Here is a 351,213-nt window from a genome sequence, read left to right as displayed (position 1 = left end):
TTGAGGTATACCCTAGCGGCCCATCAGGAGGACCAAGAGACAGACAGGCCGGGAAGGTCGAGGATGCCCGTTAGATAGAGGCTGATCTTGCAGTGGCCCTGTGGAAGTGCCAGTGTTTCGCCCATGGGCTAGAGGATTGCATTATGGGTTGGTTTACAAAGCTTTTGGTCATCGGTGTCGTGGGCTTCGGCGGTTACGTTGCCTACGATTTGAATCAGGGCGGATACTTCTCGCTGCCCGACATTCCTTCGGGTGCTTATCCGATTTCCTTCAAGAGCGGACTCCGCGGGGTCGTCTACGATATGGAAGTGACAGACGATCAATATGCAGACGCACCGAAAATCTTCCGACGTCTGGTCATGGCGAACCCTGACAGGCGCTTCCTCGGTTTGCCGCTTGATGTGCCGCGCTGGTTTGAAGATACGTGGTCAACCTGCCGCGTCGGGACTGCAGATGAGCGCGAATACATCTTCAACAACATGTCGGAAGACCTAAAGCGCGAAATGATCGGGGCGCGGCTAGACGCAATCTGCTACATTGAGATTGAAGGAGAACGTCCGCTGCTTCGCGGATTGATCTACTCAGTTCCGGCGTAACGGTGGGGCCACAAGGCCTCTCTCTCGCTCCGTCGACTAGGTGTTAGTATCAATCGGATTGACACTTTTGGCGACAGCGGTGGCGGTGTTGGTCAGCCCGAGCGCCTTGCACACGTCAGCCGCAACGAACCACGGGGCGTCGTCGATGGTGACCGCGCGGATGTTGTGGCCCTTTAAGGCACCCTCGCCCACCCCAACGGGGGGACGCGTGTGGGCGTCAGGTATCTATCTCCGGGTCACAGAAATCTGCGGTGGAATATTTCGAGGCCCCGTCCTTGCGGATGGTAGGCGGCACCTCGCGGGTCACCTGCGCATGGAACGTCTTAGCCTCGGGCTTGTCGCTCTGCAGGACTAGTTGATAGAGGCCCGCCTCCGAGACGATCTTGTTGGGTCGGCCCTTGGTCCCCGCACCCCGGCAATTCAAAACTTGAATTGAACTCAAGTTTGGGGGGCCTTTGATTGCGCGGACGGGGTAAGTCCCAAGGCCGCGCTGGCCTGCGATCTGGAGACGTTTACTATCGCTTTCAGCGACACTTACCTGCTCCGCATGGACCGTATTCCTGATACCAAGCGCCTTGCACACATCAGCCGCAATGAACCACGGGGCGTTGTCGATCTGGACCACGCGGATGCTGTGGCCGTGGAAGTCGTAAAGGGAGGGGCTCACCTTCGCGCATCACCACGCGCACCTTCTGGCCCTTCAAGGCGAACGCAGGGGTGCCCGAAGGTTGGGCTGTGATGTCCTCGACGATCTCCTCATCGGGGAGGTGGCGGGGCGGGGATGCCTTCAACGGCACCGCAGCGGACAGCACCCCACCCCAACGGGGGATGCGCGCGGGCGTCAGATGTCTATATCGGGCTCTCAGAAATCTGCGGTGGAATATTCCGAAGCCCCCATCCTTGCGGATGGAAGGCAGCACCGTCCCGGTGAACCAATTGCGGAAGGCCTTGGCGTCAGGGCTCAGGCCACGGCCCGTTTGCGACATACCAAAAAAGTGGTCTGATTGATTGGTCTGATGCTTTTGACGGTACCCCCATAAAGCGTTGATCTTATGGGAAAATATCGCACTTTTGGGGTGATGGCGGAGAGACAGGGATTCGAACCCTGGGTCGGCTCACACCGACAACGGTTTTCGAGACCGCCGCATTCGACCACTCTGCCACCTCTCCGCGTCAGGGGTCTTCGTGAGGCGGGGATTTAACGTGCCGGTTCGGGGCTTGCAACCGCTTTTTTCAACATTTTGCGACAGATCGACAGGAAGCCGCAGAAAACGCGGCTCTTTGGTCACGCCTCACGGCGCTTGCGGAAGATTTGCGGTTTGACCGGCCCGAACCGGCAGGATGCCGCACGCCATCCGGGCCCCGAAAGATGACGCTTGAGGCAGAAGAAATGGCATGAAATATCCGATATGCGTCGCACGATAGGGGACAAATGCCGGGCATGGATCACATCGACAGGACAATCTGCATTCTTTTGAGCGCCGATGCGCGGCAGTCCATGGCGCAGATCGGCGCGCAGGTTGGCCTGTCCACATCTGCGGTGAATGACCGGCTCAAACGGCTCTCGGAGCGCGGCGTGCTGCGCCGGATGCGCGCGGATCTCGATGCCGGGGCGCTCGGGCTTCCGGTTACGGCCTTTGTCTGGATCGCGCTTGCCGAGACGGCCGATGAGACCGCCTTTCGCGGCGCGATTGCGGCGCGCCCGGAGGTGACGGCCTGCCATCATGTCACGGGTCCGTGGTCCTATCTCGTGCAGGTGCGGATGCCTTCGCTCGCCGGGGTCGAGGGCTTTCTGGGCTGGCTGAAGGCGGAAGGCTGGATCGCGCGGTCCGAGACCATGCTGGCGCTCTCGACCGTTGTCGAGCCGCCATTTCAGCTGCGGGAGTGACCGGCGATGCTCGCTTTGATGATGTTTCTCAAAGGATTGGCGATCGGAGTTGCGATTGCGGCGCCGGTCGGGCCCATCGGGGTTCTGTGCATTCAGCGCACGCTCGCGCGCGGCTTTTTGGCCGGGCTTGCGGGCGGGCTTGGCACCGCACTTGCCGATTTCACCTTTGCCACGGCGGCGGCCACCGGCTTTGCGGTGTTTCGGGAGATTGTCGCGCAGATCGCGCTCCCGCTCGGGCTGATGGGCGGCGCTTTCCTGATCTATCTCGCGGTGACGGGCTGGCCGCGTGGCACGACGGCCACGCCCCGCGCGGCTGCCGCGCCCGAGGCGCGGGGGCTCTGGCGCACCACGCTCGTCACCTATGGCCTCACCATCACCAACCCGCCGACGATCCTTTTGTTCGCGGCGATCTTTGCCGGGCTTGGGCTTGCGGAGGGCTCGGCCCCGCTTGCCACCGCGGCATTGGTGGCGGGCGTCTTTCTTGGCTCCATGGCGTGGTGGGCCTTTCTGTCCGGCCTTGTCGCCGCGCTCCATCACCGCCTTCCCCCCGCTTTCGCGCTCTGGACGGCGCGGGTCTCCAGCCTGACGATGGCAGGGTTCGGGCTTTGGGCCTTCGCCACGGCGCTGCGTTAATCCGGGGCGATCAGCCCGAGCCCGCGCAGATAGACCCCGATGCCGCTTTCGAGCAGGTCATCGGGCGAATAGGGGGATTGGCCCCCGGGCGTGCCGCGGGCGTAAAGCTCGACCACGCCATGCGAGAGCGCACGGATATGGGCGGCCACCATCGAGGCGGGCGGGCGGCGCGCCGCGGGGATATGGGCCGAGAGCGCCTGCGTGGCGCGCATCACCACCGCCTCCGCCCGCGCAGCCCCGTTGGCAAGCTCGGGCGAGCGGTTGGGCGACAGGCCGCTTTCGAACATGGCCATGTAATGGCCCGGAAATTTCTTGGCAAAAGCAAGATAGGCGCGGCCGATGGCGCCAAAGGCCGCAAGCGCCGAGGGTTGGCCGCCGTTCCAGGCATGCTCCATCAGATCGGCATAGATCGCATAGCCCTGACGTGCGCATTCGGCGATCAGGTCTTCGCGCCCCGCAAAATGACGATAGACGGCGGCAGGGGTCACCCCCGCCTCTTTCGCCGCCTCCGAGAGCGTGAAGCCCTGCGGCCCGCGCGCGGCAATGAGGTCGAGCGCGGCGGTGACCAGCGCCTGACGCAGGTTGCCGTGGTGATAGCCCTGTTTAGCCATCGATAAGGTCGATCCCGCCGCAGATCTTCGGATCGACTGCGCCGATTGCCGCCGCATCCTTGCCCGGATAATCAATCCGGTGCAGCACGGAGCGGATCGCGGCAAGACGCGCGCGGTCCTTGTCATCGGAGCGCACTACCGTCCAGGGGGCATGCACCGTGTCGGAGCGCTCGAGCGTTTCCGCAATCGCCATCGTGTATTCATCCCATTTCTTCAGGCCCTCAACATCGATCCAGCTCAGCTTCCATTGCTTGAGCGGGTCTTTCTCGCGGTCGAGAAAGCGCTTGAGTTGCTCGGCCCGGTCGACCGAGAGCCAGAGCTTGACCAGCACGATCCCCTCGTCGACAAGCATTTTTTCAAAGCCCGGAAGCTGGTTGAAAAAATGGCCGCGCTGCTCGGGGGTGCAAAAGCCGAACACCTGCTCGACCACGCCACGGTTATACCACGAGCGGTCGAACAGCGTGATCTCGCCGGCAGCGGGGAGCCGCTCGACATAGCGCTGAAAATACCATTGCGTCGCCTGCCGCTCGGTCGGTTTGGGAAGCGCCACGATCGAACATTGCCGCGGGTTGAGATTGTCGCGCAGCCGCTCGATCGTGCCGCCCTTGCCGGCGGCATCGCGCCCCTCGAAGAGCACAACGAGCCGCTGCCCGGTCTTTTGCAGCCCCCAGCTCATTTTCACGAGCTCGACCTGCAGCCGCTCCATCTCGGCCTCGTACTCCTTCTTCTTCATCTCCGCGCGGTAGGGATAAGAGGGAGAGAGGATCTCGTCTTTCTTCGCACCGGCAATGGCCTTGCGCACGGCCTCCGGCGCGTCTTGTTCAAGATAATGCGTGATCGCGCCGACGAAGGGAATGTCGAGCGCCTCCGGCATCGTCGGTTCTGCCTTGTCCTTGCTCATGCGCGCCCTCCGGGTCGATGTGATGGGGCTTTACTATAGCCGGAGGCGCGGGGGCGGCAAGCCGGGGAGGGGGGCGCTGCCCCCAGTCTCCTGCGGAGACTCCCCCCGGGATATTTAAGCAAAGTCGAAGAGAAAGCGGTTTCGCCTTCGACTTTGTGCAAATATCCCGGGGGTGAATTGGCCGCAGGCCAAGAGGGGGCAGCGCCCCCCCTTTCTCTGCTCACATCCCGATCTGCGCCAGATCGTAGGGCGTGTCTTGATAGATTGCGTTGATCCAGTTGCCGTAAAGAAGATGCGCATGGCTGCGCCAGCGGTTTTTGGGTGCGCGGGTCGGATCGTCCTCGGGGTAGTAATTCGCGGGCACGGTGATCGCCTTGCCGGCCGCCACGTCGCGATCATATTCGTCTTTCAGTGTGGTGCTGTCATATTCGAAATGATTGAAGACATAGAGCGCGCGGTGGCAGGCGTCTTCAACGAGGCAGGGTCCGGTGCGGCGCGAGGCGATCAGGGTCTTGAGCCCGACGGCATCGAGTTCGTCTTGCCGCATCTCGGTCCAGCGGCTGACCGGCACCAGCACCTCATCCGAGAAGCCGCGCAGGAACGGCGAGGTATGGGCGAGGTTGCGCTGCCGAAAGCAGCCGAAGGCTTTTTCCGCCAGCAGATGCTTTTGCACGCCGTGGAAGTAATAGGCCATCGCCATGCCGCCCCAGCAGACGCCGAAGGTGGAAAAGACATGGGTCTGGGTCCAGTCGAACACGCGGGTCAGCTCGTCCCAGTAGGTCACCTCCTCAAAAGCGAGATGCTCGATCGGGGCGCCGGTGACGATCAGCCCGTCGAATTTCTCGCCCGAGGCCTCGACCTCGGCAAAGGGCCGGTAGAAGGTCGCCATATGTTCGGCGGCGGTGTTCTTGGTCTGATGCTCGGTCATGCGGATCAACTGGAAGTCGATCTGGATCGGCGTTGCACCGATCAGCCGGGCAAACTGGTTCTCGGTCTGGATCTTCTTCGGCATCAGATTGAGCAGGCCAATCCGCAGCGGCCGGATTTCCTGCCGCGCCGCACGCTCGGGGCTCATCACCATCACGCCTTCCTTCGACAGGATTTCGAAGGCGGGGAGACTTTCCGGCAGGGTGATAGGCATTTTATGTCCGATACTTGTGATGCGGTCTTAACGAAGAAACCTCAGCCGGGCAGGGCCGCGGCTATCAGCGATGTAAGATCTTTCTCGTCGCGCACAAGGGCGACATCGGAGGCCGCGACCTTTATGCCCCAGTTGCGCGCCATCGCCGCGTAGCGCGGCTGGCGGTGGTCGAGCGCCTGCGCATAGGTCCAGCGGATGAAATCGTCGGGGTTGACCTCATCTTCCTTCAGCCCGCGCTCGACGCGATATTGCAGCCATTTCTTTTCGAGAAATTGCGGCTGGTAATACATCGGCTTCGGGGCCCGGTCGAAGCGGCGCACGAGCTCGCCCGTATGCGCCTCACTGCCCTCGATCCAGACCATGAGCAGATGCGAGGAGAGCTCGCGCAGGATCGGGTCGTGCGGGTCGTCCGGCTCCACCACCTCGCAGATCGAGCCGCCCGAGTCGCACACAAAATGCTTCAGGCCATAGATCGCACGCGAGCGGTCGATGAAATGGGTGGTGTCCATCAGCGAGGCCTGTTCGGCGGCGCGGTGCTGGTTTTGCCGGCGCATGTATTCGTCAAACGGCAGGCCGCCCTTGGGCTCGGAGCCGGGCTTGCCAAGGTATGTCGAGAGTGGCGCGAGATTGTCGAAGGTGATGTTCGAGGCGATATAGACGGAATCGCTCAAAAGCAGCTCGGCAAGAAACGGGTTCTTCATCGCCTCGCGCTTGAAATTGTCGGCGATATATTCGCCCATGTAGCGCGTGCCGATGCGGTAATCGACCGAGTAATGGAACCAGCCCGAGGGGGCGGCGCGCAGCATCGAGGAAACATGGGTCTTGCCCAGCCCCGACATGCCAAAGAACAAAAGCCGTTTACGGCTTGCCGCGAGCCAGTCCGCGCGATTGGCGTAGATCATCGATACCCCCTTGCCATCGCTTCGGGTTTAGCCTGCGGGGCTGGCGGCGTCACGCGGTTTTGGCGCGCGGCTTTGGCGCAGCGTTGAGCAGCCACAGGCCCGCGGCGATCACGGCAAACCCGGCCCATTCGCGCAGGCCCAGCCGCTCGCCATAGACCGCCCAGCCCGCGAGGATTGCCACCGGCGGGATCAGCAGCGTGACAAGCGAGAGATTGCCCGCGCCCGCAAGCGCGAGAATGCGGTAATAGATCAGGTAGGCGAGCGCCGAGCAGCCGAGCGCGAGCCAGAGCAGGCCCGCCCACGCCTCCATGCCCCAGTCAAACCGCGGCACCCCCTCGATCATCAGCATCGCCGGGATCAGCCAGACCATCGCCCCGGTGAGCATCCCCGCCGCGGCAACCTCGGGCGCAAGCCCCTTCACGGCGCGGCGCGCATAGGCGCCCGCGAACCCGTAGGAGAGCGAAGCGCCGACGATTGCCCATTGCGCGGCCGAGGCAAGGGTGAAGGTCGAGAGCGCGGCGGGCCCGATTGCCAGCGCCACGCCGCAAAGCCCGATCAGCACCCCGGCAAGGCGGGGCAGGCTGAGCCGCTCATCCGAGAACACGGCGGCGGCAACGAGCACGCCGAACAGCGCGGTCGAGGCGTTGAGAATTGCCGCGAGGCCCGAGTCGATCTGGGTCTGGCCCCAGACGATGAGGGAGAAGGGGATTGCGTTGTTGAGCGCCCCCATCACGAGGAAAACCACGATATATTTGGGGTGTGAGGGCAGCGGGCGGCGGCGTGCAAGCGCCCAGAGCCAAAGTGCGAGCGCGCCGAGGCTGACACGGAAAGTGACGACAGTGAGAACCCCCGCGCCCGAAAGCGCGGCCCGGTTCGACAGGAACGAGGTGCCCCAGACCAGCGCGAGCGCGGCAAGGAGCATCCAGGCAAGAGGGGTGAGGCGAGGGGCTGTCATGATGGCGCGACGCTAGCCGCGTGGCGCGCGCCTCGCCACCCGGATCTTGTGCCAAGCACAATCGCGCGCAAACAAAGGGCCCCGCCGGTGGCGGGGCCGCTCTTGGCGCCAAGGGGCGGGGGCTCAGAAGCTGATGCCGACGCGCACGCCCGCGCCCCAGCCCGAGTTGCTGGAAAAGTCGCCGTCGATCGGCAGGTTGGTGCGGGCATCGCCGATATCGACATAGCGCACCGCGCCGGTGACCTTGACGTTGTCGCTGACCTTGTAGGTCGCGGCGAGCGCGATCGAGCGGAAACCATCGGTCGGGCCGAGGTTGCCGGTGCGGGTGCCGGTGTGCTTTTCGTAGCCGAGGATCGCCGCGCCGGACCATTTTTCGTTGAACTTGCGCCCAACGCCGATCGTGTAGGTCGTTGTGTTTTCGGTGTAATCAACCAGCGGCGTTTGGCCGAGATAGGCGGGCGAGGTATAGACATCGGGGGTGATGTCGAACTGCGTCCAGTGCACCCAGCGCACCGAGCCGAACACAAGCGTATCTTTGGCGATGCCGGTCTGGAATTCGAGGTTCACCGATTCCGGGATCGTGGTGCTGAAGGCCGTGTCGAAGGAAAGCGGCCCCGCGAGCGGGTGCACGAAATTCTCGTTCGCATCGAAGTCATGCGTGATCTTCGAGTTGTAGGTAAGCGCGATCCGCGCCGCGATCTCGGGCTTTTCCCACGCCACGCCAACGAGATAGCCGAAGTCAGTCTCTTTGGAGGATTCCATCGTATACCCGGCCACGCTCGGCAGGCTGACCTTGCCAGAGGTGCGCAGCGCGCGCACGCCGCCGATCAGCGAGAAGTTCTCGGGCAGCTTGTAGCGCAGCATCGCGGTGAGCTGGGTGTTGCTGATCGTGGCGGTCGATCCTTGCAGGAAATAGCCGCTGCCGAACGGGTAATTGATATTCGCGCCAACAGCGCTGTCGAGCACGACGGCGAAGTCGAGCTTTTCATTGACGGCCATCTTCAGCGCGAAACTCGGCCCGCCAAAATCGCCCGCCATATCGCCCGAAGCCCCGTTATAGCCCGTGGCCGTGCTGTTCAGCCCGGTGCCCGAAACATCGGGGCGGAACCCGCCAAGGCTGAATTCGGCATAGTTGCCCTCTTCGAACAGGATCCCCACCGATTGCGTGGAACGTTCGATCCCGCCCGCGGTTGCAGCGGTGGCGCCAAGCATCAGGGCGCTCGCCGTCAGCATAAACTTTTTCATGGTTGTCTCTTCCCTCGAGTGTACGGAACTCTCTCTCCCGCGCTCACCGTAGCATGGCGCGAAAGTGAATCAATTCGCGCTGCGGCCTTACGTCACGTCCGCGTGAGGGTCCAGTCGCAAGATTGTTGCGCCAAGGCCACGAAAGCAAGCAAACTCAACGGTTTGGTTTAGGTGTTTCGCGGCAGCGCAGCGCCAATTTGGACCATTTCGGGCGCTTGACTTCGCCGCAATGCCGAAATTTTCCAAGCTGCAGCGAGTCGCGCCTCGCTCAGCCAAGGCCGAGCAGCCGCATCCATTCCCACAGCGCGATGGCGGTCAGGCCAAAGCCCGCAAGAACGACGCTGAGCCCGAGCCCGAGCCAGCCCAGCGCGTGCAATTGCGCATGAGCCGCGGGGCGGTCTGCGTGCCGCGGAGCGAGGGGGGCCGACGCAAACCGGGCCGGCGCAAACCGGGGCGGGGCGACCAACGGAGGCTGCCCGGCGTTGGAGGAGGAGGCTTGCGGGGCAAAACGGGGGGACGCGGCGCAGGCCGGGGCGGCTTGCGGGATCGGGGGGATCATTCTTCACTCCTGCTGCTCGTTTTGTCCCATTAACCAGCTTTAGGGTAAACAGTGCCTTAACACGCCCCGCGCCCGCGCCGCAAAATCTGTTCGTGGCATAAAAACGGGCAGGGCCCGGGCAGGACCGTGCCGCATAAAATGAAAACGCCGCCGATCCTTGCGGACGGCGGCGGATTGTTAGTCGGAGAGGCTTAGAACCACTGGATTTCTCCGGTGTCCTCTTCCTCATGCACAACGCGCTCGGCAGAAGGGTCGAGGTTCTGGGCCAGTTCATGAAGCCGCAGCCGCGACAGGATCGGCACCGCATGCAGCTTCACATCCTGCGGCATTTCGGTGGAAACCGCGGCCATCAGCCGGCCGAGATCCTCAAGCGCCTGCGTGATCCGGTCGATCCCCTGCAGGCCGCGGATTGCCTCGATATCGGTATGTTCGGCGAAATGGCACATCGAAAGCGCGCGCTGCACTTCAGCGGAGAGCCGGGCCAGCGTGTCGAGTTCGTCGCCGATCCGTCCGGCGAGCGCATCAAGCGGCAGGTCGCGGTGCTCGAGCGCATGGGAAACCATTTCTGGAGAGATGCCGATCATAGCCGCCCCACCACCGCTTCGATGCAGGCACGCAGTTCCTGCGGGGTGAAAGGCTTCTTGAGGAAGTTGTTCATCCCCAGCCGTTTGCCATTCTCGATGATCTCGCGATCCGCGCGACCGGTGATTAGGATGAAACCCAACCCCTTGGTCTTGGCGTTCGTGCGCAGCGCATGGAGCAGTTGCAGCCCGTCCATGCCCGGCATGTTGTAATCCGAGATCACCAGATGGACGGGTGTCTTGTCGAGAATTTGCAGCGCGCCGGGGCCGTCGGTGGCATAGCCCACCTGACGGATGCCCATCGCGTCGAGCGCCTGTGTGATCAGGCCCCGAGAGGTGGACATGTCGTCGACCACCATAATTCGCAATTGGTCTCTCAGTGCCATTTCGGGCCTCCGTTCGGGCTTGCCGCTTCGGGCAGCCGATAGGTTGTGATGCCGGCCGTGCCGAGCGCGGTGCTGTCGTCCAGCGGCACGCGTTCAGAATGACCAACGAACAGCCAGCCCCCGGGGGCAAGCACGGATTCGAAACGCCGCCAGAGCTTGAGCTGGTCCTCCGGGCTGAAATAGATCACGACGTTGCGGCAGAAGATAATGTCGAAACGGCCCTTCATCGGCCATTTCTCGTGCAGGTTGAGCTCATTGAAGCTGACAAGTCCGCGCAGGGCCGGCACCACGCGCACCCCGCCTGCCTCGACGGTCACAAAGCGCTGCATCGGTTGCGGGATCGTGTTCAGCGTGCCGCTATCATAAAGCGCCTCGCGGCCGCGTTCAACCATGCGCGGGTCGATATCTGTCGCAAGGATCTTGATGTCGAGCCGCGCCAGATCCTGCGCCATGTCCGCCAGCACCATGGCGATGGTGAAGGCTTCCTGCCCGTTCGACGAGCCCGCCGACCAGATCCGCACCTTGCCCCCCGCGCGCGCCTTGGCCAGAAGCGGCGGCAGCGCATCCTTGCGCAGCGTCTCGAAATGGTGGTTCTCGCGGAAGAACTGGGTGACGTTGGTGGTGAGCGCCGAGATCATCTCGCGGCGTTCCTCAAGGCCTTCGTCAGAGGTGACGTAGGCGATGTAGCTCTGGTAGTCCTTCAGGCCCAGCGCGCGCAACCGTTTGCCAAGCCGCGATTGCACCATCGAGGCCTTGCCCGGGGCGAGCACGATCCCGGCGTGTTCATAGAGAACCCGCGCGATCGTCGAAAGCTCGCTCGCCGAAGGGGCGATGGCCCCGCTGATGGGAAGTGGGTTATTCATGCGGCCTCAGCATTGTCATCCGGGAGAACGGCCGCCAGATCGAGCACGCGGATCATCCGCCCGTCGACGATGGTGAGCGCCTCGATGAAGCTGTGGGCGCAATCGGCCGCGAGTTCCGGCGGCGGTTGCAGCTCGGTGCGCGGCAGCGCAAGGATGTCCGAGACGGCGTTGACGAGCAGCCCCGCGGTCTGGGTGCCGACTTGCACGACGATGATGACGTTGCGCGCATCGCCCTCGACCGGCTCCATGCCGAGCCGCACCGAGAGGTCGACCACCGGCAGCACCGTGCCGCGCAGGTTGATCACGCCGCGCACATGGTGCGGCGCATGGGGCAGCGGGGTCGCGCGGGTCCAGCCGCGGATCTCGCGCACCGACATGATGTCGACGCTGTATTCTTCATCCGCCAGCCGGAACGACAGGAGTTCGAGTTCGGAGGAGTTTTGCGAGCTTTTTTCCAGTGCCATGGCGGTTATCCTGCAAGAGCGAAGCTTTGGCTCCGGGTGCGACCGGAAGCGTTGGAGACAAGATCGGCGGGGTCGAGGATCAGCGCGATCTGACCATCGCCAAGGATGGTGGCGGCGGCGACGCCGGGGATATGGCCGTAGCTGCGTTGCAGCCCCTTGATCACAACTTGCCGTTGTTCGAGGATCGAGTCGACGACAAGAGCCGAGCGGGTGCCGTTTTCCTGCGCCGTGAGCAGCACGATGCCGCCCGCATAGCTCGTTTTCGGCGCCCGGTAGCCCAGCTCGGCGCCCAGGTCATAGAGCGGCACGAAGGCGCCCCGGACATGGATCACGTTGGTGTTGGGGCCAAGCGCGCGGATGTCTTCATCCGTGAGCGTCGCGGTTTCGAGGATCGAAGAGAGCGGCACCACAAGCGTTTCATTGGCCACGTTCACCACCATGCCATCGAGCACGGCAAGCGTGAGCGGCAGCGAGATCGAGAAGCGCGTGCCCTTGCCGGGCTCCGAATGGATCGTGATCCGGCCCCCAAGGCCCTGGATCGCCTGCCGCACCACATCCATGCCGACACCGCGGCCGGAGAGGGCGGAGACCTGATCGGCGGTCGAGAAGCCGGGCAGGAACAACAGGTTGTCGATCTCGCTGTCGGAAAGCTGGGCGTCGGGGGCAATCAGCCCCTTCTCGATCGCTTTGGCGCGGACTTTCGGGCGGTTGATGCCGGCGCCGTCGTCGGTGATCTCGATCACCACACGGCCCGAGCGGTGCTGCGCGGAGAGGGTGATCACGCCTTCGGGTGACTTGCCCGCGGCAACGCGCTTGTCCGGCGTCTCGAGCCCGTGGTCGACCGAGTTGCGGATCATGTGCGTCAGCGGATCGGCCAGACGTTCGATCACGGTCTTGTCGACCTCGGTCGCCTCGCCCTCGGTTTTCAGACGCACTTCCTTGCCAACGGCGGCCGAGGCTTCGCGCACGATCCGGGCCATGCGCTGGAACAGCGGCTTGACCGGCTGGGCGCGGATCATCATCACCGAGTCTTGGATGTCGCGGGTCAGCATCATGAAGGCTTCGAGCCCGGTCATCACCGCCGAGTTCGGCGGCAGGCCGGCTTCGGCCACGCTTTGCGCCAGCATCGCCTGGTTGATCACCAGCTCGCCCACAAGGTTGACCAGACGGTCAATGCGATCAAGATCGACGCGCACGGTCGCCTGCGGTTCGGAACCGCCGCTTTCGCGCGCCTCGCGGCCTTCGCGGGCGCCGCCCCCGGTCGCCGCGGGCGGGGCCGCGGGTTCAGGCGTTTGCGCAAGCGCGCTCACCGCGGGCGGGCTCTCGAGTTCAAGCGCTGCTGCGGGTGCTGCCGTCATGGTCATCATCGGCGCCGCGTCAGCCATTGGCATCTCGACTTGCGGCGCTGCCGGGAAAGGGGCCCCGAAATCCTCCTCCTGCGTGCCGAGCGGCGCAAGATCGGGCAGATCGAAAGCGGCGGGCGCCGCGTCAGCGCTGGTGATCTCGATCTCGCAAACATCCTCCACGAAGTCGAACACTTCGCGGATGTCGAAATCGGTCACATCGCCGCTGATTTCGCAGATCCACTCCAGATAGGCGGCCTCGGGCTCGAGCGTATCGAGGCCGGGGAGGGCGCCCGTCTCACAGCGGATCTTGCAATCGCCGAGCTTTTTGAGCGCGCGCAGCAGATGCAGCGGCTCGTTGCCCGAGGCGTAGAGCGCCGCAGAGGGTTTGAAGCGCACGATCCACGCCGGGCGTGTGGGCGCCGCCTCCTCATCGGCCGGACCAAAGTCGAAGGCCAGGCCCATCGGCTGGAAGTCGGTGACTTCTTCCACTTCCTCAACCACGGGGGCGCCGCCCATCAGCGCCTCAAGCGCCACAAGGCAGGGTTCCGAGCCATCCGGGGGCGCGGCGCCGTCGCGGGCGGCGCGCACCTGATCCTGAAGCAGATCGGCGGCCTGGAAGAACAGTTTCATTGCTTCGGGAGTGATTGACAGACGCCCCGAACGGAGTTCGTCGAGCACGGTCTCGTAGCGGTGGGCAAAGCCCACCAGCGCGTTCAGACCAAAGGCTCCGGCACCACCCTTTATGGAATGAACCGCGCGGAAGACGACGTTGATCGTCTCATTGTCATGACTGCCCTCGTCCATATCGGAGAGCGCATCTTGCAGACTCTCGAGCAGCTCTTCACATTCGATGAAGAAACTTGCCCGGATTTCCGCCATCGGGTCCGTTGCCATTCGTGCCTCCTCAGCCCGCAACCATCTGCAAAGCCTTGACCAGCTTCGGCGGATCAAACGGCTTCACAATCCAGCCCGTCGCACCAGCGGCACGGGCGCGCGCTTTCAGCTCAGGCGCAGATTCGGTGGTCAGCACGAGAATCGGCGTGCCACGGTGTTTGTCTTGTTGACGCACCGCTTCAATGAAGCCGAAGCCATCGAGGCGCGGCATGTTGATGTCCGAGATGATCGCATCGGGAGCGATTCCTTCGAGCACCTCAAGCCCATGCACGCCGTCTTCGGCCAGATGAAGAGTAATGCCCGCTTCAGTCAGGGCGAGTTTCAGCATATCGCGAATCGTGCGGCTGTCGTCGACGGCCAGGACAGTCAGGCTCATTCGGCCTCTCCGGTTTGCAAATCCGCGGGAGCAATGCCGAAGGTTTCGAGAGCTTCATCGAAAGCGTCGGAGCGCGGAGTGATGGTGAAGGAGGTGCCCGCGGTGCGCGCGCCTTGCGCAGCCGAGGCGAGTACTTGCAGCGCGAGCCCACCAAGATGGGTGACCGCGGAGGCATCGAGAACGAGATCGGTCCCGCCAGCCTGCCGCAACGCGGTGGCGAGCGGGGTGGCCTGCGAAAGATCGAGGCGGGCGGCGAGAGCAATGGTCTGCATCACGACCTCACAAAAAGTTGGTTTTGGAGAAGGATCACGCGTTCCCCTTTCATTCCTGCATGAAAGAGATTTAGCGGGTGCGGGTTAAGATTGACTTGACGGAAAATCGAATTTCGCGCCCGGACGCAGGCGCCGGACAGGATAAATCAAGGCGTCAGGAACGCCGCGCGCGGGCGCGGTATTGCCGCGGTATTACAGTTGCGGCGCACGCGCGTGGAGATAGGCGGCGCAGCCCGCCAGCGCGGCGTAATCATCCTCGATCACCGAGACCGGGAAGGCGCGCAGGAACTCGGCAAATCGGCCCTTGGCGCAAAACGCCTCGGCAAAGCCGAATTCCTCAAAAAGCGGTGTGAAGGCGCGGGCCACGCCGCCGCACAGATGAATGCCGCCGAAAGGCAGGTGGATCAGCGCCAGATCGCCCGCCACCGCGCCCAGATGGCGCACGAAGATCCGCGCCGTCTCCCGGCCGGTCTCGGTGCGGGCGGTGATTTCCTCCATCACTTCCGCCGCTGAAAGCCGCGCCGGGGCGCCGGCGCGCGCGGTGACAAAGGCATGCACCCGCTCCAGCCCGCGCCCGGAGAGCACATCCTCGACCGCCGCAAAACCATGCACCTCCTCGACGAAGCGCATCAAGGCGATGTCCTCCGCGCTCACGGTGGGCAGCGTGACATGGCCACATTCGGAGGGCGCAACAATCCGCCCGCCCGGCGCCTCATGCACGGGCGCGGCGTTGAAACCGGTGCCCACACCGATCACGAGTTGGCTTGAGCCGGGCCGGGCCGCGGCGCCGGGGAGCAGCGCGCGCACCGCATCGGTGGCCAGATATCCCAGCGCATGCCCCTGTGCCTGCAGGTCGTTGAGCACCGCAACCGTCTCTGCCTTTGTCACCTCGGCAATGGCGCGATCCTCGATCACCCAGGAAAGGTTCGTCATATGCGCCACGCCGTCGCGCACCGGCCCTGCGGCGGCAACGCAGGCACCCGCAAGATCGCTCACGCCTTCGGTCTGCATGTAATCAACCAGGATCGGCTCCAGCGCCGGGCGCCCTGCATTGGCATAGCGGCGGATCGTTTCGGGAAGCAGCCGCCCGGCCTCGGCCAGCGCAACGCGGGTATTGGTGCCGCCGATATCGGCCAGAAGCGTGTAACGGTCGGGGGTGGACGAGATCATCTAACGCTCCAGAGCTTTCCTTAAAGCGTGATAGGACGCCTTCGGGGGGGGCTGCAAGCTTTCGCAGGGGAAAGGTGCGGGCGAAACCGGCTCTACGCGCCTTGCGGGCCTTGTGGCCCGGCCGGGCGCAACGCAGAGGCCGGCGCGAAATGGGGCGCGTTTCTGAAAAGCTTTGCGTGGAAAGATTGGCGCGTAACTATTTTCCAATATTAGACAATACAGATCCAGCCTCCGAATGCGCGCGCTCATGGCCGCGCCCCCGGCGCCGGGCCAGTCGACGCGCCGACGACCAGCACCGCCTCCATCAACTCTGTGACGGGCGGCGCGCCGGGCTCCGCGATTTGCGCAAGCAAGATCTCGGCGCATCGCCGCCCCGCCGCCCGCACCGAGGCGCGCGTGGCGGTAAAGATCGGCTCCTCGGCACCGTTTCGAAAATAGCCAAGCTCGTCGTCATGGGTGAGGATCGAGACATCGCGCCCCATCTTAAGCCCCAGATCCCAGAGCGCGCGGCGCACCCCCATGGCCGAGAGAAGCGAGCTCGTCAAAAACGCGGTCGGCGGGTCGTGTCGCGCCAGCAAGCGGTGCGCGGCCGCATGGCCCTGCGCCTCGGTCATTTCACCCGAAAGCATCAGATGCGGGTCGGGCGCAAGCCCGCGCTCCCCCAGCGCCCGCTCAAAGCCGCGCCGCCGACGCAGCGCGAAATCCATCTCCTCGAGCCCGTTCACCAATGCGATCCGGCGATGCCCGAGGTCGATCAAAAACCGTGTCGCCCGCTCAAAAGCGCGCGCGCTGTTCACATCCACATGGGCATAGGGCAGATCCACCCCGGAGGCGCGCCCATGCACGACGAAGGGCAGGCCCAGATCGCTGAGCAGCGCAATCCGGCTGTCTTGCGCGCGCGGGCCCTGCACGATCACCCCGTCCACATTGCCCTGCGCACGCAAGGCCCGGTAGGCGCGGCTTTGATCGGCATCGGCAACGGTGATCAGCACCATGTCATAGCCCGCGGTCGCATAGACCGCGCTCGCCCCGGCGATGAAATCTCCGAAGATCGGATTGAGCATCTCGTTTTGGCGCGAGAGCGGAATCACATGGCCGATGGCCATTGCCCGACCGGTGGCAAGGCGGCGCGCCTGACTGTTGGGCCGGTAGCCATGCGCAAGCGCCGCCGCCTCGACGCGGCGCCGTGTCGTCTCTGCCACTTCGGGAAAGCCGTTGAGCGCCCGGCTCACCGTTGTCGGCGAGAGGCCCAGCATCTCGGCAAGATCCTTGAGGGTCATGGTCCGGTCCGCCCCGCGCCTTCAAAGCGCTTTGGTCGTGCGGAGCCTACGCTTCGGGCTTTGGCGCGTCAATCAGATGCATCTTGCCCGCGCGCGCATCAAATTCAGCGCCTTCGCCAGCGAATTATTGACAGGAGCGGGGCGACGGCAGAGGCTCGGGCCGATCAAAGCGCTTTGAAGACCATTGGGTGTGAGGCCGCAATCGGGCGCGCTCGCCCCCCGGTCCGGGCCGCGGTCCGTGGAACGATCTGGCCCCGCCGCCGTTGGTCATGGCTGCTGCCCCGATCCGCCATAAGGACCGGGCTATGGCGGTGCGGCATCTCGTTGGGTGGGGTGCACACATTTTGATGCGCGGCCTGCGGGCAGCGCGGGGAAAGGGGATGAACCATGAACTTGCTCAACAAGGCGCCGGACTGGTGGCGGGGCGCGGTGATCTACCAGATCTATCCGCGCAGCTTTCAGGACACGAACGGAGACGGGGTGGGCGACCTTCTGGGCATTGTGCAGCGCCTGCCGCATGTGGCCTCGCTTGGCGCCGATGCGGTCTGGATCTCGCCCTTCTTCACCTCGCCGATGAAGGATTTTGGCTATGACATTTCAGATTACTGCGATGTCGATCCGATGTTCGGCAGCCTTGCCGATTTTGATCAGGTGATCGCCACCGCCCATGCGCTTGGCCTCAAGGTGCTGATCGACCTCGTGCTGAGCCACACCTCCGACCAGCACCCCTGGTTCAAGGAAAGCCGCTCAAGCCGGGAGAATGCAAAGGCCGACTGGTATGTCTGGGCAGACCCCAGACCCGATGGCACGCCCCCCAACAACTGGCTCTCGATCTTCGGCGGCCCGGCTTGGCAATGGGATTCGCGCCGCGAGCAGTATTACCTGCACAATTTCCTCACCGCGCAGCCGGACCTCAATTTCCATTCCATGGAGGTGCAGCAGGAATTGCTCGCCGTGGCGAAGTTCTGGCTTGACCGCGGGGTGGATGGCTTCCGTCTCGACACGATCAATTTTTACATGCATGACGCGGAGCTGCGCGACAACCCGGCGCTGCCGCCCGCCGAGCGCAATGACCAGACCGCGCCAAAGGTGAACCCCTACAACCACCAGCGCCACATCCACGACAAGAACCATCCGCGCAATGTCGAATTCCTGCGCAAGCTGCGCACGCTGATGAACGGCTACAATGCCGCCGCCGTGGGTGAGGTGGGCGACAGCCAGCGCGGGCTCGAAATCCTTGGCGAATATACTTCGGGCGACGACAAGATGCAGATGTCTTACGCCTTCGAGCTTTTGTCGGGCCATGCGCCGCTCAAGGCGAGCTTCATCAAGGACACATTTGATCATCTGGAGCGCGTTGCCGCCGAGGGCTGGGCCTGCTGGGCCTATTCCAACCACGATGTTGTCCGCCACATCACCCGCTGGGGCCTTAACCCCGCATCCTCAAGGCTTTACGCAACGCTTTTGATGTGCCTCAAAGGCTCGATCTGCCTTTATCAGGGCGAGGAACTCGGCCTGCCCGAGGCTGAGCTTTCCTATGAGGATCTGCAAGACCCCTATGGCAAGGAATTCTGGCCGGAGTTCAAGGGCCGCGACGGCTGCCGCACGCCGATGGTCTGGCGCAAGGATGCCGCCTACGGCGGGTTTTCCTCTGCCAAACCCTGGCTGCCGGTGCCGCCCGCGCATTACAATCTCGCGCCCGATGCCGCCGAAGTAGATCCCGCGGCGCTGATCCATCATTATCGCCGCGCCATCGCCTTCCGCCATCACCACAGCGCCCTCAAGGCGGGGGAGATGACGCAGGTGCTGGCTCAAGGCGATGTGCTGAGCTTCCACCGGCTCAATGAGAGCGAGGAAATTCTCTGCTTCTTCAACCTGTCGGATCATCCCGTCGATACCGCCGTTCCCGCGGGTGACTGGGTGACGATTGGCGGGGAACTGGGCTCAATCCGCCCGCGGCCCGATCACACGCTTCATCTCGGCCCGTGGCAGCCCTCGCTTTTGCTGCTCAACCGGGGCGCGCGCATCGGCTGAGCGGTCCGCTTCGGGCGGATGCCTTGTCTGGGGCCTCGGGTCTGGGGCTCGGCCCGGTGTCCCCCGCGCTCACGCGCGGTGGTGCCGAAAAGGGCCGCTCTTTCCGGCCGGATCGTCGCTTCCTTGTCGCCGATGTCGCAATCCGCGCACGGGTTGGGCTTGCCATAGGCTAAAAGCGGGGAAAGCCAGTGTTAGGTCCAGTCGGAGGCCGCAATGAACGAAGTCGTGGAACAGGCAAGCAGCGGGCGTCGCGCACGGGGTGGTGGCGGGGCGGCACGCCGCGCCGAACGCACCGCGGTGCGGGTCGAATTTGCCAAATACATCGAGCGCAACATCCCCAACCTCGAGATCCTGAACGAGGAAGCGCTGGCGATCATCGAAGCGAATGCCGAGACGGTGCTCGAAGAGATCGGCGTGAATTTCGTCGACAATCCGGCAGCGCTGGCGCGTTGGCGCGAGGCGGGGGCCGATGTGCAGGGCGAGCGCGTGCGCCTGCCCAAGGGGCTTGCCCGCAAGCTCTGCGCCACGGCGCCCTCGAGCTTTGTCCAACATGCCCGCAACCCCGAGCGCAATGTTACCATTGGTGGCAAAAATCTTGTGCTGGCGCCGGTTTACGGCCCGCCCTTCGTGCGCGATCTGGCCGGTGGGCGCCGCTATGCAACGATCGCGGATTTCCGTAATTTCGTCAAACTCGGGCAGATGTCAAAATGGCTGCACCATTCGGGCGGCACCGTTTGCGAGCCGACCGATGTGGCGGTGAACAAGCGCCACCTCGACATGCTGCACGCCCATATGACGCTTTCTGACAAGCCCTTCATGGGCTCTGTCACCGAGCGCTCGCGCTGCGTCGATTCGATCGAGATGTCGAAGATCCTGTTTGGCGAAGACTTCGTTGACCAGAACACGGTGATGACCTCGCTCGTCAACATCAACTCGCCGCTCACCTTCGACCCGATCATGATGGATGCGCTCGAGGTTTATGCCGCGGCGAACCAGGCCTGCATCATCTCGCCCTTCATCGTCGGCGGCGCGATGGCGCCTGTCACCGTGGCGGGCACGCTGACGCAAGTTCTGGCCGAGGTACTGGTGGGCGTGGCCTACAGCCAGCTCATTCGCCCCGGCGCGCCGGTGATCTTTGGCGCCTTCGTCACCTCGATCGACATGAACTCGGGCGCGCCCACCTTCGGGACGCCGGAAGCCGCGCAGATCACCCTTGGCGCGGGGCAACTCGCCCGGCGGCTTGGGCTGCCCTATCGCTCGGCAGGCGCCTTCTGCGGCTCGAAGCTTCCTGATGCGCAAGCGGCTTACGAGACCGCGAACACGCTCAACATCGGGCTTTTGTCGGGCGTGAACTTCATGCTCCACGCCTGCGGCTGGCTTGAGGGCGGGCTGGTGTCCTCTTACGAGAAATATGTGATGGATGCCGACCAGCTCGGCGTGCTGCACCGCCTTGCCGCGGGCGTCGACATGAGCGCGAACGGGCAAGGGATGGACGCGCTGCGCGAGGTTGGCCCGGGCGGTCACTTCCTCGGCTGCGACCATACGCAAGCGAACTTCAAGAGCGCGTTCTGGAAAACCGATCTCTTCGATTACAAGCCCTTCGAAACCTGGGACGAAGAAGGCGCCCGCGACACCTCGCAACTGGCCGCGCGCCGGGTCGAGAAGATGCTCGGCGAGTATCAGGCCCCCGCGCTCGACCCCGGCATCAATGAGGCGCTCGCCGAATATGTGGCGAAAAAGAAAGCCGCCGTGCCGGACGCGTTTCTCTGAGCAAGCGAGGGGGGCTGTCTGCCCCCCTCTTTTGCGCTGACGCGCAAAATTCACCCCCCGAGGATATTTGCGCAAAGTCGAAGGCAAAAGCGCGCGGCGCTTCGACTTTGTGCAAATATCCCGGGGGTGAATTGCCCGGAACGGGCAAGAGGGGGCAGCGCCCCCTTACTCCTGCGCCAGAAGCGGGCGAATTTTAAGCTGGGTGATGCGGTTGTCCTTGCGGCCCGCGACCTCGAAGCGGAACCCGTGGAAGGCAAAGACTTGCCCGACTTCGGGGATCGTCTGCGCCTCATGGATCACCAGCCCGGCGACGGTATTGGCCTCGTCATCCGGCAGCGCCCAGTCTGTTTCGCGGTTCAGGTCGCGGATTGTCATCGCGCCTTCGACGAGATAATCGCCCGTGCCGGTGGGTTTGAGTTGCCGCTCCCCCTTCGGGTCAAATTCGTCGGAAATCTCGCCCACGATCTCTTCGAGAATATCCTCGAGCGTGAGCAGCCCTTTCAGATCGCCATATTCGTCGACGACGAGCGCAAAGTGGGTGCGGCGCTTGAGAAACTCGCGCATCTGCTCATCGAGCGGCGTGGTTTCGGGCACGAAATAGGGCTTCATCGCCACTTTCATGATGTCGAGGTCGGAGACGGAATCGAGCGTGCCGTCGCCCGAGCGCAAAAACCGCTCGACCGCGCGCAACAGATCCTTGGAATGCAGGATCCCCACCACATTCTCCCGCTCACCCTTGTAGAGCGGCAACCGGGTGTGGGACGAGGCCAGCACCTGCGCAAGCACTTCGTTCGGGTCGTCATCGGCGTCGATCATCTCGATCTGGCTGCGGTGGCGCATGATCTCTTCCACCGTGCGGTTGCCCAGATCGAGCGCGCCCAAAAGCCGGTCCCGGTCATCCTTGTCGACCGTGCCCTCCTGGGCGCCAAGCGCGATTGCGCCCGCGATCTCGTCCTGAAACGAAAACATGTTCTGGCTCGCGTCGGTGCGCAGCCCGAACACCCAGAGGATCGCGCGCACGATCACCCGCACAACGGTCACGATGGGCGCGAGAATCCGGGTCAGAATTCCCACCGCCCGGGCCACGCGGGCGGCAAAACTCTCGGCATTGGTGATGGCGTAGGTCTTTGGCAGAACTTCCGAAAAAATCAGCACCAGCGCAGTCATCACCAGTGTCGCCAAGGCCACCCCGGATTGCCCGAAGAGCCGCGTGAGCAGCGCCGTCGCGAGCGAGGCGGAGAGGATGTTGACGACGTTGTTGCCCAAAAGCAGCGCGCCGATCAGCCGCTCGCTGTCTTCGGTGAGTTCGAGCGCGCGCGCGGCGCCCTTTTCGCCCTTGTCGGCGCGGGTGCGCAATTTCGGGCGTGAGGCGGCGGTCAGCGCGGTTTCCGAGCCCGAGAAAAAGCCGGAAAGCGCGAGCAGGATGACGATGGCGCCGGCGTTGAGCCAAAAGGCCGTGTCGAGGAGGGCTGTGATATCGCTCATGATGTGATGATAATGGGAGGTTGGCGGGCGCGCTTCAAGCCTTGCGGGCCAGCGGGTGGTGGCCCAGCACCAGCTCTTTGAGCCGGGCATCGAGCACATGGGTGTAGATTTCGGTGGTGGAGAGGTCGGCGTGGCCCAGAAGCGTCTGGATCACCCGCAGATCGGCGCCGCGTTCCAGCAGATGCGTGGCGAAAGCGTGGCGCAGCACATGCGGCGTGACGCGGGCAGGTGAGATCCCGGCCGCCACGGCGATGTCTTTCAGCAGCGCATGAAAGCCCTGGCGGGTCAGATGGCCCTCCTTCGCGGCGGAGGGAAACAGGAACCGCGAGGGGGGCGCGCGACGTTCGATCCGCGCCTCTTCCTCCGCCGCGTCGCGGGTCTGGAGCCAGACCGCAAGCGCCTCGCGCGCGGGCGGGGAAAGCGGCACCATCCGTTCCTTGCCGCCTTTGCCGCGCACCAGAAGCATCGCCGGATTGCCGCGCGCGGCGGCGACGGGAAGGCTCACAAGCTCGCTCACCCGCATGCCGGTGGCGTAGATCAGCTCCATCAGGGCGCGGTTGCGGATCTGCTCGGCCTCGGTGCGGCCCTGCATGCGCCCGGCCTCTAAAAGCGCCTCGACCTCTTCGATGGTGAGCGTTTTGGGCAGCCGCTTGGCCTTGCCGGGGCCAGAGATCTGCAGCGCCGGATTATCTGTCCGCCAGCCTTCCTCATAGGCAAAGCGGAAGAACTGCCGGATTGCGGAGAGCCGCCGCGCGCGGGTGGATTTGGCAAGCCCCTCGGCCTCAAGGCGGATCAGAAAGCGCTCGATATCGTCGCGGGTAACGCTGAGCACATCGCATTTCCTGGCTTGAAGAAAGCCAGCGAAGTCATTGAGATCACGCTCATATGCGGCGATGGTGTTTTTTGCCGCCCCGGCTTCGGCCGCCTGTGCTTCAAGAAACACCACAATCCGCTCACGCAAGGACAGCCGGATCATCCGCGCCGCTCCAAAATCACCAGCTCAAGCGCCGTGCGCCGTGCGAGGCTTTCCATCCCCGCCTTGCGCAACAGCGTCAGCCCCGCCTCGACCTGACGCGGGTCCCCCTTGGCGCCCTCGGAAATATCGTCGATCGCGCGCAGCAGCGCCTCGCCGAGCTCGTCCGGCACAAGCCTGCGGTAAGGTTCCGGCACTTCCATCGCGGCGGGCGCGGTGTCAAAGACACGCTTGAGCATCAGCCCGAGCGCGTCAGACGAGGCCACGGCTGCGGTATCGCCGCGCGCAAGTGCCACCAAAAACTGCGTTTCGGGGGCCGTGTCCGGCGGGTTCAGCGCGGCCGTCTCGAAATCGGCGGTGAGCAGGGCGAGACGAAACCCGAGCCGCGCGGCATCATCGGAGAGGGTAAGCCCGGCGAGCCGCGGCGCGACCATCGCCGCGAAGGGGGCCTCAAGTTCCTGGCCCTGCATCACTTCCCATGCCTGCGGCAAAAGCTGCGCAACGCGCGTTGTGCGCCCGGCGGTGAGCGCGGTATCGAGTTGCGAAATCAGGGAAACGCGATCCCAGATCCCGCCCGAAGCGGACGCGCGGTCTTGCGTATAAAGGCCAAAGAGCTGGTTTGGGTCCAAAACACCCATCTTTGCCAAGCGCTCGGCGGCCTCAAGCTGCGCCTTCCAGCCGGAGTTGGAGCGCAGATCGGCCTGCGCAAAGGCCACCGGCAGCGTGGTCGTGGCCATCGGCTGGCCAATCGCCTCCATCAGCCGGAACGTGAGCGGCGAGGGGCGGGCGGGCATCGGCAGATCGGGCTGATCTTCGGCGAGCGCCGGATCAAGAAAGCGTTCCAGCAGATCGGCCTTGTCCGGCTCGATCCGCCCCAGCGCGCGCCCTGTGGACAGCGCGAGGGCCGCCGCCTCCCAGTCGCCGCTGCGGGCAAGGCAAAAGATCCGCGCCGGGAAAGAGGGGGCAACCGCCGGGGTCTTTTCCATGATCTCGCAGGCGCGGTCTTCCTGCCCCAACAGCAGCGCCACATCAAAGCGGCGGCGAAAGATCTCGGGGGCGTCGGCATCTGCTTCTTCAAGGAGCGCCATCGCCTGTTCGAGCGCGCCGAGGTCGAGCAGCCGGTCGATCCGCGCGAGGAACAACATGTCACCATCCCCCGGCGCGCGGTTTTGCGGCGGGTCGAGTTCGGCCAGCATCAATTCGAGCAAAAAGCTCTGCACCGAGGGCAGCGTGTCGAGCCGCTCCTTGCGCAGGGCTGTGGCAAGGGCGGTTTCGGGCGTTGCCCCCCAGAGCCCGGAGGGCAGCCCGAGCCTTGCAGCCGGGATCAGCCCGAGCGCATCCGCCGAGGGCCGGTCGAGCGAGTCGATCGTCACCTCTTCAACCGGGCCGGTGCCGGTCACCGGCGCCTCCCCCGGAACCGGCGGCAAGACCGGATCAGAACTGCGCGCATAGCCCACGGAAACGGAGGAGGACAGCCAGTCGATCGCCGACATCGGCTCCTCGGCCCAGACCGGCGCGGCCGCGGCGCCGCCGATCAAAAGCATGGCCGCAAGAGTGTGATCAGTTGCCACCCGGGGCCTCCGCCGGAGCGGAGGAGCCACCGAAAACCGGCGCGCTTTCGGGCACGACCGGCGCTGCCGGAACGGCAGGCGGCGTTTCGGTGGCCGGGGCGGGCGGCGCGAGCCCGGGCAGGGTGACCGGCGCCCGCTGCGCGACAGGATCGGCCTGCATGTCGCCAAAATACGCATATCCCAGCACGCCCAAAACGGCGAGGATCACAAGAACGATGACAGCCTGAAGGATGCGCCCCATGGTTTCGCTTTCTGCTTGTTGCTCTTCTTGCTCGGCTCGGTCGCGCCAACACGCTCCAGTCGGCCCCACCGGGGCCGGTCCTGAAGCCGAAACGTCGCGCGTGCAAGATTATATATGGCATTTCGGGAAACTTCACGCCATTGAAGGGCGCAAAGATCACGATTGCGCAAGCGCCCGCCGAACCGGCGGGGCTGGGAGGGGGCGTGAAGGGCGAGCAAGGCACGGCACCACGGCTGCAAAAAACAATCGTGCTCGTGGGGATGATGGGGGCCGGCAAGACCGCCGTCGGAACGGCGCTTGCGCGCGCCCTTGCCGTGCCGTTTCAAGACAGCGACGAGGAAATCGTGCGCGCCGCGCAGATGTCGGTGGCGGAGATCTTCGAGCGCGATGGCGAGCCGTTTTTCCGCGCCCGCGAATCGGAAGTGATCGAGCGGTTGCTGACCGGGCGGCCTGCCGTGGTCTCTACCGGCGGGGGGGCCTTCATGTCGGAGGCAAACCGGGAGATGATCGCCCGGCTTGGTGTGTCATGCTGGCTCAAGGCCGATCTTGACCTGCTGTGGAACCGCGTGAAGGGCAAGAACACCCGGCCCTTGCTGCGCACGGCAGACCCGCGCGCCACGCTCGCCGGGCTGATCGAGAAGCGCTATCCGATTTACGGACTTGCGCAGGTGACGGTGACGGCAGAGCCGGGGCTGAGCATCGACGAGATGGCGCAAAAGGTGATTGCGGCGCTCAAACCCCATCCGGGCCTGTTTGCGGAGGACGCATGAAAGAGATCGTGAAGGTCGAACTGGGCGCGCGCGCCTATGAGGTGCGCATCGGCACCGGGCTTCTGGCGCAGGCGGGGGCGGAGATCGCACCACTGTTGCGGCGCCCGCGCGTGGCGGTGGTGGCCGATGACACCGTGGCCGGGCTGCATCTGGATGCGTTGCGTGCGGGGCTGGGCGATATCGAAATGGTCGCGCTGCGCCTGCCGCCCGGCGAGGGCACGAAAAGCTGGCCGCATTTTGAGCGCGTGGTCGAATGGCTGCTCGAACAAAAGGTCGAGCGCAAGGATATCGTGATTGCCTTTGGTGGCGGGGTGATTGGTGATCTCGTCGGCTTTGCCGCGTCGGTGCTGCGCCGGGGCGTGCGCTTTGTGCAGATCCCGACCTCGCTTTTGGCGCAGGTGGACAGTTCTGTCGGCGGCAAAACCGGGATCAACGCGCCGCAGGGCAAAAACCTGATCGGTGCATTCCACCAGCCGAGCCTTGTGCTCGCCGATATCGACCTTTTGGGCACCCTGACCGAGCGCGATTTTCTCGCAGGCTATGGCGAGGTGGCCAAATACGGCCTTTTGGGCGATGCCGATTTCTTTGACTGGCTGGAGGTGAATGGCCCGGCGCTGGCGGCCGGCGATGTCGCCGCGCGGCTTCATGCGGTGAAACGCTCGGTGGAGATGAAGGCGGGCATCGTCGCGCGCGACGAGACCGAGGAGGGCGAGCGCGCGCTCTTGAACCTCGGCCATACATTCTGCCATGCGCTTGAGGCGGCGACCGGCTATGGCGCGCGGCTTTTGCATGGCGAGGGGGTGGCGATTGGCTGCGCGCTGGCGTTTGAGCTGTCGCAGCGGCTCGGCCTGTGCAGCCAAGAGGCGCCCTCGCGCGTGCGCGCCCATTTGCGCAACATGAAGATGAAGGTCGATCTCTCTGATATTGAAGGAGATCTTCCAGATGCCGATGGGCTGATTGCGCTTATGGCGCAAGATAAAAAAGTGCTCGACGGCAAGCTTCGCTTCATTCTTGCCCATGGCATTGGCGAGGCGTTCGTAACTGCGGATGTGCCGCGCGATGTGTTGCACCGCGTGCTCTCAGAGGCGCTCGCGCAGCGGTGACGGGCGGCGCCCCGGTGTTCAGAGCGCGTCGAATGCGGGCGCGTGCCGGATCGGCCCTTTGGGAAGATAGCTGCCCGCAAGATTGATCATCTGAAAATGCGCCCCGGCATAGGGGCTCTGATAGCCCTGCGCGGCCTCGGCAGAAAAGCCGAAGCGGCTGAAATAAGCTGGGTCTCCCAATACGAACACGGCCTGAATGCCGCATTTTTGCGCCAGCGCCAGCCCCGCGCGCGTGAGCGCGGCCCCGATCCCCTGAGACCGCACGGGCGCGCGCACCGCAAGCGGCGCGAGGGCCCAGGCCGGAAACGGGGCGATGACCGGCGAAAAGGCGATATGGCCGAGCGTCACCGTGCCGAACTTCGCCGTAAGCGAAAGCGCCAAAGCCTGGGTGGTGCGCAGCTTTTCGACGAGTTCAGCCTCATCCGGCCCGCCGAAAGCGGCATTGAGCAGACCCGAAATGGCGCGCGCGTCACTGGGGGTTTCGCGGCGGATTTCCGGCGCTTTTTCTGCCAGGTTGGTTTGCCGTTGCACCCCGGCGCAAGCCACCCCGAAGGGGGAGGTCACAAGCTCTGCCTCATAGGTTTCATGCGCAGCCGGCGAGGCAAACCCCGCCTCGATCTGCCAGCTGAGCGGGCTTTCCGCTTGCGTGATCTCGTAAAACAGGCAGCCCGGCTCTGTGAGGCTCTTGCGCATATGCACCGGAAGGGCCGCGATCAGAGTGCGGCGCTGATCTTGCGTTGAGCAGGTCAAACTGCCGTGCAGATGGATCAGCGTCACGATTCACGTCCCTTGGCCCGATTCATTCCCACTCTATCGTGCCCGGCGGCTTCGAGGTGATGTCATAAGTCACACGATTGATGCCTTTGACTTCATTGATGATCCGTGTTGCCGTCTCGCCAAGGAACGCATGGCTGAAGGGGTAGTAATCCGCCGTCATGCCATCCACGCTCGTCACCGCGCGCAGCGCGCAGGCATAGTCATAGGTGCGCCCGTCGCCCATCACGCCGACCGTGCGCACCGGCAAAATCGCCACAAAGGCCTGCCAGATCTCGTCATAAAGCCCGTGCTTGCGGATCTGGTCGATATAGACCGCATCCGCCTTGCGCAGGATTTCGAGCTTTTCACGCGTGATCTCGCCCGGGCAGCGGATCGCAAGGCCAGGCCCCGGGAAGGGGTGGCGGCCGATGAAGCTTTCGGGCAGGCCCAGTTCGCGCCCCAGCGCGCGGACCTCATCCTTGAAGAGCTCGCGCAGCGGCTCGACAAGCTTGAGGCCCATTTTTTCGGGCAGGCCACCGACATTGTGGTGCGATTTGATCGTGACCGAGGGCCCGCCCGAGAAGGAGACCGATTCAATCACGTCGGGGTAAAGCGTGCCCTGGGCGAGAAACTCGGCATTCTCGATTTCATTGGCGTATTTCTGGAACACGTCGATGAAGAGCTTGCCGATTGTCTTGCGCTTCACCTCGGGGTCGGACACGCCCTCAAGCGCACCGAGGAAGAGGTCGCTTTCATCCGCCGCGATCAGCTTGATGTTGTAATTGTCGCGGAACATCGAGACCACTTGCTCGGCCTCGCCAAGGCGCAAAAGGCCGTGGTCCACAAAGACGCAGGTGAGCTGCTCGCCAATCGCTTCATGCAGCAAGATCGCGGTCACAGAGCTGTCCACGCCGCCCGAGAGGCCGCAGATGACATGGGCATCGCCAACCTGCGCGCGGATCTGTTCGATCGCCTGCTGGCGGTAGCCCGCCATCGTCCAATCCCCCGTAAAGCCGGCAAGGCGGACGAAATTCTCGTAAAGCTTCGCGCCGCGCGGCGTGTGGTGCACCTCGGGGTGGAACTGCACCGCAAAGAAGGCGCGCGCGGGATCGGCGGTGATCGCAAAGGGCGCGCCGGGCGAGGTGCCATAGACCTCAAAGCCGGGCGCGATCTTGCTGACGTGATCGCCGTGGCTCATCCAGACCTGTTCGCGGCCCTCGTCAAACCAGCCTTCAAGGAGCGGCAGGTGCCCCGCCGGGGTCACATAGGCGCGGCCGAATTCGGCGGTGTGGCTCTGGCCCGCTTCCACAAGGCCGCCAAGATCCTGCATCATCACCTGCTGGCCATAGCAGATGCCGAGGATCGGCACGCCGAGCGTGTAGGCGGATTGGGGCGGACGGGGCGAGCCCTCCCGGGTGACCGAATCCGGGCCGCCCGAGAAGATGATGGCTTGGGGCGCGAAATCGGCCAGAAACGCATCGGTGACGTTCTGATAGGGATGGATTTCGCAATAAACATTCAGCTCGCGCAGACGCCGCGCGATGAGCTGCGTCACCTGAGAGCCGAAGTCGATGATGAGAAGGCGCTGATGCTGGGTCATGGCTCGGCAATAGGCGGGGTTTGGCGCGAAAGCAAGAGGCCGGGCGCGCCGCCTTCGGGCGCCTTCGGGAATTTTGATCTGAGCCAAAAGCCAGGCGGTGAGGCCGATTGTCTCGGCAGAGGGGGGCCGGGCGCGGTTGCCCTTGCCGCCGCACGGCCAAGGCGTAGGGTTTGCGGCATTCAGGCTGAAGCTGGAGAGATCATGAATTTCAAAGCAATGGCGCTGTTTCTTGCGCTCGGATCGGGGATCGCCTGCGCGGCTCTTGCGCAGGATCAACCGGTGCCAGACGCGCCCGTCAGCGCATTCGGGCAGCTGCAGGCGATTGCCTCTGCGCAACACGCGCCGCTGCAAAGCTACGCCTGTTGCAAGCATTGTTCCAAGGGCAAGGCCTGTGGCGACAGTTGCATCAGCCGCGTGAAAACCTGCCGCAAGGGGCCGGGCTGCGCTTGCGACTGATGCCAAGGCGCAAAAGCGGGCGGCCTTCGACTTTGTGCAAATATCCCGGGGGGTGAGGCCGCAGGCCGAGGGGGGCAGCGCCCCCCTCCTGTGCTCACTTTTCGGGCAAGAGACCGCGCGGGCTGAAGCGCAGCACAAGCAGCAAGATCGCGCCCATGATCACCAGCCGCATTTGCGGCGCGGCATCGAGAAGGTGCTCCTTCACGCTGCCCTCCGAGAGGCCGGTCGCCACGATGCCCATCAACAGCGGCCCCCATTCGCCCGCCTTGATCCAGACAAACCAGATCAGCAGGCCCCCAAGCACCGCGCCCCAGTTGTTGCCCGAACCGCCCACGATCACCATCACCCAGATCAGGAAGGTGTAGCGCAGCGGGTTGTAGCTTGAAGGTGTCATCTGCCCGTCGAGCGAGATCATCATCGCGCCCGCCAGCCCCAGCACGGTGCAGCCCAGAATGAAGATCTGCAGGTGCCGCCCGGTGACATTCTTGCCCATGGCGCTCGCGGCCACCTCATTGTCGCGGATCGCGCGCATCATCCGCCCCCAGGGCGATTTGAGCGCGAGTTGTGCCGCTCCCATCAAAAGCGCGAGCACTGCGACGAACAGCGCGATGTAGAGCAGCTTCACAAGGATCGTCGAGCCGATCATCGGGTCGAGCCCAAAGCTTGCCGCGCGCGCGACAAAGCCCGGATCTTGCTGCAGGTCGGTCTCATAGGGCACGGGCCAGGGGCGGGGGATGCCGTTCACGTTGAGCACACCGCGCGCGAGCCATTCCTCGTTTTTCAAAATCGCAACGATGATCTCGCCGATGCCGAGCGTGGCAATGGCAAGGTAATCCGAGCGCAGGCCAAGCGCGGTCTTGCCGACGATCCAGGCCGCACCGGCGGCCAGCGCCATCCCCACCGGCCAGGAAATCAGCGTGGGCAGCGCCAGCCCGCCCAGATAGCCGGTCGCCGCCGGGTTGATCGCCTGAATCGCCGCCACAGCCGGGTCAAAGAGGCTGCGATAGGCGGCAAAGCCGAGGATCAGCACCGCCGTCACCACCCAGCCGCGCAGCTTGCCCTGCATCCGGTTGAACAGGGTGATCGCAACAATCAGCGTGACGATGGCCACGGCAAAGGCAAAGAGAATGCCCCAGCCGCCCGCCGCAAAGGCGCCCTCGGTCGGCGGCATGGCGATCAGCACCGGCGCAAGCCCGCCCAGCGCCAGAAAACCGACGACACCAGTGTTGAAAAGCCCCGCATAGCCCCATTGGATGTTGACGCCCAGCGCGAGAATGGCCGAGATCAGCCCCACGCGCAGGATCCCGAGCGCGTTATCCCAATGGCCGGAAAACATGGCATTGGAGACCGTGCCCTCCAGAATGAAGAGCACCGCGAGCGCCCCAAACATGGCCGGCGCACGCCAGTTGCCGCCCTTCGCGGCTTTCGGTTGATGCGTGCTCATACCGATTTCCCCTTGAAGAGCCCGGTGGGCTTGAACAGCAAAACGATGATCAGGATCGCGAAGCTGACGGCGAATTTATATTCGGTCGACAGCAGTTGCAGCAGGCTCTCTGGCTCCCAGCCCGGGATCAGATACATCGCGACCTTTTTCCAGGCATAGGTGACGGCAACCTCGGAATAGGCGATCACGAAGCCCCCGGCGATGGCGCCGAGAGGGTTGCCGAGCCCGCCCACGATCGCCGCCGCAAAGATTGGAAGAAGCATCTGGAAGTAGTTGAAAGCCTTGAACGATTTATCAAGGCCGTAGAGCGTCCCGGCGATTGTGGCGAGCGCTGCGGCAATGATCCATGTCACCATCACCACCCGGTTCGGGTCGATGCCGGAGAGAAGTGCCAGATCTTCGTTGTCGGCATAGGCGCGCATTGATTTGCCGGTGCGGGTCTTGGCGAGGAACCAAAACAGCGCCCAGACCACGAGCCCCGCGGCAACCAGGGTGATCGCCTGCGTCGAGCGGATCGCGAGCGGTTCGGCAAGGCCCGTCAGGGTCTTGAACTCGCGCGCGGTGATCAGGAAGCGCGCGCCATCGTCAAACTTGATCTCGCCGACGCCGATGATGAAGCGGGTGAGCCCGGTCATCACGAACATCACCCCCACCGAGACCATGGTGATGTAAATGGGCGCGGCGCGGATGGTGCGGTAGTAGCGATAGACCACGCGGTCTGTGCCCAGCACAAAAGCGGCAGTGCCAAGGATGCCGAAGGGCAGGGCGAGGAGCGCGGTGGGCAGCGGGCCAAAGCTGATGCCGAGCGCCTGAAACGCCCATGTCACAAGGATTGTCAGCGCCGTGCCAAAGGCCATCGTGTCGCCATGGGCGAAGTTGGAAAAGCGCAAGATGCCGTAGATCAGCGTGACACCGAGCGCGCCAAGCGCAAGTTGCGCGCCGTAAGCGGTGGCGGGCACGATGACATAGTTCAGCACCGCGATGAATGCGTTGAGAAGATCCATCTCAGCCCCCGAGGAAAGTGCGCCGGACCTCGGGGTCAGCCATCAGGGCCGCGCCGGTGTCGGTGTATTTGTTCGCGCCCTGCACGAGCACATAGCCCTGATCGGCGATCTCGAGCGCCTGCCGGGCGTTTTGTTCCACCATCAGGATCGAGATGCCGGTGCGCGCCACCTCGATGATGCGGTCGAAAAGCTCGTCCATCACGATGGGGGAGACGCCCGCGGTGGGCTCGTCGAGCATCAGGAGTTTCGGCTTTGTCATCAGCGCGCGGCCCACGGCGACCTGCTGGCGCTGCCCGCCCGAAAGCTCGCCCGCGTTCTGGTGGCGCTTCTCGCGCAGGATCGGGAACAGCTCGTAGACCTGCTCCATCGTCTCGGAAAAATCATCCTCGCGGATGAAGGCGCCCATTTCGAGGTTTTCTTCAACCGTCATCGTCGGGAACACGTTGTTCACCTGCGGCACGAAGCCCATGCCCTTTTTCACCCGCTCCTGCGGCGAAAGGGCGGTGATGTCCTTGCCGTCCAGCGTGACACGGCCCGCGCGCAGCTTGAGCATGCCAAACACCGCCTTCATCGCGGTGGATTTGCCCGCACCGTTGGGGCCGACGATCACCGCGATCTGGCCTTTTTCGACCTTGAGCGTGCAGCCGTGCAAAATATCGGCAGCGCCATAGCCGCCCGTCATTTCAGAGGCATCGAGAAAGCTCATTGCGCGCCCCCGCGGGAGCCCATGACGCCCTGTTTGATGAGGAAAAATCCCGTCATGCCGACGCCCCCGCCTTGATCTTGTTCTTCAAGCCCCGCCCGAGATAGGCCTCGATCACCGCCTCGTTTTGCATGATCGTTTCCGGGCTGCCCTCGGCCAGCACCTTGCCCTCGGCCATGACAATCACCGGATCGCAGAGCCGACCGATGAAATCCATGTCATGCTCGATCACGCAAAACGTATAGCCGCGCTCCTTGTTGAGCCGCACGATCGCATCGCCGATGGTGTTCAGAAGCGTCCGGTTTACCCCGGCGCCAACCTCGTCCAAAAACACGATCTTCGCCTCGACCATCATCGTGCGGCCCAGCTCCAGAAGCTTTTTCTGGCCGCCCGAGAGGTTCCCGGCGCGCTCGTCTTTCAGGTGAGAAATGGTCAGGAAGTCAAGAACTTCATCGGCTTTCTTCAGAAGCTCGGCCTCTTCCTCTGCAATCCGCTTGCGGCCAAACCATGCATTCATGAGCCGCTCGCCCGATTGCCCGCCCGGCACCATCATCAGGTTTTCGCGCACCGTCATGGTGGGGAATTCATGCGCAATCTGGAAGGTGCGCAACAGCCCCTTGTGAAAAAGCTCATGCGGCGCGAGGCCGGTGATGTCCTCGCCATCCATCGTCACCCGGCCCGATGTGGGCTTGTGCACCCCGGCGATGACATTGAAGAGCGTCGATTTGCCCGCGCCATTCGGTCCGATCAACCCGGTGATCGAGCCGGTGGCGATTTCGAGCGAGGCACCATCGACGGCATGAAAGCCGCCAAAGTGCTTGTGCAGGTTCTCGACCCGGATCATGTTTCCCCTTGGTGGCCCGGTTCGGGCCGGTATTCGCCGTTTTCGGCCTTGTTTTCAAAGGAAACAGCCCGGATTTCTCCGGGCTGTCTCGGTCTTGGTTTCCGCCTCAGCGATAGCGGACGGTTTCGATCTTGCCGTCCTTCACCTCGATCTCGCGGAAGGTGCCGGCGGATTCGCCCGCGCCGATGAGTTCCACCGAGGACGCGCCCTGATAGTCGATGTCCTTGCCTTCGGCGATCAGCTCAAGCGCCTTGCCAAGCTCGCCGGGCAGGATTTTCTCGCCCGGAGCATTGGCGACATCCATCACCTTTTCCTTGTAGACGGAGGGGTCGGTGGAGTTCGCGGCGGCCATAGCAAGCATGATCAGCGCGGCAGCGTCATAGGCTTCCGCGGAGTAAACGCCCGAGCCGTCGAAGCCCGCGGCGGTGGCCAGCGCGAGGAACTTGTCTTTGCCTTCCCCTTCGGAAGACGGCATCTGCCCGAAGGAGCCGTTCACCTCGGCGCCGAAATTGGTTTCGAGCGCGGAGCCGACCATGCCATCCGGGAAGACGAAGGTTTCAAACGCGCCGGTGTCGAGCGCACCGCGCAGGATACCCGAGCCGCCCTGATCGACATAGCCCGCGATCACGAGCGCATCGCCACCCGCTGCGGCGAGCGCGGCGACTTCGGCAGAATAGTCCGGCTTGCCGTCATCATGCGCGGCATTGATCGTGACCGTGCCGCCTTTGGCTTCAAACGCCGCGGCAAAGCTGTCGGCAAGGCCCTTGCCATAGTCGTTGTTGGTATAGGTGAGCGCGACCGATTTGATGCCGTGCTCCATGATGATGTCGGTCATCACGTCGGACTGGCGCGCATCAGAGGGCGAGGTGCGGAAGAACAGGCCATTGTCGTCAAGCGTCGAGAGCGCGGGCGAGGTGGCCGAGGGCGAAATCATCACCATGCCCTTCGGCATGGCCACGTTTTGCAGCGAGGCGGTGGTTTCGCCCGAGCACATGCCGCCGACGATGCCTTTGACGCCATCCGCGGTGATCAGTTTTTCAACGGTGGCGGAGGCCGCGGCCGAGTCGATGCAGGTGCTGTCACCGCGCACAGAGGTGACAGTGGAGCCGCCCATGAACTTGCCCGAGTCGCTCACTTCCTTCATCGCCAGTTCGGCGCCATCGGCCATGGCCGGCGACATCGATTCGAGCGGGCCCGTGAAACCGAGCGAGATCCCGAGCTTGACGTCATCGGCAAAAGCGCCACCAGCCGTCAGGGCGAGGGCAGCGCTGGCCAGGAGAAGCTTCTTCATATGTTCACTCCCATGTTGGAACATTGTCCTGGGCGCGCAGGTTAAAACCGACGACTGGAAAAGAAAATAGGCCAGTTGGTCAGGTTTTGCCCGGCGCCTGCCGGAACGGGGTGCGTTATCGTCGCGCCCCGGGGCACCGTGGTGCGGCTCATTCGGGCAGGTCATCGGCGAGATCATCGTCGAATTCCGGGTCGAAATCCGCTTCCGGGTCAAAGTCGAGATCCGCCATCAGGGTCGGGTCGAAGCTGCCCGGCTCGCCCGGAGCGCCCGAGGTGCCCCGCTCCCGATAGGGCGTGGTGCGGTAATGCGCGCGGTAGCATTTGGAAAAGTGCGACGGGCTGGCAAAACCGCAGGCAAGCGCAACGTTGATCACGCTCATTTCCGTTTGCATCAGCAGGTTGCGCGCCTTTTGCAGGCGGATTTCCATGTAGTAGCGCTTGGGCGAGCGGTTCAGGTAGCGCCGGAACAGCCGTTCGAGCTGCCGCGTCGACATGCCAACCTCTTCGGCAAGTTTCGAGGGGCTGATCGGCTCCTCGATATTCGCCTCCATCCGGCCGATCACCTGCGCAAGCTTGGGGTGGCGCACGCCGATCCGGGTCGGGATCGACAGGCGCTGGCTGTCCTGGTCGGTGCGGATCGAGTTGTAGATGAGCTGGTCGGCAACAGTATTGGCAAGCCCCTCGCCATGGTCGCGCGCAATGAGCTTGAGCATCAGGTCGATCGAGGCGGTGCCGCCCGCCGAGGTGAGCCGGTTGCCGTCGATCACAAAGACCGATTTGGCAAGTTTGACGCCCTCGAAATCTTCAAAAAAGCTGTCCTGGTTTTCCCAGTGAATGGTGGCGCGCTTGCCGTCAAGGAGCCCCGCCTTCGCCACCGCCCAGGCGCCGGTGCAAAGCCCGCCCATGGTGGCGCCCCGCCGCGCCTCGCGGCGCAGCCAGTTCAGGATCTGTTTTGTCGTTGCCTCGGCCACATCAATGCCGCCGCAAACGAGCACGGTGTCATCGCGGGTGACTTCATCCAGCCCCATATCGACACGCAGCACCGTGCCGTTTGAGCAGGTGACATCCTGCCCATCCTCGGAGGCAAGCTTCCAGTCATAGATCTTTTGCCCCGAAACCTGATTGGCCAGCCGCAGCGGCTCGATCGCCGAAGCGAAGGCCATCATCGTGAAACGATCCAGCAACAGAAAGATAAACCGACGCTTGCGCTCGGGCGCATTGAGCCGGACCGTGCCTTGCGACGGGGCAGGGCGGGAATGGGTTCTGGGAGTGGCGGAAGGCAGCCGCATTTGCGACCTCAGATGTGTCGGTTTTTGCACAGATACAGCCTTTCTGCATATCTGCAAGCCCTCTGTGACAGAACGGTGAAAATCGACATCGACAGCCCCGGGTCAGGTCGCTTTCTGGCAGGGGCGGGCGCAAAAACGGGTTTGCCTTGGCGCGCGCGGGCTTTATAAGCCGGGCGATCAAGATCTCGGAGGGCAAGATGGCCAAGGCATGGATGAAATCGGACTGGCGCGCGAAACCGCGGGTGCAGATGCCCGATTATCCGGATGCGACGGCGCTCGCCGCCGTCGAGGCGCAGCTCGGCCACCTGCCGCCGCTCGTCTTTGCCGGCGAGGCACGCCGGCTCAAGGCCGATCTCGCCAAGGCGGCGAAGGGCGAAGCCTTCCTGCTGCAGGGCGGCGATTGTGCCGAAAGCTTCACGGAATTTTCGGCCGATAACCTGCGCGACACGTTCAAGGTGCTGTTGCAGATGGCAATCGTGCTCACCTGGGGCGCGAAAGTGCCGGTGATCAAGGTGGGCCGGATGGCCGGGCAATTTGCCAAGCCGCGCTCGGCGCCGACCGAGATGATCGGCGGGGTCGAATATCCGTCCTACCGCGGCGATATCATCAACGGGTTTGAGGCGACCGAGGCCGCCCGCACGCCCGATCCGGCGCGGATGCTCACCGCCTACACCCAGGCCGCGGCCTCGCTGAACCTTCTGCGCGCCTTCTCGACCGGGGGCTATGCCGATATTCACCGCGTGCAAAGCTGGATTTCCGGCTTTACCGACGAAGATGAAGCGGCGCGCTACCGCGAAGTGGCGGAGCGGATCTCGGATGCGTTGGATTTCATGGCCGCCGCGGGCGTGACCTCGGAAACCGCGCATGAGCTGGCGGCGGTTGATTTCTATACCTCACACGAGGCGCTGCTTCTCGAATATGAAGAGGCGCTGTGCCGGATCGACAGCACCACCGGCCTGCCGGTGGCGGGCTCGGGCCATATGCTCTGGATCGGCGACCGCACCCGTCAGGTGGACGGGGCCCATGTCGAATATTGCCGTGGCGTGCAAAACCCGATTGGCCTCAAATGCGGCCCCTCAACCTCCGAGGAAGACCTCAAGGTGTTGATGGCAAAGCTCAATCCGCAAAACGAGCCGGGGCGCCTCACGCTGATCGCGCGGTTTGGCGCGGGCAAGGTGGGCGAGCATCTGCCGCGGCTGATCCGCACCGTGCAGGCCGAAGGTGCGCAAGTGGTCTGGTCTTGCGACCCGATGCACGGCAACACGATCAAATCGGCCTCGGGCTTCAAGACCCGCCCGTTTGACTCGGTGCTGCGCGAGGTGCGCGAGTTCTTCGCCGTGCACAAGGCCGAGGGCACGATCCCGGGGGGCGTGCATTTCGAGATGACCGGCAAAGACGTGACCGAATGCACCGGCGGCGTGCGCGCGGTCTCGGACGAAGATCTTTCGAGCCGCTATCACACCGCCTGCGACCCGCGGCTCAATGCCAGCCAATCGCTGGAACTGGCCTTCCTCGTGGCTGAGGAACTGCAAGACCGGCGCATGATGAAGAAGGCTGCGGGGCTTTAAGAGCGCCGCGCAATCTTTTGAGATTAAATAGAAAGGCCCGGGTGCATCCCGGGCCTATTCTTATTGCCTGTCGCGGCAATCGCTCAGTCGTTGCTGACAACACGAAACATCGCGCGGCGCTCTTCGGGCGTGCGGGCGGCGAAGGCGGGCTTGGGCGGTTGCGCCACACGTGGCACCTGCGCGACCGGCGCGACCGGCGCGGCGGGTTTGCCAAAATGCGGCAGGCGCTCGCCAAGGCCAAAGGCTTCGGGGCGGACCGGCGCAGGCGTCTTGGCCGGGGTCGGCACGCCCAGTTTGACCGGCTCGACATGCGAGGCCTCAACAAGGAAGCGGCGCGGCGTGCGGCCGATGCCCTGACCTTCTGCCACGAGGCAGCCAAGGATGCGCGTCACATCGCCCATGTCGGATTTCATCGGCAAAAGGATCATCCGCGCCGTCATCGGCGGCTTGCCAATCCCCGCCTCGGCGGTCAGCACAAGCTCGGCAATCGACGGGCCCGAGAACACCGCCTCGGTCGCATCGGCCACGCGCTTGCGGCCCTCGGGGGTGAAGAGCGCGGTGAGCGGCATGCCGCGCACTTCCATCCCCATCAGATCATTGAGATGCATGCCCGCAAGGCGGAACCGGCCCATGCCGGGGGCGACGCGCTCAAGAATGAAGGCATATTCGAGCGTGTTTTGCAGCCCGCGCGGGTCAATCTCGGCCCGCGCCGGCACATCGCGGCCTTGGCGCAGCCCTTCCCAATAGGCCCGCATCTGCGAGACAACCCGACGACCCACGCCGATGTCTCCCAGACGAGCCAGTTGATCTTTCATGTCGTGGTCGTGGTCCATCTTCTCTATCCCGTATCCGGCCCCGAGCGGGGGGCACTGCGCATCCTGGCGCTCCGGCCTTTGGCGAAATGGGTCTTTCTGTTGACCCCGGGAGCGAAATCCTTACTGAACTCTTAATACGCCCTTTTTCGGCCACACGGAGAACTAAAGTTTTAAATGGTTAAACTTGCAAATAGATCCCGCACGCCCGCGCCCCCCGCTTCGGGGCTGCGCTCAATGACGGCTTTCGCCTCCGCGGCAGGAGCCGCCGAAGGACAGGAGTGGGCGTGGGAAATCCGCGCCGTCAATGGCAAGGGGCTCGATTTGCGCCTGCGCTTGCCCGAGATCGAGGGGCTGGAGGCCGAGGTGCGCGCGGCAGTTGCGCAGGCTGCCGCGCGCGGAAATATTCAGCTTTCTCTAAAGGTTACAGCGCAAAGCGGAACAGAGAGGCTGGATCTGTCGATGCCCGCACTTGGCGCGGCGCTCAGCGCGTTGCGGGAGGTGGAGGAAACCGCCCGCGCGCATGGGCTGACGCTGGCCCCCTGCCGCGCCACCGATCTTCTCGCCTTGCGCGGGGTGGTGGCGCAAGGGGGGGGCGAAGGGGCTGACCCTGCGGCGCTGAAAGCGGCGGTGCTGGCGGGGCTTGGTAATGTTTTGGGCGATTTTGTGGCGATGCGGGCCGCCGAGGGGCTGCAACTTTGTGGCGTGATTGCGGCGCAACTCGACAGAATCAGCGATTTGACCGAGCAGGCGGCCGAAGTGGCCGAGGCACGCCGCCCCGAAACCGCGGCCGCGCTGAGCGCTGCGCTCGCACGGGTGATGGAGAATGCGCCGGGGGCCGATGCGCCGCGCGTGGCGCAGGAACTCGCGCTTTTGGCCGTTAAGGCTGATGTCACCGAAGAGATTGACCGGCTGCGCGCGCATCTGGCCGCCGCGCGGGCGCTTTTGGCCGAATCGGCGCCGGTGGGGCGGAAGTTCGAGTTTTTGACGCAGGAATTCGTGCGCGAGGCGAATACTCTGTGCTCCAAATCCGGCTCGACGGCATTGACCACGATCGGGCTTGACCTGAAGCATGTCATCGACCAGATGCGCGAGCAGATCCAGAATGTGGAGTAAAACATGCCCGAGATGCGCCGCCGGGGCCTGCTGATCATCCTTTCCTCGCCCTCTGGTGCGGGAAAATCAAGCCTTGCCAAGCGTTTGATGGCTTGGGATGAGACCATGCGGTTCTCCGTTTCTGCCACAACGCGCGCGCCGCGGTCCGGTGAGGTGGACGGGCGCGACTATTACTTCAAGAGCCGCGAGGGATTTGAGGAGATGGTCGCGGCGGGCGAAATGCTCGAACATGCCGAGGTGTTCGGCAATCTTTACGGCACGCCGCGCGCGCCGGTAGAGGCCCGGCTGGCCGAGGGGCATGACGTGATCCTCGACATTGACTGGCAGGGCGGTCAACAGGTGCGCCGCTCGGTTCTGGCGCAGGATGTGGTCTCCGTGTTCATCCTGCCGCCGACCATTGCCGATCTGGAGGCGCGGCTGCGCATGCGCGCGCAAGACAGCGATGAGGTGATTGCCGGGCGGATGGCAAAAAGCCGCGACGAGATCAGCCATTGGGGCGAATATGATTATGTGGTGATCAACCGCGATCTGGAGATCTCCGAGGCGGAGCTGCGGGTGATTTTGCAAGCCGAGCGCGCGCGGGCCGTGCGCCAGCCGGGGCTGACCGAATTTGTGCGCGGCCTGAACAGGGAGTTCGAGAACCGATGATCTATGCGCTCGACGGCGTGGCGCCGGTGCTGGGGCAGGGCGCCTGGGTGGCGCCCGATGCCAATCTGATCGGCAAGGTGGTGCTGGAAGAGGAAGCCTCGGTCTGGTTTGGCTGCACGCTGCGCGGCGACAATGAAGAGATTCGCGTTGGCCGCGGCTCCAATGTGCAGGAAAACGTGATCTGCCACACCGATATGGGCTTTCCGCTCGTGATCGGCGCCAATTGCACCATTGGTCACAAGGCGATGCTGCATGGCTGCACGATTGGTGACGGCACCCTGATCGGCATGGGGGCAACGGTGCTCAACGGCGCAAAAATTGGCCGGGGCTGCCTGATCGGGGCGGGTGCGCTGATCACCGAGGGCAAAGAGATCCCGGAGGGCAGCCTTGTGATGGGGGCGCCGGGCAAGGTGGTGCGGATGCTCGATGCGGCCGCTCAGGCCCGGCTCTTGAAATCTGCCGCGCATTACCGCGCCAATGCGGCGCGGTTCCGCGCCGGGCTCACCGCGCTCGGCTGATCTCAGTTCACGCTGATCTCAGTTCACGCTGGCCGACACTTCGAGAATCGCAAAATCGCGGGCGCCCCAGATCTGGCGCACCTCGGCGCAGACGATGGCCGTATTGGGCAGCGGCGCGGAATAGGCGCGCAGCGGCCCCTCATACCCGATCCGGTCAAGCAGGCGGGCAAGGTCCAGAATATCATGGTCGGGGCTGAACAGCGGCGCCAGCACCACATCCGGGGCGACCCGCGCCAGCAACTCCGGGTCCAGCATGCTCATCCGCGCAATGGTGATCGAGGCGCCCGTCACCCCCCGCAACGCCCGCGGCAGCGCCTGCGACGGATCGACAACCAGAATCCGGCGGCCAGCCAGCGAGAGTGAAGCAACCTCTGGTTGCTTCAAACGGCGTTCGAAATCATCGACAGGTGGGGGCATTGCTCCATCCGTTGCGGCTGGTGGTTTCTCCACCATTGAAAGTCGAACCGTGGCTTCGCATCGACTAGCCCCCTCGCCGATGCACACGGTCTTGATTAGTCCTATGGTTTCTCCGAAGTTGAGCCGGGTCAAGCTTCAGCTCGCGTGGAAGGAACAGAAATTTGCCGGATTCGTCAACAATCTCCTTCTCCGAAGCCTTGCCGTTTCCGATCATGGTGGTCTCTCGCCTGCAGCGTGTGGTCCACGCCAATGCCGGGGCCGAGGCGATGCTGGGCGAGGGGCTCGCCAACCGCGCGCTGGTGACGGTTTTACGCCAGCCACCGCTTATTGATGCGGTCGAAACGGTGATCGCGGGCGGCGCGCGCCAACAGGTGCGGTTGCGGCTTGGCCCGGTCGGGCGAGAAGGGCTGGTGCAGGTGACGGTGGCGCCGCTCGAGCCCGGCGGCGGGGCAGAGGGGGCGGTGGTGCTCGCCTTTGAGGATGTCACCGCGGTCGAGAATGCCGAGGCGATGCGGCGCGATTTCGTGGCCAATGTGAGCCACGAGCTGCGCACGCCACTTACCGCCCTGATGGGGTTTGTTGAAACACTGCGCGGCGCGGCGAAAGATGACCCTGTGGCCCGCGACCGTTTTCTGGCGATCATGGAGCGCGAGGCGGGGCGGATGAACCGGCTGGTGGGGGATCTGCTCTCGCTCAGCCGGGTCGAATCGGAAGAGCGGCGGCGCCCGACAGCGGCGGTGGATCTGGGCACGGTGCTGCGGGGCGCGATGCAGGCGCTTGCGCCGCTGGCCGAGGCGCGGAAGGTTGCGCTGTTGCGGGAGGGGCTGACAGAGGGGCTCAAGATCCCGGGCGACCCGGATCAGCTGACCCAGGTCTTCACCAACCTGATCGAGAACGCGATCAAATATGGCGGAGCGGGTGGCGAGGTGCGGCTGGAGGTGGAGCGGATCGACTATGAACCGGTTTTGCGCGGCGCGGCGCTGAAAGTCGTGGTCGCGGACAAGGGCGAGGGGATCGAGGCGATCCACCTGCCGCGGCTGACCGAGCGGTTCTACCGCATCGACAGCCACCGCTCCCGCGAACAGGGCGGCACCGGGCTCGGGCTGGCAATCGTCAAACACATCATCTCGCGCCACCGTGGCCGCATGAAAGTGGAAAGCGAGAAAGGCGAAGGCAGCCGCTTCATCGTTATTTTGCCTCTCGCCTGACCACGCGCGCGGCCTCGACAGGCCGCCTTATTGCGCCAGTAAACATCAGGAACGACGTTCATCTCCTTCATGATGTTATAGTTTCTCTCGGCGAAGTGAGGGTGAGGGGGCAGGCGCCCCCTCTCTCATCGCAACCAGATCGCGCCGTTCGGGCCGAGGGTCACGTTCTTATCGGTTACTTCGGCCGCAAGCGCCGGGCCGCAGGGCGTGCCCGTGATGCCCGGCAGCGTGATCGGAACAGGGCCGAGGTTGAACAGGCAGGTGAGCGTTTCGCCCGCTGTCGTGCGGGTGAAGCCAAGCACCGGTTCTGGCAGATCGAGGAAGGTCATGTCACCTGCGCGCAGGGCCTCTGAACCGCGGCGGAAGGCGAGAACGGCGCGGTAATGATGCAGGACAGAGGCCGGGTCGGCCTCTTGCGCGGCAACATTGCGCGCGGCTTGCGGCGGTTTTACCGGCAGCCAGGGCTTTGCGGTCGAAAACCCCGCATTTTCGGAGCTATCCCAAACCATCGGTGTGCGGCACCCGTCGCGCCCCTTGTTCTCGGGCCAGAACCGCAGACCGGGCGGATCGGTGAGCTCTTCGTAAAGCAGATCTGTTTCTGTCTGCCCGAGTTCCTCGCCCTGATAGATCCCGATCGTGCCGCGGAACGAGGCAAGCATCGCAATGGCGAGCTTTGCCACCGCCTCTGGCGGGCCATGCTTTGCCCAGCGCGTAACATGGCGATTGACGTCGTGATTGGAGAAAGACCAGGACGGCCAGCCGTCCGGCGCCCCCTCGAAAAAGCTCATAATCACGTCGCGGTAATGTTCCGGCGTGAATTTTGGCCCCAGCATGTCGAAACTGTAAGCCATGTGCAGATGCGCTGTGCCCGACGTATAATCTGCCATGATCTGCACGGCGCGATGCGGCACATCTCCGACCTCACCCACCAGGCAACGGCCCTCGTACTGATCCAGAAGGGCGCGCATTTTAGAAAGGAAAACAAGGTTTTCCGGGCGCGTCTTGTCGTAGAGATGGTCTTGCATGTCATAGCTGGAAACCGGCGGCCAGCGCTCGGGATCGGGCGCTGCGGGGGGGTTATCGCGCAGCTTGTCGTCGTGCATATAATAATTCACCGTATCGAGGCGGAAGCCATCGACCCCGCGCTCGAGCCAAAACCTGAGCACATCAAGCATCTCGGCCTGCACCTCCGGGTTGCGAAGGTTGAGATCGGGCTGCGAGATCAGGAAATTGTGCAGATAATACTGCCCGCGCTCGGGCGACCATTCCCAAGACGAGCCGCCGAAGACCGATTGCCAATTCGTCGGCGGCGATCCGTCGGCCTTGGCATCGGCCCAGACATACCAGTCCTTCTTCGCGCCTCCGGTCTTCGAATCGGCGAACCACGGATGACGGTCAGAGGAGTGGCTCAGCACCTGATCGATGATGACCTTGAGCCCAAGCGCATGCGCGCGTGCCACCAGCGCGTCGAAATCCGCAAGCGTGCCGAAAGCCGGGTCGATATCGCGGTAATCAGAAACGTCATAGCCCATGTCCGCCATTGGCGAACGGAAGATCGGGCTGAGCCAGATCGAATCGACGCCCAGACTGGCCACATGATCGAGCCGCGCGGTGATCCCTTTCAGGTCTCCCAGCCCGTCGCCGGTGCTGTCCTGAAAGCTGCGCGGATAAATCTGGTAGATCACCGCACCGCGCCACCAATTCCTTCCCATTGTCATCTCCCTGCCAAGATATGAGGCAAGCATAAGTCCATTCTGCGCCGCGGCAATCCCGGGGGCTGCGATCGCGCGGGTGAGGCTTGACGGCGGCAGGGCGGCGCCCCATCAAGGGGGAGGCAGGGATTTGGCCAAGGGAAGGTTTGACGTGAAAGATGTAAGCGCCCCCGGGATCGAGGCCTTCAAGGCAGAAATTCTTCGTCATCTCACCTATTCGATGGGAAAAGATGCCGATCATGCCTCGGTCTACGACTGGCGGATGGCGTTGAGCCTCGCGCTGCGCGACCACATCGTTGAGCCTTGGTTTGCTGCGACAAAGCAAACTTGGGACCAAGGGCGCAAACGCGTTTATTACCTGTCGATGGAATTTTTGATCGGGCGGATGCTCGAGGATGCAGCGATCAACCTTGGCATGCGCGCCGTGGCGCGCGAGGCGATCGAGGCGCTCGGGCAGGATTGGCATGCCGTGGTGGAAGACGAGCCCGATGCCGCGCTTGGCAATGGTGGCCTTGGCCGGCTGGCGGCCTGTTACATGGAGAGCATGGCAACGCTTGGCTGCGCGGGCTACGGCTACGGCATTCGCTACGAACATGGCCTGTTTCGGCAGCGCTTTGAGGGCGGGCGGCAGGTGGAAACCCCGGAAGACTGGCTCAAACAGCGCCATCCGTGGGAGTTTGAGCGCCCCGAAGTGAGCTATGAGATCGGCTTCAAGGGCACGGTCGAGATGGCCGGCGGCAAGGCCACATGGGTGCCGGCAGAAACGGTGCTGGCCGAAGCCTGTGACATGCCGGTGATCGGCTGGCAGGGCCGCTGGGCGAACACGCTGCGGCTCTGGTCTGCCAAGCCCACCACGCTTTTTGACCTTGCGCGCTTCAACCACGGCGATTTTGCCGCCGCGGCCGAGCCCGAGGCGCTGGCGCGCACGCTCTCGCGCGTGCTTTACCCCGATGACACGACCTTCCAGGGCAAGGAATTGCGGCTCAAGCAGGAATATTTCCTCACCGCCGCAGCGCTGCATGACATTTTGCGCCGGCATCTGGCGGGCGGCTACAAGCTGACCGACCTGCCCAAGCATGTCGCGATCCAGATGAACGATACCCATCCCGCCATCGCCGGGCCGGAACTGATCCGTCTGCTCACCGATGTGCACGGGATGGCGTTCGAGCAAGCCATTGATATTGCAACGCAATGCCTTGGCTACACGAACCACACCCTGCTCCCCGAGGCGCTTGAACGCTGGGCCACCTATCTGATGGGCTCGGTGCTGCCGCGGCATATGCAGATCATCGAGGCGATTGACGCTTGGCATCTGCGCACCAACCCCTCGCGGCCGCATTACGTGGGCATCGTCAAGCATCATGAAGTGCGGATGGGGGAGCTTGCCTTCATCACCGCGCATAAGGTCAACGGTGTTTCGGCGCTGCATACCGAACTCGTGAAGAAAAATCTGTTCCCGGAGCTGCACAAGCTGCACCCGGACCGGATCATCAACGAGACCAATGGCGTCACGCCGCGGCGCTGGATGCGGATGGCGAACCCCGCGCTTTCCAAGCTTGTCACGGCCAATATCGGCAGCGGCTGGGAGGCCGATCTCGACAAGCTGCGCGATCTGGAAAAGTTCAGCGAAGACAAAGCCTTCCGTGATGACTTTGCAAAGGCGAAGCGGGTCAACAAAGTGGCTTTGGCAAACTGGATCGCGGAGACGCAAGAGGTGCAGGTCAGCCCCGATGCGCTCTTTGACGTGCAGGTGAAGCGCATCCATGAATACAAGCGCCAGCTTTTGAACATTTTGCAGACCATCGCCGAATGGCACGCGATCCGCTCCAACCCGACCATGGAGGTGGTGCCGCGGGTCAAGATTTTTGGCGGCAAGGCGGCGCCGGGCTATCAGGCCGCGAAAGAAGTGATCCGGCTCATCAATGATGTGGCGACAGTGGTCAACAACGACCCTTATGTCGGCGACCGCCTCAAGATCGTGTATCCGGCGAACTACAATGTCTCGATGGCCGAGCGGCTCATTCCCGCAGCCGATCTGAGCGAGCAGATCTCGACCGCGGGCAAGGAAGCCTCGGGCACCGGCAACATGAAGTTCGCGCTCAACGGCGCGCTCACCATCGGCACGCTTGACGGCGCCAATGTCGAGATCCGCGAAGAGGTTGGGGCGGATAACTTCTTCCTGTTCGGGCTCACCGCGGAAGAGGTGATGGAGCGGCGCAAAGATCCCGAGCATGCCCGCCATGCGATCTTGCAAAGCCAGGTTTTGCAAGACGTGCTGCAAATGATTGCCGAGGGGCGGTTTTCACCCGAGGAGCCGGGCCGCTACCATGGGCTTGTACACAATATGTGGCACAGTGATTATTTCCTCGTCTCTTCGGATTTCGAGGCCTATCGTGCGTCTCAGGCGGAAGTGGACCGCGCCTTTGCTGCGCCTGACCGTTGGTGGCGGATGGCGGTGTTGAACACCGCGCGGATGGGGTTCTTCTCTTCCGACAGGGCGATCCGGGGATACATGGCGGATATCTGGGGAACCGAATCCGCGCTGTGAGGGGAAGATGCCGATGATCAAGATTGACGAGGCGATTGCGCTGGCCGAAGGCCGGCATGAAGATCCCTTTTCCGTTCTCGGCTGGCAGAAGGAGGGCAAGAGCGGGCGGATTGCCGCGCTCGTTCCCGGCGCAGACAAGGTTTGGGCCATCGCGCCCGATGGCAAAAAGACAGAGCTGCCGCATCTGACTCACGGGCTCTTTGTCGGCCCCTGGAAGGGCGAAAAATATCGCCTCAGGGCAAAAAATGCACAGGCCACATGGGATTTTGACGATCCCTACAGCTTTGGCCCGGTGCTTGGGGCGATTGACGAATATCTGATCGGAGAGGGCACGCACCGGCATTTGTGGCAGGTGCTTGGCGCCCATGCGATCACCCATGAGGGGTTGAAGGGCGTGCATTTCGCCGTTTGGGCGCCCTCGGCCAAGCGTGTTTCCGTGGTGGGCAATTTCAACACCTGGGACGGGCGGCGCCACCAGATGCGGCGGCGCGGCGCCACCGGGGTTTGGGAGCTTTTCATCCCCGGGCTGATGGCGGGTGAGGTCTACAAATACGAAATCCTCGGGGCGGAGGGGAATATCCTGCCGCTCAAGGCCGATCCGGTGGGCTTTGGCGCCGAGCACCCGCCGCAGACAGCCTCGCTCGTGCGCGAGCTTGGGCTGCATATCTGGGGCGACGGGTCATGGATTGCCGAGCGTGAAAGCGTGAACAACATCCATGCGCCGGTCAGCATTTACGAGGTGCATCTGGGCTCATGGCGACGGGTCTGGGACGAGGGCGGCAGACCGCTCAGCTACCACGAGCTGGCCACACAACTGATTGATTACGTTGTCGACATGGGCTTCACCCATATCGAGCTTCTGCCAATCACCGAGCATCCGTTTGACGGCTCCTGGGGCTATCAGCCGGTGGGGCTTTACGCGCCCACGATCCGCCATGGTCGGCCCGAGGAATTTGCGGCCCTGATCGACGCGGCGCATCAGCGCGGCATCGGCGTGATCCTTGACTGGGTGCCGGGCCATTTTCCGGCAGATGACCATGGGCTGCGCCGCTTTGATGGCACCGCGCTTTACGAGCACATGGACCCGAAAGAGGGGTTCCATCAGGACTGGAACACCCTGATCTACAATTACGGGCGGCGCGAGGTGAAGAATTACCTGCTTGCCAATGCCTTGTTCTGGCTTGAGGAATACCACCTCGACGGGTTGCGCGTGGATGCCGTTGCCTCGATGCTCTACCGCGATTATTCGCGCCGCCAGGGCGAATGGGTGCCCAACCAGTTTGGCGGCCGCGAGAACCTTGAAGCGATCGAGTTTCTCAAGGCGATGAATGCGCAGGCCTATGGCGGCGCCCCGGGCATTATGACGATTGCAGAGGAGAGCACGGCCTTTCCGGCGGTGACCCAGCCCGTGCATACCGGCGGGCTTGGCTTCGGCTTCAAGTGGAACATGGGCTGGATGAATGACAGCCTGCGCTATTTCTCCCGCGATCCGATCCATCGCCGCTGGCACCACAACGAACTTACTTTTGCGTCGTCATACACTTATAGTGAAAACTTCATTCTGCCGATCAGCCATGACGAGGTTGTGCACGGCAAGGGCTCGATGCTCGGCAAAATGCCGGGCGATGGCTTGAGCAAATTTGCCAACCTGCGCGCCTTCTATGCCTTCCAATGGGCGCATCCGGGCAAGAAGCTCCTTTTCATGGGGCAGGAATTCGCGCAGGGCCGCGAATGGGCGCATGCGGGCGCGCTGGATTGGCACCTGCTCGACGAGCCGCTCCACCGTGGCATTCAGGCGATGATCCGCGATCTGAACCATCTTTATCGCGAAATGCCTGCGTTGCATTGGGGCGATTGCGACCCGGCGGGTTTTGACTGGATCGAGCCTGACGATGCCGAGGCCTCGGTCTATGTGTTCGAGCGCCGCGCACCGGGCGCGGCCCCCGTGGTCGTCGCGGCGAACCTGACGCCGCTCGACCGCACCTACCGGATCGGCCTGCCCGAGGGCGGCACATGGTGCGAAATCTTCAACTCGGACAGCGGGTATTATGGCGGCGCCAACTGGGGCAACCTCGGCGCCATTGAAGCAGAAGACATTGCTACGGCGCGACGTCGGGTGAGCGCCGAAGTGTATTTGCCACCGCTTGCGGTGGTGATGTTCACACCGGCCTGAGGCGGGATGTGAACGCGGGAACTGAACAAGGGGAGAGGAATTATGAAACCGCAACCGAACCAGAGGCTCTCGTCGCAGGCGATGGCCTTCGTTCTGGCGGGGGGCCGCGGCAGCCGCCTCAAGGAACTGACCGACCGGCGCGCAAAGCCAGCTGTTTATTTTGGCGGCAAGACGCGGATCATCGATTTTGCACTTTCAAACGCGCTCAATTCCGGCATCCGCAAGATGGCGATTGCCACGCAATACAAGGCCCACAGCCTCATCCGCCACATGCAGCGCGGCTGGAACTTCTTCCGCGCAGAGCGCAACGAATACCTTGATATTCTCCCCGCGAGCCAACGCATCGACGAGAGCAAATGGTATCTCGGCACCGCCGATGCGGTGGCGCAAAACATCGACATCATCGAGGATTACGACGTCAAATACGTGATCATCCTGGCCGGTGACCATATCTACAAGATGGATTACGAGGTGATGCTGCGGCAGCACGTGGAGAGCGGTGCCGATGTGACGATCGGCTGCCTCACCGTGCCGCGCGCCGAAGCGACGGCCTTTGGCTGCATGGCGGTCGACAAGACGATGCGGATCACCGGCTTCATCGAGAAGCCCGCCGATCCGCCGGGGCTGCCCGATGATCCCAAAAATACGCTGGTGTCGATGGGGATTTATGTCTTTGACTGGACACTCCTGCGCGAGCTTCTGATCCGCGATGCCGAAGACCCGAATTCCAGCCATGATTTCGGCCATGACCTGATCCCGGACATCGTGAAGAACGGCAAGGCGATGGCGCATCGCTTTGCGGAAAGCTGCGTGACCTCGGGGCTTGAAACCGAACCCTATTGGCGCGATGTCGGCACCATCGACGCGTTCTGGCAGGCCAATATCGACCTGACCGATTTTACGCCCAAGCTTGATCTTTATGACAATGCCTGGCCGATCTGGACCTATGCCGAGATCGTGCCGCCGGCAAAATTCATCCATGATGAAGAGGATCGGCGCGGCTCGGCGGTGAGCTCGCTCGTTTCGGGCGATTGCATCGTTTCGGGCTCGGAGGTGCGCAACTCGCTTTTGTTCACCGGCTGCCGGGCGCATTCCTATTCATCGCTCGATTACGTGGTGGCGCTGCCTTACGTCGAGGTGGGGCGCAAGGCCCAGCTCTCGCGCTGTGTCGTCGACCGTGGTGTCATCATTCCCGAGGGGCTCGTTGTCGGCGAAGATCCCGAGGAAGATGCGAAGTGGTTTCGCCGGACCGAGGGCGGGGTGGTGCTGATCACCCAGCCGATGCTGGACCTGCGCGCCGCAAAACTGGGCTGAACGGGAGCGCCGGTGATCCGGCTCCGGCCGGAAATACGGCCGGTGTCAGGAAGAAAGGGGTTGAAATGAAACAGGTTCTTTCGGTTGCGTCGGAGGCGGTGCCGCTTGTGAAAACGGGCGGTCTCGCCGATGTGGTGGGCGCGCTGCCCTCCGCACTGGCGGGGCAGGGCTGGCAAATGCGGGTGATGCTGCCAGCCTATCCGGGCCTGCTTGCCGCGCTCGGAAAAACGGAAATCGTCTGGCAGGATGGCGCGCTTTTCGGCGGTCCGGCGGCGCTGCATCTGGGCAAGCATGGCGGGGTCGAGGTGCTCGCGCTTGAGGCGGCGCATCTTTATGACCGCGAGGGCGGCCCTTACGCGGGCCCGCATGGCGATTACTGGGACAATGCCGAGCGCTTTGCCGCGCTGTGCTGGGCCGCTGCCGCTGTGGCGCGCGATGGCGCGGGCGACTGGCGCCCCGATGTGGTGCATGCCCATGATTGGCAAGGCGCGCTCGCGCCCGCGTATTTGCGCTATTGGGGCACCAATGTGCCGACGGTGCTGACGATCCACAACATCGCCTTTCAGGGACGTGTGGGGACCGACAAGATCGGCGCGCTGCGGCTGCCTTATGAGGCCTGCCACCCGGGCGGCTATGAATTCTGGGGTGATGTCTCGATGCTGAAGGCGGGGCTGACCACGGCAGATGCGATCACCACGGTGAGCCCGCGCTATGCAGAGGAGCTGATGCGGGCCGAATATGGGCAAGGGCTTGAGGGCGTGATGGTGGCGCGCGCGGGCGCGCTCACCGGCATTCTCAACGGCATTGACGATACCGTCTGGAACCCCGAGGCCGACCCGGAATGCGCGCCGTTCAGCGCCACGAAGCAAGCCGGAAAAGCCAAAAATCGCAAGGCGTTGCTCGAAGAGTTTCAGATGGACCCGGAGCTTTCTGGCCCGCTGATGGTGCTGGTCTCGCGGCTCACGCCGCAAAAGGGGATCGACCTTTTGCCCGCCGCCGCCGAGGCGCTGGTTGAGGCGGGCGGCGGGCTGGCGCTCTTGGGCTCGGGCGATCTCTGGGCCGAGGATATGGTGCGCGGGCTTGCGGCCCGGTTCCCCGGTCGGGTGAGCGTGAAAATCGGCTACGATGAGGGGCTGAGCCACCGCATGTTCGCGGGCGGCGATGCGGTTCTGGTGCCCTCGCGCTTCGAGCCCTGCGGGCTCACGCAACTTTACGGGCTGCGCTATGGCTGCGTGCCGCTCGTCGCCGCTGTGGGCGGGCTCGCCGATACGGTGATTGGCGCGACCCCGGCGACGCTTGCGGCCAATGCCGCCACCGGGGTGGTGTTCCATCCGGTTGATGCGCTGGGGCTGCGCCAAGCGGTGCGACAGCTCTGTGCGCTTTACGCAGACCGCAAGACCTGGGGCGCGATGGTGCGGCGCGGCATGAAGGCCGACCTTGGCTGGGGCGCCTCGGCGGCGCGCTATGCTGCACTCTATGACCGGTTGCTTGCCGCATGAGGATCCGGCCGGGCAGGGCCGAGGTGCTTGGAGCGGTGCCAGTGGGGGGCGGAACCAATTTCGCCCTTTACTCGGCGCATGCCGAAAAGGTGGAGCTTTGCCTGTTTGAAGGGGAGCGCGAGATCCGTCTTGCGCTGCCCGAGCGTGCCGGAGAGATCTGGCACGGGTTCGTGCCCGGGGTTGGCCCCGGGGCGCAATATGGCTACCGGGTGCACGGACCATGGGCGCCGGAGATCGGCCATCGCTTCAACCCCGCCAAGCTGCTGATCGACCCCTATGCCCGCGCGCTGACGGCGCCGCTGGTCTGGCACCCGCTGATGCAGGGCGGCAATGCCCGCCCGGACCGGCGCGATTCCGCCCTTGCCACGCCGCGTTCGCTGGTGTGCGAGATCTTGAAACCGCATTGGGAACGCCCCGGAAGGTCTTGGTCTCACACGTTTATATACGAGGCCCACCTGCGCGGGCTGACCATGCAGCACCCCGATGTGCCCGAGGCGCTGCGCGGCACCTACGAGGGCATGGCGAGCGCGCCGATCCTTGCGCATCTCAAGCGGCTCGGGGTCACGGCGATTGAACTCCTGCCGGTTTCGGCCTTTCTGGACGATCGGTTTCTGGTCGAAAAGGGGCTGCGCAACTATTGGGGCTATCAGCCGATCGCCTTTTTCGCGCCAGAGCCGCGCTATGGCACGCGCGAAGGGTTCCGCGCCATGGTGCGCGCCTTTCATGCCGCCGGGATCGAGGTCATTCTCGACGTGGTTTTCAACCATTCCGGCGAGGGCGATGGCTCCGGGCCGACGCTGAGCCTGCGCGGGATCGACAATGCCGCCTGTTACCGGCTCGCGGAGGGCGGGCGCAGCTATGTCAATGACACCGGCACCGGCAACACGCTCAATCTTGCCAATCCGATGGTGCTGCGCCTCGTCATGGATGCCTTGCGCCATTGGGTCGAGGAGATGGGGGTGGATGGCTTCCGTTTCGATCTTGCCGCCACGCTCGGGCGCACCTCGACCGGGCAGTTCAAGTCATGGGCGCCGTTTTTAAGCGCGATCCGGCAAGATCCGGTGCTGGGCGCGGTGAAGCTGATCGCCGAGCCCTGGGATATCGGGCCCGGTGGTTATCGGCTCGGTGATTTTCCCTTTCCCTTCGTTGAATGGAACGACCGGTTCCGGGATGGGCTGCGCCAGTTCTGGCGCGGTGATGCTGCGCAAATTGCCGAGCTTGCGCGCCGGGTGGCCGGCTCTGCCGAGATTTTTGACCATCACGGACGGCCCGCCACCAGCTCGCTGAACTTTCTCACAGCGCATGATGGCTTCACCTTGCAGGATCTTGTTTCGTATAATGAAAAGCGAAACGAGGCGAATGGCGAGCAAAACCGCGACGGCCATAATGCGAACTATTCGGAGGCGCTTTCGGAGCCGGAGGCCAAGGCGGCCCGCAAACGCGCGCTGCTCGCCAGCCTGCTGCTGGCGCAAGGCGTGCCGATGCTGCTTGCGGGAGACGAGATCGGCAATGGTCAAAGCGGCAACAACAATGCTTATGCGCAAGACAATCCGCTTGGCTGGGTCGACTGGCCAAAAGCCGATTGGGAGCTTTGCGCCTTCGTCGCCCGGCTCGCAAAACTGCGCCACGATCATCCGGTGCTGCGTCAAAGCCGGTTCCTTCACGCCAAGATCCGCGCGCAGGACGGGATGCGCGATCTGATCTGGCGGCTGCCCTCCGGCGCCGAACCCACCGCTCAGGATTGGCATGATGCCAATGCGCGCTGCCTGTGCGCCGAGATCCGCGGCGCGGCCGAAGGGCCGGCGGGGCAGGTTGCGCACGAAGCCTTTTTCGCAATCTTCAATGCCGGGCCGACGCTTAACGTGACATTGCCGGAAGGCAGCTGGCGCCAGGTGCTGGACACGACCCGGCCAGAGGCCCCGGAAAGCACCCATGCCGAGCCCGTGACTTGTGTTTTCGCTCAATCCGTTCAATTGTTTATCCGATCGACAGCGCGATAGGAGCCTGCCATGACGAGCCATCCGACCCGGCCCTTCGAGGGCCAAAAACCCGGCACTTCGGGGCTGCGCAAAAAGACCCCCGTGTTCATGCAGCCCGGCTATCTGGAGAATTTCGTCCAGAGCACCTTTGACGCGCTTGGGGGCGTTGCCGGCAATGTGCTCGTTCTGGGGGGCGACGGGCGCTATTTTGGCCGTGAGGCGACGCAGTGCATCCTCAAAATGGCCGCAGCGAACGGCGTTGCGCGGGTGATTGTGGGGCAGGGTGCCTGGCTCTCGACCCCGGCTGCCTCGAACCTGATCCGCAAGAGAGGCGCGGATGGCGGGCTTATTCTCTCTGCCAGCCACAATCCCGGCGGGCCTGAGGCCGACTTTGGCGTGAAATACAACATGGCGAACGGTGGTCCCGCGCCCGAAGCCGTGACCGAGGCGATTTTCGCCCGCACCATGGAAATTGACTCTTATCGGAAGCTTGATGCGCCGGACGTGAACCTCGAGATGGTCGGGGAGAGCCGATTGGGCGAGATGATCGTGGAGATCGTCGACCCCGTGTCCGCCTATGCGGACATGATGGAAGAGATATTCGATTTCAAAGCTTTGAGAGGCCTTTTTCATGAGGGCTTCACACTCGCGATGGACAGTATGTGCGCCATCACAGGGCCTTATGCAGTCGAAATCTTCGAAAATCGGCTGGGCGCACCGAAGGGCACCGTCGTGCATGAGCAGCCCTTACCGGATTTTGGCGGCATGCACCCGGACCCGAACCCGACCTGGGCGCATGAGCTGATGGAGACGCTCATGGGGCCGGGCGCGCCGGATTTTGGGGCCGCCTCCGATGGCGACGGGGACCGCAACATGATCTTGGGGCGCGGCATCTATGTATCGCCCTCTGACAGCCTCGCGGTGATTGCGGCCAATGCGCATCTGGTGCCGGGCTATGCTTCGGGGCTGAAAGGGGTGGCGCGCTCAATGCCAACCTCTGCCGCCGTCGACAAGGTGGCGCAAAAGCTCGGGCTGGACTGCTACGAGACCCCGACCGGGTGGAAGTTTTTCGGCAATCTGATGGATGCGGGGCGCGTGAGCCTGTGCGGTGAAGAAAGCTTTGGCACCGGCTCTGACCACGTGCGGGAAAAAGACGGCCTCTGGGCAGTGCTGATGTGGCTCAATATCATCGCCGTCCGCGGCCTCGGCGTGGCGGAGATCATGGCCGATCACTGGGAAGAATATGGCCGCAATTACTACTCGCGCCATGATTATGAGGTGCTTCCCAATGACATTGCCAATGCCATGCTGGGCGATTTGCGTGACCGGCTGGAAGGCTTGAAAGGCCAAAAAGTCCAAGGGCTTGTCGTCGAAAGCGCAGATGAATTCTGCTACACGGATCCGGTTGACGGCGCGGTTTCTGCGGGCCAGGGCTTCCGCATCCTGTTCGAGGGCGGTTCGCGCGTTGTGTTGCGGCTTTCCGGCACGGGGACCGAAGGTGCGACACTGCGCGTCTATCTGGAACGCTATGAGGCTGGCCCCGAAGGCCTGACCGAAGACCCGCAGGCAGCGCTTGCGCCGATCATTGCGGCAACAGAAGATCTGGTTGGGATCAGAGCCCGGACAGGGCGCACCGGCCCGAATGTGATCACCTGATCATAAGAAGAGCGCCCCGCAGGATCGCCTTCAGTTCCTGCGGGGGGCCTTCGCGCCAGAGGATTACGCGGCGCTGATAATCTTCGACATCTCACGACAAACGTCGATTGCAGGGGATATCTTGATGTTTTTCGCACATCAAGATCCTATAATCAGTATTATGTAAAGCATGTGTGCGCCTGAATGCGAGTATAGCCGCTTTTTTTCAACAAACCGGCAGATCTCCGCACGCGGTCTTTGGCGCGCGTTACGGGATCAGGATGGTGCTTCCGGTGGTCTTGCGCGCTTCAAGCGCCCGATGCGCATTGGCAACATCGCTCAAGGCGAAGCGTTGACCAATTTCCACACACACCGCTCCGCTCAGGATCATCTCGAAGAGTTCCCGGCTTGCGGATTGCAGCCAGCCCGGCCTTGCCGTGTGGTGAAAGAGCGTTGGCCGCGTCAACCGCAGTGACCCGCGCGCAAGATCGTTGACGCGGAAATCGAGTGCAGGCCCAGAGCTTTGACCGAAGCTCACCAGGGTTCCGAACCGCGCGAGCACCTCGAGCGACTTTTGCAACGTCACGGCGCCGACGGAATCATAAACAGCCTGCACACCCTTTCCCTCGGTGAGGCTTTGCAGTTCTGCCACAAAATCTTGTGTGTGGTAGTCGATCACCGCCGCGTAGCCATGTGCTGCGGCGAGCGCACATTTGGCACCGCCACCGGCAGTGCCAAAGGCCCGGACCCCTTTGGCCGCAAGCCATTGCCCGGCCAGAAGCCCAACTCCGCCCGCGGCGGCATGCACAAGCACGCTGTCACCGGGCTGAACCGCATAGGAATGATGGATCAGATAGTGCACCGTGAGCCCCTTGAGCATCACCGCGGCCGCCACCTCATCCGAAATCCCCTCGGGGATCGGCACAAGCTGATCGGCTGCGATCACGCGGTGGCTCGCATAGGCCCCGTTGGGCTGCGTATAGGCGACGCGCGTTCCGGGGGCGAGATCTACTCCGGGCCCCGCCGCCTCAACCACGCCCGCGCCTTCGCAGCCGGTGACAAGATCTTGCGTCACAGGCCAGGGGTAGAGCCCAGACCGAATGTAAACATCAATGTAATTCAGGCCGATAGCGGTTTGTTTTAAGGTAACTTCGCCGGGCCCCGGCGCCGGGATCTCGCGCGCGATGCGGCGGAAATTCTCCACCCCGCCCGGGCCGCTCACCACCATCGCATAGCTCATACCGGTTCTCCATCGCTCAACGTCATTGGCGCAGGATGACCCGCCCGGGTCGTGCCGTCAATTGCCGCCCGAAGCTCGGGCAGGCTCGCGGGAAGGCTTGGCAGATAACGCCCCTCAAGTGCCAAAATGGCCTCCCACAGGCGTGCCGCCACCGGCCTTGGCGCCTCGTCGTCGCGACGCACCATGAACCAATGCCGCAGGATTGGCAGGCCGGGCGCTTGCAACTGCACGATCCGCCCGGAACTCAGCTCTTCGGTCACCGTGTGCAGGCTGAGGAACGCGATGCCAAGCCCCGCCATCACCGCTTGCTTGATGGTTTCGTTGCTGTCCATCTCCAGCGTTTCATAGGCCAGCCCGTCGCCAACGCGATCAAGCCAGCGCTCCATCAGGATGCGCGTGCCCGATCCCTTTTCCCGCGCAAGGAAGAGTTGCGCGAAGAGCGCATCCACCGTCATCCCCTGCCCCATCAGCGGATGATCCGGCGCCGCGAGCAGCCCGTGGGGATGCCCCCCGAGCGGTTCGGCCTGCACCGGCGGGCGGCGCGGCGGCCGCCCCATGATCGCAATGTCAAAGGCGCCGCGTTCGAGCCCCTCGATCGTGGCCGCGCGGTTGCCGACCCGCAGCGCCACCTCGATATCCGGGTTCGAAAGGCTCAGCGCCTTGACGAGTCGCGGGGCAAAATACTTCGCCGTCGAGACGACACCCAGCGTTACCCGCCCCGCCTGACCGCGCGCGAGCGCCGCGAGATTGGCGCCCCCCTGCGACAAAGCGTCTTCGATCCGCCGCGCGGTCTCGAGCAGGGTCTGCCCCGCCTCGGTAAGTTCCGATCCACCGCCGTCGCCCGCGCGCTGCAAAAGCTTGACCTGAACGGCATCCTCCAAGCTTTTGATTTGCGTATGAATTGCGGGCGTTGTCAGTCCAAGTGCCTGGCCCGCTGCCGTCAGGGAACCGCCTTTTGCAACGGCCTGAAGCGCGCGCAATTGTTTGAGCGTGATGCTGTCGAGGCGGATCATTTTAGATTTTCCTTAAAGCAGATTGCTGAATTTCAAATTTGCATGAAAACCCTTTCGGCGCAACGTCCGGCCAGCAACTGGCAGGAGGAGCCATGGCGATCGAGCTTGAAGACCTCGGGCTGAGCCCGGAACTGGCAGACGTGATGCAACGTCTGGCCGCGGTGGGGGCCCAGGTCGCCCGCATCATCTCTCGCAACGGCGTTGAACGCGATCTTGCGGCGGGCGTTGGCACCAATGCCGGCGGTGATGGTCAAAAGGCGCTCGATGTGATCGCCGATGACCTGTTCCGCACCGCGCTTGAGACCTCCGCGGTGGCCTATTATGCCTCCGAGGAGCAAGATGAGGTGGTGAGCCTGGGCGCCGGCACGCTCGCGCTGGCCATCGACCCGCTCGATGGTTCGTCCAACATCGACGTGAACGTCTCGATCGGCACGATCTTCTCGATTTTCCCCGCCGCAGAGGGTGCCAACGAGAGCTTCCTGCGGCAAGGCACCGAGCAGATTGCGGGCGGCTATATCATCTATGGCCCGCAATGCGCGCTTGTGTGCAGCTTCGGACGGGGCGTGCAACACTGGGTGCTCGATCTCGAGACCGGCAGCTTCCGCCGCGTGGCCGACATCAAGCTGCTGCCGCAAGACACGTCGGAATATGCGATCAACGCCTCGAACTATCGCCACTGGCCGGCGCCGATCCGCGCCTTTGTCGATGACCTCGTGGCCGGAGCCGAGGGCCCGCGCGGGCGCAATTTCAACATGCGCTGGATTGCGTCGCTGGTTGCGGAAACGCACCGCATCCTCATGCGCGGCGGCGTCTTTCTTTATCCGGGCGATGAGCGCAAGGGCTACGAACACGGGCGGTTGCGCCACGTTTACGAATGCGCCCCGATCGCCTTTTTGATCACGCAAGTCGGCGGCGGCGCCACCGATGGCTGCGAGGAAATCCTCACCGCGCTGCCCGACAAGCTGCATGCCCGCACCCCCTTTGTTTTTGGCTGCGCCGCCAAGGTTGCCCGCGTTGCCGCCTATCATGACCTGCCCGGCGAAGAGACCTCGGCGCTCTTCAACAACCGCGGCCTGTTTCGGAGCTGAAGCCCCATGTCGAAAAAATTCCCCATCATTTCCGTCGTCGGTTCCTCGGGCGCGGGCACCTCGACCGTCAAAGCCACGTTCGACCAGATCTTCCGCCGCGAGGGCGTGAAGGCGGTCTCGATCGAGGGCGATGCCTTCCACCGCTACAACCGCGCCGACATGAAGGCCGAGCTGGATCGCCGCTATGCCGCGGGCGACGCCACCTTCTCGCATTTTTCCTATGAGGCGAATGCGCTCGAAGAGCTGGAGCGGGTGTTCCGTGAATATGGCGAAACCGGCAAAGGCCGCACCCGCCATTATGTGCATGACGCCAATGAGAGCGCCAAATATGGCGTGGAGCCGGGGCATTTTACCGAATGGGCGCCATTTGAAGAGCATACGGATCTGCTCTTCTATGAGGGGCTTCACGGCTGTGTCTCGACCGATGAGGTGAATATCGCCGCCCATGCCGACCTGAAAATCGGCGTGGTGCCGGTGATCAACCTCGAATGGATCCAGAAGATCCACCGCGACCGGGCGAGCCGCGGCTACACCACCGAGGCGGTGACCGATGTGATCTTGCGCCGCATGCATGCCTATGTGCATTGCATCGTGCCGCAATTCTCGCAAACCGACATCAACTTCCAGCGTGTGCCCGTGGTCGATACGTCGAACCCGTTCATCACCCGCTGGATCCCGACGCCGGACGAGAGCCTGATCGTGATCCGCTTCCGCAACCCGCGCGGGATCGACTTCCCCTATCTGACCTCGATGATCCATGGCTCGTGGATGAGCCGGGCCAACTCGATCGTCATTCCGGGCAACAAGCAGGATCTGGCGATGCAGCTGATCCTCACCCCGCTGATCGAGCGGCTGGTGCGCGAAGGCCGCCGCGCGCGCGCCTGATCGGAGGCTTCTCCAAACAGATCGAACGGGGCCCGGCACGCTGGGCCCCGAAGGGAACGGCACATCAGGGAGGAGTGCCATGAAGGATATCGTGATGACCGAAGAACGGCAAATGGCCAATGCGCTGCGTGCGCTGGCCATGGATGCAGTGGAAAAGGCGAAATCGGGCCACCCCGGCATGCCGATGGGCATGGCCGATGTCGCGACCGTGCTCTTCAACCGCTTCATGACGCTTGATCCGCAAGCGCCGAAATGGCCCGACCGGGACCGGTTCGTGCTCTCGGCGGGCCATGGCTCGATGCTGCTTTACGCGATTCACCATCTGCTCGGCTATGCCGATATGGATATCGAGCAGCTCAAGAATTTCCGCCAACTCGGCGCGCGCACCGCAGGCCACCCGGAATACGGCCATGCCGACGGCATCGAAATGACCACCGGCCCGCTCGGCCAGGGGATTGCCACCGCGGTTGGCATGGCGCTGGCTGAACGCATGAAGAATGCGCGCTATGGTGATGATATTGTAGATCATTACACCTATGTCATCGCAGGTGATGGCTGCCTGATGGAGGGCATCAGCCATGAGGCGATCGACTTTGCCGGGCATCTGAAACTGGGCCGGCTGATCGTGCTTTGGGATGACAATGGCATCACCATCGACGGCGACACGACGATTTCCACCTCCACCGATCAGGGCGCGCGCTTTGCCGCCTCGGGCTGGCATGTGCAGAAATGCGACGGCCACACCCCCGACGAAATTGCCGCCGCAATCGAAGCCGCGCAAAAAGATCCGCGCCCCTCAATGATTGCCTGCCGCACGGTGATCGGCTTTGGCGCGCCCAACAAGCAGGGCGGGCATGACGTGCATGGCGCACCGCTCGGCGCAGAAGAGATTGCCGCCGCGCGCGCCTGCCTTGGCTGGGAGCATGCGCCGTTCGAGATCCCTGCCGAGCTTTACGCCGCTTGGGGCCGCGTGGCCGCCCGCGGCGCGGCAGCGCGCAGCGCATGGGAGGCCCGGCTTGCCGCGAGCCCGGCGCGTGTGACGTTCGAAAAGGCCGAAGCGGATGACACCTCGGCGCTGCCCGCGGCGATCACCGCCTACAAGGCGAAGCTCTCGGCCGAAAAGCCGAAAGTGGCAACCCGCAAGGCCTCCGAAATGGCGCTTGGCGTGGTCAACGCCACCCTGCCCTTCTCGGTTGGCGGATCGGCCGATCTCACCGGCTCGAACCTCACCCGCTCGGCGGGCATGAAATCTGTCACGCCGGGCGATTATGCGGGCAGCTATATCCATTACGGCATCCGCGAGCATGAGATGGGCGCGGCGATGAACGGCATCGCGCTTCATGGCGGGTTGCGCCCCTATGGCGGCACCTTCATGGCCTTTGCCGATTACTGCCGCCCGGCGATCCGGCTTTCGGCGCTGATGGGGGTTCCGGTCACCTATGTGATGACGCATGACTCGATTGGCCTTGGCGAAGACGGGCCCACCCACCAGCCGGTCGAGCATCTGGCAAGCCTGCGGGCGATCCCGAACCTGACGGTGATCCGCCCTGCGGATGCTGTGGAAACCGCCGAGGCCTGGGAGATCGCCATGACCGCGAAGGCGACGCCGAGCCTGCTCGTGCTCTCGCGGCAAAACCTGCCGGTGGTGCGCCCCGAGCATACGGCGGAAAACCTCACCGCGCGCGGTGCCTATTTGCTGCGCGACCCGGAGGACCGTCAGGTGACGCTGATTGCCACCGGCTCGGAGGTGGAGATCGCGCTTGCCGCCGCGGACCAACTCGCCGCCGAGGGGATCCGCGCCGCCGTTGTCTCGGCACCGAGCTTTGAGCTCTTTGCCGCGCAGCCCTGCGATTATGCCCGCAAGGTGCTGGGCACCGCGCCGCGCGTGGGCTGTGAGGCCGCGCTGCGCCAAGGCTGGGATCTGTTCCTCGGGCCCGAGGATGCCTTTGTCGGCATGACCGGCTTTGGCGCCTCGGCGCCCGCGCCCCAGCTTTTCAAGCACTTCAACATCACGCCCGAAGCGATTGTTTCGGAAGCAAAGAACTTGATCTGAGGGAAGAGAATGACTGTTAAAGTTGCCATCAACGGATTTGGCCGCATTGGCCGCAACGTGCTGCGCGCGATCGTGGAATCGGGCCGCACCGATATTGACGTCGTCGCGATCAACGATCTCGGCCCGGTCGAGACCAACGCGCATCTGCTGCGCTTTGATAGCGTGCATGGCCGCTTCCCCGCGACCGTGACGACGGGCGAAGACTGGATTGATGTCGGCCGCGGGCCGATCAAGGTGACCGCGATCCGCAACCCCGCGGAGCTGCCCTGGGCCAATGTCGACATCGCGATGGAATGCACCGGCATTTTCACCAGCAAGGAAAAGGCCGCGGCGCATCTGCAAAACGGCTCGAAACGGGTTCTGGTCTCGGCCCCTTGCGACGGGGCGGATAAAACCATCGTCTTTGGTGTGAACCACGGCACGCTCACCGCCGAGGATAGGGTCGTTTCCAACGCCTCTTGCACCACCAACTGCCTCTCGCCCGTTGCCAAAGCGCTCAACGATGCGATCGGCATCGAAAAAGGCTTCATGACGACGATCCACAGCTACACCGGCGACCAGCCGACGCTTGATACGATGCACAAGGATCTCTACCGCGCCCGCGCCGCGGCGCTGTCGATGATCCCGACCTCGACCGGGGCGGCCAAAGCCGTGGGCCTCGTGCTGCCGGAGCTGAAAGGCAAGCTCGATGGCGTCGCGATCCGCGTGCCGACGCCCAATGTTTCGGTGGTGGACCTTGTGTTTGAAGCGAAACGCGCCACCACGGTGGACGAAGTCAACGCCGCCGTCCGCGCCGCGGCTGACGGCCCGCTCAAAGGCGTGCTCGGCTACACCGATCAGCCCAATGTCTCGTCGGACTTCAACCATGACCCGCATTCCTCGATCTTCCACATGGATCAGACCAAGGTCATGGACGGCAAGATGGTCCGCATTTTGAGCTGGTATGACAACGAATGGGGCTTCTCCAACCGCATGGCGGATACCGCTGTGGCGATGGGCAAGCTGATCTGAACCAAACCGGGGGCGGCTCGCCCCCGGACCCCCGGGATATTTGGAGCAAGATGAAAGCTGCTCCGCAAGCGAAGGAACACCACATGGCCCTGATCACTCTTCGTCAATTGCTTGACCACGCTGCAGAAAATTCCTACGGCGTGCCCGCCTTCAACATCAACAACATGGAACAGGGGCTTGCGATCATGGAGGCCGCCAAGGCCTGCGACGCGCCTGTGATCATTCAGGCAAGCCGCGGCGCGCGCTCCTATGCCAATGACATCATGCTCGCCAAGATGATCGAGGCGCTGGCCGCGATTTACCCCGATATTCCGCTTTGCATGCACCAGGACCACGGCAACAACGAAGCCACCTGCATGACCGCGATCCGCCATGGTTTCACCTCGGTGATGATGGACGGCTCGCTCGAGGGCGATGCGAAAACGCCCGCGAGCTACGACTATAACGTTGCGATCACCGAGCGCGTGAGCCGGATGGCGCATTGGGTTGGCGCCTCGGTCGAGGGCGAGCTTGGCGTTCTGGGCTCGCTCGAGACCGGCGAGGGCGAGGCCGAAGACGGGCACGGCGCCGTGGGCAAGCTCGACCACAGCCAGCTTCTGACGGACCCCGATCAGGCCGTTGATTTTGTGAAGAAAACGCAAGTTGACGCGCTGGCGATCGCCTGCGGCACCTCGCATGGCGCCTACAAATTCTCGCGCAAGCCCGATGGCGAGATCCTCGCCATGAGCGTGATCGAGGCGATTCACAAGAAACTGCCCGACACCCACCTTGTGATGCACGGCTCCTCCTCGGTGCCGCAGGATCTGCAAGACATCATCAACGAATTCGGCGGCGCCATGCCGCAAACCTTTGGCGTGCCGGTGGAAGAGATTGTCCGCGGCATCAAGATGGGCGTGCGCAAGGTCAATATCGACACCGATTGCCGCATGGCCATGACCGGGCAGTTCCGCCGCATTGCCGAGCAGAACAAGGCCGAGTTCGACCCGCGCAAATTCCTCAAGCCCGCAATGGATGCGATGCGCGACCTCTGCAAGGCCCGGCTTGAAGCTTTTGGCACCGCGGGCCATGCTTCCAAAATCAAGGTCATCCCGATGGATGACATGGCGAAACGCTATGCGAGCGGTTCGCTTGCGCCCAAAACCAACTGATCGAAAGGACCCTCATCATGGATCAGTCCAACCGTTACGCCCGGCTCGACCTGAAGGAAGCCGATCTCATTGCTGGCGGGCGCCACGTTCTTTGCGCCTATATCATGAAGCCGAAGGCTGGCCACGGCTACCTTGAAACCGCCGCGCACTTTGCCGCCGAAAGCTCCACCGGCACCAACGTCGAAGTCTCGACCACCGACGATTTCACCCGCGGCGTCGATGCGCTGGTTTACGAGATCGACCCGGACAAGGAGCTGATGAAGATCGCCTATCCGGTCGAGCTGTTTGACCGCAACATCATCGACGGGCGCGCGATGCTGTGCTCGTTCCTGACGCTGACGATCGGCAACAACCAGGGCATGGGCGACGTTGAATACGCCAAGATGCACGATTTCTACGTGCCGCCCTGCTACCTGCGGCTGTTCGACGGCCCCTCGATGAACATCGCCGACATGTGGCGGGTGCTCGGGCGCGACGTGAAAGACGGCGGCATGGTGGTCGGCACGATCATCAAGCCGAAGCTCGGCCTGCGTCCGAAGCCCTTTGCGGATGCCTGCTACGAGTTCTGGCTCGGCGGTGATTTCATCAAGAACGACGAGCCGCAGGGCAACCAGACCTTCGCGCCGCTGCGCGAAACGATCCGGCTTGTCGCCGATGCGATGAAGCGCGCGCAAGACGAGACCGGCGAGGCAAAGCTGTTTTCGGCCAACATCACCGCGGATGATCATTATGAAATGGTGGCGCGCGGTGAATACATCCTTGAAACCTTTGGCGAAAACGCCGATCACGTCGCCTTCCTCGTGGATGGCTATGTGACGGGCCCCGCCGCCATCACCACGGCGCGGCGCTGCTTCCCGCATCAGTTCCTGCACTATCACCGGGCGGGCCATGGCGCCGTCACCTCGCCGCAATCGATGCGCGGCTACACCGCCTTCGTGCTCTCGAAAATGTCGCGTCTGCAAGGCGCTTCGGGCATCCACACCGGCACCATGGGCTATGGCAAGATGGAGGGCGATGCGTCGGACAAGATCATGGCCTACATGCTGACCGACGAGGCCGCGCAGGGCCCCTATTACCATCAGGACTGGCTCGGCATGAAAGCGACCACGCCGATCATCTCGGGCGGCATGAACGCGCTGCGCCTGCCGGGCTTCTTTGACAACCTCGGCCATTCGAACGTGATCCAGACCTCGGGCGGCGGCGCCTTTGGGCACCTGGATGGCGGCACCGCCGGGGCGAAATCGCTGCGTCAAAGCTGCGATGCCTGGAAGGCGGGCGTGGATCTTGTCACCTATGCCAAGAGCCACAAGGAACTGGCCCGCGCCTTCGAGAGCTTCCCGCAAGACGCCGACAAGCTCTATCCGGGCTGGCGTGACGCCCTCGGTGTGGCATAAATCCCTTCGGGCGGGGGGGACCCCCCGCCCCATCCCCTCTGGAGAGACGACATGAGCTTCGACCGTTCGATCAAGATCGCCCCCTCGATCCTTTCTGCCGACTTCGCCGATTTCGGCCGTGAAATTCAGGCCATCGAGGCGCAGGGCGCCGACTGGGTCCATGTCGATGTGATGGACGGCCATTTTGTGCCGAACCTCACCTTCGGCCCGCCCGCCGTGGCGGCCTTCCGCAAGCACGTCAAAACCGTGATGGACGTGCATCTGATGATTTCCCCGGTGGATGCCTATATCGACGCTTACGCTCAGGCGGGCGCCGATGTGCTGACCGCCCATGTCGAGGCCGGGCCGCATATTCACCGCACCATGCAGGCCATTCGTGCCGCGGGCATGAAGGCAGGCGTTGCGGTGAACCCGGGCACGCCGATCGAGGCGATCGAGCATATTCTCGACATCACCGATCTCGTCTGCATCATGACGGTGAACCCCGGCTTTGGCGGGCAAAAATACATCGACATGACCGCGAAGGTGCGCAAGCTGCGCGCGCTGATCGGCGACCGCCCGGTGCATATCGAGATTGATGGCGGCATGGACCCGACAACCGCGCCCCTGATGGCCGCAGCCGGGGCCGATGTCTTCGTGGCGGGCTCGGCGGTCTTCAAGGGTGGCTCGGTCTCCACGCCGGAGGTCTACGGCAAGAACATCGCCGCAATCCGCGCTGCGGCGCAGGCCGCGCTTTAAGGGCCGGGGCGCGATGGCTGTTCACGCCCCCGTTTGCGAGTTTGGCTGGAAAGCCCCGGATTTTGCCCTCCCCGATACCGAGGGCAAAATCTGGACGCGCGATCAGGTCAGCGGGCCGAAAGGCACGCTGATCATGTTCATCTGCAACCATTGCCCCTATGTGCTCGCCGTGCTCGACCGGCTGCAGGCCGAGGCGGAGGCGCTGATGGCGCAAGGGATCGGCGTCGCCGCGATCTGTGCGAACGATGCCGCGACCTACCCGGAGGACAGTTTCGAAAAGATGGGGGAAATGGCCCGTGCGCGGGCCTTCAAATTCCCCTATCTGCACGACGAAAGCCAAGAGATCGCAAAGGCTTACGATGCGATTTGCACGCCGGATTTCTTTGGCTTCAATGCGGATTATGAGCTCCAATACCGGGGCCGGCTTGATGCCTCTGGCCGCAACCCGGCCCCGCCCGATGCCAAACGCGAGCTTTATGACGCGATGCGGATCATCGCCCAAACCGGCCAGGGTCCGCGCGAACAGGTTGCGGCGATGGGCTGCTCGATCAAGTGGAAGGACTGATGCAGCACACCGCGCTCATCTTCGATCTCGATGGCACGCTGATCGATTCCGCCCCCGCGATCCATGCGGTGTCCAATGCCGTGCTGACCGCGCGCGGCTACGGTGCGCTCAGCCTTGAGGAGATCCGCGGATATGTTGGCAAAGGCGCGCCGCATCTGGTGCGCTGCCTGCTGAGCACCGCGGGCGAAGACCCGGAGGGCACGCTGTTCCAGCCGCTCTACAACGAACTCGTGGCGCGCTACGAAACCGATGTCGCGGGCAACACGCTTTACCCCGGCGTGCGCGCGGCGCTGGAGCGGCTCGCGGGCCTGGGCTGCGCGATGGCCATCACCACCAACAAGCCGCGTGCGCCTGCGGTGGCGGCGATGCGCCATGTCGGGCTCGACGATCTCTTCACCGTGGTTCTGGGCGGCGACAGCCTGAAGACCCGCAAGCCCGACCCGGAGATGCTGCACGAGGCGCAGCGCCTTCTGGGCCGCCCGCGCGCGCTCTATGTCGGCGATAGCGAGATCGACGCCGAGAGCGCTGCACATGCGGACATGCCCTTTTTGCTTTACACCGAAGGCTATCGCAAAACCCCGGTCCACGCATTGCCGCATGCCGTAAGCTTCAACGATTACAGCATGCTGCCTGGCATTGTTGAGGCGTTTCAATGGGCCTGAAAGCGCTCATTTTCGATGTGGATGGCACGCTTGCCGAAACGGAGGAACTGCACCGGCAGGCCTTCAACGAGACCTTTGCGGCGCACGGGCTCGACTGGCATTGGAGCGCTGCAGACTATCGGCAGCTTTTGCGCACCACCGGCGGCAAGGAGCGCATGGCGCGCCACCGCGAGCAGGTCGGCGCGGGCCCGGACGACGCACAGATTGCGGCGCTGCACAAAGCCAAGACCGCGCGCTACGTGGCGCTTGTGGCCTCAGGCGCGGCCCCGCTGCTGCCCGGCGTTGCCGATCTCATCGCCCGTGCGCAGGCCGCGGGGCTGCGCCTTGCTATCGCCACCACCACGACACGCGCCAATGTGGCGGCGTTGATCACGGCCAGCTTTGGCCGACCGATGGAAGAGATTTTCGAGGTGATCGCCGCCGGGGATGAGGTGGCGCAAAAGAAACCTGCCCCCGATGTTTACCTGCGCGCGCTTGATCTGCTCGGCCTGCCGCCCGAGGCCTGCCTCGCCTTCGAGGACAGCCGCGCCGGGCTTGCCTCTGCGCAGGCGGCGGGTCTGCGGGTCGTGCTGACGCCCTCGGCCTATACGACTGGCGATGATTTCAGCGCCGCCGATTATCTGTGCATTGATCTCACCCCGGCAGCGACGGCAGGCGTGCCGAACTTGCCTTGAGGCCTTGCATCCCGCGCGCGCCCGCGCCATTTTGCCGCGGAAGGATGAGGTGACATGATGTTGGATTTGCGCTTTCTCGCGCCCGATTTTGCCGTGGCGCCACAGATTGAACTGGCCGATGTGGCCGAGGCGGCGCGCCTTGGCTTTCGCACCCTGATCAACAACCGCCCCGAGGCGGAAGTGGCGCCCGAACTCTCTGCTCAAGCATTTCGCGCCGCGGCCGAAGCGGCGGGGATGCAATATCACTTCGTGCCATATGAACCGGGCGAGCTGACGCCCGAACTGGTCGACCGTTTTGAGGCGGCGCGCCAGGAAGCGCCTTCCCCCGTTTTGGCCTGGTGTCGCTCGGGCACGCGCTCCTCGCATCTCTGGGCGCTTTCCGAGGCGCCGCACCGCCCGGTTGAAGATATCCTGCATGCAGCGATTCGTGCGGGCTACGATCTTTCGGCGCTCGAGCTGCTGTTGCGGGCACGCGCGACTCAGCGCGGCTGATTTCAGCAACGCAACGCATGTCTTTGCCGTCAAAAGGAAACCGCGGTTCGGAAGCGCGCCGCTCGGGGGGCCGGAGGGCTGCGACCAAGTGGTTTTAAGCTTTTGAGACAGAGGCTTTCGATTGCGCAGACGCGCGCTCCTGTGTCACATTCGAGATCTGTTCAAAGTTCAGAAAAGCAAAAACACGTGATGCTGGAGCATCTGGAAACTCTCTTCCTCGCAGACGATATCGGCGCGATCTGGTCGCTTCATTGCGGTCAAATGGAAAAATTTGGCTTTGATCGCCTGCTCTATGGGTTCACGCGCTTTCTCGCGCCGCAACTGGAGGGCAGCATTGATGACACGCTGATCCTCTCCAATCACGCGCCAGAATATCTGGACATCTTTCTTGGCGAGCGGCTGTTTGTCGAGGCGCCGATGGTGCGTTGGGCGGCGGATTCCGTCGGCGCGCAATCCTGGAGCCGGGTGCACGAATTTTATGCCGGGCGGCCGCTCAACCCGGTTCTGCAACGCGTGCTCGACCTCAACCATCGGTTTGGAATTACCGCGGGCTATTCGATCTCCTTTTCCGATCCGTCAACGCGCGCCAAGGGGGCGATCGGCCTGTGCGCCCGCGTCGGGCTGAGCCAGGACGATGTCGAAGAGATCTGGGCCGAGCATGGCCGCACGATCTGGGTGCTCAATGCCGCGATGCATCTGAAAATCAGTTCGCTCCCCTTTCCGACAGCGCGCCGCGGGCTCACGCCGCGCCAGCGCGAAGTGCTCGAATGGGTCGGCGACGGCAAGACCATTGCCGACATCGCGCAGATCATGGGGCTGACCTCGGCCACAGTGGAAAAGCATCTGCGCCTCGCCCGCGAGGTGCTGGAAGTCGAGACAACCGCACAGGCGGTGCTCAAGGCCACGCTGCAAAAACAGCTTTTCCTCACGGCGCTCTGAGCGGCGTCGCCGCGCGCCCTGCGACATTTTGGTAAAGGTATGGAATCCCCTACTCGCCAGACACATGCCATTCGCCGTAACTTGGCGGTGTTCCGTGAGTGGTGGCTTCGGCCAGGAACGTGGGCGCAGCCGAATATTGATCCGGTGAGGCCCGAACCGGTTTTCCGGAACGGCCCGGGCGGCTTATATTCGCCGTTCCGGGTCGTTTTTATTTTCAGCTCTCGTCATCGGGTCCGCTTTTATCGGGACCGCTTTTCGGCGCCTCTGCCATACGGAAGGCCCCGCAATTCTTGGGGCACCCTTCATGCGCAAACGCCGCCCCGGAGGGCGGCGTATCACTTTGGGCATAGACGGATGTGGCGCGGTTTACACGCCAGCCATCTTCGCCACTTCCGCGGCGAAATCCTCTTCTTTCTTCTCGACGCCCTCGCCCACGGCCAGACGCGCGAAGCCGGTGATCTCCACACCCGCCTCGGCCGCGGCCTGCGCCACGGTGATATCGGGGTTGATCACGAACTTCTGGTTCACGAGGGTCACTTCCTCGAGGAACTTCTTCATCCGGCCCGGGATGATGTTGTTGTGGATCACCTGCTCGGGCTTCGGCTTGGCGGCGGTGGCGTTTTCTTCCAGCGCTTTCTCGGTCTGCACCTTCAGTTCACGCGCAACCACCTCCTGATCGAGGCTCGATTCGTCGAGCGCCATCGGCGCGGTGGCGGCGATGTGCATGGCGATCTGCTTGCCGATTTCCTGCGCTTTCGCGGCATCGCCCTTCAGCGCCACGAGCACGCCGATTTTGCCCATTTCGGGCGCGGCGGCGTTGTGAACATAAGACACAATGGTGTCGCCTTCGAGCACATGCAGGCGGCGGAAGGTCATGTTCTCGCCGATCCGGGCGATCGCTTCGCCGATCACCTCGTCAACGGTCTTGCCGTTCAGCGCCGCGGCTTTCACCACTTCAACCGATTCACCCACGTCGAGCGCCACTTTCGCAACGGCGCGCACGAGGGTCTGGAAATCGTCGTTTTTCGCAACAAAGTCGGTTTCCGAGTTGATCTCGATCGCGACGCCGCGGCCGGTCGAAACGGCCACGCCCACGAGACCTTCGGCGGCCACGCGGTCGGCTTTCTTGGCGGCTTTCGCAAGGCCCTTGGTGCGCAGCCAGTCGATCGCGGCTTCCATGTTGCCGTCGGTCTCGGTGAGCGCTTTTTTCGCATCCATCATGCCGGCGCCAGTGGTGTCGCGCAGCTCTTTCACCATCGCAGCGGTGATCGCCATGGGATTTCTCCTCTGAATTGGGTGAGGGCGGGGTTACCCCCGCCCGATGTCATTCGCGTGACGCCCCGGCACGGGCCGGGGCTGCGCTTTGGCTCAGGCCTCGGCGGCTTCCTCGACGGGCGCTTCTTCGAGCGCGCCAAGGTCCACACCGGCGGCGCCCATTTGCGCGCTCATGCCGTCGAGCGCGGCGCGGGAGACGAGGTCGCAGTAAAGCGAGATCGCGCGGGCCGCGTCATCGTTGCCCGGAATCACGTAATCCACGCCCTTGGGCGAGCAGTTGGTGTCGACCACGGCCACAACCGGGATGCCCAGCTTCTGGGCTTCGAGGATGGCGAGGTCTTCCTTGTTGACGTCGATCACGAAAAGCAGGTCCGGCAGGCCGCCCATTTCGCGGATGCCACCGAGCGAGGCTTGCAGTTTGGCCTGCTCGCGTTCCATGCCCAGACGCTCTTTCTTGGTCAGGCCTTCAGCGCCCGAGGCCATGATCTCGTCGATCTGCTTGAGGCGCGCGATCGACTGGGAAACGGTTTTCCAGTTCGTCAGCGTGCCACCGAGCCAGCGGTGGTTCATGTAATATTGCGCGCATTTTTCAGCGGCTTCGGCGACGGCTTTGGAGGCCTGACGCTTGGTGCCGACAAAGAGCACACGGCCGCCCTTGGCGACGGTCTCACGCACCACGTTGAGCGCGGCGTCGAGCATCGGCACGGTCTGGGTCAGATCGAGGATGTGAATGCCGTTGCGCTCGCCATAGATGAACTCCGCCATGCGCGGGTTCCAGCGTTGCGTCTGGTGGCCATAGTGAACGCCAGCTTCCAAGAGCTGACGCATCGAGAAATCGGGAAGCGCCATGTTCCATTCCTTTCCGGTTTGCGCCTGAGCGGAGGATTTCAGGGTTGCCCCCAACCGGTGGACCAAACGGGGATGTCTCCCGCCGCTGGCCCGCCTCCGCCTGTGAAGTGAGCGCCCTTTAGGGGATTCCGGCGGATATGGCAAGCCCCCTGCCCTTCTCCGTCCCCCAAGGCCCGCAAATAACAGCTACGGGAGCCTCCGGCGGGGATATTTGGCGCAAGATGAAAGCTGCGTTCGCTGTTTTGGCCCTTTCATCTTGCCCCAAATATCCCGGGGGGAGGCGCGAAAGCGCCGTGGGGGGCAGAGCCCCCCTTGCGTCCGGCGAAAAGCCATAGCACCTAGGGGCATGAGCCATAACCCCGAGGCGTCCGTGCCCGAGACCCCGCCCCCCGACATCCTCCGCCCCGACATTCTCTGCATCGGCTCCGTTCTGTGGGACATCATTGGCCGCACGCCCTTTCACATGCGCGCGGGCGCCGATGTGGCGGGGCGGATCTCGCGCCTGCCGGGCGGGGTGGCGATGAATATTGCCATGACGCTCACCCGCTTCGGCCTCACCCCCGCGGTGCTCACCGCGATCGGGCGCGATGAACAGGGGGCGGAACTCATTCGCGCGGCGGAGGCGATGGGGATCGACTGCCGCTTTCTCTACCGCTCCGATGACCTGCCCACCGACCGTTACATGGCGATCGAGGGCGCGAACGGGCTGATCGCCGCGGTGGCCGATGCCCATAGCCTTGAGGCGGCGGGCGACAAGATCCTGCGCCCGCTCGCGGATGGCCGCCTTGGCCGGGCCGAGGCGCCCTGGGCGGGGCCGATTGCGCTCGATGGCAACCTCACGCAACAGCTCCTGGCGCAGATCGCGCGCGACCCGCTTTTTGCCCGGGCCGATCTGCGTGTGGCACCCGCAAGCCCCGGCAAGGCGGAGCGGCTCGCTCCGCTTCTCACCCATCCGGGGGCGACGCTCTATCTCAACCGCGAAGAGGCCGGGATTCTTTGCCAACGCAACTTTGAAAGCGCCGAGGCCGCCGCCGCGGGCGTGCTCGCGCGCGGCGCGCGGCGCGTGCTTGTGACCGACGGGGGGCACCCGGCAGCGGATGGCTGTGAAGAGGACGGCGTGATCTCGGCCGCGCCCCCCGAAGTTCTCGTCACCCGCGTCACCGGCGCGGGCGACACGTTCATGGCGGCCCATCTCGTGGCCGAGCGCGAGGGCGCCTTGCGCGCCGAGGCGCTGGCCCGCGCGCTTGGCGCCGCCGCCCGTTATGTTTCCGGAGACCAGAGCCTATGACCCTGCCCCTCACTTTTGCCCCTGACGTGCGTGCCGCGCTTGACGCCGGACAGCCGGTCGTTGCGCTCGAAAGCACGATCATCACCCATGGCATGCCCTATCCGCAAAACCTCGAGACGGCGCGCGCGGTCGAGGCGGAAGTGCGCGCCGCCGGGGCAACCCCGGCGACCATCGCTGTTTCGGGCGGCCAGATCCACATTGGCCTCACCCCGGAAGAGCTTGAAAAGCTCGCACAAACGCCAGATGCGATGAAGCTCTCGCGGGCCGATCTTGCGTTTTGCCTCGCCGCCGGGCGCACCGGCGCCACCACCGTAGCGGCAACGATGATCTGCGCACATCTGGCGGGCATTTCGGTCTTTGCCACCGGCGGTATCGGCGGCGTGCATCGCGGCGCGGAAGACAGTTTCGACATTTCCGCCGATCTTGCCGAGCTTGGCCTGACCCCGGTCACCGTGGTGGCGGCGGGGGCCAAGGCCATTTTGGACCTGCCGAAAACGCTGGAAGTGCTTGAGACCCACGGCGTGCCGGTGATCGCTTACGGTCAGGATGACCTGCCCGCCTTCTGGTCGCGCGCCTCCGGCCTCAAGGCGCCCCTGCGCGCCGACAGCCCCGCCCAGATCGCGCAGGCGCATCTGCTGCGCGCCCGCCTTGGCCTTGCGGGCGGCCAGCTTGTGGCAAACCCGATCCCGCCCGAGGCCGAGATCCCGCGCGAGGAGATTGTGCCCGCGATCGAAGCCGCGCTGGCCGAGGCCGCCGCGCAGGGGATCGCCGCCAAAGAAGTGACCCCCTTCCTTCTGGCAAAGATCTTCACGCTGACCGAGGGGCGCTCGCTCGCGGCCAATATCGCCCTCGTTCTGAACAATGCGCGACTGGCAAGCGCAATTGCCGCAGAAATCGCGCAAGCCTCGGCCTAGCTCCATTGCTTTCGTCGGGGGGCGTGCTTACCTGATCTCAAAGTCCTCTCAGATCCGGTCCCCCCCTCATGACCCAGCCCCACGACGCCCCGCCGCCTTTCGACGCCGAGCCCCAGCACCCGCATAAACGCGGGCTGCTTGCGGGGCTTCGGGCGTCGTTTCTCACCGGACTGGTGGTGATTTCCCCCATCGCGCTGACGCTGTGGCTGATGTGGAGCGTGGCCGGGATGGTGGATGGCTGGGTGCTGCCCTTCATCCCCACGCATCTGCAGCCCGAAACCTATGTCGGCACCAATCTGCGCGGCGTCGGGGTGGTGATCTTCCTGCTGTTCACAATCATCGTGGGGGCGCTCGCACGCAACTTCATCGGCCGCGCCATCATCCGCTTTGGCGAGGGGCTGGTGGACCGCACGCCAATCGTGCGCTCGGTTTATAATGGTGTGAAACAAATCGCCGAGACCGTGCTGAGCACGGGTGATACCAAGTTCGACCGCGCCTGCCTCATCGAATATCCGCGCAAGGGGCTGCGCGCGATTGCCTTTGTCTCCTCCCGCGCGAAGGGCGAAGTGGCGGCGAACGGGCCGCAGGATGACCCGCTCGTTTCGGTCTTTTTGCCGACCACGCCAAACCCGACCTCGGGCTTTTTGCTGTTCGTGCCCGAAAGCGAGATCACCTATCTCGACATGACCGTGGAAGATGCCGCAAAGCTGATCATCTCCGCCGGTCTCGTCTATCCGGCTGACAAGAAGGTCGTCGAGCAACGCACGGGCTGGAAAACAGAAAAGAAAATCATCCCCGCGCCGGAAAAAGACCCGGAGGCGGCCTGAGCCGCCTCCTGATCTGGTTCAAAGGGCGGTCCAGCCGCCATCGACCGAGATCGTCGTGCCGGTGATCTGCGCCGCGGCATCCGAGCACAGAAACACCGCCGTGCCGCCGATTTGCTCCACGGTCGCGAATTCTTTCGAGGGCTGGCGCGTCAGCATCACTTCGCGGATCACCGTCTCGCGGTCCATGTCATGCACCTTCATCTGGTCGGGGATCTGCGCTTCGACGAGCGGGGTCAGCACATAGCCGGGGCAGATCGCGTTGCAGGTGATCGGCTCCTCGGCGGTTTCGAGCGCCACCGTCTTCGTCAGGCCAACCACGCCGTGCTTTGCCGCAACATAGGCGGATTTGAACGGCGAGGCGGTCAACCCATGCGCCGAGGCAACGTTCACCACCCGCCCCCAGCCCGCCTTGCGCATCATCGGCAGCGCCGCAGCGGTGGTGTGAAAGGCGGAAGACAGGTTGATCGCAAGGATCGCATCCCATTTTTCCGGCGGGAATTCATCAACCGCGGCCACATGCTGGATGCCGGCATTGTTGACCAGAATATCGCAGCGCCCCGCCTGCTCAACGAGCGCGCGGCATTCCGCGCCTTTCGACATATCAGCCTTGATGTAGCGCGCCTTGACACCGAACTCCTTCCCCAGAGCGGCGGCAAGCGCATGATCCTCGTCGCGGTCGGTGAAGGAATTGAGCACCACATCGGCCCCTGCGCGCGCAAGCTCGCGCGCCACTCCAAGGCCGATGCCCGAATTCGATCCGGTGATGATGGCGGTTTTGCCCTTCAGGCTCATGATATCCTCCTTTGAAATATCTTGAGCCTAACAAGCACCGGCCTGCGCGGGTTCCGCAACTGGAACTGCGCGGGAGATCGAAATTTCGTGAGCGCTTGCCCCGCCCGAAACGAAAAAGACGCCCGCGCAAGGCGGGCGTCAAGTCATGAGGCAGGTTTCATACAGGCAAGAAACCTATCGAGCAGTGACACCTTTATATGCCTGCTCGGCCTCTCTTCCAAGGGAAAAGTTTGCCTCTCCCTCCGCGCCGCGATAGCTTCCTGCCTGAAAACGCAGGAAAACAAGGATTGTTGCGATGCCGGGACCGGTCATTTTCCGCACCATCACCTTATTGTCACTGGCCTTTGCGCCAGTTTTGGGGGGAGGCGTCGCCGCAGCCGGACCGGTGGAGGGAATCGACTCGGGCCCGCAACCCGCGCTCGCCATGTATGGCGCCCCGGCCCTGCCGCCGGGGTTTACGCACCTGCCCTATGCCAACCCGGAGGCCCCCAAGGGCGGGATGATTCGCCTTTCCGAATCGGGCAGCTTCGACTCATTGAACCCCTGGATCTTGCAAGGCCGACCGGTGCAGGGCGTTTCTGGCTATGTGGCGGAAACGCTGATGAGCCGCAGCTATGATGAGCCCTTCACGCTTTACGGGCTCCTTGCCGAGAGTGTCGCGACCGATGCGGATCGGAACTGGGTGGAGTTCACGCTGCGCCCGCAGGCGCGGTTTTCCGATGGTGCGCCGGTGACGGTCGAGGATGTGATCTGGTCTTACGAGATCCTCGGCACCAAGGGCGCGCCGCGCTACCGTAACGCCTGGACCAAGGTGAAGAGCATCGAACAAACCGGGCCTCACAGCCTGCGCATCACCTTCACCGAGCCGAACCGGGAGCTTGCGCTGTTGATGGGCATGCGCCCGGTGCTGGAAAAGGCGCAGTGGCAAGGCCATGATTTTGAAACGGAAACACAGCTCATTCCGGTGGGCTCTGGGCCCTATGTGGTGGACCGGGTCGAGATGGGGCGGGCGATCACGCTCAAGCGCAACCCGGACTGGTGGGCGAAAGATCTGCCGATCACGCAGGGCCTGCACAACGTCGACGTGATCCGCTGGGACTATTTCAGCGACCCGGGCGTGATCTTCGAGGCGTTCAAGGCGGGCGAGATCGACCTCTACCGCGAAGATAACCCCGTGAAATGGGCGCAAGATTATGATTTTCCGCTCGTCAGCTCGGGGCGCGTGGTGAAAAGCGAACTCGCGCGCGGCACGCCCTCGGGCATCAAGGGGCTGGTGATGAACACGCGGCGGGCGCAATTCACGGATTGGCGCGTCCGCGAAGCGCTGATCGAGGCGTTCAACTTCGAATTCATCAATGCCACGCTCACAGCGGGTATCGAGCCCCGGATCAGCTCCTATTTTGGCCATTCGGCCTTGGCGATGCGCCCGGGCGCCGCGGAAGGGGCGGTTGCGGCGCTGCTTGAGCCGTTTAAAGCTGAACTAAATCCAGGAACGATTGAAGGCTATACTTTCCCAACCTCCGATGGTTCACTGTCAAACCGTCGCAACATGCGCGCCGCGCTGAAACTGCTTTCCGAAGCGGGCTGGCACGCCGATGATCACGGCGTGTTGCGCAACGGCGAGGGAACCGCCTTTCGCTTCGAGATCGTTTTGCAACAGGGGATGAGCGAGGCGCAATCCGTCGTTGATATCTATGTCGAGGCATTGCGCCAGCTTGGCATCTTTCCCACCGTCACCGTGGTCGATGATGCACAGTATCAGGCGCGCAAAACGACTTATGATTTCGACATGACCTGGTTCTGGGTTGCCACCTCTCTCTCGCCCGGAAATGAGCAGTATCTTTATTGGGGCTCGCAAGGCGTCAATGAGCCGGGCTCGCGCAACCTGATGGGCATGGCCTCCCCGGCCGCTGACGCGATGATCGCAAAGCTGCTCGAGGCGCAGGAAGTGGACGAATTTACCGCGGCCGTCCAATCCCTTGACCGGATTCTGACCGCGGGGCGTTATGTCATCCCGGTCTGGTTTTCGCCGGTCGCACGGGTCGCGCACAGCCGCAATCTTCACATCCCGCCCGAAATCCCGCTATATGGGGACTGGCCGGGTGTGACGCCCGATGCCTGGTGGTATGAGGCAGAAAAATGAAGACGAAGCTGATCCTTCTGGTGGTGCTGGCCGCGGCACTTGCTGGGTGCAACACGGTGGCAGGCATCGGCGACGATGTCTCGGGCGGCGCGCGCCGGGTGCAGAGCTGGCTCTGACCTCAAGGGCCGCTTTTTTCGACTTTTCAGGCCGCGCAATGCAGCGCAAGATTGCCGGCAGGATGGGCTGGCGCGAGAGGAGACCGCGATGAAATGGCATCACGTGCAGGAAAACTGGTCCGCGTTTTACGAGGCGATTCTCGATCGCTGGCCGGATGCCGATGAGGCGGAACTGGACGAGATCGACGGGGATCAGCGCGCCTTCATCCTCTACCTGACCGAGCTGAGCGGGCAGGAAGTGGAAGAAATCCGCGCCGAGATCCGGGAATGGCTTTCGGGGGAATTGCCGTCGGATGTGGTGATGGACCCGCGTCATGACAATCATTCAATCGCCCTGAGCCAGAAATACGTCCCCGACGGCGAGGACGAATATGATGATGACTCTCGCTTCGGCGATGACAGCTAGATCTAGATCAAGAACGGCCTGTAGGCCGTTCTTTTGCATCGCCATTATCAGTCGAGCGAGGTGATCCAGAGCACGGTCGCATCTTCGGTGCTGACCGAGATCAGATTGTGGCCCATCGTCCCATCGTAATAAGCGCTGTCGCCGCGGCGAAGCTCGACGGGCGCATAAAACTCGGTGAAAAGCCGCACGATCCCGGTGAGCACGAACAGGAATTCCTCCCCGTCATGGCGCACCCAGCCTTCGAATTCTTCGAATCTGCGGGCGCGGATGCGGGCACGGTATGGCAGCATCTTTTTGGTGCTGAGCCCGCTTGCGAGCAGTTCGTGCTCATAGGTTGTGGTCGGGTGCGCCTGCCCTTCACCGCTTTTGGTCACCGCCATCCGGCCTGTGACCTGTGCTTTGGAAGGGGGCATAAAGAGCTGAGGAACCGAGATTTCCAGCCCGTCGGCAAGCTTTTTCAAGGCCTCGTAGGTCGGAGACATCTGACCGTTTTCGATCTTCGAGAGCGTCGAGCGGGCAAGCCCGATCGCGGCGGCGGCCTGCTCAAGCGTCCAACCGCGCGAATGCCGCAATTCGCGGACCCGGCGCGCCAGATCGACGGGCTCGCCCGCCTCTTCGCGCCCGTTTTCGCGGGCAATCCGGATCAACCCGGTTTCGTCGATCTCGGCCATCCGCCCCCCGCTTGCAACACGCTTTCTCGCGGCGTAGCAGGGGGCATGCTGTCTGTCCATGCCTCCTCGCCCCCCGCCCCCCCGGCCGCCTTCAACATGGCGGCTCATGTGTTGGCGCATGCTGAGCGCCTGTCGGAAAAATCCGCCCTGCAGATTTTGCGCCCAACCGGCGCAGAGCGCTGGTCTTATGGTCGGCTGTCGGCGGCAGTGCGCGGTGCGGGCACGGGCTTTTTGCGCGCGGGGCTTGTGCCCGGCGATCGCGTGCTCTTGCGGCTGGGCAATACGCCGGAATTTCCTGTGGCCTTCCTCGGAGCGATCGCCGTGGGCCTGGTGCCGGTGCCAACGTCCGCGCAACTCACGCGGGAAGAAATCACCAAAATGGCGGCACAGATCGACCCAGCGCTTGTGGTGGCGGGAGACGGCGTGGCCTTACCCGCGGGGGACCAGAAACTTCTGACCGAAGCCGAGCTGCGCCGCTTTGAACATTTGCCGCCCTGCGATTATCAGATGGGGCCGCCGGATCGGCTCGCCTATATCGTCTTCACCTCCGGCACCTCTGGGCATGCCCGCGCCGTTGCCCATGCGCACCGCGCGATCTGGGCGCGTCAGATGATGCATGCCGGTTGGTATGGGCTTGGCCCCGATGATCGGCTGCTCCATGCCGGCGCCTTCAACTGGACCTATACGCTCGGCACCGGATTGATGGATCCATGGTCGGTGGGCGCCACCGCCCTGATCCCTGCCACAGGGGTTGAGCCCGCAACATTGCCGCTCTTGCTCAAACGGTTTGACGCAACAATCTTTGCAGGTGTTCCAGGTGTTTATCGACAAATGTTGAAGCACCACAGCCGGCTTGATCTCCCCAGATTGCGGCATGGGCTGAGCGCGGGAGAAGCGCTTCCGGCGCTGACACGGGCACATTGGCTGGAGGCGACCGGAACGGCGATCTACGAGGCGCTCGGCATGTCTGAATGCTCGACCTTCATCTCCTCCTGTCCGACCAATCCGGCCCCCGAAGGGGCGATGGGCTGGCCGCAGCCCGGCCGCCACATCGCCGTGCTGGGGCCGGATGATGCGCCAGTTCCCCGCGGCACAGCGGGAGAACTCGCGGTGAACCGCGCCGATCCCGGTTTGTTCCTCACATATTATCGGGCCGAAGATGCGGCGCGCGCGAAATTCACCGAAGATGGCGAATGGTTCCGCACGGGTGACACGGTCTGCATGACTGAAGCTGGCGCGATTGCCTATCAGGGCCGCGGCGACGATATGATGAATGCCGGAGGGTTTCGCGTCAGCCCGCTCGACGTCGAAGCCGCAATGGTGCTTTGCCCGGGTGCGGGCGCGGTGGCCGCGGTGGAAATAAGAGTCTCTGAAGAGGCATCGATCATCGCCCTCGCCTATACAGGAGAGGCCACGCCAAACGCCCTGGCGGCCCACGCCGCGGCGCATCTGGCGCGCTATAAACAGCCGCGGATCTTTCAGCATTTCGACAGCCTGCCGCACAATCGCAACGGCAAGATCGACCGCAAGACCCTGCGCGCGACCTGGCCACCGCTTGAAAAGCGAGGAGCAACCCAATGATCAACCTTGATATATTCGCAGACCCGATCTGCCCTTGGTGCTACCTGGCGAAAGCGGCGCTGGACCGCGCGCTGGAGGCGCGGCCAGATCATCGGTTTGCAATATCCTGGCATCCGTTTCAGCTTTACCCGACCCTGCCCCCCGAAGGGCTCGACCGGACGGCCTTTTTGCACGCGCGCTTTGGCGCGGATGCGGCGCGCGCTGACCTTCCGATAATCGAGGCGGCGCAGGCGGCAGGCGTGGTGTTGAACCTGCCGGCGATCACGCGCGTGCCCAACAGCCGCAATGCGTTGCGCCTGTTGCACTGGGCAGGGATCGAAGGGCGTCAAAGCCCGGTTATGGCAGCGCTGATGCGCGCCTACTGGCGAGAGGGGCGCGACATCGGCTCATCAGAGGTGCTCGGCGCGATTGCCGCGGATGCCGGGCTCGATGCGCGCATGATCTTGCGTCTGCTGGCCTCTGAAGCCGATTGCGACACGATTGCCCTGCGTGAGGCGCATGCGCGCGAACGCGGCATCACCGCCGTCCCCACGTTCATCCTTGGCAATGAACATGTGATCAGCGGCGCGCAAGGCACGCCGTTCTGGTGCAAGGTGATCGACGAAATCGCCGCGCTCTGAGCTGTGCTGGCGCGCGGGGCAAATGCCCATCTGAACTCTGGCTTTTGGCGCCGCTGCCGCTATGGTTCGGGCCGATCCCGAAAGGTATTGAAATGACCGACCCCGAGCCCCAGACCGGCGCCCCGAAGCGCCTCCATCCCATTGAATTTACAGCGATGATGGCGCTTCTTGCCGCGACCGTCGCCTTTTCGATCGACGCCATGCTGCCGGCTCTGCCCGAAATTGCAGGCGCGCTCAGCCCGGATGCCGTGAACCGTGCCCAGCTTGTGCTCACCGTCTTCATGGCGGGCATGGGGCTTGGCACCTTTATCGCCGGGCCACTCTCGGATGCGATCGGGCGCAAATATACGCTCTTGATCGGTGCGGTGATCTTTGTCGCCGGGGCGTTCATCGGGGCACAGGCGGAAAGCCTCGAAGTGCTGCTGGCCGCACGCGCGGTGCAGGGGTTCGGGGCCGCTGCGGCCCGGATTGTGCCGATGGCGCTGGTGCGAGACCTTTTCGCCGGCCGGGAAATGGCGAAAGTTACCGCCTTCATCATGATGGTTTTCATTCTCGTGCCCGCGCTCGCGCCATCACTTGGGCAGGTCATCATCGGCTTTTCTGGCTGGCGTGGCGTGTTCTACGCCTTCATCCTCTTTGCGATGATCGCGCTCTTGTGGCTGAGCCTGCGCCAGCCCGAAACGCTCGCACCGGAAAAGCGCCGCCCGCTGCACCCGAGCCTGCTGCTTGCGGGCGCCAAGGAGGTGCTCGGCAGCCGCGAGGTGCGGCTCTACATCTTGGTGATGACGCTCGGCTTTGCGCAGATGTTCACCATGCTCTCCTGCTCGCAACAGTTGTTTGCCGTGTTTGGTGTCACCGAAACCTTTCCGCGCTGGTTTGCGCTGATCGCCATTCTTGCGGGCACGGGAACCGGCTTCAACGCCGCTTTCGTGATGCGGCTCGGCATGCGGCGGATCGTGCGGGGCACCTATCTGATGCAGATCGTTTCCTCAAGCGTGATGCTGGTTCTGGTGCTCACGGGGGCTGTGGCGCCTCCGGCTGGCTTTGTGTTCCTGTTTTGCTGGGCGGTGACCGTGTTCATGATGGCGGGGATCACCTTTGGCAATCTCAACGCGCTCGCCATGCAGAGCATGGGGCATCTGGCGGGAATGACGGCCTCGGTCGTCTCCGCGCTCTCGACGGTGGGGGCGGTGCTGATCGCCGCGCCCGTGGGCCAGATGTTCAACGGCACGCCGCTGCCGGTGGTGCTGGCCACGCTGACCTGCTCGGGCCTTGCCTTCCTGATCATGGGCCGCACCGACGACCCGGTGTGAAAATGGCGCGGCGCCCTTTGAGCACCGCGCCATAAGCCATTGTCTTTATTTCACTCTAGCCGAAGCATCATTTTTCGCACGCGCTCTTCCAGAAGCTCCATCCGCGCCTGGGTTGCGTGCAAATCTTCGGTCAGCCGCTCCAGTTCCGCCTCGGCCTCGGCCGCCGCTGTGGGCGCCTCATAGGGGGCCGGAATCCCCGGGCCTTCGCCGGTGAGCAACCATGTGAGCGAAACCCCCAGCATGCCCGAAAGCATCTGGATCTGGTTTGCGCGCGGCATCGCCGCATCGTCCTCCCAGGTGAAATAAAGCTCGGGCTGCACGCCGAGCTTTTCGGCAAGCGACGTGCGGCTGAGCTGCGCCGCCTCGCGCGCTGCTGCCAGCCGGTCGCCAAACGTGGCCACTGCCTCGTCAAACCAGTGATCGGGGTCTTCCGCGTCCATTGTCCTCTCCTTTATTGAGGGGAAGTTTCGGTAGGCTGCACCATCGCCGACAGCAGATCGGCCATTTCCAGCACGCCACGCGGCCGGTTGCGCGCGCTGACCACGGTTGCCCGCGAAACCCCCGCAGCGATCATGCGCCGCGCCGCCTCTTCCAGCACGAGTTTCCCGGGCAGTGTCATTTCCGGCAGGGTACCCTCGGGGAGCGGCCCTGCCACTGTGGCAGCTTGCAGCACCCTGCCCCGGTTCACCTCACGCACAAAGGCCGAGACGTAATCATTGGCCGGATGCTGCACGATCTGTTGCCCCGTTCCCACCTGTTCGAGCTTGCCGTCGCGCAGGATTGCGATCCGGTCCCCCAGCCGCAGGGCCTCGTCCAGATCATGGGTGATGAAGACGATGGTTTTTTGCAGCTCTGCCTCAAGCTCCAGCAAAACCGCCTGCATGTCCAGCCGAATGAGCGGATCAAGCGCAGAAAACGCTTCGTCCATCAATAAGATATCGGCATCTGTTGCAAGCGCGCGCGCGAGCCCGACGCGTTGTTGCATGCCCCCCGAAAGCTGCGAGGGATAGCTTTCCGCGAAGCCCTTGAGACCAACGCGCTCAATCCAGCGCCGCGCAACCGGCTCAGAGGTCGTGCGCGCCACGCCCTGAATGTCGAGCCCGTAGCAGGTGTTTTCAAGCACGGTCCGATGCGGCAAGAGCGCGAATTTCTGGAACACCATCGCCGTGCGCGCGCGGCGGAAATTGCGCAAGGCCGCAGTGGACATCTGGCAAATATCGGCCCCGTCGCAGATGATCTCGCCCGCGGTCGGTGCAATCAGCCCGTTGATATGGCGGATCAGCGTGGATTTACCAGAGCCCGAGAGCCCCATGATCACGGTGATTTTGCCCGGCGGAATGCTGAGCGAAATATTGGTCAAGCCGAGCACATGCCCGTGTTTTCGGTTCAGCTCTTCCTTGCTCATCCCCGCCTTGACGCGCCCGATCCATTTTTGAGGGTCAGGACCGAAGATCTTGTAAAGGCTGTTTATTTCGATTCCGGGCCCGGCGGGGACGGACTCATCATCATCGCTTATAAGAACGCTTGCGTCAGTCATGATGCACCTCGCGGTGTTTTTGCAGCCGGTGCCCGAAGGCCTGTGAGGAGCGGTCGAACACGATGGCAATCGCCACAAGCGCAAAGCCGTTCAGAAAGCCCATGGTGAAGAACTGGTTGTTGATCGCCTGCAGCACATTCTTGCCAAGGCCGCCCACGCCCACCATCGAGGCCACGACAACCATCGAGAGCGACATCATGATCGTCTGGTTCACCCCGGTCATCAGCGCTGGCAGCGCCAGCGGCAGTTGCACGTTCCAGAGTTTTTGCCGCGGCGAGGAGCCAAAAGCCTCGGCGGCCTCCAGCACATCGGCATCGACCATACGGATGCCGAGATTGGTCAGCCGGATCATCGGCGGCACGGCATAGATCACCACCGCGATCATGCCGGGCACCTTGCCGATCCCAAAAATCACAACGACAGGAATAAGATAGACGAAGCTCGGCAAGGTCTGCATGACATCGAGAGCGGGGTTCACAAGCCGTTGCATCCGGTCCGAGCGGGCTGCGAGAATGCCGATCGGCAGGCCGATCAGCACCGCGATCAGGGTGCAGACGGAGACCATCGCGAGCGTCACCATCGTATCGTCCCAGAGCCCCAGCCAGCCGATCAGCATCATTGCCATCGTGGTCCCGGCAACAATGCGCCAACTGCGCGAGGAGGCCCAGACCAGCGCCAGCAATGCCGCGAGCACGATGATCCAGGGTGTATTGGTGAAAGCGCGTTCCAGCGCGTTGAGCGCCACCTGCAACGGCGCTGTGGCGATGTCGATGGCGTCGGAATAGCTGCGGACAAGGTCACGAAACCCGCCATCAACCGTTTTGCGCATTACGCGCAGGGTACTGTTTTCCAGTGCCGGGAAGTGGCACAGGGCATCAGGCAAGCTCCAGCAACTGGCGGCCATGCCGTTCCTTTCAACTCAGGGTCGGGAGGGGCCGGGCCATCCGGCCCGACCGATAATCAATTCAAAGCGCCTCTTCGACGCGCTTTGCCACGTCTTCGGGAAGCCAGGCCTGCCAAAGCTCGGGCATGGTCTCAAGGAAGTGGTAAGCCGCATCCTCATTGGTGCCTTGGTTTTCGTCCATCCAGGCGAGGATCTTTCCGACAGTGGCATTCGACCACTTCCGTTTTGCAATGTAATCCATTGCCACGCTGGCTTTTTCCGAGAACTCTTTGGTCACGACCGTATAGACATCGGAGACCGGATAGGAATTCACCTTGGGATCAGGGCAATCCGGAACGGCGGTGCAGGCATCCCAGTCTTCCTTGTCGTTCGGCACCCCGAACGAGAGCCGCACCATGTCATATTTGCCAAGGATTGCCGTCGGCGCCCAGTAGTAGCCAAACCAGCCCGCCTGCCGCTCATAAGCATTGGCGATCGAGCCATCGAGCCCCGCCGCCGAGCCGGTATCCACAAGCACAAAGCCTTTGTCCTCGGCCCCGAGCGCGCGGAACAGGTTTTCGGTAGACACCTGGCAATTCCAACCCGACGGGCAGTTGAAAACGGCCCCCATGGAGGGGTCTTCCGGCGCCGGAAACAGCTCGGGGTGTTCAAGCGCTTTTTGCACCGTGTCGATTTCCGGATGCGCTTCGGCAACATATTTCGGGATCCACCAGCCTTCGACTCCGCCGTCTTCGAGGATCTGCGCGGCAATCACCATCCGGCCCTCTGCCACGGCAGTATCAAGCGGCGTGCGCACGGCATTCACCCACAGTTCGGGCGCCATATCCGGCTCGCCCTTCTCGTTCATCGAGGTGAAGGTCGGCATGGTATCGCCCGCCACAAGCTCGACTTCACAGCCATAGCCCTTTTCCAGGATGATCTTGTCGACTTGCGCGGCGACCCCGGCCGAGGCCCAGTTCATTTCCGCAATGCTGATCTGGCCGCATTCCTCCGCAGCCCAGGCCGGCAGGGCCAGGGCAGCAAAAGGAACAGCAAGCCAGGCAGAAGCAAGATGCTTCGTCATGGGCTTTCTCCTGTCTGCGGCGCTCTCGTGACGATCTCCGGCGCGCCGCTGCAACCGAAAACCCGTTTGAATGTCTGGGCCCGCAGGGAAAGCACCGAAGGGCGCGGGGCCACTGGCAACCGGCCACACAAGCAGCCGATCGACGCGGAGCGCAGCTGCGCTCAGTCAGCCGAAACCGACATCAATGTCGTAAATGAAACGCTCGCCCGGCGCAACCCTCCCCGGGCAACGCAGCTTTCGTCAAAAAATAGTCGCCAGCTAGCTCTTTTTTGCCGATTTGACGGCAATCACCTTCTCGGCGAGGTCGCGGGCGATGGCAAAGGCCCCCTTGATCCTCTCGCCATCGTTTTTCCAATCGTGCCGCACCACCACCTTGTTGCCGTTGATCTTGGCAAGGCCGCGCTGGTCGTTGAGGAATGCAACGAGCCCGGCCGGGTTCGGGAACTTGTCGAGGTGGAATTGCACTGTTGCCCCTTTCGGCCCGGCATCCATGCGCGCAATCATCGCGCGCTTGCACATCGCCTTGATCCGCACCACGAGCAAGAGCGTGTTGACCTCTTTCGGCAGCGTGCCGAACCGGTCGATGAGCTCCGCCGCAAACCCCTCCAGCTCCACTTTCGTCGTGAGGCTCGAAAGGCGCCGATAAAGCCCCAGACGCACATCAAGATCGGGGATATAAGCCTCTGGAATCATGACAGGAACACCAAGATTAATCTGCGGGGACCAATCGCCCTCGCTGCCCGTCTCTGTCAGCTCTCCCGATTTCAGTTTCGAGATCGTTTCCTCAAGCATCGCCTGGTAGAGTTCGTAGCCCACTTCCTTGATATGGCCCGATTGCTCTTCGCCCAGAAGGTTGCCGGCGCCGCGCAAATCAAGATCCTGACTGGCGAGATTGAACCCGGCGCCGAGGCTGTCGAGGCTTCCCAGAAGGCGCAGCCGCTTTGTCGCTTGCGGTGTCAGCGGCAGGCGCGGTTTCGTTGTCAGGTAGCAATAGGCCCGCAGCTTGGAGCGCCCGACCCGGCCCCGGATCTGGTAGAGCTGCGACAGGCCAAACATGTCGGCGCGATGCACCACCATCGTGTTCGCCGTCGGGATATCGAGCCCGGATTCAACGATCGTGGTGGCAAGCAGAACGTCATATTTGCCGTCGTAAAACGCGTTCATCCGGTCATCAAGCTCGCCCGCCGCCATCTGACCATGGGCAACGATGAAGCTGACTTCAGGCACATGGCTGCGCAGGAAATCCTCGACCTCGGCAAGGTCCGAAATTCTCGGCACCACATAAAAGCTCTGTCCGCCCCGATAATGTTCCCGTAACAGCGCCTCGCGGATCGTGACGGCATCAAACTCGCTCACATAAGTGCGAATAGCGAGCCGATCGACAGGCGGTGTGCCAATAATCGAGAGGTCGCGCACGCCCGTAAGGCTCAGTTGCAACGTCCGAGGGATCGGCGTGGCAGTGAGCGTCAGAACATGGATCTCGGAGCGCATCTCCTTCAGCCGTTCTTTGTGCTGAACGCCAAAATGTTGTTCTTCGTCAATAATTAAAAGCCCAAGGTTGCGGAATTTTACGCCCTTTGCCAAAACCGCATGCGTGCCGATAACAATATCTACCGTGCCCTCAGCCAGCCCCTCGCGGGTTTGCGTGGCGGCCTTGGCCGAGACAAAGCGGGACAGCGGCTTCACCGTGAGCGGGGTGCCGCGGAAGCGCTCAGCAAATGTCTTATAATGTTGGCGCGCCAGCAGCGTCGTTGGCGCAATAACCGCGACCTGCATGCCGGAAATGGCCGCAATGAAGGCCGCGCGCATCGCCACTTCGGTCTTCCCAAACCCGACATCGCCAACAACGAGCCGGTCCATCGGCCGCCCGGAGCCAAGATCGGTCACGACATCCTCGATCGCGCTGAGCTGATCCTCGGTTTCGCTATAGGGGAAGCGCGCCGCAAAGCTCTCCCATTCATGATGGGGCGCCTCAAGGATTGGCGCCGCGCGCAAAAGCCGCTCTGCCGCGATCCGCATCAGTCGGTCGGCAATTTGCCGGATCCGCTCCTTCAGCTTCGCCTTCTTGGCCTGCCATGCCCCACCGCCGAGCTTGTCCAAAAGCCCGTCTTCATGCCCGTAACGGCTCAGAAGCTCAATGTTTTCAACGGGAAGGTAAAGCCTATCCCCGCCGGCATATTCCAGCAAAACACACTCATGCGGCGCGCCGAGTGCCGCGATCGTCTCAAGCCCCTTGTAGCGCCCGACACCATGGTCGACGTGGACCACCAGATCCCCCGGTGAGAGGCTTTGCGCCTCTGTCAGGAAGTTCTCGGCCTTGCGTTTGCGCCGCGGTTTGGCAACCAGGCGGTCTCCGAGCACGTCCTGTTCCGAGATTATCGTCAGCCCATCGGCCTCAAACCCCGCATCCAGTGGCCAGACCGCGAGACTCAGCCCGGAAATCCCCCGCGCATCGCTTATGAGATTGGCGCCCGCAAGCCCCTCGTCTTCCAAAAGCCCTTTCAGGCGCTCGCGCGCCCCCTCGGACCAACTCGCAACAACCACCGGCCCCAGTGTGAGGCGGCTTTCAATATGGCTCTTCAACGCCCCGAAAAGACTAACATTCTCAAGCTGGCGTTCGGGTGCGAAATTGCGGCCGATCTTGGCTTCAGCATTCAGGATACCCGGCCCGGGCGGTGCCGCAAGCACTTGCAGCTTGAGCACCCGGTGGGTTATCAGCTCCGCTTCCCAGGCCGCGCCATCGAGATACAGAAGCTCCGGCGGCGCGGGTTTGTAGACCGTATCCAGCCGGTCGCGCCGGGTCATGGCCTCCCGCCGCGTATCATATTGATCGGCGATCCCTTCCCAGCGTGCGATCCGTTGCGGCTCGGTCTGATCATCCAGCATGATCGTTGCGCCGGGCACGTAATCGAAGAGTGTTTCAAGCCGGTCATGGAAGAATCCGAGCCAGTGCTCCATCCCGGCATGTTTGCGCCCGGCACTCACCGCTTCGTAGAGCGGATCATCCGCGCCGCCCGCGCCAAATTCGACACGGTAATTCTGCCGAAACCGGCTGATCGAGGCCTCGTCGAGGATCACCTCGCTGACGGGGGCAAGCTCGATGGTGGAGAGTTTTTCGGTGGTGCGCTGGCTGACGGGGTCAAACCGGCGCGCACCATCGAGCTGGTCGCCAAACAGATCCAGCCGGACCGGGCCACTTTCGCCTGGCGGAAAGATGTCAATAATGCCGCCGCGGATGGCATAATCGCCCGGCTCAGAAACCGTGGAAACCGGAGAAAACCCCATCCGAACAAGAAATTGTCGAAGGTTCTTCTCATCAATCCTTTGCCCCACGCGGGCCGTGAAACTTGCGCCCGCCACCAGATCCCGCGCCGGAATGCGCTGGGTGGCCGCAGAGAGCGTGGTGAGCAACACAAACGGCGCGGGCAGGCTGTTTGACGCCAATGCCGCAAGCGTTGCCATGCGCGCCGCCGATATATCGGGGTTGGGCGATACCCGGTCATAAGGGAGGCAATCCCAAGCCGGGAAGCTCAGCACGAGAGCCGTGGGCGCAAAGAACGCGAGTGCGGCCCGCATCGCTTCCATGCGGCGATCATCGCGAGCCACATGCACCACGCTCTGCCCGCGCGCGAGTTCGCGCGCCAGCAGTTTTGCATCATAGCCCTCAGGGGCGCCAGAAAGAAGAAAGTGCTCCATGGCCGAGACCTAACGGGATCGCTTCCGCTGTCAAGGCCAAGCCGCATCCGGGGCGCACAACTCCAGATGGTTTACCATTAAACGAAAACGCGTTTTAGTTTAGTGTAAAACTGAAACCTGCAGGTTCTGGAACATGCCCCAAAGCGCGGTGAAGGTAATCGCCACCACGCCCACCAGCTGCACCGAAACCCGGTGGCGCATCAAAAGCCGTGCAACCTCCTCCGGGGCGGGGTCGCGCGCCAACACCGGCTCGATCCGCACCGCCATCCGCAAGCTCAGCCCGCCCACAAGCGCGAGCGGCACCGCCAGCAGCGCCAGTGCCTGCGCAAACTCGATCCCGTAGCCAAAACCCAGAACGACGAGGCTCGAGAGCACGAAAGCAACGCCAAGCGCGACAATCGCCCCCGCCTCGCGCCCGATCATCACGAGCCGGCGCACATTCACCCCGGTCAGGGTCACCATGTCCTCGGCCGCCTGCCCGCCCCGGCGGCGCGCCTGCTGCACCATGTCAAACGGCACGCCCAGCACCCAATGCGAGGCGGTGGACCAGGTGACCGCAAGGGCAATCCAGTACCACAGGTTCGAAAACGATCGCATGTCGATCAGATCGAAGATCAATTGCAAGATGCTCAACGGGATGCTCGCCTCTTTCACCTGCCCCGGTGTCGCCCATTCATGCGGGCGTTGCAAGCCGGGCGCGACATTCGCGGGGCTTGAGCCTCGCGTCGATCCGTGGCACCGAGACGGCACAAGGAGAATGTTGCCATGACCCTGATCACCCCGCCCTTCCCCACCAACCGCCTGCGCCGGATGCGCCGCACACCGGCCCTGCGTGAGCTCGCACAGGAACACCGGCTTTCGGTCAAAGACCTGATCTGGCCGATTTTCATCACCGATGTGCCGGGCGCCGATGTCGAGATCTCGTCGATGCCGGGCGTGGTGCGGCGCACCCTGAAAGGGGCGATCGAGGCCGCGGAAGAGGCGGCAAAGCTCGGCATTCCGGCGATTTGCCTTTTTCCCTACACCGATCCGGCGGTGAAAACCGAGACCTGTGAGCAGGCTTGGGCGGAAGACAATTTCACCAACAAGGTGATTGCCGCGATGAAAGAAGCGGTGCCCGAAGTGGCGATCATGACCGATATCGCGCTCGACCCCTATAATGCGAACGGGCACGACGGGCTCGTGCGTGACGGCATCATCATCAACGATGAAACCGTTGAAGCGCTTGTGAAAATGGCGCTGGCTCAGGCCGAGGCCGGGGCGGATATTCTGGGCCCCTCCGACATGATGGATGGCCGGATCGGGGCGCTGCGCAGCGCCATGGAAGCGGCGGGCCACAAGGATATCACGATCCTGTCCTATGCTGCGAAATATGCCTCTGCCTTCTATGGCCCGTTCCGCGATGCCGTTGGCGCCTCGGGCGCGCTCAAGGGCGACAAGAAGACCTATCAGATGAACCCGGGCAATTCGGACGAAGCCCTGCGCAACGTTGCGCGCGACATCGCCGAGGGGGCCGATATGGTGATGGTCAAGCCCGGCATGCCCTATCTGGACATCGTGCGCCGTGTGAAGGACACCTTCCAGATGCCGACCTATGCCTATCAGGTGTCGGGCGAATATGCGATGCTGATGGCGGCGGTGCAGAACGGCTGGCTCGATCATGACAAGGTGATGCTCGAAAGCCTGCTCGCCTTCCGCCGGGCCGGGTGCGATGGCGTGCTGACCTATTTCGCGCCGAAGGCGGCGAAGCTGATCGGCGCCTGAACGCCGAGTCCCCTTGCGGACCCGCCTGTTACGCATGACAAGCGGGGCCGCTTGGGGTAGGGTTTCCTCACCCCGCAAACAAACCCGGAGCCTGAACCCGGGAGAATACGGAGCGAGCAGATGACACTTCTTTCCAGACGCGGCCTTCTGGTGTCGGGCGGTGCAACCCTTGGTCTGGCCGCCTGCGGCAATGGCGTGGGCTCGAACGGCGCCGCCAAGATCGATGCGCGCGTGGATGCGACGCGCGCTTACATGATCCGCAATTTCCCCTCGACGCAGCAATTGCTCGATAAATCGGTGGGCGTGCTCTACATGCCCCTGATGACCGAGGCGGGCTTTGGTGTCGGGGGTGCCTTCGGGCGCGGTGCGCTGCGCATCAACAACGTCACGGTGGATTACTATTCTGCTGCCTCGGCAAGCTTCGGCTTCCAGATCGGCGCGCAGCAATACGCCCATGCGCTGTTTTTCATGACCGAAAAGGCCCTCGCCGATTTCCGCCATGCCGATGGCTGGGAGCTGGGCGCCGATGCGCGCTACGCGCTCCCCGATCATGGGGCCGCGATCGGCACAGATACAACAACGACCCTTGCGCCGGTGGTGGTGCAGGTGTTCGGGCAATCCGGTCTGATCGTCGGCGCCTCGCTGGCGGGCACAAAATACACCCGCATCCTGCCCTGAGGCCCGGCCCCACCCAAGCAACAAAGGCGCGGATATTCCGCGCCTTTTTATATGCTTAAACTGCGTTCTTGAAGTGCCTAGCTGCCGTAGATCACGCGCACGTAATTTTTCGTCTCGGAATAGTTCGGCACGCCGCCGGCCTTGTCCACCGCTTCGGGGCCGGCGTTATAGGCCGCCAGAGCCAGACGCCAATTGCCAAAGCGGTCAAACATCATGCGCAGATAGCGCGCGCCGCCTTCCAGGTTTTGCAGCGGGTCCGTCGGGTCCACCCCAAGGCGCGCCGCGGTGGCGGGCATGAGCTGGGCGAGCCCGGTTGCCCCCTTGGGCGAGACGGCGCCGGGGTTCCAGCCGCTTTCCTGCTGCACAAGCCGCAAAAACAGATCTTCCGGGACACCATGCTTGGCCGCGGCGGCCTTGGCATGATGCAGATATTGCCCCCGGTAACGGCCGGAATAGCGCGGGGTTGCGCCTTCAGAGAGGCTTTCGCGCTCGGCATTCGGGCGCAGCCGGGTCGAATTTGCATATTGTCCGGCGAGCCTGCCATCGAGCAGGGCAAACTGGCTCTGCCGCAGAATCGATTGTGATTTCGTCGATTTTCGCCCGATCACGAGCCCCTCGGCCCCCGCAAGGGGCGCCGCTACTGGCCCGAGCGCGAGGCTGATCCCGATCCCGAGCGTCACGACAAATCTGATCATCCGATCATCCATACTGGCTCAAACGCGGGCACTATAGCAAAAATCTGTCCTTTGCCCAGAGCCTTGCACACGCCCGGCGGCGCGCAGGCGGGCTTTCGCCGCCCCCTTCCCGTCGCCGTCCCGGTTCTGTAGGGTGTCGCCCAATTCGGAATCGCGCAAGCTCGCCAGAGCCCGCGCAAACGGGAGCAAGATATGGCAGGATCCGTCAACAAGGTCATTTTGGTGGGCAACCTCGGGCGCGACCCGGAGGTACGCAGCTTTTCCAATGGCGGCAAGGTCTGCAACCTGCGCATCGCCACCACAGAGACCTGGCGCGACAAGCAATCGGGCGAGCGCAAGGAGCGCACCGAATGGCATTCGGTGGCGATCTTCAACGAGCCGCTGGCGCGCATTGCCGAGCAATATCTGCGCAAGGGCTCGCAGGTCTATATCGAGGGTCAGCTCGAAACCCGCAAATGGCAAGATCAGTCCGGTCAAGAGCGTTACACAACCGAGGTGGTGCTGCGCCCCTTCACCGGCAACCTGACCCTTCTGGGCGGGCGCGGCGAAGGCGGCGGCTCGGGCGGCGGCGGCAGCTACGGCGGGGGCAACCAGGGCGGCGGCTATGGCGGCGGCTATGATGATGGCCCGGGCTATGGCGCCCCCTCGGGGGGCGGCTCGGCGCCCTCCTCGGGCGGCGGTCGCTCGGATTTTGACGACGACATCCCGTTCTGAGAAAAAGGGGGCCCCGGCGGCCCCCTTGCTCTTTTGTGCAAAGGCGCGGGGGTGCGGGGGCAGCGCCCCCGCGCTTCAGCCGCCCGCCTGCAGCCGCGCGATCAAGCTGGACGTATCCCAGCGCCCGCCGCCCATCTTCTGTACATCCTTGTAGAATTGATCGACAAGTGCGGTGACAGGCAGGCTCGCGCCGGTCTCGTTTGCGGTGGCAAGGCAGATGCCGAGATCCTTGCGCATCCAATCCACCGCAAAGCCGAAGTCAAACTTGCCCTGCTCCATCGTGCTGGCGCGGTTTGCCATCTGCCAGCTCCCCGCGGCGCCTTGGCTGATCACCTCGACAAGCTCCGGGATCGACAGCCCCGCCTTCTGCGCAAAATGGAGCGATTCCGCGAGCCCCTGCACCAGCCCGGCAATCGCGATCTGGTTGCACATCTTCGCCATTTGCCCCGCGCCGCTCTCTCCAAGGCGTCGGCAGATTTTTGCATAGGCCGCAATCACCGGCGCGGCGGCCTCAAAATGATCGGGCGCGCCCCCGCACATCACGGAAAGGGCGCCGTTTTCCGCCCCCGCTTGCCCGCCGGAGACGGGCGCATCGACAAAGCCAAGGCCCCGCGTGGCAGCCTCGGCAGAAAGCTCCCGCGTGACCTTGGCCGAAACCGTGGTATGATCCACAAAGATTGCCCCCGGCGACATACCGGCAAACGCGCCCGCCTCGCCAAGGCAGACCGAACGCAGATCATCGTCATTGCCAACGCAGGCCATCACGAAATCGGCGCCGCGCGCCGCTGCCGCGGGGGTGTGCGCCAATGCGCCACCGTGTTTGGCCCCCCAGGCCTCGGCCTTGGCCGGCGTGCGGTTATAAACGGTCACCGCATGGCCCTTCGCCACCAGATGCCCAGCCATCGGAAAGCCCATCACCCCGAGCCCCAGAAATGCCACCTTTGCCATCGCTCACCCCTTGCACGCGTTTGCGCGTTGAAACTTCTGTTCCCCCGATCTAGTAACGCCTGCGCCCGCCCCGTCAACGCCCGGCCTCGCGAGGGTTTCGATGTATCGCCTGTTTCGCTGGATCGTCCGCCTCGTCACGCTCGCGCTTGCTGCGCTGGTGATCGGGCTGATTGGCATCTGGTATTTTGCCGCCCGCTCGCTGCCCGATTACAATGCGAGCTACAGCCTTCCGGGCCTGAGTGCGCCGGTTGAAATCGTGCGGACCACCGAAAACGTGCCGCATATTTTTGGCGCCACGGATACGGATGTGTTCTTCGCCCTCGGGCTTGCCCATGCGCAGGACCGGCTGTGGCAGATGACATTGCTGCGCCGCACCGCGCAGGGGCGGCTCAGCGAGCTGTTCGGGGTGAAAACGCTCAAGACCGATGAGGTGATGCGGCGGCTCGATCTTTATGGCGCCGCCGTCGCCTCGGTTGCGGCGCAAGATCCGGCAACAACCGCCGCGCTTGAAGCCTATGCGCGCGGCGTCAACGCATGGATCGAAACGGTGAACACCGAGGCGCTGGGCCGGGGCGCGCCAGAGTTCTTCCTGTTCGATGCCGAAATTGCCTATTGGACCCCTGCCGATTCCATCGCCATCCTGAAACTGATGGCGGCGCAAGGCGCAACGCAGGTCGACACCGAGGTGCTGCGGGCCCGGCTTTCGATGCTGGGGCAAGGCTGGGCCGAGGATCTGATGCCCGATGTGCCGGGCGCCGGGGTGATGGCCCTGCCCGATTACGCGAGCCTCTTTCCCGAGACCCCGCGCGACAGCCGCAGCGCGCGCGCCGATGACGAAGGCGCCCTCTCGCCCTTTGCAGACCCGGCCTTTGCCACCGCCTCGAATGCCTATGCCGCCGCCCCTGCCCGTTCGGCGGCCGGCGGCGCGCTTTTGGCCAATGATCCGCATTCGCCGCTCACCGCGCCCTCGCTGTGGTATCTCGCCCGCGTCGAACTCGCCTCGGGGGGCGTGATCGGCGCCACCATTCCGGGCGTGCCGCTTGTCCTTTCGGGGCGCAGCGCAAAGCTTGGCTGGGGGATCGCGGCCTCTTATGCCGATGACGAAGATCTTTTTGTCGAAGCGCTCGACCCACAAAACCCCGAACGCTACCGCACCCCGACAGGCTGGGCAGAATTCCGCACCCGCAAGGTGATTGTTGCGGTGAAGGATGCCACACCCGTCACCCTCACCCTGCGCTGGAGCGAAAACGGCCCGGTGCTGCCCTCGGGTCATTTCGACCTCGCCACGGTCACGCCGCCCGGCCATGTGATGAGCCTTGCCTGGTCTGCGCTTTCGCCCGCCGACACCTCGATGAGCGCGGGCCTTGCGATCATGAAGGCGCAAAGCGTCTCGGCGGCGATTGCGGCGGGGGAAGGCTTCATCGCGCCCTCGGTCAACCTGACATTGGCAGATCAGCAAACCGTGGGCATGGTGACGCTTGGCGCGCTGCCCCAGCGTGATGCGGCCCATGCCACACGCGGGCGCATGCCCGCGCCCGGCTGGGTGGCCGCAAACCGCTGGCAGGGTCGGATGGACTACGCCCAGAACCCGCGCGTCGAAAGCCCTAAAGGCGGGATCGTGATCACCACCAACAACAAGATGATCGACCGCCCCTTCCCCGCCCATGTGAGCTATGACTGGGGCGATACCGAGCGCGTGGCGCGGCTGACGCGGCTGATGGGCGAGCGCGAGGTGCATTCGCGCGAGAGCTTCATCTCAGCGCAGCTGGATACGGTTTCCCCCGCCGCGCGGGGGCTTCTGCCGCTTGTGGGCGCGGATCTGTGGTTCACCGGCGCGCCCGCACCCGAGGGCACGCCCGAGCGCTTCCGGCAAAGGGCGCTGGAGCTGCTCGCCGCCTGGGATGGCGACATGAACGAGCATCTGCCCGAGCCGCTGATTTATGCCGCCTGGATGCGCGAATTCCAGAACCGGCTGCTGCGCGACGAGCTTGGCCCGGAACTCGCCGCAAAATTCACCCATCTCGAGCCCTTGTTCCTCGAACGCGTGCTGCGCAACACCGAGGGCGCGGGGCGTTGGTGCGATGTGCTGCAATCGGCGCCGCAGGAAAGCTGCACAGATATTGCGCGGGTCTCGCTTGATGCGGCGCTGCTGGGGCTGAAGGAAAAATACGGCGCCCAGATCGAAAGCTGGCGCTGGGGCGATGCGCATGAGGCGCATCATGATCACACGGTGCTCGGGCAAAACCGGATGCTGGGCTGGATCATGAACATCCGCCAATCCACCTCGGGGGGCGATTTCACCCTCAACCGCGGCGTGACGGCGGGCGACGGGCCCGAGCCTTTTGCCAATGTCGATGGCGCGGGCTATCGCGGGGTTTATGATTTTGCCGACCCGGACAGCTCGGTTTTCGTGATTTCGACCGGGCAATCAGGCCATCCGCTGTCCAGCCATTATGACGATCTGGCCGACCTTTGGCGGCGTGGGGAATATGTGCCGATGTCGCTCGACCCGGAGCTTGCGCGCGCCGCCGCCTCCGGGATCACGCGCCTCACCCCCGCCGCACCAGAGCGCTGAAACGCCAAGGGCGCCACTTGAACAGTGGCGCCCTTCTTTTTGATATTGTTGATTTTCAGATGTTCTGGAACCGCGCCTTTTGCGCCTCGGTCCAGCTGACCGAGAGGGTCCAGCCCTCTTTGCCCTGACGCTCCTCACGCACCACGCCTTGCGCATGCAGCCACGCATGCTGGCGCCCCTGCGCGAAGGGAAGCGTGAGGGTTTCGGTGATCCGCTCCTCGCCGAGCCGGGCCTCGATGGCCGCGAGCAGCGCCGCGAGCCCCTCGCCCGACAGCGCCGAAACCGCCTGCACATCTGCGCGCCGCGCGTCCTGCACCAGAAGCGCCGCGCGGGTCTGCTCGGAGAGGGCGTCGATCTTGTTCCAGACCTCGATCAGCGCAACATCTTCCTCCACACCGAGGCTTTCGAGGATCTCGCCCACGTCTTCGGCCTGCTCCTCGGTCTCGGGGTGCGAGATGTCGCGCACATGGAGGATCAGATCCGCCTCCAGCACCTCTTCGAGCGTGGCGCGGAAGGCGGCCACAAGCTCATGCGGCAGATCGGAGATGAACCCCACCGTATCCGACAGGATCACGCGCCGCCCGGAGGGCAGCACAACGCCCCGCATCGTTGGATCGAGCGTGGCAAAAAGCATGTCTTTTGCCATCACGTCAGCCCCGGTCATCCGGTTGAAAAGCGTAGACTTTCCGGCGTTCGTATAGCCCACGAGCGCCACGATCGGAAACGGCACCTTGCGCCGCGCCGCACGGTGCAGCTCGCGGGTTTTCACCACTTTGGAGAGCTGCCGCTTGATGCGGATCACCTGCTCGTCAATCGCGCGCCGGTCCGCCTCGATCTGCGTCTCACCGGGGCCGCCCACAAAGCCAAAGCCGCCGCGTTGCCGCTCAAGGTGGGTCCAGGCACGCACCAGCCGCGTGCGTTGATAGCTCAGCGCGGCAAGCTCCACCTGCAACACCCCCTCGCGGGTGCGCGCGCGGTCGGCAAAGATCTCCAAAATGAGACCGGTGCGGTCCAGCAGTTTGACGCCCCAGGCCTTTTCAAGGTTGCGCTGCTGGATCGGGGTGACAGGGCCGTCAACCAGCACGAGGTCGACCTCGGCCGCGCTCAACCGCTCCTTCAGCTCGGCCAGCTTGCCGGTGCCGAACAGATGCCCCGCATGGGGTTTGGGCAGGCGCACGATCTCGTGGCCCATGATTTGCAGATCAGGCAAAGCTGCGGCCAGCGAGACAGCCTCGGCCAGCCGCAGCTCCGGTTCGCGCCGGGTTACAACCGCCTTCAGATCCGGGTGCAGCACCCAGACCCGGGTCGGACGGTCTTTCGAGATGATGGGATCGCTCAGTCTTCGCCCTCGTAAAGAGAGATCGGCGCGCCGGGCATGATCGTGGAAATCGCGTGTTTGTAAACAAGTTGCGATTGGCCGTCGCGGCGCAGCAGCACGCAGAAATTGTCGAACCAGGTGATCACGCCTTGCAGCTTCACACCGTTGATCAGGAAAATCGTGACCGGAACCTTGGTCTTGCGAACGTGATTGAGGAAAGCGTCCTGAAGGTTCTGTTTGTCGGCAGCCATTTTTATTATGCCTTTTTCTTGTCTTGTATGTCCTGTCGCAGGGCCTCTCGGTCCCCGGCCATCAGTATGCGCAAGCGCGCGGCAGTTTCCAGCCCTAATCAGGAGGGTTTCAGGCAAAGGCGCGAAAATTGCTCATCTGTGCGGCAGCTTTGGCTCAGTTGCGCCAGAAATCGGGGTTGAAAAGCGCGATGATGGCGAGTGTTTCAAGCCGCCCAAGCGCCATGGCCAGCGCCAGCATCACCTTGGGCGCATCCCCCAGAACGGCCCAGTCAATCGGCGTATCAACGGCGACAGAGGCCAACTGCCCGGTGTTGGAGAGCGCCGCGATGGAAAGGATCAGCGCCGGCTCGAACGCAATGTCGAAGGCGGTGACGGCCAGCATCACCCCCGCGATGGAGAGCGCAAAGAGCATGAAGAAGATCCAGGCGATATAGGCGCCCTCGCGGCGCAGCCGCCGCGCCACCGACCCGCCCCCGGCCACCGATTGCGGATGAACGAGCTTTTCAAGCTCGCGCTGGCCCAGCCGGAACAGCGCATAAACCCGCAACAGCCGCACCCCGCCCGCGGTGGTGGCAATGCCGCCCCCGGTGATGGTGAGCCCCGCCAGAACGACCCCCGGCGTGCCAAGCCCGGACCAGGAGCGCGCATCATTCCAGCTTGTGCTCTCAAACCCTGTCGTGGTGAGGAAGGAGAGCGCGGTAAAAAGGCTCCCCCAGAGCGAGCGCAAGATCGCCGGCAGCGCCTGTTTTGAGCTTTCAATATCAAGCGCGGCGATCCAGTGGCGCGCAAAGAGGAACATTGTCACCAGAGCAACCAGCGCCGCGGCAAGCAGCAGTTCGGGGTCATCCCGCAGCCGCTCGGTGGCGCGCAATTCGCCGCCCCCGGGCCAGAGCCGGCGCGAGAGCGCGGGAATCAGGAAAAGAAAGATCATCACCTCGCCAAGCAGCCCCGAGGGCGCATCGCCGGGCCGCACGAGGCTTGTGATGCCCGAGGTCGAGAGTGTCGAGAAGGCATGGATCAGCGCCACCTCGGCAGGATCGCCCGCCAGGATCAGCCCGCCCCAAAGCACCACCGTCATGCCGCCATAGGCGGGCGCCAGCACACGCAGGTAATGCGCGATCCGTTCGCCGGGCTCGGAAACGCCATCGCGCAAAAACGAGGGCGCCACCCCGCTTTGTTGCCCGAAACCGCCCGCAAAGAAGATCTCGAAGCCCCCGATCCGAAGCGGCGCCAGCACCGCAATCGCCATCACCAGAATGAAAAAGCCGCCCATCCAGCCCACCATCGCGCGCCACAGATGCAGGCTCTGCGGCAGCCGTTCGGGGGTGTAGAGCGTGGCGCCGGTGGTGGTGAAGCTTGACACCATCTCCCACCACGAATTGAGAAGCCCGGTGTCGCGCACCGCCTCGTCAAAGGGCACGGCCAGCATCAGCGGCAAGCCCAGAAACGCGGCAAAGAGCGTGAGCAACAGCGAGCGCTCGCGGTTTTGCTTCGGGTTTGCGGCGGCGGCAAGCCCCACGATCAGCGAGAACATGGTGAAGAGCAGCGACGATTGCAGAAACACCCGCGCCACCCGCGCCTGCCCGTCGATCGCCGCCGACGCGGAAGGGCCGAGCATCGCAAGCGACGCCAGCAGCATAAGCTGCACCAGAAGCGGAAGCTGACCAAAGCGGCGCAGCACCGGGGGCCTCAGAAAAAGTCGATGGAGACCTGCAACAGCCGCTCCACCTCCGGTATGTCATGCGCGAGCGCGAAGAGCACGATCACGTCGTTCTCCTCCACCTTGGTATCGCCCGCCGGTTTCATCACCTTGTCGCCCTTGCGGATCGCCCCCAAAAGCACGCCTTCGGGAAATTCGATCTCGCGCACCGCACGCCCGGCGATGGGCGAGGTGGACAGAACCACCGCCTCGATCACCTCTGCCTCGGCATCGCCAATCGAATAGACGCCGCGCACCTTGCCGTGCCGGATATGGCGCAGGATCGAGGAAACGGTGATCGCGCGCGGGTTGATATAAGCGTCAATGTCGAGCGGCGCCATCAAGGGCACGAGGGTCGGATCGTTGACGAGCGAGATCGCCATCTTGCAGCCCACCTGCTTCGCACGCACCGAAACAAGAAGGTTTGTCTTGTCGTCATCAGTGACAGCGAGCACCGCATCGGCGCGCGCCACATTCGCCTCTTCGAGCATCTCGGCGCTCATCCCGTCGCCATGCAGCACAATGGTGCGCTCAAGCGCATCCGCGGCAGCTTCTGCGGTGCGCCGGTCGCGCTCGATGATCTTTACACGCACGCGGTCCGAGCGTGCCTCAAGCGCCCGCGCCACGCCAAGGCCCACGATCCCGCCGCCGATGATTGTGATGCGTTCTTGCTTTTTGGTCGCCTTGCCAAATATTTCCAGCGTTCTGTTAATGTCGTGCGAAAGGGTGAAGACATAGATCTGATCGCCCGTAAACAGCTGGTCTCCCGGCTCGGGCGCAAACAGCCGCCCCTCGCGCCGCACCCCCACCACCATCGCACCAAGCGTCGGGAACAGGTCGTTGAGCTGGCGCAGCGGCGTATCGAGCACCGGGCAATCCTCATCAAGGGCGATGCCCAAAAGCTGCACCGCGCCGCTCAGAAAGCTCTCGGTGTCAAAGGTCGCGGGCGCCAGAAGCCGTTGCAAGGCCGCCTCGGCCACTTCGCGCTCTGGCGAGATGATCACGTCAATCGGCAGGTGATCGCGGCGATAAAGGTCGGCATATTGCGGCGCCATATAGGTTTGCGCGCGCAGTCGCGCGATCTTGCGGGTGATGCCGAACACCGATTGCGCAACCTGACAGGTGACCATGTTCACCTCGTCGGAATGGGTCGCGGCGATGATCAGATCGCAATCGCGCGCCCCCGCCCGGTCGAGCACATCGGGGTGCGAGGCAAAGCCGACAACGCCCTGCACATCGAGCAGGTCAGAGGCGCGGCGCACCAGCTCGGGGTTGGTGTCGATCACGGTCACATCGTTGCGTTCCCCGGCCAGATGGCGGGCGATCTGCCAGCCCACCTGCCCTGCGCCGCAGATGATCACCTTCATCGACCGTCCTCCGTTATCTTGCCCACCCTTCTATGATGCGGCCGCGACGCGGTCAATCAAGCCGCCCCGCGCGGCTCACTCCTCGTCGAGATCCTCCTCGTTCTCGTCGAATTGCGCCGTCCGCCCGCCCGCCTTGCCTGCCGTGACAACGCCGAGCGATTTGAGCTTGCGGTGCAGCGCCGAGCGCTCCATGCCGACAAAGGCCGCGGTGCGCGAGATATTGCCGCCAAAACGGTTGATCTGCGAGAGCAGGTATTCGCGCTCGAACAGCTCGCGCGCCTCGCGCAGCGGCAGCGCCGCGAGCTGGCCGCCAAGCACGATCCGCCCCTCTTCCGGCGCGGCAGGCCCGCCCGAAAACTCTTTCGCTTCAATCGGCCCCGTGCCCTCGCCCAAAATCAGCACCCGCTCGATCACATTGCGCAATTCGCGAATATTGCCGGGCCATTCCATCGTTTGCAGGCTCGCCTCGGCCTCTTCCGAAAGCGCCCGTGCGGGCAGCCCCTGCGTGGCGTTGAACACCTCGATGAAATGGCGCGCAAGCAGCGGCACATCCTCGCGCCGCTCGGAGAGCGGCGGCACACCAATCGGCACCACGTTGAGCCGGTCATAAAGCTCCTGGCGGAAGCGCCCGGCGGCAATCTCGGCGGCAAGATTGCGCGTGGTGGAGGAAATCACCCGCAGATCGACACGCACCTTGTCGGTGCCGCCCACGCGGGTGAATTGTTGCTCGGTCAGCACGCGCAGGATCTTGGCCTGAGTGCCGCTCGGCATCTCGGCCACTTCGTCAAAGTAAATAACGCCGCCATGGGCTTGTTCCAAAAGCCCTTTTTCCACTCCACGCTCAGGCGTTTCGCGGCCAAACAGCACCTCTTCCATCCGCTCGGGCGCGATTGTGGCCGAGGTCACGGTCACAAAGGGCGCCGCCGCGCGGGTCGAATGCTGGTGAATGTAGCGCGCGGCCGTTTCCTTGCCCGAGCCGGGCTCGCCCGTCAGCATCACCCGCCCGTTCGATTTTGTCACCTTGTCGAGCTGGTCCTTCAGCCGCTTGAACGCAACCGAATTGCCAAGCATCTCGCCCACATGCAGATCACGCCGCCGCAGGGTGGAGTTTTCGCGCCGCAGCCGCGAGGTTTCCATCGCGCGCGAAATCACCACCATCAGCTGGTCAATATTGAAGGGCTTGGCGATGTAATCGTAAGCGCCTTGCTTGATCGCGGCGACGGCGATCTCGATATTGCCATGCCCCGAGATGATGATGATCGGAACATCGGGGTTGTCGCGCTTGACCGTTTTGAGAATGTCGATCCCGTCCATCCGGCTGTCTTTCAACCAGATGTCGAGGATCACCAGCGCCGGTTCCTCGGCGTTGATCGCCTCCATGCATTCATCGGAATTGGCGGCAGTGCGCGTCGCATAGCCTTCGTCGCCGAGAATATCGGCGATCAGCTCACGAATGTCCTTTTCGTCGTCGACAACAAGAATATCGCTCATGGGTCACTGTCCTTGATGGCGCGCAGGCCGGAGCGGGCGCGCGGCAGCCGGATTTCGGCCAGCGCGCCCAGATGGGCACCCGGCGCGAAGGCGGGGGCATCGGTCAGCATCAACGTGCCGCCGTGTTCTTCGATGATCTTTTTCACGATCGAGAGGCCAAGCCCGGTGCCCTTGGCGCGGGTGGTCACATAGGGCTCAAACAGGCGCGCGCGGTCGGGCGGCAGGCCGATGCCATTGTCGGCGATGTCGATCACGATCATCTCTTCCAGCGCGCGCATGCTCAGCCGCACCTCGGGCTCCCAGCCCTCCGGCGCGCCCTTCTCGGCAAGGCTCTCGATCGCCTCGCCGGCGTTCTTGATCAGGTTCACGAGCGCCTGCGAGATCATCGTCGCATCAAGCTCGACCACCTCGGGCCCCTCGGGCAGATCGGCGCTGAGTTTTGCGCCATGGAGCGCGCCTTCCTGCAACAGCACCGCATCGCGGGCAAGCTGAACGATGTCATGGTCGCGCCGGTCCGGCTCGGGCATGCGGGCAAAGCGGGAAAACTCGTCAACGATGCGGCGCAGGTCATCGGTTTGCCGCACGATCACCCCGGTGAGGCTCTCAAGCGCCTCGACCTGATCCGGGGCAAGCTGTCTGGTGAACTTGCGCTTGATCCGCTCGGCCGAAAGCTGGATCGGCGTGAGCGGGTTCTTGATCTCATGCGCGATGCGGCGCGCCACATCGCCCCACGCCGCCATGCGCTGCGCCGAGACAAGGTCGGTCACATCGTCAAACGCCACCACAAACCCCTCCCGCGCGCCCGAGGCGCGGCGCCGCTCGGCCATCCGCACCAGCAGGCTTTCCAGCCGCCCCGCGCGCGAAACCCGCACCTCCTCTTGCACAACGGTGAGAAAGCCGTCCCGCAAGCGGTTGAAAAGGTATTCGAATTCTGGAACGGCCTCAGCAAGGGGGCGATCCGTGTCCCGTGCGGGCTCCAGCATCAACAGCCGCGTTGCCGAGGGGTTGAGAAAGTCGATCCGCCCGTCGGCATCCAGCCCGATCACGCCCGAAGTCACCGACGAGAGCACGGAATCGAACATCCGCCGCTGCTCGTCTGTTTCGTGATGGGAGGCAATCAGTTCGGTGCGCTGGCCCTTGAGTTGCGCCATCATGCGGTTGAAAGCCTGCCCGAGCGTGGCAATTTCATCATCGCCTTCTTCCTCCGGCACGCGCGCATCAAGATCACCCGTGCCGACCCGCTCCGCCGCCGCCGCAAGCCGCCCGATCGGGCGCGAGAGCCGCTCGGCAAACCAGAGCCCGGCCCAGACGGCAGCAAGGATCAAGATCAGCGCAAACCCGATGTAAACCAGCCCAAACTCAAACAGGAGCCGCCCGCGCGACGCCTCAAGTTGCTCATAGAGATGCACCGTTTCGCGCGTGTCATCCAAAAGCGAGAGAATCTTGCCGTCGACCGTGCGCGAGACATAGAGATAGCGGTCGACAAAGGCATCGAGCTTGATCAGCGCGCGAAATTCCGAATTTGGCCAATCTTCGAACAGCACCGTCTCCCCGCGCGCGGAAGCCACGATCTTTTCGGGCTGAGGCTGTTCATAATCAAAGAGATAAGAGCGGTCGCCCCGGGCCACGATCTGCCCCGTGCCGTCGATCACATAAGCTTCCTTCAGGCCGCGCTGAATGCCCTGCTGCCCCGCCACCAGCCATTCCCGCAGATCGCCGTCGGTGGCAAAAGTGGCGGCCTGGCGGCGCAGGTTCAAAAAGCCCGCAAGCGCGGTTGCATCTTGCACAAGGTCGCGGCGGTGCTCCTCCTGATAGGCTTCGGCGGCGGAAAGCGAGGTGCCCACAACCGTGCGCACCCGGTCCGAAAACCAGCCCTCAAGGCCGATATTCACCGTAAGCCCGGCAAAGAGCGCCACAAGAATCGTGGGCACAAGGGCGATGCCCGCAAAAACACCGGTGAGCCGCAGCGTCAGGCGCGAGCCGGTCGCGCGGGCGCGCCGCGCGGCGAGGATCTGCGCAAGACGCAGCACAATGAGCCCGCCCAGCGTCAGAAAATAGACGAAATCCGCGAGCAGCGTGAAGCGCAGCGCATTCGAATCCGCGCCCTGCCCCAAAGGCCCGAGCACCACGAATGTGGTGAGCGCCAGCACGGGGCCAAGCACCGTTAGCCCCAGAACGAAACCGTTCTGAATGCGGCGCTGCCGGCGAAACCGCGCCAGCCGCTCCCACGCGGCGCTGTTCAACGCGCTTTGCACGATGCCCCCGGTTCGTCGCTCGGGCGAATCCACGCGACGGATTTGCCACAAATACCTGTTGCGCTTTTACATCAGCTTGCGGCGTCGTGTCACCTGAATATCCAGATCGGTGATCTTTTTGCGCAAGGTATTGCGGTTGATACCGAGCAAATCCGCACATCTGGCCTGATTTCCACCGGTGGCATCAAGCGAGATTTCGATCAGCGGGGCCTCCATTTCAGCCAAAATCCGGTCATAAAGGCCCGGCGGCGGCAGGTTGCCGCCATGCAGGTCAAAATACCGCCGCAAATGCCGCGCAATCGAGGCGGAGAGCTTTTCGCCCTCGCCGCCCGCGCGCAAAGGCTCGATCGCGGGCTGGTTGCCAAGCACGAATTCGACCTCGGCACGGGTGATTTCTTCCTCGGTCGCGGTCACCACAAGGCGGCGCACGGTGTTTTCCAATTGGCGCACATTGCCCGGCCACGCATAGGCGCGCACGAGCGTCATCGCATCATTCGAGAAGCGCCGCAGGCCGAGCCCGTCGCGCTCGCAGCGGGTCAAAAAGTGCTCGGTGAGCAACGGAATGTCTTCCACCCGCTCGCGCAGCGCAGGCACCGCAAGCGTGACACCGCCCAGCCGGTAAAACAGGTCCTGGCGAAACTTGCCCGCCTCCATCAGCGCGGCAAGATCCACCTGCGTTGTCGCCATGATCCGCGGCGCCGGGTCGGGCAGCGCATCGAGCATGCGCACGATCCGGCCCTGCGTCTCATCGTCGTAATCGCCCACCTCATCGAACACGAGCGAGCCGCCCTTGACGCGGGCCACGAGGCTTGAGGGGCCATCGGCACCGGCAAGGTCTGCCGCCTGCGCCACCACAAAGGGCAGCGTGCGCCGGTCCGAAAAATCATGAATCGCCCGCGCGATCAGCGATTTCCCCGTGCCCGATTCGCCCATGATCATCACCGGCAGATCGGCGTTCATCACCCGGGCAACGAGCCGGTAAAGCGCCTGCATCGCCGCGGTGCGCCCGACGAGCGGCAGATCCGAGGTTTCGGGCCGCACCGGCTCGACCGCCTTCGGCACCACCTGGGCGCGGCGCTTGAGTTCCAGCGCACGCGCCGCGCGCTTCATCAGATCGGGCAGGTCGAAAGGCTTGGGCAGATAATCATAGGCATCGGCCTCGGCCGCCTGAATCGCCGTCATGATCGTGTTTTGCGCCGAAATCACGATCACCGGCAGCCCGGGCCGCTCGCGCGCGATCCGCGGCAGCGCCTCCAGCCCATTGCCATCGGGCATCATCACATCGGAGATCACAAGGTCGCCCTTGCCCTCCTCGACCCAGCGCATCAGCGTCATCAGCGAGGCCGTGGCATGGACCTTGCAGCCCGCGCGCGTCAGCGCCTGGGTCAGAACGGTGCGGATCGTGCGATCATCATCGGCAACGAGAACGGTACCATCCATGGATCAGACCTCCTTCGGGGCGACAGGCAGGGAAATGCGAAAAACGGTGCGGCCGGGAACAGAATCGACGCTGATCCAGCCGTTATGTTCGGAGATGATTTTCGAGACGAGGGCGAGGCCGAGCCCGGTGCCATTCTCGCGCCCGGACACGAAGGGCTCGAACAGCGCCCCCGCGATATCGGGCGGGATGCCAGGGCCATCATCGATCACCTCGATCTGCAGCGGCAGGCGCTGGCCGTTGCCATCGGGGCCACGCAGGCGCAGCGCATAGTCATAAAAGCTGCGCAGCCGGATCGTGCCCTGGCCTTTGGCCGCCTCGGCGGCGTTTTTAAGAAGGTTCAGGAACACCTGGGTGAGCTGGTCGGCATCGCCGAGCGTGGGCGGCAGCGAGGGATCGTAATCTTCGACAATCAGCATATGCGCGCCAAAGCCCACGGCGGCAGATTTGCGCGCGCGGTCAAGCACATCGTGGATGTTCACCGGCTTCATTTCGGGCGGGCGGACATTGCCGAACTGCTCGACCTGCTCAAGCAGCTTCACCACGCGGCGGGTCTCGTCGACGATCAGGTCGGTGAGCTCCAGATCATCGCCCGAGAGGCTCATGGACAAAAGCTGCGCCGCCCCGGCAATGCCGGCAAGCGGGTTCTTGATTTCATGCGCCAGCATCTCGGCCATGCCAATGGCCGAGCGCGCCGCCGATTTGACCTGGCTTGCGCGGCCCAGCCGGTCTGCGATCTCGCGCGGCGAGATCAGCAACAGCACCGTTTGCGGGTCTTCTCCCAAAGGTGCGGCCTGCAGGTTGCACTGCACCGGCGCCCGTTCTCCGGTGGTGAGGTCCACATCATTGACGAAAAGCGCCGAGCGGTTCTTGCGCACGCGGGCGAAAATTTCCTCCAGCGGCGCGGCAATGGCGAGCCGTTCGCCGAGCACCTGCCCCTTGAGCGCGCGCGCCGAGAGGTTGAGGAAGAGTTCGGCCGCCGGGTTGATCTCGATCACCCGGTCGGCGCCGTCGATCATCAACGCCGGAAGCGGGAGCGAGGCCCAGATGATGCCGGGAGCCGGAAGGGTCATGCCGCCGCCCTTTCACTGAAAGCGGCGCGAATAAGCGCCAAAGCCGCCTCGGGGGTCTGGGCGCGCATCATCTCGGGGATCAGCGCCGCCCCTGCCGCCTCGGCATACCAGCGCAGGTGCTTGCGCGCGAGCCGCAGCCCCACCTGCTCGCCATAAAAGCCGAGAATCGCTTCATAATGCTCGGAAATGAGATCCACGAGCGCCGCCCCTTGCGGCAGCACGGGCGCGGGCGCCCCATAGAGCGCCGCCGCGATTTGCGCGAGCCGCCACGGCGCGCCTTGCGCCCCGCGCCCCACCATCACGCCCGCCGCCCCGGCCTGTGCCAAAGCGATCTGGGCCGAGGGCGCATCGACAATGTCGCCATTCGCCACCACCGGCACGGACACCACCGCAGAAACAGCGGCAATCGCGCCCCAGTCGGCCCGGCCCTCGTAAAACTGCATCCGCGTGCGGCCATGCACCACGATCATCCGCACCCCCGCGGCTTCGGCGCGCCGCGCGATCTCGGGCGCGTTGATCTGCCCGTCGTCCCAGCCAAGCCGCATCTTCAGCGTGACCGGCAGATCAACCGCGCCCACAACCGCCTCAATCAGCCTGAGCGCGTGATCGGGATCGCGCATCAGCGCCGCGCCAGAAGCGCCACCCGTCACCTTTTTCGCCGGGCAGCCCATGTTGATGTCGATGATCCTCGCGCCCATATCGGCCACAACTTTTGCCGCCTCTGCCATCGGTCGCGCCTCGCGCCCGGCCAGTTGCACCGAAGAGGGCAAATCAAGGCCCAGTTCACTGCGCGCCTTCGCCCGCACCGAGGGCTTGGCCGTCAGCATCTCGCCGCTCGCCACCATCTCAGAGACCACCAGCCCCGCGCCAAAGCGCGCCACGATGCGGCGAAACGGCAGATCGGTGATGCCTGCCATCGGCGCAAGCAGCACCGGCGGATCAAGGCGATAACTGTCGAGGGTAATCGTCACGTGTGTTCCTGTAGCATTTGCTCAAGGAATTAGCGGCTCGCTCCGGGAATCACAATTGCAAGGAGAGCATTCCGCCTCACAAAGGCGTCAAAAACCGGCACACGCTTAAATTTTGCGCAATCTGCATGCGGCGCTGTGCACATTGCGCCCGCGCGAAGACTGGCCTAAGCCTTTGGAGAGAAAGCGCAGGAGCGATCAGCGAGGGCGGATGAGCGTTGCAGGGATCATCGTGGCGGCGGGCCGGGGCACGCGCGCGGGCGCGGGTGTGCCAAAGCAATGGCGCCTGCTCGCCGGGCGCCCGGTGCTGGCGCAGACGGTGGAGGCCTTTCGCGCGCTTGGCCGCGTGATTGTTGTGCTCCACCCCGATGACATGGCGCAGGGTCTTGCGCTCTTTGGCGGTTCCGTCACGCTGGTGGCGGGCGGCGCGAGCCGCGCCGAAAGCGTGAAAAACGCGCTCGAAACGCTCGAAGGCTCGGATATTACGCGGGTTCTCATTCACGATGGCGCGCGCCCGCTGGTGCCGGAAGCGGTGCAGCAGGCCGTGCTTGCGGCGCTTGAAACCCATCCCGGCGCCGCGCCCGCGCTCGCTGTGACCGATGCGCTCTGGCGTGGTGCCGAGGGCCTTGTTGCAGGCACGCAAGACCGCGCGGGGCTTTACCGGGCGCAAACGCCTCAGGGCTTCCGCTTTCCCGATATTCTCGCGGCCCACCGTGCCCATCCGGGCGGGGCCGCCGATGATGTGGAAGTGGCCCGCGCGGCAGGCATGGCTGTCGCCATCGTGCCCGGGCATGAAGACAATCTAAAGATCACCTACGCGGAGGATTTTGCCCGCGCCGAGGCGATCTTGCGCGAAAGGAAAGGCTTGAAGATGGATGTGCGGCTCGGCAACGGCTATGATGTGCACGCGTTTACCGAAGGCGATCATGTGATCCTGTGCGGGGTCAAAGTGCCCCATACCAAGGCGCTGCTTGGCCATTCGGATGCCGATGTCGGCATGCATGCGCTCACCGATGCGATCTATGGCGCCATGGCCGAAGGCGACATTGGCCGCCACTTTCCGCCCTCCGATCCGCAATGGAAGGGCGCGGCAAGCTGGATCTTCCTCGAGCACGCCGCGAAACTCGCGGCCTCCAAAGGCTTCAAGATCGGCAATGCCGATGTCACCCTGATTTGCGAACGCCCGAAGATCGGCCCGCATGCCATTGAAATGGCGGCTGAACTCGCGCGCATCATCAACGTCCCGGCCGACCGTGTCTCGGTCAAGGCCACCACCTCGGAACGGCTCGGCTTCACCGGCCGCGAAGAGGGCATTGCCGCTATTGCCACCGTCACTCTGATAGGAGTCTGAAATGCCTCCCCGTGAACTTCCGACCCGTGAATTGCCGCTCCACGTTCTGCAAGCCATCACCACCTTTGCCTTCGTCGGCAAGCTCGTCCCCGCGCCCGGCACCTGGGGCTCGATGGTCGCCGCTGTCGCCGGCTGGGGGCTGGTGAAATTCGGCGGCCTCTCCTACCTCTACCTCGCCGCGATCCTCGCCTTCATCATCGGCCTTTGGGCGCTGGAACAGGAACTGAAGCACCGCGAGGATCAAGACCCGAAAGAGGTGATCATCGACGAGGTCGCCGGTATGTGGGTGGCGCTTGCCTTCCCCGCCTCGGCCTTTGCTTATTTCAACATCGAGATGGTCTGGCCGGGCCCGCTTGCCGCCTTCATCTGGTTCCGCTTCTTTGATATCTTCAAACCGGGCGTGATCGGCCGGGCCGACAAACAGGGCGGCGCCATGGGTGTCATGATGGACGACATCTGGGCCGGCGTCTTTGCCGGGGCCTTCACGCTGATCACCGCTGTGGCCTATCATCTGGGGCAGGATTACTGGCCGGTGCTCGGCGCGCAGATTGTCGAATGGCTCCCGCCCCTGCCGTTCTTGGGTCAGGAATGAGCGTCGCGCAAATTCTCGCCGCCGCGCGGGAAAAAGGATGGCGCATCGCCACCGCCGAAAGCTGCACCGGCGGCATGGTGGCGGTGGCGCTGACAGAGGTGCCGGGCTCTTCGGCGGTGGTGGAGCGCGGCTTTGTCACCTATTCCAACGCGGCGAAGGTCGAGATGCTGGGCGTGGCCGAGGCCACGCTCACCGCATTTGGCGCCGTCTCCGAAGAAGTCGCGCGCGAAATGGCGCAGGGCGCGCTCGCGCACAGCCACGCCGATCTGGCCGTTTCCATCACCGGCATTGCCGGGCCGGGCGGATCGGAGTTCAAGCCGGAGGGGCGGGTGTGCTTTGGCCTTGCCCTCAGGGGCGCCGCCCCCCAGACCGAAACGCAAGAGTTCGGCGCGCTTGGCCGGGGCAATGTGCGGGAGGCCGCGCGGGATCATGCGCTGGCGCTTCTGGGCGCCGCACTCGGGCTTCAGCCGTAAAGCGCCTTCGCCCGGTCTTCGAACGCCTGCACGATCATCCGCATCGCCTGATCGAAAACAATGCCGATCACGCCCTGCAGGAGCGCGTTCTTGAACTCGAAATCGACGAAAAAGTCGACCTTGCACCCGCCCTCGGGCCGATCTTCGAACTGCCACCAGCTGTGCATGTATTTGAACGGACCATCGAGATAGCGCGTATCAACGCGATGCTGCGCCGGGTCCAGCACCACGCGCGAGCCGAAGCGTTCGCGAAACACCTTGAAGGAAATGATCAGATCCGCCTCCATCACCTCGGTCCCCGGCTCCGGGCCGGGCTTGCGGGTGCGGATGCGGGCGGCGGAGTTCCATGGCAGAAATTCGGGGTAGCGCGCCACATCGGCCACGAGCGCATACATCTGCGCCGCCGTATAGGGCATGGTGCGTTTTTCCGAATGCTGCGGCATCGGCCAGTCTCCCTTTTATCGGCCCCGTTCTTGCGATAAAGCACGGGAATTGCAAGGGCCGGATGGCCGCACCAGAGGCAGGAGAGAGCATGGCAGAGCCCGGATATGTGATCGACCAGATGATTTCTGCCAAGGCGATCGCGGCGCGAGTCGAGGCGCTTGGCGCCGAGATCACCGAGGCATTTCACGATACCGACCGGCTTGTGGTGGTGGGCCTGCTGCGCGGCTCCTTCGTGTTCATCGCGGACCTGATCCGCGAGATCGGCGTGCCCTGCGAGGTCGATTTTCTCGAAGCCTCAAGCTATGGCAACGAAACCACCTCGACGCGGGAAGTGCGCGTGCTGAAAGACCTGCGCGGCAATATTGGCGGGCGCGACGTGCTCGTGGTGGAAGACATCGTCGATACCGGCCATACGATCTCCAAGGTGATGGAGATGCTGCGCGCCCGCTCCCCGCGCCGGATCGAATGCTGCGCCATGCTCGACAAACCCTCCCGCCGTGAAGTGGACGTGAAGGCGCGCTGGACCGGCTTCGAGATCCCCGACGAATTCGTGGTGGGCTACGGGCTCGATTACGCGCAAAACCACCGCAACCTGCCCTTCATCGGCACGGTGCGTTTTACCGGTGATGCAAAATGAACCCGCTCTGGCTGATGCGGATGGCCAAATGGGTGCGCCATCCGCCCTCGCTGCGGCAGGTGCAGATTGCTGCGGTGGTGATTGCCCTCGTTGCGCTGATCTGGGGGCTCGATCATTTCGGCTTCTGGCCGGATTGGGCGCGCGTGGAGCGGATGCCGCGCGCGCCGCGGCTCTGATCACTCGCCCTCGCCCGCCAGCAGCGGCTCAACCTGTTCGGCAATCACCTTGTCGGTGAGCGGCCCGGCGATGCGCGTGATGATATGACCATCGCCATCGACCACAAAGGTCTCCGGCACGCCCGCCACGCCCCAATCAAGCCCCATCTGGTTTTTCGGATCAGCGCCGAGCTTGGTGAACGGGTTCCCCATTTCGGCGATGAAACCTTCGGCCTTTTCGGGGGTATCCTTCCAGTTGACGCCAAGGATATCGACGCCGTCTTGCTTCAGCGCAAGCAGGTTCGGATGCTCAACCCGGCAGGGCGCGCACCACGAAGCCCAGAAGTTGACAAGCTTGATCGTGCCATCGCGCAAATCGGCATCGGAAAAGCCCGGATGATTGCCAAGCGCGAGCATTTGCACACCGGGCGCCTCCTTGCCCGCAAAGGCGGTCGGCATATCGTTGGGGTCTTTTGTTTCCATTGCGACGAAGGCCGCGCCGACAAAGCCGACAATCACCACAAGCGGCACAAACATCAAAGGCTTAGCCATTCTTCTTCATCCGTTTTTCTTGCGCTTCCAGCGCCCGTTTCACGCGTGCTCCGCGGATCAGAGTGGCCACGCCAAGCGCCGCGAGCAGCGCCAGCGTCACGCCCCAGGAGCCAAGGATTGTGACAGTATATTTGCCAAGATCAGGGATCATGCCATGCGCTCCCGCTGTTCGAGGGCCTTGAGACGGCGAGACCGAATTTCCGTGCGGGTGCGCAGCAAAAGCAGGGTCACGAACAAAAGCCCGAACCCGACGATGGAGAGCACGAGCGGTTGCCAATAGACATCCGAAATATGCTCCTCACTGTCGAGGCTCAAGGTCGAGCCTTGGTGCAACCCCTGGTTCCAGAAGATCGCCGCATAGCGCGACAGCACCGCGAACACCGAGCCAACAAGGCAAAGAACCCCCGTCAGATCCGCTGCGGTATCGGGGTTCTCAATCGCCTCCCAAAGCGCCATGTAGCCGAGATAAAAGAGAAAAAGGATCAAAAAGGAGGTCAGCCGCGGGTCCCATTCCCACCAGGTGCCCCACATCGGCTGGCCCCAGAGCGCGCCGGTGACAAGCGCGATCAGCGTCATCACCATGCCGATGGGCGCGGCGGCCTTGGCGGCCAGCGCGCTCACATGGTGGCGGCGAATGAGCCAGATCAGCGAGGTGACAAGCATCATCACCCAGATGTTGATCGCGAGCGTGGCGGCGGGCACATGCACATAGATCACCTTTACGGTGGCGCCGAATTCCGCCGCGACGGGGGTGAAAAAGAACCCCCAGACAAGCCCCGGCACGAGGGTGAGCACGGTCGCCCCCGCCACCCAGGGCAAAAGCCACCCCGAAGTCTGCATGAACTTGACCGGGTTGGCATATTCCCAGATCGACATCTGTCGGTCTCCTCCCTCTCGCATCTCCGCCCGACTTGACACGATTAGCATCGGGCCGGTTTGACACGCATCAACTTGGAACGATTCTCACCGCAAATTGACCCGGATCGCCGCAGCCGAGGCAAAGGGGACAAGGGCGATGGTGGCGGCGGTGATGCCCGCAAGCATGGTCAGCGGCACTTCGATCGCCATGCCCTCGGCGCCGCGGCGCACAAGTTCGGCACCAAAGATCAAGGTCGGCACATAGAGCGGCAACACCAGAAGCGAGAGCAGCAGCCCGCCGCGTTTGAGCCCCACCGTGAGCGCGGCGCCAAAGGTGCCAAGCACGGAAAGCGCCGGCGTGCCAAGAAGCAACGAGACCTCAAGCCAGAGATAGGCCGGCCCCGGCAGGTGCAACAGCACGGCAAAAAGCGGCGCGGCCAGCACCAAGGGCAGGCCGGTGGTGATCCAATGCGCGAGCGCCTTCACTGTGACCACGGCCTCCAGCGGGATCGGCGCGGTGGCGAGCAGATCGAGCGAGCCATCCTCGTAATCAAGCGCAAAAATGCGGTCGAGCGAGAGCAGGCAGGCCAAGAGCGCGCCAAGCCAGAGGATGCCCGAGGCGATGCGCGCAAGAATATCGCCTTGCGGACCAACGCCGAAGGGCACGAGCGTCACAACAATAAGAAAAAAGGCGAGCCCGAGGCCAAAGCCGCCCCCGGCGCGAATGGCGAGCCGCAGATCTCGCATCAGAAGCGCAATCACAGGAAGGCTCCATCGAAATCGTGGTCGAACGCGCCTCGGTGCCCGCCCTCTTCGGGGGGCCGCGCCTTGAAAGGGGCGAGATCGAGAATTTCGGCCTCCTCAAGGCCAAGGTCGATATGGGTGGCCATGAGCGCCGCCCCACCGGAGGCCAGATGCGCGCGCACCGCCGCGGCGAAGAGCGCGACCGAGGCGGCATCAAGCGACACGGTGGGTTCGTCAAGCACCCAGACCGGGCGCCCGGTGACAAGCAGCCGCGCAAGGCCAAGACGGCGCTTTTGCCCGGCCGAAAGGCTCATCGCGGCGCGGTGTTCGAGCGCGCGCAGGTTCATCTGATCGAGCGCGGCCTCGACCGTGTCGGTCTCGTAGATCGCCGCCCAGAAGGCGAGGTTTTCGCGCACCGAGAGCGTCGCCTTCAGCCCATCTGCATGGGCGCCATAGGCCATCGCCTCGGGCGGCATCGAAATTTTGCCCGCGAGCGGCGGTTGCAGCCCCGCCAAAGTGCGCAAAAGCGTGGTCTTGCCAATGCCGTTCGGCCCCCGCAGCACGAGCGCCCTGCCCGCTTTCAGCGAAAACCCCAGCCCCTCCAGCACGGCAAGGCCGCCGCGGCTGACGGTGAGGGTTTCGACCGAAAGCAGCGTCATCCGTGCGGAACCTCGCCCGGCATCGGCAAAAGCGCCGCCGCAACCCGGCGGCCCTCGGAGAGAAGCACATTGTAGCTGCGCGCGGCTGCGGGCGTGGCCATTGCCTCGCAAAACACGCTTACGGCTTCGAGCTCTGCCACAAAGTCGCGCGGCAGGAGCGCGATTTCCGCCCCCATGCCAACAAAGAGCACATCGACCTTGCCGGAAAGCGCCAGAAGGCCCGCGCGGTCCTCAAGCCCGCCCCAAACGCGCGCCTCTTCGGCGCGGATCAGCAGGCCCCCTTCATGCACCGCCCCGGCGACGCGGAAAAACCCGGGCCCGTAGCCATCCACCGGCAGCGCCCCGCCGAAAGCGGCCTCACGGATTTGCATCTTGCGCGCCTTCGGTGAAGAATTTCGCCGCCGGGTCCTTGGGTTGCTTGTTGCGGTCCAGCCCGAGGAAAAGCACGATGTTCTTTGCCACATAGACCGAGGAATAGGTGCCGACGACCACGCCCCAGGTCATCGCGAACACAAAGCCACGGATCACGTCGCCGCCCAGAACCAGAAGCGAGATCAGCGCAATGAGCGTGGTGCCCGAGGTCATCACGGTGCGCGACAGCGTCTCGTTGACCGAGAGGTTCATCACGTCCTTCAGCGGCATCGTCTTGTATTTGATCAGGTTTTCGCGAAGCCGGTCAAACACGACGACGGTGTCGTTGATCGAATAGCCCAAAATCGTGAGGAGCGCGGCGATGATCGTCAGGTCGAATTTGATCTGGAAAATCGCGAAAAGCCCGATCGTCAGCCCCACGTCATGCACCAGCGCGGCGAGCGCGCCCACCGAATACTGCCATTCGAACCGCAGCCAGACATAGGCGACGATCGCCACGCAACCGGCCAGCACCGACCAGACCGCAGTCCAGATCAGTTCGCCCGAAACCTTCGGGCCGACAGATTCTGTGGAAATGAATTTGACCGCCGGATCAACCTCTTGCAGGGCGTCTTCAATCTGCTTCATCTGCGCGGGGGCAATCGCGTCCTGCCCCTCCTGCGCCTGGATGCGGATCGAGGCAACGTGTTGGTCCTCACGGAAGGTCGGATCGAACACCTCGGTGATCGCCACATCGCCAAGCCCCAGCGGGCTGAGCGCCTTGCGATAGCTTGCGATATCGAGCGTTTGCGTTGATTCCGTGCGGATCGTCGTGCCGCCGCGGAAGTCGATGCCGAAGTTCAGCCCCATCACAAGGGTCAGCACCAGCGCGGCAATCGTGGCGACCGAAGACAGCCCGAAGGTCAGCCACTGCCAGCGGAAGAAGTCGATCTCGGTGTGTTCGGGAACGAGTTTGAGACGGAAGGCCATGGTCGTTCCTCACACGATGATGGTTTTCGGGCGTTTCCACGCGAACCAGGTCACCACCAGCAGGCGGGTGACGAAGATCGCGGTGAAGACCGAGGTGGCAATGCCGACAATGAGGGTGACAGCGAAGCCGCGCACCGGGCCGGCGCCAAGCACAAACAGGATCACGCCGGTGAGGAAGGTGGTCACGTTGGCGTCGATGATCGCCGACATCGCCTTCTCATAGCCGAGCTCGATCGCGCGGGCGGGGCTTTTGGTGTTGCGCAATTCTTCGCGGATGCGTTCATAAACGAGCACGTTGGCATCGACCGCGGTGCCCATGGTGAGCACGATCCCGGCGATGCCCGGCATCGTCAGCGTGGCGCCCACGGCGGACATGAAGCCGAAGATCATCACCACGTTGAGAATGAGCGCAAAGGCCGCAAAGGTGCCGAACAGCCCATAGGAGGCGATCATCCAGACGACAACGAGGCCAAAGCCCACCATTGCGGCCTTTTTGCCGGCCTCGATGCTGTCAGCGCCAAGTTCCGGGCCGATGGTGCGTTCCTCAAGGAAGCTCATGCCCGCAGGCAGCGCCCCGGCGCGCAGAAGCAGCGCAAGGTTCGTGGCCTCTTCGACGGTGAAATTCCCGGTGATGATGCCCGAACCGCCTGCGATATGCGCCTGAATCGTCGGCGCCGAGATCACCTTGCCGTCGAGCACGATGGCGAAGGGCTCGCCGATATGGGTGGCGGTGTAATCGCCAAACATCCGCGCCCCGGTCGGGTTGAAGCGGAAGGCAACCGCCGGATAGCCGTTCTGGTCGGTGTCGGGGCGGGCGTCGGTCAGATCGTCGCCCGTGACCACCGGCACATCGTCCAGAATGTAATAGATCCCCTCACGATCAGCCGACGGCAGAAGCGCGCGCCCCATGCCGGGGTTTGCCTCGGGGGTCGAGACCGGCGGACCATAAACCTGATTGAAGGTCAGCTTCGCGGTGGTGCCGATCAGATCCTTGAGCTCCTGCGCCGAGCCGATGCCCGGCACCTCGATCAGGATCCGGTCCTGCCCCTGACGCATGATGGTCGGCTCACGCGTGCCGGCGGCGTCAACGCGGCGGCGCACAATCTCGAGCGATTGCTCCATCGTGCGGTCGTCGGTCGCGGTTTTCTCGGCCTCGGACAGGCGGAAGGTGATGGTGTCGCCCACCCCCGTCACCTCATAGTCGGACTGGCCGACGCCGGTGAGGCTCACCACCGGCGCGGTGAGCGTTTTGGCCACCTCGACCGCCTTGGCAATCTGATCGGGCTTGCCGATCTGGATGCGCAGCTCGCCCTCGGGCGCGGCAATGCGACGGATCGAGCCGATCGTGGCGCGCTCTGCCGCCAGCACCTTGCGCGCCTCGGGCCAAAGCGCATCCAAACGCGCCTTGTAGACCTCGCTCAGATGCACTTCGGCGAGCAGATGCGCCCCGCCCCGCAGATCGAGCCCGAGATTGACGAGCCCGGAGGGCAGCCAATCGGGCCAGGCCGCCTTGGCCGCGGCCTGAGCCTCGGTCATCGCGCCGCTTTTTTCAAAAGCGGAGACGGCGTCATTATGGCTCTCGACGCGGGAATAAAACAGGTTGGGCGCCGCCAGCACCAGCGCAGCAAGACACAGCGCAAGGATGACGACACGCTTCCAAAGCGAGATCTGCAGCATGGCGGCGCGCCTTTTCAGGTTCAGTTGTCGTTCGAAGCCGGTTCGGTCTTCGACAGCACCTGAAGGATCGTCTGCTTGAGCACGCGCACCTTGACGTTGGCCGCGATCTCGACTTCAAGCTCGCCCTCTTCGCGCACATGGGTCACTTTGCCGATGATGCCGCCTTGCGTGACGACCATGTCGCCGCGCCGCAAGGTTTCCACCATGGTCTTGTGTTCTTTCGCTTTTTTCTGCTGCGGACGGATCAGCAGGAAATACATGATGACGAAGATCAGGATCAGCGGCAGAAACTGGCCGAAAGCGGCGAAACCACCGGGGGCGCCGGCCGCACCGGCAGCCTGGGCATAGGCGGGGGTAATGAACATTGCTTGGTCCTCTCTTTGGGGCCTTGTTCTTCGGGCCTTGTGCAGGGGCGCCAGAGGCACCCCGGGTGTCGGCGCGCACCCTAGCCGCGCCCCCCCGCCTTGGCAAGGCGATCGCGCCCGGCAATCGGGCCGATCACGCTGGTGTCAGGGCAGATGGGGGGCGCTGCCCCCCTCTTGGCGCCATGGCGCCAATTCACCCCCCGGGATATTTGCACAAAGTCGAAGGGCGGATCGCATTTGAGTGCGGCGTGCCAAGATCGCCCGGGGGGAGTCTCCAACGGAGACGGGGGGCAGCGCCCCCCCCAAGCGCCCGACGCGCGGCGGGCTTGCCCGCCCAAGGCGGGCGCTTCCCCTCAGCCCGCGGGCAGTGCCCGTTCGACGAGCCGCGCAAAGAAGCTCGCCCCGATCGGCGCCGCCTCGTCGTTGAAATCATAAGCCGGGTGGTGCAGCCCCGCACCGTCGCCAATGCCCATGAACAGATAGGCCCCCGGCCGCGCCTCGAGCATATAGGAAAAATCTTCCGCCCCCATGTCGCGCCCGGCATCATCACACACCGCCTCCGCGCCCGAGATCTCGCGCGCGACTTCGGCCGCAAAGCGCGCCTTCTCGGCATCGTTCACGGTGGGCGGATAGCCCTTGTCGTAGCGGATCTCGACCGTCACGCCAAAAGCCGCAGCGGTGCCCTCGACGATCTCATGGAAACGTTTTTCCACCATCGCCCGCACCTCGGGCGTGAACGAGCGGATTGTGGCACAGAACCAGCCGCTTTCGGGGATGATGTTGTTGGCGGTGCCCACATGGATCTGCGTGACCGACACCACGAGTTCGTCGAGCGGAAACAGGTTGCGGCTGACAATGGTCTGCAGTGATCCCACCATCGCGGTGATCGCCGGGATCGGGTCGATGCAGTCATGCGGCGTGGCGCCATGGCCACCGCGCCCCGTCACCGTCACCCAAGCGGTATCAACCGCCGCCATGAGCGGCCCCGGCGCGGTCTGAAAATGGCCCAGCGGCAGGTTTGGCGCGTTGTGGATGCCAAACACCTGGGTGATGCCGAAGCGCTCCATCACCCCTTCTTTCACCATCACCTCGCCGCCGCCGCCATCTTCCTCCGCGGGCTGGAACAGAAGCGCCACCGTGCCGGCAAAGTTTCGCGTCTCTGCCAGATATTTGGCCGCGCCCAAAAGCATTGTTGTGTGCCCGTCATGGCCGCAGGCATGCATCTTGCCGGGGTGCTCGGAGGCATAGTCCGCCCCGGTGATCTCCTCGATCGGCAAGGCATCCATATCGGCGCGCAGCCCGATCGTCGGCCCCGTGGCACGGCCGCGGATCAACGCCACAATCCCCGAGGTGGCGATGCCTTCATGGATCTCGTCCACGCCGATCTCGCGCAGCCGCGCGGCCACGAAAGCAGCCGTTTGCGGCAGATCGAACTCCAGTTCGGGGTGGCGGTGCAGCCAGTGCCGCCACTCTTTCATCTCGGGAGCAAGGGCGGCGATACGGTTGATCACGGGCATGGTGGACTCTGGGATTGCGAAAGGGATAGGAACCTAGATGGACCCGAGAGGAGCGAGAGGCAATGGCGAAACCGACCGATCCGATACTGTTCGATGAAACCGCCGATGTCGCGGTCCAGATCACCCGGCTCGCGGCGATCATGGCTTGCCTGCGCGACCCGCAAACCGGATGCCCTTGGGATATCGAGCAGGATTTTGCCTCGATCGCGCCCTACACGATCGAGGAGGCGCATGAGGTGGCCGATGCGATCACGCGCGAGGCCTGGGGGGAGCTTGAGGGCGAACTTGGCGATCTGGCGCTGCAGGTCGTTTATCATGCGCAGATGGCTTCCGAAGCCGGGCACTTTGATCTTGTCGGGGTGCTGAGGGCCATTTCGACAAAGATGATCGCGCGGCATCCGCATGTGTTTGGACCCGAGAGCCGTGACAAGAGCGCCGCGCAACAGACGGAAGATTGGGAAAAAATAAAATCAGCCGAGCGTGCGCAGAAGGCCGAGACCGGGGTTTTGGATGGCGTTGCGCTGGGGCTCCCGGCGCTGACGCGCGCGCTCAAGCTGCAAAAGCGCGCCGCGCGGGTGGGCTTTGACTGGCCCTCGACGCATGAGGTGGTCGAAAAGATTGCCGAGGAGGCTGAAGAACTTGTCGAAGCGCGCGACAGGCTCGGGCCGGAGCAACGCGCCGAGGAATACGGCGATCTGCTCTTTGTGATGGTGAACCTTGGCCGGCATCTGGGGCTTGATGCCGAGGCTTGCCTGCGCGCGGCCAATGCCAAATTCACCCGCCGGTTTGAGTTCATCGAGGCTGAACTCGCGAAAGCGGGCAAGCACCCCGATCAAAGCGACCTCGCCGAAATGGACGGGCTCTGGAACGCGGCCAAGCGGGCGGGCTTGTAAGAGAGGCTGAGCGGCCTCACAGGCCGCGCGTCACCTCGGCCAGGGCGCGGTCGTAAAGAGGCAGTCCCGCGCCCTCGCGGGTTGCGCCTTCGGACAGAACACGGCGCCAGCCGCGCGCGCCGGGGCGGCCATGGAACAGGCCAAGCATGTGGCGGGTGATCTGATGCAGCCGCCCGCCCCGCCCCAGATACGCGTCGATATAGGGTTTCATCGCTTCGGCAACCTCAAAGGGCGAGCGCGGAGCGCCATCGCCCCAGAGCGCCGCATCGGCCCCGCCGAGCACATCCATCGGCTCGCCATAGGCCGCACGGCCCACCATCACCCCGTCCATCCCGGCGTCAAGATGCATCTGCACCTGCGCAAGCGTGGCAACACCGCCGTTGAGGCTCAGATGAAGGTCCGGAAATTCCCGTTTCATCGCATGCACAAGCGGATAGTCGAGCGGCGGGATCTCGCGGTTCTCTTTCGGGCTGAGCCCCTGCAGCCACGCCTTGCGGGCATGCAGCGTGAAACGGCGCACCCCCGCCCCGGACAGGCTGCGCAAAAACGCCGGCAAAACCTCCTCGGCCAGCTGATCATCCACACCGATCCGGCATTTGACGGTCACTTCCACCGGCGACACAGCGATCATCGCCTCGACACAGCGCGCCACCAGATCCGGCGTTTTCATCAACACCGCGCCAAAAGCCCCCGATTGCACCCGGTCAGACGGACAGCCGACATTGAGGTTGATCTCATCATAGCCCCAATCGGCAGCAATCTTGGTGGCCTGCGCCAGTTCGGCGGGATCGGAGCCCCCGAGTTGCAGCGCAACCGGGTGTTCTTGCGGGCTGTAATCAAGAAGCTGCGCACGCTTGCCATGGATCACCGCCGGGGCCGTGACCATTTCGGTATAAAGAAGCGCATGACGCGAGATGGTGCGGTGAAACATGCGGCAGTGGCGGTCGGTCCAGTCCATCATCGGCGCAACCGACAGACGAGCGTTTGAACGGAGCTTCGCTTCGGCTTCTTTATTATTGTTTTTGATATATTTTTCCATTCCCGCCAGCTCCAGCTTCGCGCCCTCGTGCCGCCTTCCGATGTGTGCACCTAGAGCCTGACATTGGTCAGGCCCCCCACAGAAACGGAAAGACTGGGCGCAAGCTATATAGAACCGAACCCGCTCACGCGAGATCGAAAGTCGCGCGCCTCGGGCGCCGCGGCCCAGATTCGCAGCCCTCCGACGCGTCGAAGCAACCGCGCATCCGAGCCAATTGGCCCGCTCTCGCCCGACCGAACGACGGCTTCGAGCTTTCAGGGCGTCGTCGAAGCGGCGCCCCGTCCGTCAGCCTGGTTCCGAACACGCATAATCGTCATGAGCGCCGCTATGAGGGCGCGACAAAGGTCGCAAAGTGGATGGGGCAGACCATTTTGAGCCCATGATGCGGGGTGCGCGACAGATAATCTCTTTTATCGGGAGCTATCGGGAGCGCCGTTCCCCATGCAGGAGAATTTCTCGTTGTTATTATCGGCAACAACAAGAACGCCGCGGAACAAGGCTCACAGATCGAGCCTCCCCCGATGCGTTACCGGCACAAAGACGCGATGGGATCCTCAAAAACCAGTGCGTGCCCGAGAAGCTCAATCCAAAATCAACAATAAATGTTCTTTATCATATGCTTGAGGCGCCACTCTCACAAAAGCGCGCGCTTCTCCGCCCCCTGGTTGGCCCTATTCGCGCCGTTGAGACAACAAAGAAGGCCTGTTGCCCAAGAGGAACGCGGCACCGCGGTTTATGAACCAATGGCCTCCACAACGCAGAGATTGAGATTATCGGTCAGTTTTGGCCCAGCTTTTCCAGACGCGCGGCACGCAAACGGGCAAAATCTTCGCCGGCGTGGTAGCTTGATCGTGTCAGCGGCGTTGCCGAGACCATCCCGAACCCCTTGCCGTAGGCCGCCTTCTCATAATCGGAAAACTCTTCGGGCGTCACGAACCGGTCCACCGCATGGTGTTTGGGCGTCGGTTGCAGGTATTGACCGATGGTCAGAAAGTCGATGTCCGCGGCGCGCATGTCATCCATAATCTGCAGCACAGCCTCGCGGGTTTCCCCGAGCCCGACCATGATCCCCGACTTCGTGAACATGCGCGGGTCAAGCTCCTTCACCCGTTGCAACAACCGAAGCGAGTGGAAATACCGCGCCCCGGGGCGCACAGAAGGATAGAGCCCCGGCACCGTCTCAAGGTTGTGGTTGAAAACGTCTGGCTGCGCTTCGACAACAATTTCAAGTGCTTTCGGGGAGCACTTGAGAAAATCCGGGGTCAGCACTTCGATCGTCGTCGCCGGGGCACGGTGGCGCACGGCGCGGATCGTCTGCGCGAAATGCTCCGCCCCGCCATCCTCAAGATCGTCGCGATCAACCGAGGTGATCACCACATGTTTGAGCCCAAGCGTTTCAACGGCATGGGCGACACGGCCCGGCTCAAAGACGTCAAGCGCGTCGGGGCGACCGGTCGCAACGTTGCAAAACGAGCAACCCCGGGTGCAGATCTCACCCATAATCATCATCGTCGCATGACCGTGGCTCCAGCATTCGCCAACGTTCGGGCACCCCGCCTCCTCACAGACGGTGACGAGCTTGTTCGCCTTCAGGATCTCGCGCGTTTCCTTGTAGCCCTCCGAGGTGGGCGCCTTGACGCGAATCCAGCTCGGTTTCTTCGGCTGGGCATTGTCAGGACGATGCGCCTTTTCCGGGTGGCGCTGGCCGGGAAGCTTGAGATCGCGCAAGGGGGCATCCTTTCATAAGCGATGAAGCTGACATAGAGCGAAAGCCGGCGCGATGCAAATTGCGCGCGGAGCAAACCGCGCGCGGGGGGAACGACAGGGGTGTCGAGAGAACGGCGCATGGGCCGCGCGAGAGAGGTTCCTCGCGCGTTCGACCACGCGAGGAAAGCAGCATATAGCATTGGGAATACGCTCTTTTGCAGAGAGAGCGCACCACGCAAAACCCTTAGCCGATCAACGGCGCGGCACCGCCATAGGTTTCGTCATAATGACGCTTGAGCCGCATCAACGCGATGCGCAGCACGATCTTGCCGGAGCGCGCCGACCAGCCCATGCGCTTCTCCGCCGCCTCAAGCCCTTCCAGAAAACAGCAACAGCGCAACACCATATCCCCGAGCCCGGGCCCGAGGTCCGACAATGCGGCCGCCACCCGCTCGCGGGCGCGCTCCGACCCGCCCGGGCCACCGGTGCCAAGATCGGGCCGATACTGACCGCGTGCGGCCCCGGTCATGAAGCGTTCCCAGTTTTGCGCCACGCGCGGCCCCATTTGCGCAAGCTCGAAATCCTCGCGCAGCCGCTCTCCGGCAGCGACAAGCTCGGGCGCGAGAAACAGCGTGCCATTGGCGTCGCGCCGCCGTGCCAAAACCGCCAAAGGGCTTTCGGCGAGATTGGCACGCATGCGCGCCGAACGCCCCGGGCCCTCGGTCAGCGTGCCCCATTCCCGATGCTGGCTGGCTTCCGGGCTTTCGGCCTCAGGGTCTTCGCCCCGCGCCACACGCTCCTCGGCCAGGCTCCGCTTGAGGGCAGCCCGCCCGACGCTGGAAATTTCGTAACTCGTGACACGGCCCGTATGTTTGATGGTGATCCAATCTCGCAGCGCAAGCCCCTGAGCAAGCTCGCGTTCCATCACCGCAATGCGCACCGTGCCGCGCAGCACCACCGCCTTGTCCATCTCTGGCGCAACGATCAGCACAGCGCCCGGCTCCGCCAGACGCCGGAGAATGCGGCCCTCCTCTTTTGCGCGCAGATCCTCTGCAAGCCGGTCTTGATACGCCGGCAACGCAGAGGGCGCGCTGCGCCCGGTTGCACGGTGGGTGGCTGTCTGGGCGGGGCGGATCGGAGCTGTCATCGGGCAGGTTTCCTGATTCGGCACAGCCGAAGCCTCGGTCAGAGCGGTGAACGCTGGCACAACCGGAGCACCCTGCCCCAGCCGTGCCAATGCCTCGTCGATGAGCGGGTCATCGCGCCGTGCCTCGATCCGGCGCACTTGGCGCAGGATCGTCGAGGCGTGGCATCCCTCCGCGCGCGCCAGCGCCCGGATCGGGACCCCCTCCTCGACATGCCGCAGATAGATGCGTGCGACATCGGGCACCCAGGCGGGCAATTCCGCCTTGGCCGGCATGGTCTCGCTCATCTCTCTCCCCCGTTCGAACCGGCCGCAAAGCCGTCGAATATGCTTCAACCGTGGGTTGCTTTGGTTACCCCTTCGTTAAGAAACGGGGCGATCCTCAAAATTCTTTAAAAAGTCTAAAGATCCCATAACGCAGCGCGCGGTTGAGCGGCAAATTGCGCAACACCCGCTTCGGTTGTGTTTTGTTGCGCCGATCTGACACGTTCGGGAGTGCAAAATGGACGACCACAGCACACTTCTGGCGCGGTTGCGCCGCCCCAAACTGCTGACCCGCGCCGCCCGTTTCGGCCAGCGCGACTATCTGCGCAATCGCGATCTGCGGCGCCTGCTGAGCGGAACAGATGTGCCCCCGCCCGCGGTGGCGCTTCCCGTCTTGTTGACCGAGGAAGCCATGGTTGAGGCCGCGCGTCAGGCCGGGGCGGCGCAGTACAGTTTCCTGCATCACGTCGATCTTTTGATCGCAATTCTCGCGGAAGCGCGCGCTCTGGCCCCTCAGCGTGACCTGAACAGCGAGCCGAGCACGCCGCGCACGAGTGCTTGCCCGGCCTTTGAGCCGATCTGCCGCGCCATCGCCTTGCCAAACACTTCTGCCACCGAATCCGAGCGCGATGCAGCACCTCCGCGCGGGGATTTGAGCGAAGATCCCGGCGCTGCAGAGCCCCCCGGGGTGTAACGCCGGGCGCGGTTGAACTCGCGCTCGCCGCCGGTGTCCGAAGCGGGGCCGGGGCCATCTTCCTGCCCCTCTATAGCAGCATTTTGTGCTTTTTTTGCAAGAAGTTCTGCGGCGGAGCTGCGATCAATCGCCCGGTCATACTTGCGCCCGAGCGCGGAGGCGGCAAGCAGTTCCTTGCGTTCTTCCGATGTCAACGGACCAAGGCGGGATTGCGGCGGGCGCACCAAAGTGCGCTCAACCATACCGGGCACCCCCTTCGCCTCAAGAAAAGAGGTCACAGCCTCGCCCGTTCCCACCTCTCGGAGCGCGGTTTCGGTCGAAAACCGCGGATTGGGGCGATAGGTCTCCGCCGCGCGTGCAAGATTGCGCTGATCGCGCGCGGTAAAGGCCCGCAAGGCATGCTGCACCCGGTTGCCAAGTTGCCCCAAGATCGCCTCGGGCACATCGGTGGGGCTTTGGGTCACGAAATAGATCCCCACCCCTTTCGAGCGGATCAGCCGCGCCACCTGCTCAACCTTGTCAACCAGCGCTTTGGGCGCATCGTCAAACAGCAGATGCGCCTCATCAAAGAAAAAGACAAACCGCGGCCGCTCCGGGTCTCCGACCTCGGGAAGCTGTTCGAAAAGCTCCGAGAGCAGCCACAACAGGAAGGTCGCATAGAGCCGTGGCGAACCCATAAGACGATCCGCGGCGAGAATGTTGATCTGTCCGCGGCCATCAGGGGCGGCCTGCATCATGTCGGCCAGATCGAGCGCGGGCTCGCCGAAGAACGACACCGCCCCCTGGGTTTCGAGCACAAGAAGCCGGCGCTGGATCGCCCCCACCGATGCCGACGAAATAGTGCCATAGCGCAGTTCCAGTTCATCCGCGCGCGCGCCCACATGGGCGAGCATGGCGCGCAGATCGGCAAGGTCGAGCAGCGCCAACCCCTCGGCATCGGCGAGATGAAAAACGATGTTCAGCACCCCTTCCTGCGCCTCGGTCAAGTCCAGAAGGCGGGACAGCAAAAGCGGCCCCATCTCCGAAATCGTGGTGCGAACGGGGTGCCCCTGTTCTCCAAAAATATCCCAAAAAGTAACGGGATAGCTTTGATAGCTCAGATCGAGCCCAATATTATCGGCACGTTTTTGAAAGGCGTCATGCAGGCTGCCCTGCGCTGATCCTGCCTTTGCGAGGCCCGCCAGATCCCCCTTCACATCGGCAAGAAACACGGGCACACCTGCCGCGGAAAACCCCTCCGCCAGCACCTGAAGCGTCACCGTTTTGCCGGTCCCGGTCGCTCCGGCGACCAGCCCGTGACGGTTGCCGTAGCGCAACAACAGCTGCTGCGGCAGCTCTCGGTCGGCCCCGCCGCCGCCCACAAAGATCCCTGCCTCGGTCAAAATCCCGCTCACGCTGCCCCCGATCTGTCCGCCCCCAAGCGCGTTAACTCAGACAATAGTTGATTAACCCTTTTGTGCCACATTGAAAGCGTTCCGGCTGCGCCCTCTGGCCCCGGAACTCTTCCTCCCTGTCGACTGGCCGCGCCCCCGGGCGCGGCTTTTTTCTGGCACGAATTTTTCCTTTCCTGGGCAAGGCTTTGAGCGGCATCACGGAAAGATGAATTTGACAGTTGACGCGCGCAGCCTTCGCCGCTAGCGTTCCTCGCAATGATATAGTCGGCCAGTCCGACAGGGGGAGAAGGGCTCTGGAAACGGAGCCCTTCATCATGTCAAGGCACAGGTTCCGCCCCGGCGGTTTTCACGCAACTGTCAGCCCGCAAGGCCCGCCAAAGCGCCGGGTAACGCGGATTTATGCCTGACAGGCTTGGGAGTGCATGCTAAATCGGCACCATCCCCTTGGAGGAATACCATGAAAAAACAGAGCATATCCTTCGCCCTTGCCCTCGCCCTCGGTCTCTGCGCACCGATGGCGATGGCGCAAGACGCCCCGACCCCGGCCCCCGCGGCGGAAACGCCTGCCGCCCCGCCTGCAACCCCGCCCGCAGCTTCGGCGGAAGGCCCCGGCACGACCTACATCAAGAACACTTTCGACGACTGGCAGGTGCAATGCCTGCGCGCCGAGAACGGCAGCGATCCCTGCGAGATGTTCCAGGTGATGAAAGATGGCGAGGGCACCCGCACGGCGGCGATCTCGATCATGCGGCTGCCGAAGCCGGAGGGCGAGGCGGTGGCTGGCGCCACGATCACCACGCCGCTCGAAACCCTGCTCACGCGCGGCGTGACGCTTCAGATCGACACGCAAAAGCCGCTCGCGCTCCCGTTCAACGTCTGCACCCAGGGCGGTTGCTTTGCGAATGTGCTGCTCAAACCCGCCGATCTTGAGCTGTTCAAGAAAGGCAACAAGATCGCCATGACCGTGGTGGCCGCTGCGGTGGCCGACAAACCCGTTGAGCTGACGATCTCGCTCAAGGGCTTCACTGCCGCTTATGACGCTCTGCAAGTCGGGCAATAAGCCTCTCTGAAAAAACGAAAAACGCCGCTCTTAGGGGCGGCGTTTTGCATTTTCGGCGCGGCCGTCAGAGCCGGCCGAGGACGAGCACCGCATTGAGCCCGCCAAAGGCAAAGGCATTGCTCATCACCGTATCGACGCGCGCCTCGCGCGCCACATTGGGCACCACATCGAGCGGGCAGTCTGGATCGGGCGTCTCAAAATTCACCGTGGGCGCGATCACCCCCTCGCGCAGCGCCATCAGGCAGGCGAGCAGTTCCACCGCCCCGGTCGCGCCAATGCAATGGCCGTGCATCGCCTTCGTCGACGACACCGGCAGGCGCGGCGCCCGCGCCCCGAACACTTCGAGAATCGCCGCCGCCTCGGTGCGGTCATTGGCGGCCGTGCCGGTGCCATGGGCGTTGATATAAGCAACCTTATCGGCACCAAGCCCGGCATCGGCCAGCGCGCCACGCATCGCGCGCGCGGCACCATCCCGCGAGGGCATGACAATGTCCCCCGCATCAGCTGTCATGCAAAAGCCTTTGATCTCAAAAAGGATATTGGCGCCACGCGCCTGCGCCCCCTCAAGCGATTCAAGCACGAAAACGCCGGCCCCTTCGCCCTGCACCATGCCATTTCGACTGGCAGAAAAAGGCCGGCAGCCATCGGGAGACATCACCCGCAGCCCTTCCCAAGCCTTCAGCCCGCCGAAATTCAGCATCGATTCCGCGCCGCCCGCGAGCATGCCATCTGCCATGCCGGACCGGATCATCTGAAACGCCAGACCGATCGCGTGGTTCGAGCTGGAACAGGCCGTTGCCACCGCGAAACTGGGTCCCATGAGCCCCCATTCCATCGACAGATGCGAGGCGGCCGCATTGCTCATAAGACGCGGCACGGTGAACGGATGAACCCGGTTTTTTCCTTCTGCATAAACGGCGCGATAGGCCTCGTTCACGGTCGCATTGCCACCGCCAGCCGTGCCAATAATCGCGCCCCAACGCGTTGGATCGCCGGACACCTGCGCCAGCCCCGCCTGCGCCATGGCCTCGCGCGCGGCGACAAGGGCAAACTGGGTGAAGCGGTCATAAAAGGAAAGCTTGCCCTTTTCGAACAGCGACTCGGGCATGAAGCCGCGCACCTGTGCGCCAATCCGCACGCTCAGCCGCTCGACATCGGCAAAGTCCAGCGCTCCGATGCCGCAACGCCCCTCGCGCATCGCGGAGAGCGTTCCTGCCACATCCGGGGCCAGCGCATTGACCGTCCCGGCCCCGGTGACAACAACGCGTCGCATGCCTCAGGCCAGCTCCGGCGTCGAGATCAGCCGCTCAACCGCACGCACGATCGCGCCGACCGAGGAGATGTCAAAATCGTTCTGCGTCGGCTCATTGGCATTGAACGGAACGGAAATGCCAAAGGTCTCCTCGATCGAGAAGATCATCTCGACGAGCCCGAGGCTGTCGAGCCCCAGATCTTCAAGCGTCATGTCCGGGCGCACTTCGGTAGGGTCCATCGCAGCTTCACGCGCGATGATGGAGAGAATCTCTTGCTGCATGTCGGGCCTCATCTTGCTGGTTACTCCGTGCCCTCCTTTTGCGAGTATTTTGTAACAGTTTCCCGAAGCTCCGCAACTTGCGCGAAGAGTCGCGGCAGGCGGCGGATATTCTTCCACGCCTCGACATGCGTTTCCATCTTCACGGCCGGGTAGCCCAGCAGCACCCGCCCCGCCGGCGCATTGGTGAAGATCTTGGTCGCGCCCCCCGCGATCACGTCATCGCCCACAAAGATGTTGTCATTCACCCCGCATTGGCCACCCAACACCACCCTATCGCCGATTCGTGACGAGCCCGCGATGCCGACCTGCCCGCAGAGCAGACAATCCCGCCCGATCTGCACGTTGTGCCCAACATGGACGAGGTTATCGAGCTTGGTGCCCGAGCCAATCGCCGTGGCGCGCACCGTGCCACGGTCAATCGCCGTATTGGCGCCAATCTCGACATCGTCGCCAATCACCACCGTGCCCAGGCTGTGAATCCGGGTCCAGCTTTGCTCGGTGATCGCGTCACGCTGCCCCAGCGTTTCGCGAATTTCTTCAACGCCAGATTTCTCCGGGGTGACGAACGAAAACCCGTCCGAACCGATAATCGCGCCTGGTTGGGCAATGAACCGATCCCCGATCACAACGCGCGCGCCAATCTTTACGCCCTGCAAAACAAGGGCTTGCTCGCCAATCTTTGCATGCTCAGAAATAGAGACATGGGCCGCGATCCGCGCGCCGGGGCCAATTTTCACGCCCCGCCCGATCACGACGAAAGGCCCGATCGCCGCGCCCGCGCCGATCTCGGCCGTGGCGTCGATCACCGCGCTCGGGTGGACCCCCGGTGCGATCTCGGGGCCCGGATCAAAGGCTTTCGAAAGCCCCGCCATGGCAAGCCGCGGGCGCGCGACAAAAATCGCCGCCTTCAGCCCCAAAGCCCGCCAATCCGTCCCCTCGGGCAGGATCGCGGCAAGCGCCTTGCCCTGCGAAAGGCCCGGAATATACTTCGCGCTCATTGCCAGCGCGATCTGTTTCGGCCCGGCCGATTGCGGCTCGGAGGCGCCCTCGATGGGGAGAGACAAATCCCCCTCGGCCCGCGCCGCCAATGCCCGTGCGATGGTTTCGACCGTCTGCGCCATGTTCGCCTCTTCGTGCCCGGCGCCTGCGCGCCCTCAGCTGAGACTTAATTCGTCAGCGGCGCCAATTCTACCCCTGCCTTCGCCAGCGCCCCATAGAGCGCCGCATCCCGGCCATAGACATCGTGGCGATATTCGATCCGCCCGCGCGCATTGGGCCAGGCGGTGAAATAGACCAGATGCACCGGCACGGGCTCCTTGAGCCGCACCGTCGTCTCTGCCCCGGTTTTCAGGATCTTCTGGAAATAGCCTTGCGGATCATCCGCTTGCCGGGCGAGCAGCGCATAGGCCAGATCGAAGGGCCGGCCCACGCGGATGCAGCCATGCGAGAAATCGCGCACCTCGCGCTGGAACAGCGACTTCGAGGGCGTATCGTGCAGATAGATGTTGTAGGGGTTCGGGAACAGGAATTTCACGAGCCCGAGCGCATTGCCCTGCGACGGCGGCTGGCGCATCGCAAAGGGGAAGTTGCGTGCGTTGTAGGCGGAAAAATCAACAGAGCCGCGCGAGACGGTGCGACCGCGGCTGTCCACCAGCTGAATATGCCCCGCAGCGCCCGGATTGCGCTGCATCATCGGCAGATATTCCTTCACGGTGATCGAGCGCGGCACGGACCAGCTCGGATTGATCACCATCATCTCCATCTCGTCGGAAAACTCCGGCGTGCGGCGGTCGGCCCGGTTTTGCCCCACCACGGTCACGGTCTCGAAGCTCATCTTGCCGTCGTCGATGATCCGCGCGCTGAAATCGGTGATGTTCACCCAGATATGGCGCTTGCCCAGGTCGCGGCCATTGAGCCAGCGCGCGCGTTCCATCGCCACGAGCACCGATTTGAGCCGCTCCTCAGGCGCCACGTTGATCTCGGACAGCGTCGCCTCACCCGCCACCCCGTCAGCTTTCATGCCAAGGTCGAACTGGTAGCTCTGCACCGCCTTTTGCAGCGCGGCATCATAGCTGGCAGAGACCGAGCGCCCAAGATAGCCCATTTTCATCAGCCGGTCGCGCAACGCCACCACGGCGGGGCCGCCCTCGCCCGGCCCAAGCCGCTTGGCGGGCACTTTCTCGCCCCAGCCCCCCTGCGCAATCTGATCGGCCAGCTCCAGCCGCACCCGCATCAGGTTGGCATATTGCGGCGTTTTCGGCGCCAGATCGCGCAGGAAATGCTCAGGTGACGGCGCCGCGATCAGCCCGGCCAGCAACACCGCCGGATCAGGCCGCGTGATCTCCCGCACAATTCCGGCGTCAATCTTTTTGGGCTCCAGCGCGCCCGAGGAAATGTCGCGCGCCCAAGCGAGATAGGTGCGCGAGACCTCGGCCTCAAGCAAGCCGCGCTCACGCTCGCTTTCGATCGCGGCAAATTTCGCGCGCAAGGCTTCCGCCTGATAGCGCCCGACCGGCAGCCCGTGCGCGCCCGCCTGATCGAGCGCGGCAAAAAACGCAGCGCGGCGCGGCGCGGCGGCGGCATCGGTCCAGATCGGCGCATAGGCGTGTTCAGTATAGAAGGCGGCAAGCGCAGGCTCCGCCGCGGCCCCCTCCGCCACGGCCTGCGCAAAGCCCGCAAGCGCCGGAACCTGCGCATTTGCAGGCGACGTCAGCACCACCGCCGAGAGGCTCGCGCCCCCCATCAGACATGCCAAAAGAGCCCCTCTCCCGAGCCCGCGCCAATCGCATCCGGTCATTGCGTTTCCCCTGAAATCATTCGTGACAGCCTGAGAGAAAAACCTGGCCCTGTCCAGAGACCCCGCAAACCAAGAGGCGGCCCCCGAAGCTGTCGCTGCGAAACGATGCAAACGCGCCACAGCCCGGCCCGGCACAGGCGGAGGGCACTCTGGCAAGATTCTGCCGAAAGGTACGGAAACCCCTACTTCTGGATAAATGACAATTTGAAACATGAATCGGGCTATGCCATAACATTGCCACGGTGAATGGTTAAATTTGGTTGAAAGCCGCTGGTACAAACGGCACAAACCGAGGGACAGGCGAACCGATGAGCATGATGACGACTTCCCGTCGCGGGCTTCTTGCGGCCTTTGCTTCCACGATGGTGGTTGCGGCGCCAACGATGAGCAACGCTTTTGGGCTCTTGCGCGGTGCAGGCGATATCCGGCAGATCCGAATGTATTCGGGGCGGACCGGCGAAAGCCTCGACATGATCTACTGGATCGAGGGCAATTACATTCCCGAGGCGTTGAAAGAGATCAACAGCTTCATGCGCGACTGGCGCACCGATCAGGTGAAAGTCATCGACCCGCGCACGATCGACATCGCCGCCGCCTCGCATCGCCTGATGGACACGCGCGAGCCCTACATGCTCCTTTCGGGCTACCGCTCGCCCGCCACCAATGCGATGCTGCGCTCGCGTTCGCGCGGGGTCGCCAAGAACTCGCTGCACATGCAGGGCATGGCGGCCGATTTGCGGCTGAAATCGCGCTCGGTGCCGCAGATCTATTCCGCCGCGATGGCCTGCCATGCGGGGGGCGTGGGCCGCTACATGCGCTCCAATTTCGTCCATATGGATTGCGGCGCGGTGCGCAGCTGGAACGGCTGATCGCGCCGATCCCGTCCCCCTCACTCACCGCCTGAAACGAGCGCCGCTTTGCGGCGCTTTTTCGTTGCACCAAACCCGATCAAAAGTCAAAAACTCCTCCGGTTTCAGGGGCTTCCGTGGCGCGGCTGATACGCCTCAATCCCGTTGAGCGGCAGGGTGAGCCGCGCCGCCACGAAAGACGCGGTGTCAAAGGCGGCAAAGACATGCAGGTTCGGCCCCTTGTGCGGCGGATCGCCGTGGCAAGAACGGAACGACACGGTATCGCGCGGCGCCCGGCGGGCAGCATGAAGATCGACCCCATCCCCCCAGAACGCGATCCCGCCAGAACGTGCGTGTCGGAGACATGGCAGGGCTTGCAGGTCATGTTCGCCCCATCGCGCGACAGATGCACATCGACCGAACGCACCGGGTCAAAGAGCACCGAGGAGAGACCGCCGTGTTTTACATTGTCGCCACCGCATGCAGCGGCGCGCCGGTGAGGGTATTCGCGGTGTCCTTCACCGGATCAAGCGGCGGATTACCGGCAAGGCTATCGTGCTTGGTATATTGGCCCGAGCGATCATGGCAAACTGGGCCATCCCCCCAAGTCGGCTCCGCGGGTGGCGGGGCGTGCATATCGTCCGATCCATAGCCGAGAAGGCAGCCGGTGCAGCGCCTTTCGATTGAGGCAACACCGCCGCAGAATGCACTGATTTCATGGGAACTTTCCAAGATTTTGCGCGATGGCTTCAGGCTCATAACTCCAACCCCAGCGCACCGAATGCATGATCTGGTTCGCGGCCTTCGTGGGGCCGCTCAGACTGGCGGCGGAGACTTCGGGGCCGGAGGAAAACCGGCCCTTTCAAGATCTCGAATGTCGAGTGATCTGCGGTTATCGGTGCGCCCGGGTCCGTCAACCGGGCCGTGACGCGCGCCTGCGCGCCCATCGGCGGCGTTGGCGCGGGGGCGGATGTCGCGGCGGATGAGGCGGGGCAGATCCGCCCGCCATGCAATAGCGCGCCCCGAAGGGCGCGCCTGAAGGCAGAGCAGAGTCCTGCGCGAAAGGTCTGGCCGGAGCCCGGATCAGAACAGTTCGACGCCGTTGGCTGCCGGCGGTTTCGGCGGGGTCTCCACCACCTGCGTCTCGCCCAGCAGGCGTTGTCGGGCCCGCCCGCTGCCGGGCCAAAATTCAACGCGGCGCGCCTGCGTGCCTCCAAGGCTCTGGCCGGTGCATTCGATCGCCTCGCGGCGCAGGAAGTCGAGCACGAAGCTCGCGTTCTTCGCGCCCACATCAGAGAGCCCCGCAATCATGCGACCGCCGCCAAAAACCTTGGCTTTCAACCTGTTCCGACTTGCTCCTTCCTTGATCAACGCGTTGATCAGGAGTTCCATCGCGTTCACGCCAAAGCGGGCAGAATTGAGCGAGCCCGCGCCTGCGCCATCGGGCAGCAGGAAATGGTTCATGCCTCCGATCTGGGCCGTCTCGTCATAGAGGCAAGTGGCCACGCAAGATCCCAGAATCGTCGAGATCGACGCCTCCAGGCCACGCGCCGTGGCAAATTCGCCCTGGGCGATATGATGGCTCTTGTGATGATGCGCCATATTCTCAGGCCCTCCGAACAGAACTGAACTGAGCCGCACCGCGGCCGTTCCCACTACACAAATCAAGCACCGCGCGCGACATCGAGCCGATCGGCACCGCGCGCTCGGCGGCCCCCAACTCAAGCGCCGCGCGCGGCATGCCAAAGACGACGCATGTCGCCTCATCTTGCGCCAGACACCGGGCTCCGGCGCGGCGCAAACGCACCATCGCCTCGGCACCATCCTTGCCCATGCCGGTGAGCATCACCGACACGACACGGTTGGCGATCGGCACCGCGGAATCGAACAGCACCTCCACCGAAGGCCGGTGCCCGTTGCGCTTGTCGCTGGCGACAAGGCGGCATTTGGGCGCCTCATGCCCCGCCACGGCGAGGTGATAATCGCCCCCTGGCGCAAGATAAACGTGGCCGGGCGCCAGCAAGACGCCATCGCGCGCAAGCTCCACCTTCGGCACCATGTTGCTGTCGAGCCGGCGCGCGAAGGAGGCCAGAAACCCCTCCGGCATATGCTGGGTGATCAGCGTCGGCGGGCAGTTGCGCGGATACCCCGACAGCAGCGTTTCAAGCGCATCGACGCCGCCGGTCGAAGACCCGACAAGCACCACCTTGCCGTTCCAGTTGAAATCCGTGGCGGGCGCCACACGGGCCCGCGCTTCCGCGCCGCGCAGCCGCGCCCCCGCCGCGGCAACAAGCAGGTCGGCAAGATTGGCGAAAGTGTCCGAGAGCCGGTCAAAGCTCGGTTTGCCGATACATTCAACCGCCCCGAGCGAGAGCGCCTCAAGCGCCGCCACGGAGCCCTTTTGCGTTTCGGTGGAGATCATCACCACCGGCATCGGCCTGAGCCGCATCAGTTTTTCGAGAAACTCCAGCCCATTCATCCGCGGCATCTCGACATCAAGCGTCAGCACATCGGGGGAAAGCGCCTTGATCTTCTCGCGTGCGTCAAAAGGATCGCAGGCCTCCCCCACCACCGTCAGGCGCGGATCCTGCGCCAGCATGGTGCGCAGAAGAGCACGGATGGTCGGGGAATCGTCGACGATCAGAACGCGTTTCGGGGTCATCTCGGCACTCGGTTGTTAAGAGTCAAAGGCATGGTTTTCGATCTCAGAAATCTTCCCAGTCACCCGGATCGGGCTTCAGGGCGAGGGCACCGGCACTGCGTGGCACCGGGCCGGATACAGCGGGCGCTTTGGGCGCGGGCGCCGTGCGCGCTTGCGCTTTCGGCCGCATCGCTTGCACCTCGGCGCGCGGTGCGGGCGCAGCAACGGCAGCGGCAACGGAAACGGGGGCCGCATCAAAGCGCGCGGTGGTGGTGGTCAAGGCCTCGACGCTGCGCCCGAGCGCCTGCGCCGCAGCCGTGGTTTGCTCGAACATCGCCGCATTCTGTTGCGTCACCTGATCGAGTTGCAGCATCGCATTGTTGATCTCGCTCAGCCCGGCAGATTGTTCGCGCGCCGAAAGCGCAATCTTGGAGACCCTTGCGGCGATGTCATTGACCGAAACGAGGATGCCATCGAGCGCCGTGCCGGTCTGCCCCACCAGATCAACCCCGCGGCTGACGTGGTCGGACGAGGTCGAGATCAGCGTGTCGATCTCGCGTGCGGCGGCTGAGGAGCGTTGCGCCAGCGCGCGCACCTCCGAGGCCACAACGGCAAAGCCGCGCCCCGCCTCGCCTGCCCGCGCCGCCTCGACGCCTGCGTTGAGCGCCAGAAGGTTGGTCTGGAAGGCAATATCCTCGATCACGCCGATGATCCGCGAAATCTGCTCCGAGCTTTCGGCAATTTCGCTCATCGCGCCAACCGCCTGCTGCACCACCTGCCCGGAACTCTCTGCCCCGATCCGTGCGCGGTCGACCATCTCGTCAGCCTCCGAAATCCCCACGCTGCCGGTAGAGATGGAGGAGGTCAGCTGATCAAGCGCAGAGACGGTCTCGGCGAGCGTCGCCGCCTGCCGCTCGGTGCGCTGGCTCAGATCGGTCGCAGCGTTGGAGATCTCGCGCACCTCGCCATCAATGCTGAGCGCACAGTCGATCACAACCCCCATCGCCTCCGCCAAAGTGGCGGCGGCCTTGTTGAAATCGTTGCGCAATTGCTCGTATTCGGGCGGGAAGGCCGCGTCGATCCGGCGCTTCAGATCACCGCGCGCAAGCCCTTCAAGGCCGATCCGCAGCCCGTCGACAACCGCGCGCTGGCTTTCCATCATGGCGGCATTGCGCGCCTGCGCGGCGTCAAGCTCAACTTGCCCCCGCGTGATGTCATTGCCAATCATCACCACTTTCAAAAGCTTGCCCGCGCGGTCCGGCACCGGCGTCACGCTGCCCTCGGCCGTCACCCGGCGCCCGTCCGGCCCGTGCAGCACGAACCGCCCGACCACCGGCTCAAGGGGGCCACGCCGGGACCAGATCGCAGAAAGCTGGTCGCCGCCCTCGATCAACCCGTCATGCCCGCGCCCCGCCAGCGCCTCGGCGTGCACCCCAAGCGCCGCGCACAGATTGGCATTGGCGCGCGCCACCTGCCCTTCGGGCGAGAATTCGAGCACCAGTTGCGTGGCCTCAAGCGCATTGAGAAGCGCCCGCGTCATGCGCAGTTCAGTCACATCGCGCCATTCGACAACATGGCCCAAAAGCGCCCCGTCCTGATCGCGGATCTGCGAGAAATCCACGCCGTAGCGCCCGCCCCCCAGCGCCACATCGCGGTGGAACGGCGGCGCATCGGCCCGGTCAAACCAGTCGCGCTCTGCGGTGTCGAGCGGATAGAGCGCCGCAAAGGAACGCCCGACCAGTGCCCCGGGTTCAAGATCGGCTGTGCGGGTGCGAAAATCCTGAAGCCGCGCCGCCACGAGGCGGCCAAGCGCCGTATTCGCATAGACAATCGTCAGATCCGCATCGAGCACCATCAGGGGCGCCGAGCAGGTGCGGAAGGCCGTGCCCTGAATCACCGCGGCACGCTGGCGTTCGCCCCCCGCCGCCAGATCGCCGCGCAATGCATCAAGCGCGCGCGAAATCTCGCCCAGCTCGTCGCGCCGCCCGGTCGCGGGCAGCGCCACCGTATGATCGCCCCGGGCAATTTCCCCCACGGCTTCGGCCAGCCCGTGCAGCGGCCGCGCGATGCCACGCGACACCCAGGCGGAAAGCGCCCCGATCAGCGCAATCAGCCAAAGAGCATTGAAGAGCTGATGTTGGGCCAAAGCGCGGGCCGGGGCCAAAACCTCCGCCTCATCCTGCTCCACCACCAGCACGAAATCGTGCCCTAAAAGCGTGAGCGGTGCTGTGAGCCGCGCCACCGGTTGCCCGTCAGGCCCGCGCATCTGCGCCCCCGCTTCCGGTCCGGTTGCACCGTCAGGCGACGCGCCCACACTGCGGCCCTCCGCATCGCGCAGATAGGACCGCCCCGTTGCCCCGAGGGCGCTGGTATTCGCCAAAACCGCTGCGGGCCGCTCGAAGCCAACCGCAAAGGCCAGCACCCCCAGCGGCGCGCCCTGCGCCGTGCGCAGCGCCTCGGCCAGATAGACAGGCCCTGCCCCGGCTTCGGCACCGGCCATCAGGCCCGACACGGCAACCGTCGCCTCAGGTGCGGCGAGCGCCTCCGCCACGGTCTGCGCAAGCGGCCCCGAAGCGAAGGCGGGATCGTTCAAATTGGCGGCAAATTCCGCGCCCTTGCGCAGCGAATAGACCACCCGCCCCGCCGGATCGACAAAGAACAGATCCGCCAGGTCGAGATCGTTCGCAAGCGTCACGAACCCCGGATGAGCGCGCCGGTGAATAATGCCGTAGTCATTGATTTCGCCAGAGAAATCGAGCTTCCAACGGTCTGGCGGCGGGTTTGGATTGGTTTCGACCCAGGCGTGCAGAAGATTCTCTTGCGCGCCCTCGCCCAGCATTTTCCACGCATTGGCAAAATCGCGCATCAGCCGCTGTGTGCCCTGATTGGCCGCGAGAGCCGCCATCTGCGCGCGCGTTTGCCCGGCCCAGTCCTCCAGCGCCTCCCGGCGCGATTCGAGCGTCAACTCAAGCCGTGCCTGCGCCTCTTCCGCGAGCAGATCCCGCGCCGCCCGATAGGACGAAACCGCCATGACTGACAGGGCGACAATCGCGATCGCCACCAGCAGCAAGGGCAGTTTCACCCCCAGCGAGAGGGACGTCCGAAAGCGCATTCAAGGTCTCCACCGTCGCACCGCACGACGTGATTGTGAGCGGGCTCGCACGGGTTAACGGCGACCTTGCGCGCAACAATTGAAGATTCACTTAAATCGCATCATTTTCTCGCCACGCCCGCCAAATTCAGAGCGCGGCGCGTGCGCGTAAAAGGCTGAGACGGCGCGAAAATTCGGACACGCGCAGCCCGCCCGAAGCAATCCGCGCCGGGTCTTTGGCGGCGCGCACCAGCGCCTTGCGCGCCTGCCAATGGGCCAGCATGGCAAAACGCGCTGCCTCGGGGGCTTTTTGCAGCGCCTCCTCTGCGGCCTCAAGCCGGGCCAGCGCCTCGATGGCGAGCGTGCCAAGGGCTGCGGGCGTGGCGCCCACCAGGCACAACCGCCCGCGCGCCGTGAGCTCGGGCAGCGCCACGAGCCAGTTTGCCAGCCCCGCCGCAGCCCCGGCCGCGCGGAGCGCCGCCTCGTGACCCGAAAGCCCGAGCGCGCGCGCCGCCGCAAGGGTCAGTGCGCCGCTCGTCGCGTCAAGGTAATCGTGCAGCCGCCCCGCATCCTCAAACGGGTCAGACCAGCAATCCGCCCGCCGCGCCTCTCCCACTTCGACAAGCAGCTCAAGCGCTTCCGGCACAATCTTCAAAAGCGCGGGGCCAATTTCATGACGCGGCTCCGCGCCCGTGGTGGCCAGCGCCCCGAGCGCATCAATCCACCATTGCAGCCGGATCTCGGCCACCATCGGCTCGCGCGCCGCCCAGGGCGCCCGTGCCATCTCAAGGTTCGCGGCATAAACCGCAAACAGCGGTGCACGCGCGGCCCCCGGCAGCGCCATCACCGCGGCAAACCGGTCCGGGTCTGCGGCAGCCAGCGCCTCGGCACAGGGCGTGATCGGGTCGCTCATACGGCCTTGGCCCCGTCCCGGATCAGTTTCCACCAGATCGCATCCAGAAGCGCCTCGAAAGAGGCGTCCACGATGTTCGGGCTCACCCCCACGGTGGACCAGCGCGCGCCCTGCCCGTCTTCGCTGTCGATGATCACCCGCGTCACCGCCTCGGTGCCGCCCTGCGTGATCCGCACCCGAAAGTCGACCAGCTTCATATCCGAAATCAGACATTGATAGGGCCCAAGATCCTTGACGAGCGCCTTTGACAGCGCGTTGACCGGGCCCCGGTCATGCCCCTCGGCATCAAGGCTTTCAGAGACCGAAAGCATCTTCTCGCCGCCCACGCTGACCACGACCACGGCTTCCGACATCGTGACCATCTGCCCGTCGCGGGTCTTGCGCCGCTCGATCCCGACGCGGTAGCGCAGCACCTCAAAAAACTCCGGGCACAGCCCAAGCACGCGGCGCGCCACCAGCTCAAAGCTCGCCTGCGCGCCATCATAGGCATAGCCGCGATCTTCGCGCTCCTTGATCTCGTCGAGAATCTCGACAAGCCGCGGGTCTTTCGGGTCGACCGCGATCCCCATGCCCTTGAGTCGCGCACGCAGGTTCGACTGCCCGGCCTGGTTCGACATCGGGATCAGGCGCGTGTTGCCCACGCAATCGGGCGCGATATGCTCGTAGGTCGAGGGGTCTTTCAGAATCGCCGAGGCATGCAGCCCCGCCTTATGCGCGAAAGCCGAGGCGCCCACATAGGGGGCCGAGCGCAGAGGCACGCGGTTCAAGATGTCGTCGAGCCGGCGCGAAAGCCGCGTGACACTTTTCAGCTTCTCCTCAGAAACACCTGTTTCAAAAAGGCTTTTGAAGGGCTCTTTCAGCAACAATGTGGGGATGAGCGTGGTCAGGTTGGCATTGCCGCAGCGCTCGCCCAGCCCGTTCAGCGTGCCCTGGATCTGGCGCGCCCCCGCCATCACGGCGGCGAGCGTATTGGCGACAGCGGTGCCCGTGTCATCATGGGTATGAATGCCCAGATGATCTCCGGGTACGCCCGCCGCAATCACCGCGCGGGTGATCGTGCCAATCTCATCGGGCAGCGTGCCGCCATTCGTATCGCACAAAACCACCCAACGCGCGCCGGCAGCATAAGCGGTGCGGCAACAGTCGAGCGCATAGTCCGGGTTCGCCTTGTAGCCATCAAAAAAATGCTCGGCGTCAAACAGCGCCTCGCGCCCCTGCGCCACCATATGCGCGACCGAGGCGCGGATATTTTCGAGGTTTTCCGCGAGCGTGATGCCAAGCGCCGTCGTCACATGGTAATCATGGGTCTTGCCCACCAAACACACCGCGGGCGTGGCCGCATTCATCACCGCGGCGAGCACATCGTCATTCGCGGCCGAGCGCCCGGCGCGCTTGGTCATGCCAAAGGCGGTGAAGGTCGCGCGCGTCTCCGGCCGGGCGGCAAAAAAGTCGCTGTCGGTCGGGTTCGCCCCCGGCCAGCCGCCCTCGATGTAATCAATGCCGATCGCGTCCAGTGCCTCGGCAATGGCGATCTTTTCGGGCACCGAGAATTGCACGCCTTGCGTCTGCTGCCCGTCGCGGAGCGTGGTGTCGTAAAGGTAGAGCCGCTCTTTCGCCATCACAGCCCCTCCAGCTTCGCGGCGTCGAACCCGGCGCCGGGCAGAAGCTCCACCCCCGCCTTCGACATCCGCACCTCAACGCCTGCCGCCACAAGCGCCGCCTTCATCGCATCGACGGGCGCGAAATCTTTGGTTTCCATCGCTTTGGCGCGCAGCTCAGCAAGTTTTTCGGCAAGGCCAGACAAATCCGCTTGCGGCACCGCCGCCCAATCGCCCAGCCCATCCTCAAGCAACCCCAGAAGCGCCGCCGAAGCTTTCAGCTCCGCCGGGTCGGTGAGCTGGTGCAACGCCGCAATGGCGCCCGCCGTGTTCAGGTCGTCGCTGAGCGCGGCGATGACCGCGGGCGCCGCGCTCGGCGCGGGGTCGATCCCCGCAACGAGCGCACGCCACTTGCGCAGCGTCGCCTCTGCCTGCGCGGCTTTTTCCGCCGTCCAGTCCATCGGCTTGCCGTAATGCGTTTGCAAAAACACAAACCGGATCACCTCGCCCGGAATGCCCTGATCCAAAAGATCGCGCACGGTGAAGAAATTGCCCAGAGACTTGGACATCTTCTTGCCCTCAACCTGCAACATCTCGTTGTGCAGCCAGATATTCGCAAAGCCCCCCTCGGGATGGGCGCAGCAGCTTTGCGCGATCTCGTTCTCATGGTGGGGGAATTGCAAATCAATCCCGCCGGCATGAATGTCGAACGAGGCGCCCAAGAGTTCGTAAGACATCGCCGAGCATTCGATATGCCAGCCCGGTCGGCCCCGGCCCCAAGGGCTTTCCCAGCCCGGAAGGTCTGCATCCGAGGGCTTCCAGAGCACGAAATCCATCGGGTCTTCCTTGAACGGCGCCACCTCGACCCGCGCGCCCGCGATCATGTCATCGACCGAGCGGCCCGAGAGCGCGCCATAATTCTCGTAGCTGCGCACCCGAAAGAGCACATGGCCGTCCTTTTCATAGGCATGGCCCCTGGCGATGAGATCGCCGATCATCGCGATCATCGCACCGATAAAATCGGTCGCGCGCGGCTCGTGGCTGGGGCGCAGCGCGCCAAGCGCATCCATATCGGCGTGATACCAGCCGATCGTCTCCTCGGTGCGCGCGCGGATCAGCTCTTCGAGCGTGCCCGCCGCCCCCGCCTCCTTGCGCGCCAGCGCGGTGGCGTTGATCTTGTCGTCGACATCGGTGAAATTGCGCACATAGGTGACGTGATCAGCGCCATAGGTGAGGCGCAAGAGCCGGTAAAGCACGTCGATCACCACCACCGGCCGGGCATTGCCCAGATGCGCGCGGTCATAGACGGTCGGCCCGCACAGATAGAGCCGCACATTGGCGGGGTCGATCGGGCGAAACGCTTCCTTGTGGCGGGTTTTCGAATTGTGCAGACGGATCATGAACTTCCTCACGGGGCTCTCGCCGCGGGCTTAGCTCATTCGATCCTACATGAAAACAGAAGAACGGCCCGCGTGACTTTGGTCAGCGGCAAATCAGGCAAATGCGGATGATCGCACGGGGTCTCATGCGCTCAGTTACGCCCCGCACCGGGCCGCCGTCAAGCGGCAGCGGCGGCGCGCGGCGGCGCAAAAGGCTCGATCCCCACCCGCGCGCCCTCAAAAACGCAAAAGCTCCCCGGCGGCACGGCCTGCCAGTCGCCCTCGCCATCCTCAAGCGGTTCAGAGACCACCGCCCGCCCCCGCCGCGTATCGGACCAGCGGTGATACAGCGTCGGCGCCGCATCATCCGAGGCATAGCGGATCGCGTAGAGCCGCTGACCATCCGAAAACGCCGCCGTCAGGCGCATATGCGGGGCACAGCCGCGCTCGGCGGCCAGCGCCTCCAGTCGCGCCGCCGCGCGCTCGAAAGCGCCTTTCGGATCGGCGTCGAGCCCTTCGGCCAGCGCAAGCAGGAACAGCGCCTCGCTGTCGGTCGCGCCCTTCCGATGCGGATAGAGATGATCGGGGATGAGCATCTCCCCCGCCCGCCGAAAGCGGTCATAGCCCCCGATCTGGCCGTTGTGCATGAAGCTCCAGCGGCCCACCACAAAGGGGTGGCAGTTGTTGCGGCTTGTGGCGGTGCCGGTCGAGGCCCGCACATGCGCCAAGAACAGGGAAGATTTCACCTGCGCCGTCAACGACTTGAGGTTCGGGTCCGACCAGGCGGGCATGACATCGCGGTAAAGCCCGGGCTCGGGGCGCGCATCATACCACGCCAGCCCAAAGCCATCGGCGTTGATCGCAGTGTGGCATTGCGTGGCACATTGGCTCTGATGAATGAGCGAATGCCCCGGTTTCGAGACGATATCTTCCAGAAAAATCGGTTGCCCGATATAGGCGGCCCAGCGGCACATTCTCTGCCCCATTCAGGCGGTTGGCTCCGCCCCGGTGTAACACTGACACATGTGTGTCACGTTAACGCTTTTCGGGGCGGGGCGAAAGGGTCAGGCGCTCTCTTCAACCACGACCAAATCGCGCACCGAGGCGCCCTTGGCATGGGCGAGCGCGGCTTGATAGGCGTCTGAGTGGTAGCAGGCCACGGCGGCCTCAAGCGACGGGAACCGCGCCACCACATTGCGGGCGCGGTCATTGCCTTCAAGCTGCACATAGCGCGTTGCGCGGGCAAGGAACACCCCGCCATGCGCAGCAATCGCCGGCCCCGCGGCCACGGCATATTTGCCGTAAGCCTCGGGGTCGAGCACCTCGACGTGAGCGATCCAGAGCGCGGAGGGCATCACGCGTTCCCCGCAATCACGGCGCGCGCGGCGGCCAGCGCTTCATCAGCCTTGGCAATATCTGCCCCGCCGGCCTGCGCCATATCCGGGCGACCGCCGCCGCCCTTGCCGCCAAGCGCGGCAGCCGCCGCCTTGACGAGATCGACCGCCGATACAACCGAGGTCTTGTCATCCGTGACGCCCGCCGCACAGGCCGCCTTGCCGCCGGTATCGGCGACGATCAGCACCGCGCCCGAGCCAACCTTTTCCTTCAGGCTGTCGACGAGCGCGGGCAGATCCTTGCCAGAGACCCCGGACACAACCTGAGCAATGAAGCGCAAGCCATTGATTTCTTCTACTTCCGGGCCGCCAGTGGCACCGCCCGACATGGCCAGTTCGCGGCGCAGCTGCGCCACTTCATTGGCAAGCGCCTTGCGTTCTTCGGCCAGCGCGGTCACGCGCTCAAGCACGTCATGGGTCGAGGTTTTGAGCGCGCCCGCAACGGCGTGGAGCGTATCGGCATATTCCTCAAGCTGATCAAGCGCCGCCTGCCCGGTCAGCGCCTCGATGCGGCGCACCCCGGCCGAAGAGGCGCTGTCGCCCAGAATGAAGAAGGCGCCGATCTCGCCGGTCTGCTTCACATGGGTGCCACCACAGAGCTCAAGGCTGTAGGTCTTGCCGCTCGTCCCCTTGCCCGAGCCCAAAAGCTCGCCCATCGAAACAACCCGCACCTCGTCGCCGTATTTCTCGCCAAAGAGCGCTTGCGCACCAAGCGCGCGGGCATCGTCGGGCGTCATGATCCGGGTCTCGACCGGGCTGTTCTGGCGCACGAATTCATTCACTTCGCGCTGCACCGCAAGGATTTCCGTGCGCGTCATCGCCTTGGAATGGGAAAAGTCGAAGCGCAGCCGGTCTTCCGCGTTGAGCGAGCCCTTTTGCGCGACATGCTCGCCAAGCGCGCGCCGCAGCGCCTCGTTCAGCAGGTGCGTGGCCGAGTGGTTGGCGCGGATCGCACCGCGTCGCGCATGGTCCACCTCGAGCTTCGCGGGCTGGCCGCGCGTGAGCTTGCCCGAGACCACCTCGCCAATATGCACGAAGACACCCGCGACCTTCTTGGTATCGGAGATCTTCACCTCGGCGGTCTCGGTGCGGATGATGCCGGCATCCCCGACCTGCCCGCCCGACTCACCGTAAAACGGCGTCTGGTTGACAACGATCTGCACCGGGCCCGTGGCCTCTGCCACTTCGGCCCCCTCGACCACCAGCGCAAGGATCTGCCCCTCGGCCGTCTCGGTGTCATAGCCGAGGAACTCGGTCACGCCCTTCGCCTCGGCGATCTCGAACCAGATCTTGGCATCGCTCGCCTCGCCCGAACCGGCCCAGGCGGCGCGCGCTTTGGCCTTTTGTTCGGCCATCGCGGCATCAAACCCGTCGGTATCGACCGTGCGGCCCTTTTCGCGCAACGCATCCTGCGTCAGATCGAGCGGAAAGCCGTAAGTATCATAAAGCTTGAACGCGGCGGCGCCCGGAAGCTCTGCCCCCTCGGGGAGCGCGGCAAGCTCTTCATCCAGAAGCTTCAGGCCACGGTCGAGCGTCACTTTGAAGCGGGTTTCCTCAAGCTTCAGCGTCTCCTCGATCAGCTTTTCGGCGCGCGCCAGCTCGGGGAAGGCCGCCCCCATCTGCCGCACCAGCGCGGGCACGAGCTTGTGCATCACCGGGTCTTTCGCACCGAGCATATGCGCATGCCGCGCGGCCCGGCGCAGAATGCGGCGCAGCACATAGCCGCGCCCGTCGTTCGACGGCATCACGCCATCGGCGATCAGGAACGAGGTCGAGCGCAGGTGGTCCGCGATCACGCGGTGATGCACCTTGCCCGGGCCATCGGGATCGGCCGAGGTCGCATGCGCCGACGCCTCGATCAGCGCGCGCATCAGATCGGTGTCGTAATTGTCATGCTTGCCTTGCAACAGCGCGCCGATCCGCTCCAGCCCCATGCCGGTGTCGATCGATTGCATGTCGAGCGCGCGCATCGAGCCATCTTCGAACTGCTCGTTTTGCATGAACACGAGGTTCCAGATCTCGATGAAGCGGTCGCCATCCTCATCCGCCGAGCCGGGCGGGCCACCCCAGATATGGTCGCCGTGGTCGTAAAAGATCTCTGTGCAGGGGCCGCAGGGGCCAGTCGGCCCCATTTGCCAGAAGTTATCCTTGGTGGCGATGCGAATGATCCGGTCATCCGAGAGCCCGGCGACCTTTTTCCAGATCTCCGCCGCCTCGTCATCGGTGTGGTAAACCGTCACGAGAAGCCGGTCTTTCGGGATCCCGAAATCCTTGGTCAGCAACTCCCAGGCATAGGGGATCGCCCCATGCTTGAAATAATCGCCGAACGAGAAGTTGCCCAGCATCTCGAAAAACGTGTGGTGGCGCGCGGTATAGCCGACGTTGTCGAGGTCGTTGTGCTTGCCCCCGGCGCGGACGCATTTTTGCGAGGTTGTGGCGCGCACGTAATCGCGTTTTTCCACCCCGGTGAAGCAGTTCTTGAACTGCACCATGCCGGAGTTGGTGAACATCAGCGTCGGGTCGTTGCGCGGCACGAGGGGCGAGCTTTCCACCACCTTGTGACCGTTCTTTTCGAAGAAGGAGAGGAAGGTGGAGCGGATATCGTTGAGGCTGGGCATGGGCAGGCCTTTTTTGCAGATTTCCTTCCGTTTAGCGATGCTTCCCGGCCCTGTCCAGAAAGCAAAGCGGCCGGGACTGGGCCCGGCCGTCGCAGTTTGGCGTTTCCGCGATCATTCCTGCGCGATCCGGGCCAAAGCCAAAGCGCGCGCGGGGCGGATCACTCCTCGGTCAGATCCTCCGCCGTCGGATCAACACCGAAGTCGAGCCCATGGCTGGCGCGGATCTTGTCCTCGATCTCATAGGCAATATCGGGATTGTCGCGCAGGAACTGCTTGGCGTTTTCGCGGCCCTGGCCAATGCGCTCGTCACCATAGGAATACCAGGCACCGGATTTTGCCACCACACCCGCCTTGACGCCAAGGTCGACAAGTTCGCCAACCTTGGAAATGCCCTCGCCATAGAGGATGTCAAACTCCACCTCACGGAACGGCGGCGCCACCTTGTTTTTGACGACCTTCACCCGCGTCTGGTTGCCGATCACCTCATCGCGGTCCTTGATGGCGCCGGTGCGGCGAATGTCGAGGCGCACAGAGGCATAGAATTTCAATGCGTTACCGCCCGACGTTGTTTCGGGCGAGCCAAACATCACGCCGATCTTCATGCGGATCTGGTTGATGAAGATCACCATGCAGTTCGAGCGCCCGATCGACGCGGTGAGCTTGCGCATCGCCTGAGACATCAGACGCGCCTGCGCGCCAACCGTGGCATCGCCCATATCGCCCTCGATCTCGGCACGCGGCGTCAGCGCCGCCACCGAGTCGACCACGACAAGGCTCACCGCGCCGGAGCGCACCAGCGTATCGACGATTTCCAGCGCTTGCTCACCGGTATCGGGCTGCGAAATCAGCAGCTCATCCAGGTTCACGCCGAGCTTTTTCGCGTAATAGGGGTCCAGCGCATGCTCGGCATCCACAAAGGCGCAGACACCGCCCTTTTTCTGCTCTTCCGCAATGCAATGCAGCGTCAGCGTGGTTTTCCCCGAGCTTTCCGGCCCGTAGATTTCAACGATCCGCCCTTTCGGCAGGCCGCCGATGCCAAGCGCAATGTCGAGGCCAAGCGAGCCGGTCGAGGTCGCCTCGATCTCGGGGGGCGGATTGTCACCGCCGAGCTTCATGATCGAGCCCTTGCCGAACTGCCGCTCAATCTGCGCCAGCGCCGATTCCAGCGCTTTTTGTTTGTCTGCCTTGCTTTTGTCGTTCATCTCGAAAAGGCCTGCCGTTGCCATCTGTTGTCCCCTTATCCCATAGAGGCGGCGGCGCGGCAATCTGTCCGGCCCCGGAAATTGTTCACCTCTTGTTCTCACCCATATGAGCACATTTAGAGAACATTGCAACGGGTTTTCCACTTTCCCTGCGCAAGACCCCCATCTGAAGGGCGCGCCCCAACCCGGGACTTTACCCGCCCCGGCACAGCGCCTATGAGGGGGAAAACAGCGAAGGCTTTGCATATGCTGATTTTCTGGGATCAACGGCTGGTGTTTCTGGCCACGCCGAAAGCCGGGTCAACGGCGGTAGAGGTTGCGCTTGAGCCGCTCGCCTCGGTGCGGATGCAGCGCCCGGCCCCCCTCAAACACATGAGCGCCGCCGATTATCACACCACGCTGGCGCCCTGGCTCTCGGCGCAGGCCGGAGCGCCCTTCACCACCGTTGCCCTGATGCGCGAGCCAATCGGCTGGTTGCGCTCGTGGTATCGGTTTCGCTTGCGCGACGATTTTGAAGACCCTGCGCATCCGATGGCCGGGCTCAGCTTCGAAACATTCGCAAAGACCTATGTGGCGCAGCCGGGTCTGGCCGGAATTGGCAGCCAATCGGCGCATCTGTGCGATGATCGCGGCCACCCGCTTGCCGACAAGATCTTTCGCTACGAAGAGATCGAGCGGTTCGTGCAGTTCCTTGAAGACCGGCTGGATTGCGTGATCACCCTGCCCCGGGTGAACGTGCCGCCCGCGGTCGACACGCAACTGAGCCCTGAAACAGAGGCGGCGCTGAAAGAGGCGCTCGCGGCGGATCTGGCGCTTTACGAAAGCCTTGCCTGAGAGGAATCTGGCGCGCTGCCCCCAGACGCAGAGGCATGGCCTGCACTCATCGCCCCCGCCTTGCGCTTGCCGTGGCGGGAGATCTGGTTTTGCACCGTCGCCGTCAACTCGCTCAGCGAGAAGGGTTTGGGCAGGAACACCGATTTCGGCATCGGCGGGCGGCCCTCGCGGAACACATCCTCCGCATAGCCCGAAACAAAGACCACCGCCGTATCGGGGCGGCGCTTGAGCGCCTCGGCCACCCAGGTTGGCCCATCCATCCCCGGCATGATCACATCGGTGACAAACACGTCGAAGACAAGGCTTTCATCGTCAAGGATGCGCAAGGCCTCCTCGGCATTTTCGGCCTCAAACACGGTATAGCCGCGCAGCTTGAGCGCACGCGAGGCAAAGGCGCGCACGGGCGCCTCATCCTCCACCAGAAGCACGCGCGAGGGCGCGCTTTCCTCAACGGCGGGAAGCTCAAGCGCCGGGCCCGCCGGGGCATCGGTCTCGACCTCCGCGGGGCGGTCATGAGCGGGCAGAAACAGCGTGAAAGCGGTGCCCGAGCCGAGCACGGAATCGCAGAAAATATAGCCGCCAGTCTGCTTGACGATGCCGTAAGCCGTTGAAAGCCCGAGCCCGGTGCCCTCACCCGGTTTTTTGGTGGTGAAGAAAGGCTCGAAGATCTTGCCAAGCTTGTCGGGCGGAATGCCGGTGCCTTCGTCGGTGACCTTGACGACGACATAATCACCCTTCGGCACCGCGGCACGGTCCCGCTTGAGGTCTTCGATCAGCCGCAGGTTCTCGGTCTCGATGCGGATCTCGCCGCCCCCGGGCATCGCATCGCGGGCATTGACGACGAGGTTCATGATCACCTGCTCAAGCTGGCGCTTGTCGGCGCGGATCGTGCTCAGGTTATCGTCATGGATCAGCGTCAGAACGACCTTTTCCCCCACCAGCCGGTTGAGCAGATGGGTCAGGTCCGAGAGCGTGTCGCGCAGGTCGATCACGCGCGGCTTCAACGTCTGCTTGCGCGAAAACGCAAGCAATTGCCCCACCAGAGATGCGGCGCGATTGGCGTTCTGGCTGATCTGGTCAAGGTCGGTGTAATCCGGGTCGCCCTTGTCATGGCGCAGCATCAACAGATCACAATGGCCCGAAATCGCGGTGAGCAAGTTATTGAAATCATGTGCAACCCCGCCGGCAAGCTGGCCAATCGCCTGCATCTTCTGGCTTTGCACGAACTGGCCTTCAAGGGTTTTGAGCTGTGTCGCATCGGAGAGCACGGCAATCAACCCGGTGCGCCCCTCCTCGATCACCCGCGCAAGCGTGACCTGCAAGAACACCTCCCGGTCCCCACGGCGCGCGCGCAAGACTTCGGGGCGGCGTTCGGTCCGCCCGGCCACCGCATCGGCGACCCAGTCCTCGACCGGGCGACCAAGCCCCTCAAAGAGATCGCACAGCCGCGTGCCGGGCGCGATCTGGCCCAAGAGCCCGCGCGCGGCGCGGTTCACATCGACCGCGCGCCCGTCGATCGCAAGGCGCATCAGCGCCACCGGCAGGCTCTCGAACGAGGCCGGGTCATGCGTGCCCGGACGCCCCGGCGCCACCGGCATCAGATAAATCTCGTCCCGCCCGCCCGCACCTTCGATCTGCGCCACCATGCAGCGCATCGGCCCCTCGGTGGTGGTAATTTCCTGCTCTTCGCCGGAGCGGATCGGCAGATCGGTAAAAATCCGGTCGAGCGTGCGCATCCGCTCGCCCACCAGCCGCCGCAACGCCTCGTTCATGAACAGGATCGTGCCGGTTTTCGACACGGTCAGCATCGGCAGCGAGAGCGTTTCACCGCCGCGCCCGCCCACGGCGCGCTCGGCCATGTCTTCGAGCCGCCACAAAAACCCGCCGCCATCAATGCGGTGCACCGCAATGCGCATATGGCCGCGCCGCGTCACCACATCTTCGCGCGCCGCGCCAAGCGCCACCGCCTTTGATTGCAGCCGCGCCAGCACCGAGCCCGGATTGGCAAACAGCTCCCCCAGCGCGCGCGCCAGCGTTTGCCCGCCCCGCGCGCCAAACCGATCCGTTGCGGCGCGGTTTTGATACCCGATCTCCCCTTCGGCATCGGTGGTGAAGGAGGGCGAGGCATCATGCGCGATGAAGGCCGAAAGCGAGGCCAGCATCTGCCCCTGCCGCCGCGCGCCAAGCCGTTGCGCAAGCTTTGCCAGCACCGCAAGCACGAGAAAGCTGCCCGAAACGGAGAGCAGCAGCGTCATCCAGAGCCGATCCTGAGCGAAATACCCCGCCACCCCGGCGGCGACGGCCCCGAGCAGAAGATAAATCGCCCCCGGAGCGATCAGGGCTGCCGTGCGGCCAAGCGCCGGCAAGGACGGATCGGGGTGCGTCACGGGCCTGTTCCTTTTCAGAATCGTCTCCTCGCATTCGGAAACATTTAGGTTAAAGCCTAGTTAACAAATAACCGGCTCAACCCAAAGATGTAACAGAAAGTTCCCGGTCCGTTCACACGCGCGCAAGAACCGCGCCAAAAAAGCCATCCCCGCCCTCGCAGGGCGTGAGACGGAGGGCTCGGAGGCTGTGCCAGAGCCCCTGCGCCGTGAAGGCCGCGACTTGGGCCTCGTTTTCCACCGCAAGAAGTGAACAGGTCATGTAGCAAAGCCGCCCCCCCGGGGCGACAAAGCCCGCCGCGCGCGCAAGAATTTCGCCTTGCAGCGCCGTCAGCTCCGCAAGCCGCGCCGGGGTGAGCGCCCATTTGGCCTCGGGCGCGCGCCGCCATGTGCCCGAGCCCGAACACGGCGCGTCGACGAGCACCAGATCGAAGGTGCCGGTCACTTGTCCCGGTTGCGCCAGCGTGATCCGCGCCCCCGCCCGTTTGGCGCGGGGGGCAATGTCGCGCATGCGTGCGGCGTCAATGTCATGCGCGGTGATCTTCGCCTCGGGGCACGCGGCGGCGAGCGCCAGCGCCTTGCCGCCACCGCCGGCGCAATAATCCAGCACGCGCGCGCCGGGGGCGAGCGGCATGAGCGCAAGCATCGCCTGTGAGGCGGCATCCTGCAATTCGACAAGGCCGGTCTCATAGGCGTGGCTTTTGGAGAGCTTGCGCGCGCCCGAACTGACCTCAAGCGCGGTCGCGGCGAGGGGATGGGGCGCAGTCTCGATCCCCTCCGCCGCAAGCGCGGCCTGTGCCGCATCGCGCGTGGTTTTGGCCGTATTCACGCGCAAAAACACCGGCGCGCGCGCCTGCATGCGTGCGGATACGGGCGCGAAATCCGCCCCCAGATCGGTGCGCAGCTGCGGCAAAAGCCAATTGGGCCAGTCGCTGGCCCGCAACTCTTCGGGCGCTGGCGCGGGCGCGGCAAGATGCGCCTTCTCGGCCGCGGCGAGCGGCGCGGGCGCATGGCCGAGGCCGGTGAAAAGCGCCTCCGGGTCGCGCCCTTCGGCGCGGCAGAGCCCAAGCATGAGCCCCCGCCCCGTCAGCCCGCCCCCAAGCGCGGCAAAGCTGCCCCGGCAGCGCAACGCATCAAACACGAGATCGCGCACCGCAGCACGGTCGCCCGAGCCGGCAAAGCGGTTGGAGCGGCCCCAATTCGTCAGCACACGTTCGGCAGGCGCCCCCGCCAAAATGGCATCCAGCAGGTCGATCGCGGCGGCAAGGCGGGCGGCGGGGGTCATGGCAGTCCTTTCTGGATCACTGGCGCAACAGCCGTGCCTCGGCGGCATCGGCTTTCGCCCACCGCAGCACCCCCTCGCTGACCGCGGCCGCCATCTGCGCACGCCACTGCGCATCAAGAAGCCGGGCCCGGTCCATCTGCGAAGAGAGAAAGCCCAGCTCGATCAGCGCCGAGGGAATGTCGGGCGAGCGCAAGACCGCAAAATTCGCGGTCTGCACCGGGTGGCGGTGCATTCGTATCCCCGCCCCCTTGATCGCGCCCGCCAGCACCTGCCCCAGCCGCACCACGCGCGGCTGGGTCTCGGTGCGGGCAAGGTCCATCAACACCCCGGCCACCGCATCGTCATGGCCTTCAAGGTCAACGCCCGCGAGCAGGTCAGAGCGGTCATGCCGCTCGGCGAGCTTGCGCGACGCGGAATCCGAGGCTTTGTCATCAAAGCGATAAAGCGTTGCCCCCATCGCCTCCCCCTCGGGCAGCGCATCGGCATGGAGCGACAACAGCAGATCGGCGCGGAAGGCATGGGCGCGCGTGACCCGCTCTTCCAGCGGCACGAATTCATCCTCGTCGCGCGTCATGCCGACCTCGATGCCTGCGCGGGTCATCACCTCCTTGAGTTCGCGCGCGAACGAGAGCACCAGCACCGCCTCCGAATAGCCATCCGCCTCGGCGCCGGGATCAATGCCGCCATGGCCCGGATCGAGCATCACCCGAAGCGGCCGGGTGCCATCTTGCCGCGCAAGGGGCGGGCCGGTGGGGGCAGGCTGCGGCAAATCCCACAGCGCCGATTGCGCGGCCCCGTCATGGGCGCGGAACGCCTCTGCCGCAACCGGTGCCAGCCGCAACTGCAGCGCAGGCGCGCCCGCAGTGCGCTCTTCGGCCGAGACAATCCGCGCCGGGCCGGTAAGCTCGGCCACCAGCCGCGACCAGCCGGGGCGAAACTTGCCCCAGCGCACCTCGCCGAAGAGGCCGCGATGGGAAAATGCCTCCGCCTTGGCCGGGCCAAAATCCAATTCGCGAAAATCCACCACCAGCCGCGGCGGATCATCGAGCAAAAAAGCCCGGAACGGCACCGGCTGGCTCAGCCCCAGCGTGATCTCTGTCGCATCGTCGCTTGCGCTCAGGGCGCTGCGCTCGGGTTCAAGGCGCGCCAGCGCGGACAGGCCCGCTGTCTGTGCGCCCACAGGCGCCGCAAGCGCAACAAGCGCCACTAAGGTCGAAAGGAGGCGTCTCATCTCTGCTCTGGTTCGGGGCGTGCCGGATCTGGCGGCCGGTTTGCGCCATCCTAACGCATGGCGCCGCGGCAGGGAAACCCCTCAGCGTGCCGCCATGAACGCCGCGAGCGCCGCGAGCCCCTCTTCCAGCTCCGCGGTCGCGCGCGCATAGGAAAACCGCAAGGTCGTATGGCCGCGCACCGGGTCGAAATCAAGCCCAGGCGTCACGGCAACACCCGCCTTTTCAAGGATTTCGGCGCAAAACGCGCGGCTGTCCTGCGTCAGATCGGAGACATCGGCATAAATGTAGAAGGCACCGTCGGGCGGCGCGATTTTGCCAAAGCCCGCCTTTGGCAGTGCCTCAAGCATGAGGGCGCGGTTTTTTGCATAGACCGCGCGGTTCGCCTCCAGCTCGTCAATCGCCTCGAGCGCGGCGCACGCCGCCACCTGGCTCGCATGCGGCGGGCAGATGAACATGTTCTGCGCCAGCCGCTCAACGGTGCGGATATGATCCTCCGGCACCACCATCCAGCCCACACGCCAGCCCGTCATCGAGAAGTATTTCGAAAACGAGTTGATCACATAGGCCTCATCGCCGATTTCCAGCGCCGAGGTGGCACGGGCCTCATAGTGGAGCCCGTGATAGATCTCGTCGGAGACAAAGCCGAGCCCGCGCGCGGCGGCTTCCTGCATCAGCGCCGCAAGCTCGGGCTTGCCGAGCATGGTCCCCGAAGGGTTGCCGGGCGAGGCGACAATGAGGCCCTGCACATCGGCAGGAATTTCCGCGGGCACCGGCTGATAACGGGTCTCGGGCCGGGTCAGAATATCGACCGGCGTGACCGACATCGCGCGCAAAATCTGCCGATAGCTCGGATAGCCCGGCGCCCCGAGAGCGACGCGGTCCCCGGCATCGAACAGCGCCGAAAAGGCAAGCAGGAACGCGCCCGAGGAGCCGGGCGTGACCACCACCCGCTCGGGGTCGAGATCGACGCCATACCAGCGCGCGTAAAGGCTGGCGATGCCGCGGCGCAGCTCCGGCAGGCCCAGTGCCACGGTGTAGCCAAGGCTCTCGCGCTCAAGGGCTGCGGCAAGTGCCTGGCGCGCGCGCGCGGGCGCCGGTGTCGACGGCTGGCCCACCTCCATATGGATGATCCGCCGCCCCGCCGCCTCGGCCGCCCGCGCCGCCTCCATCACATCCATCACGATGAACGGATCGACCTGCCCCCGGCTGGATCTGCGCATTGTCGCCTCCCGAAAAGTTGCGGCTCCGGGATAGGCCCGACCCGAAACAGGGTCAATGACGAAAGCCTGAAGCGCGGCGGCGGGTTTTGTCTTGCGTGCCGGCGCGGCATTGGCGAAGGTGCCGCAAACCGGTGCCGCAGGCGCCCCTTTCAGGATGACCCGATGACCCGTCTCTCGCTCGCCGCCCTCTTCGCGCTTTCGACCGCGCTCGCGCTGCCCGCTCAGGCGTTTGATCTCGGTGCCATGAGTGCAGACGAAAAGGCGCAGTTCGGCACGGCCGTGCGCGACTACCTGATGGAGAACCCCGAGGTTCTGGTCGAGGCGATCAACAAGCTCGAAGAACGTCAGCAGGCGCAAGCCGCGCAAAACGACAAGGTTCTGGTGCAAACCAACGCGCAGGACATTTTTGAGTCCGAAGGCGACTGGGTGGGCGGCAACCCGGACGGCGATGTGACCATGGTCGAGTTCATCGATTACAAATGCAGCTACTGCAAGAAGGCCTATCAGGTCGTCGACGACGTGCTGAAAAAAGATGGCAAGATCCGCTTCGTGGTGAAGGAATTCCCGATCCTCTCCGATCAATCGGTGCTCGCGGCGCGCTTTGCGGTGGCGGTGCGCCAAGTCGCGGGCGATGCCGCCTATGAGACGGTGCATAATGCGCTGATGGACCTGCGCGGCGACATCACGCTCGATAGCCTGAAACGGCTCGCGCGCGACGAGAAGATCGACGCCGATGCGGTGATCGCGAAAATGAACACCGAAGAGGTAACGGCGGTGCTGCGCGCCAATGCCCAGCTTGCCGAACGGATGGGGATCGCGGGCACGCCCGCCTTTGTTGTCGGCAGCCAGCTCTTGCGCGGCTATGCGCCCACCGAGACAATGCAGCAGTTCGTGGCACAGGAACGCGGCTGAGGGCAGAAGGGGGCGCTGCCCCCTCTTGGCCTTTCGGCCAATTCACCCCCGGGATATTTTCACAAAGTCGAAGGGCGCCCATTTCGGAGCGCCCTTTGGCTTCGACTTTGCATAAATATCCCGGGGGGAGTCCGCTTGCGGACGGGGGGCAGCGCCCCCCTCTCCGGCCGGCCCCGGCGCCTCACTCGGCCGCTTGTTCCGCCGCCGCAAGCGTTGCCGCGCGTTCTTCGACCAGCCGCACGATCTCGTCGATCATCTGCTCGTTCGACATCTTGTGGCTTTGCTTGCCCGCGAGATAGATCATCCCCGCGCCCGCGCCGCCGCCGGTAAAGCCGATATCGGTCATCAGCGCCTCGCCCGGCCCGTTCACCACGCAGCCGATGATCGACAGGCTCATCGGCGTCTTGATATGTTCGAGCCGGCGCTCCAGCGCATCGACCGTCTTGATCACGTCAAAGCCCTGACGCGCGCAGGAGGGGCAGGAGATGATCTGCACGCCGCGCGCGCGCAGCCCGAGCGATTTCAGGATCTCGTAGCCGACCTTGACCTCTTCGACCGGATCGGCCGAAAGGCTGACCCGGATCGTGTCGCCAATGCCCGCCCAAAGCAGGTTGCCAAGCCCGATGGCCGATTTCACCGTGCCCGACATCAGCCCGCCCGCTTCGGTGATGCCAAGGTGCAAGGGCTTGTCGGTCGCCTCCGCCAGCGCCTGATAGGCGGCGGCGGCAAGGAACACATCGGAGGCCTTGACCGAGATCTTGAACTCATGAAAGTCGTTGTCTTCGAGGATCTTGATGTGATCCATGCCGGATTCGAGCATCGCCTCCGGGCAGGGCTCGCCGTATTTGTCGAGCAGGTGCTTTTCGAGCGAGCCCGCATTGACCCCGATCCGCATCGAGCAGCCATGGTCCTTCGCGGCCTTGATCACCTCGCGCACGCGCCTGGCATCGCCGATATTGCCGGGGTTGATGCGCAGGCAGGCCGCGCCCGCCTCGGCCGCCTCGATCGCGCGCTTGTAGTGGAAGTGGATGTCGGCCACGATCGGCACCGGGCTCTCGCGGCAGATCTCTTTGAGCGCGCGGGTCGCATCTTCATCGGGCGCCGAGACGCGGACGATATCGGCCCCCACTTCAGCGGCGCGGATCACCTGCCCCAGCGTGGCTTTCACGTCGGAGGTGATGGTGTTGGTCATCGTTTGCACCGAGATCGGCGCATCGCCCCCCACGGGCACCTTGCCCACCCAGATCTTGCGCGAAGGGCGGCGGGCGATGTTGCGCCACGGGCGGATGGGATTGTGCGACATGAGAGGCCTCCGGTTCGTTGCCCAACACATAGGTCAGCCGCCGCGCGAGGGCAACGGACGCAATGCCGCTCCCCGCCCCAAAGCGGCCCCGCCGCGGTCGCGTTATCGTTATTCGGTGGGCGCCGCGATGGCGGACGAGGCATCGGCCACGGCAACGAGCTTGGCCAGATCGCTGTCGGCGGCAAGGTCAGCCACGGCATAGGTTGCATCCAGCGCCTCGGGCGCCAGCACGATCCCCTTCGTCACCGCGCCCTTGGCGCCCGCAGGCCCATGCGCCACGCCATTGACGGCGAAATAGATCGCGCCCGATTCCCCGGCGCGCAGCTTTGGCGGTTCGGCGAGTTTCGGCACGGCGAAGCGCTCGCCCGCATCCATCACCTTCTCGAAGATCACCGAGCCGTCCGAGCCCGTCACCCGCACCCAGGAGGGGCGCACGGCGATCAGCTCGACCTCGGGCGCCTCGGCGCCAAGCGTGCGCACGATCGGCGCCCCATCCGCGGCGGGCACGGTAAGCGTGGCCTCGGCCAGGCGCGCAGGCTGGCTCGGCGCGGCGGGCGCCGTGCCGGCAAGCAGCCCCGCCTCACGCGGATCAATCGCCGCAATCGGGCCATCGCGCGCGATCAGCACCGGGGTCTCCAGCGCGGCGGGGCGGTAAAGGCGGTCAAACGCCTCGGTCGCCGCGGGGCTCGGCAGCGACTCTGCGGCATTCGCGGTCTGCATCGGCGCCACTGCATGCAGCGGGTCAAGCTCGGCCACGATGCCCGGCGCCTGATCCACGGGGGCCAGTTGCACGCGCTGCACTTCTTGCAGGACGGACCAGCCGCCATAGCCGATCCCGCCCGCAACCATCACCACAACGGCAAGCGAGCCCACCGCGCGCGGGTCGATTTTGGTCCAGAACGGCGCCGGTTTCGGGATGAAGGAGGCATTGGGGTTGGAGAGCGACTCGCTCAGATCCGCGGGGCGGCGCTGCGGCTTCGGCCCGGAGGCGGCCGCGGCGAGCCCATGCGTCGGCGAGAAGCCCGCCTCGCGGCAAAACCGCTCAAACGCCCAGTCCGGGTCAAGCCCGAGATAGCGCGCATAGGAGCGCACAAACCCGGCAATGAAAGAGGGGGATTCAAAGGCCGAAACATCGCAATTTTCAATCGCAGCGATGTGAATGGCCTTGATGCGCAGCTCGCGCTGCACATCAAGCAAAGACTTGGAGAGGGTGGCGCGTTCGCCGCGCAGCACATCGCCCAGACGCAGTTCGAAATCGTCAAAACCTTTCGGTTTTGTCTCATCCTCTTGTGTCGAAGGAGTGACCTTCCACCTGATCATGTGCCTGCCCGTCCCCGAGGTGTCGTTCCGATTCGAGCCCTATGGCCCAGAATTCTTGATATTTGACTACCACACCCCGGAGAGGCTTGCACCCGCAGAATGGATCAGGCGACGGCTTCGGCGCGATTCAGCGCACAGCGCGCCCAGAGCGCATCCATCGCGTTCACCAGACCCTCGATCTGCGCCATGTCATGCACCGGCGAGGGCGTGAACCGCAGCCGTTCGGTGCCGCGCGGCACGGTCGGGAAGTTGATCGGCTGCACATAAACGCCGTAATCGGCGAGCAGCATGTCCGACACCGCCTTGGTGTGAACGGGGTCGCCGATCACCACCGGAACGATGTGGCTGCCATGGTCGATCACCGGCATGCCGAGCCCTTTGAAGCGCAATTTGAGCGCCTTCGCATGGGCTTGCTGCAGATCGCGCAGTTTTTGCCCTTCCGCGGTTTTCAGGAAGGCGATCGAGGCGCGCGCGCCCGCGGCAATCGCCGGCGGCAGCGAGGTCGAGAAGATGAAGCCCGGCGCATAGGAGCGCACGGCATCGACCATTTTCGCAGTGGTGGCGATATAGCCGCCAAACACGCCATAGGCTTTCGCCAGCGTGCCGTTGAAGATGTCGATCCGGTGCATCAGGCCATCGCGTTCCGCCACACCGGCGCCGCGCGGACCATACATGCCCACGGCATGCACTTCGTCGATATAGGTGAGCGCGCCAAATTCGTCGGCGAGGTCGCAGATCTGTTCGATCGGGCCGAAGTCGCCGTCCATCGAATAGATCGACTCAAAGGCGATCAGCTTCGGCGCGGCCGGATCGTCGGCGGCGAGCAGTTCGCGCAGATGCGCCACGTCATTGTGACGGAAGATCCGTTTCGGGCCCTGGTTGCGCTTGATGCCTTCGATCATCGAGGCATGGTTCAGGCTGTCGGAATAGATGATCAGGCCGGGGAAGAGCACGCGCAGGGTGCTCAGCGTCGCGTCGTTCGCGATATAGGCCGAAGAGAAGACGAGCGCGGCTTCCTTGCCGTGCAGATCGGCGAGTTCGGCCTCAAGCGCCTTGTGATAGGCGGTGGTGCCGGAAATGTTACGGGTGCCGCCAGAGCCGGCGCCAACGGCTTCGAGCGCCTCATGCATGGCGGCGAGAACGACCGGGTGCTGACCCATGCCCAGATAGTCGTTGCCACACCAGACGGTGATGTCCTGCTTCGCCCCATCGGGGCGGTTCCACTGCGCCTTCGGGAAGGCGCCTTTTTCGCGCTCGATGTTAATGAAGGTGCGGTAGCGGCCTTCGTCGTGCAGTTTCTGGATCGCTTTGTCGAGCGCGAGATCATAGTCCATAGTCGTCACCCCTGGCTTGATGCACTTGGTTGTGGTCTGCCGGTGTCGGCTCTTCGGCCCTTCCGGCACGGTCCTTGATAAGCGTCAAGCTCACAAAAAGGGAGTTCTAAATTGTCGCATGCGCGTGCACAATTTTATTTCGCGGATGATTTTTCGGGCATTTGAAGGATGCGCAGCGTCTGGTGCTGCGGCAAAGTGGCTGTTAGGCTTCCTCCAAAGGAGACCAAAATGACGCTCGAAGCCGTTCTTTCCCGTATCGATGAAACCCTGCCCGACTCCTGCGAGCGGCTGATGGAACTGATGCGCATTCCCTCGATTTCCACCGACCCGGCGTTCGACGCAGATTGCGCCCAAGCGGCAAACTGGCTGGTGCAGGAGCTGAAATCGCTTGGTTTTTCTGCATCGTCGCGCCCCACGCCGGGGCATCCGATGGTGCTCGGGCGCCATGCCGGGCCGGGGCGGCATATCCTGTTTTACGGCCATTACGACGTGCAGCCGGTCGATCCGCTCGAGCTTTGGGAGCGCGATCCCTTCGAGCCGCAGATCGAGGAGACGCCGAAGGGGCGGGTGATCCGCGGCCGCGGCGCGGGCGATGACAAGGGTCAGTTGATGACCTTTCTCGAGGCTTGCCGCGCCTGGAAGGATGTGCATGGCACCTTGCCCGGTAACCTTACGATCTTTTTCGAGGGCGAGGAGGAATCCGGCTCGCCCTCGCTGATTCCCTTCCTGAAGGAGAACCGCGAGGAGCTCGCGGCGGATCTCGCGCTGATCTGCGACACCTGCATGTTTGCCGATGAAGTTCCCGCCATCGTCACCATGCTGCGCGGCCTCGCGAAGATCGAGTTTACCATTCGCGCCGCCAACAAGGATCTGCATTCGGGCATGTTCGGCGGTGTGGCGATCAACCCGATCCGGGTGATCACCAAGATCCTTGGCGGGCTGCAGGACGATCAGGGCCGGGTCACGCTGCCGGGCTTTTATGACGATGTGGCAGAACTCCCCGAGGCGGTGGCGGCGCAGTGGCAAGGGCTTGGCTTTGATCACGCCGCCTTCCTCGGCGGGGTCGGGCTCACCACCCCGGCAGGCGAGGTGGACCGCACGCCGCTTGAGCAGATCTGGTCTCGCCCGACCGCCGAGATCAACGGCATCTGGGGCGGCTACACGGGCGCGGGCTTCAAGACCGTGCTGCCCGCCGAGGCGAGTGCGAAAGTGAGCTTCCGCCTCGTCTCCGAGCAAGATCCCGACAAGATCCTTGCAAGCTTCAAGGCCTGGATCGAGGCGCAGCTGCCGCCCGATTGTGAACTGGTCTGGACCGCTCCGAACGGCTCGCCCGCCGCGGTGATGGAAATCACCGACCCCGCCTTCGAGGCCGCGCGCGAAGCGCTTTCGGAGGAATGGGAGCGGCCTGCCGCCTTCATCGGCAGCGGCGGCTCGATCCCGGTTGCGGGCTATTTCAAGGATATCCTTGGCATGGATGCGATGCTCGTGGGCTTTGGCAAGGATGACGACCAGATCCACAGCCCGAACGAGAAATACGACCTGCAAAGCTTCCACAAGGGCATTCGGAGCTGGGCGCGCGTGCTGGAGCGGATCGCGGGCTGACCGGTTGCGGCGGGGGTTTCACACCCCCGCACCCCCGTGGGATATTTAAGCAAAGTCGAAAAGAAGCGGAGTGGCCGAAGGCCGGAGGGGCGGCGCCCCCTGCCCGCCTGGGCGCTTAGCCAAGCACCATATCGTCGCGGTGAACAAGCGCGGCGCGCCCCGGATAGCCCAGAATGCCCTCGATCTCGTTTGAGCGGTGGCGGGCGATCTTGCGCGCCTCTTCCGCCGTGTAGCGCATCAGCCCCTTGCCGAGCACCGCGCCATCGGGGCCGGCAATCGTCACCGGCTCGCCGCGCCCGAACCGCCCCGAGACTTTGGTGACCCCTGCAGGCAGAAGCGATTTGCCCAACAAGAGCGCCCCGACCGCGCCCGCATCGACCGTGACCTCGCCGCGCGGCTTCATCGCCGCGATCCAGCGCTTGCGCGCCGCCTGCGGGTCGCCCTCGGGCAGGAACCAGGTGCAATTCGCGCCCTCCGCCAGTGCCCGCAGCGGGCGCGCGACCGAGCCCTCCATGATCGCCATGGCGCAGCCGCCCGCAACGGCGGTTTTCGCCGCCAGGAGCTTGGTTTTCATGCCGCCCTTGGAGAGGCCGGAGATCGGATCGCCCGCCATCGCCTCGATCTCGGGGGTGATCCGCTCCACCACGTCAAAGCGGGTGGCGCTCGGGTCTTCCTTCGGGTTTGCGGTATAAAGCCCGTCGACATCAGAAAGGAGGATCAGTTGATCCGCCCCCACGGTGACGGCGATCTGCGCCGCCAGCCGGTCGTTGTCGCCAAAGCGGATCTCATCGGTCGCAACCGTGTCATTCTCGTTCACGATCGGCACCACGCCCATGGAGAGCAGCGTCTCCATCGTCGCGCGCGAGTTCAGATAGCGCCGCCGGTCATCGGTATCTTCTAGCGTGACAAGCACTTGCGCGGTGGTGACCCGATGCGGCGCGAGCACTTCCTGATAGGCTTGCGCAAGCCGGATCTGGCCCACCGCCGCCGCCGCCTGACTTTGCTCAAGCGGCAGCGCGCCGAGCGGCAGCCCCAGCACACGCCGCCCCAGCGCAATCGAGCCCGAAGAGACGAGCACCACATCAGTGCCGCGCGCGCGCGCGGCGGCCACATCCTCGGCGAGCGCCGCGACCCAGTCGGTTTTCAGCCCCTGCCCGCCCACGAGCAGCGCAGAGCCGATCTTGATCACCAGCCGCTTGGCCGCATCAACACGCGGCGTCACGGCTGCCACGGCTTGCCCTCCTCCTCATCGGCGCGCTCGCCGGAAATCTCGCCCCAGAGCGCGCGCAGCACCTCGTTCACGCCCTTGCGCGACACGCCCGACATCACAAGCACCGGCCCGCCGGAAGCCTTTTCCAGCGCGCGCTTGCGGCTCGACAGGGTCTTGCTGTCAAGCGCATCGGCCTTGTTGAGCACAGTCACGCGCGGTTTTTCGAAAAGCGCCTCGGAATAGGCCTCAAGCTCGCCGATGATGGTGCGGTAATCCTTGGTGATCGTGCTCGAGGTGCCATCGACAAGGTGCAGCAGCACCGCGCAGCGCTCGACATGGCCCAGGAACTGATCGCCGAGCCCCCGTCCCTCGGAAGCGCCCTCGATCAGCCCCGGAATATCGGCCATCACGAATTCCTTGCCGTCGATGCCGACCACGCCGAGGTTCGGCACAAGCGTCGTGAACGGGTAATCGGCAATCTTCGGGCGCGCATTCGACACCGCCGACAGAAAGGTCGACTTGCCGGCATTGGGCAGCCCCAGAAGCCCGGCATCGGCAATCAGCTTGAGCCGCAGCCAAAGCGTGCGCTCGACCCCTTCCTGACCGGGGTTGGCGTTGCGCGGCGCGCGGTTGGTCGAGGATTTGAACCGCAGGTTGCCCCAGCCGCCATTGCCGCCCTTGGCCAGAAGCACGCGCTGACCGGCTTCGACAAGATCGGCAATCACCGTTTCTTCATCCTCGTCGATGATCTCGGTGCCCACCGGCACCTTCAAAACGATATCCTCGCCATCCTTGCCGGTGCGCTGGCTGCCCATGCCGTGCTGGCCGGTCTGGGCAAAGAAATGCTGCTGATAGCGGAAATCGATCAGCGTGTTGAGCCCGCCCACCGCCTCGGCCCAGACCGAGCCGCCAGTGCCGCCATCGCCGCCGTCGGGGCCGCCGAATTCGATGAATTTCTCGCGCCGGAAGCTGACGCAACCGGAGCCGCCGCCGCCCGAGCGGATATAGACTTTCGCAAGGTCGAGGAATTTCATCGTTTGGCCCCTTTCGCAAGGCGCCCGTTTACGCGCCCCGCGCCGATTTCGCAAGCGGCGCATGGAGGGCGCCCGCAAACTCCCGCAGGATTGCGACCACGACGGGGCCGCAGACCGGGAGCGGGTGGGCCCGGGAGGGCATCGCCCTTCCGGCAGGTGGGGGTCGGGGAGGGCTGGCCCTCCCCGAGCGCTCAGGCGAGCTTTTTCACATAGGTCCAGGTCGGCACGCGGGCGTTGCGCGCCACCGACCAGCTCTCGGCATCGCCAAGATACTCAAACCCGTTATGGCTGAGCACCCGCGCCGAGCCGGGATTGTCCTGAAACACCTCCGCCATCAGCGTGCGCGCGCCATGCGGGTTGGCCCCAATCAGCGCCGCCACGGCCTCGGAGGCAAAGCCCGTGTTCCAGAACCCCGGCCCGACCCAGAACCCGATCTCGGATTGATCGTCGTCGAGCCGGGTCAGCGACACGAGCCCGAGCACCTCGGCCAGCCCCTGCGCGGAGCCATCGAGCGCCCAGACATCTTCAGTGCGGCCCTCGGCCATGGCCCGGGCAATGAAACTTTCGGTCGCGCCCGGCGGCAGCGGATGCGGGATCGCGCGGGTGCCCTCGGCCACGCGCTTGTCGGCGGTATACATCGAAATCAGCCCGGCATCCGAGCGCCGCAGCGGACGCAGCAGGAAACGCTCGGCCTCGATCACCGGTTGCGCGGTTATGGTCGTCTGAAACATCGCGTTCTCCTCAAACGCTGGCCGTTCTGGCCCTACTTCGAAAACGGAAACAGTCACATGACAGCACCTTGGCGTTCAGATGACCGATTTCAACTGCGACCGCTTGCCTCCTCTCCCCCCGGCCGGCGGGCAAACGAAAAGGGGGACCGGCGTTTCAGCCGATCCCCCTTATAAACGCTTCGGGTTACGTTCGGCTTACTCGGCGGCCTCCGCGACCGGGAGAACCGAAACAAAAGTGCGACCCTTGAGGCCCTTGCGATAGGTGATCTTGCCCTCGACAACGGCGAACAGGGTGTGATCCTTGCCCATCATCACGCCTTCACCGGCCCAGACCTTGGTGCCGCGCTGACGCACGATGATGTTGCCCGGAACGGCGGCCTGACCACCATAGAGTTTCACGCCGAGGCGACGGCCGGCAGAGTCGCGACCGTTGCGCGAAGAGCCGCCTGCTTTTTTGTGTGCCATGGGGGATTACTCCTGAGCTTCAGCGGCTTTTTTGGCGCGCTTCGGTTTCGCGGGGGCAGCTTCGGGAGCCGCGGTGCCATGCACCGAGCGACGCGCCGAGGCGGTGCCGACGGCTTCCTTGACACCCGAGGCGGCAGCGCCCGAGGCGAGCACTTCGGTCACGCGCAGCAGCGTGAGCTGTTGGCGATGGCCGCGGGTGCGCTGCGAGGAGTGTTTCCGGCGGCGCTTGTGGTAGGTGATGACCTTGTCAGCCTTGATCGTGTCGATCACTTCGGCGACGACGGCCGCGCCTTCCACCGTGGGCGCGCCAACGGTCAGCGTGTCACCGCCCACCATCAGAATTTCGTTGAACTGGACTTTTTCACCAGCGACGGCGGCAATCAGTTCCACGCGCAGCACATCGCCCGCCTGAACCTTGTATTGCTTGCCGCCCGTCTTGAGGACCGCGAACATGCGTTCTTCCTTGTGTCAGCCGCGCCCTGTGGCCCCCAATGGGTGTTGCCGGGTTGCCCCGCCTCGGACAGCGCGCCCATATGGGCGTTGTTGAAAACATGATCCCGGCGGAGAGGGACTCGCCGCCGGGTCCGCGCCTTATCCCCGAGGGGCCCCGATGTGTCAAGCGCTTTCCCGGGCTTGAGCCGCGCGCCTGCTGCCCGGGTGCAGGGGGCGCTGCCCCCTCGGCTGCGCCTCACCCCCGGGATATTTAAGCAAAGTCGAAGGCAAGATCCGTCGCTTCGACTTTGTGCAAATATCCCGGGGTGAATTGCGCCGCAGGCGCAAGAGGGGCAGCGCCCCTCTCCCCCGTTCAGGACGCCGGAGCCGGGTCGGGGCGATGATGCTCGTTGAAATATTCCCATTCGCCGACCTTGCGGCCATCGGGAAGCTTGCAGACCGCATCTTCGCCGGGGGTCGCGCCGGGCAGGATTTCGCCGCCTTTTTCGACACAGAACACGGCCGCCGGATTGGCCATGCCGACGGGGGTCGGTTCAGCGGGCGGTTCAGCCGCACAGGCGGCCAGCGCCGCCGCGGGAAGAGCAAGAAAAATCAATCGCTTCATGGCAACCTCCGATATTCGGAGGCTAGCATGCCGAGATCGACCTGAAAAGGTCCGTCCGGGTCAGGCCCCGGCCTTTTCCTCAAGCGTGAGCCATTCCTCTTCCGCCGCCGCAAGGGCGGCTTCCCGCGCCACCAGCATCTCGGAGGCCTTGGCGAATTTCACCGGCTCGCGCGTGAAGAGATCGGGGTCGGAGAGCAACTCATGCAGCTTGCCGATCTCGCGTTCGAGCTTTTCGATGATCCCCGGTAGGGCCTCAAGCCGATGCTTTTCCGTGAAGGTGAGGCCCGCCTTTTTCACCGGCTCCTTTGGCGTCTCTTTCGCCTGCTCGGGCGCGGCTTTCTTGGGCGCAGGCTTCACGGCCTCAGACGCGGTGAGCGCCTTTTGGGCCTGATAGTCCGACCATCCGCCCGCATAAACGGTGGCGCGCCCGTCCCCTTCCATTGCGATTGTGGTGGAGGCAACGCGGTCGATGAAATCGCGGTCATGGCTCACCAAAAGCACGGTGCCGTCGTAATCACCCAGAATATCTTGCAACAGATCAAGCGTTTCGACATCGAGATCGTTCGTCGGCTCGTCCAGCACCAGCAGGTTCGAGGGCTTGGCCATGATCCGCGCAAGCAAGAGCCGCGCCCGCTCCCCCCCCGAAAGCGAGCCGATCGGCGCGCGCGCCTGTTGCTCGTCGAAGAGAAAATCCTTGAGATAGGCCACGACATGTTTGGGGGTGCCGCGCACCATCACCTGATCCGAGCGGCCCGAGACCCGCATCTCCGGGTCGTTCACCATCCCGTCCCAAAGCGTCATCTCCAGATCGAGCGTCGCGCGGGCCTGATCAAAGACGGCCATCTCGAGATTGGTGCCATGGGTCACGATGCCCGCATCCGGGGCAAGCTCCCCCGTCAGCATTTTCAAAAGCGTGGTCTTGCCCACGCCGTTCGGCCCCACAAAAGCGACCCGGTCGCCGCGCAGCACGCGCAGGTCAAAATCCTTGACGATCGGCTTGGCGCCAAAGCTCTTCGTGAGGCCCTTCGCCTCGATCACGCGCTTGCCCGATTGGGTGCCGGTCTCAAGCTCCATCGCGGCAGTGCCCTGGCGGCGGATCTGCCCGGCGCGCTCGGCCCGCAGGGCTTGCAGCGCACGCACCCGGCCCATATTGCGCTTGCGCCGTGCCGAGATCCCCTCGACCGCCCATTTCGCCTCCGCCTTGATCTTGCGATCAAGCTTGTGGCGGGCGTCATCCTCGGCGGCCCAAGTTTCCTCGCGCCACTCCTCGAAATGCTCAAAGCCGCGTTCCATCCGCCGCACCTCGCCGCGGTCGATCCAGAGCACGGCCTGCGTGAGCTGGCGCAGGAAGGCGCGGTCGTGGGAGATGATGACATAGGCGGTGCGCGTCTCGCGCAGGTAATTTTCAAGCCAGCCAATCGCCTCGATGTCGAGGTGGTTGGTCGGCTCATCGAGCAGCATCAACTCCGGCGCCTCGGCCAGAAGCTTGGCCAGCGCGGCGCGCCGCCGCTCCCCGCCCGAGGCGGTTGCAACCTCGGCCTCCGGGCGGAACTTCAGCCCCTCGGCCACCATCTCGACACGGTAGCGCTCCGCCTCCGCGAGGCCAGAGGCGGCAAAATCCCCCAAGCTGGCAAAGGCCGAAAGATCGGGCTCCTGCTCCATATACCCCACTCGGGTGCCGGTGGGCACGACGCGGCTGCCGTGGTCGGCCTCCACGAGCCCGGCCATCACCTTCATCAGGGTGGATTTGCCCGACCCGTTGCGCCCGACCAGGGCGACGCGGTCGCCCTCCTGCACGGTGAGGTCGAGCCCGTCGAAAACGGGAGTGCCGCCGAAGGTCAGCGAGATCGAAGAGAGCTGGAGAAGAGGTGCGCGTGCCATGGCTCCCCGCTAGCCGGGCCGCGCACAAAGGTCAACGGGGAGACATGCGGGAAGGGCGCAAGGGGGGCTGTCTGCCCCCCTCTGGGCCTTTGGCCCATTCTCCCCCCGAGGATATTTTGACAAAGTCGAAGAGAGATCTCTGCCGCCTTCGACTTTGTGCAAATATCCCGGGGGTGAATGGCCGCAGGCCAGAGGGGGCAGCGCCCCCTGCCCCGCGCAAGGCCTGTCAGCCGGCCACCAGCCGCAGCGCGCGCGCGCGGGCGGGCGGGATCGCGCCGATCTCGAGCCCGGTGAAAACATGGAGCGTGCCCAGATCCTCATCCACCACCGCATGATCACTGACCCAGCCGCCCATGCCGAGATAGCTGCGCAACAGCGGCGGCATCTTCAGCATCGCGAGCTTCGGATCGCCCTTGCGGCCCAGAAGCTGGCGCGCATAGCGGATCACCTTGGGCGCCTTCACCTGCACCCGCCAGCGCCGCGGCGCCAGATGCCGCTCCGCCAGCAGCGCGAAAGCATCCGTATAGCTCTCGAAATCCGTGGAGAGGAACGAGGAGCAGCCAAACAGCATCTCGATCCCCTCGGCATCGACAAACCGCGTCACCGCCCCCCAGGCGAGGCGCAAGATATCCGGGTCGCGGCAGTCGGGGGCGATGCAGAACCGGCCCATCTCCACCATCCGCCCCGGATAGGCCGAAAGCGGCGTGAGGTCATAAAATTGCGCCGAATAGCTGCGCGAAAGCTCCGCGCCGTTTTCGAGCGCCATCAGCCGGAAGCAGCACACAAGCCGCCCCGAGCCGGTTTCTTCCACCAGCACATGGCGGCAATCGGCATCATAGGCATCGGCATCAAGCGTGCTCTCCCCCTCCGCCCGACCGCGATTGGCAACAAAGGCGCGCCAGCGCAGCGCCTGCGCGGCCTGCAGATCCTCGGGCGTGACAGCGAATCGCGCCGCATAGCGGCCCCGCGACAGCGAGAATTTCGACAGCGTCAGCATGCGCGTTCCTCCGGGCCGCAGGCCGCCCCGCAGTCAGCATCGGAGCGACGCGCAGACTTTAGGCCAATTGCTTGACAGCGAAAAGACACCGCCCTGCGACGCGGCAGCGCGGGGGCGCTGCCTGAAACGCTCAGTCCTTGACCATCTGCGCGGGCGAAATCCGCCCGAAGGAGGAGAGCAGCTCGCGTGCAAGGCTCACGCCCTTGATGTTGGATTTCGTGACCCGGCGCGAGAGAACCACAACCTCACCTTTTTCGAGCCCGAAGCGCTCGACATTGTCGACCACGCCCTTGTCATCAAAGCTCACCGCCACGACCTCGCGCTCGATCTCCTGCGGCGCACGGGGGCCGTAATGCTTCCAGCGCGAGCCGACGTAATACCAGCCCGCCCCCTGCAAAAGCCCCATCGAGGAGGGGCGCCCGACCGCATAGGCCACATCTTGCTGCGTGCTTTTGCCGACCTCGATCTGCGCCAGATCCTCTTCGGTTGGCACATAGCCATGGTTTTCGTAGATCGCGGTACAGCCCGCCGTCGCCAGAAGCCCCACAAGCGCCGCGGCGCGGGCGATCTTCTGCGCCAAGCGCGCTCGTCCTGTCGTGCTGCTCACCCGATCCGCTCCTTGCAACAGTCCTTTCGGCCCGATACCCCCTTGTCAGGGCCGGACACGCCTTCTATCCCGCTTACAACAGGTCTGCGCGGCCCTCAAGCCCGAGACGCGGAGACCGGACGCCAGCGACCGGAGAGAATGATGACCGATACCGCGCCCCAGCCCCCCGAGCCGCCGCTGTCGCACCTGCTGCGCCCGGCCGATCTTGCGGGCCGCAAACCCACCCGGTTCGAGATCGCCCCGAGCCCCGAGATGCGCGCCGAGATCGCGGCCTGGGCGGGCATTACCGCGCTTCCCGCCTTTCATTTCAAGGGCGCCTTGACGCCGCAGGGCCGCAACGACTGGCTATTGGAGGCAAGGCTCACCGCGACCGTGGTGCAAGATTGCGTCATCACCCTCGCCCCCGTCGAGACGGCGCTGACCGAGGATGTGCGCCGCCACTATCTCGCCGCGATGGAGACGCCGACCGGCGACGAGGTGGAGATGCCCGAGGATACCGACAGCGAACCGCTGCCCGACCGCATCGACCTTGGCGCCGTGGCGCTTGAGGCGCTCGAACTCGCCTTGCCGCTCTATCCGCATGCGCCGGGCGCGGACGGGCTGGAGATGGCCGCCGCGCCGCCCGGTGCGGCGCCGATCCGCGATGAGGAAACCCGCCCCTTTGCCAATTTGCGCGCTCTGATGGGCGGCAAGGACACCGACACGGGCGACGACCCTGACCGCGCATGAGCGCTTTTCGTCGCGGCCCGGAGAGGGGGCGAAAAAGGCTGCAAAAAGGGCTTGCAACGGGGCGCAATCGCTGTATGTTCCCGGCCTCATTCGAGTATAGGGTTCGCACCCGGACCGCCTCCGGCGCCCGTGACGAAACCCCAGGAAAATCAGGGCCTTGCGCCCCAGGAAACCGAGGTTAGACACATGGCTGTCCCGCAGAACCGAGTCACGCGCTCCCGCCGCAACATGCGCCGTGCGCATGATGCCCTTACCGCCGCCAACCCGGCCGCCTGCCCGAACTGCGGCGAACTCAAGCGCCCGCACCATGTTTGCGGCGCCTGTGGCCACTATGATGACCGTGAAGTGGTGGCGCAAGCTGCCGAGGTCGATCTGGACGACGACGCGGCGTAAGCCGCGATCCCGCCATGGCCAAACTGCCCTTTCTGGAGCGGACCGCGGCCGATGCGCGGGGTGACCTAACGTCAAGCAAGCAGCACAATGGCCGCATCACCGCGGCTTCGGCGCCGGACCTTTCCGGCGCTTTTTCTTCCGACGGACCACTTTCTGCCCAACGCATTGTGATTTCAGTCGATGCGATGGGCGGAGACCGTGGACCGGCTGCAGTGCTCGACGGGGTGGCCCTCGCCGCTCGCGGCAATCCGACACTGCATTTTATCGTTCATGGCCGTGAGGCCGAACTCGCGCCGCTCGTCGCTGCGCGCAATCTTGCCGACCGGGTGAGCCTGCGCCATGCCGAGGATGTGGTGACGATGCATGACAAACCCTCGGCGGTGATGCGCACCGGCAAGGGAACCTCGATGTGGTCCACAATCGAGGCGGTGCGCGACAAAGAGGCGCTGGTGGCCGTGTCTTGCGGCAATACCGGTGCGCTGATGGCGCTCTCGATGCTGCGCCTGCGCAAGATGCCCGGGGTGAACCGCCCGGCCATCGCCTCGTTCTGGCCGTCGAAGAACCCCTCGGGCTACAATGTCATGCTCGACATGGGCGCCGATGTGCGCGCCGATGCGCATGACCTGCTCACCTATGGGCTGATGGGCGCGGCCTATGCGCGCAATGCGCTTGGCGTGAAAACGCCACGCGTCGGGCTGCTCAATGTCGGCACCGAAGAGCACAAGGGCAATGCCGAACTCAAGGCCGCGCATGAGCTGCTCACGCAGGCGGCACAAAACGGCGATTACGCCTTTGCCGGCTTTGTCGAGGGCAATGACCTTCCGGGCACCCGCGTCGATGTGATCGTCACCGACGGGTTCACCGGCAATGTGGCGCTGAAAACCGGCGAAGGCACTGCGAAATTCGCGGGCGAGCTGATGCGGGAAGCCTTCACCTCCGGCATCATGGCCAAGCTCGGCGCGCTCTTCGCAATGCGGGCGTTGAACCGGCTGAAAGCAAAAATCGACCCGCGCCGGGCGAATGGCGGGGTGTTCCTCGGCCTCAACGGCACGGTGGTGAAATCGCATGGCGGCGCCGATGCGACCGGGGTGGCGGCAGCGATCGAGCTGGCCGCACGGCTCGCGGGTCTCGGTTTCGTCGACCGGCTCGCGGCACGTCTTGCCCTTGCGTCAGCAAGCGGGCAGGATGCGCCCCCAGAGCAGGCAGGAGACGAGACCCAGAAATGACGACAAGAGCCGTGGTCCGGGGCGTTGGCCATTATCTGCCCGCGCGTGTGATGGAAAATGCCGAATTCGAGGGCCGGCTCGAAACCAGCGATGAATGGATTCGCTCCCGCACCGGGATCGAGCGGCGCCATATCGCCGCCGAGGGCGAAACCACCTCGCAACTGGCGATTGCCGCCGCGAAAGCGGCGCTGATCAACGCCAACATGAAGGCCGAGGATATCGACGCGATCATCGTCGCCACCTCGACGCCGGATTTCACCTTCCCCTCCGTCGCCACGATGGTGCAAGCCGGGCTCGGCACGACGCAGGGCTTTGCCTATGACGTGCAAGCGGTTTGTGCCGGGTTCATCTTCGCGCTCGCCAATGCAAACGGGATGATCCTCTCCGGTCAGGCCGAGCGGGTGCTGGTGATCGGCGCCGAGACGTTTTCGCGGATCATGGATTGGGAAGACCGCGGCACCTGCGTGCTGTTTGGCGATGGCGCGGGGGCGCTTGTGCTCGAAGCCGCAACCGGCACCGGCACCACGCATGACCGCGGCATCCTTTCGGTTGACCTGCATTCCGACGGCCGCCACCGCGAGCTGCTTTACGTCGATGGCGGGGTCTCCACCACGGGCGTCGCGGGCCATCTGCGCATGCAGGGCAATGCGGTGTTCCGCCATGCGGTGTCAAAACTCTCCGACAGCGCGCATAAGGCGCTTGAAAAGATCGGCCTCTCCGGTGCCGATGTGGACTGGATCGTGCCGCATCAGGCCAATCTGCGCATCATCACCGCCACCGCCGAGCGGATGGGCGTGCCGATGGAGCGCGTGGTGGTGACGGTGCAGGACCACGGCAACACCTCTGCCGCCTCGATCCCGCTTGCGCTCTCGGTCGCGCAGGAGCGCGGCCAGATCAAGACCGGCGAGCTTCTGGTAACCGAAGCAATCGGCGGCGGGCTTGCTTGGGGGGCGGTGGCGCTGCGCTGGTGACGCGCAGGCTGTCCTCAAAGCCGCAGTTGCACAAAAAAGCGCCGTCTCAACCTCGGCGTGCAAGCCATTGATATTGACTCGGGAAAATCTTGCGCCCATCGTGACCCAAATCACTCCGGGGGGGATCGAGATGTCGGAGAAGACACTGACCAGAATGGACCTGAGCGAAGCGGTGTTCCGCGAGGTGGGTCTGAGCCGCAATGAATCGGCGCAGCTTGTCGAAAGCGTGCTGCAACACATGTCCGATGCGCTGGTGCGCGGCGAGACGGTGAAGATCTCGTCTTTCGGCACGTTCTCGGTGCGCGACAAGGCCTCGCGCATGGGCCGCAACCCGAAAACCGGGGAAGAAGTGCCGATCAGCCCGCGCCGGGTGCTTTCGTTCCGGCCTTCGCATCTGATGAAGGACCGCGTGGCCGAAGGCAACGCGAAATAACGGCGACACGGCCCCAGGCCGCCCAGAAAGGGATCTAAGGGCCGATGACGAAGTCAGCCGAGGCCTTCCGCACGATTTCCGAAGTTTCCGAACTTCTAGAAACGCCGACCCATGTGTTGCGGTTCTGGGAAACGCGGTTTTCGCAGATCAAACCGGTCAAGCGTGCGGGAGGGCGCCGATATTACCGCCCCGCAGACGTGGCGTTGATCGCCGGGATCAAGACCCTACTGCAGGTCGAGGGTCTGGCGATCAAGGACGCACAGGCCGCGCTGAAATCGCGCGGCGTAAAGGCGATTACAGCGCTCGGACGGGAATCGCTCGAGGCTCCCGCAGAGGCGGCGCCTGCCGCCGCCGCAGATACCCAATATCTTGCGGCGCCTGCCGAAACGCCTGCGCTTGAGGAAGATGGTGCGATCACGGAAGATGCTGTGATCGAGGCGTCTGCCCCGCGGGAGGCAATAGCAGAGCCCGCACTTTCGGAGAGTTCCGAAACTTCAGAGACATCAGAAGCATCGGAAGACGAGATCACCGAGATCTCGGAAAGCCGCGCCCAAGACACTGCGGCGCCGGAAGTCTTCGCTGCGCAGCAATGCCCCGACTCTTCCCCCGACTCTCACGTGGTTACGCCGGATGCGGAAGATTTCTTCCCCGCGCGCGACCCGCTTGATGTGGACCCTGCCGAGGCAGATCTTGGCGCGGAAGATGTGGCCGCGGACGCAGTTGCCGAGACCGAAGCCGTCGAACCTTCGCCAGCTTCGGGAGAGGGCCCCGTTTTGGTTGGGGGCACTGAGATCGCGCCCGATCCGGCTCTGGATGCGGGCATCGAAACCGAGCCGAGCACGGAGACCGTCACGGACGTGGCCCCCGAGCCCGCCCCAGAGCCAAGCCCGGCCGAAACGCACGCCATTGCCGAGGCGCAGGCCGCACTCGATTTCGCGCGCAGCGAGGCGGAAGCGGTGCGCGCGGAGATCAAACGGCTGCGCGCCGCCGCCGAAGCGATCCGCGCCGCTGCCGCCGCCAAGGCCGCGCTGGCGGAGCCGGAACCGCCGCAGCCCGAGCTGCACCCCGAGCAGGCGCCCCCCGAGAGCGCTTCGGAAAACCTCGACGAAACAAGCGATGAGACCGGCGCGGAGCCGGACCAAGACGAGGCCGCAGCGCATGCGATACCCGCCGCACCTCAGGCGCCGACGCCTGCGGTCGCGGATCTGCTTCAGCCGCCGCAGGAGGGGCCAGAGGCGCCGGGCCTTGATCCGTTCGGGTTCGAAGCCGTGCTGTCGGAGATTGTTGCCGAGGCGGTGGCGGAGGCCTTGCTTGAGGCAAGCCTCGGCCCGGACGAGACGGCCCACCCCGAGCAGGACGCCGCCGCCGAGAGCGCCGCCACGGATGATTTCGACGCGCCGCCCGGAGAGGCGCAGGCCCCTGAAGACGTAAGCGCGGCAGAGATCGCGGCGGACGAGGAAATCGTCGATACTGCGTTCGATCTTGTTTTTGGCCCTCTGGGGGAGCTTGCGGCAGAGCTTGAGACCGAGGCGGCCCCGGCGGCGGCAGTGCCGCCTGCCGAGCCGACATCAGATCTGGCGCCAGAGGCCGACGCGGAGCACGCCCCGCAGGCGGTGGACTTCGGCCCGGAAGACATGCCGGAAACCGCGATTGAAGCACAGGCTGCGCCCGAGCCCGACATCGAACCGGAGATCGAACCGGAGATCGAACCGGTCTCCGCGCTCCCGCCCGAGAGCGAGCAGGCCCCGGAGCCTCAGGCCGCACCGGCAGATGACGCGGAAAACCTGCCATTCTCCGCACTCGAACCGGAACCAGAACCGGAACCGCAAGCGGAGTTCGAGGCGGAAGCGCCCCGCACGCCAGAGAACATCGCGGAGCCGGAAGACACCGCAGCGCCAGACACGACAGCGCTTGTCTTCGCCCGCCATCGCCCCGCCCCTGTGGATGCGCCCGGCGCCTCTGAAGATATTGCGCCCGGGCTCGTGTTCCGCCGCGCGGCACCGGTGGCGCAGGAGCCCACGCCGCCAGCCTCCGAAGCGCCTGTTGCGGAGGCCGATCTTGGGACGCCCGAGGCGGAGGCGGACGTCTCAAGCCTCGCGGAAGCCGTGCCCCCGGAGGCTCTGGAGGCCCCGGAGGCTCTGGAGGAGCATTCCGTGCCGGTCGCGGAGCCCACGTCAGAACCGGAGCCTGAAGCCGCTTTGGCGCGCGCCTCCGAGCCGACACCCGAACCGCCCCCCGAACCGAGCCCGGAACCGGAGCGGGAACTCGAAAGCGCATACGAGACGACGCTTGCGCCCGCGCTTGAAATTTCGCCCGAGCCGGACGCCGAACAGCCGCCTCAGGCCGAAGACAGCGCCTATTCCTTCATTGCGCCGCGCGGGCCGCGCCGGACGCCCGCGCCTGCGCCCGAGCTGCCTGCGGTTGCCAGCCTGGCCGCGGCGGAAGAATGGCACCAGCCCTCGCTGTTCGACTTCATGGCCCTGCCGGAGCAGCCGGAACCGGCCCCCGAACCGGAGACCCCTCCGCTGCCCGAAATCGGGCCAGAGCCAGAGCCCGGGCCAGAGGTGCCGCCCGAGGCCGTGCCGGAGGGGCTCCCCGCAGAGACGCCCGAGCCGCAAGAGCCCGCCGAACCGGAATGGCCCGGCCCGGAGATCCCGGAGCCATGGATGCCCGTGCCGGAGGCCCCTGCCCCGGAACTGCCCGAGGCGGAGCCCGAACCAGAGCTTCCCGAGCCGGAAGACTGGCCGGAGCCCGATGTGCCAGAGCTTGCCGCGCCCGCCGGTCCGCCGCCGCTTGATCCGCTTGAGCGGATGGTGAGCCTGATTCTGAGCGGCACCGCGCCGCTCAGCCAGGAACTCCCCGTGGCGGGGCAAATCGATCCGAGCGTGAACCCGCTCGGCGCGCTCAAGGAAGGGCTTGCGCTTTTCGCGCCGGTTGCGCTTTCGCCGATCGAGCGGATGCGGCTTCTGTCGTCGCATGACCGGCTGACGGCGCTGCAGGCACGGCTGGCCCAGCCGCCGCGCCCGCCGCCCGCGCGGCGCTGATATGGCCCGGAACGCCCGCGCCAACTTGGCGCAAAAAGATGCGTTTTGCCGCTTGCGCCCGGAGGCGCAATGCCTCTATATGCCCCTCGTCGGGCCGTGGCGCAGCCTGGTTAGCGCGTCCGTCTGGGGGGCGGAAGGTCGTGAGTTCGAATCTCACCGGCCCGACCATCCGAACAACGCCCACCCCTTCGGGGGTGGGCGTTCGCATATCCGACACCTGATTTACACGGGGCTTTGACGATGCAGGGCGTTCTTCCCGACAGCGCATTGCGCGCCATGATCCTTCGGGGCGAGATCGCCGCCTCTGCCCCCGTGATCGATGCGCAGGTGCAGCCCGCAAGCCTCGATCTGCGGCTCGGGCCGGTGGCCTACCGCATCCGCGCCTCCTTCCTTGCGGGCCCCAACGAACGGGTGGAGGCGAAGCTTGCCGCGTTCGAGATGCACCGGATGGACCTCAGCGAGGGCGCGGTGCTCGAAAAGGGCTGCGTCTATCTGGTGCCGCTGATGGAACGGCTCGCGCTGCCCGCGGGCCTCACCGCTGTCTCGAATGCGAAAAGTTCGACCGGGCGACTCGATCTGCTCACCCGCGTCATCACCGATGGCGGCACCGAATTTGACCGCATCCCCGAGGGCTATGCGGGCCCGCTTTACGCCGAGATCTGCCCGCGCTCGTTTTCGGTGCTGGTGCGCCCCGGCATGCGGCTCAACCAGATCCGGTTTCGCGCCGGAGATGCTGCGCTTTCCGACACGGAGCTGAAGCTTCTGCATGCCGCCGAACCCCTGGTGAGTGGCGAGGCGGTGATCGACCACGGGCTTGGCTTCTCCGTCGATCTGCGCCCGGAGACGGGCGATCTCGTGGGCTACCGCGCCAAGCCCCATACCGGCGTGATCGACCTTGATCGGATCGCACATTATCCGGCCTCCGATTTTTGGGAGGAGATCCGCACCCGCGACGGGCGGATCATCCTCGACCCCGGCGCCTTCTATATTCTCGTGAGCCGCGAGGCGGTGGTGATCCCACCCGATTTTGCCGCCGAGATGGCGCCTTACCTTGCGATGGTGGGCGAGTTCCGGGTGCATTACGCGGGCTTTTTCGACCCCGGTTTCGGCCATGGTGCGGCGGGAGGAGAAGGCTCCAAAGGCGTGCTCGAAGTGCGCTGCCACGAGGCGCCCTTCGTGCTCGAACACGGGCAGGTGGTCGGGCGGCTCGTCTATGAGCGCATGGCCGAGCGGCCCGCGCGGCTTTACGGCACCGGGATCGCCTCGAACTATCAGGGCCAGGGGCTCAAGCTCGCCAAGCATTTCCGCAACGGCTGAGCCCGCGCGGCGCCGCGCAAGGGGTTACACGCCCAGCCCGAGCGCTTTTGCTTTGCGGTAAAAGGTGGCGCGGCCAATCCCCAGATCGCGCGCCGCGGCAGACACATTCCCGCCCGAACGCGCGAGCGCGCGCGCCATCTCGGCCCGCTGCGCCTCGGCCAGCGCCCCCTGCGCGGGGGCCGCCCGCTCCCCGAACAGATCATTGGCAGGCACGCGGCCAATCTGGCGCGGCTCAAGGCCAAGCTGGCGCCGCGCCGCGCGCGTGGCGCCAATCACCAGATCGTCGCGGTCGAGCGCGAGCAGCATCACGCCCTGCGGGCTCTCCTCGGTGCCGCCCGCCGAGAGGATCCGCGCCCCGGCAAACGCCGCCCGAAACAGATCTGCCTCGATCCGGCTCGCCGCATCCTGCACGGTGAGCGCCACCAGCCGCGCATAGCCCTCGGTCATGTCGGCGCGGGCGGAGGAGACATCGATCACGCCCGCCAGCTCTCCCTCGGCGCCAAACACCGGCGCCCCCATGCAGGTCAGCCCGGTATTGGTGGCGCGAAAATGCTGGTCGCGCCAAACCGTGACGGCGCGGCCCTCGGCGAGGCAGGTGCCGATGCCATTCGTCCCCTCCGAACCCTCCGACCAATCCGAGCCGGGGGCGAGGTTCGAGCCGTGAAAGGCGCGCCGGTCGCCCGCGCGCAGCCGCTCATCGAGCACAAGCCCCTCGGCATCGGAGAGAAAGACCGCGCAGCCCGCCTCACAGGCGGCGCGGGCGAGCCGGTCGAGCACGGGTGCTGCAACGCGCAACAAAAGCCCTGCCGCCTCGCGGCGCGCCTTGATCTCGCCCTCGGTCAGCCGATGCGCGCCCTGCCCCTGCCCCGGGTCAAGCTTGTGATGGATCATCGAGCGCCGCCACGACGCGGCAAACCCCGCCTGCCCCGCGGCCTTGGCCGAGGTGACGACGGATTGCACGATCTCGGCATGGTTGCGGCTTGCGGGCGCACTCTCCCTGTGGCGCATCGAAAAGCCTCCCCTCTTCACGCTGCGTCGAAGCGCTCAGGATAGGGCGAAATCGGCTGCGCGCAAGGGTCGCAGTTTACTCTGCGTCAGGCGCCTGCGGCCCCTCTTCGTGCCGTTTGCCCCGAAACCCTTGGGCGACCACAAATTTCTCGGAGCTGTCCTTGCGCGACGAGGGCGGCTTGACGTTCGCCACCTTGTCAAAATTCTTCTTGAGAATCCCCATCAGCCCCTGTTCGGCGCCGCCCGCGAGCACTTTGGCCACGAAGGTGCCGCCCTCTTCGAGCACGTCAAAGGCAAAATAGGCAGCATGCTCGCACAAGGTGATAATGCGCAAATGGTCCACCTGCTGGTTGCCCGAGGCCGCCGCGGCCATATCCGACATCACCACATCGGCGCGCCCGCCGAGCCAGCCCTTCACCTTTTCGTCGGCGCCATCTTCGAGAAAATCGAGCTGATGCAGGTCAGCCCCGGCAATCGGCGCGATCTCCTGCAGATCGACGCCAAGCACGGTGCCGACCTTCTTGCCCGACTTCTCGCCAAGCGCATTGACCCGCTTCACCGCCACCTGACACCAGCCGCCGGGGGCACAGCCAAGGTCCACCACCCGCGCCCCATTCACAAGAAAGCGGAACTTTTCGTCCAGCTCGAGGATCTTGTAGGCGGCGCGGCCGCGGTAGCCCTCTTTTCGCGCGCGGATCACGTAAGGGTCGTTGAGCTGGCGCTCAAGCCAGAGCGTCGACGAGAGCTTGCGCCCCTTCGCCGTTTTTACCCGCACCCGCAGGTCGCGCTGCCCGCGCCCGGAGGTGTTTTTGCCGGTCGGGGTCTTGGTCATTCGATCTCTCCTTCGATCGGCTTCATTTCTTCGAGCACGCCATCCTCGGCCATCTGTGCATAAAGAAGGCCCTCGCGCAGGCCGCGGTCCGCGACCGACATCCGGTCGGTTGGCCAGACCCGCATCAGCGCCTGCAAGATCGCCGCCCCCGACATGATCAGCGTGTGCCGGTCCCGCCCGATGCGCGGATCGGCGCGCCGCCCCTCCGGGCCGAGGTTCAGAAACGAGCGGATCACGGCGTCGATCTCGACCGAGGTCATGGTGAGCCCGTCGACGCGGTTGCGGTCATAGCGTTTGAGGCCAAGATGGCAGGCGGCGACGGTGGTAACGGTGCCCGAGGTGCCGATCACCTGAAACCCCGCCTGCGGCATACCCGAGGCATAGGGGCTGAAATCGGCGAGTTTTTCCTCAAAGAACCACGACATCAACGCGAACCGGGCGGCATCGTCCTCAACATCGCCAAACTGGTCTTTCAGCGTGGCCACCCCGAGCGGCACCGAGATCCAGTCCACCACGCGCGCCGAGGGGATCTCGCTTTCGGGCTGCGAGAAGCCGCCCGAAAGCCGCATGATCGCGCGGGGGCGATCCGCCGGCGGCACATGGGAGATGTCGATCCACACAAGCTCGGTGGAACCGCCGCCGATATCGACGACAAGCAGCTGCTCGGTGCCGGGATTGACGAGCGAGGCACAGGAGATGACGGCGAGCCGCGCCTCCTCCTCGGGCGGGATGATCTCCAGCGGCAGGCCCGTCTCGCGGCGCACATAGCGAATGAAATCGCGCGCATTGCCGGCGCGGCGGCAGGCCTCGGTGGCCACCAGCCGCATCCGGCGCACGCCATGCGTTTCGATCTTGCGGCGGCAGATCTGCAAGGCCTGCACGGTGCGCGCCATGGATGAACGGGAAAGCCGGCCGGAGGCTTCTAACCCCTGACCGAGCTGGACCGCTTTCGAGAAGCTGTCCACGACCTGAAACTGATCGCCCTTCGGTCGGGCAATCAGCATCCGGCAACTGTTGGTGCCGAGATCGAGCGCAGCATAAAGCTCGCCCGGCTCGGCAGGGGTGGGTGCAGCGCGTTCGACCTTTTTCGGGATCGCGCCCGCAGCCCGAGGACGCCTGGGCGCCATCGTCACGCCCTCCGATTTCAAGTTACCTCCTAGGTAGCGCGGGGGGGGCGCAGGTTCAAGCGCCTGATGACAAATTGGTGACCTTCGTCACAGCGCGCGCCAGCGTGGACGGTGCGCGCTTCGGCAGGCCGAAGCGCGCCGGGCGGGGGCGCTGCCCCCGCACCCCCGGGATATTTAAGGCAAGATGAAAGGGCCGGCCTGCGCGCTTGTTCTTCGGGACCGCTTGCCCCGAAGCTCCCGGCAGCGGCATCCGCCCCCCGCCAAAGCGGGCGCGGGGCGGAATTTGAACTATTTTCATCATCTTCCTGCAAAGTTCGAGATTGCACATCGGGTGCCAAGCGCGCGAAGAAATCGAGCGGTGTCGCCAACCCCGCGAAACATGTCGAAATCCGTCTCCGGCCACGTCGCATTCGCCCGTATTGCTGAGACAAGAGGGAATCACGAATGGCCGAGATCACGATCGTCTTCTGGCGCGATATTCCCGCGCAGATCATTGCAGGCTCGGGCCGCAGGGGGGTGAAGAGACCGCTCCCCGAACGGTTCGAACAAGCGATCGACCGCTGCGCGATGAAGATCGGCGCGAAGGACAGCGACGCTTACCTTGCGGAGTGGCGCAAGGTGGTGATTGGCACCCGCGACGGCTCGGACCTTGAGGCCGCCGAAGCCGAACTGGCGCGGGTTCTCTCCGATTACGATACCGCCGCGCTTGTGCGGTTGATTGCCAATGACGGCTGGGAGCACCAGCCCAGCTGACGGAGAGAGACATGGCGCTTCTGAACTTCCGCCGCGACACCGCGACACCGCAAGAACCGCCGAGCAACGGCGTGCTCCCGGCCTTCCTCGAAGGCTTCTCGATCGAGGTGATGCCGCGCACCGCGGCCAAGGTCGAGGATTTTCGCGCGCTCCTGCCCGAAGGCACGCGGGTCTATGTTGCCCATATCGAGGGCACGCCGATCGAAGAGATGGTCGCCACCGTCAAGCGGCTGCGCGACGAGGGCTTCGAGCCGATGCCGCATTTCCCTGCCCGCATCATGCGCGATGCGCTGGAGCTGCGCGAATGGGTGGCGCGCTACAAGGGCGAGGCGGGCGTGAAGCAGGCGCTGCTTCTGGGCGGCGGGCCGAAAACCCCGCTTGGCAGCCTCGACAATTCCATGCAGCTTCTGGAAACCGGCGCGTTTGCGGGCTTCGAGCGCATTCACTTTGCCGGTCACCCCGAGGGCAACCGCGACATCGACGTGAATGGCGGCGACAAGATCGTGATGGATGCGCTGAAGCTAAAACAGAAATTCGCCGATACCACCGATGCAGATTGCGCCATTGTCACGCAATTCGCCTTTGAGGCGGGCCCGATGATCGCCTGGGTTGACCGGCTGGCCGCCGAAGGCATCAAGATGCCGGTCCATATCGGCATTGCGGGCCCCGGCAAGCTGCAAACGCTGTTGAAATTCGCCATCTCCTGCGGCGTTGGTCCGAGCCTCAAGGTGCTGCAAAAACGCGCCAAAGACGTGACGAAGCTGCTGGCCCCCTTCGAGCCCACCGACCTGCTCAAGACCCTGGCCAAGCACAAGGCCGCCCATCCCGAGTTCGGCATCGAGGCCGTGCATTTCTTCCCGCTCGGCGGTATCAAGACGAACGCGACCTGGATCGCGGAACAAGTGAAAGGCTGACCATGACCCGCACCATTCTCGAGAGCAAGACGAAGACCGTTGTGATCGGCTTCGACGAGCCCTTCTGCGTGATCGGCGAGCGCATCAACCCGACGGGCCGGAAAAAGCTGGCCACCGAGCTTGAAGCGGGCGATTTCACCACTGTGGAAAAGGACGCGCTGGAGCAGGTGGCCTGCGGCGCAACCGTGCTCGACATCAACTCGGGCGCCGTCTTCTCCAACAAGATGGCCGAAGACCCGCGCTATGCCGACAACAACTTTGTCGAACCGCCGCTGATGCGCGAGCTGATCGCCAAGGTGCAGGCGGTGACCGATGTGCCTTTGTGCATCGACAGCTCGGTGCCCGCCGCACTCGAAGCGGGCCTTGCCGCCTGCGAAGGCCGCCCGCTTCTGAACTCTGTCACCGGCGAGGAAGAGCGCCTTGAGCGCGTGCTGCCCCTGGTGAAAAAATACAACGTGCCCGTGGTGGCGATCTCGAACGACGATACCGGGATCTCCGAAGACCCCGATGTGCGCTTTGCGGTGGCGAAAAAGATCGTCGAACGCGCCGCCGATTTCGGCATCCCGGCGCATGACATTGTCGTTGACCCGCTGGTGATGCCGGTGGGCGCGATGGCCTCGGCCGGGCGGCAGGTGTTCACGCTGGTGCAGCGCCTGCGCACGGAGCTCGGCGTCAACACCACCTGCGGCGCCTCGAACATCTCCTTCGGGCTGCCGAACCGCCACGGCGTCAACGCCGCCTTCCTGCCGATGGCGATTGGCGCGGGCATGACCTCGGCGATCATGAACCCGGTGCGCAATCAGGAGATGGAGGCGATCCGCGCCGCCAACCTGCTGATGGATCACGATCCGAACTCGATGGACTGGATCAAGCTCTCCAAGGTGCTCGACGCGATGAAGGAAGGCGCAAGCTTTGCTGAAGCCTCTGCCGCCGCCGCGTCGTCCGGGGGCCGGGGGCGCCGCCGCGCGCGCTGAGCGCGCCGCTTCGGCACCGAGCGACTCAAACTTTCCAGAGTTTTCGCGCCCCGGCTTTGGCCGGGGCGTTTGTTTCCGATCTCCCCGCAATTGCCATGATCCGGCCCGATTGCGGGGCGCGAAACCGGCCTTGGCGGCAAGGACATCCCCTTGATATGGCGCCTTGGCGCCAAAGGCGCGTATTTGCCGTTTCCGCTCACGAAACGCAAAGATCCCCAATCGAGAACAGAGCCAGCCCTCATGGTCAGAGCGGAACCACTCTGTTCGCAGGGCGGCGACAATCGCGCCCCACAGGGCGAAACGTGGCGAGAACGGGGCGGCTGGCGGGCGGCACCGGGGCACCTCCGCGCCAGATGCCATATAAAAATCCCATTGAAACTCAAATGATTGCGGGTCGAAGCCGAGGTCTGCTCCCTGGCGGACCCCCAAACATGCTGGGATCGCACTGCCATGCGTTCGAAGATTTTGCCGCCCGAAGCGGTTGCTGCGGCTGCCACCGCAGGCACCGCCTCTTGCCCTCGCCCTGCGGCCTCGCGTTGGGCTGGATTGCTCAGCCGTGTCTCCGGGGTGGCCTGCCTCGCCGTGCTTGCGGGCTGCGCCGCGCCCCCCTCCGATTACGATGTGCCCACGGCCCGTGCCTCGACCGCCGCGGTCGATTTGCCGCTTGCAGAAATTGCCGCCCCCCCGAGCCGGATCGAGCCCGCGCCACGCCCCCCCGTGCTGCCCTCCAACAGCGAGCTCGCGCGCGATTTCATGGAGCTGAGCTTCTCGCTCGAATCCGGGCGCCGGATCGGCCAGTTTTCCCGCTTCGAGGGGCCGGTGACGGTGGCGCTCGGCCCCGGCGCCCCGCCCGCGGCGAGCCCCGAACTCGCCCGGCTCGTCTCCCGGCTGCGCGCCGAGGCGGGCATCCCGATCACGATCGGGCAATCCGCGACAAACCACATTCGCATCGAATTCGTGCCGCGCCGCAAGATGAGCCGCGAGGTGCCCAACGCCGCCTGTTTCGTCGTGCCCAATGCCGCAACCTGGGAGGCTTACCGGGCAGAGCGGCGCACCCCGGCGGGCGATTGGGCGCAGGTCAAGCAGCGCACCGCCGCCACCGTCTTCATCCCCGCCGAGGCAACGCCGCAAGAGCTGCGCGATTGCCTGCACGAGGAAACGAGCCAGGCGCTCGGACCGCTCAATGACCTCTACCGGCTGCCGGATTCGATCTGGAATGACGACAACTTCCAGACCGTGCTCACCCGCTATGACATGATGCAACTGCGCGCGACCTATGCGAACGAGCTGCACTCGGGCATGAGCGCGCCCGAGGTGCAGGCGCGCCTGCCCGCCGTTTTTGCGCGCCTCAACCCGGCGGGCGGTGCGGTGCGGGGCCTGCGCGAGAACCCGACCCCGCGCGCCTATGTTGCAGCGGTGGAGCGCGCCATCGGGCCGGGGCGGGCCGGGGCACGGCGCGCCGCGGCCATGACGGCGATCCAGATCGCGGCGGCGCAGGGCTGGCAGGATACGCGCGCGGGTTTTGGCTGGTTCGTGCTGGGGCGGCTGAGCCAGCCGAGCGATCCGCAGACCGCGCTGCGGGCCTTCATGAACGCGGCAAGCATCTATGGCGCCACGCCGGGCGCCGGGATCCAGTCCGCCCATGTCGACATGCAGATGGCGACAATCGCGCTGTCTTCAGGGCACGCGCAACAGGCCCTCGCGCTGGCCGACCGCGCGCTCGGCCCGGCGCAATCGGCGCAGAATGCCGCGCTCGCCGCAACGCTGCACCTGATCCGCGCCGAGGCCTATGAGGCGCTGGGTCAGGGCGCGCAGGCACAACAGGCGCGGCTCGACTCCGGGCAATGGGCACGCTACGGTTTTGGCTCCGACGCCGCAGTGCGGGCGCGGGCCGCCGAAGTGGCGGCGCTCGCCCGCGCCGGGCGCGGCTGATCCGGCCGGGTTGACCCCCCGCGCCGACAAAGGCGCGGGGGGTGCGATGTTTCTGCCATTCTTCGAACAGCTCCGGGCCGCGGGCGTGCCGGTGAGCCCGCGCGAATATCTGAGCTTTCTCGAAGGGCTCGCGGCGGGGCTCTGCACCTATGACCTTGACGGGTTTTACTACTTCGCCCGCACCGCGATGGTGAAGGACGAGCGCCACCTTGACCGCTTCGACCGCGCTTTTTCTCAAAGTTTCAAGGGGCTGGAGGCGCTTTCGGAAGAGGCCGTGCTCGAGGCGCTGAACCTGCCCGAAGACTGGCTCAGGAAGCTCGCCGAAAAGCATCTGAGCGCCGAGGAGAAAGCGCAGATCGAGGCTCTGGGTGGTTTCGAAAAGCTGATGGACACGCTGCGCGACCGGCTCAAGGAGCAACAGGGCCGCCATCAGGGCGGCAACAAATGGATCGGCACCGCCGGCACCTCCCCCTTTGGCGCCTATGGCTACAACCCCGAGGGGGTGCGGATCGGGCAGGAAGAAAGCCGCCATCGCCGCGCGGTGAAGGTCTGGGACAAGCGCGACTTTCGCGATTTTGACGATACCGTCGCGCTTGGCACCCGCAACATCAAGGTGGCGCTCAAACGGCTCCGGCAATGGGCGCGGCACGGGGCGCAGGAGGAACTGGACCTTCCCGGCACCATCCGCGCCTCTGCCGAGGCGGGCTATATCGACGTGAAGACCCGGCCCGAGCGGCACAATGCGGTCAAGGTCGTGCTCTTTCTCGATGTCGGCGGCTCGATGGATGACCACATTGCGCTTGTGGACGAGCTGTTTTCGGCCGCGCGCGCCGAGTTCAAGCATCTGGAGCATTATTATTTCCACAACTGCCTCTATGAGGGGGTCTGGCGCGACAACCGCCGCCGCTGGGGCGAGGTGACCCCCACCTGGGAGGTGCTGCACCGCTATGGCCCGGATTACAAATGCATCTTTGTGGGCGACGCGGCGATGTCGCCCTATGAGGTCAGCCATGTCGGCGGCGCGAACGAGCATTGGAACCCCGAACCCGGCGCGCTCTGGCTTGCCCGCGCGCAGGAGCAGTGGCCCGACCATGTCTGGCTCAACCCGGTGCCCGAGCGGCACTGGTCCTATACGATGTCGATCGGCATGGTCAGCGAGATCTTCGCGGGGCGAATGTTCCCGCTCACGCTTGAGGGCATCACCGCTGCGATGAAGGTGCTCGGATGAAGGCGTTGCGCCGGCTTTGGCGAGAGCAGCGGCTGCCGCTGATCGGCTTTGTGCTTGCGGCCACGCTTGCGGCGTTTTTTGGCGGGCGGATCATCGTGCGCACGATCTATTGGGCCAACCCCGAACATCACCGCCAGATGCCCGAGGGCTGGATGACGCCGGGCTATATCGCGCGCAGTTGGCGCCTCAAGATCGAGGATGTCGATGCCGTGCTCGGCATCGAGAACGGGCCGGAGCTGGTGGGAAGCGGCCCGCCCACGCTCGAACGTATCGCCCGCGCGCTCGATGTGCCGCTCAGCGATCTGATCGACCGGCTTGAGGTGGTGCTCCCCGATCTGGCGCAGCCCGCACCGCCGCGCCCGGACCCGGGCACATGAGCGGTGCGCTCCTTGATGCATTGCTCGAAGCTCTGCCGCTTTACGGGCCCTGGCTCGTCGGGCTCACCACGTTTTTCAGCTGCCTCGCGCTCCCCGTCCCCTCGTCCCTGATGATGATCGCGGCGGGGGCCTTTGTCGCCTCGGGCGATCTTTCGCTCCTTGCTGTTGGCAGTGCCGCTTTCGGCGGCGCGCTCGCGGGCGATCAGGTCGGGTTTTTCCTCGGCCGCCGCGCCGGGCATCTGTTGCCCCAACCCGGCACGAAACGCGGCGCGCTGATCGCCACCGCGCTGGAAAATCTCGCGCGCCACGGGGCCGTCGCGGTCTTTCTCTCGCGCTGGCTCTTTGCCGCGCTCGGGCCTTGGGTGAACATCGCCGCGGGCGCCTCGGGCTACAGCCACCGCCGCTTTACCCTGGCCGATATTGCGGGTGAGGTGGTCTGGGTGCTGGGCTATGTGGGCCTTGGCATGGTCTTTGGCAGCAATCTCGATGCGGCGGAGGATCTGGCGGGCAACACGCTCGGCCTCATGGCCACCGGCGCGGTGGCAATCGGGCTCGGGCTCTGGCTCTTGCGCACGCTGCGCCGCCCCGCGCCCCCCGAACCGGAGAGCCCCGAACCGGAGACGCCCGACACCGCGGCAGATCCTCTCACTGCGCTCGGGGATTGACCCTGCGCGCGCACACCCCATCTGAAAGGCATGGTCCTGTTGCTCCGCCTGCTTCCCGTCCTGTTCATCCTCGCCGCCGGGCTGGTGATGTGGCATGTCTCCGCGCGCGCCACGATCCGCAAGCTCGCGGCGCAATCCCACCCGCTCGCCGAGCCCGGCCTCGCGCCGGTGATCGAGGCCTTGCGCAAGGCGCTGGGGGTCGAGCGGCTGCCGGTGTTCGTGCACGAGATCCCGCAGGTGAACGGCCTCGCCGCGCCAGACGGCAGCGTGTATCTGACCGAGGGGTTTGTGCGTCTCTACCGTCAGGGTCAGGTCAGCGCCGAGGAGCTTGCCTCGGTGATCGCTCATGAAATCGGCCATGTCGCGCGCGGGCATGCAAAGCGCCGGATGCTCGATTTCTCCGGCCAGAACCTGCTCCGCTTTGTTCTGACCGGGCTCATCGGCCGGTTCATTCCCGTCATCGGCCCCTGGATCGCCAATCTGATCACCGAGGCGGTGGCGGCGCGGCTGAGCCAGAAGGACGAATTCGAGGCCGATGAATTTGCCACCGCGCTGCTTCTCAAGGCGGGGATCGGCGCCGCCCCGCAACTGACCCTGTTTGAAAAGCTCGACGCGATCACCGGCGCACGCGCGGGCGTCGTGCCCGCCTGGCTTCTGTCTCACCCCGCAACAGCCGACCGGATCGGCGCGATCCGCACCAATCTCAACCGCTGGAATGCCGCATAAGTCACAGCCCGGCCTTGCCTTTCCTGCTAGCCTCGGGGCAAATGTTCCGCCAGCATGCGAGCCGGGATCGAGATGACGACAGATGTGAGAAAGCGCCGGGTGTTCTACATCCCCGGCTATGATCCGATCCACCCGCGCCGCTACCGCGAGCTTTACCGCAAGGAGGGCCAAGCGCAGGCGGCGATCTCGGGCTACAGCCTCAGCCTTGCCCCCAAGCGCGCGGGCGGCCCCTATGGCTGGCATGTGCGCTCCGAACAAGAGGGGGCGCCGGTCGAGGCCGATATCGAAGTGCTGATCTGGGCCGATATCGTGCGCGACAGCATGGATGGCTCGATCCTCGCCACTTATGGCCAGCTTGTGCGCACCGCCTGGGCGTATATCGCCTCGGGCGCGCTCTTCCGGCTGATGCGGCTGCGCAAGGGGCCGGTGATCGCCGCGCTCTACCCGATCTTCGCGCTGATCGTGCAATTGCTTGTGGCGCTCGGGCTGGGCGCCGCGGTGTTTTGGGCGCTCTCGCGCTATCTTGTCGCCGCGGTCTCGATCCTTGCCGTGCCGGTGCCGCTCCCCGCGCTCGTCACCGGCCTGTCGGCGGTGGCGGGGCTCGCCCTCGTCTGGTCAGCCTTGCGCTGGTTTCGCCGCAAGGACGGCAGGTTCTACGCCTATTACCTGATGCATGACTATGCTTTCACCGCGCGCTGGGGCGGCGCCAACCCGCCGCGGCTCGCGGCGCGGATGGCCGAATTTGGCGCCACGATCGCCACCGCCCTCACCGAGGAGTGGGACGAGGTGCTCGTTGTCGGCCACAGCTCGGGCGCGCATCTCGCCGTCTCGATCCTCGCCGATCTGATCCGCACCGGTCGCGTGCCCGCTGAGGGCCCGGCGCTTTCCTTCCTCTCGCTCGGCCATGTGGTGCCGATGGTGAGCTACCTGCCGCAGGCCAAGCGGCTACGCGGCGATCTCGCCTTTCTCGCCACGCGCAAAGAACTCGCCTGGGTCGATGTCACCGCGCCGGGAGATGGCTGCGCCTTTGCGCTGTGCGATCCGGTCCGGGTCTCGGGCGTCGGCCCGGAGGGGCAGATCCATCCGCTGGTGATCTCCGCCGCCTTCACCCAAACGCTGAGCCCGGAACGCTGGAAGGCGCTGCGCTGGCGCTTCTTTCGGCTGCATTTCCAGTATCTCTGCGCCTTCGACCGCCCGAAGGTCTACGATTATTTCCGCATCACCGCCGGCCCCAAAACGCTCAAGGCGCGCTTTGACGGGCTGAACCATGCGAAAAGCCTGATCACCACACCGGCGAACCGCTACACCTCCACCGCCTGAAGGGGGGCGCTGCCCCCCGTCCTGCGGACTCCCCCCGGGATATTTGCACAAAGTCGAAGACAGGGTGTGGGCCTTCGACTTTGTGAAAATATCCCGGGGGTGAATTGGCCAAAGGCCAAGAGGGGGCAGCGCCCCCTGCCCGGCTCACACCCCGTAGATCGCGCCGAATTTCGCATCGAGGTAATCGAGAAGCGGCCCCTCATTCGGCTCAAATCCACAGGCTTGCGCAATGGTCTCGCGGGGCGGGCGCAGGCCCCCGTGGCGTTGCAGCCGCTCGCGCAGCCATTCGGTCGCCGGGCGCGCCGAGCCTGCGGCCAGCGCGTCATCGATCCCCTCGACCTCCGAACGCATCGCCTTGTTCAGGCAGCCGGCATAAACATTGCCCAAGCTGTAGGTCGGGAAATAGCCAAAAAGCCCCACCGACCAGTGCACATCTTGCAAGAAGCCCTGCGAGGGCTGCGCCACCTTGACGCCGAAATCGGCCTCAAAGCGCGTGTTCCAGGCCTCTTCCAGATCGCCCACCTCCATCTTGCCCGCAATGAGCGCGCGTTCGAGATCGAAGCGCATCATGATATGGAGGTTGTAATGCAGCTCATCCGCCTCGGTGCGGATATGGCCCGGCGTGACCCGGTTCACGCAGGCATGGAACGTCTCGGCATCGGCCACGCCAAAATCGCCAAAGGCCTCAACCATGCGTTGATAGAGAAAGCCCGTGAACGCGCTTGAGCGGCCAAGCTGGTTTTCGTAGATCCGGCTCTGGCTCTCATGCACCCCCATCGAGACGCCACGCCCCAAAGGCGTGAAGGCGTAATCCGGGTCGATCCCCTGTTCGTAGCAGGCATGGCCCACTTCGTGAATCGTCGAATAGAGGCAGTTGAACGGATCGCTCTCGCTCACCCTTGTGGTGATGCGCACATCCCGCCCCGAGCCGGAGGTGAAGGGATGGACCGAATTGTCGAGCCGCCCGCAGGTCCAGTCATAGCCGAAGGCGGTGGCGCAGATCCGTGCGATGCGCAGTTGCGCCGCCTCGGGGAAGACATGGCCAACGGGGTCGGGCTGGCGCTCGGTGCCAAGCACCTTTTCACGCAGCGCCACAAGGCGGGGCCGCATCCGGTCGAACATCGCACCGAGTTGGCGATGCGTGGCGCCGGGCTCGTAATCATCAAGCAACGCGTCGTAAAGATCGCCCTCGCTCAGGCAGGCCGCCTCTTCGCGCTTGAGCGCCACCACCTCCGCCAAAGCGGGCAGGAAATGGGTCGGGTCTTCGGCGGCGCGCGCCTCGGCCCAGATCCCTTGCGAGAGCGAGGTGAGGCGGGCGAGTTCGGTGGCCAGCCGCGCCGGAATGCGGCTGGCGCGGTTGTAGCTGCGGCCCGCAAGGTCCAGCACGCGCGCCTCTGCCGGGCTTGTCGCCTCGGCCCGCGCGAGCCAATCCTCGATCCGGGGATCGGTGCGGCGCGCATGCAGCACCGCCTCAAGCGCCGCGATCTCTTCGGCCCGCTGCGCAGCCGCACCGCGCGGCATGATCGTTTCCTGATCCCAGCCAAGGCGCTCGGCGACATAGGCGAGCGCCTCGGTTTCGCGCAGGAAGGCGGTCAGTTCGGCATAAGCAGTCATCACGACCTCCGAATGGATTGCACGCGAGGATAGCGCGCAAGGAAGCGGGCCCGGATCACGAAGACCCAAAACAGGAGCGCAACGCCAAAATGGGTGAGCGCGAGCGGTTGCGAATCGGCGCGCAGAAGCGTGACAACGCCCAGAGCGATTTGCAGCACAAGCCAGATGAAGGCGATCAGGAAGGCCGCGCGCGTCACCCCATGCACCGAGCGGCGCGACCGGATCAAAGCGACGAGGCCAAGGAGCAGGATCAGATAGCCCACGATCCGGTGCACAAATTGCACGAGCGCGGGGTTTTCGAACGCATTGCGCCAAAGCGGCTCAAGCGTCAGCGCATCGGCGGGGAAGAAGGCGCCGCCCATCAGCGGCCAGTCCATATGCACCGCCCCCGCGCCAAGTGCCGAGGTGAGCGCGCCGATCACAAGCTGCACAAACCCCAGATGCATGAGCCCGGTGGCAAGCCCCGCAAGCCCGGCCTCGCCCTGGCGGCGGGCGGAAATAAGCTCGGCCTCGCTGCGGCCCAGAAGCGCTGCATACCAGAAGCCAAAACCCGTGATCAGGAAAGCAAGCCCCGCGCGCAGCGCGGCGAGCACCGGCGCGCCGATCGCCTCGCGCATGCCGCCAATCTGATCGGCCGCGATCTGCGCCGCCTCAGATCCCAGGGCGCGGAGCTGATCGAGGAGGGCGGGCGTCTTGCCGGGAGAACCTGCCGGGTCCGGCGCAAGGGCTTCGGGCGCCGCCGTGGGAGGGGCGGCCGGGAGCAAGGGCAGCGGCGGCAGGGCTTCGGTCGCGGGCACGACGGTCGCCGCAGCCGGCGCAACATCGCCCCGCAAAGCCTTGGCTGACATCGAGAAAACCGCAGGGTCCGAGGCGAACGCGAGAAGGCAGAAGGCGCCAAGCCCGAGGCTGCGCCCGGCCCAGCCGCGCGGAAACTTCCGGCCCATCGCAAGCCCGAGCGCGCCAAGCACCCAAACAGCGAGCATCGCCGCCCCGGTGAAGGGCGCGGCCTGCGCCACCGGCTCCGGGATCGGCAGCGTGTCAAAGCCGAGCATGAGAAGCGCGAGCACGATCAGCGACGCCATCCACAACCGCACCGCACCGCGCGCGCCCTTGGGCCGGGCGTCGATCATGCCGCCTTGCGGCTTCACCGGCATCTGCCGCGGCGTTTCCACGCCGACCTCTTCAAACAGGGCACGGTTACGGTTCTTCGCCGGTTTCATCCCCATCGGGTGCTCCTCACTTATGCGTGCGCGAGACTAGGCCCCGGGGGCGCGCTGGGCAAGAGGGCTCAAGGTAGCGGCTTTCGGGCCGCAAGGCGGCGCCACACCCCCGCCCATGCGCCATTTTTTTCCATCCAGAGCAGGGTCGCACAAGCTGCCGCGGCATAAATGCTGCGGTCTTGCGCCGCGACCGGGCCCCAGCTGCGGGGCGCGACCGGCAAGGGCGCGCGCGGCGGTTTCAAACAGCGCTCGGGCCCGGTTCCGGGCCGCAGATAGCGCGGATCGTCGGAGACAAGGACGGCAATCCCCTCATCCATCCAGATGGGCATGCGGTTGGAAACCTGCCCCCAGATGCCGAGCCGCGCATGGGTCTCGGTATGGGTCAGCTCATGGGTGAGGACCGTGGGCGTGAGCCCGCGCGGCGCAAGCCGCACCACCGACACCGCACCAAGCGAATAGGTCACTGCCGCGGCGCCGCGCCCACCGAGCCTGCGGTCGCACGCCGCGCTTGCGCAGGCCAGAATACGCAGATGCGCGCGCGCCGGGCCAAAGACCTGCGCAATGCGCCCGCGCGCCGCAGCAATCTCTGTCGCGAGCGCCCCCCGCGCGTGATCTGGCATCCCGGCCTCGACAAAGAGTGTCGTGGAGACCGGCTCGAGCCCGTAGCAGCCCGGACAGGCCGCCCCGCGCAACACCGGAAAAAACACGAAAAGCGCCACAACGCCGAGCCCCGCCCCGAGGACGAGCGCCAGAATCGCTTTGCGAAGAGCCCTGATCATAAGCCGAGGATGGGCACGCGCCCGCGCCCGCGCAAGCTCAGTCGCGCCGCCGCACAAGCTGGCGCAGCGCGCCGTGAAGGGTCTGCACATCGGCGCGGGTGAGGCCAAACCGGCTCCACATGTTGCGCAGGTTGCGCTTCATCATCGGCGCCTTGGTCTCGGGAAAGAAGAACCCCGCCGCCGCGAGCCGCTCCTCATAATGATCGCCGAGCTTTTCGATCTCGAGCGCAGTGGCGGGCTCGGCGCCGGCAAGGCCCGGATCGACCGGCGCCACATCGGCGCTTTGGCGGCCAAATTCATACGCCAGAAGCAGCACCGCCTGCGCGAGATTGAGCGAATAGAACTCAGGGTTCACCGGCACGGTGATGATCGCATTCGCGCGGATGATCTCATCGTTTTCAAGGCCGGTGCGCTCGGGGCCGAACATCACGCCCACCTTTTGCCCTGCGGCAATGCGGGCGCGCGCCTCGGTCATCGCCGCCTCGGGGGTGTAGATCGGCTTGGTCAGCTCCCGCCCCCGCGCGGTGGTGGCAAAGACAAAATCGCAATCCGCAATCGCCTCGGCTGTGGTGGCAAAGAGACCCGCATGGTCCAGCACCTGCCCCGCCGCGCCCGAGGCCATGGCCACCGCCTTCGGGTTCGGCCAACCGTCGCGCGGCGCAACAAGGCGCAAACGGTTGAGCGAGAAGTTCAGCATCGCGCGGGCCGCGCCGCCGATATTCTCGCCCATCTGGGGCCGGATCAGGATGAAAGTCGGGATATGCTCGCTCATGCCCCCCGATAGCGCCCCGCAAAGCCGCTGGCAAGGCAGGCTTGCCTGCGCTAGAAGGCGCGAAACCGAATGGAGAGCCCCATGTCCGAGGACCGCCCGCAGATCTACCTGCTCACGCCGCCGAGTTTCGATCTCGACATCTTCCCGGAGACGCTCTCGAAGGTGCTGGGCGCGCATGAGATCGCCTGCATCCGGCTTGCGCTCGCCAGCAAGGACGAAGATGCCGTGATGCGCGCCGCGGATGCGGTGCGGGTGGTGGCGCATGAGCATGATGTGGCGCTGGTGATCGAGAACCACATCGCGCTTGTTGAGCGCCATGGGCTCGACGGGGTGCATCTGAGCGACGGCGCGCGCACGGTGCGCTATGCGCGCAAGGAGCTTGGCCCGGAGGCGATCGTGGGCGCCTTTTGCGGTGCCTCGAGACATGAGGGGATGAATGCGGGCGAGGCCGGGGCAGATTATGTCTGCTTTGGCCCGGTGGGCGAGACCGGGCTGGGCTCGGGCGCGCGGCCCGAGCGCGAAATCTTTGAATGGTGGTCGGAGGTGATCGAGGTGCCGGTGGTGGCCGAGGGCGCGCTCACCGAGGAGCTCGTGCGCGCCTATGCGCCGATCACCGATTTCTTCGCCATCGGCGAGGAGATCTGGCGCGAGGAGGACCCCGCCGCCGCGCTTGGCCGGTTGATCGCGGCAATGGGCTGAGACGGGCGGGCGGATCGGATGGCAGAGTTCTGGCTTGGCGACGGCAATGGCCCGATGGGCGATGTGGGGGCGTTCATGGCCTCCGAGCTGCGCGTCGACCGCGCCGATCTCGTGGGCCATATCGGCCAGCTTGGCCCCGGCCGGGTGCTGGTGGCAATTGTCGGTGCGCCGGGGGCTGGCAAATCCCGGCTCGCGCGCGAGATCGCCGAGAGCTTGAACACCCGGCACCCCGGCAGCGCGGCCGTGCTGCCGATGGACGGCTTTCACCGCAGCAACGACTGGCTCGATGCACAGGGCCTGCGCCCCGTGAAAGGCGCGCCGGAAACATTTGATGTCGAGGCGCTTCACGCCTGCCTCGTCGCGGCCAAAACCAGCGAAGAGGATCTGCCGGTGCCAAGGTTCGACCGCGCGGCGGATGCGGTTGTCGCCGCGGGCACCACCCTCCCCGCCAGCGCGAAAGTGGTGCTTGTGGAAGGCAATTACCTGCTCCTCACCCGGCCCGGCTGGCGCGATCTGTTTCCGCTCTTTGATCTGTCAATCCGCATCGCTGTGCCGGAATCAACGCTGCGCGCGCGTCTGATGAAACGCTGGGCCGATCACCCCGAGGCCGAGGCGCGCCGCCGGGTGGAAGAGAACGACCTGCCCAACGGCAAGCTTCTGGCGCAGGAAAACCGCGCCGCCGATCTGGTGATTGTGGCAAAGTGAGCCGCCAACGCCCGTTGTAACCCGATCCCGCCCCGCAGGGGCAGACTCTGGCGCTCCCGGGCCCACGGGAGCGCGACTGCGGGTCCAGCCATGCCGTATAGCCGCCTGCCGCAGACGACACTTCGCCACATCGGAACGCGCAACGCAGCACGCCCAAAACCGATACATCTCGTTTTGATTCGAGCCTCAAACTTGTTTGGAGAATTGGCGCACCCGACAGGATTCGAACCTGTGACCCCTGCCTTCGGAGGGCAGTACTCTATCCAGCTGAGCTACGGGTGCAGCTTGCGCGGTTGATAGCGGGAAAATCCGGGGGCTGCAACCGCTCTGTGCACCCCCGGCGCGGGATTTCAACTCAGCCCAGAAGATCGTGGCACAGCTCAAGCGCGGAGACGAGCGCCTCCACCTCGGCGCGGGTGTTGTACATCGCGAAGGAAGCGCGCGCGGTGGCGCTCAGCCCGAGCGATTGCAAAAGCGGCATCGCGCAATGGCTGCCCGCGCGCACCGCAACCCCGCGCTGATCGAGAATGGTCGAAATGTCATGCGCATGCGCGGCGCCCTCGAGGGTGAAGGAGAAAATCGCCCCCTTCTCTGCTGCCATGCCCTGAATGTTGAGCCAGTTCAGACCCTTGAGGCGGTTCTCTGCATAGGCGCGCAAATCGGCCTCGTGCCGCGCGACATTCTCCATGCCGATCTGCATCAGATAGTCGAGCGCCACGCCAAGGCCGATCTGCTGCACAATGCCGGGCGTGCCCGCCTCAAACCGCATCGGCGGTTTGGCATAGCTGACCGCGTCGCGGGTGACGGTGTCGATCATGTCGCCACCACCGATGAAGGGGCGCATCTGCGCCATCCGCTCGCGCGTGATATAGATCGCGCCCGAGCCGCTCGGCCCGTAAAGCTTGTGGCCGGTGATGGCGTAAAAATCGCAGCCGATGTCTTTCACATCGACGGGGCCATGCACCGAGCCTTGCGAGCCATCAACCAGCACCGGCACGCCCTTCTCGCGTGCGCCGGCGCAAATGGTTTTCACATCAACCAGCGTGCCCAGCACGTTCGACATATGGGTGATGGCAACCAGCTTGGTGCGCGGCCCGATCGCCTCCAGCACCTTTTCGGCGGGCAGGCTGCCGTCGGGCTCGATCTCGACCCATTTCAGCACCACGCCCTGCCGCTCGCGCAAAAAGTGCCAGGGCACGATATTGGCGTGATGCTCCATGATCGAAAGAACGATCTCGTCGCCCGGCTCCAGGCGCGGCGCGGCCCAGGCATAGGAGACGAGGTTGATCCCCTCGGTCGAGCCCGTCGTGAACACGATCTCATGCTCGTCGGGCGCGTTGAGGAACCTGGCCACGGTTGACCGCACCCCCTCGTAGCGCTCGGTCGAAATATTCGAGAGCGTGTGCAAGCCCCTGTGCACATTGGCATAATCTTCGCGATACATCTGATCCATCGCCTCGATCACGCACAGCGGCTTTTGCGCCGAGGCGCCGTTGTCGAGATAGACCAGCGGTTTGCCATGCACCTGCCGCGACAGGATCGGGAAATCGGCGCGGATCTTTTCGACATCGAACATCATCAAGCCCTTTCAGCTTTCCGCCATGAATGGCGGGGTGATCCCCAGCCCGAGGATCAGCGCGCCCAGCAGCAATGCCGAGCCAAAGAACACCATCAGAACGCCCGCACCGGTCAGGAACAGGTTTTCAAAACCATGAAGCGTGGCGGTGAAGCGCACCAGAAGCCACATCATCAGCGCAAAAAGCGCAAGCGTGAGCACCACCGACACCAGCGGAAACAGCACCATCAGGAGAAGCTGCAAGATCTGCCCGCCCACCATCACCGCCTCGATCCAGACCACGAGGCTCAGCGCATCGCCAAAACGCCCGGTGCCACCGAACTGACGCCCGAACAGGGTCATTGCGAAAGCGGCATAGACGAGCAGCGCCCCCTGCACGAGGCCGAGCTTCACCGGCGAGGCGACGGGGCCGAGATCTGTCCCGGTCATGAAGGAAAACAGCAGTTCCGCAAAGGCGCCGAGCGCCGCGCCTGTTGCGACAACGGCGCCAAGCGCCAGCCAGCGCGCCTGTGCGCTGTCGAGAAGCGTTGTAACCCGGAACGCGGCCGCATTCGGATCGCTCAGCGTGAGCCGCAGCAGCGACAGATACAGCGCAAGGCTCATGGGCGGGCCTCGGGAGCGTCAAATTGCGTGACCTTCAGCCCGAACCCCCAAAACAGCAGGAAGACGAGAAAGACGATACCGCCGATCACATTGGCCTGCAGCCCCGGTCCGATCAGGCCAAGCACCAGCCCTTGCAGCAGCATCAGCGGCGAGACCGCCAAAAGCGCCCAGAAAAGCGCGAGCCGGCTGCCGTAATTGTCGCCCCGCCCGCGGACCACCCGCAGCCCCTGCCCCACGAGCCAGGCAAGGAGATAAATGAAGGGCGTGACGGCGGCGAGCGCCATCGCCGTGCCCAAAAGCAGGCCGGGCAGTGGCACATCGGGCACCTCGAACGCCTGTCGCGCAAGCCGCGGCCATTGGCCGACGAAGATCACCACAAGCGCCGAAAACAGCAGCGTGAACAGCCGCGGCTCAGAGCGGCTGCGCGCCAGATGCGCGCGCACCACCTGCCCCGGTTTTCGGTAAGAACGCCAGATATCGTCGACGGCGGCCATTGTGGCTCCTCAGCTGCGGTGCCGCGCCAGCCAATCTTCCAGCCGCGCGACGATTTCCTCTTTCAGCGCCGCGTCTTCGATCTCCTCGATCGCATCGGCGAGGAAGCTCAGAACCAGCAGGCCCTTTGCCTCATCCTCCGGCACGCCGCGTGACCGCAAGTAAAACAGCGCCGTCTCGTCAATGGCGCCGGTGGTGGAGCCATGCGAGCATTTCACGTCGTCGGCATAGATCTCAAGCTCGGGCTTGGCAAGAAACTGGCTCGCGTCATCAAGCAGAAGCGATTGGCTGATCTGGTAGCCATCGGTTTTCTGCGCGCCGGGCTTGACGAGGATCTTGCCCTGAAACGTGCCGATTGCCCCGCCCTTGAGCACTTTCTTGAACACCTGACGGCTCTCGCCGCGCAAGGCATCATGGGTGACAAACACGGTATCATCGTGGTGGAAGGCGCCGTCGCGTCCATCGCCAAGCGCCGCCCCCGCGACATGGGCCACCGCATCATCGCCCAGCATCTCGATAAAGACCTCGTTGCGGGTCAGCACGCCGTTGAAGGTGAGCGTAAAGCTCTTGAACAGCGCCTCTGCCGCGACGCGTGCAAAGATATGGGTGACTGCGCGGCGCTCCTGATCGGGGCCCTGAATGCGGATGTGGTGGAAGCGCGCGCCCTTGGCAACTTCGACTTCCATCGCCTTGTTGAACCGCGCCCCCGCCGGGCCGGTTTCCAGAAGCGTGAGCTCCGCCCCGTCCTCAAGCTTGATCAGGTGGTGCAGGATCGGGTCAGACGTCTCTGATTTATGCACATAAATCAGGTTGATCGGCTTTGCCGCCGCCGCCGTGACGCGGATCAAGAGCCCGTCCGTCGCCCGCGCGGTATTGAGCGCGGCAAAGGGGCGCTTCACCGGCACCTGCCCCGCGGCCTCAAGCGTGCCGTAAAGCCCCGCGGCCCAGCCCGGCGCCGCCTCGGCCAGACGCGCGATCTCCACGCCCGCCAAGCTCAGATCATCCGAGGCTTGCGCGTCAAAAACACCATCGACGAACACCACTTTCAGCCGGTCGAGCGTGTCAAAAAGCGGCGCCTCGGCCTCGCCCGCCTGTGCCGGTTTCGGCTCGGGCGCGTTGAGCGCGGCGGGATCGGTCCAGCGCCAGTATTCATCGCGCCGTCCGGGAAGGCCCATCGCGCCAAGCCGCTCGGCGGCCGCCTGCCGTTCCGGGGCGAAGCCCGGCCCTGCCGTCAGAGCATCCGCCATCACTTCGCCTCCGTCAGCCCATGCGCCGCGAGGATATCGGCATAGCCGTTGTTCTCGACCTCAAGCGCCAGCTCCGGCCCGCCGGTCTGCAAGATCTGGCCATCGGCCATGATATGCACGACATCGGGTTTGATGTGATCCAGAAGCCGCTGGTAGTGGGTGATCACGAGGAAAGAGCGCTCGGGCGAGCGCAGCGCGTTCACGCCATCCGAGACAAGCCGCATCGCATCGACATCAAGCCCGGAATCGGTCTCGTCGAGAATGCACATCTTCGGCTCAAGCATCGCCATCTGAAGGATCTCGTTGCGCTTTTTCTCGCCGCCCGAGAAGCCCACATTGACCGGGCGCTTGAGCATGTCAGCGTCGATCTTCAGCGTTTTCGCTTTTTCACGCACCAGCTTGAGGAATTCGCCCGCCGAAAGCTCCTCTTCGCCGCGCGCCTTCCGTTGCGCATTGAGCGCGGTGCGCAGGAAGGTCATGTTGCCCACGCCCGGAATCTCGACCGGATACTGGAAGGCAAGGAACAGGCCCGCGGCGGCGCGCTCTTCGGGCTCCATCTCAAGGAGTTCCTTGCCGTCGAGCTTGGCCGAACCCTCCGTCACCTCATAGCCGTCGCGGCCCGAAAGCACATAGCTCATGGTGGATTTGCCCGAGCCGTTCGGCCCCATGATCGCATGCACCTTGCCCGTTTCGACCGTCAGGTTCAGCCCTTTGAGGATCACCTTGTCCTCATCTTGGAGTTTGACGTGCAGGTTCTTGATTTCAAGCATTTTTTCGTCCTTGGGTCGGCGGTGCGAAAGACCGGGCGGGAAAGGTTTGGAAGGCGCGGCAGGGCTCAGCCCACCGAGCCCTCAAGCGAGATGGCCACGAGCGATTGCGCCTCCATGGCAAATTCCATCGGCAGCGCCTGCAACACGTCGCGGCAGAAACCGTTGACGACCAGCGCCACCGCCTCCTCCTCGCCCACGCCGCGGGCACGGCAGTAAAACAGTTGATCGTCATCGACCTTGGAGGTGGTCGCCTCGTGCTCGACGCGGGAAGAATTGTTCTTCACCTCGATGTAAGGCACGGTATGGGCGCCGCATTTGTCGCCAATCAGCAGGCTGTCGCATTGCGTGTAATTGCGCGAGTTCTTGGCGCGCGGGTGCATGCTGACAAGGCCGCGATAGGTGTTTTGCGCCTGCCCCGCCGAGATGCCTTTCGACACGATGCGCGAGCGGGTGTTCTTGCCCAGATGCACCATTTTGGTGCCGGTGTCGGCCTGCTGGAAGTTGTTGGCGATGGCGATCGAGTAGAACTCGCCCGAGCTTTCGTCGCCGCGCAGGATGCAGGAGGGGTATTTCCAGGTGATCGCGGAGCCGGTTTCCACCTGCGTCCACATCACCTTGGCGCGGGCCTCGCGGCAATCGGCGCGTTTGGTGACAAAGTTGTAGATCCCGCCCTTGCCCTCTTCGTCGCCGGGGAACCAGTTCTGCACCGTGGAATATTTCACCTCGGCATCTTCCAGAACGACGATTTCCACAACGGCGGCATGAAGCTGCGCGGTGTCGCGCTTGGGCGCGGTGCAGCCTTCAAGGTAGCTCACATAGGCGCCCCGGTCGCACACAATCAGCGTGCGCTCGAACTGCCCGGTGTTTTCGGCATTGATGCGGAAATAGGTGGACAGCTCCATCGGGCAGCGCGTGCCCGGCGGCACATAGACAAAGGAGCCATCCGAGAACACGGCAGAGTTCAGCGTGGCAAAGTAATTGTCCGTCTGCGGCACGACCGAGCCGAGGTATTTTTTCACCAGCTCCGGGTGTTCCTTGATCGCTTCCGAGATCGAGCAGAAAATCACCCCGGCTTCGGCAAGCTTCGCCTTGAAGGTGGTGCCGACCGAGACCGAATCGAACACCGCATCCACCGCAACCTGACGCTCTTCGAGGTTGATGTTCTCGGCCCCCTCAACGCCCGCAAGGATCATCTGCTCTTTCAGCGGAATGCCGAGTTTTTCGTAGGTTGCCAAAAGCTTCGGGTCCACCTCGTCGAGCGACTTCGGCTTTTCCACCATGCTTTTCGGGCGCGCATAATAGTAGAGATCCTGATAGTCGATCTTCGGCAGATCGAGGAGCGCCCAATCCGGCTCCGTCATCCCGACCCAGCGTTCATAGGCCTGAAGACGCCAGTCCAGCATCCATTCGGGCTCGTCGTTCTTTTTCGAAATCAGCCGCACGATCTCTTCGGAGATGCCCTTGGGGGCATATTCCATCTCGATCTCGGTCTCCCACCCGTATTTGTAGGAGCCCATGTTCTGCACCGTCTCGACCGTTTCGCGGTCCACGCCCTCGCGGATGTCAGCTTCCTGCGTCACCATCGTTCCTTTCCGCGTTCCTCCGCGTCAATGCCTTGCGCGGTGCTTTTGAAAGGCGGCGCGCCATGCCTCGGCAAAGCGCAGCACCTCGTCCCGTGTCACTCCCGGCCCCAGCGATACCCGGATCGACGAACCGGCCTCGTCTTCTGACCAGCCCATCGCGGCAAGCACGCGGCTGGCGCGCACCTTGCCCGAAGAGCAGGCCGAGCCCGCCGAAATTGCAAAGCCGGCAAGGTCCATCCGCATCACCTGCGTCTCCCCTTTCCAGCCCGGCGCAATCACCGAAAGCGTGTTGGGCAAGACCTCCAGCGGCCCCTCCCCCGTCGCTTCACAGTCTAGCGGCGTCTCCCTGCCCGGAAAATAGACTTCTTTCGTCGGGATTTCCAGAGCCTCTTTTAGAATATTTCTAACTTGGGCAACCTCTTCCCAGATCCCCGCCGCCAGATCACGCGCCGCAGCCTCTGCCGCAGCGCCAAAACCAGCGATTCCGATAAGGTTTTCAGTGCCGGCGCGCCGCCCCATCTCTTGCCCGCCGCCCTTCAGCAGCGCCGCAATTTCCGTGCCACGCCGGACCACCAGCGCCCCGACCCCCTTGGGCCCGCCCAATTTATGAGCGGAAATAAAACCGCAAGTCACGCCCAGCCAGTTGAAGGCAAAGGGGAACTTGCCAAAAGCCTGGGTCAGGTCCGCAGCCCAGAGCCCCTCGGGAAGGCGCTGAATCACCCCGGTCTCGGAATTGGCAAGCTGGAGCGTGGCGCGCGCAGGCTCGGGCACCAAAACCCGCCCCCAGCCATCAACCGCCAGAGAGCTCTCGCACCAAGCGGAGACGGCATCATGCTCGATCGCCCCACAAACGATGCCGCGCCCCGAAAGCGCCAAGGCCGCCGCCTCGGTCGCCCCGGAGGTAAAGATGATATCCGCCCCCTCCGCGCCAAGCGCCGCCGCAATCTGCGCGCGCGCGCGCTCGATCATCGCCTTCGCCGCCCGCCCCTCGGCATGAACAGACGAGGGGTTGCCCCAAAGCTCCATCGCCTCGGCCATCGCCGCCTTTGCCTCCGGGCGCAGCGGCGTTGTGGCGTTCCAGTCGAGATAAAGGCGTTTCATGTCATGCGGGCCGATCTGCAGAGGGGTTTGCCCTTTCATCCGGGAAAATCAGCCCGGTTTCAACCGCAGCCCCTCAGTCGTCGACGACCGAGAACAGGCTTGGCACCGCCGGGCAGGGTTTGAGCGTGTTCTTGACCACATCTTCAAGCGTGGTCTGATGCAAAAACACGAACACCTGCGCCGAGAGGCTCTCCCAAAGCCGGTTGGCGAGCGATTGCGCGCGCGAGCCCGAAACGCCGCCCGAGGCGCCCGCGCCCACATGCAGCGCCGAAACGGTCTCGTCCACGGCCTCGAAAATATCGGAGATGCGGATCTCGGCAGGCTCCCGCGCCAGCTTGTAGCCGCCCCCCGGACCGCGCACCGAGGCCACAAGCCCCGCGCGCCGCAGCCGCACAAAGAGCTGTTCGAGATAGGGCAAAGAAATGTCTTGCCGCTTCGAGATCTCGGCAAGCGAGGTCATCTGCGCGGGGCCGACCGTCGCAAGGTCAACCAGCGCGACCATCGCATAACGCCCCTTCGTCGAAAGCTTCATCTGTTCCTCCCGGCAGTCTGCTCCGGCCCCCTCGGTTTTCGCGCCACACTCGCCTTTGCATCCAGAACGAGAGTGGGCGAAGCATTGACGCCGCGCCCCGGGCCGCTTAACTCGGGAGAATCCGAAACCCCGGCATCGTGCCGGACCGTTTTCGTCCTAGGGGCTCGGCGCGGGAGCGTCAAGTTTGCGCACAGCCGCAGCCCCCAAGCAAAACGGCGAAGCCGAGCGAGCGAGCATGCCCGAAGTTATTTTTCCTGGTCCCGAAGGCCGCCTTGAAGGCCGTTATCATCCCCAACCCGCCCCCGATGCGCCGATCGCGATCTTTTTGCATCCTGATCCGCAATATGGCGGCACCATGAACAACCGGGTCGTTTACAACCTGCATTACGCCTTCCACAAACTTGGTTTCACCGTGCTGCGGTTCAACTTCCGCGGCGTGGGGCGCAGCCAGGGCGAATATGATCAGGGCATCGGCGAGCTGTCCGATGCCGCCTCCGCGCTCGATTACCTGCAGGCGATGAACCCGAACTCCAAGCATTGCTGGGTTGCGGGCTTTTCCTTTGGCGCCTGGATCGGCATGCAGCTTCTGATGCGCCGCCCCGAAATCACCGGCTTCATCTCGGTCGCGCCGCCCGCGAACATGTATGACTTCTCGTTCCTCGCGCCCTGCCCCTCCTCGGGGCTGATCATCAACGGCACCGCCGACCGGATCGCCCCGCCGAAGGATACGCAAGCGCTGGTGGCCAAGCTGCGTGAGCAGAAAGGGATCACCATCACGCATGAGGAGATCGAAGGCGCAGATCACTTCTTCAAGGATGAAGAAGCGCATATGAAGCCGATGATCGACACGGTGCAATCTTACGTGAAGCGCCGCCTGACCGAGGGCTCGCGCTGATGGCGCTGCTCGACGATCTCGCCGAAGCGCTCGCCGCCGATGTGATGGCGGCGCAGCGCGAGCTTGGCGAGAAAGGCGAGCGGCTTTTCATGGAGGTGGGAAACTATATCGGCACCTCCTCCCCCTCGCTGCAGGAGGCGTTCATGACCGCGTGCCGGCTGCACATGGCCGCCGACCGTGGCCGGGCATTCTTCGAAACCCGCGTGAAGGCGCTCAAGGGCGAATGACCGAACGGCTCGCAGCACAATTCGCCTTTCTGGCCGAGGTCGAAAAGCTGAAATCGGTGACACGGGCCACACCGATCCACGATGCCTCCCGCCCCGAAAACTCGGCCGAGCACAGCTGGACCTTGGCGCTTTATGCGCTTGTGCTCGCCGATCAGGCCGCGCCCGGCGTTGATGTGCTGCGCGCGGTGAAGATGCTCCTGATCCACGACATTGTCGAAATCGATGTCGGAGACGTGCCGATCCATCTGGCAAATGGCACGGCGCATGGCTCCGCCGAGATCCAGGCCGCCGAGCTTGCCGCTGCACGGCGGATTTTTGGCCTTCTGCCCAAGGACATGGCGGACGAGTTTCAAGCGCTCTGGGAAGAGTTCGAGGCCAATGAGACGCCGACGGCCATTTACGCCAAATCGCTCGACCGCACCCAGCCGGTGCTGTTGAACGAACACGCGGGCGGCGGCTCCTGGGTCGATTACGATGTGCAGTGGGAGGAACTCGAAACCCGCGTCGGCACCAAGATCGCGCGCGGCCTGCCCGGTGTATGGGACTGGGTGCAGGCCCGCGTCCGCCCCTGGTTTGATAGGAGACCGAATCGCGGGTCAAAACCAGGTAAGCTACTGAAATAAAATTAAATTTACAAAACACTACGCCCACCCGCCTCGATATGTAAGAAAATCTAACATATCAACTATTTGGTGAATACGCCCCATCGGAAATCCATTCTTATTTTAAAAAATATATACTTATCAATTGGTTGAACTTCGCGAGACAACTTTCCGCAATGCAGAAACTCCTCTACAATTTAGGAGCGTTATATCTGCATGACGCTTCCACTCATAGACAAAGGAGCTGCCAACATGACGAGTACCGAACCTATTGAAAATGCGCGTCAACGTCGATGTGACAGAAGCCAAACAATCGTCTCGCGAGATGCGCTAACTTATCCGCCGCATGAACTGTTAGTGAAAATCCGTGGCTTTGAGTTTCGCGCCTCTTTCCGAGCTCTGTTCTTCGTAGGAGCGACACTGACTGTATTGGCTGCGATTTCCCTTTGGAATGCGCCAATCTTTTCAGAAGCAAAAGCTAAGATCTTTTCGAATTAACCCACGTTAACTAGCGCCCGGGAACGGGCGCTTTTTCTGTATACAACCGCATACAAGGCTAGCCAAGCCCCCCGGAACGGGGTAAAAGACGGCCAACGAGTCACCAACCGTGAGGCCCCCATGACCAAGATCAAGGTAGACAATCCCATCGTCGAGATGGACGGCGACGAGATGACCCGGATCATCTGGGATTTCATCAAGAAAAAACTGATCCTGCCCTATCTTGATGTCGATCTGCTCTACTACGATCTCGGCATCGAGGAGCGTGACCGCACCAACGACCAGATCACCATCGATTCCGCGCTGAAGACCAAAGAGGTCGGCGTGGCGGTGAAATGCGCCACCATCACCCCCGATGAAGCGCGGGTGCAGGAATTCAACCTCAAGCAGATGTGGAAATCGCCGAACGGCACGATCCGCAACATTCTGGGCGGCGTGATCTTCCGCGAGCCGATCATCTGCAAGAACGTGCCGCGCCTCGTGCCGGGCTGGACCCAGCCGATCGTGGTGGGCCGTCACGCCTTTGGCGACCAGTATCGCGCCACCGATTTCCGCTTCCCCGGCAAGGGCAAACTCACGCTCAAATTCGTCGGCGAAGACGGCGAGGTGATCGAGCGCGAGGTGTTTGACGCGCCCGGTTCGGGCGTCGTCATGGGGATGTACAACCTCGACCAGTCGATCATCGACTTCGCGCGGTCCTCGATGAACTATGGCCTCATGAAGGGCTGGCCGGTTTACCTCTCCACCAAGAACACCATCCTCAAGGCCTATGACGGCCGCTTCAAGGATCTGTTCCAGAAGGTCTATGAGGAAGAGTTTGAGGCCGAGTTCAAGAAGGCGGGCATCCATTACGAGCACCGGCTGATCGACGACATGGTGGCTTCGGCGCTGAAATGGTCGGGCGGCTATATCTGGGCCTGCAAGAACTACGATGGCGACGTGCAATCCGATACCGTGGCGCAGGGCTTTGGCTCGCTTGGCCTGATGACCTCGGTGCTGATGACGCCCGATGGCAAGACCGTCGAGGCCGAGGCCGCGCATGGCACCGTGACGCGCCACTACCGCCAGCATCAGGCGGGCAAGGAAACCTCGACCAACTCGATCGCCTCGATCTTTGCCTGGACCGGCGGCCTCAAGCACCGCGCCAAACTCGACGGCAACGCGCAGCTGGCGAAATTTGCCACCACGCTCGAAAAGGTCTGCGTGCAGACGGTGGAAGATGGCTTCATGACAAAAGACCTCGCGCTGCTCGTCGGCCCCGATCAGAAATGGCTCACCACGATGGGCTATCTCGAAAAGGTGGACGAATATCTCGGCAAGGCGCTGGCCGGCTGAGGCCAAACCAGATTTCGCAAAGGGCCGGGTTTTCCCGGCCCTTTTCATTTGCTTGCGGGCCAAACGTCACCAGCCGAAATGGCTCCAGTGCGGCATCGGCGGCGAGTGGCCCCGCGGCGGCAGGCCGATGTCGCGCCGCATGTGATCATCAAGTTCGGCAAAGGTTTTGGCGAGCGGGCGGCGTGCCCGCGGCGCCATCAGCGCGCCAAGTGCCGCCAAGACCACGCGCCGCGCGCCATGCAGCGCAATCAGGGTTTCCAGATGAAGATGGAGCGAAAGCTCCGGGTCGTCGGTCCGTGTCATGGGTTTTCCGGTGCGAGACCGGCCTCTGGTTGAGATGAAAAAGACCGGACCCGGCCAAAGCCATGCGCAGCAAGCGCGAGAAAGAGAGAGATCCGGTCGAAGGTCAGACGTGGTGCGTGGGACGCACCGGGGTTCGCAGGGGTCAGGCGTGCGTGCGCTGGCCTGCAGGCGCGGTATGATATGCGCCGCGATAGGCGGAATAGCCCGCGCCCGAGAACCCACCGGTTCGGAGAGTGGTCGTAACGTTGGTCATGATCCGCCCTCCTTGTCTGAAATTGCCGGATGCGGGCAGAATGCACGCCCGCGCGAGTCGAACCAGAAAAATAAGCTGCCGCAGACACGCAGAACATGTGCCGTGGCCGAAGCGCAACAGCGGGCCTTTGCCCCCTCTTGCCCCTTTGCCAAGCGCATGCCAGAAGCGCGGCATGATGACGCCCGAGCCCCCTCCCGCCCCCCGCCACAGCCCGCTTGACGACGGGCAGGGCCTTGTTGCCGGCACCATGCTGGCCGCGCTTTCCGTTGTGTTCCTGCATGGCGCGGGGCTCTTTACCGGGCAGATCGCCGGGCTCTCGCTTGTGGTGAGCTACATCACCGGCTGGCGCTTCGGCGCGGTGTTCTTTTGCCTCAACCTGCCCTTTTACTGGCTCGCCTTCCGCCGCATGGGGCTGCGCTTCACGCTGAAAACCTTCATCGCCATCGCGCTGATGTCGGGCTTTTCGCTCATCGCCCCGCATCTGATCGACTTCTCGCGCCTCAATGTCGCCGCCGCGGCGGTGCTGTCGGGCGTGATCTCCGGCGCGGGGCTTTTGATGCTCTTTCGCCATGGGGCGAGCCTTGGCGGCGTCGGCATCGTCGCGCTTTATCTGCAAGACAAAACCGGTTTCAAGGCAGGCAAGACGCAGGTGATCTTTGATTGCGGCGTGTTCCTTTTTGCCGCTTTCGTGCTGCCGTTTGACAAGGTGCTCTGGTCGCTTCTGGGGGCGATGGTGCTCAACGCGATCATCCTGATCAACCACCGCCGCGACCGTTACGTGGCATCATGACGCAGGCGCATGGCTGCCATGCAGCCATGGCAATGGACGGCGACCCTTTCTAACCCCATGATTAGGTCATGAATGCTGACATTCCGCCCCCCCGCCGCTACACCCTCTTCGAAGACCTCCAGGGTCTCGTGATCGCCTCGGCGCAGGCGGCGCTTGGCATCCATCTGCTGCGCGCCGCCGGGCTCGTGACAGGCGGCACGGCGGGCATGGCGCTGATCCTCTCCTATGCGACCGGGCTCAACTTCTCGGCGCTCTTCTTCGGGCTCAACATCCCGTTTTACGCGCTCGCCTGGTGGGCACGGGGGCCGATCTTCTGCTTCAAGTCGCTCGCCACCGTCACCCTTGTCTCGGTGATGGCAGAGGCGCTCAAACCCTTCGTCGTGCTGCAGTCCATCCATCCGGCCGCGGCGGCGCTTTTGTTTGGCGCTTCCGCCGGGGTCGGGCTTCTGGGGCTCTTTCGCCATTCGGGCTCGCTTGGCGGCGTTTCGATCGTCGCCTTGATCTTGCAAGACAAACTCGGCTGGCGCGCGGGTTATGTGCAAATCGCCCATGACCTTTGCCTGTTTGCGATTGCGCTCTGGCTCTTGCCGCTCGACCGCGTGGGCTGGTCCCTGCTCGGCGCCCTGGTGCTCAACTTCGTGATCGCCTTCAACCACCGCCGCGACTGGTATATCGTGTCGTGATGAAAACCTATCTGCTCCTTCTGATCGCGGTCATGTTCGAGACCTTCGGCTCCACCTGCCTGCAGGCCTCGCAGCAATTTACCCGGTTCTGGCCGACGATGGGGGTGATCGCGGGCTTCGGCGCCGCCTTCTGGTTCTTCACGCTGGTGCTGAAAACCCTGCCCTTGGGCATCACCTATGCGCTCTGGTCGGGCATCGGCATCGTGCTGATCACGCTCTCGGGCTGGCTGATCTTTCATCAGCGCCTCGACGCCCCTGCCCTGTTCGGCATCGCCCTGATCATCGCGGGGATTGCTGTCATCAACCTGTTTTCATCCGCAGGGCATCCGTAACGCGCTTATTGCTGGCCAAGCGAGCGCTTTTCCCGTATGCGGCACCCAAATCTCGAACAGGCGGACCTCATGGACATTCGCAATATTGCGATCATCGCACACGTTGACCACGGCAAGACCACACTTGTCGACAAACTCCTGAGCCAGTCTGGCTCCTTCCGGGAAAATCAGGCTGTCGCCGAACGGGCGATGGACAGCAACGATATCGAGCGCGAACGCGGCATCACCATTTTGGCCAAATGCACCTCGGTCGAATGGAAGGGCACGCGGATCAACATCGTTGACACCCCCGGCCACGCCGATTTCGGCGGCGAGGTGGAGCGGATCCTGTCGATGGTCGATGGCGTGTGCCTTCTTGTCGACGCTGCCGAAGGGCCGATGCCGCAAACGAAATTCGTCACCTCGAAGGCGCTGGCGCTCGGTCTCAAGCCGATCGTGGTTCTCAACAAGGTCGACAAGCCCGCCGCCGAGCCCGACCGGGCGCTCAACGAAGTGTTCGACCTTTTCGCCAACCTCGGCGCAAGCGACGAGCAGCTCGACTTTCCCCATGTCTATGCCTCCGGCATCGGCGGCTGGGCCGACCGGGAACTGGACGGCCCGCGTCAGGATCTCTCCGCGCTCTTCGATCTGATCCTTGAGCATGTCGAGCCGCCCAAGCAGGAATTCCGCGTCGACGAGCCGTTCCAGATGCTCGCCACCACGCTCTCGGCCGACCCGTTCATTGGCCGCATCCTGACCGGCCGGGTCGAGGCGGGCCGCCTCAAGGTCGGCGACAGCCTCAAGGCGCTCTCGCGCACCGGCGAGCGGATCGAGCAGTTCCGCTGCACCAAGATCCTCGCCTTCCGCGGCCTGACGCAACAGCCGATCGACGTGGCCGAGGCGGGCGACATCGTCACCATCGCCGGCATGACCAAGGCGACCGTGGCCGATACGCTTTGCGCGCTCGAGATCGACACGCCGATCCCGGCGCAGCCGATTGACCCGCCGACGATCTCGGTCACTTTCGGCATCAACGACAGCCCGCTTGCAGGGCGGGACGGCACCAAGGTGCAAAGCCGCGTCATCCGTGAGCGGCTGATGAAAGAGGCCGAGGTGAACGTCGCGATCCGGGTGGAAGATACGCCCGGCGGCGAGGCCTTTGTCGTCTCTGGTCGCGGCGAACTTCAGATGGGCGTGCTGATCGAGAACATGCGCCGCGAGGGGTTCGAGCTTTCGATCTCGCGCCCGCGCGTGATCTTCCGCGAAGAGAATGGCGAGCGGCTCGAACCGATCGAAGAAGTGATCGTCGATGTCGATGACGAATATTCCGGCGCGGTGATCGAGAAGCTGACCGGGCCGCGCAAGGGCGACCTTGTGGAAATGCGCCCGGCGGGCCACGGCAAGACCCGGATCGTGGCCCATGTGCCCTCGCGCGGCCTGATCGGCTATCAGGGCGAGTTCATGACCGACACCCGCGGCAATGGCGTGCTCAACCGCATCTTCCACGGCTGGACGCCCTACAAGGGCCCGATTCAGGGCCGCCGCCAGGGCGTGCTGATCTCGATGGAGAACGGCGTTTCGGTCGCCTATGCGCTGTGGAACCTCGAAGAGCGCGGCAAGCTCTTCATCGGCGCGCAGGAGCAGATCTACGAGGGCATGATCATCGGCGAGCATTCGCGCGACAACGACCTCGAGGTGAACCCGCTCAAGGGCAAGAAGCTGACCAACGTCCGCGCCTCGGGCACGGATGAAGCGGTGCGGCTCACCCCGCCGGTGCGGATGAGCCTTGAAGAGGCGATCGCCTATATCGACGATGATGAACTCGTTGAAGTCACGCCGAAAATCGTGCGGCTGCGCAAGCGGCTCCTGGACCCGCATGAGCGCAAACGCGCCGCGCGTTCGGAAGGCTGATACGGAAGAAGGGGGGCGCTGCCCCCCTCTTTTGTGCGTGTCGCACAAAATTCACCCCTCGGGATATTTATGGCAAGATGAAGCGCTGTTTTCATCTTGCCGCAAATATCCCGGGGGTGCGGGGGCAGCGCCCCCGCGACTGCTACCGGAAGAGCACGAGCGCGCCGGGCGACCAGGCCACGCGGGTTCGGGTGCCGACATCGAGCACCGGGCGGCCGAAAACGTTGCGCATCGAGATCCGCACCGGGGTTTCCACCCCGTCGAGCTTGACGTCGTAATAGGTCATGTCGCCGTAATAGACGACCTCGTCGATCACGCCTGGGGCCTCGCGTTCGCTCGCCACCTGCCCCTCGTAAAGGATCGTCAGCGTTTCGGGGCGGAAGCCCACCGCGGGCGCCTCGCCCGTGGGCTTGGCCTGCGCCTGATCATCGGTCACATCGACCGCACCGAGGCCCGCGACCTCAAGCTGCACATGGCCCCCGCCCTCGCCCAGCACCGTCGCGGGCAGGAAGTTCATCACACCGATGAAATCGGCAACGCGGCGGGAGGCCGGGCGGCGGTAGAGCGTTTCGGGATCGGCAAGCTGGGCGATCTCGCCTTCGAACATCACCGCGATCCGGTCCGACATCACCAGCGCCTCTTCCTGATCATGGGTGACCAGAACGAAGGTGATCCCCACCTCGCGCTGCAGCTTGATCAGCTCGACCTGCATCTGCTCGCGGATCTTTTTGTCGAGCGCGGAGAGCGGCTCGTCGAGGAGCAGCACCTTGGGCTTGAGGATCAGCGCACGCGCGAGCGCCACGCGCTGCCGCTGCCCGCCCGAGAGCGCATGGGCCGCGCGCGCGCCATAGCCCTTCAACCCGACCATCTCGAGCGCTTCCTCGACCGCGCGCGCCTTCTCGGCGGCCGGGCGCGGATCGCGGCGCAGCCCGAAGCCGACATTTTCCGCCACCGTCAGATGCGGAAAAATCGCATAGCTCTGAAACACCATATTGGTGGGCCGCTTGTTCGGCGCCACATCCGACATGTCACGCCCGTCGATCAGCACCGCCCCCGAGGAGATGTCTTCAAACCCGGCGATGGTGCGCAACAGCGTGGTCTTGCCGCAGCCCGACGGCCCCAGAAGCGAGAAGAACTCGCCCTCGCGGATCGTGGCCGTAATGCCGCGCAGCGCGTGGTAATCGCCGTAATATTTTTGCACAGAGGCAAATTCGATCATCTTGCGGCGGCTTTCGAGCGGCACCCGCGCGGTGACGACATTGGGTTCGGTCACAGGAAACCTCCGGTATCTTTGGCGCCGGTCTTCGCGATCCCGCGGCGGCGGACATATTCGGCAGTGGTCAGAAGCACGATGGAGGCGAGCACGAGAGCCGTGCCGAGCGCCATGATCATCGGGATCTGTTTCGGAAAGCGGAGCTGCGAATAAATATAGGTCGGCAGCGTGGTCTGCTCGCCCGCAAGGAAGAAGGCGATGATGAATTCGTCCAGCGAGATGGTGAAGGCCATCAGCGCCGAGGAGATGATGCCGGGCATCACGAGCGGCAGCGTGATCAACCGGAAGGTCGACCATTTCGTCTCGCCCAGATCATAGGCGGCCTCTTCGAGCGAGCGATCAAGCGAGGAAAAGGCCGCGTTGAGCACCGCAATCGCATAGGGCGTGGCGATCAGCACATGGCCCAGGATCACGGTGAAGATCGAGAGGCTCACCCCCATGCCCAGAAGCACGACCAGAAGCGAGACCGCGACAATGATCTCGGGGAGCACGAGCGGCAGCATGATCAGCCCGATCACCCCCGCCTTGCCGGGGTAGTCATAGCGCGTGCCCGAACGCGCGGCAAAGATCCCGAAAGTGGTCGCAAGCACCGCGGTCGAGACGGCGATGATCAGCGAATTCGCGAGCGCGCCACCGAGCGTGTCGTTGGAGAGCATCTGCCGGAACCACTCGAGCGTGAAGCCCTTGAGCGGAAAGGCGATCACCGTGCCATCATTGAAGGCAAACACCGGCAGAAGCAGGATCGGCGCATAGAGAAAGACAAGGTAGAGAAGCGCGTAGAGCCGCAGGCCCGAGAATTTCATTTCGGCCCCCTCAGGAAGCGGCGGTTGAGGAACAAAAACAGAAGCGAGATCGCCGCCACCACGAACATGGCCGAGACCGCGACAGCGGAGCCCAGCGGCTTGTTGTCGATTTTCAGCATGTCCATCTGGATCATGTTGGCAACCATGGGCAGCTTGCCGCCGCCGATGATCACCGGCGTCACGTAATCACCGATGGTCGGAATGAAAACGATCATCACCGCGCCAATCACGCCGGGCATGGCGAGCGGCAGCGTCACGCGCCAAAACGTCATCAGGCGGCTCTCGCCAAGGTCTTGCCCCGCCTCAAGCAGCGAGCGGTCGATCTTTTCGAGGCTGACGAAAATTGGCAGGATCGCAAAGGGCGCATAGGCATGGGCGAGCGTGATGGCAATGGCGCCGATGGTGTTGAGCATCTGCAGCGGCTGATCGACGATGCCAAGCCCCGTGAGCACGGAATTGATCACCCCGTTGTAGCCAAGGATCACTTTCCACTGGAACACCCGGATCAGATAAGAGGTCCAGAACGGGATGGTGATCAAGAAGAGCCAGCGCGACTTGGTCGAGGCGGGCACATGGAAGGAGATGAAATAGGCGATCGGGAAGGCCATCATCACCGTTACCGCCGTCACCAGCGCCGAAACCAGAACCGAGCGGAACAGAATCGCCCGAAAGATCGGGTCGCTCCACGCTTCGGCATAGTTGGAAAGCGTGAATTCGTGGATCACCTCCAGATAGCCGTCCTTGAAGAAGGAATAGGCGAAGATGGTCACAAGCGGCGCCGCGAGCATCAGCACCGCATAAACCAGCGTCGGGCTGACCATCAGGTAGCCGCTTGCCGTTTCCGAGCGGGTGAGCCGCCGCCAGGGCGATGCTGCCATTCCGTTCCCCTCTCCCCAAGGCCCGTTGCGGGCGTCTGACCTCAAACTTGCACAAGGGTTCGGCAGAGAAAAGGGGGGCCACAGCGCTCTTGCCGCGCCAGATGCAGCGCCGTGCAGCATTTGCACAAGTTTTTTGCGACCGCATCGCCCCGCTGCCCCGAAGGGCAGCAGATCGGCGCATCAAACGGGCAGATCGCGGGGCGGAGTGTCGAGCAGATCGCGCAATTTTGCGATCGCGCGCAAGAGCCGGTCCTCCGGCACACCGCCGGCCAGCGCGATCCGCACGGCATTCGGCGCGTGACCATCGGCGAGCACATATTCATCCGAGGAGCGCACCAGCACCCCCTCCGCCTCGGCGACGCGGGCAAAGGTGGAGGCGCGCCAGCCCACCGGCAGCTTCAGCCAGACAAAGCTCAGCCCCGGCTGCCAGAGCATGTCATGATCGCCCATCGCCCGCACCACCATCTGCAGCCGCCGCGCCATCTCGTCTTGCGCATCATGGCGCAGCCGCATCGCCTCGCCCGAGGTGAAGAGCCGGGTGATGATATCGGTGACCGGGCGCGGCAGGCCAAAATAGCTGTGCTGCGCGGTCAGACGCCCGGCCTCGCCCATGCCCTCCGGCGCAACAACAATGCCAAAGCGCATCCCCGCCGAAATGGTTTTGGAGAGCGATGTCACATGCCAACTGCGCTCGGGCGCGATGGCGCGCAGCGAAGCCAGACCCGAGACCGGCGCGGTGTAGCAATCATCCTCGATGATCTGCAGATCATGGCGGCGGGCCACATCGGCAATGGCATTGCGGCGCGCATTCGACATCCGTGCTGTGGTCGGGTTTTGCGCATCGGGCGTGACGCAGACCACCTGCCCGCCATAACGGCGGCAGGCCGCATCGAGCGCCTCGGGGATCATGCCCTCCTCGTCGAGCTTCACCGGCACCACCTCCGCACGCGCCAGCCGCGCGGCATGGCGAAAGCCCGGATAGGCGAGCTCTTCACACAGCACCACCGGCCGGTCGCCGCGCAGGCAGCATTGCAGCACGATGGAAATGCCGTTCTGCCCGCCAAGCGTGAGCACGAGATCGTCGGCGTCGATCATGTCCTTGAGCGAGCAGCAAGAGAACCAGTCGAGCGCGGCTTCCCGGCAATAGCGGTCGCGCCGCAGCCCCGGATATTCAAGATAATGCTCACCGAGCGAGGAGGCGGCCGCCGCCATCGCATGCGCCAGCGCCTGACTCTGCCCCACATCGGGAAGCTGCGGCGAGCGCAGGTCAATCAACCCATCCGCCGCCGGGTCGGAAAGCGGATGCTGGTAAAGCGATTCGGTCGGGCCAAGGCGGCGCGATTGTGCCGACACAAAGGTGCCCCGCCCCACCGCCGCCTCCAAAAGCCCTTCCTGCGTGGCAAGTTGATAGGCGCGTGCCACAGTGCCGGGGGTAACACCCAGTTTCCAAGCCAGATCTCGCACCGTCGGCAAGCGTGAGCCGGGCGCAAGATCGCCGCGCCGCACGCCGTCGCGCAGCGCCCGCACCAACGCCAGATATTTTGGACCCGATTGGATCGGCAGATCCGGTTGCCAACTTGTATCTGTCACAATGTTTCTCTCGCCCGGATTGTGCCCCTCTTGTAGGGTGACATTACCAGAGAACACTGGATTGTATCAATACACAAACATCGCTGAAACACGCTCTCTCTTCTGTCTGAAAGGTGTCCCATGTCGGGTCTGTCTTCCGCCGCCAACCTGTCCTATCCGCGCCTCACGCTGTCGCATCGCCCTGCGGCGCTGCGCCCGGCCGCCGCTGTCGGTCGGCTCGTTCTCGACTGGCTGACCCTGCGCACCACAACGCGCGCGATGGATCGGCTGGATGACCGGCTGCGCGCCGATATCGGGCTTGCGCCGAAAATCGAGCCGGCCGTTGTGCCGCGGCTCTTTCCGGCCTTCTGAGGCCCGAAGCTCCCGAGTGCCGCAGTCCCCTGTCGGCTCTCTTCCTGAGGCCGGATGCTTGCATCCGGCCCTTTTTCATATTTCAGAAATCCAAAAACAGGGCCTCAGCCCGCGATCGCCTCGATCGAGATCGACCGCTTGCGCAGCTCGGCATAGAGCGCGGGCACAACATTGACCTCGCGATGCGCACGCGCCAGCGCCTCGCTGAGCGCGCCATCCGTCGCCTCGCCCTGCACGCGCCAGACCCGGCGATGCAGCGCGCCATCGTCATAGACGATCTCGGTGGCCCCGCCGCGATGCCGCAAGGTTATGAAGTCGAATCCGCCGCTTGCACGGAAGAGCCCGGAATATGCCATCTTGACTGCTCGTTTTTTGTTTTGTTTTCGATGCTTCGGATCTGCGCTCGAAAGCCGCTCCGGTCAAGACACGCACGCGTGAGAGCGTGGGCGCTATGCTTTGGTGTGTTCACGCTGCCATCAGAGCGCGCACCTCATGCGCCTTGAGGGCGCGCCGGGCCGCCAGAAAGCCCGCCTTGCGCGGCGGGCCCGCAAGGTCCGGGAACAGCGTCAGCAGCTCCCGGCGCTGCGCCTGATCGAGCCCGCCAAGGGTGCGATCTCCGGGCTGGAAGCTCTCGGTCCATGCGCCCTCGGCCCGGATGATCTCATGGGCATCGCACATCAGATGCAGGTAGCTGATCTCCTGCACCGCCACGCGCTCGATACCGGGCTGGCCCACCATATGCAAAGCCGCGGCCAACACCTCGGCCTCCCCAAAGAACAGTTCCGCCCGAATCCCGGAGATCAGCATCCGGTGCTGCGGGCTGACCAGAATATCATGTTCGGGCAGGCCCTCGCCGAGCGCCCCCCTGGCGATCCGCACCGGTTGCAATTGCGGATGGGCGGCGAGATCGGCGGCGGAAAGGTCGCGTCGCCCGATCCAGCGAATCTTCTGATAGCCATTGTCGCGGGTGAGCAGCTTGTCGCCCGGGCCCAGGTCTTCCACCGCCACCCGTCCGCGCTTGGTCTCGATCAGGGTGCCGGGGGTGAAGCAGGGCACGTCATAGATCGCGACCTCGATATTCTCGTAACGCGTCGAGGTGCCGTCGGCCCATTCGATCGTGCCCGATTCGCTGCCTTTGCTGTCCGGGACGATCTTGCCTTCGCCGCGCGTGACGATCAGAACGTCGATGTCCGAGCCATCATCATCTTCCGAGCCGATGATCTCGGCGGTGGAGCCCGCATGCACCACAATCGTGTCCGAGCCCGCCCCGCCGATATAGACATTGTCGCCGCTGCCGCCGTCGAGATAATCGTTGCCATCGCCGCCGATCAGCGTGTCATTGCCATCACCGCCGAGCAGCGTGTCATTGCCGCTGCCGCCAAGCAGGCTGTCATTGCCGGCGCCGCCCTCAAGCCGGTCGTTGCCCGCATCGCCCGAGACAAGGTCATTGCCATCGCCGCCGAGCACGGTGTCGTCATCGTCGCCGCCATAAAGGCTGTCATCCCCCCCGGCACCGTAAATATAGTCGTCGCCACCATTGCCATAAAAGACGTTGGTATAGGCATCGGTGGCAGAGTTGGAAGAACCGTCAAAGCCGATCAGCGTATCGGCATAGGCCGACCCATAGACGCCATCGATGCCGGAATAGCTGTCCCCCTGCGCATCGCCGCCACTGCCCGAACCGCTGGCAAGGTTGACGCTGACGCCCGCCCCGGAATCGGTGTAATCGGCGTAATCCATGCCCGTGCCGCCATCGAGCACATCGGCACCGGCGCCGCCATGGAGCGTATCATTCCCCGCGCCGCCCCAGAGACTGTCATTGTCGCTGCCGCCGTCGAGCGAATCGTTGCCGTCATCGCCATAGAGCCTGTCGGCCCCCGCCTCCCCAAAAAGCGTGTCATTGCCGGCACCACCGTAGACCGTGTCATTGCCGCTGCCGGCGGTGACGGAATCGTCTCCGGTGCCGGCATCGACGTAATCGTTGCCACTTCCGGCATCGACGGTATCATTTCCGGCCTGGGCATAGATCGTGTCGCTGTTGCGCGACCCGGTGATCCGATTGTCTCCAGAAGTGCCGTTGTAAGTTGCCATAACGTCTCTTTCCTTCTCGCCGCGCGACAAAGCGCTGACGACAAGGACAAGATGACGCGACCGAATGGCTTATTGGTGCTGGAGCGAGGGCAGAACCGGCCCGGAAATGCGGCAATATTCCGGCGCGCACAACCCCGGCGCGAAGAGCGGCGGCGAGGATGATCCCGGCGCCCCCGATGCTCTAGGCTGCGGTGTCGATCTCGGCGCAGGGGCGCACGGTGTCATACCCCGTCAGACCGGCGGCGTCCCCCAACACCGCGTCAAGCCCCGCGCGGCCGGGGTCTTCGATCGCGGCGAGGCTGGCGGGCGTGGGCTGGAAGCTTTCCGACCAGCAACTGTCGGAGAGCACAAGCTGATGGCGGTCAAACAGGAGCTGCCAGTATTCGACATGGGTGACCGCGGCGAGGGTAATTCCGGGCTTGCCAAGCAGCTCGCGCGCCATCGACAACCGCTCGCCCGCCTCCCCCGCTTCGGACCCGCGGGTGAGGAAGCGATGGTTGGGAGAGACAACCATATCGCGTTCCGGCACCCCCGGCCCGAGCGCCCCGGCGGCAATCCGCACCGGGCGCAAAAGCGGGTTGAGGCCAAGCGCCTGCCAGCCGAAGCTGCGCCGACCGATCCAGCGCAACTCCTGCATGCCATCGTCGCGGGTGATCACGCGCATCCCGGGGGTCAGAGCCCCGATCTGCACCAGCCCCGCGCCGGTGGCGAGCCACGTTTCGGCGGTGAAACACGGCAGCGCTCCGAGGATCTGCGCAACTTGCGCGGTGAACAGGCTGTTGCCCGCACCGTCGCGCCCTTCGACATGGCCCGAGGCGGTGTCAAAACCAACACAATGAAGCCGTGTCTCGATCACATCTCCCGCGGAAGATGCACCGGCCCGCGCCGCGTCAGCGCCACCATAGGCAGCAAAGATCTTGTGATCACCAACCATGTTGCACATCCCGTCTCCGGTTTCCCGAAGCGCGCGCGTGCCCCCGGATCACACGATAATGCGCAACAAGCATTGCTCAAAGGTAAATTGCCAAGATTTTGTCGCAATCGGCCGCAACGCTCCGTTTCGCGCCCCGAAACGGCCACATAGTTGCCCGCCCCGCGCCGCCGCCCCGGGCATGAAAACGCCCGGAGCCTTGCGGCTCCGGGCGCAGGTCAGCCCCCACTGACCACGGTCAAACCGATCAGCCTTGCAGCAAAAGCGCGGCTTCGTGTTTCTTGAGCGTCTTGCGCGCGGCGGTGAACGCGTCGATCCCGGCGCGGGTCTTCAGCGCGGGGAACAGCTCGAAGATCTCGGCGCGCTGGGCGTTCCCCATCCCGCCAAGCGTCTGATCGCCGGGCTGGAAGCTCTCGGTCCAGGCGCCGTTCGCAAGCACCACCTCGTGACGGTCGAACAGGAAGTGGATGTAGCTCGTGCCGAGCGTTTCCACCGGCTTCACCCCGCGGTTGTCGACCAGATGCTTCGCCGCCACCAGCACTTCGTGTTCTTCGAAGTAAAGCGCGGTGCGTTCGTTGGCGACCAGCATCCGGTGGTTCGGAGAGACCAGCATGTCCCGCTCCGGCAGGCCATTGCCGAGGCTGCCGGCCTTGATCAGAACCGGGCGCAGATGCGACGCGGCAATCAGGTCGTTGCGGCTCATGTCGCGCCGACCAACCCAGCGGATTTCCTGAATGCCGTTGTCGCGGGTCAGGATCTTGTCGCCTTCGCGCAGATCTTCCACCCGGCGCTCGCCGCGCGGCGTGGCCACCAGCGTGCCCGGCGTGAAGCAGGGGATCACGTTCTCGATGTTCTTGAACGTCAGCGAGCCGGTGACATTGCCGTTTGTGTCGAGGAACCGGACCGTGCCGTTTTCCGGGTTCGTCGGGTCGTAATCGACCACCAGCGGCCCGGCGCCGGTGAGGTTGAGCGTGTCGTAATCGTCGCCGCCCTCGCCGCCATCGATATAGTCGTGGTTGCCATCTTCCTGGCTCGAAACGATGAACGTGTCACGGTCGTCGCCGCCAAGGAGCGTGTCGACGCCCGGGCCGCCGATCAGCGTGTCATTGCCCGCGCCGCCGTCAAGATAGTCCTGACCCGGACCGCCGACGAGCAGGTCATCGCCGTCTTCGCCATAGAGCTTGTCGTCGCCCTCGCCGCCATAGAGCGTGTCATTGCCCGCGCCGCCCCAGATCGTGTCCTGACCGGTGCCGCCTAAGGCGATGTCATTGCCCGGGCCGCCGATGATCTTGTCGTCGCCCTCGCCGCCGATCAGCGTGTCATCGCCTGCGCCGCCGTCGAGCGTGTCGGAGGCAGAGCCCCCATCGAGCAGGTCGTTGCCGTCGCCGCCGATCAGCGTGTCGTTGCCCTCACCGCCAATCAGCGTGTCATTGCCCGCGCCGCCATCGAGGCTGTCGGAAGAATTGCCCCCGTCGAGGCTGTCGTCTCCCGCACCGCCGATAAGCGTATCCTGCCCCTCCCCGCCCTTGAGCGTGTCATTGCCGTCTTCGCCAAAAAGCTTGTCGTTGCCGTTGCCGCCTTCGACATAATCATCGCCCGCGCCGGCCCAGACGGTATCATTGCCCTCGCCCGCGTAAACGGTGTCATTGCCCGCCCCGGCCAGAACACGGTCATCATTGGGCGCGTCACCCGGGATGAGCGCATCCGTATGGTCGATCATGTCGCCTTCGGGGTCGCCGGTGTAATTGTAGTCGATCAGATCGGCGCCATCGGTGCCTTCGACATAGCCATCGCCATCGTCAAAGACGACCTTCTCGATATTGGTGAAATCGAGCGTGCCGAGCACATTGCCTTTGCCATCAAGGAAGCTGACGGTGCCGTTTTCCGGGTTCGACGGATCATAGGCGATCGAGACCGGGCCTGCGCCGGTGAGATCGAGCGTGTCGTAATCGTCGCCCCCCTCTTCGCCGTCGATCACATCGCCGATGCCCGCGGAGGCCGAGGCGACAAGGAAGGTGTCGCGATCATCGCCGCCCGAGAGGCTGTCGGCCCCGTCGCCGCCGATGATCGTGTCATTGCCGGTGCCGCCGAAGATCGTGTCTTCGTCGATGCCGCCATCAAGGTAATCATTGCCCGCGTCGCCATAGATCTCGTCGTCGTCATCCTCGCCGTAGATCACGTCATTGCCCGCGCCGCCATGGAGCGTGTCCATGCCGTTGTTCTGCACAAGATCGGTCGCGTCGGGAACGTTGATCAGGTCCGGCACGCTCGGGCCGAGGCCGCCGTAGATCGTGTCATTGCCGTCGCCGCCGTCGACAAGGTCGTCGCCTTCGCCCGCGGTGATCAGGTCATCGCCCGCCCCGCCCAGCACGGTGTCTTCGTCGACGCCCGCATCAACGACGTCATTGCCCGCGCCCGCGTCGATGTAATCGCGGTCGTCGCCGGTCAGGATCGTGTCATTGCCCGCGCCGCCATAAACGGTGTCCATGTCGTCGGTCGGGTCGGTATCGGCCGGGTAAAGCCCCGGATAGCCGAGATCGGGCGCCGCAGCAGAGTTGCGGGTGTTGATGTAGTCATCGCCATCGCCGCCATCAACAGAGTCGCTGCCCGCGCCGGTGGTGATCGAGTCATTGCCCGCGCCGCCGGCGACGGTATCGTCGCCCGCAACGCCCGAGATCGTGTCATTGCCGTCGCCGCCGAGAATGCTGTCATCGCCCGCGCCGCCGATCAGGCTGTCATCGCCCGCGCCGCCGTCAAGCGTGTCATCGCCCTCGCCGCCGCGCAGCGTATCGTTGCCGCCCTCGCCCAAGAGGCTGTCGTCGCCGTCACCGCCCTCGACCGAGTCATTGCCCTCGCCCGCCCAGACGGTGTCGTCGCCCACACCCGAGAGCACGGTATCATTGCCCGCGCCCGCTTCGACCCGGTCATCATCCGGCCCGTCGCCCGTGATGATCGCATCGCCCGCGTCGATCATGTCGCCGTCCGGGTCGCCGGTATAGGAGGTGTCGATCAGATCGGCGCCTGCCGTGCCCTCAACGATGCCGTCGCGCATGTCGTCGCCGGTGATCTCCTCGATCTCGGTGAAGCTCAGCGTGCCGGTGACATTGCCATCCGCATCAAGGAACTCGACCGTGCCGTCGAGACCGTTGCCGTTGCTGTCGGTCGTCGTGTTGACAACGCGGTAAGCCCCCTGACCGGTGAGGTCGAGCACGTCCCAGTCGTCGCCTTCAGAGCCGCCGTCGATCACATCGCCCGCCGCGCCCATGATGGTGTCGCGGTCGGCGCCGCCGAAAATCGTATCGTTCCCGGCATCGCCCGAAATCTGGTCCGCGCCCGCGCCGCCGTCGATGTAATCATCGCCACCGCCGCCGATGATCGTGTCATTGCCCGCACTGGCAGCGCCCGCGCCATCGGAACTGTAATCGTAATGCGCATTGTCGAAAGTGGCGCCGGAGCTGCCCAGATCGACGGTGATCACCACGTCATTGAAATCGTGATCCCCGAGGCATTTGATGTCTTCGAACCCGATCGTCACCGAGCCGTCGGCATGCGTGCCAACGCCCGTGGTATGGACCTTGCCATCGCTGTTGAGGCCGACATTGGTGCCATAGCCAGAGCTGTAGAAGGTGCCATCCGGGCTGACGATGCCCACGCCGACCACGGTGCCCGCGGGCACGTCGTAGGTATAGGTCGTGCCTTCGGCGGTTTGCGCATTGGCGGTGAGAACCTGCACATTGCTGATCGCGCCGGTGGCCGGGTCGATGGTGTAGACAAAGACCTGGTTGACATAGCTCGCCGAGCCGTCGCCGATGGTGATCGTCACCGGGCTCGAGGTGGCGGTGCTGTCATCGCCGTAGATCGTGTCATTGCCGATGCCACCATCCAGGAAATCGTTCCCCGCGTTGCCCTCGATATAGTCATGGCCCGAGCCGCCGATCACGCTGTCGTCGTCATCGCCGCCATAAACGCTGTCGCCCGAACCGAGGCCCTCGATCGTGTCATTGCCGGCACCTCCGTAGAACACGTTGGTGAACGTGTCGCTGGCCGAGGTGCTGTGCTGATCAAAGCCAACAAGGCTGTCGGCGTAATCCGAGCCGATGATGCCATCGACGCCGGAGACAATCGAGTCGCCCTCCGCATCGCCGCCATGCAGCTCCCCGGTGGAGAGGTTGATGTCGAGCCCCGAGGTGGAGTGCGAATAATCGATGATGTCGAGCCCGGTGCCCCCGGTGAACGTGTCATTGCCCGCACCGCCCACGAGCGTATCGTCGCCCGCGCCGCCGTTGATCACATCATCGCCCGCGCCGCCGTCGAGCAGGTCATTGCCATCCTCGCCGTAGACGGTGTCATTGCCGAGGCCCGCAAGCACGGTATCGTTGCCCGCCCCGGCGGTGACCAGATCGGCATTGGTGCCGGTCGCGTTGTCGTTGTGGTCGATCATGTCCTTTTCGGGGTCCCCCGTATAGGCATAGTCGATCAGGTCGTCGCCGGTGGTGCCCTCAACCACGTAATCGTGCACGGGCGCCTTCACCGTGACGGAAACAGTGGCGGTGTCATAACCGCCATGGCCATCGGTGATCTTGTAGCAAATCGTTGCCGTGCCAGAGAAGCCAGCCGTGGGCACGAAGGTGATCGTGCCATCGCTGTTGACGCTCACACTGCCGTCGCTGGAAGTCGGCGTCCCGGAGATGGAGAGCTTGTCGTAGGCGTCCCAGTCGTAATCGTTCTTGAGAACGTCGATGGTGACCGCGGTGTTATAAGCGGTGGAAGCACAATCGTTATTCGCGACCGGTTTAAAATTCCACGTCATATCAGTCTCTCCTACAACCGCCAGCCCCCGGAGGTGCCGCCCGACGTCCCTTCAGCCGCGCCTTGCGGCGCTGGCGATTCCCGAATGGCGCTGGATGTTGCCACCCGCAAACGCCGCGTCGACCGCCGGGTGTGCGCGCATCGAATTGCGCAGGAAGATGCAAAAGCCACTCCACCCGAAGGCGGTTGCAAGGACCAAATTCTTGATCAAGCGACGGGATCGCAGATTCCCCGCCCTCGGCAGCACCCAATTCCTGAGCATCCCCGAAAGATGCTGTTCACACTCGGCCGCCCCCACGGCCTGAAGCCCCCCAGTCGGGCTGTTCTTGTGATACCAAGCGTCGCAGCGTGTTGGAACGGGAAATCTGCCCCAATCCTGCCGTCTTTTTGCCTTGGTCACAGGGCATCGCGCCGCAAACTCGCCGCAAACTCCTTGAGCACGTCCCGAAACTGTTTCCGGTCCGGCACCGCCCCACCCGGTCACCATCTCGAAATTCTGTTTTCTTACATAACTTTGAAGATTTTCCGCCAGCGTTTTGCAGCCTCGGCCATCCCCTGCGCGGCAGAGACTGTTTCCACTCACGCAACAGTCCCAAGGCGCGGCCGTTTCCGTTTGAGCATCAATCTTCCGAGCCCCAAGGAACAATCGGGTCAGTCCGATTGTTCCGGGATTGCATCCAAAATGACCGAAAGTGCGCTTTTGTCCGCCCCCGGAAGCGCGCCATTTTCGAATCACTTTTTGTTAACCGTGAGCTCGGGGGGGCTTCGCCCGCGCCCCGACCTGCGCCACAGGACTGACCGCAGAGCCGCCCGAAGGCGGCACAGATCGGCGCGAAGATGCACAGCACCGGCCCGATCGGGCAAGGGCGCAAGATCACCGCGCCCAAGAGCTGTGCCCCCTTCGCACGCAAGGTGATTCCTCGTGACGGCACCCGCGATCTCTCCGGGGCCGTCCGCGCCACCGCCGCGGCGCACAAGACACGCTCTGCCGGCGCGCGCCTGCAGCCGGACCTCGCGCACCGGACCTTGCGCGACCCTACGTCAACAATCTGAAACGCAATCGCTTTTCCACGCGCCTTTTGCCGTCGCGCATCACCGCGCGAAAACGACCACGCATGTTGCTCGAGAACATGTATTTCGCTATCATATTGGCAGGCGCAGCGCAGCGCTTCTTCTTCACTTAACGTCATCTCAGCCACAGCAACGCCGACCCCATTCGGCGGCGCTGGTTCCTATTGATCGGTCTCCGTCACAGCGCGGGCGACCATTTGGAGGCATTTGTCGTGCGCTACAAGCCGCGGGCCGAGAGCCCGCCCTCCCCCCGAGCCAGCGGGGAGCCGCTCCTGCCGGAGATGGACTTGCCCAAGGGCGGCGGGGCTCTGGCGGGACTTGACGAGAGCCTGTCGGTCAATGCGCTTACCGGCACGGCGAGCATGGCGATCCCCCTGCCCGCATCGCCCGGGCGTGACGGGTTTGGCCCGCAGCTGCAGCTCCGCCACGACAGTGGCAATGGCAACAGTCCCTTTGGCCTCGGATGGGACTGCGCCCCCCCGGCGATCGGGCGGCGCCTGCGCAACCGCATCCCGCGCTATATCGACGACGGGCCGGAGGCCGATGCTTTTGAGGTCAGCGGCGGCGAGGAGCTGGTTGCGGCGCTCAGCGCGCAGGGCGGAACCTGGCTCCCGATGGTCAGTGTGCGCAGCGAGGCGGGCGTCACCTATGAGGTGACACGCTACCGCCCGCGCATCGAGGGCGCCTTCACCCGGATCGAACGCTGGCGGCGCATGGATACCGGCGTGCTGCATTGGCGCAGCACCGACGGGGCAAATGTCACGACAGTGTTCGGCCAGGATGCGGCGTGCCGACTGGCCAACCCGCGCGCGCCGCAGCAGGTGCTGAGCTGGCTGGCCGAGCGCAGCTATGATCCGCGCGGCAATCTCATCACCTATGAATACCTCCCCGAGGATCTGACCCTCGTGCCCGACACCGCGCCCGAACGGCTGCGCCGCGACGGGCGCGCCCCTTTCGCCCAGCGCCATCTCAAGCGCATCCGATACGGGGCGCACAGCCCCTATCAGCCGGGCGGGGCTCTGCCCGAGATGCTGTTCGAGCTGGTGTTCGATTATGGCGATCATGCGGGGCTTGCGCCCGGCCCGGACCCTGATCAGCCCTGGCCCGTCCGCAACGATCCCTATTCGCGCCACCGCGCCGGGTTCGAGCAGCGCTGCTACCGGCTGTGCCGCCGCGTGCTGATGTTTCACCGCTTTGCCGAGCTGGGCACCGCGCCCTGCCTCGTGCGGGCGCTTGAGCTTTCCCATGACGACAGCAGCGGCGTCAGCCTGCTCACCCGGATCGTGGAGCGCGGCTATATCCGCGCCGCTGACGGAAGTTACAGCCACAAGGAAACACCGCCGCTGAGCCTGCGCTATAGTGCCCCCGAGTGGAACGGGGCCGTGCAGCAGGTGCGGCGCGACGATCTTGGCCCGCTGCCCGGCCCGGGCAGCGGCGCGCGGGTGCAATGGGCCGATCTGCAGCGCTGCGGCCTGCCCGGCCTGCTTTGCGAAACGGCAGACGGGCTCAGCTTTCGGCGCAATCTGGGCGGCGGGCGGCTCGCGGCGCCCGTGGACCTGGCCAGCCAGCCCGGCGGCGGCGGGCTCGCACAGGAGCGGATCAGCCTCGACGATCCCGAGGGCGACACGCAGCTTGCCTATGTGCTCACCGCGGCGGGGCGGCCACAGGGGAGCTGGCGCGTTGATCCCGCAGGCGCGATCGGGGCCGCGCCCTTCCAGCCCCTGCACACGGTGGCCATGGCGCCCCCCAAGAGCCCGGTGCGGCGGCTGGATCTGACCGGCGCCGGGCGCCCCGATCTCCTGATCACCGAGGATGACCGGCTGATCTGGTTTGCCGCTCAGCCGGGAGGCGGGGCCGCGCCGGGCGGCGCGGTGGCGCGCCTGCTCGATGAAGACCTTGGCCCCGCCGTGGTTCTGAACGCCCGCGACGAGGTGATCTTGCTGGCCAACATGACCGGCGCGGACCAGTTGCGCGATCTGGTGCGCGTGCGGCAGGGCGAGGTGTGCTACTGGCCCAATCAGGGCTATGCCCGGTTCGGCGCCAAGGTGACAATGAGCGGCGCGCCGCTCTTCGATCACCCCGACACTTTCGACCCCGCCCGCCTGCTGCTCGCAGATATCGACGGCACCGGCGCGGCAGATTTGCTTTATGCCGGGCGCGACGGGATCAGGCTTTGGCGCAACCCTGCGGGCAACGGGTTCCTGCCGCCCCTCACGCTCCCCAACCCGATGCCCGAGCACCCCGGCGGCGCCGCGCTGGTGGATCTGCTCGGTCAGGGCACCGCCTGTCTGATCTGGACAAGCGACGCCCCGGCCCATGCCGAGACCCCGCTGCAGTATATGGACCTGATGCGCGGCACGGTGCCCAACCGTCTTGTCGGCTATGACAACGGCATGGGGCTCAGCGTGGCGCTGAGCTACACCCCCTCGACAACCTTCTGGCGCGAGGATCAGGCGGCCGGGCGGCCTTGGGTGGGCACGCTGCCGTTTCCGGTGCATTGCGTCTCGCGGGTGGAAACGCGCGATGCAATTGCCGGCACCGCCTTTGCCAGCCGCTATCGCTATTCCCACGGCTATTACGACCCCGCAGACCGCGAATTTCGCGGCTTTGGCCGGGTGGATCAGATCGATCAGGACCGCGTGACGGCGTATGACACGGTGCCCCCCGGCGTGTTGGCCGCGGGCGCAACGCTTTCAGATCTGACGCAGGCTCCGGTGGAAACGCGCAGCTGGTATGACCTCGGCCTCTCGGTCGGGCGGGCCGAGGCGATGGCGGCCTATCGCGCGGAATATGCCGCGCTCGCCCTGCCCGAGCCTGAGGATCTGGCGCCCGAGGCCGGGCTCGACAGGGCGGATTGGCAAGCGGCGCACCGTGCCTGCAAGGGCCGCCCGCTGCGCCGCGAAATCTATGGCCGCGATGGCTCGCCCGCGGAGGCTCTGCCCTATTCGGTGGCGCTCTCGAGCGGCCGTGTCGTTGCGGTGCAGCCGCGCCTTGGCCCTGCGGCGGCGGTGTTGCGGCTGGAGAGTGCCGAGGAGGTGACCCATCATCTCGAGCGCGATCCGGCCCAGCGCCGCACCGAACACAGCCTGACCCTGAGCTGCAACGCTTTCGGCCAGCCGCTGCAGGTGGCCAAGATCAGCTATCCGCGCGCCCTGCCCGATGCCGCGCTGCCCGCAGCGGTGCGCAGCGCGCAGGCGCAGATCAGGATCGGGCTCACCGAGACCGATTACGCCGCCCCGCTCGACCTTGCGGCAGGCTACCGGATGCCACAGCCCTGCGAAACCCGCGGCTATGAACTCACCGGCCTTCCCGCCCCCGCCACCGGCCTGCTCCGCGCCGCGAGCCTGCGCGCGCATCTGGCCGCTGCGCAGACGCTGTTGCCCGAAGAAGCCGTGCCCGCCGCCCCGGCGCGCCGCCTGCGCAGCCGCAGCCGCAGCCTCAGCCTTGCCGACACTCTGGCCGGCCCCCTGCCTCTGGGCACGCAGGGCCTGCGTGGGCTCGGCCATGAAACCTACACACAGGTTTTCACCCCCGGCCTGCTGAGCGCGCTTTACGGCCCCCGCCTCGGCGCCTCCGATCTCGCCGCCGCAGGCTATGTGCAATTTCCCGACGACAGCGGCTGGTGGCGCCCCGGCGGGCGGCAGACCTTTGCCGCCGATGCTGCGCAGCATTTTTACCGCGCTTCGGGCGCCATCGACGGCTTTGGCCAGATCTCTTCCGTGACATGGGACCGCTATTCGCTTCTGGCCACGGAAACGCTGACCCCGGCCCCGGTCCTGAACCGCCAGCGCGCCGAGAACGATTACCGCGTGCTCAAGCCTGTCGTGATGACCGATGCCAATGGCAACCGCACGGCGGTGCGCTTCGACGAGCTCGAGATTGTTGTCGCGAGTGCCGTGATGGGCAAGGCGGGCGCGGCAGAGGGCGACACGCTGGCGCAGCCCACCGTCTCGATCAGTTACGACCTTTTTGCCTGGATCAGCGCGGGCAAGCCCACCTGGGCCCGCGCCCGCACCCGCACCCGCCATGGCGCCGCCGCGGCGCCCTTTCAGGAGATCGTGAGCCATCTCGACGGGGCGGGCGCGGTGATCATGTACAAGGGGCAGGCCGAACCCGGCTTTGCCCCGCAAGAACAGCCCGACGGAACAATCCGCATGGTCGATACCGGCGCCGCGCCGCGCTGGATCGGCAACGGGCGTGTGGTGCGCACCAACAAGGGCCTGCCCGTGCTGCAGTATGAGCCCTATTTCAGCGCCACCGATGCCTATGAAAGCCACCCCGCGCTGGTGCAGATGGGGGTCTCGCCGGTGCACCGTTACGATGCTCTCGGACGGCGGATCGAGACCCGCACCCCGGAGGGCACGCTGAACCGGGTCCGGCATGGCGTCTGGCAGACCGAAACCCATGATCCCAACGACACGGTGCTGGAAAGCCAATGGTATGCCGCGCTGGGCAGCCCCGACCCGGCCGGGGCCGCGCCCGCCCCGCCGGATCGGCGCGCGGCATGGCTTGCTGCGCAGCATGCCGCGACCCCCGCGCTCACCTGCCATGACCCGCAGGGCCATGAGATCGCCGCAATCGGCGACAATGGCCCGCGCGGCAAGGTTGTCACCTGCGACGAGCATGAGATTGATGGCAGCCTGAGCCGCGCGATAGACCCTCTGGGGCGGGTCGCGGCGCATTACCTGCGCGACATGACCGGCACGGTTTGCCGGCAGACGATGCTCGACAGTGGCGAGAAGATCCAGTTCTCGGACATCGCCGGCAAGCCGGTGCTCGAATGGGATGAAAAAGGCACGCTCTACAGCCACCGATATGACGTGCTGCGCCGCCTGACCGAAACCTGGCTCACCCGCCCCGGTGCCCCGGCCGCGCTGGTGATCGCGCATGTTTATGGCGAGAGCCGCGCCAATCCCGAGGCAGACAATCTGCGCGGCAACAAGGTGGCCACCTACGATCAGGCCGGGCTGGCGGAAAAACTCGCCTTCGATTTCAAGAACAATTGCCTGCACAGCCGCCAGACCTATGCGCAGAACTATCGCGACCTGATCGACTGGAACCTGCCGGACCGGAGCATTCTGCTGGAGCCCGATCCCTGGGAGAGCCGCACCCGCTACGATGCGCTCGACCGGGCGATCGAGGTGTTTGCCCCCGCCCGCACCGGAGAAACCCCCGCGCGCATCGTGCCCGAATATACCCTCTCCAACCTGCTGGCGGGTCTGCAGGTGTCAATCGGAGGCGGCGCGCTGCGGCGCCATCTGCGCGGCATCGACTATGATGCCAAGGGCCAGCGCGAGGCGATCCGCTACGGCAACGGGGTCGAGACCCTCTACAGCTACGACCCGCGCTCCTATCGGCTGACCGCGATGCAGAGCCGTCGCGCCGATGGCCGTGTGCTGCAAGACCTGCACTTCTGGCGCGACCCGGTGGGCAATATCACCGAGCTGCATGATCAGGCGCAGCAGACCAGCTATTTCAACAATGCCGTGGTGGCGCCGCATGCGCGCTTTGCCTATGACGCGCTCTACCAGCTCACCGATGCCTGGGGCCGCGAGCATATCGGCCAAAACCTGCCGCCCGGCCCCGAGGATCAAGCGCGCACGGGCCGGGTGCTGCCCGAGGATGCCGCCGCGATGCGGCGCTATCACCAGAGCTTCAGCCATGATGCGGCGGGCAATCTCACCCGGGTGGTGCATGGGGCCACGACCGGCGGCTGGACCCGGGCGTTCGATCTGGATCCGGCCAGCAACCGGCTTTTGCGCAGCCGTGTCGGCGCCACGACCGATACCTATGGCCATGGTCCGCAAGGCGCGATGCGCCTGCCCCATCTCGATGCGATGGAGTGGGACGCGTTCGACCGTCTGCGCGCGGTGCAGCGCGGCACCGAGCGGGTGTTTTACGTGTATGACTACAAGGGCGAGCGGGTGCGCAAGGTCGTCGAGAAAGGCGCGGGGCTGGTCGAGGACCGTCGGCTGATGGGAGATTACGAACTGTTCCAGCGCCGCAGCAACGGCGCGCTGCGCGAGATGTCCGAGCGGCTGCACATCACGGACGACGCGGGGCGCATTGCAATCGTGGAGCGGGTGCTGCGCGAGGCGGGCGCCGATCTGGCCCAGCCGCGCCTGCTTGAGCGGTTCCAGATCGGCAACCATCTCGGCAGCGCGGCGCTTGAGCTCGATGGCGCGGGGGCGGTGATCTCTTACGAGGAATATCACCCGTTCGGCACCACGGCCTTTCAGGCCGGGCGCAGCCAGGCCGAGGTCGCCGCCAAGACCTATCGTTACATCGGCGCCGAACGCGACGAGGAAAGCGGCCTTTACCACATGGGCGCGCGCTATTATGCGCCCTGGCTCGGGCGTTTCACCGCCCCCGATCCGGCGGGCCATCAGGGCAGCGCGAATGCCTATAGCTACACCGAGAACAATCCGGTCAATGCCGCCGATCCAACCGGGCTGTGGTCCTGGCGCACCGTGGCGGTGATCGGTGCGGCGGTGGTGGTCGGCACGGTCGTGACCGTGGCCACCGCGGGGGCCGCCGGGCCGATCGTCGGCACCGCAGCCGCTTCGATCATCGGCGGCGCCATTGGCGGCGCGGCGGGGGGCGCGGTGGCGGAAGTGACCGATGCCAAGCTTTCGGGCCGTCCGGTGGAGCTTGGCAATGTCGGGCGTGCGGCAGGCACCGGGCTCGTCGTCGGCGCGGTGGTGGCCACGGGGGGCGTGGCGATCGGCGCGGTGGCGGCAGGTGGCGGCGGCGCTGTGGGCGCGGCGCTGCGCACCGGCGCCACACGGGTGGCGAGCACGGGGATCGGAAGAGGCGTGGTGAGCGGCGCGCAGCTGGCGTCCCGGGGCGCGAGCGCCGTGGCCAAGACCCGCCCCGCTGCCGCCGTGGGGCGCGCCCTCACCGCAGTGGCGCGCGGCAGCGCCCGCGCAGGCGAAAAGGCGGCCATGCGCCTCCCCGGTTCGGCGATGCGCCGCGCCATCGCGCGCAACGAGACCGCCGCCTATACGCAGGCCGGTCAGGGCGAGGCGGCCATGGCCTCCGCGCAGGCCTCGCAGGCCAACCTGCAAAACAACGCGGTCGAGCGCACCCTCCGCCTTGCCGCGCCCGATGAAACCTTCACCCATGGCGTCAACTGGCGCAGTCTCGGCGGCGGCCCCGGGCGCGATGGCTCCATCGCCACGGCCCGCATCGAGGCCGAATCCGCCTTGCGCGTCGGCACCGACCCGATCCTTAATCAGTGGGGGCCGGGGGTCTATGCCGTCGAGGGGGGCATTCCGGCAAATGCCGGGCCGCAGATGATGCAGTTCCGCGTTCCGCCGGGCACCGCCGTCGAAAACCTTGCACCGGTCGGCCAGCCCCAGTTCGTGCGATTGCTGCCGCCGCCCGGAAACAGCCATGTGCCGGTGACGATCACCGGCTCGAATGTCGACCGGACCCTCGTCGACCTCTTCGCGCCGATCATCCGCGCCGATGCAACGCCGCTGCCGTTCCTCTATCCGACCCTGCCGCTGCCGGGCCCGGCCAGCGGGATCAGCATCGGCGTGACCAACGGGCTGGCTGCGCCGGTTTCGCCCGCCAATGACCCGACCCCGCCCGAAATTATTTATCTGAGATCCCATTTCTGACAGCCGTTGATCCGGCAACCCCAAGGGAGAGCGCCATGCCCAATGCCAGAACCTCACTTCGTGGAGCGGCAGGCGCCGCGATTTCTCTGGCCTCCGGGCTGACGGTCGACAAGATCGGCAAGGACAAGCGCGCCGCCCTCGATCAGGCGCTCAACCGGGAAATGGCCGAACGGCTCGCCGCTCTGGCCGCCGATCTGGGAGAAGAGGCGGCAAAGGCGCTGCGCAGCGCCGATCTCGATTATGAAACGCTGCGCGACAAGAGCCTCGCCGAGGTGGTCACGACCGTGCTGGTCAAGGACGCTGCCACGCCCGAGGCGCGGGCCGCCGTTGCCACCGCCTTGGCGCGCCGGGGCGAGCGTGCACAGGTGAGCGTGGCGGAGGCGCTCGATCTTGATCGCCCGCTGACCGGGCATCCGGTGCTGTCGCCGCTTCTGAAAGAGGCTCGCAACCGCGCAGTGGCTGCCGCCGTGGGGGTGAGCGAGGCAAAGATCGACACCTTGCTCGCGCGGGGGCTCGATCTCGACACCGCCTCCGCCTCCGCCATCGCCGCGCTCGCCACCGACCGGACGATCACGGCCGCCGAAGCGGGCAAACTGCGCCTTGCCGCCACGATCAGCCGCATCAGCGGCGGCAATGCCGCGCTCGTCACGGCCCTCGCGGACAGCGGCGCCGAGGGGATCGACGCTTTCGTCGCCTGGGAACAGGCCGACTGGCTGCGCCTGCTCAAGGACAAATCCGTTGCGCTGCCGCCCACGGCCGGGAACGCCGCGGACTACGCCGAGAGCCTGCGCGGCGCCGTGGAAAACGCCCGCCCCTCGGATTACCTGCTCACCAGATTCACCAAAATTGCCGATCGCCCGAACAACGCCCGGATCGCGGCGGTGCTGAAACGCTTGCCCAAGGAGACCCTGCCCGAGCCCGGCACCGCCCGCGACACCGTGGAGACCAGCGGCCTTTCGGCCAGCGACCGGCGCGACCTGATGGCGGACCTTGACCGGCTGGAGCGGATGGCCAAACGGTTCCGGGGCCTTGGTGTCGATCAGGTGCTGCGCGATCCGCGGCTGACGCCCGATGTGAAAGCGGGCCTCGTCACCGACCGCCTCGGCGCTTTCGAGACCTTCCTCAAGGCCAATCCCGGCATCGACCTGCAAGTGGCCGATTTCGTCGACAAGGAGATCCGGTTTGACTGGGCCGGGCTCGACACCACCGTGCACGGGCCGATCCGCACACAGTTGCAGGCCACGCAGCGAATGCTGAGCCTCACCGATGCGCCAACCAAGGCGCTGGCGTTGATGGATGCGGGCTTCAGCTCGGCCGATGCAATCACCGCGATCAGCGAAGATCAGTTCATCCGCACCGCGAAACTGGATGTATTCGAGGCGCATGCGCTTTACGCCAAGGCGCATGATTTTAGCGCCGCCGTCGCGCATATTTTCGAGGAAATCCGCGATACCGCGCAGGGGGCCTTTGACCGGCTGCGCGTGGCCAATGCGCCAAACCTCGTCAACGATCTGCGCGAGCTGGACGGGTACGAAGCCCTGTTCGGCGTTCAGAACAGTTGCAACTGCCGCCATTGCCGCTCGATCTTTTCGGTTTCGGCCTATTTCGTCGATCTGATGCGCCTTGTCTCGACCCATGTGTCCAAGCGCCTGTTCGAGCCCTCTCATACCGACCATCCGCTCTATCTCAAACGCCGCCGCCCGGATCTGTGGTCTCTCGATCTCGGCTGCGCGAATGCCGAGACGGAGCTGCCCTATCTCACCATCGTCAACGAGGTGCTGGCGCAGTTTGTGGCGAAAGAGCTGGCCATTGCCGATCCTTGGGCGGGCCTTGCGGCGGCGCAGAACTCGGTCGCGCTTCCGGCCGATGTGGGATTGGAAGAGGCCCGCATCTATGCCGCCGATGCCAATGTGCCGCTCGCGGCGCTCTTGCGGCTGACGCGGGCGGCAGAGGCGGACTGGGCGCGCGAATATCTGGGCCTCACCCCCGCGCAAGAGGCGGTGATCGCCCGGCCCGATCCGGCGGGCGTGGGGGCGCGGTTTGGCAAGGTCGCGCTCGCCTCTCTGAACGTTCAGGATTTCATGGCTTTTGCCGGGCTGACCCGCGACGAGGTGAGCGCGCTGCTCGCGATGCGCTGCTTTCCCGAAATTGCACAGGTCCATCTGCGCGTCGTCGAGGACAGCGCCGATATCCAGCTGTTCTCGGAGCAGTTTCAGGGCCTCACCGCGGCCCGGCTGGACCTTTTGCACCGCCTGCTGCGGCTGGCACGCGGCATTGGCGCCAGCTTTGCCGAGCTTGACCTGCTGCTCCTCGCGCTCAAGGCGGCAGGCGCAATCACCACGCTCGACTCGGTCGATGCCAGCGGGCGGCCACGCTTCCTCGCGCTGGCGCCGCTCCTTGCGCTCGCAGCCCGGCTCGGGCTTGACCGGGAAGCGGCCGCCGCGCTTGCGGGTCCGCTGCCCGAAACCGGGCTGCGGGCGGGGCAAAACGGGCTGATCGACCGCGTCTTCGACCGGCGCGCGCTCTTTGGCGTGGTGGGGCAAAATGCCGATGGCAGCCCGCGCTACGCGCCCACGGCCACGCTGAAGGCGGACCGCACCGCCGATACGGTTGCCGCGCCGCTGGCGGCGGGGCTGGGGGTGTCGGGGGCGGAATTGAGCGGGCTGCTCACCCTGCTCGGCAAGGATCTGACCACCGATATCGTGCTCGATGCCGAGGCGCTGGTCCGGCTCTGGCGGCTTTCGCACGTGATGCGCGGGCTCAATCGCACCGCCGAAGAGCTGGCGGCGCTCGCCAGGGTCGTCACCGGTGGCGCCGCTCCGGTGTCCGTGGCGCACATGCAGGCCGTGATCGACTGGCATGACCGCCTCTGTGCAGCCGACATCGCCCCCGCCGAGGCGGTGCTGGTGCTGACCGGCACCGAACACGACACCCACCGCTTTGCCGCAACCCCGGCCACCGCCGCCGCGCTCGTCGCGCAACTGCAAACCGAGACCGCCGCGGACAAGACTGGCCTGCTCGCCGCAGCCCTCGCCGAAACGCATGGGGTGAGCGTGAGCGAGGTGCAACACAGCTATCTGGGAAAACTGACCACGGCCACCCTTGCAGATGCCGCGATGGCCACGGCCCTTGCCGCACCGCTCACCAACGGGCAGCCGGACACGTCTGCCGATCTCCTGCCGCTGCTGGCGCTGATGCGCGAGCTTGAGCGTGCGCGCCGCATGGTGAGCGCGTTTGCGCTGTCGCCGATCGCGGTGGCGGCGCTGGGCGACGCGCCCGGCCTTTGGGGCATCGCCGATCCGGCGGCTTTGGGCGTGACCGACTGGCACGCCCTGTCCGATTATGCGGCCCTGGCCCGGCTCGCACGCGAACGCGAGCCTGAGCTGCTTGCGGCTCTGGCTGGCTATGACGGCGCCACCTTCGAGAGCGGCGCGATCACGCTGATGGCAGAGCTTGCCAACCTGCCCGCGCCCGTGCTCCGCTCGGTGCAGGAGGCGATGGTGCTGCCCGCCGCCCCGGTGGCGGCGCTGAGCCATCTTGTTGCCGCCGCCCGCGCCGCGGACCGGCTCGGCGTCAATGGCGGCGCGCTGGTGCAAATTGCCACAGCCCAGCCCAGCCAGTCGGCCGCCGATATCCTGCGCGGCGCGGCACAGGCGCGCTATCGCGGCACCGCGCGCGCAACCGAGGCGCTGAGCGCCCTTGAGGCGCGGGTCAACGAATTGCGGCGCGATGCCATCTGCGCCTTCATCATCGGCCATTACGACCGCTTCAAGTTCCGGGATCGCGGCGATCTTTACGCCTTCTTCCTGCTCGACCCGGAGATGAGCGGCTGTTTTACCACGAGCCGCGTGATCGCCGCGGTCTCGAGCCTCCAGACCTATATCACCCGCTGCCTCCTCAACCTCGAACAATCCGATCCCTTGCTGAACCCGGCACTGCCAAACCTCCGGGTCGACCCGACATGGCTGCCCGCGGAGGAATGGGACTGGTCCAAGAACTACCGCGTCTGGGAAGCCAACCGGAAGGTGTTCCTCTACCCCGAGAATTACATCGACCCCGCCCTGCGCGACGACAAGACCCATCTTTTCAAGGCGCTCGAAGATGAGTTGATGCAGCAGGAGGTGTCGCTCGCGAGCGCGGAGGAGGCCTACAAGCGCTATCTTGCGGGCTTTGCGGACCTGGCCGCGCTGCGCTATGCGGGCGCTTTGGCGCAAGCGCCCGCGCCGCTCTGGGCGGAGATCGCAGCGCATCTGCCCAAGGCGCTCACCGCCACTCAGCAAAACGCCGCCAAGACCGCTTCCGTCATCAAGATGACCGGGGCGAGCATGCCCGTGCAGGCCTATGACAGCGACTGGACCGAGGGCGCCTTTCCGCGGTTTCACCTGTCGGAAGCGGCCGATCCGCGCACCTATTACCTGTTCGCCCACACCGGCCGCGCGCCAAACCGCTACTTCTACCGCAGCTATCGCCCGGATGGTGATGTCTGGGGCAACTGGCAACCGATGGAGGTGCCGATCGAGGCCGCCCGCGTCTCGCCGATCCTGCACCACGGTCGTCTTTATCTGTTCTGGAATGACATAAAATACAAGGAGCTAAACAACTTCAGCGGCGGAGACTCGGTGCCGGGCGGGGTGCGTTTCGAGGTGAAGACGCACTACGCCACGCGCAACGAGGACGGAAGCTGGAGCACCGTGCAAAAGATGCCGCTCGGCGCGATGACGCTTCCGCGCGATGAAGTCTATCAACGTGTTCTGGGCCGCTATCCGCTTGACGACGAAGAGCGCGACGCGATCAAGGAAGATGTGTTCCAGCAGTTCTGCCGCGATGTCTTTGGCAAGCCCTATGCGGCCCTTGGGCAAACCGATGCCGAGCCGATGCAGCTGCATTACATCTGGTCACAGGAAGAGGGCGTGCAGGAGGTGATCTATCGCACCGGTGCGCTCAACGTCACCTCCGGTCCGATCCACATAAGCTCTTCGGGCGCGAGTTTCCGGGTGCTCAACAACCAGTTCGGGGGCAGCACCCCGATTGCGCTCGAAATCTCCGCCTTTGGCCTGAGCTTTTCGCTGGTTGCACAGGCGCGCATCATCGGCCCCACCGCCTGCGTGGTCGAGACCGATGTCCTCTCGTTGCGGCTGGGGCTGAGCGCCGAGACCCAGCCCACGACGATCTATTCCACCCGCTCCGGCCTCTCGCTCGCGCGGGGGGAATTGACGGATGCCCGGGTCACGCAGCTCGACCGGCGCGCGAGCTACCGCGCGCTCACCGCCGGCACGCGCGCCTTTCTCAAACCGGAATATGACCTCTGCCGCGTCGGCTCAATCACCAGCTTCTTCGTCGAGACCGGTCACACCAGCTTCACCGAGGCGCCGCGCACCATCAGCCAGCAACCTTGGGGTGCGGCGACGCTGAGCCTGCCGGCGGATTTGGGCGGCGTCACCGCCGTGCCGCTCTCGACCGTCCTCACCGAGGAACTGACCGAAACGCTCCATGCCCGCGGGCTTGAAGCCTTCCTCGATCTGCCCACCCAGACGCTGCGCAACGATCAGGGCCAGAGGCTCGATTTCCGCGGGCCCTACGGCCTTTATTACTGGGAGATGTTTTTCCACATCCCGTTCCTGATCGCGCGGCATTGCAACGCGACCGGCAAGTTCCGCGAGGCGCGCTGGTGGTATGAGCGCATCTTCAACCCCACCTCGCCGGAAAGCCCTGCCGATGTGAAGCCCTCGGATCACAACTGGCGCTTTTGCCAGTTCCGCGAGGCCTCCCTGCCGAAGCTGCGCGACATTCTCACCGACACGCGCGCCATCGCGGCCTACAAGACCGATCCGTTCGATCCGCATGCCATCGCCGCGCTGCGCCGCAGCGCCTATATGAAAGCGGTGGTCATGGCCTATGTCGACAACCTCGTCGACTGGGCCGATGCGCTCTTTGCCCGCGACACGCGCGAAAGCGTCAACGAGGCGCTGATGCTCTACCGTTTCGCGCGCGATGTGCTGGGCGACAAACCCGTCGAGGCGGGCGAATGCAAGACCGCCGAGAGCCTGACCTATGAAAAGATCGCCAGCAGCGGTCGGGCCGGGTCCGAGTTTTTGGTGCTGCTCGAAAACGTGCTGATCAACCAGCGCAATGGTCAGGAATATTCCCGCAAGCCGCTGATGCAGGATCTGCTCAACCGGGCCGAATTTGCCGCCTTCCCCCATGAGGGGGTCGCCGCGGTCTCGCTGGAGATGATCGAGGCGCGCGCGGGAGCGGCGCGCCTGAGCGACCGTTTCGTCGAGGCGCGGTTGCGGATGAAAACCGATACCACCACCAGGGTGCGGCTGGGCGATGGCACGGAGATGACCGCGGCCGAGGCGGTGGCGCGGGACAAATTGACCGTCGCGCCGCGCTACGGCATGGCGGCGACCCGCTCCTCCATCCATGCGCTGCCGGGCGCCGAAATCGCCGTGCGCGCCAAAAAACAGACCCACCTGCCGAGCGAGATTGCCGAACGGCTGAAGATCGACCGCGTCACCCTGGCGGATCGGGTGCGGGTGAAGCCCGCGCGCACCCTGCCCGGCCCGGTGGTGGCCCGCACCGTCAGCGCGGCCTTCTGCGTGCCGCGCAACGAAGATCTGCTGGCGTGCTGGACGCGGATCGACTTGCAGCTTTTCAAGATCCGCAATTGCCAGAACATCAGCGGCCAGCGCCGCCGTCTGGCGCTGACCGATCCGCCGATCGACCCGATGATGCTGGTGCGCGCCCGCGCGGCGGGCCTGAGCCTCGAAGATCTGGCGGCGCTCGCGGTCGGGGCCGGGCAAAGCCCGCGTCACCGGTTCCGCGTGCTGTTGCAACAGGCGCGTCAGGCGGCGCAGCTGACGCGCGATTTTGGCAGTGCTTTGCTTCTGGCTCTGGAAAAGAAAGACGCCGAAGAGCTTTCGCGCCTGCAAATCACCCATGAACGCAACCTTCAGAGCCTGTCGCGCGCGCTGCGCGAGCGCCGCTTGAGCGAAGCCGGGCGGGCCTATGAGAGCGCGGCCTTGCAGCAGCAGCGCGCAGAGGCGCGGGTGGCCCAGCTGGATGCGCTGATCTCGGGCGGGCTGAACCCGTGGGAAGTGCTGGAGCAGGTCTCCACCCATGCCGCCACGGGCCTCAAGATCGCCGAGAGCGTGGTGCATCTGATGGCGGGGATCACCTATCTGGTGCCGCAGGTCGGCAGCCCGTTCTCGATGAAATACGGCGGCAAGGAGCTGGGCGACAGCGGCGTCGAATTTGCGCTCTGGACCTCGGCGATGGCGGGGGTCTTCACCCAGCTTGCCTCCTCTGCAAGGCTCGAAGCCTCCAACCAGCGCCGCGAGCAGGGATGGCGTGACGAGCGGGAGCTGGCGCGGATCGACGCGCGCGAGCGCGCCGTGCAAAGCGCGATGGCAGAGATTCGGGTGGCAATTGCCGAGCGCGAACTGGAGATCTTCGACCGCGAGCGCGCACAGACCGAAGAGCGGGAGCGGTTTTTCAAGGACAAGTTCACCGGGCTTGGCCTTTATACCCATCTGGCGGGCAGCCTTGGCCGGCTTTACCGGCGCGCCTTTGCGCTCGCGCTTGAAACCGCCCGCGAGGCGGAGCGCGCCTATCAGTTCGAGACCGACCAGACCGACAGTTTCATTGCCGCAGACAGCTGGGATGCGGCCCATGGCGGCCTGCTCGCGGGCGAGCGGCTGACGCTGCAGCTTCTGGAGCTGGAACAGGCGCATCTGCGCGCCGGCACCCGGCGCGAGGAGATCCGTCAGGCCTTTTCGCTGGCGATGCTCGACCCGACAGAACTGGTCAACCTGCGCCAGACCGGGGCATGCACCCTCCGCCTGCCCGAGATCGCGTTCGAGACGATCTACCCCGGCCAGTACCGGCGCCTGATCCGGTCCGTGCGGGTGAGCATCCCCTCGGTGACAGGGCCGCGCACCAATATCGGCGCCCGGCTCACGCTGGTGCGGGGCGATGTGCGCCCCGAGCCCGGCGCGGCGCTGCAAGAGCGTCTGGCGGGCAAAAACGAGGCGATCAGCCTGAGCCGCGGGATCGACGATTCGGGCAGTTTTGAGCAAAGCCCGAATGGCGAGCGCTATCTGCCCTTTGAGGGCGCGGGCGCAGTCAGCGAATGGCGGCTTGAGCTGCCCGCATCGGTGCGCAGCTTCGATTACGCCAGCATCGCGGATGTGATCCTCGATCTCGATTACACCGCGCTTCAGGGAGACCGCGCCGCGGCGGATGCCGCCCTTGGCGCGGCGATCACCGCCCATGCCGCGACGCAGGGGCTCTACCGGATGATCAGCCTGCGCCATGAGATGCCCGATGTCTGGGCGCGGCTCACCATGCAGCCCCCCGCCACCCCCGGGGATATCCCGCTCACGCTCGGGGATCAGCATTTCCCCTATCTGATGCAGGGCCGCACCCTGACGGCGGAAACCCTCAAACTGCTGCTGCGTCCCGCCCCCGGTCAGAGCGTGGCGCCACCGCCGCTTGCGGTCGACGGCGTGGCCGTTGCCTGGAAGGCGGCGCTCTACATTGCCCTGCCGGGGGCGGCGGGGGAGGCGGGCAAGCTCAAGGGCGCAGAGCTGACGGTCGCGGGCAATCCCCGCAAGACCTGGGTTCTGGCCGGGGCCGAAGGGGCGCTGCATGGCTTGGCCGTGGGCGACCTTCTGCTTGTGCTCCGGTACAAGGCCAGCATGTGAGCGCGCCAACCGGGCACGGCGCAGATCTTGCCATCGCCGGGCCTGAAGGGCTGGGCCTCTTTGCAAGGCAAAGACGGCATCAGCCCCCGTCGCCTGCCGTTGCCGAGACCACCGGGGGGGGGGGCGCGCGCACGAGAGAGAGCGGGGTTATATGTTCCCCGGCCCGTGGTTACACCGGCGCGGCCACTTTGCCGATCCGCCTGCCGAAAGGGCGCGGCCGTCACACCGGTTCGGCAAGATCACCTCCGCTCAGCTTGAGGCGCGCGGTGCGCTCCGGGGGTGGCCGGGGTCAACTGCACCATCCCCCGTGGCGTTCCACGGCGGCATGGTGGTGGGGGCGCCGAAATAATAGCCCTGCATGCAATGAACGCCTGCTTGTGCCAGCCAAGACGCATCCTCGGCGGTTTCCACCCCTTCCGCCACGGTGAACATTTCAAAGTGCTCGGCGATTGAAAAAAGCGCCTTGGTGAGAACCTGGTTGTCGGGGTTGTGCGCGATGCCAGAGACGAACTCGCCGGACATTTTGAGAATGTCGAAATGGAGTTCACGCAGATAGCGAAACGAGGTGTAGCCCGCGCCGAAATCGTCGATCGCAAAGGAGATGCCCTTGAGATGCATCTCCGACATGAAGACCGAAACGAGTTCGGGCATGGTCATCGCCGAGGCTTCGGTGATTTCGAGGATCAGCCGTTCCCCCGCCGTCTCGTCACGCGCGAGGCCGCGGTTGAGGATGCGTGTCCATTCGGGCCAGCCGATCGAGCGCGCCGACATGTTCAGCGACAGCCGAAGACCGGGGGTTTCGGCGAGCGCCTTCAGCCCCAACTCCAGCGCCAGACAATCAAGCTTGCGGCCAAGTTCGTTGGTTTCGATGGCACCGATGAAATCATGCGAGGGCACCACCCGCCCCATATCGTCGAGCACACGAATGAGCCCTTCGTGTACCGCCGGGCGCTCAAGATTGGCCGCCGGAAAGATCGGCTGGAACGCCAAGAGCACATCGTGCCGCTCGATCGCACGGTGCACCATGGCAAGGGTCTCGCAGTCGCTGCGCCCCACCGCGGTGGAGAACGGGCTCGCGTGTGACAGCGCAACGGGATTGCGCGCAGGAGTGGGAAACTTTTCCATCGGTTACTCTTCAAATTTGAGCTTTCAGAATGCGTGACGTCGGTCAACAAGCCCTTAAATTCGAAAAATTATAACGTTATTGGTTAAGATCGGCGGTGGTGCAGGCGCCTGGGTAAGCTGAAGACCAAGCCGATCATCACCACACGCAGATAGCGACTATCCCCGAAACGGTCGGACACGGCATCATGCAGAAAACTCCGGCAGCGGATGTCGGCACTGCGGGCATGCGGTCATTGGCAAAATCATGAAGCAATCATATGATTGCTTTATGAGCGCGCAAAAGCAATCCTATCTCCGCAAAGACGAACGCCGGGCGATGATCGCCGAGGCAGCGCAGGCGCTTATTACCGCTCAAAGGCGAATCGCAAACGGCTTTCCAAAGCCGCGATGACGCTGGTGAAACAGAACAAGACCCAAACATGAATGTGGGAACGGGCCGTGGGAACGGCTTTGAAGACGTCTAAATCCGCCCGCGCACCGATCTGATTTTGTCTTTTGATTTCAAGCTGGTGCCCGAGGCGAGACTCGAACTCGCACACCTTGCGGCGGAGGATTTTGAATCCCCTGCGTCTACCATTCCGCCACTCGGGCCAGCTTCCTTGCACTTAGCCGCGCGGCGCGGCTCTGACAAGGCCCAATCCAGCCACAACGGCCCCCGAACCGATCCGGTGCTTGACCTTGCGCAAAGGAGAAGCGAGACATCGATGGCAGGTGCGGGCGCTAAAGCGGCCCGGAAGGGGTGCAGGCATGATCCGCAAGCTTTACGACTGGACGATGCGGCAAGCCAGCGGGCGCTATGCCTGGTGGGTGCTGGCCGCGGTGGCCTTCATCGAAAGCTCGGTGTTCCCGATCCCGCCCGATGTGCTCTTGATCCCGATGGTGCTGGCGGCGCGGGCCGCGGCCTGGCGGATCGCGCTGGTCGCCACCCTCGCCTCGGTCGCGGGGGGCCTGCTTGGCTATGCGATCGGCTATGGCTTCATGGATACGCTCGGCCAACCCATTTTGGAATTCTATGGCAAGGCCGAAGCCTTCGAGAGCCTCGCCGCGCGGTTCAACGCGATGGGCGGCTGGGCCGTGCTGATCGCCGGGGTCACCCCCTTCCCCTACAAGGTGATCACCATCTTCTCGGGGGCGACGCATCTGGACCTGTGGCTCTTTCTCGGTGTCTCGATGCTGGCGCGGGCGCTGCGCTTCTTTGTGCTCGCCGCCCTGCTGTGGAAATTCGGCGCGCCGATCCGCGCCTTTATCGAACGCTGGCTCGGTTTGCTGTTCACCCTCTTCGTGGTGCTGCTGATCGGCGGATTCTATGTTCTGAGGTATCTCTAATGCTCCCTGCCCTCCCCTCCCGCGCCCTGATCGCGCTCGCCGCTGGCGGCTCTGCCGCACTTCTGGCCGGCGCGCTGATCTTTCAGGCGCTGGGGTATCCGCCTTGCGAGCTGTGCGTGCTGCAACGCTGGCCGCATCTGGCCGCGGCGCTGCTTGGCGCGGCGCTGGTGGCGCTGCGGCTGCCGCAGATCACCGCCTATCTGGGCGCGGCGATCATGGCGCTCTCGACCGGGCTCGGGATTTATCATTCCGGCGTCGAACGGCACTTCTTTGAAGGGCCCGATGCCTGCACCTCCAATCCGGTCGCGGGGGCATCGGCCGCCGACCTGCTCGCCCAGATCAATGCCGCGCCGCTCGTGCGCTGCGACGAGATCGCCTGGCAGCTTCTGGGCGTGACGATGCCCAACCTCAATGCGGTGATCTCTCTCGTGCTGATGGTGCTCTGGATCGCCGCGGCCCGGGCCAAGGCGCGGCCCTGAGCCGCTTTGGTCCGGGCAAATCGGCTTGGCGGCGCCTTCGGGCGCTCTTGTTGATTGCACCCAAGGCCTTGCCTGCGCTATAAAGCGGAACAACAAAATCTAGAAGAAGACGACACGCGTGACCGATACTCCCGACAGCTCGGAAAGCCCTCGCGAAACCCCGCAACGGCCGGCACATGCCGGCCCTGTGGTCTCCATCGCCTCGGAAATGAAGACTGCCTATCTCGATTACGCGATGAGCGTGATCGTGAGCCGCGCCATTCCCGACCTGCGCGACGGTCTGAAGCCGGTGCACCGCCGCATCCTTTATGCGATGCACGAAACGGGCAATACGCATGACAAGCCCTATCGCAAATCGGCGCGCCCGGTCGGCGACGTGATGGGGAAATACCACCCGCATGGCGATGCCGCGATCTACGATGCCCTCGTGCGGATGGCGCAGGATTTTTCGATGTCGCTGCCGCTGCTTGACGGGCAGGGCAACTTTGGCTCGATGGACGGCGACAGCGCGGCAGCGATGCGCTACACCGAGGTGCGGATGGACAAGCCCTCCGCCTTCCTGCTTGCCGATATCGACAAGGACACGGTCGATTTTCAGGACAACTATGACGGCAAGGACCGCGAGCCCACGGTTCTGCCCGCGCGCTTCCCCAACATGCTGGTCAACGGGGCGGGCGGCATCGCTGTCGGCATGGCGACCAACATCCCGCCGCACAACCTTGGCGAAGTGATCGATGCAACGCTCGCGCTGATCGCCACCCCCGACATGTCGTCGGAAGCGCTGATGGAGATCGTGCCCGGCCCCGACTTCCCCACCGGCGCGCAGATCATGGGGCGCGGTGGCGCAAGGAAAGCCTATCTCGAGGGCCGTGGCTCGGTGATCATCCGCGCCAAGACCCGGATCGAGGAGATCCGCAAGGACCGCCATGCGATCATCGTCGACGAGATCCCCTATCAGGTGAACAAGGCCGCGATGATCGAGAAGATCGCCGATCTTGTGCGCGAAAAGCGGCTTGAGGGCATTTCCGGCATTGCCGATGAATCCGACCGCGTCGGCGTGCGCGTGGTGATCGAACTCAAGCGCGACGCCACGCCCGATGTGGTGCTGAACCAGCTCTACCGTTTCACGCAGTTGCAAACCTCTTTCGGCTGCAACATGCTCGCGCTGAACGGCGGCCGGCCCGAGCAGCTGACTTTGCGCGATTTTCTCACGCATTTCATCAGCTTCCGCGAGGAAGTTGTGGCGCGCCGCACGGCTTACGAGCTGCGCAAGGCGCGCGAGCGCAGCCATATTCTGTGTGGTCTGGCCGTGGCGGTCTCGAACGTCGATGAGGTCGTTGCCACGATCCGCGCCTCGCGCGACCCGGCAGAGGCGCGCGAAAAGCTGATGACGCGGCGCTGGCCCGCGCATGACATTTTGGAATATCTCAAGCTGATCGATGATCCGCTGCATCCGGTGAACGCCGACGGCACCTATAACCTGAGCGAGATTCAGGCCCGCGCCATTCTCGATCTGCGCCTGCAGCGCCTCACCGCGATGGGCGTGCAGGAGGTGACGGACGAGCTTGCCGATCTGGCCAGCAAGATCCGCGATTACCTCGCCATTCTCGCCTCGCGCGAGCGGATCATGGAGATCATCGCGACCGAGCTGCGCGAGGTCAAAGAGCTTTTCGCCGTGCCGCGCCGCACCGAAATCGTTGACTGGGCGGGCGATCTGGAAGACGAAGACCTGATCGAGCGCGAAGACATGGTCGTGACGATCACCTCGGGCGGCTATATCAAGCGCACGCCTTTGGTCGAATTCCGCGCCCAGCGGCGGGGCGGCAAGGGGCTTTCGTCGATGGCGACGAAAGAAGACGATGTCGTCACCACGCTCTTCGTGGCCAATACCCATACCCAGCTTCTGTTCTTCACCACAGACGGCATGGTCTATTCGCTCAAATGCTGGCGCCTGCCGCTTGCCGGGCGCACCTCCAAGGGCAAGGCGATCGTCAATATCCTGCCGATCCCGCAGGGCGTTTCCATCGCCGCGCTGATGCCGGTCGATGAGCCCGAGGAATCGTGGGACGATTTTCAGGTGTTCTTTGCCACCTCCGATGGCGATGTGCGCCGCAACGCGCTCTCCGATTTTGCCAAGGTGATGAAAAACGGCAAGCGCGCGATGGAGCTGCCCGAGGGCGTCACCCTCGTCGACACGCGCATGTGCCATGAAGATGACGATATCATGCTCGTCACCGCCTCGGGCCGCGCGATCCGCTTTCCGGTGCCGGAGGTGCGGATCTTCAAGGGCCGCTCCTCCACCGGGGTGCGCGGCGTGCGGCTGGCCGAGGGCGACAAGGTCGTGTCCATGTCCGTGATCCGCCATTTCGAGGCCGAGGCCTGGGAGCGCACCGCCTTCCTCAAACGGCTGCGCGCCGAGATGGGCGCGGACGAGAGCGAGGCGGAAGTCGAGACCGAAGCCGAAGACGAGGCGGGCGAGGCCGAAGGCGTGCTGAGCGAGGCGCGCTATGCCGAAATGCGCGACGCGCAGGATCTGATCCTCACCGTCACCGCCAAGGGGCTTGGCAAGATCTCGTCGAGCCACGATTACCCGGTGCGCGGGCGCGGCGGGCTTGGCGTCACCGCCTTCAAGATGGCAGACCGCTCGGGCGCGCTTGTCGCCTCCTTCCCGGTCGAGGCCAGCGACCAGATCATGCTCGCCACCTCCACCGGCCAGTCGATCCGCTGCCCGGTGGCGGGGATCTCTTTCCGCTCGCGCTCGGCGGGCGGGGTGAAAGTGTTCAATACCGGCGCGGAGGAAGAAGTCGTCTCCGTTGCCCGCGTCGCCGACCAAGGGGATGAAGACGCCTCCGAGGCACTCGAATAAAACCAAGAACAAACCGAATGAGGTTGAAGATGCAGGACTTTTTCAAGATGGCCGCGCAAACGGCCCTTGCTTGCGCACTGGTGCTTGCACCGCTCACCGCATCGGCCGAGGGCATTGTCACCGGCGCCGAGGTCGGCCTTGCCTATTCGAGCCTTGCCGATGCCGGGGCGCGCGGCACCCACAAGACCACGCTTGAGGGCGCGCTCGAATACGGGGTCACGCCGCGCTTTGGCGTGCAGCTCGATCTGGCGCAAAGCTACTTTGGCGCCGCCGATATCTCTGGCACCGCCTTCACGACGCATGGCATCTTTCATGCCGATGGCGGGCTCTCGCTTGGCGGCTATCTCGGCCATGAATGGGTCGACGGCGATGACGCGACCCATTACGGCGCCGAGGCGCGCAAGAGCTTTGGCACCACCACCGTCTCTGGCCAGTTCGGCAAGATCGACACCGGCAACCGGATGGTGACCAGCTACGGCGTTGGCGCCGACATGATGCTGAGCGACCAGCTTACGCTGGGCGCGAGCTATCAGGCGCTCGACACCTCCACCAATGACATGATGCGCGCCGATGCACGGCTTGGCTATGCGCTGCCCTCGGGGGTGCAGATCTCGGGCAGCATCGGGCTGATGGATGGCGACGGCATGGATACCGAAGCGACCTTCGGGCTCGGTATCCACACAAGCTTTGGCAGCGGGCGCGGTGTCAGCTTTGACCGGCGCGGGCTGATGGCCTTCCTGCCCGGCTCCTGATCGGCGCCGTTTAAGGCAATTTCAAGGGATTCGTGCTTTTCTACCCTCACCTGCGGGAGGACAGCATGAATCTCTATCACTGCATGATCGAGCTCAAGAGCGACGCCAAGGCGCTCGCCTTCGCGGCCTCGGTGGAACAATGGATGGGCGAGCTGAAGGCGCTCGACCTGATCGGCGGCTGGCGGCTTTTGCGCCGCAAGATGGGGCTGGCGAGCGATCTGCACGAGGCGTTCCTGCTCGAGATCGAGCTTGAAGATCTGGCCGCGCTCGAAACCACGTTCCGGGCCATTGCCAAGCTTTCGGAAAGCGAGATGCGCCATTACGAACTGATGCACGGCATGATCGCCTCTTACACCGTCGGCGTCTATCGCCCCTTCCCGGACCCGGAACGGCGCGAGCGCGTGGCGCTGATCTGACGGGGCTTTCCTTTTCGCCGTCGCCGCCCTAAATCGGCGCCATGACGGACACACTTCACATCATCGGCGCGGGCCTTGCGGGCTCGGAAGCGGCGTGGCAGGCAGCGCAAGCGGGCGTGCCCGTGGTGCTGCATGAGATGCGCCCCAAAGTCGGCACCTTCGCGCACCGGACCGGCGATTGCGCCGAAATGGTCTGCTCGAACTCCTTCCGCTCGGATGACGATGAGCGCAATGCCGTGGGCCTTCTGCATTGGGAGATGCGCGCCGCGGGCGGGCTGATCATGCAGATGGCGGACCGCCATGCGCTCCCGGCGGGCGGTGCGCTCGCCGTCGACCGCGAGGCGTTTTCCGCCGCGGTGACAGAGGCTTTGCGCGCCCATCCGCTGATTTCCTTCGCTCCGGGCGAGATCTGCGAATTGCCCGGCGAGGGGCGCTGGATCATCGCCACCGGCCCGCTCACCTCGGGCGCGCTGGCAACCAGCATCCGCGCCGCGACCGGCGCCGAGAGCCTTGCCTTTTTCGATGCGATCGCGCCGATTGTTCATGCCGAGACGATCAACATGGACATCGCCTGGCGCCAGAGCCGCTACGACAAGGGCGAGACCGAAGAGGACCAGAAGGCCTATATCAACTGCCCGATGGACCGCGGGCAATATGAGGCCTTCATTGATGCCCTGCTGAGCGCCGAAAAGACCGAATTTCATGAAGGCGAGACCGCGGGCTATTTTGATGGCTGCCTGCCGATCGAGGTGATGGCCGAGCGCGGGCGCGAAACGCTCCGCCACGGGCCGATGAAGCCCGTTGGCCTCACCAACCCGCATGACCCGGCCACGAAGTCTTACGCCGTGGTGCAGCTGCGCCGCGACAATGCGCTTGGCACGCTCTACAATATCGTCGGCTTTCAGACGAAGATGAAGTATGGCGCGCAAACCGCTGTTTTTCGGATGATTCCGGGGCTAGAGAATGCCTCTTTCGCGCGCCTTGGCGGGATTCACCGCAACACTTTCCTCAATTCGCCGACCCTGCTTGATGCACAGATGCGCCTGCGCAGCCGGCCAAACCTGCGCTTCGCCGGTCAGGTGACGGGCGTTGAGGGCTATGTGGAAAGCGCGGCGATGGGGCTTTTGGCAGGCCGCATGGCCGCCGCCGAAATGAAGGGCCAAACCCTGCCGCCGCCCGGCTTTGAAACCGCAATGGGGGCGCTGGTGAACCACATCACCGGCGGCGCCGAGGCCAAAAGCTTCCAGCCGATGAATGTGAACTTCGGCCTCTTCCCGCCGCTGGAAGCGGCGCGCGGCGGCCGCAAGGGCCGGAAAGACCGCTACAAGGGCTATACCGACCGCGCCAAGGAGGTGTTTTCCGCCTGGCTTGCCGCGCAGGCATGATCACCCGCTTCGCGCCCTCGCCCACCGGCCCGCTGCATCTGGGCCACGCCTATGCCGCCATCGTGGCGCATGACATGGCGCGCGCGGCGGGCGGGCAGTTTCTGCTGCGGATCGAAGACATCGACCGGGCGCGCTCAAAACCCGCCTGGGAGGCGCAGATTTACGAGGATCTGCGCTGGCTCGGCCTGCGCTGGGACGGGGCGGTGCTGCGCCAGTCCGAACGCCTTCCCGCCTATCGCGCCTGCCTCGAAAAGCTCTGGGCCGCGGGGCTCCTTTACGCCTGCACCTGCACACGGCGCGATATCGAGGCTGCCGCCTCCGCCCCGCAGGAGGGCGTGCCCTTGGGGCCGGACGGCCTCCTCTACCCCGGCACCTGCCGGGCGCGCGGTGCGGCCCGCCCCGGCCAGCCCCTCCCCGAGGTGGCGCTGCGGCTGCGCATGGATCTGGCCGCCACCGATGGCGCGTTCACGGAAACCGGCCCCGCCCATCGCGGCCGCCCCGAGATCTCCCGCGACAGCATGATCCGCGACGTGGGCGATGTGGTGCTCGCCCGGCGCGAGATGGGCACCTCCTATCACCTCGCCGTGGTGCTCGATGATGCGGCGCAGGGCATCACCCATGTCACCCGGGGCGAGGATCTGTTCGCCGCGACCGCCATCCATGTCACGCTGCAACGGCTGCTCGGCCTCGCCGTCCCGGTCTACCACCACCACGGCCTGATCCGCGACGATCAGGGCAAGCGCCTCGCCAAACGCGACGATGCCCGCGCGCTCGCAAAATACCGTGCCGAAGGCGCAACCCCCGAAGACATCCGCCGCCTTGTCGGGCTCTAGCCTTTCATCTTGCAACAAATATCCCGGGGTCCGGGGCAGCGCCCCGGGGGCTCTCACAGATCCATCGGCGCGAGAATCTCGACCTCTTCCCCGTCCCGCACCGCCGTGTAAAAGCACGAGCGGCGGTTGGTGTGGCAGGCCGGCCCGGTCTGATCGACGAGCATCAACAGGCAATCGCGGTCGCAATCCACCCGCAACTCCACAAGCTTCTGCACATGGCCCGAGCTCTCGCCCTTGGCCCAGAAGCTCTGGCGCGACCGGCTCCAATAGGTCACCTGCCCGCTCTCAAGCGTGCGCGCGAGGCTCTCGGCATTCATCCAGGCCATCATCAGCACCTCGCCCGTCGCGTGATCCTGCGCAATCGCCGGGATCAGCCCGTTCGCGTCGTATTTCAGCTCGCTCGCGTCGAAACCCATGCTTTCCTCCATCGCAGATCCGCCCTATCTACCCCCCCGGGCCGGGAAACAAAAGGCCGGCAGAAAAAGGTGCCGATGAGCGAGCAGGATCTCTTCAAACTCTATGCCGACCGGGTGCTGGCGCTCGCCGCCGATATCCCCCTCACCGATCCGATTGCCGCGCCGACGCATGAGGCCAGCCAGCGCGCGCCGCTGTGCGGCTCTAATATCGCGGTCGCGCTGCGCATCGAGGAGGGGCGCATCACCGCCTACAGCCAGACCGTGCATGCCTGTGCGCTCGGGCAGGCCTCAGCCTCGATTTTCGCGCGCCACGTGATTGGCCGATCCGAGGCCGAGGTGGCGGCGCTGCGCGACGCGCTCGCGGCCATGCTCACCGGCGGCCCGGTGCCCGCCGCGCCCTTTGCCGACTACGAAGTGCTCACCGCCGCGCGCGCCTATCCCAACCGTCACGCCTCGATCCTGCTCGCCCCCGATGCGGTGCTCAGCGCGCTGAGAAAATGATCTGCAGCGCTTAACGCTTGCGCAAGACAACCTTGGCATGGTGGCCCGAACCAGCCAGAGCGAGCGATGACCCAGAGCCTGATGCCCTCCCCCGAGCCTGCGCAAACCGAGGCGCGCGTGAACCGCATTGCGCAGGATGCTCTTGAACTTGGCCGCGATGTTGCCGAGGTCGCCGGCGCCCTTGAGGCGCTCGAGACCCATATTGACGCGCAGACGCAGCTTTTGCGCACCGCCCAAAGCGCCGCCGAAACCGTGCAAGACGCCAATGCCCGGGTGCTGGATGGCGCCGAAAGGGTTGGCCGCTCCGCAGAAATGACCCTCGATCTGGTCGAGGGCACGGTCGCGCAACTGCGCGAAACCGGCGCTCACGCCCAGACCATCGCGGCCTGGGTGCGCGCCGCGATCACCCGCATGGATGCGCTCAACGAAACGCTGGCCCGCGTTCAGGCCGAGAATGCCGAGATCCGCTCGGTGGCAAAACAGGTCAACATCCTTGCCATCAACGCCAAGATCGAGGCGGCGCGCGCGGGCGATTCGGGGCGTGGTTTTGCGGTGGTGGCCGAGGCGATCAACGAGCTGTCGCGCAAGACCGCGGCGGCCTCCGAGGGGATCGGCGACGCGGTCGAGGGCCTCAGCGGCTCGGTTGGTGTGCTGCGCGACGAGGCCGGCACGATCTCCACCGATGCCGAGGCGGTGCTGACGGGTGCGGCGGGCACGGATGCCGCGCTCGGGCGGATGCTCGACGGGCTCAAGCTCACCCGCGGCGCGGTGGGCGATATTGCCGCGCGTGCAGCAGAGGTGAATGCCGCCAATGCCTCTTTCGGCCCGGCGTTCCGGCGGATGTCGGACGGGATGACCAGCACCTCAACCGAGATGCGCAAGGCAACCGAGAAGACGAAGGCGCTGATCCTCGCGGGCGAAACGATCGTGCAAGAGGCGGTCGAACTGGGCGGTGCCACCGGCGACAATGATTTCATTCGGGCCGCCCAGCAGGCCGCCGCAGAGATCACGCAGCTTTTCGAAACCGCGATCCAGTCCGGCCAGATCTCTGCCGCAACGCTGTTTGACAGCCGGTACACCCCGATCGCGGGCACGGATCCGGCGCAGATCATGGCGCCTTTCACCGCCTTTACCGACCGGGTTCTGCCCGAAGTGCAGGAGCGGATGCTTGAGCTTTCGCCCGATGTCGTGTTCTGCGCCGCGGTGGACCGGAACGGCTATCTGCCGACGCACAACCGCAAATTCTCCCAGCCGCAAAGCGTGGACCCGGTCTGGAACGCAGCAAACTGCCGCAACCGCCGGCTCTTCAATGATCGTGTTGGCCTGCGCGCCGGGCAATCGACCGCGCCCTTCCTGCTGCAGATTTACCGCCGCGACATGGGCGGCGGAAACTTCGTGCTGATGAAGGATCTGTCTGCGCCGATCTTTGTGGACGGACGGCATTGGGGCGGGCTGCGCCTCGCCTACCGGATGTAACAAAAAAACGCCGCCATCGGGGGATGGCGGCGTGAGGTGCGCTTTGATAGGGCCTTGGGACAGGCTGCCGCAAACCTGGGGACAGACGGCGGCAAAAGCGCGAGGCAGTGAACACTTGGCCAGGCTCGCCTGACCGGGAAACAGCGGCACTCGTATCGGGCCCGGCAGCACGGCACCGGAGCGCTAGCAACTCAGAACAACCCGGGCAGGAACAGGATTGCAACAAAGGTGACGCAGAGCGAGAGCGCGCCGAGCGTGTCTTGCACCACCTCGGTGGGGGCGCGGCTGGCGAGGGCCTCAAGAGGGCGGATCGTCGGGGGCTGGCGCATCGGCATCTCCTTTCTGTTGCCACTTTGTTCTCATATTGACCCCGGCAGGTCAAGAACATTTTGAGAACATTCAGCCAACCTCAATCAGCCGGATCGCCCGATCCTGTTCGGTAAGCCACAAAAGCGCGCGCACCGCCGCGCCGCGCGGGCTCTCAAGCGCGGGGTCTTTCAGGAGGAGCGCGCGCGCATCCGTCTGCGCGAGCGCCATCAACCCGGCCTGATGTTCGAGATCGGCAATGCGAAACCGCGGCAGCCCCGATTGCGCCGTGCCGATCACATCCCCCGCGCCCCGGATCGCCAGATCCTCCTCGGCAATGCGGAACCCGTCCTCGCTGTCGCGCAAGATCGCCAGCCGTCGCTCGCCGCCCGCCGTGAGCGGTGCTTGGTAGAGCATGAGGCAGGTGGATTTTGCCGCCCCGCGCCCGACCCGGCCCCGCAACTGGTGCAGCTGCGCGAGGCCAAAGGTCTCGGCCCGCTCGATCACCATGATCGAGGCGGCCGGCACGTTCACCCCCACCTCGATCACCGTTGTCGCCACCAGCACGCGGGTGCGCCCGGCCACGAAATCGGCCATCGCCGCGTCTTTTTCGGCGGGCGGCAACTGGCCATGCACCAGCCCCACCACCCCCTCGCCAAGCGCCGCGCGCAGGGACACAAAGCGCTCCTCGGCAGAGGCAAGATCCACCCGCTCGCTCTCTTCCACCAGCGGGCAGACCCAATAGGCCTGCCGCCCCTCCGCCACCGCCTTTTGCAGATGCGCGACCACCTCGCCCATGCGCGCGGTGGAGACCAGCGCGGTCTGCACCGGCTGGCGCCCGGGTGGCTTTTCATCGAGCAGGCTCACATCCATATCGCCATATTGCGCGAGCGCGAGCGAACGCGGGATCGGCGTGGCCGTCATCACCAGCACGTCGGCCATCTCGCCCTTGGCGCCAAGCTCCTGCCGCTGGTTCACGCCAAAGCGGTGCTGCTCGTCAATGATCACAAGCCGAAGATCTTGAAACACCACGTCTTTTTGAAACACCGCATGCGTGCCCAGCAAAATCTGGATCCGCCCCTCGGCCAGATCGGCAAGCTTTTGGGTGCGCTCGCGGCCCTTGTCGCGCCCGGTGAGCACCGCCATGCGCACGCCCGCGGCCTCGGCCAGCGCGCCAAGCCCCTCGTGGTGTTGGCGCGCGAGAATTTCGGTGGGCGCCATCAAGACCCCCTGCCCGCCCGCCTCAACGGCATTGAGCAGCGCAAGAAAGGCCACCAGCGTCTTGCCCGCGCCGACATCGCCTTGCAACAACCGGTTCATGCGGCGCGCCTCGGCCATGTCGGCGGCAATCTCGGCGCTTGCGCGCAGTTGCGCCCCCGTCGGCTTGAACGGCAGCGAAGCGAGCACCTTGCGCGCCAGAGCGCCGGTGCCCTTGGTCTCCCGCCCCTTCGGATGGCGGGCCTGACGGCGGGCAAGCGCCAGCGTCATCTGATGCGCGAAAAGCTCGTCATAGGCGAGGCGCTGGCGCGCGGGGGCCGTGGGCGCAGTCTCCCCCGGCGTCTCGGGGCGGTGCGCGGCGCGCAGGGCCGCCGCCCAATCCGGCCAGCCTTCGCGCGCCATCAGCGCCGGGTCGATCCATTCGGCAAGCTCGGGGAGCCGCGCAAGCGCCCCCTCCGAGGCTTTCGCCATCAGCTTTTGCGTGACCCCCGCAGTGAGCGGATAAACCGGCTCGAACCGCGGCAGCTCCGCCGCCTCCTCGGGCGGCAGGATATGCTCGGGGTGGACCATCTGCGCCACACCGTCAAAAAGCTCGAGCTTGCCGGAAACGAGCCGCTTGGCCCCTAAAGGCAGGATTTTTTGCAGGTAATCGCCGCGGGCATGAAAAAAGACGAGGGTGAACTCTACCCCCGCACCATCGCGCACCGCCACGCGGGTGGGGCCGGAGCGGTTGCGCGCGGCATGATGCGCCAGCACCTCGACCTCCAGCGTGCAAATGACCGGCGGCACCACCTCGCGCAGCGCGGCGACGGGGCGGCGATCCACCACGCCTTGCGGCAGCGTGAAAAGCACATCTCGCGGGCGCGTGATGCCAAGCGCTTCCATGGCCTTGGCCGTTTTTGCGCCAATGCCGGGCAGGGTTTCGAGCCCGGCAAAAAGCGGAAAGAGCGCGGCCGGCCGCCCGCTCATGCAAACCCCGTCAGCGCAAGCCAGGCCTCTTCGTCGAGCACCTTCACGCCCAGCTCCGCCGCTTTCTTCGCTTTTGAGCCCGCACCGGGGCCGGCCACGAGAATATCGGTCTTGGCCGAGACCGACCCCGCAACCTTGGCACCAAGCGCCTCGGCGCGTGCCTTGGCCTCGGCCCGCGTCATCCGCTCCAGCGTGCCGGTGAACACGACGGTAAGGCCGGAAACCGGGCTTTCCGAGGCGGGGGGCACGGCATCCTCGACATTCAGATGCGCCACAAGCCTTTGAATAGCCTCATATTCCGGGCCGTCATGGAAAGCGGCCGTGACCGAGGCGGCCAGCGTCTCGCCAATGCCATCAATGCTCAAAAGCTCCTCCCACTCGGGCGTGCCGGGGCGGGCCGCGCGCATCGCTTCGGCAAAGCGCGCCCAGCTCAGATAATGCGTGGCAAGAAGCGCGGCCGAGCTTTCGCCCACATGGCGGATGCCGAGCGCGAAAATGAGCTTGGCGAGCGGGATTTTGCGTTTTTCCTCAATGGCATCAAAGAGGTTTTGCGCAGATTTATCGCCCCAGCCCTCGCGGTTTTTAAGTTGTTGCAGCCCCGCGCCAAAGCGCGCCTGCAGGGTGAAAATTTCCGCAGGTTCGCGTATCCAGCCATCCTTGTAAAAGGCCTCGACCTGTTTTGCGCCAAGCCCCTCAATGTCAAAGGCGGCGCGCGAGACGAAGTGCTTCAGCTTTTCCACCGCCTGCGCGGGGCAGATCAGCCCGCCGGTGCAGCGCCGCACGGCATCGCCCTCCTCGCGAATCGCTTCCGAGCCGCATTCGGGGCAAAGGTGCGGGAAACCATAGGGTTGTGCGGCGGGGTCGCGGCGCGCAAGATCCACATCCGCCACTTTCGGGATCACGTCCCCGGCGCGGTAGACCTGCACCCAGTCGCCCTCGCGGATATCCTTGCCCGCGCGGATCTCCGCGCCTTTGGAGGACCGCCCGGCGATGTAATCCTCGTTGTGAAGCGTCGCATTGGAGACGACAACGCCGCCCACCGTGACCGGCGCGAGCCGCGCCACCGGGCTCAGCGCACCGGTGCGGCCCACCTGAATCTCGATCTTTTCAAGCCGGGTCCAGGCCAGTTCGGCGGGGAATTTATGTGCCAGCGCCCACCGCGGCGTGGTGGCGCGAAACCCAAGCCGCGCCTGCAGCGCCAGATCGTTTGCCTTGTAGACCACGCCGTCGATGTCATAGCCCAAGGTCGCCCGCTGCGCCTCGATCGCGCGGTAATGCGCGAGCATCGCGGGCAGGTCCGTGCACAGCAGCGTGAGGGGATTTGTCTGAAACCCCAATGCCTTGAGGCGTGCAATCGCGCCCAATTGCGTATCGGAAAGCGGCGCGGAAAGCGCGCCCCAGGCATAGGCGAAAAACTTCAAAGGCCGTGCCGCGGTAATGCGGGCGTCAAGCTGGCGCAGCGACCCCGCGGCGGCATTCCGCGGATTGGCAAAGGTCTTCTCGCCGCGCTCGGCCTGGCGCGCGTTCAGCGCGGCAAAATCGGCGTGGCTCATATAGACCTCGCCGCGCACCTCAAGCAGTTCGGGCGCGCCGGTGAGGCGATGCGGAATATCGGCAATCGTGCGCGCGTTCTCGGTGACATTCTCGCCCACCGCACCATCGCCGCGGGTGGCCGCCTGCACCAGCACCCCGTTTTCATAGCGCAGCGACAGCGAGAGCCCGTCAATCTTCGGCTCGGCGGTGCAGGCCAGCGGCACCTCTGCCGCAAGCCCCAGATAGCTGCGCATCCGGTCGACGAAATCGGCGATGTCTTCGTCCGAAAACCCGTTTTCGAGGCTGAGCATCCGCACCGCATGGGGGATCTTGCCAAAGCCCTCGGCGGGCGCGGCGCCCACTTGCGCGGTGGGGCTGTCGGCGCGCTTGAGATCCGGGAACGCCGCCTCCAGCGCGGCCAACCGGCGCTTGAGCGCATCATAGTCCGCATCGGAAATTTCGGGCGCATCAAGCCCGTGATAGGCGGTGTTCGCCGCCTCCAGACGCGCAACAAGGCCGGGCAGTTCTGCCTCGGCCTCGGCGCGGCTCAGCCGCAGGTTTTCTTGCTCTTGCGGATCACTCATTCCGGCCCCCTGAAACTGCCCCAGATGTAGGGGCAGCGCGAGGGAGGGTAAAGCGGGAACCGGATCAGGCGATCAGGCGCCCACGACCATGCGGCGGTCAAGGTCGCCCTGATCGGGGTCGCGCAGCACATAGCCACGGCCCCAGACGGTCTCGATGTAATTCTCGCCGCCGGTCACTTCCGCCAGCTTCTTGCGCAGCTTGCAGATGAACACGTCGATGATTTTAAGCTCGGGCTCGTCCATGCCGCCATAAAGGTGGTTGAGGAACATTTCCTTGGTCAGCGTGGTGCCCTTGCGCAGGCTCAAAAGCTCCAGCATCTGATATTCCTTGCCGGTCAGATGCACGGGCTTGCCCGCCACTTCGACCGTTTTCGCGTCGAGGTTGACCGAAATCTTGCCGGTGCGGATGATCGATTGCGAATGGCCCTTCGAGCGGCGGATGATCGCGTGGATCCGCGCCACCAGCTCCTCGCGGTGGAAGGGCTTGGTCATGTAGTCATCGGCGCCGAAGCCGAAGCCCTTGATCTTGTTCTCGGTGTCATCGGCACCGGTGAGAATCAGGATCGGCGTATCGACCCGGGCGAGACGAAGCTGACGCAGCACCTCGAGCCCGTTCATGTCGGGCAGGTTGAGATCCAGCAGGATCAGGTCGTAGTCATAGAGCTTCGCAAGGTCGATCCCCTCTTCCCCAAGGTCCGTGCAATAGACATTGAGGTTGGCATGCGTCAGCATCAATTCGATGCTGCGCGAGGTCGTCGGGTCGTCCTCCACCAACAAAATCCGCATCCTGGGTTCTCCGCATTAATCCCTCGATCACTTTCGACCTTGGCAGCAAATGGTTAACACCCAGTTACTCTCACAGGTTTTGTTGGATTTGCAACCTAAAGTTGTCTGTATTTCTGGATCGCCGTGACCTTGAGCCCGGCAATGCCGTGCTTCTTCACCGCATCGGTCCAGATCTCGAATTCTTCATCCGACAGACCGTAACGTTCAAGCACTTCCGCACGGCCGATCAAACCATGCGTCACGGCTTGCACAATTGTCGCCTTACGCGACGCCACCCAGCGGCGCGTTTCTTTCGGCGGCAGGTCGGCGCGTGTGAGGATCGTGCCATCAGGCAACGTAACCGCACGCGGACCATCGACTTTTTTCAGATACATGGGCTCACCCCGTCTTCTTTATCCCGGCAAACTCTGCACAGGGGGGCCTTAACGACGGGTTTAGCGCGGGCTTGAGACTAGATCGCATTTTCCTATATTCCGACACTCTGGTTAAAGGACTCCTCTCATGCCGACTGATCTCCCCCTGAACTCGCTGGGCCTGCCCAAAGCGCCCGCTGATACCCGCGTCGTGGTGGCGATGTCGGGCGGCGTCGACAGCTCGGTCGTTGCGGCACTGCTGAAGGAGGAGGGCTATGATGTGGTCGGCGTCACGCTGCAGCTTTACGACCATGGCGCCGCGCTCGCCAAAAAGGGCGCCTGCTGCGCGGGGCAAGATATTCATGATGCCCGCCGCGTGGCAGAGGCCATGGGGTTCCCCCACTATGTCCTTGATTATGAAAACACTTTCCGTGAAGCGGTGATCGAGGAATTTGCCGATGCCTATCTCGCGGGGGCCACGCCCGTGCCCTGCATCCGCTGCAACGAGCGGGTGAAGTTCAAGGATCTGCTCGAGACCGCAAAGGATCTTGAGGCCGATTGCATGGCGACGGGGCACTATATTCAGCGCAAGATCGGCGCCCGCGGGCCCGAGCTTCACGCCGCGGCAGACGCCGGGCGCGACCAGAGCTACTTCCTGTTTTCGACCACGCCCGAGCAGCTCGCCTTCCTGCGATTTCCGCTCGGCCACCTGCCCTCGAAGGCAGAAACGCGTAAACTTGCAGCCAAATACGGGCTTATTGTTGCCGATAAGCCGGACAGTCAGGACATCTGCTTCGTCCCCTCAGGCAATTATGCCGCAGTGATCGAGAAGCTGCGCCCGGGGGCTGCCGACCCCGGCGAGATCGTCGATCTGGAGGGAAACGTGCTGGGGGCGCACCGCGGGGTGATTCATTACACCATCGGCCAGCGCCGCGGGCTCGGCATCGGCGGCCTTGGCGACAGCCCGCTTTACGTGATCAAGCTCGATCCTGACACACGCCGGGTGATCGTCGGCCCGAAAGAGGCGCTCTCCACCCGCATCGTGCCGGTGCGCGAGATCAACTGGCTCGGCGACGCGCCGTTCGAATCGCGCCCCGAATGGCATGTCTCGGTGCGCATCCGCTCCACCCGCGCGCCGCGCGCCGCGATCGTGCGGCCGGTCAGCGCCACAGCGGCCGAGGTGGAACTGCTCAGCCCGGAAGAAGGCGTCTCGCCGGGGCAGGCCTGCGTCTTTTATGAAACCGATGGCAGCCGGATCTTTGGCGGCGGCTGGATCTGGAAGGGCGCCTCAGCCTGAGCCCCGCCGCGCGCGCTGGCCCGGGGGCATGGCCTCCCGGAAAAGGCAGGGGGCCCGGGGGCATGCCCCCGGAAAAGCGGGGGGTCCGGGGGGCGGCAGCCCCCCGGCGGGTCGCCTCGGCCTGCCGAGGCGAAAGCGGCCCGCGCGCTCAGCGCCCGAACACGTAGCGCCCCGGCGCGGCACCGAGATCGGGCCCCATCGCGGGCGGCGCGATTTTCTCGCCCGTGCCCTTCGCCGCCAGCCATGCGCCCCAGGGCTCCCACCAGGAGCCCGCCACCGGCGCCACGGTCTGCGCCCACTCCTCGGGCCCCGGATGCGGCGCCCCATGCACATGGGTCAGCAGCCGATATTTCGCCCGCGGGTTGCCCGGCGGCGAGACGATGCCGCTGTTATGCCCGCCCGCGATCAGCGCAAAGGTCACCTCGCTGCCCAAAAGCCAGGTCAGCTTGAACACCGATTGCCAGGGCGCGATATGGTCGCGCTCGGTCGCCACGGCAAAAACCGGGCAACGGATGTCGCGCAGCATCACATGCCCCCCGCCCGCCTCCATCCGCCCCTCGGCGAGATCGTTCGACAAAAACAGATGGCGCAGATATTCCGAATGCATCTTGTAGGGCATCCGCGTCGCATCATGCGACCAGTCGCCCAGCGCCGAGCCCTGTTCGCGCTCGCCCAGCATGTAATCATGCACCATCTTCGACCAGATCAGATCTTTCGACTTGAGCATCGAGAAGGTGCCCGCCATCGCCGTCTTGTCGAGAAAGCCCTCCTGCCACATCATGTCTTCGATCAGCGCAAGCTGGTCTTCGTTGGTGAAGAGGCTGAGCTCGCCCGCCTCGGTAAAGTCCACCTGCGCGGCCAGCATCGTCATTGAGGCGAGCCGGTCATCGCCGTCGCGCGCCATCGCCGCCGCCGCAACAGAAAGCAGCGTGCCGCCGAGGCAATAGCCCAGCCCGTGCACCTTCGGCGCGCCGGTGATCTGGCCAATCGCGTTGATCGCCGCCATCACGCCCAGTTCGCGGTAATCGTCAAAGCCGAGGTCGCGGTCGTCCTCGTCGGGGTTCTTCCAGGAGACGCAGAACACCGTAAAGCCCTGCTCCAACGCCCAGGCGATCAGGCTTTCGGGCGGGGTGAGATCAAGAATGTAATATTTCATGATCCAGGCCGGCACGATCAGGAGCGGCGTGGCCTGCACCGTCTCGGTCACCGGCGCATATTGAATAAGCTCGATCAGCCGGTTGCGAAACACCACCCGGCCCTCGGTCAAAGCCACAGTCTCGCCGGGGCGGAACTGCGCCTCCTCATCGGCGCCTTGCGCCAGCGCGCGCATATCCTCGGCCAGATAATGCGCGCCCCGGATCAGGTTGCGCCCGCCTTCCTCGCGGGTGCGGGCGATCAGATCGGGGTTGGTCGCCAAAAAGTTCGTCGGCGCCATCATGTCGAGGAACTGGCGGCCATAAAAGGCGACAAGCTTCTCATGCGCGGTCTCAACCCCCGAAATCCCGGTTGTCGCCTCTTTCCACCAGGCCTCGGCCGCCAGAAAGCTTTGCGCATAAAGCGAGAACGGAAACTTTTTCCAATCCTCGCCGGCAAAGCGCCGGTCCGCCTTCAGCGGCGTCACGCAATCAAGCCCGTCGGCGCGGCCGCCGCGGAGCTGGCATTGCACCTCTGCCGCCAACTGCTGGGCGCGTGCCATGGCGTTATAGCTCAGTTCGGCCTGCTTGCCGGGGCTCATCGCCAGATGCGCCGCCCAATCGGCCCAGGCCAGCCAGAGCGAGACCGGTGACAGCCCCCCCTCGGCCTTGCCCATCAGGGCGTGATACATGCGGTCAAAACGGCGGAACCCGGCCGCGTCAAGCACCGGTTCCGCCTCGGGGCGGGTCTTCAAAGGGCTGTTCATGCGTTCCTCGTTTTGCGGGCGGGCGCGCCCGCTGTCTTGCCCGGGCGGCTTCACCGCCCGGCGTCGTCACAACAGGCCCGGCGCGCGCTCCGGGCCAACCACCGCTTACCGCACTAGTCTTTTGCCTTGCCCGCCATCGACATCATCGCCGCCCCCTCCTCGGTGGCGCTGCGCAATGCGGTTTCGGCAATCTCGCCGGCATGGGCCGCCAGTTTCGTCGTTTCCACCGAATAATCGGTGAACAGACGCCCCCAGAAATCCTGCCAGATCCGCATCGCCTCGGCGGGATCATCGACTTTCGCCAGATCGGCGAGCATCAGCTTGTCCCGTTCGAACCGTGCTTTCAGAAAATCGAGCATCTCGATGTTCTGCCCCAGCATGGCCTCTGCCATCCGCGCTTGCGGCGCAAAAAACATGCTCCAGGCGTCCAGCACCGAGGGCTTCCCCTCCGTCTTGGTCGTCGTTGTCTTCGCCATCGCAGGTCCTCCCCATTTGCGATGAACCATCATATCACGATTTTGCAGATGCAGCATCGGTTTTCACACAAACTCGCAGAGTCATGCTGCACTGCAGCGATCACTTTTTGAGCAGATGCCCCTTATTTCGCAACTGCCGCGCGAAAAGCGTCGCTTTGACATGGCGTCATCCGCCCTGCCCCCTAAACTCGGGGCAACACAGGAAGAGACCCATGGCGATCCACGCATCCATTCATCACCTCACGCATTACACCTATGACCGCCCGGTGAGCCTCGGGCCGCAGATCATCCGCCTGCGCCCGGCACCGCATTCGCGCACGCGCGTGATTTCCCATTCGCTGAAGGTCTCGCCGGGCGGGCATTTCGTGAACCACCAGCAAGACCCCTACGGCAACTGGCTGGCACGCTTCGTTTTTCCCGAGCCGGTGCGGGAATTGAAGATCGAGGTTGATCTGGTTGCCGACATGACGGTGTACAACCCGTTCGATTTCTTCCTTGAGGAAACGGCGGAGCTTTGGCCCTTCGACTACCCCGAAGACCTGCGCGAGGATCTGAGCATCTATCGCACCCCCGAGCCCGCCGGGCCGCAGCTTGCGCATTTTCTCGGCACGCTCGATGTCACGAAAACCCGCACCGTCGATTTTCTGGTCGCCCTCAACGCCCGGATTTCGCACGACGTAAAATACACCATCCGCATGGAGCCCGGCGTGCAAACGCCGGAGGAAACGCTCTCCTGCGCCTCGGGCTCGTGCCGTGATTCGTCCTGGCTTCTGGTGCAGGTGCTGCGCCATCTGGGCTTTGCCGCGCGCTTCGTCTCGGGCTATCTGATCCAGCTCGCCCCCGATGTGAAGGCGCTCGACGGCCCCTCCGGCACCGAGGTGGATTTCACCGACCTGCACGCCTGGGTCGAGGTGTTCTTGCCCGGCGCGGGCTGGGTCGGGCTTGACCCGACCTCGGGGCTCCTGGCGGGCGAGAGCCACATTCCCCTGGCCGCAACGCCGCATTACCGCAATGCCGCGCCGATCTCGGGCGGCTTCACCGCGGCGGGCACACCCGAGGTGCGCTTCGATTTCGACATGCAGGTGAAGCGCGTGGCAGAGCATCCGCGCATCACCAAACCCTTCTCCGATGAAGCTTGGGAGCGGCTCAACGCACTTGGCCGCAAGGTCGACGAACACCTCACCGCGGGCGATGTGCGCCTGACGATGGGGGGCGAGCCCACCTTTGTTTCGGTCGATGATTTCCAGTCCGATGAATGGAACACCGAGGCCGTGGGGCCGCAAAAGCGCGCCCTTGCCGATGACCTGATCCGGCGGCTGCGCGAACGCTTCGCGCCGGGGGGCTTTCTCCATTACGGGCAGGGCAAATGGTATCCGGGCGAGAGCCTGCCGCGCTGGACCTTTTCGCTCTACTGGCGCCGCGACGCGGCACCGGTCTGGCGCAACCCCGATCTCGTTGCGCGCGAGGCGGGCACGCCGATGGGCGCGCCCGAGGCCGGGCGCTTCATGGCCGCCTTTGCCGAAAGGCTCGGGCTTGACCCGGCCTATGCCCAGCCCGCCTATGAAGACCCGGGCGAATGGATCCTGAAAGAGGCGAACCTGCCGCCGAATGTTTCGCCCGAGAATTCGAAGCTGAAAAACCCCGAAGATCGCGCGCGTTACGCCAAGGTCTTCAGCCGCGGCCTGACCCAGCCCTCGGGCTATGTGCTGCCCATCCAGCCGATGTGGCAGGCCGCAGACCGCCCGGCGCGCTGGCGCTCCGAACTCTGGAAGCCGCGGCGCGGGCATATCTTCCTCATCCCCGGCGACAGCCCGGTGGGCTTCCGCCTGCCCTTGGGCGCGTTGCCTTGGGTGCCGCCTGCCGCCTATCCCTATTCCTACCCCGCCGACCCGAGCCTGCCGCTGGCCCCGCTTCCCGATTTCCATGCCCAAATCGAGGCGCGCCGCCGCGCCGTGCAGGCCGAGATCGACGCGCTCGCCCGCGAAGAGACGGAGCGCGCGGCACTCCTGCCGCCCGTCACGCCCGGCCATGCGCAAGCTTCGACCCCCGGCGCACAGGAAGCGCCCCGCCAGGCGATGCAGCCGCAAGACACGCATCTGGGCGCGGGCACCGACCCCTCGGGGGGCGCGGTGCGCACCGCGCTCACGCTGGAGCCGCGCGACGGCAAGCTTTGCCTCTTCATGCCGCCCTGCGACACGCTTGAGGATTATCTCGACCTGATCGCCACTGCCGAGGCGACCGCGGCAGATCTCGACATGCCGATCCATATCGAGGGCTATGCGCCGCCGCATGACCCGCGGCTCAACGTGATCCGCGTCGCCCCCGATCCGGGCGTGATCGAGGTGAACATCCATCCCGCGCACAGCTGGGAGGATTGCGTTGCCACCACCGAGGCAATTTACGAAGAGGCGCGCAATTCCCGCCTCGGCGCCGACAAGTTCATGATCGACGGGCGGCATACCGGCACCGGCGGAGGCAACCATGTCGTTGTGGGCGGCGCCACGCCAAACGACAGCCCCTTCCTGCGCCGCCCCGATCTGCTCAAATCGCTGATCCTGATCTGGCAGCGCCATCCCTGCCTGAGCTACCTGTTCTCGGGCCTGTTCATCGGCCCGACGAGCCAGGCGCCACGCATTGACGAGGCGCGCCACGACACGCTTTACGAGCTGGAAATCGCGCTCGCGCAAATCGGTGATCCGGTGGCAGGCGGCCCGCTGCCGCCGCCCTGGCTCGTCGACCGGCTGCTGCGCAACATGCTGATTGATGTCACCGGCAACACGCATCGCGCCGAGATCTGCATCGACAAGCTGTTCTCCCCCGACGGGCCGACGGGGCGGCTTGGTCTGGTCGAGTTTCGCGGCTTCGAGATGCCGCCGCATCCGCGCATGTCGCTGGCCCAGCAACTGCTTTTGCGTGCGCTCATTGCGCGGTGCTGGGCCGCGCCGGTGCGGGGCCGCCCGGTGCGCTGGGGCACGGTGCTGCATGACCGGTTCATGCTGCCGCATTACCTGTGGGAAGACCTGCTCTCGCTGCTGGCCGATCTGCGCCAGCACGGCTTTGACTTCGACCCGGTCTGGTTCGAGGCGCAATCGGAATTCCGCTTCCCCTTCTGCGGCCAGATCGCGGCGGAGGGCGTGCATCTGGAGCTGCGTCAGGCGCTTGAGCCCTGGCATGTGCTGGGCGAGACCGGCGCCATCGGCGGCACCGTGCGCTACACAGACAGCTCGGTCGAGCGGTTGCAGGTGAAGCTCACGAGCCTGCATCAGGACCGCTACACCGTGATGTGCAACCGCCGCCCGGTGCCGCTCGCGCGCACGCAAACCGCGGGCACCTCGGTCGCGGCGGTGCGCTTCAAGGCGTGGCAACCGCCCGCGAGCCTGCACCCGACCCTGCCCGTCAACACGCCCCTTGTGTTTGACATCTACGACACATGGACAGGGCGGGCGCTTGCGGGCTGCACCTATCACGTCGCCCATCCGGGCGGGCGCAATTACGAGACCTTCCCGGTCAATGCCTATGAGGCCGAGGCGCGCCGCCTTGCCCGGTTCGAGCCGCATGGCCACATGCCCGGCGCCTATACCCCCGCGCCCGAGGCCCCCCACCCGGAGTTTCCGCTGACCCTTGACCTGCGCCGCCCCATCGGGCTTGAGTGAGCCAAAACGATGTGAGCCATGACCGCGAGCCAGACCCCTGACCTCTTCTCGGCCTACCGCCTCCGCGAGGGGGTGGCGGATGAGCTGTTTGACGCCGAGGGGCAGATGCGCCCGGTCTGGCGCCGCTTTGTCGAGCGTTTTGCAAAACTCTCGCCCGAGGAGATCACCGCCCGGTTCGAGCGCGCCGATCAATATCTGCGCGATGCCGGGGTGTTCTTCCGGCAATATTCAAACGAGCCGCTGACCGAGCGTGCCTGGCCGCTCTCGCATATCCCGGTGATCCTGCACGAGAAGGAATGGACCGAGATCTGCGCCGGGCTCACGCAGCGCGCAGACCTGCTCGAGGCGGTGCTCGCCGATCTTTACGGCCCCGGCAAGCTGGTGAGCGGCGGCCACCTGCCCGCCGAATTGATCGCGGGCTCCAAGCAATGGCTGCGCCCGATGGTGGGGGTGGCGCCGCGCGGCGGGCATTACCTCCATGTGCTCGCTTTCGAGATCGGCCGCTCGCCCGATGGCCGCTGGTTCGTGCTGGGGGATCGCACCAATGCCCCCTCGGGCGCGGGCTTCGCGCTCGAAAACCGCATGGCGACCGGGCGGATCTTTCCCGAACGCTTCCCGCGGGCGCATATCCACCGGCTCGCGGGCTATTTCGGCGCCTTTCGCGCGGCAATGGAACATGTGGCGCAGGGTGCGGGCGGGCGCGAGCGGGCGGCGGCGATCCTGACGCCGGGCCCTTCGAACGACACCTATTACGAACACACCTATATCGCGCGCTACCTTGGCCTGCCGCTGCTTGAGGGCGAGGATCTGCTGGTGCAGGACGCGCAAGCCATGGTGCGCACGATCGAGGGGCCGCAGCCTCTGGGCGTGCTCTGGCGCCGGATCGACGCGGCCTTCGCCGACCCGGTGGAGCTTGATGCCACCTCGCGCATCGGCACGCCCGGGCTTGTCGAGGCGGTGCGCGCGGGCAACCTTGCCATGGTCAATGCGCTCGGCTCGGGCGTGCTGGAAATGCGCGCCATGCTCGCCTTTTTGCCGCGGATCTCCGAGGTGCTCTCGGGCGGGCCGCTCAAGCTTCCCAACATTGCGACCTGGTGGTGTGGCGGGGCCGCCGAGCGCGCCTATGTGCGCGAGAATGCCGACCGGATGATGATCGGCTCGGCCTATGCCTGCGACCTGCCCTTCGATCTGGGCGCCACCACCGCGCTTGGCGGCGCCTTCCGTGGCTCCGCCCGCGCCTCGATTGCCGAATGGCTGGAGGCGGAGGGCAACATGCTGGTGGGGCAAGAGGCGGTGACGCTTTCCACCACCCCCGCCTGGGTCGAATCGGGCGCGGGGCGCAACGGCGTCGAGCCACGCCCGATGACGGTGCGGGTGTTTGCCGCGCGCGATGCCAATGGCCGCTGGACCTTCATGAAGGGCGGCTATGCCCGGATCGGCCGCTCGGGCGACACGACCGCGCTCGCGATGCAGCGCGGCGGCGCGGTCGCCGATGTCTGGGTGGTGGGGGACCGCCCAGTGCGGCAGGAAACGCTGTTTCCCAAGCCCATCCGCGGCGTGCGCCGCGCCTCTCCCGGTATCCTGCCCGCCCGCGCCGCCGACAACCTTTACTGGCTTGGCCGCTATGTCGAGCGCACCGAAGATGCGATCCGCCTCATTCGCGCCTATCACCTGCGCCTCGCCGCCACCGACAATATCGACGATGCGCGGCTGAAGCTTCTGCGCAGCTTCCTTGCGGGCTATGGCATCGACCTCGCCCGCCCGGTGCCCGATGCCTTGATGGAGCGCATCGGCGCGGCACGGCTTTGCGCCTCCAAGGTGCGTGACCGCTTCTCGACCGATGGCTGGTCGGCGCTCTCCGACCTTGCCAAAACCGCGCGGCAGATGAGCCAGACCGCAAAACCGGGCGACGATGCCGCCCGCGCCATGTCGGTGCTGTTGCGCAAGATCACCGGCTTTTCCGGCCTCGTGCACGAGAACATGTATCGCTTTTCGGGCTGGACCTTCCTCAGCTTTGGCCGCGCGCTCGAACGGGCCGATGCGCTCTCGGGGCTGCTGGCCACGTTTGCGGACCCGAAGGCCCCCACCGGCACGCTCGATATCGCCATCGAGGTGGCCGACAGCGTGATCACCCACCAGCGCCGCTACCGGATGGAGCGCTCGCGCGAAACGGTGGTGGACCTGCTCGCGCTCGATGGCGACAACCCGCGCGCGCTCCTCTTCCAGATCTCCAAGCTCCGCGCGCTCGCCGCAGAGCTTCCCAATGCGCGCGACAAGGGCCGCCTCGCGGCGCTCTCGCGCGCCATCGTGCCGGTGGAAAGCCTGCTCTCGGTGGCCACGCCGGACGAAATCACCACCGAACGCCTGTTCGAGATGCGCGGCGAAATTGCCGATATCTCGGACCTCGTCTCGCGCAGCTATCTCCGGTGAGCCCATGCGTTACGATATCCGCCTGAGCATTGATTACCTCTACGCCGCCCCCTCGGACCATCTGCGCAACCTCGTGCGGCTGATGCCCGCCGACATTGCGGGGCGCCAGCGGGTCTGGTCGCGCAAGCTCACCGTCAGCCCCACCCCCGACGAGCGCCGCGACACGGTCGACTTTTTCGGCAATGGCATGACATCGGTGGTCTGGCACGGGCCTGTGGCGGAAGCGATCTTCGAGCTTTCCGCCCGCGTTGAACGGCTGGCGGTTGCCGAACCGCTTGACCTCTCGCCACCGCTTGCCGATCTGGGCGCCGAGGTGACAAGCGAGATGACCCTCGCCCCCACCTCGCCGCATCACTTTCTGGGCGCCTCGCCGCGGGTCGCGCCCTGCGCCGAGATCACCGCCTTTGCCCGTGCCGCGATCCCGCGCGGCCTCACCGCTTATGGCGCCGTCACCGCGCTCGGCCACGCGCTCCATCACCACATGCATTTCGACGCCGAGGCGACGACCGTTGACACCTCCCCGCGCGAGGCCTTTGTGCAGCGCCGCGGCGTGTGCCAGGATTTCACCCATGTGATGATCGCGGCGCTGCGGGGCCTTGGCATTCCCGCGGGCTATGTGTCCGGCTTTTTGCGCACCTTCCCGCCGCCGGGCGCGCCGCGGTTAGAGGGGGCGGATGCGATGCACGCCTGGGTGCGGGCCTGGGTCGGCCGCGAAATGGGCTGGGTCGAGTTCGACCCGACCAATGATCAGGGCGCAGGGCTCGATTATATCGCCGTGGCGGTCGGGCGCGATTATGACGATGTTGCCCCGGTGCGCGGCGCGCTGCGCTCGGCAGGCGGGGCCGAGACCAGTCAGGCGGTGGATGTGCTGCCGCTCGACGACTGATGCCGGCGCCGGAAATCCTGCCGCTCGGCCTTGATGCGCTGCTGATCCGCTACAGCACCCGGTTTTCGGATGCGGCCAACCGCGCCGCGCAGGCGCTGGCCTCCGGGCTCGACGCGGCCCCCCTTCCGGGCCAGATCGAGGTTGCGCCCGGCCTTGGCGCGGTGCTCTTGCGCTTTGATCGGCGCGCCACATCGCGCGCGGCGCTGAGAACGGCGCTGGAGGCTCGTCTTGCTGCCCCCGCCCCGGCCCCGCCCGCGCCCCGGCACTTTCTTGTGCCCGCCTGTTTCGGGGGGGAGGCGGGGCCCCAGCTGCGCGAGGTCGCAGCCCGTGCGGGGCGCAGCGAGACGGCGCTGGTGGCAGAGCTGTGCGCGACCGAGCTGCGGGTGCTGGCGCTCGGCTTTGCGCCAGGCCAGCCCTATCTTGGCATGTTGCCCGAACATTGGCAGATGCCGCGGATGGACCGGCTCACCCCGCGCGTCGAGCCGGGCTCAATCACCACCGCGCTGCGCCAGATCGTGCTTTTCGCCGCCCCCTCACCCACCGGCTGGCGCGCGCTCGGGCGCTGCGCGCTGCGCCCCTTTGCCCCCGCAGCACCGGAGCCTTTCGCGCTGCGCCCCGGCGACCGGCTGCGCTTCACCCCGGCAAGTGATGCCGAGATCGCCGCACGCATCGCCACGGGCGATCCGATGGGAGGAACTGTCCGGAGTTTTCCGAAATGACAGGTTTTCTCGAAGTTCTTGCCACGGCGTCACAAATCACGGTGCAGGATCTTGGCCGGACCGGCTGGACCGCGCTTGGCCTCGCCCCGGGCGGGGCCGCGGACCGGCGCGCGCTGTGGGAGGCGGCAGCACTTCTGGGCCAGCGCTGTCCCGGTGCTGTGCTGGAGATGCCGCTCACCGGGGGCCGGTTTCGCCTGACCGAGCCAAGCCGGATCGCGCTCACGGGCGCGCCGATGCGCGCGCGGCTTGCGGGGCATGACCTTGTCTGGAACGCGTCGCATCTGATCCCCGCAGGCGCGGAGATCGAGATCGGCCCCGCCGAGGCGGGCGTTTACGGCTATCTCGCGCTCGCGGGCGGGATCACCACGCCCGAAGCGCTCGGCGCGCGCGCCACATTGGCCGCAGCGGGGCTTGGCACGGTGCTCACTCCGGGCCAGCGCCTGCCCTTTGCCAAGGACCCGGCGCCCCAAACCCCCGCCCGACGGCTTCCCGCCGCGCCGCGTTTCTCCGGCGGCACGCTGCGCGTGATCCCCGGTCCACAGACCGGGTTGTTTGAGCCCGAAACCCGCGCCCACGCCTTTGCCACGCGCTTTCTCGCGGGCCCGGCCAGCCGTCAGGGCGTCACGCTGCAGCATGCGGGCGCGCCTTTCGAGAGCCAGACCGCGGGCCTTTTGTCGGATTTCATCACCGCGGGCGACATCCAGATCACCGGCGCGGGCACGCCCGTGATCCTGCTCGCAGAGTGTCAGAGCATCGGCGGCTATCCGCGCCTCGGCACGGTGATCCCCACCGATTTGCCGATCGCCGCGCAGGCCCGCCCCGGCACACCGCTGCGCCTTGCGCTGATCTCGCTGGAGGAGGCCGAGGCCGCCTCGCCCCCCGAGGCGGAGTGGCTTGGCCCGCTCGTGCGCGTCGCCACCCCGCTCCTGCGCCGCCCGCATGACATCCCCGACCTTCTCGGCTACCAATTGATCTCGGGCGTGGTGCGCGGGGATGAGGAGGACGGATGCGGGTTGATCTGAACGCGGATATGGGCGAAGGCGCCGGGGCCGATGCGGCGCTGTGCAGCGTTATCACCTCGGCCAATATCTGTGCCGGGCTCCACGCGGGCGGCGCGCTCGAAATGGCGCGGGTGATGCGGCAGGCGGCGGCGCAGGGCGTGGGCCTTGGCGTGCATCCGGGCTTTGAAGACCGCGCCCATTTTGGCCGCAACCGGATCGCGCTCGGCGTGACCGAACTCACCGATCTCATCGCCTATCAAACCGGCGCGGCGCAGGCCGTGGCGGCGGCGAACGGGCTGAGACTGCGCCATTTCAAGCTCCATGGCGCGCTCGCCAACATGGCCTCGGAGGATGGCGCGCTGGCGCGGACCTGCTTTGAGGCGGCGCAACACATCGCCCCCGATCTGCGCTTTGTCGTGCTCGCGGCCACCGCGCAACAGGCTGCGGCCGAGGCGATGGGCGCGGATTGGGCGGGCGAGATCTTTGCCGACCGCGCCTATAACCCGGATGCCACGCTGATGGACCGCAAGCGCCCCGGCGCCGTCCTTCATGATGCCCAAACCGCCGCGCCACGGGTGCTCGCGATGCTGCGCGCGGGCGCGATCCTTGCAGCGGATGGCACACGCATCCCCGCCCGGATCGACACGATCTGCCTGCACGGCGACAGCCCGGAGGCCCTCGCCATGGCGCGCGCGCTGCGCGCAAGCCTTGCGGCCGAAGGGGTGGTGCTCGCGCCGCTCTAACGCTCGAGGAAGGCAAGCACCGAGCGCGCCGCGCGCCGCCCCGGAGCCTCTCCGCCCGCGCCAAGGCGCGCCATCGTCACCTCCATCGCGGTCAACTGGGCTTTGCGTCTTTCCGGGCTTTCCAGCAGCTCAAGGAGCGCGCGCGCCATTGCACCGGGCCGGCAGGCCGGGCCCAAAAACTCTGGCACGGCGCGGGTTTCGGAGACGAGGTTCACCAGCGTCACAGTGTCGATGCGCAGCATCCGCGACATGATATGCCAGCTCACAAAGCTCGCATCATAGCCAATCACCATCGGCGTGCGGCTTGCAGCAAGCTCAAGGCTCACCGTGCCCGAGGCGGCCAGCGCCAGGTCCGCCGCGGCAAAGGCCGCGCGCTTGTCCTCGGGCTCCACCACCACAATCGGCGCCACCGGCCAGCGCGCGGTCATGTCGCGCACGAGCTTTGCCACGCCCTGCACCGTGGGCACCACGACACGCAACCCCGGTTCGCGGTCGCGCAGCCGCATCAGCGCCTCGTCAAAGCGCGGGCCCAGCCGTTTCACCTCGCCCACGCGCGAGCCCGGCAGGCACAGCGCAAGCGGCTGATCGGGGCCGATCATGAAGGTCTCGCGAAAGGCGGCGGCCTCAGCCTCAGAGGCGTGCGGCTCTGCCACGACCGGATGGCCGACAAAATCGCAGCTCATCCCCGCCGCGGTCATATAGGGCGGCTCAAAGGGCAAAAGCGCAAGCACATGGTCGATCACCTCGGCCATCTTTGCCGCGCGTCCGGGCCGCCACGCCCAGACCGAGGGGGCGACGTAATGCACGGTTTTCTGGCCCGGATCGGCCGCCTTCACGAGGCGGGCGACCCGCAGGCAAAAATCGGGGCTGTCGATGGTGATCAGCGCATCGGGGCGCGCAGCACTGACCGCGGCCGCCGTTTCGGCGATCCGGCGTTTGAGGGCGCGGTATTTGGGCAGCACCTCGGCAAGCCCCATCACCGATAGCTCCTCCATCGGGAACAGGCTCTCCAGCCCCTGCCCCGCCATTTCGGGGCCCCCGACACCAACAAACTCAACCTGCGGACCCAGCTCCCTCATCGCCGCCATCAGCGCCGCACCCAGCTTGTCGCCCGAGGCTTCACCGGCAATGAGGAAGAGCTTCATCGGTTGTGTCCCCACAAAAAGATCCCGGCGGCCTCGGCGGCCTGCACGGTCTGATCACGGTCGAGAAGCAGCACCCCGCCCGCCTCGAAAACGATCCCGGCGAGCCCGGCGGCGGCGGCCTTCGCAACGGTGCGGGGGCCAAGCGCGGGCAGGTCGATGCGGCGATCTTGCCCGGGCTTGGGCGCCTTGAAAAACACGCCCGCCTTGGGCGCGGCCAAAAGCGCCCCCACAAGCGCGCGGTGTTCGGCCACGAAATCGAGCATCGCATCGGTGCCCGGCAGCGCCTCGACCGCAAGGCAGAGCCCGCGCGCCACCACCGCGCCCTGCCCGACATCGACCGCGCCAAGCGCGGCAACGATCTCGGCGGCCCGCAGGGCATCGCGTTCATCCTCCGGGCCCGGCATGCCGCACAGCACGCCCGCGCCCGGAACAAGGTCGGGGCAAATCGCATCCGCCCCGATCACCTCGAAGTCGAACTCCTCAAACAGCCCGATCACGGCGCGCAGCGTGGCATCATCGCCCGCCTGCATCGCGCCAACGAGCCGCGGCACCAGCGCCGCGGTGCGCGCGTCAAAAAGCTCCGGCTCAAGGCGCGGGCGCTGCATCGCCCCCGCCATGCAGACCCGCGTGATGCCCCGTTCGGCCAGCGCATCGAAAAACGGCACCAGCCGCTCGATGCGAAAGCGCAGCACCTCAGACGCCGAAAGCGCCGCGCCCCCCTCAAGCTGGCACACCAGCATCTCGGGCGCAGCCTCGATCAGAAGCCGCGGCAAGGCGCCGGCGCCCGCGATCAGCGCAGTTGATCTCATTGCGGCGTCAGGAAGCTGCGGTCCGAGGGACCGAGGATGAAATCGAGCACTTCGCGCACCATCGCGCTCTCTGTGCCCTGCTCGGCCAGCGCGCGCGCCTGCTCACGGAAGTTGCCCGCGCCAAGCTCTGCATAAAGCGCGCGGAGCGCCGTGATCTCGGAGCGCTCGACCCCCGCGCGGCGCAGGCCCACGAGGTTGAGCCCCTCAAGTTCGGCGCGCGGCCCCGCCACCAGCCCATGCGGCAGCACATCCGCCGTCACCATCGAGAGCGCGCCGATGATCGCGCCGCGCCCGATCCGCACCCATTGGTGCACGCCCGAGAGCCCGCCGACGATCACGTCATCCTCGATCACGCAATGCCCCGCCACAGCGACGGAATTGACCAAAATCACCCGGTTGCCGACGGTCACGTCATGGGCGACATGGCAGTTCGCCATGAACAGCCCGTCATCGCCCACCTTGGTGAGCCCGCCGCCCCCCGCCGTGCCGCAGTTCATCGTCACATATTCGCGGATGCGGTTCCGCGCCCCGATCTCGAGCCGGGTCTTTTCGCCACGGTATTTCAGATCCTGCGGGATCTGGCCAAGCGAGGCGAAGGGAAACACCACCGTGCCCTCGCCCACCGTCGTGTCGCCCGTGATCACCACATGGGATTTCAGCTCCACCCCGGCGCCCAGCGTCACCTCGGGGCCGATGTGGCAAAACGGGCCGATCGTGCAGCCCGGACCGATCCGGGCGCCCTCCTCGATCACGGCCGAAGGGTGGATGGTTGCGGGCGCGTCGCTTGCCATGCTCAGCCTTTCAGGTCCATCATCGCGGTAAATTCCGCCTCGGCCGCAAGCTGGCCCTCCACAAAGGACTGGCCCTCGAATTTCCACACCTTGCCACCGCCGCGCTTGACGATCACCTTCATCTCCAGCACATCGCCCGGCACCACCTTGCGGCGGAACCGGCAGCCGTCGATCGCCATGAAATAGGTGCCAAGCGGCTTGTCGATCACATTCATCGAGATGCCGACCACAACCGCCGCCGTCTGCGCCATCGCTTCGACGATCATCACACCGGGCATCACCGGCTCTTCGGGGAAGTGTCCGGTGAATTGCGGCTCGTTGTTGGTGACGCATTTGATCCCGACCGCGCTTTCGAAGGGCACGATATCGCGCACCTTGTCGATCATCAGGAACGGATAGCGATGCGGGATGATGCGCTTGATCAGGCTCAGATCGGCATGGGTATGCGGGGCGGGGTCGCTCATCTTCGTCCTTCCTGAGATCGGGTCAGCCTTTTGGCCTTGCTAGCCTTGCCGCGGCGGCATTTCAAGGCGCGGAGTCGCCGCGCTGCAGCACCCCTTACTCGGAGGACGCCGCGGGCCGCGGGGGCAGGTCCGGGTCTGGCGGGGTCTCGGCGGGCGCCGCCTCCGCCCCGGCCTCGGGCGCGGCCCCGGAGTCGTCCTCCGGCCCGGTGCCCAGGCGCGCATCGACGAGCGCGGCCAGATCGTCGGTGATATCGGCCGCCTCAAGCCCGCGAATGATCGCGCGACGGTCCAGCAAAACCACCGCGCCACGGCGCGCCAGAAGCTCATCCATCAGCGGTGCGACAGCGGCGTAAAAGGCCTGGCGGTGCTGGGCAAGCCCTTGCGTCAGGGCCTGATCCTTGGCCTTTTGCGCCGCACGGATACCCGTGGCGCGCTCGTCAAACGCATCTGCCTCGGCGCGAAACGCCCCGGGAGCGAGCGTGGCGCGCCGGTCGGTGAGCGCCTTTTCCTCGGCGACGAGCGCATCAGAAATCCGGTTGTTCTCGGCGCGCAGCGCGGCGCGGTCCCGCGCCAGATCGGAGATGATGCGTTTGCCCCAACGCGTTGTCTCGAAAAGCCGCTCGAAATCGAGCGTCAAGACCGGCAAGGCAACATCTTGCGGGGGCGCGGCAAGGGGCGCCGGTTCCGCCGGGCCCTGCTGCGCCCAAACCGGCGCAGGCGCACTCGGCAGCGCGCACAGCGCCAGCGCCAGACAGATCAGGCCGGAGCTGCGCCCCGGCCCGGATGGGATGATGCGATCATGCAGCGGCATGGCCGGCTCAGAACTTCGTTGAAATCGTCAGGTCGAAGTTCTGCACGTTGTCGTAGTCTTCCTTCTTGAGCGCATGCGAGAAGTTCATCCGCAGCGGCCCAAGGACGGAATCCCAGAACACCGAGAACCCGACCGCAGAGCGCAACTTCATGCCGTCATCAACAGGGCCGGTGGCGCCTGCGGTATCATCCAGCCCCCAGACCGAGCCGGTATCCCAGAACACACCGCCATGAAGGCCGTATTCCTCCGGCACGCCGATCGGGAATTCGGTCTCAAGCCGCAGCGCCGCGTAATATTTGCCGCCAAGCGCATCCTCGTTGGGGGCGCCGGTGTCGCGCGGGCCAAAGCCGTTCGATTCGAAGCCGCGCACCTTGCCGTTGCCCGAGAACCGGTCGAGCACGGTCAGATTGGTGTTGCCGCGCGCCGCGATCGCACCGCCTTCAAGCTCCGCACGCAGCGTGATGTCTTCGTGGAACACCTTGCGTTCGGCACGGAACAGCGCGGTGGTGCGCAGCGCCTCGATGTCACCGCCAAAGCCGAACAGATCCTGACTGAAGCGGAAGGTGAAGCCATAGCGCGGGTCGATCCCGGAGCGGCGCGTATCCCAGGTGTAGGTGTAGCCCGGGCCGGTGCTGGTGCGCCCGCCCTCGTCTTTCTCGATCAGCGGCGAGGACCAGTCCGTGGAACTGTCGGAACCGTCGGCCACCCATTGATTATACCCATAGGTGTCGCTCATCTCGTTGCGCTGCCAGGAGTAGCGCAGCTCAAGGCGCGAATTGCGCGCGAGCGGGAATTCGATCGAGGGGGAAATCCCGATCTTCTTCGTGTTGTAATCGGCGTAATCGGCATCGGTGGTGTTATACCAGATGTGGAACCGCCCCTTGAGGTCGCGGCCCAGCAGACGCGGCTCGACGAAGTCGATCGAGTTGCTCTGGTTGTCTTCGGTCGTGCCGATCGAGATGCCGAGATACTGGCCGCGGCCCAGAAAGTTCGTTTCCTCAAGCGATGCGGAGAGCCCGAAGCCCGCCGAGGCGCCATAGCTTGCCCCGAACGACAGCGAGCCGGTCGGCTGTTCCTCGACGTTGACGTCGACCACCACCTGATCAGGGGCGGAGCCCTGACGGGATTCGACATCGGCCTTGGAGAAGAAGCCAAGCGCGCGGATCCGTTCCGCCGAGTTCTTGATCTCGCGCGGGTTGAAGGGGTCGCCTTCCACCGAGTTGAACTCGCGCCGGATCACCGAATCGAGCGTCGTGGTGTTGCCCTCGATATCGATGCGCTCGACAAACACACGCGGGCCGCGCACCAGCGCAAATTCGACATTCAGCGTTTGCGTGCGCGGGTCACGGGTGATGCGCGGGTCAACGCGCACGAAATTGGCGCCGTCGCGCAGCGCCAGCTCTTCCATCCGCGTCACGGCATAATCAATCGCCGCGGGCGAATAGATCGCGCCTTGGCGGATCTTGATCTGCCCCTCGAAATCGGCGGCATTGAGCTCGCTCACCTCGGAGACAACAGAGGTGGTGCCAAAGTGATACTGCTGCCCCTCGCGGATGTTGAAGGTCAGGTAAAAGCCCGCCCGGTCACGCCCCATCTCGGAGGAGACGCCCGCCACTTCCACATCGGGATAGCCGCGCGAGCGGTAGAAATCGACGAGCATCTGCCGGTCGAGGTTGATCCGGTCCGGCACGAAGTTGTCACGCTGCACGAGCCGGTGCAAAATCCCCGCCTGCTTGGTGCCGAGCACGTCGCGCAGGCGGCGGTCGGAATAGGACCGGTTGCCGGTGAAAGTGATGCGGTTGACCTCGGAGACCATGCCCTCCTTGACCTCGAACACCACATCGACGCGGTTGCCGTCGCGCTTGATCACTTTCGGGTCAACACGCACGTTCACGCGCCCGGCCTGAGCATAGCCCTCGGCGATCATCGCGGCATCGGTCTCAAGGAGCGCGGGCGAGAACACGCGCCGCGGCTGGGTTTTCACGATCTCAAGGAGCTTGTCGTCCTTGAGCATCTTGTTGCCCTCAAAGTCGACCACGTTGACGGTCGGATATTCCTGCACCCGGATCACCAGCGTCGATCCCTGCGGCACCAGTTCGACGCTCTCGAAAAGCCCCGAATCCTGCAGCCGCTGATAGGCGTCGTTGAGGGCCCCGCCGCTCAGGGCCTGCCCCTTGCCGATCGCCGCGAATCCGAGAATCGTTTCCGGCTCGATCCGCTCGTTGCCCTCGATCACGACTTTCTGGAACTGGTAGCTTTGCGCAAACACCGGCGCGGCCACAAAGGCCATGGGCGCAGCAAAGGCCAACAGGGTTGTGGCGACAAGCACCCCAGCCTGACGGCTCAAACGCCGCGTCGTGCCGGTGAGTTCCTTGCCGTTGCGCCGCTTCGTCATCGCCCTCTCCCGCCAGTGGCCTTACGCTCTGTCCCGACTGTGACTAGCGAGAAAGACTGACCTTGTCAAAGCGGCTGAACGGTCGCGGCGGCGCATCGCGCATGGGCTGCGTGGAGGGCGGAAAAATCCGGCACAAGAAGCGCCGGGGGGGGCCTTCAGAGCTGATAGGCCGGAACGGTCGTGGCGCCGAGCAGCCGCTCGATCTGCGGGCCGATCACCACGGCGGCGCCAAGCGCGAGCACAATCACCAACGGCGCCAGCAGCCGGTCCTGCGCAAGGCGCCAGATCAGCGACAATTCCCGGTAGCTTTCGATCAGACCTGTCGGCATGGCATCGCTCCCCTGTGCGTCCAGGCCGGGGTAGCGATGCATTGCGGCGGGATTATGGCCGATACGGCCACATAGCGCGCGCAGCGCCGAACATGCGGCGCCAAAAGCACGCGCCCGCACTCAGCAGGAGAGATCGTTCCAGAGCCCGAACACCATCAGACCAAGCACCAGCGCAAGCCCGACCGAGACCATCATCGACATCACCCGGTCGGAGGGCGCCTTGCCGGTGATCCCCTCCCAGAGGTGGAACATCAGATGCCCGCCATCCAGCACCGGAATCGGCATCAGGTTGAGAAAGCCCACCGCGGTGGACAGCAGCGCAATGAACCAGATGAAATCGGCAAAACCGGATTTTGCAGCCGCCGCAGAGCCTTCGGCAATGCCAATGGCGCCGCGCAGGTTGCAGCTCGAGATCTTGCCGAGCACCATATGCTCGACCGCCGAGACCGAGGCGGTGATCGTCGCCCAGGTCTGCCTGGCGCCGCCCAGAAGCGCGGTGCCAAGACCGGGGCTTTCGGTGGCGGGAGTAAAGCCCATGCCCGCCAGAAGCCCGATCTTGTAATCGCTCTCAAAGCTGCCATCGGCTTTCGGAATGTCGATGATCCGCGGCGTCAGGGTGAGAGAAATCTCCGTGCCCGCCGTCGCATCGGCGGCATCGGGGCGCCAGATGCCAAGCGCAAGCGGCGTGCCCTTGCCCGCCGTGACCGCGGTCACGATATCCTCGAATCGCCAGATCGGCGTGCCGTTGATCGTGGTGATCACGTCGCCCGCCTTGATCCCCGCCTGATAGCCCGCCGATTGCGGCACCACCTGTTCGGCGCGCGGCGGCGCGATCTGCGGCCCCTGCACGTCCATGTCGGTGCCATCGCGGCGGATGCGGTAATCAAGGAAGGGCTGGCCGGGCGTCTCGACATCGCGCAGGCCAGAGTAATCGTCGAGCGACACGCCCTCGATCGCCAGCACCTCATCCCCCGGGCGCAGATCGCCCGAGCCCTGCGGCAGCGCCACGAGCGATGCCACCTGCGGCGGCGTCACCGGGGTGCCCTGCCACAGGATCGCCAGACCGAAGACCGCAATCGACAGGATGAAGTTGAACATCGGCCCCGCGGCAACGGTGGCCGCCCGCGCCCAGAGCGGCGCGCCATGCATGGTGTGGCGGCGTTCCTGCGCGCTCATGCCCGCCATCGCGCCGCTGTCGGCGCCCGCCGAGGCGGCATTGGCATCGCCCAGAAACTTCACATAGCCGCCAAGCGGAAAGGCCGAGATCTTCCAGACCGTGCCATGCCGATCGCGCCGGCTCACCAGCGTCGGGCCAAAGCCGATGGAGAAGGCCTCCGCCTTGATGCCCGACAGACGACCAATGATGTAATGGCCATATTCGTGCACCGTGACGATGATCGAAAGCGCCAGAACAAAGGCGACGACGGTGTAAAGCAGGTTGCCGAAATCGGGCAGAAATTCCAAGGGTCAGGTCCTTAGGCTCGGGATCACCTGACGCGCAATGGCGCGCGCCGTGGCATCGGTCTGGTAGACCATATCGAGGTTCTCAAGCGGTTTTCCAAGCCCGTGGCGGGCCGACATCTCCGTGAGCACCGCGGTAACAAGCGCCCCCATGTCGAGAAAACCGATCTCCTCGGCGATAAAGGCATCAAGCGCCGCTTCCTTCGCGGCATTGAAGGCCGCGCCCGCGGTGCCGCCGGTGGCCATGACCTCGCGCGCGAGCCGCAGCGCCGGAAAGCGCGCCTCGTCGGCCTTGCGGAAGGTGAGCTTGCCGATCTCCACCAGATCGAGCCGCTTCACCGGCAGATCCTCGCGCTCGGGCCAGTTGAGCGCATAGCCGATCGCGTGGCGCATGTCGGGCGCGCCCAGATGCGCCATCAGTGCGCCATCCTTGAAGCCCACCAGCGCATGGATCATCGACTCGGGGTGCACCACGGCCTCGATCATCTCTGGCGGAAAGCCGAAGAACTCTTTTGTCTCGATGAGCTCCATCGCCTTGTTGAACATCGAGGCGGAATCGATGGTGATGCGCTGGCCCATGGCCCAGTTCGGATGGGTGGAGGCCTGCGCGACGGTGGCCTCTTTCAGCTTTTCGAGCGGCCAATCGCGGAAGGCGCCGCCCGAGGCGGTGATGATCACCCGCTCGACCGCGGCATAATCCTCGCCCACGAGCGCCTGAAACACCGCCGAATGCTCACTGTCGACGGGCAGGATGCGCGCGCCGTGCTTTTGCGCCTCGGCAAGCAAAAGCGGCCCGGCGGTGACGAGTGATTCCTTGTTGGCCAGTGCCAGCGTGGTGCCCTGCGAGAGCGCGGCAAAGCCCGGCGCCAGCCCCGCGGCGCCAACGATGGCGCTCATCACCCAGTCAGCCGGGCGCAGGGCGGCCTCGACCAGAGCGCCCTTGCCCGCAGCCACCTCGGTGGCGGTGCCCGCGAGCGCCGCGCGCAACTCCTCAAGGCAATCTTCATGTGCGGTGACGGCGATCTCGGCGTTGAACTGCCGCGCCTGCTCGGCCAGCAGCTTCACATTGCGCCCGCCCGACAGGGCCACGACCTGAAACGCCTCGGGCCGGCGCCCGATCAGGTCAAGCGTATTGACCCCGATCGAGCCGGTGGCTCCGAAAACCGATACGCGACGCATGACTTACCCTCCGAAGAAATTCCGGGGCAATAAAGGATAGATCAGCAGCAGAATGGAAACTGCGCCAATCAGCGCATCGAACCGGTCCAGCAGCCCGCCATGCCCCGGAATGAGGTTTGAGCTGTCTTTCACGCCCATGCGGCGCTTGATCGCGCTCTCGGCAATGTCGCCCATCTGCCCCGACAGCGCGATCACGGGCGAGAGCGGCACGAGAACCCAGGAGCCCAGTCCGAGCGCCCAGAACAGCGCCCCCACACCCGCCGCACCGATCCAGCCCGCGACCGTGCCCGACCATGTCTTTTTGGGCGAGACACGGGGCCAGAATTTCGGCCCGCCAAGGGCCCGGCCGGCAAAATAGCCCGCCACATCCGAGATCACGACCACCGCCACGAGCCACAGGATGCCGAGCGCGCCGACCCAGCCGCGCAGCATGATCAGCGCATAGCCCGTCGCCATCACGAAAAACGCATAGGAGGCAAAAATCGTCCGGTCCCGCCGCGGCATCAGCGTGCCGATGATCACCGGCACCAAAAGCGCGATCCGGGTGATCGCATTGGGCAAGAACAGCACCAAAAGCGTCAGGCCGCCCGCGAGCGCGGCAAGCGCTTTTGCCTGCCTGCCCGATGTGCCCTCGGGCGTGGTCATCGCCGCGAGTTCCCAGACCATCAGCGTGACCACGAGCACCGCGAGAAGCCCAAAGACCGTGCCGCCCCACCAGATTGCAAAAGCCCCCACCGCAACCATGGCAAGGCCCGAAGCCGTGCGGGCGCGCAGGTCCGACCAGTTCGCGCTCATGCGGTCACCCCGCCAAACCGGCGGTCGCGTGTGCTGAACCGGGCAAGAATCCCCGAAAGCTCCGCCGGCGTAAAATCGGGCCAGAGCGTGGGCGTGAATTCATATTCCGCATAGGCCGCCTGCCACGGCAGAAAGTTGGAGGTGCGGCTCTCCCCCGAGGTGCGGATGACCAGATCCGGGTCCGGCAGATCGGCGGTATCAAGGCAGCTCTCAAGCCGTGCGGGGGTGATCTCTTCGGGGGCGATCCGGCCCTCGGCAGCCTGCGCCGCAAGCCGGGCCGCGGCGCGCACAAGCTCATCGCGCCCGCCATAGTTGATCGCCACCGTCAGGTTGAGGCGGCCGTTGTTGGCCGTGCGCTCCTCGATCCCCGACATCAGCGCCGAAAGCTTGCGGTCAAGCGGAGCGCGGTCGCCAATAAAGCGCATCCGCACCCCTTCGGCAGAAAGCGCATCGGCCTCACGCTGGATGTATCTGGCAAAAAGCGCCATCAAACCAAGAACTTCCTCGGTCGAGCGCTTCCAGTTCTCGGTCGAGAACGCATAGACGGTGAGCCATTTGACGCCCATATCCGGGCAGGCCCGGGTGATCTCTTTCACCCGCTCCGCGCCGCGCCGGTGGCCCACAAGCCGCGGCCAGCCGCGCTCTTTCGCCCAGCGACCGTTGCCGTCCATGATGATCGCCACATGCGACACGCCATGATCAATAGCGCTCACGCCAGAATTCTCCCCCGGCCCGGAAACCGGAGCAGAGGCCGAAGCCCGGGTCGGCTTGGTCGCGGCCATGATCTGCCTTTCTGCGCGCGCGCGCTCGACATGCCCTGAAATCGGCGCTCCGCAGGTCTCAGACCTGCATGATCTCCGCCTGCTTCTCTTCCAGCGCCTTGTCGACAAGGCTGATGTGTTTCTTGGTCAGATCCTCGACCTCGGCTTCCCAGAACTTCACGTCATCTTCCGACATGCCGTTCGTCTTGGCCTTCTTGATCTGGTCCATGCCGTCGCGGCGCACGTTGCGCACCGCCACGCGGGCATGTTCGGCATATTGCGCGGCCACCTTGGTCAGCTCGCGGCGGCGTTCCTCGTTCAGCTCCGGGATCGGCAGCATGATGATCGGCCCGTTGGTCTGCGGGTTGATCCCGAGCCCCGACTCGCGGATCGCCTTTTCCACCTTGGAGATCATCCCCTTGTCCCAGACGTTGATGGTCACCATCCGCGGCTCGGGCACGTTGATCGTGCCAACCTGGTTGATCGGCGTCAGCGAGCCATAGGCATCGACCATGATCGGCTCGACCATGGTGGCCGAGGCCCGCCCGGTGCGCAAAGTGCCAAATTCATGCTTGAGCGAGTGCATCGCGCCTTCCATGCGGCGCGCGAGGTCATCGGTGTCGATTTCGATTTCGTCGGACATGGGCTCTCCCCGGTCTTGTCAGTCGGTTTCTTTCTAGCCGCATGGCGCGGCCTTGGATAGGGGCCAAGCGCGCACACCCGGCCCCGAGGCATCACGGTTCGGAAGGTCCGGGCCGGACCCGGGCTCAGCCCTGCACCCGGGTGTAGGTGCCCTGCCCCGCAAGAATGCCGCGGAAGCCCCCCGGCTCATCGAGCGAAAAAACGATGATCGGCAGCGCATTGTCGCGCGCAAGCGCAATCGCCGAGGCATCCATCACGCCAAGGTTCTTTTGCAGGCATTCATCGTAGCTCACGGTGTCGTAGCGCTTGGCATCCGCAAACTTCTTCGGATCCTTGTCATAGACGCCATCAACCTTGGTGCCCTTGAAGATCGCCTCGCAGTTCATCTCGTTGGCGCGCAGCGTCGCCGCCGTGTCCGTGGTGAAATAGGGGTTGCCGGTGCCCGCCGCAAAAACGCAGATCCGCTTTTTCTCAAGGTGGCGCACGGCGCGGCGGCGGATATAGGGCTCACAGACCTGATCCATCGGAATCGCCGAGATCACGCGGGTGTGGATGCCAAGCGCCTCAAGCTGCGCCTGCATGCCGAGCGCATTCATCACGGTGGCGAGCATGCCCATGTAATCCGCCGTGGTGCGCTCCATCCCCTGCGCCGAGCCCGCCAGCCCGCGGAAGATATTGCCGCCGCCGATCACCATGCAGATCTCGACGCCCATGTCGTGAACCGATTTCACCTCGCGGGCGATGCGGGCAACGGTGGGCGGATGCAGCCCATAGCCCTGATCGCCCATCAATGCCTCACCGGAAATCTTCAACATCACACGTTTGTACTTCACGCTCGGCGCGGCTTCATCGCTCATCGCGGGTCCTCGATCTGATCGCTGTTGTCTTTGGCGCGCAAAATGTCGCAAATGGCGGGCGCTGACAACCCGCCCCGGACGTGAGAGGACCGATGCCGTGACCGAGCCGCTCGCCGATCTTGCTGCCCTGCCTGCAGATCGCCCGGTTCTGCTGGCAGGCGCGACCGCCAGCGGCAAATCGGCGCTGGCGCTTGAAATCGCAGAAAAATCCGGCGGCGTGGTGGTGAATGCCGATGCGCTGCAGGTTTGGGCCTGCTGGCGCGTGCTCTCGGCGCGGCCTTCAGAACAGGAAGAAGCGCGCGCCCCCCACCTGCTTTACGGGCATCGCGCGGCGGGCGAAGATTATTCCGTGGGCGCCTGGTTGCGCGAGGTTGCGCCCATTCTTGCTGCATTTCGCGAAGGCACCGGGCCGCGGCCCATCATCGTCGGCGGCACCGGGCTTTATTTCACCGCGCTGACCGAGGGCCTGGCCGAAATCCCCGAAACCCCGCCCGAGATCCGCGCCGAGGCCGATGCCCGGCGCAACGCCGAGGGGCACGAGGGGATGCGCGCCGAGCTTGACCCCGCCACGGCGGCGCGCGTCGATCCGCGCAACCCGATGCGGGTGCAGCGCGCCTGGGAGGTGATGCGCGCCACCGGCCGCGGCCTTGCGGCATGGCAAGACATGACCCCGCCGCCGCTTTTGCCGCGCGCCGCCTGCACGCCGCTCCTGTTGTCAGTGGACCGCGACAGGCTCGCCGCGCGCATCGAGCTCCGGTTTGACGCGATGATCGCCGCGGGCGCGCTTGAGGAGGTGCGTGCGATGCGGCCTCATTGGGCGCCCCGTGCGCTCTGGGCGCGCGCAATCGGCGCGCCCGAACTCATCGCCCATCTCGCGGGCGAGCTTCCGCTTTCCGAGGCGATCACCCGCGCCAAAGCCGCCTCGCGCCAATATGCCAAGCGCCAACGCACCTGGTTTCGTGCCCGGATGGGGCGCTGGCACAATATAGAGCGGGCCTGAGCCTTTCTTGTTGTCACGATAATTTTCGTTGAAATTACAAGTGCCTCCCCCCTATTCTTCAGGCGATTGAAGCTGCCGGACCGGACCCCCGTGAAACTGTTCTCGACGCCCCCGCTTGCGCCCTCCGCGCAGCCAGAGACTTCTGTGCGCCCCGAGGCGCCTGCCCGGCCGCGGCGCGCGGCTGCGTCGCTCCTGCCCGAGGCGCCGTCCGCGCCGCGCGTGGTGCCGCTGGCGCGGCTCGCGCAGGGCGGACGCTGGCGGGTGGAGGCGATGCGCGCCCTCTCCGAGCCCTGCCTTTTGTGGTTCACCCGCGGTCAGGGCCGGATCACGCTCGGCGGCGTGACCCGCGGCTACGGGCCCCATACGGCAGTGTTCCTGCCGCCGGGCGTCATGCATGCCTTCGAGATCGGCCTGCAAACGCATGGCATGGCGGTCTTCTTTGGCCGCGGCACGGATCTGCCCCTGCCCCATGCCGCGCAGCATCTGCGCATCCGCGATACCGCTGCGCAGGGCGAAATGACCGGGCTCATTGATTCCGCGGGGCGTGAGCTGGACAGTGGCCGCCCCGGCGCGGAACGTGCCGCGAGCCATTATCTTGGGCTTCTGAGCGTTGCGCTTGAGCGCCAGACCGCCGCGCAACCGCAAGAAACGCGCCCGGCCACCGGCGGGCGGGGCCGCAAGCTCGTGGCGCGCTACACCGCGCTTTTGGAGCGCGATTTCCGCTCCGGGCATGGTGTGGCCGATTACGCCGCGAGCCTTGGCGTGACCGCAACCCATCTCACCCGCGCCTGCCGCGCCAATTGTGGCCGCGCCGCCTCGGATCTTTTGCAAGATCGCCGCCTCTATGAGGCGCGCCGGTTGCTCGCCGAGACCCGCGCCCCGGTGAAAGACATCGCCGCGAGCCTCGGCTTCACTTCGGCGGCCTATTTCACCCGCGCCTTTCAGGCCCGCACCGGCAAGACCCCCTCGGCCTTTCGTCGCGGCGGCTGAGCCCCCCTTTGCAGCGCCCCCGCGGGCCGCTATTTCTGCGGCACACCATTCTGACCGGGGATTTTCATGGAACGCGCAATCGAACGGGTGCTTTTTGCCAGCCGCTGGCTGATGGCGCCAATGTATCTGGGCCTTGTCGGCACGCTCGCCATTCTGCTCTGGGCCTTCATGCTCGAGCTTTACCATTTCGTCCTCGAGATCCCGCAGCTCGATGTTGACCACGCGGTGATGGGCGCGCTCTCGCTGATCGACCTGAGCCTTGCGGCAAACCTGCTCCTGATCGTGATCTTTTCGGGCTACGAAAATTTCGTCTCGCGGATGGACACCGCCGATCACGAGGACCGGCCCGACTGGCAGGGCGAAGTGGATTTTTCGACGCTGAAGCTCAAGCTCGTCGCCTCGATCGTGGCAATCTCCGGGATCCACCTGCTGAAAGTGTTCATGGATCTGGAGAAATACCCGCAAGAAAAGATCATCTGGATGATCACGATCCATCTGGTCTTTGTCGTCTCGGGGGTGCTTCTGGCGACGATGGACTGGATCTCGAACCACGCCAAAACCCTGAAGAAAAGCGCCAAATATCACACCTCAGAGAAGGCGCATTAAACGGCAAGGGGCGCTCTCGGGCGCCCCTTGATGCCTTTGCGCCCGGCTCAGGCGGGCTTTAGGCGCGCCCTCGCACGCCGCCCCGAGCCTTCGCCGCCAGAGACAGACCCCGCCGATCACCACATGGCCACAGCAGCGCACAGGTTTGGCTTGCGAAAGGTCATGGCGATCTCTTGGGCAAGATGGCGCAGAGGCTTGGCAAAAGCCAAGGCGGCACCCGCGCGCGCCGCAAGGGCAAACGCCCCTTCGACACACAGACGAAAGGCCGCTCCCCGGGAAGGGAGCGGCCAAAAAGCTGGGCAGGGGAGGGTTAGAAGAAGCCCAGCTTGTTCGGGTTGTAGCTGACCAGCATGTTCTTGGTCTGCTGGTAATGGTCGAGCATCATCTTGTGGGTCTCGCGCCCGATGCCGGATTGCTTGTAGCCGCCAAAGGCCGCATGCGCCGGATAGGCGTGGTAGTTGTTGACCCAGACCCGGCCCGCCTGAATGTGGCGGCCAAAGCGGTAGCAGGTGTTGATGTCGCGCGACCAGACGCCGGCGCCAAGGCCATACATCGTGTCATTGGCGATATGGAGCGCCTCTTCCTCGTCCTTGAAGGTGGTGACCGACACCACCGGGCCAAAGATTTCCTCCTGGAACACGCGCATCTTGTTGTGGCCCTTGAGGATCGTCGGCTGGATGTAGAAGCCGTTTGCAAGATCGCCGCCAAGGCGCGCGGCATCGCCGCCGCAGAGCACTTCTGCGCCTTCGTCGCGGCCAATCGTCAGGTAGGACATGATCTTGTCCTGCTGCTCCTGGCTCGCCTGCGCGCCGACCATGGTTTCCATCAGACGCGGGTCGCCCTGCTTGATCGCCTGAACGCGGGCGATGCAACGCGCGATGAACTCTTCGTAGATGTCTTCCTGAATGAGCGCGCGCGAGGGGCAGGTGCAGACCTCGCCCTGGTTGAAGGCAAAGAGCACGAAGCCTTCGACGGCCTTGTCGAGGAAGGCGTCATCCTTCGCCATCACATCGGAAAAGAAGATGTTGGGCGATTTGCCGCCAAGCTCCAGCGTCACCGGAATAAGGTTTTCGGTGGCATATTGCATGATCTTGCGGCCGGTCTCGGTTGAGCCGGTGAAGGCGATTTTCGCGATCCGGTTCGAGCGGGCGAGCGGCGCGCCGACATCGGGGCCCATGCCGTTGACGATGTTGAGCACACCCGGCGGCAGCAGATCCTTGATCACGTCGATCAGCACCATGATCGCCGCCGGGGTCTGTTCGGCGGGTTTCATCACGATGCAATTGCCGGCGGCGAGCGCGGGCGCCAGTTTCCAGGCCGCCATCAGGATCGAGAAGTTCCACGGGATGATCTGGCCCACCACACCGAGCGGCTCATGGTAGTGATAGGCGACGGTGTCGTTGTCGATCTCCGACATCGAGCCTTCCTGGCCGCGCAGCACGCCCGCAAAGTAGCGGAAATGGTCGATCGAAAGCGGAATGTCGGCGGCGGTGGTTTCGCGGATCGGCTTGCCGTTGTCCCAGGTTTCGGCGGCGGCGATCAGGTCGAGGTTTTCCTCGATCCGGTCCGCGATCTTCAAAAGCACGTTCGAGCGATGCGCGGCCGAGGTCGTGCCCCAGGCCTCTTTCGCGGCATGGGCAGCATCGAGCGCCAGTTCGACATCGGCAGCCCCCGAGCGCGCCACTTCGCACACCTTCTCGCCGGTGATCGGGGTGATGTTGTCAAAATACTGCCCGCCAACCGGCGGCGTCCATTTTCCGCCGATGAAGTTTTCGTAGCGCGGCTTGAAGGGCGACACCATCACCCCGTTGAACGTATGCGGCATATCGTTGGCCATCTTTTCCTCCCTGATGGTCACGCCCCCTCCCGGGGCAAGCTGATCAGACGAGATTGCGCGACCAAGCGATTCTTGCATAGCCGCTTTGCTGTTGCGTTATGGCTGATCTGTTTCAGCGGCGAGACAGGTGCAACTGCAGCATCGCTTTTTTCGTAAATCGCGCAGATTGCCGCAGGGCGCGCCGCATGCCGCCCCCTTGCACGGAGGAGGCGCTCGGGGCACAGAGGCGCACCGCTCAAAGCGGCCCGATACGCCCAGAAGCCCGTCCAAGCCAGAAAGTGCCCGCCATGACCCTGAGACTGCGCCCGCATCATCTGCTGTGCATGCTCACCTATGCCGGCACGGGTTACACGCCCGCCTTTACCGCCAATATGTCGGCGGTGGTGCCCCGGCTGGGCGCGGGCGAGGAAATCGAGATTGTCGCCGGGCCGGATGACATCTGCGCGCCGCTGCTCAGCGAACGAGAGCCGCATTGCCACCGCTGCTCGGTCATCGAGCGCGACGCGGCCGCCGCGCGCGAGGTGGGCGCGCTCCTGGGCCTCGCCGTCGCGCCGGGGCTGCGCTTTTGCCTCGATGCCCCCCGCATCGCGCGTTTGCGCCAGGCGTTTGCCGCAGAGACGATCCGCAGCGCCTGTCGCGGCTGTGAATGGGACCAGTTGTGCCGCGCGGCGGCGCAGGCGGGCTTTGCCCAAACCGCACTCACCCCGCTCTAGCCCCCAAAGCAAAAAGGCCGGGACGATGCCCGGCCTTTGGATCTGATTTCGTCGGGCCGGATCAGCCGATCCGGTAATTCGGGCTCTCGCGGGTGATCTGCACGTCATGGACGTGGCTTTCCTTCAGCCCCGCGCCGGTGATGCGCACGAACTCGCAGCCGCCGCGCATCGCCTCGATCGAGCCATTGCCGGTATAGCCCATCGCCGCGCGCAAACCGCCAACCATCTGGTGCAGCACCGCCGCGACCGGGCCCTTGTAGGGCACCTGCCCCTCGATCCCTTCGGGCACGAGCTTGTCAGAGGCCGCATCTTTCTGGAAGTAACGGTCCGCCGAGCCGCGCGCCATCGCGCCAAGCGAGCCCATGCCGCGGTAGCTCTTGTAGGAGCGGCCTTGATACAGGATCACCTCGCCGGGGCTTTCATCCGTGCCCGCAATCGCCGAGCCGACCATGGCGCAGCTGGCGCCCGCCGCGATCGCCTTGGCAAAATCGCCCGAATATTTGATGCCGCCATCGGCGATGATCGGAATGTCGCCCGCGCCCGCGCAGGCATCCATGATCGCGGTGAGCTGCGGCACGCCGACGCCCGCCACGATCCGCGTGGTGCAGATCGAGCCCGGGCCGATGCCGACCTTGACTGCATCCGCCCCCGCGCCGATCAGCGCCTTGGTCGCCTCGGCGGTGGCGACGTTGCCGGCACAGACCTGCGCGCGCGAACTATAGGCCTTGACCCGCTCCACCGCCTTCGCCACGCCTTCGGAATGGCCATGCGCAGTGTCGATCACGATCAGATCGCAGCCCGCGTCGATCAGCGCGCAAGAGCGCTCAAAGCCCGCATCGCCCACGGTCGAGGCGGCGGCCACCCGCAGCCGGCCCTTTTCATCCTTGCATGCCAGCGGGTGCAGCACGGATTGCTCGCTGTCTTTCAGCGTCAAAAGCCCGGTGAGCTTGCCATCGGCATTCACCACCAGAAGCTTCTCGATCCGGCGCGCCTTCATCAGGCTCATCGCCTCTTCACGGTCGGCAGGCTCTTGCAGCATGGCGAGATTGTCGGCGGTCATCATCGCGCGCACCGGGGTGCGGTCATCGGTGGCAAAGCGCATGTCGCGGTTGGTCACGATGCCCACGACCTTGCCCGCGGCATCGACCACCGGGAAGCCCGAAACATTGAACCGCTCGCGCAGCGCTTTGGCATCGGCGAGCGTTTGCTCTGCGGTGAGCGTGATCGGGTTGTAAACGATCCCGGATTCAAACCGCTTGACGCGGCGCACTTCCGCTTCCTGCTGCTCAACGCTCAGGTTGCGGTGGATCACCCCCATCCCCCCCGCTTGCGCGAGCGCAATCGCCATTTTGGCCTCGGTCACCGTATCCATCGCCGAGGACAGAAGCGGGATGTTGAGCCGGATCGACCGGGTCACCCGGGTAGAAACATCGGCCTCGGAGGGAAGGACGCTGGACGCGGCCGGAACAAGAAGCACGTCATCGAAGGTGAGGGCCTCGCGAATCTGCATGGGGGTCTCCATCGGCAGGGAACGGTTGGCACGTCCCTGTTTCACGGACCGCGGCCCGATGCAACCCCTCAGGCCGAGGCCGCGCCGGTTTTCGCGGCCAGATCACCTTTTGCCCACATCTTGTAAAGCCGGAGCACGATCGGCAGGATCACGGCGGTGGCAAGCGCGAGCGCGGCCATCCCCGCGAGCTGCCAAAGCCCTCCGAGCGCGAGCCACAGATTTGCCGTGGCCGCAATCGGAAAGGTCAGCGCGCCCCAGAACGGCGAGAACCCGGCCTTGAGCAGCCAAAAGGCCGCCCCCGCGAGCACCGCAAGAAGCACCACCGAGGCGGCGCCAAACAGGATCGCCAGCGTCTCGGCCCCGAGCCCGACCGCAACCGTGCCCAAAAGCGCCACCGGCGCAAGGTGGATCGCCAGAAGCGGGCGCAGGGGGGCGGGCACGCTTGCGCGGGCGAACTGGCTGAGCGACACCGTCCAGATGCCGACGGCAAAGACCAGCGCCGCCCAGAAGAACACCGTGGCGAGCAGCATGTTTCCCAGCGCAAGCGCGGCAAGCGCGGCGACGATCCAGCCCGAAAAGGTCAGATGCCAGACCGGGGTGACGCGGCGCTGCTCGGGCGGGCCCTTGAGCAGGGTCAACAGCATCGCCCCGGTCAGGATCACATGGAAGGCAAGCCCGAGCCCGAAGAAGGCGCGCGCGCCCGGCGCGGCAAAAGGTGCGATGCCGATGGCCAGCAGGTAGATCGAGAGCACCGCCGCCGAGAGACCGGCCCGCCCGGGCAGGATCTTCAGATCCTCAAGCGCCACGGCGGGGCGGCGCGCCATCTTGCCCAGATAGGCAGCAAGGGTGAAGAGCGCGAGCAGCGTGGCCGCGCCGATTGCCAGATCCGGCAAAGCCGCGGGCAGATCAAGGGCGGCGGCGGCGCGGCGCCAGCCCAGCATGAGCCCCAAGAGGCCCATGAGCGGCGGAAAGATCGCGGGCGGGGTGCGCCGCCACAGCCCTCCGGGCGCGGCGGGCGGCGGCATCAGCTCGGGCGGAACGGGAGCCATCTGTGACCTCGATGATCTGTGCTTCGGGGCAACTTGCAATATTTCGCGCCAAAGGGAAAGCTCCCGGCCACGGGAGAGATTGCGACAGATAAAGCCACCGGCAAGGAGATCAGAGATGGCGCAACACGGCTATGAGACGGGGCGGCTGAACCTGCCCTTCGTCGGCATTTCCACATTCGGCAAGCGGCCCTATGTGGCGGATTGGACGAAGATCGAGGCCGATGTCGCGGTGATGGGCGCGCCTTTCGATTTTGGCACCCAGTTCCGGGCGGGGGCGCGCTTTGGCCCGCGCGCGGTGCGCGAGGCCTCGACGCTCTTTTCCTTCGGCCATGCGGGCGCCTATGACCATGAGGATGATGCGACCTATCTGCCCGAGAGCGTGCGCATCGTCGATATTGGCGATGCCGACATCGTTCATACCGATACCGAGGCGAGCCATGCCAATATCGAGGCCGGGGTGCGCGCGATGCTGAAGGCGGGGGCGCTGCCGGTGGTGATTGGCGGCGATCATTCGATCAACATTCCCTGCATTCGCGCCTTTGACGATCAGGGGCCGATCCATATTTTGCAGATCGATGCGCATCTCGATTTTGTCGATGTCCGCCACGGCGTGCGCCATGGCCATGGCAACCCGATGCGGCGCGCGGCGGAAAAGGACTATGTCGAGGGCATCACCGCGCTCGGCATCCGCAATGTGTCCTCGACCGCGAAAGACGGCTATGAGGCCGCGCGCGCGATGGGCGACGATATCCTGAGCGTGCGGCAGGTGCGGCGGCTTGGCACCGAAGGCGTGCTGGCGCGATTGCCCGAGGGCGCGCGGATCTATGTCACGATCGACATTGACGGGTTTTGCCCCTCGATCGCGCCGGGCACGGGCACGCCCTCGCATGGCGGGTTTCTCTATTACGAGGTGCTCGAGATCTTGCAGGGTGTGGCCAGGCGCCATGAGGTGGTGGGGATCGATCTGGTCGAGGTGGCCCCCGATTACGACCCCTCGGGCGCGACCCAGATCCTTGCGGCTCAGGTGCTTCTGAACTTCCTTGGCTTCATCTTCCATGCGCGCAGCACGCGGGAGGGGTGAGTCTTTCGCTTCGGCGGGGCCGAAGCGACCCGCCGGGGGGCGTTGCCCCCCGGACCCCCCAGGATATTTGCAGCAAGATGAAGGGGAACGGCTGCGCTTTGAGCCGATCTGGGCGAGCGGTGTTCCGGTGCTGGCCCCGAGGCGCGAAACGGGGTAAGATCGGGCATTCGCATTGCAAGGAGGGGATATGTCGGATCTTGTGAGCCTCCGGGCCGGGGCGTTCTGACGGGCTGACCCGCGACCGCCTCGCCCCCTGACGGCCGTCGGCGCCATTTGGCGCCCGTCTTTCAGTGTCTTGCGAGGATATTCCATTGACCGACACACTCACGCTCGCCGCGCTCGGCTGGGCTGCTGATTTCATGCGCCAGCTCTCGCTCGAAGAGCTCGCCACCCTCACCCCCTGCCGCATCGCGGCGGTGCATCGCAACCGGCTCGACGTGCGCACGCCAGCCGGCGCGCAAAGCCTGCTCCCGCCCGCGCAGGGCACCACCGCGGCGCTGGCCGTGGGCGATTGGGGGCTCTCGGATGGCACGCGGCTGGTCCGCGCGCTGGAGCGGCGCAGCCTGCTGGCGCGCCGCGCCGCGGGCACCGGCGCCGCGCGCCAACTGATTGCGGCAAATGTGGACACGCTCTTCATCACCACCTCCTGCAATGCCGATTTCAACCCTGCCCGGCTCGAGCGCTACCTTGCACTGGCGCGAAGCGCGGGGGTGGTGCCTGTTTTCGTGCTCACCAAGGCCGATCTGAGTGCGGAGCCCGAGGCCTGGAGCGCGCGCGCCGCCGCCATCGACCCGCGCGTGGCCTGCTGCCAGATCGACGCGCGCCCCCCCGGCGCGGCGCTGGCCGATTGGTGCGGGCCGGGGCAGACGGTGGCGCTGCTCGGCTCTTCGGGCGTGGGCAAAACGACGCTCGCCAATGCGCTCACGGGGGGCGCGGCGGCGACGGCGGGCATCCGCGAGGATGATGCGAAAGGGCGCCACACCACCACCGCGCGTCATCTTTTGGCGATGCCCGCGGGCGGCTGGCTGATTGACACGCCCGGCATGCGGGAGTTGCGGCTGAGCGATGCGGGGGAAGGCATTGCCGCAACCTTCGACGATATCACCGCGCTCGCCGCAACCTGCCGCTTTGCCGATTGCCGCCACGCACAGGAGCCCGGCTGCGCGGTGCAGGCTGCGATTGCCGCAGGGCAGCTCGCCCCGGAGCGGCTCACGCGCTGGCAAAAGCTTGACCGCGAGGATCGCTACAATTCCGAGACCCTCGCCGAGGCCCATGCCCGCGACCGCGCCTTTGGCCGCATGACCCGCCGCGTGGGGCGCGAAAAGGCGCGCCGCCGGGGGGGTTGAGCGCCGGGCCGGGCGGCCCCCCGCCCGGCCCCCATTGCGCCCCCCGCAGCTTGCTTCCATAGTGGCGCAAATCTTGTCACCGCTGGAGCCGATGCGCCTTCTCGTCACTGCCGATATCCATCTGGGGGCGCCGATCCGCTCGGCGGCGCTGCGCAACCCCGCGCTGGGCGCGCGGCTGCGGCAGGCGAGCCGTGACAGCCTCACCGATATCGTGTCGCTGGCGTGCGCGGAGCGGGTCGATGTGCTCGTGCTCGCGGGCGATATCTTCGACCGTGCCGAGCCCGACCTCAAGCTGCGCGCGCATCTGAGCGCCCAGCTTGCCCGGGCCGCTGCGGCCGGGGTTGAGACCGTGCTGATCCGGGGCAACCACGACGCGCTTTTGGACCACACCGCGCAGGGCGCGCTCGGGGCCCGGGTTCACCTGCTCGAGCGCGCCCGCCCCAGCGTTGAGATTGGCGGGGTCGCCTTTCACGGGCTCTCTTTCGAGACCGGGCACCAGCACGAGAGCTTCCTGCCCGACTATCCGGCCCCGGTGCCCGGGCGCCTCAATGTCGGGCTGATGCATACCTCGCTTGAGGGCGCACCCGGCCATGACCCCTACGCGCCCTGCGCCGAGGCCGCGCTGATGGCGCATGGCTATGATCTGTGGTGCCTTGGCCATATTCATGCGCCCTTCGTGCGACGCCGGGGCACTGTGCTCGCGGTGATGCCCGGCATTCCCCAACCGCGCCATTTTGGGGAGCGGCACGGCGGCTCTGTGGCGCTTGTGACCCTTGGCGCCGGGGCGCCCGAGATCACCTGGAAGCCCATCGCCCGGCTGCGCTTTGCCGAAGCGGCCCTTGATCTGACCGAATGCGGCGATCAGGGCACGCTGGCAGAGGCGCTGCGCGGCGCCTTGCATGCCGCCCGAACCGCGGATCAGGAGACCGCGCTCAGGATCATCGCCACCAGCGCCACCCAGAGCGAGGCCGAGCTCACCGCCCTCGCCGCGGCCCTGAGCGAGGACATTGATCACGTTCATCTCGACAAGCTGCGCCGCCGCGACCCGCCCCGAAACGCAGCGCTGCCGGAGGCCGATGACCTGATGCGGCTGATGCAGGCAGAGATCACCGCGCCGGGCTTTCGCCAGCAGGCGCGCGAGATCCTTTCCGAGCTGCGCATTGCGCTACCGCGCGAGATTGCCGACACCCTCGACGAGACGGAGCTTGATGCGCTGCTCGCCGCGGCTCTGGGGGAGGTCACGGCCCGGTTGCACCGCGCCGCGGCGCGCCCGGAGGCAGAGTGATGCGGCTCAACCGGCTCGATCTGATCCGCTATGGCCGCTTTCACGAGGCCTCTCTCGCCTTTCCGACCCCCGCAGCGGGCGTGCCCGATGTGACCCTGGTCCACGGCCCCAATGAGGCGGGAAAGTCTACTGCTTTCAATGCCTTCCTTGAGCTTCTTTATGGCATGAAGGCGGGCGGGCACCGCTATGCCTTCCGCTTTGAGCGGGCGGATCTTTTGATCGGCGCGGAGCTTGTGCTGCCCGGGCGCGGGCCGATGACGCTGCTGCGCAACAGCAAGCGCAACCAGTCCCTCACCGATGCCGAGGGCCGCCCGGTTGCGGAAGCGATCCTGTCGGGCGCGCTGCATGGGCTGGGCCGGGAGGCCTATCTGGAGCGGTTCTCGCTCAATGATCAGGGGCTGCGCGAGGGCGGCGCGCGCATTGCCGGCGCGCAGGGCGATCTGGGCCAGCTTCTGCATGCGGGCATGTCGGGCCTCACCTCGATGTCGGATACGCTCGCCACAATGACCGCGCAGGCCGAGAGCTTTTATCGGCGCGGTGCGCGCAGCGGCACCCTGCGCATGGCCAAGGCCCGGCTCGCCGAGATTGCCGCCGAGCTGCGCACGGCCCGCCTCACCCCGGACCGGGAAGATCAGCTTGCCCAAACCCGCGATGCCGCCGCCGCCGCTTTTGACCAGGCCGAGGCGGCGCTGATCCGCGCCCGGAACGCGCAGGCCGCGGCGGAAGCCGCCGAGATCTGGCATCACGAAAGCGCCGAGATCGCCCGGCTGGAAGCGGCTCTTGCCCCCCTCCCCGCCGGGCCTGATCTGCCCCCCGGCACCGCCGAACGCGTGGCCGCCCTTCTCGCCACGATCACGTTGCAGGAGGCGCGCGCAGCGGAGTCCGCAGCAAAGGCCGCGCATCATGAACGCGCGCTTGACGCGCTTCCCGAAGACCCTGCCGCGGGCCTGCTCGCGCAGGCGCTTGCGCGCCTTGATGCGCTGCGCCTCGATGACGCCCCCCTCCTCGCGCGCGCGACCACCGCCCGCACCGATCTGGAACACCGCCGCGCGGAATTGCACGCTCTGAGCACACAGGCAACGGCGCTCGGCGCGCGGTTGGGGCTGCCCCCCGGGGCAGATCTTGGGCTCAGTGCAGACGCGCTTGACGCGCTGGACGCGGCAGCACAAGCGGCGCGCGCGGCCGCGCAAAAGCGCCACACCCTGCGCGCGGCCCATGCCGAAGCGCAGGCCAAGATTGCAGAGCAACCCGCTGAACCCAAAGACCTTTCCCTGCTCGACAAAGCCTTGCAAGGTTATGCGGCCCGGGCGGATCTGACGCGCGAGGAAGAGCGTTTGGCGCAAGCGCGGGCACAGCTTGGCTTGGCCGCTTCGGCCCTGCCCGCGGATTGGGCCGCGCACGTTGCTGCGGGCCTTCCCGCGCTCGAAACGCTCGATCAGATCAGCCGCAAGAGTGCGGCGGCGCAAAGCGAGCTGACCCTCGCCGAGCGTGATCTTGCGGCGCGCCGCGCCGAGCAAGGCGAGGCCGAGGCGCTGGTGCAGGCCGCCCGCGCCACGCCAGAGGCAACCGATGCCGCGCAGATCGAGGCCACACGGCGCGCGCGCGACACTGCCTGGAACGCGCACCGTGCCCGGCTCGATGCCGAGAGCGCCGCGGCGTTCGAGGCGGCCCTGCACACCGATGATGCGGCGCGCGCGCATTATCTGAGTGGTGCCGAGGTGCGCCAGAGCCTGCATCAGGCCGAACGCAGCGCCGCCCTTGCCGCCGCGCGGTCGCAAACCTCTTGCGCGAGGGTGCAGGCCGCCGCCGCCCTCCTCTGCGATCTCCGGGCGGAGGTGGCGCAGCGCGCCCTTGCGCTCGGCCTTGCGCCCGAGACGGTGCCCGAGGCCCTCGCCCCGCGCCACGCCGCCCTCACCGCGGCCGCGGCGGCGGCGGCGGCGGTGGCAACCGCCGAGGCCGCGCTCGAAAGCGCCGCTGCGCAACGCAGTGCCGCCGCGGCCACACTGGCGGCAGCGGCAGAGGCTGCGGGGATCACCGCCACGCCAGAGGCGCTTGCCGCACGCGCCCAGGAAGCGCTTTTGCTGCAGGCCCCCCAGCGCGATGCCTGGGCGCGCTGGCAGGCCGATGTGCAAGCGCTTGAAACCCTGGCGCAGGATGTGCACGCCGCAGAAGCGGCGCAGATCGCAGCCGATCAGGCGCTCGCCCGGCTGCCCGCTCCGCTCCCTGCGCGCGATGCGCAGGCCATTCTTGCGGCCCTGCCCGATCTGCGCGCGCTCCAGCGCGTTACGGAGAAATCCGAGGCGCTCACTGCCCGGATCGAGGCGCTGGAGCGCGCGATGGACGCGCTGGCGGCGGGCAGCGCGCAGCTTGCGCAGATCCTTGAGAGCGATCCGGGCGCGGACCCGCTCGCACTGATTGATGCCGCCCGCGCCCGGCTTGCCGCAGCCCGGGAGCGCGCGCGCGACCGAAAGGAACAGGCGCAAGCGGCCGCACAGTGGCAAGGCACGCTGAGCGAGGCTCAGGCGGCGCAGCGCAAGGCCGAAGGTGATCTGGCCGCGGCTTTCGCCCATCAGGAGGGGGGCGATTTACCGCCCGACGAGCGCATCGCGGCGCTTGGCGCGCGCGATCGCCTGCGCGCCCAGATGCAGGCCGCAAAGGCGCGGCGGGGGGCCGCGCGCGACAAGGTCGAGCGGGAGCTTTTCGCGGCAGAGCTGGCCCGGCTCCCCGACCCGGGCCGGGCCGAGGCATTGGCGCGCGCTTTGAACGAGGCGCAGGCCGGGCGCGACCGGGCACGCGATGACAAGGTCGAGGCGGAGCGGCTCTGGCGCGCGGCCCATGCCGCAGCCGAGCGCGATGATCTCATCACCGAACAGGCTGTTGTGCTTGAGGAATTGCGCGAGGGCGCGCGGGCGGCGGCGCTGGCGCAGCTGGGCGTTCTGGCCGCGCGCGGCGCGCTGCGGCGGCTCGCGGCGGAGCGGCGCTCCTCGATGCTGCGCGATGTCGAGGCGGCCTTTGTGACGATGACCGCGCCGGCATGGCGCGGGGTCGATGTCTGGACCGAGGCGGCGGGAGAAAAGCTTGTCGGGCTCGGCCCCGACGGCACGCCGGTGCCGGTGGAGGCGATGTCCACGGGCACGATGGGGCAGCTTTATTTTGCGCTGCGCCTTGCGGGCTACCGCAGTTTTGCGCGCGAGGCGGGGCCGCTGCCGATGATCCTCGACGATATCATGGAAACGTTTGACGACAGCCGTGCCCGCGCCGCGCTGAGCCTTTGCGCGGGGATCGGCACGGTCGGGCAAGCCATTCTCTTCACCCATCACGCGCATCTCGTCGCGCTCGCGCGCGCGCAGATCCCCGGCGTGAACGTGGTTGAAATGCCCCGCTGAGAAGATCAAACGCCCTTGCGGCGGCCCCCGTGCGGGCAGAGAGTGGCGCCATCGTGATGGAGACCCCGATGACCGCATCCGCCCCCCGCCCCTGGCTTCCCGAAGCCGCAAAGACCCGCATTGCCGAGATTGAAACGGCCCTTGATGGCGCGCCAAGTGCCGCGCTCACGGCCCGGATCGAGGCCCTCGCCGCCAAGAGCCGCGAGATCCACGAGCGCGATTGTTTCAACCTCAACCCCGCCACCAATGTGATGAACCCGCGCGCTGAGGCGCTGCTGTCTGCCGGGCTCGGCACCCGCCCCTCGCTCGGCTATCCGGGCGAGAAATACGAAACCGGGCTGGAGGCGATCGAGGAGATCGAGGTGATCGCCCAAGATCTCGCCTGCGCGGTGTTTTCGGCCCGTTTTGCCGAGATCCGTGTTGGCTCCGGCGCGCTGGCAAACCTTTATGCCTTCATGGCAACCTGCGCGCCCGGTGATGCGATCATCGCGCCGCCTGCCGCGATTGCGGGCCATGTCACCCACCATGCCGCGGGCGCTGCCGGGCTCTACGGGCTCGAAATCTTCGAGGCGCCGGTCGATGCCGATGGTTACACGGTCGATTTGCAAGGGCTCGCGGCGCTCGCGCGGCAGGTGCGCCCGAAGCTGATCACGATCGGGCAGAGCCTGAACCTCTGGGCGCATCCGGTGCCCGCCTTGCGCGCGATCTGCGACGAGGTGGGGGCAAAGCTGCTCTTCGATGCCGCGCATCAATGCGGCATGATCGCGGGCGGGGTCTTCCCCGATCCGCTGGCGCAGGGCGCAGATCTGATGACGATGAGCACCTACAAGAGCCTTGGCGGGCCTGCGGGCGGGCTTGTGCTGACCAATGACCCGGCCCTGGCCGAGCGGCTCGAGGCGATTGCCTATCCCGGCCTCACCGCGAATTTCGACGCGGGCCGGGTGGCGGCGCTGGCGGTGGGCTTGCTGGACTGGCGCGATTTTGGCCCAGCCTATGCGGCGCGGATGGTGGCAACGGCGCAGGCCCTCGCCGCAGCGCTCGAAGCCGAGGGGCTCACCCCGTTCCGCACCGCGCAGGGCATCACCGGCTCGCATCAATTCGCGCTTGAGGCGGCGGATCTGGGCGGCGGGCAGGCCGCCGCGCGGAAGCTTCGGCAGGCCGGGTTCCTTGCCTGCGGTATCGGGCTGCCGCGCGATCCGGTGGCGGGGGATCTCAACGGGCTGCGCTTCGGCACGCCCGAAATCTGCCGCTTTGGCCTGACCCCGGCCGAGATGCCACGGATGGCGGGGCTGATCGCCAAGGCGCTGCGCAGCAATGACCCAGCGGCGCTCGCCCCCGAGGTGGCGGCATGGCGGCGCGACTTCACCGCGCTGCAGTTCATCCACGGCTGAGCGGGCTGAAACGAAGTGGGCGCCCCAGGGCCAGTGGCCCGGGACGCCCGGCGCGGCTGATATGTGAGTGGATCAGCCGGCCTGTTTGAGATCGAGGAAGAGCTGATAGGCTTCCTTGGCGGTGAAGTTCTCATGCACCACCTTGGTCACCGCCTGAATCATCGCAATCGGCGCTTCCGACTGGAAGATGTTACGGCCCATGTCGACGCCCGCCGCGCCCTGATCAATGGCTTTATACGCCATTTCAAGCGCTTCAAGCTCGGGGAGCTTCTTGCCACCGGCAATCACGAGCGGCACCGGGCAGCCCGCGGCGACCTTTTCGAAGCCCTCTTCGACAAAGTAGGTCTTCACGTATTGCGCGCCGAGTTCCGCCGCGATCCGGGTGGCAAGGCCGAAGTAGCGCGCGTCGCGCGCCATGTCCTTGCCAACCCCCGTCACGGCGAGCGTCGGGATGCCGTAGCGGGTGCCGGTGTCGATCAGCTTGAGCACGTTGGTGATCGACTTGTGCTCATATTCCGAGCCGATATAGACCTGCGCCGCCATCGCGCAGACGCCGAGCCGGATCGCATCCTCGATCTCGACCGCGACGGTCTCGTTCGAAAGCTCGGTCAGGATCGAGTTGCCGCCCGAGCAGCGCAGCGCCACCGGTTTGGTGTTGGTCGGCGGCACGGTCGAGCGCAGCGCGCCGCGGGTGCACATCAGCACATCGGCATAGTCGCACAGCGGCAGGATGTTGAGATCCATCCGCTCCAGCCCGGTCGCCGGGCCCTGGAAGTAGCCGTGGTCAAAGGCCAGCATCACGGTGCGGCCGGTCTTCGGGTTGAAGATCCGGGAAAGGCGGTTCTTCATGCCCCAATCGTAATGGGCGGCCCCTTTGAGATAGAAGCCCTGCAGGTCGGCCGGCTTGTCGAGCCCGAAATCCTTGCCTTCCTTGATGTCGTCGAGATCGGCCATGGAGGATCCTTTCATTGGCAGATTCTGGCCGGCACGCGCGGGCGCACCGGCCGGGGGATGAGACCCCGCCGCCCGGGGGGCGGGCGGCGGGGATCACGCCTCAGAAATCGAAGTTGTCGATGTTCTCGGCAGTGAATACGGTACGTTCCGGCAACAGGATGACACCGTTGTTGGGTGCTTCATAGTCATAGCCCTGCACCGAGTTGGGAGAGATTTCAACGGTGCCGACGCCGGGCACGTCGAGCTTGTCGCCGATCGCCCAGCTCGCACCATTTGCAAGCTGATCAGCCACATAGACGGCAAGTTTGCCCTGCATGACCACATCCCAGAGGCCGAATTCCTTCACCGTGCCGGACTTGACATATTGCCGCATGGTGTTGGGCGTCGAGAAGCCGGTGACGATGATCGAGCCGCCAAGCCCGAGGTTTTCAGCCGCCTGCGCGGAGCCCGGAAGGGCGTTCGCATCGGGGCAGATGATCGCATCGAGATCAGGATAGGTCTGGTAGAGCGCGGTCGGCACCTGCACGGCCTTTTGCGCATCCTGGTTGGAGAATTCGGTCGCGACGATTTCCCAACTCGGATAATCGCGTGCGATGATCGCCTTCGCCTCTTCGGCCCATTGGTTCTGGTCCGTCACCGTCGGCGAGGAATAGTGGAACGCCACTTTCTTCGGCGCGGTCGGGTCGTCCATCTGCTCGGCGGTCATCTGAACGAGCAGCGCGCCAAGCTGGGCGGGCGTACCCTGGTCGATGTAGTAGCTGCGGCAGGCGGGGATGGTGTCGCTGTCCCAGGTCAGCACTTTCACGCCCTTGTCCATCGCGCGCTTGAGCGATTCACACAGCCCCTCGGGCGAGAGCGCCGAGATTGCGATGGCGTTGTAGCCCTGATTGACGAAGTTGTTGATGAATTCGACCTGACCGGAAACAGAGGCCTCGCTGGGCCCGTCATATTTCACGTCGATGCCGAGCGTCTTGCCCATCTCGAGCGCGCCCTTGCCGCCGCTTTCAAAGAAGCCGACCCCGGTCAGCTTCGGGATGAAGGCGACGCGCGCACTGTCGGCGCTGGCCGAGAAGGTGGTGAGCGCCGTGGTGAGCGAGGCAATGGCAAGCCCGGTCACGATACGTCCGAAAGTCATGGTAGTTCCTCCGCTTGGTCTTCCCTGCCGGGGCCGCAGCCCCGGCCTCTTGCGGCCAACGCCCGGCACGGGCGTCAGCCATTTCCTCCCACCGCCCGAAGCTCTGCTTCATAGGCGGTGCGGTTGGCGCGCCGGCTGGCCAGCACCCCCATGCCGATTTTCAGCGCCACCGATCCGATCAGCAGCACGCCGACGATCACCGGCACGACATCCGAGCTGATGCCGAGCGCCAGAAGCCCTTGGCGCAGGAAGCCAAGCACCAGCCCCGCAAGGAAGGTGCCCAGCACCGAACCCTGCCCGCCGTAGATCGACGAGCCGCCCAGCACCACGGCGGTGATGATGTTCAAAAGCGCCTCCGCCCCCAGATCGGCGCGGGCCGAGGTGAAATAGGCGCTCAGCACCAGCCCCGCGACGGCACAGGCAAAGCCGTTGAGCGCATAGACCGTCACAAGCGTCCGCGTCACCGGCACGCCGGTAAAGCGCGCCACCGGATCGGAGACACCGATCAGCTTCAGAAACCGGCCAAAGCGGGTGCGGTGCATGAGCCAGGTAGCGCCCGCCGCGAGGGTCACGGTGATGATCAGCGGCACCGGCACCCAGCCAAGCGCCCCCGTGCCGACCCAGGTGAAGGTTTTCGGCAAGCCCGAGATGCCCTCGTATTGATAGGCCTCAAACCCCCCTGCCCCGGCCACGGCAAAGCCCATCATGTCGAGCAGCGTCGGCAGACCCGAGGCGAGCCCGGCATAGAAGAAGAGCATGGCGAGCGTGATCACGAGCGGGTTCACATCGGTCTTGGCAATCACCGCGCCATTGAAGGCCCCGGCGCACAGCCCGACCACGAGCGAAAGCACCACGCCGCCCCAGATCGGCACCCCCGCCACATAGGCAAGGCCGAGCACGATCGAGGAGAGCCCCATCACCGAGACGCCGGAAATGTCCATGCCCCCGGTCATGATCACCAGCGTCAGCCCCACCGCGCAGATGATCACATGCGCGAAATCCGAGGTGGAAAAGAGCAGGTTCTCGACATTGAGGAAGGCGGGGTTGATTAGGCCAAGGACGCCAAGCTCGACCACCAGCACGACGGCCAGCATCGCCTCCCAGCTCTTGAAGACAGAGTGTTTCACGATGCCATCTCCCGGGTTTTGGTGGCAGAGGAGGCGCGCTCCTGATCCGCCTCGGCACGGCGCATCTCGGCGGCACGGGCGGCGAGTTGACGGTTATGGACGGTGCGGCGGATCAGGTAGTCAAAGACAACGATGCCAAGGAGCACGGCGCCCGCCACGGCATTGTTCCAGCTTCCCGGCACATGCAGGAAGATCATCATGGAATCGACTGCCGTGAGGAACAGCGCGCCGATCACCGCCGACCAGACCGTGCCAGTGCCGCCCATCAGGCTGACGCCGCCCAGCACCACGGCCGCAATCGCCTTGAGTTCCTGCCCGTTGCCGGTCTGCATCGGCACAAAGCCGATCTGGCCGACAAAGACGATGGCCGCCGCCCCCGCAAAGAGGCCCGAGAGGGTGAAGGCGGCAAAGCGCGTGGCCTTGACGTTGATGCCGAGGAGATAGGCGCCATCGGCATTATCCCCCACCGCATAGAAGTTGCGCGCGGCCCGCACCCGCCAGAGCACGACGGCAAGAACGAGGATCAAGACGGCAACGGCCCAGACCATCAGCGGCACATGCAGATAACGGGTGACGGCAAAGCTCTTGATGCTTTGCGGGATCGACTCGATCCAGCTTCCGCCCGTCAGCACCCGCATGAAGCCGCGGTACGCGCCGAGCGTGCCGAGCGTCATGATGATCGGCGGAATGCCGATGAAGACCACGCCCACCGCGTTCACCGCCCCCGCGGCGGCGCCGGTGGCGAGCGCGCAGAGCATGGCGAGCGGCAGCGGAATACCCGCGTTCAGCGCAAAGCCGAAGATCACCGCCGAGAGGCCCGCGATCGCGCCGACCGAAACGTCGATGCCGCGCGTCTGCACCACGAACATCTGCCCCACCGCGATCAGCATCAGGAAGAGGGACGAGTTGACGATGTTGATCAGCGTGAGCGGGCGCAGCACCGCGTGGTTTTGCGTGGCCACGGCGAGGATCATGCCGACCAGCAGGATCAACACCAGCAATTCGCGGCTTTTCAGAAGTCTCATCATGCTCCTGCGCCTCCCTTCGCATCAAAGGTCGCAGCCGAGATCTGCTCGACCGCCGTGATGCCCTCGGGCAAAGCGCCCAAGCGGCCGCGTTTCATGATCAAGACCCGGTCACTGACCTCGGCGATCTCGCCCACTTCGGAGGAGATCACGACAACGCCCACGCCATCAGCGGTGAGTTCGCGGATGATCCGGTACACATCCTGGCGCGCCCGCGCGTCGATACCGCGGGTGGGTTCGTCCAGAATGACGACCCGCGGCGCGGGCGCGAGGGTTTTCGCCAGCACGATCTTTTGCTGGTTGCCGCCCGAGAGCGTTTTGGCCGATTGCATCGGCGAAGAGAGCTTGATGCGCAGCCGGTCAATGAACCCGGTGGCGAGCTTGTGCTCCTCCGCCTCGCTCATGAAGCGTGCGCCGGGCAGCGACATCAGCCCCGAAGAGATCGTTTGCGCCGAGGGCAGCGCCAGAAAGATCCCATGCGCATGCCGGTCTTCGGGAACATAGGAAAGCCCCATCTGCTGGCAGATCTGCGGCGAGCGTTCGGGCGCCGTTTTGCCGGCAATGATCACCTCGCCCGTGGCCTCGGTATCAATGCCGAAGATCGCCTCGGCAAATTCCGTCCGCCCCGATCCGACAACGCCGGAAATCCCAACCACTTCGCCGGGATAGACCTCAAAGTTCACATCGCGGAAGGCACGGCCCGAAAGCCCTTTCACCTCCAGAACCGGTGCCGCTCCGGCGACCTTGCAGCAGGTTTTGGCATCCGCCGCGGGCGGCGTGAAATCCTCGGGCAACATCGCCTCGACCAGTTGGTCGGCGGTGAGTTCGGAGGCCGGGCGCGACAGCACGAAATGGCCGTCGCGCAGCACAGACACGCGGTCGGACATCTCGAGCACTTCGTTCAGCCGGTGCGAGATGAAGAGAATGCCGATCCCCTGCGCGGTGAGATGTTTCACCTCTGCGGCAAGGCTCGCGACCTCGCGGCGCGTGAGCGACGAGGTCGGCTCGTCGAGGATCAGCACATGCGCATTGCGCAACAGCCCCCGCACGATCTCCACAAGCTGCTGGTTGGCAATCGAAAGCTCGCCTCCGGGGGCGGAGAAATCGACCTCAAGCCCGATCTCGGCGGCAAGCTTTTCAGCGCGGCGCGCATTCTCCGCGCGCTCGCCCGCAAGCCCCATCGTCAGGTTTTCCAGCACCGTCAGGTTCGGGAAGATATGCGGCTCCTGCGGCACCATGTAGATGCCCTTGGCATGGGCCTCCGAGGGCTTGCCAAGCGCGACCGGCACGCCGTCCACCTCGACCGCCCCGGCGGTCGGCTTGTAGGCGCCGGAGATGATCTTCACGATGGTCGACTTGCCCGAACCATTCCCGCCCAGAAGCGCATGCACCTGCCCGGGATAGATCTCGAAATCAATGCCGCGCAGCACGGTCACGCTTTCGAACACTTTCCAGATGCCGCGCAGGGCCACCAGCGGGGTTTTGCTTTCACTTTGCATGATCGCCCCCCAGATCATTGGCGGCGCGCACGGCCGACAGCCGCGCCAGCATTTCAGCCGGATTTGCCGCCTTGAAAATCGCACTGCCCGAAACGACGAGATCGGCGCCCGAGGCACAGGCGGCCTCGATGCTCTTGTCGGTGATGCCACCGTCAATCGCGAGCACCGGCGCGAAAGGCGCACAGCGCACCCGCAGCGCCGCGAGCCGCGCCGCGGCCTCAGGCACATTGGGCGCCGCCCCGTCGCGCGGATCGAGCGCCAGCACCAAAACAAGGTCGGGCTCCAGCGCCAAAAGCGCATCGAGATCCGCGATCTCCGTGCCCGGCATCACGCCAAGCCCGGCAAGGATCGGGCGCCCGAGCCGTTCGGCTTCAACGCGCACGCTCGCCAGCGCCTCGGCCGCATCCGGCGCCTCGGCATGCACGGTGATGATATCGGCGCCCGCCGCGGCAAAACCTGCCACCTGCGCCGACGGATTGGCCACCATCAGATGCACATCGCGCAGCACATCGGTGCCAAGCGCCGCCACAAAGGCCGCTCCGCCCGTCAGTTGCGGCACGAACACCCCATCCATGATATCGAAATGCACCACTTCGAGCCCGTCGAGGGCGTCGAGCGCAGCTCCCATCGCCGCAGCCGGGGCGGCGAAGACGCCCACCCCGATGCCACGTGCGCGGGCCCGCAGGGCGCGGGTCACGCTGATCATGACGCTTACTCCCCGGTCAGCGCCGCCGCATGATCGGGCATGATCATGCGGTAATAATCCTTCTCACGGCCGCCGATCTGGATCTTGGCGAGCCCTTCGACAACCTTCGCGTAATGGGGCGTCTTGCGGTGGGCATCGACCGCGGCCTCATCGGCAAAGGCTTCGTAGATCACGAAGTGATGGTCGTCCTGCGGGTCTTGCAGCACATCAAACCGGTAATTGCCCGGCTCCGCGCGGGTGCCCTCAAAATTGATGCGGAACACATCATAGAAGTCCTGCACGCAGCCCGGTTTGACCCGGATGTGGACAAATTGAACGAACATCGAACGCCTCCTCGCGACGAGCCCTTTTCCTCCTCCCCCGCTGCCTCCACGCAGATGGGGGGATCGGCGGCGAGCCGTCTGGCTCGGGACTCTGCTACCGATCATTTGTTCCATGCAAAACCTTTTGATCAAACCTGTCAAGCGAGAACAGAGGGTGAAATCCTTACTGATAGCGAATGACAGCGATTTTCCGCGCTCCATTATTGACAGATTGATCATCAAGTGATCCTCTGCACACCGGGAGGACTGGAGGATGAGCCAGGTCACAGCACCGCACGACGGTGCGGCAGTGCTGGATGCAGACGAGATCGAGCAGATCAGCCGCGCCGCATGGTACTATTACAACGACGGGCTGACGCAGAACCAGATTGCGGACATGCTGGGCGTCTCGCGCATCAAGGTCTCGCGGCTTCTGGAAAAGGGCCGCCAGAGCGGTTTGATCGAGTTGCGCATCAACTCGCCGCATCAGGGCAGCATGGCGCTGCAAGAAGAGCTGATCGCCGCCTTCGGGCTCGCCGATGCGCGGGTGGTGCCCGCCGCCCCCGAGGGCACCGCCGGGGCGCCGCGGATCGGCCGCGCCGCGGCAAGCCTCCTGATGCAGCATCTCGTGCCCAATGACCTTCTGGCGATCGGCTGGGGCGACGCCACCTCGACCACGCTGCGCTATATGGCGCCGGTGTTCCCGCAATCGAATATCTCGCTTGTCAGCCTCACGGGCGGCGTTTCCGCCTATATCGGCACCACCGGGCTTTATGGGCCGCAGGGCTTTGCGCATCTGATTCCGACGCCCTTGCGCGTTTCCTCGCCGGAGCTTGCAGACATGCTCCGGCTCGAACCCTATGTGCGCCATGTGCTCGACATGGCGCTGACCGCAAAGCTCGCGATGATCGGCGTGGGCTCGGTGGCGCGCTCGGCCACGCTGGTGCGCTACGGCTATTGCACCGCCACCGAGATCGAGCTTTTCACCCGGCGCGGCGCGGTGGGCGATATTCTGGGCTATTTCTACGACGGTGACGGGCAGATTCTCGATCTCGATGTGCACCGCCACGTTGTCGCTGTGACGCCGCAGGATATGCGCCAGATCCCCTCGGTGGTGGCCGCCGCCGCGGGACCCGAAAAAGTGGAAGCGATTCTGGGCCTGTTGCGGGGTCGGCTTGCCAATATTTTGGTGACCGACGAGCCGACAGCGCGGGATCTGTTGCGGAGGATCTGATGAAAACCCACCTGCTTGTTCTGGATGCCGGCACCGGCTCCGGCCGTGCTGTCGTGTTTGATCGCGAGGGGCGCCAATGTGGCGTCGCGCAGGAGGAATGGCGCCACCTGCCCGAGGAGGGCGTGCCCGGTTCGATGGCCTTTGACGTGCGGGGCGGCTGGGCGCTGCTCACGCGCTGCATCAAGGGCGCGCTCGCGCAGGCGGGGCTGACGGGCAGCGATATTGCCGCGATCTCCGCCACCTCGATGCGCGAGGCGATCGTGCTTTATGACGGGGCGGGCCGCGAGATCTGGGCCTGCGCCAATGTCGACAGCCGCGCCACCGAAGAGGTGAAGGCGCTGCGCGCGCAGGGCGCCGATTTCGAGCGCGCGTTTTATGCCGTCTCGGGCGAGACCTTCGCGCTTGGCGCGCTGCCGCGGCTCAACTGGGTGCGCCGCCATGCGCCCGAAATCTTCGACCGTGTCCGCGCGCTCTCGATGGTGAACGACTGGATCGGTGCAAAGCTGACCGGTGAGATCACGGTGGAACCGACGAATGGCTCGACCAACGGGCTTCTCGATCTTGCCACCCGCACCTGGTCGGAAGAGCTGATCGCGAAAGCCGGGCTCGACCGGGCGATCTTTCCGCGTATTGTCGAGCCGGGGGCGCTTGTCGGCCATGTGACCGCCGCCGCCGCCGCAGAAACCGGCCTTGCCGAGGGCACGCCGATGATCGCGGGGGGCGGCGATGTGCAGCTGGGCGCGATCGGGCTTGGGGTGGTGGAGCTTGGCTCTGCCGCGGTGCTGGGCGGCACCTTCTGGCAGCAGGTCGTCAACATCCCGCAGGGCAAGGTCGACGAAACGATGCGGCTGCGCGTGAACTCGGCGGCCGTGGCGGGGATGAACCAGGCCGAGGCGCTGAGCTTTTTCGTAGGGCTGACCGCACGCTGGTTCCGTGACGCGTTTTGTCAGGCGGAAGTGCAACGCGCGCTGGCGACCGGGCGCGATGCCTATGCGCTGATGGAAGAGCTGGCCATGCAGGTGCCGCCGGGCGCGCATGGGATCATCCCGATCTATTCCGATGCGATGGATTTCGGCAATTGGTATCATGCCGCGCCCTCGCTCCTGAACCTCTCGATCGACCCGGAAAAATCCGGCAAGGGCGCGATCTTCCGGGCGATTCAGGAAAATGCCGCGATTGTTGCCGCGGTGAACCTCGCGCGGGTCGAGGCCTTCGCGGGGGTGGGCGGCAGCGGCCCGCTCACGCTGGCGGGCGGTGCCGCCAAGGGCGTGCTCTGGCCGCAGATCCTTGCCGATGTGACGGGCCGGGAGATCCGCATTCCGCAGGTGCGCGAGGCGACCGCGCTGGGCGGGGCCGCCGCGGCGGCCACCGGGGTGGGCCAGTTTGCCGACCTTGCGGAGGCCGGGCGCGCCTTCGTGCGCTGGGATCGCGCGGTGGCGCCCAACCCCGCCAATCGCGGCGTCTATGACGCGGCGCGGGACCGCTGGCAGGTCGCCTATGCCGCACAAAAAACACTCGTCGATCAGGGCATCACCGAAGCGATGTGGCGCGCCCCCGGAAGCTGAGCCCCCCGCTCACCCGCTCGTTTTGGCCCGGCCGCCCGCGCGCGCCGGGCCGATTGTTGTTCAGATCGAAACGAATTGCCGCAGATTGAACATTTTAACCTTTCATTAGCCATCATGACAGAAACTGGACCAAGCGGCGGAACTGACCGGAAAGGGTCGGAAGGTGCAGAATTTCCAGGATGCGGGCAGGACAGAACCGACAGGCGCAGCCCCCCTCTTGCTGCCTGCCACCGATCACAGCCTGATGTCAGGCCGCGAGGCGTTGATGCCCGAGATGGAGGCGCTCTGGCGCGCGGTCAGCGCACCGAGCGCGATCGGGCATTGGTATTTCGAAATCGCCACCCGACGGATGTGGGCCACGGAGAGCTATTTCCACCTGCTCGGCTTCACCCCCGGAGAGGTGGCGCTCGATTCGGCCTGGGTGCGCGCGCGTCTCCACCCGGAAGACCGCGATGCCACCATCGCCGCGATGGAGGCGCTGCTTGCCGATCACAGCACCCATTTCGAGATCGATTACCGCCTCGCGCGCAAGGATGGCACGTGGAAATGGTTCCATGCCTGTGGGCGCAAGCTGACCCCCACCGACGGGGAGCCGCCGGCAATCGTCTGCGGCAGCCTGACCGATATTGACGCGCGCAAGCATGCGGAGGCCTGCCTGACCCAGGCGCTTGCCGAGGCCGAGGAGGCGCGGCTGCGCGCCGAAGAGGGCGAGGAGCTTCTGCGCACCACCTCGAGCGCCGGGCGGATTGCGCATTGGCGCCTTGACGTCAGTGGCACAACCGCCCGGACCACGGACAACGCCTATCACCTGCTGGGCTACGAGCCCGGCGAGGTTCCCGCCACGCTCAAGGGCTTGCGCGCGCTGATCCATCCCGACGATCTTCCCGCCACCATGTTCGACATGGCCGAGGTGATCGACGGGCGCACCGCGGTGTTTCAGCGCGAGCACCGGCTGCGCCACCACGATGGCAGCTATCACTGGTATCGCACCGTCGGGCGCCGGGTGGACCGCAGCGCGCGCGGCCTGCCGCCGCTGCTCACCGGCGCGCATATCGACATTGATGCGCTCAAGAGCAGCGAGAGCCGCACCGCGGAGATGGCTCAGGCGCTGCAACTGGCGCATGACACGATTAACGCGGTGGCGCAAAACAGCCCCGGCGCGCTTTTCGAATACCGCTGGGGCGGCGGGCGGCCAAGTTTTGCCTTTTTCACCCGCCAGATGGCGCGCCTTCTCGGGGTTGACGCGGCAGACCTGCGCGCCTCGTCCGAAACCTATTTCCGGCATGTTCCGCCCGAAGATGCCGCCGAGGTCCGCGCCGCCTATGCGCGCTCTTGCGTGGCGCTGGAGCGGGTTGCGTTCCGCCACCGCGTCGAGCATCCGACCAAGGGCCGGATCTGGCTGCATGTCGAGGCCAACCCGGTGACGCGCGCCGAAGGGGGCGTGGCATGGTTTGGCAAGATCATGGACATCACCGCGCCGCTCGAAATGGAGCGCCGCGCCGCCTCTGCCGCCGCCGAAGTCGCCGCGGCCCACGCCCAGCTTTCGACGATCTCCAACCTCGTGCAGGTCGGGCTGTTTGAATGGCACCAGTTCCCCGACGGGCGCTCGGCCTTTGCCTATGCCAACGATCACCTGTGCGACATGCTCGGCGTCCCCCGCGCCCGGATCGATACGCTTGAGAACGGGTTCACCGATCTCCTTCCCGAAGACGAGCGGGCCGACTGCATCGCCCGGCGCGACGCGGGCGCGCAGACGCACACCATCTGGCAGATCCGCATGCGGCTCACCCATCCGCGCCGCGGCCCGGTCTGGCTCGCGGGCTCCGCCACGCCGCGCAGCGAGGCGGATGGCACCCTCGTCTGGACCGGCGCGCTGCATGACATCACCAATGACGTGCGCCGCGAGGAAGAGCTGCACCAGGCGCATCGCGCCTCCGAGGCGATGCGCGCCGAAAACGAGCATCAGGCGCTTCATGACGGGCTGACCGGGTTGCCGAACCGGCGCTATTACGACCGGTTCGTGAAAGAGCTGCAGGCACGCGCACGCGGCAACAGCAGCCCGCAGGGCGCGCTGATCCGGCTCGACCTCGATCACTTCAAGCATATCAACGACACGCTCGGTCATCTGGCGGGGGATCTGGTGCTGCGCCATGTGGCCGAAGTCTTGCGCCAGCACGCGCGCCCGGGAGACATGGCGGCGCGGATCGGCGGTGACGAATTCTCGCTCGTGCTCGCCGGAGAGGGCATCGCGCCGAAAACGGGGCGCAGCCCCGATGCGCTGCGCGCCGCGGCGCGGGCACGCGCCGAATCCATCCGCGCGCGCCTTGCCCTGCCCTTGGAGATCGCCGGTCGACCGGTGCGGCTGACGGCGAGTTTCGGCATTGCCTATGCCGCCGACCTCACCGGCCCCGAAGATGATCTGCAAATCTGGGCCGATGCCGCGCTCTACCGCGCCAAGGAAAGCGGTCGCAACCGGATCGAAGTGTTCACCGGCACCGTCGCCGCCGAGATCCGCTCCAACTGGCAACTCTCGGTCGCGTTCCGCGCCGCGCTGGAAAACGACGAATTCGTGCCGTTCTTTCAGCCGCAGATCTGCGCGCGCACCGGCAACCTTGTCGGGGTCGAGGCGCTGGTGCGCTGGCGCCATCCGACGCGTGGCATCCTCACGCCCGGCCAGTTCATGCCGATTGCGGAGCAATTGCGCCTTGTGCCCGAACTCGACCGGATCGTGATGCAGAAAACCGCGCCGGTGCTGGAGCGCTGGCGCGAAGGGGGCCTGATCGTGCCGCGCGTCAGCTTCAACGTCAGCTCCGGCCATCTGCATGACCCAGAGGTGCTGCGCGCGGCCCGGCGCATGGCGGGGGGCGAGACGCGCGTGGCGTTTGAACTGGTCGAATCGATCCTCGTGGAGGAGGAAAGCGAGACCTTCCGCCGCCATCTGGAAGAGATCCGGGCCCTCGGCATCGATATCGAGATCGACGATTTCGGCTCCGGGCATGCCTCGATTCTCGGGCTGATGCAAATCGCGCCCACGGCGCTCAAGATCGACCGCCGGATCGTGGCGCCGATTGTCGAGGATCGGGGCGCGCGGCGGATGGTGAAGATGATCGTCGATCTCGCCACCTCGCAAAATGTGCGCACCGTGGCCGAGGGGGTGGAGACGCCCGAACAGGCGCGGCTGCTGCGCGAGATGGGCTGCGATGTGCTGCAGGGTTTCCTTTATGCCGAACCGCTCGACGAGGCGGACCTGCCGCGGCATCTGCGCGCGATGGTCTGGCATCACGATGCGCTCAAGGATACGCCGCCGAGCCTGCCCCCGGCGCGAAATCTGCTCCCGGAGGCTGCCGCCCGCCTGCAGGCCTGAGCAAATAAAAGGGGGCAGCCCCGAAAGGCTGCCCCGCCAGCGGAGACCGGGCGACGGAAAGCCCGCTCAGCCCGCCGGTTTCTCTTGCGGTTTCGGGCCGCTGCGCCGGGCGAAGAGCGCATTGATCAGCCTGAAGAACAGCGGCACATAGAAGATCGCGAGCCCGGTGCCCGAGAGCGTGCCGAAGAGCACGGTATAGCCGATCGCCTCACGCGCGCCTGCCCCCGCACCGGTGGAGAGCACCAGCGGCACCACACCGAGCGTGAAGGCGAGCGAGGTCATCAGGATCGGGCGGAACCGCAGCTTGGCCGCCGCCACCGCCGCCTCGGTCGCGCTCTCGCCCAGATCGCGCATCCGCTCGCGGGCAAATTCGACGATCATGATGCCGTTCTTGCCGGTGAGGCCGACCACGGTGAGCAGGCCCACCTGGAAATAAACCCCGTTCGCCTGACCGCCGAGCCACGCGCCGACAAGGCCGCCGATGATGCCGACCGGCATCGCCACGATCACCGCGATCGGAATGATCCAGCTTTCATAGAGCGCGGCGAGGCAGAGGAACACGGCGGCCAGCGAGAGCGCATAAAGCACCATCGCGCCATTGCCCGCCTGTTTTTCCTCAAGCGAGAGGCCGGTCCATTGCAGCGCGAAGCCGGGCGGCAATTGCGCGGCGAGCCGTTCCATCTCCCGCATCGCCTCCCCCGACGACACGCCCGCCTGCGGCGAGCCCTGAATCTGCATCGCGGGCAGCGCGTCATAGCGGGTGATCTGCTGCGGGCCGAACACCCAGTTTTGCGTGGCAAAGGTTGAAAGCGAGACGAAATCGCCGTTCTGGTTCGGCACCCGCCAGAGCGCGAAATCGGCCGGAGAGGTGCGCGCCCAGGGCTCGCCCTGCACATAGACCCGCTTCACCCGGCCCTCGTAGAGGAAGTCGTTCACATAGGAGGACGACCAGATCGTGTTGAGGAAAGCCCCGACATCGGCGGCGGTCAGGCCAACCGCGCCGGCCTTGGCCCAGTCGATATCAAGCCGGAACTGCGCCGCATCTTCCACGCCATTGGGGCGCACCGCCATCAGGAGCGGGCTTTGCCCCGCCATGCCGAGAAGCTGGTTGCGCGCAGCCAGAAGCTCATCATGGGTCTGCCCGGTGCGGGCCTGCAGATAGGCGGTGAAGCCGTTCGAGTTGCCAAGTTCAAGCACCGGCGGCGGCACGATCGGGATCACCACCGCCTCCTTGATGCCGCCCATGAGCGGACCGAAGGCGCGCCCGGCAATTGCCGCGGCGCTGTTTTGCGGCCCGACCCGTTCAGACCAGTCTTTCAGACGCACGAACATCATCGCCATGTTCTGCCCCTGCCCCGCGAAGGAGAAGCCGACCACCGCGAACACCGCCTCGACATTGTCATGCTCGGCGTTGAGGTAATACTGCTCGACCTGCTCGACCACTTTCTTGGTCTGGGCGGCCGTGGTGCCCGACGGCGTCTGGATCAGCGTCATCAGCACGCCCTGATCCTCATCAGGCAGGAACGAGGTCGGCGTGCGATGATAAAGCGCCACCATCGCCGCCACGAGGCAGGCATAAACGACAATGCCCTTGAGCGGATTGGCGACCACCCAGCGGGTCAGCCCGCCGTAGCCGTTTGTCACCCGCCCGAAGCGGGTCTCGAAGCGCTCGCCAAACCAGTTGGCGATGCCGCCCTTGGCCTCGGCATGGGGCTTGAGCAGGGTGGCGCAAAGCGCGGGCGTGAAGATCAGCGCCACCAGCACCGAAAGCGCCATCGCCGAAACGATGGTGACGGAGAACTGCTTGTAGATCTCCCCGGTCGAGCCCCCGAAAAAGGCCATCGGCACGAACACCGCAGAGAGCACCATGGCAATCCCCACGAGCGCGCCCGAGATCTCGTCCATCGACTTGCGGGTCGCCTCGCGCGGGGAGATATGCTCCTCCGCCATGATCCGCTCGACGTTTTCCACCACCACGATCGCATCGTCGACGAGAAGCCCGATGGCCAGCACCATCGCCAGCATCGTCAGCGTGTTGATGGTGAAGCCGAAGGCCGCCATGATCCCGAAAGTGCCCAGAAGCACCACCGGCACCGCGAGCGTGGGAATGAGCGTGGCGCGGAGGTTGTGCAGGAACAACAGCATCACCAGCACCACAAGCACGATCGCCTCGAAGAGCGTGCGCACCACCTCTTCGATCGAGAGCGTCACGAAAGGCGTGGTGTCATAGGGGATCACATATTGCATGCCGGAGGGGAAGAACGGCGCCAGCTCGTCGAGCCGGTCCTTCACCCGCGCCGCGGTATCGAGCGCGTTCGCGCCCGAGGCCAGCTGGATCGCCATCCCCGCCGAGGGGCTGCCGTTGTAATAGCCGTTGACCTCATAGGTCTCGGCGCCAAGTTCCACGCGCGCCACGTCGCGCAACAGCACGAGCCCGCCATCGGTATCGGCACGCAAGACGATGCGCTCGAAATCCTCGGGCGTGGTGAGCAGCGATTGCGCCGTGATGGTGGCGTTGAGCAATTGGCCATCGGGCGCGGGCAGCGCGCCAAAGGCGCCCGCCGAGATCTGCGCGTTCTGCCCCTGCACGGCGGCAATCACCGTATCGGGCCCCATGTCATAGGCCTTGAGCTTGTGCGGATCGAGCCAGATCCGCATCGCATGTTCGGAGCCGAACACCCGCACCGTGCCCACGCCCTCGATCCGCGAGAAGCTCTCGGCCATCGAGGCGCTCATATAGTCGGAGAGTTCCACGCTCGAGCGGGAATGGTCGGGCGAAATGAGCGAGACCACCATCAGGAAGCCGGTGGTGGATTTGGCCACCGTCACCCCCTGCCGGGTCACGGCCTCGGGCAGGCTCGCCTCGGCCTGGGCCAGCTTGTTTTGCACCTGCACCTGGGCAATGTCCGGGTCGGTGCTCAGCTCGAAGGTGAGCGTGATCGTGGCGCGCCCGGTCGAGGTGGTGTCAGAGGTGATGTAGCGCAGCCCGTCAAGGCCGGTCATCTGCTTTTCGACCACCTGCACCACGGTATCGGTGACGGTTTCCGCCGAGGCGCCCGGATAGGTCGCCTGAATCACCACCGAAGGCGAGGCGATGGAAGGGTATTGCGACACCGGCAAGCGCAGGATCGCCAGCACGCCAACGCCCATCACGACCAACGCCAGAACCCAGGCGAAGATCGGACGGTCAATGAAGAAACGCGACATGTTATTGACCTTCCGCTTGCGACGCGGCGCCCGCCGCGGGGGCCGGCGTATCGGGCACCACCGTCACCGGCGCGCCCGGCGCGGTTTTCTGGAAGCCCGAGGTGATCACCTGATCGCCGTCGTTGAGCCCGGAGGTGACGATCCAGTCATTGCCCGAAGCGCGGCCGATCTCGATCGGGCGCTTGGACACCTTGCCCTCTTCGACGAGCCAGACATAGGCATCGCCATTGCGCTCGCGCATCACCACGTTTTGCGGCAGCGCAAAGGCGCCCGTCGCTTTCGCCTGCGGCAGGTCCACCTCCACATACATGCCCGGAAGCAGCACGTGATCGGGGTTCGGGAAGGTCATGCGCAGCGTCACCATGCCGGTTGTGGGCTCGACGCGCGGCTCTGCCGCCTCCAGCCGCCCGGTATGCGGGAAAATCGAGCCATCCGCGAGGATCAGATGCGCCTCGCCCGTCGCACGCATCGCCCGCCCCTCGGGGGTGGTGGTGAAATGCATCATGTCGGTCGCCGATTGGGTCACATCCACATGGACCGGATCGAGCACACGGATGGTTGCGAGCGCGGTGGTCTGCTGCGCGGCCACAAGCGCCCCGGTGGTGGATTGCGTGAGGCCGATCACGCCCGCGATCGGGGCGCGGATCGTGGTGCGATCCAGCTCGATCGTGGCGCTCATCAGCTGCGCCTCGGCGGCTTGCAGCGCGGCATCGGCGGCTTCACGCGTTGCCACGGCAGAATCGCGGTTCTGCGCCGAACCCGCATTCGAGCCAAAAAGCTCGATGGCGCGTTTTTCCTCCAGCACGGCAAGGTCACGGTTGGCCTTGGCCTGCGCCACGGCGGCGCGCGCGGCGGCCACAGCGGCGCGATAGGTCTCGTCTTCGATCTTGTAGAGCGGCGCGTCTTTCGCGACATCGGCGCCCTCGTCAAAGAGCCGCTCGCGCAAAATGCCCGAGACCTGCGGGCGCACCTCGGCCTCGGTTGAGGCCTTGATCCGGCCCGGCAACCGCGCCGTCAGCACGATATCATGGGCCTCGGCACTCATCACAGTGACCGGCGCGGGCCCGCCGGGGCCCTGCTGCGCCTGCGCGGAAAGCGGAACGAGAGGAAGGAGCGACAGGCACAGAAGCCCGAACGGAAAAGGAAGACGCATGGGAAGGGTCCGAAACTGGGGAGGATCAGGAGAGATCTGGAGGGCGAGAGCGATCAGTCAAGGCCGCCGGCGGCGGCGCTCAGGGTGATGAAATCGTCAGCGCGTTGCGCTTGGGCGGCGGCAAGGCTCTGCTGGGCGGAAAGCGCAGAACGCTCGGCATCGAGAACCTCCATGAAATCGCCCTCGCCAAGGCTGTAGTTGGCGCGCGCGAGCTCGACAGTCTCGGCACTGGTCTCGACGAGATGCGATTGTGCGGCGATATTGCGGGCATCGCGGTTGTAGGCTGCCAGCGCGCTCTCGACTTCGTCAATCGCGCCCAGCACGGCCGCCTCCCACGCGCGTTTGGCTTGCACGGCCCGGGCCTCGGCAGCGCGAAGGTTTGCACGATTCGCCCCTCCGGTAAAGATCGGCAGGTCGAGCGCCGGGCCCACTGTCCAGGCGGTGATGGAGCCGCCGCGGCGGATATGGGTGGGCGTGACCGTGCCCGACAGGCTGATCGAGGGGTAAAAGGCCGCCTGCGCCACGCCGATCTCGAACACCGACGCCGCATAGCTGCGCTCGGCCAGCGCCACATCGGGGCGCGCGCGCAGCACATCCGCCGGCACCCCGACCGAGGCCTTGTAGCGCGGCGCGGGCTGGGGCGCGCCGCGTTCGAGCCCCGGACGCAGATCAGACACCCGCTGCGCGGTGAGCGTGGCAAGGCTGATCAACGCCTGATCGAAGCCGGTCTCAAAGCCCGGAAGCTGCGCCTCGCCCTCGGCCACGAGTTGCTCGGCCTGCAAAAGCTCCAGCCGCCCCGCAGTGCCGCTTTGCACCTGCACCCGGGTCAGCTCAAGGCTCTTGCGGCGGCTCTCCAGCGAGCGGCGGGTGAGCGCGATCGAGGCCTGCTGATAGCGCAGCTCGACATAGGCGCGCGCGATCGCTTCCTGCATCACCAGACGCGCGGCCGCGACCGACAGATCGGCCGCCTCAAGCTGTGCCGCCGCGGCCGCACGCGCATTGCGATTGGCGCCAAAAAGATCGAAGAGCCAGGAGACGGAAAGACCGGCCTGGCTTGTCGTGGCCACCCCGGCGCGGCCGGTGGTATCGCCCCGGCTGAGCCCCGCCGAACCGGACAGCTGCGGCAGATCGGCGGCGCCGGTGCCGGCAAGGGCGGCGCGCGCCTCTTCTACCGCCGCCACGGCCTGCAACACGTCCAGATTGCGTGCCTCACCGGCGGCGATCAGCGCATCAAGCTTCGGATCGCGGAACGCGTGCCACCAGCCCGCCCCGCCGCCCGCGCGCCGTGCCGGTGCCGCCGCATCAAAACGGGCCGGCGCATCGGCTTCGGGCGCATGATACTCAACCGCCGCGCAGCCCGCGAGCATCAGAGCCGCCCCGGAAAGGGCAGAGCCCGAAAGAAAGGCGCGCCGCGAGAGCGGCCGCCCTGTCTGCCCGTTTCGCATGTGTGATTCCCGTCTTAGTGCCTGTTGCGTTATGCCGGGTTTACTTACATTCATGTATGGATGTAAAGACCGCTCGGCAGTGCCGCGTCGCGGCATGGAGCACTGCGGCAGCGCCGCAACAGCGGCCACGCGCAGGCCGGACTTGACCCGGGCGCGCGCGCAGAGAAAGTGAGAGTGCAGACCCGGCGGACCTGTTGCGCGGCGGGGATGCGTCGGAGGCGGGGGCGAACGAGGCGTGAGACGCAGCAAGGCAGAAGCCGAACAGACACGCGAGAAAATCCTCAACGCGGCGGCGCGGCTCTTTTGCACGCGCGGGATCGCGCAGACAACGCTGGAGCAGATTGCCCGCGAGGCTGGCGCGACCCGCGGCGCTTTTTACTGGTATTTCAAAGACAAGACCGACGTTCTCAACGCGATCTATGAGCATTACAAGCCACCGCCGCTGGGCCGGATCGAGAGCGCCTCGGCGGCCGGGCCGATGGAGGACCCGTTTGGTGTGCTCGTCGCCACCGGGGTGGAATTCCTCGCCATGGTGGAGGATGACCCGATCCAGCAACGGTTGCATCTGATCTTGCTCAGCGGCCAACCGGGCGACGAGACCTCTGCCTGGCGCGAACGCTACAACGTTCATGTCTATGAGATTTTGGTGCGGGTCATGACCCGGGCCCGCGATGCGGGCCAGCTTGCCCCGGGCCTGTCCCCCGAAGAGGCCGCCGTCTCGCAAATGGCGCTGATCAACGGGCTGATCGGGGAATGGCACCGCTCGAGCCAGGCCTTCGGCCTTGCCGAGGTCGGCGCAAAGCTGCTGAGCCGCTTCCTCTCCGCGCTGCGCTGCACCGCCGCCTGACCCCGATCCCCGGCACAAACTCCATAATGGCGATATTGTCGCCATTATGAATAGCGCCATATTCGCGGCCACAAGAATACCTGCGAAAATCATATTCAGACCGGCGCAATATAATATACCACCATATTATGCCTGCACCAAAAGACAAATCCGCCACCAAATTATAATGCAAAAAGAACAAAGCATGACAGATTAAGGAAAGATCATGGCAGGGCTGCCATATTCTGCACAAAGTTCACGAACAAACCCTTGGAATTTCGCCGTTTCTATTTTTTGACGGCGGCAGGAAAAGCGGCAAGGACAGGGCAGAACCGGCGCGGGGATCTGGCCGAGCGCCGCGGCCCGGCGCGGCTGATGCGCGAATAACGCCCGATCTCGCACAGTGCCGGATCAAGACAAAACAGGAACACGCAGCCCCCCCCCGCGCGCGGGCCGCAATTCCGGCCTTTATTTCTTGGCAGTTTGAGAAAAGCGCCGCGATCCGGCCCTTGAGCACGCTGTGGACCGCGCCGGGCATCCGCCGCCCCCGATGCCCGCCCCGGGAGATCGGCGCCCTCACGCATGGGCACCGGCGCCCCGCGGCCACCACGGGGAAAAGACACGGTTCCGGCACGCAGGCGCCACAATGCCGCGCCGCCCGATTAATACGAAGTAAACTGATTAACAAAACACCCAGAAGAGAAACTTGAATAGGAAAATTTGCACGGACTATTTGATTGCCCGGCGAATACCAAACACGTATTCAAATTCTCAGAGACCGGCGCTTCCGAAGAATCGGACACCTCATCTCCCGTTCCCTCTCATCGTGTACCGGCCACCGCCGGGTGACCCTTCCTGAAGGCAGAACGCCTCTTGTCTTTTGCCCAGGAGTTCTGCCATGGCCCTTCCGACCTATACCCCCGAGCAGGGGATCTATCAGCTCACGCAAGGGTTCTGGGGGCACCGTGCGGCCTGGCCGATGGGCAACAACCATACCGTGAGCTACTCGCTGTCCTCGACCATCAGCGCGGAAGAAAAGGGGCTGATCGAAACCGCCTTCGCGGAATGGAGCGCGATCACCGGCATCACTTTCGTGCAGGCCATGGGCACCGGCCAGATCCGGTTCTCGAACACCGGATCGGGCGCCTATACCTCGATCACATGGTCGGGCGGCTCCCTGACTTCGGCCAATGTCTCGATCAGCGCCGCATGGACAGAAAAATACGGCACCTCCGTCGGCACCTATGGCTATCAGACCTATCTGCACGAGATCGGCCATGCGCTCGGGCTCGGCCATACCGGCGATTACGACGGCAGCGCCTATTTCGCGAATGATGCGCTCTATGCCAACGACAGCTGGCAAACCTCGGTGATGTCCTATTTCTCGCAATCGGCCAACCCGAACACGGGCGCCTCCTATGCCTATGTGCTCACGCCGATGAGCTTCGATGTCGCCGCCGCGCGCAACCTTTATGGCAACCATGCGAGCCACGAGGGCAACACCACCTATGGCCAGGGCTCCACAGCCGGCGGCGCGCTCGATTATCTCGCCCAGGATACGATCAACCGCTCTGTCACCTTCACCCTGGTGGACAGCTCCGGCATCGACACGATCAACTTTGCCAACCGCGCCGATGCCGTGCGCATCGACCTGACCCCGGGCGCGGTCTCGGATGTGTTCGGGCGCACCGGCAACATGATCATCTCCGACGATACGGTGATCGAGCACCTGCGCACCGGCGCGGGCAATGACACAATCATCGGCAATACGGCCGCCAATGCGATCGACGCGGGGGCCGGCAATGACCGGGTGCGCGGCGGGGCGGGCAATGACACGCTCACCGGCGGCGCGGGGGACGATACGCTCACCGGCGGGTCTGGCGCAGACACTTTCGTGCTCGGGTCCGGGTTCGGCTCCGACCAGATCAGCGATTTCAGCAGCGACGATTTCATCGACCTGTCGCAAATTGCGGCGCTCACAAGCTGGACCGCATTGACCGAACTGATGACGCAATCAAGTGCGGGGGTCACGCTGGCAACGGCTCAGGGCACGCTCCTGCTCCTCGGGGCCACGCTTTCGAGCCTCGATGCGGCGCATTTTCTGCTCGTGAACGGGCCGGGCTCGGCCAAGGATGCGCCCGCCGTGGTCACCTCTCCCGCGCCCGGCACGGGCGGCGGCACGGGCACGGGCGGCGGCAACGGGAACCAAAAGCTCACCGGCAGCGCGGGCCACGACAGCCTGCAGGGCGGCGCGGGCAATGACACGATCACCGCGGGCGAGGGCAATGACAGCGTGACCGGCGGCACCGGCGCCGACCGGATCTGGCTGGATGCGGGCAATGACCGGTTTTTTGACACCGCTGGCAACGAGGTGGACGTGGTGCATGGCGGGGCTGGCGATGATGTGCTTGAAAGCCTCGGCGGGCGCGACCGGCTCTATGGCGATGCCGGAAATGACAGCCTGACCGCCAGCGACGATGGCTCGAAACTGGTGGGCGGGCTCGGCGACGATACGATGACGGGCGGCGCGGGCGTTGACATGGTGACCGATACCGGCGGGCACGATCTGGTCTCACTCGGCGCGGGCAACGACCGCTACAAAGGCTCGGGCGATGCGGCCGGCGCGGGCGATACCGTGCATGGCGGCGAGGGGCAGGACACGATCCTGACCGGCGCGGGCGACGATCTCGTTTATGGCGATGCGGGCAATGACAAGATCGTCACCGGCGCGGGCAATGACACGGTGAGCGGCGGCGCAGGCGATGACAGCATCACGCTCGGCGATGGCGACGACAGCTTCACCGACAGCGCCGATGCCGGCAATGACCGGGTCCGCGGCGGCGCGGGCAACGAGGTGCTCACCAGCCTCGGCGGGCATGACACGCTTGACGGCGGCGCGGGCAACGACCGGCTGACCGCCTCGAATGACGGCGCCAACCTCTATGCCGGCGCGGGCGACGACACGATCACCGGCGGCACCGGCAACGACTACACCACCGACGGCGGCGGCAGCGACGTGGTCTCGCTTGGCGCCGGCAACGACCGCTACATCGTCAAGGGCGACAGCGCCTCCGACAGCGACACCGTGCATGGCGGCGCAGGCAATGACCGGGTGCTTGCAGGCAATGGCAATGACCTGATCTGGGGCGATTCCGGCAATGATTTCATCGCAGGCCGCGCGGGCGACGACACGATCAGCGGCGGGCTCGGCGATGACACGCTCTGGGGCGGGCTGGGGGCGGACAGCTTCGTGTTCTACCCCGGCGAGGGCGATGACCTGATCCGCGATTTCGCGCCCGGCACCGATGTGATCGACCTCACCGCGCTCTCCGGGCTTTCCGACTGGGCCGATCTGAGCGCGCATCTGTCGCAACAGGGGGCCAATGCGGTCCTCGATTTCGGCGATCTGACGATCACGCTTTTTCAGGTCTCTTCCGGCGCGCTCGACAGTCACGATTTCCTGTTTTGATGCCCCCGAAATCGCAACAGGCCGCCCGAGTCCGGGCGGCCTTTCGTTTGCACCTGGGGGGCGCTCAGGCCGGGGCGCCCGCGCCGTCAAACACGCCCTCAAAAAGCGCCGAGGACAGATAGCGCTCGCCCGAGTCGGGCAAGATCACCACGATCGTCTTGCCCGCATTCTCGGGCTTGGCCGCGAGCCGGAGCGCCACCGCCGTTGCCGCGCCGCAAGAGATCCCCGACAAGATCCCCTCCTCACGCGCCAGCCGCAGCGCCACTTCCATCGCCTCTTCGTTCGTCACCGTCTCGACCGCGTCGATCAGGCTCAGATCGAGCACGCCCGGCACGAAGCCCGCGCCGATGCCCTGAATCTTGTGCGGGCCGGGCTTGAGCACCTCGCCCGCCCGCGCCTGCGTCAGCACGGGGCTCGCCGCAGGCTCGACCGCGACCGAGGTGACACGCCCCGGCGCCTTCGCCTTGAGAAACCGGGTGGTGCCGGTGATGGTGCCGCCAGTGCCCACGCCCGCAACGAAAATATCGACCTCGCCCTCGGTATCTTCCCAGATCTCGGGGCCGGTGGTGCGCTCATGGATCGCCGGGTTGGCCGGGTTCTGGAATTGCTGCAGCAGCAGGTATTTCGGGTCCGAGGCGGCGATCTCCTCGGCCTTGGCAATGGCACCCGCCATCCCCTTTGCGCCCTCGGTCAGCACGAGTTTGGCGCCATAGGCGAGCAAGAGCTTGCGCCGCTCAAGGCTCATCGTCTCGGGCATGGTGAGCGTGATCGGAATGCCGCGCGCCGCCGCCACTGCCGCGAGCGCGATCCCCGTATTCCCCGAGGTGGGCTCGACAATCTCGCGGCCCGGGGTCAGCAGGCCCTTTTCCTCCGCGTCCCAGATCATCGCCGAGCCGATCCGGCATTTGACCGAATAGGCGGGGTTGCGGCCCTCGACCTTGGCCAGCACCGTCGCCCCCAGCCCCTTGGTCAGGCGCGAAAGCTTCACGAGCGGCGTGCCGCCGATGGAGAGCGAATTGTCGTCAAAAATGCGGGTCATGGCATGTCTCCGGTCTGATCGCGGCCGGGTCTTCCGGCCTTTGCATCTTCAGAACACGAAGAAAATTGCTTGAAAAGCCTTGAAAAACCGGCGTCCCGGCTTTGTGAAAACTTCGGGAAGCCGTTATCGGCCGGGGCCCTGCGGGAAGCATAATTTCCCGCAGGCGAATGGCTCAGGGCAGCGCCAGAATGACATGGCTTGATTTGACGAGCGCCGTCACCCGCGCTCCGGGGGCGAGCGCCAAAGCCTCTGCGCTTTCGCGGGTGATGCTTGCGGTGAGCGTTTTTCCGCCGCCCAGATCAAGCACCGCCTCGGCGCCAAGATCCCCGTCGATCCGCTCCATCACCACGCCGGTGAGCCGGTTGCGGATCGAAAGCCGGGGCGCCTCCTCACGGGTGAGCATGACGAAATTGGATTTCACCAGCGCCAAAACCTCGGTGCCCGGTGCAAGCCCCATTTCCGCCGCCGAACGCGCGGTGATCACCGAGGTGAGCCGCTGCCCCTCGCCCAAGGCGAGCCGGACCGAGGCGCTCACCTCGTCCGCGGTCACTTCCGTCACCTTGCAAGACCACATGTTGCGCGCCGAGGTGCGCAGGCTCAGGCCGCGCAGAACCTCGCCCGCAGAGAGATCGAGCCGCGCTTCAAGCGAGGCCATGAGCTTCGCGAGCCCCTCCTCGATCGCGCCATAAGCGGCAATGACGTTCCTGCCCGCCTCGGTGAGCCCGGCGCCGCCGCCCGCGCGCCCGCCCGGCGCCGCCGTCACCAAAGGGCTCGCAAACAGGTTGTTCATCGCCTGCACGCCATCCCAGGCCGCCTTGTAGCTCAGCCCGACCTCGCGCGCGGCGCCCGAGATCGAGCCCGTGCGCCCGATCGCCGCCAAAAGCGCCACCCGCTCCGCCCCCATCCGCGCGCCTGTGCGCTCAAGGATCAATGCACTCTTCAACCCGTCGTTCATCTGCCGACCTCCGTTTTGCCCACCCTGCGCCAGAGCGCGACCGGATGCCACCCCGGTCGCCACGGCGACTCGCCGCAAAAGCACCACGGCGCTTCGCACGTCGCCCCATTTCCGGGCAGTTTACGCAAATCCGCCCGCGTTCCGCACAATGTTACCCATTCGTCACCGTCAAGTGGTCGCAGCCCGCAAGCCCCGGCCAGGGCAGCGGTTGCCGGTTTGCTCTCGCCACCGCTATGAAGCTTGCGTATATAGCGACTGAAACCGGGGTTTTCCCGAAAGATGAAAGGACTGCCCATGACCACGCTCCGCCTGACCCTCGCGCTTGCCGCCTCGGCCGCACTTGCCACCCCCGCCGCCGCGGAAGAGGTGATCGCCGCCGTCGCCGCCAATTTCACCAAGCCCGCGCAGGAAATCGCCGCGCTTTTCACCGAAAAAACCGGCGATACGGTGACGCTCAGCTTCGGCCCCTCGGGCCAGTTCTACACCCAGATCACCCAGGGCGCGCCCTTTGAGGTGTTCCTCTCCGCCGATGCCAAACGCCCGGCGAAAGCGGTGGAAGACGGTTTTGGCGTGCCCGGCACGAACTTCACCTATGCGCGCGGCACGCTCGTGCTCTGGAGCGCCGATCCGAAGGCGATTGACGGCACCGAGGCGGCGCTGAAAGCCAACCCCGAGCATGTGGCGATTGCCGATCCGGCCTCCGCCCCCTATGGCGCGGCTGCGGTCGAAGTGATCGAAAAGCTCGGCCTGACCGAGGCGCTTGCGCCCAAGATCATTACCGGCAAAAGTATTGCCCAGGCCTATCAGTTCACCGCCACCGGCAATGCGCCGATTGGATTTGTGGCCTATTCGCAAGTGATTGGAGACGAAACCGGCTCGCAATGGATCATCCCGCAAGAGGATTACACGCCGATCAAACAAGATGCGGTGCTGCTCCAGCCGGGGGCCAACGATCCTGCGGCCAAAGCCTTCCTTGCCTTCCTGAAATCCCCGGAAGCGATTGAGATCATCAAGAAATATGGCTACGAAACCGAGGAATAACGGATGAGCCTTGCGAGCCTTCACGATCCGGCGATGCTGGAGACGCTGGCGCTGACGCTCAAGCTGGCGAGTGTCACCACCGTTGTGCTTCTGGTGATCGGCACGCCGCTCGCGTGGTGGCTCGCACAGCCCGGCGGGCTCTGGAAAGAGGCCGTCGGCGCCATCATCTCGTTGCCGATCGTGCTGCCGCCCACGGTGCTCGGCTTTTACCTCCTCATCGCCATGGGGCCGCAATCGCCGCTCACCGCGCTTTTGGGCCACAAGCTCTCCTTCACCTTCGCGGGGCTGGTGCTCGGCTCGGTGATCTACTCCCTGCCCTTCGTGGTGAACCCGATCCGCAACAGCTTTGCCGCCATGGGGCCGCGACCGATGGAGGTGGCGGCCACCCTGCGCGCCACGCCCTTCGACGCTTTCCGCACCGTTGCCCTGCCGCTTGCCGCCCCCGGCCTCTCGACCGGGGCGATCCTCGGCTTTGCCCATACGGTGGGCGAATTTGGCGTGGTGCTGATGATCGGCGGCGCCATCCCCGGCAAGACCAAGGTGCTGTCGGTGACGATCTTCGACTATGTGGAAAACCTCGAATGGGGCAAGGCGCATCTGCTTGCGGGCGGCATGCTCGTGCTCTCCTTCTCCGTCATTCTCGCGATGATGCTGATCGAGCGGCGCTTTGGCGCAGACCGCGGCGAGGCACGGCGATGATCTCGGCACGGTTTGCCGGGCGGCTCGGCGGGTTTGATCTTGATGTTGCCTTTGAGGCGCCGGGCCGCGGTGTCACCGCGCTCTTTGGCCCTTCGGGCTGTGGCAAAACTTCGGTGCTGCGCTGCATGGCGGGGCTGACGCGGCTCCCCGGCGGGCGGCTCGAGGTGAATGGCGAGCTGTGGCAAGAGGGCCGGCGCATCCTCCCCACCCATCGCCGTGCCGTGGGCTATGTGTTTCAGGAAGCAAGCCTTTTTGCGCATATGAGCGTGCGCGAAAACCTTCGATACGGGATGAGGCGCGCGCGCGGCAGCTTGCGCATCAGCGAGGAGGAGGTGGTCGCCCTGCTCGGCATCGAGGCGCTTTTCACCCGCCCGACCGCGGCGCTCTCCGGCGGCGAGCGGCAGCGCGTGGCAATTGGCCGGGCACTGCTCTCCCAGCCCGCACTCCTGTTGATGGACGAGCCCCTCTCCGCGCTCGACCGGATCTCGCGCGAGGAGATCCTGCCCTATCTTGAGCGCCTCCATGCCACGCTCGAAATGCCGATCATCTTTGTCAGCCACGACATGTCCGAGGTCGAGCGGCTCGCCGACCGGCTGGTGCTGATGGAGGCGGGCCGGGTGCGCGCCGAGGGGCCGCTGGCCGATCTCCTCGCCGACCCGAGCCTGCCGCTGATCCACCGCCCCGACCTTGCCGCGGTGCTTGAAGGCGAGGTGCTCTCGGTCGATCCGCACTACGGGTTGAGCGAGATCGCCGTGCGCGGCGGCGTGATCACCGTGCCCGGCGCGCTCGGCCCGCGCGGCACGCGGCGGCGCCTGCGCATCCCGGCCTCCGATGTCAGCCTCGGGCGGCGCGCACCGCTTGACACAACGATCCTGAACGCGCTCCCCGCCACCATTCTCGATGCCGCGCCAGACCCCAATGAGGGCCATTTGACCACGGTGCGCCTTGCGCTTGGCCCGGCGGGAGATGGCGCCTTGCTGCTCTCGCGTGTGTCGCGTAAGTCATGGGACAGGCTTGGTTTTGCGCCCGGAGACCCGATCGTGGCCCGGCTCAAGGCCACGGCCCTTTCCGGCCGAGGCCGGCCCGCTGAAACCGCCCCGGAAAGGACGGCCGAGAATGTTCCTGATTGACGACCAGGCGCTGATGGCGCTGATCCGCGAAGATGTGCCGATGGGCGATCTGACCACCCGCGCGCTTGGCATCGGGCTGGAGGCGGGCGAGCTCACGATGCGCGCGCGCGCGCCGATGACCGTCGCCTGCTCGGAGGAAGCGGTGCGGGTGCTGCAGCTTCTGGGCGCCGAAGCCTGGATCGCCTGCCCTTCCGGCAAGACCGTTCCCGAGGGCGAGATGCTGCTTTTTGCGCGCGGTCAGGCGGAGGCTCTGCTTGCAGGCTGGAAAGTGGCGCAGGTGCTGATCGAATGGGCCTCGGGCATCGCCTCTTCGGCGGCGGCCATCGTCACCGCGGCCGAGGCCGTGGCGCCCTCCATTTCCGTCGCCTGCACCCGCAAGGCGGTGCCGGGCACGCGCGCGCTTTCGGCCAAGGCGGTCTGTGCGGGCGGCGCCACGATCCACCGCGCCGGGCTCTCTGACACGGTGCTGCTCTTTGCCGAACATCGCGCCTTTGGCGGCGCGGAGGCCCTGGCGCACCAGATCGCCCGGCTCCACGCCACCTGCCCGGAGCGGCGCGTGGTGGTGGAAGTGGCCGACCGCGACGAGGCGCTGGCCGCCGCCGAGGCCGGTGCCGAAGTGCTGCAGCTTGAAAAGTTCCCCCCCGCCGAGGTGGCCGCCGTGGTCGAGGCGCTTGGCCCCCGCTGGCCCGGCAAGGTGGCGGCAGCCGGCGGGGTCAACGCCCGGAATGCCGCCGAATATGCCGCGACGGGCGCGCAGATCCTTGTCACCTCCGCGCCGTTCTGGGCGCCGCCCCGCGATGTGAAAGTGCATATCGCCCCGGCGTGAGCCATGGCTTGCCGCAGAATACGGCCGCAGCATACGAAAGGGGCGCGGTCCGTATCGACCGCGCCCCTTTCGTCCTGACATGTCCGGGAGCCCTTAGCAGCTCCCCAAGCAGCGGTGTTACACGCCGATGATCACGTCGCTGGCCTTGATGATCGCGCTGGCCTGATCTCCTGGTTTCAGGCCCAGATCGGCGACGGCTTCGTTGGTGATCGCAGCGGTCACGATGGACCCGCCGATGTCGATCTTCACATGAGAGGTGACATGACCGACCTCGACCGAGGTCACGGTGCCCGTCAGAACATTGCGTGCACTAAGTTTCATGCCTGCCTTTCCGGCCCCTCTTTGGGCCCAGCCATCGGGTCATTCCTGTCGAGCTCTGCCGACAGGTTCATGCTCCGTCCGAAACCGCCGTTTTACAATTGCTCATCGTGCATGGCGGGGGCGCGCAATCGGCAATAGGTCAGCGGCTGCGCCTGAGTCCTTCAGCCCTCCGCGACCGTGAGCCGCTCGGTCACCGCTTCGAGCGGCAGATCAACGCGGATCATCTCCATCTCCTCGAGGAATTTCTCCTCCATCTTCGTCAGCGGCCCCGGCAACACGGCAATATGGCCGCGGCCCGAACGCTTGGTGATCTGGCGCGCGTAGATCCGCAAAAGCTGGTCGTCGAAACGGCAGCCAAGGAACAGGAAGGGGCGCCCGGTGCGGCGGTTCTGCACCTCTTCCGGGATCGGGGTCTGGATGTCGATCTCGGTCAGCACTTCAACGTAATCGGCATCCGACATCAAAAACGAGCCCTCCGCCGTGGCAAGCCCGTGCGGTTTGTAAATGAGGCTCGGCCAGCTCGGATCGGCCGTGTCACGCTCGCCCCCGCCTGCGGTGAAGGCGCGGGTGAACTCTTCGGTCCAGCCGCCCGCACGGCTCACGCCCTGCACATAGCCCCAATCATCCCGCCCCGGCCCGAAGGCGCGCAAAAGGCCGTCGTCATACCAGCTGTCGACCACCATCGGGGGCCGGACCCGGGCGAGCCAGTCATGCACCGGGTTCACGCCACCGGGCGGCACGGCAAATGCGTCGCGCACCAGTTTGTTGAGCGTTCCCCGGAACTTGCGGCTTTCGATATATTGCGCAACGGCCCACATATTGCCCGCGGCCCGGCGCGGTGCGCGGACCTTGGATTCCAGAATGGCCGAAAGCGCGGCGGGGGTCGCGGGCGCCGCGCTCCCCGAAAGCGCAGAGACCTCGGCGCCGAGGTAGGGCACGCGCTTGCCCTGCGCCACCTCGGCCATCGCCTTGTCGAGAAGGTCGAGATCGGACATCAATCGTCATCCCCGATCTTGCGCGCATCGACGGTCACGGGCAGCGCGGGCGGCGTGTCAAACTCCGGCATGGCAAAAACCCAGCCGTTCGAGAGCTTGGCCCAGCCGCCCCAGAGGCCCGGCTTTTCCTGCTCGACCACCATCTCTTCGAGGTCCTTCTTCGGCACATAGGCTTCAAGGCCCTTGGCGGTTTCGCGGATCATCACTTTCATCGGGCTTTCTCCTTGGGAATTCAGCGAAATAAGGGGAAGTCAGGCTTTTTGCAGCATCTCGCGGGTGACGATATGCGATTGCAGCGCGGGGCGGTCATTGGCGCGGGGGCCGAGCGCCTCGGCGGGCACGATCTCGGCCTCGCGCATCCCCACGATCGCGCCGCGTTCAAGGTAGTCGACGGCATAGATGTAGAACTGGCCAAGGAAGGTGCCGATGTCGCGCACATAGCCGACATCGCCCTTTTTCACGACGATCTCGCCGATTTCGCGGCCCGGCATGGTGCCATCGTTCTTCACCTGCTTGCGCGACATCACCTTGTCGCCGGGCAGGTAAAGCGGTTGGCGGTACACTTCGATCTCGCGGTCATCAGTCGACATCGGCAGATCCTTCCAGCTTGGCAAGCCGCGCGCGCGCGGTCTCGCGGATGATGTCCTCGGGGTCGTCAAGAAGCCGCGCCAGAACCTTTTCGCAGCCCTCTTCGGCGCAGGCGTGACGCACGCGGATGTCGTCATCCGCGACAAACAGCATCGGGCGGCGATGCGCGGCGGCGCGGCGCACGAGCGGATCGGGGTCAAGGCGGAACCGGTCGATCCAGTCGGGCGGGATGCGGTTCACGACGATGCGGCGCACAGAAGGGTCCGGGTCGTCGATCAGCCCCGGCAACAGGCCGTCGGGCGCGCGCCGCGCCACCACAAGGCGCACCGAAGCTTCGACATCGTGCATCAGCGGGATCAGGCTTGCGGGCGGCAGCCGATGCGCCACGGCAATGCGCACGGCGCGGTCCGGGTCATGGATCAGCTTTTCGGCGGCCGCCTGCGGCAGACGCAAGATCGCCATCGCGCGGACCGCCGGATCGGGGTCATCCAGAAGCCGCGGGATGCGGAACACCGAGGCATGGCGCGCCGCATTCACCCGGGTTTCAAAATAGGGGTGGTTCAGGTTCTCGTCCGCCAGTTCCGGGTTGAGCAGGAAGAAGCGCTCGATCCGTTTCGCGTAGCGGTCATTGAGGCAGGACCAGCCGAGCCCGCATTGCCCGAGGTCGAGCCGCATTCGGAACCGGCAGGAGGCGCAATCGAGCGCCCTGCCCTCCCAATCCACGGGTGCCGGTCCCTCGGGCATGCTCTCTCCTCACGCGGTTTCGGCCTGCGCCGGGGCAAGCCCCATGCGCGTGCGGTAAACGGCGGAAACGGCGGTTTCGATGTAATCGTAGGCGTAATCTTGCAAAACCGTGATCCCGGCCCCGGCCAGCGTCTCGCGTGGGCAATCGCCGATCTTCGCGCAAAGCACGGTGTCGATGCCCTCAAGCGTGGCGATCACGCGGTCAAGCCGGCCCTCTTCGCCTGCGCCGTCAACGCAATAGTTGTCGCAGCGGCGATGGAAGGCGAAGCGCACGCCGCTGGTATCGACCTCGAACACCTGAAACTCGGTGGCATGGCCGAAGTGCTGGTTGATGCGCCCGCCGCCCTGGGTCGCCACGGCAACAAGCAGCTTCGGCGCGGTTTTCGCAACCGTGGCGCCGGTCTCGGCCTTGGCATCAGCGGCGGCGGCGCGGCGGTCTTCGCGCTCTTTCGCCACCCAATCCTTGTAGCTCTCGCGGCCCGCCGGGTCGTATTCGAGCGCCTCGGGCAGCTTGTCGAGGCTGAATTCCTGCCCGCGATCCTCGCCCAGAAGGCCCACCGCATCGGCGCGGCACTGGCGGCAATGCTTCATCAGATTTGCCCCGCCCGCACAGGCCTCCTGCACCTTTTGCAGCTCTGCCGCGGTCGGCCCGCGCTGCCCGGTGAGGCCAAAATGCGTGCCATGCGCCGGGTCGGAAATGAGCGGCATGATGTTGTGCAAGAACGCGCCGCGGCGTTTGACTTCCTTGTTCACCTCCAGAAGGTGTTCGTCGTTGATGCCGGGGATCAGCACCGAGTTCACCTTCACGAGGATGCCGCGCGCCACCAGCATGTCGAGCGCAAGCATCTGGCGTTCATGCAGAATTTGGCTCGCCTCAACGCCGTAGTAGCGTTTGCCGCCATGCCGGATCCAGGGGTAGATCTTCGCGCCCACCTCGGGGTCGATCATGTTGATGGTGATGGTGACGTGATCAACGTTCATGTCGACCAGCTCCTCGACATGTTCGGGCAGCGCGAGCCCGTTCGAGGACAGGCACAGCCGCATGTCGGGGATGTCTTTGGTGACGCGGGAGAAGGTTTCCTTGGTCTTCTTCCAGTCCGCGCAGCTGTCGCCCGGCCCGGCAATGCCGAGCACCGAGAGCTGGGGCACTTCGTTGGCCACCGCAATCACCTTGCGCGCGGCCTCTTCGGGGCTGAGGCGTTCGGAGACAACGCCGGGGCGGCTTTCATTGGCGCAATCGTATTTGCGGTTGCAGTAGTTGCACTGGATGTTGCAGGCGGGGGCAACCGCCACATGCATGCGGGCAAAGTAGTGGTGCGCCTCTTCCGAATAACAGGGGTGATCCTTCACCTTGGCCCAGGTCGCGGGGTCCATGTCGTCGGGGGCCTGTTTCGAGCCGCAGCCGGTGGCGCCGGTGGTGGCGCAGCCCTCGGAGGCCATCGCCTTTTCCAGTGCGGCCTTCGAGCCGATGGTGAGGCCGCCGAGCGAGACGATATTGCCGGACATGGAGCTTCCCCTTCCTGAAGATGTGGTTCAGGGAGGATTAAGCAAGGAGCGTGCCAAGATATTGGGGGCGGTTTGTGGGGGTTTGGCACGAAGATTGTCGATTGTCTGACAATCTTCGTGCCATCTTTTTTTTGGGGGGGGAGCCCGCGCCCTCCCGCCCGTCGAGGGCGGTCGGGCGCGGCCCGTGCGGTGGCACGGGCGGGCGCAGGGCGCAGCGGGCGGAAACTGTCAGATCCGGCGCAGTTCGATGTCGAATTTCTGCAGCGCATAGGCGATCTGGCGCGGCGTCATGCCCAGAAGCCGGGCCGCCTTGGCCTGCACCCAGCCCGCGCTTTCCAGAGCGCGGATGAGCTCGTCGCGGGTGATATTCGCCGTCTTGCGCCGCACCTGATGCAATTCTTCCGGCTCGGCATGCGGCTGTGGCGGATAGGGCGACGGGGGATAGGGCGACGGGGGCTCGGACGAATACACCGGCTGCGCCTGCGGCTCGGGCTGCGGCACCGCCACGCGCGGCGCCTGGGCGGCGGGCGGCGGCTCTTGCAGACGCGGGCCGGGCTCGGTGACCCGCACCGTGGGCGTGATCATCCGCCCCACCGCAAGCCCGCCGATCGGCGAGGCGCCCTCTTGCAGGCGGAACAGCTCTGCCGAAAGGCAGGCGCCCTGCGAGCAGGCGAGTTCCTCGGCGAGCACGATCTCGCCATCGGAAAGGGCGGCGGCGCGGTTCACGCAGTTTTCGAGTTCGCGCACGTTGCCGGGGAACTTGCAGCGGCAGATCTGGTCAAAGGCATCGGAGGCGAATTTCACATTCGTGCCGTTCGACTTGTTGAACCGGTCAAGAAAAAGCTGCGCGAGCGGCTTGATGTCACTTTTGCGGTTGCGCAGCGGCGGCAGCACGATTGGCACCACGCAGATGCGGAAATAGAGATCGGCGCGAAAATCCCCCCGCGCCACGGCATCTTCGAGGTCGCGGTTGGTGGCCGCCACAATGCGCACATCGACCTTGAGCGTGCGCGTGCCGCCCACGCGCTCGAACTCGCCCTCTTGCAGCACCCGCAGAAGCTTGGTCTGGAAGGTGGGCGAGATCTCCCCGATTTCGTCAAGGAACAGCGTGCCCCCGTCGGCGAGCTCGAAGCGGCCCTTTTTCAGCGCATTGGCGCCGGTGAAGGCGCCCTTTTCATGGCCGAAAAGTTCCGATTCCAGAAGCGTTTCCGAGAGCGCGGCGCAGTTCACGCGGATGAACGGGCCTTTCGCACGCGGCGATTGCGAGTGCACGGCGCGGGCGAAAAGCTCCTTGCCGGTGCCGCTTTCGCCGCGCAGGAGCACGGGCGTTTTTGTGCCCGCCACGCGGCGCACCTGCGCCACCACCTCCGAGATCGCCGGGCTTGAGCCGATGATGCCGTCGATCGACACCGGCGGCTGCGCCACGCCCCGCTGCTCGTTGACCGATTGCAGCATCCGCCGCGTATCCTCAAGCGCACGCTCGCGGTCGCGCGCCACGCGGGCGCGGAAGCGCAGCGCCTGTTCAAGCAGCGAGGCGACCATGGTGAGCACCCGCACATCGGCATCCGAATAGCCGGCGCGGTTGTGATCATGGCTGCGGTAGGCGGCCAAGACGCCGAGCACGAAATGGCTGCGCTCGGGGTCGCGCAAAGGCACGGCAATCAGGGTCTGCCCGCTGTCGCGCAGCCGCCGCGGCACCGCCTCGGCGCCAAATTCTTCCTCAAGGTCAAAGGCCACGAAGGGCACGCCCGAGCGGAACACGATCCGCGCCACCGCATCGGGGAGCACATCGGAGGCGGGGGCCGCATCGTCACGCCGGAACGAGGTGGCGGCAATGCGGTAAGGGTTCACGGCCTTCGTCTCGCCGCCCGGCTCGGAGAGCACGGCAAGCACGCCATGGCGCAGATCGAGGAAAGAGGAGAGCACGTTGAAGATCTGCGGCACCACGGCAATCGGGTCGGGCGCGCCGGCAAAGGTCTTGGCGATCTCGTAGATCGCATCCAGCGCCAAGCGGTCGGCGATCTGACTTGCCGACCGCTTGCGCGGGTGCACCGGCGTACGGTCCTGCTCAGGGCGGGGCGTATGATCGGTCATGGCGTCAAATTCCCTTTTGGGGCAACAGTCTGGGTGAGGGTATTCATCTTCCGGTCCTGCCCGAGAGTGCCCCTGCGTGTCACTGCGCGAAAGAATCGCAGCCGACCGCGGCGCTTCGGAGACCCTTCCTTACATATAGGGAATGATCCGGCCTTGCGGGGGGGCGCTCGCGGATGTGGGCGAATTTGTCGCTCAAATACATGATTTGTGAAGCGGCGGCGCACAGTATTGCGGCGCCAATGCGCCTGTCGGCGCTAAAATCAGCATTTGAGGAGGGTCATTTCGACTCAACCGGCCAGTGCGGCGCGGCGGCGTTCGTAAGACGACGCGAGCCCGAGGGTGGAGCGGTATTTTGCCACCGTGCGGCGCGCCAGGCGCAGCCCCGCGCGTTCGGCCAGAACCACAATCGCATCGTCGCTGAGCGGGTTGGCCGGATCTTCCGCCCCCACCACGCGCTGCACGAAATCGAGCGCGGAATCGCGCGAGATCGCCTCGCCTCCCGCCCCGGTCGAGACCGCGCGGGAAAAGAAGGCGCGCAGCGGCAGCGCGCGCACCGGGGTCTGGATCATGCGGCCAGACACGGCGCGCGAGATCGTCGAGGCATGCAGCCCCAGCTCGGAGGCAACATCCTCAAGCGTGAGCGGAACAAGATGCGCCGTCCCCTTTTCCAGAAAGGCGGATTGGCGCGCCACAAGCACCGCCGCGGTGCGCAAAAGCGTGTCGCCGCGCCGCTCCAGCGCCAAAGCCAGCGCGCGCGCCTCCGCCAGCGCCTTGCGCCGCTCGGCACGGGCGGCCTTGTCGGCCTTGCCATCGGGGAGCCGATCCTCCCGCACGGTGATGCGCGGGGAAGTGGCCCGGTTCAACTCCACCGTCCAGCCCTCGGGGCCGCGCAGGGCGATCAGGTCGGGCGGAAACACCGGGGTCGGCTGATGATCGAAGGCCAGACCCGGCTTCGGGTTCAGATGCCGGATCAGCTTGACGATCTCGGGAATGTCGGAGGGCTCGCAATCGCACAGATCGGCCAGCTCGGCGAGCCGGTTTTCGGCCAGCAGGTTGATGTGGCGGATCAGCGTCTCGACTTCCCAGGTCAGGATGTCTTCCTCCCGCGCCTGCAAGATCAGGCAATCGGAAAGGTCGCGGGCAAAAAGCCCCACCGGCTCAAAGCCCTGCAGCGCGCAAAGCACCGCCTCGGCGCGCGGCATCGCCACGCCCGCCCCCAAAGCGATGGTTTCGACCGGCTGGCTGAGCCAGCCCGACGGGTCGAGCGCCTCGGCAAAGCGCAGCGCAATCATCCGGTCGCCGGGGTTGGTGAAGGTCATCTCGATCTGATCGACCACATGCGCCATCAGGCTCGGGCGATGCGCGGCAACGGCCGCCACCGCATCAAAATCAGCCCCGCCGCGGGCGATGAAGGCCGAGGGGGCGCGATAGGCGAGATAGGGGTTCGAGGAGGCCTGTTCGACCAGATGATCGGAGAGATCTTGCGACGACATGCCCAAGATGGCGAGGGAGTGGAGCATCTGCCCCCCCATCTGCATCGACTGGCGTTGTGAAAGCGTCTGCACGAGGTCCATGGTCTTACCCTATCTCATCGGGGCGCGCCCGGGGGGCGGCAGGGCGGGGCTGCGACACCAAGGCCGCGGCGCCCGGGGGGAATTGCGCAAATAAGCGGCGGATCTGGCTGGCGCGCGGAAATTCCGGGCACCCCTCCGCTCAGCGCTGCACGATTTTCAGGCTGTCGAGCCCGACAAACTTGTTGGCCTGCCGCGCGGCCTGGGTTTCGAACACTTTGAACACCTTTTCCGCGAGCGGCGTGGAGGCGACAAAATCATCATGCGCCCGGGACAGCGCCTCGCGGGTCAGCGCGAGCACCTCCTCTTCGGAATGGCCCGAGAAATCGGTCTCGCGCAGATAGGTGCCAAAGCGCTTCATGATGTGGAGCCGCGCCACGTTGAGGATGTGGCGGTCGGGCTCAAGGCCCAGATGGGCGAACATGTCCTCGGCAGAGGAGAGGCGCGAAAGCGCCTCGAGCGTGGGGCTTTGGGGTTCCGTGGTCATCTCTCTCTCCTCAGGTCGTGGGCTGGCTGCGGGCGAGCCGCGCCACCATGCGGCGCAGATCTTCGGGGCTGGCGGGACGTTTGGTGCGAATGGCATGGGCGCGCAAAAGCGGCTTGAGCCGGGCGGCCATCTCGGGCGTGGCGGGCAGGCCCGCGGTCGCGAGCGCGGCGCAAAGGCCCGCGGCGCCCGAATGCTTGCCAATCACGATCTGGCGTTCGCGGCCAAAACGGGCCGGGGCGCAGCGCGGATCTTCATAGGTGTCGGCGCGCTTCAGGATCGCATCGACATGGATGCCGCTTTCATGCGCAAAGACCAGCGCGCCGGTGATCGGCTTTTGCACCGGAAGCGCGCGGCCCGAGGCTTTTGCGACAATGTCGGAAAGCGGCTGCAACGCGGTGAGGTCGATGCCGGTGCCGATCGCCCCCGCCTCCAGCGCGGCGCTCACCTCTTCGAGCGCGGCATTGCCCGCGCGCTCGCCAAGCCCGTTCACCGTGACCGAAAGATGCGTGGCCCCGGCATGGGCCGCCATGATCGTATTCGCCGTCGCCATGCCAAAGTCATTATGGGCATGCATCTCGATCGGCAGCGCGATCCGGGCCGCAAGGTGGCTGATCAGCCGGTAGGCGCCCAGCGGATCGAGAAGCCCGAGCGTATCGGCGACGCGAAAGCGGATCGCCCCCGCCGCCTTCGCCACCTCGGCGAGGCGGACAAGAAACTCCGGGTCGGTGCGGCTTGCATCCTCGGCGCCAACCGAAACCTCCAGCCCGCGCGTCGTCGCGCAATAGACGAGCTCTGCCGTTTCGCGCAGGATCCAGTCGCGGTCGACGCGGAGCTTGCCCTCAAGCTGCGCGGTCGAGGTGGGGGCGGCAAAATGCACCCGCTTGGTGCCGGTTTTCTGCGCCATGTCGAGATCGCCCATGCGCAGCCGGCACCAGACCACCGGCGCCGCGCGGGAAATTTCGGCCATCACGGCGCGGATCTCGGCCACTTCGGCCCAGCCCATCGCGGCGATGCCCACCTCGATCTCGGCCACCCCGGCGCGGTCGAGCGCACGCGCGATGGCGCGCTTTTCGGACAGCGAGAAGGCGACGCCCGCGGTCTGTTCGCCATCGCGCAAGGTGGTGTCACACAGCGCAAGCGTATGGGGCGTGAGGGGGCGCGCATGGAGCATTTCAGATCTCCTGGAGCGAGGCGGGCGCGAGGCCCGGCAGGTTGGGGCCGTTGTCCGACCAAAAGGGGGAGAGCGCGCGCAGATCGGCCACGATCGACGGCAAGATCTCCAGCACGCGGGCGATCTCGTCTTCGGTGGTGAGGCGCGAAAGCGAGAGCCGCACCGCCCCATGGGCGGCGGTGAAGGGCACGCCCATGGCACGGATCACATGGCTTGGCTCCACCGCGCCCGAGGCGCAGGCCGAGCCCGTCGAGGCGGCGATGCCGGCGCGGTCAAGCTTCATCACGATGCCTTCGCCCTCGACGAGATCAAAGGCGAGGCAGAGCGTATTGGCGAGCCGGTCGCGCCGGTCGCCGAGCACGCGAACATGCGGCACAGCCTCCAGAATGCCCGCCTCAAGCCGGTCGCGCAGCCCGGCGATGCGCGCCACATCCTGGGCCATGCGGGCGGCGGCAAGCTCGGCCGCCTTGCCCGCGCCGGTGATGCCGGGGGCGTTTTCCGTGCCCGCCCGGCGCCCGCGCTCTTGCTTGCCGCCGCGCAGAAGCGGCTGAAACGGCGTGTTTTTCTTGAGGTAAAGCGCGCCCACGCCCTTAGGCCCATGAAACTTGTGGGCCGAAAGCGAGAGCATGTCGACACCCGCAGCGCGCACATCAACGGGGGTCTTGCCGACCGCCTGCACCGCATCGGTATGAAACAGCGCGCCAAAGTCATGCGCCAGCTCTGCCAGCCCCTCAACGGGGAAAAGGACGCCGGTCTCGTTGTTCGCCCACATCAGGCTGACCACCGCCACCCGGTCCGAAAGCGCGGCGCGGTAGGCGTCGATCTCAAGCCGCCCCTCCCCGTCAACGGGGATGCGGTGCACCTTCACGCCCTCATATTTCTCGAGCGCGTCGCAAAGCTGCAAGATGGCGGGATGTTCGACCATGGAGGTGACGATCTCGCGCCGCCCCTCCTGCACGGCAAGGGCCGCGCGGATCGCGGTGGTGTTCGCCTCGGTACCGCCCGAGGTGAAGATGATCTCCGCCTCGCTCTCGGCGCCGATCAGCGCCGCCAGCGCCTTGCGTGCTGCCCGGATACCCGCCGCCGCCTCGGCACCAAAGCCATGCGCCGAAGAGGCATTGCCGTAGCTTTCGGTGTAAAGCGGCCACATCGCCGCCAGCGCCTCATCCGCAACCCGGGTGGTGGCGTTGTTGTCAAGATAGATGCGGGGGGCGGCAGCGGGATGGGTCATTGCTCTCTCAGGCGCGGGCGGTGGAGGGGATCAGCCGGAACGGCCGACCGAGGGTTTCCATGATCCGTTTTTGCACCCCGGCAAGCGTCTGGCTGGCCATCATGCAGCTTGCGCAGGTGCCCGAAAGGCGCACGAAGACCTGACGGCCCTTGATGTCCAGCAGCTCGATATCGCCCTTGTCGCGCTGGAACACCGGGCGCATCTCGGTGATGATGCGGGAAATCGCCTCGGCATCGGTCTCGCTCACGGGCTCGACGGGGCCGGTCTCTTCCGCCTCCGCCATCGCGGCAAGCGGATTGTTCTTGGCGATCAGCTCGCGCAGCGTCATCCCCGGCGCGGCGCCCGCTTGGCGCGCGGCCAGGGCGGCGGCGGCAGGCGGCGCGGCGCGGCGTGGCTTTGGCGGCACGGCGATCGTCACCAGCGCAGGCTGCGCCGGGCGACGTTCGGGCGCCACGGGCGTTTCGCCGCGGAAGGCCGCAATCGCCGCGGCCAGCGCCTTCGCGCCGCTTTCCGTGCAATGCATCTTCTCGGGCGGCAGCCCGTCGAGGAACGCGGCAATATCGGCCGGGGTCAGGCGCGAGGCCGCATCGACCGATTTGCCGCGCACCAGTTCCGTCAGCGCCGAGGAACAGGCGATCATCGAGCCGCCGCCATGGCTGAGAAACCGCGCCTCTTCGATCATTTCCGAAAGCGGGTTGATGCGCAGCATGAGCTTGAGCGCATCGCCGCCGGCAAGCGAGCCCGCCTCCCCCACGGCATTGGCATCTTCGAGCACGCCCGCGTTGCGGGGCTGGAAGAAATATTCCTTCACCTTGTCGGAATAATCGAACATCGCGCGCTCCTCAGCAGAAGGATTTGCCGCAGCCGCAGCTGTTCTTGGCGTTGGGGTTGTCGAACACGAAGCCGGAGCCCTCGACATTGGTGACAAAGTCGATCTTGGCGCCGGTCAGATGCTCGCGGCTCGACGGGTCGATCAGCACGGTCACCTCGCCAAAGCTCACCACCTCGTCGTCGGGCTGGGCTTCAAGCTCCAGCGCCATGCCGTATTTGAGCCCCGCGCAGCCCCCCGATTGCACCATCAGGCGCAGCCCCGCGACGGGCTGGCCCGCGCCGTCGATGGCGGCCTTGATCGCGGATTGGGCAGGTTCGGTGATATCAATCATGATGCTCTCCTGTGGTCCGGGCCCGTGTCTGGCCTGTGGGCCGGGGCTCACCAGAGATACAGCAAGAAGCGTGCCAGGTTTCGGCCCCTTCCCTGCGCGGTTTGATGCAAGTTTCGGGCCGACATTGTGGGGGCATTGTGGGGCTTGCGACAAAAATCGGGCCAAGTGGCCAATAGCGCGGGCTCAGAGCTCCGTGTCTTCGCCCGCCTCAAAGCGATCAAGCAGCCAGGCGCCGCCAAAACGGTCCGTCGGGTCGAGCGCTCCGGCCTTTGTCAGCACGGCGCGGGCCAGATCGGCCTCGCCCATCCGCACCGCGCAATAGCCGATGCCGACAAGCGCCTGCAGATAGAGGCCGGGCGCAAAATCATGCGCGGTAAAATCGGCATCCGCTGCGCCCACCGCCTGCCAATCGGTGGCGATGTTGAGCCGCCGCGCGGCAAGGCGCAAGATCGCCTCGGCCTGCGGCAGCGCCGCCGTGTAATCATGACCGTAAAAATGGAAGCGATAGGCGGCGAGGCGCACCTCGACATCCTCTGGCGCAGCCTCAAGCGCGCGCGCAATCGCCTCCGCGCTCTCATAGGGGCGCGAGCGCGCGGAGGCGGCGCCCGCGAGCAGGGATTTCAGATCAATCGGGGGCAAAACAGGCGGCCCGTTCGTCGCATTCGTCGCAAGAGGGCGAAAGGCAGAGCGAGAAGGCCGCATCCGCGCAAATTTGCCGGTAGAAGAATTTTTTCCAGCGCATGTTCTGGTGGTTTGCCGCCGCAAGGCCCGGCAGCTCGCGCCGGATGAGCGCGCCCAGATGCGCGCGCGACGGCAGGCCCAGATCCTCCCACAGATGGCGCGCTTCCTGTGCGCGGCGCGCCAAAATCATCGCCAGCCAGCGCGCCTGCGGTGTCGCCACCCCCGCGCGCCACAGGATAAGGAGCGTGATCGCCTGTTCCTCGGCGCTCTGCACCGGGGCCGGCAGGTCGAGATCGGGAAGCTCAAGCCCCGGCACGAAAAGGTCGCGCAAGGCGGCAAGATCGGCGCCCGAAAGCCCGAGCCGTTCCGTCAAAGGCCCCTGCCCCGCCGCGCGCTCGGAAAGCGCATGACCGAGGATGCAGGCGTAATCGGCCTCCCCCGCCGCCAGAGGCGCGGGGGAAGCAGGCGCGCTGCAGGTCTCAGGACAGGGCCGCATGGGTCTGGCACTCCGAGGGGCAAACCCGCGCGCAGGCGCCGCAACCGATGCAATTGTCGGCTTCCGACATCTGCATCACCTTTTTCACGATCTCGTCTTCGACGTCATCCCATTCTTCGGTGCCCGGCTTGACGATGTCGCCATCCTCGGTCACGCCGTAAAGGCCCATCACATCGCGCCCGCAAACCTTGAAGCAGCGCCCGCAGCCGATGCACTTTTCCGCATCGATCGACATGAGGTAAACGGGGGTATATTCCGCGCCCCCGCGCGTATAGGCGACATTCGACATTCGGTTTTACTCCTTGGCTTGCTTGGCGATTTTGATCGCCTTGCGGGCTGCATCCAGATCTCGATAAATTTCAAAGGTTTGCTGCGCGACATCGGGGATCTTCTGCCAATCTGTCGGCAGCTCCTCCGACAGATCATGCAGCTCCATCTTCGCGTTGGTCGCGCGCATCGACAGCTTTTTGGCGTGGGCTTCCAGCTCTTCGAGGCTCATGTCTTGAAGGCTCATGTTCAGTCCTTGCTCTTGGGTTTGGGCGGAGCTTCGCGCAGCCAGCGCGAAAGCGCCGTGCGCCCGCGCGAGGGGTGCAGTTTGACGGGTTCGATCACACGCGGCTTGCGCTTGGGCTTGAGCGGCGGGATCTGGATCATGCGCGGGCCGCTTCGGGGAATTGCTCCACGAGTTTCACCGCCTCGTCGACGAGCTTGTCGCCCGCTTCCGCAAGCTTCGCCCAGGTTTCAAAGCCGAACCGGTGCACGTCGCGCAAGTGCTTGGACACCACCACCAGCCGCCCCGCAATCAGCACCACCCGGCCAAAGCCTTCATGGTGCATTTTCTGCATTTGCGTGGCCATGCAGCCGGTGCGCTTTTCCACCATCAGCCCGACCGCGTCATAAAACCGGGTGAGGCGCCAGATCAGCTCGGGCTCCGGGTCGCCGATGATCGGCATCTCGCGGCGCTCTTCCTTGGTGACGATGAACTCTTCCAAGAGCTCAACGTCGCTCTTCATGTCCCATTGGCCGTGCGAATCCTCGGCGCGGATCACCGCAACGAGTTGGGTCAGGAACGGGCTTTCCACCATCTCACCCCCACGCGGGATCTCGGGCGGCGCTTCGGTCGCAGTGTCCATCAGGCGTTTTCCTCTTCGTCGAAATCGGCGGCGAAATCCGGCTTGTGATAGGTGCCGAGGATCTTGCGCAGGAAGGGCGGCGGGCTGCCGGAGAGCATTTCTTGCACCTGCGCGATCACCGCGGTGATCGGCTCGGGCTCCTTGCGCTTGATCGGATGGCAGCCAATCTTGACCACGCGCGCGGCCGAGGGCCCGCCGATGGCGAGCGCGAACACAAGCGCGCATCCGGTCAGCGCCTCGACCTTGGGTGCGATCCGGTCGTCAATATCGTCATGCTTGCCCGATTGCTCGGTCGCATTGGAAAACTCGTGCACTTCGACAAAGCGCGCGCCAGTGCGCCAGATATCGAACACGACAATCTTGCTCGCCGAGCCGAAATGGGCGTCGAGGGTTTCAAGGTCATTCGAGGCAATGGCCACGCGCAACGGCTTCTCGCCGGGCGCGGGGCCAGCCTCGGGCTCAACAAGACGCAGGGTGCGGGACATGTGAAAACTCCTCAGGCAGGGGGGTTGCGCCGAAATCTTCCGGACGGGGGGTGTGGTGAACCGATTGCACGGCATTGGCGATCTCAAAGAGGAACGCGCGGGTGCCGCGATAGCCGACGCGGCAGGCATCTTGCGCGCCGATCCGGTCAAAGACCGGAAAGCCCACGCGCACGAGCGGCAGGTGCAGCGCATCCGCCGCCATCCGGCCATAGCTGTTGGTGAGCAGGATCTGCGCCCCCGCGGCCTTGGCCCCGCGCTCGAAATCGCCCAGATCGCCAAGGATCACCTCGTCACAGGGCATCTTTTCGATCATCGGGCTGTGTTGCGAGGTGGTGACGGCGGTGACGATCTCCGCGCCCATCTGGTTGAGCGTGGTGGAGAGCGCGAACATCAGATCCGGGTCGGCGCCAATCGCCACCCTGAGCCCGCCGGTAAAGAAATGCGCATCCAGCATCGCATCAGCCAGCCGGGACCGGTCGCGCTCGACCGAGGGCGGCGGCGTCTGCGTGCCCGAAAGCTCCATCAAGACCCGCACGAAAGCATCGACCGCCTTGAGCCCGGTGAGGGAGGGAAAAACGCGGTAGGGCACCGAGGCCTTTTCCTCGATGATCTGCGCGGCGCCGCGCATCTGCTCGCCCACGGCGAGCGTAAAGGCGGAGCGGGTGACATCGGCGATCCGGTCGATGGGCGTGCCGCCCAGCGAACAGCCGGACCAATCCTCCGCCAGATGGCCATCGAGCGAGGTGGAAATATCAGGCAGAACCAGCGGGTTGAGACCAAAGGCGCGGATAAGGCGCACCAGCTCGTCGATCTCTGCGGGGGTGAGATGAGATCCGGTGAGCAGCGTCACCTGCCGCAGATCCGGGTCAGGCGCGGGCGTCACCGGCACGAGCGCGCTCAAGATCGCCTCGACCGCCTTGGTCCAGCCGTCCTGCAGCCCGCCATCAAAATCGGGCGTCGCGGCATAAACCACCTTGGTCTCGGCAAAATCCTTGCGCCGCGCCAGCATCTCGCGCAATTCGCCCGCCACATCTTCGCCGCGGGTTTCCGTGAGCGCGGTGGAGGCAATGCCGATAAACTTCGGGTTCGCGCGTTTGCGCAGGTTTTCAATCGCTTGCTCAAGCTGATCGGAGCCGCCGAGGATCGTGGTGATCTCGTTCATCGCGGTCGTCTGCAGCGGGATCGCCTCTTTGAAATGGCGCACCAGATGCACCATGCCAAAGGCGGTGCAGCCCTGCGCGCCATGAAAGAGCGGCACGGCACGTTCGATGCCGAGATAGGCCAGCGCCGCACCGAGGGGCGCAGAGGATTTCAAGGGGTTGGTGGAAAGCGCACGGCGCGGATGAGTCAGGGCGGCCATCTCAGTCATCCTCGAAATCGGTGGGGGAATTGGCGAGCCCGTCCAGCAGGCCCGCTTCGGGCGCGGCAACGGCGGCCAGCGGCGCGGCGGCAACTTGCGGCAGCAGCGTCGGCGCGCGCTCGGCGCCTTTCATGTTCGTGACCGGACAGGCGCCCTTCGGCGCGGGCAGCACCACGCCGCCGGTGAGCGGGGTCTCCCAGGGCGCGGGGTCGCGCAGCTCCGCCCAGATCGGGTTGTTCACCGAGCGGTCGATGGCGCGCACCAGATCGACCATGCCCACATACCCCGCATAGGGCTCATGCTTTTCCTGGTTCACATCGACCCAGGGCATGCGCGCTTTGAGCGCCACGAACTGGCTGCGCCCGCCCGACAGCAGCACATCGGCCTTGGCGGCGGCAAGCGCGTCATACATCTCGCGCGGGGCCATGTTCTCATACATGTGGCTCGCATCGCCCATGATCTCGACAACGCGGGCGCGGTCGTTTTGCGTGGCCTTGCGCATCGAGGTGCCCACCACCTCCATGCCCAGCTCCTGCAGCGCCGCCACCACCGACCAGGTCTTGTGCCCGCCGGTGTAGAGCAGCACCCGTTTGCCCGCGACACGGGGGCGGTAGGGCTCCAGCGCCGCCCAGGTCTTTGCCTCTTCCTCGGCAATCAGCGCCTCGCAGCGGCTCAAAAGCTCGATATCCGCCCCCTGCTCCACCAAAAGCCCGCAGATCTTGCGCAAAGCCTCGGAGGTGTCGGCGATGCCGTAGAACGACCCCTCGAAATAGGGCACGCCCCAGCGCTCCTGCATCTTGCGCGCGACATTCACGAGCGCCTGCGAGCACACGAGCATCGTGGCCTTGGCGCGGTGCATCTGCGCGATCTGGCGGTAGCGCGCATCGCCCGAGATCGAACCAAGAATGCGGATGCCGAGCCTGTCGAGCAGCGGCTTCACCTGCCATTGCTCGCCCGACAGGTTGAAATCGCCGATGATGTTGATGTCATAGGGCGTTGTCGTTTCCGGCTCGATGGTGCCGATGACATGATCGAGCAGGGCCTCGCCGCCGAGCTTGTTGCCGAGGTTCTTGGAGCCCACAAAGCCCGGCACATTGACCGGAATGCAGGGCGTGCCCCATTTCGCCGTGGCGGCCTTGCACACCGCCTCGATATCGTCGCCCACCAGCGCAGTGACGCAGGTGGCATATACAAAAACCGCAGCCGGAGATTGCTCCTTGATGACCTCATGGATGGCGCGGAAGAGCTTTTTCTCGCCATGGCCCATGACAATGTCGAGCTCGCTCAGATCGGTGGTGAAGCCCTTGCGGTAAAGATCCGAGCCCGAAGAGGCGGAGGAGCGGTTGTCCCAGCCATTGCCCCAGCAGGCGAGCGGCGCATGGACGAGGTGGGCGACATCGGTGATCGGTTGCAGCGTGATCATCGCGCCGTCAAAGGCACAGCCGCCCGCTGCGGCGCCCGGGGTGAGCTGCTTGGTGCAGCCCTTCTTGCGCGCACCCTCCGATTTCGCCGAATTGGTGGCGCAGCCGGGCTCGTTCAGGACTTCGGCAACTTTGTTCTTCAAGGCTTCGGACATGATGCGCTCCCCTGTTACGAACCATCAAGCAAGGAGCGTGCCAAGTTTTTTGCCCTGCAAAATGCCCGCCAAGCCCCTGCCCTGTCGTGATTTTTCGACTTGGCCCGATTTTTGTCGTTTTGTCGGGTTCACGACATGTAGCCAGACTTCATAACGACATTGCGCAAAGCAAAGGGCCGGCGGATCTCCCGCCGGCCCCTGTTTTTGTGCTGATCCCTTAGCGGGTCAGGTCGAAGCTCATGTCGGTCTCGCCGACCTTGCCCGCATCCTGATCAGCCTTGAGGAAGATCGCGTCGAGGATCTTCACGAGGACCGTCAGGCCGCCCTGATAGCCCCAGGTCGGGAAGCGGTGGTGGTGGTGACGGTCGAAGATCGGGAAGGTCAGGCGGATCAGCGGCACGCCGGTGTCACGCTCAAGGTATTTCCCATACGACGAGCCGATCAGGAAGTCGGTCGGTTCGGTGTTCAGGAAGGAGCGCATGTGCCACAGGTCTTTGCCGGCCCAGACTTGGGCTTTTTGACCAAACGGCGAGGCTTTCAGCACTTCGTCCATTTGCTTGGCCCATTTCTTGCCGCCGTTGGTGGCAAGGCAATGGATCGGCTCGCCGCCCATCTCCATGATGAACTTCGCCATGCCGAGCACGAAGTCCGGGTCGCCGAAGATCGCGAAGGTCTTGCCGTGGAGGTAGGCTTGGCTGTCGGCGATGGCGTCGACAAGGCGGCCACGCTCCAGTTTCAGCGCTTCCGGGATCGCCTTGCCGGTGAGCGCAGAGACTTTCATCAGGAAGGTGTCGGTCGCCGACACGCCCATCGGATAGTTGAACACGGCGGTTTCCTGGCCGGTTTTCTCAACATATTCGAGCGTTTTGGGCGAGCAGTATTCCTGCATCGAGAGCGTCGCCTTGGCGTTGACCGCGGCTTTGAGGTCTTCCAGCTTGGTGCCGCCGGCATACATCCGGTAGGTGCCGTCCGAGGGGGTGTCATAAACTTCCGACACATCGCCAAGGAAGGTGAAGCCCACGCCCATCAGGTCGAGCATGCGCTTGATTTCACGGTTGTTGGCAACCGCATAGCCGTCAAAGCCCGGGATGATGTTGAGGCTTTCGTCCGCTTGACGCTCGGCACCGTTCCAGAACAGTTCGAGGAAGCCTTTTTGCGCGTTGTCGTAGCCGTCGACATGCGAGCCGACAAAGGCCGGGGTATGCGCGAAGGGCACCGGGAAATCTTCCGGAACCGAGCCTTTTTCCTTCGACTGGATGATGAAGGAGTTGAGGTCGTCGCCGATCACTTCGGCCATGCAGGTGGTCGACACGGCGATCATTTTCGGCTTGTAGAGCGCATAGGCGTTGGCGAGGCCCTCGACCATGTTGGTCAGACCGCCGAACACGGCCGCATCTTCGGTCATCGACGAGGACACCGCCGCCGAGGGCTCTTTGAAGTGGCGCGAAAGGTGCGAGCGGTAGTAGGCCACGCAGCCTTGCGACCCATGCACGAAGGGCAGCGTGCCCTCATAGCCTTGCGCCGCGAACACCGCGCCGACGGGCTGGCAGGCTTTCGCCGGGTTGATCGTCACCGCTTCGCGGGCGAGGTTCTTTTCGCGATATTCCCAGGATTTGGTCCAGTCGCCAATCTGATGAACGGTTTCGGCGGTGTGGCCGCATTCGAAAACCGCTTTTTTGTTGGCGAGCATTTCCTTGTATTCGGGCTCAAAGAAGAGCTTCGAATGGTCGAGCACCTTATCTGCCGACTGGGGCATGGGTCTTTCCTTTCATGGGCCGTCCGCATTCCGGGACGTGGCCAGCAGGAGGGAGGGATGGGGGGCGGGTCGCCCCCCGCAAGCTCAGGAGAGGATCACTCGGCCGCGACGGCCGGGGTGTCCCAGGGCGCGTTGAACAGGCCCCAGACGGGGTTGTTCACGGCCATGTCCATGTCGCGCGCGAAGATCGCGAACCCGTCGTAGCCGTGGTACGGGCCGGAGTAATCCCACGAGTGCATTTGACGGAACGGGATGCCCATCTTCTGCACCGGATATTTCTCCTTGATGCCCGAGCCGACGAGGTCGGGGCGGATCTTCTCGATGAACTTCTCGAGCTCGTAGCCGGTCACGTCGTCATAGATCAGCGTGCCTTCCTTGACGTAGTGGCCGGTGCGTTTGTAGTCGTCGTTGTGGGCAAATTCGTAGCCCGTGCCGGCGATCACCATGCCGAGGTCGTCATAAGCGGTGACAACGTGGCGCGGACGCAGGCCACCGACATAGAGCATGACCGACTTGCCTTCGAGGCGCGGCTTGTATTTCGCCAGAACCGCATCGACGAGCGGTTGGTATTTGGCGATCACGGCTTCCGCTTTTTCCTGGATCGAGGCGTCGAACTTCGCGGCGATGGCGCGCAGCGAGGCGGCGATCTGGGTCGGGCCGAAGAAGTTGTATTCCATCCAGCCGATCGAATACTTCTCTTCCATGTAGCGGCAGATGTAGTTCATCGAGCGGTAGCAGTGGATCAGGTTCAGACGCGCTTTCGGCGCGCGTTCCATTTCCGCCAGCGTCGCATCGCCCGACCAGCAACCGACCACGTTCAGGCCCATTTCCTCAAGCAGCATGCGCGAGGCCCAGGCGTCGCCACCGATGTTGTAGTCACCGATGATGTTGACGTCATAGGGGCCGGGCTCGTAGCTCTTCTTCGCTTCGCTCTCGCCCGCTTCGATGACCCAGTCGCGGATCGCGTCGTTGGCAATGTGGTGGCCGAGCGATTGGCTCACACCGCGGAAGCCTTCGCAGCGCACCGGCACGATGGTCTTGCCGATATCTTTGTTTTTCTTTTTCGAAACGGCTTCGATGTCGTCCCCGATCAGGCCGATCGGGCATTCCGACTGGATCGTCACGCCATTCGCCAGCGGGAACAGCTCGTTGATCTCGTCGATGGTTTTTTCCAGTTTCTTGTCACCGCCGAAGACGATGTCTTTTTCCTGGAAGTCGGTGGTGAACTGCATCGTCACGAAGCTGTCCACGCCGGTGGTGCCGGTGTAGAGGTTGCGGCGCTGGCTCCACGAATACTGGCCACAGCCGACCGGGCCGTGCGAGATGTGGACCATGTCCTTGATCGGGCCCCAGACCACGCCTTTCGACCCGGCGTAGGCGCACCCGCGGATCGTCATCACGCCCGGAACGGATTTGATGTTCGATTTCGTCGAGTCGCATTTCGAGGCGATGCCGGTAACTGCATCGGGCTCTTCGTCGGTCGCGGTGGTCACCGACAGGTGCTTGGCGCGTTTTTTCTGGGCTTTCGCGGGATAGGCTTCGAGCACTTCCTTGATCAGGTTCTCGAGGTCTTCCGGGCCGCTCACGTGATCTTTGGCCATCCTTTTGGCACTCCTCTCACTGGCGTTTCGTTGGGCTTGTTGGGGAGGTCGGGCGGGCGCATCAGCGCCCACCCCGTCAAGATCGGCCTCAGGCCTTCATCTTGGCTTCCATTTCGGCGATTTGCTTTTCGCGATCTTCTTCCGATTGCATGATGCCGAAATCGAGCAGCATCTGCTCGAGTTCTTCCATGGTGATCGGGGTCGGGATCACGCCCTTGCCCGAGTTCTCGTGGATCTTGCGGGCCAGTTCGCGGTATTCTTGCGCTTGCTGGCAGGTCGGATCGTATTGGATCACGGTTTCACGACGCAGCTCGGCATGTTGCACCACGTTGTTGCGCGGCACGAAGTGGATCATCTTGCAGCCGAGTTTGGCCGCGAGAGCTTCCGCGAGCTCGAGTTCGCGGTCGGTCTTGCGCTCGTTGCAGATCAGCCCGCCAAGGCGCACACCGCCGGAGTTCGCGTATTTCAGAATGCCCTTGGCGATGTTGTTGGCGGCATAGAGCGCCATCATCTCGCCGGACATGACGATGTAGATCTCTTGGGCCTTGTTTTCCCGGATCGGCATCGCGAAGCCGCCGCAGACCACGTCGCCGAGCACGTCGTAGGAGACGTAGTCGACATCGTCATAGGCGCCGTTTTCTTCGAGGAAGTTGATCGCGGTGATCACGCCGCGGCCCGCGCAGCCAACGCCCGGCTCCGGGCCACCGGCTTCGGTGCATTTGATGCCCTTGTAGCCGATTTTCACCACGTCTTCGACTTCGAGGTCTTCCACCGAGCCGGCTTCGGCGGCGAGGTGCAGCACGGTGTCTTGCAGCTTGGTGTTGAGGATCAGGCGGGTGGAGTCCGCCTTGGGGTCGCAGCCGACGATCAGGATCTTTTGACCCATCTCGACCAGCGCGGCGAGGGTGTTTTGCGAGGTGGTGGATTTACCGATACCACCTTTGCCGTAGAAGGCGATCTGACGGAGTTGGCTCATTGGTCTGGCTCCCTTGGGGTTGTGCATTCATCTGTGGGTCGAGACGGTGCGCGACCGCGCTCACAGCCTATTCAGCAGGGAGTGTGCCAAGTCAGAATTTCGAAAATATTCTTTTATTATCAATATACTACACGAATTGTAGGGTTTGGAGCAGACCCGACAATTTGTCGACTGTCAGGGCGAACGTCGTATTTTTCTCACAGCTTTCGCTTCGGCAAAGCCGAAGCGACCCGCCGAGGGGGGAGCCGGGGGCGCCGGGGG

Annotated in this window: 308 protein-coding genes, 4 tRNA genes and 1 pseudogene; 121 read left to right on the top strand and 192 right to left on the bottom strand. The window is 65.0% G+C overall.

Features of this window, described 5'->3' with window-relative positions:
* Window positions 1–143: 143 nt before the first annotated feature.
* On the top strand, window positions 144–596 hold the full coding sequence (locus tag ACFSM0_RS15645) for a hypothetical protein (protein ID WP_377392442.1): 453 nt from the start codon (window positions 144–146) through the stop codon (window positions 594–596).
* Between the two features lie 36 nt (window positions 597–632).
* Here ACFSM0_RS15645 and ACFSM0_RS15640 read toward each other — a convergent pair whose 3' ends face one another.
* From ACFSM0_RS15640 to ACFSM0_RS15630, 3 genes are all read right to left on the bottom strand, one after another.
* Window positions 633–788 (bottom strand): BRO family protein, encoded by a 156-nt coding sequence (locus ACFSM0_RS15640; RefSeq protein ID WP_377392439.1) that lies wholly within the window; start codon window positions 786–788, stop codon window positions 633–635.
* Between the two features lie 25 nt (window positions 789–813).
* Window positions 814–1,263, bottom strand: a complete 450-nt coding sequence (locus tag ACFSM0_RS15635) for a BRO-N domain-containing protein (RefSeq protein ID WP_377392436.1) — start codon at window positions 1,261–1,263, stop codon at window positions 814–816.
* Between the two features lie 413 nt (window positions 1,264–1,676).
* Window positions 1,677–1,766, bottom strand: a tRNA-Ser gene (locus ACFSM0_RS15630).
* 271 nt (window positions 1,767–2,037) lie between these two features.
* Between ACFSM0_RS15630 and ACFSM0_RS15625 the strand changes: the two genes are divergently transcribed.
* Together ACFSM0_RS15625 and ACFSM0_RS15620 are read left to right on the top strand one after the other, a co-directional pair.
* A complete protein-coding gene (locus ACFSM0_RS15625; protein ID WP_377392433.1) occupies window positions 2,038–2,484 on the top strand; it encodes an Lrp/AsnC family transcriptional regulator in 447 nt (148 codons plus the stop codon).
* A 6-nt stretch (window positions 2,485–2,490) separates the two neighbouring features.
* Window positions 2,491–3,117, top strand: coding sequence for a LysE family translocator (locus tag ACFSM0_RS15620; RefSeq protein WP_377392430.1), 627 nt, complete (start codon window positions 2,491–2,493; stop codon window positions 3,115–3,117).
* Here ACFSM0_RS15620 and ACFSM0_RS15615 read toward each other — a convergent pair.
* From ACFSM0_RS15615 to ACFSM0_RS15540, 16 genes are all read right to left on the bottom strand, one after another.
* Entirely contained in the window at window positions 3,114–3,728 is a 615-nt protein-coding gene (locus tag ACFSM0_RS15615; protein WP_377392427.1) for a TetR/AcrR family transcriptional regulator, read from the bottom strand. The genes ACFSM0_RS15620 and ACFSM0_RS15615 overlap by 4 nt on opposite strands.
* Window positions 3,721–4,629: a polyphosphate kinase 2 gene (ppk2, locus tag ACFSM0_RS15610; protein WP_377392424.1), complete on the bottom strand. Its 909-nt coding sequence runs from the start codon at window positions 4,627–4,629 to the stop codon at window positions 3,721–3,723. The genes ACFSM0_RS15615 and ppk2 overlap by 8 nt, the downstream gene beginning before the upstream one ends.
* Before the next feature lie 220 nt (window positions 4,630–4,849).
* Complete coding sequence (locus tag ACFSM0_RS15605) at window positions 4,850–5,770, bottom strand: homoserine O-succinyltransferase (protein ID WP_377392421.1); 921 nt, start codon at window positions 5,768–5,770, stop codon at window positions 4,850–4,852.
* A 41-nt stretch (window positions 5,771–5,811) separates the two neighbouring features.
* Entirely contained in the window at window positions 5,812–6,672 is an 861-nt protein-coding gene (locus tag ACFSM0_RS15600) for an ATPase (protein WP_377392417.1), read from the bottom strand.
* Between the two features lie 49 nt (window positions 6,673–6,721).
* Window positions 6,722–7,627, bottom strand: coding sequence for a DMT family transporter (locus ACFSM0_RS15595; RefSeq protein ID WP_377392414.1), 906 nt, complete (start codon window positions 7,625–7,627; stop codon window positions 6,722–6,724).
* A 123-nt stretch (window positions 7,628–7,750) separates the two neighbouring features.
* Window positions 7,751–8,872, bottom strand: a complete 1,122-nt coding sequence (locus ACFSM0_RS15590; RefSeq protein ID WP_377392411.1) for an OmpP1/FadL family transporter — start codon at window positions 8,870–8,872, stop codon at window positions 7,751–7,753.
* 268 nt (window positions 8,873–9,140) lie between these two features.
* Window positions 9,141–9,431 (bottom strand): hypothetical protein, encoded by a 291-nt coding sequence (locus tag ACFSM0_RS15585; protein ID WP_377392408.1) that lies wholly within the window; start codon window positions 9,429–9,431, stop codon window positions 9,141–9,143.
* A gap of 191 nt (window positions 9,432–9,622) precedes the next feature.
* Entirely contained in the window at window positions 9,623–10,015 is a 393-nt protein-coding gene (locus tag ACFSM0_RS15580; protein ID WP_377392405.1) for a hypothetical protein, read from the bottom strand.
* Entirely contained in the window at window positions 10,012–10,398 is a 387-nt protein-coding gene (locus ACFSM0_RS15575; RefSeq protein ID WP_377392402.1) for a response regulator, read from the bottom strand. Before ACFSM0_RS15575 ends, ACFSM0_RS15580 begins: the two co-directional genes overlap by 4 nt.
* Complete coding sequence (locus tag ACFSM0_RS15570) at window positions 10,389–11,261, bottom strand: CheR family methyltransferase (protein WP_377392400.1); 873 nt, start codon at window positions 11,259–11,261, stop codon at window positions 10,389–10,391. Before ACFSM0_RS15570 ends, ACFSM0_RS15575 begins: the two co-directional genes overlap by 10 nt.
* A complete protein-coding gene (locus ACFSM0_RS15565; protein ID WP_377392397.1) occupies window positions 11,258–11,725 on the bottom strand; it encodes a chemotaxis protein CheW in 468 nt (155 codons plus the stop codon). Before ACFSM0_RS15565 ends, ACFSM0_RS15570 begins: the two co-directional genes overlap by 4 nt.
* 5 nt (window positions 11,726–11,730) lie before the next feature.
* Window positions 11,731–13,965, bottom strand: a complete 2,235-nt coding sequence (locus ACFSM0_RS15560; protein ID WP_377392394.1) for a chemotaxis protein CheA — start codon at window positions 13,963–13,965, stop codon at window positions 11,731–11,733.
* 10 nt (window positions 13,966–13,975) lie between these two features.
* Window positions 13,976–14,341 carry a response regulator gene (locus tag ACFSM0_RS15555; protein WP_097070573.1) on the bottom strand — a complete coding sequence of 122 codons (366 nt, stop codon included), beginning with the start codon at window positions 14,339–14,341 and terminating at the stop codon, window positions 13,976–13,978.
* Window positions 14,338–14,613 carry an STAS domain-containing protein gene (locus ACFSM0_RS15550; RefSeq protein ID WP_377392389.1) on the bottom strand — a complete coding sequence of 92 codons (276 nt, stop codon included), beginning with the start codon at window positions 14,611–14,613 and terminating at the stop codon, window positions 14,338–14,340. The genes ACFSM0_RS15555 and ACFSM0_RS15550 overlap by 4 nt, the downstream gene beginning before the upstream one ends.
* A 192-nt stretch (window positions 14,614–14,805) precedes the next feature.
* Window positions 14,806–15,783 carry a glucokinase gene (locus tag ACFSM0_RS15545; protein WP_377392386.1) on the bottom strand — a complete coding sequence of 326 codons (978 nt, stop codon included), beginning with the start codon at window positions 15,781–15,783 and terminating at the stop codon, window positions 14,806–14,808.
* Window positions 15,784–16,028: 245 nt separating this feature from the next.
* On the bottom strand, window positions 16,029–17,063 hold the full coding sequence (locus tag ACFSM0_RS15540; protein ID WP_377392383.1) for a LacI family DNA-binding transcriptional regulator: 1,035 nt from the start codon (window positions 17,061–17,063) through the stop codon (window positions 16,029–16,031).
* A 387-nt stretch (window positions 17,064–17,450) separates the two neighbouring features.
* Between ACFSM0_RS15540 and ACFSM0_RS15535 the strand changes: the two genes are divergently transcribed.
* Together ACFSM0_RS15535 and ACFSM0_RS15530 are read left to right on the top strand one after the other, a co-directional pair.
* A complete protein-coding gene (locus ACFSM0_RS15535; protein WP_377392380.1) occupies window positions 17,451–19,097 on the top strand; it encodes an alpha-glucosidase in 1,647 nt (548 codons plus the stop codon).
* Between the two features lie 213 nt (window positions 19,098–19,310).
* Window positions 19,311–20,867, top strand: coding sequence for a trimethylamine methyltransferase family protein (locus ACFSM0_RS15530; RefSeq protein ID WP_377392377.1), 1,557 nt, complete (start codon window positions 19,311–19,313; stop codon window positions 20,865–20,867).
* Between the two features lie 165 nt (window positions 20,868–21,032).
* Here ACFSM0_RS15530 and ACFSM0_RS15525 read toward each other — a convergent pair whose 3' ends face one another.
* From ACFSM0_RS15525 to ACFSM0_RS15510, 4 genes are read right to left on the bottom strand one after another with little or no spacing between them, the layout of a single operon-like run.
* On the bottom strand, window positions 21,033–22,352 hold the full coding sequence (locus ACFSM0_RS15525) for an HlyC/CorC family transporter (RefSeq protein ID WP_377392374.1): 1,320 nt from the start codon (window positions 22,350–22,352) through the stop codon (window positions 21,033–21,035).
* Between the two features lie 34 nt (window positions 22,353–22,386).
* Window positions 22,387–23,328, bottom strand: coding sequence for a site-specific tyrosine recombinase XerD (locus tag ACFSM0_RS15520; RefSeq protein ID WP_377392371.1), 942 nt, complete (start codon window positions 23,326–23,328; stop codon window positions 22,387–22,389).
* The gene (locus ACFSM0_RS15515) at window positions 23,325–24,896 is read right to left on the bottom strand and encodes a hypothetical protein (RefSeq protein ID WP_377392368.1); all 1,572 of its coding nucleotides are present in this window, start codon (window positions 24,894–24,896) and stop codon (window positions 23,325–23,327) included. The genes ACFSM0_RS15520 and ACFSM0_RS15515 overlap by 4 nt, the downstream gene beginning before the upstream one ends.
* Window positions 24,886–25,137: a hypothetical protein gene (locus ACFSM0_RS15510; RefSeq protein ID WP_377392365.1), complete on the bottom strand. Its 252-nt coding sequence runs from the start codon at window positions 25,135–25,137 to the stop codon at window positions 24,886–24,888. The genes ACFSM0_RS15515 and ACFSM0_RS15510 overlap by 11 nt, the downstream gene beginning before the upstream one ends.
* 203 nt (window positions 25,138–25,340) lie before the next feature.
* Here ACFSM0_RS15510 and ACFSM0_RS15505 point away from each other — a divergent pair, with 203 nt between their 5' ends.
* Together ACFSM0_RS15505 and aroB are read left to right on the top strand one after the other, a co-directional pair.
* Window positions 25,341–25,907: a shikimate kinase gene (locus tag ACFSM0_RS15505; RefSeq protein ID WP_377392362.1), complete on the top strand. Its 567-nt coding sequence runs from the start codon at window positions 25,341–25,343 to the stop codon at window positions 25,905–25,907.
* Window positions 25,904–27,010 carry a 3-dehydroquinate synthase gene (gene aroB / locus ACFSM0_RS15500; RefSeq protein ID WP_377392359.1) on the top strand — a complete coding sequence of 369 codons (1,107 nt, stop codon included), beginning with the start codon at window positions 25,904–25,906 and terminating at the stop codon, window positions 27,008–27,010. Before ACFSM0_RS15505 ends, aroB begins: the two co-directional genes overlap by 4 nt.
* Before the next feature lie 18 nt (window positions 27,011–27,028).
* On the opposite strand, the gene ACFSM0_RS15495 is transcribed toward aroB, so the two are convergent.
* Both ACFSM0_RS15495 and guaA read right to left on the bottom strand, forming a co-directional pair.
* Complete coding sequence (locus ACFSM0_RS15495; protein ID WP_377392356.1) at window positions 27,029–27,787, bottom strand: GNAT family N-acetyltransferase; 759 nt, start codon at window positions 27,785–27,787, stop codon at window positions 27,029–27,031.
* Between the two features lie 22 nt (window positions 27,788–27,809).
* Window positions 27,810–29,366 carry a glutamine-hydrolyzing GMP synthase gene (guaA, locus tag ACFSM0_RS15490; RefSeq protein ID WP_377392353.1) on the bottom strand — a complete coding sequence of 519 codons (1,557 nt, stop codon included), beginning with the start codon at window positions 29,364–29,366 and terminating at the stop codon, window positions 27,810–27,812.
* Between the two features lie 201 nt (window positions 29,367–29,567).
* On the opposite strand from guaA, the gene ACFSM0_RS15485 reads away from it, so the two are divergent.
* A complete protein-coding gene (locus ACFSM0_RS15485; protein WP_377392350.1) occupies window positions 29,568–29,822 on the top strand; it encodes a hypothetical protein in 255 nt (84 codons plus the stop codon).
* 94 nt (window positions 29,823–29,916) lie between these two features.
* Here the strand turns inward: ACFSM0_RS15485 and ACFSM0_RS15480 are convergent, their stop codons facing one another.
* The 6 genes from ACFSM0_RS15480 to ACFSM0_RS15455 all read right to left on the bottom strand — a co-directional run bounded on the left by ACFSM0_RS15480 (window position 29,917) and on the right by ACFSM0_RS15455 (window position 36,396).
* Entirely contained in the window at window positions 29,917–31,266 is a 1,350-nt protein-coding gene (locus tag ACFSM0_RS15480; RefSeq protein ID WP_377392347.1) for a branched-chain amino acid ABC transporter permease, read from the bottom strand.
* Window positions 31,263–32,270: a branched-chain amino acid ABC transporter permease gene (locus ACFSM0_RS15475; RefSeq protein ID WP_377392344.1), complete on the bottom strand. Its 1,008-nt coding sequence runs from the start codon at window positions 32,268–32,270 to the stop codon at window positions 31,263–31,265. Before ACFSM0_RS15475 ends, ACFSM0_RS15480 begins: the two co-directional genes overlap by 4 nt.
* Before the next feature lies 1 nt (window position 32,271).
* Window positions 32,272–32,976: an ABC transporter ATP-binding protein gene (locus ACFSM0_RS15470; RefSeq protein WP_097070553.1), complete on the bottom strand. Its 705-nt coding sequence runs from the start codon at window positions 32,974–32,976 to the stop codon at window positions 32,272–32,274.
* A gap of 52 nt (window positions 32,977–33,028) precedes the next feature.
* Window positions 33,029–33,817, bottom strand: coding sequence for an ABC transporter ATP-binding protein (locus ACFSM0_RS15465; RefSeq protein WP_377392339.1), 789 nt, complete (start codon window positions 33,815–33,817; stop codon window positions 33,029–33,031).
* A gap of 106 nt (window positions 33,818–33,923) precedes the next feature.
* Complete coding sequence (locus ACFSM0_RS15460) at window positions 33,924–35,108, bottom strand: ABC transporter substrate-binding protein (RefSeq protein ID WP_377392336.1); 1,185 nt, start codon at window positions 35,106–35,108, stop codon at window positions 33,924–33,926.
* 148 nt (window positions 35,109–35,256) lie between these two features.
* Window positions 35,257–36,396, bottom strand: a complete 1,140-nt coding sequence (locus ACFSM0_RS15455; RefSeq protein WP_377392334.1) for a GlxA family transcriptional regulator — start codon at window positions 36,394–36,396, stop codon at window positions 35,257–35,259.
* A gap of 197 nt (window positions 36,397–36,593) precedes the next feature.
* Here ACFSM0_RS15455 and ACFSM0_RS15450 point away from each other — a divergent pair, with 197 nt between their 5' ends.
* Window positions 36,594–37,964 (top strand): class II 3-deoxy-7-phosphoheptulonate synthase, encoded by a 1,371-nt coding sequence (locus tag ACFSM0_RS15450; RefSeq protein ID WP_377392331.1) that lies wholly within the window; start codon window positions 36,594–36,596, stop codon window positions 37,962–37,964.
* Window positions 37,965–38,047: 83 nt separating this feature from the next.
* Here the strand turns inward: ACFSM0_RS15450 and ACFSM0_RS15445 are convergent, their stop codons facing one another.
* Window positions 38,048–38,797 (bottom strand): PAS domain-containing protein, encoded by a 750-nt coding sequence (locus ACFSM0_RS15445; RefSeq protein ID WP_377392328.1) that lies wholly within the window; start codon window positions 38,795–38,797, stop codon window positions 38,048–38,050.
* A 216-nt stretch (window positions 38,798–39,013) separates the two neighbouring features.
* Between ACFSM0_RS15445 and ACFSM0_RS15440 the strand changes: the two genes are divergently transcribed.
* From ACFSM0_RS15440 to ACFSM0_RS15430, 3 genes are read left to right on the top strand one after another with little or no spacing between them, the layout of a single operon-like run.
* Window positions 39,014–39,892, top strand: a complete 879-nt coding sequence (locus tag ACFSM0_RS15440; RefSeq protein WP_377392325.1) for a YicC/YloC family endoribonuclease — start codon at window positions 39,014–39,016, stop codon at window positions 39,890–39,892.
* Window positions 39,893–39,904: 12 nt separating this feature from the next.
* Window positions 39,905–40,540, top strand: coding sequence for a guanylate kinase (gmk, locus tag ACFSM0_RS15435; RefSeq protein WP_377392521.1), 636 nt, complete (start codon window positions 39,905–39,907; stop codon window positions 40,538–40,540).
* Window positions 40,537–41,058 (top strand): gamma carbonic anhydrase family protein, encoded by a 522-nt coding sequence (locus tag ACFSM0_RS15430; RefSeq protein WP_377392322.1) that lies wholly within the window; start codon window positions 40,537–40,539, stop codon window positions 41,056–41,058. The genes gmk and ACFSM0_RS15430 overlap by 4 nt, the downstream gene beginning before the upstream one ends.
* A gap of 18 nt (window positions 41,059–41,076) precedes the next feature.
* Here the strand turns inward: ACFSM0_RS15430 and ACFSM0_RS15425 are convergent, their stop codons facing one another.
* Window positions 41,077–41,475, bottom strand: a complete 399-nt coding sequence (locus tag ACFSM0_RS15425) for a hypothetical protein (RefSeq protein WP_377392319.1) — start codon at window positions 41,473–41,475, stop codon at window positions 41,077–41,079.
* 161 nt (window positions 41,476–41,636) lie between these two features.
* Between ACFSM0_RS15425 and ACFSM0_RS15420 the strand changes: the two genes are divergently transcribed.
* On the top strand, window positions 41,637–42,683 hold the full coding sequence (locus tag ACFSM0_RS15420) for an ATP-binding protein (RefSeq protein ID WP_377392316.1): 1,047 nt from the start codon (window positions 41,637–41,639) through the stop codon (window positions 42,681–42,683).
* Window positions 42,684–42,808: 125 nt separating this feature from the next.
* Here ACFSM0_RS15420 and ACFSM0_RS15415 read toward each other — a convergent pair whose 3' ends face one another.
* Window positions 42,809–44,395, bottom strand: coding sequence for an alpha-glucosidase (locus ACFSM0_RS15415; RefSeq protein WP_377392313.1), 1,587 nt, complete (start codon window positions 44,393–44,395; stop codon window positions 42,809–42,811).
* A 151-nt stretch (window positions 44,396–44,546) separates the two neighbouring features.
* On the opposite strand from ACFSM0_RS15415, the gene ACFSM0_RS15410 reads away from it, so the two are divergent.
* The 6 genes from ACFSM0_RS15410 to ACFSM0_RS15385 all read left to right on the top strand — a co-directional run bounded on the left by ACFSM0_RS15410 (window position 44,547) and on the right by ACFSM0_RS15385 (window position 55,564).
* A complete protein-coding gene (locus tag ACFSM0_RS15410; protein WP_377392310.1) occupies window positions 44,547–46,943 on the top strand; it encodes a glycogen/starch/alpha-glucan phosphorylase in 2,397 nt (798 codons plus the stop codon).
* Between the two features lie 7 nt (window positions 46,944–46,950).
* Window positions 46,951–49,116, top strand: a complete 2,166-nt coding sequence (gene glgB / locus ACFSM0_RS15405) for a 1,4-alpha-glucan branching protein GlgB (RefSeq protein ID WP_377392307.1) — start codon at window positions 46,951–46,953, stop codon at window positions 49,114–49,116.
* A 42-nt stretch (window positions 49,117–49,158) separates the two neighbouring features.
* A complete protein-coding gene (gene glgC / locus ACFSM0_RS15400) occupies window positions 49,159–50,430 on the top strand; it encodes a glucose-1-phosphate adenylyltransferase (protein ID WP_377392304.1) in 1,272 nt (423 codons plus the stop codon).
* 65 nt (window positions 50,431–50,495) lie between these two features.
* Window positions 50,496–51,929, top strand: coding sequence for a glycogen synthase GlgA (glgA, locus tag ACFSM0_RS15395; RefSeq protein WP_377392301.1), 1,434 nt, complete (start codon window positions 50,496–50,498; stop codon window positions 51,927–51,929).
* Window positions 51,926–53,929 carry a glycogen debranching protein GlgX gene (gene glgX / locus ACFSM0_RS15390; protein WP_377392298.1) on the top strand — a complete coding sequence of 668 codons (2,004 nt, stop codon included), beginning with the start codon at window positions 51,926–51,928 and terminating at the stop codon, window positions 53,927–53,929. Before glgA ends, glgX begins: the two co-directional genes overlap by 4 nt.
* A 9-nt stretch (window positions 53,930–53,938) precedes the next feature.
* Window positions 53,939–55,564 carry an alpha-D-glucose phosphate-specific phosphoglucomutase gene (locus ACFSM0_RS15385; protein WP_377392295.1) on the top strand — a complete coding sequence of 542 codons (1,626 nt, stop codon included), beginning with the start codon at window positions 53,939–53,941 and terminating at the stop codon, window positions 55,562–55,564.
* 247 nt (window positions 55,565–55,811) lie between these two features.
* Here ACFSM0_RS15385 and ACFSM0_RS15380 read toward each other — a convergent pair whose 3' ends face one another.
* Window positions 55,812–56,783, bottom strand: coding sequence for a quinone oxidoreductase family protein (locus tag ACFSM0_RS15380; RefSeq protein WP_377392292.1), 972 nt, complete (start codon window positions 56,781–56,783; stop codon window positions 55,812–55,814).
* Complete coding sequence (gene cbbR / locus ACFSM0_RS15375) at window positions 56,780–57,796, bottom strand: LysR family regulator CbbR (protein ID WP_377392289.1); 1,017 nt, start codon at window positions 57,794–57,796, stop codon at window positions 56,780–56,782. The genes ACFSM0_RS15380 and cbbR overlap by 4 nt, the downstream gene beginning before the upstream one ends.
* Before the next feature lie 92 nt (window positions 57,797–57,888).
* On the opposite strand from cbbR, the gene ACFSM0_RS15370 reads away from it, so the two are divergent.
* The 12 genes from ACFSM0_RS15370 (at window position 57,889) to ACFSM0_RS15315 (ending at window position 69,445) form a co-directional block, all read left to right on the top strand.
* Entirely contained in the window at window positions 57,889–58,884 is a 996-nt protein-coding gene (locus ACFSM0_RS15370; RefSeq protein ID WP_377392286.1) for a class 1 fructose-bisphosphatase, read from the top strand.
* Window positions 58,885–58,890: 6 nt separating this feature from the next.
* A complete protein-coding gene (locus ACFSM0_RS15365; RefSeq protein WP_377392283.1) occupies window positions 58,891–59,769 on the top strand; it encodes a phosphoribulokinase in 879 nt (292 codons plus the stop codon).
* 79 nt (window positions 59,770–59,848) lie between these two features.
* Entirely contained in the window at window positions 59,849–61,822 is a 1,974-nt protein-coding gene (gene tkt, locus ACFSM0_RS15360; RefSeq protein ID WP_377392280.1) for a transketolase, read from the top strand.
* 9 nt (window positions 61,823–61,831) lie between these two features.
* Entirely contained in the window at window positions 61,832–62,833 is a 1,002-nt protein-coding gene (gene gap / locus ACFSM0_RS15355) for a type I glyceraldehyde-3-phosphate dehydrogenase (protein WP_377392277.1), read from the top strand.
* Window positions 62,834–62,916: 83 nt separating this feature from the next.
* Window positions 62,917–63,981 (top strand): class II fructose-bisphosphate aldolase, encoded by a 1,065-nt coding sequence (gene fba / locus ACFSM0_RS15350; RefSeq protein ID WP_377392274.1) that lies wholly within the window; start codon window positions 62,917–62,919, stop codon window positions 63,979–63,981.
* A 17-nt stretch (window positions 63,982–63,998) separates the two neighbouring features.
* Entirely contained in the window at window positions 63,999–65,375 is a 1,377-nt protein-coding gene (locus ACFSM0_RS15345) for a ribulose-bisphosphate carboxylase (protein ID WP_377392271.1), read from the top strand.
* Between the two features lie 51 nt (window positions 65,376–65,426).
* On the top strand, window positions 65,427–66,113 hold the full coding sequence (gene rpe / locus ACFSM0_RS15340) for a ribulose-phosphate 3-epimerase (RefSeq protein ID WP_377392268.1): 687 nt from the start codon (window positions 65,427–65,429) through the stop codon (window positions 66,111–66,113).
* Between the two features lie 13 nt (window positions 66,114–66,126).
* Window positions 66,127–66,678 (top strand): thioredoxin family protein, encoded by a 552-nt coding sequence (locus ACFSM0_RS15335; protein WP_377392265.1) that lies wholly within the window; start codon window positions 66,127–66,129, stop codon window positions 66,676–66,678.
* Window positions 66,678–67,340 carry a phosphoglycolate phosphatase gene (locus ACFSM0_RS15330; protein ID WP_377392262.1) on the top strand — a complete coding sequence of 221 codons (663 nt, stop codon included), beginning with the start codon at window positions 66,678–66,680 and terminating at the stop codon, window positions 67,338–67,340. Before ACFSM0_RS15335 ends, ACFSM0_RS15330 begins: the two co-directional genes overlap by 1 nt.
* Window positions 67,331–68,014: an HAD family hydrolase gene (locus tag ACFSM0_RS15325; protein ID WP_377392259.1), complete on the top strand. Its 684-nt coding sequence runs from the start codon at window positions 67,331–67,333 to the stop codon at window positions 68,012–68,014. The genes ACFSM0_RS15330 and ACFSM0_RS15325 overlap by 10 nt, the downstream gene beginning before the upstream one ends.
* Window positions 68,015–68,068: 54 nt before the next feature.
* A complete protein-coding gene (locus tag ACFSM0_RS15320) occupies window positions 68,069–68,506 on the top strand; it encodes a TIGR01244 family sulfur transferase (protein ID WP_377392256.1) in 438 nt (145 codons plus the stop codon).
* Window positions 68,507–68,695: 189 nt separating this feature from the next.
* A complete protein-coding gene (locus tag ACFSM0_RS15315) occupies window positions 68,696–69,445 on the top strand; it encodes a LuxR family transcriptional regulator (protein ID WP_377392253.1) in 750 nt (249 codons plus the stop codon).
* Between the two features lie 366 nt (window positions 69,446–69,811).
* Here ACFSM0_RS15315 and tsf read toward each other — a convergent pair whose 3' ends face one another.
* Both tsf and rpsB read right to left on the bottom strand, forming a co-directional pair.
* Window positions 69,812–70,720: a translation elongation factor Ts gene (gene tsf, locus ACFSM0_RS15310; RefSeq protein ID WP_377392250.1), complete on the bottom strand. Its 909-nt coding sequence runs from the start codon at window positions 70,718–70,720 to the stop codon at window positions 69,812–69,814.
* A gap of 93 nt (window positions 70,721–70,813) precedes the next feature.
* On the bottom strand, window positions 70,814–71,569 hold the full coding sequence (rpsB, locus tag ACFSM0_RS15305; RefSeq protein ID WP_377392247.1) for a 30S ribosomal protein S2: 756 nt from the start codon (window positions 71,567–71,569) through the stop codon (window positions 70,814–70,816).
* Window positions 71,570–71,915: 346 nt separating this feature from the next.
* On the opposite strand from rpsB, the gene ACFSM0_RS15300 reads away from it, so the two are divergent.
* The 3 genes from ACFSM0_RS15300 to ACFSM0_RS15290 all read left to right on the top strand — a co-directional run bounded on the left by ACFSM0_RS15300 (window position 71,916) and on the right by ACFSM0_RS15290 (window position 74,598).
* Window positions 71,916–72,857 carry a PfkB family carbohydrate kinase gene (locus tag ACFSM0_RS15300; RefSeq protein ID WP_377392244.1) on the top strand — a complete coding sequence of 314 codons (942 nt, stop codon included), beginning with the start codon at window positions 71,916–71,918 and terminating at the stop codon, window positions 72,855–72,857.
* Complete coding sequence (locus ACFSM0_RS15295; RefSeq protein ID WP_377392241.1) at window positions 72,854–73,771, top strand: pseudouridine-5'-phosphate glycosidase; 918 nt, start codon at window positions 72,854–72,856, stop codon at window positions 73,769–73,771. The genes ACFSM0_RS15300 and ACFSM0_RS15295 overlap by 4 nt, the downstream gene beginning before the upstream one ends.
* Before the next feature lie 68 nt (window positions 73,772–73,839).
* Window positions 73,840–74,598: a DUF502 domain-containing protein gene (locus tag ACFSM0_RS15290; RefSeq protein WP_377392238.1), complete on the top strand. Its 759-nt coding sequence runs from the start codon at window positions 73,840–73,842 to the stop codon at window positions 74,596–74,598.
* Window positions 74,599–74,616: 18 nt separating this feature from the next.
* Here the strand turns inward: ACFSM0_RS15290 and ACFSM0_RS15285 are convergent, their stop codons facing one another.
* Window positions 74,617–75,390, bottom strand: a complete 774-nt coding sequence (locus ACFSM0_RS15285) for a 3-hydroxybutyrate dehydrogenase (protein ID WP_377392235.1) — start codon at window positions 75,388–75,390, stop codon at window positions 74,617–74,619.
* 295 nt (window positions 75,391–75,685) lie between these two features.
* Between ACFSM0_RS15285 and ACFSM0_RS15280 the strand changes: the two genes are divergently transcribed.
* From ACFSM0_RS15280 to ACFSM0_RS15270, 3 genes are all read left to right on the top strand, one after another.
* Entirely contained in the window at window positions 75,686–77,533 is a 1,848-nt protein-coding gene (locus ACFSM0_RS15280) for an extracellular solute-binding protein (protein WP_377392232.1), read from the top strand.
* The gene (locus ACFSM0_RS15275) at window positions 77,530–77,649 is read left to right on the top strand and encodes an entericidin (protein WP_377392230.1); all 120 of its coding nucleotides are present in this window, start codon (window positions 77,530–77,532) and stop codon (window positions 77,647–77,649) included. The genes ACFSM0_RS15280 and ACFSM0_RS15275 overlap by 4 nt, the downstream gene beginning before the upstream one ends.
* A gap of 88 nt (window positions 77,650–77,737) precedes the next feature.
* Window positions 77,738–78,055 (top strand): hypothetical protein, encoded by a 318-nt coding sequence (locus ACFSM0_RS15270; protein ID WP_377392227.1) that lies wholly within the window; start codon window positions 77,738–77,740, stop codon window positions 78,053–78,055.
* Window positions 78,056–78,102: 47 nt separating this feature from the next.
* Here the strand turns inward: ACFSM0_RS15270 and ACFSM0_RS15265 are convergent, their stop codons facing one another.
* Complete coding sequence (locus ACFSM0_RS15265) at window positions 78,103–78,726, bottom strand: helix-turn-helix domain-containing protein (RefSeq protein ID WP_377392224.1); 624 nt, start codon at window positions 78,724–78,726, stop codon at window positions 78,103–78,105.
* A 45-nt stretch (window positions 78,727–78,771) separates the two neighbouring features.
* On the opposite strand from ACFSM0_RS15265, the gene ACFSM0_RS15260 reads away from it, so the two are divergent.
* The 3 genes from ACFSM0_RS15260 to ACFSM0_RS15250 all read left to right on the top strand — a co-directional run bounded on the left by ACFSM0_RS15260 (window position 78,772) and on the right by ACFSM0_RS15250 (window position 82,240).
* Window positions 78,772–80,307 carry a class I adenylate-forming enzyme family protein gene (locus ACFSM0_RS15260; protein WP_377392221.1) on the top strand — a complete coding sequence of 512 codons (1,536 nt, stop codon included), beginning with the start codon at window positions 78,772–78,774 and terminating at the stop codon, window positions 80,305–80,307.
* Window positions 80,304–80,927 carry a DsbA family oxidoreductase gene (locus ACFSM0_RS15255; RefSeq protein WP_377392218.1) on the top strand — a complete coding sequence of 208 codons (624 nt, stop codon included), beginning with the start codon at window positions 80,304–80,306 and terminating at the stop codon, window positions 80,925–80,927. The genes ACFSM0_RS15260 and ACFSM0_RS15255 overlap by 4 nt, the downstream gene beginning before the upstream one ends.
* A 92-nt stretch (window positions 80,928–81,019) precedes the next feature.
* Window positions 81,020–82,240: a multidrug effflux MFS transporter gene (locus ACFSM0_RS15250; RefSeq protein ID WP_377392215.1), complete on the top strand. Its 1,221-nt coding sequence runs from the start codon at window positions 81,020–81,022 to the stop codon at window positions 82,238–82,240.
* Between the two features lie 50 nt (window positions 82,241–82,290).
* Here ACFSM0_RS15250 and ACFSM0_RS15245 read toward each other — a convergent pair whose 3' ends face one another.
* From ACFSM0_RS15245 to ACFSM0_RS15220, 6 genes are all read right to left on the bottom strand, one after another.
* The gene (locus ACFSM0_RS15245) at window positions 82,291–82,680 is read right to left on the bottom strand and encodes a helix-turn-helix domain-containing protein (protein ID WP_377392212.1); all 390 of its coding nucleotides are present in this window, start codon (window positions 82,678–82,680) and stop codon (window positions 82,291–82,293) included.
* Between the two features lie 11 nt (window positions 82,681–82,691).
* On the bottom strand, window positions 82,692–83,777 hold the full coding sequence (locus tag ACFSM0_RS15240) for a quaternary amine ABC transporter ATP-binding protein (RefSeq protein WP_377392209.1): 1,086 nt from the start codon (window positions 83,775–83,777) through the stop codon (window positions 82,692–82,694).
* On the bottom strand, window positions 83,770–84,681 hold the full coding sequence (locus ACFSM0_RS15235) for an ABC transporter permease (RefSeq protein ID WP_377392206.1): 912 nt from the start codon (window positions 84,679–84,681) through the stop codon (window positions 83,770–83,772). The genes ACFSM0_RS15240 and ACFSM0_RS15235 overlap by 8 nt, the downstream gene beginning before the upstream one ends.
* A 61-nt stretch (window positions 84,682–84,742) precedes the next feature.
* Complete coding sequence (locus ACFSM0_RS15230) at window positions 84,743–85,744, bottom strand: ABC transporter substrate-binding protein (protein WP_377392203.1); 1,002 nt, start codon at window positions 85,742–85,744, stop codon at window positions 84,743–84,745.
* A gap of 258 nt (window positions 85,745–86,002) precedes the next feature.
* Window positions 86,003–89,440, bottom strand: coding sequence for a transcription-repair coupling factor (gene mfd, locus ACFSM0_RS15225; RefSeq protein WP_377392200.1), 3,438 nt, complete (start codon window positions 89,438–89,440; stop codon window positions 86,003–86,005).
* A 99-nt stretch (window positions 89,441–89,539) separates the two neighbouring features.
* Complete coding sequence (locus ACFSM0_RS15220; RefSeq protein WP_377392518.1) at window positions 89,540–90,037, bottom strand: component of SufBCD complex; 498 nt, start codon at window positions 90,035–90,037, stop codon at window positions 89,540–89,542.
* 168 nt (window positions 90,038–90,205) lie between these two features.
* On the opposite strand from ACFSM0_RS15220, the gene hemB reads away from it, so the two are divergent.
* Window positions 90,206–91,204, top strand: coding sequence for a porphobilinogen synthase (gene hemB / locus ACFSM0_RS15215; protein WP_377392196.1), 999 nt, complete (start codon window positions 90,206–90,208; stop codon window positions 91,202–91,204).
* A gap of 120 nt (window positions 91,205–91,324) precedes the next feature.
* A complete protein-coding gene (locus tag ACFSM0_RS15210; RefSeq protein WP_377392193.1) occupies window positions 91,325–91,882 on the top strand; it encodes a lipid-binding SYLF domain-containing protein in 558 nt (185 codons plus the stop codon).
* Window positions 91,883–91,959: 77 nt separating this feature from the next.
* On the opposite strand, the gene ACFSM0_RS15205 is transcribed toward ACFSM0_RS15210, so the two are convergent.
* Window positions 91,960–92,577 carry a lytic transglycosylase domain-containing protein gene (locus ACFSM0_RS15205; RefSeq protein ID WP_377392190.1) on the bottom strand — a complete coding sequence of 206 codons (618 nt, stop codon included), beginning with the start codon at window positions 92,575–92,577 and terminating at the stop codon, window positions 91,960–91,962.
* A gap of 192 nt (window positions 92,578–92,769) precedes the next feature.
* On the opposite strand from ACFSM0_RS15205, the gene ssb reads away from it, so the two are divergent.
* Complete coding sequence (gene ssb / locus ACFSM0_RS15200) at window positions 92,770–93,291, top strand: single-stranded DNA-binding protein (protein ID WP_377392187.1); 522 nt, start codon at window positions 92,770–92,772, stop codon at window positions 93,289–93,291.
* A gap of 75 nt (window positions 93,292–93,366) precedes the next feature.
* Here ssb and ACFSM0_RS15195 read toward each other — a convergent pair whose 3' ends face one another.
* On the bottom strand, window positions 93,367–94,239 hold the full coding sequence (locus ACFSM0_RS15195; protein WP_377392183.1) for an NAD(P)-dependent oxidoreductase: 873 nt from the start codon (window positions 94,237–94,239) through the stop codon (window positions 93,367–93,369).
* Window positions 94,240–94,339: 100 nt separating this feature from the next.
* Here ACFSM0_RS15195 and ACFSM0_RS15190 point away from each other — a divergent pair, with 100 nt between their 5' ends.
* Entirely contained in the window at window positions 94,340–96,814 is a 2,475-nt protein-coding gene (locus ACFSM0_RS15190) for a penicillin acylase family protein (RefSeq protein WP_377392180.1), read from the top strand.
* 55 nt (window positions 96,815–96,869) lie between these two features.
* On the opposite strand, the gene hflX is transcribed toward ACFSM0_RS15190, so the two are convergent.
* The 9 genes from hflX to dusB all read right to left on the bottom strand — a co-directional run bounded on the left by hflX (window position 96,870) and on the right by dusB (window position 108,677).
* Entirely contained in the window at window positions 96,870–98,153 is a 1,284-nt protein-coding gene (gene hflX / locus ACFSM0_RS15185) for a GTPase HflX (protein WP_377392515.1), read from the bottom strand.
* On the bottom strand, window positions 98,150–98,383 hold the full coding sequence (gene hfq, locus ACFSM0_RS15180) for an RNA chaperone Hfq (protein WP_068766904.1): 234 nt from the start codon (window positions 98,381–98,383) through the stop codon (window positions 98,150–98,152). The genes hflX and hfq overlap by 4 nt, the downstream gene beginning before the upstream one ends.
* A 154-nt stretch (window positions 98,384–98,537) precedes the next feature.
* On the bottom strand, window positions 98,538–100,064 hold the full coding sequence (locus tag ACFSM0_RS15175; RefSeq protein WP_377392177.1) for a potassium transporter TrkG: 1,527 nt from the start codon (window positions 100,062–100,064) through the stop codon (window positions 98,538–98,540).
* 8 nt (window positions 100,065–100,072) lie between these two features.
* On the bottom strand, window positions 100,073–101,449 hold the full coding sequence (gene trkA, locus ACFSM0_RS15170) for a Trk system potassium transporter TrkA (protein WP_377392174.1): 1,377 nt from the start codon (window positions 101,447–101,449) through the stop codon (window positions 100,073–100,075).
* 75 nt (window positions 101,450–101,524) lie between these two features.
* Window positions 101,525–102,940, bottom strand: a complete 1,416-nt coding sequence (ntrX, locus tag ACFSM0_RS15165) for a nitrogen assimilation response regulator NtrX (RefSeq protein WP_377392170.1) — start codon at window positions 102,938–102,940, stop codon at window positions 101,525–101,527.
* Window positions 102,937–105,195, bottom strand: coding sequence for a sensor histidine kinase NtrY-like (locus tag ACFSM0_RS15160; RefSeq protein WP_377392167.1), 2,259 nt, complete (start codon window positions 105,193–105,195; stop codon window positions 102,937–102,939). Before ACFSM0_RS15160 ends, ntrX begins: the two co-directional genes overlap by 4 nt.
* Before the next feature lie 66 nt (window positions 105,196–105,261).
* Entirely contained in the window at window positions 105,262–106,635 is a 1,374-nt protein-coding gene (locus ACFSM0_RS15155; RefSeq protein WP_377392164.1) for a response regulator, read from the bottom strand.
* Window positions 106,636–106,638: 3 nt separating this feature from the next.
* Window positions 106,639–107,706 carry a two-component system sensor histidine kinase NtrB gene (locus tag ACFSM0_RS15150; RefSeq protein ID WP_377392161.1) on the bottom strand — a complete coding sequence of 356 codons (1,068 nt, stop codon included), beginning with the start codon at window positions 107,704–107,706 and terminating at the stop codon, window positions 106,639–106,641.
* Window positions 107,703–108,677, bottom strand: coding sequence for a tRNA dihydrouridine synthase DusB (gene dusB / locus ACFSM0_RS15145; protein WP_377392158.1), 975 nt, complete (start codon window positions 108,675–108,677; stop codon window positions 107,703–107,705). Before dusB ends, ACFSM0_RS15150 begins: the two co-directional genes overlap by 4 nt.
* 208 nt (window positions 108,678–108,885) lie before the next feature.
* On the opposite strand from dusB, the gene ACFSM0_RS15140 reads away from it, so the two are divergent.
* From ACFSM0_RS15140 to ACFSM0_RS15130, 3 genes are read left to right on the top strand one after another with little or no spacing between them, the layout of a single operon-like run.
* Window positions 108,886–110,025 (top strand): bifunctional 2-C-methyl-D-erythritol 4-phosphate cytidylyltransferase/2-C-methyl-D-erythritol 2,4-cyclodiphosphate synthase, encoded by a 1,140-nt coding sequence (locus tag ACFSM0_RS15140; protein ID WP_377392154.1) that lies wholly within the window; start codon window positions 108,886–108,888, stop codon window positions 110,023–110,025.
* 1 nt (window position 110,026) lies between these two features.
* Window positions 110,027–110,617, top strand: coding sequence for a phosphatidylglycerophosphatase A family protein (locus ACFSM0_RS15135; protein WP_377392151.1), 591 nt, complete (start codon window positions 110,027–110,029; stop codon window positions 110,615–110,617).
* Window positions 110,614–111,090 (top strand): CinA family protein, encoded by a 477-nt coding sequence (locus tag ACFSM0_RS15130; RefSeq protein ID WP_377392148.1) that lies wholly within the window; start codon window positions 110,614–110,616, stop codon window positions 111,088–111,090. The genes ACFSM0_RS15135 and ACFSM0_RS15130 overlap by 4 nt, the downstream gene beginning before the upstream one ends.
* Here ACFSM0_RS15130 and ACFSM0_RS15125 read toward each other — a convergent pair.
* Complete coding sequence (locus ACFSM0_RS15125) at window positions 111,081–111,533, bottom strand: type II toxin-antitoxin system RatA family toxin (RefSeq protein ID WP_377392145.1); 453 nt, start codon at window positions 111,531–111,533, stop codon at window positions 111,081–111,083. The genes ACFSM0_RS15130 and ACFSM0_RS15125 overlap by 10 nt on opposite strands.
* Window positions 111,534–111,622: 89 nt before the next feature.
* Between ACFSM0_RS15125 and hpt the strand changes: the two genes are divergently transcribed.
* Window positions 111,623–112,171: a hypoxanthine phosphoribosyltransferase gene (gene hpt, locus ACFSM0_RS15120; RefSeq protein WP_377392142.1), complete on the top strand. Its 549-nt coding sequence runs from the start codon at window positions 111,623–111,625 to the stop codon at window positions 112,169–112,171.
* Window positions 112,168–112,347 (top strand): hypothetical protein, encoded by a 180-nt coding sequence (locus ACFSM0_RS15115; protein WP_377392139.1) that lies wholly within the window; start codon window positions 112,168–112,170, stop codon window positions 112,345–112,347. Before hpt ends, ACFSM0_RS15115 begins: the two co-directional genes overlap by 4 nt.
* Here ACFSM0_RS15115 and ACFSM0_RS15110 read toward each other — a convergent pair whose 3' ends face one another.
* The 10 genes from ACFSM0_RS15110 to ACFSM0_RS15065 all read right to left on the bottom strand — a co-directional run bounded on the left by ACFSM0_RS15110 (window position 112,348) and on the right by ACFSM0_RS15065 (window position 120,039).
* Window positions 112,348–112,878, bottom strand: a complete 531-nt coding sequence (locus ACFSM0_RS15110; RefSeq protein WP_377392136.1) for a DsbE family thiol:disulfide interchange protein — start codon at window positions 112,876–112,878, stop codon at window positions 112,348–112,350. It lies immediately after the preceding gene.
* Window positions 112,871–113,029, bottom strand: coding sequence for a heme exporter protein CcmD (ccmD, locus tag ACFSM0_RS15105; RefSeq protein WP_377392133.1), 159 nt, complete (start codon window positions 113,027–113,029; stop codon window positions 112,871–112,873). The genes ACFSM0_RS15110 and ccmD overlap by 8 nt, the downstream gene beginning before the upstream one ends.
* A complete protein-coding gene (locus tag ACFSM0_RS15100) occupies window positions 113,026–113,754 on the bottom strand; it encodes a heme ABC transporter permease (protein ID WP_377392130.1) in 729 nt (242 codons plus the stop codon). Before ACFSM0_RS15100 ends, ccmD begins: the two co-directional genes overlap by 4 nt.
* Window positions 113,755–113,841: 87 nt before the next feature.
* Window positions 113,842–114,498 (bottom strand): heme exporter protein CcmB, encoded by a 657-nt coding sequence (gene ccmB / locus ACFSM0_RS15095; protein ID WP_377392127.1) that lies wholly within the window; start codon window positions 114,496–114,498, stop codon window positions 113,842–113,844.
* Window positions 114,495–115,139, bottom strand: coding sequence for a heme ABC exporter ATP-binding protein CcmA (gene ccmA, locus ACFSM0_RS15090; protein ID WP_377392124.1), 645 nt, complete (start codon window positions 115,137–115,139; stop codon window positions 114,495–114,497). The genes ccmB and ccmA overlap by 4 nt, the downstream gene beginning before the upstream one ends.
* On the bottom strand, window positions 115,136–115,510 hold the full coding sequence (locus ACFSM0_RS15085; protein WP_377392121.1) for an Mth938-like domain-containing protein: 375 nt from the start codon (window positions 115,508–115,510) through the stop codon (window positions 115,136–115,138). Before ACFSM0_RS15085 ends, ccmA begins: the two co-directional genes overlap by 4 nt.
* Complete coding sequence (secF, locus tag ACFSM0_RS15080; RefSeq protein WP_377392118.1) at window positions 115,497–116,480, bottom strand: protein translocase subunit SecF; 984 nt, start codon at window positions 116,478–116,480, stop codon at window positions 115,497–115,499. The genes ACFSM0_RS15085 and secF overlap by 14 nt, the downstream gene beginning before the upstream one ends.
* A 9-nt stretch (window positions 116,481–116,489) precedes the next feature.
* Window positions 116,490–118,157, bottom strand: a complete 1,668-nt coding sequence (gene secD, locus ACFSM0_RS15075; RefSeq protein WP_377392115.1) for a protein translocase subunit SecD — start codon at window positions 118,155–118,157, stop codon at window positions 116,490–116,492.
* Between the two features lie 20 nt (window positions 118,158–118,177).
* Complete coding sequence (yajC, locus tag ACFSM0_RS15070) at window positions 118,178–118,522, bottom strand: preprotein translocase subunit YajC (protein WP_377392112.1); 345 nt, start codon at window positions 118,520–118,522, stop codon at window positions 118,178–118,180.
* 353 nt (window positions 118,523–118,875) lie between these two features.
* Complete coding sequence (locus ACFSM0_RS15065) at window positions 118,876–120,039, bottom strand: M20 aminoacylase family protein (protein WP_377392109.1); 1,164 nt, start codon at window positions 120,037–120,039, stop codon at window positions 118,876–118,878.
* Window positions 120,040–120,101: 62 nt separating this feature from the next.
* Between ACFSM0_RS15065 and mazG the strand changes: the two genes are divergently transcribed.
* The gene (gene mazG, locus ACFSM0_RS15060) at window positions 120,102–120,932 is read left to right on the top strand and encodes a nucleoside triphosphate pyrophosphohydrolase (protein ID WP_377392106.1); all 831 of its coding nucleotides are present in this window, start codon (window positions 120,102–120,104) and stop codon (window positions 120,930–120,932) included.
* A gap of 16 nt (window positions 120,933–120,948) precedes the next feature.
* Here the strand turns inward: mazG and dusA are convergent, their stop codons facing one another.
* The 3 genes from dusA to ACFSM0_RS15045 all read right to left on the bottom strand — a co-directional run bounded on the left by dusA (window position 120,949) and on the right by ACFSM0_RS15045 (window position 125,110).
* Window positions 120,949–121,971, bottom strand: coding sequence for a tRNA dihydrouridine(20/20a) synthase DusA (gene dusA, locus ACFSM0_RS15055; RefSeq protein ID WP_377392103.1), 1,023 nt, complete (start codon window positions 121,969–121,971; stop codon window positions 120,949–120,951).
* A 777-nt stretch (window positions 121,972–122,748) separates the two neighbouring features.
* A complete protein-coding gene (gene lipA, locus ACFSM0_RS15050) occupies window positions 122,749–123,699 on the bottom strand; it encodes a lipoyl synthase (protein WP_377392100.1) in 951 nt (316 codons plus the stop codon).
* Window positions 123,700–123,922: 223 nt separating this feature from the next.
* Complete coding sequence (locus ACFSM0_RS15045) at window positions 123,923–125,110, bottom strand: DUF6456 domain-containing protein (RefSeq protein ID WP_377392097.1); 1,188 nt, start codon at window positions 125,108–125,110, stop codon at window positions 123,923–123,925.
* A 214-nt stretch (window positions 125,111–125,324) separates the two neighbouring features.
* On the opposite strand from ACFSM0_RS15045, the pseudogene ACFSM0_RS15040 reads away from it, so the two are divergent.
* Window positions 125,325–125,546 (top strand): annotated as a pseudogene (locus ACFSM0_RS15040) (DUF6477 family protein); the annotation flags it as partial.
* 53 nt (window positions 125,547–125,599) lie between these two features.
* Here the strand turns inward: ACFSM0_RS15040 and ACFSM0_RS15035 are convergent.
* Complete coding sequence (locus ACFSM0_RS15035; protein ID WP_377392094.1) at window positions 125,600–127,174, bottom strand: helicase HerA-like domain-containing protein; 1,575 nt, start codon at window positions 127,172–127,174, stop codon at window positions 125,600–125,602.
* A 457-nt stretch (window positions 127,175–127,631) separates the two neighbouring features.
* Here ACFSM0_RS15035 and ACFSM0_RS15030 point away from each other — a divergent pair, with 457 nt between their 5' ends.
* Window positions 127,632–128,234 (top strand): invasion associated locus B family protein, encoded by a 603-nt coding sequence (locus tag ACFSM0_RS15030; RefSeq protein WP_377392091.1) that lies wholly within the window; start codon window positions 127,632–127,634, stop codon window positions 128,232–128,234.
* A 64-nt stretch (window positions 128,235–128,298) separates the two neighbouring features.
* Here ACFSM0_RS15030 and ACFSM0_RS15025 read toward each other — a convergent pair whose 3' ends face one another.
* Genes ACFSM0_RS15025 through ACFSM0_RS15010 form a run of 4 tightly spaced genes read right to left on the bottom strand, consistent with a single transcriptional unit; the run spans window position 128,299 to window position 132,565 of the window.
* A complete protein-coding gene (locus ACFSM0_RS15025) occupies window positions 128,299–129,507 on the bottom strand; it encodes a beta-ketoacyl-[acyl-carrier-protein] synthase family protein (RefSeq protein ID WP_377392088.1) in 1,209 nt (402 codons plus the stop codon).
* A 3-nt stretch (window positions 129,508–129,510) separates the two neighbouring features.
* Window positions 129,511–129,780 carry an acyl carrier protein gene (locus ACFSM0_RS15020; protein WP_377392085.1) on the bottom strand — a complete coding sequence of 90 codons (270 nt, stop codon included), beginning with the start codon at window positions 129,778–129,780 and terminating at the stop codon, window positions 129,511–129,513.
* Window positions 129,781–129,788: 8 nt separating this feature from the next.
* The gene (gene lpxD / locus ACFSM0_RS15015; RefSeq protein WP_377392082.1) at window positions 129,789–130,889 is read right to left on the bottom strand and encodes a UDP-3-O-(3-hydroxymyristoyl)glucosamine N-acyltransferase; all 1,101 of its coding nucleotides are present in this window, start codon (window positions 130,887–130,889) and stop codon (window positions 129,789–129,791) included.
* 44 nt (window positions 130,890–130,933) lie between these two features.
* Window positions 130,934–132,565, bottom strand: a complete 1,632-nt coding sequence (locus tag ACFSM0_RS15010) for a L,D-transpeptidase family protein (protein WP_377392079.1) — start codon at window positions 132,563–132,565, stop codon at window positions 130,934–130,936.
* A 308-nt stretch (window positions 132,566–132,873) separates the two neighbouring features.
* On the opposite strand from ACFSM0_RS15010, the gene mepK reads away from it, so the two are divergent.
* The gene (gene mepK, locus ACFSM0_RS15005; RefSeq protein WP_377392076.1) at window positions 132,874–133,434 is read left to right on the top strand and encodes a peptidoglycan L,D-endopeptidase MepK; all 561 of its coding nucleotides are present in this window, start codon (window positions 132,874–132,876) and stop codon (window positions 133,432–133,434) included.
* A gap of 104 nt (window positions 133,435–133,538) precedes the next feature.
* Here the strand turns inward: mepK and ACFSM0_RS15000 are convergent, their stop codons facing one another.
* The 12 genes from ACFSM0_RS15000 to recA form a co-directional block, all read right to left on the bottom strand.
* A complete protein-coding gene (locus tag ACFSM0_RS15000) occupies window positions 133,539–133,691 on the bottom strand; it encodes a hypothetical protein (protein ID WP_377392073.1) in 153 nt (50 codons plus the stop codon).
* 184 nt (window positions 133,692–133,875) lie between these two features.
* Entirely contained in the window at window positions 133,876–134,172 is a 297-nt protein-coding gene (locus ACFSM0_RS14995; protein ID WP_377392070.1) for a hypothetical protein, read from the bottom strand.
* A gap of 324 nt (window positions 134,173–134,496) precedes the next feature.
* Window positions 134,497–135,015: a chemotaxis protein CheD gene (locus tag ACFSM0_RS14990; protein WP_377392067.1), complete on the bottom strand. Its 519-nt coding sequence runs from the start codon at window positions 135,013–135,015 to the stop codon at window positions 134,497–134,499.
* 4 nt (window positions 135,016–135,019) lie between these two features.
* Window positions 135,020–136,075, bottom strand: a complete 1,056-nt coding sequence (locus ACFSM0_RS14985) for a protein-glutamate methylesterase/protein-glutamine glutaminase (RefSeq protein ID WP_377392064.1) — start codon at window positions 136,073–136,075, stop codon at window positions 135,020–135,022.
* Between the two features lie 43 nt (window positions 136,076–136,118).
* The gene (locus tag ACFSM0_RS14980; protein WP_377392061.1) at window positions 136,119–139,166 is read right to left on the bottom strand and encodes a methyl-accepting chemotaxis protein; all 3,048 of its coding nucleotides are present in this window, start codon (window positions 139,164–139,166) and stop codon (window positions 136,119–136,121) included.
* A 127-nt stretch (window positions 139,167–139,293) separates the two neighbouring features.
* A complete protein-coding gene (locus ACFSM0_RS14975) occupies window positions 139,294–140,058 on the bottom strand; it encodes a squalene/phytoene synthase family protein (RefSeq protein WP_377392058.1) in 765 nt (254 codons plus the stop codon).
* Complete coding sequence (gene cimA, locus ACFSM0_RS14970; RefSeq protein ID WP_377392055.1) at window positions 140,055–141,677, bottom strand: citramalate synthase; 1,623 nt, start codon at window positions 141,675–141,677, stop codon at window positions 140,055–140,057. The genes ACFSM0_RS14975 and cimA overlap by 4 nt, the downstream gene beginning before the upstream one ends.
* Complete coding sequence (gene cysS, locus ACFSM0_RS14965) at window positions 141,677–143,056, bottom strand: cysteine--tRNA ligase (RefSeq protein ID WP_377392052.1); 1,380 nt, start codon at window positions 143,054–143,056, stop codon at window positions 141,677–141,679. The genes cimA and cysS overlap by 1 nt, the downstream gene beginning before the upstream one ends.
* A gap of 158 nt (window positions 143,057–143,214) precedes the next feature.
* Window positions 143,215–144,009 (bottom strand): class II glutamine amidotransferase, encoded by a 795-nt coding sequence (locus ACFSM0_RS14960; RefSeq protein WP_377392049.1) that lies wholly within the window; start codon window positions 144,007–144,009, stop codon window positions 143,215–143,217.
* Between the two features lie 90 nt (window positions 144,010–144,099).
* Complete coding sequence (locus tag ACFSM0_RS14955; protein ID WP_377392046.1) at window positions 144,100–144,390, bottom strand: DUF1330 domain-containing protein; 291 nt, start codon at window positions 144,388–144,390, stop codon at window positions 144,100–144,102.
* Window positions 144,390–147,047 carry an alanine--tRNA ligase gene (alaS, locus tag ACFSM0_RS14950; RefSeq protein ID WP_377392044.1) on the bottom strand — a complete coding sequence of 886 codons (2,658 nt, stop codon included), beginning with the start codon at window positions 147,045–147,047 and terminating at the stop codon, window positions 144,390–144,392. The genes ACFSM0_RS14955 and alaS overlap by 1 nt, the downstream gene beginning before the upstream one ends.
* A gap of 158 nt (window positions 147,048–147,205) precedes the next feature.
* On the bottom strand, window positions 147,206–148,273 hold the full coding sequence (gene recA / locus ACFSM0_RS14945) for a recombinase RecA (RefSeq protein ID WP_377392041.1): 1,068 nt from the start codon (window positions 148,271–148,273) through the stop codon (window positions 147,206–147,208).
* A gap of 222 nt (window positions 148,274–148,495) precedes the next feature.
* Between recA and ACFSM0_RS14940 the strand changes: the two genes are divergently transcribed.
* Window positions 148,496–149,083: a hypothetical protein gene (locus ACFSM0_RS14940; RefSeq protein ID WP_377392038.1), complete on the top strand. Its 588-nt coding sequence runs from the start codon at window positions 148,496–148,498 to the stop codon at window positions 149,081–149,083.
* Here the strand turns inward: ACFSM0_RS14940 and ACFSM0_RS14935 are convergent.
* The 4 genes from ACFSM0_RS14935 to ACFSM0_RS14920 all read right to left on the bottom strand — a co-directional run bounded on the left by ACFSM0_RS14935 (window position 149,065) and on the right by ACFSM0_RS14920 (window position 155,204).
* Window positions 149,065–151,338 carry an ATP-binding response regulator gene (locus ACFSM0_RS14935; protein WP_377392512.1) on the bottom strand — a complete coding sequence of 758 codons (2,274 nt, stop codon included), beginning with the start codon at window positions 151,336–151,338 and terminating at the stop codon, window positions 149,065–149,067. The genes ACFSM0_RS14940 and ACFSM0_RS14935 overlap by 19 nt on opposite strands.
* Before the next feature lie 244 nt (window positions 151,339–151,582).
* Entirely contained in the window at window positions 151,583–152,752 is a 1,170-nt protein-coding gene (locus ACFSM0_RS14930; RefSeq protein ID WP_377392036.1) for an RsmB/NOP family class I SAM-dependent RNA methyltransferase, read from the bottom strand.
* A 16-nt stretch (window positions 152,753–152,768) separates the two neighbouring features.
* Window positions 152,769–153,983, bottom strand: a complete 1,215-nt coding sequence (locus tag ACFSM0_RS14925) for an N-acetylmuramoyl-L-alanine amidase (protein WP_377392033.1) — start codon at window positions 153,981–153,983, stop codon at window positions 152,769–152,771.
* An 81-nt stretch (window positions 153,984–154,064) separates the two neighbouring features.
* Window positions 154,065–155,204: a pyridoxal phosphate-dependent aminotransferase gene (locus ACFSM0_RS14920; RefSeq protein ID WP_377392030.1), complete on the bottom strand. Its 1,140-nt coding sequence runs from the start codon at window positions 155,202–155,204 to the stop codon at window positions 154,065–154,067.
* 162 nt (window positions 155,205–155,366) lie between these two features.
* Between ACFSM0_RS14920 and ACFSM0_RS14915 the strand changes: the two genes are divergently transcribed.
* The gene (locus ACFSM0_RS14915; protein ID WP_377392028.1) at window positions 155,367–156,116 is read left to right on the top strand and encodes a DsbA family protein; all 750 of its coding nucleotides are present in this window, start codon (window positions 155,367–155,369) and stop codon (window positions 156,114–156,116) included.
* 181 nt (window positions 156,117–156,297) lie between these two features.
* Here ACFSM0_RS14915 and ispG read toward each other — a convergent pair whose 3' ends face one another.
* The 3 genes from ispG to hemA form a co-directional block, all read right to left on the bottom strand.
* A complete protein-coding gene (gene ispG, locus ACFSM0_RS14910) occupies window positions 156,298–157,419 on the bottom strand; it encodes a flavodoxin-dependent (E)-4-hydroxy-3-methylbut-2-enyl-diphosphate synthase (RefSeq protein ID WP_377392026.1) in 1,122 nt (373 codons plus the stop codon).
* Between the two features lie 108 nt (window positions 157,420–157,527).
* The gene (locus ACFSM0_RS14905) at window positions 157,528–158,739 is read right to left on the bottom strand and encodes a helix-turn-helix domain-containing protein (RefSeq protein ID WP_377392023.1); all 1,212 of its coding nucleotides are present in this window, start codon (window positions 158,737–158,739) and stop codon (window positions 157,528–157,530) included.
* Between the two features lie 104 nt (window positions 158,740–158,843).
* Window positions 158,844–160,073, bottom strand: a complete 1,230-nt coding sequence (gene hemA, locus ACFSM0_RS14900) for a 5-aminolevulinate synthase (RefSeq protein WP_377392020.1) — start codon at window positions 160,071–160,073, stop codon at window positions 158,844–158,846.
* Between the two features lie 228 nt (window positions 160,074–160,301).
* On the opposite strand from hemA, the gene ACFSM0_RS14895 reads away from it, so the two are divergent.
* A complete protein-coding gene (locus ACFSM0_RS14895) occupies window positions 160,302–161,675 on the top strand; it encodes a M20/M25/M40 family metallo-hydrolase (protein WP_377392016.1) in 1,374 nt (457 codons plus the stop codon).
* A gap of 115 nt (window positions 161,676–161,790) precedes the next feature.
* Here the strand turns inward: ACFSM0_RS14895 and proB are convergent, their stop codons facing one another.
* The 9 genes from proB to ACFSM0_RS14850 form a co-directional block, all read right to left on the bottom strand.
* Window positions 161,791–162,906 carry a glutamate 5-kinase gene (proB, locus tag ACFSM0_RS14890; RefSeq protein ID WP_377392013.1) on the bottom strand — a complete coding sequence of 372 codons (1,116 nt, stop codon included), beginning with the start codon at window positions 162,904–162,906 and terminating at the stop codon, window positions 161,791–161,793.
* Entirely contained in the window at window positions 162,894–163,919 is a 1,026-nt protein-coding gene (gene obgE / locus ACFSM0_RS14885; RefSeq protein ID WP_377392010.1) for a GTPase ObgE, read from the bottom strand. Before obgE ends, proB begins: the two co-directional genes overlap by 13 nt.
* Before the next feature lie 191 nt (window positions 163,920–164,110).
* The gene (locus ACFSM0_RS14880; RefSeq protein WP_377392007.1) at window positions 164,111–164,650 is read right to left on the bottom strand and encodes a GNAT family N-acetyltransferase; all 540 of its coding nucleotides are present in this window, start codon (window positions 164,648–164,650) and stop codon (window positions 164,111–164,113) included.
* A gap of 195 nt (window positions 164,651–164,845) precedes the next feature.
* Window positions 164,846–165,115 carry a 50S ribosomal protein L27 gene (gene rpmA, locus ACFSM0_RS14875; protein ID WP_377392004.1) on the bottom strand — a complete coding sequence of 90 codons (270 nt, stop codon included), beginning with the start codon at window positions 165,113–165,115 and terminating at the stop codon, window positions 164,846–164,848.
* 6 nt (window positions 165,116–165,121) lie between these two features.
* Window positions 165,122–165,568 carry a 50S ribosomal protein L21 gene (gene rplU, locus ACFSM0_RS14870; RefSeq protein WP_377392001.1) on the bottom strand — a complete coding sequence of 149 codons (447 nt, stop codon included), beginning with the start codon at window positions 165,566–165,568 and terminating at the stop codon, window positions 165,122–165,124.
* Between the two features lie 352 nt (window positions 165,569–165,920).
* On the bottom strand, window positions 165,921–166,172 hold the full coding sequence (locus ACFSM0_RS14865; protein ID WP_377391998.1) for a DUF333 domain-containing protein: 252 nt from the start codon (window positions 166,170–166,172) through the stop codon (window positions 165,921–165,923).
* Window positions 166,173–166,232: 60 nt separating this feature from the next.
* Window positions 166,233–168,053, bottom strand: a complete 1,821-nt coding sequence (locus ACFSM0_RS14860) for an ABC-F family ATP-binding cassette domain-containing protein (RefSeq protein ID WP_377391994.1) — start codon at window positions 168,051–168,053, stop codon at window positions 166,233–166,235.
* 226 nt (window positions 168,054–168,279) lie between these two features.
* Window positions 168,280–169,050, bottom strand: coding sequence for a GNAT family N-acetyltransferase (locus ACFSM0_RS14855; protein ID WP_377391991.1), 771 nt, complete (start codon window positions 169,048–169,050; stop codon window positions 168,280–168,282).
* Window positions 169,051–169,180: 130 nt separating this feature from the next.
* A complete protein-coding gene (locus ACFSM0_RS14850; RefSeq protein ID WP_377391988.1) occupies window positions 169,181–169,630 on the bottom strand; it encodes an outer membrane protein assembly factor BamE in 450 nt (149 codons plus the stop codon).
* Window positions 169,631–169,798: 168 nt separating this feature from the next.
* Between ACFSM0_RS14850 and ACFSM0_RS14845 the strand changes: the two genes are divergently transcribed.
* The 8 genes from ACFSM0_RS14845 (at window position 169,799) to ACFSM0_RS14810 (ending at window position 177,770) form a co-directional block, all read left to right on the top strand.
* Entirely contained in the window at window positions 169,799–170,386 is a 588-nt protein-coding gene (locus tag ACFSM0_RS14845) for a YceD family protein (protein WP_377391985.1), read from the top strand.
* Between the two features lie 186 nt (window positions 170,387–170,572).
* A complete protein-coding gene (gene rpmF, locus ACFSM0_RS14840) occupies window positions 170,573–170,779 on the top strand; it encodes a 50S ribosomal protein L32 (protein WP_076483356.1) in 207 nt (68 codons plus the stop codon).
* A 14-nt stretch (window positions 170,780–170,793) separates the two neighbouring features.
* Window positions 170,794–172,005 carry a phosphate acyltransferase PlsX gene (plsX, locus tag ACFSM0_RS14835; RefSeq protein ID WP_377391981.1) on the top strand — a complete coding sequence of 404 codons (1,212 nt, stop codon included), beginning with the start codon at window positions 170,794–170,796 and terminating at the stop codon, window positions 172,003–172,005.
* The gene (locus ACFSM0_RS14830) at window positions 172,002–172,976 is read left to right on the top strand and encodes a beta-ketoacyl-ACP synthase III (RefSeq protein ID WP_377391978.1); all 975 of its coding nucleotides are present in this window, start codon (window positions 172,002–172,004) and stop codon (window positions 172,974–172,976) included. The genes plsX and ACFSM0_RS14830 overlap by 4 nt, the downstream gene beginning before the upstream one ends.
* 130 nt (window positions 172,977–173,106) lie before the next feature.
* Window positions 173,107–173,409 (top strand): integration host factor subunit alpha, encoded by a 303-nt coding sequence (gene ihfA, locus ACFSM0_RS14825; protein WP_377391975.1) that lies wholly within the window; start codon window positions 173,107–173,109, stop codon window positions 173,407–173,409.
* A 44-nt stretch (window positions 173,410–173,453) separates the two neighbouring features.
* Complete coding sequence (locus ACFSM0_RS14820; RefSeq protein ID WP_377391972.1) at window positions 173,454–176,453, top strand: MerR family transcriptional regulator; 3,000 nt, start codon at window positions 173,454–173,456, stop codon at window positions 176,451–176,453.
* A 90-nt stretch (window positions 176,454–176,543) separates the two neighbouring features.
* Window positions 176,544–176,621: transfer RNA gene (locus ACFSM0_RS14815), tRNA-Pro, on the top strand.
* Between the two features lie 72 nt (window positions 176,622–176,693).
* Window positions 176,694–177,770, top strand: coding sequence for a 2'-deoxycytidine 5'-triphosphate deaminase (locus tag ACFSM0_RS14810; protein ID WP_377391969.1), 1,077 nt, complete (start codon window positions 176,694–176,696; stop codon window positions 177,768–177,770).
* 24 nt (window positions 177,771–177,794) lie between these two features.
* On the opposite strand, the gene ACFSM0_RS14805 is transcribed toward ACFSM0_RS14810, so the two are convergent.
* The 3 genes from ACFSM0_RS14805 to ACFSM0_RS14795 all read right to left on the bottom strand — a co-directional run bounded on the left by ACFSM0_RS14805 (window position 177,795) and on the right by ACFSM0_RS14795 (window position 180,737).
* Complete coding sequence (locus ACFSM0_RS14805; RefSeq protein ID WP_377391966.1) at window positions 177,795–178,778, bottom strand: GAF domain-containing protein; 984 nt, start codon at window positions 178,776–178,778, stop codon at window positions 177,795–177,797.
* A 76-nt stretch (window positions 178,779–178,854) separates the two neighbouring features.
* The gene (locus ACFSM0_RS14800; RefSeq protein WP_377391963.1) at window positions 178,855–179,610 is read right to left on the bottom strand and encodes an RlmE family RNA methyltransferase; all 756 of its coding nucleotides are present in this window, start codon (window positions 179,608–179,610) and stop codon (window positions 178,855–178,857) included.
* A complete protein-coding gene (locus ACFSM0_RS14795; RefSeq protein ID WP_377392509.1) occupies window positions 179,607–180,737 on the bottom strand; it encodes a Ppx/GppA phosphatase family protein in 1,131 nt (376 codons plus the stop codon). Before ACFSM0_RS14795 ends, ACFSM0_RS14800 begins: the two co-directional genes overlap by 4 nt.
* Window positions 180,738–181,181: 444 nt before the next feature.
* Here ACFSM0_RS14795 and ACFSM0_RS14790 point away from each other — a divergent pair, with 444 nt between their 5' ends.
* The 9 genes from ACFSM0_RS14790 (at window position 181,182) to ACFSM0_RS14750 (ending at window position 189,626) form a co-directional block, all read left to right on the top strand.
* Complete coding sequence (locus ACFSM0_RS14790) at window positions 181,182–181,490, top strand: virulence factor (protein ID WP_377391960.1); 309 nt, start codon at window positions 181,182–181,184, stop codon at window positions 181,488–181,490.
* Between the two features lie 11 nt (window positions 181,491–181,501).
* A complete protein-coding gene (locus tag ACFSM0_RS14785) occupies window positions 181,502–182,404 on the top strand; it encodes a methylenetetrahydrofolate reductase (protein WP_377391957.1) in 903 nt (300 codons plus the stop codon).
* Between the two features lie 2 nt (window positions 182,405–182,406).
* On the top strand, window positions 182,407–183,378 hold the full coding sequence (locus ACFSM0_RS14780; RefSeq protein ID WP_377391954.1) for a methyltetrahydrofolate cobalamin methyltransferase: 972 nt from the start codon (window positions 182,407–182,409) through the stop codon (window positions 183,376–183,378).
* A 450-nt stretch (window positions 183,379–183,828) separates the two neighbouring features.
* Complete coding sequence (locus tag ACFSM0_RS14775) at window positions 183,829–185,310, top strand: DUF2927 domain-containing protein (protein WP_377391951.1); 1,482 nt, start codon at window positions 183,829–183,831, stop codon at window positions 185,308–185,310.
* 46 nt (window positions 185,311–185,356) lie between these two features.
* Window positions 185,357–186,538: a vWA domain-containing protein gene (locus tag ACFSM0_RS14770; protein WP_377391948.1), complete on the top strand. Its 1,182-nt coding sequence runs from the start codon at window positions 185,357–185,359 to the stop codon at window positions 186,536–186,538.
* Window positions 186,535–186,915, top strand: a complete 381-nt coding sequence (locus ACFSM0_RS14765) for a hypothetical protein (protein WP_377391945.1) — start codon at window positions 186,535–186,537, stop codon at window positions 186,913–186,915. Before ACFSM0_RS14770 ends, ACFSM0_RS14765 begins: the two co-directional genes overlap by 4 nt.
* Window positions 186,912–187,580: a DedA family protein gene (locus tag ACFSM0_RS14760; RefSeq protein WP_377391942.1), complete on the top strand. Its 669-nt coding sequence runs from the start codon at window positions 186,912–186,914 to the stop codon at window positions 187,578–187,580. The genes ACFSM0_RS14765 and ACFSM0_RS14760 overlap by 4 nt, the downstream gene beginning before the upstream one ends.
* Before the next feature lie 30 nt (window positions 187,581–187,610).
* Window positions 187,611–188,306 (top strand): M48 family metallopeptidase, encoded by a 696-nt coding sequence (locus ACFSM0_RS14755; RefSeq protein WP_377391939.1) that lies wholly within the window; start codon window positions 187,611–187,613, stop codon window positions 188,304–188,306.
* A 72-nt stretch (window positions 188,307–188,378) separates the two neighbouring features.
* Window positions 188,379–189,626: a hypothetical protein gene (locus ACFSM0_RS14750; RefSeq protein WP_377391936.1), complete on the top strand. Its 1,248-nt coding sequence runs from the start codon at window positions 188,379–188,381 to the stop codon at window positions 189,624–189,626.
* A 144-nt stretch (window positions 189,627–189,770) separates the two neighbouring features.
* Here ACFSM0_RS14750 and ACFSM0_RS14745 read toward each other — a convergent pair whose 3' ends face one another.
* The 4 genes from ACFSM0_RS14745 to ACFSM0_RS14730 all read right to left on the bottom strand — a co-directional run bounded on the left by ACFSM0_RS14745 (window position 189,771) and on the right by ACFSM0_RS14730 (window position 194,011).
* On the bottom strand, window positions 189,771–191,240 hold the full coding sequence (locus ACFSM0_RS14745; protein WP_377391933.1) for a carboxypeptidase M32: 1,470 nt from the start codon (window positions 191,238–191,240) through the stop codon (window positions 189,771–189,773).
* Window positions 191,240–192,466 (bottom strand): COX15/CtaA family protein, encoded by a 1,227-nt coding sequence (locus ACFSM0_RS14740; RefSeq protein ID WP_377391930.1) that lies wholly within the window; start codon window positions 192,464–192,466, stop codon window positions 191,240–191,242. Before ACFSM0_RS14740 ends, ACFSM0_RS14745 begins: the two co-directional genes overlap by 1 nt.
* Window positions 192,467–192,528: 62 nt before the next feature.
* On the bottom strand, window positions 192,529–193,239 hold the full coding sequence (locus tag ACFSM0_RS14735; RefSeq protein ID WP_377391927.1) for a hypothetical protein: 711 nt from the start codon (window positions 193,237–193,239) through the stop codon (window positions 192,529–192,531).
* 37 nt (window positions 193,240–193,276) lie between these two features.
* A complete protein-coding gene (locus ACFSM0_RS14730) occupies window positions 193,277–194,011 on the bottom strand; it encodes an RNA methyltransferase (protein ID WP_377391924.1) in 735 nt (244 codons plus the stop codon).
* Window positions 194,012–194,092: 81 nt separating this feature from the next.
* On the opposite strand from ACFSM0_RS14730, the gene ACFSM0_RS14725 reads away from it, so the two are divergent.
* Window positions 194,093–194,710: a thiamine phosphate synthase gene (locus tag ACFSM0_RS14725; RefSeq protein ID WP_377391921.1), complete on the top strand. Its 618-nt coding sequence runs from the start codon at window positions 194,093–194,095 to the stop codon at window positions 194,708–194,710.
* Window positions 194,711–194,728: 18 nt separating this feature from the next.
* On the top strand, window positions 194,729–195,415 hold the full coding sequence (locus ACFSM0_RS14720) for a nucleoside/nucleotide kinase family protein (RefSeq protein ID WP_377391918.1): 687 nt from the start codon (window positions 194,729–194,731) through the stop codon (window positions 195,413–195,415).
* A gap of 205 nt (window positions 195,416–195,620) precedes the next feature.
* Here the strand turns inward: ACFSM0_RS14720 and ACFSM0_RS14715 are convergent.
* From ACFSM0_RS14715 to iscR, 9 genes are all read right to left on the bottom strand, one after another.
* A tRNA-Arg gene (locus ACFSM0_RS14715) sits at window positions 195,621–195,697 on the bottom strand.
* A 73-nt stretch (window positions 195,698–195,770) separates the two neighbouring features.
* On the bottom strand, window positions 195,771–196,991 hold the full coding sequence (locus ACFSM0_RS14710) for a cysteine desulfurase (RefSeq protein ID WP_377392506.1): 1,221 nt from the start codon (window positions 196,989–196,991) through the stop codon (window positions 195,771–195,773).
* A 12-nt stretch (window positions 196,992–197,003) separates the two neighbouring features.
* Entirely contained in the window at window positions 197,004–197,594 is a 591-nt protein-coding gene (locus ACFSM0_RS14705; RefSeq protein ID WP_377391915.1) for a YIP1 family protein, read from the bottom strand.
* Complete coding sequence (locus ACFSM0_RS14700) at window positions 197,591–198,088, bottom strand: YIP1 family protein (protein ID WP_377391912.1); 498 nt, start codon at window positions 198,086–198,088, stop codon at window positions 197,591–197,593. The genes ACFSM0_RS14705 and ACFSM0_RS14700 overlap by 4 nt, the downstream gene beginning before the upstream one ends.
* A 9-nt stretch (window positions 198,089–198,097) precedes the next feature.
* The gene (locus ACFSM0_RS14695; protein WP_377391910.1) at window positions 198,098–199,333 is read right to left on the bottom strand and encodes a SufB/SufD family protein; all 1,236 of its coding nucleotides are present in this window, start codon (window positions 199,331–199,333) and stop codon (window positions 198,098–198,100) included.
* Window positions 199,333–200,103: a Fe-S cluster assembly ATPase SufC gene (gene sufC, locus ACFSM0_RS14690; protein WP_377391907.1), complete on the bottom strand. Its 771-nt coding sequence runs from the start codon at window positions 200,101–200,103 to the stop codon at window positions 199,333–199,335. Before sufC ends, ACFSM0_RS14695 begins: the two co-directional genes overlap by 1 nt.
* 65 nt (window positions 200,104–200,168) lie before the next feature.
* Complete coding sequence (sufB, locus tag ACFSM0_RS14685) at window positions 200,169–201,686, bottom strand: Fe-S cluster assembly protein SufB (protein ID WP_377391904.1); 1,518 nt, start codon at window positions 201,684–201,686, stop codon at window positions 200,169–200,171.
* Between the two features lie 24 nt (window positions 201,687–201,710).
* The gene (locus ACFSM0_RS14680; protein ID WP_377392503.1) at window positions 201,711–202,787 is read right to left on the bottom strand and encodes a cysteine desulfurase family protein; all 1,077 of its coding nucleotides are present in this window, start codon (window positions 202,785–202,787) and stop codon (window positions 201,711–201,713) included.
* Window positions 202,788–202,860: 73 nt separating this feature from the next.
* Window positions 202,861–203,319: a Fe-S cluster assembly transcriptional regulator IscR gene (iscR, locus tag ACFSM0_RS14675; protein WP_377391901.1), complete on the bottom strand. Its 459-nt coding sequence runs from the start codon at window positions 203,317–203,319 to the stop codon at window positions 202,861–202,863.
* 235 nt (window positions 203,320–203,554) lie between these two features.
* Between iscR and ACFSM0_RS14670 the strand changes: the two genes are divergently transcribed.
* From ACFSM0_RS14670 to ACFSM0_RS14650, 5 genes are all read left to right on the top strand, one after another.
* On the top strand, window positions 203,555–204,214 hold the full coding sequence (locus ACFSM0_RS14670; RefSeq protein ID WP_377391898.1) for an alpha/beta hydrolase: 660 nt from the start codon (window positions 203,555–203,557) through the stop codon (window positions 204,212–204,214).
* On the top strand, window positions 204,214–204,441 hold the full coding sequence (locus ACFSM0_RS14665; protein WP_377391895.1) for a hypothetical protein: 228 nt from the start codon (window positions 204,214–204,216) through the stop codon (window positions 204,439–204,441). Before ACFSM0_RS14670 ends, ACFSM0_RS14665 begins: the two co-directional genes overlap by 1 nt.
* A complete protein-coding gene (locus ACFSM0_RS14660; RefSeq protein WP_377391891.1) occupies window positions 204,438–205,064 on the top strand; it encodes an HD domain-containing protein in 627 nt (208 codons plus the stop codon). Before ACFSM0_RS14665 ends, ACFSM0_RS14660 begins: the two co-directional genes overlap by 4 nt.
* Window positions 205,065–205,295: 231 nt before the next feature.
* A complete protein-coding gene (locus ACFSM0_RS14655) occupies window positions 205,296–205,541 on the top strand; it encodes a hypothetical protein (RefSeq protein ID WP_377391888.1) in 246 nt (81 codons plus the stop codon).
* A 120-nt stretch (window positions 205,542–205,661) separates the two neighbouring features.
* Window positions 205,662–206,876, top strand: coding sequence for an NADP-dependent isocitrate dehydrogenase (locus tag ACFSM0_RS14650; protein WP_377391885.1), 1,215 nt, complete (start codon window positions 205,662–205,664; stop codon window positions 206,874–206,876).
* A 66-nt stretch (window positions 206,877–206,942) separates the two neighbouring features.
* Here the strand turns inward: ACFSM0_RS14650 and ACFSM0_RS14645 are convergent, their stop codons facing one another.
* The gene (locus ACFSM0_RS14645) at window positions 206,943–207,179 is read right to left on the bottom strand and encodes a hypothetical protein (RefSeq protein WP_377391882.1); all 237 of its coding nucleotides are present in this window, start codon (window positions 207,177–207,179) and stop codon (window positions 206,943–206,945) included.
* A 425-nt stretch (window positions 207,180–207,604) separates the two neighbouring features.
* Here ACFSM0_RS14645 and ACFSM0_RS14640 point away from each other — a divergent pair, with 425 nt between their 5' ends.
* The 4 genes from ACFSM0_RS14640 to typA all read left to right on the top strand — a co-directional run bounded on the left by ACFSM0_RS14640 (window position 207,605) and on the right by typA (window position 211,127).
* A complete protein-coding gene (locus ACFSM0_RS14640) occupies window positions 207,605–208,222 on the top strand; it encodes a YitT family protein (protein WP_377391879.1) in 618 nt (205 codons plus the stop codon).
* Between the two features lie 68 nt (window positions 208,223–208,290).
* Window positions 208,291–208,905, top strand: coding sequence for a YitT family protein (locus ACFSM0_RS14635; RefSeq protein ID WP_377391876.1), 615 nt, complete (start codon window positions 208,291–208,293; stop codon window positions 208,903–208,905).
* Window positions 208,905–209,237: a DMT family transporter gene (locus ACFSM0_RS14630; protein WP_377391873.1), complete on the top strand. Its 333-nt coding sequence runs from the start codon at window positions 208,905–208,907 to the stop codon at window positions 209,235–209,237. The genes ACFSM0_RS14635 and ACFSM0_RS14630 overlap by 1 nt, the downstream gene beginning before the upstream one ends.
* A gap of 69 nt (window positions 209,238–209,306) precedes the next feature.
* A complete protein-coding gene (gene typA, locus ACFSM0_RS14625) occupies window positions 209,307–211,127 on the top strand; it encodes a translational GTPase TypA (protein WP_377391870.1) in 1,821 nt (606 codons plus the stop codon).
* 142 nt (window positions 211,128–211,269) lie between these two features.
* Here the strand turns inward: typA and ACFSM0_RS14620 are convergent, their stop codons facing one another.
* The 4 genes from ACFSM0_RS14620 to ACFSM0_RS14605 all read right to left on the bottom strand — a co-directional run bounded on the left by ACFSM0_RS14620 (window position 211,270) and on the right by ACFSM0_RS14605 (window position 215,671).
* A complete protein-coding gene (locus ACFSM0_RS14620; protein ID WP_377392500.1) occupies window positions 211,270–212,346 on the bottom strand; it encodes an ABC transporter ATP-binding protein in 1,077 nt (358 codons plus the stop codon).
* Between the two features lie 50 nt (window positions 212,347–212,396).
* Window positions 212,397–213,203 (bottom strand): ABC transporter permease, encoded by an 807-nt coding sequence (locus ACFSM0_RS14615; RefSeq protein ID WP_377391868.1) that lies wholly within the window; start codon window positions 213,201–213,203, stop codon window positions 212,397–212,399.
* Window positions 213,200–214,081 carry an ABC transporter permease gene (locus ACFSM0_RS14610; RefSeq protein ID WP_377391865.1) on the bottom strand — a complete coding sequence of 294 codons (882 nt, stop codon included), beginning with the start codon at window positions 214,079–214,081 and terminating at the stop codon, window positions 213,200–213,202. The genes ACFSM0_RS14615 and ACFSM0_RS14610 overlap by 4 nt, the downstream gene beginning before the upstream one ends.
* A gap of 180 nt (window positions 214,082–214,261) precedes the next feature.
* Window positions 214,262–215,671, bottom strand: coding sequence for an aminotransferase-like domain-containing protein (locus tag ACFSM0_RS14605; RefSeq protein WP_377391862.1), 1,410 nt, complete (start codon window positions 215,669–215,671; stop codon window positions 214,262–214,264).
* 120 nt (window positions 215,672–215,791) lie between these two features.
* On the opposite strand from ACFSM0_RS14605, the gene ACFSM0_RS14600 reads away from it, so the two are divergent.
* Window positions 215,792–216,022 (top strand): hypothetical protein, encoded by a 231-nt coding sequence (locus ACFSM0_RS14600; RefSeq protein ID WP_377391859.1) that lies wholly within the window; start codon window positions 215,792–215,794, stop codon window positions 216,020–216,022.
* A 104-nt stretch (window positions 216,023–216,126) separates the two neighbouring features.
* Here ACFSM0_RS14600 and ACFSM0_RS14595 read toward each other — a convergent pair whose 3' ends face one another.
* The 4 genes from ACFSM0_RS14595 to ACFSM0_RS14580 form a co-directional block, all read right to left on the bottom strand.
* Window positions 216,127–216,378, bottom strand: a complete 252-nt coding sequence (locus tag ACFSM0_RS14595) for a hypothetical protein (RefSeq protein WP_377391856.1) — start codon at window positions 216,376–216,378, stop codon at window positions 216,127–216,129.
* Window positions 216,379–216,487: 109 nt separating this feature from the next.
* Window positions 216,488–218,113, bottom strand: coding sequence for a Hint domain-containing protein (locus ACFSM0_RS14590; protein WP_377391853.1), 1,626 nt, complete (start codon window positions 218,111–218,113; stop codon window positions 216,488–216,490).
* A gap of 181 nt (window positions 218,114–218,294) precedes the next feature.
* Window positions 218,295–219,047, bottom strand: coding sequence for a Hint domain-containing protein (locus tag ACFSM0_RS14585; RefSeq protein WP_377391850.1), 753 nt, complete (start codon window positions 219,045–219,047; stop codon window positions 218,295–218,297).
* A gap of 244 nt (window positions 219,048–219,291) precedes the next feature.
* A complete protein-coding gene (locus ACFSM0_RS14580; protein WP_377391847.1) occupies window positions 219,292–223,854 on the bottom strand; it encodes a Hint domain-containing protein in 4,563 nt (1,520 codons plus the stop codon).
* Window positions 223,855–225,136: 1,282 nt separating this feature from the next.
* Here ACFSM0_RS14580 and ACFSM0_RS14575 point away from each other — a divergent pair.
* Together ACFSM0_RS14575 and ACFSM0_RS14565 are read left to right on the top strand one after the other, a co-directional pair.
* Window positions 225,137–232,549, top strand: coding sequence for a SpvB/TcaC N-terminal domain-containing protein (locus ACFSM0_RS14575; RefSeq protein ID WP_377391844.1), 7,413 nt, complete (start codon window positions 225,137–225,139; stop codon window positions 232,547–232,549).
* A gap of 35 nt (window positions 232,550–232,584) precedes the next feature.
* Window positions 232,585–241,254: a Tc toxin subunit A-related protein gene (locus tag ACFSM0_RS14565; protein WP_465270048.1), complete on the top strand. Its 8,670-nt coding sequence runs from the start codon at window positions 232,585–232,587 to the stop codon at window positions 241,252–241,254.
* Between the two features lie 249 nt (window positions 241,255–241,503).
* On the opposite strand, the gene ACFSM0_RS14560 is transcribed toward ACFSM0_RS14565, so the two are convergent.
* Both ACFSM0_RS14560 and ACFSM0_RS14555 read right to left on the bottom strand, forming a co-directional pair.
* On the bottom strand, window positions 241,504–242,379 hold the full coding sequence (locus ACFSM0_RS14560; protein WP_377391841.1) for an EAL domain-containing protein: 876 nt from the start codon (window positions 242,377–242,379) through the stop codon (window positions 241,504–241,506).
* Between the two features lie 507 nt (window positions 242,380–242,886).
* Window positions 242,887–242,970: transfer RNA gene (locus tag ACFSM0_RS14555), tRNA-Leu, on the bottom strand.
* Window positions 242,971–243,126: 156 nt separating this feature from the next.
* Here ACFSM0_RS14555 and ACFSM0_RS14550 point away from each other — a divergent pair.
* From ACFSM0_RS14550 to gluQRS, 7 genes are all read left to right on the top strand, one after another.
* Window positions 243,127–243,705, top strand: coding sequence for a YqaA family protein (locus ACFSM0_RS14550; RefSeq protein ID WP_377391838.1), 579 nt, complete (start codon window positions 243,127–243,129; stop codon window positions 243,703–243,705).
* The gene (locus ACFSM0_RS14545) at window positions 243,705–244,184 is read left to right on the top strand and encodes a disulfide bond formation protein B (RefSeq protein ID WP_377391835.1); all 480 of its coding nucleotides are present in this window, start codon (window positions 243,705–243,707) and stop codon (window positions 244,182–244,184) included. Before ACFSM0_RS14550 ends, ACFSM0_RS14545 begins: the two co-directional genes overlap by 1 nt.
* Window positions 244,185–244,392: 208 nt before the next feature.
* Window positions 244,393–247,050 (top strand): DNA gyrase subunit A, encoded by a 2,658-nt coding sequence (gyrA, locus tag ACFSM0_RS14540; protein ID WP_377392491.1) that lies wholly within the window; start codon window positions 244,393–244,395, stop codon window positions 247,048–247,050.
* A gap of 29 nt (window positions 247,051–247,079) precedes the next feature.
* Entirely contained in the window at window positions 247,080–247,802 is a 723-nt protein-coding gene (locus tag ACFSM0_RS14535; RefSeq protein WP_377391832.1) for an outer membrane beta-barrel protein, read from the top strand.
* Between the two features lie 65 nt (window positions 247,803–247,867).
* Complete coding sequence (locus ACFSM0_RS14530) at window positions 247,868–248,218, top strand: DUF6614 family protein (RefSeq protein WP_097070120.1); 351 nt, start codon at window positions 247,868–247,870, stop codon at window positions 248,216–248,218.
* 41 nt (window positions 248,219–248,259) lie between these two features.
* Window positions 248,260–249,603 carry a methylenetetrahydrofolate--tRNA-(uracil(54)-C(5))-methyltransferase (FADH(2)-oxidizing) TrmFO gene (gene trmFO, locus ACFSM0_RS14525; RefSeq protein WP_377391828.1) on the top strand — a complete coding sequence of 448 codons (1,344 nt, stop codon included), beginning with the start codon at window positions 248,260–248,262 and terminating at the stop codon, window positions 249,601–249,603.
* A complete protein-coding gene (gene gluQRS / locus ACFSM0_RS14520) occupies window positions 249,600–250,436 on the top strand; it encodes a tRNA glutamyl-Q(34) synthetase GluQRS (RefSeq protein ID WP_377391825.1) in 837 nt (278 codons plus the stop codon). Before trmFO ends, gluQRS begins: the two co-directional genes overlap by 4 nt.
* 53 nt (window positions 250,437–250,489) lie before the next feature.
* Here the strand turns inward: gluQRS and hisI are convergent, their stop codons facing one another.
* On the bottom strand, window positions 250,490–250,852 hold the full coding sequence (hisI, locus tag ACFSM0_RS14515; protein WP_377391822.1) for a phosphoribosyl-AMP cyclohydrolase: 363 nt from the start codon (window positions 250,850–250,852) through the stop codon (window positions 250,490–250,492).
* Between the two features lie 75 nt (window positions 250,853–250,927).
* Here hisI and ACFSM0_RS14510 point away from each other — a divergent pair, with 75 nt between their 5' ends.
* Window positions 250,928–251,353, top strand: a complete 426-nt coding sequence (locus ACFSM0_RS14510; protein WP_377391819.1) for an iron-sulfur cluster assembly scaffold protein — start codon at window positions 250,928–250,930, stop codon at window positions 251,351–251,353.
* Between the two features lie 66 nt (window positions 251,354–251,419).
* Window positions 251,420–252,829: a methyl-accepting chemotaxis protein gene (locus tag ACFSM0_RS14505; RefSeq protein ID WP_377391816.1), complete on the top strand. Its 1,410-nt coding sequence runs from the start codon at window positions 251,420–251,422 to the stop codon at window positions 252,827–252,829.
* 191 nt (window positions 252,830–253,020) lie between these two features.
* Here ACFSM0_RS14505 and ACFSM0_RS14500 read toward each other — a convergent pair whose 3' ends face one another.
* From ACFSM0_RS14500 to sciP, 5 genes are all read right to left on the bottom strand, one after another.
* Complete coding sequence (locus ACFSM0_RS14500; RefSeq protein ID WP_377391813.1) at window positions 253,021–253,158, bottom strand: hypothetical protein; 138 nt, start codon at window positions 253,156–253,158, stop codon at window positions 253,021–253,023.
* Window positions 253,159–253,228: 70 nt separating this feature from the next.
* Window positions 253,229–255,322 carry an ATP-dependent DNA helicase RecG gene (recG, locus tag ACFSM0_RS14495; RefSeq protein ID WP_377391810.1) on the bottom strand — a complete coding sequence of 698 codons (2,094 nt, stop codon included), beginning with the start codon at window positions 255,320–255,322 and terminating at the stop codon, window positions 253,229–253,231.
* On the bottom strand, window positions 255,319–257,439 hold the full coding sequence (ligA, locus tag ACFSM0_RS14490) for an NAD-dependent DNA ligase LigA (protein ID WP_377391807.1): 2,121 nt from the start codon (window positions 257,437–257,439) through the stop codon (window positions 255,319–255,321). The genes recG and ligA overlap by 4 nt, the downstream gene beginning before the upstream one ends.
* Before the next feature lie 72 nt (window positions 257,440–257,511).
* Window positions 257,512–258,225, bottom strand: a complete 714-nt coding sequence (gene ctrA, locus ACFSM0_RS14485) for a response regulator transcription factor CtrA (RefSeq protein WP_377391804.1) — start codon at window positions 258,223–258,225, stop codon at window positions 257,512–257,514.
* Window positions 258,226–258,320: 95 nt separating this feature from the next.
* Window positions 258,321–258,599: a CtrA inhibitor SciP gene (gene sciP, locus ACFSM0_RS14480; RefSeq protein WP_377391801.1), complete on the bottom strand. Its 279-nt coding sequence runs from the start codon at window positions 258,597–258,599 to the stop codon at window positions 258,321–258,323.
* A gap of 127 nt (window positions 258,600–258,726) precedes the next feature.
* Between sciP and mnmA the strand changes: the two genes are divergently transcribed.
* Window positions 258,727–259,875, top strand: coding sequence for a tRNA 2-thiouridine(34) synthase MnmA (gene mnmA, locus ACFSM0_RS14475; RefSeq protein ID WP_377391798.1), 1,149 nt, complete (start codon window positions 258,727–258,729; stop codon window positions 259,873–259,875).
* Between the two features lie 148 nt (window positions 259,876–260,023).
* Here mnmA and ACFSM0_RS14470 read toward each other — a convergent pair whose 3' ends face one another.
* The gene (locus ACFSM0_RS14470) at window positions 260,024–261,775 is read right to left on the bottom strand and encodes a PHA/PHB synthase family protein (protein ID WP_377391795.1); all 1,752 of its coding nucleotides are present in this window, start codon (window positions 261,773–261,775) and stop codon (window positions 260,024–260,026) included.
* A 113-nt stretch (window positions 261,776–261,888) separates the two neighbouring features.
* The gene (locus ACFSM0_RS14465) at window positions 261,889–262,251 is read right to left on the bottom strand and encodes a hypothetical protein (protein WP_377391792.1); all 363 of its coding nucleotides are present in this window, start codon (window positions 262,249–262,251) and stop codon (window positions 261,889–261,891) included.
* A gap of 212 nt (window positions 262,252–262,463) precedes the next feature.
* Here ACFSM0_RS14465 and ACFSM0_RS14460 point away from each other — a divergent pair, with 212 nt between their 5' ends.
* The 6 genes from ACFSM0_RS14460 to pxpA are packed head-to-tail and all read left to right on the top strand — an operon-like array spanning window position 262,464 to window position 271,683.
* Window positions 262,464–265,904 carry a transglutaminase family protein gene (locus tag ACFSM0_RS14460; protein WP_377391789.1) on the top strand — a complete coding sequence of 1,147 codons (3,441 nt, stop codon included), beginning with the start codon at window positions 262,464–262,466 and terminating at the stop codon, window positions 265,902–265,904.
* A gap of 18 nt (window positions 265,905–265,922) precedes the next feature.
* Window positions 265,923–268,334, top strand: coding sequence for a circularly permuted type 2 ATP-grasp protein (locus ACFSM0_RS14455; protein WP_377391786.1), 2,412 nt, complete (start codon window positions 265,923–265,925; stop codon window positions 268,332–268,334).
* A gap of 4 nt (window positions 268,335–268,338) precedes the next feature.
* Complete coding sequence (locus ACFSM0_RS14450) at window positions 268,339–269,220, top strand: transglutaminase family protein (protein ID WP_377391782.1); 882 nt, start codon at window positions 268,339–268,341, stop codon at window positions 269,218–269,220.
* Window positions 269,220–269,939, top strand: coding sequence for a 5-oxoprolinase subunit B family protein (locus tag ACFSM0_RS14445; RefSeq protein WP_377391779.1), 720 nt, complete (start codon window positions 269,220–269,222; stop codon window positions 269,937–269,939). Before ACFSM0_RS14450 ends, ACFSM0_RS14445 begins: the two co-directional genes overlap by 1 nt.
* The gene (locus ACFSM0_RS14440) at window positions 269,936–270,961 is read left to right on the top strand and encodes a 5-oxoprolinase subunit C family protein (protein WP_377391776.1); all 1,026 of its coding nucleotides are present in this window, start codon (window positions 269,936–269,938) and stop codon (window positions 270,959–270,961) included. The genes ACFSM0_RS14445 and ACFSM0_RS14440 overlap by 4 nt, the downstream gene beginning before the upstream one ends.
* Window positions 270,946–271,683 carry a 5-oxoprolinase subunit PxpA gene (gene pxpA, locus ACFSM0_RS14435; RefSeq protein WP_377391773.1) on the top strand — a complete coding sequence of 246 codons (738 nt, stop codon included), beginning with the start codon at window positions 270,946–270,948 and terminating at the stop codon, window positions 271,681–271,683. Before ACFSM0_RS14440 ends, pxpA begins: the two co-directional genes overlap by 16 nt.
* Here pxpA and lpxB read toward each other — a convergent pair.
* From lpxB to pyrH, 13 genes are all read right to left on the bottom strand, one after another.
* On the bottom strand, window positions 271,680–272,828 hold the full coding sequence (gene lpxB / locus ACFSM0_RS14430) for a lipid-A-disaccharide synthase (RefSeq protein ID WP_377391770.1): 1,149 nt from the start codon (window positions 272,826–272,828) through the stop codon (window positions 271,680–271,682). The two genes, pxpA and lpxB, sit on opposite strands and share 4 nt — an antisense overlap.
* On the bottom strand, window positions 272,825–273,637 hold the full coding sequence (locus tag ACFSM0_RS14425; RefSeq protein ID WP_377391767.1) for an LpxI family protein: 813 nt from the start codon (window positions 273,635–273,637) through the stop codon (window positions 272,825–272,827). The genes lpxB and ACFSM0_RS14425 overlap by 4 nt, the downstream gene beginning before the upstream one ends.
* Complete coding sequence (gene lpxA, locus ACFSM0_RS14420) at window positions 273,634–274,428, bottom strand: acyl-ACP--UDP-N-acetylglucosamine O-acyltransferase (RefSeq protein WP_377391764.1); 795 nt, start codon at window positions 274,426–274,428, stop codon at window positions 273,634–273,636. Before lpxA ends, ACFSM0_RS14425 begins: the two co-directional genes overlap by 4 nt.
* A 2-nt stretch (window positions 274,429–274,430) precedes the next feature.
* Window positions 274,431–274,892 carry a 3-hydroxyacyl-ACP dehydratase FabZ gene (gene fabZ / locus ACFSM0_RS14415; protein ID WP_377391761.1) on the bottom strand — a complete coding sequence of 154 codons (462 nt, stop codon included), beginning with the start codon at window positions 274,890–274,892 and terminating at the stop codon, window positions 274,431–274,433.
* A gap of 94 nt (window positions 274,893–274,986) precedes the next feature.
* The gene (locus ACFSM0_RS14410) at window positions 274,987–275,703 is read right to left on the bottom strand and encodes an OmpH/Skp family outer membrane protein (protein ID WP_377391758.1); all 717 of its coding nucleotides are present in this window, start codon (window positions 275,701–275,703) and stop codon (window positions 274,987–274,989) included.
* A 7-nt stretch (window positions 275,704–275,710) separates the two neighbouring features.
* On the bottom strand, window positions 275,711–278,098 hold the full coding sequence (gene bamA, locus ACFSM0_RS14405; protein ID WP_377391755.1) for an outer membrane protein assembly factor BamA: 2,388 nt from the start codon (window positions 278,096–278,098) through the stop codon (window positions 275,711–275,713).
* A gap of 155 nt (window positions 278,099–278,253) precedes the next feature.
* Entirely contained in the window at window positions 278,254–278,427 is a 174-nt protein-coding gene (locus tag ACFSM0_RS14400) for a hypothetical protein (RefSeq protein ID WP_377391752.1), read from the bottom strand.
* A 120-nt stretch (window positions 278,428–278,547) separates the two neighbouring features.
* The gene (gene rseP, locus ACFSM0_RS14395) at window positions 278,548–279,891 is read right to left on the bottom strand and encodes an RIP metalloprotease RseP (RefSeq protein WP_377391749.1); all 1,344 of its coding nucleotides are present in this window, start codon (window positions 279,889–279,891) and stop codon (window positions 278,548–278,550) included.
* A gap of 3 nt (window positions 279,892–279,894) precedes the next feature.
* The gene (dxr, locus tag ACFSM0_RS14390) at window positions 279,895–281,067 is read right to left on the bottom strand and encodes a 1-deoxy-D-xylulose-5-phosphate reductoisomerase (RefSeq protein ID WP_377391746.1); all 1,173 of its coding nucleotides are present in this window, start codon (window positions 281,065–281,067) and stop codon (window positions 279,895–279,897) included.
* A gap of 3 nt (window positions 281,068–281,070) precedes the next feature.
* Window positions 281,071–281,862: a phosphatidate cytidylyltransferase gene (locus tag ACFSM0_RS14385; RefSeq protein WP_377391743.1), complete on the bottom strand. Its 792-nt coding sequence runs from the start codon at window positions 281,860–281,862 to the stop codon at window positions 281,071–281,073.
* On the bottom strand, window positions 281,859–282,533 hold the full coding sequence (uppS, locus tag ACFSM0_RS14380) for a polyprenyl diphosphate synthase (RefSeq protein ID WP_377392488.1): 675 nt from the start codon (window positions 282,531–282,533) through the stop codon (window positions 281,859–281,861). The genes ACFSM0_RS14385 and uppS overlap by 4 nt, the downstream gene beginning before the upstream one ends.
* A gap of 169 nt (window positions 282,534–282,702) precedes the next feature.
* Entirely contained in the window at window positions 282,703–283,266 is a 564-nt protein-coding gene (gene frr / locus ACFSM0_RS14375; RefSeq protein ID WP_377391740.1) for a ribosome recycling factor, read from the bottom strand.
* Window positions 283,267–283,390: 124 nt separating this feature from the next.
* Window positions 283,391–284,122, bottom strand: coding sequence for a UMP kinase (pyrH, locus tag ACFSM0_RS14370; RefSeq protein WP_097070093.1), 732 nt, complete (start codon window positions 284,120–284,122; stop codon window positions 283,391–283,393).
* Between the two features lie 97 nt (window positions 284,123–284,219).
* Between pyrH and miaA the strand changes: the two genes are divergently transcribed.
* The 3 genes from miaA to ACFSM0_RS14355 all read left to right on the top strand — a co-directional run bounded on the left by miaA (window position 284,220) and on the right by ACFSM0_RS14355 (window position 286,718).
* On the top strand, window positions 284,220–285,122 hold the full coding sequence (gene miaA / locus ACFSM0_RS14365) for a tRNA (adenosine(37)-N6)-dimethylallyltransferase MiaA (RefSeq protein ID WP_377391736.1): 903 nt from the start codon (window positions 284,220–284,222) through the stop codon (window positions 285,120–285,122).
* 90 nt (window positions 285,123–285,212) lie between these two features.
* A complete protein-coding gene (locus ACFSM0_RS14360) occupies window positions 285,213–286,112 on the top strand; it encodes a helix-turn-helix domain-containing protein (protein WP_377391734.1) in 900 nt (299 codons plus the stop codon).
* Window positions 286,113–286,178: 66 nt separating this feature from the next.
* On the top strand, window positions 286,179–286,718 hold the full coding sequence (locus ACFSM0_RS14355) for a TIGR00645 family protein (RefSeq protein ID WP_377391731.1): 540 nt from the start codon (window positions 286,179–286,181) through the stop codon (window positions 286,716–286,718).
* 310 nt (window positions 286,719–287,028) lie between these two features.
* Here ACFSM0_RS14355 and adh read toward each other — a convergent pair whose 3' ends face one another.
* Window positions 287,029–288,555: an aldehyde dehydrogenase gene (adh, locus tag ACFSM0_RS14350; protein WP_377391728.1), complete on the bottom strand. Its 1,527-nt coding sequence runs from the start codon at window positions 288,553–288,555 to the stop codon at window positions 287,029–287,031.
* Window positions 288,556–288,842: 287 nt separating this feature from the next.
* On the opposite strand from adh, the gene ACFSM0_RS14345 reads away from it, so the two are divergent.
* Entirely contained in the window at window positions 288,843–289,268 is a 426-nt protein-coding gene (locus tag ACFSM0_RS14345; RefSeq protein WP_377391725.1) for a DUF1284 domain-containing protein, read from the top strand.
* A 61-nt stretch (window positions 289,269–289,329) separates the two neighbouring features.
* Here the strand turns inward: ACFSM0_RS14345 and guaB are convergent, their stop codons facing one another.
* Together guaB and ACFSM0_RS14335 are read right to left on the bottom strand one after the other, a co-directional pair.
* On the bottom strand, window positions 289,330–290,778 hold the full coding sequence (gene guaB / locus ACFSM0_RS14340) for an IMP dehydrogenase (protein ID WP_377391722.1): 1,449 nt from the start codon (window positions 290,776–290,778) through the stop codon (window positions 289,330–289,332).
* A gap of 68 nt (window positions 290,779–290,846) precedes the next feature.
* Window positions 290,847–291,827: a TDT family transporter gene (locus tag ACFSM0_RS14335; RefSeq protein WP_377391719.1), complete on the bottom strand. Its 981-nt coding sequence runs from the start codon at window positions 291,825–291,827 to the stop codon at window positions 290,847–290,849.
* A gap of 115 nt (window positions 291,828–291,942) precedes the next feature.
* Between ACFSM0_RS14335 and speB the strand changes: the two genes are divergently transcribed.
* The 5 genes from speB to ACFSM0_RS14310 all read left to right on the top strand — a co-directional run bounded on the left by speB (window position 291,943) and on the right by ACFSM0_RS14310 (window position 300,316).
* Window positions 291,943–292,908: an agmatinase gene (speB, locus tag ACFSM0_RS14330; RefSeq protein ID WP_097070088.1), complete on the top strand. Its 966-nt coding sequence runs from the start codon at window positions 291,943–291,945 to the stop codon at window positions 292,906–292,908.
* Between the two features lie 311 nt (window positions 292,909–293,219).
* The gene (rsgA, locus tag ACFSM0_RS14325) at window positions 293,220–294,254 is read left to right on the top strand and encodes a ribosome small subunit-dependent GTPase A (RefSeq protein ID WP_377391715.1); all 1,035 of its coding nucleotides are present in this window, start codon (window positions 293,220–293,222) and stop codon (window positions 294,252–294,254) included.
* A gap of 91 nt (window positions 294,255–294,345) precedes the next feature.
* Window positions 294,346–295,539 (top strand): metallophosphoesterase family protein, encoded by a 1,194-nt coding sequence (locus ACFSM0_RS14320; RefSeq protein WP_377391712.1) that lies wholly within the window; start codon window positions 294,346–294,348, stop codon window positions 295,537–295,539.
* Window positions 295,539–298,925 carry an AAA family ATPase gene (locus ACFSM0_RS14315; RefSeq protein ID WP_377392485.1) on the top strand — a complete coding sequence of 1,129 codons (3,387 nt, stop codon included), beginning with the start codon at window positions 295,539–295,541 and terminating at the stop codon, window positions 298,923–298,925. Before ACFSM0_RS14320 ends, ACFSM0_RS14315 begins: the two co-directional genes overlap by 1 nt.
* Window positions 298,926–298,993: 68 nt before the next feature.
* Window positions 298,994–300,316: a serine hydroxymethyltransferase gene (locus ACFSM0_RS14310; protein ID WP_377391709.1), complete on the top strand. Its 1,323-nt coding sequence runs from the start codon at window positions 298,994–298,996 to the stop codon at window positions 300,314–300,316.
* Window positions 300,317–300,388: 72 nt separating this feature from the next.
* Here the strand turns inward: ACFSM0_RS14310 and lsrF are convergent, their stop codons facing one another.
* From lsrF to ACFSM0_RS14275, 7 genes are all read right to left on the bottom strand, one after another.
* Window positions 300,389–301,285, bottom strand: coding sequence for a 3-hydroxy-5-phosphonooxypentane-2,4-dione thiolase (lsrF, locus tag ACFSM0_RS14305; RefSeq protein ID WP_377391706.1), 897 nt, complete (start codon window positions 301,283–301,285; stop codon window positions 300,389–300,391).
* 85 nt (window positions 301,286–301,370) lie between these two features.
* The gene (lsrB, locus tag ACFSM0_RS14300) at window positions 301,371–302,405 is read right to left on the bottom strand and encodes an autoinducer 2 ABC transporter substrate-binding protein LsrB (protein ID WP_377391703.1); all 1,035 of its coding nucleotides are present in this window, start codon (window positions 302,403–302,405) and stop codon (window positions 301,371–301,373) included.
* Between the two features lie 74 nt (window positions 302,406–302,479).
* Entirely contained in the window at window positions 302,480–303,532 is a 1,053-nt protein-coding gene (locus ACFSM0_RS14295) for an ABC transporter permease (protein ID WP_377391700.1), read from the bottom strand.
* On the bottom strand, window positions 303,529–304,560 hold the full coding sequence (locus ACFSM0_RS14290) for an ABC transporter permease subunit (RefSeq protein WP_377391697.1): 1,032 nt from the start codon (window positions 304,558–304,560) through the stop codon (window positions 303,529–303,531). Before ACFSM0_RS14290 ends, ACFSM0_RS14295 begins: the two co-directional genes overlap by 4 nt.
* Window positions 304,557–306,056: a sugar ABC transporter ATP-binding protein gene (locus ACFSM0_RS14285; RefSeq protein ID WP_377391694.1), complete on the bottom strand. Its 1,500-nt coding sequence runs from the start codon at window positions 306,054–306,056 to the stop codon at window positions 304,557–304,559. The genes ACFSM0_RS14290 and ACFSM0_RS14285 overlap by 4 nt, the downstream gene beginning before the upstream one ends.
* Complete coding sequence (locus tag ACFSM0_RS14280; protein WP_377391691.1) at window positions 306,046–306,762, bottom strand: orotidine 5'-phosphate decarboxylase / HUMPS family protein; 717 nt, start codon at window positions 306,760–306,762, stop codon at window positions 306,046–306,048. Before ACFSM0_RS14280 ends, ACFSM0_RS14285 begins: the two co-directional genes overlap by 11 nt.
* 5 nt (window positions 306,763–306,767) lie before the next feature.
* On the bottom strand, window positions 306,768–307,085 hold the full coding sequence (locus tag ACFSM0_RS14275) for an antibiotic biosynthesis monooxygenase (protein WP_377391688.1): 318 nt from the start codon (window positions 307,083–307,085) through the stop codon (window positions 306,768–306,770).
* 253 nt (window positions 307,086–307,338) lie between these two features.
* Between ACFSM0_RS14275 and ACFSM0_RS14270 the strand changes: the two genes are divergently transcribed.
* The 3 genes from ACFSM0_RS14270 to ACFSM0_RS14260 all read left to right on the top strand — a co-directional run bounded on the left by ACFSM0_RS14270 (window position 307,339) and on the right by ACFSM0_RS14260 (window position 313,227).
* Complete coding sequence (locus ACFSM0_RS14270; RefSeq protein WP_377391685.1) at window positions 307,339–308,298, top strand: sugar-binding transcriptional regulator; 960 nt, start codon at window positions 307,339–307,341, stop codon at window positions 308,296–308,298.
* Window positions 308,298–309,863, top strand: coding sequence for an autoinducer-2 kinase (gene lsrK, locus ACFSM0_RS14265; RefSeq protein ID WP_377391682.1), 1,566 nt, complete (start codon window positions 308,298–308,300; stop codon window positions 309,861–309,863). The genes ACFSM0_RS14270 and lsrK overlap by 1 nt, the downstream gene beginning before the upstream one ends.
* A gap of 163 nt (window positions 309,864–310,026) precedes the next feature.
* Window positions 310,027–313,227: a sensor domain-containing protein gene (locus ACFSM0_RS14260; RefSeq protein WP_377391679.1), complete on the top strand. Its 3,201-nt coding sequence runs from the start codon at window positions 310,027–310,029 to the stop codon at window positions 313,225–313,227.
* Window positions 313,228–313,293: 66 nt separating this feature from the next.
* Here the strand turns inward: ACFSM0_RS14260 and ACFSM0_RS14255 are convergent, their stop codons facing one another.
* The 3 genes from ACFSM0_RS14255 to ACFSM0_RS14245 are packed head-to-tail and all read right to left on the bottom strand — an operon-like array spanning window position 313,294 to window position 319,032.
* Window positions 313,294–316,434 (bottom strand): efflux RND transporter permease subunit, encoded by a 3,141-nt coding sequence (locus tag ACFSM0_RS14255; protein WP_377391676.1) that lies wholly within the window; start codon window positions 316,432–316,434, stop codon window positions 313,294–313,296.
* Between the two features lies 1 nt (window position 316,435).
* On the bottom strand, window positions 316,436–317,587 hold the full coding sequence (locus tag ACFSM0_RS14250) for an efflux RND transporter periplasmic adaptor subunit (RefSeq protein WP_377391673.1): 1,152 nt from the start codon (window positions 317,585–317,587) through the stop codon (window positions 316,436–316,438).
* A 53-nt stretch (window positions 317,588–317,640) separates the two neighbouring features.
* Window positions 317,641–319,032, bottom strand: a complete 1,392-nt coding sequence (locus ACFSM0_RS14245; protein WP_377391670.1) for an efflux transporter outer membrane subunit — start codon at window positions 319,030–319,032, stop codon at window positions 317,641–317,643.
* A gap of 235 nt (window positions 319,033–319,267) precedes the next feature.
* Between ACFSM0_RS14245 and ACFSM0_RS14240 the strand changes: the two genes are divergently transcribed.
* Both ACFSM0_RS14240 and ACFSM0_RS14235 read left to right on the top strand, forming a co-directional pair.
* The gene (locus ACFSM0_RS14240; protein ID WP_377391667.1) at window positions 319,268–319,879 is read left to right on the top strand and encodes a TetR family transcriptional regulator; all 612 of its coding nucleotides are present in this window, start codon (window positions 319,268–319,270) and stop codon (window positions 319,877–319,879) included.
* 877 nt (window positions 319,880–320,756) lie between these two features.
* Entirely contained in the window at window positions 320,757–323,327 is a 2,571-nt protein-coding gene (locus tag ACFSM0_RS14235; protein ID WP_377391665.1) for a M10 family metallopeptidase C-terminal domain-containing protein, read from the top strand.
* A 64-nt stretch (window positions 323,328–323,391) separates the two neighbouring features.
* Here ACFSM0_RS14235 and cysK read toward each other — a convergent pair whose 3' ends face one another.
* Together cysK and ACFSM0_RS14225 are read right to left on the bottom strand one after the other, a co-directional pair.
* Window positions 323,392–324,366, bottom strand: a complete 975-nt coding sequence (gene cysK / locus ACFSM0_RS14230; protein WP_377391662.1) for a cysteine synthase A — start codon at window positions 324,364–324,366, stop codon at window positions 323,392–323,394.
* Window positions 324,367–324,538: 172 nt separating this feature from the next.
* Complete coding sequence (locus ACFSM0_RS14225; protein WP_377391658.1) at window positions 324,539–325,321, bottom strand: TOBE domain-containing protein; 783 nt, start codon at window positions 325,319–325,321, stop codon at window positions 324,539–324,541.
* 294 nt (window positions 325,322–325,615) lie between these two features.
* On the opposite strand from ACFSM0_RS14225, the gene modA reads away from it, so the two are divergent.
* The 4 genes from modA to modD are packed head-to-tail and all read left to right on the top strand — an operon-like array spanning window position 325,616 to window position 329,017.
* Complete coding sequence (gene modA, locus ACFSM0_RS14220; RefSeq protein ID WP_377391655.1) at window positions 325,616–326,362, top strand: molybdate ABC transporter substrate-binding protein; 747 nt, start codon at window positions 325,616–325,618, stop codon at window positions 326,360–326,362.
* A 3-nt stretch (window positions 326,363–326,365) separates the two neighbouring features.
* Window positions 326,366–327,061 (top strand): molybdate ABC transporter permease subunit, encoded by a 696-nt coding sequence (gene modB / locus ACFSM0_RS14215; RefSeq protein ID WP_377391652.1) that lies wholly within the window; start codon window positions 326,366–326,368, stop codon window positions 327,059–327,061.
* Window positions 327,058–328,191: a molybdenum ABC transporter ATP-binding protein gene (gene modC, locus ACFSM0_RS14210; protein WP_377391649.1), complete on the top strand. Its 1,134-nt coding sequence runs from the start codon at window positions 327,058–327,060 to the stop codon at window positions 328,189–328,191. Before modB ends, modC begins: the two co-directional genes overlap by 4 nt.
* Complete coding sequence (modD, locus tag ACFSM0_RS14205) at window positions 328,178–329,017, top strand: ModD protein (RefSeq protein WP_377391647.1); 840 nt, start codon at window positions 328,178–328,180, stop codon at window positions 329,015–329,017. Before modC ends, modD begins: the two co-directional genes overlap by 14 nt.
* 117 nt (window positions 329,018–329,134) lie before the next feature.
* On the opposite strand, the gene ACFSM0_RS14200 is transcribed toward modD, so the two are convergent.
* The 25 genes from ACFSM0_RS14200 to nifH all read right to left on the bottom strand — a co-directional run bounded on the left by ACFSM0_RS14200 (window position 329,135) and on the right by nifH (window position 350,952).
* Window positions 329,135–329,338, bottom strand: a complete 204-nt coding sequence (locus ACFSM0_RS14200; RefSeq protein WP_377391644.1) for a TOBE domain-containing protein — start codon at window positions 329,336–329,338, stop codon at window positions 329,135–329,137.
* 161 nt (window positions 329,339–329,499) lie between these two features.
* A complete protein-coding gene (locus tag ACFSM0_RS14195) occupies window positions 329,500–330,333 on the bottom strand; it encodes an SIR2 family NAD-dependent protein deacylase (protein ID WP_377391642.1) in 834 nt (277 codons plus the stop codon).
* The gene (nifT, locus tag ACFSM0_RS14190) at window positions 330,333–330,545 is read right to left on the bottom strand and encodes a putative nitrogen fixation protein NifT (RefSeq protein ID WP_377391640.1); all 213 of its coding nucleotides are present in this window, start codon (window positions 330,543–330,545) and stop codon (window positions 330,333–330,335) included. The genes ACFSM0_RS14195 and nifT overlap by 1 nt, the downstream gene beginning before the upstream one ends.
* 39 nt (window positions 330,546–330,584) lie before the next feature.
* Window positions 330,585–330,923, bottom strand: coding sequence for a nitrogen fixation protein NifZ (locus ACFSM0_RS14185; protein ID WP_377391638.1), 339 nt, complete (start codon window positions 330,921–330,923; stop codon window positions 330,585–330,587).
* The gene (locus ACFSM0_RS14180) at window positions 330,913–331,665 is read right to left on the bottom strand and encodes a 4Fe4S-binding leucine-rich repeat protein (protein WP_377391636.1); all 753 of its coding nucleotides are present in this window, start codon (window positions 331,663–331,665) and stop codon (window positions 330,913–330,915) included. The genes ACFSM0_RS14185 and ACFSM0_RS14180 overlap by 11 nt, the downstream gene beginning before the upstream one ends.
* Window positions 331,666–331,674: 9 nt before the next feature.
* Window positions 331,675–333,171, bottom strand: a complete 1,497-nt coding sequence (gene nifB / locus ACFSM0_RS14175) for a nitrogenase cofactor biosynthesis protein NifB (protein ID WP_377391634.1) — start codon at window positions 333,169–333,171, stop codon at window positions 331,675–331,677.
* 228 nt (window positions 333,172–333,399) lie between these two features.
* Window positions 333,400–335,265 carry a nif-specific transcriptional activator NifA gene (nifA, locus tag ACFSM0_RS14170; RefSeq protein ID WP_377391632.1) on the bottom strand — a complete coding sequence of 622 codons (1,866 nt, stop codon included), beginning with the start codon at window positions 335,263–335,265 and terminating at the stop codon, window positions 333,400–333,402.
* A 287-nt stretch (window positions 335,266–335,552) separates the two neighbouring features.
* Complete coding sequence (rpoN, locus tag ACFSM0_RS14165; protein WP_377391630.1) at window positions 335,553–336,839, bottom strand: RNA polymerase factor sigma-54; 1,287 nt, start codon at window positions 336,837–336,839, stop codon at window positions 335,553–335,555.
* 139 nt (window positions 336,840–336,978) lie between these two features.
* The gene (gene nifW / locus ACFSM0_RS14160) at window positions 336,979–337,323 is read right to left on the bottom strand and encodes a nitrogenase stabilizing/protective protein NifW (RefSeq protein ID WP_377391628.1); all 345 of its coding nucleotides are present in this window, start codon (window positions 337,321–337,323) and stop codon (window positions 336,979–336,981) included.
* A gap of 10 nt (window positions 337,324–337,333) precedes the next feature.
* Complete coding sequence (gene nifV, locus ACFSM0_RS14155; protein WP_097070056.1) at window positions 337,334–338,494, bottom strand: homocitrate synthase; 1,161 nt, start codon at window positions 338,492–338,494, stop codon at window positions 337,334–337,336.
* A 1-nt stretch (window position 338,495) separates the two neighbouring features.
* Window positions 338,496–339,725, bottom strand: a complete 1,230-nt coding sequence (nifS, locus tag ACFSM0_RS14150; protein ID WP_377391625.1) for a cysteine desulfurase NifS — start codon at window positions 339,723–339,725, stop codon at window positions 338,496–338,498.
* A 7-nt stretch (window positions 339,726–339,732) separates the two neighbouring features.
* On the bottom strand, window positions 339,733–340,557 hold the full coding sequence (locus tag ACFSM0_RS14145) for an iron-sulfur cluster assembly scaffold protein (RefSeq protein WP_377391623.1): 825 nt from the start codon (window positions 340,555–340,557) through the stop codon (window positions 339,733–339,735).
* A 10-nt stretch (window positions 340,558–340,567) separates the two neighbouring features.
* On the bottom strand, window positions 340,568–340,888 hold the full coding sequence (locus tag ACFSM0_RS14140; RefSeq protein ID WP_377391622.1) for an iron-sulfur cluster assembly accessory protein: 321 nt from the start codon (window positions 340,886–340,888) through the stop codon (window positions 340,568–340,570).
* Window positions 340,889–341,071: 183 nt separating this feature from the next.
* On the bottom strand, window positions 341,072–341,527 hold the full coding sequence (locus ACFSM0_RS14135; protein ID WP_377391620.1) for a hypothetical protein: 456 nt from the start codon (window positions 341,525–341,527) through the stop codon (window positions 341,072–341,074).
* Window positions 341,514–342,065 carry a nitrogen fixation protein NifQ gene (locus ACFSM0_RS14130; RefSeq protein ID WP_377391618.1) on the bottom strand — a complete coding sequence of 184 codons (552 nt, stop codon included), beginning with the start codon at window positions 342,063–342,065 and terminating at the stop codon, window positions 341,514–341,516. The genes ACFSM0_RS14135 and ACFSM0_RS14130 overlap by 14 nt, the downstream gene beginning before the upstream one ends.
* Window positions 342,049–342,354: a ferredoxin III, nif-specific gene (fdxB, locus tag ACFSM0_RS14125; RefSeq protein WP_377391616.1), complete on the bottom strand. Its 306-nt coding sequence runs from the start codon at window positions 342,352–342,354 to the stop codon at window positions 342,049–342,051. The genes ACFSM0_RS14130 and fdxB overlap by 17 nt, the downstream gene beginning before the upstream one ends.
* Before the next feature lie 6 nt (window positions 342,355–342,360).
* Window positions 342,361–342,564 carry a CCE_0567 family metalloprotein gene (locus tag ACFSM0_RS14120; RefSeq protein ID WP_097070138.1) on the bottom strand — a complete coding sequence of 68 codons (204 nt, stop codon included), beginning with the start codon at window positions 342,562–342,564 and terminating at the stop codon, window positions 342,361–342,363.
* Window positions 342,565–342,581: 17 nt separating this feature from the next.
* Window positions 342,582–342,719 (bottom strand): hypothetical protein, encoded by a 138-nt coding sequence (locus ACFSM0_RS14115; protein WP_176518612.1) that lies wholly within the window; start codon window positions 342,717–342,719, stop codon window positions 342,582–342,584.
* Window positions 342,716–343,198, bottom strand: a complete 483-nt coding sequence (locus tag ACFSM0_RS14110; protein WP_377391612.1) for a NifX-associated nitrogen fixation protein — start codon at window positions 343,196–343,198, stop codon at window positions 342,716–342,718. Before ACFSM0_RS14110 ends, ACFSM0_RS14115 begins: the two co-directional genes overlap by 4 nt.
* Window positions 343,198–343,683, bottom strand: a complete 486-nt coding sequence (gene nifX / locus ACFSM0_RS14105) for a nitrogen fixation protein NifX (RefSeq protein ID WP_097070048.1) — start codon at window positions 343,681–343,683, stop codon at window positions 343,198–343,200. The genes ACFSM0_RS14110 and nifX overlap by 1 nt, the downstream gene beginning before the upstream one ends.
* A complete protein-coding gene (nifN, locus tag ACFSM0_RS14100) occupies window positions 343,658–345,043 on the bottom strand; it encodes a nitrogenase iron-molybdenum cofactor biosynthesis protein NifN (RefSeq protein WP_377391607.1) in 1,386 nt (461 codons plus the stop codon). Before nifN ends, nifX begins: the two co-directional genes overlap by 26 nt.
* 1 nt (window position 345,044) lies before the next feature.
* On the bottom strand, window positions 345,045–346,619 hold the full coding sequence (gene nifE / locus ACFSM0_RS14095) for a nitrogenase iron-molybdenum cofactor biosynthesis protein NifE (protein WP_377391604.1): 1,575 nt from the start codon (window positions 346,617–346,619) through the stop codon (window positions 345,045–345,047).
* A gap of 217 nt (window positions 346,620–346,836) precedes the next feature.
* Window positions 346,837–348,375 (bottom strand): nitrogenase molybdenum-iron protein subunit beta, encoded by a 1,539-nt coding sequence (nifK, locus tag ACFSM0_RS14090; RefSeq protein ID WP_377391601.1) that lies wholly within the window; start codon window positions 348,373–348,375, stop codon window positions 346,837–346,839.
* A 95-nt stretch (window positions 348,376–348,470) separates the two neighbouring features.
* Window positions 348,471–349,976, bottom strand: coding sequence for a nitrogenase molybdenum-iron protein alpha chain (gene nifD, locus ACFSM0_RS14085; protein ID WP_097070044.1), 1,506 nt, complete (start codon window positions 349,974–349,976; stop codon window positions 348,471–348,473).
* Window positions 349,977–350,064: 88 nt separating this feature from the next.
* Window positions 350,065–350,952 carry a nitrogenase iron protein gene (gene nifH / locus ACFSM0_RS14080; RefSeq protein WP_076485403.1) on the bottom strand — a complete coding sequence of 296 codons (888 nt, stop codon included), beginning with the start codon at window positions 350,950–350,952 and terminating at the stop codon, window positions 350,065–350,067.
* Window positions 350,953–351,213: the final 261 nt, after the last annotated feature.

Source organism: Rhodobacter lacus, from assembly GCF_042683065.1.
Lineage (GTDB): Bacteria > Pseudomonadota > Alphaproteobacteria > Rhodobacterales > Rhodobacteraceae > Rhodobacter > Rhodobacter lacus.
This window is presented reverse-complemented; position numbering and strand designations above follow the sequence as displayed.

Bases quoted from the DNA above. Each gene is read 5' to 3' on its own strand.
- ACFSM0_RS15645 (WP_377392442.1), top strand. From the start codon at position 144: ATGGGTTGGTTTACAAAGCTTTTGGTCATCGGTGTCGTGGGCTTCGGC.
- ACFSM0_RS15625 (WP_377392433.1), top strand. From the start codon at position 2,038: ATGGATCACATCGACAGGACAATCTGCATTCTTTTGAGCGCCGATGCG.
- ACFSM0_RS15620 (WP_377392430.1), top strand. From the start codon at position 2,491: ATGCTCGCTTTGATGATGTTTCTCAAAGGATTGGCGATCGGAGTTGCG.
- ACFSM0_RS15615 (WP_377392427.1), bottom strand. From the start codon at position 3,728: ATGGCTAAACAGGGCTATCACCACGGCAACCTGCGTCAGGCGCTGGTC.
- ppk2 (WP_377392424.1), bottom strand. From the start codon at position 4,629: ATGAGCAAGGACAAGGCAGAACCGACGATGCCGGAGGCGCTCGACATT.
- ACFSM0_RS15605 (WP_377392421.1), bottom strand. From the start codon at position 5,770: ATGCCTATCACCCTGCCGGAAAGTCTCCCCGCCTTCGAAATCCTGTCG.
- ACFSM0_RS15600 (WP_377392417.1), bottom strand. From the start codon at position 6,672: ATGATCTACGCCAATCGCGCGGACTGGCTCGCGGCAAGCCGTAAACGG.
- ACFSM0_RS15595 (WP_377392414.1), bottom strand. From the start codon at position 7,627: ATGACAGCCCCTCGCCTCACCCCTCTTGCCTGGATGCTCCTTGCCGCG.
- ACFSM0_RS15590 (WP_377392411.1), bottom strand. From the start codon at position 8,872: ATGAAAAAGTTTATGCTGACGGCGAGCGCCCTGATGCTTGGCGCCACC.
- ACFSM0_RS15585 (WP_377392408.1), bottom strand. From the start codon at position 9,431: ATGATCCCCCCGATCCCGCAAGCCGCCCCGGCCTGCGCCGCGTCCCCC.
- ACFSM0_RS15580 (WP_377392405.1), bottom strand. From the start codon at position 10,015: ATGATCGGCATCTCTCCAGAAATGGTTTCCCATGCGCTCGAGCACCGC.
- ACFSM0_RS15575 (WP_377392402.1), bottom strand. From the start codon at position 10,398: ATGGCACTGAGAGACCAATTGCGAATTATGGTGGTCGACGACATGTCC.
- ACFSM0_RS15570 (WP_377392400.1), bottom strand. From the start codon at position 11,261: ATGAATAACCCACTTCCCATCAGCGGGGCCATCGCCCCTTCGGCGAGC.
- ACFSM0_RS15565 (WP_377392397.1), bottom strand. From the start codon at position 11,725: ATGGCACTGGAAAAAAGCTCGCAAAACTCCTCCGAACTCGAACTCCTG.
- ACFSM0_RS15560 (WP_377392394.1), bottom strand. From the start codon at position 13,965: ATGGCAACGGACCCGATGGCGGAAATCCGGGCAAGTTTCTTCATCGAA.
- ACFSM0_RS15555 (WP_097070573.1), bottom strand. From the start codon at position 14,341: ATGAGCCTGACTGTCCTGGCCGTCGACGACAGCCGCACGATTCGCGAT.
- ACFSM0_RS15550 (WP_377392389.1), bottom strand. From the start codon at position 14,613: ATGCAGACCATTGCTCTCGCCGCCCGCCTCGATCTTTCGCAGGCCACC.
- ACFSM0_RS15545 (WP_377392386.1), bottom strand. From the start codon at position 15,783: ATGATCTCGTCCACCCCCGACCGTTACACGCTTCTGGCCGATATCGGC.
- ACFSM0_RS15540 (WP_377392383.1), bottom strand. From the start codon at position 17,063: ATGACCCTCAAGGATCTTGCCGAGATGCTGGGCCTCTCGCCGACAACG.
- ACFSM0_RS15535 (WP_377392380.1), top strand. From the start codon at position 17,451: ATGAACTTGCTCAACAAGGCGCCGGACTGGTGGCGGGGCGCGGTGATC.
- ACFSM0_RS15530 (WP_377392377.1), top strand. From the start codon at position 19,311: ATGAACGAAGTCGTGGAACAGGCAAGCAGCGGGCGTCGCGCACGGGGT.
- ACFSM0_RS15525 (WP_377392374.1), bottom strand. From the start codon at position 22,352: ATGAGCGATATCACAGCCCTCCTCGACACGGCCTTTTGGCTCAACGCC.
- ACFSM0_RS15520 (WP_377392371.1), bottom strand. From the start codon at position 23,328: ATGATCCGGCTGTCCTTGCGTGAGCGGATTGTGGTGTTTCTTGAAGCA.
- ACFSM0_RS15510 (WP_377392365.1), bottom strand. From the start codon at position 25,137: ATGGGGCGCATCCTTCAGGCTGTCATCGTTCTTGTGATCCTCGCCGTT.
- aroB (WP_377392359.1), top strand. From the start codon at position 25,904: ATGAAAGAGATCGTGAAGGTCGAACTGGGCGCGCGCGCCTATGAGGTG.
- guaA (WP_377392353.1), bottom strand. From the start codon at position 29,366: ATGACCCAGCATCAGCGCCTTCTCATCATCGACTTCGGCTCTCAGGTG.
- ACFSM0_RS15485 (WP_377392350.1), top strand. From the start codon at position 29,568: ATGAATTTCAAAGCAATGGCGCTGTTTCTTGCGCTCGGATCGGGGATC.
- ACFSM0_RS15480 (WP_377392347.1), bottom strand. From the start codon at position 31,266: ATGAGCACGCATCAACCGAAAGCCGCGAAGGGCGGCAACTGGCGTGCG.
- ACFSM0_RS15475 (WP_377392344.1), bottom strand. From the start codon at position 32,270: ATGGATCTTCTCAACGCATTCATCGCGGTGCTGAACTATGTCATCGTG.
- ACFSM0_RS15470 (WP_097070553.1), bottom strand. From the start codon at position 32,976: ATGAGCTTTCTCGATGCCTCTGAAATGACGGGCGGCTATGGCGCTGCC.
- ACFSM0_RS15465 (WP_377392339.1), bottom strand. From the start codon at position 33,817: ATGATCCGGGTCGAGAACCTGCACAAGCACTTTGGCGGCTTTCATGCC.
- ACFSM0_RS15460 (WP_377392336.1), bottom strand. From the start codon at position 35,108: ATGAAGAAGCTTCTCCTGGCCAGCGCTGCCCTCGCCCTGACGGCTGGT.
- ACFSM0_RS15455 (WP_377392334.1), bottom strand. From the start codon at position 36,396: ATGCGGCTGCCTTCCGCCACTCCCAGAACCCATTCCCGCCCTGCCCCG.
- ACFSM0_RS15450 (WP_377392331.1), top strand. From the start codon at position 36,594: ATGGCCAAGGCATGGATGAAATCGGACTGGCGCGCGAAACCGCGGGTG.
- ACFSM0_RS15445 (WP_377392328.1), bottom strand. From the start codon at position 38,797: ATGGACCACGACCACGACATGAAAGATCAACTGGCTCGTCTGGGAGAC.
- ACFSM0_RS15440 (WP_377392325.1), top strand. From the start codon at position 39,014: ATGACGGCTTTCGCCTCCGCGGCAGGAGCCGCCGAAGGACAGGAGTGG.
- gmk (WP_377392521.1), top strand. From the start codon at position 39,905: ATGCGCCGCCGGGGCCTGCTGATCATCCTTTCCTCGCCCTCTGGTGCG.
- ACFSM0_RS15430 (WP_377392322.1), top strand. From the start codon at position 40,537: ATGATCTATGCGCTCGACGGCGTGGCGCCGGTGCTGGGGCAGGGCGCC.
- ACFSM0_RS15425 (WP_377392319.1), bottom strand. From the start codon at position 41,475: ATGCCCCCACCTGTCGATGATTTCGAACGCCGTTTGAAGCAACCAGAG.
- ACFSM0_RS15415 (WP_377392313.1), bottom strand. From the start codon at position 44,395: ATGGGAAGGAATTGGTGGCGCGGTGCGGTGATCTACCAGATTTATCCG.
- glgB (WP_377392307.1), top strand. From the start codon at position 46,951: ATGCCGATGATCAAGATTGACGAGGCGATTGCGCTGGCCGAAGGCCGG.
- glgC (WP_377392304.1), top strand. From the start codon at position 49,159: ATGAAACCGCAACCGAACCAGAGGCTCTCGTCGCAGGCGATGGCCTTC.
- glgA (WP_377392301.1), top strand. From the start codon at position 50,496: ATGAAACAGGTTCTTTCGGTTGCGTCGGAGGCGGTGCCGCTTGTGAAA.
- glgX (WP_377392298.1), top strand. From the start codon at position 51,926: ATGAGGATCCGGCCGGGCAGGGCCGAGGTGCTTGGAGCGGTGCCAGTG.
- ACFSM0_RS15385 (WP_377392295.1), top strand. From the start codon at position 53,939: ATGACGAGCCATCCGACCCGGCCCTTCGAGGGCCAAAAACCCGGCACT.
- ACFSM0_RS15380 (WP_377392292.1), bottom strand. From the start codon at position 56,783: ATGAGCTATGCGATGGTGGTGAGCGGCCCGGGCGGGGTGGAGAATTTC.
- cbbR (WP_377392289.1), bottom strand. From the start codon at position 57,796: ATGATCCGCCTCGACAGCATCACGCTCAAACAATTGCGCGCGCTTCAG.
- ACFSM0_RS15370 (WP_377392286.1), top strand. From the start codon at position 57,889: ATGGCGATCGAGCTTGAAGACCTCGGGCTGAGCCCGGAACTGGCAGAC.
- ACFSM0_RS15365 (WP_377392283.1), top strand. From the start codon at position 58,891: ATGTCGAAAAAATTCCCCATCATTTCCGTCGTCGGTTCCTCGGGCGCG.
- tkt (WP_377392280.1), top strand. From the start codon at position 59,849: ATGAAGGATATCGTGATGACCGAAGAACGGCAAATGGCCAATGCGCTG.
- gap (WP_377392277.1), top strand. From the start codon at position 61,832: ATGACTGTTAAAGTTGCCATCAACGGATTTGGCCGCATTGGCCGCAAC.
- fba (WP_377392274.1), top strand. From the start codon at position 62,917: ATGGCCCTGATCACTCTTCGTCAATTGCTTGACCACGCTGCAGAAAAT.
- ACFSM0_RS15345 (WP_377392271.1), top strand. From the start codon at position 63,999: ATGGATCAGTCCAACCGTTACGCCCGGCTCGACCTGAAGGAAGCCGAT.
- rpe (WP_377392268.1), top strand. From the start codon at position 65,427: ATGAGCTTCGACCGTTCGATCAAGATCGCCCCCTCGATCCTTTCTGCC.
- ACFSM0_RS15335 (WP_377392265.1), top strand. From the start codon at position 66,127: ATGGCTGTTCACGCCCCCGTTTGCGAGTTTGGCTGGAAAGCCCCGGAT.
- ACFSM0_RS15330 (WP_377392262.1), top strand. From the start codon at position 66,678: ATGCAGCACACCGCGCTCATCTTCGATCTCGATGGCACGCTGATCGAT.
- ACFSM0_RS15325 (WP_377392259.1), top strand. From the start codon at position 67,331: ATGGGCCTGAAAGCGCTCATTTTCGATGTGGATGGCACGCTTGCCGAA.
- ACFSM0_RS15320 (WP_377392256.1), top strand. From the start codon at position 68,069: ATGATGTTGGATTTGCGCTTTCTCGCGCCCGATTTTGCCGTGGCGCCA.
- ACFSM0_RS15315 (WP_377392253.1), top strand. From the start codon at position 68,696: ATGCTGGAGCATCTGGAAACTCTCTTCCTCGCAGACGATATCGGCGCG.
- tsf (WP_377392250.1), bottom strand. From the start codon at position 70,720: ATGGCGATCACCGCTGCGATGGTGAAAGAGCTGCGCGACACCACTGGC.
- rpsB (WP_377392247.1), bottom strand. From the start codon at position 71,569: ATGGCGCTTCCCGATTTCTCGATGCGTCAGCTCTTGGAAGCTGGCGTT.
- ACFSM0_RS15300 (WP_377392244.1), top strand. From the start codon at position 71,916: ATGAGCCATAACCCCGAGGCGTCCGTGCCCGAGACCCCGCCCCCCGAC.
- ACFSM0_RS15295 (WP_377392241.1), top strand. From the start codon at position 72,854: ATGACCCTGCCCCTCACTTTTGCCCCTGACGTGCGTGCCGCGCTTGAC.
- ACFSM0_RS15290 (WP_377392238.1), top strand. From the start codon at position 73,840: ATGACCCAGCCCCACGACGCCCCGCCGCCTTTCGACGCCGAGCCCCAG.
- ACFSM0_RS15285 (WP_377392235.1), bottom strand. From the start codon at position 75,390: ATGAGCCTGAAGGGCAAAACCGCCATCATCACCGGATCGAATTCGGGC.
- ACFSM0_RS15280 (WP_377392232.1), top strand. From the start codon at position 75,686: ATGCCGGGACCGGTCATTTTCCGCACCATCACCTTATTGTCACTGGCC.
- ACFSM0_RS15275 (WP_377392230.1), top strand. From the start codon at position 77,530: ATGAAGACGAAGCTGATCCTTCTGGTGGTGCTGGCCGCGGCACTTGCT.
- ACFSM0_RS15270 (WP_377392227.1), top strand. From the start codon at position 77,738: ATGAAATGGCATCACGTGCAGGAAAACTGGTCCGCGTTTTACGAGGCG.
- ACFSM0_RS15265 (WP_377392224.1), bottom strand. From the start codon at position 78,726: ATGGCCGAGATCGACGAAACCGGGTTGATCCGGATTGCCCGCGAAAAC.
- ACFSM0_RS15260 (WP_377392221.1), top strand. From the start codon at position 78,772: ATGCTGTCTGTCCATGCCTCCTCGCCCCCCGCCCCCCCGGCCGCCTTC.
- ACFSM0_RS15255 (WP_377392218.1), top strand. From the start codon at position 80,304: ATGATCAACCTTGATATATTCGCAGACCCGATCTGCCCTTGGTGCTAC.
- ACFSM0_RS15250 (WP_377392215.1), top strand. From the start codon at position 81,020: ATGACCGACCCCGAGCCCCAGACCGGCGCCCCGAAGCGCCTCCATCCC.
- ACFSM0_RS15245 (WP_377392212.1), bottom strand. From the start codon at position 82,680: ATGGACGCGGAAGACCCCGATCACTGGTTTGACGAGGCAGTGGCCACG.
- ACFSM0_RS15240 (WP_377392209.1), bottom strand. From the start codon at position 83,777: ATGACTGACGCAAGCGTTCTTATAAGCGATGATGATGAGTCCGTCCCC.
- ACFSM0_RS15235 (WP_377392206.1), bottom strand. From the start codon at position 84,681: ATGGCCGCCAGTTGCTGGAGCTTGCCTGATGCCCTGTGCCACTTCCCG.
- ACFSM0_RS15230 (WP_377392203.1), bottom strand. From the start codon at position 85,744: ATGACGAAGCATCTTGCTTCTGCCTGGCTTGCTGTTCCTTTTGCTGCC.
- mfd (WP_377392200.1), bottom strand. From the start codon at position 89,440: ATGGAGCACTTTCTTCTTTCTGGCGCCCCTGAGGGCTATGATGCAAAA.
- ACFSM0_RS15220 (WP_377392518.1), bottom strand. From the start codon at position 90,037: ATGCGATCGTTTTCGAACCTGTGGTACTGGATTGCCCTTGCGGTCACC.
- hemB (WP_377392196.1), top strand. From the start codon at position 90,206: ATGACCCTGATCACCCCGCCCTTCCCCACCAACCGCCTGCGCCGGATG.
- ACFSM0_RS15210 (WP_377392193.1), top strand. From the start codon at position 91,325: ATGACACTTCTTTCCAGACGCGGCCTTCTGGTGTCGGGCGGTGCAACC.
- ACFSM0_RS15205 (WP_377392190.1), bottom strand. From the start codon at position 92,577: ATGATCAGATTTGTCGTGACGCTCGGGATCGGGATCAGCCTCGCGCTC.
- ssb (WP_377392187.1), top strand. From the start codon at position 92,770: ATGGCAGGATCCGTCAACAAGGTCATTTTGGTGGGCAACCTCGGGCGC.
- ACFSM0_RS15195 (WP_377392183.1), bottom strand. From the start codon at position 94,239: ATGGCAAAGGTGGCATTTCTGGGGCTCGGGGTGATGGGCTTTCCGATG.
- ACFSM0_RS15190 (WP_377392180.1), top strand. From the start codon at position 94,340: ATGTATCGCCTGTTTCGCTGGATCGTCCGCCTCGTCACGCTCGCGCTT.
- hfq (WP_068766904.1), bottom strand. From the start codon at position 98,383: ATGGCTGCCGACAAACAGAACCTTCAGGACGCTTTCCTCAATCACGTT.
- trkA (WP_377392174.1), bottom strand. From the start codon at position 101,449: ATGAAGGTGATCATCTGCGGCGCAGGGCAGGTGGGCTGGCAGATCGCC.
- ntrX (WP_377392170.1), bottom strand. From the start codon at position 102,940: ATGAGCGATATTCTTGTTGTCGACGACGAAAAGGACATTCGTGAGCTG.
- ACFSM0_RS15155 (WP_377392164.1), bottom strand. From the start codon at position 106,635: ATGGATGGTACCGTTCTCGTTGCCGATGATGATCGCACGATCCGCACC.
- ACFSM0_RS15150 (WP_377392161.1), bottom strand. From the start codon at position 107,706: ATGACCCTTCCGGCTCCCGGCATCATCTGGGCCTCGCTCCCGCTTCCG.
- ACFSM0_RS15140 (WP_377392154.1), top strand. From the start codon at position 108,886: ATGAGCGTTGCAGGGATCATCGTGGCGGCGGGCCGGGGCACGCGCGCG.
- ACFSM0_RS15135 (WP_377392151.1), top strand. From the start codon at position 110,027: ATGCCTCCCCGTGAACTTCCGACCCGTGAATTGCCGCTCCACGTTCTG.
- ACFSM0_RS15130 (WP_377392148.1), top strand. From the start codon at position 110,614: ATGAGCGTCGCGCAAATTCTCGCCGCCGCGCGGGAAAAAGGATGGCGC.
- ACFSM0_RS15125 (WP_377392145.1), bottom strand. From the start codon at position 111,533: ATGCCGCAGCATTCGGAAAAACGCACCATGCCCTATACGGCGGCGCAG.
- hpt (WP_377392142.1), top strand. From the start codon at position 111,623: ATGGCAGAGCCCGGATATGTGATCGACCAGATGATTTCTGCCAAGGCG.
- ACFSM0_RS15115 (WP_377392139.1), top strand. From the start codon at position 112,168: ATGAACCCGCTCTGGCTGATGCGGATGGCCAAATGGGTGCGCCATCCG.
- ACFSM0_RS15110 (WP_377392136.1), bottom strand. From the start codon at position 112,878: ATGGCTAAGCCTTTGATGTTTGTGCCGCTTGTGGTGATTGTCGGCTTT.
- ccmD (WP_377392133.1), bottom strand. From the start codon at position 113,029: ATGATCCCTGATCTTGGCAAATATACTGTCACAATCCTTGGCTCCTGG.
- ACFSM0_RS15100 (WP_377392130.1), bottom strand. From the start codon at position 113,754: ATGTCGATCTGGGAATATGCCAACCCGGTCAAGTTCATGCAGACTTCG.
- ccmA (WP_377392124.1), bottom strand. From the start codon at position 115,139: ATGACGCTGCTTTCGGTCGAAACCCTCACCGTCAGCCGCGGCGGCCTT.
- ACFSM0_RS15085 (WP_377392121.1), bottom strand. From the start codon at position 115,510: ATGCAAATCCGTGAGGCCGCTTTCGGCGGGGCGCTGCCGGTGGATGGC.
- secF (WP_377392118.1), bottom strand. From the start codon at position 116,480: ATGGCCTTCCGTCTCAAACTCGTTCCCGAACACACCGAGATCGACTTC.
- secD (WP_377392115.1), bottom strand. From the start codon at position 118,157: ATGCTGCAGATCTCGCTTTGGAAGCGTGTCGTCATCCTTGCGCTGTGT.
- yajC (WP_377392112.1), bottom strand. From the start codon at position 118,522: ATGTTCATTACCCCCGCCTATGCCCAGGCTGCCGGTGCGGCCGGCGCC.
- ACFSM0_RS15065 (WP_377392109.1), bottom strand. From the start codon at position 120,039: ATGCCCGTGATCAACCGTATCGCCGCCCTTGCTCCCGAGATGAAAGAG.
- mazG (WP_377392106.1), top strand. From the start codon at position 120,102: ATGGCGAAACCGACCGATCCGATACTGTTCGATGAAACCGCCGATGTC.
- dusA (WP_377392103.1), bottom strand. From the start codon at position 121,971: ATGGAAAAATATATCAAAAACAATAATAAAGAAGCCGAAGCGAAGCTC.
- ACFSM0_RS15045 (WP_377392097.1), bottom strand. From the start codon at position 125,110: ATGAGCGAGACCATGCCGGCCAAGGCGGAATTGCCCGCCTGGGTGCCC.
- ACFSM0_RS15030 (WP_377392091.1), top strand. From the start codon at position 127,632: ATGAAAAAACAGAGCATATCCTTCGCCCTTGCCCTCGCCCTCGGTCTC.
- ACFSM0_RS15025 (WP_377392088.1), bottom strand. From the start codon at position 129,507: ATGCGACGCGTTGTTGTCACCGGGGCCGGGACGGTCAATGCGCTGGCC.
- ACFSM0_RS15020 (WP_377392085.1), bottom strand. From the start codon at position 129,780: ATGAGGCCCGACATGCAGCAAGAGATTCTCTCCATCATCGCGCGTGAA.
- lpxD (WP_377392082.1), bottom strand. From the start codon at position 130,889: ATGGCGCAGACGGTCGAAACCATCGCACGGGCATTGGCGGCGCGGGCC.
- ACFSM0_RS15010 (WP_377392079.1), bottom strand. From the start codon at position 132,565: ATGACCGGATGCGATTGGCGCGGGCTCGGGAGAGGGGCTCTTTTGGCA.
- mepK (WP_377392076.1), top strand. From the start codon at position 132,874: ATGAGCATGATGACGACTTCCCGTCGCGGGCTTCTTGCGGCCTTTGCT.
- ACFSM0_RS14995 (WP_377392070.1), bottom strand. From the start codon at position 134,172: ATGAGCCTGAAGCCATCGCGCAAAATCTTGGAAAGTTCCCATGAAATC.
- ACFSM0_RS14990 (WP_377392067.1), bottom strand. From the start codon at position 135,015: ATGGCGCATCATCACAAGAGCCATCATATCGCCCAGGGCGAATTTGCC.
- ACFSM0_RS14985 (WP_377392064.1), bottom strand. From the start codon at position 136,075: ATGACCCCGAAACGCGTTCTGATCGTCGACGATTCCCCGACCATCCGT.
- ACFSM0_RS14980 (WP_377392061.1), bottom strand. From the start codon at position 139,166: ATGCGCTTTCGGACGTCCCTCTCGCTGGGGGTGAAACTGCCCTTGCTG.
- ACFSM0_RS14975 (WP_377392058.1), bottom strand. From the start codon at position 140,058: ATGAGCGACCCGATCACGCCCTGTGCCGAGGCGCTGGCTGCCGCAGAC.
- cimA (WP_377392055.1), bottom strand. From the start codon at position 141,677: ATGGCGAAAGAGCGGCTCTACCTTTACGACACCACGCTCCGCGACGGG.
- cysS (WP_377392052.1), bottom strand. From the start codon at position 143,056: ATGATCCGTCTGCACAATTCGAAAACCCGCCACAAGGAAGCGTTTCGC.
- ACFSM0_RS14960 (WP_377392049.1), bottom strand. From the start codon at position 144,009: ATGTGCCGCTGGGCCGCCTATATCGGGCAACCGATTTTTCTGGAAGAT.
- ACFSM0_RS14955 (WP_377392046.1), bottom strand. From the start codon at position 144,390: ATGCCCTCCGCGCTCTGGATCGCTCACGTCGAGGTGCTCGACCCCGAG.
- alaS (WP_377392044.1), bottom strand. From the start codon at position 147,047: ATGCCCAGCCTCAACGATATCCGCTCCACCTTCCTCTCCTTCTTCGAA.
- recA (WP_377392041.1), bottom strand. From the start codon at position 148,273: ATGGCAACGGCAGGCCTTTTCGAGATGAACGACAAAAGCAAGGCAGAC.
- ACFSM0_RS14940 (WP_377392038.1), top strand. From the start codon at position 148,496: ATGCTGATTTTCTGGGATCAACGGCTGGTGTTTCTGGCCACGCCGAAA.
- ACFSM0_RS14935 (WP_377392512.1), bottom strand. From the start codon at position 151,338: ATGACGCTGCTGCTCTCCGTTTCGGGCAGCTTTCTCGTGCTTGCGGTG.
- ACFSM0_RS14930 (WP_377392036.1), bottom strand. From the start codon at position 152,752: ATGACCCCCGCCGCCCGCCTTGCCGCCGCGATCGACCTGCTGGATGCC.
- ACFSM0_RS14925 (WP_377392033.1), bottom strand. From the start codon at position 153,983: ATGAGACGCCTCCTTTCGACCTTAGTGGCGCTTGTTGCGCTTGCGGCG.
- ACFSM0_RS14920 (WP_377392030.1), bottom strand. From the start codon at position 155,204: ATGCGCAGATCCAGCCGGGGGCAGGTCGATCCGTTCATCGTGATGGAT.
- ACFSM0_RS14915 (WP_377392028.1), top strand. From the start codon at position 155,367: ATGACCCGTCTCTCGCTCGCCGCCCTCTTCGCGCTTTCGACCGCGCTC.
- ispG (WP_377392026.1), bottom strand. From the start codon at position 157,419: ATGTCGCACAATCCCATCCGCCCGTGGCGCAACATCGCCCGCCGCCCT.
- ACFSM0_RS14905 (WP_377392023.1), bottom strand. From the start codon at position 158,739: ATGATCAGGTGGAAGGTCACTCCTTCGACACAAGAGGATGAGACAAAA.
- hemA (WP_377392020.1), bottom strand. From the start codon at position 160,073: ATGGACTATGATCTCGCGCTCGACAAAGCGATCCAGAAACTGCACGAC.
- ACFSM0_RS14895 (WP_377392016.1), top strand. From the start codon at position 160,302: ATGACGCTCGAAGCCGTTCTTTCCCGTATCGATGAAACCCTGCCCGAC.
- obgE (WP_377392010.1), bottom strand. From the start codon at position 163,919: ATGAAATTCCTCGACCTTGCGAAAGTCTATATCCGCTCGGGCGGCGGC.
- ACFSM0_RS14880 (WP_377392007.1), bottom strand. From the start codon at position 164,650: ATGTTTCAGACGACCATAACCGCGCAACCGGTGATCGAGGCCGAGCGT.
- rpmA (WP_377392004.1), bottom strand. From the start codon at position 165,115: ATGGCACACAAAAAAGCAGGCGGCTCTTCGCGCAACGGTCGCGACTCT.
- rplU (WP_377392001.1), bottom strand. From the start codon at position 165,568: ATGTTCGCGGTCCTCAAGACGGGCGGCAAGCAATACAAGGTTCAGGCG.
- ACFSM0_RS14865 (WP_377391998.1), bottom strand. From the start codon at position 166,172: ATGAAGCGATTGATTTTTCTTGCTCTTCCCGCGGCGGCGCTGGCCGCC.
- ACFSM0_RS14860 (WP_377391994.1), bottom strand. From the start codon at position 168,053: ATGGCACGCGCACCTCTTCTCCAGCTCTCTTCGATCTCGCTGACCTTC.
- ACFSM0_RS14855 (WP_377391991.1), bottom strand. From the start codon at position 169,050: ATGCTGACGCTGTCGAAATTCTCGCTGTCGCGGGGCCGCTATGCGGCG.
- ACFSM0_RS14845 (WP_377391985.1), top strand. From the start codon at position 169,799: ATGACCGATACCGCGCCCCAGCCCCCCGAGCCGCCGCTGTCGCACCTG.
- rpmF (WP_076483356.1), top strand. From the start codon at position 170,573: ATGGCTGTCCCGCAGAACCGAGTCACGCGCTCCCGCCGCAACATGCGC.
- plsX (WP_377391981.1), top strand. From the start codon at position 170,794: ATGGCCAAACTGCCCTTTCTGGAGCGGACCGCGGCCGATGCGCGGGGT.
- ACFSM0_RS14830 (WP_377391978.1), top strand. From the start codon at position 172,002: ATGACGACAAGAGCCGTGGTCCGGGGCGTTGGCCATTATCTGCCCGCG.
- ihfA (WP_377391975.1), top strand. From the start codon at position 173,107: ATGTCGGAGAAGACACTGACCAGAATGGACCTGAGCGAAGCGGTGTTC.
- ACFSM0_RS14820 (WP_377391972.1), top strand. From the start codon at position 173,454: ATGACGAAGTCAGCCGAGGCCTTCCGCACGATTTCCGAAGTTTCCGAA.
- ACFSM0_RS14810 (WP_377391969.1), top strand. From the start codon at position 176,694: ATGCAGGGCGTTCTTCCCGACAGCGCATTGCGCGCCATGATCCTTCGG.
- ACFSM0_RS14805 (WP_377391966.1), bottom strand. From the start codon at position 178,778: ATGCGCCACAGGGAGAGTGCGCCCGCAAGCCGCAACCATGCCGAGATC.
- ACFSM0_RS14800 (WP_377391963.1), bottom strand. From the start codon at position 179,610: ATGACCAAGACCCCGACCGGCAAAAACACCTCCGGGCGCGGGCAGCGC.
- ACFSM0_RS14795 (WP_377392509.1), bottom strand. From the start codon at position 180,737: ATGGCGCCCAGGCGTCCTCGGGCTGCGGGCGCGATCCCGAAAAAGGTC.
- ACFSM0_RS14790 (WP_377391960.1), top strand. From the start codon at position 181,182: ATGGCCGAGATCACGATCGTCTTCTGGCGCGATATTCCCGCGCAGATC.
- ACFSM0_RS14785 (WP_377391957.1), top strand. From the start codon at position 181,502: ATGGCGCTTCTGAACTTCCGCCGCGACACCGCGACACCGCAAGAACCG.
- ACFSM0_RS14780 (WP_377391954.1), top strand. From the start codon at position 182,407: ATGACCCGCACCATTCTCGAGAGCAAGACGAAGACCGTTGTGATCGGC.
- ACFSM0_RS14775 (WP_377391951.1), top strand. From the start codon at position 183,829: ATGCGTTCGAAGATTTTGCCGCCCGAAGCGGTTGCTGCGGCTGCCACC.
- ACFSM0_RS14770 (WP_377391948.1), top strand. From the start codon at position 185,357: ATGTTTCTGCCATTCTTCGAACAGCTCCGGGCCGCGGGCGTGCCGGTG.
- ACFSM0_RS14765 (WP_377391945.1), top strand. From the start codon at position 186,535: ATGAAGGCGTTGCGCCGGCTTTGGCGAGAGCAGCGGCTGCCGCTGATC.
- ACFSM0_RS14760 (WP_377391942.1), top strand. From the start codon at position 186,912: ATGAGCGGTGCGCTCCTTGATGCATTGCTCGAAGCTCTGCCGCTTTAC.
- ACFSM0_RS14755 (WP_377391939.1), top strand. From the start codon at position 187,611: ATGGTCCTGTTGCTCCGCCTGCTTCCCGTCCTGTTCATCCTCGCCGCC.
- ACFSM0_RS14750 (WP_377391936.1), top strand. From the start codon at position 188,379: ATGACGACAGATGTGAGAAAGCGCCGGGTGTTCTACATCCCCGGCTAT.
- ACFSM0_RS14745 (WP_377391933.1), bottom strand. From the start codon at position 191,240: ATGACTGCTTATGCCGAACTGACCGCCTTCCTGCGCGAAACCGAGGCG.
- ACFSM0_RS14740 (WP_377391930.1), bottom strand. From the start codon at position 192,466: ATGGGGATGAAACCGGCGAAGAACCGTAACCGTGCCCTGTTTGAAGAG.
- ACFSM0_RS14735 (WP_377391927.1), bottom strand. From the start codon at position 193,239: ATGATCAGGGCTCTTCGCAAAGCGATTCTGGCGCTCGTCCTCGGGGCG.
- ACFSM0_RS14730 (WP_377391924.1), bottom strand. From the start codon at position 194,011: ATGAGCGAGCATATCCCGACTTTCATCCTGATCCGGCCCCAGATGGGC.
- ACFSM0_RS14725 (WP_377391921.1), top strand. From the start codon at position 194,093: ATGTCCGAGGACCGCCCGCAGATCTACCTGCTCACGCCGCCGAGTTTC.
- ACFSM0_RS14720 (WP_377391918.1), top strand. From the start codon at position 194,729: ATGGCAGAGTTCTGGCTTGGCGACGGCAATGGCCCGATGGGCGATGTG.
- ACFSM0_RS14710 (WP_377392506.1), bottom strand. From the start codon at position 196,991: ATGTTCGATGTCGAAAAGATCCGCGCCGATTTCCCGATCCTGTCGCGG.
- ACFSM0_RS14705 (WP_377391915.1), bottom strand. From the start codon at position 197,594: ATGAGCCTTGCGCTGTATCTGTCGCTGCTGCGGCTCACGCTGAGCGAT.
- ACFSM0_RS14700 (WP_377391912.1), bottom strand. From the start codon at position 198,088: ATGGCCGCCGTCGACGATATCTGGCGTTCTTACCGAAAACCGGGGCAG.
- ACFSM0_RS14695 (WP_377391910.1), bottom strand. From the start codon at position 199,333: ATGGCGGATGCTCTGACGGCAGGGCCGGGCTTCGCCCCGGAACGGCAG.
- sufC (WP_377391907.1), bottom strand. From the start codon at position 200,103: ATGCTTGAAATCAAGAACCTGCACGTCAAACTCCAAGATGAGGACAAG.
- sufB (WP_377391904.1), bottom strand. From the start codon at position 201,686: ATGGTGACGCAGGAAGCTGACATCCGCGAGGGCGTGGACCGCGAAACG.
- ACFSM0_RS14680 (WP_377392503.1), bottom strand. From the start codon at position 202,787: ATGAAACGCCTTTATCTCGACTGGAACGCCACAACGCCGCTGCGCCCG.
- iscR (WP_377391901.1), bottom strand. From the start codon at position 203,319: ATGAAGCTTTCGACGAAGGGGCGTTATGCGATGGTCGCGCTGGTTGAC.
- ACFSM0_RS14670 (WP_377391898.1), top strand. From the start codon at position 203,555: ATGCCCGAAGTTATTTTTCCTGGTCCCGAAGGCCGCCTTGAAGGCCGT.
- ACFSM0_RS14665 (WP_377391895.1), top strand. From the start codon at position 204,214: ATGGCGCTGCTCGACGATCTCGCCGAAGCGCTCGCCGCCGATGTGATG.
- ACFSM0_RS14660 (WP_377391891.1), top strand. From the start codon at position 204,438: ATGACCGAACGGCTCGCAGCACAATTCGCCTTTCTGGCCGAGGTCGAA.
- ACFSM0_RS14655 (WP_377391888.1), top strand. From the start codon at position 205,296: ATGACGAGTACCGAACCTATTGAAAATGCGCGTCAACGTCGATGTGAC.
- ACFSM0_RS14650 (WP_377391885.1), top strand. From the start codon at position 205,662: ATGACCAAGATCAAGGTAGACAATCCCATCGTCGAGATGGACGGCGAC.
- ACFSM0_RS14645 (WP_377391882.1), bottom strand. From the start codon at position 207,179: ATGACACGGACCGACGACCCGGAGCTTTCGCTCCATCTTCATCTGGAA.
- ACFSM0_RS14640 (WP_377391879.1), top strand. From the start codon at position 207,605: ATGATGACGCCCGAGCCCCCTCCCGCCCCCCGCCACAGCCCGCTTGAC.
- ACFSM0_RS14635 (WP_377391876.1), top strand. From the start codon at position 208,291: ATGAATGCTGACATTCCGCCCCCCCGCCGCTACACCCTCTTCGAAGAC.
- ACFSM0_RS14630 (WP_377391873.1), top strand. From the start codon at position 208,905: ATGAAAACCTATCTGCTCCTTCTGATCGCGGTCATGTTCGAGACCTTC.
- typA (WP_377391870.1), top strand. From the start codon at position 209,307: ATGGACATTCGCAATATTGCGATCATCGCACACGTTGACCACGGCAAG.
- ACFSM0_RS14620 (WP_377392500.1), bottom strand. From the start codon at position 212,346: ATGATCGAATTTGCCTCTGTGCAAAAATATTACGGCGATTACCACGCG.
- ACFSM0_RS14615 (WP_377391868.1), bottom strand. From the start codon at position 213,203: ATGAAATTCTCGGGCCTGCGGCTCTACGCGCTTCTCTACCTTGTCTTT.
- ACFSM0_RS14610 (WP_377391865.1), bottom strand. From the start codon at position 214,081: ATGGCAGCATCGCCCTGGCGGCGGCTCACCCGCTCGGAAACGGCAAGC.
- ACFSM0_RS14600 (WP_377391859.1), top strand. From the start codon at position 215,792: ATGTCGGGTCTGTCTTCCGCCGCCAACCTGTCCTATCCGCGCCTCACG.
- ACFSM0_RS14595 (WP_377391856.1), bottom strand. From the start codon at position 216,378: ATGGCATATTCCGGGCTCTTCCGTGCAAGCGGCGGATTCGACTTCATA.
- ACFSM0_RS14590 (WP_377391853.1), bottom strand. From the start codon at position 218,113: ATGGCAACTTACAACGGCACTTCTGGAGACAATCGGATCACCGGGTCG.
- ACFSM0_RS14585 (WP_377391850.1), bottom strand. From the start codon at position 219,047: ATGGTTGGTGATCACAAGATCTTTGCTGCCTATGGTGGCGCTGACGCG.
- ACFSM0_RS14580 (WP_377391847.1), bottom strand. From the start codon at position 223,854: ATGACGTGGAATTTTAAACCGGTCGCGAATAACGATTGTGCTTCCACC.
- ACFSM0_RS14565 (WP_465270048.1), top strand. From the start codon at position 232,585: ATGCCCAATGCCAGAACCTCACTTCGTGGAGCGGCAGGCGCCGCGATT.
- ACFSM0_RS14560 (WP_377391841.1), bottom strand. From the start codon at position 242,379: ATGGAAAAGTTTCCCACTCCTGCGCGCAATCCCGTTGCGCTGTCACAC.
- ACFSM0_RS14550 (WP_377391838.1), top strand. From the start codon at position 243,127: ATGATCCGCAAGCTTTACGACTGGACGATGCGGCAAGCCAGCGGGCGC.
- ACFSM0_RS14545 (WP_377391835.1), top strand. From the start codon at position 243,705: ATGCTCCCTGCCCTCCCCTCCCGCGCCCTGATCGCGCTCGCCGCTGGC.
- gyrA (WP_377392491.1), top strand. From the start codon at position 244,393: ATGAAGACTGCCTATCTCGATTACGCGATGAGCGTGATCGTGAGCCGC.
- ACFSM0_RS14535 (WP_377391832.1), top strand. From the start codon at position 247,080: ATGCAGGACTTTTTCAAGATGGCCGCGCAAACGGCCCTTGCTTGCGCA.
- ACFSM0_RS14530 (WP_097070120.1), top strand. From the start codon at position 247,868: ATGAATCTCTATCACTGCATGATCGAGCTCAAGAGCGACGCCAAGGCG.
- trmFO (WP_377391828.1), top strand. From the start codon at position 248,260: ATGACGGACACACTTCACATCATCGGCGCGGGCCTTGCGGGCTCGGAA.
- gluQRS (WP_377391825.1), top strand. From the start codon at position 249,600: ATGATCACCCGCTTCGCGCCCTCGCCCACCGGCCCGCTGCATCTGGGC.
- hisI (WP_377391822.1), bottom strand. From the start codon at position 250,852: ATGGGTTTCGACGCGAGCGAGCTGAAATACGACGCGAACGGGCTGATC.
- ACFSM0_RS14510 (WP_377391819.1), top strand. From the start codon at position 250,928: ATGAGCGAGCAGGATCTCTTCAAACTCTATGCCGACCGGGTGCTGGCG.
- ACFSM0_RS14505 (WP_377391816.1), top strand. From the start codon at position 251,420: ATGACCCAGAGCCTGATGCCCTCCCCCGAGCCTGCGCAAACCGAGGCG.
- ACFSM0_RS14500 (WP_377391813.1), bottom strand. From the start codon at position 253,158: ATGCGCCAGCCCCCGACGATCCGCCCTCTTGAGGCCCTCGCCAGCCGC.
- recG (WP_377391810.1), bottom strand. From the start codon at position 255,322: ATGAGCGGGCGGCCGGCCGCGCTCTTTCCGCTTTTTGCCGGGCTCGAA.
- ligA (WP_377391807.1), bottom strand. From the start codon at position 257,439: ATGAGTGATCCGCAAGAGCAAGAAAACCTGCGGCTGAGCCGCGCCGAG.
- ctrA (WP_377391804.1), bottom strand. From the start codon at position 258,225: ATGCGGATTTTGTTGGTGGAGGACGACCCGACGACCTCGCGCAGCATC.
- sciP (WP_377391801.1), bottom strand. From the start codon at position 258,599: ATGTATCTGAAAAAAGTCGATGGTCCGCGTGCGGTTACGTTGCCTGAT.
- mnmA (WP_377391798.1), top strand. From the start codon at position 258,727: ATGCCGACTGATCTCCCCCTGAACTCGCTGGGCCTGCCCAAAGCGCCC.
- ACFSM0_RS14470 (WP_377391795.1), bottom strand. From the start codon at position 261,775: ATGAACAGCCCTTTGAAGACCCGCCCCGAGGCGGAACCGGTGCTTGAC.
- ACFSM0_RS14465 (WP_377391792.1), bottom strand. From the start codon at position 262,251: ATGGCGAAGACAACGACGACCAAGACGGAGGGGAAGCCCTCGGTGCTG.
- ACFSM0_RS14460 (WP_377391789.1), top strand. From the start codon at position 262,464: ATGGCGATCCACGCATCCATTCATCACCTCACGCATTACACCTATGAC.
- ACFSM0_RS14455 (WP_377391786.1), top strand. From the start codon at position 265,923: ATGACCGCGAGCCAGACCCCTGACCTCTTCTCGGCCTACCGCCTCCGC.
- ACFSM0_RS14450 (WP_377391782.1), top strand. From the start codon at position 268,339: ATGCGTTACGATATCCGCCTGAGCATTGATTACCTCTACGCCGCCCCC.
- ACFSM0_RS14445 (WP_377391779.1), top strand. From the start codon at position 269,220: ATGCCGGCGCCGGAAATCCTGCCGCTCGGCCTTGATGCGCTGCTGATC.
- ACFSM0_RS14440 (WP_377391776.1), top strand. From the start codon at position 269,936: ATGACAGGTTTTCTCGAAGTTCTTGCCACGGCGTCACAAATCACGGTG.
- pxpA (WP_377391773.1), top strand. From the start codon at position 270,946: ATGCGGGTTGATCTGAACGCGGATATGGGCGAAGGCGCCGGGGCCGAT.
- lpxB (WP_377391770.1), bottom strand. From the start codon at position 272,828: ATGAAGCTCTTCCTCATTGCCGGTGAAGCCTCGGGCGACAAGCTGGGT.
- ACFSM0_RS14425 (WP_377391767.1), bottom strand. From the start codon at position 273,637: ATGAGATCAACTGCGCTGATCGCGGGCGCCGGCGCCTTGCCGCGGCTT.
- lpxA (WP_377391764.1), bottom strand. From the start codon at position 274,428: ATGGCAAGCGACGCGCCCGCAACCATCCACCCTTCGGCCGTGATCGAG.
- fabZ (WP_377391761.1), bottom strand. From the start codon at position 274,892: ATGAGCGACCCCGCCCCGCATACCCATGCCGATCTGAGCCTGATCAAG.
- ACFSM0_RS14410 (WP_377391758.1), bottom strand. From the start codon at position 275,703: ATGCCGCTGCATGATCGCATCATCCCATCCGGGCCGGGGCGCAGCTCC.
- bamA (WP_377391755.1), bottom strand. From the start codon at position 278,098: ATGACGAAGCGGCGCAACGGCAAGGAACTCACCGGCACGACGCGGCGT.
- ACFSM0_RS14400 (WP_377391752.1), bottom strand. From the start codon at position 278,427: ATGCCGACAGGTCTGATCGAAAGCTACCGGGAATTGTCGCTGATCTGG.
- dxr (WP_377391746.1), bottom strand. From the start codon at position 281,067: ATGCGTCGCGTATCGGTTTTCGGAGCCACCGGCTCGATCGGGGTCAAT.
- ACFSM0_RS14385 (WP_377391743.1), bottom strand. From the start codon at position 281,862: ATGAGCGCGAACTGGTCGGACCTGCGCGCCCGCACGGCTTCGGGCCTT.
- uppS (WP_377392488.1), bottom strand. From the start codon at position 282,533: ATGGACGGCAACGGTCGCTGGGCGAAAGAGCGCGGCTGGCCGCGGCTT.
- frr (WP_377391740.1), bottom strand. From the start codon at position 283,266: ATGTCCGACGAAATCGAAATCGACACCGATGACCTCGCGCGCCGCATG.
- pyrH (WP_097070093.1), bottom strand. From the start codon at position 284,122: ATGAGCGATGAAGCCGCGCCGAGCGTGAAGTACAAACGTGTGATGTTG.
- ACFSM0_RS14355 (WP_377391731.1), top strand. From the start codon at position 286,179: ATGGAACGCGCAATCGAACGGGTGCTTTTTGCCAGCCGCTGGCTGATG.
- adh (WP_377391728.1), bottom strand. From the start codon at position 288,555: ATGGCCAACGATATGCCGCATACGTTCAACGGGGTGATGGTGTCGCCC.
- ACFSM0_RS14345 (WP_377391725.1), top strand. From the start codon at position 288,843: ATGACCCTGAGACTGCGCCCGCATCATCTGCTGTGCATGCTCACCTAT.
- guaB (WP_377391722.1), bottom strand. From the start codon at position 290,778: ATGCAGATTCGCGAGGCCCTCACCTTCGATGACGTGCTTCTTGTTCCG.
- ACFSM0_RS14335 (WP_377391719.1), bottom strand. From the start codon at position 291,827: ATGGCTCCCGTTCCGCCCGAGCTGATGCCGCCGCCCGCCGCGCCCGGA.
- speB (WP_097070088.1), top strand. From the start codon at position 291,943: ATGGCGCAACACGGCTATGAGACGGGGCGGCTGAACCTGCCCTTCGTC.
- ACFSM0_RS14320 (WP_377391712.1), top strand. From the start codon at position 294,346: ATGCGCCTTCTCGTCACTGCCGATATCCATCTGGGGGCGCCGATCCGC.
- ACFSM0_RS14315 (WP_377392485.1), top strand. From the start codon at position 295,539: ATGCGGCTCAACCGGCTCGATCTGATCCGCTATGGCCGCTTTCACGAG.
- ACFSM0_RS14310 (WP_377391709.1), top strand. From the start codon at position 298,994: ATGACCGCATCCGCCCCCCGCCCCTGGCTTCCCGAAGCCGCAAAGACC.
- lsrF (WP_377391706.1), bottom strand. From the start codon at position 301,285: ATGAAAGGATCCTCCATGGCCGATCTCGACGACATCAAGGAAGGCAAG.
- lsrB (WP_377391703.1), bottom strand. From the start codon at position 302,405: ATGACTTTCGGACGTATCGTGACCGGGCTTGCCATTGCCTCGCTCACC.
- ACFSM0_RS14290 (WP_377391697.1), bottom strand. From the start codon at position 304,560: ATGATGAGACTTCTGAAAAGCCGCGAATTGCTGGTGTTGATCCTGCTG.
- ACFSM0_RS14285 (WP_377391694.1), bottom strand. From the start codon at position 306,056: ATGCAAAGTGAAAGCAAAACCCCGCTGGTGGCCCTGCGCGGCATCTGG.
- ACFSM0_RS14280 (WP_377391691.1), bottom strand. From the start codon at position 306,762: ATGATCAGCGTGACCCGCGCCCTGCGGGCCCGCGCACGTGGCATCGGG.
- ACFSM0_RS14275 (WP_377391688.1), bottom strand. From the start codon at position 307,085: ATGTTCGTTCAATTTGTCCACATCCGGGTCAAACCGGGCTGCGTGCAG.
- ACFSM0_RS14270 (WP_377391685.1), top strand. From the start codon at position 307,339: ATGAGCCAGGTCACAGCACCGCACGACGGTGCGGCAGTGCTGGATGCA.
- lsrK (WP_377391682.1), top strand. From the start codon at position 308,298: ATGAAAACCCACCTGCTTGTTCTGGATGCCGGCACCGGCTCCGGCCGT.
- ACFSM0_RS14255 (WP_377391676.1), bottom strand. From the start codon at position 316,434: ATGTCGCGTTTCTTCATTGACCGTCCGATCTTCGCCTGGGTTCTGGCG.
- ACFSM0_RS14250 (WP_377391673.1), bottom strand. From the start codon at position 317,587: ATGCGTCTTCCTTTTCCGTTCGGGCTTCTGTGCCTGTCGCTCCTTCCT.
- ACFSM0_RS14245 (WP_377391670.1), bottom strand. From the start codon at position 319,032: ATGCGAAACGGGCAGACAGGGCGGCCGCTCTCGCGGCGCGCCTTTCTT.
- ACFSM0_RS14235 (WP_377391665.1), top strand. From the start codon at position 320,757: ATGGCCCTTCCGACCTATACCCCCGAGCAGGGGATCTATCAGCTCACG.
- cysK (WP_377391662.1), bottom strand. From the start codon at position 324,366: ATGACCCGCATTTTTGACGACAATTCGCTCTCCATCGGCGGCACGCCG.
- ACFSM0_RS14225 (WP_377391658.1), bottom strand. From the start codon at position 325,321: ATGAACGACGGGTTGAAGAGTGCATTGATCCTTGAGCGCACAGGCGCG.
- modA (WP_377391655.1), top strand. From the start codon at position 325,616: ATGACCACGCTCCGCCTGACCCTCGCGCTTGCCGCCTCGGCCGCACTT.
- modB (WP_377391652.1), top strand. From the start codon at position 326,366: ATGAGCCTTGCGAGCCTTCACGATCCGGCGATGCTGGAGACGCTGGCG.
- modC (WP_377391649.1), top strand. From the start codon at position 327,058: ATGATCTCGGCACGGTTTGCCGGGCGGCTCGGCGGGTTTGATCTTGAT.
- modD (WP_377391647.1), top strand. From the start codon at position 328,178: ATGTTCCTGATTGACGACCAGGCGCTGATGGCGCTGATCCGCGAAGAT.
- ACFSM0_RS14200 (WP_377391644.1), bottom strand. From the start codon at position 329,338: ATGAAACTTAGTGCACGCAATGTTCTGACGGGCACCGTGACCTCGGTC.
- ACFSM0_RS14195 (WP_377391642.1), bottom strand. From the start codon at position 330,333: ATGTCCGATCTCGACCTTCTCGACAAGGCGATGGCCGAGGTGGCGCAG.
- nifT (WP_377391640.1), bottom strand. From the start codon at position 330,545: ATGAAAGTGATGATCCGCGAAACCGCCAAGGGCCTTGAAGCCTATGTG.
- ACFSM0_RS14185 (WP_377391638.1), bottom strand. From the start codon at position 330,923: ATGTCGACTGATGACCGCGAGATCGAAGTGTACCGCCAACCGCTTTAC.
- ACFSM0_RS14180 (WP_377391636.1), bottom strand. From the start codon at position 331,665: ATGCCCGAGGGACCGGCACCCGTGGATTGGGAGGGCAGGGCGCTCGAT.
- nifB (WP_377391634.1), bottom strand. From the start codon at position 333,171: ATGTCCGGCAATATCGTCTCGCTCGGCGGCCTCACCATCGGCTCGAAG.
- nifA (WP_377391632.1), bottom strand. From the start codon at position 335,265: ATGACCGATCATACGCCCCGCCCTGAGCAGGACCGTACGCCGGTGCAC.
- rpoN (WP_377391630.1), bottom strand. From the start codon at position 336,839: ATGGACCTCGTGCAGACGCTTTCACAACGCCAGTCGATGCAGATGGGG.
- nifW (WP_377391628.1), bottom strand. From the start codon at position 337,323: ATGACCACGGAACCCCAAAGCCCCACGCTCGAGGCGCTTTCGCGCCTC.
- nifV (WP_097070056.1), bottom strand. From the start codon at position 338,494: ATGCTCCATGCGCGCCCCCTCACGCCCCATACGCTTGCGCTGTGTGAC.
- nifS (WP_377391625.1), bottom strand. From the start codon at position 339,725: ATGACCCATCCCGCTGCCGCCCCCCGCATCTATCTTGACAACAACGCC.
- ACFSM0_RS14145 (WP_377391623.1), bottom strand. From the start codon at position 340,557: ATGTTCGATTATTCCGACAAGGTGAAGGAATATTTCTTCCAGCCCCGC.
- ACFSM0_RS14140 (WP_377391622.1), bottom strand. From the start codon at position 340,888: ATGATTGATATCACCGAACCTGCCCAATCCGCGATCAAGGCCGCCATC.
- ACFSM0_RS14130 (WP_377391618.1), bottom strand. From the start codon at position 342,065: ATGCGGCCCTGTCCTGAGACCTGCAGCGCGCCTGCTTCCCCCGCGCCT.
- fdxB (WP_377391616.1), bottom strand. From the start codon at position 342,354: ATGTCGAATGTCGCCTATACGCGCGGGGGCGCGGAATATACCCCCGTT.
- ACFSM0_RS14120 (WP_097070138.1), bottom strand. From the start codon at position 342,564: ATGAGCCTCGAAGAGCTGGAAGCCCACGCCAAAAAGCTGTCGATGCGC.
- ACFSM0_RS14115 (WP_176518612.1), bottom strand. From the start codon at position 342,719: ATGATCCAGATCCCGCCGCTCAAGCCCAAGCGCAAGCCGCGTGTGATC.
- ACFSM0_RS14110 (WP_377391612.1), bottom strand. From the start codon at position 343,198: ATGGACACTGCGACCGAAGCGCCGCCCGAGATCCCGCGTGGGGGTGAG.
- nifX (WP_097070048.1), bottom strand. From the start codon at position 343,683: ATGTCCCGCACCCTGCGTCTTGTTGAGCCCGAGGCTGGCCCCGCGCCC.
- nifN (WP_377391607.1), bottom strand. From the start codon at position 345,043: ATGGCCGCCCTGACTCATCCGCGCCGTGCGCTTTCCACCAACCCCTTG.
- nifE (WP_377391604.1), bottom strand. From the start codon at position 346,619: ATGTCCGAAGCCTTGAAGAACAAAGTTGCCGAAGTCCTGAACGAGCCC.
- nifK (WP_377391601.1), bottom strand. From the start codon at position 348,375: ATGCCCCAGTCGGCAGATAAGGTGCTCGACCATTCGAAGCTCTTCTTT.
- nifD (WP_097070044.1), bottom strand. From the start codon at position 349,976: ATGGCCAAAGATCACGTGAGCGGCCCGGAAGACCTCGAGAACCTGATC.
- nifH (WP_076485403.1), bottom strand. From the start codon at position 350,952: ATGAGCCAACTCCGTCAGATCGCCTTCTACGGCAAAGGTGGTATCGGT.